The organism is Ureibacillus sp. FSL K6-0165, assembly GCF_038004285.1.
Taxonomy (GTDB): domain Bacteria; phylum Bacillota; class Bacilli; order Bacillales_A; family Planococcaceae; genus Ureibacillus; species Ureibacillus thermosphaericus.
The window spans coordinates 980,418-1,441,790 of the sequence record NZ_JBBOQS010000001.1 but is presented as its reverse complement, the minus strand read 5'-3'; the positions used below and the strand labels follow the sequence as shown (position 1 = coordinate 1,441,790).

Genomic DNA, 461,373 nt, shown 5'->3' with positions numbered 1-461,373 from the left:
GATTTGCTTGATACGTACCAACGAACGTTGTTTTCGAACGTTCTACCACTTTAATGACTGTACCTTCTCGCTTATCGCCTGAAGATTCTTTCAATACCCGAACTAGCACAATGTCTCCATTTAATGCGCCATTGACTTCATGTGGAGGGATGAAAATATCATCTAATCCTTCTTCATCTGGAATGACGAATCCATATCCTTTTGAATGGCCGACAAATTTTCCTCTAAGTAAGTTCATTCGCTCCGGCAAGCCGTAACGGTTCGAACGGGAGCGTACAATATATCCCTGGTCTTCCATGCGTACGAGCGCTTTTACTAACTCTTTAAATTCATCCGCGCTTTCGATACCGAGCACTTCTTCTAGCTCATCCACTTTAAGCGGCTTATAATCTTCTTCCTTCATTAAATTGAATATTCTTTGTTCTAGCTCACTGAACACTGCGCTTTCCCTCCTTTATTTCGAAATGAGTTAATCTTCCCAATCTAGGCTTTCTAGAAATTCGAAGATTACTTCATGCAGTTGATTTTTTTCTTTATCTAATGTAATGACATGTCCGGACTCTTCAAACCAAATCAGTTTTTTATTTAAGGATTCCACATTTTCATAGATAATATGAGCGGATTTCGGGTCAATAATTTCATCGTTTCTTGATTGAATGACTAGAATCGGTGCATACACTAAATCCAGTTCATTTCGAACATTTTGCACGAATTGCTGCAGATCAGGTAAGCTTGGCATTCCTTTTTGGCGAATAGCTTCAACTTCTTCACTAATTTGTTGTTCTGTTTTTCCCTCATATTTTTTATACTCTTTTGCATATTTGATAACACCTTTGAACATGATATCCGTCGTTTTCATTGTCATAGGAGAGCACATGGTGATGACACCTTTGAGAGGGAAGTTCATGGCAAGCTTCAGTGATAACACACCGCCAAGAGACAAACCTGCAACGGCAATTTCATCATATCCTTTTTCTTTTAAGGTTTCGTATGCTTTAACAACATCTTCCCACCAATCTTTTGGACCTGTTTCAATTAGTTGTTCTGGCGGTACACCGTGGCCACGGTAGTGAGGGGCAAAGCATGTATAACCTTTTTTCTCAAGAAAACGACCTAGCATTCGTACGTCGGATGAACTTCCTGTAAATCCATGAAGCAATAACACTGCACGCTTTCCTGCTTGAAAAAAGAATGGTTGTTGCTCTTTAATTTTCATAAAATCCTCCAATTATATGTGAATCTTGTTGAATTGATGCCAGTATTTTCACGAGTATGCAAATTTTTCTCAAACTCTACTCCATTATAAATGAAAAAGCCTAACCATGCTCGGTTAGACTTTTATTTTATCCATTAAAATTTAATTATTAACAATGTCAAAATGAAAAATAATACTGCAAGAACAATTGTCAATCTATGTAAAACTAAATCCATTCCTCTAGCTTTCGTTTTACCGAATAGTTGTTCAGCTCCACCAGAGATGGCACCTGATAAACCTGCACTTTTACCAGATTGCAATAATACTACGGCGATTAAAGCAAGAGACACAAGAATTAATAATACTAATAATACAGTATGCACTAGTCCCACCTCCTGAACGAACAGTACTTTTACACTAATAGTTAGTATATCAAAAACGATTCTCCGATACAACAATGTTAAAAAGTTGAAAAAATATTTATCAAAACAGTTATTTTTAAAACGCTTTCATAATTTATTTTATTCTAAATGTTCTATTTTTTCAGAAATTTATTGATTTTTCTATATTATTCTCATAAAATAAATTCCACTCACAAATTTAATAGAAAGAAGAGGGTTTCGATGAATACGTTTCAAAAAATCGGGAAATTTGCAGGAGATACCTTTGCACTTTGGGTATTATTAGCTGCTGCTCTCGCAATGTGGGTTCCACAATATTTCACATGGATTGCACCTTGGATTACGACGCTTCTCGGAATTGTCATGTTCGGTATGGGGATGACATTAAAATTAGATGATTTTAAACTCGTTTTGCAACACCCTAAAGGAGTTATTCTTGGAATCATTTCACAATTTACTATCATGCCGTTGCTTGCTTTTGTATTAGCGAAAACTTTCCAACTTCCACCTGAAATTGCTGTCGGAGTGATTTTAGTTGGATGTTGTCCTGGCGGTACTGCTTCAAACGTTATGACATTTTTAGCGAAAGGGAATACGGCATTATCTGTAACAATTACGTCATTTACAACGTTGCTTGCTCCAATTGTAACACCTGCATTAATTTATTTTTTAGCAAGTGAATGGCTTCCAGTATCTTTTATGGCCATGTTTATGTCTGTCGTAAAAGTGGTTTTAATTCCTATTATTTTAGGGATTCTTGCTCAAATATTCTTTAAACCAGTTGTTGCAAAAAGCATCGATATTCTGCCAACAATTTCGGTTGTAGCAATTGTGTTAATTGTTGCAGCAGTCGTAAGCGGCAGCCGCGATAAAATTATTGAATCTGGGTTATTAATTTTAGCTGTCGTAATTTTACATAACGGATTAGGTTACGCTATCGGATATTTAGCAGCGAAAATTTTCCGCATGGATTATGAAGACAAAAAAGCTGTTGCCATCGAGGTGGGAATGCAAAATTCTGGATTAGGTGCAAGTTTAGCGGCAACACATTTTGATCCAATTTCTGCAGTACCAAGTGCCATCTTCAGCTTCTGGCACAATATTTCCGGACCGATACTTGCAACCTATTGGTCAAAGAAAGCTGGAAAAGTGGAAGAATAAGCAGTTCTATATTTGTATGGAGGCAAGGTGATTCGTCATCTTGCTTTTTTTATGGCTAGTTTAAGGCAGGGTAAACTTTGATTTTCACAGCCTTTTTCCGTCCAAAATAAAAGTTTCAGGAAATTTATTCCTTTTTGATACTCCAGGTTTTATTATGTTGGATAAAGGGGGTGATACGTTGCTTTTATTGGATCGAAAAACTCCAAAAAGCATTCTCATTATCGAAGCTCTTTTACGCAGATTAGATGTAAATGATCGAGACTTCTCCTACTTTCAAGATTACTTGACACGTCTAAAGTATGGATACGAGGGTGAGCACAGAGTCGACCGTGAATGGTTTGAAATGCCATATTTGAATGAACATTACTTATTGTTTAATTATGAAATTGAAAATGAATTTGGATTTTCTCATCAAGTGGATACGATTCTATTAACGAAACACTTTTTGTTAATTTTGGAAGTGAAAAATATTTCTGGCCGAGTTGATTATGATGAACAGAAACATCAACTCACTCGCACTCGTCCAACAGGTACAGAAGATATTTTAACGAATCCTTTTGATCAATTGCATCGCCATGAAGAATTATTTCAACGGATTTTATCGAAATTAAAAATTTCCTTGCCAATTGAGAAAGCGGTTGTCATGGCAAATCCTTCCTCCATCATCGGAAATGTTCCGAAATCTCCTCCAATTTTTCATGCGAGCGGGTTACGTTCATTTATCAAAAAATGTCTTGTTCGGCACGAAAGTAAACTTACTACAAGTCAATTGGATAAATTAGCGAAATATCTTCTTTCTAATGTGGTCACACGAGATTTTGATTTAAATATCAGTGTTGAGAGAATCCGAAAAGGAGTGTTTTGCGAAAATTGCAATTATAGTGTGGTCATGACTTACAAAAGAGGAATTTGGTCTTGTCCGCAGTGCGGCGTTCAAAGTAGAAAAGCTTTTCTACGAGCGTTAGATGATTATCGATTATTGATTAGCGACCGGATTACGAATCAAGAGTTTAGGGAGTTTTTCCATGTGGAATCAATGTATGCATCTTCTAAAATATTGTCTCGACTAAATTTAAAAACGGTGGGTAATAAAAAAGGAAGATATTATATTATTCCAGAAGATATTCTCAATCGTTAGGATATGAAAGTATATTTTGGCTATCTAGAGTCTGGGGGGTTCTAGATGGCCTTCTTTAAATAGGCATGCTTACCCTTTGGCTATTATGTTCCCGGGTTTGACTATTATCGCATCCACTTTGACTATTATCTCCTCAAAGTTGACTATTATCCGTTCTCTCTCGTAGCTGTTTTTTCCCTTTGGCTATTATATTCCCGAGTTTGACTATTATCGCAGCCACTTTGACTATTATCTCCTCGAAGTTGACTATTATCTGTTCTCTTTCGTAGCTGTTTTTTCCCTTTGGCTATTATATTCCCGAGTTTGACTATTATCGCAGCCACTTTGACTATTATCTCCTCGAAGTTGACTATTATCCGTTCTCTTTCGTAGCTGTTTTTTCCCTTTGGCTATTATATTCCCGAGATTGACTATTATCGCAGCCACTTTGACTATTATCTCCTCGAAGTTGACTATTATCCGTTCTCTCTCGTAGCTGTTTTTTCCCTTTGGCTATTATATTCCCGAGATTGACTATTATCGCAGCCACTTTGACTATTATCTCCTCGAAGTTGACTATTATCTGTTCTCTCTCGTAGCTGATTTTTCCCTTTGGCTATTATATTCCCGAGATTGACTATTATCGCAGCCACTTTGACTATTATCTCCTTGAAGTTGACTATTATCCGTTCCCTCGTGGTGCTGTTTTTTCCCTTTGGCTATTATATTCTCGAGGTTGACTATTATCGCAGCTACTTTGACTATTATCTCCTCGAAAGTGACTATTATCCATTCTCTCTTGTAGCTGATTTTTCCCTTTGGCTATTATGTTCTCGAGGTTGACTATTATCGCAGCCACTTTGACTATTATCTTCTTGAAGTTGACTATTATCCGTTCCCTCGTGAAGCTATTTTTTCCCTTTGGCTATTTTTCCTGAATTTAGCAATAACCCCTTCCTTTCACTAGCTGTTTTTTCTCCATAAAAAACCCGAGCCTCCGCTTTTCGGAAGCTCGGTTCAGTTCAATTCATGTTATTTTTTCAAATTATAGAATGACTTAATGCCAAGATATTGAGCAGTTGAGCCAAGTTGATCTTCAATACGTAATAATTGGTTGTATTTTGCTACGCGGTCTGTACGAGAAGGAGCTCCAGTTTTAATTTGACCAGCGTTTGTCGCTACTGCAATGTCAGCAATTGTGTTATCTTCTGATTCACCAGAGCGGTGAGAGATAATTGCTGTGTAACCTGCGCGTTTTGCCATTTCAATTGCATCTAAAGTTTCTGTTAATGTACCGATTTGGTTTACTTTAATTAGAATTGCGTTACCCACGCCTTGTTCAATTCCTTGCGCTAACTTCTTCGTATTAGTTACGAATAAATCATCACCTACAAGTTGAACGCGATGGCCAATACGCTCAGTTAATAGTTTGTGGCCTTCCCAGTCGTTTTCATCTAAGCCGTCTTCAATGGAAATGATTGGGTATTTAGAAGTTAATTCTTCGTACCAATCCACCATTTCTTCAGAAGTTTTAACAACGCCTTCACCAGCTAAATGATATTTTCCATCTTCTTTGTTGTATAGCTCAGATGAAGCTACGTCTAATGCAATGCGAACTTCTTCTCCTGGTTTATAGCCAGCGCGTTCGATTGCTTCTAAAATCACTTGAATCGCTTCTTCGTTGCTATTTAAGTTTGGTGCGAAACCACCTTCGTCACCTACAGCTGTGTTGTAACCTTTTTCTTTTAATACAGCTTTTAAATTGTGGAAGATTTCTGCTCCCATGCGTAATGCGTGACGGAAAGATTCTGCTCCAACAGGCATAATCATGAATTCTTGAATATCTACGTTGTTATCTGCATGTGCCCCACCATTTAAAATGTTCATCATAGGCACTGGTAATTGTTTTGCATTCACGCCACCAAGATATTGATATAAAGGAATATCAAGATAATTTGCCGCTGCATGTGCGCAAGCAAGAGAAACACCTAAAATGGCATTGGCGCCAAGTTTTCCTTTATTTTCAGTACCGTCAAGTTCGATTAAAGCATTGTCAATTTCTACTTGATCTAATACAGAATAGTTGTTTTCTAAAGCTTCTGCAATGATTGTGTTAACATTTTCTACAGCTTTTAATACGCCTTTTCCTAGATAACGAGATTTATCGCCATCACGTAATTCAACAGCTTCATATTCACCAGTTGATGCACCAGATGGAACGATAGCACGTCCAAATGCACCTGATTCCGTAAATACTTCTACTTCAACTGTTGGGTTACCGCGAGAGTCTAAAACTTCACGAGCATATACTTGTGTAATAAATGGCATATCAATTCTCCTCTATATAAAAAATTTTAATTTAGCTGAGATTGGGTATATTTATAACAATTAAGCGAAAATCATAATCAATATTCTTACTTTTCCACTACCTCAAAAAGTGGTTGTCCTGTCATTTCTTCAGGTTGTGGTATATTTAATAATTTTAACATAGTTGGTGCTAAATCGGCTAAAATTCCATTTTCTCTCATCTCAATACCATGTTTTGTGATAATGACTGGTACTGGATTTGTTGTATGAGCCGTCATTGGTTTGCCGTCTAATGTAACCACTTCATCAGAATTTCCATGGTCTGCCGTAATGATGGCAGTGCCGCCAAGTTCTAAAATTTTATCAACAACTCGGCCTAAGCATTCATCTACTGCTTCGATTGCTTTAATTGTCGGCTCTAACATACCGCTGTGTCCTACCATGTCAGGATTTGCGTAATTTAAAATAATGGCATCGAATTTATCTGCTTCTAATTCATTAAGCAGTGCCTCTGTTACTTCATAAGCACTCATTTCAGGTTTTAAATCATATGTAGCTACTTTTGGGGATGCAATTAAGATTCTTTCCTCACCAGGAAACTTCTCTTCTCTGCCGCCGCTCATGAAATATGTAACATGAGGGTATTTTTCTGTTTCAGCAATACGTAATTGCGTTAAACCGTGTCTTGAGATTACTTCCCCTACAGTATTAATTAAATCTTCATTTTCAAACACTACATCTGCATATACTTCGTCGCTATATTCAGTAAATGTGACGAATTTTAAATTTTCAGGATGCTTATCTGATAGCTTAAATGCGATAAATTTGTCATTCGTAAATATAGTCGATAGCTGAATAGCGCGGTCAGGTCGGAAATTAAAATGAATGACTGCATCGTTTGCGTCAATGGTTGCTACTGGTTTTCCTTCTTCAGTAATGACAAATGGAATGACAAATTCATCAGTTACATCACGATTATAGGAGTTTTCTACACCTAATTTTGCACTAGCAGCAGTATGACCAATACCATCAACTAGAGCTTTGTAAGATAATTCCACTCGTTCCCAGCGTTTATCACGGTCCATTGCGTAATAACGACCATGAATCGTAGCGAATTTTCCGATTCCGATTTCATCCATTTGTCTTTCTGTTTCTTCAATATAACCAATTGCTGTTTTCGGACCTACATCGCGTCCATCTAAGAATCCGTGAACATACACTTCGTCAAGGCCATGACGTTTTGCCAATTTCAATAATGCAAATAAATGCTCATAATGGCTATGTACCCCACCATCTGACAATAGCCCCATAACGTGGAGTTTGGAATTATTGTTCTTTACATGTTCGATTGCTCCAAGCAATTTTTCGTTCTCGAAAAATTGACCTTCACGAATGGATTTATGAATTCGAGTTAAGCTTTGGTATACGATTCGGCCAGCACCAATATTTAAATGTCCGACTTCCGAATTACCCATTTGGCCTTCTGGAAGTCCAACTGCTTCTCCACATGCTGTTAGAGTTGCATGTGGATACGTTGACCAGTAACGATCAAAATTTGGTTTCTTACTTTGAGCCACTGCATTACCAAATACTTCATCGCGTAATGCAAAGCCGTCTAAAATAATTAATGCGACTGGCTTTCTAGGCATTTGCCCCCGCCTCCAATAATTTTAAATATGATTCAACTTGTAAGCTGGCACCACCAACGAGTGCGCCATCGATATGTTCTTTTGATAATAATTCTTCAATATTTTCAGGCTTGACACTTCCACCGTATTGAATGCGAATGTTTTCAGCCACATCTTTTCCAAACAATTCCTCAATTCCCTGGCGAATATGGCCACATACCGCATTTGCATCATCTGCCGTAGCCGTTTTACCTGTTCCGATTGCCCAAATTGGTTCGTAGGCGATAACTATATGCTGTACTTCTTCTGGGGATAAGTCAGCTAAAGCCTTTTTCACTTGGTTCGTTACTTTCTTTTCTGTTAGGCCAGCTTCACGTTCTTCCAATGTTTCCCCGCAGCATACGATTGGAACAATACCGTGAGCTAAAGCAGCTTTTACTTTTTTATTTACCGCTTCATCTGTTTCATTGAAATATTCACGGCGCTCAGAATGACCTAAAATAACATAGTCAACTTGAATAGCCTCTAACTGTTTTGGACTAATTTCGCCTGTAAAAGCACCTTCTTCCTCATAGTGCATGTTTTGAGCTCCAATAGCCAAGTCTGTTTCCTTAGCAATTTCCACAAGGGTTGGCAAATACAAGGCTGGGGCGCAAACAACTGCATCCACTTTATTCTCAGAAGGAATTCTGTCTTTAATTGCCTCTACAAACTCCACTGCCTCATCAAAGGTTTTATACATTTTCCAGTTAGCAGCAATAATCGGTTTACGCATTAAATTTCTCTCCTTATTTGTCGTTCAACGCGGCAATACCAGGTAAAATTTTACCTTCCATCAATTCTAGAGAAGCTCCTCCACCCGTTGAAATGTGATCCATCTTTTCAGCTAAGTTGAATTTTTCAACTGCAGCGGCAGAATCTCCACCACCAATAATAGTATACCCTTTTGTTTCGGCCATCGCTTCTGCAACTTTTTTCGTTCCGTTAGCGAATTTGTCCATTTCAAATACGCCCATAGGTCCATTCCAAATAATTAGATTGGAATTGTTAATCACTTCTGCATATTTTTCAGCTGTTTTTGGTCCAATATCTAAGCCCATGTAGTCTTCTGGAATTTGATCGATATCTACCACTTTCGCTTCTGCATCTGGTGAAAATTCTTTTGCTACAACTGCATCGATTGGCATGTAGAAGTTAACGCCTTTTTCTTTCGCTTTTTCAATGAAGCCGCGAGCTAATTCTATTTTATCTTCTTCTAATAAAGATTTTCCAATTTCATAACCTTGCGCTTTGATAAATGTAAAGGAAAGTCCGCCGCCGATAATTAAGTTGTCCACTTTATCAAGCAAGTTTTCGATGACACCGATTTTATCCTTTACTTTTGCTCCACCAATGATGGCAGTAAATGGTCTTTCAGGATTGGATAAAGCTTTTCCTAATACTTCTAATTCTTTTTCCATTAACAATCCAGAAACTGCTGGAATGTATTTTGCAATTCCTTCAGTGGAAGCATGAGCACGATGAGCAGCACCAAATGCATCATTTACGTAGATATCCGCTAACTTAGCAAATTGTTTAGCTAGCTCTTCGTCATTTTTTTCTTCACCTTTATGGAAACGGACATTTTCAAGTAACACAATGTCCCCATTTTGCATTTCATTTACCGTTTTCTCTACAAGCTCTCCAATGGATTCATCCAATTTTTTAACTGGTTTATTCATTAGTTGAGAAAGGCGCTCTCCAACAGCTGTTAAACGCATATCTTCTTTTACTTCACCTTTAGGACGACCTAAGTGGGAAGCTAAAATCACCTTTGCACCTTTTTCTGATAATTGTTGAATAGTTGGAATAGCTGCACGAATTCTTGTATCGTCAACTACTGCTCCATTTTCCATTGGCACGTTAAAGTCTACACGTACAAATACTCTTTTTCCTTGTACGTCAATATCATTCATCGTCTTTTTCGAAAACATGAAGTAACCTCCTAAGTGTTTACCGTCATTCCACATTAATATAAGACAACAGTTATTGAATTATTGTTCCAATTTGATTAGCAAAAAATAAGAAGCGATGGGTTATTCCACCACTCCTTTTACCCTCCATTATTATAAATCGTTCTTTATATTTAGGCTATACTTTTTCATTAGAAATTCACTAATATGCTACACTTTTTCAATAATGCAAAATGAATATGACACATTGATTAATAAGAGAGCCCTTGATTTGCAATGTATAGCGCTAAATCGATTAATCGTGCAGAATACCCTGCTTCATTATCATACCAAGCAACAACTTTTACCATATTATCATCCAATACCATCGTCGAAAGCCCGTCTACCGTTGCTGAATGAGCATTGCCATTGTAATCAATTGATACAAGCGGCAAATCACTATAATCTAAAATGCCCTTTAGTTCTCCAGTCGCTGCTTCTCGAAAGGCTGCATTGACTTCATCAATTGTGACATTCGAATTTAACTCTGCTACTAAATCCACACAAGAAACATTAGGCGTTGGTACGCGAATGGAAAAGCCATCTAGTTTTCCTTTCAACTGTGGCAACACTTTTGCAACAGCAATCGCTGCGCCTGTCGTTGTTGGAATCATAGATAAATTTGCTGCACGAGAACGGCGTGCATCTTTGTGAGGTAAATCAAGAAGCCGCTGATCGTTTGTGTACGAATGAATGGTTGTCATCAAACCTCGTTTCATGCCGAACTTTTCATCAAGAATTTTCGCTACTGGTGCTAAACAATTCGTTGTACATGATGCGTTGGATATAACATGATGTTGATTCGGATCATACTGTTGGTGATTAACCCCCATCACAAATGTTGGCATATCTCCTTTTCCAGGGGCGGATAAAATGACTTTTTTTGCACCAGCCGTTAAATGTTTAGAGGCATCTTCTTCCGAACGAAAAAGTCCCGTACATTCCAAAACAATATCAACATTCATTTCCTCCCATGGCAAATTTTCAGGTTCTTTTTCTGAAAATACTTGAATTCGTTTATGATTGACGATTAACGCATCTTCTTCATGTTGAACTTCCGCATCATAAATGCCATGAACGGAATCGTATTTTAACAAATGAGCTAATTGCTTTGCATCCGCTAAATCATTTACTGCAACGACTTCAAATTGTTCTTTTTTCATTGCTTCTCGAAATACTAGACGTCCAATTCGACCAAACCCATTAATCGCCAATTTTATTGTCATATAGCATCCTCCATTTTGCTATTTTCCTTCATTCCATTTTTCCTCAAAACATGTATTCATAAACCTCCAAAGGAATAATCACAGCAAAGGGTTTTATATCAATATAATGATTTAATGTTCTATTTATTCAAAAAAGCTTCGTATAACGTCACATAATCTAATTGGCCATATTGAATGATTTCACCATCTTTTACAACGACCGGAATCATCAACATGTACTTTTCATGAATGTCATCATCATCTTCAATATTGATGATTTCTATTTCAAAATGAATATCGTCTTGGACTAGCTTTAAAATACTTAATCCTTCATCACATAAATGACAGTTTGGTCTGCTAAAAAATTGAACTTTCATTGACATTCCCTCTTTTCTTCAATTCCTACTTTCACTATCCCAAATCTTCAATGAATAATCAAATGATGAAGAAGCCAAAATAGTTATGTACGAGTGTACAGAAACATAAATTAAGGAGGATACATGCAATGGAAAATCAATTTACAAACCAACAACAAACTTCAGAAAATATCCCTATGTCGATGAATCACGGTGCTCACGAGGTGATGGATGTTCATGAAGTATTAAGTGCTTCCATTGGCGCATTAAACATGTTTGTCATGTTACGTCCACATGTTCAAGACCCTGAATTATTAAATATTTTAGATAGACAATATGCGTTTATGCTCGATGAATACAATATTACTGCTGAATGTTTTAAAACGGGTCAAGATCCAAGCCATCCAACTCGTAAGTACTGCATGCAAATCGGAAATGACTCAAAATACGGCTTAACACCATCTGAACCGAAAAAACCAATTACTTCAGCAAATGAAATTGATGACAGCATCATTTCAGGTTTCATGTTAAGTCAGCATAAAGCGTTGGCGACTGGCAAAACAGCTGCTGCATTAGAAGCTACAAACCCAGTAGTACGCCGCGTATTGCAAGACTCTGTTCCAAACTGCATTGAAATGGCATACGAACTTTCTCTTTACCAAAACAAAAAAGGATATTATCAAGTTCCACAACTTTCACCACAAGATATGCAAACTATGTTAAACATGTATGGTCAAGCAGATAGAGCAAAAGATATGCCTAACTAATGAAAAATCAAAAAGGACATCTCTTGATATGTGGAGATGTCCTTTTTGATTTATAAAACTTTACTTAAAAATGCTTTTGTTCGTTCGTGTTTTGGATTTCCAAAAATGTCTTCTGGTTTTCCTTCTTCCACAATAACGCCGCCATCCATAAAGATGACCCGATCCGCAACTTCACGAGCAAATCCCATTTCATGTGTAACAACGACCATCGTCATTCCTTCAAAAGCCAATTGTTTCATTACATCCAACACTTCATTTACCATTTCTGGGTCAAGAGCAGAAGTTGGTTCATCAAACAACATGACTTTCGGTTTCATCGCTAGTGCTCTTGCGATGGCTACTCGTTGTTGCTGACCTCCAGATAACTGTTGAGGATAATTGTATGCCTTTTCACGAAGACCTACTTTAGAAAGCAATTCAAGCGCCAGTTCCTCAGCTTCATGTTTATTCATTTTTCGAATGAGCATAGGAGCCATCGTAATATTATCTATCACCGTCATATGTGGGAATAGATTAAATTGTTGAAACACCATTCCTACTTCTGTACGGATTTTATTAATGTCTGTATTTCGATCATTGACTTTCGTACCGTCAATATAAATGGCGCCATCTGAAATTTCTTCTAATAAATTGATACAACGTAAAAATGTACTTTTTCCAGAACCAGAAGGACCAATCACACAAACAACTTCTTTTTCTTGAATCTCATAATCGATTCCATTTAACACATGTAACTCGCCAAAACTTTTATGAAGATTTTCGATCTTAATCATGCACCAACCCGCCCTTCATTTTTATTTTTGCGCGGATTGTATTCAATGCTGAAGCGTCTCTCAATGAGTGATACGACTTTCGAAACGATAAACGTTAGTGTTAAATAAAGCGCTGCCGCAGCAAGATATGGTTCCCAGAAACGGAAATATGCTCCTGAAACGACTTTTGCTGCATATAGAATATCGTTGGCAGCAATTACTGTTACTAAGGACGAATCTTTTAATAGAGTAATAAATTCGTTTCCAAGAGGGGGAATCATGCGGCGGAAAGCTTGCGGTAAAATAACTTTCCGCATCGCTTGGAATTGATTTAAACCAAGTGATCTTGCCGCTTCCATTTGCCCCTTATCGATGGATTGAATCCCTGCTCGGATAATTTCAGCTGTATATGCAGCACAATTTAATACAAGTGCTGTAATCCCTGAAACCATAAACCCTAGCGAATGTCCAAACAACGTTGGAATTAAAGCTAAGTGAATAATAAATATTTGAACTAGGAGAGGCGTTCCTCGGAATAAATCGATATATAATTTACAAGGGAAATAAAGCCATTTCTTTTTCGAATTTTTCCCTAATCCGAGTAAAACTCCTAATATGAATCCGCCTATAAATCCACAAATTGTTAAGATTAACGTTACCCAAATACCACGTATGAAGCTTTCACGGTAGTTCCAGATTATATCCCAGCGAAAATCCAGGAATTCCATCTGAAACACCCCCTACTCTGTTATTCAATTTCTTGTCCAGTAATTTCTGCTAATTTGCCGTTTTCTTTAATTTTTTGTAATCCTTCATTTAATAAATTTAAAAGCTCAGTGTTTCCTTTTTTCACCATAAAGCCGTAATATTCTTTATCGAATGCATCGTCTTCAATAACTTTTAATTTTACATTTGGATTATTTTTAATATATTCATACACTACCGCGTTATCACCAATTGCCGCTGCTGTTGTTCCATTGATTACTTCTTGAATCGCTAACGGAAGGTTTTCATACGCTAAAATATCTGGGCTTGTTTCTCCTAAAAGTTTTTTCGCTGCTTGGTGTCCAGTTGAGTTGATTTGTACAGATACTTTTTTCCCTTTCAAATCTTCAGCTGATTCAATTTCTGAATCTTCAGTAACTACAATCACTTGTGTAGCCTCGAAATATGGGTTAGTGAAGTCGAAAGTTTGTTTACGCTCATCAGTGATTGTGATACCAGAAGCCCCCATGTCCAATTCGCCGTTTTGCACTTGTTGGAACACTGGATCCCAACCAACATGGCGAATTTCATATTCCATGCCTAATTCTTCGAAAATTGCATCTAAAATATCTACGTCGATTCCAATGATATTTCCTTTATCGTCCATATATTCAAATGGAGCGAATGTCGCTTCTGTTCCGACTAAGATTTTTTTGTCTTTTAATCCTGAATTTTCACCTGTGGCATCTCCTGTATTCTCGCCAGCATCTCCTGTTGTGTTCTTTTCACCACCCGCTCCACAAGCAGTTAACATTAATAGTAGTGTTAAAAGTAACATCATAAATAAACTGCGATTTTTTTTCACCACTTGCAATATCCTCCTTTAGTCATTAACTTGTTCATCAGCAATAGATAAAAATTTGTGACACTGATATGTTTAATTATATAAATCAAGAAATATTTATACAACATTTAATTTTTCATATTATTAAAAAAGTTATATTTTATTACATTATTTTTGTGAAATATCTTAGTTTTCGATGTTATTGATATAACATTTCGAAAAGATAGATTTTTCAATCTCTTGTATAAAAATACCCTACACACCCAAAAAACCCCTCCATACCTAAGCGAAATCGCTAGATGAGGAAGGGGGAATCTTATTGAATGAATATTAAATTTTATGAAAAAAGTTATTTAAAAAAATTGATTAAAAAAATGAATAAGGGATAAAATGAAATGTTCACTTTCCATTTTATTCCACACATCTATCTTTAGGCTGTTAAACTATAGAGTACAACTTATTTACTTGCTAGCAAGTAAAATGGCACCCTCGAAGGAATAATAACCATGCACCTAAACGTATCGATATTTCAATGCTTTTCAGTTGTTAAATTTATGTCTGTACATAATTATTTTCAGTGCGTAAATCCATGAAGGCGGAGGTCTCTCCGCCTTCTTTTTGCACAATAAGCCTACTTAAAAAAGTAGGCTTATTGTCCTGTCGTTTGGAACAACATCTATATTTATGTTATATCAAATGTAATGTCATGCCCAATTTCATCCTCAAAATTGTTTTAACTTTTTCATCATCAGTAGTATTTTCTGTTGAATCTACCATAGTTTTTAATCTGGCCGCTTTTGTTGTTCAACATCGCCAACTACACATTCCATATAATATAAAGTTAAAAGAATCAAAGTCTTCAGAAGTAAGAGCATCTCCACTAATGGAAAATAAAGAAATCTCCTGAAAAAGTTTCATTTTATTTTGTTGCAGTTTCACTTGTCTTAAATCGCTTAATCATATCTTGAAGGTTGTCAGCCAATAGTTTTAGATCTGAATTTTGTTGTTTTAAGTAATCAATTGTGTTGTTTTGTTGAACAGCAGAAGCAGAAATTTCTTGAGTCGCAGCCACGCCCTGTTCTGAAATTGCAGAAATTTCTTGAACGGACGTTAAGATTTTATCGGATGCTTGATCCAGATCTTCCGTGCTTTTAACAATCGTTTCAATTCCATCTGCCAATTGCTCTACTGACTCAAAAATAGAATTGAATAATCGCCCATTATCCTCGACAATCTCAACACCTTTTACAATGTCTTCATAATCTTGTTGGTTCAGATTTAGCACGATATTAGCCTGTTCATTGATTTCATCTATCGCTTCAGAAATTGTTTTGATTGATCCATCTGTTTGATTTGCAAGTTTCTGAACTTCTTGGGCAACAACCGAAAATCCTTTACCCGCCTCTCCAGCACGTGCTGCTTCAATGGATGCGTTTAAAGACAGAAGATGAATTTGGGATGAAATTTCTTGGATAATCTTAATGATTTCATTAATATGTTCTAATTTTTTACCTAGATTAGACAAGTTCTCTTTACTTACCATGCCATTTTGTTTTATTTTGTTCATTTGTTCAGTAATCATTTGAACTTGGACATTTCCTTGTTCAGCTTGCTGACTTGTTTGATCAGTAAGATCTTTTATTAATTTAGTTTGCTCATCCACATTGGATATCGAAGTTGATATTTCAGATATCATATTTGAAATTCGTTCAATATGGTTAGCTCTTTCTTCGGCACCTTTTGCTTCTTCATCTGTACTCGTCGCAATCTGTTTAGAAGCTTGAGCTAATTCTTCAAAGGATTCGAAAAGAGTTTGGCTAGTATGATGAATTCCTACCGATTTCTCTTTTACATTATCAATGATGTGACTTAAATTTTTTCTCATTTCTTCAAAGCTGTTTGCTAAGATTCCAATCTCATCTTTCCGCTCAATATTTACCGATTTGCTAAGATCTCCAGTAGAAAAGATTTGCGCATATTGTACCAAACTATTAAGAGGTTTAGAAATTCTATTTCCAATAAATAAAGCCAACAAGATTCCAATAACAATCATAACAACTGTTACAATAAGCGAAACAATCAATATCCGGTTCTCTAAATCGTCTATAAATTTAGCGCTCATATCGATTCCAAAAATGGCTTCCACACCATCTTCTTCTAAAGGAAGGAAAAACGATTTATGTACACCCCAATTATCTCTATAAATAGGACTCAGAACAGTCTGTTTTTGTTCATATGATAATTTTTGATTATCTGTAAACGGAGACTCAACCATAAATTCGTCACTGCCATTTAAAGCGACAATGACATCCTTTCCATTTTGTCTGGACAATACATATACATATTCGATTCCTTTTTTTCCTTCAATAAATGTATCTAATTCCTGCTTCAGCTCCGTCCCATATTTTGCTGGGTAAATCAGTGCATTTTTAATTAAATCTGGATCAATAGACTTTGCTAGTAATCGCCCATTTTCTTTTAACCGTTCGTCAAACTGTGGGATTACATGTTCATGAATAATGTAATCTGATACATATCGAACAAATCCAAAAAGAATCAGTGAAAATATAAGAAAAGGTAATAAAAAACTAACAATTAATTGGGTTTTTATCGATTTTTTCAGAGTTATATCTCTCATTCCTTATCTCTCCCTCGAATGTTCCATTTCCTTTAATGCAATAAATGGCCGTATATCCATTTGCAGTAATTGATAAAGTTCTTCCATTGTTTCGTTTTTGAAGAACACAACAGCAAACGTTCTATCATTTGTTGCTTGTATTTCTCGATATTCCAAAATTTGGTTAAACTGTTCTTTGAATGATTGATGATCAATGTGCTTTATAAGATTTTGTGAAATGTCCATAGGGATTTCCGCGCAGAAGAAACCGTAAATACCTTGGTCCATCTGGCGAAGCACTTCTTCCCAGTTAGGGCTAGTTCCTTCAAAATAATGCTTATACACATTACAGCCATAAGCATAAAATCCGAGATCTGTCGTTCCCGCCCCAGCAAATCTGAGCGGATTCATTTCAATTGGAATAATGCCATGATTATTTTTTCTCACTTCAAAGTGAATTGGAAAATTTTTCAACGGAACAACTTCTCTAAACTTATGCATAAAAGCCAATATGTCATCGTAGATTTCATGAATTACTTGTTTTGATGTATAGTAGATTCGATCTGACGTATCATATTCGTCTTTAAACAAATGTTTAAAAATATTTAAAATCACAGGATTACCATTATGATCGTAATAACAGTCAACAGCATATTCTTCTCCAAATACCCATTGCTCGATTAAAATGCTCTCTCCGTTAATCACTTCATTGTCGTACATGTTTTTTATAACAAGTAAATCTACACTTAACTTATGTATTGCATCCTGCCATTCATCTGCACTTTTTACTTTATACACTCCAACGCTTGAATATCCTTTGCTTGGCTTAATTACAACGGGAAAAGGAATATCCTCCACCGGAATGTTAAAAAGCTCATCCAGGTTTACTACCTTATAAAAATAATCAGGGTACATTTTAGAAAGGATTTGACGGAACATCCCTTTATCTTTTAATTGTTTTGACCAACGATTTTGAACACTATTAGGAGCATAAGATTCAAGCAATGCTAAGCAGCTTTCAGAGTTTGTCAATATCTTTTGGTGTTCGTTAATGATAGAAAAAAAATCTCCATCTGGCATTTCCGAACTGTTACCTTGTTTAATAACAGGTACATTAAGTTCTTGCAACGATTTGACCAGAATTGGAGAAATAATTTGATCATTTATGAGAATCATTTTGAATCCCCTTTCTTAAAGCAGAGTTTCTGTTTCTTTCCATAAAGTTAAAATGTTTCAAACGCAAAAATAAGATAAACTAGACAGATGGCTCTTTTACCTCTCGTTCTGCATACATTTATATGGCATCTAATCAATCCAATTGCTGAACAAAATAAAACGAATTGAGACTTACTTCCTATGACGGAAAAGTTGCGATGAATGGGCCATTTTTCTTATCGTCAAAATAATGAGAAGTTTTAACTTTTTAGGTAAATTTATTATTCATTGTTAAATAAATGAGCTTATTAAGTTTCCCAGCATAATTTTTTACTATAAAATACTCCGACTCTTATTGCTAAGTAAGTAGCAAATTATGTACCAAAATTCATCAATGAAATCAGTAAAAATACTCAACTGGAACGCATTGAGGACGGAATCATTACTTGTGATTATATAAAGTGATAATCAAGGGGGGAGGTGGATACAAAATAGAAGGAATTAAAGCACCTAAACGTTGATGGGGTTAAGAAATTGGTAATTCTATCGGATATTTTCAGATATCCAAAAAATAAAAAAGACTGCAAACGCAGTCGTATCATCGGATGTTTGTAGCGCCCTCGGAGGGAATCGAACCCCCAGTGCAAGAACCGGAATCTTGAGTGTTATCCATTACACCACGAGGGCACATATCAAATAAAAGGTTCTTCCCAAAATTTGCATATTTTATTACTATTTTTCATATAATAATAAATATGCATTGTGTTGTAAATAATCTGTTTCGTCTATGAATATTAACGACTTTATCATTATACACAGGTCTTCATAACAATTCAACCATTTAGCAAGAAGAAAGTTATTCTATTATAGATGATTTGGGATTTGTGTATATTCAATAAATTGCCCTTACTTTATATTTGACCATTCTTGACTAATATGTGTATGATAAACATACAAGCTGAAACAATTTCCGTTTCGGTACGTAGAAATATAAAGAAAATCAATTATTGGTTTAAGGAGGACGTAATAATGAATTTAGTTCCTACAGTTATTGAGCAAACAAGTCGTGGTGAGCGTGCTTACGATATTTATTCTCGCCTATTAAAAGACCGAATTATATTACTTGGAAGCCCAATTGATGATAATGTAGCAAACTCTATTGTAGCACAATTGTTATTCTTAGCTGCAGAAGATCCAGAAAAAGATATTTCGTTATACATTAACTCACCAGGTGGTTCAATTACTGCAGGTATGGCAATCTACGATACAATGCAATATATTAAACCAGATGTACAAACAATTTGTATCGGTATGGCAGCTTCCATGGGTGCTTTCCTCCTATCTGCAGGTGCAAAAGGAAAACGTTATGCATTGCCTAACGCAGAAGTGATGATTCACCAACCACTTGGCGGTGCTCAAGGGCAAGCTACTGAAATTGAAATTGCAGCTAAGCGCATTCTATTCTTACGTGATAAATTAAATAGACTATTGGCTGATCATACTGGTCAACCAATTGAAAAAATTGCGCAAGATACAGACCGTGATAACTTCATGACAGCTGAACAAGCTAAAGAATACGGTTTAATTGACCACATTATTTCTTCAAGTGAGGAAAAATAATCACGAAAATAAAAATTGTCACCCAATAATTATTGGGTGATAATTTTTTATTTTGTCGATTTTCTTTCGCTGGATTCCAAGGCCAAACTCGAGGCCCTCGCCCTTTTTCAACCCTAGGTTTTGTCACTAATAAATTGCGACAAAACATATGCGACAAGTTTACTTGCCGTCTTTACTCAAATCGACATATCAAATATTCATCATAATTTATACTAATATATCGTTTCGTTCAAAAAACCCTATTCTTTTTTATATTCCCCACTTGAAAATTTGTTTGAATAATTAAAAATAAAAAAACTCACAATTCTCGAAATGATTCGAAAAATTGCGAGCGTTTTCAATTTTTTCATAAATCAAACTTCTTTTTGGATGAAGGAAGATAATCCTTCAATTGCCTCATTTTCATCATTACCCTCAGCGATTAATTTTACTGTTGTACCTCTTGCAATGGCTAAGCTCATGATTCCCATTATAGATTTTGCATTTACTTTTTTATCATCTTTTTGCAGAAAAATATCTGCCTTATAACGATTCGCCTCTTGAACAAACAACGCCGCTTGTCGAGCTTGCAAGCCGGTCTTCAGTTTAACCTCCACTGTGGTTTCAACCATTTTCATTTTCACACCCTTTCTAAAACCGTTCATCTCATTTTATATCTATCTTAACGAAATTATTTAAAAAGAACAATGTGAATTCAATTTTATTATTTTATTACTTTTTCGCCACGGCGCAGCTTTTCGGCAATTTCATCAATCTTTCTTAAACGATGATTGATTCCTGACTTGCTGACTGTTCCCGTCGACACCATTTCTCCTAATTCTTTTAACGTGACATCTTGATGTTCGATGCGCAGCCTAGCAACTTCTCGCAATTTTTCTGGCAAATTATCGATACCAATTGTTTGATCAATAAATTTTATGTTTTCTACTTGCCTTAATGCTGCACCAATGGTTTTATTTAAGTTTGCTGTTTCGCAATTCACGATTCGATTCACGCTATTACGCATATCTCGTAAAATACGAACATCTTCAAACTTTAACATCGCTTGAAATGCACCAGTTAAGCCAAGAAAATCTGAAATTTTTTCCGCTTCTTTTAAATAAGTAATGTGCCCTTTTTTACGATCAATGGTTTTCGCATTTAATTGAAATTCATTCATCAAATTGGCTAAAGCTTCACTATGCTCTTTATACATTGAATAAATTTCTAAATGATACGATGACGTCTCTGGATTATTAACAGATCCACCAGCTAAAAAAGCTCCTCTTAAGTAGGCTCTTTTTTGCTCATCTGTTTTCAATAACGATTGGGAAATAGAATGATTTAATTGAAACTCTCCTTGTAAAATATCAAGATCTTTTAATATTTCTTGCGCACCTTCACGAATGCGACAAATGTAAACGTTATTTTTCTTTAATCTCATTTTTTTGCGAACCAGCAATTCTACATTATATGGATAAAGCTTTTTAATAATCGTATAAATTCTTCTAGCTATTGCAGCGTTTTCTGTTTGCACATCTAAACTAAGTTGTTTATTTGAAAAAGAGAGCGTCCCATTCATGCGGATAATTGCAGAGACTTCTGCTTTTAAACATTGATCGCTCTCTTCAATTTGAGTCAATTCTTTTTTCGTTTCTGAAGCAAATGACATCGAAGCCCCCCCTCTCTTATGTAAATCGTTCATACTAATTTTTTATTTTTAATGAGTAATCGAGTAACCATTCTGCAATCGCTTCACCTTCATGTCGCACAACGCCGTTTTTAATTGTAGCGATATCTTTTTTAATTATTTCTAATCCGAGCTTTTCTAATTCTTCCACATCAACTTTAACGGGTTCAGCGTTTTGTTCTTTATAATTTGCTTTTATGGGGGATGGCAAATCATTGCTGTTCACTAAAATGGCATCTAAGAACGGTTTCCCGACATGCTCATATATTGCTTTGACATGATCAGCCGCTTTATATTGATTCGTTTCCCCTTGTTGCGTCATTAAATTGCAAATGTAAATTTTTCTAGCCTTCGATTGTACAACAGTTTCACCGATTTCTTTCACTATCAAATTCGGTATGATGCTTGTATAAAGACTACCAGGACCGATTAGTATCAAATCTGCATTTTTGATTGCACTTATTGCTTCTGGAAGGGGCTTTACATCTTCTGGCACTAAAAAAACGCGCTTTATGCGTTTGTTGGATAAAGGAATTTTCGATTCACCCTTTATGATTTCTCCGTCCCACAATTCTGCATGTAAATTCACTTGTCTATTTGCTGATGGAATAACTTTTCCGTGAACTTTCAACACTTTACTCATCTCGGCAATGGCACTGGAAAAATCGCCAATGATGTCAGTCAATGCAGTAATCATTAAATTCCCTAATGAATGACCCCCAAGATCTTTTGAATTGGAAAAGCGATATTGAAACATCTGTTCCACTAAAGGCTCCGTATCAGATAAAGCGGCAATGACATTCCGAATGTCTCCAGGAGGCGGAATATCATAATCATCCCGAAGTCTTCCGGAAGAACCGCCATCATCCGTTACCGTGACAATGGCAGTAATATGAAATGGATAGAGTTTTAACCCGCGTAATACTGTTGATAAACCGGTCCCTCCTCCAATGACAACGATATTGATTTTTTCCATTAAAACAATCCTCTCTAAGATCGAATATCACGGTGTGTTATTTCCGTTTGATATTTTTCACTTAAATATTTTCCAAAATATTCAGTTAATGTTACAGAGCGATGTTGACCGCCTGTACATCCAAAGGCAATCACCAATTGCGATTTTCCTTCTTTAACATATTGAGGAATAATAAAATCAAATAAGTTTTCTAATTTTTGAATTAATAATTGTGTTTCATTTGTGCTATAAACGTAATCATAGACTTCTTTATCCAACCCTGTTTTATTGCGCAATTCCTCAACATAATAAGGGTTTTTTAAGAATCTTACATCGAATACTAAGTCCGCATCAATAGGAATTCCATTTTTATAGCCAAAAGACATCACATTGATTGAAAACTTTGGACTCGTTGATACGGCGAATTCCTCTCCAATTCGCTCACGAAGCTCTCGTGGTTTCATATTGGAGGTATTGTAAATATAATGAGCCCTGCCTTTTAGCTCTGATAGCATTTCTCTTTCTTTTTTTATTCCATCTAATGGTAATCCACCCTGTGCTAACGGATGTTGGCGTCTCGTTTCTTTATATCGACGAACGAGCGTTTCATCATCTGCGTCTAAAAATAAAACTCGCATCTTTACATTTTTCTCTTTTTCTAAAATATCAAGTGCATCAATGAGAGAGTTGAAAAATTCTCCCCCTCGCATATCCATTACTGCTGCAACTTTTGAAATTCTTTTTTTCGACTGTTTCATCAATCTTAAAAAAGTTGTTAACAATTCTGGAGGTAAATTATCTATACAATAATACCCTAGATCTTCAAAACTTTGAACAGCTACTGTTTTGCCTGCACCGGACATGCCAGTAATGATGACTAATTCATGTTCGTGATCGATTTCACCCATTTTTTTCATCCCCTTCGATTAGCTCCATCGAAGTTTGATATTTCGCCTCGATTAATTCATAATCTTTTGTATAAACACACGTACCGTATTGAATCCCTTGTTTTAGCGCTGCAAATAATAAATTTTTTCGATCTCCTTCCGCCATTGGAAGGTGGTAAAGATCTTCAATTGGACGCCACTCTAAAATTCCCTCTCGATTTTCTTTATCTGGAATTCCTTCAACACCAGTCGCTACAAATGTAAATAGCATCCATTCATCAATTACTTCATCATTTTCTTTAATAACAATTGTATTGACACCTTTTAAATGGGCATTTTTAGGAGTAACATTCGTCTCCTCTCGAAATTCCCTTACTGCTGCTTCAACAATGGATTCACCGCTTTCCATTTTCCCGCCTGGTGCGACATACCAACCTCTTCTCGGTTTTTTAAGAAGCAGAACTTGTCCATCTTGTATTGCTAATAAATTTGCAATTCTTTGCATAAACGACACCTCGAATCTTTGTTACTCCTACTACTGTTATTATACCGCGACTCTTTTCGTTCGGTACAAAAAATGCTATGGAAACAATCTATTATTTTAATTTATGATTGGAAGGCGTTCCGTAGAATATTCAAAAAAAAAGTTGTTCCCAAAATGGAAACAACAAAATATATAAATCTAAAAGGGGGGTTAAATTCTAATTTTATTATACCCCTTATCAATGGTAATAAAAGTTACAATATAGTTAATTTCTCATTACCTTTTGTTCACTAATTTTTCTTTTAGTTCTTCAACATAATGTTGCGCAGACTGGGCTGCAATACTTCCGTCTCCCGTTGCTGTAACAATTTGTCGCAACATTTTATCACGTACGTCTCCTGCTGCAAAAATACCTTTTACAGATGTTTCCATTTTTTCATTTGTCATAATATAACCATCATCGTTTAAAATACCTAAATTTTTAAACGGAGCAGTTAATGGTACCATACCGATATAAACAAAGACACCATCACATGGAACTTCCTTTTCAGAACCATCTACTGTTGAAACAAGCGTTACACTGCCGACTTTTCCGTCTTTCTCGTTAATTTCTTTCACTGTGTGGTTCCAAATGAAGTCAACTTTTTCATTAGCGAAAGCGCGGTCTTGTAAAATTTTCTGTGCACGTAATTTATCGCGGCGGTGCACGATTGTAACTTTTTCAGCAAATCGAGTTAAATATACTCCTTCTTCAACTGCTGAGTCTCCACCACCGACAACAATTAAATTCTTTCCTTTAAAGAAAGCTCCGTCACATACTGCACAATAACTAACACCACGGCCTCCTAGTTCGCTTTCACCAGGAACTCCTAATTTTTTATATTCAGCACCAGTTGCGATGATGATGGAACGAGCTTTATACTCTTTTGAACCTGCTTTGATGATTTTATATTCCTCTCCATCAATGATTTCTGTTACATCGCCATAAGCATACTCCGCACCGAATTTTTTCGCATGTTCAAACATTTTTGTTGATAATTCTGGTCCTAAAATGGATTCAAATCCTGGATAGTTTTCCACTTCTTCCGTATTTGCCATTTGCCCGCCAGGAATTCCACGTTCTAACATTAAAGTTGAAAGGTTTGCACGTGAAGTATATACCGCTGCAGTCATCCCTGCTGGACCTGCCCCGATAATAATGCAATCATAAATTTTTTCTTCAGCCATTTTTAATTCCTCCTAATTACTTCTAATGTAGTCTAACGAATTAGGAACTTCAAATAGTTTGCTTATTCCTCGTCAAAAGGTAGAAATTTTAGTAATTGGTCAACATACTTCGTTAATGTAGAAACAGTAATTTCGTGTTTTTCCGCAAATTGTTTTTTCGTCACTCTATTTGACTTAACCGTTGAAAAATACATATATTCCACTGCAGCGGCAAGAGCTTTTACATTTTTAAATTCATAGCCATTCAAAAAGGCTTTTTCAGATAGGACAAACCACATTTGATATAAGTATTGTAATTCAAGTGTTAATGCTTCCGTTTTATTATAAAGTTCTTCCGCCACTCCAATTAAACGAGTGAAATTTCTTTCCATTTTGTTTTTAAGATTAAATTGATGATTAAGTGCATAAGCTAAACAAAGTTTTTCTAAGCCGTTGTATTTTGAAAGATCTATTAATTTTGGATGAGAAATAATTTCCTGTTTAAATGCCGATTTACTGAGCAGGAAAAAGCCAAACATTCGATGTGCCGGATAATCGCTATTAATTTTCTTAATAATGTATTCTCGATTTTGATCAAGCGTTGGAATTTCTGTGATTTCTTTATTTTTAATGTGTTTCCATGGCTCCATTCCCTTTTTCGAAGGATCAATACGAATTAACATTTCCCAAGCTTTTTCAGCTTCCTTCACATGATTGGAAAAGTAAGCCGCTTGACTTAACCAAAAATAAAAACCTGAATCACTTGGTGCCATTCGTTTCGACATGCTGTGAAGCCATTTGTAGGCTAAATCATATTCTCCAATCAATGCTAATGTTGCACCAAGTTTATATCGATTATCAAAATCAAATGGATGTACTTTTTTTAATATGTCCACTAATTGTTTCAGATTTGACTCGTCTTTTTCATAATATGCAATGATGGTTAAATTACATAATGCATGCAAATTTCCAACATTTTCTCGAAGAACATGATGTAAAACTGCTTTTGATTGTTCCAAATCTCCTACATAAAAGTATGCAAGAGATAAATTGTTATAAGCAGCCCAAAGCTCAGGATATTGATCAACAAGCTCTTCTAACACTTCAATCGCTTCATTAAATTGGCTATTTTCCATTAATCGACGAGCTTTTTCTTGCTGAATGAATTGATCGTATGAATCCTCTTCCAAATCTTCCAATTCATTTTGTTCAAAATAAGCGAAATCGATTATTTCCTTAGCTTCCAATGCATAATAACCATCAGGATCAAGTTCTAAATATTTTTCTGCATATTTTTTTGCATCATTCATTAAACCTAAATAACCGGACACTTCCGCTAAATAATAAATATGTTCCGGTTCATCTGGTTCAATGCAATATGCAGTATGAATCAATTCATAAGCCTTTTCAAAATTTTGGGCGCTTAATTCTAATAGGCCATAATGCATTAATACATGAGCATCATCCGGACTCAATTCTGCAGCTCTTTTCATATATTTATACGCTCGATCCATTTGGTCCTTTTCCAACGCTTTTATTGCTTTATTGAAATAATATTCACCATCTGGAATAAACGAGACAATGTTGTTTTTACCTTTCTGTTGCTTCTTTTCCAAAATGAACCTCCGAGACAATAAATAAGGAACGTTTTAAAAACGTTCCTTTTCTAATCCATTTTATTATATCACATTTCCAACCTACGTCATGGCAAATGCTTTAAAAGAATGATGAAATTATTTTGTATTTTTTGTGCTCGCTCTCTTTTGTTGATGGCGTTCTACCAACACTTCTAGCACATCGTACACGCTAATTTTTTGTTCCTGTAATAATACAAGTAGATGATAAATCAAATCAGCTGCTTCCCATTTTACTTCTTCCGGATTTCTATTTTTCGCACCAATCACTACTTCTGTTGCTTCTTCGCCAACTTTTTTACAGATTTTATCAATGCCTTCATTGAATAAATAAGTAGTATAAGCTCCTTCTGGCATCTCTTTTTCGCGTTTCTCAATGATTTCTACTAATTCTGGGATAATACCAACGCTTCCAACTTTCCCTTTCTCCACAACTGTTTCTGTGAAGCAGGAAGTTGTTCCATTATGACAAGCAGGGCCAGCAGGGATGACTTCAACAACTAGCGCATCTTGGTCGCAATCAGTTGTTATTGAAACAACCTTTTGCGTATTTCCGCTCGTTTCTCCTTTATGCCAAAGTTCATTACGAGAACGTGAAAAAAACCACGTTTCTCCAGTTTCCACCGTTTTATGTAGCGATTCTAAATTCATATAAGCGACTGTTAATATTTCTTTCGTACGTGCATCTTGTACAACAGCAGGGATTAAACCCTTTTCATCAAATTTTAAATTTTCAATTTTCATCATCTGACACAAACTCCTTTTTCGCGCAAATAGGCTTTTACTTCTGCCACGCTTGTTTCTTTATAGTGGAAAATCGATGCTGCAAGGGCTGCGTCAGCATCAACATCTTGTAATACTTCTCGGAAATGCTCCTTATTGCCTGCACCACCGCTTGCGATAACCGGCACAGTCACCGCATCACGAATTGCTTTCGTTAACGCTAAATCAAATCCTGTTTTTTCGCCATCTCTATTCATACTTGTTAATAAAATTTCTCCTGCTCCAAGTTCCACCGCTTTTTTTGCCCATTCAACAGCAGTCCAATTCGTTTTATTTCGCCCACCATGGGTATAAACCATCCAAGTACCGTCTTCTTCAGAATAACGTGCATCAATAGCGACAACAATGCATTGCGAGCCAAAATAATCTGCACCTTCTCTAATTAATTCTGGTCTTTCGATTGCTGATGTGTTGACTGATACCTTATCCGCTCCAGCTCGTAAAATTCGTTTCATATCCTCTAACGTGCGAATTCCGCCTCCCACCGTAAATGGAATCGCAAGTTCTGTAGCCGTTTTTTTCACAACTTCAACCATCGTTTGTCTGCCTTCGAAAGAGGCTGATATATCTAAAAACACAAGTTCATCTGCACCTTGTTCATCATAATACTTTGCCAATTCTACCGGATCTCCTGCATCCCGCAGACCTACAAATTGTATACCCTTTACGACTCTTCCATCTTTTACATCTAAACAAGGTATGATCCGTTTTGTTAACATCTAATTCACCCCTTGCAGCCACTTTTTCAGTAAATAAACGCCGAATTCTCCTGATTTTTCAGGATGGAACTGCATACCGCAAACATTGCCGCTTTGAACAATGCCGGGAACATTCACACCAAAATAGTCGGCAGATGCCACCACTTGAGAGGAGGTAGTATTTGCATAATAAGAGTGAACAAAATAGACATGTTTGTCCTCTGGCATTCCTTCCCCCTCTAACCATTTTGGAATTGAGTGAAATATCAATGAGTTCCAGCCCATATGAGGAACTCGGTATTTTTCTCCCTGCTCAGAAATTCCAGAAAAACGAACGATTTTTCCTTCAAAAAATCCGAAACCTTTTGTCGGAGCAACTTCTTCACTTTCTTCAAATAACAGCTGCATTCCTAAACAAATGCCAAGAAGTGGTTTACTGTTCTTTACTTCATTTCGAATAAACTGATCAAGCCCAGTTTCTTTTAGCTTCTTCATTGCATCAGGAAAAGCGCCGACTCCGGGCAATATGAGAGCATCAGCTTCACTTAACACCTCTGTTTTGGATGAAAGAATTACTTCTGCATCTAATTTTTTTAACGCTTGTACAACGCTAAATAAATTTCCCATGCCATAATCGATTACACCAATTTTCATGTAAGTAGTCCTTTCGTTGAAGGTACTCCTTTAACTCGTGGATCGATTTGAACAGCGTCATCAATCGCGCGAGCAAGGGCTTTAAAAATCGCTTCTATAATATGATGTGTGTTATGTCCATAAGGAACGATTACATGGACATTCATTCTTGCTTCTAAAGCAAACTTCCATAAAAATTCATGTACTAATTCCGTATCGAATGTTCCTACTTTTTCCTTCAATTCAGGCGCAACACGATATTCTAAGTGAGGACGATTAGAGCAGTCTACAACCACTTGTGCCAATGCATCATCCATTGGTACAAAAGCATTTCCGTATCGACGAATGCCTCGTTTATCACCTAACGCTTCTCGAACTGCTTGTCCTAAAACGATTCCGAGATCTTCTGTTGTATGATGATCATCAATATGAGTATCACCGTTTGCAACAATCTTCCCATCAAACAATCCATGCTTCATAAACAAATCGAGCATGTGATCCATAAAAGGAACACCTGTATCAACTTCTGCTTTTCCTTCTCCATCTAAATAAAATTCTATTTTGATTTGCGTTTCTTTCGTTGTTCGTTCGATTTGAGCAAATCGTTTCTTTGTTTGTGCCATTTAGTTTTCACCTTTCTTCCAACCTCTCGATTCTACAGCTCTTGCGTGAGCTTCTAAACCTTCCATGCGGGCAAGTCTTGCAATTTTTTGCACATTCTCTTTCCATGTTTGTTCTGTATAATAAACAATGTTTGTCTTTTTAATAAAATCATCTACATTTAATCCGCTGGCAAAGCGCGCTGTGCTATTTGTCGGCAATACGTGGTTCGGACCAGCAAAGTAATCCCCGACCGGCTCAGAGCTGTAACGGCCGATAAAGATTGCACCCGCGTGGCGGATACCCTCACTCACTTTTTCCGCATTTTCAGTCACAATTTCTAAGTGTTCAGGTGCAAGCGTATTTACTGCTTCCACTGCCTGATCCATATTTTCTGCAATATAAATATGTCCAAAGTTTTCAATAGAAGCTCTTGCAATTTCTTCTCTCGGAAGTTGTTTTAATTGATTTTCCACCTGTTCGCTCACAGCTTGTGCCAACTTTTCGCTCGTTGTAATTAAAATTGCGCATGCCTGTTTGTCATGTTCCGCTTGGCTTAATAAATCTGCTGCTATTTCATCTGGATAAGCCGAATCATCTGCGATTATACAAATTTCACTTGGTCCAGCAATCATATCAATCGCTACTTCACCAAATACTTCTCTTTTTGCTAATGCAACAAAAATGTTCCCTGGCCCTGTAATTTTATCGACAGGAGCAATTGATTCCGTTCCATAGGCCAACGCTGCAATCGCTTGGGCACCGCCAATTTTATAAATTTCATTCACGCCCAGAATGTTAGCTGAAACAAGAACTGCAGGGGGAAGTTTACCATCCTTTCCACAAGGAGAAGTAATGACGATGCGTTTTACCCCTGCAACTTGAGCAGGAATAACATTCATCAATACAGAGGAAGGATAAGCAGCAGACCCACCTGGCACGTATAATCCTACCGAATCTAGTGGAACAATCCGTTGAGCAAGGTACGATCCGTCAGTTAACGGCAATGTATACCCATTTCTTTTTTGCGCTTCGTGATAATTGCGAATATTGTTTGCCGCTTCTTCTAAGTCCTGCTTTAATAGGGGGTCAAAATGTCGAAGCGCCTCATTGATTTCTTCTTCTGTCACTCGGAAATCAGAAAGAACAATTCCATCCCACATTTCCGTATATTTACGAACAGCTTGATCGCCGTTTTCACGAACATCTGTCAACACTTGACGTACCGTTTTTAGCTGCTCTTCATTTCCGCTCTCAAGTTCTCTTTTTAACGAAATGTTTTTAGATAACTTAGAAATTTTCATGTTGTTTGACCTTCCCTCTATTTCACAATTTTCTTCAATCGGGATACAATTTCTTGAATTCGTGCATTTTTCATTCTGTAGCTTACTGGGTTTGCAATTAAACGAGAAGACACATCGGCAATGTGTTCATATTCCACTAGACCATTTTCCTTTAATGTTCTTCCCGTTGAAACAATATCCACAATGCGATCAGCAAGCCCAATCATCGGCGCAAGTTCAATAGACCCGTTCAATTCAATGATTTCCACTTGCTCACCAATGCCCTTATAATAATTCATTGCGATATTTGGATATTTCGTTGCTATGCGAGGTGCAATTTCATCCATTTCTGTATTTGGCAAGCCTGCTGATGCGATATGACATTTACTAATTTTTAAATCCAATAGTTCATGCACATTTCTTTGCTGTTCTAATAATACGTCCTTGCCTGCAATTCCAATATCTGCAACGCCATGTTCCACATAAACGGGAACATCCATTGGTTTCGCTAAAATAAATCGAATGTTCTCTTCTGGAATTTCAATCATCAGCTTCCGTGACATTTCCACTTCTTCCGGCAATTGAAATCCAGCATCTATTAACATTTGAAACGCTTCTTCAAAAATGCGTCCTTTCGGCATAGCAATCGTTAATTCACTATTCATTGTTCTTCCCCCTGGCTCAATTCAACGACCCGACTAAACAATTTTGTAAATGCATCTTTATTAATCAATCCTTCTTTCGCTTGTACCGTTACACGAGCACCTTGTTGTCTTAACGTATTTGCAAGTTCTAACGCCCTATTAAATTCCTCATCTTCAAATAGGATACAAACAGTCTCTTCAACCATTTCTTCTTTAGGCAATACCTCAAGAAGTCGATCGATGCGAATGCCAAAACCTGTTGCTCCTACATCACTACCGAACAAATTTAATAAACCATCATAACGTCCACCATTTCCAAGTGGGAAACCACTTCCTGATGCGAAAATCTCAAATAACATGCCAGTATAATAATTCATGTGGCTAGATAGTGTAAAATCGAAAGAAACATATTGCGAAAGACTGCATGCTTCAAGTAATTTAGCAAGTTGTTTCATATATTCTACACCATCGTTTCCCCTTACATATTTTTCCATATCTTCGATGGCAGCTAAGTTTGTTGCTTCATTAATAAATTCGAGCAATGCATTTGCTTTTGTTACAGGCAAATCAAATTCATGCACCGCTTCTTCAAATCCCACATAGTTACGCTCAACAAGCAATCTTTGTAAAGTTTCCCGTTGATAATCGTGGTCTGTATAATCATTTAAAATATCATGCAGTACACCTGCATGCCCAATGGTTAATTTGAATGATTCAATTCCAAACTCTTTCATCAATTCGATTACTATGATCAGTACTTCCGCATCAGCGTAAACCGATTTATCTCCAATAATTTCAATGCCCATCTGACCAAATTCAGCTGGTCTTCCACCTTCCATTTGTTGCGCACGGAAAACATTTGCCGAATAAGCTAGTCGGAGTGGGATTTTTTCTTTTAATAATTTAGATGTCGCAACCCTTGTAATGGGGGTCGTCATATCGGGACGCAAGACAAGGGTATTTCCTTGGCTATCCACCAATTTAAATAGGGATGCGTCAGAAATAGCTGATGCTTTTCCAACAGTATCGTAATATTCTAAAGTTGGTGTCTCAATAAAATCAAACCCACGTGAACGTAAAAATTGCCGACCTATTTGCCTTGTTCTTTCGATCTTTTCATATATAGGCGGGAATGTATCTTTCATTCCTAGAGGTTTTTCAAACTTTTTGATTGATGACATATTCACACATCCTGTTATTTATACTTTAACGTATTAGAGTGTTAGATAATTAGAGAATTAGTATATGAAAGCATTTTATCGAACTTTCAAAGATTCGTCAATTCAAAATTGGTGGTAATAGGAAATTATATATTTTCTAAACTGTTGCTACTATTCAGATAATTTAAGCAACATTGCCTCTTATTTTTATAAAAAAAGATGCCTAGAAAGATTCATCTTTCTAAACATCCTCTTTCCCACTCGCCTGTTTTTTTCTTCTCCGTTCCGCCATTTCTTCAGCTGTGAAAATGATGCGCATGGGATTTCCACCGACCATCGCCCCAGCTGGAACATCTTTATTCACTAATGTAGCAGCCGAAACGATTGCTCTATCGCCAATTTCGACACCAGGCAAGATGGTGGAATTCGCTCCCACCATCACTTCATTTCCTATTTTCACATCGCCTAATCGATATTCATCAATTAAATATTCATGAGCTAAAATCGTTGTATTATATCCAATAATCGTATTATCACCAATTGAAATACGCTCTGGAAACATCGTGTCAGGCATTACCATTAGCGCAAGAGAAGTTCTCTTTCCGATTTTCATTTTCAAAAAGGTGCGATAAATCCAATTTTTTAATCCCATAAACGGAGTAATTCGACCAATTTGAATAAAGATAAAACATTTTACAATTTTCCAAAAAGAAACGGTTTTATATACATGCCATAAAGAGTTGGCGCCTCCTTGAACTTTGTATGTTTCAGTTCTCCGCATATTACAACCCCTTCACGATTGTTAGTAAATCGGAAATATGATGCAGCATATAATCCGGTTGGAATTGTCGTAAATATTCTTCTCCTTTAATTGACCAAGCAACTCCAGCTGTTTTTATACCTGCATTTTTTCCTGCTAAAATATCGTGATAATTATCCCCAATCATCAAAGCCTTCTCTTTTGGCATTTTCAAACGCTCTAATGCTAGTAAAACAGGTTCCGGATCCGGTTTTACTTTCGTAACATCTTCTAAACCTATCCAGAATTCAAAGTAATGTTCTGCTTTCATGAATTGAAGTCCTCGTTCGATTGTATCCCTTTTTTTCGTTGAGACAATCGCTAATTTATGCCCTTGCTTTTTTAATTCTTCTAAAGTTTCATTGACACCATCGAATTCTTTCACATAATGATCATGATAAGCATGATTCCATTGGCGATATTTTGCAATCATTTCATCGACTTCATTTGGCGCAATTTGTTCAAAAGTCTCTTTTAATGACGGACCAATGAAGTTGATGCAATCTTGTGGCGAATATTGCCCAGGAAATTTGTCGTTTAATACATGCATAAATGTTTGGATAATTAATTCATTTGTATTTAATAACGTTCCATCAAAGTCAAATAATAAGGCTTTCATTCTTACTGGACCACTTCCCTATTTAATGCCTTTAGTTCTGTTCTATTCCAAATAAATGCAATAATAATCGTCAGTACAAATGCTGTAATTACTCGTATAATTAATAAAGGTAAAATCGGAATTCCTAAAGGCGCAAAAATAAGCGTATCCTCAATCACCGCGTGACATGCAACTAAAAAGATAAAGCATAATGTAGCATCTTTTTTACTCACACCATCTTCTTGTACTGATTGAATCATCACACCTGCTCCATAGGCTAAACCAATTACTAATCCAGCAACTAATGTCATCGCTGCATTTGGTTTTACTCCAATTACTTTCGTCAATGGAGCCAGTAAATTTGATAATTTATCTAAGAAATGATAGTCACGTAAATATTGCACGACAATCATTAAAGGAATGACAATAATTAATAATTGCAAAATCCCTAAACCCGCTTTTTGGAGTCCAAGTAATAATATTTCTCCCCAACCGTCCGGATTAGGATTTTGTACAGCAACTAAGCCATACTTTGCAATTTCTCCTCCACCGTTCCAAAGAAATCGAATCACTAAAGCAGATAAAATCGCTAAACCAAATCTGACAGTAAGAATTACCCATAGTTTTACTCCTACCTTTAATGCAACACCAGTTTCAATGAAAATGTTGTGGGAGAAAGATAGCATAACTGCAAGAATAAACACTTCTTTGACAGTCAACTCAACTGAAAGTATTCCAGCAATCCCTGCATATAAATTTAAAAAGTTCCCTAGCACAAGGGGAATAGCGGCTTCACCACTTAATCCTAGAATTCCCATGAATGGTTCAATCAAGTCAATGAGCCAAGGTAATATTGGTGTAAATTGTAAAATTGTCACAATAAACGTAATTGGAAAAATAACTTTACTTAAAGACCAGGCTGTTTTACCGCCTGCAATGAACCCCTTTTTCAACGTTGACATTCTCATTTTCCTTTCTATCTATTCATCAAAATATCGAACAACAGGACGAACTTTCCATCTGCGATAAAAAATGCTGGCAAATCCGACGATGATTAACGTCACTGAAACGACTTGGGCTGAACGTAAATCTCCAATTAAATACAAGCTATCTGTTCTCATCGATTCAATAAAGAATCGTCCTATTGAATACCAAATTAAATAAGAGAAGAAAATTTCCCCTCGTTGTAAATTGGCTTTTCTAAATAGCAATAAAATAATTAAGCCAACTAAATTCCATAATGATTCATATAAAAAAGTTGGATGAACATATGTCCCTAAATCATGAATGTACATTTGCTCAATAATCCAATCTGGCAAAAATAAACTTTCTAAAAATTCACGGGAAACGGGGCCGCCATATGCTTCTTGATTCATGAAATTTCCCCAACGGCCAATGATTTGGCCAATTAATATACTTGGAGCAGCAATATCCGCAACTTTTAAAAAGCTTACTTTTTTCACACGACAGAAAACATATGCAGTTGTAATTGCCCCAATCAACGCTCCGTGTATAGCAATACCGCCGTTCCAAATCTCAATAATTTTTTCTGGATTAGCACCATAATAATCCCATTTCATGATGACATAATATAGGCGGGCACAAAGTATGGAAATCGGCACTGCCCAAAGCAACAAATCTCCAAAGAAATCTTCAGGCAATCCACGTTTTTTTCCTTCCGCTTGTGCGACAAAATAAGCAATGATGATACCAGTAACGATGATAATACCATACCATCGCACAGATAAAGGACCTATGCTAAAGGCAACCGGATCGATTGCTAACAAAATATTCTCCATATGAACTCCTCTCAAATTTAAATCATCTTTCAATAATTAATATTCATCAATCTCATCATGCATTGCAATAACTTCGTCTAATCTTCTTGAGAATTCCAATGCAGGATTGATGCCAATCCTTTTTAAACGATAATTCATTGCTGCTACTTCAATAATAACGGAAACATTTCGTCCAGGGCGAACCGGAATCGTTAATTTTGTAATTTCCGTATCAATGATTTTCATTTTTTCTTCATCTAGCCCTAATCGATCGTAAGTTTTATTTGGATCCCAAGTTTCCAACTCCACGATTAATGTAATGCGTTTATATGGTCGAACAGCACTCGCACCAAATAAAGTCATAATATTGATAATGCCGATTCCGCGAATTTCTAATAAATGCTCTAGTAAAGGTGGGGGACTCCCAATCAATATATCTTCGGCTTCTTGTCGAATTTCTACACAATCATCCGCTACGAGTCGATGTCCTTTCTTAATTAATTCTAAAGCTGTCTCACTTTTCCCTACCCCACTTTTTCCAATAATTAAGACACCAATTCCATACACATCGACTAATACACCATGGATGGCTGTTGATGGTGCTAATTTACTTTCCAAATAATTGGTAAGCCTACTTGAAAACCTTGTCGTTTTCATGGACGTAACTAATACTGGTACATTGTTTTCATTAGAGGCATCAATTAATTCTTGAGGAACATCCATATTTCTAGAAATAATAATTGCTGGTGTTTCCTGCGAACATAGTTTCATCATCCGTTCTTGCCTTAATTCCGGAGGGAGCATTTCAAAGAATGATAATTCCGTTCTTCCAATAAGTTGCACACGATTCGCAGGATAATGGGTAAAATAACCTGCCATTTCTAAGCCTGGTCTAGAAATATCGCTCGTTGTGATATGGCGACCAATCCCTTCATGACCACTTACAAGGGTTAATTTAAATTTCTCCATTACATCTTTTGTTGTTACTTGTGCCATTCTTCTCTCCCACCTTTTTTCACATATGTATTTATTTTAGCATTATAGTATACTTATCCAAAATAAAAAAGGAGACGTGCTCATAACGTCTCCCAAGACTCACTAATGTAAACGCTTTTATTTTTTAAACAAAATTATTTTTGTTGTGCCAACCATGCAGCAGCGGCTTCAGCATCTTCACCTTTCAGTAATCCGCCAGGCATTGCACCTCTACCGTTTAGAATGACATCTAAAATTTCTTCTTCAGACAATCTTGAACCAACATCTGAAAGTGCTGGAGTATTCCCCATACCTTGCAAGTTACCGCCATGGCAAGTTGTACAACTGCTCATTACAAGTTCTTCACCTTTGTTAGCTTCTGTACCGCCATCTGTTGTTTGTTCATCTGTAGTATTGTCGTTAGTTGAACCTCCGTCAGTAGCTTCGTCTCCGCCGCCACCACAAGCACCAAGAACAAGGGCGGATCCGAATAATAATGCCAACCATGCTTTTTTCATCTGAACCCCTCCAAAAAAAATAATAAAAAATGTGCAATACATGTTCATTATATCAAAATTGTTGAACAAAGAAACATTTGGACAAATATCCAAGGTTTAGATAATACCGCAAAAAGCAATAATATCAACACTTCTAACATTTGTTTCAGGTTTGTGAATTATTTGTGAAAGAGTGTTCACATTCAAATAAAAAAGGAATAAATTATTTTAGTATAATTTTGAAATCCATTTACGAAGGTTCATGTAAGAATATTGTGCGCAAATAAAAAAATCCTATTCAACAATCATTGAATAGGATTTTTTCGCCATAATTTATATGGAGCTTTTCGTATATTCTAAAGCCATTCTGTATATATATCCTAAATCAGCCGTAGAAATGCCTAACTCTTTCGCTAATTGATTTGCTTTTTCCAAATCCATTTTTGTCAATGCAATGCTCAGTTGTAAATAAATAGTCATCTCCGTTTCCCTGCCACAAATCGTTTCGATGACTACTTCCGAAAACGGTAATTGTTGAACAATTAATTGAATGGGTCTTTGTAAAATTGTATCGATTAATGAAAACATCCCTACTAAATAATACTCGGAATAATTTTGTTTATTCTTTTTTCTTGCAAGCAATTCACAAATTTTGGCACGGAAAATGGATGTTCTCATTAATTCAATGTAAACATCTGATGGTTCATCCGCTAGCCCTTCATCAACTGCTAGTAAATAAAGAAATTTACGCAGTTCGATTAACCCTAACATCACGATCGCTTGTTTTACCGATCGCACTTTCGATTTTTTTCTGGAAATATTATTAATTAACTGAAGTAACTTGTAAGTTATAGATATGTTCTGTTCTATTTTTTCAGCAATTTCTTGAACGTTGGAATTTTCTTCTTTTAATAAGCTCATTACTTCAAAATACTGCAACATATTCATGGGTATATCCACTGATTTAATAATTTGAGGCTGTTCAAAAAAATATCCTTGAAATAGTGAATAATTTGCCGCTTTTGCTTCTTCAAATTGAGTACGATTTTCTACTTTTTCTGCCAACAGTTGAATGTGGGGAAAGAAATTTTTCACACGCTCTTCAATAATAGCTCTTCCGGATTTAGGAGTGCTTAAAAAATCGACTTTAATAATATCTACATTTGCAAATAACGTGTTGTAATATTCTATATTTTGTCTTAAAACAAAATCATCTAACGCAATTGTAAAACCTCGATTTCTCAATTCTACAATCCGCATAATCAATTGATCCGTAATCGGCACATCCTCTAATATTTCGATTACAAATGTAGAAGGATCAATTAAATCAATGATATTATTCGTCATTAACAAATTTTCCGTAAAATTTACGAACCCTGGTAATCCATTTGTTAATTCATTCATTCCTATAGTAAATACGGAGTTTTTCAACACTTGAATTGTTGCATTATCTGAATCAACTTGTTCATATTGATTTGATTCATTTCTTCTGTATAAAAGTTCATAAGCAACCACTTCCTCATGTGTATTAAAGATTGGTTGCCTACCTACAAGCACTTCCATACCAATATCCCCACTTTTTCATTATGTACAATTCCAATAATATACAATTTTTACGATAAAATACAACGAAAAATAAAACTAGAACAAAAATACGACATATGAAAATTATACAAAAAAGTATCATCCTTAAAAGATGATACTGCATAAAATTTATTCTCCTTTAAAAACAATCGACCATTCACTACGTTTTTCCAACATTTCTTTCGCCAATTGTTTGGCCCCTTCTAAACTATGATTTGCTGCCCAGCCACATTGCACTTCATTGCAAGCAGGTACTTCTGTCGCTTCCAATACATCGCGAAGCGTTTTTTCTAAAATATTCAAGACTTCTTCATAGTCACCATGGTTAATCATTGTAAGGTAAAATCCTGTTTGACATCCCATCGGACTCAAATCCACCACTTGATTTGTATGATTACGAATATGTTCAGCCATTAAATGCTCAATTGAATGAAGTGCTGCCATTTCCATATGTTCTTTATTTGGCTGTTTAAAACGAATATCATATTTTCGAACCACATCACCATTTTTTCCTGTGATTACACCAGCTAGGCGTACATATGGTGCACTAACTTTTGTATGGTCTAAATTAAAACTTTCCACATTCATTTTTTCCATTTTTCTTCCCTCTTTCTTCCATATTTCGCTATCTTTAAGGTTACACTTCATCTATTGTACTGCTTCCCCATTATTCTGTCACTTTTCGCTCAATCCGTTCTTTTAAATGGCGTTTTAAAATTTTCCCAGTAGAATTTTTCGGCAATGATTGTATAATATGAAAAGCCTCTGGAATTTTATAAGTTGCCAAATGTTTTTCACAATGTTGAAGTAACTCATCATAATAGGCTTCTTCCTTTAAAACAATAAAGGCATGTACTTCTTCTCCATAATCTTCATTAGAAAAACCTACTACAGCTGCTTCCAATACTTTAGGGTGGGTATATAATACTTCTTCCACTTCACGCGGATATACATTATATCCCCCAACAATAATTAAATCTTTTTTGCGATCAACGATATAAATATATCCTTCTTCATCTTGTCTTGCCAAATCGCCAGTATATAACCAACCATCACGAATGGCTTTATCTGTTTCCTCAGGAGACTTATAATATCCTTTCATGACATTCGGTCCTTTACATATCAATTCTCCAACTTCTCCAATCGCTACATCATTCCCCTGGTCATCTACCACTTTATTTATTACGTTCGGAATGGAGGTACCAATTGAACCGGGTTTTGGCTTTTGTGTCGGAGAATTAAAACATGTAACTGGCGCTGCTTCCGATAATCCGTACCCTTCAAAAATTGGGATGTTAAACCTTGCTTCAAAATTTTCGAGTACTTTGATTGGGAGCGGAGCACCTCCGGAAATGGCTAATCGTAAACTAGAGAAACTTGAAGGCTCTCCTTCTTTGTATTGATGAAGAAAACTATACATCGTAGGAACCCCAGCAAACACGGTCGCATGATATTCCTTTGCAAGCTGAAAAATATATTTTGGAGAAAACCTTGGGGCAATTAATATCGTTGCACCAGTGCTTAATGGAACATTCAACACGACTGTTAAAGCAAATACATGATAAAAAGGCAAGGTGGCAATCACTCGATCTTCTTCCGAAAACAAAAAATAATCTCCAACGTCTCGTGCATTAGCATATAGATTTCCGTGAGTCAACATCACACCTTTAGGATGGCCAGTCGTTCCAGATGTATATAAAATGATCGCGATATCGTCCGCTTCCAACGATACCGGCTTCATAGAATATGAATGCTTTATTAAATCAGAGTAAAAATGGTACTTGCCTTCTTGCCGATCATGAAAAAGATGTGATGAATCTTTATCACAAAGAATTGAACCTTTTATTTGTGAAAATTTATTGGACAATTGATTAATTCGCCCTATCGAATCTTCTCCAGCAATAATCCACTTTACATCTCCATTGTCAACAATGTAAGACATTTCATCCAGCGTATACATCGGATTGATGGGAATTGAAACTGCTCCAATACGCATCAATGCATAATAAGCAATTAAAAAATGGGGACAATTTTGAAAAATTAGTGCTACATGGTCCCCTTTTTGAATGCCCAGTTGATTCATCGAAAAAGCAAGACTGCTTACTTTATCTTCAAATTCACCGTAAGTTGTTGAACGACCTTCAAAAATATAAGCAATTTTTTCTGGGTGGTTTAAAGACTGTTCGCGAACTTTTTTTACTAAATTCATACTAGCATCCCCAACTTAATTTTTTACGTGAGCAATATATCTCCATCGAATTAAATAGAAATAAATCACTTGCAATAAAATGATGAAAGAAAAAGCAAAGATGATTTCTTTTACAATTGATATATTGGCAATATCCTTTAATATATTTTGCAAAGCTAAAAAGGCAAATAAACTATGAACCATCGCCACACCCCAAGGCAAGAAAAACTGAGGAAATAATTGTGTTGTCACAAGGCGTTTTATTTCACTATCTGCAATGCCCATTCGCTTTAACACATCAAACTTTCGCTTTTCTGAATCTAAATTGGTATGAATTTTAAAGTAAATAAAGCTTCCAGCAGCTAGTAAAAATACTGCTGCAACTAATAACCCTACCAGTGTAAATAATGCGTAAGTTGATAAAACAAAAGAATAATTTAAACCAGCATTTTCAAAATAAAAAGGCAATCCATACCGCTCTTTTTCATATTCTTTTTGTACCTCTTTGTAAATGGACAATCCAACATCTTGTGCTTCTAACCATTGGGGAATATCAAATGCAAACAAATGATATCCAGGTTCCACATGTGGATATCCACTATAAGGCTTTTTTAAACGTAAAAAATCTTCATCGCTAATAATAATGGCGTTTGGACTGACAATGGAACTTGGAAAAATCAACTCCGGATATACTTGATTAATCGAAATCGGTACATTATTTTCTTTCAATACCGTATGCACAGTTCTTTTCGATAGTTTTTTAATTGCCTCTTCGGAGTACGGAATAAACATTCCTTCACCAGAATCTAATCGCACCATCGGATAACCATAAGAGAACAACAGACTGTTTATATCCGATTCTCGAAATACTTCCACTTCGTAATTCGTATAAGAGGACGTCTGTTTTTTTACTTCAAATCTTGTTAAATGGTATGAAAGACCTTTCAATTCCAACTCATTCAAAATAGATCGAATATGAGCCCTTTCATAAGGGTTATCAATATGTCCCTTATATATCAAACCTAATGGATTTAGTTGATCGTATTTTGAAGTGTACGAAGACAGGGCCGCTAGCAACCCTACACATAAAAAAGCAGCAGCTGAGACCATTGTCACAACAAAAAACATTTTTCCATTGTTTTTCATGATCAATGTTTGCTCTGCAATGGATAACATTCTTGATTTTTTCCACGAAAAACTCTTCCGCTCTTTCATGTAATGAACGAAATATGAAGTAGAATCTGTAAAGAAAAAATACGTCCCAATGGTAATGAGAATTGGTATTAAAACAACGAACGGATAAAAATTCACTCGATTTGTTAATAACGCTAATACATATCCAATTGCTAAAAGAATGACTGCTAAAATTGCTCTCTTTTTTGAAAAATGATCGTTAATATTAACAAAATGATACCATTTCAATAAATCAATTATTTTTCTTTCTGGAGAAAAGTTAATGCTAATAATGGAAATGATGACGAATGCGCTAAAATAAACGGCTGCTGTTAAGACAAACGGCTCCCATTTAAAATATAAAGGCAGTTGGTCCAACATTAAAATTTCCCGAACAATCATAAAGAAAAATTTTGTGAAAGCATATCCAAAAAGGATGCCACACGCAATCGAAAGAGTTCCAATCAACGTTGTTTCCAAAAAGATAAGTCTGCTGAGCTGACGCTTTTCCATTCCTAAATGAAGCAGAATGGCAAATTCTTTAGCACGCGCTTCTAAAAATGCTTTCATCGAATAAAAAATAAAAAACCATGAAAACACGACTAAAATAATTTCAGCAAATACTAAACCGCCAATCGGCACATTCCCTAAATAACCTTCATCAATTTCGGGATGGAACATAATCATCGAGTAAATAAAAAACACAAATACGGAGAAGAAACTTGCCATAAAGAATGCTGCATATATTCGAAAATTACGGATGACGTTACGGTAAGCGAATTGATGAAAGGTCACCGACTCTTCCCCCTAACAAGCTCAACACATTCAATATTCGTTGGAAAAATGTTTGCCTACGATCATCTCGATAGATTTCGTTAAAATATTCTCCATCTTTGATAAAAAGCACTCGATCACAGAAACTAGCTGCAATCGGGTCATGAGTTACCATGATAATGGTTGCATTTCGTTCTTTATTTATTTTACTTAACAGTTCGAGCACTTCTCTTGAATTGTGGGAATCTAAATTTCCAGTTGGTTCATCTGCCAAAATAATCGCTGGCTCATGAATGAGAGCTCTTGCAATCGCTACTCTTTGTGCTTGACCACCCGATAACTCATCTGGCCTTTTCGTTAGTACTCCCATTAATCCCAACTTTTCTGCAAGCGTGTTTACTCGCTCTTCCATTAAAGAAACTGGCTGATTGTCAAGGGTAAGAGGCAGTACAATATTTTCTTCCACCGTCAACATTGGAAGCAAGTTAAAGTCTTGAAATATAAAACCAAGTTCTCGTCTTCGAAAATAAGCAAGTTCCGTTTTATTAAATAAATGAGGTTTCGTCCCATTAAAAATTATTTCGCCTGAAGTGGGTTTATCAATTGTGGAAATTAAATTTAATAACGTCGTTTTGCCGCTTCCACTAGGCCCCATGACCGCTAAAAATTCGCCTTTCTCCACTTCAAAACTCAACTGATTTAATGCTCGATTCGTTACCTTCCCTTCATACACTTTTGTTACATCGATGACTTGTAAAATTGCCATATAAGCTCCCTCTTTAAGCAAATTCTGTTTAAGATTCATTATTATTGGGAAATGTTTTAGAAATTCACCGAAATGATTGTTCCCTTACCGACTTCGGATTCAATCTTTAATTCGTGACCCAACTTCTCACAAATTTCCTTCGCCAAATATAACCCCATACCTGTAGACTCTCCCGTTTTTCGACCATTTTCTCCTGTAAAAAAGGGGTTAGTCACTCGCGATAAATCAGATTTTGGAATTCCAATTCCTTCATCTTGAACATACAACGTAACATTTGAATCGTTTTTTTTCACAAAAATTTTTACCTTTTTATTTTGCTCGAAAGTATATTTTACTGCGTTCGTAATAAACTGGTTAAGCATAAATTTTAACCATTTGGAATCTGTTGTAACTGTTATATCTTCATCAATATCAATGACCGGAAAGACATGTTTCGTAATAAATAAACGCTTATTGTCATTAATTGTTGCAGTGACAACACCTTTTAAGTTCACTTGTTCAATTTGCATATCCTCTTCAAACTTCTCAAGCCTTGCATTCATTAATACCATTTCCATGCCTCTTTTTAGTCGATCCACTTCCTCTTGGAGACTCGTTTTATCTAGGTTATTTTCCTCTTCCTGTAATAATAATTCTAAAACAGAGATAGGCGTTTTCATTTGGTGAATCCATTGATTTAAAAACTTTTCTTGTCTATTTTGGGTTGCATATAGATTTTGAACTTCATTTTGATACAGTCGATACAGTTCTTGGAAATAGGCTTCTGTTTGTAGATGCTCTGGTGTTTTTGCATTTTTTTGAAGCGCATCATCCATCGAGTTCGGCATATTGGAGATTCGTTCTAGAAAGTTTTTTCGAAACACATAACGAATGGCAAGATAGGAAAATGTAAGTAATAGGCTAATGATGACAGAATAAATTGCTGTATCTAAATTCCGAAAACCATCTAGCCAATATAGCGATAAAATGAATAAAACGACAATTAGCTCAAAGAGGATGAACGAAATATTTTCCTTTACAAATAATTTCAATCCCATGCTTACATTTCCTCCGAACTTAAAACAAATCGATAACCAGCCCCACGAACTGTTTCAATCACAGATTGAACTTCATATTCTGTTAGTTTCTTTCGTACTCGGGTCATATTGACATTCAATGTATTTTCATCGACAAAGGCTTGGTCATCCCAAAGCTCTTCCAATAATTTTTCTCGCGATACGACCTTTGGCGACTCTCTCATTAAAATATTTAAAATGGCACATTCTTTTTTCTGTAGCGGTATCTCCGTATTCTTCACATGCAATTCCATTCGTTCTAAATAAAGAGTCAATTGACCTAATTGAACAGTTCTCTCTTCTTGTCGTGAAGAATATTCACCATAAGTCCGTCTTAAATGACTTTTAATTTTTGCTAACACTATTTCATAATTGAATGGTTTTGTAATAAAATCATCCCCGCCATTCTCTAAAGCAAATATTTGATCCATCTCCCCAGAACGTGCGGAAATAAATATTATTGGGCATTTCGTATATTGTCTTAACTGTCTGCACCAATAATAGCCATCATAAGAAGGCAAGTTTATATCAAGCAAAATTAAATGTGGTGAAAATGCCATACATTCTTCCACAATTTCCTCAAAGTTTTTCACAATCTCAACTTCATATTGGTATCTTTTTAACGTATCAGCCAATAGTGAAGCAATTTTATAATCATCCTCTATTATAAAAATCCTCGAATTTTCCAAAATCATTCCCCCTTTTCTGGAATGTCTAACTCTATTTTATCAAAAAAATTATAACGTTCATTTCATAGCACATTTTGATTTTCGATTTTGGCAATTTTTTCTTACCGATTCACAAAATATTCACAAAACAGTTTTGTAAAATGGGCATTTTCCTTATTGACGAATCCAAACTGTTATAATACAATTACAAATACAAACACGTATTATAAAACAGTTAGTCCATAAGGAGGTCCCCCTATGTTAGAAAACATTGTTGAATTCTTCAAAAATTTACCGGATAAAATCTGTGTAAAATGCGGTGAAAAAATTGAAGAACAAAGTGAATGCTACACTAACACATGTGACAAATGCAGTTCACTATAATGATTGTTTATAAATAGTTGCTTACCTAATTGAATGAACTTACTATTAAATCGCTTAACAACATTGAAAATCGCTTAACAACATTGAAAATCGCTTATAAATTCGCTTATTTATTTTCAAACGTGAAGAGGCTTGAACAAATTCGCCTCTATCAATAGATAAAGATTAAATTCGCTGTTTCCTGTTATCATATATGTTTGTCGGCTTAAGTTTTCAATCAGGAGAACTTAAGCCATTTTTTTCATTTGAAAAGTCTGTCATGATGGATGTTTATTTCAAAAAAAGTAGCAGCACATCCCTTGTAAGGTCTGTACTGCTTTAAATTTCGTTTCCAGCATTGACGATTACTTGTTCTGACAATATTTCCTGACTACCTATAAGCGGTTTTGTTACATATCTAGAAGTAATGGATAGTGGTGCGATCCCTTTACCTACAATATAAGATCGAACATCTAAAACTATGATACCTGCTGTTAACACATAATTTTTCCCATCAATTCTTTTCCTCGAATCAAAATCCGTATAGAATCCATCAAGAAAATTTACAGGCTCTAGTTCAGCCATTTTATAAACAATATCATTTTGATCTTTTGAATCGACATATTTTAACGCCGTATAAATATTTTTCATTATAAAATTGTTATATGTCACGTTAATTGCATGTCTGTTACTACTAGGTTTATTATTCCATTCGAATTCAATGATGATTCTGGCTGCATCTCTCTCTTCATCTCTTGCTAAATCCATGACAATTGTATTAAACATTAAATGATTATGCTGTTTAGTAAAATCATTTTTCTCATAAATAATTTTTCGATGTTCCTCAATTATTCTATTATTATATCCATAGTGTTTAACTGTATTATTTTCAATCATGTTTACTAAAGATAAATGGTTTTGATAGTTTTTATCAAACTCTTTAATTTTCTCAATATCTACTTTCGAATATCCTTCGTTTTCTAATTGAGATTTACTTTTTGTTGAAAGCAATTCCATATTTTCATAATCATCGTAATCTAATTCTTTCTCTAGATTTAACCAAAACAATAAAATAATGAAACTAATGCCAAACAAAATAATGAAAATTTTTCTCATCATTAATAAACTAATACCTCTTTCAAAAGTGAATTATTTTTTTCACTATATATCAATAACCAAAAATTAGGAATAGACTGAAAATACTATTTTTATCAAAAATCGGAAAATATATATTTAACGAAAAAATTCTCCTTTTACTCATGTTATAAGATTTAATCATAAAAGTATCTGTTAATTCTAAAAAATATCATAGCCTGTGAAATTTTTACGAAACGTAAAATTTCACAGGCTTTCATTTCTGAAGTGTATATTATTTTTCATTATTTGAAACTAGTGATTACTTCCATGAGAATCTCCATGTCCATGCTGACTATGATCGTGTTGCATTTGTTCAGTATCCTCTTTTGAAGTATCTTCTTCTGGGATTACTTTATCCATATCCGGCTCTCCTGCCACGATTTGTTGTTTCGGCATGACATGTAAGCCGCGAGCTGTCGTATGTGCATACATATAATAAACGCCATCATGATCAAAAGTATATTCTGCTTTATAAACACCATCACCGACATGTTCCCCTGTAATCATTGTTCCATGATCGCGCAATCCTGATTCCCAAACTTCAAATTTTACTTCATCTGCATCCTCCACATTTTCATTGTTTTGTGTTACATGAGCAGCTAGTTCCACCGGTTCTCCGACTTTCACTTCTGTAGGCGTTAAAATTTCTACTTTTACTTCCAAATCGGATACATCAATTGGTTCTTCATTTGTATCAACTTCCGGTTCATTTGATGAACACCCAATCATTAACATTGGTACAGCTAATAATGTAATCAACATTTTTTTCATATTAATCTTCCTCCATTATTGGTAATGATATTTTCACAAGCGTTCCTTTTCCGAGAACACTATCTATATGCAATTTTCCATCATGTAACTTCACCAATTGCTCTACTATTGATAATCCTAATCCTGCCCCACCGTCAAATCGACTTCGCGCCTTATTGACCCGGTAGAATCTTTCGGTCACATGAGGGAGATCTTCTGCTGGAATACCGATTCCTTTATCTTGAAACTCGATGATTGCATGATGATTAGATTGATAACAATTGATGGCAACTTTGCCATTTTCATTTGAGTAGCGTATTGCATTTTCAATCACGTTAATGAAAATTCGTTTTAATTTTTCTTCATCCCCTTGGACAATTATATTGTCGTCTAGGTTTGTTGCAATGATAATGTTCTTTTCATGAGCTTGTCCTTCCAATAGCTTAATTGACTCCCGAATGGTCTCGGATAAAACAATCGGAAGCAGTTCCATTTCTTCACTATCTTTTCTAACGAGCTGAAGCAATTCGTTTGTCATGCGTTCCATGCGATTCGCTTCACGATGAATTAGCTCCATTGCCTCATCTCGTTCTTTTCCTACTAATAGTTGTTGCTGAATAGCCTCACTATAACCTTTAATATAACTAATTGGTGTACGTAATTCATGAGAAACGGTTGCTAAGAAGGATTTTTGTTTTTCATCTTCTCGTTGAATCGCTTCTGCCATATGGTTAAATGCATCTGACAGCATTCCGACTTCATCTTTTGAAGTCACCTTTACCCTTGCACTGTAATCCCCTTCTGACATTTGTTCTACTGCTCGTTGCAATTCATTGAGCGGACGCATGATTCGCTGTAAACTTTTATAAACAAAAATGGCAATGACGAGAGTAAAAAGCAATCCTCCCACCATCAATATAGCCACTTCATTTTTAGCTAATTCAGTAATTTTTGCCAAAGGATAATAAATATAAATAATTCCTTCCAATCTTTTTTGATCCGTGAGTGGCAATATCACCGAAACTACTTCTCGCTTGAATCGCTCTTCGTATCCGATTTTTGTAACAGTCTCTCCATTTAATAAAATCCGCCGTTCGTTCGGACCAATCAACGTATTATAATCGATTTCAAAAGGGACGCAAGCACTTAGTTCACGAGGGTTCCGGACTGCAAATACATGATAGTTCGAATGCATATTAAACGCTTCAACCATCTCCACATATTCATCGGTTACTTTACCACCTGTATACATGGATTGGATGTTTTCACCAATCTCCATCATCTCGCTTTTTGTATCTTCCACATAAAATTGTTCATAGAGAAAATCTGCAAATAGATACATAAATACGATGGTCACCATTAAGTAAGCAATGATTAATACCCAAATTTTTGTTGATAACTTTCTCATACTAGTTCGAAGCGATAGCCAATCCCCCACACTGTTTGGATGTAGTCGCTTGCCTCCTTTGAAATTTTCCCTAATTTTAATCTTAATGTTTTGATATGGGTATCGACCGTCCTCGTCCCACCATCATAATCAATCTCCCAAATCTTCTCTAATAATTGTTCGCGGGAAAAAACTGTACTTGGATTTTTCATAAATAATTGAAGCAAATCGAATTCTTTTAATGTTAATGTTACTTTTTGATTGTTGACATACACTTTTCGAGAGACTTCATCTAACTTAATAACGCCTCTTTCAAGAATCGGTTGTCTATTTAAGCCCGTCCTTCTTAAAACTGCCTGTATTCTGGCAACTAATTCGCTAGCAGTGAAAGGTTTCACGATGTAATCATCCCCACCGATTGTCAAACCTTTCACTTTGTCTTCATTGCCATCTCTTGCTGTTAAAAAGATTATTGGTACGGAAGAAATATTACGGATTTTTTGGCAGACAAGAAATCCGTCTTCATTGGGCATCATGACATCCAGAAGGACGATATCCGCTTCATTTGATTCGATTATTGGATAAGCATCTTTTCCACTTTCAACGGCGATTGTATGAAAAAAGGATTTAGAAAGCATCACTTCTATTAAATTTCTCATATCTTGTTCATCATCTATGATTAGTACTGTCGGCATCTTCAAACCTCCCTCACTAGCAGCTGGAACGGTCCATGTTCGGTGGAAACCGATTTCTGTATCTCCCCATTTTGTATAAAATAAATTTGATTGTCGTCAAAGCCAGCAACGATGATTTGATCTTTAAAAGAAGCTACAGCAAATGGGTTTGCACCTACTTCTTTTCTCCATAACACATTACCCTTCACATCACAAGCAAACAATTCATTTGAGCCATGATTCGTGATGTATATAATATCTTCATTTCTAGTAAATCCAACAGGCATATGGGAAACTTGAATTTCTTGAATGAACTGCCCCGTTTTTAAATCATGTACTTTTACAACTTGATTTGGACGACTTCCAGCGCCGTGTCCACCTATCCAAAGGGTGTTTGTTTCTTCCACAATCATTAAACCACTAGATGATTTATCTATACTCCATTCATCAACCAGTGTCATTGATTTTATATCTACAACTGAAAGTACAGGTGCCTTGTAGTTGATAATATATAATTTCCCTTGATGACTATCCATTGACATTGGATAATCCGTTAAACGAAGTTCTCCTTGTTTTTTTCCATGTTCATCAAAGGAAATGACTGTATTATGTTTACTATTGGTAATGAACAGTAAATTTTCTTCTTGATCGTAATAGGCATTTGTTGTTCCTATCCCCGTTTCAATCGACTGAATTAATTTTCCTGTGGATAGCTCATAAATATCGATTTCATTTAGTTGATGCCCGTATAGCACAAGTCGATCGTAAGGAATTAGCGTTGCACCAGTGTATGATTTATCGAATTTCCATGTTGCAATTCGTTCACCTTTCGAATCAAAAAAATCGAGGGAAGGATCTATTATATTTAGAGAAGCAACAAAGGATTGGTGTTGATTTATCGATTGAAAACGCTCATCTTCACATCCTTGTAATATCCAAAAACAGAAAATGATTATGAAGGTTATCCATCTTTTCAAACAATCACCCCAAGTTCTATAGTAATGAAAAATTGTGAAGTTTGAATGAAATAAATTTGACAATCAATTCAATTTTTTCATTTATTATAGCTAAAATTTGTGTCGGTACTATTTCGGCTCGTGCAGATGCAACTTCGGCTTGTGCAAATAATCCTCGCGTTTGTGTTTATGATACCCGTTCTCGTGTACTTATCCTTCAAACTTGTGCATATAACTCCTCCGCTCGTGCATTTAACCCCACACTTGTGCACTTAACCCCCAAGCTCGTGCACTTATCCTACGCACTTGTGCACTTAAACTCAAGCTCGTGCACTTATCCTACGCACTTGTGCACTTAAACTCAAGCTCGTGCACTTATCCTACGCACTCGTGCACTTAAACTCAAGCTCGTGCACTTAACCAACGCACTTGTGTATTTAACACTCAAGCTCGTGCACTTAACCAACGCACTTGTGCATTTAACACTCAAGCTCGTGCACTTATCCTACGCACTTGTGCATTTAACACTCGAGCTCGTGCACTTATCCTACGCACTCGTGCACTTAAACTCAAGCTCGTGCACTTAACCAACGCACTTGTGCACTTAACCCCCAAGCTCGTGCACTTATCCAACGCACTTGTGCATTTAACACTCAAGCTCGTGCACTTAACCAACGCACTCGTGCACATACCCCTCAAGCTCGTGCACTTATCCTACGCACTTGCACTTGACCTTTTTTCCCGTGTATTTACCTCATTTGCACGTGCATTTCATATGCATTATTAGCTTTTCCAGTTCCTACTAAAAATACGAAAAGTGCTGTTCCGAAAGTCAATGAATATTGACATTCCGGAGCAGCACTTTAACTAGTGAATGATGAGATACCATAAAACTGTTCAGCAATTTTTTTACTCTGCTACCATCACATTATTACGCTAAAATACTAGACTCTTCATGAAATAATTCCGACATGATTTCACGTGCAGCCTGTTTTCCTTGCGATACACAATCTGGAACACTGATTCCTTCATAAGAACTTCCGGCTAATTTAACATGAGGGAATTCTTTCTTCAGGATTTCTCTCATTTTCTGCAAACGTTTCTCATGACCAACCGTATATTGTGGCATTGATTGCTTCCAGCGAGAAACTACCGTAAATTGAGGTTGTTGCTTAATGCCAAGAGATTTCTCTAAATCATGAAGAACCGTTTTTTCTATATCTGCATCCGACAATTCAACGATTGCTTCATCCCCTACACGACCAATATACGTTCGGAGTAAATCATATCCAGCTGGAGCTACATTGTCCCATTTATGATTACACCATGTACAAGTCGTAATTGAAATATCACTATTTCTCGAGAAATAAAAATTAATTGCATCTTCATAAAGCTGATTTTCTAATTTTTGAAAAGCCATCGTTACCGTTGCAATCGTTGCATAGTTCATATCGGGTATTTCATGAAAAAATCCGTAATGCTCAAACATTTTTTTCGCTTCATTTAAAGGCGTTGTCATAATCACTGCATGGCATTTTAGTGGAGCAATATTATTAAAGTAGATTTGTAGTGTCCCATCTTGCAATTTATCAATCGATTCAACTTTGACTCCTTTTAAAATCGATTTAGGTGGTAAATGTTCCTCTATTTTTTCCACTAAAGTTTCCAAGCCATTTTTGAAAGTTTGAAACCCTTTCACCTGACTATGAAGTAATGAAAATTGCGTTTTTTTCATTCCATAAATTAAGCTACGATATTGTTTTTCCATTTCATATATTTCAGGAAACATTGATTGGATACTCAACCGATCAATGTCTCCTGCAAAAGTACCTGCTAGCAGCGGCTCCACTAAATTTTCAACTACTTCTTTCCCAAAACGGCGCCGGAAAAAGTCCCCAATCGGTTCATCCTTATCTTCTTTAGTTTTAGGCAATAATAAATCTCCTGCAGCACGAAATTTTCCACTTAATGAAACAATCCCAGAAGTTAATAATGAGGGGACAATAGGTGCTCCACCAAACAAAATGCTTTTCGGAATTGGATATAGGTGTTTACCTACAGCCACATAAGTTTGACCTTCTCTATTGCATACAACTTCATCTTGAATGCCTAAATGTTTGGTTATTTCAATCATGCTCTCATCATGATCAATAAAAGATTCCGGACCCCGTTCAATAATGAATCCATCTTTCCTTAACGTTTGGATTTTACCACCTAATCGTAATGAAGATTCGATTAACACCACATCTAATGGTAAGTGATTTTCCCGTGCACACTTATCTAAATAGAACGCTGCTGTTAATCCCGTTATACCGCCGCCAATTACAGCAATTTTCTTTCTAATCGTCACCCTCATCATCACTTTCTATTATTTCTCTAACTTTTTAAAAATGGCATCTACCATCGCATCGATAAATAAAGGATGGGTACTTGGCATTGGTGGGCGATAGTAATGCGCCCCTAGCTCATCACATACATCTTTACATTCAATATCGTTGTCATATAAAACTTCCAAATGCTCTGTTACGAAACCGACTGGTGCATATACGAACGAACGGTATCCTTTTTTCTCATAAAGTTCTCGAGTCAAATCTTGAACATCTGGACCAAGCCACGGTTCAGGAGTTTGTCCTGCAGATTGCCATCCAATTTCAATATTTTGAATCCCCGTTTTTTCTTGAATCAAACGAGCCGTTTCAATGAGCTGTTCCTCATATGGGTCGCCCAAATTTTTAATTTTTTCTGGCAGTGAATGGTTGGAAACAATTACACAAGCTTTTTCTCTTTCTTCCTCCGTCATTTTATCAAATTCTGCTAGGATCGCTTGTGACCAATATTCAATAAATTTCGGTTCATCATACCATGCTTCTACTGAAGTGATGTTTAGTGTACCGCCTAATTTTTCAGCAGCTTCTTTCGCTCGACCATTATATGATTTAATAGAAAACGTTGAAAAATGAGGCGCCAATACAATCGAAACGGCTTCTCGAATTCCATCTTTCACCATTTCTTCGACTGCATCTTCAATAAATGGTTCAATATGTTTTAATCCAATATAAAGTTTATATTCCACTTCGTCTTGTACTTCATTTAATCGGTTGACAAGTGCTTCTGCTTGTTTTTTAGTCATTTCTGCAAGAGGAGAAATTCCGCCAATCGCCTTATAACGAGCTTTTAAATCCTCTAAATGTTCATCAGAAGGCTTTCGTCCATGACGAATATGTGTGTAATATCTTTCAATATCTTCTTCTTTATATGGCGTTCCATAAGCCATTACTAGTAAACCGTGTACTGGTTTCAATGTTTTCACCTCAAAAAAATTTTTTTCATCATTCATTATTTAGTTTTGCAATCCGTTCACGACTATAATCATGAATCAATGCTGTTAATCGTTTTAATACTTCCGGATTTACTTCTGGGAATATACCATGTCCTAAATTAAAGATATGTCCTGGCACTTCAATTCCTTGATCAATAATGTCTTTTGTTCTGCGTTCAATTACGGACCAGTCCGCTAATAAAATGGAAGGGTCTAAGTTTCCTTGAACAGCTTTCTCTACTCCTAGTTCACGAGCTTTTCGAATTGGCATGCGCCAGTCAAGTCCAATTACATCAATCGGTAAATCATTCCATTCGTTGATTAAATGACTTGCGCCCACACCAAATAAAATTAATGGTACATTTTGATTTCGTAATTCTGCAAAAATGCGAGTCATAACTGGTTTAATGAATACTCGATAATCTTCAACGTTCAATGCGCCAACCCAAGAGTCAAACACTTGAATTGCACTAGCTCCAGCTTCCACTTGAGCTGTGATATCAGCAATAATCATATCTGCTAATTTATCCATCAATTTAAACCAAGCTTTTGGATCGGATACCATGAACGATTTTGTCTTGCTGTAATTTCGAGATGGACCGCCTTCAATCATGTAGCTAGCTAAAGTAAAAGGAGCACCTGTAAATCCAATTAACGGCACATCCAATTGCTCTTCTGTTAAAATTTTAATCGTCTCAAGCACGTATGGAGTATGTTCTTTCGGATAAAATTCCCCTAACTTTTCAACATCTTCCGCACTTCTAATAGGGTTTGAAATCACTGGTCCAACACCGGCTTGAATTTTTACATCGACCCCGATACCAGGCAAAGGCGTCACGATATCTTTATAAAGTATTGCGGCATCAACGTTATATTGTTCCACAGGTAATCTTGTTACATATGCACAAAGTTCTGGTTGTTGAGTAATTTCCTCCAGTGAATATTTTTCTTTTAATTTTCGATACTCTGGTTGAGAGCGCCCTGCTTGACGCATATACCAAACAGGAGTATATTCCGTTCGTTCTCCTCTCGCTGCTCTAATCAGTGTGTCGTTTATTTGCCTCATTTTTTCTTTACCTTCCCCTCAAAAATAATCAATTTGACGAAAAGTGCAATGAAATCGATTTCAATCTTTCACTTTTCTACAAATTTCATCGCTATATAATGCTACAATTCATAATAATAACTTTATACTTACAAATAATCTACTAATCATTGATACCCTTCAATATATACTGTTCCTTTACCATTGTATAGCTTTCTCTGACAAATGTCATAAAATTGTTCTTTAAATAGCACATTTTTCTCACTTAAATTATGACAAATTTTAGACAATAAATCGCATTTATTATTTAAGGAGGAATAAAATATGAATATTTACATGACGACAGGAACTCCACAATTTATGGAAAAATTGCATCAAAAGTATGAAAACGAAAATATGTATATCTTGTATGGCATAAACGAAACGCTTTTACTACATGAAACTGAAAGAAAAACCGTCTTTCAAACACCGCGAAAATATGAAGTGGTAGATGGATTAAATGAACTACAACAAGCAGGTTTCTTTACTTTTTACCATATCCCAGTTTCTGATGAAGGACGACCTGTCTTTGAAAAAAACATTTTACAGCGATTGGGCGGAATGAAAGATCAAACTGGATTAATGGCTTATCGAATACTACGCCCAAAAAAATCTGAGACATATATAATTCTCTTCCAATGGACAAATAAACGTGCTTATGACATATGGAAAAAATACGATCCATTCGCTTATGAACTCGAACATTTTTCCGTAGGAGTAAAAAAAGACAATATTTTTAATGCTGCAACATACATTACAACTTATTCTGGCGCAAAACAAAAAAATAATGAAGAAAGCTGACTCAAGTATTGAGTCAGCTTTTTACATTAAATCGATAATTGTTCCTATACGATGCTCTAATGCTTTATAGTAAACTCCTTTTGCAACTGCAAGGTCATAGTAGGATGCGCCAACCGATTTGAAAAAAGTAATTTCTTCCTCACTTTCCCTCGGAGCAATTTTCCCACTCACTAATAATTCAAGTTCACCATGCACATCTTCAAAGGACCATTCACCACTATTATTTGCGTCAATTAATTCACCAGCTTCTTCCATAACTCCTTCAAGATCATCCACTACTATTTTGGAAGCTCGTAAAATGGTTGTACGATCGATTTCAAACATTTGAGGTAAGTAAGATCCAACTCCGTTAATGTGGGCACCAGATTTTAAATATTTCCCATCAAACACTGGTGTTGTTGAATTTGTCGCACAACAAATAATATCTGATTCCGAAACGGCCTCGTTCACATCTTCAACTATTTCAATAGATGCAGTTACACCCTGCTCTATTAATTGTTGTTTAAATTGAAACGCTTTTTCCTTTGAACGATTAAACAATAAAATTTTCTCAATCTTCCTTACAGCCATTACGCCTAGCGCTTGCTCAAAAGCCATGCGACCTGTACCTACAATTGTCAACACCTTGGCATTTTGTATCGCAAGTTTCTTTGTTGCTAATCCTGTCATCGCACCGGTGCGAAGCCTTGTCAAATAAGAAGCATTCATAACTGCCAAATGCTCTCCGTTTTCCGTGCTAGTTAAAACAATAATCCCTTGCGTTGTCGGTAGCCCCTTTGCCGGATTGTCCGGGAAAATTGTTACTACTTTAACACTGGCAACGTGATGTTCTAAATCTGCACTTGGCATATATAAAGAGGAAGCATTTTTTTCCGGAAATTCAAGCACTGTTCGGATTGGTGCCAACACTTTATTTTCATGCTTTGCTATTAGCATTTCTTCCACATCTTTTAATGCTTCTTCCATTTTATAGATGCTTTTAATCTGTTTTTCATTTAATAGAATCAATGATCACACGCTCCATTTTTACTAAACACTTTGCAATTCTTTCTTTTTCTCTTCCTGTACTTTAAATTCATCCAACTCTTGATTGTTCTTATCTTTCACTGTTAATACAGCAATTAAAGAAATAACTGCTGTCAAAATGATATATAACGCAACAGGTACGTAAGAATTATTAAATTCTACTAGCAGCCATGTTGCAATCAACGGCGCTGTTCCTCCAGCTAGGGCAGCCCCAATTTGATATCCTAATGAAACCCCAGTATAACGAACTTTTGCATCGAATATTTCAGAAAACATTGTTCCCAGCACTGAAGTAATCGGAGCCCAAATAATTCCTAACCCAAGAACTGTTGCAATTAACAGTGTCGTAAATGTTCTTTGTTCGAGCAACCAAAAATAAGGAAACGCATATAAAATCATTCCGATTGTTCCCGTAATATAAACTTTTTTTCTACCAATTTTGTCAGATAAGCTACCCATATATGGCATTAAAATTGTTGTAACAATTGTAGCAATCATGATGGATATTAACACTTGTGAACTTTTAAATCCTAAGTTGTTCGTACCATAGGAAACAATAAATGTAGAGAAAATGTAAAATGGTGCAGTTTCTACAACTTTTCCACCTACAGCAATAATAACCTCTTTCCACTGCGTTTTAAAAATTTCTATGAAAGGCAACTTCGGAATTTCTCCGGATTCTTGTACTTTTTTAAAGGAAGGCGTTTCATCTAATCCTTTACGAATCCAAAGACCAAAGATTACTAATAAAGCACTTAAAATAAATGGAATACGCCATCCCCAAGCAACGAAACTTTCAGGCGAAACAATAGAAGTAATAAATGATAACGCTCCCGAACCTAAAAACATCCCAATTGTGACACCCATTTGTGGGAAGGCACCGTAAAAGCCCCGTCTTTCTTTTGGAGAATATTCAACAGCAAGTAATACGGCTCCTCCCCATTCTCCTCCAATTCCAAGTCCTTGAACTAATCGTAAAACAATTAATATGATTGGAGCCGCTATGCCAATTGCTTGGTATGTAGGTAATAATCCCATTAATACTGTCGCTATACCCATAATTGATAATGTTAAGACGAGTGTACGTTTTCTTCCGATTTTATCTCCAATATATCCAAAGATGATTCCTCCAAATGGACGGATGAAGAATGCAAGCGCAAGAGATGCATAAGAAGCCAACAACCCTACCGTCGGATCGTCGGTTACGAAAAACACTTGATTGAATACAAGTCCCGCTACCGTTCCATAAAGGAAGTAGTCGAACCATTCAATTGAACTTCCTACTAAACTTGCAATCCAAACTTTCGTCATAACATTTTTGCTTGTACTCATGTTAGTCCCTCCTATTGAATATATAAAAATTGAAGTGTCACTTAAATTTATGCAAGAAATCATACATTCATTCGAATTTTCTATGAAAAATTTAGATATTAGTTCTATTATTTTTTAGGGGGATGTTTATTTATGATGATTGGGGAAAAGCTTCGAAAAATCCGAAAAAAGAAGAAGATGACTTTAAAAGATTTGTCTGAACAGACGGGGGTTTCAATTAGTTTTTTATCTCAAGTAGAAAGAAATAAATGCAGTGTTACGTTAGAATCGTTAAGAAAAATTAGCGATGCGTTAAATGTCAATCCAAGCTTGTTCTTCTCTGATACAAATTATCAAGCAAAATCTTTTCCGTTTTTTTACAAAGACTTGTCCAACAATGTTCAAGGGGCTTCATTTCACCCGATCTTAGCGACACTAAAGCCAAAGGAAAACAAAGGAAATGAATTTTCCCATTACGGCCATGAGTTTATTTATGTGTTATCTGGAGTTTTAACGGTTTCTCTCGAAGGAAACGTTTTTGAATTAAGAAATGGGGAATCCATTATGTTCGAATCTAGCCGTAATCATTATTGGTGGAATGATGGAGAAGAGGATGTGCAGTTTCTTCTAGTGTCTACTTTATGAGAATGGGAATTACGCTAGTTCATCTCATTTTGTAGGATATTCATGAATACAAATTGGAAAAAACTCTCTCTTTTTTGTTTCAACAATAAAAACAGTAAACGATTATCATGTTGTAATTTGTACTTTCTGGATTCTCCATAATAGAACTCAAGAATAAAAGCGCATTGGAAAACACTTATGAAATCCAATACGCTTATATAGCAGATGTATAATCCAACTTAAACATGCACAACCGGATCTTTTGACAAGTTAAACGTCAACTCGTTCATCACAATGATAATAATAGCTGGAACAAAGAAATATGGCTGTCCAATGGCACAAAGCATTACTAGCATCCCTTGAATAATCATAAAAATACGCAATAGCTTTTGAACAGCTTTCTTTCGTTGATTCTCTTTTATTGGAAAAAGCATGTCCATACGAAAATCAGAAGAAGACAATAACGCATATTTTAACTGAATGGTCGTAGCAAAACTTAATGCTCCTGCAACAATCCATAATACAATCGGAATATCGATCGTCAACGCGACAATCACTAAAATGGCTGTTAAACGAACCCATAAATAAAAATGGTCATTCGTTCTTACAAAAGTACGGAAAACTAAATAACTTTGAGTACTTTCCTTATTAAATAGAACAAATTTATAAATGATATCTAACCATGCTCTACGTTTTATTGCACCGCGGATATGAGGAACATCTGTAAAGTAGTTCGCAAATCGGTAAAAGGCCATCATGCGATTTTGTTCCAATTTTACAAAATGTTCGTAAGGAATTGGTTGAACGAATACTTTCTTTTTTAACGACTGATTGTACACTATAAGCAACAATATATATAGGAAAGCCCACCAAAAATGAATCGATAGAATGGCTTGCACCGCTAAAATTGATACCGCCATTCTTGCTATGCGATCAAAAGCGATGAAATTCCCTCGATTGACATAGCGATAATGGAATTCAGTTTGAACGTTAATATATTTCAGTATGATGATAAACAGCAACCCAAGCCAAATACGCAATGATTCTAATTCCGTAACTGCATTCAATAAAGGAATCGCGATAAGATAGCAAATTGCAGATAGGAAAACTTGTGACCAAAAAGTCCAATTCAATGCTTTTCGGAAATAGATGGGCATCTGTTTTTCTAATGGCAATAAATATACTTGGTCTGGCTCTTTTAAAAGAGTGACTGGACGAGAAAATGCAACGATAATACCTACCACTACAGCAACAAGCCATTCAGCTGGAAAATTGGGTGATACAACTTGCAACCACTGGCTATATTGAAACCCAAGCGCTCCAATGGCAAACACCATCACAATAGCCAAATGTCCAGTGAACACAAAACGCATATATTTTTGAACTTCAATCATATAGTGTTCGAAACGTTTGGACCATACTTCTGACAAATTACTCATTATGTTGCTCCTTCGTCATGGCAATATATAAATCATCTAACGTTGCATTGGGCATATTAAACGCTTTTCGTAAATCTTCCATCGTTCCCTGTGCACGAACTCGTCCTTCATGAAGGAAAATGATGCGGTCACAATGTTTCTCAGCCGTCGATAAAACGTGCGTAGACATTAAAACAGAAGCCCCTTCTTTTTTCCTTTCAGTCATTTGGTTAAGCAATGATTGAATCCCTAACGGATCAAGCCCAACAAATGGTTCATCAATTATATATAATGAAGGTTTTACTAAAAAGGCGCACATAATCATCACCTTTTGCTTCATTCCCTTTGAAAAATGGGATGGGAACCAATTGAGGCGCTTCTCCATCCGGAATTCTTCTAATAATTTTCCGGAACGTTCCTTTAAAGTATGCTGATCAATGCCGTATGCCATCGCCGTTAATTCCAAATGTTCTTTTAACGTAAGTTCATCATATAATACGGGCGTTTCGGGAATATAGGAAAAAGATGAACGATATGTTTCAATATCTTCATTTAACGTAACACCATTTAAACGGATTTCTCCTTTTTGTGGAAGAAGCGTCCCAATTATATGTTTAATAGTTGTACTTTTTCCAGCGCCATTTAAACCAATTAAGCCAACCAATTCCCCTTGTCCAATTGAAAAGTTCAAATCTTTAATGACGGGTTTTCTTGTATATCCACCTGTTACATCCTTTACTTCCAACATAGTTAACACTCCTATTCTTCCTACAGTTTATCAAAATTAGAAAATGTATTCATCTCATGAAATATGTTAAAATGTAGATAAATTTTGTATGAAAGGATTGGGTGAAATGAGCGACTGCATTTTCTGCAAAATTATTGAAGGTTCCATTCCATCAAATAAAGTATATGAAGATGAACATGTTTTAGCTTTCATGGACGTAGCGCCATTAACAAAAGGACATACTTTATTAATTCCAAAACAACACGTCAAAGACTTATTTGAAATGCCTGAAGATGTAGCACGAAATTTATATGCAGCTGCACCAAAAATTGCAAATGCCATTAAAAAAGCGTTTAATCCACAAGGAATGAATACATTGAACAACAACGGTGCCTTTGCTGGACAAACAGTATTCCATTATCACTTGCACTTCATTCCACGCTATGCCGAAAACGATGGATATATAGTACGTTGGGAAACGAAAAAAGATGAGTTTACTCCTGACACATTAAAAGCAATTGCGGATGAAATTAAAGCAAATTTGAATAAGTAATGCTTTCTCAGACTGGCTCAAAACAATTCCACGAGTCAGTCTTTGTCATTTAAAAAAGTTGTTACTATCCTATTAAAATTGCTTGAAAATTATTTCTTTTAAGATTACAATCATACTATATATTTTCGCTAACGGCTTGAGGGCACGTTAGGAAAGTAGAGCATAGTTTAGTAGAGGAGAGATTTATAATGAAAACGAAAAATTTAGTGTTAATGGCCCTTTTAGTTGGGATCGGTACAGCTCTTTATTTAGTGATGCCACCAGTTCCAATCGGTGGTGGAATTAAGCCAGATTTAATGTTAACGATGATGTTTGTCGGGATTATTTTATTCCCTACTGTTCGAGATACTTTTATCCTTTCAGTAGTAACTGGTGTTCTTTCCGGTTTATTCTCATCAATTCCAGGATCACTCATTCCAAATATCATCGATAAATTTGCCACAGGTTTTATCTTTTTTGTTGTAGTACTTTTAGTAAATAAATTTGCAAAAAATGTTGTAGCTTACGGTATTTTGATTGGATTAGGAACGTTGTTATCAGGAACTGTATTTTTATCAATGTTGCTATTATTAGTAGGCGAAATGCCAGCAGCTTTTGGCATTATGTTTGTAACGGGAGTAATTCCTGCAACGATTGCAAATATCATTGCATTTGCAATTATTTATCCTATTTTAAAAGGTTTGTTAATGCGTTCCAAATTCGAAACTTCTGTTACACAAGTATCATAATATTGGATATTTCGCTGTCTAAGTTTTACTTAGATAGCTTTTTTATTTTCTTTCATTTTGGTTTAATATGGATAAGTACAAGAATTAATATTTTAGACAATTTCTTTACATACTAATTACAAAAAAAGGGAGAGATTTTCAATGCGTGCAAAACCATTTTTAATCGGACTAACTGCTGGAGTCATTGCAGGAATTACGACTGCAATTTTCACAACTCCACAAACAGGCAATCAATTACGAATGAATATCGCGACTACTTCCAAAAATTTAAAAACAACTATGAGTCAATTAAATAATCAAATCAATGACATAAAAAATGGGATCTCCACTTTAACAAATGAAGTGAAAATTACTATTCCACAAATATTATTCGATGTAAAAAATTCCATTTCACAATTTACACAAGATATTCAACCAAGTTCACAAAATTTAAAAGAAGAATTGGAAAAATTACAGAATAGCCTAAGCGAAATCGAGAATAATCTTTCACAAATCAAAAAAGGTTAAAATATACTCAGTATAATAATAACCAGGACTTTATAACTAAACAATAATGCGTTTTTAGCACTATTTTTTCAAATTTTATTAAAAAATAACATTTATTAATCACTTTTCATTTATTTATTTTTTCTAACTTTAAACTTTTTTCTTTTATTGCTATAATATTTTAAAATCCTATAATAAGAAGGTGAATCAAATTGTCTGTAGAATCTTATACGTTGAAAGAGGCTATGATTTATAGCCAACGAATTGCCCAACTTTCAAAAGCTTTGTGGAAAGCCGTCGAAAAAGACTGGCAACAATGGATTAAACCGTTTAATTTAAACATTAACGAACACCACATTTTATGGATTGCTTTCCATTTGCAAGGTGCATCAATTTCAGATGTTGCAAGGTTTGGGGTAATGCACGTATCAACTGCGTTCAACTTCTCAAAGAAATTAGAAGAGCGCGGGCTTCTTAAATTTTCAAAGCGCGATGATGACAAGCGCAATACGTATGTTGAACTCACTCCTGAGGGAGCAGAGCTAGTGATTCGTATGTATGATCATTACTTGGATACGGAACACTCTATTTTGGAAGGATCTCTAGCATTGAAAGAATTGTATGGTAGATTTCCAGAATTTTTAGACGTTATGGCAATTATTCGAAATATTTACGGGGAAGATTTTATCGAAATATTTGAGAGATCTTTCAAAAATTTTAAAGAATCTATAGAAGAAAAAGATACGCATGAAGTAGTTATTAAAAATGAAATATTAATGAATAAATAGCAATTGGGGATTATGGGGAGTGTATTAGGTACACTCTTTTTTCTTTTGTCTGCAAAATTATTAGCATAATAATTCAGTTTGTTTTACAATTTTCTTAATTTCAGATAGAGGAGTATTGCAAATATGCATTGTTGGAAAACGATTAACATAAAAAGAGAATATCGTACACCTCGCCTTGTATTTTATGCAATCATTATTTTTATTCTTGTTTTTTCTTTTTCATTTATTATCATCGGTGCAAACCGTCCATTAATATATGATGCTCATCATTTCCCATTATTTATATTAGTTTGTTTACTTTTATACCCGCTGCATAAGCTAATTCATTATTATTCACTGTTTTCTTATCGCAAATCGGTTAAATTAAAATGGAGATTTGAGTTTAAACTGATTCCCATAGTTCAAATTCGAATTAAAAAAATGTTACCGAAAAAAAGATATATGTTTATTCTTTTAACTCCATTTATTATTGTAAATACTTTACTTATACTTGTAGCAATATTCCTTCCCTATTATTCACATTACGCTTGTTTACTACTCGGATATCATTGTGGTATTTGCTTAGTAGACATATTATATTTTATACATTTGGTGAAAGCACCAAAAAATGCTGTAATAGAGGAAACACCTAAAGGTTATGAAATTCTAGTTCCTCCTAGTTTTTCAAACATTCCCAACAATTAAAACGATAAATATTCAATTACTCACTTGTGGGATGGTACCACTTTTTGTTATTCTTAAATGAAGTGATAGAGGGGAGGAATAGACTTGCTACTGTTAATTGTAGTGCTATTCTCGGTATTTTATTTATTCCAAATTAACAAAATGACATATTCACTATGTATGCAAAAAGAAATACCTGAAGAAAAACAACCAAAAATTTTTAGCACAATTAATATATTAGTAACGATTTTACTAATATCCTTTTATATTGAGGTGTATGTTGCCATCAATTTTTAATAAGAGGAGATGTAGGTTACAATTATAGTTCAATATAGATAAAAGAGCTAAAGGAATTCCTTTAGCTCAATTCACTGTAATCAATGCATGTAAGCTGCACCAACAATGATTAATAAGATAAACAACACAACCAATAGCGCGAACCAGGAGCTACCTCCGTATCCACCACCATAACTTTGACCCATAACGACACCTCCTTTCTAATGCCTATATTATGCAGTAGGTAATGGGCTACTTAGGCAAACAAATTAGTGCAACCATTTAGATTTTTATTCGTTTATGTTATAGTTACAATTGGATTTTAAAGACAGGGAGAGAAAGTATATTTATGAAGAAAACATTTTTAGCTATTGCATTAGCAACATCCGTATTCACATTATCTGCTTGCAACTCTGGTAATGAAGTAGTGGTTTCTACAAAATATGGCGACATCACAAAAGATGAATTCTATGATGAAATTAAACAATTAGCTGGTAGCATGTTATTAGAGCAAGTAGTGATTGAGCATGTTCTAGAAAATAATTATGAAGTAAAAGACGAAGAAGTAGAAGAGCACTTCAATCAATATAAAGAACAATTCGGAGATTCTTTCAAAGACGTTTTACAATCACAAGGATTAACGGAAGAGCAATTTAAATCAAATATCCGCTTTACTTTATTACAAGAAAAAGCTGAAAAGGATATCGAAGTAACAGATGAAGAAATTGAAAAGTATTATAACCAAGGAAAATATGAATTGCATGCTCGCCATATTTTAGTGGATGACGAAGCTACTGCTAAACAAGTCCTTGAAAAGCTTAATAAAGGTGAAGACTTTGTTGAATTAGCGAAAGAATATTCTAAAGACACTGCCAACGCTGAACAAGGCGGCGATTTAGGCTGGTTTACTGTTGGAACAATGGTAACAGAATTTAACGATGCTGCTTATGCATTAGAAGTAAATGAAATTAGCGAACCAGTTAAAACAGATTTCGGCTACCATATCATTCAACTTTTGGACAAACGTGAAGTTGAAAATTATGGTACTTTAGAAGAGAAAAAAGATGAAATTCGCCAAGAATTAATTGACATGAAAGGCGGATTTGCAGCGAAATTAACAGAGTTAGTGAAAGAAGCGAAAATTGAAATAAAAGATAAAGACTTAAAAGATGCATTTTCACAAATTTTATTAACTGAAGAAGATTCTAAAGAAAAAGAATAATACAGATTAAGTACGAAATGTTTTGAAAGATCACCTTTTCATGCTAAAAATGGTGCTGGCGAATCCTCCCAGCACCATTTATTTTTTCAAAAAATAATTTACCGAATTCAGTAGCATTCCACCATTCACTATCGAATAATTGTTATATCAAAGTACATCATCGTGAATCAAGAAATACTATCTTATGATAACATGTCATAACATTCCTTAAAGAAAAAAGAAAACGAAGAAAACCCATTGCTTTCTTCGTCCCCTCTTTTTGTTCATCCACTCAATATTAAAATTCTTCAAATTTTGGTTTATAAAATGAACGATTATCCAGCGCAAATATACGTTCCGTAAATTCTCCTGGCTTTGTTTTGTTTAATGCCCTCGTTAGCATATTCATTTTCGCATCAATATTATCAATATAATGCAAAATTTCCGCCTCTTGAATCATCGGTTTTTTCGGGCTTCCCCATTCTTCCTTCCCATGATGAGAAAGAACGATATGTTGTAATACCATCACTTCTTCTCCTTCAATTCCTAATTCCTTTGCCGCTTGCCCGATTTCATCAACCATGATTGTAATATGACCTAGTAAATTTCCTTCTACCGTATATGTTGTTGATACGGGGCCGGACAATTCCTTCACTTTCCCTATATCATGCAATATAATTCCAGCATAAACTAAATCTTTATTTAATGTTGGATATAATTCACAAATTGCCTTCCCTAATCTCAACATATGCACGATATGATCTAATAATCCAGAAACATAATCATGGTGGTTTTTAGAGGCTGCGGGGAAAACAGTCAATTCCGATTGATATTTTTTCATTAGAAAACGGGTGATTCTAGAAATTTTGGGATTTTTAATTTCAAAGAAAAATTGGGTTAACTCTTCAAATAATTTTTCCTTTGGTGTTGCAGCAGAAGGAATTAAATCATTTATCTGTATCCCGTCTTCCGGTTTTGCTAGTCGAATTTGTTTTATGCGAAGTTGGTTTTTACCGCGATATTCATGGATTTCTCCACCGATTTTTACAATCACTTGCGGTTGGTACATTTTTTCATGCTCTTCATTCGTATCCCAAAGCTTTGCTTCGATATCGCCACTTTTATCTTGGAGAATGAGCGTCATGAAAGGCTTACCCACCGTTGTTACTCCCTTGGTTGCTTGTTTAATAAGCAAAAATTGATTCACTGCATCTCCTGGCTGGAGTTGAGTAATACCTGGCATATCCGACACTCCCTTTTCTTTCCCTTCATCGTTCAAATTAATCGTTCATTTTTCATTGTACCATTTGTTTAAACTTGATTCGATGTTAGAATCCATAAATTATAATTCTATAAACTTGCTTTATTTTTGTTGTATAATAAAATTGAATTTTCAAAAAAGGATGGGATGAAAATGGCAAATTTTTATTTCACGGCTTACGAAAAATCAGGGGAACTATTATTTAATGAAGTTTGGGAATTTGAAAATGAACAAGAAGCCATAATAGAAGGCCAAAAACGCATTGAAGAAAAAGGGGTTCAAGATAAAACGCATCGACTCGTAAACTCTTCAGGAAAAATCATTTTATTCCATGTATAAAAAATTGGAGGTTGACTTTTCACTATAAATAGTCAACCTCCAGCTAATTTTTATTTTTATTGCCCTATAAATTGAGGGGAACGCTTTTCAACAAAGGCTTTAATGCCTTCCAAATGGTCTTTCGTATTCCTCATCTTTATTTGTGCTTCCAGCTCTTTTGCCAGCACTTTATTTAATTCAGAAAGGCGCTCAGTATGATAAATTTGTTTTGTCTCAAGCATCGCTAAAATAGGAGAAGATAAAATTTTCTCTGTATATTGTTGCACGTATTTTTGCGCTTCTCCATCCTTTACAACGACATCCACTAATCCAAGGTTTAATGCTTCTTCCCCATTCAATACTTTGCCTTCCCAAATAATTTGCTTTGCCTTTGCTACTCCAACTCGTTCCTTCATAAAGAAATGCCCACCACCATCTGGGATGAGGCCAATTCCTATGAAATTCATAGCTAACTTGCTATTTTCTTCAGCAATGACATAATCTGATGCAATGGCAAGGCTGAATCCAAGACCTGCTGCAGCACCATGTACTTGAGCTATCGTAATCATTGGCAATTGATAGAAAGCAAGCATCATTCGGGAAATCGAATCCATGATATCATGAAACTCTTGCAATTGCTCTGATTGAAGCATCATTTTAATGTCTCCTCCAGCAGAGAATGCTCGCCCTTCCCCTTTAATAACTAATATTTGAATATCCTTTTCGCCTTGTAACTGTTCAAAGCAATCCGCCAGTTCTTTTAACATTACTTCATTCATTGCATTCATCGCTTGTGGACGCTTCAATGTGAGCACAGCAAGACGATCATTACGACTTAATTCAATTGTTTCGTATGCCATTTCTTCCACCCCTTAATTTTGATGTACAATTATTACTTCTACTTAGATGGAAAAAATTCCTTTCGAACATAGACAATCAAATTTTAGCAACAATAAATGTATATTCATCAATTAAAAAATCTTTATACATAAAATAACAATAAAAACACGAATATTAACAAAAAACAGCAAATACAATGTTCGTTAATTAACGAAAAATTTAAGCGTTTTCATTAAAATTTTTTAATCATTTTAGGAAATTAGTTGACATTAATGAACAATCAGTTTATTATGGAAACACATTAATAAGAGTCAAAATATTATGACGGAGACATGCTCTTACGTTCAGATTCTCAGAGAGCTGATGGTTGGTGCAAATCAGTGTTTCTGGCGTTTGTAGTTCCACTCCTGAATAGAATGGCTGAACAAATAAGTAAGCCAATTCCGGTTAATGCACGTTACGCATCACTTGAGGTTGCCTTGAATTAGGCAACGAAAAAGGGTGGCACCGCGTGAAGTTGATATGACAGCTTTTCGCCCCTAATTTATAGGGGGTGGAAGGCTTTTTTTAATACCTAAAAAAATGGAAGGGGTCTTTTTATCGAGAAAGTCTAACAATTGTTGCAATTGTTCGATAGTTGGCTATTGTCTTTAATTCTTTATTAAAAAATATTAATGAAAAAGGAGTTTTTTAAATGGTTACAAAAGCAACTACAGCTACAGATGTAATTAAAGTGTTTATTGCGGATCCATTAAGTGAAGACGGTATTTTCCCATTGCGCGAAGAAAAAGATCTGAATTTAGAAATCATTGTGGATACTGGGAATTCACAAGAAGAACTCATTGAAAAAATTAAAGATGTTGATGCATTAATCGTGCGCAGTGCTACGAAAGTGACTCGTGAAGTAATTGAAGCTGCAAAAAATTTAAAATTAATTGGTCGTGCTGGTGTAGGAGTAGATAACATCGATCTACAAGCTGCAACTGAACACGGTATTATTGTAGTCAACGCACCAGATGGAAATACAAACTCTGCTGCTGAACATACCATTGCGATGATGACTTCTCTTGCTCGCCATATTCCACAAGCTTATTTATCTTTAAAAAATGGAAAATGGGATCGCAAAACTTACGTTGGGGTTGAATTGAAAAACAAAACGTTAGGTGTTATCGGTTTGGGGCGTATCGGTACAGAAGTGGCTTTCCGTGCAAAAGGACAACGTATGAATATTATGGCATATGATCCATTCTTAACTGAAGAAAGAGCGAAAGAACTTGGTGTAACAAAAGCAACTGTTGATGAAATTTGCCAACAAGCTGATTTTATCACTGTGCATACGCCACTATTACCTGAAACGAAAAATTTGATTAATAAAGAAAAATTCGCTCTTATGAAACCTGGCGTACGCATTATTAACTGTGCACGTGGTGGAATCATCAACGAAGATGATTTATATGATGCAATCGTGGAAGGAAAAGTAGCAGGCGCTGCTCTCGACGTATTCGTTGAAGAACCAGCTACAGATCATAAATTGCTAACTTTACCACAAGTGATTGCTACACCTCACTTAGGTGCATCTACAGTTGAAGCACAAGAATCTGTAGCAGTAGATGTTTCTAACGACATTATTAAATACTTTAAAACTGGTACTGTTACAAACCCTGTGAACATGCCATCAATTCCAAAAGAGCTGCTAGCTGAAGTTGAACCATTCTTTGAATTAGCAGAAAAACTAGGTGCTTTCTTATCACAAGTAACAACAGAACCATTAAAAGAAATTAATTTGTTCTACGCTGGTGAAATCGCAAATTACGATGTACGTCCATTGACTGCAAATACATTAAAAGGTTACTTAAAGAAAACTCACGGCGAAAATGTAAATGACGTAAATGCACGTTATTTAACAGAAAGAGTTGGCGTAAAAATTAACGAAAATAAAACAACAACAGCAAAAGGATTTACTAACCTTATTACTGTTGAAGTAATTACGGAAAATGAAACACATAGTGTTGCAGGTACACTTCTAAACGGTCTTGGAGCTCGTATCGTAAAAGTAGAAAACTTTGTTGTAGATGTTATTCCAGAAGGTCACTTATTATACATTAAAAATATCGATAAACCAGGAGCAATCGGCCGCGTTGCAACGAAACTTGCTGAGAAAGACGTCAACATTGCAACAATGCAAGTGGGACGTAAACAAGTTGGCGGTGCTGCTGTCATGATTCTTTCAATCGATAATGAAGTAACTCCTGAAGATTTAGTTTACGTAGAACAATTAGAAAATATCGATGAAGTAAAAGCAATTACTCTTTAAGCTGCCCGGCACGACTACTTGGTGAGATAGAACAGAATTGTGCTTTGTGTCCCTAAATATACAGGCAATGGAATTTTACCATTGCCTGTATATTATTTTGCCCAAAAAACTTCCGATAGAAAACTTTCCAACTTTGTTTTCTCCTTTAAATTTCATTTTTCTGTTCATACTATGGATGAACGAAAGGACGTGATGACCATTTTAACGGAAAAACAAATTGCTAAGCTAAAAAAACAGCTGATTGAACAAAAACATGCGTTGTTAAAAAATCAATCTGTAGATGACGAGTTTGTTGACCGTGGCAGCTTACGAGACGCTATTGATGAATTATCAACAGTCGACAATCATCCTGCAGACATAGCAACAGAACTTTTCGAAAGAGAAAAGGATTTATCTTTAAAAGTTCACCAAGAAGATGAATTAGCTAAAATTAACGCTGCTTTAGAGAAAATTGAAAACGGTACATATGGAGTTTGTGAAGTATGTAAAAAAGAAATTCCATATGATCGATTAGCAGCTATTCCATATACCTCCTTCTGTATTAAACATGCAGATGCAAAAAACATCCCTACTGATCGACCAGTAGAAGAAGATTTACTGATTCCTCCTGTCGATAATTCCTTTGCTGAAAGAGAAGTAGAAGGGGTAATTCAAGATTTTGAAGATACATTCCAAGTGGTTGCAAAATACGGTACATCTGAAACGCCATCAGATTTTGAAGGGGATTTTGAAGATTTCAATGAACTATATGACGACCCTGAAGAATACGCAAATAACGATGAACCCCAGTCTTTCCATGTATCGACGAAGGATGAAATACCTTTTCCAATGTCAAAAAGAGAAATTGAAGAAGCAAGTAAATATGATTATTTAGAATAGAAAATGCGAGACGGCATATGTCTCGCATTCATTTTATTATGAAAGCTTTTCAACTAATTGTAAAAATTCCGTTAATGATGAAACTTCGTAAGTTGGTTGGATATCAGGGTTTTGCAGATTATTTTCCCGATTGATCCAAACATTTCGCATGCCTACCCGAGATGAGCCTAAAATATCTGTTTTTAAATTATCGCCTACCATAATCCCTTCATCCGCAGTAATGCCTGCCTTTTCCATCATAAATTCAAATAGAGATGCATCAGGCTTTCCTTTTCCAAAGTCACCAGAAATAATCACATGGTCGAAATAAGGGCGGATTTCTGGTGTTAAAGTTAATTTTAAGTTTTGTAAACTTGGTGCACCGTTTGTTAATAGTACTAATTGGTACTTTCCTTTTAATGCATCAAGAACTTGATACGTATCATCATAAACAAAAGGATGTTTTTTCCGTTCTTCAACAAAACGTTCTCCGAGCTCAGCGCCGAATGTTTCATCATCAATGCCTAACACTTTTAAACCGTTTGTCCAAGCATCTTTTCGATAATTCGGCACAATGTTTTTCATTTTTTGGAATGAATCAGTAGGATCATCAAAAGTTCCCCACAAACCTTCAAAAGGATTAATACCAATCAACACCGTATAATCGTAAGTTTCATAGGATTCATAAAGCTTTCGTGCTTCTTTGCGTACCGCTTCTTCCAATTGTTCAGGGTCTATATCGTATTTCGTTGCCGCATATTGACATGTTTTTTCAAAAGCTGTTTTGATACTTTTTTTATCCCAAAGTAACGTGTCATCTAAATCAAATATGATCGTCGTAATTGCCATTTCCAACTTCTCCTATTTATGATTGTAGTAATTATTATTCTAGCATATATTGAAATTCTAGCTATATAGAAATTGGAACTTCTATTTATACATTTTGTTCATTTAAAAAACACCTCCACAGTAATAGAGGGGAGGTGTTATCGTTAACGGGTAACTCAACATTCATTTTTCAATTGCACTCGATATAAATCATTGAGCATTTCAATCTTTTTCTCAATCGCATTTTCAAAAGATAAAATATACTGATAAGGCTCTTTAGGGTTATGGTATTGTGTGATTTTACCAGTTTTGGGATTTACAAATTTAGTAGCTGCCCCACAACCGATACCTAATATCGTTTGTACCTCTTCCATAATGACGATATTATAGATGCTTTCCTCGCCCGGTTTAGAGTATCCAACATTTTCTAAATTACCTAAAATGTTTTTTTGGCGATATAAATAATACGGATTGTATCCATTTTCGCGAGTCCACTTTTGAGCCATTTCCATCATCCTCGACACCGTTGGACGATCAGCCACTTTATATTTATCTTTATTTTGCGTCATTTCGGAAGCACGTTTGAAAGATAACGTATGCACAGTAAGGGATTCTGGTTGCAGTTTTTCAGTTTCATTCAAAGAATGTTGAAACTCTTCAACTCCCTCATTTGGTAAACCGATGATTAAATCCATATTGATATTATTCATTCCTAAATTGCGAGCAAGTAAAAATTTATCGATTGTTTCTTGTACAGTATGATGACGGCCTATCGCTTTTAACGTTTCATCGGTATAACTTTGCGGATTGACTGAGATGCGATCAATACCCCACTTTTTCAACACTTCTATTTTTTCCGGTGTAATCGTATCAGGTCGACCTGCTTCTACAGTGATTTCACGAATAGATTCAGGATTTGGGAACGATTCAAACATCGTCTCATATAGGGCATCCATTTCATCCGACTCGATTGCTGTTGGCGTACCGCCGCCCCAATATATCGAAGTCACTTTCATATCATTTTCCTTCAACCATTTTCCCATTTCTCTCATTTCGATATGCAATCCATCAAGGAAAGAAGCCACTCGTCCTGTTTTTCGATTCGGCGCGATTGCATAGGCTGGGAAAGTACAATAAGCGCATTTCGTCGGACAGAAAGGGACACCGATATAGATAGAAATTTCTTTCCCAATCTCATCTAAATCGGGAATTGTTGCTAATTGGCGCTCAACAATCGATTCCAATAATTGAATTTTTTCAGTGGATACACGAAAATCTGTTTGTAATACTTCTGCAATTTCATTGCGTGTAAGTCCTTGTTTTCTTAATTTATGATAAAGTTTTGTTGGTCGTACTCCCGTTAAAATCCCCCAATGTTGCTTTATTCCAGTATATTGCTCTAACACGTCCAACAGCACGTGAGATAATGCGCGCTTCATTCGAATATTTTGTTCTTTTTCTGTTCCATCCGTATCATATTTTTTTGAATAAGTGCTAATAAACGTTTTTCCATCCACCTCTAACTTACTAGCAGTGTAATACACGTTGTTTTCCATTTTATATTGAAAACGAACAGACAAATCCGGATCCTCAATGATTTCGTAAAGCTTACAATCTTCAAAAAATAGATTTGCTATATGTGTTAAAACATTAATCCAGTCTTGCTTGAAACTTTCGTGGATGATTATTTTTTTCATTCATACCTCTTCCTTTATAGAACTTGTTGCACTTTTACTTGTTTACGTGATTTTTTTATTTTTAGTTCCTGTTTATTTTAACAGCGAAAGGCTTTATTGACTATAAAATCATGCATGTTTTTTATGGAAATAAAAAAGACCACACATTCAGTGCGGTCCAATTACCGATCTTATAGTCCATCATAGAGGGATTGAATCGGTTTAATTAGCGAACGATTTGCTTCATCAATAAGACGGCTTAATTCCATTTCAGCTTCTAACATTGCCATAATTTTAGGATTTTGTTGAGCAAGTTGAGCAGTTTTTTGGAAGTAGAGATATTCTTCCTCTAGCAATTCTTCTCCTTGCATTTGCTTTTGTTGCAATTTTACCTGAACATCGCGGAATTGAGTGAAAATCGTTCTTGCTTGTTCATCATCACGAACAATGTCAACAGTATCTTTTAATTTTTGAAACGCTTCCGTTTGACTAATGGATGTCTCTAACTTTTGAATAAGTTCCATAAATTGATTCATTTATAATCCTACTCTCTATTAATTTAAAAATTGTACAATTAAACCTTGTACGATACCAATTAATCCTCCTAAGAAACCGCCTAATAGAGTAATCATCATTAACTCACGATTTGCAATTCCTATCACGATTTCTTCCAACTTTTCGATTGGGAAAGAGTCAACTTGCTCTCGAACAACTTCTTTAATGTCTAATTTTTTCAGTACATCTTCAAGTTTTGATTCAGCAAGTTCCAAAGCCTTATCGACAATTTTAGGCATCAAATCGTACTTTACCCAGTCGTTGCCATTTGGAAAGTAATAGTTTATGGATTTATTGAATCGTTCTTCAATAGCTAATTCTCTTTTGGCATAGGATTGGATATTTATTAGTATTGGTTCTAATTGTATCTCATTTAGGTAATTCATGATAGGCTGTTTTTTTATTTTTCCCCATTCATCATTCATAATATTCACTAATGAACTTTTTGTTTCAGATGAGCGAAGAAGTCGAACGAGCTCATGTTGAATTTTAGAGACGATGGATGAAGAATCGCTGAAAAACATTTGGAAAAGTCCACCGATTGTCCCTTTTGAAGAAAGAAAATCATCTAATAGATTTTTAATGGTGATTTCTCCTTTGGAAGATAAAATATAATCTTCCCCTCTTTGAATGATGGTTGTCACTAATTCTGGTACTTTTTGATTTATCGTTTTTGTAATATCTTCCGGCAACACTTCTTCAATCGATTTTGTCGATAAAGTATGTTTAAAAGATACAAATTGTTTTTCTATAAAATCATCCACTTGCCCTTCAATCTTTTCTGGCAACCCATTTATTCCTGCTAGTTCCAACCAATCTTTCAGTGTTTTATTATTTAAAAATATCAATTCTTCCGACTTTGATTGTGCAAACTGTAAAATTCCAAATCGAATTTCTTGAGAGAATAATTTATTTTTGATGACATCAGGTGTCAATAAATAATCTTGCACCGTCACCCCTATTTGTCTTGCCAATTCCCCGCGGCGTTTTGGAATTAGTCCTGGTGTAAAAGGAAGCTTCCATTTTCCTAAATAAAGCGCATTATATGGTCTAAAAATCATTTTAATCGCTAAAAAGTTTGTTGCACTACCAATGATTGCACCGATAATTGCCATCGATAGTATTAATAGTACTACATCCATTAATATCCTCTTTTCTAACACAATGATTTCACTAACAAAAGTTACTTTGCGAAATAAATAATAACATACCTTTTGTTATATACGATTATATTTCATTATTGTTTCATGAACATTGAAAGTTATTACGGACTATTTCTTTTTTTCGCGATTTATTTTTCCTCCCAATAATAGCTCTAACTTGCTTTAGGAAAATTATTCTTTCCCCCAAAAGATTTAAATTTATTTACAAAATCGCATACTATATATAACAAAACGACTCACAATCTTCTGAAAATTTCAGAGATGGATGATTTGTATTTTTTTCAAAAATCCGTTATGATTATCTTATTAAAAATTAATTTTATTGTAGGAGGTGTACTCCTCATTTCACCCCTCATTCGGGCGTGGAACGGGGAAAGTATTTGGACGGAGACATAGTGGGGCTGACCATTAAGTTAGCTGTTTTTGCCTTATTAATTTTGTTTTCAGCATTTTTTGTTGCCACAGAATTTGCGATAGTAAAAGTTCGGGTAACGCGTATTGATCAACTTTTAGAAGAAGGAAACAAAAAAGCAATTAAGGCTAAAAAGGTAATTGAGAACCTTGACGAGTATTTATCTGCTTGTCAATTAGGAATTACCATTACTTCATTAGGTCTAGGTTGGTTAGGTGAACCTACTGTACAGTTGTTATTAAGTCCATTATTTAAATGGATTGGTGTAACAGGACCTATCACTGAAGTTCTTTCATTTATTATTGCATTCAGTATTGTAACGTATATCCATGTTGTGGCAGGTGAATTGGCGCCTAAAACGTTAGCGATTACAAAAGCTGAATGGGTAACGCTTAATTTTTCAGGAGCGTTGTATACATTTTATAAAGTGATGTATCCTTTCATTCACCTTTTAAACATGTCTGCTCGTGGTTTGGCAAGAATTTTCGGTGTGAAATCATTTAACGAAACCGATACAGCCCATACGGAGGAAGAGCTTCGTATGATTATGGCTGATAGCTTTAAAAGCGGTGAAATCAAATATTCTGAATTTGAATATGTAAACAGTATATTTGAATTCTCAGACCGCACGGCCAAAGAAATCATGGTGCCACGAACAGAAATTACAACGATTGATAAGGAAGCAAAACTAAAAGATGTTTTTGAAGTAATGGGTGTGGAACAATATACTCGCTATCCGGTGATTGATGGCGATAAAGACCACGTAATTGGTTTAGTCAACTTAAAACATTTATTAACTGCATATATAAAAGATCCTAAAAATGCAGAAAAAACAATTACAGAATATATGCAACCAATTATTCGAGTAATTGAAACTGTTCCAATCAGCGATCTTTTATTAAAAATGCAACATGATCGTATACACATGGCAATTTTAATGGATGAATACGGGGGAACTTCCGGTTTAGTAACCATCGAAGATATCATTGAAGAAATCGTTGGTGATATTCAAGACGAATTCGACGATGACGAAATCCCTGAAGTTCAAGAAATTAGTGATGGCCATTATATTATAGATGCAAAAATGTTAATTGAAGATGTAAATGAAATGTTGAATATTCATATCGATGATGAAGATATCGATACAATCGGCGGCTGGTTCTGGACTCAACGCTACGACGCTGTTGAGGGTGACAGTTTTGTATATGATGGTTACGAATTCAAAATTAAAGAATTAGATGGTCACCATATTTTATACATTGAAGTCATCAAATTGCCAGAAGAACAAGAACTCGACTTGTACTCAGTTGCTGAATAACGTATTTCAAAAACGACTTTCTTTTCTAAGAAAGTCGTTTTGTCATGTTCGGAACTTTTGTAGGGAGGAAAAAAAGTGGAGCTTTATACAAATTTACGAGCAGGGGAAAAAGGTGCCTGGATATCTATAGGCGCATACATATTTCTTAGCGCAATGAAACTTATCATAGGACACATCGGCGATTCAGAAGCTTTAAAAGCAGATGGTCTTAATAATACTACAGATATTATTGCATCTATAGCAGTTTTAATTGGTCTAAAAATTTCACAACGTCCTCCTGATGAAAATCATCAATACGGTCATTTGCGTGCCGAAACAGTTGCATCTTTAGTGGCTTCTTTTATTATGATGGTCGTTGGACTTGAAGTAATCTTTAGCTCAATTATGAACATATTTGACCCTGTTCGCAATTCGCCATCCACTTTAACCATTATTGTTGCATTAGGCAGTGCTGCTGTCATGTACATGGTATATCGATATAACTTAGCTCTTTCTAAAAAAATTAAAAGTTCTGCGTTAAAAGCGGCTGCCTATGATAATCGTTCCGATGCATTAGTTAGCGTTGGTACAGCCATCGGTATTTTTGCTTCGATTATCGGCTATTCAATTATAGATACCATTACTGCTTTAATCATCGGAGTGATTATTATTAGAACTGCATTGGAAATCTTTTGGGAATCAGTGCAAACATTGACAGATGCGTTTGATACCGAGGAAATCGAAACTTTATCCACATTAATAAAAAATGTAGATGGTGTTATTGAATTGGTGGATTTAAAAGGAAGAACACACGGAAATGCAACATTTATTGAAGTGACAGTGACAGTAAATCCATATTTAAACGTCTGGGAAAGCCATCGCATTACAGAAAATATCGAGTCAACGATTAAACGATTTGACATTAATTGTACAGCGCTTGTACATATTGAACCTCACGAGGCAGAAGAAGGTGTAGATTAAAAGCACAGAAGTACTAATTTAAAGGGAACAGTAGATCCATTTTATCGAAATTCTACTGTTCCCTTTAATCATTTATTTTATAAATGCTTTCCTTCGCAAATGACATAACTCTAATTTAAATTTTCCCGCTTCCTTCTGTTAACCCATGTTTTACTGCATAAAGAGCTGCTTGTGTTCGATCTTGCACTTCCAATTTCGCAAATATATTCGAAATATGGGTTTTGACTGTCTTTTCTGTAACAAATAATGACGATGCAATTTCCTTGTTGCTTTTTCCTTTCGTCAATTCCGCCAGCACATCTTGTTCACGTGGAGTTAATGGGTTTTTCACATGCGGCAGATTTCCTTCCTCCCTTAATGATTCTTCCAATTGTGTTGTGGCTACCGGGTGCATAATGCTTTCTCCACGCATTACTTGTCGAATGGAATTGACTAAATCATCCGGTTCAATATCCTTTAACTGATAGCCAGCTGCCCCAGCTTCGATGGCGGGAAGAACATGGTCTTTATCTGAAAAGCTTGTCAATATAATAACTTGTACTTCTGGCCAACACGCTTTAATTTGTTTCGTCGCTTCAATGCCATCCATCTCCGGCATGACTAAGTCCATTAATACAATATCCGGGTTTAATTCTTCCACTAATCGAACTGCTTCCATCCCATTTTTCGCTTCCCCAACTACTTCAATATCTTTTTGGGTCTTCAAAAAGAATAATAAGCCTCTACGAACAACATGATGATCATCCGCAATTAAAACACGTATCATCCTGCTTCCCTCCTCAATAAGGTAATCGAACGAACAATTCGGTCCCTTTTCCAATCTCCGATACCCATTCAGCTGTGCCGCCAATTGCAGTAGCTCGATCTCGTATCGATTGCAATCCAATGGAAGGGATGTTCATGTTTTGATCAATTTTAAAACCTCTACCCTCGTCTTTTATAACGAGTAAAATATCTGTTTGTGTCACCGTTAAGTAAATCGTTGCTTCCATCACGCCCGAATGTTTTCGGACATTATTTAATGCCTCTTGAGTGATTCGGAATAATGTTTCTTCTACTCTTGAAGGAAATTGAATGACTCCTGATACATTGATCGTTAATTTGATCTTTAACATTTCTGCATAAGCTTTTATTGCATCGATTAGTCCACTTTCCAATCCTTGAGGCCTTAATTGCCAAATAAGAGCCCTCATTTCTGTTAATGCGGACTGTGTCAAATTTTGAATTTCTTTAAAGGTTTCCTTAATTTCTATATTATCGCTCATCTCTATTCCAGCACGAGCCGTTAACGTAACGGAAAACAATAACTGATTCACAGAATCATGCAAGTCGCGCGCCAACCGATTCCGCTCTCGAACTAATGCCATTTCTTGTTCTTGTTTCGTTAAACAAATACGTTTAATGGCAGATCCCATTTGAAAAGCTACAGATTCTAGCAATTCCAATTCTTCTTCTGTAAATACAACTGTATTGGGAGTAGCGACATTTAGTATTCCGAACCGTTCATTACCCGATTGTAATGGCACCGTTGCATGATGGGTAATTCCTGCCGTATCGCCCACCTTTTCCTCGATGGCATTTTCAATTCTTTGACATTCAATAATATTTGATGCTTTTTTTAGTTCATTTCGTCGGAATCGAGAAACACACCAACAACCACCCTTTTTTAAATATTGGCAGTCATTGTAACATAACCCTTCCGGCAAGTTCTCGTGGACTACAAGATTAATCTTTCCTTTTTCATTAATAAAGAAAATCCATCCTGTTGTAAAATTAGTTCCTGCTAAAAATTTTTTAAGTGCTCCTTTTAGCATTGGTATTAATTCTGTTTCTTCATTAAGCAGTTCCGCAATTTCTTTTAATAATGTAATATTGGAATGATCATTTACTACCATATAGCACCTCAACAAACACTTTGTAGTTTAATCATAACATTCCCCTTATTCCCTCGCATTCGTTCAACTCTAAGACTTTTGAATGAATTTCCAATTTCTCGAACTTTATCATTCTATTCGTTCGAATTCATTTACTTCGAAGTCAAAACAATTTATAATCAAACTGCACAGATTAAATCTTTTAGGAGAGTAATAATGAGCAAAAAATTAGAGAATAGTTTGCTATTTGTATGGTTAGTCTCTTTGGTAGCAACGCTAGGTTCTTTATATTTTTCCGAAGTTCGGGGTTATGAACCATGTGAACTTTGTTGGTATCAACGGATATTAATGTATCCAATTGTACTCATTTCCCTTGTGGCATATTTACAAAAAAATGCTCGGATTGCGGTAACAACAGCCGTATTTTCTTGCATTGGTGGAACGATTTCCCTATACCATTATGGAATTCAAAAATTGGACTTTTTATCGCAACATGCACCAGCTTGTGGACGAGTACCATGTACAGGCCAATATATTAACTGGTTTGGTTTCATTACGATTCCATTTTTAGCGTTAGTTGCATTTATCTTAATTGCAATTACTAGTTTTTATATGTTAAAGGTTTTGAAGGAGGACAAATAGTTGAAAAAGCTTGGAATTCTTGCAGCAATCGTTGTAATTTTATTTGCTGTGATCATTGTGTTAACAAATTTATCAAACAAAAGCAAGTTAGAAAACAATCCGTATGGCACAGACAATTTAAAACAATCTACAATTGATTTATTAGATGATGAAAATTATCAAAATATTATTTTGCCAGATGCTCTTAGAGAAAAAATTGCATCAGGTGAACCAGTTGTAGCTTATTTATTTAGTCCTGAATGTCCCCATTGTAAAGAAATGACGCCTCGACTCATGCCAATTGCGAAAGAAATGAATGTTCATATCGATCAATTAAACATCTTAGAATATGAAAAAGGCTGGGACGAGTATAACGTTGAATATACACCAACGCTAATTTATTTCGAGGATGGAAAAGAAGTTCAGCGAATGGTAGGAGCACATCCTGATGAAAACATTCGCAAATTCTTTGAAGAAGTGGTATTAAAATAAGTAAAATGGAAATCGTGTTCTTTATATGGACACGATTTTTCTTTGGAGGAAAACGTATGCATTTTCACTATGAAATTTCGCAAGATGGATTAACGGTAGAAACTTTGTTGCGGGAAAAATGGAAACTAGGAAAAAAACTCGTTCATGAACTACGAATGGCGAAAGCTGTGAAAAATACAGATGGTGAAGCAGTTAAATGGAATGAACCATTATCAAAAGGAACAATGCTATTTTTTATTTTTAGCGTCCCGAAATCCAACTATTCCCCAACGAAACAATGTGAAATCGAAATAAAATACGAAGATGATCATATTTTAATTGTTTCAAAACCTAAAGGAATGAGTACACATCCGAACGACAGGGACGATCACAATACTTGCATGAATCACGTAATGGCTTATATGAAAGATAAAGGGTTACAATACGCAGAGCACGTTCATCGGCTAGACCAAGGAACAAAAGGTCTGTTGATTGTTGCAAAACATCCCATTGCAAAATCAGTATTTGACCGAATGATTGAAGAAAAATCCATCGTTCGAACTTATGAAGCGGAAGTCCAAGGAATCATAAAAAAAGATCGTGGAACCATTAATGCACCAATCGGAAAAGATCGTCATCATCCTACACGACGAATCGTTTCAAAAACTGGTCAGCATGCCGTCACCCACTATAACGTTGTGAAACGAAAGGTACATTCAACTATTGTACATTTACAATTAGAAACAGGCAGAACCCATCAAATACGCGTTCACATGGCTCATCTCGGTCATCCTATTGTAGGCGATGTAATGTACAATGCTCGTAAAACTTCGAAGGGCGATTATGAACTTCATGCCATTCAATTAGAATTTGAACATCCTTTTCTAGATAAACGTATCATTGTTAATGACCTTAATACTGCCACACAATAATATAAGTAAAAATAAATGAGGCTGCTTAGAAAATAAATTTTTCTAACAGCCTTCTCTTATTTTAATCATAATATTGAATTAAAGGATTATTAAGGGAAAATAATAGTCAAACGAATGACTATAATAGCCATTCACAATAAGTTAATAGTCAAATTTATGAAGTTAATAGCTATTCGTTAAAAATCTACTTCATAAATTTGCTATTATAGTCAAAATTGGGCAGATAATAGTCAAATGCTGTTGATTTATAGTCAAACTCATTAATTTATTAGCCAATCCATCAAAAGTATTGTTGAAAAAATAGGATATTAGCCAAACTCAATTTAATATTAGTCAATCCAAAAAGAATAATAGTCAATCATATTAAAATAATAGCCATCCTAGATTCGCTTTTTATTTCCCTTAAAAATCAAAATGGAAATTATCAGGATTTTGTCCATATCGCTCATTTTTATTAATCATTTTTATTTCAAGCATATCTTCATTTGATAATTCAAAGTCGAAAATTTGCATATTTTCGGCAATGCGGCTTGGTGTTACTGATTTTGGAATTGTAATCGTATCATTTTGATAATGCCAACGTAAAACGATTTGTGCTGGAGTTTTTCCATACTTTTCAGCGAGTTTTACTAAAGTGTTATCATTTAATAGGCGACCTTTGCCAATTGGTGACCATGCAGTCACGGCAATCTCATGTTCGCGGCAAAATGCTCTTAATTCATCTTGTTGCAAATACGGATGGCACTCAACTTGATTTACCATCGGCTTCACATTTGCTTTTGCGAAGATTTTTTCTAAATGATGTTGATGGTGATTTGATACACCTGGTACTCGGATTAATTTTTCCTCATACAGACGCTCAATGGCACGATAAGTATCGATAAACTTATCTTCAACAGGCCAGTGAGTTAAATAAAGATCCACGTAATCTAGCCCCAATTTTTTCAATGAAGTTTCAAATGCTCGAAGCGTTTCGTCATAACCTTGATCATTGTTCCATACCTTAGTTGTTACAAAAATTTCCTCACGTGGAATACCGCTAGCTCGTATCGCTTCTCCCACTTCTCTTTCATTGTTATATAGTGAAGCTGTATCAATTGCTCGATAGCCTAACTTTAACGCTGTATCCATTGCATTTAAAGCTTCTTCATGATCTTCCATTTTATACACGCCTAACCCTAAGTAAGGCATCTCTACACCATTGGCTAATGTTTTTGACGGTATTGCCATAAAATCACTCCCCTTACATTCATTAACCTCATTATAAACTGAAAAATATAAATAAAAAAATTATCTAATCCATCAATATTATAGGAATTAAAATTAATAGAAACTTCCTAATAAATTCATAGCATCATTTTCTCTTTAAAGTTAAAATATTCTATAATACGTCACATTTTTTAGTAATAATGTAGTATTCTTCTAAATATATTTATTGAAAGGGAAAAAAACAAGGGGGATGATGTAAAGATGATGGACACACCTTTATTATTAACGAGTTTTTTAAAACGGGCTGAGCGCTACTTTCCTGAAAAGTTGATTATTTCGCGTACAAGCCCAGACACAATTCACCGCATTCCTTACAAAGACTATGTCAAACGCACAAGAAAACTTGCAAGCGCTCTCACAAAGCTTGGGATGAAACGCGGAACAAAAGTTGGTTCTTTTGCTTGGAATCATCACCGACATTTAGAAGCATATTTTGCAGTTCCTTGTGCAGGTGCTGTTTTGCACATGATTAACATTCGCCTTTCGCCAGAACATATCATTTACGTAATTAATCATGCAGAAGATGAAATTTTGTTAGTCGATGGCGATCTATTCCCATTATTTGAAAAAGCAATTCCTTACTTAAAAACGGTTAAACATATTGTTGTCATGCAAGATGATAAAACCGTTCCTGAATCCTCTTTCCCGAATGTCTATTCTTATGAACAGCTTTTAGAAGAAGCAGATGAATTTGAATTTCCGAATGATTTAGATGAAAACTCACCAGCAGGAATTTGTTACACTAGTGCAACTACTGGAATGCCAAAAGGTGTCGTTTACACTCATCGTGGATTAGTACTTCATAGTATGGCACTTGGTTTAGCAGACGGAATGGGAATCACCGAAAGAGACATTATCATGCCGGTTGTTCCAATGTTCCACGTGAATGCATGGGGAATGCCATTTGCTGCAGTAAATTATGGGTCAACGCAAGTATTACCAGGTCCTCACTTTACACCTAGTTTACTGCTTGATTTAATTGAACAAGAAAAAGTGACGTTAACAGCAGGGGTTCCAACTATTTGGCTTGGCGTACTTCAAGAACAGGAAAAAAATCCTCGCGATATTTCTTCCCTAAAAGCTATTGTATCTGGAGGTTCTGCTTCGCCAAAAGGATTAATTCAAGCATTTGAAGACAAATACAATGTTCCGTACGTTATTGGATACGGTATGACCGAGACAACACCACTTGTTTCTCTTTCCAACTATACATCCGCAATGGAAGATTGGACACGGGAAGAAAAATTAAATATCCGTGCAACACAAGGCCTTACTGTTCCACTTCTTGATACGGAAGTAGTAAATGAACAAGGAGAAGTTCCATGGGATGGAAAAACGATGGGCGAACTGCGGATTCGAGGTCCTTGGATTGCCCATGAATATTATAAAGATGAACGAACAAAAGAAGCATTCCGTGATGGGTGGTTGTATACTGGAGACATTGCAGTTGTCACACCAGAAGGTTATATCAAAATTACTGACCGTACAAAAGATTTAATCAAAAGCGGAGGCGAATGGATTTCATCTGTCGATTTGGAAAATGCCCTCATGACTCACGAAGCTGTATTAGAAGCAGCGGTCATCGCCATTCCTCATGAAAAATGGCAAGAGCGTCCACTTGCATGCGTCGTATTAAAAGAAGGAAAACAAGCTACAAAAGAAGAACTACTCGATTATTTAAAAGATCAATTTGCGAAATGGTGGATTCCGGATGACATTGTATTCTTAAAAGAGATTCCAAAAACATCCGTTGGTAAATTCTTAAAAGCCAAATTACGAGAAGAATTAAAGAATTATAAAGTGAATGCATAATAAACTAAGGGGCGAATCTTTGTGAATTTGCCCCTTCTATTTAATTTTTTCTTTTCAATCTTTCATCTTTATTTGGATGATCTACAACATCTGATTGAATTGGATCTGGAATTCGATGGTCATCTTCTAACTGCTCCCCATCCCGCAGTCGTTCCATTTGTTTCCCAAGCCAAATACAATCTTCTAGATTATTCGTCATATGCCCGCTAACTGGCATTTCATTTTTGTTTTCCACAAAAGTAACCTCCCAATTGTTTATATGAGTTATTGTGAACAAATCCTTCAAAAAAATGATATAGTAAAGTAAATTTATTTAAGCTATACTAAATTAGAGATAACATTTACTTAGGAGGTATACTTCCATGGGTACTGTTTTACTACTAGTAGTATGTGCTTCATTTCTCACAGCTATTTTAACTGCTGGACGTGAAGGAGATTACACTGAAGAATAATCTCTTTTCATTCGAAATACGAAAAAAGGCAATCCTATTTTAGGGTTGCCTTTTTGTTTTATGTCTTGACTTTTTATACTTAACAAAATAAACTTAGTTACATAAAGTAAGTAGATTGATTAATATCACTTTAAGGAGACTTTGTATGGCGACACATTTTCATAAAAAACCAAACACATATGTTTCACATGTTCAAATAAAGGTATCGAATTTAGATCGCTCTTTAGAATATTACAAAAATGTTATTGGCTTTGACGTGTTGGAGCAAACCGAAAAAGCAGCTGCTTTTACAACAGATGGAAAAACAAGCATTCTTTCCATTGAGCAAGTAGACAATGCACTTCCTTTACAGAGAGGTCAAACTGGTCTTTATCATTTTGCGATATTGCTCCCTACTAGAAAGGATTTAGGAAATTTCATTCAACATATTTCTCAACTAAATGTTCAAATTGGTGCAGGTGACCATCATGTGAGCGAAGCCATTTATTTATACGATCCGGACGGAAATGGCATTGAAGTGTATGCAGACCGTCCAGAAGCACAGTGGTTTTGGAATGAAAATACCGTTTATATGACAACGGAACCCGTTAATTTCCGTTCCCTTCTTGATTTAGCGGATGGTCATTGGAATGGATTACCTAAAGGAACAGTGATGGGGCATATTCATTTATCTGTATCTGATCTTTTAAAATCAGAAGAATTTTATACAAAAGCTTTAGGTTTTGAAGTTGTTACAAGATATGGAAGCCAGGCGTTATTCATTTCCACTGGAAAATACCATCATCACATTGGATTAAACACTTGGGAGAGCTTAGGAGGTTCTCCTTCTAGTGAAAAAAGTGTTGGTTTAAAATCCTATACATTAGTGCTGGATAACGAGGAACAAGCAGAAAAAATTAAAGGTAATTTAAAAGATATGGGGTATGTTGTAGAACGATTTGAAGGAGCTTCAAAATATGGAGGCCATCAAGAGTTTTCAACCATTGACCCTTCAGGAATCCGCATTGTTTTTACATTGGATGGCGAATAAATATTAAAAGGTGTCTTGAAAGTCGAAAACTTCCAGACACCTCCTTTCTAGTTGAAGCAAGTTTCCCCTATCCTCGTCGCAAACTGACCGTCTTTTGGACATCAGTATAAGATTATAAAAAAGCTCCCTATTAGTATAGATGATTAAATAGGGAGCATTTCATTTTTCAGGCCAGCCCAATTTATTTTAGCCCAGGGAAATTTTGTTGGCGTAATGCTTCGTAAATGATGATGGCTGCTGAGTTCGATAAATTCAAAGAACGCACTTTATCTGTTTGAGGAATTCTTAACACTTTATCGCGACGTTCGTATGCAAAATCTTTCGGCAAACCAGACGTTTCTCTCCCGAACATGAAATAAATGTCTTTTTCCCTATCGCTAAAATCATGAGTTGTATAAGGCTCATCGCTATACGTTTCGATTAAATATAATTCCCCATCCTTTGCATATTCGAGAAAATCTTCTAATGAGTCATGGTACACAATATTGACATGTTCCCAATAATCTAATCCTGCACGTTTCAACATTTTATCGTCGGTAGAAAACCCTAGAGGATGAATTAAATGCAAAGTTGTATGCGTAGCAGCACAAGTACGTGCAATGTTTCCTGTATTAGCTGGAATTTCGGGTTGATATAATACGATATGTAATGGCAAATCTAGACACTTCCTTCTTTTATACATCTTTGATTTGAAATAAGGGCTAGTCTCTTTCCACCAGTTCCAGCCCTTTTTTTATTTCACGCAGCACTTCTTCATCTTTTTCTTGATGATATGCTTCAAGCAATGCATCTTTTGCCTTCTTTCCACCAATTTTCCCGAGAGCCCATGCACTAGTACCCCGAATGACAGGACGTTCATCCTTTTTCAATAATTCAATTAACTCTGGCACCGCTGATTGTTCTTTAAAATGAGCCAGTGCAAGAATTGCATTTCGCTGAATGGGTTTTTTTCCTCGCCAAGAACCCGCTATTGTACCGAATTTGTTTTTAAATTCTTTATTCGAAAGTTTCAACAGTGGAACGAGGAGCGGCTTTGCCAGTTCAGGATCTGGCAAAAATTCATCATGAATCCAATTCGTCTTCCCCTTATTTTTTGGACAAACCGTTTGACATGTATCACAGCCATATACTCGGTTTCCAATTTTCGTTCTAAATTCATCCGGTACAACATCTTTCGTCTGTGTTATAAAGGCGATACAGCGTTTTGCATTTAATTGACCAGGTTCTACTAATGCACCAGTCGGGCAAACATCTAGGCATAACCTGCAATCACCGCATTCATTTTCAATCGGAGAATCTGGTGGAAAGGGAATATTTGTAATCATTTCTCCTAAATAGACATATGAACCGAATTCAGGTGTAATAATAGAGCAGTTTTTCCCACTCCAACCTATCCCTGCTCGTTCTGCAACAGCACGGTCTACAAGCTCACCCGTATCGACCATCGACTTCACCGAGACATTGGGAACTCTTTCTCGTAGCCATTGTTCCATCAATTCTAGTCGTTGTTTTACTGCCACATGATAATCCAATCCCCAAGATGCTCTTGCAAAAATCCCTCTCCGTTCACCTTTTTTACCAGTTGGGGGATTTTTCATTTTAGATGGATAAGCTAAAGCAATCGCAATAATGCTTTCTCCTTCAGGCAATAGCTTCTTTGGCTCTGTTCTCTTATCGATATCCTCTTCTTCAAAGCCGGATTGATAATTCAATTCCTGTTGCCTTTTCAAACGATTTTTCATTTCTTGAAAGGGAGACGCTGTGGTAAATCCAATTTTATCTACCCCGATGGACTTCGCATATTCAATTAAATCCATTTTCAATTGTTCTACATTCATATTCTAATCGCGATGAAAAAGTCGCAATTGCACCTCCCCTCGTTCACATCATTCAAAGTCTAATGAGAATCAATCTACTTTCCTTTTCGTTTATGGTACAATAGATTTACAAATAATTGGCAGGTGAATATTGAGATGAACCTTTCAATCAATAAAGAACTATTTTCTCTAGTTCCGCAACTAAAAATCGGCATTATTCATTATACCAAAATTGTTGTATCACAATCGCCTCAAATGTTGAAAGGACGAATGCAATTATTTCAAGAAAATTTATTTTTTGAACTGCAAGAATCTCCTGTAACAGAACGTCCAGGTATTAAAGAATGGAGAACCGTTTGGAAGGCTTTAGGTGCTGATCCGAACCGTTACCGTCATTCTGCTGAAAGTTTAATGCGGAGAATTGCGAAACAAAACTATTTATCTCCTGTTCATTTAGCGGTGGATTTAAATAATTTCTTTTCGCTAGAACATGAAATTCCTATTGGTATTTACGATGTCGATCATATTGTAGGGGACGTTGAAATTAACTTAGGAAATAGTGAAACCGGCTATGATGGATTAAATGGCCGATATAACAAATTAACAAATATTTTATATAGCAAAGATGAAAAAGGGGCTTTTGGAAGTCCATTTGTCGATTCAGTCAGAACAAGCGTTACGGAAGAGACTACGGAAGCATTGCAAATTTTTTATTTACGTCCATCTTTAGAAGAAGACTATTGCAACAAACTCCTTTCATCTTGCGGTAAAATGTTTACACAAGTTGCAGGGGGAGAATTTACGACCGCATTATTATCCGCCGATAATCCGAGCGTAACGATTGAGGTGAAAAAATGAAAACTATTCCACTGGCAGAAGGAATCAAATTAAAAAGCATTTTAACGAAAAAAGTTCAAGAATTAGTGTATGAGTTTCAAAAAAATGCTCATGTCGTCGTTGAAAAAGGTGAAACACCAAAACAAACGGGCCGTTCTTTAAAAGAAATTGAAGCAGAGCTGGCACAAGTGAGAAAAGATATCCGCACATTAGACAAACTGATTTATCGGGCGAATATTGAAAATACAATCGAATTTAAAGGGGAAGTTATGCCCATTGTTGAAGCTATCGAACTTGCTACTCAATTGCGGGCAGAGGTTTCCTTATACAAAACTTTAGGCAACTCTGAAAAGGAAAAAATCTACACTTCAACTGGTGAAGGAGTTGTTCTATACGAAGTTGCCATGTACGATCCACGCGAATATCGTGAGCGGGCAAACCAGCTCGAAAAAGAAGCGCACCGCCTATCTAATTTAATTAATGCCAAAAACTATGAAGTTCATATTGAATTTGATGATTCCAATTATTTCTAAAACAAAATCTTTTCCTCGGGGAGGTGAGAGTCCTCCCCGAGGTATAACGGCTGTCAAACTTGATATAGTGCATAAATGGCAAACCAATAACCATTAACCTGTTACTATGTAACCTGTAACTAATGACCAATTAGCGCAAAGGCAATCGATTGTCAAAATACCTAAGTGTTTTTTCTTGTACAGCCGTTATAGCAATAGGCTGTTTAGAAAATGATATCTTTCTAAACAGCCTTACTTTTTTCTAACGGAGATTCTTATTTTTGATAATAGTCAAAGTTCAAGTTTTATTAGTCAAACTGCTTTGGATTATAGTCAAACTCGAGAAGATATTTGCCAATCAAAAAAATCCGACTCCCCAATCAAAGGATAATAGTCAAAGTCCATGATTTATTAGTCAAACTACTTTGGATTATAGTCAAACTCGAGAAGATATTTGCCAATCGAAAAATTCTAACTCCCCAATCAAAGGATAATAGTCAAAGTCCATGATTTATTAGTCAAACTCAGCTGGATTATAGTCAAACTCGGGAAGATATTTGCCAATCAAAAAAATCCGACTCCCCAATCAAAGGATAATAGTCAAAGTCCATGATTTATTAGTCAAACTACTTTGGATTATAGTCAAACTCGAGAAGATATTTGCCAATCGAAAAATTCTAACTCCCCAATCAAAGGATAATAGTCAAAGTCCATGATTTATTAGTCAAACTCAGCTGGATTATAGTCAAACTCGGGAAGATATTTGCCAATCAAAAAAATCCGACTCCCCAATCAAAGGATAATAGTCAAAGTCCGTGCTTTATTAGTCAAACTACTTTGGATTATAGTCAATCTTGAGAAGATATTTGCCAATCGAAAAATTCCGACTCCCTATTCAAGCGATAATAGTCAAAATCCTTCCTTTATTAGTCAAACTCAGCTAGATTATAGTCAATCTTGAGAAGATATTTGCCAATCGAAAAATTCCGACTCCCTATTCAAGCGATAATAGTCAAAATCCTTCCTTTATTAGTCAAACTCAGCTAGATTATAGTCAAACTCGGGAAGATATTTGCCAATCGAAAAATTCCGACTCCCTATTCAAGCGATAATAGTCAAAGTCCATCCTTTATTAGCCAAACTGCTTTGGATTATAGTCAAATCTGGACAGATATTTGCCAATCGAAATAATCTAACTCCCCAATCAAGGGATAATAGTCAAAGTTCATACTTTAATAGTCAAATTGTATAGGATTATAGTCAACCCCTGGAAGATATTTGCCAACCGACTCCCCTCAAGTGAAAATGGGCAAACTACAATGAATTATAGTCAACTTCGTGAAGATATCCCTCAGACCATTTCACAACTATTTTTTTGACCTATTTGAAAAAACAAACACTAACGGAGGAAAGAAGAGTATGAAACCAAACCATCCGAATGAAATAAAAATTGGAATTAATAAAAAGGAAATGCCAGAAATAATCGTTAATATTGATCGTTTCTTTAATCCATAAATTCCAATCAAGAAACCTAATGCAATACAAAATAAGGATAGAACTTTCAACCAATCCATATCATCACCCCTAAACCATCAAAGATGCATATCTCGCAACTTCATTCAAAAACTATTCCACTCCTGGCAAAAATCGCAACAATTTTTCATCAGCATCTAATATAACATCCACCCCAAGGGGAATGCCTATGTTTGGTGTAGAGTGGCCAATGTTAAATCGCGCAACTGTAGGTTTTTTATATGGCAACAAATATTCTTTTATTAAGGATAATGCGTTCTCTTCTACATCACCATTTCCTAATCTCCCAATCACAAACCCACATGCCCCTTTCAATTTCCCTGCCAATCTTAAATGATTAAACATACGGTCAATTTCTTCAATACTCAATTCTTCATCTTCAATAAGCAAAATTTTATCGCGCGTGTCAATTTCAAACTTTGTGCCAAGTGTATCGACAATTCTACGCAAATTTCCGCCTATAAATTCACCTCGTACAGAACCAGGTATTAAACTTTCAAGAGGTGAAATGGTTTCATCATAATAAATTTCAAAAGGCGAAAATAATTGGTAAAACATTTTTTTCGATTGTTCGTCCAATTCTTTTGAAAGAGAAGGTCCATGGAATGTGACAACATTTGAATATTGTTGAATGGCTATATGTAAAAAGGTAATGTCTGAAAATCCCCAAAATATTTTTGGATGTTCAGTTAGTAGTGAATAGTCGATTTTATCAGCTATTTTCGCAGCACCATATCTATCAGTGGCACAAAAAATTCCTTTCACTTCAGGGTCTTCAATCATTTGATGCAAGTCATGAACCCACGCTTCATCTGTTTCCTCAAAATCATGTTCATTAAGCTCAATGGTTTTCCCTAATTTATAATGTAATCCCATATCGGTGAATAGAGATATATTTCGTTGCAAGCTTTCCAAATTAATAGGGCCACTTAGTGCTATAATCCCTACAGTATCTCCTTTATTTAAGTGCTTTGGCCTTATTTTCATTGATTTCCTCCTACAATTTATTAATACTACAACTATATTAACAAATGGCGTTGAACAATGCTTCTAGAGATAAATTCAGAAAAAAAAGAGCCGTCTCACCTTACGCGGCTCTTTTCACTTATTTTATTTAACTCCTGTATAAATAACCGTTACATCTGGATGTTGATGTAAAGCACTTGCCGGTAAATCTTCTGTTATTATTCCGGTACGAAGACGATCATAAGCTTCTTGTTTCGTTTCCCCGGAAATTAACAAAATAATCTTCTTCGCATTTAAAATTGATTGAATGCCCATTGTGATTGCTTTTCTAGGCATATCCTCTGGTTTTTCAAAATACTTTTGATTTGCTTCTATTGTGGATTGGGTTAATTCTACAATATGTGTAAGAGAATCGAAAGGTGTGCCAGGTTCGTTGAATCCGATATGTCCATTTACCCCGATACCAAGTACTTGAAGATCGATTCCACCTGCTTCTTTTATTTGTTGTTCATATGTACGACATGCAGTTTCTAAATCAGAGCTATGACCTTCTGGAATGTGTACGTTTTCCTTTTGAATATCTACATGTTTAAATAAATGATGATTCATGAAATAGTGATAACTTGCCTCATTATTTGGGTCAATTCCAACGTATTCATCTAAATTAAATGAAACCACATCTTTAAAAGAAACATTACCTGAATGATATTGTTGAACTAACTCTTTATACAAGCCAATTGGCGTACTTCCTGTCGCTAACCCAATTACTGAATTTGGTTTATTTTGTAATTGTTCTACAAAGATGTCACAAGCTTTTTTACTTAAATCCTCGTAATCTTTTGCTTCAATCCATTTAATTGAGCTCATTTTTTCCTCCTATAATTTAAATTTGGCGCCCTTTTTTATTTTATTATCAACTTACAATAATGACCATTATTTTTTCGCAACAAATTCAACGTTTCTTTTATTCGTCTGCGCATTGTCAAGAATATGCGGTATATTTTTTAAATCGCTACCAGTTGGCATTTGGAAAAGACGAAGACCGAACTCTTGTGCAACAGCAAATAAATGATCAAATATATCAGATTGAATGGATTCATATTCCGTCCATACTACTGTATTGGCAAAAGCATATATTTCTAATGGTAATCCGTTTTCAGTCGGTGCTAATTGTCGAACCATTAATGTAGCTTCCTCATTGATACCTGGATGATGTATTAAGTATTGAGTGATGTACGCACGAAATAATCCAATATTCGTTAAAGCTCTACCATTCACTGAATTGGCTAATCGGTCAATTTGATGCTTTTGGTTATATTCTTCAATCTCCTTTTGGCGATGAACAATGTAATCTTTGAGCAAATGAATTTTTTTACATTTTTCAAGCAATTCTTCAGAACAGAAAGAAATACTTGTAATATCTATAAACAACGATCGTTTAATTCGACGATTACCCGATGCCTGCATTCCTCTCCAGTTAATAAAAGAATCTGAAATTAACGCATAACTCGGAACAGACGTAATCGTTCGGTCAAAGTTTCGCACTTTCACAGTATTTAAGGAAATATCAATGACATCTCCATTCGCACCATACTTCGGCATTTCAATCCAATCGCCCACCCGTACCATATCATTAGCCGTCAGCTGTATGCCGGCTACAAGGCCAAGCAAGGAGTCGCGGAACACTAACATAAATACGGCAGATAACGCACCGATTCCACTTAAAAGAATAATTGGATTTTCTCCTAATAGATTAGCAATTACCAAAATCGTTCCGATAATATAATTGGCAATTTTAGCTACTTGAATATAACTTTTGATTGGTCGAATTTTCGAAATCTCATACGTTTGGTAAATATCATGAAATGCTGTTAATAGGCTATTAAGTAAACCTAAAGCAACAATGATCATATACGTTATCGCAAACTTCTCAATTGTACTCTGATAAGTAGGAAAAATAGCTGCGGAATAAAAAATAATAATAGCAGGTACTAAATGAGACAGCCTATGAAATACCTTACTTTCCAGCAAGATGTTATCCCAAGTAAATTTATTTTTATGTATGATTCTGATGATAAATCGAATGACGATTTTTTTGGCAATAAAGTTTGCAAGGATACAAACAATGATAATAAACGCAATCATGATGGCAATTGATAAATAACGAACCCACGTGTCGCTCAATTCATAACTTATAAGGTAATTGCGTATAAATTCCATCACATTCCCCTTCTTATTCAATTCAATTGAACCCCTTGAGCAAATCTCCACTATTATAACAAAAGAGATTAATTAGGCTAAACAAAAAGCCGACCTACAAATTATGGAATAACTCATAATCCATCTTCAAAACGAACATAAAGCAACTACAGTTCAAATTTGAACCGAGTTGCTTTATTAAAACGTTTACAATATAATTAACGAATCATTCCGGAGAGTTTGCTCCTTGCTTATCCTCAAATGCTTGAACAACAACCGCTGCAGATGCATCTCCTGTAACATTGATTGATGTGCGAATCATATCTAAAACGCGGTCAACCCCTGCAACCAATGCTAATGCTTCTAATGGTAATCCAACTGCTGTAATCACCATTGTCAGCATGATTAACCCAGCCCCTGGAACACCTGCAGTACCAATTGATGCAAGCGTTGCAGTTAATACAATAATCAATTGCTGTGTAAATGAAAGATCGACACCTAAAAACTGTGCGATGAACAGCACGCATACCCCTTGATACAATGCCGTTCCATCCATATTGATGGTAGCCCCAAGCGGCAACACAAAGCTGCTTACTTTCTTTGACACGCCCAAATTTTCTTCCGTATTTTGAATTGTGATTGGCAATGTGGCAGAACTGCTGGACGAACTAAAAGCAACTAAACTTGCAGGCAAAATTCCTTTGAAAAATTTTACTGGGCTATAGTTGGCTAAAAACTTCACTGAGCTTGAATATACAATAAGTGCATGAAGAATACATCCAATATAAACAACGAGAATCAATTTAATGAGCGGAAGGAGAACGGAAGCACCGTATTGTCCCACAACTGGAGCGATTAAACCAAAAATCCCGATTGGAGCAACTTTCATCACAATGTGGGTAATTTTATACATAATTTCTACAAGTCCATCGAAAAAATCATAAACTGGTTTTGCTCTGTCACCAACCAACGTAATGGCTACTCCTAGGAAAAGTGCGAAGAAAATAATTTGAAGCATATTAGCATCAACCATTGATTGAATTGGATTTGTAGGAATAATATTCAACAAAGTATCAATAACCCCTGGCACTTCCTTAGGTTCAGCTGCTTCTTCAGATATTGTTAAATTTAGACCTGAACCGGGCTTAAAAATATTAGCAAGAATTAATCCAATCAATACGGCAATAGCTGTCGTAATTAAATAATAAGCAAAAGTAATTCCACCCATTCTACCGATTCGCTTTATATCACCTGTACCGGCAATTCCAATCACAAGGGATGCAAGTACTAATGGAACAATAATAAATTTAATAAGTCTTAAAAATAAATCCCCAAGAGGTTTTACCACTTCAATACTTGGTCCAACAATGACACCCACAATAATCGCAAGAACAAAGGCGATTAAAATTTGTGTTAACAGACCAATCTTTCTCATTATGAACCCCCTTTTGTGTATTACCGTGACTTACCCATCCCGGACAATGATTTTGTGGTCTTCCCCCCTTACAGAATAATTGAATAAAATAATGATTGGTTTATCCTATGCTAGTCATTGTTTCAGATATGAATTTCTTGCTTAAGAAAACAAGGCTAGTCACTTTTCCACAAAAAAAGGACTTCTAAATTAGAAGCCCTAAAATTCCTTAAACAAACTCTACTTCAATCCATTTTCTTACACTATTGATAAACCATACTTTCGAACACTTTTTCAAATCATCCAATGTTAAAACCTTTTCTCTGATCTCTCCTGCTTTTAATAAATGTTCACGGAAAGTCCCGGCAAGCAATCCGCTGCTAACAGGTGGAGTCCAAAGTTTTCCGTCCAACTCTAATACAACATTACCGTTTATAAACTCCGTCAACTCTTCTCTTTCATTCCATAAAAGGACGTCAAAAATATCTGCGGATTGAGGCTTGAACGATTCATAAACATCTCGATTCGTTGTTTTATGATATAAAAATACATGTTCCGAATTTACAGGGGTTTTAGCAAGTGTAACCTTTTTAGGAGACTCCATTTTCACGATTGATTGCCCTTCAATTGTACATGTACCATTTGTATTGACAAGTAATCGAACTTTCCATTGTCCTGATTGATTAGCTTTTGCAAACTCTTTCAACTTCTGTTTTACTTCATCGATATCCAGTTGATATTGAAAATACGCTGCAGATTTCCCTAATCGATTTAGATGTTCTTCTAGTAAGAAGAATTCTCCCTCATCCAACAATAAGCTTTCTAATAATTGAAATTCTTTCACTTCTCTAGTAAGGAAATCAGATTTTGCAAGAACTTCATTAAATTCATCTTCAGCAGTGGAGTCCCAAGTTATACCACCACCTACACCATAAGTGGCTTTTCCTGATTTATGCTCAATTAGTACCGTTCGGATTGGCACATTAAAAATAGCTTCTTTATTTGGAGTAATGTAGCCAATAGCACCACAATACACTTCACGAGGCGTTTTTTCTAACTTTGTAATAATGTCCATTGTACTAGCTTTCGGAGCTCCAGTAATCGAACCGCACGGAAAAATAGCTTTTAACACATCTACTAGTTCTGTTTCTTTTTTCAAGGTTGCAGTAACAGTCGATGTCATTTGATGGACCGTTGGATACTGTTCAATATCAAATAATCGGGGTACCGTCACTGTTCCGGTTTCGGCAACAGCCCCTAAATCATTACGCAGCAAATCAACAATCATTACATTTTCTGCACGATTTTTTTCTGAATGATAGAGCCACTTTGCCTTTTCTTGATCTTCTTCAAAAGTTTTTCCCCTTTTAACTGTCCCCTTCATTGGGCGAGTTGTAATTTTCTCCCCTTCAATATGGAAAAACAACTCAGGAGATGCCGATAGAATACTATGTTCTCCTGTATGAATGTAAGCGCAATAATTTGCCGATTGAGCTTTTTTCATTTTATTGAATAATGCAAATGAATCACCTTCAAATTGCGCATGTAAACGAATCGTATAATTCGTTTGATATGTAATTCCCTTTGCAATGGAATCTTTAATAAATTGGATGGCTTCCCGATACTCTTCTTCATTTACATCAGGCTTCCACTCTGTTAGTGAATAGGAATTCATCACTGCTGGCGATTCATGTAAAGGTTCTTTAAAAAGACCAAACCATAACAATGGCATTGTATGTCTAGGCTTCACTTTAAGCGCAGAGTCGAAAGCCGTAGCACTCTCATAAGACAAGAAACCTGCCGCGTAAAATCCTTTATTGATTTCTTCCTGTACTTTTTGAAGACAAGTTAACACTTCACTGATATCGTAAGTCGAAATGATTTTATCAGGATGAAGAAACGTAATCGGCTCTATATTTCCTTTAGAATTCGCAAATTCAAAATACAATCGTGGTGTTTGCTCTGAAATTTGTGTATTCATGTTCCATTTCCTTTTCTATTTTAGAAATTTCTATACATAGTATAGAAAAATTAAGTAGTTATGAAAACTCTTTTTGAATAACAGAAATGGCCAAGCTATGCTCTAGAAAAATGTTCTTGCACTAATTCGATATACCTTCGAATGGATTTTGGTAAGTAGCGTTGATTTAAGTAAGTGAGATGCACAGTACGTTTAAGATTTGGATGTTCAATTACTTTTTGAATAACCGCTTCACTTGTAGAACCCTTTAAATAATTTTCAGGTAAAATCGTCACGCCCAATCCTTCCTGCACTAGGGAAATGGCTGTTTCGAATCGTTCAATCTCATATTTATCATTCATAGGCAAATTGTTCATTTCAAACGCTTTTAATACATCTAATCGTGTTTGGAATCCTTCAGTACTAATTATAAATGGTTCCTTATATATATCTTTCAATTCCAAAGTGTCTTTCTCTTTTAAATGATGCTCCTTTGGCAAAACAGCTACTAATCTTTCTTCGTATAACGGTATCGAAACAATATCTTTTTCGTTAATAATTTGATTGGTAATAATGACATGAGATTGATGAGTTCGTAAAGCTTGTTTGACACTTTCCGCACCTAAAATATCGACTAACTTAATGTTGATGGAAGGATAATCTTGCTTTAATTTCTTTAATGTTTGCGGTATCCAATGTTTTGCAGATTCAATTAGCCCTAATATCAAACAACCATCCCCAACAGAACCAATTTCCTGCAATTCAATTTTTAATATATCTAAGTTCTCTAAAATCTCCTTGGCTCTACCGTATAGAAATTCCCCAACATCTGTTAATTGCAGTTTTCGAGTATGTCCTTCAAATAAAGGATAGCCTACGTCAGATTCTAATTTTTTCATTGCTATACTTAACGAAGGCTGGGCAATGTGTAATTCCTCTGATGCTTTCGTATAACTCATGCATTCCACAAGTTTTATAAAGTATCTCAACTGCTTCGTATCCATTCAATCACCCTATTTATAGTTATTATCTATAATATTATTCAAATTATATATTAGATTTATTAATCAATTCAAACTATACTGATACTAACTACTCAGAATATTTCAAAATTAAGGGGATGCGTTTTTGATGACATCATTACGACAAATTTGGTCTGGAAGAATTGATTATGGAGATGAAAAAAGCAAACGCTACCATGAAATCGTACAGCTAGAAAAAATTGACAAAATACCAGACGTGGCAATCATAGGCTTCCAATGTGATGAAGGGGTACGTCGTAATCAAGGACGAATGGGTGCCAAAGAAGGACCTAATGCCATTCGAAAAGCTTTGGCAAATATACCTTGGCACGGGGAAAAGGCTTGTATCGCTGACTTAGGAAATATAAGCTGTGAAGATGCGGTATTAGAAAAAGCTCAAATATTATTAGGGGAAAAAATAGCGGAAGTACGGGCAAACGGTTCGAAAGTGATTGTACTCGGGGGAGGACACGAAACATTATATGGTCACTACTTAGGTATTCGACAAACCATAGGTCGTGATAAAAAATTAGGAATCATAAATATCGATGCTCATTTTGACTTGCGAAGTTATGAAGAAACGACTTCATCTGGAACGATGTTTAAACAAATTTTAGATCATGACAATCATGCATCTTATTGTGTAATCGGTATACAACAATACGGAAATACACTGGAACTGTTTGAAAGAGCAAAAGAGTTTCGAGTCACTACAATTTTAGAGCAACAAATACGAGAAAATATGAATCAAGCTCTAAATGAAGTCAATTCTTTTATCAATCAAAATGAAGTGATTTTGTTAACACTTTGCATGGATGTCATTAATGCAGCAGAAGCGCCTGGGGTCAGTGCCCCATCACCTTTTGGACTAAATGCTGTTGAGGTTCGAAAAATCATCCAGCATGTGCTTCAATCTCCAAAGGTGGCTTCATTCGATATTTGTGAAGTAAATCCAACCTTCGATTTATATGGCCAAACTGCAAAATTAGCGGCGTATTTCGTCAATGAAGTGATCATGTTCATGATAAAACAAAGGGGGTAAAAACGATGGCGTTTAATCAAATTACAACTATTTTCTTAGCGGTGTTGTTTTTAACAATTGGTACATTCATTATTAAAAAGGTAGGAATTTTTCAACGTTTCTGTATACCAGCACCAGTTGTAGGGGGATTATTATTTGCACTGATTGTCACGATTTCTAAGTCTGCAGGTTTTGAAATCACTCTTGATACTTCATTGCAAAGTTTATTTATGATAACATTCTTTACTACAGTAGGATTAGGAGCCAGTTTTAAATTAGTAAAACTCGGCGGAAAGCTGCTTATTATTTACTGGCTCGCTTGTGGTTTTTTAGCGTTAATGCAAAACGTCATTGGGGTGGGATTAGCATCACTTTTAGGCATTGAACCATTAATCGGAATGATGGCTGGTGCAGTATCAATGGAGGGTGGTCACGGTGCCGCGGCTGCCTTTGGTCAAACGCTCGAAGAATTAAGATTTGAAGGAGCAATGACAGTCGGTGCAGCAGCTGCAACGCTTGGACTTGTAGCAGGTGGATTAGTTGGTGGACCTGCAGCGAAACATTTAATTTCAAAATATGATTTAAAACCATCTAAGGAGGAAATGGAAGTTTCTTCATTGGATACAGATCATGAACAAGTGACAACTCAAACGTTCTTTACTCAAGTATTAATCATCACATTCTGTATGACGGTTGGTTCATATATAGGAAAATGGTTCTCCGAGCTAACGGATTTTGTATTACCTGGCTATGTTGGTGCTATGTTTGTAGCGGTTATTGTTCGCAACATTCTTGATAAAATCAAACCGGGTGCTATCAATATGAAAACTGTATCCATTATTGGGGATATTACCTTAGGAATATTCTTATCCATGGCGTTGATGAGTATTAAGCTTTGGGAAATTACAGATTTAGCATTGCCTTTATTAATCATTGTGTTGGTACAAGTGTTATTTATTGTTTTACTTGCTATGTTTGTATTATTTAGATTGCTCGGCAAAAATTACGATGCGGCAGTCATGATTTCAGGTTTTCTCGGCCATGGACTGGGAGCCACTCCAAATGCGATGGCAAATATGCATGCCATTGTCGGACGATTCGGTCCATCGCAAAAAGCTTTCCTCGTAGTGCCAATTGTAGGTGCATTCCTCATCGACGTATTTGGAATACCGATTATTATTACAACTATTAATCTATTTAAATAATTCATAAGTAAAAAAATGGCTCTATCATATTTGGTTTTCATATTCTAGCACCAAATTGATAGAGTCATTTTTTGATTTTCGTCATTTTATATTGGATTCTTATTAACCAAAACTTCAAATTCGTTGTTTAAATTACACATATAGGCCTGTGAGGAGCACGATTTGTTGAAGCGAGAGATGAATCGTCTTCTAATTTGACGGTACGATGTTCAGTTTTTCAATTACCAAATAATACACCTCCTCTGTAATCGATAACTCTAACTTACAGGGAGGTGCAATCGATTTATATGCGTCGTTTGAATTCGGTATTATATAAATTACGGGTTAGTGCAAAATTTAATGTTTTTTCTATCTAAACTATGAGGCCAACAACTTTGAAAAGTGAAAAGGTGTGGCTGATTTTGCATAGATTAAGCGAGATATTAGCCAAAGATGGCACAATAATAGTCATTCTGCTTATGTTAATAGTCAAATTTGTGAACATAATAGCCAATCAATCGAAAAAAGTTTACGAAATAATCGATAATAGTCAACTCTTTGAACATAATAGTCATTCTTTAGAAGATAATAGTCAAACTTATGAATTTAATAGCCAATAAATTAAAATCAACTTCAAAAATCGGCGATAATAGTCAAAGTTGATTCGATAATAGCCAAAATGCCAAGGATAATAGTCAAACGTGGCAAAATAATTGCCAAAGCATTAGAAAAGAGCGAATGAGAAAGCCAATCATCATTCTCATTCGCTCTTTTGAATAAACCCACGTTTTCTAGAACAAAGACATTTGTTCCTTTTCTGTCAGTCTTTCCAACGCTTCCGGTTCATGGTCGCGGAAGTATGCGTGGTGGAGCCATTTTTCCGTTGCGACGATTTGTTTATTGGCTTGTTTGGCTTCACGGAGTTTGCAGCTATAAATTACAGGGAAATAATCCCGCAAAAACTTCCCTTCCGCATGGGCAGTCAATGCGATGATTTGAAATCCCAATTGTTCCGCAACAAAGAAAACCGGACTGAGCACATGGTCGCTCGATGCTTTGCCGAATGGATTATCCAAAATCACCACCCGGCTGTGCTTCATGTTTGTTTTTTGATGCTGTTTCTTTTCAGCGACGTATTTTAACAAGCCCAAAAACAACGTCATATTTTTGCTCCATTTTTCTCCGCCTGACCATACATTGCTCTGCTCCCAAGAATAGGACCTTGTCGACACTTTATTTTCGTTTGTCACTTTGCGGCAACTTACTTTCATGCCTTCATTTTTCATCACCACTTGCAGAAGCTGTTTGGTTTGCAGCCACATTTCAATGTCATTCCGAACTTTCGTTTCATCCTGAAGGCCATTTTCTTTTACATAACGATCCGACTCCAGTTGAAGCATAATCCACTCAATGTAATCGCGGATTCGCTGCTTACCTTCTTCTTCGTCCCATTGAGGGATCGTAAAAGTATAAATCGTTTTCCATTGATCCTCTTCTTTTACTTTTGTATGTTTTGGAATTTGTTTCAACTCTTCTACCACTGTTTTTAAATGGTTATGGATTTGGTTGATATATGCTTGCAATTCCTCATCTTTTTGCCGTATATGTTCATTGGCATAATTCGTCGACCGCTCGATTCGGATCATCATATTCTTTTTAAAATCCAATAACTCTTCATAACCCGTCTTATAATCCACACCTTCAATCGCCATTTTTTGCAATTTATTATCAGAAATCGTTGAACAAAACTGCTTATAAGCTTGTTTTTGGGCATCCACCGCTTCCTTTTCCTTCTCCACTTGTCCACTATGTTGCTCCAATTCTTGGATAATGGCTTTCACCATTTTCTTCCGATTATAGATAAAATCCATTTTTTCATTTTCACTTAAAGGGATTGTCACGACTTGTGGTGCGTTAAAATGATGTTTTTCAATGAATTTGATCAGCTCGCGTTCCGCTTCATCAATCTTGTTTTGCTCTCGTGACACTTGTTCCATCTGTTCATCCAAATAATTCTTCTCTTTTTGAAGCGCCTTCTTTTCTTCAGCAAGCTCTTCTTCCGCTTGGTTTAATGGAACGGAGAATGTGTAAATATCATAATCCGGAAAATTTTCACGGAAAAGCTGTTTCAAATGATTTCTTTTTCCTTTTTGCTCTTCCTTTTCAGAAAGCTTTTCTGTAACCTGTTTTTCCAACTTGTTTAATGCCTGTTTCAACTCTTTTATTTTGATAATCTTATTTTGCAATAAATGTTCTCCATCTGATGGAAATTCCCAATGTTCATGCACATTTTCACATTCATTGCGGATCTGATCCATCTCTTCCTGCAGTTTAGTCAAATTGTGTTTGGCATTGGCCAGCTTTTCATTCAATTCCCCTATACTTTTTGACGCTTGATGGATTTTCAAATTCAGCGTCTGGATTTTGTCGCGGAGATTTTTCCGGCTTTCCCCGGTAAAAATTGGGGTCAATGATTGCACTTCTTTATACTCTTCATCATTTTTAAGAGAATCTAATTTCCATTTTAAATTTTGTTTGCGTTCCTCCAGTGCAGCCTTTTGTTCGTTATAATCCAATAATTGTGCGGCTAAATGTGCTTTTTTGGCTTTTATATTGGCCAATACGTCTTTCAACTCTTTTTCAACTTCCTTGGCCTCTTTTACTTCACGGCAATAATGGAAATATTGATTCCCTTCCTGGATTTTCCGTTCAAGCCCTTGCATTTCTTCTTGGCAAAGTTCCATTTGTTCCTCGATGGTTGTGATTTGATGCTTCAGATTCTTTCGCTGCTGCTCCGCATTTTCAATTTCTCTTTCGATTTGTTCGATTTTTAACATTGTTTCCGACCATCTTTTTTGAAAATCGGTCAGCCGTTCATATGGATAGTCTTTCAAAAATTGTTGGAAGGCTTGTAGGGCATATTCCCATTCTTTTTGTTCCGTTTCTTTCAGTTCTCTTTCCTTCGTCGCTTTTTCCGCATCCACACGGACTTTTTCTTTCCATTGCCCAAAGGTCTCTTCCATCATCCCTTTTTCCCAATGAGCAGGAATAATCCAGGATGGCTCCGGTTGGACGGCATCTTTCTTTATCTTCGCCGCTTCTTCGGTCGTCAGTATTTGAATCGGGTATCGAAGTTCATCTGCAAGGTCTTCCACTTTCTTTTGCAATTCTTCCTTCGATTTATTGGTTGTAATCAAAGTGACAGCCCATAACGGATAGAAGACTTTTTCTTCATAATCCGCTTCATTCAGCATCTGCAAATATTCAATACCCGTTACACAATAGTCCAATTGATTTTTCCATGATTTTATCCGCGCTTCAATCAACGGATCGCTGAAAAATGTTTTCTGTTCCCCATAATCATCGACTAAACGCAATGCCACCCGCTCTTTGTATAATAAAACCTCTTTTTCCTTTTTCAATTTTTCGATGGTTTCATAAAGCCGGTTATAAATGGAGTGTTCATTTTCATAGACCGATTCCAGAATGGCCCATTGCGGTCTTAATCTTCCCAAAATTCGAATCAATTTTCTTTGTTCATTTTCAATTTGGCTTTTCTCGTTTTTCAATTGTTCTTTTGCAACATGCAAACCGTTCTTCTCATTTTTTAATTTTTCGATGGTTTCATCCAGCTCAATCGATTGCTTCTCTTTTTCCTTCTTCTCTCCGTGCAGCCGTATCAGTTCTTCATCCAAAAATTGATGGCGGTTTTGCCATTCGGCCATTTTCTCTTCCACTTGTTCGTGCTGTGGATTGGAAAGCAACAATTGTTTCAACCTTTCGATATCCGCTTCCCTCATTTGGATGGTTTTCTGAACACCGGCGATTTCCCTTTGCTTATCCAAATCATGTTTTTCGATGGACCGCTTTTCTTCCTGCAAAGTATCGATTTGCCTTACAATCGGATTGAGTTCGAATTGGATTTGTTCCATATTCTTTTTCATGTCATCCATCTGTTCAATAAAATGTCCGAGCAGCGCCTGCTTCGTTTCTTCCAATTGGTTTTGCAAATCCGAGAGCTCTTCTATTTCCTCCAGCTTCTTCATTTCGCTTTCAACAAACGCAATTTCCTTTTGATAATGATTCAAAAGTTGCTTGCATTTCGCAAATTTCAATGAATAATAGGCAAGGCTATGTTGCTCCAGTTCTTCCTTTTTTGTGCCATATTCAACATTTGCCAGATCATAATCTTTCTGCAGTTGTTCGTATTTTTCTTCCTCAACGGCAATCTGATAAGACGCCACTTTCACTTCATGTTCTTTTTTCTTTTGAATCCAAAGATTGAATTGCTCTTTATTCTTTTCCATTTCCTTTGCAACATCGATTTTTTGAATTTGAATCTCTTCCCAGATTCCCTTTGCCTTCTGCTTCGACTTGTCATAGGCAAGCTGGGAGGAATGCAGTTTTTCAAACGTTTGCACGTATTTTTCCAGTTGATGTTGGATCCGCTTGTTCTCTTCAATGGTTTCTTTCAGTTTTTTATAAAGTTTCAAATTATCCAGCTGTTTTTCAAAGATATCGGCAAAAAGGGTTGGATGATGACCCGCAATCGATTGTTCAACGGTCGGTATCAATAAGCGGTCAAATAACTGGGTGGTGTTTTTGCAGGTTTCGAAAAACTCCTCGACGCCCCCTTCCGAGCTGTTGATCGTCACAATACTTTCCCATTCATCGGCAATAATATGGTATTGTTCTTCAATAAACTTCCGATATTCTTTGATTGTCGAAAACGTTCTTGCCGATAAAGGATATCGTTCCTTCATGCCATTGTAATAATCAAGCATTTCCCCCTTGTCGGCAGGTCTAGTGCCGCCTTGTCCTTCCCGAACAAAAGGAATGCCTTCGATTCCGTTCTGATCCCCTTCATCATATTCATAAACATAGCGGTAAGAATCCAATCCTTTATCCGTCATAAAAAGGGTCACCGCCGTCACAACATATCGCCGTGGACGTTCGTTGAGTATCCATTCGATCGCAATATGGGCCGGGGCATTTTCCAACACCAAAGTGTTTTTAATTTTTCGATCCGCCAAATCGGTATGAGGAATCATCCCTTGCAATACCGTTTGGATAAAAACGGTCTTCCCTCCGCCGTTTTCAAGAAGAATCGCCCCATTATATCCGTTGAATAAAAAGAGTTCATCATTATAACGCTTGTTGCCTTCTTCATAGACAATATTGGTCAATCTGATTTTATTGATGGCCGGCATGTTGTCCCTCCTTATCAAAACTATAAAGAAACTCAAAAATCCCTTTGTTATATTCCACTGCCATGAAAAATCGCTGGATGATGGTCATCGCTTTTTCCGTCAAGGTGATTTCATTATTCCCGATTTCCCGGATCAACTGTTGGTCGTTCAAAAACTTTGCAACCATATGCAGGAAGCTCATTCGGCTAATCGTATTTCCTGATTGCCGCTTAGCGGTTTCCTTAATATCATCCATATCATCCCATTTTTCGATGATAGCGCTCCAATTGTAAGAAAACTCTTTTTCCGATGCTTTTAATTGTTCCTCATCATGGGATTTCAAATGATCAATCCGCTCCTGAATCAGCCGGATCCAATCATCCATGCCGATAAATTGCCTTGTGGGATGCGGACTTTGATAGGAATCATAAAAACTGCCGAAAAGAACAAGTATGCAAAAATAAAGAAGATACATATCCGCATTCGTCGCACCGGAACGCAAATATTTCCGTTTAATCCACTCATTGCTTACATGGAATGGAGACAGCTTCGGTTCAGGAACGAGAAACAGTTCTTCACTCGTTTTGATTATGGCGCAATGCACTTCCTGGCTGAACAATTCAAGAAGGGCGCGCACATCTTCATCGGCATTATAGATTTGAACGGCCTCTTTGCCCAAAATCCCGTCCTTTGCCAGCTTCGTATATAGTCGAAAGGCTTGCAACACTGTTTGTTCAGAATAGTTCATCTTCATCCTCCAACTTTATGTTCATTTCACTGATGGAATAGCGATCTACTTTTTGAATGATCGCTTTATCTTCCGTAACGATTAATTTGCGTTTTCCCAATAATCGAAAGGCCTCATCAAAAACCGTTCTGCTTTCTTCATCATCCGTTCCCGCTTGAATAGGCGAACGTTGGTGGAGAACAATCCAAAAATCGTAGAAATACCGCATTTGGAATAGATTCTCCAATTGATTTCTTTCGAGATAGGATATGAACTCGGATAACGTATTGCCGCTATTTTCTTCATAAGCCTTCAGAAAATGTTCCATCAGCTCTTTATATTTTTCTGAAATCCATTGTTTATATAAATTGAAGCTGTTTTCGTCATCCACTTCATAAAAGTGATATTCCACCTTCTCTTTTCGGTCTTCCACGATATTCTGTTCTTCCAAAACAGCAAGCGGCGACCAAAATTCATTTTCTTCCACTTTCAGGAAAGGATGGAGAACGCCTTTCATCGCATCCAACGGCAAAGGGGTGGACACAATGAGAGACACGATATCTTGGTCGAAGTTAAAGGAATGCATGCCCGTATAATAAAGCGACTCCTGGGCTGTAATCAAAGTCGTGTTTTTCAAATGGAGAGTCTGATTCAGAAGCTCGGAATGTTCATAGTGCACTTTCTCCAATTCCCTGTTGATCTGCAAAATGTATTGATACGTTTTCTGCTCCTTTTGATGAATATTTTCGGCAAACAATCGTTCCCTCGTTTCTTTGACAAACTCCCTCAATTCTTTGAATTCTTCATCTTCCCGTTCCAGCCTCTGAAAAATATCATCAAGCAGCTCTTTATACCGCTCAAACGTTTCTTCGGACACAATGCTTCGCTGGATTTCATGCTTCAATTTGACAATGCGTTCCTGCAACGTCTCGACGGCCACCCGCATTTCATTGATTTGCCGAAGTGCCCCCTTAAATTCCCCCTTTTCCAGCTGTTTCCGTAAAATCAATTGGTTGATGGATATTTGGAACTCACTATAAAATTCCTTCGTTGCAAAAATCAATTCCAATCCATCTTCATCCAATGTGTAGAATTGGGTATTCGTTCCGGCATCAAAATCGTTCGCCTTCAAAATGGAATATTCAATGGTCTCCTCCGCCTTTTCCTCCCAATCAAAATAACCGTAGCTGCGTTTTTTTCCGTGGGTCGGGCGGAAATTTTGAATCAAGGTTCTGGCCAGTTCTTCATAGGTTTCCTCTTTCAGCATATACACTTCTTTCGTGGCCTCTTTTAAAAAGGAAGCCAATTCTTTGACACCTGTCCTTTGATTTCGCATCAACTTCTGTTCAAAGAAAAAAAGCAAAGTGAGGAGGCCAAGCCCTTTCATATCAATCTTCGTCCCATTTAAATCAACATCCCTTTTCCGATCCAGTTCATTCAACGGTTCAAAAAGGGCGATGCGCCGAATCCGATCTCTGTATCCGCTTAATAACGCTTGCATATCCATCTGTTCCAATCGGATCCCCTCCAAATTTCCTGCAATTCTTTTGATTTTAAGATTTCCTGCGGGTAATACTTCCCTTGCGAAAACATCATCGCCAGTTGTTCTTGCTCCTTTTGCGGAAATTGGCTAATGAATTTTTCTTGAGCTTCAGTATATTGTCTTTGATATTCTTTTCCGGCGATCGGCTGTTTTTCAAGACAAGCTTTATAGAATGGCAATGCCAAATGGGCTTTGATTTTTTGATTCAACGAATGCCAAATGGACACTCCTTCCCGGTCAATGTCGCCGAAATAGAAAAAATGATGCTGGGCGTTGACCGGATATTGGTCCTGGAACTGTTCGATGCTATGGATGATTTTCTTCCCACTTCCGTAAATCAATGTGGAAAATTCAGTGGATGGCAAAGCCGGAAGCAGACCTTGATAAGTCGTTTTATTTTCAACAATCAGGTGAAACTGTGTCTCCTTTGTCACCAGCTTGGGATGGATGGCAAACATCAACGGGTCGGAAACAGGGATGATGTTAAAAGAATGGAAGAGTCCGATACGCTCCAGCAGCTCTTTTCCCCCTTTTTCAGTGAGCCATTTTTCATCCTGGACCAGTTCAAAACTGCGCTCCGGTGCAGGAACGGACTCTTCCGGAAAACCAAATGTTTTTATGTATTCATCGATTTTGATGAGATAAGGAAGATCGTGCCGCCAAATGGAAGGATCTTTTTTGTAATATTCATCAAGGTTTATGGATGGATGGAACTTGTTGCGATAATGTTGAATCTCTTGATGGAAACCGGTTTGAAGCAGACTTTTATTGATCCGGTACTGAAAGGCGAGCGATGGATTTCTTGTCGTTCTTCCTTTAGACTTCACCATCTCCAAAATGCCTTCCTGTTCCAGCTTCAAAATAAAGCCGGCATATTCTTCGTATGTATGAAAGAAATTCCCCATGATTGCTTCCAATGCGGATAATCCTATCATTCTTTTCGGATAGCCATTAAGTGCGCGGTAAAGTTCATCCACTATCCTTACCTCCGAACATTCTTTTTTCCTATTTTACTTAAAATGAAGGGAAATTGGAAATACAAGTCTGTGAAGAAAGTTAGGGGAATGTTGCACAGTTCAAGAAATGTTTGGTTTTGGGGAGGGGATTTCAATAAAAATCGTTTTACGGGCAATCAATAGATTTGTCAAAACAATAAAAAATGGAAATTTTTGTTGAGAAGTGTTTCTTTCCATTCATGTATTCTTTATTTTCGAAACTTATGAATTTTTATACATCGTAGTGTGTTTCTCTTTATATTCACTATAATAAGAAATTAAATACCTTTTGTAATTATATGGATTCGCCATCGGACACTAGTGTCGCATAAAAAATATCAATAGACATAATAAAACTGAATTTTCTCACTAGCGTCGCATTAAAATAATTTAACACCTTCAAATAAACCGAATTTTCTGAAATATAATCCAAACACAAAAAAATCCTTTATAATGGTTGGGTGGTAGTAAACCATCCAAATCCAATACAAAGGACAAAACCATGGATAAGTTTACACGAAAAACATCATTTAAAAAACGCTGTCGTCCGTGTGTTAGAACGATTTTCGTTACCTGAAGATTCGCCTGTATTCTCCGATGAAATGGTGGTGATTGGATCCACGCAAAAACGTTCTGAAAACGCGTTCCGTCTCATCAAATTGTTGGATACAAAAGGAAATAAACTTCATTTACTGACGAATCGTTTTGATATAGATGCAGATGAAATCGCCGAAATCTATAAGTCACGTTGGGCCATTGAACTCTTTTTCAAATGGATGAAACAACACTTGAATATCAAGAAATTCTACGGCCACAGCGAACAAGCCGTACACAACCAAGTATACGTAGCGATCATTGTATACTGTTTAAATGTGTTAGCTCAGTTGAACACGAATAGTGACCGAAGTACGTTACAAATAAGTCGATATTTGAAAGCAGCTTTATGGAAATCTGCACACATTTGGTTACGGAAAATCGAAGGGAAGAGCGTTCCTTAAAGGTTGATTTGTCGTTGTTGCACTCGTCTTAAGTTATAGGTAAAAAATGGATGTTTACTACCTTTATTTAGGTGCTTTTGTTTTTCGCTAATATTCCAGAAAAATAAAATCTGAAATTTCAAAACTTATTTATGCGACGCTAGTGATATTATCTTAATGTTAAGAAATGGGGGGATACAAAATATACCCTCCCTAAAATTAAAATACACAAGGCCATCAACAATTGTTATTTGTATCAACTAGTTAAAGCTTAATTTTCTAAGTGACAATATTTTGCGGTTATATATAAAAACTATGAAACGTTATCTGTAAATTGTAGAAACAAGAAGATGTATTGGAAAATCATTAATCTTTAAAGGATTAGATTATTCAAAATTAAATTGTTGTTCAATCATAGTGTTTTCACTTCACCCAATATGCACTATGTTACTATACTTTAAACCATTTAAAATTTTTGCTTTAAAGTGTTTTTATTTACTGAATTCATAGCCATTCGTTTTTATACTTTTGATCCATTAATAATGAAGGGATAAAGCTATTCTAAATTTAGGTTTGCCAATTCTTTTATGTTTGGACACACTTTTTAGGTCGGAATTTTGTCCCTTCCACCTTTCGGTAAATCCCTTTTTAATTTTTAATCATCTTGTTCATTCTTCTCCTCTTGAAACCATGAGAGGATTATTTCATAGATTTCTAAATAAGGATGTAAATGCCACTGATCTTCTTCCGATAGTTTAGCTGAACCTTTTTAAAAAATATAACAGATTCTTTTTTATTTTTCCGATTATACGAATGCTATTCTTTTTTTGTACTCATCCTCAGACATCATCCAAAATCAATAAATGCAGCGTGTTTTTGGCAAGTAGAAATTTAGTTTGCCATATACACCATACTGTAAAGGTGAACTGATATCTCAATAGTGGAAATGGGAAAATAATATGTAAAAATATAAGCTACTTAACGTAAAAAGCCAAGTAGCTCAAAGAAGTACACGTAATTCAATTAACCGTATTTATTTATTGTTCATTCAATTATAACAACCGGTTCAAACAACCAATTTCTTGATTTGTAATTATCATCGTCTCGATTTATAACTTCCCGAGTGATGCCATTTTCAATTAACAAATCTCTAAATCTTTTACTCAGAAATACAGGTCTATACGCCCAGCTTCCATTAGATTTCAAATCTTTCATGATATTTATATCTTTAATAGGATATTGTTCAAGATCCCTTTTATTATAGTGATATGGATAATCAATCCGTCCTCTAATGTTACACGTTTGACATCGTTCTTCCGGTTCCGTAATAAAATAATAATGTTTCATTTCGGAACTCCATGATGGAAGAACATTTGTAGGAATCACTTGAAATACGGGCTGTGCAGGCTTTTTACCGCTATGTATCACCTCTCTCAATTCGTACCCTGTTATTTCCCACTCTTTCATTAAATACGCCATTTTCTCCGATACAACCCAGTAATCGACACCGACATTGACCATATATCGATCCCCCACTTTTGAAGTATCCATGACTAAAGGGGAAGTCTGAACTTTTTCGTGAATGCCGCAAGATGGGCAAATCGTCTTCCATTTAATTCCATCCTTTTTGTGTTCTAAAAACGCTTTTGATGAATTACCTGTAGAAACCAACCTAAAAAAAGGCGATCGTTCAAAATCTAAATAATTAAACCTGCAAGAAAATGATTCACCACATGAAATCTGGTATTCTTTTTTTAAATGAGAAGTGATATAAGAAATTGTATCTATTCCTACCTTTCCGTTGAGTCGGATTGGAACCTGAAGATATACTTCAGTCCCCATTTTCGGCTTATCCGGAAAGTTTAATGAAATATCAAATTTTCCAAAAAGTCTTTCGAGTTCACTTTTTAAAGAATATTCAGCAAAAAAATCTATACATAAATAAATATCCATACTGAAACATCCTCTTTTATAAGATTATGGGAAAGAGTGAGTCAAATTATATACTACCCACTCCACCCAAAAAACTACTATAATTTTAATAACAAAGACAGTATTTATTACTTAGCTTTATATTGTTTAGTTTTAGAAAATTGATACAAAAATTCCCATACTGGATCGCCAGTTTCATTCCAAAGTTCTTTATAAGCATATCCAAAAAAACATGATTCATAAATTCTACTTTTGTTGTTTCATATACAATCATGAGAAAAATTACAGCAGTCAATTATATTTTTTCTTAAATCTTACAAATTTATTATATAAATGCAAATTAGTGAATTATGATTTTCATAATTTATCCAACAAATAAAAAGCATCCACAGTTCATGAACAGAGATGCTTTTTATACAATTTTCCACTTGTATTAAAATCTTTCCTTAATCTCCCCCACCCCTGCTGCAAGCATCACCGCCAACTTCATGCGGGCTTTTTTGCTGTCGTAGTCGCGGCCGAGGATGGCACCTTTCTTTTGTAAGTCGTAGGCTGTGCCTGGAGTATCGTACACCACTTTGACGTTTCCTTCCGCCGTGCTTGTTGTCACCACCACGACGACGCCTTTTTCAATGGCATATTGCACTTGTTCTGCAACGGCCGGGTGGACTTGGCCTCGGCCGAACGCTTCAAGGACAATGCCTTTTGCTCCCGTCTCCACCGCATACTTAATCAAACGGCCATCGGAGCCCAATGAACATTTGATGATTTCCACATAAGGCAATTCGGACTTCAGCTCATACGTTTCCTTTTTCACCGCTTTCCCGTAAAGGATGACTTCTTCCTCATCCACATAGCCCAAATGGCCAAACTCCGGTGCGTTGAAGCCATCCACATTGGAAGCGTGATTTTTCTTCACATAGCGGGCAGGAAGAATCTTTTCATTAAATAACACGACCGTACCTAAGCTTCTTGCTTCTTCGCTAGCTGCAAGAATAATCGCTTGGCGCAAGTTAGCAAATGAGTCAGTGCCAATACTTACTGGACTTCTTTGCGCTCCTGTCACCACAATTGGGCGTTCATCATGAATCGTTAAATCAAGAAAGTATGTCGTTTCTTCTAACGTATCTGTTCCGTGTGTAACGACAATTCCTGCTACTTCTTCATTTTCAAACACATTTTCAATTTTCTCTTTTAGACGCACCAAATGCTCGAATGTCATTTCATTGCTCGGTAATTGGAAAATGGTTTCTACCTGCAATTCGATGTATTGTGGTAAAACACATTGTTTTGACAGTTCTTCACCCGTTAACATCCCGGAAGACAAAAGACCTGTTTCTGGATTTATACCGCTAGCGATTGTTCCACCAGTACTGATTAATACAACTTTTTTTCTCATTCTTCGCACCCCTAACATTTAAATACAATCATATTCAATATTAATTCATTGTTGGAATAACTTCAACAAATGGACTAGAAATCCCTACCACTAAAAAATCGCTTTTATTCCTACAAAAACCCTTGGCACTCTTACCAAGGGTTCTTATGTTTAACCTTCTAAAATTAATTTTTCTAATTGCAACGGCTCAATATATTCTCCGTTTTTATAAGCTCGCATGTTACCGCCAGAAATTTCATCAATTAATAAGATTTCTTTTGTTTCACGATCACGGCCGAATTCAAATTTAATATCGTATAATTCGATGTCTTTTTTCGCAAGTTCTTCTTTTACAATGCCAGCGATTTTTTGTGTAAGTTCTTTTAACACTTTGTATTCCGCTTTGGATAAAATGCCAAGCATGTCCAACGCATCTTCGCTGATTGGCGGGTCTTCCCGTTCATCGTCTTTGATTGTCACTTCCACAAAGGCATCAAGAGGTTGCCCTTCTGTTGCATAAAGGCCATAGCGGCGCAAGAAACTTCCCACTGCACGGAAGCGGCAAATCACTTCCAACCCTTTGCCGAATGTTTCCGCCGGTTTCACTTTCATCGTCTTTTTATCGATATCCGCTTCAATAAAATGCGTTGGGATGCCTTTTTCATTAAGCAATTCGAAGAAATATTTCGTCAATTTCAATCCTGCAAGTCCGGCACCTTCAATTGTCAATCCCACCGTGTTGGCACCTGGGTCAAAAACTCCGTCAACGCCCGTTACATCATCTTTAAATTCTAATAAGTAGTTGCCGTCTTCTAGTTCGTAAACATTTTTCGTTTTACCAGTATAAATGTGCTTCATGTCAAGTCTCCTTCTTCTCTTAGCCTTTACATCGATTAGAATTGATGTTGTCTATATAATAAATCAAAAAATTATTCTAGTACAAGGGGGATCACCTCTTATTATCTATCTCTTCTATATATTCTAAAAATTAAAAATTTTTAATTAGTGTGTAGCTGCTTATGTAATAGAAAAATATTAGACTTATATATGGAAATATTTCAAAGTGCTGCTCAAACAATAAACCAAGATAATAACGATTATATTAATGCATAATAAACGCACCTACGAATTCATTCGAGGTGCGTTTAATTTCATATGCTTTGTTCCCTCAAGATAGCCTTATTACACATAACTCTCAATGTTCACACTTAACACCGAAGAAAGAAGCTTTTTCGTATATGGGTGTTCGGGATGCTCAAAGACCTTCTGGGTTTCCCCAACTTCCACGATCTCCCCTTTATACATCACCGCTACCCTTTGACACATATAACGGATGACGGCCATATTGTGAGAAATAAATAAATACGTTAACTGTCTTTCTTTCTGCAATTCTTTTAATAGGTTCAACACTTGCGCTTGCACAGAAACATCCAATGCTGAAGTTGGTTCATCTAAAACGATAAAAGAAGGGTCTGTAATAAGTGCGCGTGCTATTGCAATTCTTTGCCGCTGTCCACCACTAAATTCATGGGGAAAACGGTCTAAATGTTCCTCTTTTAGTCCAACTCGTTTTATCAACTGTATAAGTCGTTCTAACTCTCCTTTTTCTTTTCTTTCGGGTTTTGGTAAACCATGTAAAGGTTCCTTAATAATATCTCTTACCCGCATTCTCGGATCTAAAGAACTTTGAGGATCTTGGAAAACGGTTTGAATTTCCCTTGGCCTTGTTCTTTCATATTTATTTTTCTTCCATAATGGTTTTCCTTTATAAGTAATCGTTCCACTTGTCGGGGCTTCCAATCCAACTATCATTTTCCCTAATGTACTTTTTCCTGAGCCAGATTCTCCAACAATCCCTAACACTTCTCCCTCACGTATCGTTAAATTCAGAGATTTTACAGCTTTCATCGTTTGCTTTCTCGTGTTATATATTTTTTCAAGATTTGTAATTTCAATCATACTGTCACCTTCTCCAGCCAACAAGACACATGGTGACCTGGCTCGATTTCCTTTAATTGCGGATGGTTGCTCTTGCAAATATCCATAACTTGATTGCAACGATCGGAAAAGGCACAGCCAACAGGCCTTTTCAATAAATTTGGAGATTCACCTTCAATAGCTTGTAGTGGCTCATCTGGAGTAACAGAATCAGGCAAGGCCTTTAATAGTGATTTTGTATATGGATGGCGTGGGTGAATTAACACCTCTCTTGTCTTACCGCTTTCCACCACTTCGCCCGCATACATTACGATAATCCGATCACACATGTTACTCACAACGCCTAAATCATGGGAGATAAATAATACTGAAGTTCCCCTTTTTCTATTTAATTCTTTAATTAATTGTATAATTTCATATTGTATCGTTACATCCAATGCTGTTGTTGGTTCATCGGCAATTAATAAATTCGGAGGGGCAGCCATCGCAAGAGCTATAATGACTCGCTGGCGCATTCCACCACTTAATTCAAAGGGATACTTGTTAGCAACAAGTTCTGGTTGATCTATATGAACTTCTTGCAAAGCTTTAATCACTGCTTCTTTCGCTTCTTGTTTTGGCAATTGTCTATGTTTTTTGATGACATGAAATAATTGTTGTCCAATTTTCATCGTCGGCTGTAAAGCGGTCATTGGTTCTTGGAACACCATTCCGATTTCTTTTCCTCTTAATGCATGCAACTCTTTCTTTTTAAGCTTTAGTAAATTTTTCCCTTTATAATAAATTTCCCCTTGCGCAATTATGGCATTTTCTTCGAGTAATCCTAATATGGATAATGCAGTAATGGATTTTCCAGACCCTGACTCCCCAACAATCCCAACAATTTCACCTGAGTCTATTGAAAGATTCATATTTTTTAAAGCTTCAGTAATGCCATGCAACCCCCGGAAATTCACATGCAGGTTTTTGATTTCAAGTAACACCTCAACACCACCTAACGAGCAGATTTCGGATCAAGTACATCTCGAATTCCATCACCGATTAAATTCAAAGCCCCAGCAGCTAAAAATAAAAATAGCCCAGGAAATACTGGATACCACCAATAAGTTAAAAGGTATGTCCAGCCTACACTAATCATCGCACCCCATTCAGGCGTTGGAGGTTGTGCACCTAACCCTAAAAAACCTAGAGTTGCAATTAGTAAAATCGTATCTCCTATATCAAGAGTGGCTTGAATAATTACCGGTGAAACTGCATTTGGAATAATGTGTTTAATGATAATCAATGGTTTAGAAATTCCAAAAGTTTCTGCTGATTTCACAAAAAGCTTCTCTTTTAACCCTAGTGCTTCAGCCCTTGCTAGTCGTATATAGACAGGAACTTTTACGATAGCAATGGCAAGCATAGCGTTTTGTAAATTTGGTCCTAATACTGCCGCCAATGCCATCGCTAAAATTAAACTTGGGAATGCCAAAATCATATCGACAAGTCGCATAATGATGGTGTCCACAATTCCACCAAGATAACCTGAAATACTGCCAATTATAAGACCGACCAAAGCTGCAATAAAAATAACGACAATACCAAGCCCAAGGGATAAGATGGCACCATAAAAAATTCTTGTAAAAATATCTCTTCCTACTTCATCGGTACCAAACCAATGACTATTTGACGGTGGTTGAAACTTATTTGCTAAATCGATTTTGTTTGGATCATAGGGAGAAATAAAAGGCACGAGTATCGACAGGACCACAATGATACATAAAATTGCTAAACCAACGAGGGTCATTTTGTTTTGTTTCAATTTATACCAGAAGGGATTTTTTGTAGTTTCCAACTTATAGTATCTGCTTACCATAATTTCCCCCTTATCGCTTCAACTGCGGATTTAAAATCAGATAAATTATATCCACTGTTAAATTAATCAACACATATCCAACTCCAATAAAAATCGTAAAGCCCATAATTGCAGGAAAATCTAAATATTGTATAGACTCCACAACAAATTTCCCCATGCCTGGCCACCCAAAGATTGTTTCCGTTACAATAGCTCCGCCTAGCAAAGATCCAAAGGCTACACCAATTACTGTCACTGTAGGAATTAATGCATTTCGCAACGCATAGGAAACAATTAACAATCTGCCTTGAATTCCATTTGCAATAGCTGTTCTTATATATTCTTGTTTCATTACTTCCAACATACTCGCACGTACTTGTCTTGTAATTACAGCCAATTGTGCAAAAGATAATACGATGGCCGGCAACAATAAATGTTTGATGCTACTTTTTAGCGCAATAGTGTCTAGAGTTAGAATGCTGTCGATAATGTAAAATCCTGTAATATGTGTTGGTGGATTTACATCTGTTCCAATTCTGCCGTTTGAAGGCAGCCATCCTAACATTCCATAAAAAATTAAAATGGCAACTAATCCGCTAAAAAACACTGGTATGGATACCCCACTAATGGAAAATACGCGGCTTATATGATCCCAAAAAGTATTTTTCTTAAGAGCAGCTAACACTCCAAGAGGAATCCCTATTAATATTGCAATGAAAAATGCTGCAATTGCCAATTCCAAAGTAGCAGGGAAAAATTGAAGTAAATCATTTAAAACAGGGCGTTGTGTTCGAATAGATGTACCTAAATCTCCTTTTAATAAATCACCCATATAATTGAAATATTGGATCCAGACTGGCTGGTCTAGACCCAATTGTTTACGAATGGATTGCAATGTTTCTTCACTTGCTCTTTGTCCAGCAATCATACTAGCAGGATCACCTGGAATGACACGGGACATAAAGAATGTCACCAATGTCACTCCAAAAATAACAAAAACTAATAATCCAAGCCTTTTCACAATTATCTTGAGCATGTATGCCACCCCATTTTATTTAGACATCTCATGCAAATTGTACTGTCCTTCTAGCATAGGGTTGTAAACAAATCCTTTTACTCGTTTGTTCATCGGTAAAATAAAGTCTTTTTGATAAAGTAAAATATAAGGTGCATCTTCTAACACAATATCCTGAACTTGTTTATAAAGATTATGGCGAACTTCTTGATCATTTTTCGCCACAGCTTCTCTTAATAACTGATCTACTTCAGGATTTGCATAGAATGCACGATTTCCTGCTAAACCATGGTTTTCTGAATCAAACCAATAGTTCATGAACATATATGGATCACCAAAGTCTGGACTCCATACGCCAAGCATCAAATCAAATTCACCTTTATCCATCATTTCACGAGAAGTAGCATAAGCAACTTTATTTAGATTTACTTTCACACCAATTTCCGCTAAATTTGCTTGAATTGTAATCGCTTCTGACTCCCACCATGACTTATTATCAGAATATAGTAATGTCAACTCGAGATTTTCCACTCCTGCTTCTTGCAATAATTGTTTAGCCTTTTCCACATCATGGTTATATTGTTTCACCGATTTGTCATGTCCCCAAAGCCCTTCTGGAATTGGTCCGTGCATTTGAGTCGCAAATCCAAGTTGCACTCCGCTAATTAAACTTTCGTAATCAATTGCATAGTTTAGTGCTTGTCTTACTCGTTTATCTTGTAGCGCAGGATGTCCATTTTTCGTATTGATATATACATAGTCAACTAGTAAACTAGGCTCTTGCAAAATCGTTACATGTTCAACATTTTCTAGCGTATGAATTTGATCTACTGGGATTCCTTCTGCAATATCGATTTCGCCTTTCTCTAACTGCATTCGTTGAACAGATGGATCGTTAATAATTCTGAATAAAACCTTTTTAAAATGAGGTTGAATTTTTGAATGTTCGTTTACCTCTAATGTAATGGACTCTCCTTTTTTCCATTCCGTTAATTTATATGGACCACTACCCATCGTTGCACTAGCTAGATAGTTTTGCCCTAAATCTCCATTTTGGTCATGTTCCATAACTTTCGGGTTTACAATATTTCCGTAGTTAGCTGCAAGAGTTGATAAAAACGGTGGGAATGGTTCAGATAATATAAATTTCACAGTCAATGGATCTTCTACAACAATTTCAGAAACCATACTAAATACACTTGCTGGTCCTTGGTTGATTTTCAATGTTCTCTCAAAGCTAGCTTTCACCGCTTCCGCATCCACTGGTGTCCCATCAGAAAATTTATGACCGTCTTCTAAATAAAAAGTCCAAGTTTTTCCATCTTCACTTACTTCCCATTCTTTTGCAAGTCCAGGTTTAATATTCGTTGTTGCCCCGTCATAATCTACTAATCTTTGATAAACATTATAGACAACTTTCCAAGTTGTATTATCCATCGTGATGGCAGGATCTAAAGATGTAACATCTGCTGGTATTGCAACAACTAGTTGGTCTGAACTAGACTGCGTTCCTTCATTAGTCGCTGTATCTTCTTTCGTTGGTGCATTAGCATTTTCTTGACAAGCTGCAAGTAAGAAGACTAATGCAAACATTAAGAAATTAAACCAATTTTTTCTCATAACATTCCTCCCTAATAAATGTTTCATTCAATTTCTCCGATTTCAGACTTTGGTTTGTATGTTGAGTCCGCTTATGCTGATTAGAAGAAATTTAATAGAGTTTGCTATAATAACTAATCAATTTGTAATAAATATTTAACCTTCGTAATAGAATAGCTTTATCATGATATATGCACTGTAGAACTATTTTATGTTTAATGAGAACTATTCTTTTTCTATCAAATGTAATGAATTGAGAGGGAAAAAATCTTAATAGGAAATATAAATAGATAGAATGTAAAACAATCTTCGAATATATTTAATAGAGTTTTAATTTTTAGGGTGTGTATAAATTGATTAAAGCAATTGTACTTTTTGTATTTGCAGGGTTAGCAGAAATTGGGGGAGGCTATTAATTTGGCAGTGGTTAAGAGAAGATCGTTCCGCTCTATTAGGTTTAATTGGTGGAATTGTCCTATTCCTATATGGAGTCATCGCCACATTCCAATCCTTCCCAAACTTCGGCAAAGTCTACGCAGCTTATGGAGGAGTATTTATTTTTCTTTCAGTGCTTTGGGGATGGAGCATCGATAAGAAAACCCCAGATATTTATGATTGGATTGGAACGGCAATATGCTTAGCTGGTGTTGCGGTCATGTTATTTGCACCGAGAGAATAATGTCTTAATATTTATGTATTTGAACATGAAATTACTTTAGCATTGGTGAAGGGCAACTAGATATTATAGAATAATATAAATTACTTTTACCATTTTATTTTAGGAGGCCGTCATGGAAAACGAATATGTGGTTGGTTGGGGCACATTGGCATTAATAAACGCAGGGCTTGCACAAGGAAAAAATCGCTCTGGATTGAACTGGTTTTTGCTTTCCTTATTATTAGGTCCTGTAGCAACATTGATTTTATTATTTGTTGAAAAGCGTTAAATTTATTGTTTCTTCAAAAGAGGGCGTCATTCGATTTAACATAATTAGAATGAACGCCCAATTATTTTTTATATAGATGTAGAAGCCCCTTACTCCATCAAAAAAGACTGCTTAAATAGCATGGCGCTTAAGCAGTCTTTACGATCAAACTATGATTCCCAAACCTAAAACTAGAAGTACGTAATGTTTTTTTAAACCCCTCTTTTATTTCCCCAAACGAGGGTATGGAGTTGAGGCAGTACTTTCACGTTTTGTAATTCCTCATCTGCCATTACTTTGTTAATGAGACTTTCATATTTTTTCAGTAAGTGGCTAACGAGTTTCGTTTGATCTTTTGTAGTTGTGTCATCATTGCCAACCTGTAAGAAAAATGGAATAGTCGGATATCTTAAATGTACTTTTTTTGCATATTCATAATCTTCCTCATCAAACACAACGACTTTCAATGAAATGTGCTGGTTGCCGTTTCGGGCATTTAGCTTATCTATGATTTCAGTAAGTACAGTAAAATCTGTTTTCATCCCAGAACTTGGCGGTTTTGGGGAAATCGTTAATTCATCGATTTCATACAGCCAATCTTGCCATCTGCTCCCTTGCGTTTCAACGCCAATTCTTATATCATTTTCCTTTAAAATCCGAACTAATGCCTCTAGATGACGAATCAATACAGGATTCCCACCGGAAATGGTAACAAAAGAAAATCCATTTCCTCCTAACCTCTTTAACTCAGTCCAAATCTCTTCCGCCGTCATTTGCTTAATCAAACTTTTGCCGCTGCCGTCCCAAGTAAAGGCAGAATCACACCAGGAACAGGAATAGTCACAACCTGCCGTGCGGACAAACATCGTCTTTTGCCCTATGACCATCCCTTCCCCTTGGATGGTCGGTCCAAAAATCTCGATGACGGCGATTTTACTCATCTTCCATCCACTCCCGTCTAGCTTCTGCATAACTTGTAGGAGTCTCATAGAGTCGAATAAATTCTACCCGCGCATCATCAAAACCTTTCTCCTGCAACGCTTCCGCCAATTTTTCATAAATCCAAACGACCATATTCTCAGCCGTTGTGTTCATCGGGGGCAACGTTTCATTTAAATAGCGATGATCCAAATAGATTTCAATTTTTTCTTTCCATATTTCTTTAAGATCGCCAAAATCAATCACCAATCCCCGATTGTCCGGATAGCCGCTGACGCCCAGTACCACTTTGTACGTATGGCCATGTAGATTTTTACATTTCCCATCATATGCATGTAAATGATGAGCAGCGTCAAAAGTAAACTCCTTGCTGACGAGCACACGCTTCGAGTGATATCTCAATTGGACTCTTTGAATATCTTCATCTAGTTTTTGAAGCTTATCAACAATTCTAAAATCTAACATGTGAAGCACCCTTTCTAGAACGCAAATACTCATCAAGACCTCTTTTTCTCAACTTACATGCTGGACATTCTCCACAGCCATCTGCAATGATTCCGTTATAGCAAGTCAATGTATTGTTTCGTACAAAATCAAGCACACCTAATTTGTCTGCCAGTTCCCATGTTTGTGCTTTCGTTAACCACATGAGCGGCGTATGAATGACAAACGTATCATCCATCGCTAAATTCATTGTTACATTCAACGATTTGATAAAAACATCACGGCAATCAGGATAGCCACTAAAATCCGTTTCACATACGCCTGTTACGATATGCTTTGCTCCTACTTGGCTAGCTAACACCCCTGCAAAGGAAAGGAATAGCAAATTGCGCCCCGGCACAAAGGTAGAAGGAAGCTCGCCATCTTTCCCTTCCTCAACTTCGATATCATCCCGTGTTAGTGCGTTTGGAGCTAGCTGATTTAAAAGGGACATATCAAGAATGTGATGCTTTACCCCTACTTCCTTTGCGATTTCCTTTGCACATTCAATTTCCAATCGATGTCTTTGACCATAATCAAACGTCACAGCTTCCACTTCTTTAAACTGTTCTTTTGCCCAAAACAAACATGTCGTGCTGTCTTGTCCACCACTAAATACGACGATTGCTTTTTCTTCTTTTAATATCATCATTAAAGACACTCCTTCATAAAGAAAAAAACAGCATCCTAAGAAGGAAATGCTGTTTCTTCTTAGTTTTTTATAGAGGGTAGCTAAGAACCTCTGTTATTCAATTTATCGATTATCCACTTTTTCTGGATATAAATCATGATTCATTAAACGGTAATTTGCCATTTCTTCATATTTCGTTCCAGGTCTTCCGTAGTTGCACCATGGATCGATTGAAATTCCCCCGCGCGGAGTAAATTTCCCCCACACTTCAATATATCTTGGATCTAATAATTCAATTAAATCATTCATAATGATATTTACGCAGTCTTCATGAAAATCTCCATGATTTCGAAAACTGAATAAATATAATTTCAGCGATTTGCTTTCCACCAATTTTTTATCCGGAATATAAGAAATATAAATCGTTGCAAAATCCGGCTGCTGTGTAAGCGGACAAAGACTAGTAAATTCAGGACAATTGAATTTTACAAAATAATCCCGATTGACATGTAAATTATCCACTGCTTCCAATACTTCTGGCGCATATTTTGTTGGATATGACGTCTTTTGATTACCGAGCAGCGTCAAATCCTTTAAACCATCTTCTAATTTGCGACTAGACATAAAAAAACCTCCTTGCAAAATGTTTCCCAACATTTTCAAGAGAGGTAAACCCAATTCATTCTATTAAAACTGATGAAATATTATTGTTTCATAGTTTTTTATAGAGGGTTATGCTATGAACCTCTCCCGTTCTAGTCGGGTATTCAACTTTACTTAGTAATATTATAGAATATAGTGAAAAAGGTCAAATTTTTTTAGAAAGTTTATTAAAAAAGCAATGAGATAATCAATGGATTGCCATTTCAAATCTCAATTATCCCACCACTGATTCGCTTAAAGCCGCGCAATTTCCCTAGCTCCTCCACAAAACGGAGGCATGCAAGATCTTTCGCTTTTGCTTCAATCATAATATCTGCAGATTTTCCGAAATCCTTTAAGGCTTTAATTAATGGAAAAGCAAAATCCATATCAACATAATCCGCATGTGCCCGTAACATTTTTTCAGATTTTGGTGATGATAAATGAAATTTCGGAACTTTCCCTGTATGTTCCCAAGTCGCAAAAATCCTTGGCAACAACTCTTCTAATTCACAGTCTCCTTTATTTACTATATAGTGATGGTAATCAAATACAAAAGGTACTTTTAATTTTTCACAAATGGCTAATGTCTCTTCTGCTGTATAGGTTTTATCATCATTTTCCAAAGTCGTTTGCATGCGAATTGTTGAATCTAATTTTTGGAAGTTTTGATAAAATCGGGAAATAGATGCATCTTTATCCCCGTAAGCTCCTCCTACATGGATATTTAACATTGCCTCTTTTTCTAGCCCCATTGCTTGCAACATTTTAAAATGATAGGTCATATCCACAATGGCATTGTTTGTCACATGAGCTTGTTTACTTGTGAATAAAGTAAACTGTCCTGGGTGAAAGCTGACCCGCATTCCATAATTTCGAACCATTTCTCCGATTTCTTTAAAAAGATGTTCAAACGGGGAGATAAACTCCCAATCCACTTCCGGATGTGCAGCTAATGGAATGAGAGATGAAGACATTCGGTACACTAGTATTCCGTGGGCAATATTGTAATGGAGAATGCGAATTGTATTTTTTAAATTTCGCTCCGTGATGGTTAATAATTTCTCGGCTCTACTTGTTTCATCGAGTTTTTTCCAGTTGGTAAAAGTAATTGTATGTGAAGGAGACGCTTCCCACAATGGGAGTGCCATTGAAACATAACCAAATCGAAGTATCATCTGTACACCATCCTAAAAAAGAATGATGAGGATAGTGTTTGTCAATGGAGAACGATACATACATCATAAAGGAGGATTATGAAATCTGACAATAGTGATTACCCCACTATTTCTTTTCGTTTCTATAAATTCCATTCGAGATACTTCCAATCATTGACGAAATGAGATGAGGAAAGTTTGAAAAAATTATCCCATTCCATAATTTTATTTAAATCGTTGCAATAAATTCAATTTGAACAATTGATTTTGAATAATAACTAGAATTACTAATAATTCTCTAAAAAAATCTTGTATTGATTACCTATGAAATTTTTTAATAATACCATCTTCTCTTTTGTATCTATTACTTCAAATGGAATAAATACTTCATGCTTTTTTAATTTAAATGTTCTCATTTGCCCGATATCAAAATTTAAAATCTTTTGTATCTCCTTTTGAATGATTTTTCCTTTCGCAGATTCAGGATTTCCAGGATCAACATGCAAAATTAAACAACGATATCTTTTATCACCATTCAAAGTTGCAAATTTTTTAGAAGCACCTCTAATGGTAATTGGTTTATATCCTAATGATAAACTCTTATTAGCAATTGTACATTCGATAAAACCTAAGCTATTTAAGTATTTATGTAGTTCACCAAATACGAGTAATTCTTTCATTATTTTCCGCTCCATTAAATTTTTATTTTTTATGATAAATCAATTGAACAACTCCCGATGGAAACGTCTTTGCTTCTACAAGTTTTAGTGCTACTCTATGTTGAATATCAATAAACAATGGTTTCCCCGCTCCTAGAATAATTGGATGGACTGATAAACGATATTCGTCAACTAAATCATGATTAACAAATGTTGTAATGAGACTGGCTCCACCATATAACCAAATATCTTTCCCAGGTTTATTTTTTAATTTATTTACTTCTTCTACTACATTGCCGTTGATGTAAATAGCCTTCCCATCAGCACTTTGTTGTGTTCTAGAAAACACATATTTCTCTTTACTTTCGATTATTTCCCACATTTCTATTTCTTCTGCGCTTGCATTTTCTCCAGGTGAATATTGTCCCCACAATTCATAACTTTTTCTTCCGTAAAAAATCGTATCGATTTGATGGAGAAATTCCGTAAAGTTCATTTCTGGTTCCATAATGCACCAATCGATTTCCCCATTCTTCCCTTCTATAAAGCCATCCAACGTCACTGCTAAATCTAGTATAATCTTTCTTTGGTTTTGCATCGTTTTCCCTCTCTTCCTTAGATTTTCGATTGGAAAACTACTATATCATACGCTTGAACTTTATTGTCAAATATCTCCTTGATAGTGACAAAATCTTATGTTAGCATGATTGATTTTTCTAAGATTTGACGAATGATCCTCGTTGAAGTTTCATTTTCATCTAGACAAAACTTACAGTTGGACTAAAGAAGACAAAAGGCAAAAAGCGAATTGGAATCACTCCAATCCGCCTTAAATAAATTGCCATAATACCTCATTAAATCGATCCCGTTCTTCCCAAAACGTTCCATGGCCGCTATATTGGAAAGGAACGACCTTCGAATTTGATATGAGTTCATTGAGTTCTTGAGCTTGTGCAAAAGGGATTACTTTATCATGTATTCCATGAATGATTAACGTAGGCACATGAATTTTTGAAAGATCCGCATATAAATTTTCATCTCTTAAAGTATTAATGATTGCAATTGTCGACCAACTTGCTGCATCCAATCCCATTTTCATAAACCAATCAGAAAATTCTTTTGTAATATATTGGAAGAAAAATCCGTCGATTACTTTTTGCATCATTTTCGGTCGATCATTATATGCTAGTTGAAGAAAACTTTGTGCAGTCTCTTGTGTAAAGCCGATTGGAGCTGCACTCGCAACAAGAATTAATTTCGATACACCAAAACCATGATGACGAGACATATAACGTATTGCAATAGCTCCGCCAGTAGAATGGCCTACTAATGCAAAATTGTTTAATTTTAGAGCATCCACAACTGCACGAACATCATCAGCTAACCTGTTGTAACAATATCCTTCAAAAGGTCTATCCGATTTTCCGAAACCTCTCCAATCAATACCGATACAACGATATCCTAACATCGGCAAGACGTTATACTGATATTCAAACTGATTATGATTTAAAGGCCAACCGTGTAAAAACACAATGGTTTTCTTTCCATGAGGATTAATATCTTCCACATATAATTTTACACCCGAATCAACAGTAACAAAATAGCCCATGCATACCCTCCCGTAATTCAGTCTCGGAATAGGATATTCAGGGCTGAAAATATAGGTGAATCTCTTAGAAAGTAAAGAAACAATTTTATTTTATGCTCGCAAAATTTTTTCCATCGCTTTTCCTTTTGCCAATTCATCGATAAGTTTATCCAAATAACGAATTTCCTGCATCAAAGGTTCTTCAATCTCTTCTACCCGCACTCCACAAATAACACCTTTGATGAGTTTACGATTAGCATTTAACTGAGGAGCTTCATTAAAGAATGTTTCAAAATCTGACTCTTTTTCTATTTGCGCCTCTAATTCTTCTTGGCTATATCCAGTTAACCAACGAATAATTTCATCTACTTCTTCTTTTGTACGACCTTTTTTCTCTGCTTTCTGAATATAAAGAGGATATACACTTGAAAATTTCATCTTATAAATCCGATTGTTTTTCATCACATGCTACTCCTTTTCTTCAGGCGAAATATTTTTTTCATTATATCGAAGTTCGAAATGAATAAACAGCCGCAACTTCCATACAGTTAGTTCCAACAAATTATTCCAATCAAATACCCTAAAACTGCTAAACCAATTCCTCCACCGTAAGTGATTATTATGTACAAAAGAAAATGCTTTTTATTCTTTAAATAAAATTGAATGAGTTCTAATTTCAATGTTGAAAAGGTTGTAAATGCCCCAAGAAATCCTGTCCCTAAAAGTAAGAGCAAGGTTTCATTTGCTTTTGCACCCGTGATGATGCCTAATAGAAACGCTCCTAATAAATTTACAGTCATTGTTCCAAAGGGCAGTGACTCTTGTTTATTTAAAACTTTAGCAATGGCAAATCGAGAGATAGCGCCTAGAAAACCCCCAATTCCCACGTATACGAAATGCATCAACAAGTCGAATCAACCTCCTTACTGCCTTTAAAACCTAATCGGCTCATAACCAATCCACCGATAATACTTACTAAAACATAAAGCACTCCTAACAAATAATGCTGATTCTCAAACAACTCAATCGTTTCGACGCTCAATGTAGAAAAAGTTGTAAATGAACCGACATACCCTGTACTAATTGCAGTTGCTATGATTGGCGATACAGAAATTCTGTTGAATAATGATGTAGTCAACCAAGCTAATAAATAACTTCCAACTAAGTTGACGATAAGTGTAGCCCAAGGAAACACGCTATTAGTCATGAAGGTGATTCCGATGAAATATCTAGAAATGGCACCTAGTGCACCTGCAATGCCGACATACATATAAACCATTTGATTTTCCTCCTTTCCATAAAAAAACTCCTGCTCGTGATAGGGAAATTCCATATCACCAGCAGGAGTCATCAGCCAACTTCGGCGGTTAAAGGTGAACTCCATCACCTATTGTACTTATTTGGTAATTAACTTATAACATGATATCATACATTTTTCAATTATTTTGTACGATAGGCGTTTACCTTCTTTGCTCGTGCATATAGCTACTCAGCTTGTACAGTGCAGTTACCTTCTTAACTCGCGCACATAGTCGTGCATATACTCTCAGCTCGTGCACATAATCCACTCCCTTGTGCGTTTAATCCTTTAACTAGTGTGGATAATTTCTCAACTCATGTGAATAGTTTCATTACTCGTGCATAAAAACTTCCTTCTTGTGCGGATAACTACAATTCTTGTGTAGATAATACATCCTTTTGTTCAGATACGTTCCCAACTTGTGTGGATGATTATTTAGCTTGTGCATATAGCTTCCTGACTTGTGCACATCCCCTTATACTTGTGCATTTCACTTCGTAACTCGTGTATAAAAATTCTAGTGTAACTAGGTTGTGTAAATTATGTTCCCTATCCAACCTCCACTAGATTAAGAGAATTTTTCTATTTAAAATTCATCCTAAATTTGTAATTTCTCAAAATTGGGAATAAAATCAATTTTATAGCATTAATTATTCATCGAGTTCTTAAATAAAAAAGGAGTGCAAGAAATGAAAGCTCAAGTCATTCAAACTTTTGGTAATCCATCCGTCTTTCAAATTCAAGATCTTCCCACACCTGAAGTCATTCCTGGCCATGTGCTCATCCAAGTAAAAGCAACGAGTGTCAATCCCATTGATACAAAAGTTCGCTCTGGTTTCGTTCCCGCTGTTGCTCCTGAATTTCCAGCTGTATTACATGGAGATGTAGCTGGAGTCGTTTGTGCAGTTGGTGAAGGGGTCTCAAAATTTCAAGTAGGAGATGAAGTTTACGGCTGTGCCGGTGGATTTAAAGGAACTACAGGGGGAGCGTTGGCAGAGTACATGCTGGCCGATGCTGATTTACTTGCCCATAAACCAAAAAATTTATCAATGGAAGAAGCTGCTGCTATACCGCTTGTTGCCATCACCGCTTGGGAAGCATTGTTCAATCGAGGAAAGCTGGCTCCTGGACAAAACATATTAATCCATGCAGCAACAGGCGGTGTGGGACATGTTGCCATCCAACTGGCAAAATGGGCTGGTGCGAAAGTCTACTCAACTGCCTCTTCAAAAGAAAAGCTTGAAATCGGCGCTCGTCTTGGGGCTGATGTAACAATCAACTATCTGGAAGAAAGCGTCCAAGATTATGTACAAAAATATACGAATGGTAAAGGTTTTGACATCGTATTTGACACAGTTGGAGGGGAGAACTTAGACCGCTCTTTTGAAGCAGCTGCTTTACACGGAACAGTTCTAGCAATTGCTGCTCGTTCTACCCATGACCTCTCCCCACTACATTCGAAAGGATTATCACTTCACGTAACGTTTATGTTATTAAAAATCTTAAACAAAGAATCACGAAAAGAATATGGTGAAATTTTAGAGAAGATTACAAATATCATTGAAGATGGAAAACTTCGTCCGCTTCTTGATCCAAACATTTTCACATTTGATGAAGTCTCCAAAGCCCATGAACACTTAGAATCCGGTAAAGCAATTGGAAAAATTGTTTTAGTAAATAAATGGTAAGATAAAAAACTCACAATCCTTTTATGAAAGGGTTGTGAGTTTTGGCTATTTATTTATGGTTTTCCTGTGCCATGGCTTCAGCTTTCGTTCTTTGAACCGTTCCATGTGGGTGATGTGGCGGTGCGTAAATCGAATAAAGCTTTAATGGGATATTTCCTGTATTTATTACATTATGCCATGTTCCAGCAGGTACCATAATGGCTGAATCTTCTTTGACTCTTCTTCGATAATTCAAATGATTTTTAGTTCTTCCCATCTCCACAATTCCTTCGCCCTGTTCAATTCGTAAAAATTGATCAGTATCTGGATGAATTTCTAAGCCAATATCTTCTCCAGGAAGTATGCTCATCAATGTTACTTGCAAATGTGGACCTGTCCATAAGGCTGTACGATACGCATTGTTATTCTTCGTTTCCTTTTCAATATCTACCGTAGCTGGTTCAGGACCCAAATCTTGACTAGGGAATTGAGAGTAACCATGAGGATTTGGAAATAAGGGTAGCATTCTCTGATAATCTACATTATTTCCGCTATAATGTGGATTTCTGTACGGCATATGGTAATTGCTTGAATCATAATAAGGATAGTGTTGTACATATTCTAAATTTCTATTCATATAATACGGAGATTCATAAAAATAATAAGGATATCCATAAGGGTTGTGATAATGGAAAAAATTCATTGCCCCATCCTTTCATTTTGTAATGAAAATACCTAATTTAAATAGTATGAGAACGTAGTTAAATGTCCTAGGCAATAAACCAACTATTACCGAGGTTTATAAAAAACCGATACAAGTATGGCTTATATAAGGGCTAATTAAAAAATTTGTTTTCACAATTACTTTTTTATCCATTTCTTTAATTGGTGGATACCCTTAATTTCAGTTAACTTGCTATTGCCAAAAAAGGTGGGCGTCTGAAAAGTCATTTTGAGATGCCCACTTTGCGGCTGTCGCACATGCTTTCGCCGCAGATAAATTGCGACGAGGAGGCGCGTTTGATGTGACCACCGCAGGAGCAAAGTTTTTAAGAGAATATTACTATAAGAAGTAAGGCTGTTCAGAAAGTGTTCGACTTTCTGATCAGCCCCTTTCTTTTAAATTGGTTATACTATTGTTCGCACTTACCTTTCACACGAATCCTATTGATTGTTACAGTTTTCAAAACAGTGAAAAATTCTTTGGCAGCTTGACCCTGCTCACGAAAACCTGTACTTGAATTTTTCATGCCGCCAAACGGTGCTTGCGGCTCAGCGCCACCTGTTTCATCATTAATTTGCACAAGGCCAACTTCGCTGCGTTCAATAAAATCAAAAGCCTTATGAATGTTCGTCGTATAGATGGAAGCACTTAATCCAAACTCCGAATCATTTGATAAGCGAATTGCTTCTTCATAATCTGCCACTTTAAATATGGCTAAAACTGGACCGAATATTTCTTCTCTTGCCAAATCCATATCATGCGTAACTTCAGTAAACAATGTCGGTTCTACAAAATATCCATGGGATAACTCTGCGACAGGTTTTCCACCGAAAATGCATTTCGCTCCCTGTGCTTTTGCACGTGCAATATGTTCAATAACGCTTTCGAATTGCTGTTTTGAGGCAAGAGGCCCCATTGTTTCTCCTACTTTAATTTTCTTTGCATTTTCGATTAATTTTTCCACTACCGTATCATACACAGATGCTTCAATATACACCCTGCTTGTAGCGGTACAACGTTGCCCTGTTTGCTTCATTGCACCTTCAATCGTCAGACGGGCTGCCAAATCTAAATCCGCATCCGCAAGAATGATTGCCGCATTTTTTCCGCCAAGCTCCAATTGAATTTTTTTATTCATTGGACCAGCTGTATTTAAAATCTGTTGGCCAACTGCGTTTGAACCAGTAAACGAAATAGCTTTGACTTTAGGAGACTTTATAATTACTGCCCCAAGTTTCGATCCGCGTCCCTGTACAATATTCAATACATTTTTCGGCAAACCCGCTTTTTCAAACAAATCGGCGATATACTGGCTTGTCAGCGATACTTCGATTGATGGCTTCCACACAACCGTATTGCCATACACAAGTGCCGGAGCTATTTTCCAAAGCGGAATCGCAATCGGGAAATTCCAAGGAGTAATAACTCCTACAACTCCTAAAGGAACGCGCTTCGTATAAAGCATTTTATCTTCAGAAGCAGATGGTAATACCTCACCAGCAGCACGCATACCTTCCTGTGAGAAATAACGTAAAATCGAAGCCCCCCGTTTAACTTCACCCATCATTTCCGGAACCGTTTTTCCCATCTCTTTCGAAGCAAGCTCAGCTAATGGCTCCAGATGTTCGATTAATAAATTGGCCATAGAATTTAAAATTTCCCCACGTGATACAGATGACAATTTGCTCCACTGTTGGAATGCCTGCTCACTTGCTCTAATTTTCACTTCCGTTTCTTCAATTGTGTGTAACTCGATTTTTCCAATACATTCCGATGTATTCGCAGGGTTAAACTGTTCACGAATTTCTCTTACGCCCATTACCATTTCAATTCCCCTCCTACTTCAAATAATGGTGTATACGGTATGTTATGCGCCTCCGCTACTGCCTCATACGTAATTTTTCGGCAATCACATTTAACCCTTTCACCTGTGCCAGATTTTCTGAACAAGCACGCTCGTAACCTTTATTGACAATTTGTAATGCATGTGTGATCGTAAAGTTTGATAATGCCATTGTCGATGTTCGTGCAACTGCACCCGGTATGTTGGCCTTTGGAACTCCGATAATCATGTCATACTACCCCTTTATAATAATTTCTTTTTGAAATAATCAAATGTCTCATCAACAATGCGCAACATCTCATTCAGTTCATTTTTTGTGATGATTAATGGTGGAGCAAAAACGATTGTATCTTGATCGTACGTCACTGTACGCAAAATCAACCCGCGCTTTGTCATTTCCTTTATAGCAATCGGGCTTAATAGCGGATTGAATAGCTCACCTGTCTCTCGATTTTTTACAATTTGAATTGCCCCCAATAACCCGAATGTTCGGACTTCGCCAATAAAGTTATACTTTTGCTGCAACACTTTAAAACCTTTTAGCATTTCCTCGCCCATGACTTTCGCATTTTGCACAAGCCCTTCACGCTCTAATATCTCAATATTCTTTAATCCTACTGCACAAGCAGTTGCATGGCCACTGTACGTGTAGCCGTGCATGAGTACTCCCCTGGATAAAGTGCACAAATCTTTATGAATTTTTTCAGAAATTAACACTCCACCCAACTGTGCGTAACCACTCGATACCCCTTTGGCAAAAGTTATTAAATCCGGAACTACATCAAAATGTTCAATCGCGAAGTTCTTCCCTGTACGTCCAAATCCGGTAATCACTTCATCAGCAATAAATAAAACTCCAAACTCATCACAAATTTCACGCACTTTTTTGAAATAATCCGGCTTTGGCACATTCACTCCGCCTGCTCCTTGCACCGGCTCTGAAATAAATGCCGCCACATTTTCCGGACCAAGCTCAAGAATTAAATTGCGCAACTCTTCCGCAGAATCTTTATTGACATAATGGAAATCAGGGGCCGGTGAATTTGTAAATTTGCGGAACCCTTCAATACCCGTTGCATTTGTTGATCCGAATGCGACCCCATGATACGACAATGTTCGGGAAATAATTTTTTGGCGATTTGGCTGGCCTTTTAAAATCCAATAATGGCGTGCAAGTTTTATAGCTGTATCATTCGACTCTGAACCACCGGAAGTGAAAAATACAGTATTTAAATCTCCAGGCGCCAACTCAGCAATTTTCGCTGCAAGCTTGATTGCCGGTTCATTGCTGAACGTTGCAAAACAGGAGCTGAAAGCCAGCTTCTCCATTTGCTCTTTTGCCACTTCTGCAATTTCTTTGCGCCCATGTCCGACATTTACATTCCAAAGAGATGACATGCCATCAATGTACGTATTACCCTCTAAATCTTTTAAATAGATTCCATTTCCTTCATAAAAGATTGCCGCCGGACCGTAAGTTTGCTGCTCTTCAATTGAAGTTGTTGGATGCAAGAAATGCTTTTGGTCCAAATATTTTAATTGCTCAACTAATTGAATTGCCATTATATCAACCTCTTTCTTTTGAAATATTGCAATGAACAAAAAAAGTTTTTATTCACTACTGGCGTATTTATAAATAAATGAGCAAATCTTGTGCCAAGTAGCCAAAAATAAAAAAAATCGTTTATTTTATTTGAGTCGGAAGAAATTTTTTTGAGGCAAACATCCTATGAATCTTCAATCCTATTACAGGAATAACGAAAAATAGGCATTCCAGAAGCTCTCTTGCTTTCTGGAATGCCTATCACTCATTACTAAAAACTTAAAATAAATTTTTTCATTTTGTTGTGTATGTTTAAAACTTGTTAGGTTTCTTTACATAATTTAATGCAAAAATTAACAGATTGATGAAATTTTGCATCACTTAATGCATTAAAGTATAAATTTTGCATAATTAATTATATGTTACGTATTTTGTCAGTTTATAACGCTGAATTTTCCTGACCAATGTAGATTGATCGCAGCCTAATGCTGTTGCTGCCTTTCTGATGCTATCATGCTCAGATAATGCTTTTTTTATGACTTCCTTTTCAAAAGCTGCCACTTGCTCCTTTAGCGTTCCGTTATATTGGGATATATCTATATTTTTTGCTAAATCGATAGATTCCTTAGGTTGCTTTTTCGTTTTGCTGCTCTTTTTCGATGCTTCTTTTAGTTCCTCACGAATCATGCTTACATTAATTTCCGGCTGATTCGCCAATAAAGATACCCTTTCGATAATATTTTTCAATTGGCGGATATTCCCCGGCCAATCGTACTCTTCCAATACCTTTAATGCTTCCTTATCAAACGTTCGATGAATATCATATTTTTGTTCAATTTGAGTTAAAAAATGATAGGCAAGTGGAACAATATCTTCCCGCCGCTCTCTTAATGGAGGAATGTCAATCGGAATGATATTTAAACGATAATATAAATCCTCACGAAACATTCCTTGTTGCACCATTTCAGCCAAATTGCGGTTGGTTGCTGCTATGATTCGCACATCAATGGGAATTGGCTTCGCACTTCCAATCCGCTGCACTTCCGATTCCTGCAATACCCGCAAAAGTTTTGCCTGCAATTGAAGCGGCATCTCTCCAATTTCGTCCAAAAAAATTGTACCGCCCGATGCAGTTTCAAATAATCCCGCTTTCCCACCTTTAATGGCACCTGTAAAAGCACCTGCTTCATAACCAAAAAGCTCCGATTCCAACAAAGATTCCGGAATTGCACTGCAGTTGATTGTGACCATTTGTTTTGTACTTCTTCGGCTGTTTAAATGAATTAGCTTTGCTGCTTCCTCTTTTCCGACACCTGATTCACCCTCAATTAAAACGGTGGAGTCCACCTCAGCAACCCGCAACATGCGTTTTAATACATTTTGCATCACCGGGGATGTTGCAATGATATTCACTTTTTTTCGTTCGAGTTCATTCAATTCTCTAATTTTTTGCTTAAACTTTTCATTTTGAATCTCGAGTTTTTTTACTTCTTCTTCCAAACTTTTCAATCGCGACATATCCCGGGTAATAATCAATACATACTGCAGTTCTCCCGCTTCATCAAAAATCGGTTTCCCTGTCACCAAAAAGCATTTATTATTCAAAAAAGATTGGAAAATAGTGACATCTTCTTTTGACTTCAACACTTTCAATGTCAGCGAGTCACTCATTGCTCCCTCAGCAATCAAATCCTTAGCGTATCGGTTGACACAATTGATGCCAACAATTTCAATATCAATGTCATTTTGAAATATAATCTTGCCATGTTTGTCGCTGATTGTAATACCATCCGAAATTGAATTTAATAATTTTATAGATAAGGGATTCAAAATATCCAAATCGGTGTACTGTTGAATTGGCATGAGGCAAAAAAGCATTCCATTTTGAGAAGGAAGCACATGCACATGAAAATCTTCCGCCGTGTAAAACTGCTTGCCTTTCTCATAATGTACAAAAATTTTTTCTATTTTCTCCATAGGAAGATTACTGGAAAACTTAATCTGATTGTCTTGTACATAAAAAAAGTGCTCTGTTTTTTGCATTTTTTGAACCGCCATAGATAATCTCCCTTCCAAAACTATTTTCTCTTAATTTTTATATGCTTATTTCTCTTAGCAAATACAAAAAATAATCTGCTCCAAAATGCAACCTTAGGATTACATTTAAAGGAGCAGGGCTTTTATCACATTAATTCGTTTCAGACACAGTTTCTTTCACTAATGTTTCTACTTCTTTTTTGGATTCCGATGGAGCGGGATTAATCTTTCTCATGACAAAAAATAATGCAATTGAAGAAACAAACACCGCAGTACTTAAATAAAACTGCGATTGTAAACTTTCAATGAATAGTTGAGAAATGTATACTGCCACAAGCAAGAATATCGTCCCATAGGTTAAATAAGGGAATAACCACATACGAATCGGCAATTTTTTTTCATTCCACTTCAAGAATTCTTTGCGGAAGCGGAGTTGTGATATCGCAATGAAAATATATACAATAATCATTAAACCGCCTACACAGTTTCCTAAAAAGTAGAAAATCACATCCGGCGAAATAAAATATAACATAGCACAAATATACGCAACGATTGTACTGCCAATAATGGAAGGAACTGGTGCGCCCCGTTTGCTATTGATTTTGGAGAAAAATTTTGGGGCATCTCCTTGTTGAGACATGGACAATAACATACGTGAGCTTGTGTATAGTGCGGAGTTTAATACTGAAACCAGTGACACGAAAATAACGATTTGCATTAATTCAGCTGCGATTGGTAAGCCTGCCATCCTCAAAATGTTTGCATATGGTGCTGCTAAATTGTCAGCATCATTCCATGGCAATATTAAAACCATCAAAGTAACTGACCCTACAAAAAACAATGCCAGCCGAAAAACAACATTCCGGATTGACCGGACAATATTTTTCGCCGGATTTTCCGATTCAGCAGCTGCGATTGCCGCTACTTCTGCTCCACAAATGGAGAAAATAACAAATACAATTGCCGTCAAAATCGGAACTAAACCTTGTGGAGCAAAACCTCCATGATTAAATAAAATACCGAATCCCTGTGGATTAAATGTCGGCCATACACCGAGCACCATTAACGTACCTACAATTAAGAACACAACAATTGCCGTTACTTTTAAGAAAGAAATCCAGTACTCAAATTCACCAAACGTTTTTACAGAATACACATTAATAATGGTCATAAGCAATGTAATGCCAATAGAACCCGCCCAAATAGGGATGACAGGAAACCAAGCATTAATCATTCCACCAATTAACGCTGCTTCCAGTCCAACAATGAATACCCAGCTTGCCCAATAAAGCCAACCAACTGTAAAACCTGCCCAATCACCAATATATTTCGAAGCATAGGAAGCAAACGAACCCATTTCCGGATCGCCGTTTCGATTCATTCCTAAAGCCAGTTCACCAGAAGCCATTTCACCAACCATTTGCATAATGAATACAATAATCAAACATGCAATTAGATAAGAAAAAATGACAGCTGGACCGGTGCTTAAAATATTTTTACCTGTTCCAACGAATAGGCCTGTACCTATTACCCCACCAATAGAAATCATTGTAATATGCCTAGTCTTCAATGAATTTTGCAGTTTTCCCATTTGATTCCCCCTTTTTATGAAATTTAAAGTAAAATCCATAGTTAACAATCAAATCAATTTTTTATATTTTCAGAAATTGATGAATGGAAAATTTTAAAAAACTACCATTATACCAAATGCATCATTAATCCCAATACGCCATTGAACGCTTGATTATCGTTTCCCTATATTGCTCTGTCGATTTAATCAATACTTGATTCGTTGTATAATCTATAATTACACCGTAACGGCGAATTACATCTAATTGATTGATTTCTCCATTTTTATACATCTTTTCTACTTCAAATGGATTTACACTGAGCCATACTTTTCTATTTTTTCGAATGTATTCTCTTTCTTTTTTAGTAGCCTCAAAGTCAATTTCAAATAGATCCAAATCTCGATTGATTTCTGTAATGACTACACCATAATCCTTTCTGGCTCTTTCGATTGATACGTACCCATCAATGACATCTTCCAAGACAGCGTTTACATCTCGTTCCAATGGATCACCTAAGCCGCCTCCACCAGCGGATGGTCTAGTAAACGAATCCCCCTTTTTCAAAGGAACATTTGAGAAAATGGTACCTAAAAATTGTTCTCTCTCCGTATCAGGATATAAAATGGCTCCTTGTGGAATCGATGGCAGACCTCCCATAATTCCCCAAGTAATCGAACGGGAACGGTCACAACAATAAGACATCACCCCGCCGAATACGTCTGTTAAAATGCCGCCTTTTTCAACTCCACATCCACCCCGATACTTTCCAGGTCCTCCTGAATCGGTGATAATTTCATGTTTTGTCGTAATAACAGGTGACAAACGCTCTTGCCCTTCACAAGGCTGTACGCTGAGCCCTACTCCAAAAACAGGTGAGGTTGCATTCGCTCCGTCGCGGTCTATGCGTCCGCCATGACCTCCCGCCATCCAGTCATACCACATAAAGTAATTGTTGGCTGCATTGCGGCGATCATATCCTCCAATTAATAAATATTCCAGATTGAATGAACACGCAATTGCACGTTTTGGCATTATTTCAGACCAAATCTCGAAACAAGCATTCATAATTTTTTCAAAAGCACCTGAACAGAAACCAGAAACAGCAACAGGTTCAGGAGCATTCACAACTGAATTTTCAGGCAAGTATGCTTTTACAACCCGGTAAAATCCGGAGTTTAGCGGTACTTCCGGGAAAAATGTTTTTGTACCTGCATATAATCCTGATAATGCTGAACCAAAACCTGCATTTAAAAAGCAGCTAATATATGGATGAGTTCCACTTAAATCATAATGGATTTCATTATTTTGAATCGTCATTTTCACTCGAATAGGAATTAACCCGTCTCCAACTTCAGGGTCCATATCAATATAGTCAACCGCTTCCCACGTGCCTTCAGGTAATGACTCGATTTTTTTTCTCGTTAAGCGTTCAACGTAATCCTGCACTTCCTTAAATGCAGTTAACACCGTATCAATTCCATATTTATCAATCAACTCTAACAGTTGCTTTTGCCCAACTTTTGCCGCTTCCACTTGTGAACGCAAATCGCCTAAGCGCTCTTTAGACACTCGCATATTCGAAATCAAAAGATTGACGACATCTGATAAGTATTCGCCTTTTCTGTAAATACGGACTGGTGGAATACGGATCCCCTCTCCAAAATGGTATCTGGACTTCACATCAAAAGATCCTGGGTTAGAACCACCAACGTCTGCCCAATGCCCATTTGTTTGCATGAAAGCAATTAATTTGTCTTCATAAAACACCGGTAAAATTACCCTTGTATCACAGAAGTGAGTGCCACCCCTATAAGGATCGTTCACTAAAAACACATCACCTGGATGAATATCATCTTTAAAATCTTCCAAAACTGCTTTTGCCGTTAAATGCAATGTCCCTACATGAACCGAAATATCATGTGTTCCTTGCATCACTGTATTTCCATCTGCGTCACACAAGGCACAGCTGAAATCACGGTTGTAAATGACAAATGAGTAACATGTTCTTAACATCTGTTCTGCCATTTGGTCAACCAAATTCACAAAACCATTTTTTAACACTTCAAAAGTAACCGGATCTAAAGTTGACTCCTGTTTAGGAATCGTTTTTTGTGAAGAACTCATAAATCATTCCACCTTTCCAAAATTATTCTTGATTTACAGAAATAATAATGTTTTTGTACTGATCAACCTTTGCTGTAAATTCCGGTGGGATTACTGTTGTTGTATCCAATTGTTCAATAATTGCTGGCCCTACAATTTCAGCTTGCACTGGAATTTTGTCCCTATCATAAATTTTTGTCGTTACAAATTTGCCATCGAAGTAAACTTTTCTTGTCCCTTTAAGGGCATCTTCAATTTTTCCTGCCGAGTTATACTTTGGAAATTCAGGTTTTGGCACAGTACCGATTGCTGTAACGCGAAGCCCATAAATTTCAACTTTTTGTTCCCTGTCAGAATATGCAAACTCACGCTCATGTTCTTTATGGAATAATTCTAAAATCTCTTCGATTGATGAATTACTTTCGCTTACTGGTACCGATAACGAACGCCATTGACCTTGATATCTTAAGTCAATGAAATTCATTAAAGTGGAATGTTCTTCAGGAATTCCTTCCTCAACAAGCAACGCTTTTGCCTCAGCTTTCATGTTTTCGAATTCCAGCTGTAAATCATCTAGTGTTATTTCCGAAGCTTGCTTTAAATATGTTTTTGAAATATCGTGCCGTACATCTACTAATAAACATCCCATCGCTGCTGCTACACCTGGATAAGGCGGAATGATGACTGTAGGGATATTTAATTCTTTCGCTAAATGAGCACCATGCAATGGACCTGCTCCGCCAAAGGCTACTAAAGCAAAGTCTCTTGGGTCATACCCTCTGCGAACAGAAATGAGTCTTACTGCATCGCTCATATTAGCATTGGCCACTTCGATGATTGCATTTGCCGCTTCTTCGATTGAATAGCCGAATTCATCTGCAATTTTTTGTACAGCTTCTCTCGCTTTCTCTAAATTCAATTTCATCGTACCGCCTAATAATTCTTCATTTAAACGTCCCAACACCAGATTTGCATCCGAATTCGTCGGTTCAGTACCACCGTGGCTATAACATGCTGGACCTGGTGAAGCGCCTGCACTTTGCGGACCATTTCGCAATGAACCGCCCTCATCAATCCAGGCTAAACTTCCACCGCCTGCACCAATAGTTAAAATTTCGATACTTGGGAAACCAATCGGATAACCATATTCAATTGCCCAATCTTTTGTAATCCGAATGTTACCGTCATACATTAATGAAATATCCGTACTTGTTCCACCCATATCTAAACCAATCGCATTACTATAACCGCATAATTTTGCAATATGTTTGCTTGCAATGGCACCTGCTGCAATTCCTGAGCTTGCAAGTCTGGCAGCATAACGAGGGACTGTACTGGATGTCATCACACCGCCGCCGGAATGTAAAACCAAAATATCGTCTTTATAACCGCGCTCATGCATTTCTTCTTCCAACTTATTAATGTACGAAGTCATAATCGGTCCTAATACAGCGTTAATAATCGTCGTACACATTCGTTCATGTTCAAAGATTTCAGGTAATACTTCACTGGAGATACACACATATACCCCTGGTAATTCCTCTTGAAGAATTTCCTTCACCCTTGCTTCATTTTCTCCATTCACATATGAATTAATGAAACATACTGCTACCGATTCTGTTCCACGTTTTTTCAGTTTTCTTGCTAATTCACGAACCTCATTTTCATCTACAGGGATCAAAACATTTCCTTTATAGTCTGTCCGCTCTGTCACTTCAAATCGATCGCGCCTTTTAATATATGGTCTTGCTTTATCCTTATAAGTATCCCAAATATCTTCTTTTGTACCTCGTCCTATTTCAATTACATCCCTGAAGCCTTTTGTTGTAATCAGTGCTGTTTTGGGCAGTTTTCTTTCAATGAGTGCATTCGTACCTACTGTCGTTCCATGGGAAAAGACTTTAATATCCTCTCCATTAATTTTCGCCTTTGCAATTCCCTCTAATATTCCTTTCTCAGGATTGGATGGTGTTGACGATGTTTTCGTAACAAAAATTTCACCGGTTTCCTCGTTGAATACAAAAACATCAGTAAAAGTACCCCCGACATCAATAGCTAAACGTTTTTTGGCAGTAATCATGACATCCCCTTCTTTCTATAAAATTATCTGTAAATTACTAGAACACAATAGCTTCTGGTATGACCGCTGTTCTTAAATGCGTGAACTAATCACAATGCAGTTACAAAATTTAAAGCAAAAAATATGCCAACTTTCCCGTCATATCCTCAATCATTTTTTTCATAAAATATTAAAAATGCATAAAAAAACTATTTTTTTAAAATTGACTTCAAAAAAAGCCATATTCAGCAAGTAATTAAAATTAGTATGAATAGAACTTGTTAACTGTTTCATAATTTATTTATGGCTAGTATTTTTTTATATTCCGATAAATGAATGTTAATTCAAGAATTATTTAACAAAATTAATAGGTCTTTAACCTGATAATTCTTTCAATGGTTTTGATTTAACCAAAAAACCATCTTTGTATGCAGAAATTCAATTGTTATGCATTATTGCATCGGTTATTGTAATTTGAAATTATTTATAATGCCCTGTTAAATGAGCTAGCAATATTCATTTCTATTCGATACTTTGCCACTGTTCGTCTGGAAATACTTATTCCCTCATTATTGAGTTGGATTGCTAATTGTTCATCGGTTAAAGGTTTTCTTTTATTCTCTTGTTCTATTAATTCCTTTATCCGTTTTTTAATAAATATAATTGAATCTGATTTTCCTGATGAACTTATAATTCCTTTTGAAAATAATGACTGAAAACTATAAATGCCATGGGGAGTCTGCAGATATTTTCCTTTAACCATTCGACTAATCGTAGAAATATGGACTTTTAGATGATCTGCTATATCTTTTAATCTCATAGGTTTTAATCCTACTATTCCTTGTTCAAAGAAGTCAGGTTGAATCTCTAATAGCAACCGAACAAATTCATAGATTGTTTTATTACGCTTTTCGATTCCTAATAAAATTGCTTTTGCATCTTTCAAATAACGTTTTAAAAATTGCTTGTTTTCTGTTTGTTGTTTTAACAATTCCACATATTCTTCATTGATTTGAACCGCAGGCAAATTCTTTTGAATCACTTGAATAGCCCATTCTCCACCTGCACGGTATACTTCAATATCCGGAACAATATAATGAATGGCTGTTTCTTTAAAACCAGCAGGAATTGGTTTTAGATTTTTTATAAATGCAACAGCTTGCTGAATTTCTGATAAAGATTCGCTGTATTTTTTCGCTACCTGTTTAAGTTTATTTTCCGCAACTAAGTGCAAATCATTTTTTATAATCTCTTTTATGAATGGGGGCACATTGGGAAATCGGTTCGTTTGAATCAATAAATACTCAATGTAATTACGTGCTCCAACTCCGACAGGCTCAAGCGACTGAAGCAATTGGATGATCTCTTCAACATGAGCTGAAGTCGTATGAAATTTTTCAGCTACTTCAGCTAATTCAACATCTAAAAATAAACGGTCATCTAAAGAACAAATTAAAAATTTTAATATTTTTACATCCAAATCACTTAGAGGAACCGCTAGTGGAATTTGCTCAATAAAAAATTGTTCAAAATTCTCTTGAACTCTTGCGCTGCGCTCAATAAAATCCCAATGATTTTCTTCGCTCGAAAAGGATGGAGACATTTTTTCTTTGATATAAGAGGTTTCCAAGAGCTTCTGAAAACTATTATTTTCACTATCTAAAGTAAGCAATGGGTTCTCATTTGCTTTTTCAATTAAATATTGTTCCAACTCCAAACTGGACATTTGCAAGATTTCCAAACTTTGAATTTGATCTAATCGCAGAGTTTTCATTAATCTATTTTCCAATTTTACTTGCATTTGCATTGTGTTCCCCCCATTTTTTAATCCCCATTTAATTTTTCCCTATAAAATTATTTATCTACATGAAAGAGAAAAAATAACAAAATTGTTAGAATTTTTTATATTTTTATTGACACCTTAAAAAACTATGATTATATTTGTAATACGATAATGATTACCGTAATACGGTAAAATAAGGAGGATGATGTCATGTTTCGATTGCCAACAGTACAATTTACGCAGGAACAAGAAACGTTTCGTTTAGAAGTCCGCAAATTCCTGCAAGAGCATGTTAAAAAAGGAACCTTTACCCCAAAATGCGATTCCTGGTTGAGCGGTGTCGATCCTTCATTCTCAAAACTCATCGGTGAACAGGGCTGGATTGGCATGACGTGGCCAAAAAAATATGGAGGTCAGGAGAGGAGCACTATTGATCGCTATATTTTAACGGAAGAGTTTTTAGCAAGTGGAGCACCTGTTGCAGCCCATTGGTTTGCGGATCGTCAAACGGGGCCATTGCTACTTCGTTACGGTACAGAAGAACAAAGGCAATTTTTCCTGCCAAAAATCGCCCGAGGGGAATGCTACTTTGCCATTGGTTTAAGTGAACCAAACAGTGGTTCGGATTTGGCTTCGGTTCGTACACGGGCAGAAAAGGTAGAGGGTGGTTGGATTGTGAACGGTCAGAAAATTTGGACAAGCAACGCCCACGTATGTCATTACATGGTGACTCTTGTACGCACAAGTCCATTTGATGGAAAAAACAAACATGCGGGATTGAGCCAACTGATTATCGATTTACATGCAGAAGGAGTATCAATAGTTCCGATTAAATTTTTAACAGGTGAACATCATTTCAACGAAGTATTTTTCGATAATGTGTTTGTTCCAGACAATATGGTTGTAGGCCAGATTGGAAATGGATGGGAGCAAGGCTTGGCAGAACTTGCATTTGAGCGAAGTGGTCCGGAACGTATTTTAAGTACGTATCTCCTAATAGACGAATTGATTCAAGAATTAAAGCTTCAGGACAATAAAGAAGGATTAAAACAAGCAACAAAACTTCTTTCCCGTTTATGGAGCCTGAGGAATTTATCCATTGGAGTTGCAAAATTATTGGAATCCGGCGATGGAAAAAACGTTGCCATACCTGCATCTTTAGTAAAGGCAATCGGTACTAAGTTTGAACAAAGCGTTCCTGAGGTTGCACGACTGCTCGTTGAAACCTATCCAAAACTGGATGCAGAGAGAAAATTTGACCGCTATATGGCTCAGTCCATTTTACATTCACCCGGTTTTACAATCCGCGGTGGTACAACAGAAATTCTCTACGGTATGTTGGCGAAAGGGGTTGTGGCGAAATGAGCGAAATGAAAGAGATGATTTTAGATGTTGCGGAACGCATGTTGGAAGATCGTGTTACAAAAGACGTAGTGGATGTGCTTGAAAAAGGTGATTGGTCAAAAGATACTTGGACATTATTTGTAGAAAACGGTATGGTCTCCGTTGCCCTTTCAGAAGAACATGGCGGTGCTGGAGGAGACTTAGAGGACCTTCTAAATCTTGTACGTTTAACAGGTAAATATGCTGCACCCATTCCTTTTGCAGAAACAACATTTGCCAACTTCATACTTGAAACCAGCAATCTGGCAGTAGTTGATAAAATTGCGACTTACTCCCTTCAAGATGGATTTATTTCTCAGAATAATCAAATTAATGGTGTATTGCACAACGTTCCTTGGGCAAGACATGCCAAATATCTAGTAGCCCTTGTACAAAGCAATCAAGGGGTGCATGTTGCACTAATCGATTTGGCTAATGCTACGATACAGCCAAGCACTAACTTGGCAAGCGAGCCACGGGATACAGTCATATTGAATAATGCGCAAGCACACTCTTCAGCCGTTTTATCGGATGAACAAATTTTCTATTTCAAAACAATCGAAACTGCATTTAAAATCGCTTTAATGACGGGGGCCATTGAAAAAATCAATGAGTTATCTGTCCAATATTCAAAAGAACGGGAACAATTTGGACGCCCAATTCACCGCTTCCAGTTGGTGCAATACCAAATCGCACAATTAGCTGGGGAAACCGCCATTGCAATTGCTGCATTCAATAACGTTTGTGCCGCTATTCAATCACAAAAATTATTGCATGAAGTTGCATTTGCGCGCATCCGTTTTGAAGACGCAATTTCAACAGTTGCTTCCGTTTCCCATCAATTGCATGCTGCAATTGGTACGACACATGAACATGCATTACACCAATACACTCGACGTTTATGGGCTTGGCGGGATGAAGGAACAAATGCGGATTTTTGGAGTGAACATATTGCCGACTATTTATTGAATCGTGATGCTGAATTGTGGGCTTATCTCACAAAAACAGCTCAAACAGTTGTAAAAAAATAATATTTCTCAATTGAGTAAATTTAAGAAAAGCCGTGCTTTCGGGACGTTTTACTGCACTTTCCTCCAGTGTTTCACTGGAAAGATATCAGTAAACATCCCGTATCACCTTCCCCTTTCACCTTTTGAAATTTTTTGACTCAGATATTTTTTTAATAACGAAACTTAGCAGAAAGATAGAACAAGAATTTTAAAGGAGAGATTTTTTATGGCTGATTTAATTTTTGAAGTAGAAAATCATATTGCTACGATTACATTAAATCGTCCTGAAAGCTATAACGCTTTTAGCGAAGAAATGATTGCCAATTGGATAAAAGCACTGGAAACAGTAAGAGATGATGATTCGATACGAGTGGTCATTGTAAAAGGAAACGGAAAAGCGTTTTGTGCTGGGGGCGATGTGAAAGCCATGCAAGCCGGAGAAGGTTTTTTCAAAAGCAAGGAGGACATCTCTTCCACCGGATTGGCACGTAAAAATTCACTATGGAAGAAAATTCAACGAATTCCTTTGCTTTTGGAAGAAATCGATAAACCTGTGATTGCACAAATACACGGCTTTGCAATGGGAGCTGGACTGGATATGGCATTAATGTGTGACATTCGAATTGCTGCAGTCTCAACAAAGTTATCGGAAAGCTATATAAACGTTGCCATTGTGCCAGGAGATGGTGGTGCATATTATTTACCGAAACTTGTTGGCATCGACAAAGCATTGGATATGTTTTGGACCGCAAGGATTTTTACAGCTGAGGAAGCAAAAGAATTGGGATTCGTAACCTTTGTTGTAGATGATAATGAACTTGAACAATTTACCCGCTCGTATGCAGAAAAGCTTGCAAATGGACCGCAAACAGCCATTCGTTTTATTAAACGGGCAGTTTATCAAAGCCAAAAAATGGATTTACGCTCAGCGCTTGACTACATTTCATCTCAAATGGCCATTGTGACAGAACTTGATGACTTTAAAGAAGGCGTAGATGCAGTAGTCAATAAGCGTAAACCTTTTTATAAATAAGACAACTATTCGGGTGCAATATAGATGTAGTAATGAAAAAAGAAGCCGAATGATATATAACTTCATCAAGTATAGGGAAACATGCAGTACGTAAATTCTCTGGAAAGTAAATTTAGAGAGGAGAATTGAATATGCAACAGCCTCTACAAAATATAAAAGTCATAGATTTATCCCGAGTTTATGCTGCACCAGCAGGCTCTATGATTTTAGGCGATTTAGGTGCAGAAGTCATCCGCATCGAGCATCCAAAAGGCATGGACAGCATGCGTGATTGGGGTCCATTCATAAATGGACAAAGCACCTACTACCTTTGTGCCAACCGCAATAAACTCTCCATCACGCTTGATTTAAAAACGGATGAAGGGAAAGAACAATTAAAAAACTTAATTAAAGATGCAGATGTTTTATTAGAAAACTTCAAAACTGGCGATATGCAGCGGATGGGGCTTCATTACGAAGAACTAAAAAAAATCAATCCCCGCCTCATCCATTGTGCAGTAACAGGATTCGGCCAAACTGGTCCTCTCGCACATATGCCTGGATTCGATCCAGTCATTCAAGCAATGAGCGGTTTAATGGACGTTACAGGGCAACCGGATGGCGAGCCGACAAAAGTCGGGGTGCCTATTGCCGATATTTTAACTTCTCTATATGTTGTCATTGGCGTATTATCAGCATTGCGCATGCGTGACATGACTGGAGAAGGACAATTTATCGATCTTTCCCTGCTTGATGTGCAAATTAGCAGCCTTGCAAATGTTGCAAGTGCCTATATTAATGCCGGCTTCATTTCTAAACGTTTAGGCAACCTTCATAATAATGTCGCTCCATATCAAGTTTTCAATTGTGCAGATGGTCCATTGATGATTTGTGCAGGTACAAATGACCAGTTCCGTAAACTATGTAAAATGCTTGGCCACGAAGAATGGGTGGAAGATGAACGTTTCTTAACGAATTCCCTGCGCAAAAAACATGAATCGATTCTTAGCCAAATGATATCTGAAATTACGCTTACTAAAACACGGGATGAATGGATTCTCTTATTACATCAATATAAAATCCCTTGTGGAAAAGTGCATACCATTGCTGAAGCTCTTGAGCAGCCTCAAGTAAAAGCTCGCAACTTAATTGGAGAACTCGAACATCCTCAATATGGCAAAGTCAAATTCATTAAAAATCCATTGCAATTTTCGGGCTTAAATATCCAATATAAACTTGCACCTCCATTGCTTGGCGAACATTCCGATAAGTATTTGGAACAACCAATAAATTTTAAACAGTCATAAAACACTTTCGTTAATATGAAACAACTTAAATATTCTTATATAATAATGGAATAGCAAAAGAACTCATTTTGCATTTTCTCTTTAATGAAGTAGGTTTCCCGGACAAGTGTTAAACTAAAAAACTGCGTGAAGTAGGTGTAAGAATTGGATAAAGTAACATATGAAAAAAACTATACAATTACATCGCTGCACAAAGCCATTCGAGTATTAAAAGCATTCTCAAATGATGAACCGAGTCTTTCCTTAACAGAACTCAGCAAAAAAACTGGAATAACCATCTCCAGTTTGCAACGCATTGTTTCTACCTTCGTTGTTGAAGGATTTTTGCATAAAAATGAGCAAACAAAGCGTTATCAACTCGGCCACTCATTATTATATTTAGGAAACTTAGTGAAACAAGAGTCGAGCTTAATTCTTGTAGCAGAACCCATTTTAAAACGTTTAAACGAAGAAACAAAAGAAAGTCTTTCACTTAATATCATCGATGGTTATGAACGAAGATGCATTTTAAATTTTGATTCATCATATCCACTTTCAACAAAAATGCTAGTAGGTGACACTTCCCCACTTTACGCAGGAGCATCATCAAAAACGCTGCTTGCATTTATGCCTAATTATAAGGATTATGTAAATAATGTTCAATTAGATAAGATTACTGAACATACCGTAAAAACAAAGGAACAGCTCCTGAAACAATTGGAACAAATTCGTGAGCAAGGCTATTGCATCAGCAACGGTGAAAGAGTTCGCGGAGCATGGTCCATATCTGTTCCCATTTTAAATGCAGCACAGGAATCCATTGCATCAATCAGCATAGTCATTCCAGTAATTCGATATACGGATTACAATGAAACAGAACTCATACAAAAAATGCAACAAGCCGCAAAAGAAATTGAAAATCAATTGTATTAGGTGCCAGGCACTTTTTGTACCTAGCACCTATTCATTCAACAAGAACCGTACATTTTCCTCATGGCACTTCTTTAAACTTCTTTTGTAACGATATGAATCAACTAAATGTTCATGTTCTGCATTGGACTGAATCACTTGTTTAAGATTATTAATATATTTAAGGCTATCCTGTTTTCTTATTAGAATTTCTTCTGTGCTGCGAGCAACATGGCCATGCCCTGTAATTAAGAATTTAATTCGGTGAACCGATAAAATCGCTTCCGTTTTTTCTAATGTTTTCATATAGTCGGTTGAACTTGAATAAATAAATGGGAATTCTATATCGGATAAATAATCGCCTGCAATCCAAATCCCGAGAGGCTCAACAATTGCAAAGATGCCATCATCCGTATGTCCCTTCGCTTCATAAAAAGTGAGCGTGGTATTGCCGATTTTCAGTTGCTCGCCGTCTTTCTTCACAACAATATCCACATTGGGATAAACTACCGGAGTTTTTCGATCGATATAATACTCATCATCAAACGCCTTTACTTGTTCCAGAATCTCATTTGGATTTTTCAACTGAAAGGCTTCGCTAGCAATAACAATTGCTTCTGGAAATGCTCCAGCCCCCACGATGTGGTCCTAATCGGAATGAGTGATAATCAAATAAACAGGTCGGTTTCCTTTCATGCTTACTACATGCTCACGAATTTCATCCACTTCAGAAGGAAGCAGACATGGATCGACGACAATCACACAATCTTCAGTTTGAATAACAGTGGACGTAGTTTTATAAAGTTGGCTTTCGAATACGGTGAGGTGTTTGTCTTGATATTGAATCATATTGATCTCCTCTTTGTATTAATTTGTCACTATCGTAAATCCTCAATATTACCAATTTGAATCTCTTTCAATGATTGCTCTAAACAATATTCTAAGTCATTACGAGTACGTAATAAACGTTGAAAAGTACGCCCTTAGCTATCTTAAAAAGGAACCGTATTTACTTTTCACGTTACTCTATATACTGTTTTGTTTAATGGTGGTTAGTTTTTTAATCAAGAATTTGTCGGGAGATTTTGATATGTTGTTTTTTGATTAACTCATTTCATTTTTGTCTTTTATAACAAGCTTGCTTAACTTATTGATTTCTTGTAATTCTGTAAAGATAAAAATTTTATTCCATTCTTTGATAATTATTATGGGAATTTGAATTTTAGAAAGTAAAAAGAGGCTGGGACATAACTAGCTTCAAAACGAGAAAAAGGCGAATTTGAGCTCACTCAAATTCGCCTTTTTTGCTTTTTTTACTACTATCTTTTGTTAACTCATACCTGTGCTGTGTATTTTCGTAAATTCACGGCCATTAATGCGATACCTATTTCGTTTTCAACCTTCGATTTTCCACGTACAGAAAATCGAGTGAAACGCAAATTAGCCTTCAAGAATCCAAAAACTGGTTCTACGTCAATTTTGCGTTGACGATAAATTGAACTCGTTTTCTCTTCTGAAAGCTTCGCTCTTACATATTCTTTTTGTTTTTTCCACTTCTCATTCACCATGAGTTTTCGATTGTTGCCTTCTTTTGCTTTCGTGCAAGATGAACGAAGGGGGCATCCCGAACAATCTTCACACTCATAGATTTTAAACTCTCGTTTGAAACCTGTTTTATCTGTACGTACTGATACATATTTGAATACGAGGCGTTGCTGATTCGGGCAAGTGTATGTATCACTTTCCTTGTCATACTGCCAATTGTCTGGATTAAATTTGTTTTGTTTATACTTTTTCTTTTGCTCTTTCAAGTACATGTTATACGTAATCAGTGCTTCTCGTCTTCGTTTCGAAAGTATCTCATCATAGTTTTGTTCACTACCATAACCTGCATCTGCGACAATATGCTTCGGTAAATTAAAAAAATGTTTCTCAATCTCATCCAAAAAAGGAATTAGAGTACGCGAGTCTGTGGGATTAGAATAAATTCCATAGGCTAGTGCGTATTGACCTTCTGTTGCGATTTGTACATTATATCCCGCCTTCAGTTGGCCATTTTTCATATAATCATCTTTCATTCGCATGAACGTCGCATCAGAATCTGTTTTGGAATAACTATTCCGTTCACCAAAGATTTCAAAGTCTTTTTGGTACTTCTGTTTACGTATGATAAAGTCAATTAACTGTTTATATGCTTTCTTCGGATATTTTCGCTTGCTTCTTAATGCTTTTCGTTCTGAGGCATCTGACGATGCTTCAATTTTTTGGTCATATTCTGTAATCACATCATCTACTTTTTGAACCATTTGAGCGAGTTCTTCTATTAATAGTTCATCCTCGCTTTCACGTTCAATTTCAGGTATGATTTCTTTTTCTAACAGTTCGCTGTATAGCTGATTCGACTTTTCAATTAAACTGTGATGGTATTTTTCAATCGATTTTTTCCATACAAATGTAAACTTATTCGCATTCGCTTCAATCTTTGTACCATCAATAAAAATGGCTTCCTGATCAATCAATTTTTCTTGTACGAGTTGGCAACGGAATTGGACAAAACACTGACGGATTAACTCTTTTACTTCAGGTTGAACACGGAAACGGTTAATTGTACGATAGCTGGGTTCATATCCTTGGGCTAACCACATCATGCGAATACTGTCTTTTAATAGTGCTTCAATTTTACGACCTGAAAAGACAGATTGAGAATAAGCACACAAAATAATTTTTAACATCATGCGTGGATGATAAGCAGGACAACCTGTATTTCGAAGAAATGGCTCAAAGGCTTCATGTGGAATACTTTCTACTAAATGATGAATGTGGAAGGCAATATCATTTTCTTGTAATTTTACTTCTAAATCTAAAGGCAAAACTAGTTGATTCATGTTATAATATTTAAACATAAGGACACTTCCTTTGGCTAAAATTTTTGGGGTCAGATACTTAAATTTTAGCAGAAAGTGTCCTTTTATGATGCAATAAAATTAAGCCGCCGACATTTTACTTGTGTAAAATGCCAGCGGCTATTTTTAGTTAGAGGTGGGTTTTGTCCCAACCTCAATTTTTTAATATTTCAATGAAATAATTTAGTTTGTCTATTGAAGTGATATTTTCATTACATTTCTGACTATCTTTACAAATATAATTTCCTCTATTCGTATACGATTCTTTTCCACTTTTTACATTCGCCATAAACAAACCAATTTCTTCATACCTGTTACATAAAGAACATATCCCTTTGTTTGTTACCTTAAATGTTCCTTCAATACCCATTAATTTGCCTTTATATTCTACAATAAGAAACTTTCTTCCTAACCCAATATCGTTCCAACCAAAATATGAAATTTGCTTAAGATCTAATTCCTCAAGGGAAGGAACTCTTAATTTTTTAATTTTAGGAAAGAGTTTTCTTATAGTTTTATCTGTTAAATTCGTAAACGGAATAACAAATTGTTTTAATACCTCAAGAAAATGCTTAGCTTGAGCTTCCTCTTCTATTTCAATAATATAATTAAAGTATTCTATTTGTTCATTACTTAACTCAGGAAACAAGTTTAGAATCTTATCTAGGGAATTCAATTTTAAAGCATTAAGCGTTTCCTTATCTTTAATAGACGAATATGCTGAAATAATATTCTTTAGTTCGTATTTAATAAAATTATATTGGTCATTTCTAATAAAAGGTTCAAATTTTGTTACATTATAATTTTCCATTCCTGACAGCTCCTTAATTAATTTAATAAAGAAATTAACGTTATATGCAAAGCTGTTTCAGAAATGGGATAGACCATAGGCGATTTAATTACAATCCACCCATGCAAAGTATCGCCATTTCAACAACAGACTTCGCATGGGAAGTTCCAATTTCTGGCTGATAATTTATTTTATCTGCCATTAAATATCACCTCCAAACAATAATTGTATTATACAATATTTCGATGCTTCTATCAAATAAGAAGAAATAGAGAAATATCCACCACTTGAGATGTAAGATTTCTTTCTTTTATATATTGTGTAAAAAGTAGGATTGAAGGAGTAAATATAAAGTTGTAAGAGATAAAAATCTACTTTTAAATGCGTTTTGACATTTAATTTTTAACACCTACTTTCTTAGAATCACGATGAATGATGATCAAAAAATCCTTATCGGAGTGACCCAATAAGGATTTTTCTAATTTACAATCACCGTATTTTTAACCATCCAAGATTGTCAAAACCAATAGATGTCATACACTTATACCACTTCATCAAAATATAAAACTGTTTTCATTGAATCTCCTAATTTTCGAAGCTTCCACGTATCTTCTAAATAGATTTCAGCTAGTTTTTCATATTTTTCACCGTACTGGCTTCCCCATTCAACAGCTACTATGCTTTCATACATCCATGCCAATTTCTGTGTGATGCCTTTCGCTTCAAATGTTTGCAGTGCATCATCTAAAGCAACAAACGTTTCTAATTCTTCCGCTAATTCTTCTAGTTTTTCCATAACAATTTGTTTTAAGTTGGATTCTTTCACTTTCTTCAAACGATTGTTTATTTCTTCTATAAATAACTCATGTGCGTTATATTTCTTAAATAATCGTATTACTTCTAGGGCTAATATATTTGCCGTTCCTTCCCAAACAGTTAACACTTGAGCATCACGTAATAATCTTGGCGTGACAAAATCTTCAATATAACCATTTCCGCCATGAAGTTCAATCGCTTCTTGGGCGAAACGAACAGCTTGTTCAGCAGTTTCTTTCTTCATTATTGCAATGTTCAATCGATTTAAAATAGTATCTCGCTCAGTTCCTTTACCGTTCGTTACCAAATCATATAATTGAATCAAGTCAAAGGTCGTTGCTACTTCAACATGAAGTTTTGCAGCCATTTTTGATAAAGAATCTTGAATCATTGGATAATTTATTAATCTTTGACCAAAAGCTTCGCGATTTGATAGATAATATTTTGATTCTAGAAACGCTCTTCTCATGATTCCGACAGAAGCGACCGCATTACAAATTCTTGATAAATTTAATGCCTCAAGCATATAATAGATCCCTTTTTTCGGATCCCCGACCACATAAGCTATGGATCCGTCAAATTCTACTTCACCTGAAGGCACAGCGCGCACTCCCAATTTATCTTTCAACCTACGGATGCGCAGATTATTGATTGAACCGTCTTCATTCCTCCAAGGAACAGCAAATAAAGTTAGACCTTTTGTACCTTTTGGAGCACCTGGCATGCGAGCCAATACCATTGCCACTCCACACATCCCCGCATTGGATGCAAAATATTTCTCTCCATATAATCGATAATGAGTACCGTCAAATCTTGCTTCAACCATATTTGCTCCAACATCTGATCCACCTTGTCGCTCCGTTAAAAAAGTTGCCCCTTCAAATAACTCTACTTCCCCAGTTGAACAAACGTGTGGTAAAAATTTTGCCTTCAACTCTTCATCTGCATAATGGTCTAACAAATAAGCAGTCGCTAATGTCAACGTCACAGGACAATAAAATCCTGGCTCCGCATGGGATAAAAGATACCCTTGGGCAAAACTATAAACATAGTTCCCTTTTCTTCCGAGTTGTGGAATCTCTTTATGCACGTAACCTACAATTCCTGTATTGTAAGTTTGTTCAACTGTTTTTCTATATCCTTCATTGACCCAAATTTCAGATACTTCTTCTCCATATTTATCGTAACGGATGAGACGAGGTTCTCCTTCTCGATCCGTATGTTTAGCACGCTTATCAATTTCACCGCATACAAGTGACCCAAAATCTGTTAGTTCTCGCATTGCATAATCATAGAAGTCTTTATCAAGCATTTGCTTTAGTATTTTTTGTAGAGTTTCATCACTTGTAAAAAAGTTTGTCTCCTTCTCAGTAACCAAGTTTTGTAATACTTTCATTCCGTAATCGCCTGCACTTTCAATTGTTGTTTCAAGATTTTTCCTGAGGCATTTCGAGGGAGAGCTTCTACTTGTTCATAAATACGTGGGACTTTGTATTTCGCCAAATGACTAGATAAATACGCCTTTAATTCTTCGATATCAATTGATTTTTTCGCCGCAAACACAGCTTTCACCGTTTCTCCCCATTCTGGGTGTGGCACACCGATGACAGCCACTTCATGAATTCCCTCAAATTGTAAAATTCGATCTTCAATTTCTTTTGGATAAATATTAACGCCACCTGAAATAATCACATCTTTTTTCCGGTCAACAATCCAAATATAGCCATCTTCATCTACACGTGCTAAATCGCCAGATCTTAACCATTCACCGATAAAGGCTTGTTTTGTTGCTTCTTCATCGCGATAGTAGCCGACCATATTTCCTTCTCCAAACAATACGATTTCTCCAATTTCACCAGCAAGGACGTCTTCTCCCATGTCATTCACTATCCGAATTTCTGTTCCAAATGCTGCTCGCTTCCCAATACTACCTGCTTTTTCTTTATGTTCATGGCCGAATAACAACGTTCCGCTTGGCCCCGCCTCTGTTAGACCATATACGCAAGTTAAGTTGTCTGTTCTAAATGCTTTTTGTAAATAACGCACCTCTTTTTCAGATAATGGTGCACCACCATAAACCCACCATTTCATTGATGATAAGTCTGCCGTTTGTAATCTCGGATGAGAAGCTGTAACTAAATAGGCAACAGGTGCTCCAAAAAAGTGAGTTGTTTTTTCTTTTTCGATTGTGTCGATGAATAAATCTGGCGTGAAAGTTGGAGTGAGTACATTTGTTGCTCCAACAAGTACTGCTGACATTAGGAATAAATGTAGTGGTGCTGAATGGGTTAGTGGCATCATTAACAACATACGACTTTCTGGTTTGACTTCCATTTCAATTGCAATCATGTGGGCAACCGCTAAAATGTTTCGATAGCTAAATAAAACTCCTTTAGGTTTTCCAGTTGTTCCTGATGTATAGAGGATAGTTGAATAATCATCTTCATTTAAAAGACATTGTATTGGGGTATTGGTAGCGTTTTCAATTAATTCGTCAAAATCATGCCAACCTTCTTTTTTGGTCCCTGATTTAATTTTTAGATTGATATTTTCTATGTTTTCAACTGCTGCAAAGATCGCTTCATGGGCAATAATGGCTTTTGCTTGAGCATGTTCCGCTACGTATTCTACTTCCGATAAAGTGAATCTTGCATTGACTGGAACAACAATTGCTCCAATTCGTTGGATAGCAAAATAACTAACGACAAATTCCAATACATTTGGCATAAAGATAATGACTTTATCTTCTTGTTTAATACCAAGATTGAGCAAAGCATGGCTAAAACGAGTAACGAGTTCGTCCAATTCTTTATAAGTCACCCGTCGGCCTTGACAAATCACCGCTTCGTTCATTGGATATTTACGGGCATTTCTTGCTAATAACATGGAACTATTCATTTTTAGCATTTTCCCCCTTTAATTTCGCTAATTTTTCGCTAAATGTCGCATGCAACTCCACTAACTCTCTTTTCAATTGGGTCAACTCTTGAATCTTTTCTTCAATTTCTTTGATTTTCTGTTCACCATACTCTACAGTTCTTTCTAGCTGCTGAATACCAGTACGGTCGCGATCAAAGAGCATAATCATCTCCTTTATTTCGTCAAGTGAAAAGCCATATCTTTTGCCCCTCATGATCAATTTTAATTTTGCAATTTCTTTTTTCGAAAAGGTGCGCAATTTTGAATGAGAACGGGTCGGCGAAAGCAATCCAATTTCTTCATAATATCTGAGTGTCCTAGGCGTAACATTGAATAGCTTTGCAACTTCTCGTATTGTTTTCATTCCACTCACCTCTTCGAATTTGTCTTATTATAACATTGACGTTAACGTAAACTTCAATAAGATATATGAATTTTTTGAATATTTTATAATCTATTATAGCTACTAGATTGGCAACAATCGAGTTGAAAATTGATAGACTGTTTCTCCTTATCGGAATTGATTCGCCTTTCAACACGTTAAACTAAATAAATTGGCGGTAGCATATAGCCACCGCCACAAAATCGTAATCCATCCATTTTACTAAAAAAATCCTTCAAGAATTTATTGCTTGTACATTTTGATGTTTCTCGGTATGTAATGGCACCGTTTAGATATGTCCTTTTTTGCAACCATTCACGTTAAATCGCACCTAAAGTATTTTAATTCCTGCAATTTCCCTAAATAAAAACCACTCTATTTTCAAAGTGGTTAAAACACCATATGTTTTGAACGAAAAAAACCCTTCAGCATTATTACTGAAGGGTTTGATGATATAAGGTTTCCTTGAATCCTAATGCCGATGGTGGGAGTCGAACCCACACTCCTTTTGGGAACACGATTTTGAGTCGCACACGCCTTCCGTAAACCGCCACAATTGGCAAAAAAACCTTATTCTACCTGCAACTTACCTTCTAAAATTGATTGTAAATCAAAAACCTATGCACACGATTCAATTACTTTATGAACTCATTCTATACCAAGCTATATAATAAAATCAATATCTAATTTCAGAAAATAATAATCACCTCTCCCCTACTTACAAAAAAGTAAGTTACAATGTAACACTGTTCACAGGGTAAAACATAAGGGGAAAGGCTTTTTTATGTTTTGAAGGGGTAGGGGCAATATAAACAAATTATTTTAAAAAAGTTTAATAGAATTTGCTGAAAAAACTGCTAAAAATATTCTATTAGTGGACATATATAGTGAAGGAAGATATAGGGAGGGTTAAAATATGAATGACTTGCCAGAATTACTTACACCAAAACAAGTCGCTGATTTTCTTATGTTAGATGTAACAACAGTTTATAAGTATTTGAAACGTGGACTAATCGAACATTTTCGAGTAGGGCAAAAGAAAATTATGATTCCACGCCAAGCGGTCTATAATTTTATCAATCTAAACAACGGAGGTAATGAAAATGAATAATCAAAAAGTATTTTCTATGCTAAGAAATAAATTTAATGCACACTATGGCTATACAGAGGCTATAACTAATACAAATACAGATGAAATTGATTATCCTTCAAACAGTTAAGGAAATAAAATCATTGGAAACTGAAATTGCAAAAGCTGAACAATATTTAGCAGATAAAAAAGCAGAGTTAAAGACTAAAATTATTAGTGAAGGTGAACAAGCACGAAAGAACGCTAAAGGCAGAGAACAGTTAAATATGGCTAATCGTGACCTATCTAACAGTATTATGAAATTAGATTTCATGCTTTCACAAAATGATGAATATGCTAACACACTATCTAAGCTAACTGAAATGAAAAAGAAACAAGGTCAACTACTATTACAAAAAAAGAGATTTGAAACAGAAAACGCTGATGTAATTAATCAGTTACGGAAGGAACGTATTCGCCAACAACTTGAAGAATTAGATATGGATTAAAGGGGATTGATACTATGGCAAAGTTTTATAGTGACAATCCTTTTTTATTTATCCGCCATGATAATATAGGTTACAAAACTCCTAATATCCATGAATATAATACTGGAATACAATTCAAAAATGGCGTATATGAAACAAATGACTTTAATACTATCAAAGCATTAAGAAACTATGTAAATATCTTTCTGAAAAAAGGTATTAGACCGCCAGTTTGGGAAGAAGGTCAACTTATTGACCAAGAACTAACAGAACCAATTGAGGTAAAGGGAAATAAGGTCATTCATAATATAACTGACTACAAAACAATCTTAAATAACATAGCAGATTCCATTAGGAAATAATGGGTCTGCTTTTGTTTCTTATATTGAATTGACTGAAAGGGGGAGGGGTGTAGTATGGCAAAGAAACAGATTACCTTTCAATCAAGTAGAGATGTACGATTGTATTTAGCCTCCCTATTGGTTAGGGTTGAGAAAGATGAAATTGACCGAAAAAAAGCGGAAACTCTTTCAAATCTGGCTTATAAAATTCAAATGTCTATTAGTGGTGAACTCAAAGAAAGAGAATTGGCACAAGCAGAAGAATTGGCAAGACAAATTGAAATGGGGCGTAAATAATGAGTAGAAGGCTCTCTAAACTCATACAACAGGCACAAGAGTTATTACAGTACCAGAAGGGTACAGAACTAACAGAAAAGCAAATGGAACTTTGTAATAAGTTAGGTGAGTTATGGTTACTTCAAAATCTTGTTATTTGTGGTGAGGAACATAATTTATCAGATGATGATATTTCAAGGTTAGATGAACTTGAACAAGAATTATTGCTACAAATGAATATGGAGGTGTAAAGATGTTTAGTTTTACTGCAATCAATAAGGCAGAGGCAATTATTAATAATCCAAATAAAACAACTCTTACAGATGATGAAAAAAGACTTTTGGCTGAGCATAGAACCCATTTGATAGAAAGAATAAACTTTTATAGGGGGATTCTAAAACAAAACTATGACAAGGTTATTGAATGTGAGGGTTTGAATGAAGAATCTTAAATAAAGTGGTCAGAGGCTTATCTATTGCCCTTCTGACCGCTATTTTTATTTATCTTGAATAAAACTATTATATTATTATTCAAATTCAAGGAGGGCAATTCTATGCGTCAATTCATTAAAAAAGATGAGGCTGATTTATGGTTAGAGGTCAACGATCCGTATTATCAGAATAAAGATAAATGGAAAACTAAAAAGGTTGAATATCCTTATCTCACTACAAGCCAAGTTACATATCGTAGGATTGCTGAAATTCCATTTAGTAATGTTTTAAATTGGCGGATACTTGTAAAGTCAAAATTAGATGATAACCTTTTTGAAATACCAGAGGGGAAATAAGCAACTTTCCCCTTTCTTTATTTCTTTTGATAAACGCCATTTTGTACCCTTGTCCAATTTCCACTTCTTTTAAGTGCATACCATATAGAGCCAGTTTTTGATTTTTTGTATGTATCGAACTGTTTCTTGTTATAAGGTGAAGATTCAAAAAGCTGAACTAATTCTTGTGTAGTGTAAACCTTCCCACTCTCCACTGTTTTTTCAAACTCAATTATAAATTTTAGTGTTTCTGCCACTACCGTCGCATAAATGGTGTCTGAATTTTCAGTTTTATTTTTTCTGGACTTTAGAGAAAAAACGAAAACACCTAAGCGAGGGTAGTAAACATCCATTTTTTTACTATAAACCTATGACTTGTGCAACAACGACTGGCAAACCTTTATGGGACGCCGTTTCCTTCGATTTTTCGTAACCAAATGTGAGCGGATTTCCACAAAGAAGCCTTCAAATAGCGACTAATTTGTAAGTAACTGCGTTCGCTATTCGTGTTCAGCTGAGCTAAAACATTCAGACAGTACACTATCATGGCTACGTACACTTGATTATGTACAGCTTGTTCACTGTGACCAAAAAACTTTTTAATGTTCAGATGTTGTTTCATCCATTTGAAAAAAAGTTCGATTGCCCAACGTGATTGGTAGATTTCTGCAATTTCATCTGCGTCAATGTCAAACCGATTTGTCAGTAAATGAAGCTCATTTCCTTTTGTATCATGCAATTTGAGTAAGCGAAACACGTTTTCAGAACGATTTTGTGGTGTTCCAATGACAACCATTTCATCAGAGAATACGGGTGAATCTTCTGGTAACGAAAAGGATTCTAACACTCGGACAACAGCGTTTTTACGCAAACGGGTCACAAAGAAATAGCCATCTTCCGTCATTTGATCAAAGCGCCCATAATCCAAGTAACCACGATCAAACACGTACATGCATTCTTTGTCATCCACGAATACTTCTAGTTGACCACGATCATGTTCGTTGGCATTCGTGAGTACGGCTTTATCTGGATAGGAGAGTCCTTTTTCCATAAAAACAAGTCGTAAGTGAAGCTTTACTCCTGATTTTGTTTTTCGAAACTCTGCCCACTTATGATTGGTCAAATTAAGCGGTAATGTACTCGAATCAATGATTTTCAAAGGCGTTGTCACTTTTCTTCTTGTTTGGAAATTGGTTTTCCGATGAATTTGTGCCACTAAATCGAGAAAAATCGTTTGAAAGAACTCAGTTGGGATGGTATTGATTCGTCTCCCTAACTGTGAAAAACTAATCGATTCCAATCCCGTTGCTCGTTGTAATTCTTCTAAAAAGACAGCGTCACTCAACGCCCGTAAACTCTCGGTTTCATGGAGTTGGGCATACAAAAGCAGTTTCATAAATGAAGCCATATAAAGCTTCTTGGTATAGTGATTTAATTGATGTGTTTTCACTAGGTCGTCAAATAATGGACGATTAATCGGTGAAAACCATTGTTCAAATGATGTTTTTCGTGTAAACTTATCCATGGTTTTGTCCTTTGTATTGGATTTGGATGGTTTACTACCACCCAACCATTATAAAGGATTTTTTTGTGTTTAGATTATATTTCAGAAAATTCGGTTTATTTGAAGGTGTTAAATTATTTTAATGCGACGCTAGTGTGTTTCTGCATTTTGTGAATATTTTTCTTTTAACATTATTCTTTCCCCCTTTTAATTCATTATAGCAAGTGTAATAGAATTAGACTAAATAATCATAAAATAAATTAAACCTCCAATACTACTTTTTCATATTAAGTAGCATTGGATAAATTAGTAGATTCCTTGCTCTGCAAAGACTTGTAATGAATTGGATAAAAAGACCTTGAAATGAATGATACTTAATATTAAAATACAGATAATAAGTAGTATTTATGGAGGGGTAAAAATGGGACAAATTAAAGGCGGTAAACCACAAGAAGTAGAACCTATTAAATCATTGAAAGATATTAAAAAGGTTAAACAATTTTTATTAGGAAAGGATAACAAAAGGGATTATGCACTATTTACATTAGGAATAAATATCGGATTAAGAGCAAGTGACCTATTACAATTAAAAATTATTGATGTAATTGAAAATAATCGTGTTAAAGACCATGTTGTGATTACAGAGCAAAAGACTGGAAAGGTAAGGTCGTTTGAACTGAACAAGTCTGCAAAGGAATGTATTGATTTATATCTTGATAGTCTACCAAGTTATTCTGCTGATGATTATTTATTCAAAAGTAGAAAGGGAACTAATGAGCCATTAACCGTAAGAAGTTTACACAAAATTATTAAAGAAACTATGAAGGAATTAGGTATTAGGGGCAATTATGGAACTCATTCATTACGGAAAACTTTTGGCTATCATGTTTATGCTAAGAATGTTGCAGATAATCCAATGATTCTGCCGACACTTCAAAAGATGTTTAATCATAGTAGCCAAGAAATCACTTTACGATATATTGGAATTACTAAAGATGTAATTCGTGATGTTTATAACGGATTGAACTTATAGGGGGTTTCCAATTGGACAAAAACAAAGATAAATTAAGTGATATTATCAAACGTGAGGTAGAACAAAAGATTGCTAATCAGAAGCCACTAAACCCAGATAAATTCACTTGGAAGGAAAATGAAGTTATTATACATAAGCCAGATACTAAGAACCGCCCAGACTAATGAAAGTTTGGGTTTTTTTCCTTTATGAAGTAGCTCTCCCTTTTTGTCACTTATATATAATTTACTTTAGTATATATTATTAGTATTTGTATATATATATATAATAGGATACTTAATATATGTGACAAAAAAGGAGAACTAATACAAATAAATCTATTACAGGTAGGCTAACACCTACCTTTTTTTATTTTAGTAGAAAATATTTTGCTATTTAACTTCTAAAATGTATTCGATTGTAAACATATATATTGAGGGAGCAATAATTAAAAGGAGATGTTTAAAATGGAAAAAACAAGAAGAAAAATCCCAACTAAAGAAGAAATAATCACTTTTAGAACATCTACAAAAGTCAAGAAATGGCTTGAAGAAAATGCACTAAGGGAAGAAATAACAGTTTCGAATTTAGTTCACAAGTATTTAAAAGAAATTGCTGAAAAAGGGGCTTAACTCACTGGTTAAGTCTCTTTTAATTTGATTGGTGGGGTGTAATTTGAGTGAAGTATTTATACCGAAAAATATCATAATGAAATATGCAAAAGAATTGAAACCTAACTCAATTTATATCTACTTGCAGTTGTTATGTAAGAGTGAAGGACAAATATTTATTCAAACAAATAGAAAAGAAATTAAAGAATGGACTGGGATTGCTGAAAATAAACAAACGGAATTTATCGAAGAATTAAAATCCAAAGGACTTCTCACTGAATTAACAGTAGATGATTATGGAGAACTCCTTTCCGACTATTTAGGCGAAGATTGTAGTGATGTTCCAATCGGTAGATATGAATTGTTATTTTCATTAGAGATAGCATGGGAAACTGCTATTGATGATGGAGGTTTTATCAAGTTACCAAAAGAGTTAATAGTTTTAAAGGAAGTTGAACTTGAGGGGAAAAAGATAAAAATAAAGCCAAGACACATTATATTGTTAATATTGCATTGTATCTTGGCGGAAAATAAAGGCTATTCATTTGCTAACCTAAAGTATTTAGGAGATACATTAGGCTTGTCAGAACGTCAGATAATACGCTTAAACAATGAATTGATATTAGTAGAGTTACTAAAAAAAGACCAAGAAATAATTATCAAAGGACATAACGACATAAAGAAAGAAAATTATTATTATCCTTGTATATAAATATAAACTCATTCTATTTAATTTTTGAACTAATGGAGGGCATCCTGATGAAAAACTCTTATAAATTTTTTAATGAATATGTTGTTATATATGCAAATTGCAAAGGCAAAACTATGGAAATATTGATTGATAAAGATGATTTTCATAAAGTCAATGAATTTAGCGGAACATGGAGTGTAAAAAAAGATGGTAATACCTATTATGCTATGATAGGCAAAGAACAAATTCGTATGCATAGATTTATTATGAACTACAATGGAAACAAAGTCATAGATCATAAGAATGGAAATGGATTAGATAATCGAAAAAGTAACCTCCGCATAGTCACACAACTTGTAAATAGTCGAAACAGACGATTGTCTAAAAGTAATACAAGTGGTGTAACAGGAGTTTCATTTCACAAACATCGAAAGAAATGGCAAGCAGATATAAAAGTACATGGAAAGAAAAAATATTTAGGTCTGTTTGATGAACTTCAAGAGGCAAAGGAAATGCGGAAGGTCGGAGAAATTGTTTATTGGAATATTTTAGAAAGACAAAAAAACCGTTAGGGGCAGTATAACCCTTAACGGTTTTTTATTTTTATTTTAAATTATTCAATGGACTAAATTTAGCATGGCTTTCGCTTATTTCATTACTGAATAAATTCACATAAACTTTAGTCATTTCTAAAGTAGTATGTCCCAGAATTGCTTGTAGTTGAAAGGCATTAGCACCATTCATTACAGATAGTTTTGCAAAGGTATGGCGGAAGGTATGAGGTGAACAACGTACATTCTTGATATTTGCTTTCTTGCCGATAATAGCAATTCTATTTTGTAATTGTCTTTTGCTCATTGGCGTTTCATCTTGTGTAATAAACAAGTATTCAGTATCCACTGTTCCCCTAATAGCAACGTATTTCTTTAATTGTTCAATCATTTTCTTTTGTATTGGAACAAATCGTTCATATTGTCCTTTAGCATTACGGATACGGATAACTTTATCATGCCAGATAATATCGGTTACTTGAATACCTATCAACTCATTGGCTCTTATGCCTGTTTCTAATAGTAACATGATAATTGTATAGTCACGAAAACCAACAAATGTCCGAACATCACAAGCCTTTAGCATTTGAGAAATTTGTTTAATATCAAAAGTTTCTATAACGTGCTTTCTGTCTTTTAGTAGCTGAATATCAGACATTGGGTTATTTCTTATGAATTTCTGCTTATGTAAATAGTTAAAAAAGGCTCTTAATGCCCTAAGCCTTGTATTGATACTAACAGGCTTTATCCCCTTACCCTTCATGTATAGAATGACGTTTTGCTTGATAATGTTGCCAGTAATATCAGAAGGTGAAAGTTCTAATTCTTGCTCATTCAGAAGGCTTTGAAAGGTTGATAATTCACTTCTGTAAAATTTGATAGTATGTGACCGTAAATTCCTTAATTCACAATCCTCAATAAACTTCTGTACCAATTCATCTAATGTGTAGTTGACTGCTACAATATCATTTAGAATTGCTAACTCATTGACACTTAAATTTTTCCTTCTTGCCATATTGATTTCCCCCTATGCGTACGATTCAGTTCGCACGATTTTTGATTATCAAATCGTATGCATAGGCAAATAAAAAACCTCCTACAATCATTGTAGAAGGCTTGATATATAAGGCTTTTTAGATGCCGATGGTGGGAGTCGAACCCACACTCCTTTTGGGAACACGATTTTGAGTCGTGCGCGTCTGCCAATTCCGCCACATCGGCATAATAAAAAAGAGAAAAAAATAAATCGGTTAAACCGATATTTATTTTTTTGGAGGCGGCTACCGGATTCGAACCGGTGATAAGGGTGTTGCAGACCCGTGCCTTACCGCTTGGCTAAGCCGCCAAATTACTGGAGCGGAAGACGGGGTTCGAACCCGCGACCCCCACCTTGGCAAGGTGGTGTTCTACCACTGAACTACTTCCGCATGAATGGCTGGGGTACCAGGATTCGAACCTGGGCATGACGGAATCAAAATCCGTTGCCTTACCACTTGGCTATACCCCAATAATATTATATAAACAACTTATATTCTATTTTATGGGGCGGCTGATGGGAATCGAACCCACGTATGTCGGATCCACAATCCGATGCGTTAACCACTTCGCCACAGCCGCCAAAAGCAGGCATATTAAAATATGTATGGGGCGACTGATGGGAATCGAACCCACGTATGTCGGATCCACAATCCGATGCGTTAACCACTTCGCCACAGTCGCCAAAATATCTTGATGAAAATTAAAAATGGCAGGGGCAGTAGGAATCGAACCCACACCAAAGGTTTTGGAGACCTCTATTCTACCGTTAAACTATGCCCCTGTAATGGTGGAGGGGGGCGGATTCGAACCGCCGAACCCAAAGGGAACGGATTTACAGTCCGTCGCGTTTAGCCACTTCGCTACCCCTCCGGAAAGTATGGTGCCGGCGAAAGGAATCGAACCCTCAACCTACTGATTACAAGTCAGTTGCTCTGCCAATTGAGCTACACCGGCATATTTATGGTGGGTCGGGACGGAATCGAACCGCCGACACTTTGATCTTCAGTCAAATGCTCTACCAACTGAGCTACCGACCCACTTTTTATGGCGGTCCCGACGGGACTCGAACCCGCGATCTCCTGCGTGACAGGCAGGCATGTTAACCGCTACACCACGGGACCACTTTGGTTGCGGGGACAGGATTTGAACCTGCGACCTCCGGGTTATGAGCCCGACGAGCTACCAGACTGCTCTACCCCGCGATAATGTTAATTGTTTTTTATGGTGGAGGATGACGGGATCGAACCGCCGACCCCCTGCTTGTAAGGCAGGTGCTCTCCCAGCTGAGCTAATCCTCCGAATTGGTGACCCCTACGGGATTCGAACCCGTGTTACCGCCGTGAAAGGGCGGTGTCTTAACCACTTGACCAAGGGGCCAATCTCTTAATTATGGCGGAGAGTAAGGGATTTGAACCCTTGAGACAGGTTATCCCCGTCTACACGATTTCCAATCGTGCTCCTTCAGCCTCTCGGACAACTCTCCAAGAAGAATGGCTCCGAAGGTAGGATTCGAACCTACGACCAACCGGTTAACAGCCGGTTGCTCTACCACTGAGCTACTTCGGAATGATTTTATATAAGCCTAGCAACGTCCTACTCTCACAGGGGGAAGCCCCCTACTACCATCGGCGCTAAAGAGCTTAACTTCCGTGTTCGGTATGGGAACGGGTGTGACCTCTTTGCTATCGCCACTAGGCTTTATTCCTTACCGAAAGACAAGTATTATTATATCATATTCTATACTTTTTTCAAGCATTTTTTATATTTTTTAATAACGAGAGGTTGTTCTCTCAAAACTGGATAACGACATTGAAATGATTGGTTAAGTCCTCGATCGATTAGTATCCGTCAGCTCCACACGTCACCGTGCTTCCACCTCGGACCTATCTACCTCATCGTCTTTGAGGGATCTTACTTGCTTATGCAATGGGAAATCTCATCTTGAGGGGGGCTTCATGCTTAGATGCTTTCAGCACTTATCCCGTCCACACATAGCTACCCAGCGGTGCCTTTGGCAAGACAACTGGTACACCAGCGGTGTGTCCATCCCGGTCCTCTCGTACTAAGGACAGCTCCTCTCAAATTTCCTACGCCCACGACGGATAGGGACCGAACTGTCTCACGACGTTCTGAACCCAGCTCGCGTACCGCTTTAATGGGCGAACAGCCCAACCCTTGGGACCGACTACAGCCCCAGGATGCGATGAGCCGACATCGAGGTGCCAAACCTCCCCGTCGATGTGGACTCTTGGGGGAGATAAGCCTGTTATCCCCGGGGTAGCTTTTATCCGTTGAGCGATGGCCCTTCCATGCGGAACCACCGGATCACTAAGCCCGTCTTTCGACCCTGCTCGACTTGTAGGTCTCGCAGTCAAGCTCCCTTATGCCTTTACACTCTGCGAATGATTTCCAACCATTCTGAGGGAACCTTTGGGCGCCTCCGTTACCTTTTAGGAGGCGACCGCCCCAGTCAAACTGTCCACCTGACACTGTCTCCCAAGCCGATCAGGCTTGCGGGTTAGAATTTCAGTACAACCAGGGTAGTATCCCAAGGGCGCCTCCAGGGAAGCTGGCGCTCCCCCTTCTACGGCTCCTACCTATCCTGTACAAGTTGCACCGAAATTCAATATCAGGTTACAGTAAAGCTCCACGGGGTCTTTCCGTCCTGTCGCGGGTAACCTGCATCTTCACAGGTACTATAATTTCACCGAGTCTCTCGTTGAGACAGTGCCCAGATCGTTACGCCTTTCGTGCGGGTCGGAACTTACCCGACAAGGAATTTCGCTACCTTAGGACCGTTATAGTTACGGCCGCCGTTTACTGGGGCTTCAATTCGGAGCTTCGCTTGCGCTAACTCCTCCTCTTAACCTTCCAGCACCGGGCAGGCGTCAGCCCCTATACTTCACCTTACGGTTTTGCAGAGACCTGTGTTTTTGCTAAACAGTCGCCTGGGCCTATTCACTGCGGCTCATCAGGGCTTGCACCCCAATGAGCACCCCTTCTCCCGAAGTTACGGGGTCATTTTGCCGAGTTCCTTAACGAGAGTTCTCTCGCTCACCTTAGGATTCTCTCCTCGACTACCTGTGTCGGTTTGCGGTACGGGCACCTCCCGCCTCGCTAGAGGCTTTTCTTGGCAGTGTGAAATCAGGAACTTCGCGCGTAACGCGCTCCCCATCACAGCTCAGCGTATTAGGAAGCGGATTTGCCTACTTCCACGCCTTGCTGCTTGGACACGCTCGACCAACGGCGTGCATTCCCTATCCTCCTGCGTCCCCCCATCACTCAAACGGCGGGGAGGTGGTACAGGAATATCAACCTGTTGTCCATCGTCTACGCCTTTCGGCCTCGACTTAGGTCCCGACTAACCCTGAGCGGACGAGCCTTCCTCAGGAAACCTTAGTCATTCGGTGGATGGGATTCTCACCCATCTTTCGCTACTCATACCGGCATTCTCACTTCTAAGCGCTCCACCAGTCCTTCCGGTCTGACTTCGACGCACTTAGAACGCTCTCCTACCACTCGTGCAACGCACGAATCCACAGCTTCGGTGAATCGTTTAGCCCCGTTACATTTTCGGCGCAGCGTCACTCGACCAGTGAGCTATTACGCACTCTTTAAATGATGGCTGCTTCTAAGCCAACATCCTGGTTGTCTAAGCAACGCCACATCCTTTTCCACTTAACGATTACTTTGGGACCTTAGCTGGTGGTCTGGGCTGTTTCCCTTTTGACCACGGATCTTATCACTCGTAGTCTGACTCCCGTGTATAAATAGCTGGCATTCGGAGTTTGTCTGAATTCGGTAACCCGAGGTGGGCCCCTAGTCCAAACAGTGCTCTACCTCCAGTATTCTTCACACGAGGCTAGCCCTAAAGCTATTTCGGAGAGAACCAGCTATCTCCAAGTTCGATTGGAATTTCTCCGCTACCCACACCTCATCCCCGCACTTTTCAACGTGCGTGGGTTCGGGCCTCCAGTGAGTGTTACCTCACCTTCACCCTGGACATGGGTAGATCACCTGGTTTCGGGTCTACGACCACGTACTCAAAACGCCCTATTCAGACTCGCTTTCGCTGCGGCTCCGCATTTTCTGCTTAACCTTGCACGTAATCGTAACTCGCCGGTTCATTCTACAAAAGGCACGCCATCACCCGTTAACGGGCTCTGACTACTTGTAGGCACACGGTTTCAGGTTCTCTTTCACTCCCCTCCCGGGGTGCTTTTCACCTTTCCCTCACGGTACTGGTTCACTATCGGTCACTAGGGAGTATTTAGCCTTGGGAGATGGTCCTCCCGGATTCCGACGGAATTTCACGTGTTCCGCCGTACTCAGGATCCACTCAGGAGAGGATGGATTTTCGACTACAGGGCTTTTACCTTCTCTGGCCGTCCTTTCCAGAACGGTTCGTCTAACCCATCCTTTTGTAACTCCGTATAGAGTGTCCTACAACCCCAAGAGGCAAGCCTCTTGGTTTGGGCTGTTCCCGTTTCGCTCGCCGCTACTCAGGGAATCGATTTTTCTTTCTTCTCCTCCAGGTACTTAGATGTTTCAGTTCCCTGGGTGTGCCTTCTTAACGCTATGGATTCACGTTAAGATACTGTTCCATTACGAACAGTGGGTTCCCCCATTCGGAAATCTCCGGATCAAAGCTTACTTACAGCTCCCCGAAGCATATCGGTGTTAGTCCCGTCCTTCATCGGCTCCTAGTGCCAAGGCATCCACCGTGCGCCCTTAATAACTTAACCAAAATTAAGAACTTTACAGTAAATATCTTGCTTTCAATGTCGTTTATCCAGTTTTCAAAGAACAACCAAATTAGTGAAATATGGTGGAGCATAGCGGGATCGAACCGCTGACCTCCTGCGTGCAAGGCAGGCGCTCTCCCAGCTGAGCTAATGCCCCGTTATGAAATTATGGTGGGCCTAAATGGACTTGAACCATCGACCTCACGCTTATCAGGCGTGCGCTCTAACCAGCTGAGCTATAGGCCCATCCTACTAATATTAAGTAAGGTTTATTATAATAAACCTTCAAAACTGAACACAAAACGCTAACGCTTCCGTAAATATCCTTAGAAAGGAGGTGATCCAGCCGCACCTTCCGATACGGCTACCTTGTTACGACTTCACCCCAATCATCTGTCCCACCTTCGGCGGCTGGCTCCCGAAAGGGTTACCTCACCGACTTCGGGTGTTACAGACTCTCGTGGTGTGACGGGCGGTGTGTACAAGGCCCGGGAACGTATTCACCGCGGCATGCTGATCCGCGATTACTAGCGATTCCGGCTTCATGCAGGCGAGTTGCAGCCTGCAATCCGAACTGAGAACGGTTTTTTCGGATTGGCTCCGTCTCGCGACTTCGCGACCGTTTGTACCGTCCATTGTAGCACGTGTGTAGCCCAGGTCATAAGGGGCATGATGATTTGACGTCATCCCCACCTTCCTCCGTATTTGTACGGCAGTCTCCTTAGAGTGCCCAACTGAATGATGGCAACTAAGGACAAGGGTTGCGCTCGTTGCGGGACTTAACCCAACATCTCACGACACGAGCTGACGACAACCATGCACCACCTGTCACCGCTGTCCCCGAAGGGAAGGCTATGTCTCCATAGCGGTCAGCGGGATGTCAAGACCTGGTAAGGTTCTTCGCGTTGCTTCGAATTAAACCACATGCTCCACCGCTTGTGCGGGCCCCCGTCAATTCCTTTGAGTTTCAGTCTTGCGACCGTACTCCCCAGGCGGAGTGCTTAATGCGTTAGCTGCAGCACTAAGGGGTGGAAACCCCCTAACACTTAGCACTCATCGTTTACGGCGTGGACTACCAGGGTATCTAATCCTGTTTGCTCCCCACGCTTTCGCGCCTCAGCGTCAGTTACAGGCCAGGAAGCCGCCTTCGCCACTGGTGTTCCTCCATATCTCTACGCATTTCACCGCTACACATGGAATTCCGCTTCCCTCTCCTGCACTCAAGTCTCCCAGTTTCCAATGACCCTCCCCGGTTAAGCCGGGGGCTTTCACATCAGACTTAAGAGACCGCCTGCGCGCGCTTTACGCCCAATAATTCCGGACAACGCTTGCCACCTACGTATTACCGCGGCTGCTGGCACGTAGTTAGCCGTGGCTTTCTAGTAAGGTACCGTCAAGGTGCAGCCAGTTACTACTGCACTTGTTCTTCCCTTACAACAGAGCTTTACGATCCGAAGACCTTCTTCGCTCACGCGGCGTTGCTCCATCAGGCTTTCGCCCATTGTGGAAGATTCCCTACTGCTGCCTCCCGTAGGAGTCTGGGCCGTGTCTCAGTCCCAGTGTGGCCGATCACCCTCTCAGGTCGGCTACGCATCGTCGCCTTGGTAGGCCGTTACCCCACCAACAAGCTAATGCGCCGCGGGCCCATCCTATAGTGATAGCAGAACCATCTTTCAACATCAAAGCATGCACTTTCATGTATTATCCGGTATTAGCACGCGTTTCCGCGAGTTATCCCAGTCTATAGGGCAGGTTACCCACGTGTTACTCACCCGTCCGCCGCTAACCTCATGAAAGCTAGGCTTTCAATTGGTTCGCTCGACTTGCATGTATTAGGCACGCCGCCAGCGTTCGTCCTGAGCCAGGATCAAACTCTCCATAAAAGAAAATTTGATTTGCTCAAAATTTAATGTCCGAATCTAGTTTGTCAACGAGGGTTAACAACTAGATAAATTATTGCATTAACGTTTTGTTGTTCAGTTTTCAAGGTTCATCCGCTTTTTTACAGCGACTTTCTCAATATAACATGTTTCCCTTTTTGAGTCAACTACTTTTTTAAAGTAATTATATTTTTTATTTGAACTCATTAAGAGAAAACATTATGTCGTTCAGCGACGTTAATTATATTACAATAAACATTCCCGAAATGTCAACACATTTAACGAAAAAATTTTTCGAGGAAAAATAAAAATTATTTAACCTCGAAAAATTATGTTTTAACTATCTATATACTTTACTGCTCATGATAATGTTTAGTATTTGCTCGATATAATCGATGACTAATGGATTCATTTTTGGACTCAATTTCTTCAATTATAATGTATCCTTTTTCAATTAAAAATTCAACGAAAAGCTCCAATTCAACTGAGTAATATCTGAGTTCATGATGATTATGTAAATCTTGGATTGTCCAAAGATCTTTTGTAATAAGGGTTTCCATAATATGTTGAGAGCATGATTGAATTCTAGAATTCATAGAAAATTCAATCGCTAAAAATAATAACTCTAATCTTTTTTCAATACTTTCTCTACTTGTAACTAACTCTTCGTATAATTTGTAAATGGAAGGTTCGATTTTTTTTACTTGCGACCAAACTGTCACTTCTGGATATAGACCGCTTTCGATGATTGATAGTCTCGCCAAATATTGAAGAGATTTTACTACATGATTGTATGCATCTAAATAATCTCCACGTTGAAAAAACTCTTTTCCTTCATGATAACTTCTTACTAATTTCGCAAACTGCACGCCCGCCTTAATTTTTCGTCCGAAAAAGGAGAAATCCTCCAACTTCATTTTTAAATTACTCATATATTCATTGCGCTCAAACATGACTTTCCCATGGAAAATCCAGTCTACTAATCGACGGTTTCTACCTATGTAAATCCATTTATTTATTAAATCTTCAGTTACGACATGCATTGCAACTTTTCGTTCCTCGTAACAATAGTGCTTTGTAAAAATCGGTTGCTGGGCTTCTTTAACAATAATTAAAATAATCGTATCAAATGTATCTGTTAAATTGATTTGATCTTCACGTTTATTAACGAGTATTACTCCTAAGGTTTCAGGTTGACTTGCACGTTCTTGATAAATGGAACGTAGTATATAATCCATGTATAGTCCTCCTATTTTACGATTATCATAATTCCTTTCGACATTAGGGAGAAGAATCCTTCTTTTTTCTTTCTATTTCTCGATTCTTCTTGTCTATGTTATATTAATATCAAGATTGGGAGGGCACTCTAATGAATAAAAAATATTCAAGCAAAATTAATAGAATACGTTCCTTCGCACTTGCACTAATTTTCATCGGATTTATAGTCATGTATGGTGCCGTATTTTTCAGAAATAGTGTTATATTAGTTCTACTTTTTATGGGTTTAGGTTTATTATGTATTATTGCCAGCACTGTTGTTTATCTTTGGATCGGAATGTTATCAACCCGGGCAGTGAAAGTAGTTTGTCCAAATTGTGGTAAGCATACAAAAATGTTAGGACGTGTAGATATTTGCATGTATTGCAACGAACCATTGACTTTAGATCCGTCACTAGAAGGAAAAGAATTCAGTGAAGATTACAATAAAAAATCGAAAAATAATCAATAAAACGAATGAGCCTGTCCAAATAGTACAGAACTTTTTGGGCAGGCTCAAATTCTTATGACCAATATTTTTTATCATTTTCGCAACTATTTATCTGCGACGAATGTATTTGTTCTCATTTTTCACCTTTCAAGTAACTCAACCGTTATCATCCAACTCTTTATAAAAAAGATAAACATTAATCGCATACAAGCTATCTTTATGAAGACATAAAAAACCTAGCAACGAAAGTTACTAGGATTTTTTATAGCACTTGCTTATTCTTTTGTTCTAGACAGTCAGGGCATGTTCCATAAACTTCAAGGCGGTGAGAATTAACTTTGTAACCAGTAACATGAGATGCGAAGTGTTCAACTTCTTTTAATGCTGGGTAGTGGAAATCAGTAATTTTCCCACATCCTTCGCAAATCATATGATAATGGTCGTTTGTTACAAAATCAAAACGACTCGCTGCATCACCATAAGTTAATTCTTTAACTAAACCTGCTTCACGAAATACACGTAAATTGTTGTATACTGTAGCAACACTCATGTTTGGAAATTTACCTTCCAATGATTTATATATTTCATCAGCAGTTGGATGAGACATAGAATTAATTAAATATTCCAAAATAGCATGACGTTGTGGAGTAATTCTTACGCCCGTTGCCTTTAACGTGTCTAGAGCATTTTTTAGATGCAATTCAGACATCGTCATGCACCTCTTTCCACTCATTATTAATTGATAATCGTTATAAATAGTGTACCTAAATAATTGAAATTCGTCAACAATTCGACATATTTAAACTCTCGGTATATTGATTTTCTCAAATTCTTTTATTATGTTCAATATATTATTTATTGGAAGTTTTCATCATGATAACAATCTAATTTTTAAATAATATTTATTCTAATTTAAAATTAATATCCACGCAAAATATCCATAACATTTTCTAAATCTCTCTCACCGTTCATCCACTTTCTTAAGCTTGGTTTAAATATTTCAAAGCTACGTTCTAAATATCTTGAAGACCGGCTTGAAATATGAGGTGAGAGCGTTACATTATCCATTTCCCAAAGCTTGCTATCACTCGGTAATGGTTCCGTTTCATAAACATCTAACACTGCATGGAAAATTTGCTTTTCTTCAAGTGCTTTTATTAAATCTTCTGTTCGCACTAAATCTCCTCGTCCAAAATTCATAAAAATGCAATTATTTTTCATTAAAGTAAAATCTTCATAAGTCAACAAGTATTTTGTTTCTTTTGTACTTGGCAAAATAGAGATGACAATATCCGCTTTAGGTAACAATTGTTTTAATTTATCCATTGAATGCGTTTCATTCATGTATAGAGCACTTTCTCCGCTGCGGTTGAGTCCAATTGTGTATACTTCAAATGCTTGTAACATACGCCCAACTTCACTGCCAATAGCTCCTGGGCCTAAAATAAGAGCAGTTGAACCATTTAATTCATACAATTTTGTTTGTTGATTCCAAATTTTTTCTGACTGCTGTTTATAAATAAATGGCAATGCTCTTTTAATCGATAACAGATGAGCTAATATCGATTCTGCCATTGGTTTTTTATGTATGCCTCGCACATTTGAAACAACAATACCTCTATCGGCAATTGCTTGTGCAGGCATTTTTTCAATTCCAGCAGAAGCTACAAAAATCCACTCTACTTTTTCAGCAATTTTAATTTTTTCATTATCTAAATCTTCCCCGTAAGTAACTAACACTTCCGATTTCGCTAATTCTTCTTCATCGATTTTTTTATGGAAAACAAAATCAACTTCAGGAAAATCTTTTAGTAAAGATTCTTTTAAATCTGGTCTTGGATCAAATGTGAAATAAACCCTCATATCGTTACTCCCCTTTAAAATCACGCAAATATTGCAAAACTTCTTTAATATGATCTTTTACGCGAACTTTTCTCCATTCCTTCATAATGATTCCATTTTCATCTATTAGAAATGTAGAACGTTCAATTCCCATATATTCTTTTCCAAAATTTTTCTTTAAAACCCAAACGCCGTATTTTTTACATACTTCATGATTTTCATCTACTAGCAAAGTAAATGGTAAATTATATTTTTCAATAAACTTTTTGTGTCGTTCTGCCGAATCTCCACTAACACCTAATATCACCGCATTCAAATCGGCAAAGGATTCATGATGGTCACGGAAATCACAAGCTTCCGTAGTACAACCAGGCGTCATATCTTTCGGATAAAAATACAGAATTACTTTCTTTCCTCGAAAATCACTTAAGCTCACTGGTTCACCATTTTCATTTAACAGCGTGAAATCTGGTGCTTCTTTATTTACTAAAGATTCATTCATAAAAATTCCTCCCTTTTGAATATCCTACCGAACCGCGTAAAATGTTTCAATTTCTTTGGCGTATTATACCAAAGAAGGCTAAAATAAAGTTAAAGTTGAAATTATAAAATGGAGGCAATACGATGATTCACACAAAATCTGAAGAAGTATATCAAGAAGCTTTACAACATATCGTAGGAGGAGTAAATAGCCCTTCACGTTCCTATAAAGCGGTCGGAGGAGGGGCACCCGTTGTAATGGCAAAAGGAGAAGGACCATATTTTTGGGATGTAGATGGTAACCGCTACATTGACTATTTAGCTGGATATGGTCCAATTATTACTGGCTTTGGACACCCACACATTGCAAAAGCCATAAAATTAGCTGCTGATACAGGGGTGCTTTTTGGAACTCCAACGGTTCACGAAGTAAAATTTGCAAAAATGTTAAAAGAAGCTATTCCATCTTTAGATAAAGTGCGTTTTACTAATTCCGGTACAGAAGCTGTAATGACGACTGTTCGTGTAGCTCGCGCCTATACTGGACGGACAAAAATCATCAAATTTGAAGGCTGTTATCATGGGCATTTCGACCAAGTATTAGTAGCTGCAGGTTCTGGACCAGCAACTCTAGGTTCACCAGACTCTGCTGGCGTTCCTGTAACAGTTGCTACAGAAGTCATTACGGTTCCTTATAATGATACTGAACAATTCCAAATGGCAATGGATAAATGGGGAGAAGACGTTGCTGCTATTTTAATTGAGCCAATCGTTGGAAACTTCGGTATGGTTATGCCAAAACCAGGTTTTTTAGAATATGTTCATAAAGTTGCAAAAGAATTTGGTGCTCTTACGATATATGATGAAGTGATAACAGCTTTCCGGTTCCATTATGGAGCTGCTCAAGACTTGCTAGGACTAACGCCAGATTTAACGGCAATGGGTAAAATTATCGGAGGAGGCCTACCAATTGGTGCGTATGGCGGCCGCAAGGAAATCATGGATACAGTAGCCCCACTAGGACCAGCCTATCAAGCTGGAACAATGGCAGGAAATCCTGCGTCTATGTTAGCTGGAATCGCTTGTCTTGAAGTATTGCAAACACCGGGAGTATATGAAGAAATGGATCGTCTAGGTGCAATGCTTGAAAAAGGAATTTTAGATGCTGCGGAGAAACATGGCATCACAATAACAGTCAACCGAATAAAAGGAGCGCTTACGGTATACTTTACAAGCGAAAAAGTTGAAAATTATAAACAAGCAGAACAATCGGATGGCGAAATGTTTGCCAAATTCTTTAAATTAATGCTTTCAAAAGGAATCAACTTGGCTCCATCCAAATACGAGGCGTGGTTCTTAACAACTGAACATAAAGAAGAGGATATTCTTGAAACGATTGATGCTGTAAATTATGCATTTTCAAAATTAAAATAAAAAATGCAAGTATGGAATACTATGCTTCACTCCTAATAATTTTGGGATATGTTGCCTTCTGCAAGCTAAATGGGATACAATAGGATTTCATGCTTTAACCATATTTTCAATACTTATTTTTTGACTAGCATATTTCCTTGGGGGATTTATTAATATAAATGAGAATCAGATTGTTATTGAATTATTTACTTCATTTTAATTTCTTAAAACTTTATAAAGTGGGGGCTACATTATGCAATTAGGCGCCCGAGTATTAAAAACAGGAGTAGCAATCGTCTTTTCTTTATTTTTAGCAGAACTTTTAAGTCTTCCATCGCCTGTTTTTGCTGGTATTGCTGCAATCTTTGCAATTCAACCTTCCATCTATCGTTCATATTTGACGATTGTGGAACAAATTCAAGGAAACTTGATTGGAGCAGTTGTCGCAGTTTTATTCGGGCTATTTTTCGGCCATCATATTGTGGCAATTGGTATCGCAGCAATTATTGTCATTGGCATTATGCTAAAATTGAAATTAAATTCATCCCTTTCATTAGCTCTCGTTACAGTAGTAGTTATTATGGTATATGAAGGCAATGATTTTTTGGAATTTAGTATCATTCGTTTCGCAACGGTAATGATTGGAGTATTTGCTTCTTTTATCGTCAATATGATTTTCCTGCCACCTCGTTATGAAGTAAAGTTATTTAGACTTATTCAAACACTGCAGGATGATATCATTCGATGGTCGAGATTAGCGATTCGAGGTGCTTCAGAGCATGTCTCAACAAAAAAAGCTTTAAGTAAATTTGAAAAAAGACTCTCTGAAATTGAATCAATTTATGATTTATATAAGGAAGAGAGGCAATATAGCAAAAAGAAACGAAATACGCAACTTCGCAGGCTTGTTGTGTATCGTCAAATGATTTTGACAACAAAGAAAAGTTTTGAGTTGCTCGTGAGACTTCATAAGCACGAAAATGAAATCGTCCATTTACCAATCGCATTCCAAACAATGCTTCAAGAGCGATTAGACTTTTTGCTAACGTATCATGAACAACTGTTATTGAAATATACTGGAAAACTTCGATCTGAGCATTCAAAATGGTCTGTTAGTAAACATCATTTAAATCGTTCGGAAGTAATGGAACAATTAATTAAACAAATCGAGATTGAAAAACAACGTGAAGGTGAAGAAGAGTTTTCTAGCTATCATTTATTCTATATTTTTTCACGAATTCTTGATTATGAGGAAAACTTGGAACATCTTGATACTTTAATCGTTTCCTTCCGCAACTTCCATAGCCAAGACCGCAATGAAGATTTAGAAGAGCAATTTTATTAATGGAGGGTTTTCTAAAGATAAGGGCTGTCCAGAAAGTCGAACACTTTCTGAACAGCCTTACTTCTTATAGTAATATTCTCTTAAAAACTTTGCTCCTGCGGTGGTCACATCAAACGCGCCCCCTTTGTTGGCTGAAAAATATTTTATTGTAGTTTTTCAACATCAACTATCATAATGATTCCACTATCATAAGATAGGGCTCCATCTTTTTTCCATTTACTTAAATAGTTACTGATTTTTTGACGGCTGCAACCAAGATAATTCGCCATTTCTTCATGGGTCAAAGGAGATTCAATTAATAGTACTCCTTCTTTATCTTTTGCCATTTTTAAAAGCAACCATCGTAACCGTTCAGGAACTGTCATCGTAGAAAGCACGAAGTTTAACTGTTCCGCTTTTTCTAATTGTTGTATCAAAGAATCAAAAATAAAACTTTCTCTTATATAAGGATTATGTAATAAATCAATCGGCATTGAATAAAGTATACAATCTGTCAGCGCCACAGCGTATCTTGTATATTCCTGACATCCCTTTAAATATTCTAAATATCCAAAAAACTCATTTGACTCGTTTAAAGAAATGGTCGTTGTTTTACCATCTAAAGAATCCGCAGCCAGTTTCACTATTCCCTTTTCAATATAATAAAATGAATTTATTTTCTCTCCTGTTTGATAAATCGGTTTTCCCCTTTTTACTGTAACTAACTCACCGAATTGCATTAATTTATCTGCGATTTTTCCCATAATTCCTCCTTATATACTTTGATTATACTAAAATCTTTTAATTTTGTAACAAAAGTGACAGAAATTATTTTTATTAATGATTAAAATTTCTTTTAACAACAAAACCCATTAATTTAGTTTGTTTTATAAGAAATTAGGTGAATGAAAATGACCGAACATATTGTATTACAGAACGTATACAAAACGTTTTCTAAGAAAAATCATTCCGAGACAGTTGCATTAGAAGATGTTTCACTATCAATAAAACGTGGTGAATTCATCTCCTTACTTGGACCTTCTGGATGTGGGAAATCTACATTATTAAATATCATTGCTGGACTTGAAAAAGAAACTTCTGGACAAGTGCTAATTAATGGCTCACCGATTACAGGGCCTGGAAATGATCGTATTGTTGTTTTTCAAGAATCCGGCTTATTTCCTTGGATGACTGTTTTAGAAAATGTCATGTATGGATTGCTTATAAAAAAAGTGCCAAAAGAAGAAGCAAAGATGCGGGCAATGAATTGGATTCAAAAAGTGCACCTTGGCAAGTTTGCTGACAGAAGCCCTCATGAATTATCTGGAGGGATGAAGCAGCGAGTTGCTATTGCTCGAGCTTTAGTAATGGACCCAGAAATATTATTAATGGATGAACCTTTCGCTGCATTAGATGAACAAACGCGAATGGTACTTCATCAAGAACTGGAGACCTTATGGAGAGAAACGGGTAAAACAGTTATTTTTGTTACCCACAACATTCGTGAAGCTGTCGTTCTTTCAGATCGAATTGTATTAATGAAAACACGGCCAGGTGGAATAAAAAATATATTTTCAGTGCAGGCAGCACGTCCACGCAATTCATCCGACAGCATTTTAAATTATTTAGAAACTCGCATTTTATCTGAGCTTGAGCAAGAGATGGAAAAAGTGCTGAAGGAGGAATTAGGCAGTGATTACGCACTTAAGAAGGATCGCCTTCATATTGATCCTCATAATAATTTGGGAAGCGATATCTAAACTCCAACTATTTCCTGCATTTATGTGGCCACCCCTACTTTTTCCAAATGAACCTGGGGGAGTAACTGTATTTAAAACTTTCATTAGTGGAATTGCCTCTGGTCAATTGCTAGAAGCTACAGGTGCTTCCCTACTAAGGCTGATTATCGGATTTATTATTGCTGTCGTAATTGGGCTGCTACTAGGATTATTAATTTATAAATATAAAGTTGTAGATGATACGCTTGGATTTTTTGTAACAAGCTTACAGGCGATTCCAAATATCGTTTGGTTGCCGCTAGCCATTTTATGGTTCGGACTAGGGGTAGGATCTGTTCTATTTATTGTCATATTAGGTGCCGCCATCTCTGTGACCATTACATCGAGCGCTGCATTTAAAGGAGTAAATCCCCTATTGATACGTGTAGCACAAACGATGGGATCTTCTGGCTGGCATTTATTCCGAACTGTTATTTTTAAAGCTTCCATCCCGCAGCTAATTGCAGGACTTCGCATTGCTTGGGCTCTTGCTTGGCGAGCAGTTCTTGCTGGAGAATTACTTGGCGGCGGTGGTGGCGGTCTTGGAACATTGCTTGACTTAGGCCGCTCTATTCAAGCGATGGATTTAATTTTCAGCATCATGATCATCATCGGAATCATTGGCTCTCTAATAGACAATATTGTCTTCGTTCGCCTCGAAAAATTTGTATTCCGTAAATGGGGCATTTCATCAACTTAAAAGGAGATGTAAAAATGAAAAAGATTTTATACTTAGCGATTTTATCACTTATCGTATTTGTACTCGCTGCATGTGGAAACAGCGGTTCAGAAAATAGTGGAGAATCTGGAGGTAGTTCTGAAGCAACTGAAATTCGTATCGGCTATTTCCCAAATATGACACATATCGCAACAATTGTGGCATTGAAAAAAGGATATTTTGAAGAACAATTTGGCGATGTAAAGATTTCTACAAATACTTTTAGTGATGGTTCTTCCTTCATGGAAGCTATGTCAACTAACGCCATTGATATCGGTACAGTAGGACCTACTCCAGCTTTAAACACATTTATTAAAAATCCAAAACACGAAATTATTTCAGGTGCAGTTAACGGTGGAGCGGTTTTAGTTGTTGCTGGCGATTCAAATATAAACTCTGTGCAAGATTTAGTTGGTAAAAAAATCGCTATCCCAACATTCGGTAGTACGCAAGATGTTGGTTTAAGAAAATCTCTAATTGACGCTGGGGTAAATGTGAAAGATGTCATTACAGTTAAACAAGCACCAGCTGATACAGCAGCATTAATATTAAAAGGAGAATTAGATGGTGCTGCAACTCAAGAACCTTGGGGAGTAAATATCGAAACAACTGCAGGTGCTAAATTATTATTAGATGAAAATGAATTTGCTTGGGGCAGTGAATCAACAAACACTGTTGTAGTAGCACAAACAAAATTTACAGAAGCTAACCCAGAACTTACAAAAAAATATTTAAAAGCGCATATTCAAGCGATTCAATTTATTAATGAAAATCCAGATGAAGCGATTCAACTATTCTTAGATCATATTAAAGAAATTACAGGTAAAGAGCTTTCATCTGATGAAGTAACGAAAGCATTTGCTCGATTAAAAGCGACAACAGATGTAAATGAAGATGTCATTAAAGAAATGGCAGTAATTTCAAAAGAAGCCGGATACATTAATTCTGACAACATCGAAGGACTTGTAAACCTTTCTTATTTAAATGAAGTATTAAATGAACAATAATAACAAAATTTTATTGTAAAATGCGGGCACTTAACCAAGTCTTGTCCTTATCCTATGGGTATGAGCAACTTGGAGAAGTTGCCCGTCTTCGTTTAATGAAAGTACTGTTAATTTTTAGTAACACTCTTTGAAAGGACGTCCATTATGAAAAGATATAATTCGATCGTAGAACTTATTGGCAACACGCCCATTGTGAAATTAAATAAACTACCTTCTCCTGAAGGAGCAAACGTTTATATAAAATTGGAATCTTTTAACCCTGGTGGGAGCGTAAAAGACCGCGCTGCCTATAATATGATTGTACGTGCAGAAAAAGAAGGAAAATTAATCCCTGGGAAAAGTACCGTCATTGAACCAACGTCAGGAAATACAGGAATCGGGCTTGCAATGGTTTGTGCAGTTAGAGGTTATCGTTGTATTATTACGATGCCTGATAATGCAACGAAAGAACGCATTCAATTAATGCGGGCATATGGAGCAGAAGTGTACTTAACTCCAAGTCATTTGAGAATGCAAGGTGCCATTGATGAAGCATATCGAATTGCAGCAAACATTCCAGATCACTTCATTCCACTCCAATTCGAGAACGAAGCCAATTCGGATGCTCATCGAAATACAACAGCGGTTGAAATATTAAATGCTTTCGGAAATCAACTAGATGCTTTTGTTTTAACAGCAGGTACTGGCGGCACTATTACAGGTACAGGAGAAGAATTGAAGAAAGCTTTGCCAAACTTGAAAATTTACGTTGTTGAACCAGCTGGATCTCCAGTACTCGCTGGTGGAAGCCCAGGGCCACACAAAATCCCAGGCACAGGACCAGGATTCATCCCTAAAATTTTAAATACAAACATTTATGATAAAATTCTTCATATAGAAGATGGAGCTGCCCAAGAGACAGCAAGACGTCTAGCTAGTGAAGAAGGAATTTTAGTCGGTGCATCTGGCGCAGCTTCTGCCTATTTTGCAATTCAATTTGCGAAAGACCTTCCTAAACAAGCAAATGTGCTGTGCCTTGCACCTGATACTGGAGAACGATACTTATCGACAGATTTATTTGAAGTATAAATAAAGATCCAAAGTCAATAATGCTAAAAAGAGCTTGCTAGAATGACAAAAATTCCAGCAAGCTCTTATTTATCAAATTGGAAAGACTTTAGTTTTTCATTTTTGGATCAAGCGCATCTCTTAATCCGTCCCCCATTAAGTTAAATCCAAGAACAGTTAACATAATTGCAAGTCCAGGGAAAATCATTGTCCAAGGTGCATTCATTAAATAAATGCGCGCATCCGCTAACATTTTACCCCATTCTGGTTGTGGCGGTTCCGCTCCTAACCCTAAGAAGCTGAGAGCTGCCGCTTCAATGATAGCAGTCGCAATTGCTAATGTACCTTGAACGATGACTGGTGCAAAAGAGTTTGGCAATATGTGTCTTAATAATATTCTGGAATCTTTCATTCCAATTGCCTTTGCTGCTGTTATATATTCTTCTTCTTTAACACTTAATACTTTTGAACGAATTAACCTTCCAAAATTCGGCACGTTTACGATAGCAATCGCAATGAGAGCATTTTGTAAGGAACTACCTAAAATTGAAACAATTGCAATAGCCAATAATATACTTGGAAAGGCTAGTAAAATATCAAAGAACCTTGAAATGATCGTATCAACCCATCGACCATAATAGCCTGCAATGATTCCTAAAAAACTACCAAGAACAGCAGACAATACAACCGCACCAAAGCCGACTGTTAAAGAAATTTGTGCCCCCCATACAACACGAGAAAAAATATCTCTTCCAAATTCATCTGTTCCAAACCAAAATTCACTTGAAGGAGGTACTAAATGAGTGCTTGGATCTCCTAACTTTTGCTCGTTAATCCCTTCAGGAGCAATAATTGGAGCAAAAAGTGCAACAAGGATGAAAAACAATACAATGACTGTTCCCGCTACAGCCGATTTACTTCTTAGAAAAGTGCGTAACGCTTCTTTCCAAGGAGACGTCACTTTATCTTCCACTACTTGCACATTCATGTCTTTTGTTGCTGTTTCTGCCATAGTCTCCCCCTCCTTCTAGTTGTACTTAATTCGCTTGTCAATGAATGAATATAAAATATCGACAATAAAGTTGATAATGACGAAGAGAAATGCCACAACTAAAATGCCAGATTGAATCACCGGATAATCCCTAAATCCAATTGCTTCATATATGTAGCGACCAATTCCTGGCCAACTAAAAATTGTTTCTGTTAAAATAGCTCCACCTAACAGCAATCCAGTTTGTAAACCAATTACCGTTAAAATTGGAATAATTGCATTTTTTAAAGCATGTTTATACACGACAATAAACATTTTTTGTCCTTTTGCACGAGCTGTGCGAATGTAATCAGATCGCATTACTTCAAGCATAGATGAACGAGTCATTCTGGCAATAATCGCCATCGGGATAGTTGCAAGAGCCATTCCAGGCAAAATTAGGTGTTTTACGACTGTTCCAAATTGATCATATCTACCATGAATTAATGTATCGATTAAATAAAAATGCGTTATGGCCATAATTGGATCTCGTACTTCCTCACGTCCAGAAGTAGGAAACCATCCTAAATTAATGCTGAACAACCATTGTTCTAACAAACCAAGCCAAAACACTGGCACCGATACGCCAATTAAAGCAATTACCATTGCTAAATAATCAAACCAAGTATTTTGGAACCAAGCCGATATAATACCAGCATTCATTCCGATTACAACTGCAATAAACATCGCAAAAAACGCTAATTCAAAGGTTGCGGCAAGATATGGCCAAATTTCAGTAGATATTGGTTGATTTGTTCGGATAGATACCCCTAAGTCTCCTGTAAGCAACCCTTTTAAGTAATCAAAATATTGAATATACCACGGATTATTTAGTCCTAAATTTTCTCTTAATGCTTCCACAGATTCTTTTGTTGCTTGTTGTCCTAAAATCATTTGGGCTGGATCCCCAGGAATTGCACGAATAATTAAAAATACAATAAAAGTCATTCCAAGAAGCACAGGGATTAGTTGCAAAAATCTACGCCCTATGTAGTGAAGCATATTCTTCACCCCTCTACAAATGGTATAAATGCTTGGCACTCATACAACTTGCATGAGTGCCTTGCATGAAATTACTGAATTTCTACATTCGATAATACTTCTGAACCCGTTGGATGTGGTTTGTAGTTCGTTACACCTTTCTTAGCAGCAAGAAGTGGTATAGAGTGAGCTAATGGTACCCAAGGAGCGTCTTCTTTTATAATCTCTTGAGCTTTCTTATATAGCTCATTTCTCTTTTCTTCGTCTACTTCAGATTGAGCTTGGATTAGTAAGTTGTGAACTTCTTCGTTCGCATAGTACGCATAGTTATTGCTTCCGATTGTATCTTTATCTAGTAATGTATAAATGAAGTTATCTGCATCCCCATTGTCACCAGTCCAACCTAATAAGAATGCATCGAATTCACCATTTTTCGCCATATCTAAATATGTTGCCCATTCTGCTGTTTTAATTTCAGATGGAATTCCAACGTCTTGTAAGTTTTTCTGAATAGCTTCAGCAATTTTTCTTCCATCTGGCATATATGGACGTGGTACAGGCATCGCCCAAAGTTCAATTGGTGTACCATCATATCCAGCTTCAGCAAGAAGAGCTTTTGCTTTTTCTGGATCATATTCATAATCTTTTATCGCATCATTATAACCGCTAATAGATGGTGGCATTGGGTTTACTGCCACTTCAGCTCTTCCCAAATAGAATGCGTCTACAATCGCTTGTTTATCAATTGCATGGTTCACTGCTTGACGCACTAGTTTATTATCAAATGGTGGACGAGTGTTAGTTAAACCTAAATAACCAATATTCATAGATGGTCGTTCAATTAGTTGTAAATTCGCGTTTGCTTCAACTGATTGTGCATCTGATGGATTAATTCCGTCTGCTAAATCGATTTCCCCAGCAACTAATGCATTTAAGCGCGCTGAGTTATCAGGAATAGAGCGGAAAATAACTTTGTCTAACTTTGGTAAACCTTCTTGCCAGTAATCTTCAAATTTTTCAAGTGTAATAGAATCATTTCGTTTCCATTCAACAAACTTAAATGGTCCAGTACCAACTGGATTATCTCCAAAGCTTTCACCATATTGATCTAAAGCTGTAGGTGAAGCAATACCGAATGGGAACATCGCTAAGTTTTTCAAGAATGGTGCTTGTGGTCTTGATAATTTAAAGATAACCGTATAATCGCCATCAGCAATTACTTCACTAATAATATCTTCTCCATCAGCTTTAAACATGGAGTGATAGTAATAGAATTTTTCTGAAGCTCCAGCTTTCCAGCGTTCGAAGTTTTTCACTACCGCTTCAGCATTGAAATCTGTACCATCATGGAACTTGACACCTTCACGTAGTTTAAACGTATACGTTAAACCATCTTCACTTACTTCCCAGCTCTCAGCAAGTCCTGGGTGAATCGTTGTATCTTGCTCACCGAAATTTACTAATGTTTCATATATGTTGATTGTTACTTTTGCTGATTCACCATCTGTAACAATCGCTGGGTCTAGAGATACTGAATCTCCACCGCGTCCAAATACTAATACTTGCGGTACATTTGATTTTTTGTCTCCGTCCGTTTCAGCTGGTTCATTCGCTTTATCATTACCGCTACAAGCAGCCAAAACGAATATCAGTAGAAGCAGTCCTACTGACCAAAGTTTTTTTAACATAAAACCCCTCCTAATTTCAAATCTTAAATTTATGTCATTGCTGCGGTTCATCATAAAGATGACACGCAACAGAATGACCAGGTTTAACTTCTTTTAATTCTGGAACTATTGTCTTACATGCTTCTGTTGCAAATGGACATCTTTGTTGGAATAAACAACCATTCTTTGGTAGAGATTCTGCAACATCTCCTTGAATCAAGATTTGTTCCTTTTGATAAGTAGGGTCCGGTATTGGAACTGAAGAAAGCAACACTTTTGTATATGGATGTAACGGTTCCTCGTAAAGAGATTCGCATTCTGCTAATTCTACTAATCTTCCTAAATACATGACCCCTACACGATCACTAATGTGTCGTACAACACCTAAATCATGTGCAATAAATATATATGTTAGTTTCAAATCTTCTTGTAAGCGCTTCATTAGATTTAGAACTTGAGCCTGTATCGAAACGTCTAATGCTGACACTGGTTCATCAGCAATGATGAGTTTTGGATTTGTCATTAGAGCTCTTGCAATACCAATTCGCTGTCTTTGCCCACCGCTAAATTGGTGGGGATATCTTTTTGCATGGTACGAATTTAAACCAACGATTTGGAGAAATTCTTTTACCATTTCTTTTCGAACACTTTTATTTCCAATACCATGAACAATTAACGGTTCTTCTAATATTTGTTCAACAGTATGTCTTGGATTTAATGAAGCATAAGGGTCTTGGAACACCATTTGTAAATCTCTTCTTGCTTTCCGCATCTCACTTTTTGAGAGAGATGTTAGTTCAATGCCATTAAAATAGATTTTTCCATCCGTCGGCTCCAAAAGCCGCATAATCATTCTTCCTGTTGTGGACTTTCCACAGCCCGATTCCCCCACAATGCCCAGTGTCTCACCTTCATATACTTCAAACGAAACACCATCAACCGCTTTCACTACATCAGTTGTTTTTGAAAATCCCTTTTTTTTCTTGGGAAAATGTTTTTTTAATTGTTCAACTTTCAACAGCACGTTTGTCATAAACTGTCCCCTCCCCTTTTTCCAATAAGAAACATCTTGCCTTATGATTGGCTGAAACATCATATATTGGAGGATTTTCATTAAAGCAACGTTCTCTCGCAAATTCACATCTTGGTGCAAATCGACATCCTACTTTTATTGACCCAGGTTTCGGCACTGCACCAGGAATAGAATAGAGCGTTTCTTTTTTCTCTCGCATATCTGGAACTGATTGAATTAATCCTCTTGTATATGGATGGCTCGGATTTTTAAATATTTCCATCACTGGTGCTTCTTCCACAATTTGTCCACTATACATAACAATTACTCGTTCACATATTTCCGCCACTACCCCTAAATCGTGGGTAATGAGTAGAACAGCTGAATTGAATTTTTTATTCAAGTCTTGCATTAGTTTCATAATTTGCGCTTGGATTGTTACATCCAAAGCGGTTGTCGGTTCATCAGCAATAACTAGTTTCGGATTACATGCCAAAGCCATCGCGATCATTACACGTTGTCTCATCCCCCCTGATAATTGATGGGGATATTCTTTCATCAATTCTTCTGCTCGACGAAGCCCAACAAGTTTCATCATTTCAATGGCATGATTGGCAGCCTTCTTTTTATCCCACTTATTATGTATTCGAATAGCCTCAATCAATTGGTTACCAATTGTATAGAGAGGATTTAGAGACGTCATTGGTTCTTGAAATATCATGGCAATATCTTTTCCACGAATCTTTCTCATTTCTTTTTCAGAAAGCTTCGTTAAGTCTTTGCCTTCAAGTAATATTTCACCTGATGTAATTTTTCCTGGAGGGTTTGGAACTAGTCCCATTATGGATAACGAGGTAACACTTTTCCCGCAACCAGATTCTCCAACAATTCCTAATATCTCTCCCTCATAAACTTTAAAATCTATATGATCTACTGCAGGAATTTTTCCGTCGTTAGTAAAAAACGTCGTTTCTAATCCTTTTACCTCTAACAACACTTTTCTTTCCATGTATTCACCCCATTTGTTTTTTTGTAGCTTCGTGTTGAAAAATTGACTCATTTTACTTTTTAATTAGAATTTTCTGAAATAATATTGCAAAAAAATTCGCTTGAATGAATGGCTTAGTTAATCATCCTTCTACCTTAAATCAAAAATACTACTAGTAAAAAAATAGAATATCATAATATAATGATTTAATTTTAACAAATTCCAGATAAGAAAAAAAATTCCCTAAACTAAAAATTTTTCCATTTTACTAAACATTTTATACTTTTATATCTAACCTAGCAATATTTGTTTTTATTACAGAAAATTTAGAATTATTCAATTTATTCAATCCGACAAAAGTTTTATTTTGTTTTTTTATCTATATAAGGTGATGAAGAAATTAAATATTTTTAGAGCATAACATTATTTTCAACATAAAAAAACACCCAACCTCAATTGGTTGAGTGCAAAATCAATTATTCTAAATGTTGTATTTGGAATAAATCATGGTAAACTCCCTTTTTCGACATTAACGACTCATGAGTTCCTTCTTCAATTAGTTCACCATGATCGATAACAAATATTTTATCTGCATGGGTAATTGTTGAAAGACGGTGGGCAATAATGATTGTCGTTCTATCACTTGCCAAACGTTCCAAAGATTCCTGAATTAACGCTTCACTTTCTAAATCCAAAGCGGAAGTTGCTTCATCTAACACTAATATCGGAGGATTTTTTAAGAACACCCTTGCAATCGCGATGCGTTGTTTTTGACCTCCAGAAAGCTTCACACCTCGTTCTCCCACTTTTGTGTCATAGCCATTTGGCAAGGACATAATAAAATCATGAGCGTTTGCTGCTTTTGCTGCAGCAACGACTTCTTCATCAGTTGCATCTGGTTTTCCCATTAAAATATTTTGTTTCACTGAATCGCTGAATAAAATATTGTCTTGCAATACAATCCCAATTTGCGAGCGCAATGATTTAATATCTACATCCCGCACATCTCGATCGTCAATTTTTACCGAACCACCCGTTACATCATAAAAGCGTGGAATGAGGCTAACAATCGTCGATTTTCCTCCACCGCTCATTCCTACAAACGCTGCTGTTTCTCCTGGTTGAATTGTAAAGTTTACATTTTTCAAGACTGGGTTTCCTTCTTCTTCATACTTAAATTCAACATTTTTAAACTCTACTTTCCCCGATACAGGTGGTAAAGGCAATGCATTCGATTTATTTTGAACATCATATTCTTCATCCATCAAACTAAACATTCGGTCCATGGAAGCAATGGATTGAGTAAGCGTTGTCGATGAGTTCACCAATCTTCTTAGCGGTGCATACAACCGTTCGATATAACCCATGAAGGCTGCCATTTCTCCGACAGAAAGTTGTCCATTAATGATTAAATATGATGCAAAACCAATCACTAATAATGGCGCAATATCCGTTATAGTGTTAACAACCGCAAAAGATTTTGCATTCCATCTTGTATGATCCAACGATTTTTCTAAAAACTCTCCATTTTCTTTATCAAAAATCTTTTGCTCATGTTCCTCAAGAGCAAAACTTTTTATGATGCTGATGCCGCTTACTCTTTCATGTAAATAGCTTTGTACATTTGCTAACGCTTGCGAACGTATTCTTGTTAATGCCCTTAGTCTTCCAAAAAAATATTTTACGCTAATTGCAAATAAAGGAAGAGAAATAATAGAAACAATTGTTAACTTCCAATTCATTGTTAACATGATTCCTATTACAATAAGAATCGTCGTCATATCAAGCCACAAGTTCATAAGACCAATCATCACGAAGTTTTTCGTTGATTCGACATCATTGATTACACGGGATATAATATCTCCTGCACGATGATTGGAATAATATTTCAAGCTTAATTTTTGCAAATGTACAAACAGTTTTTTTCGAATATCAAACAACACTTTATTGCTGACGTGTTGGGCAAAATATTGTCGGTAATATTCAACAGGTGGACGAATAATAAAGAAAATAATAATCGCTCCACCTAGCCAATAAACCAATTGCTCAATACGCTCGGCATTCGTTAATTCCGTATTTAATATAATATCATCGATTACAATTTTAGTTAAAAACGGAATAAATAAAGGAATAGCAAACTTAATAACTCCTATAATGAGGGTTAAAATGATTTCCCAATAATAGGGTTTTACAAATTGCATATATCTTCTAATACTATCCAAATATCGTCACATCCTTAATGCCACCCAAAGTTAGTTGAGTTCAAATTTTACTAATTGATATTTCATAAATATAACGTTTATATTTTACCACAATAAAAAGACGTCTCTTCATGTGAGACGCCATTGTTCGTTATTTATCGTTAGACCGCATGTCTTTATAAAATAAATAACGGTTTGTCCAAACTTCAATAAAGTCTTGGGCAAAAGGCCCTTTTTTTTGCTTTACCCAGCTCAACAATTTCGTTACATTTCGCTTTAAAATTTTATCAATTACTTCTGGATATCCCATTTCATTTTTATGTTGTTCATATTCATCTTCGTCTAATAATGTGTAAGATTTATCTGGAAATACTTTTATATCCAAGTCATAATCAATGTATTTAATTGCGTTATTGTCAAATACGAAAGGAGAACTCATGTTGCAGTAATAATAAACTCCATCTTCACGCAACATGCAAATAATATTAAACCAATGTTCTGCATGAAAATAACATATGGAAGGTTCCCTTGTAAGCCAAGTTCGACCATCCGCTTCCGTTACGAGCGTTCTGTCATTCGCTCCAATAATAATATTTTTCGTTCCTTTTAAAACCATCGTTTCATGCCAAACTCGGTGGATGCTTCCATTATGTTTATAACTATGTATTTGTATGGTTTCTCCTTCTTTCGGTACCGTCATTTTAGCCCCACCTTTACTCTTTCTCTATATACTCACGTTTATTATATCAATGTTTATAAAAACTTGTAGAAAATTACACATTCTTTATTTATTATATTTAGAAATTTCCTTTTTTTCTATTTAAAATGTCATAAAATTACATAAAAGCTGTGTGACAATAAGCTACAAATACAAAAATAAGGTATAGACAGACGTCTATACCTGGAAGTGAAATTTATTCACTCATTGAATAATACCTTATTTGTTGTTATTGCGGTTGTTGTTTTGTTGGTTTTGTTGATTTTGTTGTTGTTTATTTTGTTGATCTTGACGAGTTTGTTGAAAATCTTGTTCTTGAGCAAACTCCTCTTGGTTATTTTTGTTGCGATTTTTTGCCATGAATGTTCACCTCCACGCTAGATATTGTGGACAGATGAACAGGTTATTATTCCAAAGGTTTAAAAATATATTGTTTCAGAAAATTCTTAATTTTTATCATTGGCACAGGAAGTGGTAATTCCTCAATTTCTTTTAATGTTACGAACTGAACCATGTCTCCTAATGGTCCAATTTCTTTTACTTCTACTAAATGACATCGTAAATTCCAAATGAGATGTGAAAATACATGTTTTTGTTCAAAAAAATCTTCTTCCAATACTTTTGTAATTTTAACATTGTATGTTTTTTCAAAAGATTTCCCTGTTTCTTCAGGTGATTTTTCCACAAAAATCATCGGAAATTGCCACATATTTGCAAGCAAGCCATCACTATGTCGTCTTTCAAATAAGACTTTCCCATCATTCACTGCGATGTAAACATAGTAATATTCGTTTTTTACTTTTGTTTTCTTCGACTTTATTGGCAACTGGTCTGCGTCACCTTCCATAAAACTGACACAATATTCTCTAACAGGACAAAGTAAACATTTTGGTGAAGTCGGAGTACAAATCATCGCTCCCAAATCCATTAATGCTTGATTAAAATCGCCTGGGTATTCAGGATGAATAAGTTGTTCGACAGCTTTTTCAAATGTTTTGCGAGTTTTTGGAAGGGCAATATCTTCTGTTATATGTAAAACTCGGCTCAACACACGCATGACATTTCCGTCGACTGCGTGTTCTGGAAGATTATACGCAATGCTTAATATCGCTCCAGCAGTATAGGAACCTATACCTTTTAATTGTTGTAAATCATGGCGATTGTTCGGAACAATACCCCCGTATTTTTCTACAACTTCTTTAACGCCGCTTTGTAAATTACGTGCTCTTGAATAATATCCTAAGCCTTCCCACATTTTTAATAATTCTTCTTCATCGGCATATGCTAAAGCTTCAATCGAAGGATATTTCTCTATAAAACGATGATAATAAGGAATAACCGTATCAACTCTTGTTTGTTGAAGCATCACTTCTGATACCCAAATTTTATATGGATCTTTCGTACGTCTCCAAGGTAAGTCTCTTTTTTCACGGTGAAACCATTCGACAAGACTTTGTCGAAATTGTTGCGAATATGGATATTTCACTAGTACCTCCTACCAGTTTTCGATTTTAATTTTATTTAAAAGGGTATAATATAGTTATATAAATTTTGCATTTATTTTTAAAAAGCGTAGTCCTCCGATTATAAGGAGTTGATTTGGATGGATACAGGTACACATCTTGTCATGGGCATTGCGCTCGGAGGCTTATCTTTAATGGATCCAGTTGTTGCAAATCATAGCGTTACATTTGCAGCCGTTTTAACTGGGACGATTGTTGGTTCCCAAGCACCCGATGTAGATACTGTGTTGAAACTTCGCAATAATGCGGTTTATATAAGACATCATCGTGGCATTACCCACTCCACTCCTGCAGTCATTCTTTGGCCTATTGGAATTACCGCAATTGTATCACTCATTTTCCAAGACGCCAATGTACTACATCTTTGGCTATGGACATTTCTTGCCGTCTTTTTGCATGTATTTGTCGATATATTTAATGCTTACGGAACTCAAGCTTTACGCCCCTTTTCAAGAAAGTGGGTCGCCCTAGGTGTCATCAATACCTTTGATCCATATATTTTTGGTATCCACTGTATTGGAATAATTTTATGGGCTTTAGGTTCAAACCCGGTAATAATCTTCTCCATTATGTATTTCATCATCATCGGTTATTATATTTTAAGATTTTTACTTCAACAATCGGTAAAAAATGCCGTTCGTAAAACGATTCCAGATGCAAAAATCATCATTGTTGCCCCAACGATGCGTTTTTTCACTTGGCGGGTTGCTGCAAAATCTGAAACGCATTACTATGTAGGACGAGCATTTGGAAGAACGATTAATATATACGATAAATTTAAAATTCGTCCTCTACCACAAACGCCATTGGTGGAAAAAGCATTGAATGATCCAAATTTATCTGCTTTTTTATCGTTCTCGCCAATTTATCATTGGGACATTTCTGAACTAGAAAATGGTCTTACAGAAGTTCGATTAGTCGATTTAAGATATCGAAGTAATGAACATTACCCTTTTGTTGCGGTAGCTCATTTGGATGAAGATTTAAACATTATTACTTCTTATACCGGTTGGATTTACAGTGAAGACAAACTACAACGAAAATTGCAGATTGGTGCAAGTGATTGAAATTGAAGTGGTCTTTTGAAAAATCATTATGAGACGGCTCACCTGCGACAAAGAAACTTGCTTCGACTAATATTTATAAAAATCATGATTTGAGGGTGTCTAGAAAGCTTTCGACTTTCAAGACACCCCTTTTCATTACTGTTCTTCCAATAAATGTGCATATTTCGGGTTACGTCCTGCAAATTCATGAATTTTATCGCCATAACTTTCAATCCATTGGCGAATAATTCTTTCTGTATATTCTGCCCCACGATAGACATAACCAGCTTTTGCATATGTTGCTTCAAAATCAGACCATAATAATTCAATCCAAGTACGAGCTTTGTTTTCAGATAAAAACGGATTTTTTTCTAATAATTCTTTCGTCAATTTATCCATAAGTGTGTATGCGTCCATATTATTCCCCCGCTTTCAATGGTGAGAGCATGGAAATAGGTAACGCTTCTTCAAAATTTTCACCGTTTAATCGGAAACCCCATGCAAAGCGTCCTTTTAAATATTCTACTTTGAAATATTCCCCAGGAGCACCATCAATTCTGTAAATCTCACCAGGCTTAATAAGTGACGGATCCATTAAATACGCTTGAGCCATAAGCGCTTTTCTTTCGTAAACCGCAAACTCATTGACGATTCCTAATTGTTCTGCTTTTCTTGCTTTTTCCTTAAGGTTTGCTATTTCCTGTCTCAATTCTTCTGGAGTCATTTGAGCATAAGTTTTTTTCATTCCTTCTCCCTCTTTTCATCGATAAATCGCTCGATTATCTCTAATGGAAATCCTTTTTGATACAGGGCTTGTTTTACTTTTAATTCAAGTTGCTTGTCTTCATATTTCCGAACATATTTATTCCAAATTTTTTCACCTTGTAAGGTAATTAATTCGTACCATTCATCATCTTCTCGCTCTAATTGAATTTGGTCAAGTATTTCATTCACAATTTCAAAAGAATATCCTTTTCGAATTAATACGTCCTGTATTTTTTGCTTTATTTGGGTAGGTGTTTTATTGCTATTCATCTTCACTGTTTTTTCAGCTAACTGCATCGCTAATTGCATTTGTTCTTCATATGTAAATGTTTTTAATGTTTTTTCGAGCGTTTTTTTATCAATTCCTTTTTTTATTAAGTCTTGCTTTATAGCCATTGGACCTTTTTTTGCAGTTTTTTTTCTTGTTTCAAGCAATGCTTTTGAATACGTTTCATCATTGAGGAAACCTAATTTTTCAAGTTTCCGAATTGCTTCGAGTACAACTGATTCGCCAAAGCCCGCATCAAGTAACTTTTTTTTCACCTCATATTCACTTCGCATTTGATAGCTTAAATATGATAATGCTCGATTAAAGGCTTTCGCAATTTCATCCTCATATGCAATTTCATCAATTTCAAATGAATCGAGTAATTTCCCTTTTGTTAAGCCAAACTTAATTAAAGTGGATTCATCTACTGAAAAGGCAAATTCTTCATTTAAATATATATTGTAGCGCTCTTTATTATTTTTTTGACGGGTGATTTTTGTAATTACTTGCATTGAAACACTCCTCGTTTTTAGTATACACAAAATCCCGAAACGTTCATATGATTTGGGATATTTGCCATTCGATATAAGTCGCATAAACACTTTCTTTTTGCACAATCTAAGGCAAAAAGGAGAGGAGGTAGCAAGTTGAAATGGATCAATATTGCCCTGGCCATTGTTTTGTTATTTAGTATCCCAGCACCTCAAGCATTCGCAAAAGAATACCATTGGGGTTTTACAAAATCGAAAAATGGAAATCCCCCAGATGTTGGTGCAGAGTTTGAAGGATTATTAAAAAACTACGGTGCGTTTTATAGAGGAAATCCAGAGAAAAAAGTAATTTATTTAACTTTCGATAACGGATTTGAAGCAGGTTATACGGAAAAAATACTCGATACATTAAAGAAAGAAGATGTGAAAGCAACCTTTTTCTTAACGGGACATTATTTAACAAGTGCATCGGATTTAGTGAAGAGAATGGTTAAAGATGGGCATACTATCGGGAACCATTCAGATAAGCATCCGAACATGGCTAGATTATCTCGCGAAGGAATGCTAAGAGAATGGCAAAATTTTGATAAGAAATTAAAAGAGATTACGGGTATTAATCGTACTTATTATGTCCGACCACCTGAAGGAATTTTTAGTACTGAATTGTTAGAAGTAGGCAATAAAAATGACTATACTCACATCTTTTGGTCCATTGCTTTCAGAGATTGGGATACCGATCAAAAGAAAGGTGCAGATTACGCATACAACGAGTTAATCAGTCAGCTGCATCCCGGAGCTATCATATTAATGCATACGGTTGCTGAACATAATGCTGATGCATTGCCGGATTTTATAAAAGAAGCGAAAAAACAGGGTTATACTTTTGGAACTTTGGACGATCTTGTATTTGATCATTTAGTTGATGATTATTTATGGGGGAAAGCTTCTTAATATAATTTGTGGAACCCATTTTAAAATGGGTTCCTTTTACAATGCTTGCTTGTGCAGATAATTTCTTTACTTGTGCGGATACAACTTCTGCATGAGCAGATAAACATCACACTTGTGCACTAAGCTCCCCTGTTTGTGTGGATAACTCTTCTACTTGTGCGGATAAACATAGTACTCGTGCACTTAGATTCCCTTCTTGTGCGGATACAACTCTTGCTTGTGTAAATAAACCTCGCTTATGCAGTTACCTCCACCGCTAATGCGTATACAACCCCTTCTCTTGCAGATAACTCTTCCACTTGTGCAAATACCCTCAACTTTAGCAATAAAATCCTTCAACTTATAAAATCTACCTAATAAAAAAGCTGCCTAGAAAGTTTTCCTCTCCAAACAGCTTTTCATCTATTATTTAAACATCTTTTTCAAATTCGCCATTTCAATCGCAGAAACAGCTGCATCATAACCTTTATTTCCAGCTTTTGTTCCAGCGCGTTCAATCGCTTGTTCAATATTTTCCGTTGTAACAATTCCGAAAATGACTGGCACATTTGTTTGCAGAGAAACTTGTGCAATGCCTTTTGCTGCTTCATTACATACATAATCGTAATGAGTTGTAGAACCACGAATAACCGTTCCTAAACCGATTACCGCATCATACTCGCCAGTTTCAGCCATTTGTTTTGCAATAAACGGTATTTCAAAAGCACCCGGTACCCATGCCACATCAATATTTTCTTCATCCACTCCATGGCGCTTCAATCCGTCCATTGCGCCATCTAGCAATTTACTTGTAATAAATTCGTTAAATCTTCCTACTACAATGCCAATTTTCAGCCCTGTTCCAACTAAATTTGCTTCAAATATTTTTCCCATTTCCAACTACTCCCTCTTCTAAAATGTAAATACAATATCTTTGTTTAAATAAAATGATGCATTTTTTCTCTTTTTGTTTTTAAATAAAAAGCATTAGCATTATTCGGTTCGATTTTAATTGGCACACGTTCCACAACTTGGATGCCATATTTCTCGATACCTTCAATTTTTTCTGGATTGTTCGTCATTAATCGAATTTTTGTAATGCCTAAGTCTTTTAACATTTGTGCACTTAATGCATAATCTCTCAACTCTGCTGGAAACCCAAGTTTCAGATTGGCTTCAACCGTATCAAAACCTTGTTCCTGTAATGCATATGCTTTGAGCTTATTAATTAATCCGATGCCGCGTCCTTCTTGTTGCATATATAATAGAACGCCTTTTCCTTCCTTCTCTATCATCTCTAATGACTTTTCTAACTGTGGACCACAATCGCAACGTTTTGAATGAAAAACATCTCCCGTTAAACAAGCTGAATGAATTCGTACAAGCGGTGTTTCTCCTTCATGGATATCCCCTTTTACTAATGCCACATGTTCCAATCCATCAACATCATTTTCATAACCAATCATTCGAAAATTTCCGAATGTTGTCGGCATATTTACTGATGCTGCACGACTTACAACCACTTCATTTCGGAAACGATAACGAACTAATTCCTCAATTGAAATAATTTTTAAATCATGTACTTTTGCGAATTTCAATAAATCATCGAGGCGAGACATTTTTCCGTCATCCCCCATAATTTCGCAAATCACACCCGCAGGAAATGATCCTGCAATCCTAGCTAGATCAACTGCAGCCTCTGTATGCCCTTGTCTTTCCAATACTCCATTTTTCTTGGCGATAAGCGGAAAAACATGTCCTGGTCTGCGAAAATCTTCTTTTTTCGCATCATCATCTATCATTTTTAAAATCGTTGTTGAACGCTCATATGCACTAATGCCTGTTGTCGTGCTAATATGGTCGATACTAACGGTAAATGCTGTTTGATGATTGTCTGTATTATTTGCAACCATTGCATGTAAATCCAATTTTTGTGCCAATTCTTCTATGATGGGCGTACAAATTAAACCTCGGCCGTATGTCGCCATAAAATTGATGGTCTCTGGTGTTGCATGCTCTGCTAAAGCCACTAAATCCCCTTCGTTTTCCCGATTTTCATCATCCACAACGATGATGGTTTTCCCCTTTTTCAAATCTTCAATTGCTTCCTCGATCGTGTTCAACATTAAAACCACCATCCTTAAAATCCATTTTGAGTTAAAAATTCTAACGTAATTTTTGATTCTTCTTTTTGATTGATTTTCTTTAAATGATGTAACACGTATTTTCCCAACATATCCGTCTCAATATTCACTTGATCGCCAATCCCTTTCATTCCTAAAATCGTTTCTGAATACGTATGAGGAATGAGAGAAATTGTGACGCTTGTATCACTAACTCCAAAAATCGTCAAACTTGTCCCGTCAATCGTAATGGATCCTTTAGGAATACATTGTTCTAACAGTTCTTTCGGCATCTCAATTTCGTAATACACTGCATTGGATACCGGCTTTTTGCTGCGAATCGTTCCTACTCCATCCACATGACCCGACACAATATGACCACCAAAACGTCCACCAGCTGCCATTGCCCTTTCTAAATTGACATAGTCTCCTTTTTTTAACTGATGAATCGTTGTGGCTTTTACAGTTTCCGGCATGACATCTACCGTCATTTCATCTTTTGTTAAATGAGTAACTGTTAGACAAACGCCATTGACAGCAATACTGTCTCCTAAAGACGCATCTGACACAATTTTTGGAGAATGAATAACGATTTTCATACTTTTTTCGTCTTTTTGAATAGCAGTGACAATTCCTTTGTCTTCAATTAAGCCAGTAAACATGTAAATCCCCCTCATTTTTTAATAAAAGCAAAAACCCCATTAAGCGAAAACTTAACGGGGTTGGGAGAATGATGTATTTTTAGGCATGACAAAAAAGCCTGTGTACAGGCAAATTTTTCACGTATACCTAAATAAAAACTCCCGCTTATATGCGGGAGATAGAATGTAAAAAAGGGTATACTAAACTAGCCCATTAACTAACGATTAATGGGTATTTTTTACAAACCATCCTTCTCCCATCCAGACTTTCACTGTCGGCTTTGGATTCTCACCAAATCCTGCTCCAAAAGAGCTCGCGGGCTTAGAAGCATTGCTTCATCACCGCCGATTGGGAATTTCACCCGACCCCGAAGGATATAAAAATATTTAATTATCTATAACAATAACACTTATTTCGGAGAAAATCCACATAATCAACTTGATTTATTATCTTGCACTAATCATACATATGCAATTTTACCTATCCTTATTCGATTGCTATAATATTTGAAGATTGAATAAAGGACGTGAAATGATGTCTGAAAAAGTGCAAATCGAAATCGGTCAAAAATTTCCATTAACAATTAAACGACTTGGAATCAATGGTGAAGGTGTCGGCTTTTTCAAGCGGAATGTTGTATTCGTAAAAGGAGCACTTCCTGGTGAAGTCGTCACAGCAAAAGTTTCAAAAATCCATAAAAATTTTGCCGAGGCGGAAATTGTGCGAATTAGAGAAACTTCAAAAAATCGCATAACCCCTCCATGCAAAATTTATGAGCAATGTGGGGGATGCCAATTACAACACTTATCATACGAAGGACAATTAAAAGAAAAGCGTGATATCGTTATTCAAGCTTTAGAAAAATATGTACCACAGATTGCTGAAAATGCAGAAATACGTATTACTATTGGAATGGACAATCCATGGCATTATCGAAATAAAAGCTCTTTCCAGGTACGAAAAAATGGTAGCTATGTTTCTGCCGGATTGTTCGTCGAAGGCACGAATAAACTCTTAAATATCAATGATTGCATCGTACAACATCCTGTAACAACAAAAATTACTGTCGGCATCCGAAAGCTTTTACAAAAACTGAACATTCCAATCTATGATGGAAAATCAAAAGGAATTGTTCGCACCATTGTCGTTCGTACAGGTATTCAAACAGGAGAAACACAAGTTTGCCTTGTTACGACGAAAAAAGAAATTCCTAAAAAAGCGGAATTAATACAAGGCATAAAAAATTTGGATTCAAGCATTGTTTCCATCACTCAAAATATCAACCCTTCAAAAACTTCCTTGATTTTTGGGGATGATACCATTGTACTTGATGGCAAAGAGACGATACACGAAAAATTAGGAGAACTTGCTTTTGATTTATCTTCCCGCGCATTTTTCCAACTCAATCCAAAACAAACCGTTGTTTTATATGATGAAATCAAAAAAGCCGCGGGGTTAACTGGCAAAGAAACAGTTGTAGATGCCTATTGTGGTGTCGGAACTATCGGTTTATGGCTTGCAAAAGATGCAAAAGAAGTACGTGGAATGGATATCGTTCCTGAGTCCATTGAAGATGCTAAAAAAAATGCACAAAACCACGGATTTACTCATGCCAAATACTATAACGGTCCAGCAGAAGAGTGGCTTAAGAAATGGGCGAAAGAAGGATTTGTACCAGACGTTGTAACGGTTGATCCACCTCGTACTGGTCTTGCACCAAGTTTTATTAAAACCGTATTAAAAATTAAACCAAAACGATTCGTCTATACTTCTTGCAACCCATCCACTTTCGCAAGGGATTTAAAAGAATTATCTAGGCTATACACCGTTGAATACATCCAACCAGTTGATATGTTCCCTCAGACAGCTCGGGTTGAAATAGTATCGAAATTAACTTTAAAAAAATAAGTGCTAGAAAAAGGGAGGACGGCTGAAAAATAATTTTAAGCCACCTCCTTTTTTAACTGACGTTAACACTTTCGTTACAAATAAATTGCGACGAAGCGGCGCGTTTAATGTGACCCCCATAGAAAAAGAAATATGTAGATCATAAAAATTTGGCTATTATTTTATTTGGATTGACTATTATCTCGGACGAGTTGGCTATTATTTCTTTGAGGTTGACTATTATCCCATCTCTGCTGATGCGAATTTTTGGCTTTGGCTATTATTTTATCTAGGTTGACTATTATCTCGGACGAGTTGGCTATTATCTCTTTGGATTTGACTATTATCCCATCTCTGCTGATGCGAATTTTTGGCTTTGGCTATTATTTTATTTGGGTTGACTATTATCTCGGACGAGTTGGCTATTATCTCACTGCTTTTGACTATTATCCCATCTCTGCTGATGCGAATTTTTGGCTTTGGCTATTATTTTATCTAGGTTGACTATTATCTCGGACGAGTTGGCTATTATCTCTTTGGATTTGACTATTATCCCATCTCTGATGATGCGAATTTTTGGCTTTGGCTATTATTTTATCTGGATTGACTATTATCTCTGGCGAATTGGCTATTATCTCACTGCTTTTGACTATTATCCCATCTCTGCTGATGCGAATTTTTGGCTTTGGCTATTATTTTATCTAGGTTGACTATTATCTCGGACGAGTTGGCTATTATCTCTTTGGATTTGACTATTATTTTATCTAGGTTGACTATTATCTCGGACGAGTTGGCTATTATCTCTTTGGATTTGACTATTATCCCATCTCTGATGATGCGAATTTTTGGCTTTGGCTATTATTTTATCTGGATTGACTATTATCTCTGGCGAATTGGCTATTATTTCTTTGAATTTGACTATTATCCCATCTCTGCAAGAGCAAATTTTTGGCTTTGGCATTTAAACAGATTAAAATTCTTAATCGCTCTTCTTCCACTTTCCCCATAAAAATTCTCCTTATACTTTCCCTCGATAACTTCCACTCATTATGCTTTACATTTATTAGCTATTGCAATTTTACTTACCCAATAAGGAAAATTTCGATGGGCTGCAATCACCATTTTCCTTTTTTTATTTATTACACCTTTCGTTCGTAAGTTCCGAATTATTTAAAGCTACATATATATATAAATAGTTATTTCGATTAGTAGAGGGGTGTATAAATGCCGACGATCAGTCTTTGCATGATTGTCAAAAATGAAGAAGAGGTTTTGGCAAATTGTTTATCAAGTGTAGAAGATATTTGTGATGAAATCATCATTGTCGATACGGGTTCGACAGATAGAACAAAAGAAATCGCAAGTAAATTTACAGATAAAATATATGACTTTACTTGGATTGATGACTTTTCAGCAGCGAGAAACTATTCATTCAGTCTTGCAACAAAAGATTATATTCTCTGGTTAGATGCTGATGATGTTATTCTTCCAGAAGAGCAAAAAAAGTTTAAAAAGCTGAAAAAAAACCTTAATAGCAATATTGATGCTGTCTCCATGAACTATATTGCCGCTACAGACGGAAATGGAAATCCAACCTTCCATTACCGAAGAAACCGCCTTGTGAAACGAAGCAAAGGATTTAAATGGATTGGACCAGTACACGAATATCTTGCTGTTCACGGAAATATATTGGAAGCGGACATTTCCATCCATCATAAAAAGAGAGAGAAAAAAGTGGATACTCAATCAATCGGCAGAAACCTAAGAATTTATGAAAATCGCATCAAAAATGGAGAAGAGTTTTCACCAAGAGATTTGTTTTATTATGCCAATGAGCTTAAAGATCATAAACAATACAATAAAGCGATTATTTATTATCAAGAATTTTTAGATGGCAAAAAAGGTTGGATAGAAGATAATATTCGAGCTTGTATATATATGGCCGACTGTTATGCTCGTCTCGGAGAAAAAGAGAATGAATTGATGGCTCTCTTTAAAACGTTTAACTATGATGAACCGAGATCTGAGGCCTGCTGCCGCATCGGAGACATCTTCCAAGCAAGAAAAGACTTCAAAACCGCTTTGTTTTGGTATCAGTTGGCTGTGAAGATGAAACATAAAAAAACAGGCGGCTTTCACCATACTTCTTACACAACCTGGTATCCGCATCTCGCTCTATGCGTTTGCTATTGGCAATTAGGAAATGTTGAAGAATCAATTAAACACCACGAATTGACGAAACAATATATCCCAAATGATCCGAAAGTTTTATATAATGAAGAATTTTTTCAAAGCTACTTAAAAAATCAAAATAGGAAAGATAGCGTTAAATAGTAAGTCTAAAATATTGAAGGTGAATTTCCTTATTTTCGATTAATTCGAAGTTAGAAAACGAAAAGCCCTATTTCCAAAAACAAAAATGAAAGGATGAGCAAACTGGGGCAACCTCAACTACCTGAAAGCATTAAACTTGGGCAACATGTGGTAATTGAAGAAGGGGTCACAATCGGAGAAAATGTTACGATTGGACATCATACAGTAATCCTAAAAAACACGATTATTGGTGACAATGTAATCATTGGGTCCAATTGTGTTTTAGGGGTCAAAAAAAGCGGAAATCAAAAAATGAGGGCATCCAATGTGAAACAGCCTCATCTAATCATCGGAGAAAATACAAAAATCGGAAATAATGTAACGATTTACGCTGGCTCAGAGATTGCAGACCACGTTTTTGTTGCTGACCATGCTAGCATTCGAGAGAATTCAACAATCGGCAGCCAAACAGTTATTGGCAGAGGTGCTATTGTTGAGCTAAATACGTCAATTGGGAAAAGATGTACAATACAAACCTTGGCCTATATAACTGGTGATACCATTTTAGAGGATGATGTTTTTATCGGTCCATGTGTGTCTATGTCAAATGATAAATACATGGGGTTAAAACCGTATGAATTAAAAGGAGCGCATATTAAAAAAGGAGCGAAAATTGGAAATAACGCTACCCTTCTACCAAATGTAACTATTGGCGAAAACGCTATAGTCGGTGCTGGTTCCGTAGTAACAAAAGACGTTCAGCCAAATGAAACAGTTGTCGGCGTGCCTGCTAAAAAAATTTCAAAAATAAATTCTAACGATGCAGAAAAGTAAAGAGAAATTCATATATTTATAACAACTAAAAAAATGTATAACTCTTTTACCATCATCATAAAGAGTTATACATTTCTTTTTTATTGTGAATCTATTAAACTTTGTTTAATTTTCAATGCAACCTCTACCGCCGCTCTTCCTTCCTCAACGCCGATAAGCGGCTTTGTATCTGAATAGATACAGTCAATAAAATGTAGAAGCTCTTCCAGTAATGGATCGGAATAAGGTAGGGCAATATTAGCAATAACGGTCTCTGTTCCGACTGGAACTGTAGAATGATTATTTAATTCATTCATGACAAGTTGTTGCTGTCTCATTAAATAATCCGTTTTAATCACTTTTTCTTTCTCATAAATAATAAGTTCTCTCACCTTTTCATGAGATATATTACTTGCTAATAAATTTGCGACAATTCCATTTTCAAACAGAAGTATTGCTGAAACGGTGTCATACTTCACAGCATCACGTAAACGAATCCCCTCTGCTGAGATTCGTTTAATCGGACTTTTAATTATGCTCAAAATAATATCAATATCATGAATCATAACATCCAATACAACATCTGTATCTTTTATTCTATCTGAATAAGCAAGTCTTCTTGCTTCAATATTCATAATTTGTTCAGGGCGAATATAGTCATGAATTCGCCTTATAGCTGGATTAAACCGTTCAATATGCCCTACTTGAAATTTAAGATTTTTATTTTTCAGAAGCGCTTTAATTTTATCTGCTTCTTCTACCGTCATTGTAATTGGTTTTTCAACAAATACATGTTTATTGTGAACAATCGCTTCTGCTGCTAATGAAAAGTGAAATGGTGTAGGTGTCGCGATAATGACCGCATCAATATTTTTCAATAGTTCAGTATAAGTATTGAACGCTTTAACTTGAAAGGCTTTACTAATCTTTTTTGCCCTATTCATATCTGTATCATAAATTCCGATAAAGTTCACATTTTTCATTTGCTTTAATTTTGAACAGTGAAAAAAACCCATCTTTCCAGTACCTACGACACCAACTCTTACTAAACTCATGATGAAACACCTGCAAACTCTTTCATAGCTTTAATAATATATTCCTGTTCTGTTACAGTAATCGTAGGATTAATTGGAAGTGCTAAAATATGTTTTGCCACCTTCTCTGAAACAGGGAAATCCCCTTGTTGATATTGAAGGTACTGAAGGGCTTTTTGTAAATGCAACGGAATAGGATAATAGATTCCAGTGGCAATTCCCTTTTGTTTTAAAAAGTTTATAAGTTGGTCCCTTTCATCTACTTCAATACAATATTGATGATACGTATGGCTCCTATCTGTATATTGCGGCGGCTTTCGTTTCAAATGATTAAGTTCTTGGGTATACTTGTTAGCAACAGTCATTCTCTTAAATATAAACATATCTAAATATTTAAGTTTTTCTATTAAAATTGCAGCTTGTATTTCATCTAATCTACTGTTCATCCCTATTGATGTATGAACATATCTTTCTTTGCTGCCGTGATTGCGTAAAAAACAAATTTTCTCAAAAATATCTGGATTGTTTGTTACAACTAATCCTCCATCCCCAAATGCACCTAAATTTTTCGTTGGGAAAAAGGAAAAGCAGCCAATATCACCAATACCACCAACTCGTTTACCTTTATATTCCGTTCCTATTGCCTGACAAGCATCTTCAATCACTTTTAACTTATATTTCGAAGCAATCTTCATAATCTCATCCATCTCTGCTGCCATACCGAACAGGTGAACAACGATAATCGCTTTTGTATTTTCCGTAATCGCTTTTTCGATTTTATTCACATCGATGTTATAGGTATTCGGTTCTATATCAACAAATACAGGCTTTGCACCAACTTTTGCAATAACTTCTGCAGTAGCAAAAAAAGTAAACGGCGAAGTAATCACTTCATCTCCTTCACCTATATCCAGTGCTTCGAGAGCTAGAAGCAGTGCATCCGTACCATTTGCTACACCTACAGCAAATTGAACTCCTAAGTAATTTGCAATCTCATTTTCAAATTGCATTACTTTATTTCCTAGAATATAAGAACCACTTTGCATTACTTCGATAACAGCTTTTTCAATATTTTTTCCATACATCTCATACTCTTTTTTTAAGTCAATCAAGGGAATATTCAATTTGATTCCTCCAACTCTTAAAAGTTAGAAATGTTTTTAAAGGATGTTAAACGTTATACTATGCAAAATCCATTGAAACTGATTGTACTTTTACAATTTGTCTAAAAATTTTTGCACCTCTTGGACAAATTCTTTTGCCCTGACATCATTTGTATGTTTTGTATGAATAAATTGATAGCCGTTTTCCGTGATTCTTTTGCGCTCTTTTTCATTTTTTAAATAATACATAGCCTTTTCATAGAAATTAGATTGATTACATGCAACAAAATTCTCTCCATCTTTAAATCCCAATTCCAAGATATCAGGTACAGGTTCTGCAAGGAGAAGGGTTTTACAAGCTGGAGCCTCAAAATATTTCAAGACAGGATATTGTAATCTCGAGCCACAAGTAAAGAAGATTTTCGCACGATTCAATTCTTTTGCATATTTCTCATTTACTAAAGCATTGGAAGAAGCATTATGGCCTGGGTGAGGATGAAAGACAAATCCTTTCTCTCCCCTCAATTTCTCCAATACCGCTTCTCTAAATGGATATTTCCCTTTTGGCGTCATTGATTGATACCCTGTTTTTTTTGTTCTGTCATACAATTGTCCAATTAATAAGAAGTCGATGTCTTTTTCTAATTGCCAATCTTTAAAAATAGTTGGATCAATAGAAAAAGGCAACCATCTGAATTTATCTTTATATTTTGCATGAGTTTTCAAAAAAGAAGATTTCGTTGCAGAAAAAATCAAATCGATTTTATTTTGTTCGAAATATTTTCGTCTTTCTGCAGGTGAATAATGTGTATCAATTACATAACAACCTTTTGGAATGTTTATTTCATGAAGTCCTGTAATCCTTGGGGCTAATACGTATCCCCAACCTATATCATAATGGAAAATAAAGTCAGGTTTAAAATCAAGTTGTTTTAGAATATCGTGAATATTTCCATCCCTGTACCAATATCGAACATCAGCAAATTTTTCAATCGCTTTGATCGTTTCAAATTTATGTTTATGCTTCGGAAAATTTTTTGTAAATTGTCGAATCAGAATTAATATTTTAAGTTTTTTTTGCATTTTACCCCCTCCTACCCTACACAACATTCAATATATGTTTCATTCATACCAAGTGTTTAAACGTTCTCACTAAATTTGCTGAAAAAAGAGAAAAGATGAGAAACTCTTACACCATCGACAACTTTTATACATATGATTTATGTGATGGAAAGAAAATAGAGTTTTTTTAGGATTGAACTCTACAAAGTTGTTAAGGTAAAAAGGAGTTGAATGTATGAAAACTGTTACTGTTGTTGGGTTAGGTAAAATTGGATTACCACTTGCAGCAGTTGTTGCAAACTCTGGGCATTTCAATGTCATTGGCGCCGATAAAAACGAAAAAGTCATTGAAACTGTGAATAGAGGAATTTCACATATTCAAAATGAACCAGGATTAGATCAGCTATTATATGAAGCATGGAAAGCGGGGACATTTCGAGCCACAGTTGATACGACTAAAGCAGTGAAACAATCTGATGTGGTTATTGTCATTGTACCCGTATTAGTAAATGAACAAGGAACAATCAACTATGAATTCATTGACTCAGCTGTAGAAGATATCGGAAAAGGGATTCGTAAAGGAACGCTAGTTATTTTTGAAACAACATTACCTGCTGGAGATACTAGAAACCGTTTTGGCAAAAGAATCGCCGAGCTTTCAGGATTAACATTAGGAACGGATTTCCATTTAGGCTATAGTCCTGAAAGAGTTTACTCAAATCGTATTATTCAAGACCTTTCTAACTATCCAAAAGTGGTCAGCGGTGATAACGAAAAAAGTCTAGAATTAGTCATATCCTTTTATAAAAAAGCTTTAAACTGTGACATCATGCCTGTCAGCAATTTAGAGACCGCTGAATTTACAAAAGTAGCTGAATCCGTTTACCGTGATGTTAATATTGCATTAGCGAACGAACTGGCTGTATATGCTGACTCATTAGGAGTTAACATTAAGGAAGTAATTCAAGCAGCAAATAGCCAGCCTTTTTCCCATCTTCACTTTCCTGGTGTCGGAGTAGGCGGCCATTGTATTCCGGTTTATCCTTACTTTTTTATTAACAATGGTTTAAGTGATGGACTGGTACCTCTTTCAAGGGAAATAAATGACAAAATGGCTAAATATGCTGTTGATCAAGTGGAAGAATATTTCTCAACTCTTGAAAATAAAAACATTCTCATTTTAGGACTTTCATTCCGAGAAAATGTGAAAGAAACTACAAAATCTTCTACTCTTCTGCTTGCAAATGAATTGAAAAAAAGAGGTTCTACAGTATATGTTGACGATCCTCTTTACACTGCAGAAGAAATTGCTGCTTTTCAAGTAAAGCCTTTTTCTATAGAAAATCGTGAAAAGATTGATTCTATCATTCTTCAAGCTTTTCATGATCAATATAGAGATTTTAAATTTGAACTCTTCCCAAACTGTCAATTCGTTTTAGATGGAAGAAATGCTCTCAATCAGAAAAAGATTGAGAGTTTAGGAATGAAATATCGAGGAATTGGTGTACAGTAAAACGACATAAGCTGCTTCTGTAGAAGGAGGATCCTGCACTAACGAAAACGTTTCTGTACAGTACGAACTCTTTCCGTACGAGGAGGAGTACTATCCGCACTAGTAGCAGAATTATCCGCTCATGTGATACTCTATCCGCACGAGTAGATGCACTATCTGCACAAGTAGAAGTAACATCTGCACAAGTGGGAATACTATCCGCACATGTTGATACGCTAACCGCACAAGCGGGAACTTTATCCGCTCAAGTAGCAGCATTATCCGCACATGTTAAAACGCAATTCGCACAAGTAGAAACATTATCCGCACAAGTAGAAACATTATCCGCACAAGTTGAATCTTTATCTGCACTTGTGGATACTCTATCTGCACGAGTAGATGTTAGATCTGTCTAACCTTTAAAAAAAAGAGCGAAGGGGAAATTTTTCATCGTTTCCTTCCATTCGCTCTTTTTTATTAAAAACTATTTTTATCTGAAATGATCCACATGTTTATCAATAATATTATACCCTTTCAATATGCCAATGATTTTTAAATTTTTCACAGGCGTATGATAGTTTGGTGATAGTTGCAGTGCTTTTATAAAGTGCTCATAGGCCGTATTATAATTCTTCATATGGAGAAACGCTTCCCCAAGATAATTCTCCTCAATATGATTGCGATCCGTAATTTGCTGAAAATGATGGACAGCATGCCTATAATTATTTTCAACTAACCCCTTCATTCCTTCAAAAAAGTGACGATCCCTTTCTGTTTTAACTAATGGTATTGCCTCATGAAAGAGAGAAAATCCCTCTTGTTTCATCCATCTTCGTGATAAGGCAAGCCCTGCAATCAATTTTGCTGTTAATAAATTGTTTTCCTCTCCTTTTTCATTGACTTCGTTAAGACTCATCAAATCTTCATCTTGAATATTTAAACGGATATGCCTCGCTAATTCTTCATAACTTCTATTCTTCGTAATATTTGCTTGATGTCTTCTATAGATATACAACGGTTCAGGAACATGGGAAGAACGCCATTTTTCTTTCGCCACTTTTAAGATAAAATCTGTATCGGAACCAACTTTGATGCTTTCATCAAAATAAATATGCTCTACAGCTTCCCTTCTAAATAGGATGGTTCCATTATTAAATGGGGTACCAACATTAAGGAAAAATGAATAAATATCATTCGGAGAAATATTTGCAGCTTGCCAATAACTAAAAGGAGAATTATGTTCCGTAATAAGCAACATATCGGAATGAACATACCCAATTTGCTCACAGCAAAATTCAGCTAATAATCGCTCAAATCGATTGGGCAAAGACAAATCATCTGCGCCATGAAAAGTAATATAATCACCCTTAGCAATTTTTAATCCTTCATTAAAGGCAGCGGCAACTCCTTTGTTGGTCTCGTGCTTTACATAACGTATCCGTTCATCATTAAATGACAATATAATCTCTTCACTATTGTCCGTCGAACCATCATTCACTACGATTAACTCAATATTCCTTTCAGTTTGCTGCAATATACTAGCAATCGAATCTTTTACATAATGACCAGCATTATAGACTGGTAAAATGACACTGATCATCTGTCCACCTCTTTCCTAATTTATCCCCCTATACTGTTGAAACAATGTTAAAGAAAAATTCGGGATAGGATGTGGCATCACCTAATATTTTAAGGTTGTAAATCGGTTTTAAATTGTCCTTATCCTTTCCTTCCAATAGAAGAGATAATTTATATAAATCTGCATTATATGGATGTTTTGTCATTAATTCTTTTAATCTTCTCTTTGCTTCTTCTTTTCTTTGCAATCTCATTAACGTCAATATAACCCATTTTTCAGCTACGGCTTGCTCCTTCTCATCTCCGTTTTTCTGTAACGCCAAAAATTCTTCTAACGCTTGCTCAAATAGTTTTAAAAGAAAAGACTGATAACCCTTCAGATTATAGAGTTGAAACTTATTATCTGGACGTACAGGACAAAAACATGTTTCTACCAAGCCATCTTCAACCTCTTTTCGAACTGCTGCTACTTCCCATCGTGCAATTGTAGGAATTTTATCGATTTGATAAATGACAGGTACTTTCACAATATCAGCATTTGTAACAAGGAGGAATTTTTCTAATCTCTTATAATCTTCATGTTTGAAACAATTTTCTTGATGAATCACGATATTCCAATCGCTTAATTTATTTCGTGGTTGAACTTTAAAGGATGCAATTTCTCGATAATAATGGAAAATATTTCCAATAATTTTATTCCAGTTATATTGCTTTGCCGTCTCTAATCCGTTATGAATTAACTTTTCCTTCAATTCTTGGTTTGTAAGCAATTCTTTAATTTTTTCCCCCATATCTTCTGAATCCTTCATACGGCAAATTAATGCATTTTTTTGATGTACTGCATATTCTAATGCCCCTTTGTTATCCGTCGTTACAACTGGACATCCACATGCCATCGCCTCTAGTGGAGGCAAGGAAAAGCTTTCATAAGTAGAGCCAGATACATATAAAGCAGCACCTCGATATAAAGAAGCAATCTTTTCTTGTGTTGGACTAACAAAATACTTCGTTACTCTTTGTTTCATTTTTTCTGACGGTGTTTCAGGTGTAATCCAATATAAATCAAGTGCAATTTCATTTTTGAGCTTTTCATAAGCATCCATAATATAGGAGATTCCTTTAAACGCAGTTCTTTCTCCTCCTACCATTAATAAATATGGATGCTCTCCTTCCTCCCGATGGCCTTCACGAGTAAAAATATGTTCATCAACTGCATTGGGATATACTTTCGCTTCTCTGCCATAAATAGCTTCAATTAAATCAGCAGCTTGTTGAGAAACAGTATAAATAAAAGAAGGTAATTGAAATTGTTTCTGAATAAAATTCTTTAATGTTTGATTCATGTTGTCGTAATCAAATAAATGAAAATCACCTTGTTCAAAATAAACAACTGGGGCAATACCTGTTTCAATACATGGTTGAATATGATCCCAGTAAGTCGCTACAATCAAGTCGCAGTCTGGAATGCCTTTCGCTAATTCTAAATCAAAAGGAACTTTAATATAATCTGCTTCAATCGGAAACCAAGCCGGCTTTTCATAATGAGCAACGATTGTAACTTTTGCTCCAAGCCGTGTAAGTCTGTTTGCATGTTCAAATATAATTTTTGCACCGCCTGAGACACCTGTATGGGTCATAACGTAAACAATATGAAGCATTTCTTTTTTTTCATCATGCTTTGTTACGTTTTGCTCAAACGCATGAGAAACACGTGCTAATCGATGTTGGAACTCCAGGGATCTAAGTTTTTGTATCAACGTTTTCACCTTCATCACATAGTTCGTTCCACAGTATTTTATGTAGGTTTGACGTTAAAGTGAATATCATCTAACGATTAAAAAAAGTCATACCCTATTAACGAGTATGACTTGATATCTTAATTAATTGATCAACAATGTAATAATAAGAATAATCACTATTGGGACAATAAGAATAAGGAAACCAATTGGGTTAGCTAAATTAATCGTCCACCCTACACCAAATCGTTTCTCGACGAAAATCGATGGGTCATTTTTATTAAAATAAAACAAACCTGCTTTCCAATATTGATCATCATTCACATCCATAATTCCCTTTTCTAACGATGCTGGTGGCGTTTTATCCGAACGACCTACCTTTACTACAAGGCCAATTGTTCCAGCTAAAATCAAAAATAAAAATCCAAAAGGCAAAATCGTTTTCAATATTGAATCGCCGAACAATTCCGGATGAATGGTCGTCAATTGGAAGAATGAAAACAACATTGTTAATAACAATACAGTGTAAAACGAAAACCAGCTAGTTGATTTTCTTAATGTTAATTGACGATTTTTCGAAGCAGTCAAGTTTGTGGCACTCAGCTTAATTCCAGAAAATTTCATTCCTATTTGTATTCCCAAAAACATCAATTGAAGCAACAGTAAAAATAGCAACATTTGAATAGCAGTCAAAGGTGTTTTTTCAGTAAAGGCATCTGGCTCTCCATTCAGTCCCCAATGAGTTGGAATTTGATTTGGCAATAAATCATATTGATAAAGCGTATAAACTATTAATCCAATAGTAATAACCATTGGGAATAAATAAATAAACCATGGTGGCAAATGATCTTCTGAACGAACAGATACATCAACTACTGACACTTGTTTCATTTGTTTCGTCCACTGCATTTCTTCTTTATATTGTTTCATTTTTTCTCGGAAGTAATAGAATAATGCTAAATTTACAAAAATAATTCCAAATTCAATGACAGTGCATACTAAAATCAATAATTCATCAGAAGGATTTTTTAGACTTATCCATGAGCAAAACATTAATATCATTAATAAAGAAAAAATTAAGGCCCATATAGAATATTGTTTTTTATAAGATACGACATAATCATCTTTTATATGTTGTTCAGGAATCATTACTCCAAAAACAACTGTTCTTTTAACTAAATATGGCACAATCGCTTGAATAACCCCTAAAAACAGTAAAATAGTCAATGAAATTAATAATGCCATTGCAATCCTCCTTTAAGGATTTTTTTTCATTTCATTTATAATTTTCTCAATTAAATCCACCAATTCTTCTTTCTCTATCCCTAATACAAGCCCTTCAGCAATTTGAGGCTTAAGCATCTGATAAAGCCTTTCATATGCTTCTTGATCTATATGGGAATGTCTCTTTATGACCGCACCTGATTTTGGCACAATTTCGATAATCCCTTTTTTTTCTAATTCGTGATAACTTTTATTGACTGTATGCATATTCACCCCCAAATCCGCTGCAAAAGCACGAACAGACGGAAGAAATTCCCCTGGTTTTAAATCACCTTTCGCAATCCCTTCAATAATTTGATTCGTTAATTGAATATAAATTGGTATATCTGAATCTGGTTCAATTCTAATGATCATATCCTCACCCCAATCTGTTCTACATTTATTATAACAAAATTGTTCTACTTTGTGTATAACAAATTTTTATTTCTTAGTAATTAAAAATTGACTAATTGCTAAAAAGCATGACTTCTCGGACTTATAGATATATTTTTCCTAGACAATATTTTTGCCGAAAGTTGCGAATACTTGAACCCATTTGACGAATTTCCCTGCTTAATTGACCAATTACAAACTCATAAATGTTGAATATTTTGTATCGTAAAATCTCACTCATTCCCATTTAAAAAGTAGACAACATATACTTCAGCCAATTAACAAATAAAATAAGAAGAAACTCAAATCTTATCTAGTTTTTTAATTGACTAAAATTTTTTTTATTTTCATTTAAAAAAGAATTGATACGAAAAAAATTATTATGTATAATCTAATTCATTGTTTAATACTATTTTTCCATTAAGGGGGTTATAAAGAATTGGGTAAAGCATTGATTATTGGTGCTGGCGGTGTAGCTAGTGTTGTGGTACACAAATGTGTGCAAAATTCAGACGTGTTCGAGGAAATTATGATTGCCAGTCGAACAAAGTCAAAATGTGACGCATTAAAGGAGAAACTCGACGGTGGCAAAACAATTATCCACACTGCTCAAGTAGATGCGGATAATGTTGACGAACTCGTTGAATTAATCAATGGTTTTAAACCAGATGTGGTAATTAACGTAGCATTACCATATCAAGACTTAACTATTATGGAAGCTTGTTTAGCTACAGGTGTTCACTACTTAGATACTGCTAACTACGAACCACCTGAAACAGCTAAATTTGAATATAAATGGCAATGGGCTTATAAAGAAAAATTTGAAAAAGCTGGAATCACTGCTGTATTAGGTTGTGGATTTGACCCAGGTGTAACAGGTGTTTTCACAGCTTACGCATTAAAACATCATTTTGATGAAATTCATTACATCGACATTTTAGATTGTAATGCAGGTGACCATGGCTTACCATTCGCGACTAACTTCAACCCTGAAATTAACATTCGCGAAATTACTTCTAACGGCCGCTACTGGAAAGAAGGAAAATGGGTTGAAACAAAACCATTAGAATTTAAACAAGTTTACAACTTCCCTGAAGTTGGTCCAAAAGATATTTACCTTCTTTACCATGAAGAATTAGAATCTTTAGCGAAAAACGTAAAAGGCTTAAAACAAATCCGCTTCTGGATGACATTCTCTGAAAAATATTTAACGCACTTACGAGTACTTGAAAATGTTGGAATGACATCAATTGAACCGATTGAATTTGAAGGCAAAATGATTCAACCTCTTCAATTCTTAAAAGCGGTTCTGCCAGATCCAGCGTCATTAGGACCTCGTACAAAAGGTAAAACAAATATCGGGTGTATTTTCCGCGGCATTAAAGACGGAAAAGAAAAAACATACTATCTATACAATGTATGTGACCATGAAGAATGCTATCGTGAAGTGGGAAGCCAAGCAATCTCTTATACAACTGGCGTTCCAGCGATGATTGGTGCAAGTCTTGTTATTAAAGGTCTATGGAAAAAACCTGGTGTTTGGAACGTAGAAGAATTCGATCCAGATCCATTCATGGAAGAATTAAATAAATGGGGACTTCCATGGAAAGAAAGCTTCGAGCCAGAATTGCTTGAATTAGATTTGGAAAAGCGTGAGGTAAAATAATGAAAGCGATTGACTGGAAAAGTGCACCATCCCCAAGTTATATTGTCGATGAACGTTTATTAAAACGGAATTTAGAAATTTTAGATTCCGTTCAACAGCGTACAGGCTGCGATATATTGCTTGCGCTAAAAGGTTTTTCCATGTTTTCCACATTTCCTTTAGTGAGCAAATATTTGAAGGGAGTAACGGCAAGTTCCCTTTTTGAAGCCCGCTTAGGATACGAGGAATTTGGAAAAGAAGTGCATGCCTACTCACCAGCCTACGCTGAACATGAAATTGATGAGTATTTAAAATATATTGACCATATTGTATTTAACTCATTTGATCAGTTAAATAAATATAAAGAAAAAATCCAAAAATTAGACAAGCACGTATCCATTGGTTTGCGAGTAAATCCTGGTTACTCTGAAGTGGAAACTGCACTTTATGATCCATGTGCAATCAATTCAAGATTAGGAATTCCATTTGACCAATTCCGTCCAGATGAATTAGATGGTGTTGAAGGAATCCACTTCCATGCAATGTGTGAACAAAATTCAGACGTGCTTGAACGTATACTTCCACACTTTGAAGAAAAGTACGGGAAATACTTACACCAGATGAAATGGGTAAACTTTGGTGGCGGACATCATATTACACGAGAAGATTATGATATCGATAAACTAGTTGATCTGATTAACTATGTAAAAGACAAATATGATGTTCAAGTTATTCTTGAACCAGGTGAAGCGATTGCATTAAATACGGGCTACCTTGTTACAACTGTGCTTGATATCGTAAAAAATGGAATGGAAATCGCAATTCTCGATACATCGGCAACTTGTCATATGCCTGACGTATTGGAAATGCCTTACCGTCCTCAAATTATCGGTGCAAGTACACCAAACGATAAACCATACACATACCGACTTGGTGGTATGACATGCCTTGCAGGAGATGTTATTGGTGACTATTCATTCGATGAACCGCTAAAACCTGGAGACAAAATTGTATTTACTGATATGGCTCATTACACAATGGTGAAAAACCATATGTTTAACGGTGTAAACTTACCGAGCATTTGCTTATATAATGAAGAAGAAGGCATCAAAGTAATTAGACAGTTTAAGTACGAAGATTACCGTAATCGTTTATCGTAATTATTCAACACCAATTGGACTAGCCACCAATTGGTGTTTTTTTATACTGCCCTTATTTTCAGAAAACCCCTGTACCCATTAATTATGCTGTAAAAAATCGGCAACAATAAGAAAATAAAGGACAAAAACAACTCCTGAATTTTTTTAATCGTTTAATTGGAACCGGTATTAAAAAAACACAAAAATTAAAACCCTAGGATTGTGCATCGTTATTGATGCACATCAACTAGGGTTTATCGTTTACTTACCACCATTATTGTTGTATAAACAGTTTTCGGCAATTAGTCAGGCCGAAAGATTGTTTAAACTCCCTCCTTTGCAATTAGAGTGAGCGTGTTCTTTTCGACCATCCCCTTTACGAATTGTTAATTATAATTTAACACAACACTTCATTTTTGTAAATATTCTGAATAATAAAAATAAAATTAATTCTAAATACCTATTATTTTCAATTTAAAACTTTATTCTTTTATTGCAATTATCGCTGTTTTTCGTTATGATGACCTAGACGAAAGAGGTGGAAACGTGAAACCAATTCAAGACAAAAACACACAAGTTAAATACTTAAAAGAGCGTTTAGAAATCTTCCTCGAAGTATTGGAAGCAATTGATGAAGAAACTGCGGGTATCGAAGACATTGATCGCTTAATTAAAATGATTGACGATATTGAAGAAAAAATCGAGCAGTTTAAACAAAGATCTTAACAAAACTGTTTATTTCCAAATTTAACAAACAAATCCAAACAATAAACGTCCATTTCACTCGAGAATGGACGTTTTTACATGTCGAAAACCCTGCTTTTGACAGTTTCCCTTTTAAGCTTCTACTCTTTTAATAGAAATTATAAAAAGGTATAATAGACATGGACTTTAATCTTTTTTTATTAATTTTGGGGGGTAGACATTTCATGTCAGTCGCAACAACATATTTACAAACTTTGGAGAAAAGTCTTTATGACTTAATTTGTGAAACGTCCACAAATTTACCGAAAGATGTTCGCCGTGCCATTAAACGAGCAAAGGAAGCTGAAAGTGCTGGTACTCGTGCTGCAATGAGTTTAGCAACTATTACGAATAACATTGTAATGGCAGAAGATAATGTATCACCTATTTGCCAAGATACAGGACTTCCAACATTTAAAGTAAAAACTCCTATTGGTGTTAACCAATTAGAAATTAAGGAAGCAATCCGCAATGCAGTAAAAAAAGCAACTGAAGATGCGAAACTCCGTCCAAACTCTGTTGATTCATTAACTGGAAAAAATAGCGGTGACAATCTTGGTGAAGGCGTTCCTGTTATCAAGTTTGAACAATGGGAAAACGATTATATTGAAGTGAAACTAATTTTAAAAGGCGGAGGCTGTGAGAACAAAAATGCTCAATACAGCTTACCTTGCGAATTAGAAGGTCTTGGTCGCGCTGGACGTGATCTTGATGGAATTCGTAAATGTATTCTTCATGCTGTATGGAAAGCTCAAGGACAAGGTTGTTCTGCTGGTTTTATCGGAGTAGGTATCGGTGGAGACCGCTCTAGCAGCTACGATCTTGCAAAAGAACAATTATTCCGCCACTTAGAAGATACAAATCCTATTCCTGAACTTGCTAAATTAGAAGAGTACATCGTTGAAAAAGCAAATACACTTGGTGTAGGAACAATGGGCTTCGGCGGTGAAGCAACATTATTAGGTTGTAAAATTGGCGTAATGCACCGTATTCCAGCTTCTTTCTTCGTATCAATTGCTTATAACTGTTGGGCATTCCGTCGCATGGCGGTTGATATTGATGCTAACACTGGCGAAATCAAAAAATGGCACTATCAAGATGGTGAAAAAATTACATTCCGAAACGAAGAAGAAAAAGCTGAAACAAAATCTGAAAGCCGCGTAGTTGAATTAAAAGCACCAATCACTGAAGAGCAAATTCGTGAACTAAAAGTGGGTGACGTTGTAAAAATTAGCGGTCGCATGTACACAGGTCGCGATGCAATTCACCACCACTTAATGACACACGATGCACCAGTAGATTTAAATGGTCAAATTATTTACCACTGCGGTCCTGTTATGGCAAAAGACGAAAATGGAAATTGGACTGTAAAAGCGGCTGGTCCTACAACTTCCATCCGTGAGGAACCTTATCAAGGCGATATCATGAAAAAATTCGGAATCCGCGCAGTAATTGGAAAAGGCGGTATGGGTGCAAAAACATTAAAAGCATTACAAGAACACGGTGGCGTGTACTTAAATGCAATTGGTGGTGCAGCACAATACTATGCTGACTGCATTAAGAGCGTAGACGGTGTGGACTTTCTTGAATTCGGTATTCCTGAAGCAATGTGGCACTTAACAGTTGAAGACTTCACTGCAGTTGTTACAATGGACTCTCACGGAAACTCTTTACACGCAGATATCGAAAAATCTTCATTAGAAAAATTAGCTCAATTCGCAGAAAGAGTATTCTAATTAAATCAGAATGATATAGGTTTTGCTGTTCAAAAAATCAGATGAACATTTGATTTTTTGAGCAGCTTTTTTATGAACTTTTTGCAACTATTATAAAAACACATAAAAATGGGCATTCACTTGTGATGAATGCCCATTTTCCTTTGGCGAATTGGAGTATTATTTAATGGTTAAACCAAAGATGTCTTTTCTGAAGTGTCATTATAAATTTCTGTATCTAGTTCTTTTGTGATACGGCTTGATACAATACCGGACACCATAGAACCACTTACATTCAGCGCAGTACGTCCCATATCAATCAACGGTTCTACTGAAATCAAAATACCCGCAAGCGCTAACGGCAAATCCATAGCAGATAATACAATGATTGCTGCAAATGTTGCACCACCGCCAACACCGGCTACACCAAATGAACTGATCGCAACGATTAAAATAAGCATTGCAATAAACCCTGGTGTAAACGGATCAATTCCAACAGTCGGCGCAATCATAACAGCCAACATTGCCGGATATACACCAGCACAACCATTTTGACCAATGGATAAGCCAAAAGAACCTGCAAAGTTGGCAATTCCTTCTGGAACGCCTAAACGTTTTGTTTGCGTTTGAAGATTTAACGGTAATGTAGCTGCACTTGAACGTGATGAAAATGCAAATAATAAAGTTTCAGCAACTTTTTTCACGTATAATACTGGATTTAAACCTGTCAACGAAACAATTATTAAATGTACAATAAACATTGCAATCAACGCTGCATAAGAAGCAATGACAAATTTGCCTAAATCGGCAATTGCACCGAAGTTGCTTGTAGCAACCGTACGTGCCATAATCGCCAATACCCCATATGGCGTTAATTGCAGAACGATGCGTACAACGCCCATTACGAGACCATAAATGGCATCGACGCCTTTTTTCACTGTGTTTGCTGTTTCCTCATCTTTTCGTTGAAGTTGTAAATAAGCAAATCCTAATAAGGCTGCAAAAATTACAACCGCAATCGTTGAAGTGGAACGGGCACCTGTCATATCAAGGAATGGATTGGCAGGGAACATTTCCAAAATATGCTCTGGCAATGTTTTTACATTTTCAGCTTTTTGCACAATTTCCTCTCCACGTGCAACTTCAGATTCCCCTTGCATGATTTGTGAAGCATCCAAATCAAAAATGGCTGTTGATAAAATACCTAAGGATGCAGCAATGGCAGTTGTACCAATTAGCACAGCCAAAATGATGCTTGCAATTTTCCCTAAATTTTTTCCTATTGTCACTTTCGTAAATGCCGCCAAAATTGAAATAAATACTAAGGGCATTGCAACCATTTGCAATAATTTTACATAACCATTTCCGATGATATTAAACCATGGCATCGTTTTCGTTATCGTTTCTGAACCAAATCCATAAATCCATTGCAGAACAGCTCCAAATACTACCCCAATAGCTAACGCTATAAACACTCTGTTTGAAAATTTTACATTTTTTTTCTTTAAAAAATATAGAAAGACCAACAAGCCTATTAAAATAGCAATATTTACTATGATTCCCATCACTTAACCTCCTTTTATATGAACAAACTTTATAATACATCTTTATTCCGATAAGTCAAGTAAGATTAATATAATTTAAATTTTCTATAATTTTTAGTGTTTAATTGTTTACAAAAGAACTATTTTAGATTAGAATAATTTTAAAATAAAACTTATTTCAAATAATTGATATTGATTATCAATCACTATAAAAATAGAGGTTTGAAACTGAAATTCATTATCACAAGGAGGATTTTATGGATAACAGTAATCGAGAAAGTTTCTCAATAATTGAGAATATAAAACAACATCAGGAACTAATCGCAGCTATTATAAGCGGAGTCATTATATTAATGGCGTGGAAATTAGAAAAAGAAGGCTTATCAACAGCTTCGGTATTTTCATATATAATCGCTTTTATTATTGGTGGTTATGCGAAAGCAAAGGAAGGAATCCTTGACACTATAGAAAATAGAACATTAAATGTGGAGTTATTGATGATTTTGGCAGCCATCGGTTCAATGATAATCGGCTACTGGACAGAGGGTGCCATACTGATCTTCATTTTTGCCTTAAGCGGCGCCCTTGAAACTTATGCAATGAATCGTAGTCATCGTGAAATCTCATCCTTAATGAATTTGCAACCAGAAGAAGCATGGCTCGTACGAGGAAATTTTGAGCCGATGAAAGTACCCGTTTCTTCTTTAAAAGTAGGCGACCATCTGTTAATTAAACCGGGAGAAAGAATTCCTGCAGATGGTGAAATCATAAAAGGCTCTTCATCTGTTGATGAATCAGCCATAACAGGTGAATCTATTCCCGTTTCCAAAAATGTAGGTGATGAAGTTTTCGCAGGTACCATCAATTTAAATGGCACCATTACAATTAACATGACAAAACCAAATTCTGAAACGCTTTTCCAAAAAATTATTACGCTCGTGCAATCAGCTCAAAGTGAAAAATCCCCTTCCCAACTATTTATAGAAAGATTTGAAAATCTCTATGTAAAGTGTGTTTTAATTGCCGTTTTAATTATGATGGTTCTTCCTCACTACCTATTTGGTTGGGACTGGAATACAACTTTCTATAGAGCAATTGTGTTGCTAGTTGTCGCTTCACCTTGTGCCCTTGTTGCATCCATTATGCCCGCTACACTCGCAGCAATCTCAAATGGTGCACGACACGGCATTTTACTAAAAGGTGGCGTCCATTTAGAAAATTTGAGCGTCATTAAATTACTTGCAGTTGATAAGACTGGAACACTAACGGAAGGAAAGCCGTCAGTAACCGATGTGATTGTCCGAGAAGATTTGGATACTAATGAAACGCTTCAAATTATTGCATCTATTGAAGCTCAATCCAATCACCCTCTTGCTCAATCCATTGTTCAGTATGCGAAAGAACAACAAGTGGAAATTATCTCCGGCATTGATATTGCTGATGTTCCTGGATTTGGGTTAAAAGGGGATATTCGCGGTCAATCTTACACGATTGGTAAGGGAGATTTTGTAGGAAGCAATGAAGCAAAGACATTTGCGAATGGTGTTGCAGCTCAACTGGCAGAAGAGGGAAAAACCGTTGTCTTTATGAAAGATGAGCAAGGTATTGCCGCATTGATTGCTTTAAAAGACATAATTCGTGATGAAGCGAAAGAAGCTGTTCAAACATTGAAAGAACTTGGAATCAATATTACCATGATTACAGGAGATAATGAAAAAACAGCCAAAACGATTGCGAAAGAAGCAGGGGTAACGGAATATATTGCTGAATGTTCTCCAGTTACAAAAACAGAATTTATTAATAAAGCTTTAAAACAACATCAATACGTTGGAATGGTAGGCGATGGTATCAATGATGCACCTGCCCTTGCAAAATCAACTGTAGGAATTGCTATGGGCGGAGGTACTGATGTAGCATTGGAAACGGCAGACGTCGTATTAATGAAAAACGATTTATCGAAAATTGCCTACGCAATTAAACTAGGAAGAAAAATGCAAAAAATTGTGAAACAAAATGTTATTTTTTCAACAGCAGTCATTGCTTTACTCATCATTTCTAATTTTCTTCAAATCGTCGATCTCCCACTTGGGGTAGTTGGGCACGAAGGTAGCACTATTTTAGTGATATTAAATGGATTAAGAATGCTTAAAACACAATCATAGAATATAATTATTGTAGTTGATGCATTGGTTTATATGTAAACAGAAAAGCGGATTTAGCTGTTTTAATAGCTAAATCCGCTTTTCTGTTTAATTGTATGAAGTACAAAATTGCTATGAGTGGAGTGTCTGCTTTGGGAAATTTTTTAATTAGGAGATGTTGCCTTTTCTTATTTTCGCAAAATGTCTTTTATGCATTGCTGCATTTAATATTCCACCGAATATTAAAATCATTCCCGTAAAATACAACCAAAGCATAAAAATAATGACACTGGCAATACTTCCATAAGTAAAAGTAAAATTACCAAAATGATTCACATAAAAAGAAAACCCGTAAATTAACACTACCCATGAAATAGTTGAAAATACTGTTCCAGGTAATACAGTCACAATATGAACTCGTGATTCTGTATAAGGTATAACCCAGTACAATAAAAGTAACACAATAAAAATGAGTAGTGGTGGTAAAATCCATTGTACATAATTCCAAAAGTCAACAAATGATGTCTCGACTCCTAAAAAATCGAATAGCAAGTATACATATCGTTGACCAAAAATCGGCACTATTAAAGCAAGCAGCAATATTAAAATTAATAATACTGTAAAGACTAATGACCAAGCTCGGTTTATAATTCCCATCTTTGGCTCTGTTTCATAAGCTTCATTTAACGTTTTAATTATCGCATTCATTCCTCTTGAAGCAGACCACAATGTACCTAATATCCCGATTGATAAAACACCGCCCCCATTATACGTTGTCAATACTTCTACAATCGTTCCTTGGGTCAACATGAAAACTTCAGCTGGTACAATGGTTTGAATAAAACGAAAAACATGTTCTTGATTAATATCCAAAAAAGGTAATGTGGAAACTACGACTAATAACAACGGGAAAAATGATAGTAAGAAGAAGTAAGCTAGTTGCGCCCCCATTCCGGAAATGTCCACTTTCTTCATTCTGATAATGATTTCCTGGACAAATCCTTTAAAAGTCGTAATATCAATTTTTGATTCATCTGGATTAAAAATTGATTGAAACATTAAAACCCATTTTGTTTGCGAAACTTTTGAATCATTCAAGCGCTAGCTCACTTCCCTTCATCCCACATCACATTATTTTTCTTCTTTCGATGAAAAAGCTGCTTTTGTATCTTCGACAATCGCTTGAACGGTACTTGGAATTTCTTTCATTTCATCGATTTTTTCCATAATAAAATTTACATTTTCCGTCGTATCTTCATATAATTTTTGCATTTTTTCTATCTTTTCATAAACGAGTTGTTGGAATTCATCACGATTTTTAGCATAGTAAATAACAGAATCCTTTATATTTTTCATTGTTTCAACGGTATGTTCTCTTGTTTTACGATCAAACATGCTCACTGCGGCACCTACTATTGCACCAATCACAACACCTTTGCATAATTTGCTTTGGCTCATTACCTTCTCCTCCTGTCGATTCATGTAAAGTTTTACTAATAATATTCTATAAGAACTTTTAATCTTTTAAAAGTAAGGGCGAATACATGGATACAACTTGACAACAATAATATGAAATGAAATGATGATACAAAGCTTAATTGAAAGGTGGCTAAAAAGAGATGAATTTATCAACGCCTTCCAAAGATAATGTGGCGTATATTGTAGAAAAAATTAAAGAAAAATTGAAAATGGTCAATTCGAGCGCATTGCGTTCAGAAGATTTTACAGAAGCTAATTACGAAGATTTGTATGACTTATACGAAATGGTCATGAAGCGTGATTCCTTTAGCCCTAGCGAAATAGAGGCAATCGTCTCTGAATTAGGTTCGCTTCGAAAATAAACCATTTTCATTTTATTAACTACCGCATACTTTTTCCTATTTAATTAATCATTATTCAAATATCTTGTAAAAGCATTCATTATGTTCTTTTAAAGTAAATCATACACTTTAAATAAAACGATTTAAAAAGGAGCGTTCCACTATGAAACGCTCCTTTACATCATATTGTTTTAATTCGTTTCTGAAGTTGTAGTTTCATCTTTTTTCACGAGTTGTTGAATTAACACTTCAACCCGACGATTTTTCGCTCTACCTTCTGCTGTTTCGTTCGTTGCAATTGGATTGTATTCTCCATACCCTTTTGCACTGAAATATTTAGGATCTAAATTCGGATTTGAATCGATAATTAATTTTAAGAAATTCACTGCCCGCATCACAGATAATTCCCAATTTGATCGAAATTCCGGAGTATTTTGAGGCACATTATCCGTATGTCCAGTAATAACAATATAACGTGGTGGGTCAAATTCTAAAATAGCCGATAACTCCTGAGCAATTGGGATGTTTTCAGGTTTTATATCTGCTTTCCCTGAATCGAATAAAATACTATCACGAATTGTAAGCAGCAATCCCTCATCTGTCATTTTTGCTGAAAATGTATCTTCCAATTCATTGACAGCGATAAAATTTTCAATTTCACTTTGAATTTGTTTAAGTTGAGCTTGGTCTCTTAAATAAGCTTTTTGCTCTACTGTCATTCCATCCGTTCTAGCCGTTGGATTATCAATGACTGAGGTATTTTCCATAAACCCAACGCCGCCATTAAAAATTTCATTGAACACTTGCGACATTTTTTGGAACTTTACTTGGTCAATACTACTGGAAGCAAATAATACAATGAATAACGCTAATAGCAACGTCATTAAGTCCGAATACGGTAAAAGCCATGATTCATTGATTTCTGTTTCTTTTCCACGCTTTTTAGTTCTCTTTGCCAAGACCGCCAGCCCCGCTTTCGTAGAATAGTTTACGCTCTTCATTTGTCAAATACGAAGCTAATTTCTGTTCAATAATACGCGGAGCCTCACCTTCTAATACAGATAAAACACCTTCAATCATTAATCGTTTTTGTCTAGCCTCAAAAGCGGATTTACGTCTTAATTTATTAGCAAATGGATGCCATAATACATAACCAGTGAAAATCCCCAATAATGTTGCAACGAAAGCCGAAGAAACTGCATAACCTAATTTATCGATATTTTCCATATCTCCTAAAGCGGCAATTAGACCGACAACCGCCCCAAGTACTCCGAGTGTTGGAGCATATGTACCTGCTTGCGAAAAAATTTGGGCACCACTTTCATGGCGCTCTACCATCGCTTCAACTTCTTCATTTAATACATCCCGTATGTAATCTGCACTTTGACCATCGATTGCAAGAATTAAACCATTTCGTAAAAATGGATCTTTAATTTCTTGGGCTTCACTTTCCAATGCAAGGAGACCTTCACGGCGAGCTAGGTCTGCCCACTTTGAAAACATTTGAATGATTTCTACATCGCTTACTGTTTTTTGTTCAGTAAAAATTACTTTTAATAATTTAGGGATTCTTTTTAGTTCTTTTCCTGGGAATCCAATCACAACAGATGATATTGTACCAACGATAATGATTAAAAATGCCGCCGGGTTGATTAAAATACTCAAGGACGCCCCTTTTACTACCATCCCGACAAATACCGCAATAATGCCAAGAAAAATACCTATAACTGTAGCTAAATCCATAACTGTACCTCCAAATCTTCCACTACTTTATATTTCGACATTTTCCAATATTTTTTTAAGTATCTTTTTACTAGATAACTATAATAATGAGTAATTTTTATAGAAAATAAATGGTTCATATAATAATTTTCTATTTTCATTCAAATATTATTTTTTATAATTAATAAATATTTATGTAAGGAAATAAAAAATGATACTTTCACATCAAATTTTGCATACTTCCCATTATTGTCTGTCACAATTTCTACAAAAATAGCAAAATAGCGTAACGTTCCTTGGAATTACTAATCCTATTTTTCTCCTAAAACCTTTATAATTGTCGTATAGTTATAGTATAATTAATTTAAATCATTATTGTTTTTTAGAAAGGAGTCTAGCAATGGGCTTATTTTTAGCAACTGTAACTGGATATCTTGGCCTTCTTGTAGTTGCAGTTATGATGTTCATTCACTATTTACGTAAAGGTTTAGATTCCACTTCTTCAGTAAAAGTTGACGCAAAACCATCTGAAAAATTTTAATGCCATAGCACTTGAATGAAAAATCGACAAAACAGGTTAAGCTGTATTTGTCGATTTTTTTTATCACTTTTTGCTATATTTATTCATATTCAATTCATTCATTTGTATCAACCTATTTCTTATTGCTATAATCGTCCTTAACATCAGAAAGGGGATTAATAAATGGCATCATTAAATGAGATTTTGCGTTTTAACAAAGAATTCGTTGAAAAAAAGCAATATGAACCATATAAAACATCAAAATTTCCAGATAAAAAAATTGTTATATTAACGTGTATGGATACACGTTTAATCGAATTATTACCAAAGGCGATGAATTTGCGAAATGGCGATGCAAAAATAATTAAAAGTGCCGGTGCAATGGTAGCCCATCCCTTTGGGGGAATTATGAGAAGCATTTTAGTGGCTGTTTATGAACTACAAGCAGATGAAGTGTATGTAATCGGTCATTATGATTGTGGCATGAGCACTGTTGATCCTTATTTGATGGTTGATCATATGATTGAAAAAGGGATAAGTGAGGAGATAATCAAATCTATTAAGTATTCAGGAATCGATTTGATTGAATGGTTACGTGGATTCGGAGATGTTGAAAAAAACGTATTGAATAGTGTTGATATCATTCGCAACCATCCACTGTTTCCAAAAAATACGCCAGTGCACGGCTTAGTTATGAATCCTGAAACAGGCAAACTTGATTTATTAACAAATGGACATGAATATTTAGGTAACAAATGATACAACGATTGAACATTGAGTCCATCTGCATAGGTCAGGAATTAAACTGGCTAGCGGGTGGTTTTTTTGCAAGTTTATCTTTTTTAACATTAAGAGAGGTCTGCACAAGTTGAAGGATTGCCCGCACATGCTAGAATATTTCCCACACCAGCATCGTTTCATCCGCTCAAGTTAATTCATTTCCAGCACATGTTCTAGCATTTCCCGCTCGAGCTTGACTTCCCTCACACAAGACACACGATTTCCCACACATGCAATATAAAAAAATTCGCTCCTAACTAAAATCGCTAATTTTAGGATTTTAGTTAAGAAGCGAACGGTTAACGTTGATTACGAAAATAATCGCTTTGTAAAAGGGCATACATATAATGATCTTCCCAAGATCCGTTAATATACAATAATTCCCTTAATAGACCTTCTCGTTTAAAATTTGCCTTTTCTAAAACCTTCACAGAAGCTATATTTTTGGGTGATACATATGCTTCGATTCTATGTAAATTCACTACATTAAAAGCAAATTGCACAACTTCATTCACTGCTTCTGTTGCAATACCTTGTCCCGTAAATCGTTCGTCGATGGAGTAACCGATAAATGCACTGCTATATGGCAACCTTTTAATCGCATATAGGGAAATATGGCCAATTAATTGTTCCTCATCTTTTGTAAATATCCCAAAGGAATATTCGCGATTTGTACGCTGAAGATGCAATCCTTCTAAAATTTTTCGAAACTGTGCCTCTTCTGTATAATATTCCGCATCATGTAATGGCTCATAAGTTGCCCAAAAATATTTATTTCGCTGTAATAATTCCGCTAATTTTTTTGCATCTGTTTCTACAAAGGTACGTAAATGCAACCTGTCGCTTTCGATTCGAATCACATGATCACCCTTCTTTTTAAATATTTGTAATAGCTTCTTCACCATTGTATTTACCTAATGCCTTTCTTCCATATTTTATAATTCTACTAGCATTTAGTTAGTAGGTTATAAACATGCTAAAGAAACCCAAACTTTACTAGATTGTTTTTGTTCTTGCAGAACCGTAAACTCCATTATTTACCTACTCGATTGTACAATATTATATGCACGTTAAAAGCTGTGCTTGTTTAGTTTTCATCCACATTTCGTTCTCTCTATTCATTTAATCTATTGTTTTCCAAAGTACTATTCGAATATTTTCCTCTTGCTATATTTGTCATATATAAAAGTGAAAAATTTAATTCCTCACTTTAAGTTGTTGAAATAAACGTTTATAATTTTATGGAAAGGAGTGCGAAACATGGGTCGAATGATCGTCATTTTTTGTAGCCTTATAGCAGCGACCATCTATACCTTATATTCTTTTTGGCTACCAATCGAAGGAAAATCCACTATAGCAATTATCAATCGCCTACCACTTCTAATATCGCCTTCTACCTATGTATATATATTTTGGTTCTTTCTTTTTATTCTTTTATTTATTTGGGCAATTAATTATTCAAAGGAGCGTAACTCTGAAACCTTTATTTCGCCTATTCAGACAATTTTCTTTTTGCTCGTGATGATCTTCCAAATACTTTCGATATACTTATGGAATAAGGAAGCATTATTCTACTCCTTTATATGCGTTGGAATCCAACTACTGTCCTTATTCGCACTATATCTTACATATCCGATGCAAGGAGAACATCTGAAAAAAAGAATTCCTATTGCTATTTATTTCGGCTGGATTACTTTTATTTTTATTCTCAATACCTGTTATTTACTATTGTATAAAGAATGGCACGGGTTCGGCTTGAGTAATGCTTTATGGGTGGTAATAATATTAACATTTGCCACATTAGTTGCATTGCATTTACGTTATCATCATTATGACACCGCATATCCACTTGTGTTTGTTTGGTCTTTTATAGGAATTGCAATTTCAAACGGATTTGATGAACTATTAGTTACAACTTCATCCCTATTTTTAAGTGGTGTATTAATTGTTGGAGTATTATTTATGAAAAAAAATCCTGTACGTCATTAAACGTTCAGGATTTTTTTTATGAAATAAAAGCGAATGATTATTCATTAATTTGCGTAATAATTATTGGCTTATCTTTTGTCACAATAATTGTATGTTCAACTTGTGCAACGAGTGATTTGTCAGGTGTAATAAATGTCCATCCATCCCCAGCTTCAATAATATGATCTGTCTTTTCAGAAATGAATGGCTCTACCGCAAGAACCATCCCTTCTTTTAAAATAGTTCCATCCCACGCATCATAGTAATTTAATATGTGTTGTGGGTCTTCATGCAAAGAACGCCCTACTCCATGCCCCGTTAAATTCATAATGACTTTTAATCCATGTTCTTTTGCTTCTCGTTCAACAGCTTTCCCAATTTGATTTAATTTAGAGCCTGCTTTTACTTTTGTCATTGCTCGTTCGAAGGCAGATTTAGCAACACGGCAAAGTTTTTCTTTGTCTTCATACCCTTCGCCTACAACAAAAGATATGCCTGTATCGGCAAAATAACCATTTAGTGAGCCTGAAACATCAATGTTGACTAAGTCACCTTCTCGAATGACTTTATTGCCTGGAATACCGTGTGCAACTTCGTGATTGACGCTAATACATGTATATCCTGGGAAATCATATTCACCTTTTGGACCAGAAAGTGCTCCTGCTTCAGCAAACATGCGGCCGGCAATCTCATCCAACTCTTTCGTTGTGATGCCTGGTTTAGTTGCCGCTTTCATCGCTTCTCGAATTTCTGCACAAATGCGCCCAATTTTTTTTAACGCTTCTAATTCTTCTTGTGTTTTTACAATCATGTAAAATTTCCTTTCTTCTATACAATTTCTTTTTATAATATAACATACTCTATAAAATTTTTCGGAAATCCAAGTTTATATTTAGGAATGTACTACACAATATGATATATGATTTTATTCTAGAAATGATAGAATATACAATGAAAATTTATTTATACCTTGGTATTTTAATCATGTTATAATCAAACATTATAAAAAATAAATATAAAAACAATAGGAGTTTTATCATTGCGAATTAAAGAGTGGGATTTATTAAGAGTTATTGCATGTTTATCAATTTTACTATTACATTCAACTACTTTTTATAACCTAGAATCAGGTCTTTCTGAAAATTCAGTAATGGTTCATTATATCCGAATACTTCTATGTTATGCTACACCGACATTTATTTTACTTTCCATCATCATACTTGCAGCAAAATATAAAGATGGAATCCCACAATCGTTTTGGTCAAAACGGCTTCAATTCATTTTACTTCCATATATATTTTGGGCTTTTATTGATGCCCTTGTCATTGAATATAACTACCAAAATGGTCTAATTTGGCAAACCTTTTATAACAATATCGTTCTAGGTGAATTTGTAGGTTGGTTTGTTTTAGTTATTCTTCAATTGTATCTATTGTTTTGGCTAATGATTAAATTTCAATGGCCATCTTTTGTCGTGTTACCTTTATGTGTATTGTTGTATTTTCTGCAGCATCGAATTTTTGATTTACCATATCCATTCTTTCAAGAAAATATGAAGTATGAAAAATTGTATGGAACAGCTTGGTTCGTTTATTTTGTAATCGCATTCATAATCGGTGCAAATTATGAAAAAATTCAGCCACTATTGAAAAAATATCGCATTTTCACTGTAATTTTCACGGCACTATCAGCTCTTTATATTTGGTATGGCTATAAATTCGGAATGGTTGAAATACATTCTAGAAGGATGGATTTGATTCCTTTTGTCGTTGGAATAACAAGCATGATCTTAGCCTATGGACAACTGATTCCATCTTTTAAAATTATTCGAATCATTAGCAAATATGCATTTATGATTTATTTAATTCATTGGAACATATTATCATTAACCGCAAAGTACTTTGTATCATTTTTCAACAATGGTTATCTAGCAATTTTAGCAATGATGATATCAACGCTAATCGTTGCCATTACCATTTCAAAATGCATTTCGTATTTACCTTTTGGGAAATGGATTGTAGGTAAAATTAGATAAACGTATAAAAATTTATCCATAAAAAAGCGAATTAGGAAAACAATATTGTCTCCCAATTCGCTTTTTATTTTAATTCACAATTGAATCAATTTCATAAATCATAGTTTTTCTGAAGTATAGAGTACCCCTATACTAAAAACTTCGTTTTTTTTTTTTAATTATGCAACTTGGTTTTGTTGCTGTAATAAAGCATTGATTCGATCAACTGCTAGTTTGCAGGTATTATAAATTAACGTCACCAGATTGAAATGCATTTTTGCTTTCTTTCCTGTACGATGACGGACATTGTTTAATTGAAAGTATTCCTTTAAATAAGCGTTAACGCGTTCGACTGCTGTACGTTCTTGATAAAGCTGTTTCCATCGTTCTGTCCCACGTGCTGGATAGGTAAATTTACGGATATCTATATCACATTTGATTTTGAAAACTTTTTGGCAAAGGGTGTCTTCTCGTAATGGGCAAGTTGCACATTCCTTTGGACGTGTGAATTTTAATGTATTGTACTTAGCGTCAAAGCTGTCATATTGGTAACTATGTTCACGCACACAGGTTGGACGAAAATGTTCATCGAATCCTATATATTCTCCTTCTCGGCGAACGTTGTAAGGAATCACGACTCGCATGGACTGTGATACGGCTTGACGGTAAATAGGTTCAACATCATAACCAGCATCAAATATAGCTATTGTAAATTGACCGTTTCCTAAGTGATGAAGTTTTTTCAATAATGGAATCGCAGCTTTACAATCACTTAAATTACCTGAGGACATCAAACGAGTGATGATATATTGACTTTTCGTCGAAACAGCTAAATGTGCTTTATAACCAAACCAGAATGTATTTTTTCCTTTACTATTCTTTTTCACACCCCATTTTGGCTCAATCGGTACATCCTTCCAAAGGGTTTCTAATGGGATATCCAGCTGTTCTTTCAGTTCTTTTTCATAGGTTGATTGATTTCCTTTTTTCTCTACTTGTTCGGCTAACCAAACAGCTCGTTCAGCTTTAGTTTTACGACCACGTTTTTTAGGAGTTTTAGGTGCTTTCTTTTCTGATGGTGTGAAAGCATCACGAGCTTCAAAGTGACTCGCATCGATGGCGACATGTTCATCATTTAGAAAGCCTTCCAACATCGCTGTTTTGATGAGTGTATCGTTCATTTTATCTAGCACATCTGATTCACTAATGACTTGAATCATGCGTGAATAAGAGCTTTCAGATGGTACGACATCAGACACAAGGAATCCACAGTCGAAACGAAATAAAGGATCATGGACCAAACGTTTGACTAAATCCTTCATTGTTGGAATTCGTTCGACAATACGAATAATCAGCGATTGAATCATTGCACCATAATTCAATTCACGTGGTGCACCTTTCAATGTCTTTTTAGAAAACAATTGAAAAATAGGTTGAATGTCAATCACACTAAAAATGGCATCATAACGATGGGAACTTTCCATTTCTAATAATTGATGGATGTCAAAAAGAGAAATTTGTTTTACAATAGTCATAGGGTACTCACCTCTTTCGTATGGTTTGTTTGGTTACTTACCATTATAACGAAATTTGGGGAGGTACCCATTTTTTATTGTCTTGAATCCCTTGAAAATCAAGGGGTGAGAATTATGAAATTAACTCAATTGTAATCAATTTTCTTTTTTTATCAATCTTGGGCTTGCAGTAAAGATGAGCACCGCTGCAACTGCAGTTAAAATAATAGCCGGAACCATATATGAACCATTATACCCGATAGAATAAATCCAGGCATTTTGATCGCCTGCATATTCTTTGAAGAAAATAGCTCCTGCAAGTGTATGACAAATAAAGCGCAACAAACCGCCAATAATTGTTCCGATGATAACAAATAATGCAATTTTATTTTTACGATTTCCTGATACTCCATCTAACACTTGTTTACGAACAATTGCCGCAAATCCTACGAAAGTAAATGCAAAAACATAATCAAGCAATGCTTGAGCCCAATGGACAATATAAGGATTAATTGTCATGTTCAATAATCCTACAATCAATCCAGTCATAAGTCCTGCAGATAGTCCCCAACGAATAGCGATTAAAATAATAGGCAGCATAACTAAACTAACGGATCCACCCTGCGCCCAAATAGAAAATTTCAATTGGTCTAACACATAACCAATTGCAGCAAAAATCGCAATTTCAACCATCCATAATAATTTTTGGTTTCTCATTCAATTATCTCCTTTCTCTTCGTTTATAGAACTTGAGAGAAGGATAGAAAACTACAAAATAAAAAAACGTCCGGACAGAGCCGAGACGTCTTTGTTTCGGTTTCTATCCACATCCCTACGCAAGTACTAACTTACAGGTTCTAAGGGTTAGTGCATCCGGCACACTCTCAGCTGACTTCATCAGCACCCCTTGTGGTACAAATCTTATATTCTATTGGGAACAATGTCATTTTATCAAATTATATGAAGATTGCAACCTCATTATTTACTTTAATATAATGGATGTTTTACTATAGCCCTCTTTTAATTTTTCTACTTGTAATATAGCAGGCATTGCCGATTTTAATTCCTCCACATGAGAAATAACCCCTATCATTCGGCCGGATTTTTGTAGTTCAATGAGCGTATCAATTGCTTTCATCAACGATTCTTCATCAAGGGAGCCAAAACCTTCATCAATAAACATTGTTTCGATTTGAACATTTCCTTGGAAGCTTTGAATCACATCCGCCATTCCTAGTGCTAAACTTAACGAAGCATTAAATTTCTCTCCGCCAGATAAAGTTTTTACATCTCTTGCTTGTCCAGTGTATGCATCATATACATCTAATCCTAATCCACTTTGCCTACCGTAGGACTCCAATCGGTCAGAAACTTGTAAATAATATTGACCGTTCGATAAATTTTTCAAACGAAGATTGCTTGCTTCTGTAATGAGCTCTAAATACCCCATTTGTACATAGCGTTCAAAGGAAATTTTTTTGCTGTTGTGTCCACGAAGTAAATTATATAATTCTATGATTTGATTCGATTTTTCTTCCATTTGAAATATATTATTGGCAAGTCTTTCAAGCTTCTCTGCAAAGTCGATGCAATGTTTTTCACAAGCTTTCGAGTAGTTTAATTCATCTAATGCTTTTTCATAATTAAACTGCAACGCTTCCAATTCTTTTTCAGCTTCTGTTAAATCGACCTTTTCTTTATCTTTTAATTTTTCTGCTTCCTCTTTCACTTGCACTTGTAAAAAATGAAGCTCCTTTGAATAATTATCATATTGCATTTGTAAAGCTTCAATTTCCTGTTCTGGACGTCTAGCAAGTAGAAAATCTTCCGTCGATGTAAACCTTGCTAGTAGAAGAGCTGAATGGAAATTTTCCTTTGATTGTTGACATTTTACTTGAATATGTTTCACTTGTTCAGTTATTTGTTTAAATGCCTCTTCATTCATTACAACTTGTTTGTTAGCTTCCTGATACTGCTTTTGGGCTGTTTCCCAAGATTGTTTTAATTGTTGCTTATTGCTGATTGCTTGTTGAAGTGCAACTTGTAATTGGGAAAGGTCTTTAATCTCTTCTGGTATTAATTTTTTTTGTTGCTCTAAAATCGTACTATTCTGCGTGTATTGTTCATGTTTTTCATGATACTGACGTTCGATTTCCTTACGAAAATGAACTAATTGTGCATTTTCATCTTGCAGAATTTTTATTTGTTTTTTATTTAATGTAAGTACTTCTTTTTGACGTTCTTTTTCTTTTATAGCAATATTTATATCTTGTAATTGATGAACATATTTTTGATATTCTTTTAATGGCGCATGATATTGCATTAATTTTTGTTCTATTTCTTGTAATTGATGTCGTTTCGATTCTAATTTCCCTTGAACAGCAAATTTCTTTTGCTGAGCTTCATCTAATGTTGCTTTCAGTTTTTTCAATTCCGTTTGATTAACGGTTTCAGTTGATGCTGTATGTTCGATTCGGTGTACCGTACTACCGCAAACAGGGCAAGGCATTCCAGGCAGGAGACTCTTCGCAAGAATGGCCGCTTGATTATTCAACCATTTTTCCTCTTCCTGAGCATATATATTTTGAACTTCTTCATAGGTAGATGTCGCTTTAAGCCATTCGTTTTCTAGTTTATGGACTTCAGCGTTTACCTCAAAGTATTTTGTGTAGGTATCTACAATTTCTCTTAATAGTCGTTGCTGTTCTAATAGTTCATTCAATGATTCTGTGTCTTCTTCCAGCTTTTCAATCATCTCGCTCAACTGTTGAATAGCCCATTCCTTTTCTTCGATCTGTTTTACTATGTTTTGTAGGCGAGTTTGCAATTGATTTTTTTCATTCAACAGTTTGTCCACGAGCTTTATTTGTTCGTTCATTTGCTCATAAATAGGGACAAGTTTTTCTAATTCATTTACTCGTTCATTCGCTTGTTCCCGTTCTTCCTCTTTCATTGCTTCCATCTTGAACATTTCTTCTGCTTTAGCAAATGTCCATTTTGCTGCTTCTAACTGTTTTGTAACGAGTTCCATTCTCTTTTCGATGGATTGTTTTTCCTTATCCAGTTCCATCAGATAAGAATAGAGTGGGAAAATTCGGCTTGCACGATTTGCTGCATCGATTGTTTGTTTTATTTGTTCATAATGGTCTTTTTGAGATTGTAAAAAGGATAGCTTTTCTTTTTTCCTTTCATATTCATCAATTTGATCATTTAACTTTTTATTCGCAACATAAACTTCATATGCCTCTTGATGTTTTTTGAAAGCTTCTCGATACATTCGTTCATCATCTTTAATTTTTTTCTGATAATATTGCTGTTCTTCTGCCAATCCTTCTAGAATCTGATAAATATTGGAATGTTGACTAAGCATTGTAAACAACAATGATTCTCGTTTTGGTAATGTTCCTTCAATTTGATTAATATAGCTATTTTTTAATGCCTTTGCTTCATTTAGTTGTTGATCCGCTAATCGTTTCTTTTCTTCCAGTTTATCAGCCATTTTTACAAAGCGATCTGTCTTAAAGATTTTTCTTAATATCTCTTCTTTCTCGTCCGATTTAGAAGTTAATAATTTACGAAACTCTCCTTGTGGCAGCATCACGATTTGGCTAAATTGTTCGTAAGTTAATCCAATCAATTCTTCAAGCTTTTCATTAATATCCGTCACTCGTTGCCGTTCCACCGCTGGAATTTCTTCGTTATTTGGCAGTATTTCAAACAACTCATATTTTTCACCAGTTGGTGTTTTTCTTCCTTTTTTCACATGGGACAACCTGCGCAAAACACGATATTTTTTGCCACGTATTTCAAAAACAAATTCAACAGAAGTATGCACATCATCTTCTGCAAAATCACTGCGCAGCATTTTTGTATCTTTCCTGTCTTGACCGCTACCAAAACCATACAACGCAAAACAGATGGCATCAAATATCGTCGTTTTTCCGGCGCCAGTTTGTCCGGAAATCACGAAAAGCTTTCTTTCCTGAAGTTTTGTAAAATCGATCACTTCTTCATTTTTGTATGGTCCAAAGGCGGTCATTTTTAATAAAATTGGCTTCATTTCGTCACCGCCTCCTCTTTCATTTCTCTTTCATCACGCAACATTTCATTCAATACTTCTTCAAATAATTGAAGAGCTTCTTCTGTCGGCTCAAAGCCTAAAATTTCTTTATGGAAAGCTTTAAATAACGTCATATCATCCAATTGTTCTCGCTGAATTTTAATATTCTCTTCAGCACTTTCAATTCTTTGAATCGTTTTTCGTTCCACATGCATGGCATTCGGGTAAACAGTGCGAATTTGTTCCATCGCTCCTACAACTGGTGTTAAATCAGTCAATCGTACGAATACATAATCTTCACAGTAATCATGTTTTAAAATTTCTTGAATGGTGCCTTCAATGATGCGCAAATCTCGTCTCGGTGTGAAATTTCGTTTTTCAATAGAAACTTGTCCATTTTCATCTAAATTGACTATTAAAAATCCTTTTTGATGATTCGCTTCAGATGCCGAATATTTTAATGGAGATCCCGGATATCGTATCGTTTCATTTAATACGTAATGAGCTTTGTGTAAATGCCCAAGGGCTGTGTAATGAAATGCCTGGAAATAATGAGCATTGACACATTCAGATCCTCCAATTGAGAGCGGACGTTCAGAATCGCTTGTATTTTCTCCCTTTTCTCCAGAATGCGTTACAAAGGCATGTCCAACGAACACATGACGCTTCGTTCTATCCATATTTTCTTCTATTTTTTCAATGATAGTTTTCATGGCATCATCGTATGTGTGAATTGATTCGCATTGAAATACATTTTTCACAGTGGAAGGTTCTGCAAATGGTACAAGATGAAAATGCACTTCTCCAAATTCATCCTGTAAAATAATCGGTTTTAATTGGTGATCGAGTTCGCCGACAATGTACAATCCGCTCTCTTTCATCAATTTGCTCCCAAATTCAAGACGTGTAGGGCTATCATGATTTCCTGCTATGCTAAGTACAGGCACGTTTCGTTTCAGCACGATTTCGGCAAAAATTTCATCAAGTAAATCTACCGCTTCCACCGGGGGAAGAGCTCGATCATATAAGTCTCCAGCAATGATAACAACGTCCGGTTTTTCTTCATCAATTGCTGTTATAAATTGATTGAGTACATAACGCTGGTCTTCTGTCATGTACACCCCTTGCACAAGCTTTCCTAAATGCCAATCTGCCGTATGGAAAATTTTCAAATTCAATCGACCTCCGCTTTTTGCTATGCATCTATTTTAACACGAGTTCAATTGAGTGACTACCAAATTTACGAATATATGTTCTTATCGATTTTGGAAAATTCTTCATCAACTTAAAATTTTCGTATTAATACTTGCAACTTCGTTAAACAAAAATTTTCATCCTCAACCTGAAAAACTTTATTCCAAATAAAAAAACCACATCTCTCATAGAGAAAAGATGTGGTCAAACCGAAATTAAAACGCCCAATTCCCTTTTCTAAATATCGGTTCTCTAGTTCCATCTGACAAAATGCCATCAATATCCATCTCAGCACTGCCAATCATGAAATCCTCATGGGTAACTGAAACATTAATTCCGAGCGATTCTAATTGCCCTTCTTCTAATTCCCGTCCACCTTCGTAACAAGTTGGATAGGCTTCCCCAATCGCTAAATGATTGGAGGCATTTTCATCAAAAAGCGTATTGTAATATAAAATGCCTGACTTTGAAATTGGAGATTCATGTGGGACTAATGCCACTTCCCCTAAATATGCAGCACCTTCATCTGTTTGAATTAACTCCTGCAACAATTCATTGCCATGCTTAGCGTCTGCCTTTACAATTTTTCCGTTTTCGAATGTGAGTGTAAATTTATCGATAATATTTCCTTGATAAACGAGAGGCTTCGTATTGCTTACATAACCGTTAACCCCGAATTTTGATGGGAGAGTATACACTTCTTCAGTCGGCATATTCGCAATAAATGTAACTCCTTCTGGCGTTTTGCTTGAACCAGTGCACCATACATGCTTTTCAGGAAGTTCAATTGTTAAATCCGTACCAGGTGCTTTATAGTGTAACTTCGCATATTTTTTACTGTTTAATTGTTTTGCTCGATGTTCCAACTCGGCAAGATGTTTGCGCCAATTTTCAACTGCATCTCCTTCACCGATGCGAACGGTTTTAAAAATTGCTTCCCAAAGCGCCTTCATTTGTTCGTCTTCCGGTAAGTCTGGAAATACTTTTGCAGCCCATTTTTTTGAAGGCACAGCTATAATTGACCAAGCAATATCATCGTTCATAATTGCTTTTCGATAATTCACGAGCGCCTCTCCACTAGCTTTTTGCTGAGCAGTAATGCGACGCGCTGGAATCCCGCTTAACAAATCAGGATCTTCTGCGTCAATCCAAAGAATAGCCCCTTTCCGTTCAATACATTCATCCCGCTGTGCAACAATCCATTTTGGAAACTTGCTAAATTCATCTTCCGCTCCATATTCATAAAAAGCACGGGTAATTTCTTGGTCAGACAAATTGACATGTACTCTTCCTGCTCCCGCTTCGTACGCTTTTTTCACAACGATTTTAGTAAAATCTAATGTATCTGTCGTTGTATTAATTAATAAATATTGCCCTTTTTGAATGTTTACACCGACTTTGACAGCCAATTCCGCATATTGTTCTAATTTTTCTTCAAATGTCATAAACTTTCCCTCACTTTTTAGCGATGGTTTTTGAATTCCCTTCAATTAATTGACCTTTATAAATTATCTTTTGCACAGGTTTTTGTCCTACTTCTCTTAATAATTTTTTATAATTTTTTTCATCCTTATATGAAAGAAGCGTTATCACTTCTCCATCAGCACCCGCTCGGCCAGTACGTCCAGAACGGTGCAAATATTGTTCAACTGTATGAGGCAAATCAACATGAATCACATGAGTAAGCCCTTCAATATCTAATCCTCTTGCGGCTAAATCTGTTGCGAGCAAAATGCGGGCTTCACCTTTACGGAAATTATCCAAAGATTTTTTGCGCTCTTCTTTATTCATATCTGCATGAAGGGATACTACTTTTGCATCTTTATATTTTAATTTCACTTCTTTTAATAATAATTGATCCAAATTATTGATAAAAGCAAGGCCTCGTACCCCTTCCATATTTGCGAGTCTTCTTAACACATCCGTTTTTTCTCGCTCATCCACTTTCACAAAGGAGTGAACGACTTTCCCCACTTTTACCATATCTTCCGGTTTAATTTGAATGTTGATAGGATCTTTCATCATTCTGCTAGCAACTAACCGAATCTCATCAGTTATCGTCGCTGAAACAAGAACGACTTGTCGGTTTGGAGATGCTCCTTCAATAAAGGATTTCACGATGACCCGATAATCTCTGCTCAATAATTGATCACATTCATCTAATACAACGATTTCGATTTCTCTCAATTTTAATTTATTCGCTCTTACTAATTCATTTAATCGACCCGGTGTCCCTACAACGATGGTCGGTTTTTTCTTTAGTTTCTCAATTTGACGAGCCATATTCGCTCCACCAATGAGCTGTTGGACGGTAATATCTGTTCCAACAATCCATTCTCGAATCACTTCTACAATTTGCATAGCCAATTCTTGAGAAGGTGCGACGATTAAAGCTTGCGTGCTTTTTTTTGAACCGTCCACTTTATTTAATATAGGTAATACATAAGCTAATGTTTTCCCTGAACCCGTTGGAGATTCGGCAACAATATCTTTTCCCTCCAACATCGCTGGAATCATTTGCTCTTGTACTTTCATTGTTGTTTCAAATTTCCACTTTTTTTGCAATGATTCATTCAATAAATTGATAGCTGACATCAGCATTCCCACCTTCCCAAATTTATTTTACCACATTTCGGAAAATATCAACCGTTGTTACATCCATTCTTTCCTAAAGTGTTCAAGTTATTTATAAATAAATAGCAACCTTATTAGCGTTCACGAAAAAAGAATTCGCTTAAGTACTAGTTATAGCCTCCCCAATTGAGGCTGCCTTCATATAAGCGAATTCTTTCTGTTCATTTTATTTTTTTACTTCATATCCACAGCTACGAATTGCTGTTTCTGCAAGTACGATTAATGAGTCTATGTAACGACTTCCTAATTGCAAGTTTTTATTTACAACGGACAACTCTGTACATCCTAAAATAATGTAGTCACAATTGAGCGCAACAACTGCATCTTCCACTTCATTCCACCGTTCTCTCGTAACTTCTTTACCCGATTTTACATCATCATAAATAATGGACATGACGAGTTTTTGGGTATTTTCATCTGGAATGACTGGCTCTATCCCCTCTTCAATCAGCGCCTCTTGATAAACATTTGATTGAATGGTGCCATCCGTTGCTAATATTGCTACTTTCTTCGCTTCAAGTTTTCGTGCCTGTTTCGCTGTTTCCTTAATCATATGAATAACAGGTATAGGCGAACCTTGTTGTATTTCATCATAAAATGTATGCGCTGTGTTGCATGGTATACATACTAAATCAGCACCATATTCTGCTAACTTTTTCGCATCTTGAATAATAATGGGTACTGGATTTCGATTGGATTTACCTAAAATAAAGGCTGTACGATCCGGAATTGATGTATCATTGTCAATAATCGTATGAATGTGTTCTTGATCTGATGTTGCCTTTGTTAGGCGGACGATTGTTTCCCCAAGAAACATCGTTGCAAGTGGGCCAACGCCGCCAATAATTCCTAAAGTTTTTTTCATTATTCTGCCAAACCTTTTTTATTAAAGTATTTTTTATATTTTCGGTAATAATTTAATTTATTTAATGTTAGTTTCATCCAACGTTTTGCATTCATATCATATGAATAATATAGGGAGTTTGTCCATTTGCCTTCTCGAATTAATTTTTTCGCTTCAATTTTTAATTTTTCATTTGTAGTATATTTAAATAATACGCCTTTAGGAATAACAAGCCATAAATGTTTGTTATCGGCATATGTTAACTCTTGTTTAATATTAAACACATGATCATCCGCAACATATTTCATAAGATTATATCCAGCAGCTGTTACAAAATAACTTGAACGTCCATTTCGCAAATTAATTTCAAATAAATTGTATTCTCCAGTTCTCGGATCTAATTTCATATCGAAATTGGCAAAGCCCGTATATCCGATATCTTCAAGGAAATGACGTACACGATCCATTAATTCCTTATCGTATGTAGTAATGATCGCTGCGTAACTGCCAATCCCTTCAGGTGAATGCTCCTCTAAAATCGGATTGCCTAAACACATTAATTTGACTTTCCCGTCTTTTCCTACATAAGCATTTAAAACGCGCATATAAGAGTCGTCGCCAGGAATGAACTCTTGAATAATTAAATGATCTTTATAAGTAGAGCTGTAAATAGCATCTAATATAGCATTTTTTTCTTTTTCATCGTGGGCAACAAATACCTTTTTCTTTCCCGGGAAAGAACATGCCCAATAGGCTACAGAATTAGATGCTTTGATGATAATTGGATAATCGAATGGAATTTCAAACTCTTTATAATTTTCATAGCTAATAATCGTTGTTTTTGGATATTTAAAGCCATATTTATCGCACATTTTATAAAAGTTTTCTTTTAATAAGATTTGATCCATTAAAGATTCATCAATATATGGAACAATAAAGTGCTTTTGCAATTCAGGCTTATTTTTAATGATTAATTTTGCATAATCGTCTCCGCAAGCAAGAAGCAATAGTTTTATATCTTTATATTTTTCTGCAATGTTCTCTAATGCTGGTAAAAAGGCTTCTTGCTTATTAAAATTGTCCACTTGTTCAAAGATAATGATTTTGCTGTCCTGTGTTGCTGTTAAGTGAGAGCGTCCCACTACGATTGATTTTATTCCATATGCTTCATGGAAGGCGCGTGCCATTCCATAGGCATTCATATCTGAACCACATAATACAGGTAAAAACGGTTGATTCATTGCTTCTTCATCTCTCTTCATCTTTACTTTTTATTTTTACAGACAAATTTCTTGACTAAAATGAAAGTAGCACGAAATGGTATCAAAATCAATTATTTGGATAGGTAAAACCTAACTAATATCATTCGTTTGCAATAAAGAAGTTGATTGTCCAATACGGCCTTGTGCCATCAAAGGCTACCCCCGTAAAAGCGTGTGTATATTGCTTAAATAAAATGTTTTCCCGATGCCCTTTACTATTCATTAACGCTTCATGAGCATAAATCGTGTTATATGCACCTGCTGCTAAGTTTTCTCCTCCACCATGGATAAAATTCATACCGTCAGCAAGCATTCGCTCTAGAGCATTTTTTCCGTCGCTACCTGTATGAGAAAAGAAATGATTTTTGACCATATCCATACTATGTTTTCTCGCCGTTTCCCTATATTGTTGTGCGCTTTTTAGCGGTGGTACTCCAAAAATGACCCGCGCTTGATTCATTAGCTCAACCATTAAATTTTCAAAGCCTTCTTGACGAGCTTCCACGCGATAATTACCATAAAAACCTTCTTTTTTCATCTCGTATTCTTCTTCTATCCAAAGTATTGATCTCACTACATCACTTTGGAATTGATCAAAAAAGAAAGTAACATATTTACCTTCAATTAAGTAGATTGCATGTCCATCATCTTTTGCTAAAATATAAGGCGTATTATTTTTTAATATTGCTTCAATCCCTTTCCCATAAAGCCGTAAGACGTCCTCTTTATCACTTTCTCCAATTGTAATGTCAAATAACTCCTTTCCTATAATTGTGCTGTAGAAACCAACAACTTCATTTTTTTCATTGACTCCCTCCAGCTCTAACTGTTCGTTTTTTCCGATCTGATTCCAAACAAAATCGTACTCTGACGGGAAAGTTGCTAATACATTTTTACTTGCTAGTTGCTTTTTTTCTTTAAATTTAGGTTCTTTGGAGGCTAAAATTTCATCTAATCCTGTAACTTGCATTGTTCGATAAATGAAACTAGCAAATTGGCCATTTGTTACAGGTTGATTTGGCATAAAATAGCCGTTGCTTCCTTTCGTAATTCCTAGTCCGTATAATGTATAAATATAGTCATATGCCCAATGTCCTTCAGGAACGTCAATAAATGATGGAGTCTTACTAGAAGATTGTAAATTAAATGTATTGACTAGTATTTTTGCTAATTGAGCTCGATTTAATGATTCCTCTCCTTTAAAACGACCATGATCTCCATCAAAAATTCCTACTTCATAAGACCAAATAATAGATTCATAGTAAGGATTCGTTGATAACACATCAATAAATGGTTGCTCCTCATAATCCCTAATTTTCTTTAACTGGTCTTTGAATAATGTATGTATTACTTTTGCAACATCGCTTCTGGATATACTTTGATTAGGATAAAATTGATTCCCTTCTATATAATCATAAACGTTTAACTGATTTAAATAATTCGTGCTTTCATAATGATCATTAAACACATCTGTATCTATAAATACTTTCTCTGCATGGACATTAATAGGACTTAAAATTAATAATCCACACAGAACCAATGTATGAAGTAGAATGATAAAATGTTTCATTAATATCTTTTCCCCTTTCAAAGTCCCCGTCTGACTCTATTATAAGATTAAAAGATTGTGATTTCTGTAAATTTTTATACAAAGTTAAAAGGTAGTAATCTTTACCATGGAGATTTTAAAGTAAATAAAAAAGAGCTTGGGACAAAACCCTAGCTAATAAAAAATCGTCACTTATGATTTTTCATGAAGTGACGATTTTTTATGGAAAACGTTGTTCTCCGTTCCGGCCGACGCTTTCCGCGGGCACGGCTCAAGCCTCCTCGGTACTCGTACCTCGCACCTGCGGGGTCTTGAGGCTCGTGCTGTTCCCGCAGGAGTCGCGGCCTCCACGTCGAACAACTTAACTTTCTTAAATTTATATAAACAAAAAAAGAGGCTCTTTTGATAAAATTAAGTCACCACAACAAAATCTTAGAAAGGAGCCTCTTTATGTTTAAATATTATAACATGAATCAATTAGTTTTACCTATAGATTTAGAAGTTATATTACAAGAAAATGATATTGCCTACCATATTCATCATTTAGTCGAAAGCATTCCAGACGAAGCTTTCGCTCCGTTTTATAAAGAAACTGGTTGTCCATCCTATCATCCCCGAATGATGTTAAAAATTATCTTGTGTGGTTATACGCAATCTGTCTTTTCAGGTCGTCGTATTGAAGATTTAACAAAAGATAGCATTCGGATGATGTGGCTAGCTCAAGGATATGAACCAAGCTATCGTACCATTAATCGTTTTCGTGTACATCCCCAAATGCAAGAATTAATCCGTCAATGTTTTGTACAATTCCGTTGTCAACTTATTGAAGAAAAATTAATAGATGAAAAAGCCGTTTTTATTGATGGTACTAAGATTGAAGCGAACGCAAATAAATTTACATTTGTATGGAAAAAGTCGATCGAAAAGCATCATGCCAATTTAATTAAAAAATCAAATGAAGTCTATGACCGTTTACTTGAAGAACAAGTCTTACCAGCAATTGAACGTGAAAATGAAGAAGAGCTTTCAGTAGAAGAACTAAAAGAAGTAGCATCATCTCTTGAAAAAGTAGTCGATGACTATTCTACAAAAATTGAAGCTTCTGAAGATCCGGTGGAACGAAAACGACTACGTAGTGAAAGGAAAACACCAAAACAGATATTAAAGCAAGTGAATGATTGGATTGCACGCAAAGAAAAGTATCAAAATGATTTGGAGATTCTACAAAACCGTAACAGCTATTCTAAAACGGATCACGATGCGACATTTATGCGAATGAAAGATGACTATATGAAAAATGGACAATTAAAAGCAGGCTACAATATCCAAATCGCAACAGAAAATCAATTTACACTTGCTTATGATGTATTTCCAAATCCAACAGATACGAAAACATTGACACCTTTCTTGGATACGATTGAAGAACGGTATTTTGATTTACCAGAATATATAGTTGCGGATGCTGGATATGGTAGTGAACCGAATTATGATGACATTATGATAAAACGAGAACGAACACCTTTGATTAAATATGGGATGTATGAAAAAGAGCAGAAGAAAAAATACAAGGATGACCCATTTAAACCAAGCAATTGGATATATGATGAAGTAAATGATACCTATATATGTCCGAATCAAAAAACTCTTTCATTTAAATTTGTTTCGACACGTAAGGATTCTTCTGGATTTGTTCGTCAATTTAAAGTGTACGAGTGTGAAGATTGTACAGGTTGTCCAATCCGTCATTTATGTACGAAAGCAAAAGAAAGTACGAATCGAAGATTGCGTATAAATTTGAAATGGGAACAACAAAAAGCATATGTACAACAAAAGCTTTCAGAGCCTGAAACTGCCGAAATCTATCATCAACGTAAAATTGATGTAGAACCAGTTTTTGGATTTCTGAAGGCTATTTTGGGATTCACACGATTTTCCGTTCGAGGAAAATTCAAAGTAAAAATTGAAATGGGAATTGCCCTAATGGCCACAAATTTAAGAAAATATGCACTACGAGGGGTGTAAAACCCTCATGAATTGGATGAAATTGTAAAAGGGTGAGCTGTTTCAAACAACTCACCCCTTATTTTTGAGGTTGAAAAATACTTATGTCCCAACCTCTATGCATTATCAAAATGTTCTTTCTCATCAGGAGATTCTTTTCGAAACACTTCTTCTAAAAGTTCATCTCCTTCAGCTTTTACCCGTTTATTTAATTCGTCCACCGCTATCGCGTCCACCGTTTGCATGTCTTCATGCAAATCAAAAAGGCTGATATTATCTGATGGTACGCGGTCGGGTTTTTCTTCATAAGGCATTTCAGCAAATCTCTTTTTTGATTCTGGAAGCGATTCTTTTTTCATATCAACAACACACTCCTTTTTTGTAGTATGTGTTGATTGTGCTTCTTTATTCAAAATCAACGTCACGCCATTAAATAATCCAATTTTTCAGCAAATGTCACATTATTTGGATTCCATTTTCTAATTGGACATTGATACACTTTATAAGGCAAGCCAATTGCTCTTACGAATTCTACAAATTTCCCATCAAACCAAGGTGGAGTCCATGCTCCCGAACGACAAATATGAATAACATTCGTTTTAATTCCTTCATATAAATCTTCAAACTTCAAATATTGAATATTAAAAGCTTTATTAATTTCATTAAAAAATTCTGGTTTTTCTTTTGTAAAAGGACTGTAAATAATATATGCTTTTTGAATTATTCGATTTTGCAAAAGTTTTCCAAGCCAATTTGCACAGTTAACGTTAAATTGTAAGGAAGCAAGTCCTCCATAGCCTAAGTCAGAATGAGCATCAAATAGATATACTTCATCGACTTCAAATTTTTCTGCAATTTTGTAAGATAACGCATGAGAATCTGACACATATATTCTCACTTGCTGATCCCATCGGAAAATTTGTTTAATTTTATTCCAGAATTGATCGACATCTTTTGAAAGAAAAAAAGACTTTTCAAAATCTTTCCCAAAAGATTTGTATTGGAAGTATTTTTTGTACCATAAGTCATGAATAGTTCTTTTATTTTCAACACTTGAAGTAATTTCTTGATTTTCAGCGGAAATAAAATAGTCCCAATCAATTGACAACAAACTTGCCACTACTATCCCCTCCAAAAACCATATAAGTGTTGACAATAAAATCGTAATACTCAAAAAATTAAATTTCAAACAATCCCTCTATTTTTTGAAAAAATAGACAAATTTTTAGAGAGTATGCTTGTATTTTGATAGAATGATAAATATAGAAAAGGAGGTATCTTGTAATGTATGATGTAGCCATTATCGGTGCAGGACCAGCTGGAGGAAGTGCTGCAATTTTTACTGCAAAGGCAGGTAAAAAAACAGTTATTTTAGATAGCGACCAAGGTGTTACAAAACGCGCAATGCTTTACAATCACTACGGCGTTAAAGAAATAACAGGTCCAGAATTAGTGAAAACGGGAATTGAACAAGCGAAAAACTATGGTGCTGAACTAATCGAAGCAAAAGTAACTGGTATTTCCAAAACAGACAAAGGATTTAAATTGCAATATGAGAATGGTGAAGTGGAAGCGAAACATATCATCCTTGCAACTGGATTTTTAACAGACTTAGCTGAAAGTGTTGGATTAGCAACAAAACCTGGCACTGAGCCAAGAGTTAAAACAATTTTTGATGTGGACAATGAAGGCAGAACAAATGTAGAAGGGATTTGGGCTGCAGGTACTTGTGCAGGTGTGAGTGTCCATACAATCATCACTGCTGGCGACGGTGCAAAAGTGGCAATCAACGTCATTAGCGAATTAAACAGCGAACGTTATGTTGATCATGATGTTTTGAAATAAGTTTAAAGAACCCTTTAAGTTAAAGAGGCTGTCTAAAAAGTGATGTTTAGACAGTCCCCTTGCAATAAGAATTGTGGAAACTGGTTTATACACTTAAGCAAAGATAATATTATGATGATGTAGAGGTGGAGGAGTCTGGAAAGTTTTCTAGGCTCCTCTTTTTTCTACTAGTTTATATGAAATTTTATTAATCTTCCTGTCTGCGGATATTAGTCATTCTAGGGAATTTATTAGCCATTCGGAGCTCGATATTAGTCAACTTCATCCATATATTAGCCAACGAAAAAATTTGGGGCTTCCAGTTTGCAGATATTAGTCATTCTCAGAAACTTATTAGTCATTCGGAGCACAATATTAGTCAACTTCCTCCATATATTAGCCAACGAAAAAATTTGGGGCTTCCAGTTTGCAGATATTAGTCATTCTCAGAAACTTATTAGCCATTTGGAGCATTATATTAGTCATTCTCATCCAAATATTAGCCAACGAAAAAATTTTGAGCTTCCAGTCTGCAAATATTAGTCATTCTTGGAAACTTATTAGCAATTCGGGACATGATATTAGTCAATCCCATTCAAATATTAGCCAACGATACTCAACCATATTGGTACTTCCGCAAAACTTGATGTATTGTTGTACAAAATGATAGAGGGTTTCCTGCAAAGGCTATAACGCAAACAGGAAACCCTTTCTCTATTCCTCTTTAGGCTTTTCTATAGTGCCATCAGCAAATTGGGCAAACCTGCCCGCATTCCTTTCGTTAACGGGATCCTGTCTATCCCATTTCCAGCCTCCAAATTTTGTCTTATTATATTCGGCAAAAGTGGCATAAATCTCTTCTTTTTTATTCATTACAAACGGGCCATATTGGGCAATCGGTTCATTTATAGGTTCTCCTTCTAAAAGGAGTAAGGAGCTGTTTGTATTACCGTTGTGGATAACAATTTCTTCATCTCCAACAAGTTTACAACGGTAAGAAGCTTGAATTGTTGCCCCTTCAATTTGAATTGTATTGCCTTCGTAAAAATATAAGTTCCTGTTAATAGTACTTGATACTTTAGGCAGTGTAAATGTTGCTCCTGGTGCCATATGTATCAAATAAATTCCTACATGATGCGACTCTTCTCTTGCCCATGAAGCTAAATTTGGCTCTAATGCTTTGATGCCGTACATTTCACCCGCAATAATTTTTACTGTTGTTTTGTTGCCATTGTTAAGATTCTCAATTACAGGTATATCTTCTTTCCAAAACATTCGATATTCCGGTTCTGCCTTTTTTCCATTTCGGTCTAGGTTTAACCAAATTTGAAACAATTCAAGTGGATTCGACTGTTCTCTATTCACAAGCGGAAACATTTCTGAATGTTGGCACCCCTTGCCCGTCGTTAGCCATTGAACATCGCCGCTAGCATAACGACCAAAACAACCTTTAGAATCAAAATGATCAACAACACCTTGAAGAACAATCGTTACTGTTTCAAATCCTTTATGGGGATGAGCGGGAAATCCCGGAACTGATTTTCCATGATACATACGAAATCCATCTTTTAATTCAAAATCTTCCCCTAAGTTTCTTCCTGCTAACCTCTCTTTGTCTACCCCTTGTTCATCGTTGCCTGGTGGATAATGATCTTTGTGATATACGGTTAAAATAAAAGGGCTTTCTGTAGTCCATTGCGTTCCTAATTTTTGTAAACCAATAATTTTTCGTTTTTCCATAAAAATCACCTTACTAATTTTTCCTACTATTCCCATACTAACAAATTTTGTTTTAGATAAATTATTTTATATGGTACAAAATGATGAAAAACGCCTCAAATGAAGAGGCGTTTTTTATTTTATTGATTAGACTGATTCTTTTTGTTACGTTGTTGCGGTTGGAATCCACTTTCCTCTGCAATTTCTTCTCTTACTTGTTGAATATTTGTTCCAGCCGGTGTTTTAGCAGGCGTCGGATTTGGTTGCGAATTTGGAGTTGCAAAACCGCTTTCCTCTGCAATTTCTTCTCTCACTTGCTGAATATTTGTTCCAGCTGGTGATTTCACTGGCGTCGGATTTGGTTGCGAATTTGGAGTTGCAAAACCGCTTTCCTCTGCAATTTCTTCTCTCACTTGTTGAATATTTGTTCCAGCTGGTGATTTCGCTGGCGTCGGATTTGGTTGCGGTTTATTTGGAGTTGCAAAACCACTTTCTTCTGCAATTTCTTCTCTCACTTGTTGAATATTTGTTCCAGCTGGTGTTTTACCTGGTTGACTTGGTTGAGCAAAAGTTTGGTTTCCAAAACCACCTTCTTGAGCTATTTCCTCTCGTACTTTTTGAGGATTAGTACCGAAAGTTGAACTACTTTTTCCTTGTGCATTTTGACGTTTTACTTCTTCAATATCTGTTCCAGTTTGAGTAAATCGTTTATTGTTATTAGCCATAAAAACACCTCCAAGATTGTTATGCCTTTATCATGCTAAATTTGCAGTTAATTATTCGTGTAATGTTCCGTATATTTTTTTCCAAATGGAGCACTTTATATTGAAAAAAATCTTTGTTCGAATGAATATCGTTATTAAAGGCATAGCAATAGAGGGTCTTTTTGCTTTCAACATGATTTATCATTTTCTTTTTTTCCCTTTCATACAATAGTGCATGTCCTAATGTGGAGGAATGTTCATGTACTATTTACAAAAGGGACTAGCTATTATGATTGGCAGCATTTTATTGGCAATTGGCATTAACCTTTTTCTTGCACCTTATGAAATATTGGACGGTGGGATTATCGGGCTATCCCTTATTTTGCATTATCTTTTTAACCTCAAAATCGGATTGATGGTCATTGTGTTAAGCACGCCAATTTTTATTTTGGCATGGTTCAAATATAGACGATATTTTTACAATAGTGTTCACGGTTTACTAACTTCTTCTGTAATTATCGATATTTTCAAGCCCCTTCGTTATCTCTTAGACATAGAAGCCTCTTTTGCTGCAATCATTGGTGGGATATTTGTGGGGCTTGGTATAGGCATAATGCTTAGATATGACACAAGCACTGGTGGAACTGACTTACTAGCTCAATTCATCAGCGACAAAACAAAAATCAATGTTGGATTAATTATTTTATTTATTGACTCCATTATTGTCTTGATCGGAGGGCTTTTACTATCTGCAAGCACCTTGCTGTTATCAATTATGGCCATTGTTACTGTTGGAATCACAACTAGTGCTGTAACCAGCAAAAGATAAAAGGTTTACCTTAAATTCTTTATATGTCCTCCATCGCCTTTCTTTTGAAAAAGTCAGGCTTTGTTTCTGCTAAAATGATGGCCAATAATATTAAAATTGCTCCAATAATCATTCTTCCAGTTAATACTTCACTTAAAATCAAAACAGAGAAAACCATTCCCCATAACGCCTCTGTTGATAAAATAATTGCAGTTTTTGTTTCGCTCGTATATTTTTGCGCCATCGTTTGAAAACAATACGCGAGTGTCGTCGAGAATACTCCTAAATATAATGTGGATAAAATACCTTCCCATTCCAGTGAGAAATAGATTTCTCCTTTTCCAATGACAAAAATCCATGCAAAGAGTGCTGCTACTCCCATTTGCACAACGGTAAGCAAGATTGGATCTTCATCTTTTACATATTTGGAAGTGTAATAAATTTGATAAGCAAAGCCAAAAGCACATCCCAATGTTAGCAAATCACCTATATTAATTTTCCCCACTGATAATTGCAACGATAAAAAAGCAATTCCGATAATGGCTAAGAACGCTCCGGACATTTCAAATTTATCGATTTTTCTTTTATCCATAATTAATGCAATAAAGGGGACTATCACAACGTTAATAGCAGTAATGAAAGCATTTTTTGACGGTGTTGTATATTGTAAACCAACCGTTTGTAATAGAAATGCCAAGTATAATAGAAATCCTAATATAAAACCTCTCAATAGAGTCGATTTCTTAATGTTTCTCAGCCTCTTATAAAATATAAAACTTAAAATTAATACACCAACGGAAAATCGAACAGCTAGTATTTGGTAAGGGGTTAAATAGTCTAACGAAATTGCGCTGAACACAAATCCGCTCCCCCAAATAATCGCTGTAGTAAAAAGCATTATTTCTCCAATATATTTACTCATAGCCGCCTCCATAAAGACATTTATAAAATCAAACATTATTTATCCATTTTAGCATGTAAAATGTACTAATTTCTAAATATTTATATTTTTAACGAATAATGAAAAATTTCAGAACATGCATTTATTAAATAATCATTGTGGTAAAATTATGGATGGTTTATAAAGTTGAGTTCATTATGAAAGGATGTACCCCTTTTGATTCAGTCTGTCCTCTCCAATATAGCTGTAATTTTATTAATGCATTTAACCATGACCTTCATATGGGATTATCAAAAAAAATCCCGCCTTTCTATAGGAAAGTCATTTCAATCTTTTTAAATTCTACTTGTGTAATTGTACTTTTTTATTTACCAATCCATTTAAATGAAAACTATTTCGTCGATATGCGATTAGTTCCTTTAGCCTTTTTAGCATATTTACAAGGATGGATTGCAATACCAGCATTATTAATTGCTTCTACATGGCGCTTCTTCATGGGGGGAGATGGAATGGTTCCAGGAATTTTGTATGGCATGATATTGCCGACGTTCATCGCCCTTATCTTCCACCATCGCTCAAACATCAAAAAACACTATATAGAAAAAATATTTATTGTTCTTTTATGCTGGTTCGTTTCAGATTTCCCTATTATATTTATCGTACCGAATGGATGGGAGATTTTTAAAGACACAGCAATATTACGAGTATCCTCCATTGTTGTTACCTCAATCATTCTATATACATTCATTATGCAAGATCGACAACGCAGATTTTTGAATAGTCATCTAGAAAAAATGGCTGATGAAGATCCGCTCACAAAACTAGTAAATAAAAGAAAGTTCTATGAATTAGTAGAAGAGAAGGTAAATACTTTAAAGCCAAATCATTACATAGCGATGATCGACATTGATCATTTTAAAAAAGTAAACGATACTTATGGTCATTTATTTGGAGATAAAGTATTAGTAGAAGTGGCTAAAATATTAAGAAAATATGAGTGCAAAAATTTAGTCGTTGGTCGCTTTGGTGGAGAGGAATTTATTGTATATATAGGAGAATCGGATTTGATAACTGCTAAAAATATACTGGAAGAGATACGAAAAGATATTAAATATACTTCCTTCCCTTATAGCACCGTTGAGAAAGTTAACATCACAGTTTCGATTGGCTTATCACAATTTAAGGGCGAAATGAATTTAATAGAAACAATTTATCATGCGGACCAAAACTTATACAATGCGAAAAGAAATGGAAGAGATCGCCTCGTTTACTCAACATAATGACCTGGTAGACATTGCATACCAGGTCGTTTTTATTCTTCAACAATTGTTGAGTTAGCGACAATTCCTATTGTACTTTTTCCTTTTTTGATTTTTTAGCACCGATTATACCTGGTACGAATAATATGTGTTTAGTTATTAAGGGCTGGAGGTGTTATTGTGATTCATTATGTGAGACCTGGTGAGACCCTTGTACAAATAGCAAGAGATTATCGAATCGAGTATCTAGTACTTTTGGAAAACAATCCTCAAATCACAAATCCGGATTTGTTATACATTGGTCAGCCTATTAATATACCAGGTTTGCCAGATCCAAGTACAATTCCATATGAAATCGATATTTCAATAAATAATCGTACATTATCCTTATATAATAATGGCATCTTAGTAAAAACTTATCCAATTGCTGTAGGACGAATGCTTTTTGAAACACCAACAGGAAATTTTGTCATTGTTAATAGAGCACCTAATCCAGGCGGCCCTTTTGGTACAATGTGGTTAACTCTTTCCAAAGAAAGTTATGGAATTCACGGAACGGATGATCCAAGTTCAATAGGCTATGCTGTTTCAAGGGGTTGTGTTCGGATGTTAAATGCAGACGTGGAAGAATTGGCAAGCATTGTACCAAATGGAACAGCTGTATATATTCATTATTAATTCATTGGGGGCGTCTAAAAAAACCGATGAGATGTCCCCTTATTTTGTACCATAATTAAATTATGTGGCCCGCTTATCAATACTTGTATAAAACTATTATAGTTTTTCAATCTCTAGCTACTTTGTTTCTCATTGCTTTGTTATTCACGCATAATTATCAAGATTACGCATGTTTACATTCTCGTAATTTTTGTTGGAAAAGACGAGAAGATTAATGATGAACCCAACTATTTACCGCTACCTTTTCTCGCTGATCTCGTTTAATGATAATACTAAATTTCTTATGCCAATTTTTACATTCTTCCCAAATTTCCTCAAATTCTTCTGATTCAGTATCAATGCCTCGCTCGTCCTCATAAAACACAAATTCAATAAGCGGATTGGACAAATCATCAACAATTAATTTTAAACTTAATTTATTTATAACATCTTCTTCGTCAACATCATCATCACTATATAATTCTTCATCATCATTTAATATTGACCATCCATGAATACCACCCTTTGATATTAAAGAATAGATATTATCGTTAACACTAATGGCACACTCATAAATTTCATCAAATGCATAACTTTTCTTTTTAAAGTTAGACTCAACATCTTTTCTTTTCACATAGTAAAACGTTTTTGAATAATCGTCTAACAAAATAGCTGATAAACAATCTTCTGATACAGCTCTTCGGTTATGGGGAATTCGTTCCAACTTTTCAATCGTATCCTTTTCGATTTTTTCTTGATAGCGTTTTTCTTCCTCTCGCCTTTCAATAATCCACCAAAGGAAAATTCCTAATGCAACAAAGAAAAAAATATTGTTTCCAGATTCCATCCATAAAAACAAATAAACTATTTCCAACACGCATATTATGAGAGACATTCAATATCACCTCTATTAAAGTCATTAACCAAAACTTCAATCTTTCTATTAGTTATTAAACATACTATTCGCTGAATTCTTATTTATGATTGTTAATTAGAATTTTTATCTAAATACCCCATTCGGTAAACGAAATTTATTTTGAATCCTCCATTTTCATTAGACATATTTCTCGATTAAATATAATATACTCATAGGGGTATTTAAAAATTAAAAAGGGGGAGAATATATTGAAGAATGTCATAGTTTATACGACAAATAGTTGTCCTTATTGTGTGATGGTGAAAAACTTTTTGAATCAACAACGTATTCCTTTCGAAGAAATCAATGTGGAAGCGAAGCCTGAGCTAATGTTAGAGCTAGTAAATAAAACAGGACAAATGGGGGTTCCTCAAATAGAAATCGATGGTCAATGGATTGTTGGATTTAATCCTAATGCCATTATGAATGCATTAAATAAATAAATTTATTGCCTGTATCCTTCACTAAAAGAGGATGCAGGCTTTTTCTTTTTTCTACTGTATATGAAATAAAAGAAAAACCAATACTGTTAAAAGAATTTTAATGGATTGAGGGGATGATTTTGTCATCTAAACATATGCTCTCTATATTAGCATTAGGTGGTATCAATGAGATTGGAAAAAATATGTATGTAATTGAATATGGAGATGATTTGGTTATTGTCGATTGTGGGGGGAAATTCGCTGATCGAACATTTTTAGGTGTTGATTTAATCATTCCTGACTTTACCTATCTGTTAGAAAATGAACATAAAATTCGAGGAATCATTGTTACCCACGGACATGAAGATCATATTGGTGGCATCCCTTATTTATTGAAAAAAATCAATGTTCCTGTATATGCTACACGCTTTACATTAGGATTAATTGAATTAAAGCTGAAGGAACATAAAATTTTACGGGAATCAACATTGATTGAAATTCATTCAGAATCTGAATTGAATTTTGGACAAATCCAAGCAACTTTTTTTAAAGTGAGCCACAGCATTCCTGATTGTCTAGGAATTGTATTCAATACGCCAGAAGGAAAAATTGTCCATACTGGCGACTTTAAATTTGATCTCACACCAGTGAATAAGCAATATTCACAAATTCATAAAATGGCGAAAATTGGAGATGAAGGGGTATTATTACTCATCTCTGAAAGTACAAATGCAGAACGACCTGGATCAACTCCTTCTGAAAAAGAAGTAGGCAAACATATCGAAGAAACATTCTTTAATGCATCAGGAAAAATTATTATCTCTACTTTTGCTTCCAATGTAAATCGAATTCAACAAATTGTAGAGGCAACAATCAAAACAAACCGAAAACTTGCACTTCTTGGCAGAAGTATGGTAAACGTCGTCAGCGTTGCCAAAAGATTAGGTTATATCGATATTCCTGATTGGCTGCTTATTGATGCACGTGACGTTAAACAATGGCCATCTGAAAGGGTGGTTGTATTATGTACCGGCAGCCAAGGAGAACCCCTTGCTGCTCTTTCACGTTTATCGACGAATAGCAATCGAGATGTTCGAATAGATCCTGGAGATACGGTCATCTTTGCAGCATCACCAATCCCTGGCAACGAAAAAGACGTCACCAAAATCGTTGATAACTTATTCCAACTAGGTGCCAATGTTGTTTACGGTGCTGCTAGCAAAACAGGGATGCATGTATCCGGACACGGCTATCAAGAAGATTTAAAACTAATGTTGACATTAATGAAACCGAAATACTTCATTCCGATTCATGGAGAATATCGCATGTTACATCTGCACGCTAAATTAGCCGAAGATGTTGGGGTAGATCGTAAAAATATTTTCATATTGAATAATGGCGATGTGGTGGATATTCAATTTCAGGAAGCTCGCCAGACACGAAAAATACCAGCAGGAGACGCATATGTTGATAGCTTTGGTGAAGAAGGAATTGAAGATATTGTTTTGAGGGATAGAAAACAACTTTCAGAAGAAGGCATGCTTGTCATTGTCATCACCATTAATAAGTCGGACGGTAGCCGAATTTCTGAACCTGATTCAATTTCTAGAGGGTTCGTTTATGCGAAAGAATCGGAACAACTTATTCGTAATATTAACGAAATCGCAAAAGGGGCTGTCGATGCATTTAAAGACCCGAACATTTTTGCGATGAAGAAAGCCATCAAAAAGGAAGTTGGTCAATATTTGTATGATAAAACGAAGAAAAAACCGATGATCTTACCAATCATTATACCAATATAAGGAGTGTTAACCATCATGACTAACAACCAAGAAAAACAACTTACCAATATTGAAAATGATGATACATTAACAAACCGACAAGGTCATCCAATCACAAACAATCAAAACATTCGTACGGTCGGGAATCGTGGTCCAGCTACGTTAGAGAACTACGATTTTATTGGAAAAATTAGCCATTTTGACCGGGAAAAGATACCAGAACGCATCGTTCACGCTCGTGGTGCCGGTGCACATGGTTATTTTGAAGCTTATGGTACAGTAGGTGATGAACCAGCTTCTAAATATACAAGAGCGAAGTTATTCCAAGAAAAAGGAAAAAGAACACCAGTGTTTGTTCGTTTTTCAACTGTTGTTCATGGTACACATTCTCCTGAAACCGTTCGCGACCCTCGAGGTTTTGCAGTAAAGTTTTATACTGAGGATGGCAACTGGGATTTAGTTGGAAACAATTTAAAAATCTTCTTTATTCGGGATGCAATGAAATTCCCTGATATGATTCACGCCTTTCGCCCAGACCCAGTGACAAACATACAAGATGCAAAACGATTCTTTGACTTTTGTGCAAATTCTCCTGAAACGTTTCATATGGTAACTCTTGTCTATTCTCCGTGGGGAATTCCTGCTAACTATCGCATGATGCAAGGTTCCGGAGTAAACACATATAAGTGGGTCAACAGCGAAGGAAAAGCAGTTCTTGTCAAATACCATTGGGAACCAAAACAAGGCATTAAAAATTTAACGACAAAAGAAGCGCAAGAAATTCAAGCGAAAAATTTTAACCACGCAACACAAGACTTATACGAAGCAATCGAAAGGGGAGATTACCCTGAGTGGGAACTGTTCGTCCAAATTATGGAGGACGGGCCGCATCCTGAGCTTGATTTTGACCCACTAGATTGTACTAAGCTTTGGCCAAAAGATCAGTTTCCTTGGTTACCGGTTGGTCGATTAGTATTAAATAAAAACCCAGAAAACTATTTTTTAGAAGTTGAACAAGCCGCCTTTGGAACAGGAGTACTCGTAGACGGATTAGATTTTTCAGATGATAAAATGCTCCAAGGAAGAACATTCTCTTATTCTGATACGCAGCGATATCGCCTGGGAGCTAACTATTTGCAATTACCAATAAACGCTCCAAAGAAGCGGGTTGCAACGAATCAAGAAGGCGGATTCATGCGTTATCATAATGATAAAGGCCCAAATCAAAACTTGCATGTAAACTATGAACCTTCAAGCATGGGAGGCTTAAAAGAAGCAGAACAAGTTGGAAAAGAATATACGCCTATGATTGAAGGGAATCTCGTGCGAGAATCGATTGATCGAACAAACGATTTTAAACAGGCTGGAGAAACATACCGTAATTTTGAACAATGGGAAAAAGATGAGCTGATTAACAATCTCGTTAATGACCTATCCATCTGTCCAAAAGATATTCAAGAAAAAATGATTTCTTATGCAAAAGCTGCCGATGAAGGATATGGTAGACGTTTAAGAGAAGGTTTAGAAGCCAAAAATAAAGAAAAACATCATGAAGAAATTGCAGAAGAGTTTCATCCCCTTGGCGCTTACAACGCGAAAAAAGCGGTAGAACAAGCCATTCAAAAAGGAAAAGATACAAAATCTTATTAGGACATTTCCAAAAAAAAATCACCTTTCAATTGTATAGATGATTATTTTTGCCTTTTTTCGTTTCATCAGACGTTTTCCGAGGAGCCCATCTTCACACTCCTCGGAGCTTTGTATTGTTTGACGCTTTTCACACAGGAAATCTTTGTGACTGTCACTTATTTTTCATCGCAGATAAATTGCGACTAAGCGTGCGCTACAGAGAATCGCCGCTTTCATTTCAGATAGCCTATGCTCTAAAAGAAAGTTTGCTGAATACTAAAAAAATTAAGCCCATGAATCTAGTTTTTCATGAGCATTTTTTAGAAACCATTATAATGTCTTCCTTGTATTTCGTTTTCCATCATATGAATAGAGAATAGGTTTATTTTCAACAACTGTTTCTAAGTGAACAGAACGGCCCCAAAGTTGATAAATATATGGCAACACATTTTCTAAATAATGAGGGTCTAATTCCATTCCTTCGTAACAATGTTTTAAATACAATTCTCCATTTCTTAAATAATCACCATCTTCTACAACGATGTACGGGAATCCTCCATTCACCCTCATTGAAACTAGTTGATCTCGAATATTTTCATAATCCTTATCGGTAATTTGATACGTATTCCCTTTTTTCTCAAATAAATACATATCTTCTTGATCCACAAGTTCCTTTGTTAAATAATTTCGAATGAAGGAAATATCCGATTCAATTTCTCGCACTTCAAAGATTTTTTCCCGACCTGATCCAGGTTTTACGCCCATCTTTTTCATTTCTTCTGTCGGATTGTCATAACGTCTTTCAATATCTTCAAAGATTTTCAATCCTAAATAGTATGGATTGATTGACGTTCTTGATGGTTGAAGTACACCAGCATTGAGTTTTGCATATTCAATGGTTTCTGCCGTCGTTAAATCTAATTCTCTCATAATTCGTTGGTGCCAGTAGGATGCCCATCCTTCATTCATAATTTTTGTTTCAAGCTGTGGCCAGAAGTATAACATTTCTTCTCGCATCATTGTAAGAATATCCCGTTGCCACTCATCTAACTCTCGGCTGTATTGTTCAATGAACAACAACAAATCCTTTTCCGGCTTCGGTGGGAATTTCTTCTTTTTTATTTTCTTTCGATTTTCTTCTTTTTTCCCTTCTAATTTTTCATCTAAATTCCATAAATCATCATATGGGGTTTGAATAAGGATGCTGCTCTCAACTTCATCTTCTTCCTCTTCGTATATTAAATGTGGACGAACTAAAGAGGGATCAATATGTTCTTGAATGGACAGGACCGCATCTAAAAATTGTTCCACTTCATATTTTCCGTACTCCCTCTCATAGCTAGCAATGCGTTCAGCTGTTGCTGTCATGCTTTCAACCATATCTCTTCTTGTATTAGAAAAGCGAATATTATTTTTAAAGAAATCACAGTGGGCTAATACGTGGGCTACAATTAATTTGTTTTGCGTTAGTGTATTGGACTCTAACAAAAAGGCGTAACAAGGATCCGAATTGATGACAAGTTCATATATTTGACTGAGACCTAAATCATACTGCAATTTCATTTTGTAAAATTGCTTTCCGAAACTCCAGTGGGAAAATCTTGTCGGCATTCCGTATGCACCAATTGTATAGATGATATCCGCAGGGCAGATTTCATAGCGCATAGGGTAAAAATCTAACCCGAATCCAATAGCTATTTCCGTAATTTCATCAATTGCTTTTTGAAGCTCTTTATCCAAGAAAACTCACCTCTCTTTGGAAAATCAAGCATTTGCTTCTTGTTTACGGAACATGCTTTTTAACGCCTCATATACATCGCTTTTTTGACGAATAATATAGTGGCGAAATTTCGGGTTATCGATTTTTTTATACGTATTCATTAAAGTGGAATAACGATTTAAAGCGTTTACTTCCCCATATCCAAACATTTGGGAAACATCCATTAGTTCGTTTACGAGCTTTAAACATTTTTCATTGTCACTGGACATGTTTTCACCATCTGAGAAGTGAACTGGGTAAATATTATATCGACTTGGACTATACTTCATTTTTATAAGTTCAATGGCTTTTGAATAGGCAGATGAACAAATTGTTCCACCACTTTCACCTTTTGTGAAAAATTCCTCTTCTGTCACTACTTTTGCTTCTGTACTGTGGGCAATAAACTCTATTTCAACTTTTTCGTATTTTGAACGTAAAAAGCGAGTCATCCAAAAGAAGAACGTGCGAGCACAATATTTTTCAAAATTCCCCATTGAACCACTCGTATCCATCATCGCTAAAACTACTGCATTCGATTCTGGTTTCACTACTTCGTTCCATGTTTTAAATCGCAAATCTTCATCTGTAATCGGTGCGATTGCTGGTTTCCCTTTTAGGGCATTTCGTTTAAATGCTGAAAGAATGGTGCGTTTTTTATCAATATTTCCCATTAATCCTTTTTTACGAATATCGTTAAATTCAATTTTTTCTGTTGTAATATTCGATATTTCCTTTTGTTGCAAATTTGGTAATTCTAATTCGCTAAATAGGATGTTTTGTACCTCATCAAGACTAACTTCTGCTTCATAGTAATCCTGCCCTGGAAGGTTCCCTGCTTCTTTCCCCTTTCCAGGCCCTAGAGCACCTTGGGAATCCCTTGCAACAATATCACCAATTTTGCTATTCCCTTGCCCTTGACCAACATGTTTAGACTTCCCATAGTTATACCGGATTTTATATTCATCGAGAGAGCGGATTGGAATTTTAATCACTTCACGACCGTTTGACATGATGATGCTTTCTTCACTAATTAAATCTGGTAAATTATTTTTAATAGCTTCTCTAACCTTTTCCATATGACGTTGTTGATCTTGATAACCTTTACGATGTAATGACCAATCTTCTCGAGAAACAATATAGCTTTTATTATCGTTTTTACCCATCTCATCATCACCCATCTTTCATGACTTTCCTTAATCTATCTGGAAAATCACTTTTTTTATCATATGCGGGAGTTTTATGGAATTACCACTTCATTTTGAAAATAAAAAAGTGCTAAGAAAAAATCTTAGCACATAAATTAATAGTTTCTTTCTTCATTATTCATCTGTTCAACAAGCTTCCAACATAACGCAATAATTCATTGGCTGAAGTGGAATTATAACCATATTCATCAATTAACCTAGCAATCACTTCATTGATTTTTTTCAATTGTGCCTCATCAGGAGTTTTTGTAGATGTTGTAATTTTTACTACATCTTTCAAATCAGCAAATAGTTTCTTTTGAATTGCTTCCCTTAATCTCTCATGAGAATTGTAATCGAATTTTTTTCCTTTTCGTGCATAAGCAGAAAGTCGAATGAGAATCTCTTCTCGGAATGCTTTTTTCGCATTTTCGGAGATGCCGATCTGTTCTTCAATAGAACGCATTAATTTTTCATCTGGCGGCATTTCTTCTCCTGTTAACGGATCTTTAATTTTATTTTTATTGCAATAGGCTTCCACATTATCTAAATAGTTGTTTAATAATGTTTTTGCTGATTCTTCATAAGAATAAACAAAGGCTTTTTGTACCTCGTTTTTCGCGATTTCATCATACTCCCGTCTTGCGATAGCAATATAGTTCATGTATTTTTCCTTATCTTCTGGCGTAATAGAAGGATGTTGATCTAGTCCATCTTTTAATGATCTTAAAACGTCTAATGCATTAATGGATGGTACTTCCTTGCGAATAATAGCTGATGATATACGGTTAATGACATAACGAGGATCTATGCCTTTCATTCCCTCATTAGGATATTCTTTTTTTAATTCCTCTACATCAACTGAATTAAACCCTTCAACAGTTTCTCCATCATACAACCGCATTTTCTTTACAATATCGATGCCTTGTTTTTTCGGCACTTCAAGTCTCGTTAAAACCGAGAAGATAGCAGCAGCTCTTAACGCATGTGGTGCTATGTGTACATGAGCCATGTCGCTTTCCTTAATCATTTTTTCATAGATTCGCTCTTCTTCACTCACTTTTAAGTTATACGGAATTGGCATCACAATAATTCTTGAATGAAGAGCTTCATTCTTTTTATTTGCAATGAATGAACGATATTCCGTTTCGTTCGTGTGAGCAACAATCAATTCATCTGCGCTGATTAACGCAAACCGGCCAGCTTTGAAGTTTCCTTCTTGAGATAATGATAATAAGTGCCATAGAAACTTCTCATCGAGTTTCAACATTTCTTGAAACTCCATAATTCCTCGGTTTGCTTTGTTTAGTTCTCCGTCAAATCGATATGCACGTGGATCGGATTCCGAACCGTATTCAGCAATTGTTGAAAAATCGATGCTACCTGTTAGATCAGCGATGTCTTGTGACTTTGGATCGGATGGAGTAAACGTTCCAATTCCTACACGTTTATCTTCTGAGAAGAAGATTCGCTCCACCATTACATCTTCAATGCGGCCACCATATTCTTGTTCCAAACGTAATTGATTTAATGGCGATAAACTTCCTTCAATACGTATACCGTATTCTTTATAAAAATCTTCTCGCAAGTGATGAGGGATTAAATGCAGTGGATCTTCATGCATAGGACAACCCTTAATTGCATATACCGCTCCTTCATCGGTGCGAGTATATTTTTCCAATCCGCGTTTTAACAAAGTAACAATTGTTGATTTACCACCGCTGACAGGGCCCATTAAAAGCAAAATCCGTTTTCGAACGTCAAGTCTTTTAGCAGCCGGATGGAAATATTCTTCCACTAAACGTTCAATTGTTGATTCTAATCCAAAGATTTCATTGCTAAAAAACTTATAGATTTTTTGTCCATTTTTTTCCTCAATCCCTGCACTTTTTATCATATTGTAAACTCTGGAATGAGCAGTTTGTGCAACTTCTGGGCGTTTTTTCACTATTTCTAAATACTCAGCAAAGGTACCTTCCCACTTCAGCTTTTCTTCTTCTTCTCTGTACTCTTTCACTTTCTTTAAAATGTCGATAGCGCCTTCCCTCCATTCAGGGCTAATTTATAACATAGTATGATTACGTTTTGTTTATGATACCACTGATTTTTAATTAGCTAGTTTTGGAAACGAACATAATGAGATAGAAAAAAGCTCTCCTAAGAGCACTACTGCTTTAGGAAAGCTTTTGAAGATTGTTCAATAATCATGTTATGTTGTTGCATTATAAATATGAATAAATTTTATTATCCGCCATAATAGAAACCTGTTTCTTTCATTGTTAGCGGATCTCCTTCACGGTGTACACCAGCATTAATCACTTCACCAACGTAAATATAGTGGTCACCTTTTTCAATCTTGTCCACCACTTTACATTCAAAAAAGCTTAATGCATCTTTAAAGATTGGACACCCTGTTTCTTCAGTGTAAAATTCGTAACCCGCTAGTCCACATACTACTTTTTACTTTTTCTTTTATATAAGATTCCTAATGTGTTTGGTCCGCAGTGAGTTGAAATGGTACAACCGGCCGTTGTCTCAATAATCTCTTCAAATGATGCATACTGTTCAATTGCCTCTCTTACTTTTTGAACCGTTTCGGGTGAACAATAGGAATGAGTAATAAACACTCTTGAATAATCGATGTCATCATTATTTTCAAGCCGGTCTTTTACATAATTAACGATACAGCGATCGAAGTTCCCACGATATTTTTTTCCAACAATCATTTTACCATCTACAACTTCAATGGAAGGTTTAATTCTTAACAATGTAGCACCGAAAGCTTCAATTCCGGAACAGCGTCCGCCTTTTCGTAAGTATTCCATAGTATCAATCACAAAACTTGCATCTACCTTAGGAATAATCTCTTCTAAATGTTTTATGATTTCTTCTGGTTGTGCTCCCTTTTTTGCCATAAGTGCCGCTTCGTAGACAACATGTCCACTTCCAGTAGAAAGGTTGCTTGAATCTACAACGAACACATTATCAAATTGTTCCGATGCAATTTTGGCATTTTGATAGCAAGAGGAAAAACCAGAACCTAAACTAATATGTATCACAGCATCGTAATGCGGTGATAGCTCCTTGAATAAATTTTCATATTCAAATACATTTACCGCAGCCGTTTTACAAGTTTTTCCTTCTTCACTTACATAACGAAAGATATCTTTTGGCGTAATATCAATTCCATCGCGAAAATCTTCCTCGTTAATTAACACATGTAATGGCATTAATGAAATATCTAACTGCTCAATAATTTCAGGAGATAAATCGCAAGTGCTATCGGCTGTTATTTTAATCATACGGCTCACCTCTATTTTCATAATCCCAACAAAATTTCTTCAATTATAACATAATTCTATATTAGAAAAATAATCATTGAGAAATGATCATCAACATTCCGCTGAACTCTTCTTTGTTCTTTATCTGTTCGAAAAGTTTTGAAATATCTTTGAACTCCTTTCTAATGCCTTTTATTTTATGTTTTTTGGAAGTACAATCTCAATAAAGAAATGAATTAAAGCTTTAGCTGATGAATGGCTCAACTATCCCGCTTAGTTGCTCATGTTTTTAAACATGTTCAAAATATTCACAACCCCTTTCTTATCTATAAGGTGCGAGAATAACCCTCGCATCTCTTTTTTTCTAGCTTTTATAACCCTTAATAAGAATTCCTTTTGCCAAATAATTTGATAAACTAAATGAAATGATTTCGTTTGTAAGAAGTTAATGAAAGAGGGATGGTTGTGAGTATAAAGAAGGTATCAATTATCGGTTTAGGTGCATTAGGCATTATGTATGGTCAACATTTTTCTCAAAAACTTCCGAAAGAAAATGTACGAATCATAGCCGATAAAAAACGTATTGAAAAATATCAAACTGAAGGGGTATTTTGCAACGGAGAACGATGTGAATTCCACTTTGTAACACCTGATGAGCATGTAGAACCTGCAGATTTACTTATTTTTACTGTTAAGTTTAACGGTTTAGAAGAAGCCATTCAATCTGTTAAGCACCATGTAGGTGAACATACGATAATCATTTCGGCATTAAATGGCATCATCAGCGAAGAAATGATTGGACAAGTTTACGGCTTTGAAAAGGTACTTTATTGTGTCGCTCAAGGAATGGATGCAGTAAAAATTGATAACAAATTAACATTTGAACATAAAGGAATGCTCGTCTTTGGTGATAGAAAACCAGGAATCCTTAGTGAAAAAACAAAAAGATTAAGCGAATTTTTCAAATCTGTTGAACTTCCACATCAAGTGGATACAAACATGCCCCATCGAATTTGGGGCAAATTCATGCTAAACGTTGGAGTCAATCAAACGGTTGCCGTTTACAATAGCAATTATGGGGAAGTACAAAATGAAGGTGAAGCAAGAAATACGATGATTGCTGCTATGCGAGAAGTTATTGCTATTTCAGATAAAGCTGGTGTTCCATTGACAGAAGATGATTTAAATTACTGGCTTGATGTATTAGATACTCTCAGTCCAGAAGGAAAACCATCAATGGCACAAGATGTCGATGCAAAACGACTAAGCGAAGTTGAATTGTTTGCTGGAACTGTATTAAAACTTGGCAAAAAGTACGGAATTGATACACCGGTAAATAAAATGCTGTATGAAAAGATTAAAGAAATTGAATCTGAATACGTTTATTGATTAGAAATATTCGTGTTATAAGAGAGAGGACTGTGCAAAAGTTGATGACAGTCCTCTCTTTATCATTTCTCATTTGAAATAAGGCTTAGCTATAACATTTTCGATTCATGGAAACTGATAATAGCCAAAATCAATCACTTAATAGTCAAACTAAATTGGATTATAGTCAAATGTGTGAACTTAATTGCCAATCGATTAAATTTCGATTTAGGGAAAACCGATATTAGCCAAAATCAATCACTTAATAGTCAAACTAAAATGGATAATAGTCAAATGTGCGAACTTAATTGCCAATCGTTTCAATTTCGATTCGAGAAAGACCGATATTAGCCAAAATCGATCACTTAATAGTCAAGCTAAAAAAGATATTAGTAAAAGTTTGCAAAATAATAGCCAATATGGATAGTTATTATTAGACTATGATTTGCCCATTACCTTCCGCTTCCCATTTCGCTACTTCTTCACGTACAATTGGTGCAACTTCTTTCCCTAACAATTCGATGCATCTCATCACATCTTCATGAGCCATTGAACCAACTGGGCAGTGGAGCATAAAGCGAGTAACTCCAACATTTTTACGCAAGAAAATAATTTTATCTGCTACCGTTTTTACATCGCCACAGTACAATGCTCCTTCTAAACTTCTAGCATAATCAAATGTCGCTTGCGTATATGGTCCCCATCCTCGTTCTCTACCTAAAACATTCATTGCGTATTGGGTTGGAGGGAAGAACTTTTCAACCGCCTCTTCTGTCGTTTCCGCAACAAATCCATGGGAGTGAGATGCTACTTTTAGTTTGGAAATATCATGTCCTGCTTCTTTTGCTGCACGATAATATAACTTCACTAAAGGAGCAAATTGTAATGGACTGCCGCCGATAATCGCTAAACATAAAGGTAAGCCTAACGCACCTGCTCGAGCTACCGATTGAGGCGTTCCACCACTAGCAATCCAAATCGGAACTTCATTTTCTGGTCTTGGGTATACTCCTCGACCATTAATACTTGGACGATGTTTACCGTTCCAATGAATGATTTCTTGTTTCTGTATTTGTAGTAATAAATCTAACTTTTCCTCGAATAATTCATCATAATCCTGTAAGTCATAACCAAATAACGGAAAAGATTCTATGAAAGAACCCCGGCCTGCCATAATTTCTGCACGCCCGTTCGAAATTGCATCCAATGTAGCAAATTGCTGATACACTCTCACTGGATCATCTGAAGATAATACAGTTACTGCGCTCGTTAATTTAATATTTTTTGTTTTCGTTGCGGCCGCAGCAAGCAATACAGCAGGTGATGAACAAGCATAATCTTTTCGATGATGCTCACCTACTCCATAAACATCTAATCCCACTTCATCAGCTAGTTGAATTTCTTCTACAACTTCTCGAAGTCGCTCCGCATGACTTATCACTTTTCCCGTTCTTACATCTGGCGTCGTTTCTACAAATGTCGTTAACCCTATTTCCATCCTCATTCCCTCCACATACAAAACATATTATCTCGAAATTGAAATATTTTTCTTTGTAATCATACACAAATATTAGGATGATTATCAAATATTCTGTTTTTAATTCTCATCCTTTTTTAGAATATATTCAGCTCCAAAAGTTAAAAATAATATAAAAAACAAGGAATGAATGTAGATGAAAGAAAGAAAATTTGAAAGCAAAGTAATTGAATTTTTAATGATTTTGATGTTCAGTTTTGGTATTGTTATCACATTATTCAGTTTGATTTCTATTGAACTAAATGTATATGATATTAAATTGTATTTCATGATTTTCATTACTTTGGTGATATTCTACAAGCCTTTTAGAACTTCAAGTTTTCGTTTTATTTTTTATTTAATTAATCGTACATTGCATTTAATAAAAACCGTTCACACTGACAACGATCTTTTACAGAAAGAACTTATACAATTGAATAATTTGCCAGAAACGGAGTACATCCATCTATTAAAAAAACTTTTTGAAAAACATCGTTACGTAGCACTTATTACAAAGGACATTGAAACTTTCAATGTGGATCTTATTTTATGGAAAGGTACGAGAAAATATATAGTACAGATTATAAAAGGGGCAAATGCAGTTGACATCCGAAAGGTTCAACAAGTTGCTGTCAATATAAAAACATACAGTGCAGATGGCGCAATGATTATTACAAATCAATCTTTTACACCATCTGCCAAAAAGTTTTCTTCCTTAAACCATATACTTTTAATTGATCACGATGAATTAATAAATATGATGCAGGATGAAAATAAAAAGTTCGTTTTCCAAACCGCATTATATTTATCACAACATAAATAATAATAAGAATTCGCTAGCTAAATTGAAAGGAGCTAGCGAATTTTGCATTCATAAAAAATATTTCAATCATCTACTTCTAATGTTCTTTTTTTACTCGATTCATTAAATACTCAACAAACACTTCATCACGTACTAGATAGGCTTCATACATCCTTTTTAAATATTTTTCTGCTTCTTCAAAACTTGCAAAAGTTGTTTCTATTAATTGTTCTGATTTTTCAATCATCCAAACGCCATCTTTTTGTAATATAAAATAATTGTTATCATCGGCATCAGCATACATCGTACCAAAAGAAGATTCCTTTACATTATACCGATTATATTTCGCATCTTGAGGCATTGGATCAAGCTGAAAAGTATTTTGTACAAATATTTGATATGTTTCCTCTGTTAAGTTACAACCCGCTGCCTTTTGATGTCCTCCTCCGCCATACACTGCTGCGATTTCCGAAACATCCACATGGTCATGAATAGTGCGGAAAGAAATTTTTTTACTTCCCATATTCAATATAGCGATATAGTCAAGATGAGGATGTTCTTTACTTAATTCGTTTCCTAATTCTGAATGATAAGATTCCGCATACACAACTCCAGCAAAATACTCATCATTTTTTATTTGCACTACCTCTCTTTTTTTGCGACGAATATATCGTTCTATCCGATCTTCTTCCATATTCAACAGCTTTTTTTCAAATTCATCAAAATCGAAGTGTTCAGAAGAAGTTAGTCTGTCAATCATCGTTTCTTCAAATTCATCGATGGACACTAAGAAAAACAATGAATTTAAGAAATGGGCTTTATGATTATCGTTTTTTTCCCACTCCCAAGTATCATATTGTCTTACGAGCTTCACAAATTCATCAATTGCCTCTGTTGGCTTTAATAACTCGTTTGCAACTAAAAACTGATAAAATAATGAAGTTGCACTTTCTAGCTTCCCTTCCTCATTTTCGACTAATACCGTTCCCCAATCATATTCATTAAAATGCAACGCTGTTTTATGATGATCAATAAGTTGAATATTTTTATATTGTTTAAAATGTGCATTTAATCTTTTTTCATTTTCTTCACTAGGTGATAAATCTGTAATAAATAAAAAAGTATCAGGCAAATCATTTTCTAAAAAGTATTCAATTTCCCGTTCAAGTGAAGCAATTGAATTATATCGGACTTTTACATCTTGTCCAAAGGCAAGTTTCGCTAAAATGCCACATCCAACTCCATCTAAATCATTGTGGGACAGCAATTTATACATTCTATTTCACCTCAGAAAGTAGTATGGATGCTTTTTATAAAAATAACAGCATTATTATTGCAAAGAAGTTAGAATTCCTTTTAAATTTTCAATTTAACAAAATTTTCGATTGAAAATTCAAAATTTTTCTGCATATTGTATAAAATTCAATCATAAATGATATTTAAATACTTAATTGTTATTGCTTTTCCAAATAAAAGGAGCTACAATTATATACAATTATCCATCGACTTATTTCAATATTGCTTTGAAGTAAGGATAGAGGCGCAAAAACCAAGAGTACACAGTTTGAGGATAATGAGGTCCAATGATAATTGTGGAAAGGGGGATTTGCCGAAGTCTCTAGAAACTCATTTTTCTAGGGGCTGGTTCTGCATTGAATAAGTGTAGGACTGTCATATAGGAAACTATATGGAGGGCTATCTTACGCAAAAAATCTTCCTTTTTGCAACAACGAGGCTCTTCGTTGTTGCTTTTTGCGTTTATAAAGAAATTGCCCTTCTCCATTAAAAAACATTGAAAAGGATGTGGAGAAGAATGAATTTCGGAAGAGTATTAACAGCAATGGTAACGCCATTTGACAAAAATGGTGACGTAGATTTTGAGGCTACGGAAATTCTAATTCAACATTTAATTGCAAACGGTACAGACGGATTAGTGGTATGTGGTACAACTGGAGAATCTCCTACTTTAACAGATGAAGAAAAAGTAGAACTGTTTAAATTTACTGTGAAGACTGTAAATGGTAGAGTTCCTGTAATTGCAGGTACGGGCTCTTATAATACGAGAGCTTCCATTGAGCTTACTAAAAAAGCAGAAGATGCCGAGGTGGATGGCATCATGCTTGTAACTCCATACTACAATAAGCCAAACCAAGAAGGAATGTATGAACACTTTAAAGCAATTGCACAAAATACAAAACTGCCAATTATACTCTATAACATTCCTGGCCGTAGTGTCGTCAATTTATCCGTTGATACGGTAGTTCGTCTTGCGAAAATACCGAATATTGTTGCAATTAAAGAGGCAAGTGGAAATTTAGATGCAATGGCACAAATTATCGAAAACACGCCAAATCATTTCTCACTATATAGCGGGGATGATAGCTTAACATTACCAACATTAGCAATTGGTGGTACAGGAGTAATTTCCGTTGCTTCTCATATTATCGGCAATGAAATGCAATCTATGATTAAAAATTTCTTCATTGGAAATATTCAAGAAGCTGCAAAAGAACATCGAAACCTGTTACCAATTATGAAAGCGATGTTCATTGCACCAAATCCTGCTCCTGTTAAGGCAGCATTAAATATGAAAGGCATAACAGTTGGTGGTGTTCGTCTTCCACTAGTGCCATTAAACGAAGAGCAACAAAAAATGCTAGATTATTTATTAAGAAATACACAATTACAATTGATTTCATAAATATTCTCCTGCCATGAAAATGGCAGGTTTTTATTTTGATAAATAATACTTGGTGGAAAAGTAAATAAAATATTCGATAGGAAAATGAATAGTGATATAATAGCATTTGTGAATTTTAGGCATTTAACTAAATTCATAAGTGCTTATTTTTTTATCTTCAATATGTCACAATTCAACTTTGTTGGAGGATATGATTTTGCTCAATTTACTATTAGCCATTTTAATATTTATCATCACGCTCATACTCGTAATTCGCCAACCAAAAAATATCAATATCGGTTGGTCAGCCTGCTGTGGCGCAATAGTTGCATTGATTGTTGGAGTAGTGGATATTAATGACGTCTTTGAAGTTGTAAACATTACTTGGAATGCGACATTATTATTTATTGCGATTATAATCATTTCCTTAATATTGGATCAAATTGGTTTATTTGAATGGTCTGCACTGCACATGGCTCGCATAGCAAAAGGGAACGGTATTAGAATGTTCATTTACGTTACAGTTCTTGGAGCTTTTGTTTCAGCCTTCTTTTCAAATGATGGTGCAGCATTAATTTTGACCCCTATTGTTCTTGCAATGGTTCGAAATTTAAATTTTAATGAGAAAATGATTTTCCCTTTTATTATGGCTAGTGGTTTTATAGCTGACACTACTTCCCTCCCTTTTTTAATAAGTAACTTAGTAAACGTAATCGCAGCAGATTTTTTTGGAATCAGCTTTATGGAATACTCTTTACGAATGATTATTCCTAATTTCTTTTCATTAATAGCAACCATTATCGTTCTATTTTTATACTTCCAGAAATCTATTCCATCAAAGTATGATGTAATGATGCTAAAAAACCCACAGGAAGTCATACGGGATGAAAAGATGTTTAAATTAGCGTGGCCGGTAATGGCAATTTTATTAACCGGTTATTTTTCAGCTGAATGGATTCATGTACCCGTTAGTATTATTGGTTGGATTATGGCGATATTCTTATTGGCGATGGCTCGAAAAAGTTCAGCAGTCAATACAAAAGCCGTAATAAAAGGAGCGCCATGGAATATTGTATTTTTCTCCATCGGTATGTATTTAGTCGTTTATGGATTAGGAAATGCAGGTTTCACGAAAGGACTAGCCTATGTTATTGAATGGACAGTGCAAGGAGGATTATTCACTACTACGATTGGAATGGGGTATATTGCAGCCTTCTTATCTTCAGTTATGAATAATTTACCTACAATTATGATTGACTCATTAGCAATAGCGGAAACTTCCACGTCAGGTGTAATTCGCGATTCTTTAATTTATGCCAATGTAATCGGCTCAGATTTAGGTCCCAAAATTACACCAATTGGTTCACTTGCTACGCTTGTGTGGCTACATGTACTCTCAAACAAGGGGATTAAAATTTCTTGGGGAGCTTATTTTAAAATGGGGATTATCCTGACACTTCCAATACTATTCTTCACATTAGTTGGTTTATATTTGACGTTATTATTATTTTGATTCTTTATTTTTATATGAGTAAAATTTAATTATAATGGTTACAATAATAACACACCTAAGAACATTTGAACTTAGGTGTGTTTATTATTGCCAATTATTCTGAGTTTCCTTTCAATTGTTGTTGAGCCATTTGCACAAGACGTTTCGTAATTTCTCCACCAACTGAACCATTAGCTCGGGAAGAAGTATCTGGTGAAAGGTTTACGCCAAACTCTTGTGCAATCTCATATTTCATTTGATTCAATGCAGCTTCTGCCCCTGGGAATACTAGTTTGTTAGAACTACGATTTGTCATGTTGTTCACCTCCTTGTGCCATTAGAATGCTCAAGCTATAGCTTTTAATACTTTAGAAATGTAGGGAACATTGAGATTCACTGGAAAAAACAGATTATTTAAGTTGTAACATTATTACAATAGTGTCATATATTCTAATTTTTTCCTCCTAATCAGTATGTTAATATGTTAGTTAGTTAACGTTAACTTTAGGAGGAGCATTTCATGTATAAAATACGAGGGCATCATTTATTTTGCCTTGTTGGCTTTAGAGGTATGGGATATTCTAAAGAATTTGCGGAAAATATGAAGCGCATTCACCAAGAACTTAGGAAAAACCCCAAGACTTTAATTCACATCATCGAGGGCATCGATCAAATTTGTGAAAAATACCCAAACTGCGGAAAATATCATTGTCAAGATGAAAACATCTACATAAGAGATAAACAAATTTTGGAAAAGTTAGGGATACAGATTGGTCAAACTCTCACTTGGGAAGAAATTGAGTCTCGCATACAAAAATTCGCAACTCCTGAAGATATAGATATTCTTTGTGAAAGTTGTACATGGCGTTCCTATGGTGTATGTAAAGCAGGCATCCAAAGAATCTTAAATGGCGAAGGTTTATGGGAAGTAAATAAATAACCATTTATAAAAATCTCCTGGTGAGGAGATTTTTTATTTTATCTAAATATAAATACTATTTACATTTTTCCGAAATAACAAATTTCTTTGGATTTTAAAAATTCGTGCTAAACTATATCTATCTTAAATGTCCTTTTGGTGTAAACATTTGTATTTGTAAGCAAGATTTTAATCTTTGGAGGTTTTTATGAAAAAACTATTTCATACATGGAGTCAAATTAGCTTAGTCAAACGAATTTTAATCGGTTTAATTTTAGGTATTCTTCTAGCTATTACAATACCTGATACTTTCAGTTGGGTATCCATTTTCGGAAACTTGTTTGTCGGTGCATTAAAAGCCGTGGCACCAGTACTTGTATTGGTATTGGTTATTCAAGCAATCGCAAATCATCGAAGCGGAACAAAAACCAATATGAAATTGATTTTAATTCTTTATGCTATCGGTACTTTTTCCGCTGGTGCAATCGGTGTCATTGCCAGCTTCATTTTCCCAACGACACTGACATTAAAAATGAGTGCTGAAGATGTGTCTCCTCCAGAAGGTATTGCAGAAGTTTTTGAAACGTTGCTTTTTAATGTTGTTAGTAATCCGGTAAATGCTCTTATGAATGCAAATTACATTGGCATATTGGCTTGGGCCGTTCTTCTAGGAATTGCGCTTAAGAAAGCAGCAGATTCAACAAAAACCATGATTGACAATCTTTCAGAAGCAATTTCAACAATTGTGAAATGGGTAATTGAATTTGCACCTATTGGTATTATGGGGCTTGTCTTTGATGCGATAGCAACAAATGGTCTTTCCACATTAGTTGAATACGGAAAATTGCTAATTGTTCTTCTTGGCTGTATGTTCTTTGTTGCATTAGTTATAAACCCGCTCATCACATTTATTTTTACAAAGCAAAATCCATATCCGCTTGTATGGCTTACATTAAAAGAAAGTGCAATTTTTGCGTTCTTTACTCGAAGTTCTGCCGCAAACATTCCAGTCAATTTAGCATTATGTGAAAAATTAGGTTTAAATAAAGATACATATTCTGTATCTATTCCATTAGGTGCCACAATTAATATGGCGGGAGCTGCAATTACAATCTCTGTATTAACGCTTGCAGCTAGTCATACACTAGGAATTGAAGTAGATGTAATGACCGCTATCATCTTAGTAGTACTTTCTGCACTTTCTGCTGCAGGAGCTTCTGGTGTCGCTGGAGGATCATTGCTTTTAATTCCTGTCGCTTGTAGTCTTTTTGGAATTTCCAATGATATTGCTATGCAAGTTGTAGCTGTTGGATTCATTATTGGCGTATTACAAGATTCTTGTGAAACTGCATTAAATTCATCATCCGACGTATTATTTACAGCAACAGCTGAATGGGCAAAAGAGCGTAAATCAAATTAATAATAGAATATGTATAAATTATTAAGGCACTGCTCTCATTTCTTATTACAGAGCAGTGCCTTTAATCAAATTCGTCTATATCACCATATAATTCAACATGTTTTTCCAATTCCTAAGTTGCCTCCCTAAGTAATCTTTTATTATTTTCCAATATCTTAATGACTTGTTGAAGGATTTTTTCTTCTACCATAGGGGTCGAATTAATTTCCTTCCTTATGATTTTGTTTAATTCTAAAATGGTACTAACTTCGAGACGATGCTTTTCAGCTAACTGAAATGCCCGCTCTAACTGACCGGTTATCATCAGCATTCCTCCTATTTTCGTTTTAATTATATTTTATGATGTTTTTTTATTTTTTTCACCTGTAATTAAAAGAATTTTCTTTAATATGAATAAATTATATCAAATTTGTTATAACCATTTAACTCCATTTACCAAATAGTTACAGAAAAGCTGAATACATCTCATAAATTGTAAGAAAATTGAATATAGAAATAGAGTAAATTCGTTTTATAAAGGGGGCCTTTCTTTGTATCGAAAACTAATTGGAATTACATTAACCCCATTGATCTTCTTTGGTGCTCACTCAATTGGTGGAGGTGCAGCAGCCCATGCAAATGAAGAAATTATCCCTGGAGCACATTCTGTAAAAGTTACTTATTTTGATGGACAAGATGATCGTTGGCTCACAACATTGAATCCTGAACAACTTGAAAAAGCTAACCTTTATGGCAACAATATAATAGCTCCCATTTATTGGGGTGACCCAGAAAAGGAAACAGGTTGGTTTCAAATGTATAAACCTGCAAAAATAACAGGCACTCAAGTAACCGGTGCATTTGATGATGCACAATTTGTCATTCGAGTACCTGACCAGTGGAATGGCAAATTAGTCGTTTCAGGCATTCCAGCAACAAGAAATGAAACCTCAACAGATCTTTTATTTAGCGATTTTGTTCTTGAAAAAGGGTATGCTTTTGCAGCGATTGATAAAGGAACTCAAGGCACTGAAGTCGAAGGTGATCCATTGGCAAAAGTGAAAAATGCTTTAGTTGATGAAGATGATTCTGTTCGAGAATGGCATCTTCGTTTTAGACAAATTACTAAAGCTTCACATCAATATTTGATAAACAATTTTAGCGACCGACTTATTAACCCGAATGATGCTTCAAATCCTGCAAGCAAATTAATTCGGCCAGATCATAAAGTGCCGACATATGCCATTGGAATCTCAAATGGAGGTTATGTTGTTCGTTTCGCATTGGAAAATGATAACCCTGAAAAAACCGGAGAACCGCGACTTTTCGATGGCGGTGTAGACTGGGAAGGTGTTCTTTGGACAGAAAAAGCCCCTAATCTCATAAGTTCGTTAGTTTCTGTTGTCAACCATGCAGAAGAAGCCCTTTATGGTAGCGGAAAAGCAAAGGAACAAGCGATAAAAGAATTATTTAAAGCAGGCGTTCCAAAAGGATCTGAAAAATTATGGGTTTATCATGACCAAATATATTGGTTTGTCACGTTAAACATTTATCGTGACCATTTTGATCCAACTGCACCTAATCGGATAGAATGGCCAAATTACTTAAGATTTGACGAAAACGGCTTACGTGATCGATCCTTTGACCATATTTTCAAAAACTATCAGTATAATCAAAGACGAAAATTAATCAAAGATAATATAAAAGAAATCGAAAATACAGGTAAGATTGAAGTCCCGTTAATCAGTATTACAGGATCATTAGATACGCTTATATTCCCAGAAATTCATGCAAAAGGATATGAAAAATTAGTGAAACGAGCGAAAAGAGAACATTTACATCGATTATATATTATAGAAAATGGTAATCATGTAGATGGACTCGTTTGGAATCCAGCAACAGATCCAGACAAAGAACTTCAACCATTGTTGCCGTATGCGCATCAAGCATTTAATTTGTTGGTGGATTGGGTAGAACAAAATATCCAACCACCAGAAAGCAAGACGATTCCTGCTCCTCTTCATAATGAAAAAGTTATCGATATCAAAACAGGTAATGAAATTGAACCGTGCATAAAATAAGAGACCCAAATGATTGGGTCTTTTTTGTACTATTGGAAAAGCACATTTATGTCCTAATAGTGAATAAACTGTACTAATTCAATAACAACTTAAGAAAGGTAAGATCTCTATGGAGAGCGATCGAATAACAGACGGAACCTTTCAAAATTTGAGTCAAAAGAACATGACTTTCGAGCAAGTTTTCGACGCAATTGTACAGTTTATGAGAAAAGAACCAACCGGTAATTTTGTTTTAATGTTTGGAACAGATTCACAAGTATTTAGTAAAGAAACAAAATTTATTACCGGAATTGTCATTCAGCAAAAAGGAAAGGGCGTTTGGGCATGTTTTCGAAAAGTCATTGTCCCAAGGAGAATGACAAACTTACATGAACGTATTTCTTACGAAACCTCTTTAACCGAAGAAGTCGTTTCTTTATTTACAGAAGAAAAAATAGAGCAGTTAATAAATATCGTATTACCTTATGTATATAAAGGAGCTAGCTTCACCATTGAAGGACATATCGATATTGGAAGCGGAAATCGAAACAAAACAAGCGTCTTTGTCAATGAAATGATTGCGAGAATGAACTCCCTTGGAATTGAAGCAAAGATTAAACCAGACTCCTTTGTTGCAAGCACCTATGCGAATCGTTTTACAAAGAAATAACCATACAATGTATTCCTTGAATCATTCTATTATGAATATGATAAAATTGGAAAAAACACATGTGGAGGAATAGATATGTTACAAAATTTCGATGAACTCTTAAGAAAATATGCAAAACTATTAGTGTCAAAAGGAATAAATGTTCAATCTGGTGATTGGGTGAAAATAACAATTTCCGTTGAGCAAGCTCAACTCGCTCGACTTATTACAGAAGAGGCTTACGAATTAGGTGCTGAAAAAGTGATTATCAAATGGAATGATGATGAAATTACTAAATTACATTATCTTCATCAGCCTACAGAAGTACTAACGGACATTCCTCCATATGAAATTGAGGAATCAGAAGACCATGTGTTAAATAAGCGCGTTTCGAGACTTGCCATCCTTTCTAGCGATCCAAGTTTACTTGATTCAGCGGATCCAGCAAAAGTAGCTGCATTCCAAAAAGCAGCTAGTCAAGCCTTCCAAGTTCAACGAAAAGCAACACAAAATAACGATTTGAAATGGACCGTTGCAGCAGCAGCTGGCAGCGCTTGGGCAAATAAAATGTTCCCTCACTTAGAAACTACTGAAGCACAAGTCGATGCTTTATGGAATCAAATTTTTAAAACTTGCCGGGTATATGAGGACGATCCAATTGCTGCATGGGACAAACATATAAGTTTATTAAATGAAAAAGCAACAAAATTAAATGAATACCAATTTGAAGCCCTGCATTTCAAGGCGCCAGGAACTGATTTTAAATTAGGGTTGCCAAAAAATCACATCTGGACAAGTGCAGAAAGTTATAATCCAAAAGGTGAGCAATTTATTGCCAACATGCCAACGGAAGAACTTTTCACAGCACCCGATACTCGCCGCATGGACGGAGTCGTTCGCAGCACGAAACCTTTAAGTTATGCAGGACAATTAATTGAAGGCATTGTAGCTCATTTTAAAGACGGAAAGATTGTGGATATTTCCGCAGAAAAAGGCGATGAAGTTATTAAAAAACTTGTATTTGAAAATGAAGGAGCTACCGGCTTGGGAGAAGTTGCACTTGTACCTGATCCTTCTCCAATTTCCCAATCGGGCGTAACATTCTTCAATACATTATTTGATGAAAATGCTTCAAATCACATCGCGATTGGTTCCGCCTACCCCTCTACAATAGAAGGTGGTACAAAAATGAGCGAAGAAGAATTGCGTGCCCAAGGTTTAAATATTTCAAACGTTCATGTGGACTTTATGATTGGTTCTGCAGAAATGGATATTGATGGAATAACACGAGATGGCTCCATCGTTCCTATTTTCCGCAAAGGCGATTGGGCATTCTAATACAAAAAATGAGACAGGGGAATTTGGGTTTACTCAAGTTCTCCTTTTATTTACTCCATACAATATCCATAGATTTAACTCATTATTCTTGAAATCACCTTTTTGTCAGTATATTGTTTTTATAATGCTTTTCACATTAATTTTGAATACATAGTGGAGGAAATTTAATGCAGCATTTAATCGATATTGGAGTTAATCTATTAGATAAACAATTCCAAAATGATCGAAGTGAAGTTATTGAACGTGCACTTCAAAATGGAGTAGTTCAAATGATTGTTACTGGCACTAGTTTAAGGAACAGTAAACAGGGTTTAGAAATTGCAAAAGAATATCCAAATGTGTTGTTTTCAACTGCCGGTATTCACCCCCACGATGCCAAAACTTTTACTAATAACACAATCGATGAGTTGGAACAATTAGCACAGTATGATGAAGTCGTTGCCATTGGTGAATGCGGTCTAGATTTCAATCGAATGTTTTCTCCCCAAGATATTCAAGAAGAGTGTTTTGAAGCCCATCTACATTTAGCAAAAAAACTTTCGATGCCTCTCTTTTTGCACGAACGTGATGCTCACAATCGTTTTTGCGAAATTTTTGCAAACTTTATGGATATGACCGAAAAATCGGTGGTCCATTGTTTTACAGGGAATAAAGAGCAAGTGAAAAAATACGTATCGATGGGATTCTATATAGGAATCACCGGCTGGATTTGTGATGAGCGCAGAGGGCAAGCCTTGCAAGATGCAGTAAAATACATACCACTTGACCGATTATTAATCGAAACAGACGCACCTTACCTTCTTCCTAGGAATATGGAAAATAGACCAAAAAATCGGCGAAATGAACCTTCCTTCTTGCCTCATATCGTAAATGAAATCGCTAAATTTATGGGCGTCAAACCGGAAGTGGTTGCGAAACATGCAACAGAGAATACACGTAAACTTTTCAATTTACCGGAACCTTCATTGGATATTTAGCAAATTCAAATTGATTTAACAAACATGATTGGAATAATCAGTATAATAAGCATCTGTTTTTTAACAAATTAATGAAGATAATCGAGTAGGAGGGAGCGATTAACTCCCGTCCTCTCACACCACCGTACGTACGGTTCCGTATACGGCGGTTCAATTAAGATGATTGACGCAAGTCTTTATAACTTCCGTGAATAGCTGTTCTCTTTATGCCAGTGGTCACTCCACCCTCCAAGAGGTCTCCCACGGGATTCACCGCTTCCTTCCTCAAGTGAGGTACTACGTTTTCTGTGTTCATCATGACTCACTGAATGCCAAGGGCTATTCTCTCTTAATTGTTCGGTCCTTCTTAGTAGTTCTAAACCAACTAATACTATGACCTCTGCTGACTTCTGACGGTTCAGCTACTTATCACTAAGTAGGTTATGAAGCGTACTTCACATATCCGCCAGACCTCCCCGGGTAAGAATGTAATCTTTCCTTCCATCTATCTGCTTCATTTACTCTGTACCACCTTTGGCAGAAAGGACTTTGTTTTGTTTAGCAAACTCATCCAATGATACCTAGCCTTATATGAAGTTCGTGTTCCTCAGACCGGAAGTTTGCCGCTCGCTTCCTTCAGATTCCGCGTCACCACGGACACCCTTGCGTTAAGCTAACTGTTACTTCTGCCTTCACAGTTCGGGACTTACACCCTATAGATTACACCCATGCCAGGCGCACTAAAAAAGGAGAATTTGTTTTTTGTTCAAATTCTCCTTTTTAAAAATGTAAACTTATTTTTACTATATAACCGTTTTGGAATCCGTCCATACTGGTTGACGCTTTTCAAAGAAAGCGCGAATTCCTTCTTGAGCATCTGGATGCTTACTATTTAGAGCAATTACTTCTGTAGCATAATTAAGTGCTTGGAAATCTTCCATATTAATTTGCTGATAAAATTGTCGTTTCCCAAGTTCAATGATATTTAAGCTTTGCTTCGTTACTTCTTTTGCTAATTTTTCTGTTTCGATATCTAGTAATTCAGGGGGAACCACTTTATTAACCAACCCATGTTGAAGCGCTTCTTCAGCAGAAATTAAGTTTCCTGTAAACAACATTTCCACTGCTTTTTTCCTTCCAATATTGCGGCTTAAAAATACTGCCGGGGTACTACAAAATAGTCCACTATTTATTCCGGGTGTTGCAAACTTAGCATCTTCACTAGCGATAGCCATATCACTTGCAGCAACTAATTGGCAACCAGCCGCAACCGCTGCTTTTTTTACCTTTGAAATAACAAGTTGCGGCAACTCTCGTATTGTTCGCATAACTGTTTGACATGTTTGGAAAAGTTTGAGTACTTCATTCTCTGTCATCGATTCAATCTCTCGCAAACTATGACCCGCACAAAAAACTTTGTCTGAACCTTCAAAAACTACTACTTTCACCTCACGTGCTTTGGCAATTTGCTTCAAAAGATTGTCCAATTCTTCTAATAATGCCATCGTTAAGGTGTTAAACTCCTGCATATTATCGATGGTAATATAGCCAATCTCCTCTGTTTGGCGGTATTGTAGATACCTCATTTCTCCACCCCTTTTCATTGATATCTTTATTTTGAATCTTCTGATATTTGAGGTCAAGATAAATCAGTTTACTTTTTTCTACAATTTTATTCTGTTACTTAGATTACTATATTGATTAAGCAGAGATGTCCCAGTCCTCGCCTTTTCGCCTCACCACTTCCCCTTTATTCGTGAGTATAAATCGATTACTCCATCAATATCGACAAATGAACCCCTAATCAATTCATGAATATATTACTATTGTATGTATGCCTAATCTTACGTACGTTAGAGTTTATGTGGAGGGAGCGTATTCTATGTCAATGCCTAACATTCCAGACATCTCACCTAAGATTCGTATAGATCGTGAAGATGTCATCAACCTTTTATTAGCTTCTATTGCTTTAGAAGAAATCGGTTTAGCTCACATCATTAATGCAGAAGGTGAAAAAATTCAATTTGCAATTGAAAAGATGAACGAATCATGTTCTCATCTTCCAACTACTGCTGAATTAATCCTGAAAATTAACGACAGTGTTAATCATACTTTAATTACTGCAATCAAGAAGGAACTTTTATTAGATAATAAATTAAAACAAGTAATCGAATTACTGAAGAATAAGCATAGGTGTTATTAATTTTTCAACTTTATTGTAATAAAATCTATGAAATTTGTTTATTGAATTAAGAATTGGGTTTTTCAACGCAAATAGGCTTTTATTCCTTATCTCCTTTTCAAGAAAGAATAGATTATTAACGACTGTATTACCAATGGTCATTAACTATTTAAGGTTCTTAGTTAATGCCATGGTGAGACATTTACATTTTAAAGGAAAGGAGTTATGGAATGTCTCAGCCCAATCTACCAAACATTACCCCCAATATAACCATTAGCAGAGCTGATGTCATAAACTTATTGCTTGCTTCCATTGCAATGGAAGAATTAAGTTTAGCTCATATTCTTAATGCTGAGGGTGAAAAAATCCAATATGCGTTAGGAACAATTCCGGGTATTTCTGGGCTATCACCAGCAGCAACGCTTGATGATCTGTTACAAGTTAATAGCAGTGTTCATGATACAATCGCAATGTCAATTAAGAAAGAATTATTATTGGACAATAAACTAAAGCAAGTTACAAAGTTAATTTCAACTGAGGGACCTACAGGACCGCCTGGACCTACTGGACCTACTGGGCCGACTGGGCCTCAAGGCGCTACTGGACCTACTGGGCCGACTGGACCGACTGGGCCTACGGGACCTACTGGACCTACGGGACCTCAAGGCGCTACTGGACCAACAGGGCCTACTGGACCAACTGGACCTACTGGACCTACTGGACCTACTGGACCTACGGGACCTCAGGGCGCTACTGGACCTACGGGACCTACGGGAGTATTTGATCCAAATCAGTTCTTATTCTATGTGCAAGGTAATTCAGGTATTGCCACAATCCGTTTAGGTGAAACCTTAACTATTAGATCTGATACATTGGATATTGAAGTTACTGAAGGTTCTGCAATTGTAGATATTAATTTACCTTCAATTCCGACAGGGCCAACAGGACCTACGGGACCTACGGGACCTCAAGGACCGACTGGACCAACTGGGCCTACGGGACCTCAAGGACCGACTGGACCTACTGGGCCTACGGGACCTCAAGGCGCTACTGGACCAACAGGGCCTACTGGACCAACTGGACCTACTGGACCTACTGGACCTACAGGACCTCAGGGCGCTACTGGACCTACTGGACCTCAAGGCGCTACTGGACCTACTGGACCTCAAGGACCGACTGGACCTACTGGACCTACAGGACCTCAGGGCGCTACTGGACCTACTGGACCTCAAGGTGCTACTGGACCTACTGGACCTCAAGGTGCTACTGGACCTACTGGACCTCAAGGACCGACTGGACCAATTGGGCCTACGGGACCTCAGGGCGCTACTGGACCTACTGGACCTCAAGGACCGACTGGACCGACTGGACCGACTGGGCCTACGGGACCTCAAGGCGCTACTGGACCAACAGGGCCTACTGGACCAACTGGACCTACGGGACCTCAAGGACCGACTGGACCGACTGGACCGACTGGACCGACGGGACCTCAGGGCGCTACTGGACCTACTGGGCCTACGGGACCTCAAGGTGATACTGGACCAACTGGACCTACGGGACCTCAAGGTGCTACTGGACCAACTGGGCCTACGGGACCTCAAGGACCGACTGGACCGACTGGGCCTACGGGACCTCAAGGTGCTACTGGACCTACGGGACCTCAAGGTGATACTGGACCAACTGGACCTACGGGACCTCAGGGCGCTACTGGACCTACTGGGCCTACGGGACCTCAAGGACCGACTGGACCTACTGGGCCTACGGGACCTCAAGGCGCTACTGGACCAACAGGGCCTACTGGACCAACTGGACCTACGGGACCTCAAGGTGCTACTGGACCAACTGGGCCTACGGGACCAATTGGACCGACTGGACCTACGGGACCTACGGGACCTCAGGGCGCTACTGGACCAACTGGGCCTACGGGACCAATTGGACCGACTGGACCTACTGGGCCTACGGGACCTCAAGGTGATACTGGACCAACTGGGCCTACGGGACCAACTGGGCCTACGGGACCAATTGGACCGACTGGACCTACTGGGCCTACGGGACCTCAAGGCGCTACTGGACCAACAGGGCCTACTGGACCAACTGGACCTACGGGACCAATTGGACCGACTGGACCTACTGGACCTACGGGACCAACTGGACCTACGGGACCTCAAGGTGCTACTGGACCAACTGGACCGATTGGACCGATTGGACCTACTGGGCCGACTGGACCGACTGGACCAATTGGACCAACTGGACCGATTGGACCGACTGGGCCGACTGGACCTACGGGACCAATTGGACCGACTGGACCAACTGGACCTACGGGACCGACTGGGCCGACTGGACCGACTGGGCCGACTGGACCTACGGGACCTACGGGACCAACTGGACCAACTGGACCTACGGGACCGACTGGACCGACTGGACCTACGGGACCTACGGGACCAACTGGACCGACTGGACCTACGGGACCGACGGGACCAACTGGACCTACGGGACCGACTGGACCTACGGGACCAACTGGACCGACTGGACCGACTGGACCGACTGGACCGACTGGACCGACTGGACCGACTGGGCCGACTGGACCTACTGGACCAACTGGACCAACTGGACCGACTGGACCTACGGGACCTACGGGACCGACGGGACCGACGGGACCGACGGGACCAACTGGACCTACGGGACCAAACTTTGCAGATGAAGGATTCTCGGCAGTTAGAACAGCAGCTAGTGTATCCACAGGTACTCAGCTTGGCAACTGGAGTGTAGCTCCACCATACTTTAATACAACTAGCTTTGATCCTACTACTGGTGTCTTTACAGTTCCAGCTACTGGAAGATACTCAATCGCAGCAACTATCAGCTATAGTACAACTGCAACTTTAACAGGAATCTTTGGTGGCGACCCAGCATTTGTAGTACGCAATATTACTACCGGCGATGATTTAATCGTAGGACTATTCCCAATTTTAAACATTGAACTTGCATTAGGTGTTGGTTTAAGAGCTATTCTTGGTAATGGAACAGTCACAATAGCAGGAGAAGTAGAACTTACTGCAAATGATAATATAGGTCTATTCTATGTAAATGATGGATTAACAATTAGCATAACCCTTGGCGGTGCTGACGCTCCAATCGTTTGGTCCATCCACCGAATCGCTTAAGCCAATCCATTTAAACTGCAGACTCACTTGAATCATTCAAGTGATCTGCAGTTTTTTTATGAAATCACTCATTCCAACACCAATTTTACTTAATTGAGAAACTAGTGATAGGTACTCACTAATTAATAATTCCATCATCAACGAAATCGTTGAAAATAGGCACAAATCTAACTTCTGTTCAATACACTAGAGAGTGTATGAGAGTACATTACGCCACTTTGTATGGTTAAATTTTTAAGGAGGTCACTTTGAATGTCTTTGCCTACCATTCCGGATATTACTCCTGAGATTACATTAGATCGATGTAAAACCATCAATTTATTGCTTTCTTCAATTGCATTAGAAGAAATTGGACTTTCCCATATTTTGAATGCTGAAGCTGAAAAACTTCAAATGTTTATTAAAAAGTCTCCTTGCGATTTTCATAGCTACTTAAAAATCAACGAAAGTATTAATCAAACATTACGTACTGTTGTGAAATCACAAATCTTACTTCAATTTAAACTTGAAGATGTAGTAACACTAAATCAAAAATCTTGCTGTCATCCACGAAAACATCATAAATGTAAAGAATGCAAGGAAGACAAAGATTGTAAATGTAAACATCATCACTGTAAAGACTCGTTCGATTCTTCATTATGCTATTGCCCAAACAAAAAGAAAAAGGATTGTCATTGTTCAAAGTGTAAATCCGAAAAAAAATACGATCATTAATCGATATGCATTTTACGAGGGGGGTGAACAATGCAAGAAAATCATCAAGTTGAGTTGTTACAATCTTCACTAAACTTTTCAACATTCATTTATTCTTTTGCCCAATTCCTAATAAACTATTTTGAACGTCGCAATCAAACTCAAGAACTATCGGAAGAAGAACTACTTCAAAGTGAAACACAAGTAATCCAATCATTAGTATTAATTGAAAAATTACACATGCTGCTCTTTCTTCACTTTTATATTTATCGAACATACTTTTCTTACGAAGTAATAACACCTTCGTTTACGGACTCAAATAGAGAACTATTTGAAAAAATGCAAATGTTATTACAACAATATCCTTTTCTTCTTGAAGAACATCAAATGATTTCAGAAAAAACGGTTGCTCAGATTTTGAACTATTATTACATTCGTATTCATGAAGAAACCTATGAAGAATCAAATGATGACGAATCAAATCTCGTAACAATCATTTTGTCACCCTTACCTCCACCTTGGTTGGCAAACAATATGCAAATACCTCGGAAAAAGGAAGTGTAGGTTTATTGTCTTCCCCTTCAATTTCCCTTTGTATGATTGTTAAAGATGAAGCGGATTTTATTGAACAATGTTTAAAAAGTGTTCAAAAGATTGTGCAAGAAATAATTATTGTTGATACTGGTTCAACCGATAAGACAATAGATATATGTAAAAAATATAATGCGACCGTGTTTTCATATGCATGGAATGATCATTTTGCAGAAGCGCGAAACTTCGCCCTATCCAAGGCAACAGGGAATTGGATTTTATGGCTCGATGCAGATGAGGAATTGGAAACTGGCCATGAACAATTGCTAATGGAAGTTTTAAAGAATTCCACTACTACAATGTATTTAATGCCAGTAATGAATTATTACGGTGAATCGTTTCCAGTTGATCGGGAAAAAGCTTTTATATATTATCAACCACGTTTATTTCAAAACCATAAAGGCATCCAATTCTATAATCGGATTCATGAAACCCCTATTTTTCCTAATCCTCATGATTCCAGTTACACAACCGATTATTTAGAGATTCCAATTCATCATTATGGATATATTGACAAATTAACCACCAAGCGTAATAAAGCAGAACGGAATCTACAACTTATTCAAGAGGAGTATAAAAATCCAAACCATAGTCCCTGGATTGAATACCATTTAGCAAATGAATATTATCGTAGAGGAGTTTATAATAAAGCTTTTGATTATTTAAATGAATCCATTTTTCGTTTTTTACTAAACGGAATTAAGCCTCCATCTATTCTCTACCGTTTAAAATATGGGATTCTCGTTGATACAAATAGTTTGGATAATGCATTAGAAGGAATAGAAAAAGCCATTGCTTTATATCCTGATTATGTAGATTTACATTTTTTAAGAGGATTAATATTTTATCAAACCAACAATTATGAAGAGGCTTTAGCATGTTTTGAAAAATGTCTCGAGCTTGGGGAACATAACTCTAAATATTTAATATTAAAAGGAACTGGAAGCTTTAAAGCAGAACATTATAAACAACTTTGTTTAGAAAAATTAAGACAGTCTCAAAAACAATAAATAAAAAATTTAGGCTGTATCGATTTGATACAGCCTGTTTTATTTTTCATTGTTTTGTTCTTCGAAATACTTCTTGAAAAATTCTTCATTATAAAGCACTGATGGATCATTCGGACGATATTCTTTTGCTTTTTTATTATATTCGACTGCCAATTCTTTATCCCCTTTATGCCAATGACAAACGCAAAGCTGTAAGTATGGATACCAAGTAGAATATGGTTTTTGTACAATACCTTGTATGTTTGATGTGTCTACCATTAAAGCAAACTGATACCACATAATCGCTTTATCGTAGAGTTTTCTTTCTAGATACAAATCACCCATTCGACAAGATACTTCTGGTCTTGGTACATCGTATTGTATCGAACGGATTAACGTCTCGATTTCTTTTTCTATGTTTCCTAAGCTTCTATAACAAAAAGCCATATTAATACATGCACGGATTTTTTCTTCTTCCCAACCATCTTCATGATTTATAAATCTTTCGTAATATTCAATTGCTTTTTCATACTGGCCGTGATCTTTTAATTCATTGCTATAATAAAATAGATCTCTTGGTGTGAATTTTTCTCCTTTTTCTAAAAGTTTTTCATAAATTTTTATATTCCGATCATTCCGTTCTTCCTTTTTTTCTTTCCGATGAGTAATCGCAACATCAGATTGGAGTAATCGCCCTCTAACTTCTAAGTATTCATGAACAGCTCCTTTCCAAACAAAATTTTTCTCTCTTTTGGCTAATCGAAATCTTCTAAAGCTATAGATAGGGTTATTGTACTCATCAAAAGCAAGATGATACACCATTGACACCGCATCAACATCGCTTGTTAATTGTTCTTTTAATTTTTTAAATTTTTGTCGGTCTTCTTCTAACATGACATCATCGGCATCTAGCCAAAATATATAATCCATTGTGGCATGTTTAAAAGAAAAATTTCTCGCTGCTGAAAAATCATCAATCCACTCAAAATCTAATACTTTATCAGTGAATCTTTTTGCAATTTCCTTTGTGTTGTCGGACGAGCCCGTATCAACAATAACGATCTCATCAACAAGGTCTTTTACGCTATTTAAGCAACGCTCTAGTACGTTTTCTTCATTTTTGACGATCATACACAAGCTTATTGTAACCATGCATCAACCCTCCACATTTACAGAATTCATATTAGTATATGAATGAGTAAAATGATGTGAACAGGCTAATTTTTCAATTCTATAGGCATTTGTTACAATTCGTTAGGGGTGATGTGGTAAGTATTTTTTTAGAAAGTCACTTTACAAAAATGCTAACCCTTCTCAATTACCAAAACCGCAATCATAATCACAAAAAAGGACATAGCCCAAAAAAGCTAAGCCCTCTGTATAATTTTATTCCTCATTACACCATTTCTTCCATACTGCTGAAGATATTGCATTCTATATCTATAAATTGGTTAAAATTTTTCGCCCCTCCAACAGCAGAAGGAAGCTTATCTTTCATACGTTCTGGATAAATAGGTTTCGGCTTTACAATCTAAAACTCTTCTTTCCCTTATATCATCAGCTTGATGACAAATTCCTACTCATCAACCATTTCTACTCTTGTTTGACTGAAGATGAATCCTATCGCTCGCATAATGAAAATGGCTGTTTCATCTTCATCTCCTTGAAGCATTGCATTTAACGGACGATATTGAGTCAGAAGTTAAAAAATTAAATCAGTTTTTCAATTAGTTCCCGATTTCGTTTATAGAAGACCTCATTATGCGAAGATACCATGCCAATAGCTTCTGCATCCGGTTGAACAAACACTTTAGCCTTATTTACTGCGTTGATTGCATCTTGAAATGCACCAGCGATCATGTGAACTTTTCCTTCATAATCAACTGCATCCCCCACTGCATAAAGCCCTGGGATGTTTGTTTCACAATATATATTCGCTTTAATGTAGTGCTCATTTGCGAATTCAATCTGTAACGGACTATTTTCAAGTAAAGTTTTTTCTCTTACATATCCATGATTCACAACCACTTCATCTACATTTAAATAAGTGATTTCTCCTGTCTGATTATTCGTTAATTCCACTTTCTCAATGGACATACCATCTTGGCTTGGAATTAATTTAGTGATTTCTGTATAGAAATAACATTCAACCGAGCTGTTCAATAATTGTGATACTTGTGCTTCATGGGCATTCAATTGACCTTTTCTATATGTTAAATAAACTTTTTTCGCAATCGGCTCCAACTCATTGCACCAATCAACTGCTGTATGTCCTCCACCTGAAACGATTACAATCTTATCTTTAAATTTTTTTAAAGATTTAATTCACTACCGTCGCATAAATGGTGTCTGAATTTTCAGTTTTATTTTTTCTGGACTTTAGAGAAAAAACGAAAACACCTAAGCGAGGGTAGTAAACATCCATTTTTTTACTATAAACCTATGACTTGTGCAACAACGACTGGCAAACCTTTATGGGACGCCGTTTCCTTCGATTTTTCGTAACCAAATGTGAGCGGATTTCCACAAAGAAGCCTTCAAATAGCGACTAATTTGTAAGTAACTGCGTTCGCTATTCGTGTTCAGCTGAGCTAAAACATTCAGACAGTACACTATCATGGCTACGTACACTTGATTATGTACAGCTTGTTCACTGTGACCAAAAAACTTTTTAATGTTCAGATGTTGTTTCATCCATTTGAAAAAAAGTTCGATTGCCCAACGTGATTGGTAGATTTCTGCAATTTCATCTGCGTCAATGTCAAACCGATTTGTCAGTAAATGAAGCTCATTTCCTTTTGTATCATGCAATTTGAGTAAGCGAAACACGTTTTCAGAACGATTTTGTGGTGTTCCAATGACAACCATTTCATCAGAGAATACGGGTGAATCTTCTGGTAACGAAAAGGATTCTAACACTCGGACAACAGCGTTTTTACGCAAACGGGTCACAAAGAAATAGCCATCTTCCGTCATTTGATCAAAGCGCCCATAATCCAAGTAACCACGATCAAACACGTACATGCATTCTTTGTCATCCACGAATACTTCTAGTTGACCACGATCATGTTCGTTGGCATTCGTGAGTACGGCTTTATCTGGATAGGAGAGTCCTTTTTCCATAAAAACAAGTCGTAAGTGAAGCTTTACTCCTGATTTTGTTTTTCGAAACTCTGCCCACTTATGATTGGTCAAATTAAGCGGTAATGTACTCGAATCAATGATTTTCAAAGGCGTTGTCACTTTTCTTCTTGTTTGGAAATTGGTTTTCCGATGAATTTGTGCCACTAAATCGAGAAAAATCGTTTGAAAGAACTCAGTTGGGATGGTATTGATTCGTCTCCCTAACTGTGAAAAACTAATCGATTCCAATCCCGTTGCTCGTTGTAATTCTTCTAAAAAGACAGCGTCACTCAACGCCCGTAAACTCTCGGTTTCATGGAGTTGGGCATACAAAAGCAGTTTCATAAATGAAGCCATATAAAGCTTCTTGGTATAGTGATTTAATTGATGTGTTTTCACTAGGTCGTCAAATAATGGACGATTAATCGGTGAAAACCATTGTTCAAATGATGTTTTTCGTGTAAACTTATCCATGGTTTTGTCCTTTGTATTGGATTTGGATGGTTTACTACCACCCAACCATTATAAAGGATTTTTTTGTGTTTAGATTATATTTCAGAAAATTCGGTTTATTTGAAGGTGTTAAATTATTTTAATGCGACGCTAGTGGATTTAATTGTATAATTTAAATTGGAACTATAAAATTTAGAAGCCCCTTCCACTTCAAGCTTCTGAGGGTTGATTATGCCACCTCCAATTGCTACGATTACCGTTTTTGAAAAATGAGTATGTCCTTTATCTGTTTTTATTTCGAATATACCTTCTTCATTTTTAGAAATTTCCGTTGCTTTTTCTCCTATCACAACAGTTGGATCAAAAGTCGTTGCTTGTTCTATCAATTGTTGAATTAATTTCTCACCTGTAATTGGCGTTAATGCACCAACATCCCAAATTAGTTTTTCAGGATAAACATTTATTTTACCCCCTAAGTAGTTTTGGGATTCAATGATTTTCGTTTTCATTTCTCTTAAACCGCAGTAAAATGCGGAAAATAAACCACTAGGTCCTCCCCCAATAATTGTCACATCATATAAATTGTGTGTTTCCATTATGTATCCTCCTGGGTGAAATTAAAAACGATAATGATTATCAATTTCGTTTAGAATTTTATCACACAAAAATAAACTTTTGAATGGATAATTTAAGAGAAAATGAACAATATTAAAAGGAATTTTCTCCTAATAAATAATCAAACCTTAGTGAGTTCTTGCTTATTTTTTGCATTATTCAATTGTTGATTCCTCTTTTTGTATAATCATTAACTTTTTTTCAACAGGCTACTACCAATAAATTTCCAACATGTCCCTTCATTACAAGTTGTCCGCAATAAAATAGCTGAACCTTTATTGATTCAGCCAATCATCTTTATATTAATAAAATAGATTATTCTTTTCCGTTTTGGTCTCTCTTTGTTAAATAATTGGCTTTATGGAATAAATCCTTTACAATCGCAGCTGCTCCTGCTACTAATATCCCTTGAATCACCGCTTCAATAATAAATCCATAATACCCGATACAAAATGCAATTCCGAGAACAACTTGTACCCAAGGAGTGACCCATGGCGGAACTTTTGGCGTTCGATTCAAAAACAATCCAAGTAGATAAAGTACCGGAATGATAATAACTGACTCAGGATATATATAATTTTCTAATATAATAATATCCATCTTTCATCCCTCTTCTTATTGAAAGTTAATAGAGTAAAACCTCTAAAGTATTCCTCTTATCATTTTATGTGTAAGACAAAAAAACGGTTTAGGATGATTCACTACTTACGAACCAGAACATAGAAAAGTTATTAATTCGTTAGAAGGATGAAAGTTTTTGAATCAATTTTTATTAGTCAAAATTATAGGTTTCATTAATATAAATTTCTTCCTACTAGGTTATTACTTTTTCAACTATCTCCACACAAATTCACTCCAGAAAATTTACTGAATTTTTCAAATCTATAATACTACCACTCATTGTGACATGATTAAACGAAGGTTACAATGAATTTATGAAGGAAAAATGTAAACGATTCTTATGAGAAGATGACTATTTTCTGGTACAAATAAACCATAGCAATTTAAATTGATTTAATGCAATAATACTCATTTAATAATACAGATTATCCAAAATTTTTCATATATTTCCTTAAAGTTAGTCTAATTTGCTGATATAATAGAATTACAATTTATGACATCTATACTCGTTCAAAGTATAGATGCTAAAAAGGGTATTTTTAAATACATACAAAGGGGATTATGCAAGGATATATATCCAGGGGGAGTGAATATGAGTAAATTATTACGTTCAAATGTTGCAAAAAAGGCACTGATGAAAGTTCAAAATGTCGCATCCAAAGTTAGAAGCGTCTGGGACCATGAAAAAACAATTGAAGAACAAATAAATCAAATTCGTACTGTATTGGATCAAGAACTTGCCCGAGATGAATACCTTGTTATCGTTGATGAAAATGGTTTAGGTTATATTCATACGAACCGCTTAAGAGAAGGTTCATCCTTCACCGATGAAGTGGGTTTGGCTGCTGCCAAAACTAATACAGGACTATTGCAAATTTATCCAAGAGATACGGGAGAAATACTTATTGATGCATCTTGCCCACTGTTAACAGATAAGAATGGGAAACGCTTTAATCTGAGAATGGGTAGACTAGTTCAACGACCTTTTATTGGGGCAATATTTGGAAGTTTAATTACTTTGTCCAGTATAGTTCCTGCTATCATTGCTTATTTTTTAAGCAATGATTTATCTATGACAACAAGTGTCCTCATTGGAACAGCAATTGTTACGGTTATTTTTAGTTTAATTTTTTATACTATCATAATGAAAAATTTGCGAGAATGGTATAGCGTTACAAAAAAAATATCCTCTGGCAACTTGAGTGCACAAATTGAAAAGGTAGGTCTTCGCAATGAATTTCACCAAATCGGTTATGAAATCAATAAAATTATTTTAGGGATTCGTGCGATAATTGATGAATTTAAACATGCCGCGGAAACTGTGGAACGAATTAGTAAAGAACAAGAAAAAGAAACACAACGCATTTCGACAACTTTTGAAGAATTATCAGCAGCTGTCCAAACTTTCCGTAGTGGTGCAGAAACACAACGTTACTCAATCACTAACGCCAACGAAATGGTAGAAATGATGATGAATCAAGTACAAGAAATGCAAGAAGAAGTTGAGAAAGCTGTGGTAGGTGCAGATGATGCATTACAAGATGCAAGTAAGGGACAAGAAGCCATTCAAATTGCCCACAGCCAAATGGCAAAAATTCAAACTGAAGTTGCAAACTCTGCAGCGAAAATCCGCAAAATCACTCAAGAAGCAAATGCTGTGAAGGATAAAGTTGCCTCCATTACAAGAATTGCCAAACAGACAAATTTACTTGCACTTAACGCTTCCATTGAAGCTTCTCGGGCTGGTGAAGCGGGGAGCGGTTTTGCAGTTGTCGCGAATGAAGTTCGAAAACTCGCTGAAGGAACGAATGAATTTGCAGAAGAAATTATGACATTATTAGAAAAAACATATAAAGATTTAGAAACTACTGTAGCTCAAGTTGAAGATAATGTGAAGGCTATTCATGAAGGGATGGAAGCCGTTTCTCAAACAGATCAAGTCATAGAACAATTAATTCAAACAACGCTTTCAACAAAAAATTTAGTATTAAATAATAGAAAATTTGTTGATCTTGTTCATGAAGACGGAAATAAACTACAGGAGATTATGCAGCAAGTGAATACAATTGCAGAAGATTTTACAAATATGGTTGTAGCTACAAATGAAAGCGTAGATATTCAAGTGGAAGGCATAAATGCACTCGCTCAAAATGCTACAAAACTAGCGGAAGAAGCTATTCATCTTAGCCGCATAATTAATCGTTTTCATTATTAAAAAATGCCAGGTACATGCCTGGCATTCTTCATTTCCTTGCAATCTATTTAGATTGTTAATTCATTTGTTGTTTTTGAACAAATTCCTTTACTTTATCTTGGATTTCTTCTGCTAATGATGAAAGGGCATTATTTTCTTCCTTTTTTCCTTTAGAACCGTTTTTATTCCCCTTCGATCCTTTTCTTCCTTGTTTTTTGTTCCCTTTTGAACCTTTCTCTCTTTGCTTATCTCCTTTTGATCCGCCGCTTTTGTTCCCTTTTGAGCCTTTGCTTCCTTGTTGTTTATTTCCCTTTGAACCTTTCTCTCTTTGCTTATCTCCTTTAGAGCCGTTTTTATTCCCCTTTGAGCCTTTGCTTCCTTGTTGTTTATTTCCCTTTGAACCTTTCTCTCTTTGCTTATCTCCTTTAGAGTCGTTTTTATTCCCCTTTGAGCCTTTGCTTTTTTGTTTATCTCCTTTAGAACCTCCACTTTTATTTCCTTTTGAACCTTTACTTCCTTTTTTATTTCCTTTGGATCCACCTTTGCTGCCATTCGATTTCTTATTTTTTACCGCGATTGTTGTTTGAATTAACTCTGGGTCTTCAATTGGATTGTTATACATATATTGAATTAAATCATTCTCTTTAGCAATTTCAACTAGTTTCCTAACATCATCAACAATTAAAGTACTAATGATAATCCCCTCCAAACACAATGATTTGTTCTTTATAGTTTATGTAATTTATTTCAAACACTTTAGGTGATTTACCAATATAAAGAGGCATTTTCAGGAGGCATTTGTGTGGAAACTTATTTTATTGAAATATCAAAAAGCGATTTGAAAAAACTATATAAAAATATTTGGACAGAACATTATTTTTTTGCCCAACTAACAATCAATAGCCAAAGTTATGACATTCAAATTAGTTTGAGAGGAAATCAACTTCGAAAACATAAAAAAAAGTCTTATCATATCATATTTGAACATCCCCATCTAATGGACGGTCACCATGAAATCCATTTAAATGCGGAGTTTAATGATCCTTCTTTGATTCGAAATAAATTATCTTTTGATTTCTTTCAAAAAATCGGTGTTCTCTCTCCAAATTCCAACCATATTCAATTGTTCATCAATGGGAAAAGTGAAGGAGTATATCTAGCCATTGAGTCTTTTGATGAGTACTTCTTAAAGAAGAGAAATTTGCCGGATGGTTCAATCTATTATGCTACGAATGATGATGCCAATTTCTCTTTATATACGCCTGAAGGATATATAAAAAAATCATTAATGGATGGTTATACAACAAAATATTCCTTTCAGGAAGAAGAACATCTAATAAAAATGTTAGTCATTATTAACACTTATCCTAAAGATAAATTTAATGAAGAAATAGTGAAAGTATTAGATATTGAAAAATATTTACTGTGGCTTGCTGGGGCAGTTTGCACGCAAAATTTTGATGGATTTATTCATAATTATGCTTTATATCATAATAGTGAAACTCAACTATTTGAAATCTCCCCATGGGATTATGATGGTTCATGGGGAAGGAACTTACACGGAGAGCCCCTTGAACTTGAATATGTACCAATTTGGGGATACAACACATTAACTGCTCGTATATTAGAAAACGAGCATTTTAAACAAAAGTATCGTCGGATTTTAGAAAGCACACTACACAAACAATTTATTCCTTCTGCAATTAAACCCCAAATTGAACAACTGCAAGCTCTAATTCTGCCCTATATCGAAAAAGATCCATATATAAAACATAACGAAAAAATTTTCATGAGTGAAAAAGAATATATTCTACAATTTATTGAAAAGCGTAATCAATTTTTATCGGACCAACTTGAATCACTATTATAAGCATTTCTCCTCCTCTAATTAGGATGAATTCCTTAGCAACTAGAGGAGGAGCATGAATATGAGTGTAATTTTTAATTTCCTACACCTCATCATTTCATTCAGAACGCTATTATAAGATAAGAAGTATCCACAAATATAAACTGAGCAAGCTCACCATGAGTGTAACTGGTATGATTAAAATTGTAACGCTAATATATTTTCCCCAAGTTATTTTAATTCGATGTTTTTTTAGTAAAAACATCCAAAGAAGTGTAGCTAATGTACCGATTGGAGTTAATAATGCACCAATGTCGCTTCCCATAACATTAGCTAGATATGCAACTTGCATTAATAATGGATTCAATTCCATTTCTGTAATCGAAAGTGTTCCAATCATCACGGCAGGCAAATTATTAAAAATATTGGAAAGAGCAGTAGTTAATAATCCCATAATCATTGTTGCATTAAATGTACCTTGTTCAATAAACTCTTTAAAATTTAAAATAATCAATGTGTTTAATCCTACATTTTTCAATCCATATACGAGTACATACATGCTAAAGGCAAAAATTAATATATGCCACGGAGAATTGATAATTACATCTTTTATTCCGACTCTCATTTTTAACCAACGAATCGTAATTAATATGAATGCTCCAAATAATCCAATCAACTCTAATGGAATACCAAATGGTGAAAGAACAAAAAATGCCCCTCTTGTAATGACGACTACGGCAATGCATATTTTAAATAAATTTTTGTCTAATTCAGATTGAGCTGATGGATCAAGGGGATGAGTAAAGATATTCGACGGTTTATCATTGAAAGTTAGTAATCCTAATTGTTTCGGAATATGGTTTCTAAAAAGTAAATACAATAATAAACTCATTGTTAAAATGCCTATCATCGATGGAATAAACATAATTTTTACGTAGCTATTTAAATCTAAACCAACTATTTTTAATGCGATTAAATTCGAAATATTGCTTACAGCAATCGGCGCACTAGATGCTGTTGCAATCAGCGCCCCAGAAATTAAATAGGGGATATACTGAGGTGGTTTAAGTGCTAAATACTTGATGATGTGGATAATGATAGGAGTTGTTATGAGTATGCTTCCATCATTATTAAATAACATAGTCATAAAAAAACATAACAAATTGGTATATATATAAAGCCTAAGCCCTGAATTATTCGATTTTAATATGATATTTTGAGCAATCCACTTAAAAAAACCAATACTCTCCAATACAATGGACATCATAATAGTAGAAAGTATTGTAAGTGAGGGGCCACTTACAATACTTAGTATACTTTTAAGATCTTCATAGCTTACAAATCCTAGTATGACAATAATCGCAGCCCCTATTGTAATGGGAATCGTTTCATTGATTCCTTTAGGTCTCCATAGCATTATACCTATGGAGATTAAAAAAATGGTTAACATTAATATTGTAGAATAATCTACCATTTAAACAGCCGCCTTAGATTGTTCATAAGTTGATTGATCTGTTTCTATCACTGTTTCTTCTTTTACTGGCGAAGGTGGTTGCAAAAATAATTTATAAAATAAGACACCCACAATTGAGAAGTAAAGGAGCATCATATTCGTTTTCCCTCCTTCTCCTATCAACCTTAATAATAACTTCTCTCCTTTAACTGCAAATACATCTTCTCAGCATGTTTCATGATCGCTCGATATTGGTTTTCGATGTGATACATTCTTTCTGCAAATTTCATTAATGCATAGTACTGATATTTTAAAAGTCGCTTATTATCTTCCATTAACATTTTTACAGGTTCGTGTATGAATTCTGATTCTTCACTGGAAGATGTACACTCAATTGGTTCCATGATTTCTTCAACGATTTCTTCTGCATCATCTATTTGTTGGGCTGCAATTATCTTTCCGGATACTGGTTGAATTTCATACACATCTTCAGATAATTGTTGTATTTCTTCCGACGGTTCTAATAAATTTTTGATTTCGAAATCTTCTTTTTCTGCAATCTTTACAGTATTTTCGATTAAACTCATTTCTGTTTTTTTTAATTCTTGATCTTCATAAAATAATTCAGTTTGTTCCTTCTCTTTACTTGGACTATGCGATTCCATCGTCATATCTTCCCAAGTACATTCTTGTATTGGAGAATTGAATTTTACCTCATGGAAGAATGGTCTTTTTTGGGTTTTTTTGGAGTTTTTGCTTGAAATAGCTAATGTGTTTTCTTGCTGTTTTGTTGGATTGTTTTCGATATTTTGGAGGGTCGCTTCTAGTTTTGATGGTGGTTCTTGGAGGATATTTTTCGATGTTGCAGTGATTTGTGCTAACCTTTCGTCTTGGAGGGTTTCTTCATTTTGTGATGGAGATGATTCTTCAAGTTGATTTTCTTGTGTTATTGTCGCCGTTAAATCGTCTATATTCATATCTGATGTTGTATCTTGCTGTTCATCTTCATTTGTCTTTGGAAAAAGCTGTTTTACCTTTTCTTTAATTGCATCTGATATAGCTTTCTTTTGCTCCTCAGTTAGTTGCCCATCCTCTGAAGTCAAATTGGATGTTGGTAAATTAGTCAATGCTGTATTGGCAATTCCATTAGCCTCTAGATTTATAATTTGGTTTTCATCGATTTGTTCATTGAGAATACTTGTAATCTGTGACTTTAAAATATAGTATTGATTCTCTCCGTTAATCAACACGATATAATCTTCATAAACATTGCTGAGCACTCCTGAAAAGCTTTTATTGCCAAAACTATTAACAGTAATCCATTGTAAATACATTGTTTTTAATATTTCTTCCAACTTAAATCTGTTAAGTGAAGTGTTACTAAATCCCTTATTTATGACACTTGATTCTTTTGCGTTTTTCGATAATGCTTTGATTTGGGTGATAGGGAAATATATTACATTTTCGTTGACTTTAACAATTAAATGGTCTTCTTGAACACTTAATAAAGTACCTTGAATGGATTGATTTTCAGCTAAAAATAAGCCAATCTCTAAACCTTCAAGACCTTTTATTGTATCTAACAAAAATTCAGCATTCAACATTAGGGCCTCCTTTTTAATGCAATCCGCACGAAGTCTCCCCTTTTAATTTGTTATTAGTTATTTTCTTCATCTTGCTTTTCAGGTTTCTTTTCTGGTTTTGGTCCATAACTCACATTTCGAATATGGAACATTGCCACGCGGATTACTTCTTCATTTTTTACAATTGTTATAAAATCATCAAATACTTCTTCTAATACACCTTCCACTGACTCAGGTCCACCGCGGTTAATTTTAACCCATTTATGACGTAATTCATTTAATACGGATCTGAAATCCATGAAACTAGCAAATGGATAATCTTCAGGAACTTCAACATTCAACTTCATGCCATTTCTTGAATCTTGAGTAATACTCTTGATATGTTGATATTTGTAAAACACTATTCCATCTTCTTCTGTCAACAATGCGAAATAATCAGATTGAGCAGAAAATACTTTACCAACCCTAGACTCAGGCCCACCGCGATCTACTCTAACCACTTTGTTCAATAAAGAAAGCATTAACTCCCTATTCATTCTTGTTCCTCCCATTATAAAATTCATTATTATTTATACGTGTAAACGTAAAAAGGTAATTAGTTATCCGCCTAAACATCGTTAATTTATTGAGGATTTGCGTTATGTTATTGTATGAAAGAACATGTAAATCTGACAAAACAAATTCAAATTAATTAAAGAAGCTGGGACAAAACTTAAAAACATCATTTTCTCTTTTGAGAAGGGTAGTGACCCCTAAAAGTTAGAGTCAAAATCTAACTTTTGGATGCAGAACCTTTCTCTTTTAGAAAATGATGTTTTTTTTCTCTTCTAGTAATTTCTATAAGAAGTCAATTAACTTTCAATTATGAAAATAAACAAAAACTCGTAATATTTACCCAAGTATCATTTCATTCCTTACATATTCTATTTTCAGATAAATAGAAAGGAGGAGTATTTTTGAGTCGGCGTAATCGAAGTTTAGACTCCATTACTAACCAGAGTGTGAATCTTTTAATAGATAGTGTCCTAAAAAGACACGGAGTAAAACTAAGAAAGCCAAGATTAAGCGCACAAGAAAAAAGAAAGTTAAAAAATTTACTAATGGATTTAGAAAGTAATGTGAACAAACTAGTAAAAACAATTAAAAAATAGCAATCTACTGTCAAAAAGGAGGAATGAATGAATGGGTAACAGCAAAGTATGGCGTGGAAATATGCCTTCTGTTGAAGGTATTGATATGACGAGAAGAAATGAACATAGAAGATGGAGTGCTTTAGACCCTTCCTCTGCACATCCATTAGATCGTGATATGAATAATTTGGAAGGTGCAATCGAAAATATCCAAGAATCATATGAGCAAATTATTGTCATTGATTCAGCTGATGTAGAAATCACTACAACAGATACGCAAGCAGCATTATCTCTTCAAGTTGCATTGCAAGCTGCAATTAGCTTAGTTATTAGCATTTCAATAGGTGGCAGCAGCAGAGATGCTGAAAGAATCACACAAGAATTAATTGCCAATGTAAAATCAAAACAAATCAATAGACAACAAACTTATGTTGAAAATTCTAGAGGTGTAAGAATTACAACTACTGATAATGATTTAATTGTTAACATTCAATTATTACTACAAATTTTAATTGCTTTACTAGTAAGAATTGATGTTCTCTAATTTCTAAAATAAGGAAGTAGCAAAGTTAAATATGAAATAAAACATTTATAAAATGAAAGTGCAGCACTTTGCTAACATCCGCAAAAGCTGCACTTATTTATTGCAAGTGAATAGAAAGAATTTACTTCAAATGGGTGAAGTTAAAAACGGGTTTACTGATCTTCAATTATGATATAAGTTGCTTTTATAGGTCCGTGTACACCAACAATTAACACCATTTCAATATCGGCTGAATTGCTTGGGCCCGACATAAACAATATACACGAAGGAATTTGTTCTCCCTGTTCAACTTGTTTATGAAAAATTTGTGCCGCTTGTGTTATCCGTGGAACAATTGTACTTTTTGGTATAAGCACGATTGTTTTTTCTGGCAATAAATTTAATGAACGTCCTCTATTTGGATGACTATATAGTACGACAGATGCGCTTTCAGCTAACGTCATTTCACTAATTAATATCGCTATATTCGCTTTTTCTGCTAGTTGGATATTTTGTTCGCGATTTTGAGGATGCCATTCGTATATTTCGATTCCCTTAGACTGCCATGACTTAAACACTTCTGTTAAACCAAAATATTTGAGTCGGTCATCTTTTGGGATCATTACTGAAATACCACCATAATCCTCTACTACTTGTTGCAATGTGCTTGCTAAATTCGCAGTCGTCGTTTGCAAACAAACTGTATGGATATTATGGCATTGTTGTTTTAACACGTCTATTAGTTCTTCTTGAGTTGCATGATTTAAGATTTGAAATTGTGGCAAGTGTTTCCATACTGGCCGTTCTACTTTCGTTTTCATAGGACGGCCAAGATGTTTAGCAATATTCATTAAAAATGATTTTCGATTAGTTATAGTCATCCTTGCTCCCCCTTTTGTCTTTCTTTTAGCCAATTGCGAAAGCTTTCTTTATTTGGTGCAGGAAAATCCCGATCTTCTGTCCATGCTTTCAATGGTCTAGGGCCGCTAGGAATTTTATCTTCCTTTACAAAGGGAGACATCATTGACGATGCAATTTTTGTTGCTGTACTAAAGAGATGAGGGCTAGAAGCACCAAAACCAAACGCTCTCATTAATAATCGTTCCGAGATGGGAGCCTTTCCTTCTTGTTCTACTATTTTCTGACGATGTAAATGCAATAGTTTGTGTAATGGAATTTTTACTGGACATACTTCCGTACAAGCTCCACAAAGAGTTGAAGCATATGGCAATTCTTTGAAATCGGCATAGCCTCCAAGAAGCGGTGTTAATACAGCTCCAATTGGACCTGAATAAATTGAACCATAACTATGCCCTCCAATATGTCGATATACAGGGCAAACATTGACACAGGCTGCACATCGAATGCACTGTAAAATCGGTTGAAAATCTGTACCTAATATTTTGGAACGTCCATTATCAACAATGACCAAATGAAATTCTTCTGGTCCATCAGATTCTTCTTCCCCTTTTACGCCGGTAATCATTGTAACATAACTGGATATTTTTTGGCCAACTGCACTCCTTGTTAATAAACTGACTAACACATCTAATTCTTCAAAAGTAGGTACAATTCTTTCCATTCCCATAACAGTAATTTGGATTTTTGGTAAAGCCGTAACTAAATCGGCATTCCCTTCATTTGTCACAAGGGTCACCGTTCCACTTTCCGCTACTGCAAAATTGCAGCCGGTGATCCCGATATCAGCAGTTAAAAATTCTTTACGTAACTTTTCACGAACGTAAAGAGCCATTTCTTCAGGTTTTTCGGAATTTTTATAACCGATTTTTTCAGCAAAGATGTCTCGAATTTGATATCGGTTTTTGTGTAGTGATGGCGCAATAATATGGGAAGGAGGTTCATGATTTAATTGAATAATATACTCTCCAAGATCCGTTTCAATTACTTCACAACCTGCTTCTTCAAGTGCCGCATTTAAATGAATCTCCTCAGTCACCATGGATTTCGATTTTACAATTTTTTTAGCCTGTTTTTGAATTGCAATATTCTTTATATATTGGGATGCCTCTTCAGCTGTTTGAGCAAAAAATACATGTCCACCACGTTTCAAGACATTTTCACTTAATTCATATAGATAAGCATCTAAATTATCAAGCACATGTTTTCGTATTTCTTCACCATGAGCTCGCCATTCTTCCCAATTTTCTAATTCATTCACTCGTTCTTGTCGACGGGATTGAAATCTATTTTGTGCAGATGAAATTGCCCCGCGCATAAATGAATCATTTAAATTGTTTGCTACCCGATCTTTAAATTGTTCAGCGCTTGTTTTCATTGCCATTTCTAAATCCCCCTATCGACTATTTAATACTTCTGCTATGTGCATAATGCGAATCGGTTTTCCTAGGCGACTCATACGACCACCAATATTCATAAGGCAACCAGCATCTGCACCGACTAATATATTTACTTCTGTTTCTTCAATGTCACGTACTTTTTCATCTACCATTTGTGTAGAAATGTTCCCCATTTTCACTGAAAATGTCCCGCCAAAACCACAACATCGCTCTTTTCCAGAAAGCTCAATATACTCCAATCCCTCTACATTTTTTAACAGTTTGATAGGTTCTTCTCTAACACCAAGCAATCGAGTCATATGACAAGAAGTATGATATGTAGCTTTACCTTTCAATCGTGCACCGACATTTTCAACTTTTAACACATTGACAATAAATTCCGTTAATTCAAAGGTTTTATTGGCTAATTGTTGAGCTTTTTCTTCCCACTCTTCATCTCCTTTAAAAATGTGGGGATACTCTTTAAACATGTATGCACACGAACCGGATGGGGCAACGACATACTCAGCTTGCTCAAAAGCTTTAATCATATTTTTCATTGCATTCTTGGATTGTTCAACATAACCGCTATTATAAGCAGGTTGACCACAGCATACTTGTTCAGTCGGAAATTTTACTTTACAACCAAGTCTTTCTAACAATTCCACTGTCGATTTCCCAACATTTCCTTGAAACATATCGACAAGGCAAGTAGCAAATAAGGAAACTTCCATATTCATCCCCCCAATAAACTTCTTTTCATTCTTTCATCTAAAACTTTCTAGAAAAAGCTATATTTTATAATAGATATGCTTTCAACACCTATAAGCATGACTATTTCAACGATTGAGAGAAATCAATTGTTGCCTGAAATTATGTAAAAAAAAAATCGGGATAAACCCGAAAAACAAATTGATATATTAACGCAATGTGAGTGAATAGCTTTCTATGACTGGAACATTTAATTGTTTATCAAGATGTTTTGCAACTGAAGCAGTACCTAATACTTTACCGTAAATCTCCACCTGATCGTTTATACTGACCATATGATCCTGTTCTTTTCTTTTTACATAAACCACTTGGTTTTTGTATGGTTCCGGTGACATGTCGATCAAAATATAATCACTGCCATCTAAAAGAAACACTTTTCCAGAGAATTTAACTAATTGATTCCTTTGGCTACCATAACGTTCAAAAGCAATGTGATACAACTTGTCATAATCTACTTCAATGGCATTATTTTTTAAAAAGTTAAGAGAGTACGAATCAATAACTGTATGATCACTCGACTCATTCGTCAATGCAATCATCATTAGCATTCCTATCAATAGTCCACCTTGAATTAAAATAGATTTCATTGCCTCTCCGAAACCACTTTTTGAAAATGTCAACATGATATAATACATTCCAAAAAATAAATGAATCAAAAAGATGGTTGTGATGACCCCATTGACACTTCCTTCTTCTCCTCCAATAGAAATAAAACATGCAATTCCCATTATGATAAGTTCTAGGATTACAATAACTTTTACATTTTCAGTAAACTTCTTCCATTTAGAAGCACCATTATTGTTCATATTAAGTGTCGTTGATTGACTATCTTGGTATCGATGGCCACATTTTATACAATAAAAAACATGATTGCTATTTTCTTCATGACAAGAAGGGCATATCCAATACATTTTATAATTTTTGATATCCTTTTTAAAAAAACCACATTTAAGGCAATATGTCGCATGACTATTATTAGAATGATTGCATTTTGGACAATTCCATTTAGGCAAAGCCAACACTTCCTCATAATCATTTATAATATAAACACCTAGAATTTACAGATAAATCTGACATTCCCCACTAAAAGAAAAAGGCAAGAATGAATAGAATCCTTGCCTCTTTACATCTTTACTTCAGTTTATTTATTTTCAATACATCTTTCAACAAATTCCCATCAGAAGGAGATTGTATTGCCCAAACCTATTCATAACCCTAATTATTTTACAATATCTGTCAAATCAATTTGTTTTTCAAATTCATCCAGCAATTGCCGCACCTCATTTGAAGATTTCGTGTTCATTAACCGATTTCTTAATTCACTTGCTCCACGGAAACTTTTTACATAAATTTTAAAGAAGCGATGAAGAGCTGTAATGGAGCGCGGAATTTCTTCAATGTATTGATCATGAAGATCTAAATGGTATCTTAGTAAATCTAAATATTCCTGAACACTATGCTCTCTCGGCTCTTTTTCAAACGCAAAAGGATTTTTAAAGACTCCTCTCCCAATCATCACCCCGTCTACTCCGTAGCGTTCAACGAGTTCAAGGCCTGTTTGACGATCAGGAATATCTCCATTGATTGTTAAGAGCGTCTCAGGAGCAATGCGATCACGAAGCTTCTTAATTTCAGGAATAAGTTCCCAATGGGCAGGAACTTGACTCATTTCCTTTCTTGTCCGCAAATGAATCGAAAGGTTTGCAATATTTTGTTTGAGGACATGAGTTAGCCATTCTTCCCACTCGTTCACATTTGTATATCCTAGTCTTGTTTTAACACTAACAGGAAGTCCTCCCGCTTTAGCAGCTTCGATTACCTGACTCGCCACATCTGGACGTAAAATCAGTCCGCTTCCTTTTCCTCGGGAAGCTACATTCGGGACAGGACATCCCATGTTAATATCAACCCCTTTAAATCCTTGTTCCGCCATACCTATACTCATTTGTCGGAAGTATTCAGGCTTATCTCCCCAAATATGGGCTACGATTGGTTGCTCATCTTCGGTGAATAATAAACGCCCACGTACGCTTTTTTGACCATCTGGATGACAATAGCTATCTGTGTTTGCAAACTCTGTAAAAAATACATCCGGTCTACCTGCTTTGCTAATAACGTGGCGAAACACAACGTCCGTTACATCTTCCATTGGAGCTAACACAAAAAATGGCCGAGGTAAATCCAACCAGAAATTTTCTTTCATTTAATACTCAATTCCTCTCATGATGAATAATCTTTAAATAGTTATTTAATCATTTATTTACTCTTATATCATGATTTTAAACTGTTTAACAAACATAAGAATATAATTAAACGTTCAATATATAAATGGATTCATATAAAAATATAACTCTTAATACATCTCTGTTATATAAATATAATATAAATTACATGAAAGAAAAAAGTCTGTCTATTTAACCTTTCATGCAAAGCAATTGAAAAAAGAGCTTCTCATAGTGCAACACTACGAGAAACTCCCCTTAATTTTTAATATTTAAATGTAGATATAGCATTTTTTAATTCTTCTGCCATTGATGAAAGGGATTGGGCTGAAGCCGAAATTTCCTCCATTGAAGCCAATTGCTCTTCTACTGAAGCTACTACTTCTTCTGATGTTGCAGTGTTGTTTTGTGCCACAAGTACAATATCATCTAATTGTGCCGTTACATCTTGTATAGCACTTGACATTTCTTCAACTGCCACAGAAACTTCCTCCATTTGTGGCGAAATATCTTTCGTTGTTTGGAGTATATGATTAAATTTCTCAACTGCTTCGCTTGTAATCTCTACTCCGTTCTCTACGTCAGTCGTAATTCGCTCCATCATTTTTACGGTATTATCTGTATCATCTTGAATCTTCTTAATAATTGTATATATTTCCTTCGCTGAAGCTTGTGTCTGTTCAGCAAGACTCCTTACTTCTTCCGCTACAACTGCAAATCCTTTACCATGCTCACCTGCACGAGCCGCTTCAATGGCAGCATTTAATGCTAATAAATTCGTTTGGTCCGCAATATTTGTAATGACGTTCAAAATTTCACTTATTTCTTTCGAGCTTTCATATAAAGATTGAATTGTATCTTGTGATTCACTTACAGATGAATGAATCGATTTCATTTGTGAAACGGTTTTCGCTACCGCCTTACCGCCTTCATCTGCCTCAACAATTGCTTGGCGGGAAAGATCTGTTACTTTTGATGAACGTTCAGCAATGTTACTAACTCCGTTCGATACTTCCTTAAAAATAAGGGATACCTTATCAACGGAATTTGTCTGTACTTCCGCATTTTTTGCTACATCTTGGATGGAAACAGATACTTGCTCAGACGCTGCATTTGTTTCTTGTGAACATGCAGATAGTTGTTCTGCAGTGGCCGCAACATTTCCAGCCGTATCATCTATTTTTTGAGTTAGTGTACGAAGACCATCTATCATTTCGTTAAAAGCATTTCCTAACTTTCCGACAATATCATTGGTTTGTATTTCTGCGTACTGTGTTAAATCTCCGCGACTAACATTAACAGCTAATTGGCCTAATTGTTTAATCGGTTTTGCAATTGATTTAATAACCAACATTAAAGCAACTAGCCCAAATAATATGGAAAGAATCCCCACAATCAACGACGTATGTAAAATAGATGAGTTTGCTTCGTTAATCTCTTCTGTATAGATAACTCCGCCTATTTTCCATCCAGTCAAATCATTAGTTATGTAGTCCAAAATAATGGATTTTCCATTAAAAACTTCATTTAATTGTCCTTTACTTTCTTTGTATAAGTTGTCATACAGTGTGCCTTCTGCTACGCTGCCTAATTCAGCGGTAGGATGTGCTAAATATTTTTTATTTTGGTCTAATATAAATCCATATCCTTCTTTACCAATTCGAATGTTCTGCACTACTTCTTGCAGTTTATTTAGGTTAATATCAATCCCTACAACGCCGGTACCATCATCTATTGTTTTTGAAAGAGTGATTACCATTTCACCAGTACTTGCAGCAACGTATGGTTCAGAAATTATTACTTCCCCTTTCCGTTCCATTGCCTGCTTATACCAATCTCTTTCTCTAGCATCGTACCCTTCAGGCACCCCTAGCTCAGCCGGCTCCATTACATATACTCCATCTTCATTACCTGTATAGACAATATCTACTTCTGGATGTGTCACTTGATAAAATTTTAATAACTTTTGAATTTCAGGGCTACTTGTTTCCCCGTATTGATTAGCTGTAATGCGATCAGCCAATGCTTCGATATCAAGGATTTTTGGTTGAATTGCATCTTCAATTGCACTATTCAGTATTTCTACATTTTCATTCACACTATTTAATATTTGATGTTCCAACTCATCCTTAGCAGTTTTAAAAGAAAATAATCCAATCAATAAGACTGAAATGATTAATATTGTAGTAAAAGAAGTAAGTAATTTCACATGAAAATTGCGAATACTAAACTTACTTATTTTTGAAATATCTTTCACTTTGCTACCTCCTTTATATTTATTTAAAAAAATAAGGAAAGCAGAATAGGTTTTGAAATCACTAAACTTATTCCATGTATTTAAACCTATCAAGGCTATCCATCACATTATGAACTCATTTAGTAGAACTGGGAGGAAATAATCACTTAGAGCTGTAATAATTAAATTATTTTATTAAAATAATTCTTGATATCTACCATGTGTAAACAAACTTTATAAAAATTGGATATTTTTAATAAAAAAAATAAACGAAATAGTAAACTGGGACAAGGTAATGGTTCCTTGTCCCAATGCAAATATTGGCTCAATTGGATTTATTAAAACCTACAAATACCGTATTAGTATTTGTCAAAGAAGGATTGAATCTCTTGAGGATCATTCGTCACAGTTAAAGCAAGCATTAATAAAATACGTGCTTTTTGAGGATTTAAAGAGTCAGAAGTAATATATCCTTCTTTTGGTGAAACCGTTCCTGTACCAACACGAGAAGATAGTACTACTTTTACACCTTTATTCATTGCATATTTTACACCTTCAACGGACTTTGCTGATAATGTTCCATCTCCAGGTGCTGCAACAATAATCCCTTTTGCTCCGTTTTGTACAGCAGCTTTGTACATGTAAGTTGGGCTGTTTTGATATCCATAAATAATATCAACTTGTGGCAATTTTTTAATTTTTGAAATATCGAATGGTGTTTCAGTTGTATGTAGACGTTCTACATTATTATAGTAATAAGGTTTTCCAGCAACGATTGCTCCTAAATATCCGTTTTCAAAAGATTTAAATGCGTCAGTTGCTGTCGTATTTGTTTTCGTAATATTTCTTGCAGAAGCAATACGATCGTTAAGTGTTACAAGAACACCTTTTCCTTTTGAACTTTCATGACTAGCTAATAAAACAGCATTATACAAGTTGAAAGGACCGTCTGCACTCATTGCTGTTGCAGGACGCATAGCAGCTGTTAAAACTACTGGTTTATCACTTTTTACTACTAAGTTTAAGAAGTAAGCAGTTTCTTCTAGTGTATCAGTACCATGCGTAATTACGATTCCATCTACATCATCGGAAGCTAATAATTCATTCACTCTCTTACCTAATTTAAGAAGAATCTCATTTGTGATATCTGTGCTGTCAACTTTTACAATTTGTTCACCTGTAATATTTGCAAGCTCCTTCATTTCAGGAACTGCTTCAATTAAAGTTTCAATACCTAAATCACCAGATTTATATCCAGTCGTCTGTGTTGATGAAGAACCTGTACCTGCAATCGTTCCCCCAGTTGCAAGAATCACGACATTTGGAAGTTCTTCTTTTTGTTCATTATTATTTTCATTATTGACTGTTACATTTTCGTTATTTGCTTTTGCAGAAAAACTAGATGCAATAGCAGAGATTGCAACAATAGCTGCTACAAATAAAGCAACGTAAAGATAGAAATTTTTCTTCATTTGCTTAACCTCCAATAAAGTTATCTAACTTAAATCCCTATAATAACCAAAAAAAGATTAATTTAAATAAGGTCACAGTTAGTAAACAGTAGCCTCCAAAATTAGCACACCCTATTCAAATTAATCTCACTCATTATTTCGACAAAACAATAAAATTATTTAGTTATAATATTATATTTTCAATTTTTACTAACTTCTAAATTTTCCCAATCTTCTTTTTTCCTAATAATACATTTTTCCCCAAAAATAATAACGACGAATCTGCTTGGAGAGTCGTCGTTTAGTCGATTTAATTCGATAATTCAATTGGTAAAAAATCAGGCAATCTACGTGGAGGTTTGTCGAGCATAATCTGTTCCGGTTTAATACCTTCCTCTAACAACACCTGAATGTTTTGTTTAAGGAAATCATCACTGCCGACAACATAGTATAGGCCATTTTTATCTGTAGAAAGCTTTTTTATTCTATCATAATATTCTTCACGGTTATCTACAAAATGAGCGGTGAAATTTTTATCATGATTTGTTTTAAAAATATTAGTAAATAAATAGTTTTTTGAAGAGTCAATGTTCAAGGAATGAATTTGCGGAACATTTTCTGGTTGCTCAAAATATTTCAACACGATTGGTCTGAAAGTTGCTAAACCTACCCCTGATGACAATAGGTAAATGTTTTTATTTTCTCGTCTAAGCGGCACATTGGAATGAGTTTTAAAAATCGCCACTTGATCTCCAACTTGTAGATTTCTTAAAATCGCTTTAAACTCTGAGCACTGTTGTCTAATACGTGTTGTAATACCAATCGCATTTTCATTCTTCAAAGTAGATATTGACATATGACGGACTAGACTTTTGTTTGGCTTTTCTCCGACATTAAAACCTTCAAGAGCTAAGTGAAGATGAGCCCCTTCTTCCCAAGAATATCCTTCAGGAATTTCAAGGAAGTAGGTTTTTATATCAGGTGTTTCATCAACGATTTTTTTAATTTTGATCCAATGAATTTGCATTTAAATTCTCCTTACTCATAAAATGTTTGCTATTTTAAATATACAACAAATGAAAATCATTCTCAATTAATCTTTCAATAGAAAATGTTTACTATATAAGTTATGAATATATTCAGCTTTTTTTGTAAAAAAATAGTAGTAAATTCCGTTTATAAAGATGTGCATATCAAAAAAACATCATTTTCTCAAAAGGAGAAAATGATGTTTTTTAGTCTTATTTTGGAGAAACAAGGATTTTTATTTGCTGTTTATCGTTAACTAATGTTTCGAATCCTTCTTTCACGATATCATCAATTTTAATACGTTTTGTAACTAATTGTTCAGCAGGGAAGTATCCTTTTGTCATTAAATTCATAACCGCTGGGAAAATGTCTCGATATGCGATAATTCCTTTTACAGTGCGTTCTGATAACACAATATTATTTGGTTGGAGTGATGCTTCTTTTTCCCAAATAGAAACAATTACTGTTTCACCCTCAAATGTTGTTGAATCAATTGCTTGTTTTAATACTGCTGGTACACCTGTTACTTCAAATGCAACATCTACCCCACCATTTGTAAGCTCTTTAATTTTAGCTACTACATCCTCTTCTTCAGCTGGATTCATTACAGCAGTTGCACCAAGTTCTAAAGCTTTCTCTCTGCGCTCTTTTGAAAGTTCGACTGCATAAATCTCTGATGCACCTGCTACTTTTAATGCTTCAATTACTAATAAACCAATTGGCCCTGCACCAAATACAACCGTTTTATCTCCCGCTTTCAATTTGCTCATGCGAACTGCATGTAACGCCACTGCAGCTGGTTCTACTAAAGCACCTTGCTCAAGTGATAACCCTTCTGGCATTTTGTGCACCCAACGTTCATCCACTACAGTATATTCCGAGAAGCCTCCGCCGCCTCCGGATAGACCATGGAACCCCAAATGTTTACAAATATTATATTTTCCTTTTAAACATGCTGGACATTGACCACAAGCTAAAATGGGTTCTACTACAACTTTGTCTCCTACTTTTACCTTTGTAACCCCTTCACCTACTTCGACAACTGTTCCAGAAAATTCATGCCCCATTACAATTGGAGCCATTTCTTTACTTATTGGGTGAGGTTTTTCAACAGGAATAAAAATTGGACCCGCCACATATTCATGAAGATCGCTTCCACAAATGCCTGTCCACGCAACTTGGATTTTTACACGTCCTGGTGTTACTTTAGGTTCATTAATGTCTTCTACACGAATGTCTTTTGCATTGTACCAAAGTGCCGCTTTCACGAGTATCACACTCCAATTCAAATATTTACTACCAAAAAGTAGTAACTATATTTTACAAAACATTCCAATGATTATCTGTGGATAGAATGTTAAATTTTTTAAAATTTTTTAAAAATCATTGTTCTCAAGAAATTCTGCAAGAAATGTTTTATTCTCATTTAAAGTTAACGAAAAACGAAGCTGTGAAAACTATCAAATGGATATCGAAATTTTCGATGAAATTGAAGGGGAAATTTTAACTATGTCAGATTATATCGCAGCGGGGATTGTTAAGCAGTTTTATTATCGTTTTCAATGTCCATATATTTATTATTTTGAATTCCTTAGTTATTCATTGAAATTTCTTCATTATTTATAGGTATTGGATACTTAACCTCAGAAAAGTTTTTGATTAGTAGTTCCTCTTTGACCATTTGTCCGGTTACTTTATCATATGTCTTTTTCCAAATTTCATTTTGACGATAGTTTTTTCCGTCCTTTTGTAAAAATTGATGGTTTCTTTCTTCGATATGGTAGGAATATGGCATTTCTTCATTACTAAAAATAGCACCTTTTAAATGTTTATCTGTTACCCATACTTTTATTTGGAAAGATTGGTTAGTTGGATTATAAAAACGTAAATCTACGTAGTTATAAAAAACACTTGCTCCGCTTCCAAAAGGCAGTGTCCTCCCGGAGTCAGGAAACGGGTCAAAACTATGGTGATGTCTTTCAATAACAACGAGAGGAGTATGTAAAACCATCCAATAAAGTAAATTAGCAAGCTGGCAAATTCCACCGCCAATACCCGTTTTCACTTCTCCCATTTTGAGCTGCATACCTTCAATATAGCCCTTTTCTTTTGATGTTCGACCAACTAGTTTCCAAAAAGAAAAAATTTCACCCGGTTTAATAATCACACCATCAATTTCACCTGTTGCAATTTTTAAGTTTGTAATTTTATTTTCTTGTAACTGAGGATCGCTATTTCCTAATTTCCTTCTCAATAAGGATTGATGTTTTTTACAAGTGAATGGAAATGTATTCGTTAAGTCCCTTTGCTTTGCAAATCGATTTCTGTCTTTTAAATCTGTTAATGTTCTAAAAAGTCTTTTTTGCTCGATTCTTGCATGATAAAAAAATGGATGAATTTCAGATAGTCTCAAAATGCTTCCTCCTTAAACACCTTAAAATAACTGGTAAAAAATCACATTCAAACAGCTCCATATTTCCTTGCTATAATTTAAATCTAACCACGAAAACTCATTCTTTTTTCATAAGACCACCCCCAACTTATGTATTAGATGAATTTCAAAATAATAAAGCTTCAAATCCACACGTTTGGACTTGAAACTTTAAGTTAATAAATTCCAATAGTGCCATTTTATAAATTGGACTCTTTAAACCATGTAAAAGTTTCAAAAGAAATTGGCTAAAACAAAAATAATTGCACAATATAAATCAGCTGATATAATCATCAACCAATTATAAATAAAGATTAACTTTGCATTTATATCCGTTGTTAATACAGATTCATCTTTAATTTGTGTCTTCGATGAAGCAGCATCAACAGTCTTGTTCCTTTGCCTTAAATTAGGATTTAGATAATCAGCCTTTAAAAATCCATATTGAGGATTGACAATCGACAATATTTCCCTCCTCTGTAAAAGCCTCATTCATTTAAATATGTTTGTTTAAATTAAAGCATTCTACATGTGACTAATTGTTTTTATTATTGGGAGTTCTACGGTGTTCACTTTTTGTGCTACCTTAAATATGGAGAATTTTTCATTAAGGATGTGTAAAAAACATGGATTTTTTAAATAAGACGGTGATTGTAACCGGCGCTGGACAGGGCATTGGAAAAGGAATCGCTTTGCTTTATGCAGAAAAAGGTGCAAATGTTGTGATAGCGGATATTGATGAAATAGCCGGATCAAAAACAGTTGATGTAATTAAAGAAAAAGAGGGAAACGCGCTTTTTGTAAAAACCGATGTAAAAGTTGAGGATGACATCATCCGCTTAATGGAAATTGCAAACCTTACATTCGGTCAAATTGATATTTTAATCAATAATGCAGGGAAATCAGTATTTAAGTCCCCTTATGAATTGTCAATCGAAGAATGGGACGATATTATCAACACCAATTTACGAAGTGTTTTCTTAGCATCAAGGGAAGCCGCAAAATATATGCGAAATAATAAAGAAGGCGGCTCCATCGTTAATATTGCTTCCACACGGGCCATTATGTCTGAACCGAATTCAGAAGCCTATGCAGCAACAAAAGGTGGAATTGTTGCATTAACTCATGCGCTTGCAGCATCATTTAGTGCAGATCGAATTACCGTGAACGCGATTTCCCCAGGTTGGATTGAAACAGGCGATTATTCCAAATTACGTAAAATTGATCACGAGCAGCATTTATCAAAACGTGTCGGAAGACCAGACGATATTGCGCGCGCTTGTCTCTATTTAACAGCGAAGGAAAATGATTTCGTGACAGGCATTAACCTTGTTGTGGATGGTGGAATGACAAGAAAAATGATTTATGAGGAATAGCAAAAACTAAAAACAGGCTGGGACAAAACTAGCTTCAAGATAGGAAAACGAGAATTTGATCCAACTCAAATTCTCCTTTTTCCATTTATCCCCATTATTTTTGGTCAGTTGATCTTTGTTGGCCGTGTATTTTCGTAAATTCACAGCCATTAAGGCAATTCCGATTTCATTTTCCACCTTCGATTTTCCTAGTACGGAAAATCGAGTGAAACGCAAATTAGCCTTCAAGAATCCGGTCCTTTTGCACATTTAATAAATAAAATAACAGAATGAAACTGTCGAAACCAATCTTATTTTAAATTAAAGGTTTTTTTTCTTTAAATGTTTTTCAGGATTCAAATCTTCTAAATACCATGTAAGAGGAACTGCGAAATTGTCTTTCTCTAATTCTGTTACATTATTGTCTCCACTGGCATCAACTAAGAAAATTTTTTCCTCTGATTCTAAACCAAAAATATTTTCTGATGAAACATATCCCTGTAAACTAGTATATCCTATGAAATTACTTCCATCTTGAGATAATGACTTGTTCAATCCTTTAATAGCATGAGTGATTCTGTCGCCATTACTGTCTATTGATCTTGCTTCCAATTCTTCAATATTAACATTGTATTTTTCAGTAATTGTTTTAACTTCATCAAAACTTAATGGTTCAGCAAAAGTAACTGTGACTGCAATGTCATTAATTTTTTTATTAGATTTTAATTTCTTAGTTATCTCTTTTTGTTTTGATTTATATTTTGTAATCCCATCTTCTGTTGGTTCAATAGCTTTATATTCAGTAATGACTTGAGAGTCAGATTGAGAATTTGTAGTACTTGTTGTATTAGATACTGGCACAGTTGTACTAGCTACTGCTTTTAGACTTTTTGTTATTTGAGGTTGAATAGAAGCAACTTTACCTTGGTTATCACCATAAGTGAATGTGTGCTGTACTGTTGAAGATTGAGTGCAGTTGTTATAGTCCAAAATACCTTTTTTGCTCATGGCAAATTGAGCTTGAATTCTTCCGCTATCTGTTGATTTACCTCCACGATTATCAAGCCATTTAGTTGTCATATAATAAGCTTTATCAGCAACGACAGTCCCTAGTGCAACCACTTCTGATTCATCATCAGCTCCCCAGAGATTATTATCTTCAATGTCCACTTTGGGATTTGGCAGATTAGTAAGCACCTCCCATGCGGAAATTTTTAAGGATGAACCATCAGGAATAGCAGTTTGATCCAAAGTCACATATGCATTATATCCTGGACAGCTTCCGCCAGTGCCATTGCCTTTGTTGTAACTGATTATGGAGCTGACATTATAACTATCAAACTTGAAATCAATTCTCGTTTGTAAGAAATTTCTTGAGTCGTAATACGTAGTTGCTGTACCAGTTCCCGACTTTGGAACATAAGATCCGTAATTATAATTACTGTAACTCCATGCAAAAGCATGATTTGTAGCTAAACTGAATAACATGATGACAGTCACTGCTACAGTAAAAAATGTTTTTTCTTCACCAAAATACTCCCTATTCCTTTGAAATAATTCCATATATATCGATATATACCAATTATTAGGTTATATGTAAAGAATAATATCCAAAAATTCTTAATTTTGTAAAAAATATTTAAATTGTTTGAAAAAATCTAATTTTATTTTTTAAAAATTATATTTTTTCGTTAAAATTGGAACTACTATATTGGGAGAGGGGAAAAGGATGAAAAAGAAAAATTTGATTATACTGGCAGTTATAAATTTTATTATAGTCTTTGCATTATTGATTGATAATTCAGGGTATGTTAAATTTAATGAAATCATAATGCTGGCTATTTCCTTTGTATTTTTTGTTATTTTGATAGAATCTATAAATTCAAAAAGAAGATTCAAATTCGTTATCAATACACTCATCTACATTGCATATTTGATTATAATCATGCTCGCTGATTTGACTGTTGATCATTTCATATTTTCTTTTAAAGATATTGTATACGATGGTAGACCTTTAACTCTATTAGAAGAAATTGCTGAATATAAAGATGATATGTTGGTAATTACTTTGTACATTATTGTTCCATACATTATTTTGTATTTCATCGTTTACACAATTAAATTTTTCAACAAAAAAAACTAGCTTCAAGATAGGAAAAAGGAGAATTTGAGCCAACTCAAATTCTCCCTTTTCCATTTCTCTCCATTATTTTTGGTCAGTTGATCAGTCAAGTATATTTTATTAATTTGTATATGTTTTTATTTTAGTTGTAGTTGTGAGGGGGTACCCCCTCACAACTACAACTAAATTTTGGCATGCCAAAAAGACCTAACGATTTTTAATTTTTTCGAAAGGTCATTTATGGTATAGTGTAGTTAATCGATTATTTAACTTAAGGCAGTTTCATAATCGTATAAAATGCCATGTGTCAGTAACTGGAACGTCACTTTTAAAAATTTATTGATACAGGCGATAATCGCAACCTTATGAGGCTTTCTCTGAGGTTGTGTTTTTAATTTATAATAGTAATCTACAAAATGATTCGGTTTATCTTTCTTCTTCATAATCATTGCACACACCATAAAATATAAAAGCTTTCGCAAGTGTTTGTTACCTCTTTTATTAATACGATCATGATACTGTGTATTCCCCGATTGATAGCGCATAATATCAATTCCCGCATAAGCATTCAATTGTTTAGCATTTTGAAAGCGACGAATATCACCCATTTCCCCAATTAATCTACAAGCAGTAGAATCACCGATACCAGGGATGGAACGTAAAACAATATACTCTTTTCGATCTTTTGATAAAGTAATCATTTGTTGGACAAGTGCTTCTTTTTTATCCTTTAATTCTGCTATTCGATTTGCGTAATCACGGACTTGTTCACATCGCACATCGGTAGATTTAATCGCTGGATAACTATTTTGAGCAGCTTCTAATAAAGCAATTGCTTTTTTCTCTGCACGTTCTAAAGAAAGGTTCTTTCTTGTATTCGCTTTTAGACGATTCTTAATGACAGTTTTAGAGTGAGCTAAAACAAGTGTTGGGTGAGGGTATAGTTGTACTATATTTAAAAATAGTGCAGAATTTGGTGTCAGTATTTTTTCTAATTCTGGAAAACTCAATTGTAAAATGGAATGCATACGATTTTTTAATAAAATCATTTCTTCATCAATTTCATCATCATAACGTGTCAATGCACGCATCTGCTCATAATAATCATCTTGGATATAGGTTGGTTCTCTCTCCATTTTAAAATGTTTTTTGGCGAATTCATGAGCATCGCTTATATCGGTTTTATGTCGACGCATCTTCGCCATTTGTCAGTTCGCTTCAAGGGGATAATATGCATAACCGTAATCTTTTAAAAATGCTTCAATCGGTTTTGAATAAACACCTGTTGCTTCAAATACAATGTCTGGTGCTTGGTCATCAAGTGATGTAATATCTACTATTCGCTTATGTAATTGTTCAAAATTTCTTCGTGTATGATTGATTTCACCTTCATATTTGCACTGACGATAACTATCATAGATCGTTACTGTACTCTTTCCTTTACTAACATCTAATCCAATAACCTGTTTCATTCCATTACTCTTTCTTTGCCAATTCATAGAAGTCTTCACATTACCTTATCGATTCCACTTTCTTATACACGATCTCTATGGACCCAACATACTAAACTGATTCGCATAAGGGTGTGAAGTTAGCCAGTTTTTAATACGGATTCAAAGATCCCTGAGACTGGTCGACTTTTCTAAAAAATAGTAGCACAAACCTTGGCCTTGGTTTGTACTACTAATCTTAGTATGTTTTTACCATCCCTTTTAAAACTCATACCACTGCTTTCTGTTACACTTCATTTGTAATACCGTTCTGTTGATTTTTGTATTTTGTAAACGACATTAAACCTGCTATCACAATAAATAGCAGTCCACTAATAGAAGTAATCCAGAAGAAAATACTACTTCCTATTGTGTATGAAATTGAAATGAAAGCACTTGATAATACACAAATGAGTCCCACGATTCCCCAAAAACTAATAACCCATTTTGATTTAACTTTTATTAGATAAATACCTGCAACAGCTAGAATATAAAGCAGGCTAATCATCATCATAGTGGGAAACAAGGGGTGAAATTTTACAGCGTACACGAAATAGTCTAGTTGACTAATATCGCGTCCATTTGTAATCACTTGAATAAATACATTCGTAAATGGTGTTGAATAGTTCCATTCAAACGAATTTTCAACAATTTCACTACCTTCATACCATGCACAAAATGTTGAAATAATAAAGATCGCAACCCCCACTATCATTTGTAACCAATATTTAAACATCGCCACACCTCTAAATTATTTATATAACATTAAGACGACTTCATTACTTTTTTCGTTTCATCACTTTAACATTTTTCCTACTTCTAGTCTTCTTCATTACAAAAAAGACACTTTTCTAAGATGGAAAAGTGTCTAAATCTCTTCTATAACGATGAACCAACCAAATTGGAAAGGTAAAACTTTGTACAACTTGAAAAAATGCAGCATCCATTAATTTTCTTATTTATGATGGTACGTATTTAATCTATTCATTTGTTGAATTTGTTTGAACCATTCTTTATCTTTTTCTTCTTTTTCTAAAAGAGTCGTAATCGAAGTGGAACATTCGAAACATATTTTAGAGTAGTTTGTAAATTTTCCACATCTTTCACAAGGAGCTCCAAGGTTTGGAAACAACGATCGTTTTAATTTCCCTGATTTCACCCATTTATAAAGAAGTTCAGGAGAGATGCCCGTTTTTTCAATTACTTCATCATTACTAAGTACACGATTGTTCTTTCTTAATAAAAAGTGGTGCAGTTCAGCAAATACTTCTTCTTCTGTTAAATCCAATTTTCTCCCTATCCTTAGATTCATTTTAATCCCCCCTTAATAACGAGATGTTATCCCTCCTGCTCCTTAACAGCTTGATTTTCATATTTGTAATCTTCCCAACGTTTCCGCGCATAGTTGCGATACTTATTCGAAACTTCCCTACTTGTAATTAATCGTGAAAATCCTCTTTTCGCTTCTTCAATATCTCCTAACCGTAGACTGATTTCTGCAATTAAATATTGCATCCTTTCTTCCCCTTCTTTATTGTTTGCATGGGATTTATTGAATAATTCCCTTGCCGATCGAAGGTAACGCATTTCTAATTCCTTATCTTGTTTTAATCGATACAGCCAAGCAATCTTCAGAGCAAAGTTAGCCAACCATTGATGCTCTCGCAACTAAATAAGCTAATTTATAGCTTGCAATTGCTTCATCAATCGACCGTTCTTTACAGAGATTCATAATTTTTTGTAATTGGTTGATATAAATTTCCCCAATTAGTAGCATGAACGGTCCATATGTTCTTGCCATTGATTTATGATATGCATAACCACAGTGCGGGCAAACAGCTACTTCGTATAATAGCGGATTGATTCCTTCGTAAATTGGCATAAAATCTGTATCTTGTGCTATGACTTTATATCGACCAGGACGTACTTTGTAAGTTGTATACTCCTTTTTACAGTAATTACATACCATCTTACTTTCGTAATAATAAAGATTGAATGCCATTCATACCAACTCCTTTAACTTATCTAGCATCATGTTGGTAATGCAAACAAGAATTACTAAATAATTCGCTTATGATTAGTAAATAATTCTAATATATGATTCTAAAGTCTTTTCTTTATTATAACTTTTTACCTTATTCTTTTGTTTAGAAAATCAGGTATATTTTATTAATTTTTTATGTAAATTTATATAATAAGGAAAATAGTTTGAATCACAACAAGATTCGAAGTGGAAATTATATACTTTTTGTCCTATAATGCGCTTATAAACGTACAACTCTTCATAGTTGCTAAAGTTAGTTACCATGTAAGAGTGAAGAAGAAACCTTTTCGGAAATAAGTAATAATGAAAATTTTACTCATCAATAAAAAATGGGAAACCCTCAGAAAAAGGATTTCCCACTTATCATTCCTTGCCTAAAAACTTCAGCAAAGTATCTATATCTCCTTTAAAATTATAAGGAACATGTTTACTACCTCGTGTTCAAAGTCAACTTCCCACCATGATAACAATAATAGTTTTCAGCATTCAAATTTTGTAATTTTTTTAAGGATTCCTCTGCCTTTTCAATATTTAAACAAAAATGAGGATTTGCAATCGCTAGTTTCTCATTTTCATTTACTGCAGCATCTCCAGTAATAACGCTATTTAAAGAAGGAATGTATAATGAAATATGGCCAGAAGTATGGCCTGGGGTTTCAACAACTATACATGCTCCGTCGAGGATTTTGTCGCCATCCTTAACTTTGTAATCTACCGACACATGTTTTAAACTCTTCAATTGTTGTATAAACCATTCACCAAATTCTTTTTCCTCATTCGGCAATACTTCCAACATTTCCTCTGCTTGAACTAATCGTTCTGATTTCTCTTCACCGCTTATGAACTTTGATTCCACTTCACTTGCTATTACATTTATCCAAGGATATTTTACTTTAAAATCAAATAATGAGCCTATATGGTCATCATCATAATGGGTAATGATGATATTTCTTAACTTCTTCAGATCAAATCCATTTTTAATTATTTCTTTCTCAATTAATGGCAGGAAATTAGGATAACCAGTATCCACCAATGTAAGTTGATCATTCAGCACAATTAAGCTAGGATAAATTCTCTGCATCTGACCATTAAACTCAAATTCAATCGGTAGTTCTAAAATTTCTATTTTAATCAACCTCTCTATTTCAGTTTATAGATGAAAGATTTTCTACTTTCGAATTACAAAATTCTCTACATTCAAATTGCTACACCTAAGAAGCACTCGTCAATCGGTTCTCTAATGATTGAATTGCCAACTTCATTGCAGTTAAACGGCGTTCATTTAGTGTCTTTTGAGAACTTCCTTCTTTTGCTTTTGCAATTTGTTTTTCAATAGATGGAATGATATTTAGTAGGGCTTCCTTTGCTGAGTATATTATTTCTTCATCATAAGAAAAAACCTCGCCATTCCAATCATTTTTGAGACTCTTTAAACCCACTTTCACCGCATTCATTCTCTTTTCAACTAGCGTTGTATTTGAACCTTTTTCTTTCATACTGTTTAATGCATTGGTAAGCTTAAGTAATGTTGATTCTAAAGATTGAATGGACAAAACTTTAGTTTCTTTGTTAATTGTATTCATTAACGCCCTCCTTTCCTTCGCTATTTTAATAATCTGTCATCATGTTGGCGGTTTAATTTATAAGCGCACTAAATTGTCTTTATGAAGCAAGGATATCGCAATGAAGTAACCAATAATTGGTGATATTCCATACCCCATAATCGGCAAAGGGAAATTTCCGATAAAGGTTACAATCATCATCGTAAAGTAATAAACTCCTAATGAATAAGAAATGACATTGTTTTTGCCGTAAATAAAGAATGGAATGAATAATAAAACAAGAGACAAAATACCTGCAATTAGCCAAACATTCCCCAAACCTGCAACTAAGAAGATGATATCCTCAACATAAGAAACTGGTTCCAAATCATCTAAGAATACCCATGATACCATAACAAAAAGTAAGATTGTTGCTATACTTATTATTTTGATAGTTTTACTTCTAATCATTTTCCAAAAAATGATTGCTGTGGCGCTTGCAAATGCAGAAAGCTGACCTGCATCGGGTTGAAGCAACAATATTAATAATGTGATGAATGTTAGAACCAATACATTACGTTGCCGATTGTTTATTGCTAATTTCCATATGTAAAAAATTAGTACAGGTAAAATAATACTTGTAATATATATATTAATAGGTCCAACAGTCACCCATCGATGAATACCATCTATACCACTAAAGAAAAAAGGTAGTACTAACAAAATGACAATTATAATAGTTTGTCTGCTATGAACACCCATTTTATACTTTACTCTGCTTCGACTAATAAAAATAGAACCTATTAAAAATCCAATAATCCAAATAATTATATTTTGAACCCAAATACTTCGTGGCACATCATAACATACCATTGTATAGATTCCAATCAGTATTGCAGGTAACATCAGTAGATAAGATATGATACCTTTGATATGATTCATGTTATAACGACCTTCATTATTTTATTTTTCAAAAATTATAACATAATGCCTTTCAAAAGAGTTTTCGCGTCTGTAAATCGTCATCTTAAACAATCTACTGGCTAGGTCTTACTAGAAGGTAAAACCTAGCCATTTTATTTTCCGATTATGAATGGTTGCGAATGTAATAAACAAAAATTAAATTCGTTTATACCAAAACAAACAATCCAATAAAACGTTTGGTATATAAGTTGAACAATTTCAAACTTTTATATAAAATATTCAATGAAATAATAAACAAAATGAATTTTTGTTTGTTTTATTCAAAAATAGATAGGAAGTGCAACGAACATTGGAATTATCAAAAATTTTTTGGAATGCTTCAATAGAAGATTTGAAAAATGGTTATATCCAAGACAAAGATTCATTTACTTGTCTTTTATGTGGAGAAAGAATTGAAAAAGGAATAATTTATCCTTACGAAAATAAACTTTATGAAGCTGAAAGATATATGCGAATTCATATTGAAAATGCACACATTTCCGTATTTAACTATATACTTTCAATGGATAAGAAACTCACGGGTCTTACAGAACATCAAAAGAAATTATTATCTCTTTTTTATGAAGGGAAAAGCGATAAAGAAATTCAGAAAGAACTGGGAATTGGAAGCACCTCAACAATTCGCCATCATCGTTTTGCATTAAAAGAAAAAGAGCGTCAGGCGAAGATTTTTCTAGCTTTAATGGAATTGTTGAAAGAAAAAGATCAACATGCACCCGCTTTTGTTCCCGTGCATAAAACAGCCACAATGGTTGATGAACGATATAACGTTACACAAGAAGAGCAAGAGCAAATAATTCAAAAATACTTTTCCAATGGGGTTTTGACGAAATTTCCTAATAAAGAAAAACAAAGACTCATCATTCTTAGAGAAATCGCGAATCGTTTAAAACCGGATAACCATTATGAGGAAAAAGAATTAAACGAGATTTTAAAAGGGATTTATGAGGACTATGCTCTAATCAGAAGGTATTTGGTAGATTACGGATTTTTAAACCGCAAATCTGACGGAAGCAGTTATTGGTTAAACAAATAAACGAATCAGAAGGTGAAAAATATGGACCGAAAAAAAGCACTCAAACAACAATTCAAAGAAACAAAAGTAGAAGCTGGGATTTTTCAAATTAAGAATACAATCAACAACAAAATATTAATTGGAAGTACGAAAAATATCAAAACACTAAATGGAATAAAATTTATGCTCGAAATGAATACCTATACAACAAACAAAGAACTTCAGAAAGATTGGAACCAATATGGAAAAGATGCTTTCACATTTGAAATTCTAGAAATATTAAAAAAGAAAGATGATGACCCATATTACAACGAAAAAGAAGCACTACTCAAACTTGAAGAAAAATGGTTGGAAAAATTACAACCTTATGGAGAGCGTGGTTACAATAAAAAATCATAAAAAGAGACAGCATTGGGAAAAAAAGTTTCTGTAACCAATTAAGCGAGGACTATATGCTTTAGATCAATAAATGAATGCAGTACGTTAGTTTCCTGTAGCGATATCTAAGAACAACCAGAAATAACACTCCAATTGCAACCAATCGAGTAGGAGGGAGCGATTAACTCCCGTCCTCTCACACCACCGTACGTACGGTTCCGTATACGGCGGTTCAATTAAGATGATTGACGCAAGTCTTTATAACTTCCGTGAATAGCTGTTCTCTTTATGCCAGTGGTCACTCCACCCTCCAAGAGGTCTCCCACGGGATTCACCGCTTCCTTCCTCAAGTGAGGTACTACGTTTTCTGTGTTCATCATGACTCACTGAATGCCAAGGGCTATTCTCTCTTAATTGTTCGGTCCTTCTTAGTAGTTCTAAACCAACTAATACTATGACCTCTGCTGACTTCTGACGGTTCAGCTACTTATCACTAAGTAGGTTATGAAGCGTACTTCACATATCCGCCAGACCTCCCCGGGTAAGAATGTAATCTTTCCTTCCATCTATCTGCTTCATTTACTCTGTACCACCTTTGGCAGAAAGGACTTTGTTTTGTTTAGCAAACTCATCCAATGATACCTAGCCTTATATGAAGTTCGTGTTCCTCAGACCGGAAGTTTGCCGCTCGCTTCCTTCAGATTCCGCGTCACCACGGACACCCTTGCGTTAAGCTAACTGTTACTTCTGCCTTCACAGTTCGGGACTTACACCCTATAGATTACACCCATGCCAGGCGCACTAAAAGAAAGAACGAATTCAACATGGAATTCGTTCTTCTTTTGTATATACATTGTATTGGAATCATAAAAGTTGCTGAAAAAAAACCGCTCTGAGACAGACTATGCACCTACAATCTCTTCCGCATTGCGGTTAATCTCGTCAATAATGCTGATGATTTTTCTAGCATCATCCATATTATTTTTAAATAAATCGACAATGCTTCCAACAGATCTGAATGGTTCCTGCTGTAAAACTTTTTTATCAAGCGTTCCGTTTTTAATGACATAATCAACAATATGTTTCACAAATCGAATTTGATTTAAGTTTAACCGTTCATCAGAAAGAAATTCTGAAAATGCTTCGTTAGCGGATTTCGGATCCAAACCTACAATTTGGCGAACAAGTTTTGTAATCGGTGTATCTCCAAAATCTTTTTCATACTCTTCCCTTGTGCCAAGTTCTTTCCATAGTATTTCTTCTAGTCTTTCCACATCTTGTGCTGTTAATGGTTTATTATGATAAAGTTTATAAATGGCCATTTGATCTTTATGCTCGTTCAAATAATGTTCGACTTTCTTCCGATAATTTTGTAAATCATTTACATAGAACATTGAGCCATGTTCTTTCACATCAATGACTTCATCTTGGAAATTTGTATAATATATCTTTTGTGTTTCCTTTTCGATAAATTTAATTAAATCTCGCAGTGCTTCACGTACTGCATCTAACTCAAAAATATCCGCACTTTCCCAAAACTCCTCCGTCATGACTTTCTCAATAATGTACTTTTGCTCCATGACTTGTGGAATCGTACCTAGTTTCGATAAAGCTTCCGCCGTTTGGATGACACTGCGAATCGGTTTTGTTGCATTATTTGATTGTAATTTCGCCAATTCAATCGTATACATTAATAAATCGAAACGTTTAGCAAATTCATCATCTTGCACTGGAAGAATAATTGGTGAAATGTGTTCTTTAATTTCATTCGTATCTAGAACAGATAGCGACAACCAGTTATCTTTATTCTTGAATTTTTCTACGTACTGCAAATGTTGACGAACTCGGAAGTTTTCATTATCAAGGGCCATAACTTCTCGAGTTGCTTCATGGACTAATTCATTTCGATGACTGATATATTCTTCTGTTTGATATTGAATTTCTTGTAATGCACGAATAATATCGACTTTCACATTAAATAGTTTTTCCGTTAGGCTTTTTCCGATTTGCGTTTCCATTCCTTTTGGATTTTCACGGAAAAACTCAAAATTCCCACAATAGTCAAAGATTAAGAAATGGGTTTTATCTTGCCCAATTCCTATTAAATCTGAACAAGGCCTTGTGCCACGACCAATCATTTGCCAAAACTTAGTTTTCGAACGAACTTTTTTAAAGAATACAAGATTAACTACTTCAGGGATGTCCACACCCGTATCAAGCATATCAACTGACACCGCAATTTGTGGCATTTTATTTTTATCTGAAAAGTCATCGATTAATGATTGAACATATTTTATGCTGTAATCAATTACTCTTGCAAATTGTCCACCGTATTCTGGAAATAATGCGTCAAAACGCTCCACAATCCGTTCCGCATGGCGATGATTTTTTGCAAAAATAATCGTTTTACCTAGCTTGTCTCCTCCTTCCACCCGAATGCCTTTTTCCATTAAATCTTGTAATACCATATCGATCGTATGGTCGTTAAATAACCATTCATTTAAGGCAGAACTGTCAATATCATCTAAAAACTCTTCTTCCTCAAATGTTTCTTCGTATTTTTCCTTATCTTCTTCAGACAAATCATCATAGTGAATGCCTTCTTCTAAAAATTTCGTCTTTGTCTCAATTGTTCGATAATCCACTAAAAATCCGTCTTTTACAGCTTGTTCAAGTTCATAAGCGTAAGTTGGAACACCATTTTCCAGGTCAAATACTTCATACGTATTTTTATCGATTTCATCTTTTGGGGTGGCAGTCAAACCGAGCAATATCCCATCAAAATACTCAAATATACTACGGTATTTTTTATAAATACTTCGATGTGATTCATCGATGATGATGAGATCAAAATGTCCAACCGTAAATAATTTTTTCCCATCTTTTCGTTTCGCCTCATCGATGGCGTTCATCATCGTTGGATAGGTGGAAAAGACAATGCGACTTTCTTCCGGATTATCTTTGTTATCTAATAGATTGCATAACGGTATGCTAGGTAATAGTTTGTTAAAATTTCGATATGCTTGATTTACTAATGCTTTCCGATCCGCTAAAAAGAGAATATTTTTCACCCAATTGTGACGAGTTAACACATCCACTATGGAAATGGCCGTTCTCGTTTTCCCGCTACCTGTAGCCATCACAAGAAGCGCTTTTCTTTGATTGCGAGACAATGCTTCACAAACCGATAAAATTGCTTCTTTTTGATAATAACGATTGGAAATTGAATCATTGATTTGAACTTGATCAAACGGCCGTTTCATTTGACGGCGTTCTATTAATAAACTTAATTCTTCTTTATTATAGAAGCCAGAAACTTTTCGTGGCGGATAAGGATCGCACCAAATAAACGTTTCAAAACCATTCGTATAGAAAATCACTGGGCGAGTACCTGTCATTTGTTCAAGACAGTCAGCGTATAGTTTCGCTTGTTGTCTACCCATTTTCGGATCCTTTGATGTGCGCTTTGCTTCAACTACAGCTAATGGTTTACCGTTATCTCCGAATAATACGTAATCAACAAATCCTTTGCCTTGGTTGTTTGGCATACCTACAACAGGATATTCTCGTAAAATATCCTTATTCAAATCCCAACCTGCAAGTTTCAAATCTAAATCAATATATTTCAATCTTGTTTCAATTTCATTGAGTTCATCCACATGGAAATCGTATTCTTTTGTATTACGGATTCGTTTTTCCGTCACTTGTTTGCGTAGATGTTGATTTTCTTTGATAATTTCATCTAGTTTGCGATCTTTTGCACTTAATTGTTCATATAAATCTTGTAATTCTTTCGGTCGAACCTGTTGTTCTTCACCAACAGGAAGTAAAGATTCATCAAAGTCCCCTGCAGTAAATTCATCGGAATAGCAGTAATCAATCCACGCAACAAATTGGAATAGATGATGTAGGGACAAAACCGCTTCATCACGCGTTATCGGTGCATTCGTATGAACCGCTTGATTGCCGAGCTTCACTACATACTTCATCATTGGTAATAAGTCATCATCAATAATCCCTAAAAATTCTCGATCATGAATTAAACTGGATAGATTATCTTGATAAGGAACTTTTACCGCACTGTCAAAGCTATAAACCCATTTCACCGCAAGCTCCAATGCCCGTCGAGATTGAATGGCGCTGACAGCAGGGCTTACAACCAATCCTTTTTCTGCTTCAAAACAAGTCTCTGCAAAACTTTGATACTGTTTCTTATCTTTTAAAAAGCCAAAATTGGACATGTTGGCACTTCCCTTTTATTAAATAATTGACAATTCTTCTTCTGAAAATAATTCGCCTCTAAATGATTTTTGCAACAATGCCTGATATAAATTTTCTAATTCTAGTAAGCTAGATTCAAATACCTTCCTTTGTTCTTCAATTTTTTCCACTTTTTCATAAAACTCATTTTGTAATTCTAGCGGTGGATATGGAACCATAAATGAATTTAAATTTTTTTGATTTAGTTTAGGTTGGGCAGATCCAGTAATCAAATGTGAAATATCTTGTAAATTGATAACATATTTAATAAAACGCTGGGTGGATAAATGTTCAAACTTCAATACGTGGGCATGATTATTAACCCAAATTTTTCCCTTCACTTCAAATGCTATTGGCGTTACTCTAGATAACAGATTGGCTCCATCTTCTGAAACTAGTAATAAATCGTCATCAAAAATATAATCATCAACATAATCTACGATACCTGAAGCTCCATAATATGGATAAATACCTTTTTTGCGTTCTGATGAAGTAATTGGAACCCTCTTGCTATCTAAATTTTGACAAATCTCACTTAACTTTTTAGATTCCCATCCATTAGGGTTTGTTTCCAGATCCCCAAACATCTCGAAAAATATGCTTTGCGTTAATTGATCTAATAAATCGATTTGAGCTTTGCGACATTTAATTACATCTTGAGCCTTATTTAATAATGCCGCTATTTTGCTTTGTATCTCTAATGATGGAATGGGAATCATTAAATCGTCTATATGTTCATTTCTTAAATTATTAATATTCGCCCCATTAATAGACTGTAAGATTGTTCGAGAATAATAATCTGTATTAAAAAAGTGTCTTAAATAATCCGCATTAATATTTTGTTTTGGCCTAATTAATTTACAAAAGGCTCCAAAAGTATATTCACAATCTTCGTTTGCTTGTCCCGACTTTCCAACAACTTCTTTACTGCCGCTCGATGCTGCAATTAAGATATCGCCTTTTCTTAATTTTTGTTCCAATTTTACGAGAGAAGAATCTACATACAACACATCCTGATAGATTATTTCTCCATTTTGAATATTTGTGGCTCTTAACAATGGGATATATCCATCGATTGGTTTTTCTGATATTTGATTTTTTTTGTAAGATACCCCTCTAATTTGATTGATAAAATTTTTAAGGGGATAACATTCATATTTCGAAATCATTCAATTAGCCCCTTTTATTAAATTTTCAATTTCTTTTAAACCATCCATTATTTCTTTTTCATAAGTTCCAATTTTTTCGAGTATTTCCATAGGATTCTCATATTCAATTTCCTCATACTCGATTTCTTTATATTTATTAATAGACAAGTCATATTCATTTTCTCGTAGCTCTTCTATCGGTACAAAAAAAGATTGTTCTGTTCGCTTCCGTTCCTTTTCTGCTTCCAAATTGTTAAAGCGTGAAATAATATCCGGAATATCATTTTCTTCAATTGGAGTGCGTTTGTCGTCTAGAGAGAATCCGTCTGCTTTCATGTCATAGAACCAAACGTGATTTGTACCACCTGCACCTGTTTTTGTAAAAATGATAATCGCCGTAGATACTCCTGCGTACGGTTTAAACACTCCACTAGGCATGGAAATAATGGCTTCTAATTTGTGATTTTCAATAATTTCCTTGCGTATAGCTTTATGGGCTGTCGAACTTCCAAATAGCACACCGTCTGGAACAATAACTGCTGCACGTCCACCTGGTTTTAAAATTCGAATAAATAAAGATAAGAACAATAATTCCGTTTTCTTCGTTTTAGCAATTTTCAATAAGTCGTTTGATACTGCTTCATAATCTAATGATCCTTTAAATGGCGGATTTGCTAGCACTAACGTATATTTATCTTGATCTTTATTCATTTCAGATAAGGAATCCCGATATTCAATATTCGGATTATTTACACCATGCAGCATCATGTTCATGGCACCAATTCGAAGCATTGTTCGGTCCATATCATTTCCGTAAAACATCGTGTTATGATAATGTTCTTTTAACCCTTGAACGAGAAATAAATCCTGATGATGTTTCCGTAAATATTCACTTGCTGCAACTAAAAATCCAGCCGTTCCCATTGCAGGGTCGATCATGATATCTTCTGGCATAGGCTTAACCAATTCCACCATCATTTGGATAATATGCCTTGGTGTACGGAATTGACCGTTTGTACCGGCCGTTGAAATTTTCGACAATAAATACTCATATAAATCTCCTTGGAAATCTCGGTCTTGTAATGGAAGGGTATCAATGCCATCTACAATTTTTGCCAGCATATTAGCAGTTGGGATTAAAAACATTGCATCGCTCATGTATTTTGAGTATGCAGAATCTTCTTGACCATGAAGATTTTTAATGAAAGGGAAAACCTCATCCGATACGATATGATACATTTCTTCTGGGGAACCAAGATTTTTAAAACGATGCCAACGTAAATGTTGTTTATCTTCTGGAAAGATTCCTTCAAAAGGAATACCAAGAATTTCTGCTTCCTTCTCTTTAATGGTTTCTGCTTCATCCAAACTTTTTATAAATAAAAGGTAGGTAAATTGTTCGATTACCGTTAATGGGTTGGTGATTCCACCCGTCCAGAACGTCTCCCATATTTTATCTACCTTATTTTTGATTTCACCTGTAATCATCTAGCTTCCTCCTACTTCTACACATATAACTTCATTATATCTAAATATATCTCTATATTAATATGGAAATATTGGGTACCCATCATATTGAAATTAAAACTCTCTAAATGAATAAACGGCTTAAGCACCACAGTGGCTCAAGCCGCATAAATACGCAACAATCACAACATGTTACTTCATGTTTATAGATTTCTATTTTGTAAAATGCTTACTTTTGTTTTTTTAGCTTTTCGCATTTTGAATATTGGAATTAAAATTTAAATGTGATGTTCAAATCGTCTCTAAAAATTCTATCGAGATTCATTTTTCTTCAAAATAAATTGGGTTAATAGTGTAGTGTATTGGGCTTTTTCCAATTTGTTCTATTAAGTTCATTTCAAATTAGTATTAAATATAAAATTTCTTATTTTTTTATATTTAGGGATTAGGTAAATTATCTATTAATTATTTTTACATGAGCACCACATTTGCATCTTCCATGACCATTTTTCTTTTTACTTTTCTATTACATGAAGGTCATTTAATTATCATGACTTTCCTCCAAATAAGTTATTAACACCCCCATTTTTGACTTGGAATAATAAAATTATACTAGGACACAATGTCACTTGGAATTTTATACATTATAAATAAAAATATGTCTTTTTCCATTCAAATTTTCTGTTATTGTTAACAAAATTGTTTATTTATTAAAGAAAAAAACGACTTCCGTAATTCGGAAATCGTTTTTTCTTTATCCTCTATTAATTTAATTTCGCTAAAATCTCACGAATAAATGCAGGTTCATCTTTCGGAGTACGGGATGTGATGATGTTTTCGCTCACAACGACTTCTTCATCACGATAGTCTGCACCAGCTAGCTTTACATCATCTCGAATGCCGATATAGCATGTTGCCGCTTTTCCTTTTAAAATGTCCGCACTAATCATCACTTGAGGTCCGTGGCAAATACCCGCAATTAATTTGCCTTGTTCATTGGCTTCTTTTACAAAGCGAACGATATCATCATTGACGCGCAATGCTTCTGGAGAACTTCCGCCTGGAATTACAACAGCATCAAATTCATCTGCTTTTGCATCTTTCGCACCGATCTCTGCTGTATATGAAACTGTTCCTTTTTTACCTTTGCACTCTGCTCCTTTTTCCAAACCAATGATGACTGCTTGGTGTCCAGCTTCTTTAATTGCCTCATATGGATTTTTCATCTCAGAATCCTCAAAATTACTTGCTAGTAAAAATGCAACCTTTGCCATAACAAATACCTCCTATGCAATAAATCTTACAGGATTAGTATAATTGATATGCAGATAGAATAGCAAAATATGTGATTTTTTCAGTTATTTATAAATTTATTGAATCATCTATTTTTTCTTTATAAATATAAAATCCTTTACTATGTTTAATATAAAAACACATAAAGGATTTGGAGCATTGCAGCTATAAAATGTTACCCATTACAAATTTTCCACTGCTTATTTTTATGTTCTAAAAACCGACTGAATTTCGCTTTACGCTTATTACGTTCAAGATTGTTATACATTTCATCCATATCTTCATAGTGACCTATTACATAAAATCTTAGCCCAATTGATTGACTATCCCGGTAAATATTCGAAAAATCGATTAATAAACCTTCTTTTGTCAATTCAAATAGTTGATTTTTTATTTCCTCAGCCATTGGATAGATTTTTCTTCTTTTATTTGTGGAAACAGTTCCAATGATTTTATTTGCGAGTATTTCCTTAAACACTAAAATATCTCTGCAATATAGTTTGCAATACCATCCATCATCGTGGGCGAGATAAACAAATTGATTTTTGATTCGATCAAAAAATGGCGAATTTAATGGCTTGCCAAAATGAGACAAATACAATACTTCCGCTTTCTCTTCCGGTGTACATTGGTTTAAATCTTCTTCATTGTTGTAATCAATCCAATGAAAATTACCTAAACCGTAAATATCTTCTCTTGCTAACTCTAAAATTCCCTCTTTCCCCACTGCCGTTTCAAAAAACCAATGAACATTAAAACCGTTGGCAATATATTGCCCATCTGTAATTAGTAAATTTTCTAAGTTTACCGGGCAATACTGAATAAATTCATGAAATTCCATTCCATAGTAAATAAAATATTGTTCTTCTAAATTGGCATTGATATAAAATACATCTCTTAATCTTCTCATATCTTAAATTTCCTTAACTCACACAGATTTAGATATTCATTTTCTTTGAACAATTGCTGCAAATAAATTTGCCTTCAAGATTTAAATACGCTTTAATTTCAGTGATTCCTTTTCTCTTAGGATATCGAAGTTGTATTAATACTTCTTCATCATCTTCTATTACTTTATTGCATTTCATACATTTTGGAGTAATTAATGACATTTTATATCCTCCTTATTCGGAAATTCCCCAAATCGAATCAAACAATTCGTTAAAATCATCTTATATCAAACTTGGTTCTTGCTTTTATCTTAGAAAAATACAAAAGTAGAAAACATATAAAATAATCAATACATGGAGCAAAAAATCAATGGAAGATTGCTGGTGTTCCCAGCATATACAGGCTTATTGGCAAAGACCAAATAAAAGCGATTAGCATAAGGTAGTCTTTTTGAATAATTAAAGCAATTATTGCTTAACAGGCTGGGAGGCATAACGACAGAAAAGTATTAATTGCTGGACCGGCTTCAATAACTGTAGACGAATAAGGATTATAAAAAACAAAGACAATCCACAAACCGATGCTGAAAATCCCAGCGATTCCCCCTAAGACTAATCCAGTCATCCTCAATTATCGTTTCCTCCTTTCATAAATCATACCATTAATTTCCGCTATACGAAAACTTATCGTTCATTGCGGATGTACTTCTTTTTATGCATTAATTAATCCTGCTCCCCAAGAGAGAAAATCGTCTTGAAACATTTTCATGTACTTTACACCTCTACCATATAATGTTTTGTGTATGCTGAAAAAAGGGGGAAATCTGTGCTGATAAAAGAAATGCGTTTACAGCGTATACAACGTTTAGCTCATGAAATTATGTATGAAATAAATTCACAAGCAGAACATAAACAATCTGAAGATTTGAACTTTGTGATTGACAACCTTTCTCGTGCTATTGGAGAATTAGCGGATCCATTCGGTTGTTATTCGTTAGACTATATTGAAGATAAAGTGGAGAAATCCTATTTTATGCTTATTAAAAAATTTAACAATTAGAAAAGCTAAAAATAATTCAATAAAAACGAATGAAAATGAGAGTTATTATCAATACTATAACTATAAAAGGTAACCAATTTTCATTGGTTACCTGATAAAAATTAATTCTCTGGTGTAAATGTTTTGCAATCTGTTTCTTCACTATTGGATGCTTCTTTTCCTTTTTGACTTACTACATAGATTCTTTCAGCACTACATTTGTTTCCATCAGCCCAATACTTGCAGTTATTTACTTCGCAAAGAATCTCTTGTTGCATTATCTCACACCTCCTCTTTTGTTATCATTGACAGATTTGAATTGGTTAATACTATCTTTGTCATACTAAATTTCAAATATTTTACACAAACATTGATCGGTTTCTATATATTTTCTTCTTCAATACCCTTTCAATTATGAAATAAACCAACAGATGAAAAAGGACTTTATCTCTTTTCAAATGCATAGTTAAGACACCTAATGACACACTAATGTCATGGAGGTGTGATGATGAGTAACAGAGAAAAGAAAAACTTAAGTGGCAACTTCAGCGATGAGCAGGCAGTAAGAAAAGAACTATCAAGAGAATTTGATCATGAACTTGCAAACGAACCTTTAACACCGCAAGAAAAACATAATAATAAGAAAACTAAAAAGCGACAATAAGTTATCCTCGGCTATTCATTCAATAAAAATAATTGTTGAACACATGAAAAAGAACGAACTTCTTTAACCGGAAATTCGTTCTTTTTTATTTCAGCCTTTGCTGTTAATATTCAACTGTTAGCTTAACTTTAACTACTTAATAAATTAATTGTAAGAAATCGTCCATCGTTACGCCGCCGAAATATCTGGAAATATCAACATCCGCCAAAGCTTCTTCAATATCTTTATAAGCATAGCGTACACCAACTAAACGTTGCTCGATTTCTTCTACGTCTTCCATGCCAAAGAAATCACCAAAAATCTTAATTTCTTCAATGATTCCTTTGTTCACTTCTAAACGAATATCAATTTCCCCAGATGGGAAGCGCTTTTGCTTTTGCATATTAAAGCGCGGTGATTTTCCATAGTTCCATTCCCATTTTTGGTAGCGTTCTTTCGATATCGTATTAATATTTTCCCAATCTTCTTCCGATAGCTCGTAATATCGGATATTCTCCTCGCCACCGAAAATAGATTTCAAAATTTCCATTCGGAACTGTTCTACCGTAATTTTTTCCGGCAAGAAATCAATGATGTTTGCTACACGTGAACGTACGGATTTAATTCCTTTTGATTCAATTTTGTCTTGCTTTACTTTTAATGAATTTACCACCGCATCAAGATCTAGATTGAACATCAATGTGCCGTGGCTAACCAAACGGCCGCGTGTTACATATTGCGCGTTTCCTGAAACTTTTCGTCCTTCCACTAAAATATCATTGCGACCAGAAAGTTCCGCGTTCACCCCTAATTTTGCCAATGCATCTACTACAGGCTGGGTGAATCTTTTGTAATTGTGGAAGCTGTTTCCGTCGTCCTTTGTGATAAAGCTGAAATTTAAATTATTTAAATCGTGATACACCGCTCCGCCACCAGAAAGTCTCCGAACGACGATAATTCCATTTTCTTCAACGTAGTCTGTGTTAATTTCTTCATATGTGTTTTGATTTTTACCGATAATAATGGACGGTTGATTGATATAGAACAGTAAAAAATCATCCTGCTCAACATCCATGTTTCTTACAAGATATTCTTCAATTGCCAAGTTCACTCTAGGGTCTGTAATGCCTTTATTATCAACGAAATACATGTGCATATCCTCCTTTATGTCCATATTTATTTTACACGAAAAAAGGATTATTTTGATTTTTTTAGTACGATAGAATTTTTCATCAAAAAAAACGACAACTATTATCGTTGTCATCAAATTAAAGTAAGCTCGAATCAAGTGAGACGAATAAAAAACTCCTGCTCTTTTAGGACACATGACAAATAGCCCTTCAATCACGATTTTTTCGGACTGAGGGCTATTTTTATGATTGGCGTAGATCTTGTATTTCGATTTTATTGAAGGAGATTTTTCAAACGACGGATTTCTCCTAAAATCTCATTGTATTCTATCTCTAAAAGCTTGGGGTCATCCTTTTTGGAAGGCATAGAAATTTTACTTATTACCTCCGTCAACCGAGTTTCTAATCGTAAAATTTCTTCCTTAATCTGCTCTTTTTTCCTGTCTTTAACTTCAGTCTTGCTAGCCATATATTCATCATAGCTGCCCTTGAAAGTTTTAAGTTTGCAGTCTTCGATAATCATAATCTGATTAGCTACTGAATTTATAAAGCGCCGATCATGAGAGACAAAGAGCAGGGTGTGTTCATATTCTCGTAGAACTTCTTCCACCACTTCCAGAGAGTTTAAATCTAGATAGTTTGTAGGCTCGTCAAGAATCAATAGGTTAAAGCCACTACATATTATTTTGGCAAAGGAAGCTTTCACTCGCTCCCCTCCGCTTAAAACCCTAACCTTTTTATACACGCTATCTCTTTTGAAAAGAAGACGAGCCAATAATATTCGAACAAAACTCTCCTCATAAACGCTTTCTGCCATCACATTGTCGAGGATACTCTTATTTTCATCTAAGATACTTAACTCCTGACTGAAATAACCAATCCTTACGTTAGGAGCAATTTTGATTGGGGACTCTTGGTTCAAAATCATTTTTAGCAAAGTGGTTTTTCCACACCCATTGGGACCTATTAACCCTGCCTTAGCTCCGTTTTCTAAATGAAATTGAGCATCTTTAAAGATCACTTTATCCCCAAAACTCTTGTTAATCCCATTTCCTTCAATGATTACTTTGCTATATATTTTCTGTACGTCCCCAATGTCAAATTTGATTTTTTCGATTTTTGGGGGTTTTTCCTTAACTTCTAAATGTTGAATTCTTGCCTCCACATTTTTAATAGCGCGATCCAAATTCGCTTTTGCTCTTTGATTGCCCATCTTGTGGAGTCTAGCCTCAGAGTTACCCATCCTTCGGGGAGTTTTTCGAATGGATTTTACTTTTTCTCGTGTAGAAATTATAACCCTTTCTAGTCTCTTCTTTTCCTTAACATATTGCTCATATTCAAATTGTGCTAGCTCTCGCTCTTCAGTTTTTTGCTTAATATATTCACTATAGTTACCGGAATAGGTTTTGATTTTCCCTTCTTCTATTTCGATTATTTTGTTACAAAGGCTATCTAGCAAATCTCGATCGTGAGAAATCAAGACTAGGGCACCAGAAAAGTTGGCAAAGGAATTTTCGACTAATTGAATTCCTTCAATATCCATATTACTAGTGGGTTCATCAGCGAAAATGATGGCATGATTTTGACCTAGGCTGGCCGCCAGCTTAAAGCGGTTTCTTTCTCCTCCGCTCATACTCTCCCGATAGGTTTGGGGAACTTTAAATTTTGAAGCCGTCTCTTGTTTTATTGTTTTTTCTTCAGGGGGCTCTAGTTGGGAGATATAGGCGCATTCCCCATAAAGTTTTACCCATCCTTCATCAGGCTCTATTCTTTGGCTTAAAAGGTTCAATAGTGTTGTTTTTCCTGCCCCATTTACGCCCACAATACCAATACGATCTTGATCATATATGCAGAGATTTTCAATATCCAAAATAAGACGATCTCCAAAAGATTTTTTTAGATTTCTACATTCGACTAATAAAATAAAAACCCCTCCTAAATTTACCGGAGAGGATAGTATCTATCAGACCATAACCATACCAAAAAAACTATATCTTCTATTGCCCATGGCCATAAGCCAAAAAACAAAAAATAAGTACTCTCTCAGGCAACAGAATCTACAGCAAAGTATAGTTATCGAAAGCTATCTACAGAAGTCAGTACTATCCACTCACTGGTAAAAAATGCATGATTGTTAAGCCGTTTTCCAACGACTTTCTCAAAACTTCATTACATTTTCCTTCCTAGTTAAGTGAATTAGTTGTACATTTTCTGCAGATACCTTACCTTTCTTAAATTTTTTATTAGGCTCTTCATTAGCCTATAGCCTATTGACTGCAATTATAATAAATATTTAACTTTTCTGTCAAGTTTCAATGTAACATAGGTTATTTAACTATCACACCATTAAATGCATTTAGTTAATAATTTCGCCTTTGTTTTTAGCTGTTTTTTCACGCCATTCTTGTCGTTCAGTAGTTGTCATTTTCGTCCACTCTGTTACTTCACCTATAATTCTTAAAGGTTCCGTCGAGCGATAAGAACGTGTTAAGTTACCAGGGAATTTTTTATCCGTAACATTTGGATCGTTTTCAAATTCACCTGTTGGTTCTATTATATAAATGCGTTCCCTTCCTTCTCTTTTTGCTAATGTTGCTGCTAGTCCAGCAACATTAATATTAGCAGTGAAATAAACGTGGTTCATTTTAATTTCGGGATTGAAATTTGAAATTCCACCTGCTGTCAGTAGATTACCAAATTTCAAATCTGCCTTTGTCCCATGATAAAATGGACCTTCATCAGCAGGTGCAGCCTTAGCTGAATTGGACAATTCATAATTTCTTTTTGCATTCTCGGAATCACCCAACTTCTCATAACATTTGGCAATGTGTAAATATAACGTTGGGTATGCACTTTTAACATTATCATCATTGATCTTTAGGGCACACTGTAGAGAAGTCTCCATCCATTTTAATTTGTCTGTTACACTCTTTTGTATACGGGCTATATGATAAGATGCAATAAATCTTTCATAGTCATCTGATGCTTCGTGCCATGCTTTATGAAACATCGTGATTGCATCCTCACCGTTTCCACTTTCCTCCAATTCCATTCCACTTATACAGAGTTTATTAATAGGATTATTTGGATCAAATATTTTATTCATTTCATCTTTCCTCCAAATAGTTATGATGAGTAAATACAGAAGCTAACTTCTCAAAACCTTCTCCATTGGCTTGCAGTTAGCTAATTCTTCAATTAATTGAGCTGACCAAATTATTAGTATGGCAAATTCCCCCGAAGAAATACCAATAATGTACTATCGAAGTATAGCAGTCGAAATTCAGAATAAACAGTCTATTTCTGCAATTTTATAGATGTTATAATTAAATTTGGAGTGGTATATTTGGATCTTTGGACCAGCTGACGACTTGTATTATCCTCGATCCTACCTAATTAAGGGCAAAAAAATACCATCAATATGGTCCATGGACACACATTGATGGTATAAGCCGAGTTGAATATAAATATGAAATTATCATCTTAGGCATCAGAGACTTCCAATTACGGCTACAAATGCATATAGAGCAGCGGATACGGTTTCTCTAGTTCATCAAGTTCGGTTCTTTTATATACTTTAAACCCCATACGCTATTGCCTCTGGATTTCTATATAATAATGAAAATATTTATGAAAAAACTTTTAATCAAAAATATACTCTTCTTACTAAATTAAAATGTTTTATTTATGACAAATCTTCCACTTATATATTAAATTTAACTTTTGTTGTTTATCTTCTGATGATAAGAATTATCATGAGAAGAATCGAATTCAACAATTCTTCAATGACAGTAAAAGTCAAAAAGAACGGCATTATATCGCGTGCTTTCTAAACATCTAAGAGTTAAGTTAATCTTTACCTTAATAAATCCCCGTCTTCTTTTCAAAATTTAAATTTTTGGATCTACGTCAAGTTTTTGGACACAAAAAGATTAAGTTTTTTTGCACAACAACCATTCATGGATTGTTCCACGTCCCAAGTAGATTGTCAAAGTGAAGAGATCCTTTGACAATCTACTTGGGACGTGGAGAAATAAACCCATGGCTGTTGTGCCAAAAAATGTGAAGGGGGAAGTGTTCTGTACCCCATGTTTTACACTGCTATTCGGCATATTTTTTCGTATTCATCCGGTGTCAAATAACCAATGCTTCCATGAATTCGTTTGCGATTATACCAACCTTCGATGAATTGAAATAACGCAATTCTCGCTGTCTCAAAGCTTTCGTATTTGGTTAGATACACTTCTTCTTTTTTCAATATGGCATGAAAAGATTCAATACAAGCGTTATCATATGGACATCCTTTTCGACTAAATGACGGAACTATTTCATGTTTTTTTAGTAGTTTTTGAAAGGCTTCACTTGTATATTGTGTGCCTAAATCTGTATGCACGATAAGACCAGGATCGGGCTTTTGATCTTGAATCGCATTCTGAAGTGCTTCCAGCACAATTTCTGTTGTCATGGTACGAGAGAATTTATATCCGAGCACTTTTTTTGTATGTAAATCAAGAACGGACGCTAGATAACACCAACCATCACGAAGCGTATGGACATATGTAATATCAGCTACCCATTTTTCGTTGATTGTTGTTGTAGTGAAATCTTGATTTAATACATTTTCTCGTTCTTCTACGGGCTTTTGTGTTGGTGTTGGGCGGAATTTTTTTACAATACATGATTGGATGCCTGCTTGTTTCATCAAACGTTGAACTCGATTGATACTGCCTGTATAGCCTTCTTTTTTTAGTATTTCAAAGATTTTAGGGGCCCCATAACGACCCTTACTTTCTTTATGGATTGCTCGAATTCGTTCAAGCAGTTGTTCGTTGGCGACATGATAGCTATTCGGCTTCTTGTGAAACGATTGATAATACGTACTTTTAGGCATCTTTAAAACACGACACATCATTTGGATTGGATGATGTTCGCTTTCTTTTGTAATCAAGTCAATCAGTTCTTGCTCATCTATTTTCTCGCGAATATGGTCATAGCCTTTTTTAAGATTTCGATCTCCTGTTTTAATCGAAGATTTTCCTTTTGAATGGCTTCTATATCAGCCAAAGTTAATTCCTGTTCACATTCAATTGGAGAGAGTTGCTTAATCCATTTATAAATCGTTACTTCTGAAACACCATATTCGCTAGAGAGTTGACTGACTGGAGTGCCTGAGCGATAAAGCTCAACTACTGTTTGTTTAAATTCTTGATTATAGCGCTTTTGACTCATGATTCGGACACAACCTTTCGTTAGTTTAATATTAATGACTTAACCAAGTTGTGTCCATAAATCTATACTACATCTATTTTTTATTGTAAAGTCTTCCAGCATATTTGCTAATTCATTTAACTTTCTAGCCTCTCTATCAAATAAGTCTAACAATATTAATTTCATTAAAAAACTAAAAATAGCTAATAATACTATAATCATTAGTATTGAAATAAAGAGAATTACAACATTAATAACGCTATCTACTTCTTTAAATAACCATTGTAGAAAGTAATTCCATAATGGCAAGAATAATCCTATTCCTAATCCCCTCACAAAAAGACCCGAAAATTTCCTCGTTTCAGCCTCTCTTCTTAATATATCTATTAATTTTTCAAGTTGTTCTTTCGTATCTATTTTTTTCAAAATATATTGTTCTAACTTCTCACTTCTTTTCTTTTGTAATTTATATCCTCCCCAAAAAAATCCTTGATCTTTTTTAGGTATCTTATGTATTTTTTCAACTAACTTTTTGTTATAACTATTTAATAAGCACCCTTCAAGAATTAATAATATGATTACTAACAAAATGAGTTTTGTATTTTGTATAATTGTACTTATAATTAAAGCGGTAATAAGTAAAATAAAAAATATTATAAATAAAACAAGAACAATCCTATTCATGTTTTTATAAACCATATTCCAAACACCAAGGTCCTTTTTATAAAAATTAATAATATCCTCTTTCAAATTCTTCCTCCCCCTCATTATTGAAATGACCTTATTCCAAAATAACAAACATAGTAACAACTGATTTTAGAATTCCTTATAACCTGTCTTCACTAGTAACGTTGTGATTATTTTGTAATGAATAAATAACATCCTTTTATAATTAAGGATGTTATTTATTAGTTTCCACAATAATTCAATCGTTTTCAGTTTTTTATTTATTAATTTCTTTACTATTAAGAATTTAATTACTCGTATCGACGCATTTCTTTACCTTGTAGATTATACTTTTTTCACAATTTGGATTTAGAACGAGAAACTTAAATTGCCTACAATATATAGAATAAATTTCTTGTTTATTCTGGTAAAACAGTAAATAGAAAAGTCAATAATTTAATCATTTATCAGCCCTAAAAAACACATTCTTCTAACCACTTTAACGCATATGTAACTAATGAGTATTCTTCTTCATTTATATTTTTTGCATGAGCATCAACTCTATATGCATTTACTATCTCCATGTTTAAATTGAATTTTGCCTTATCCACAAATATCTTTGAAAAATCTTCCCAATTCTTATCAATTAACACTTTTAATTCAGGAAAATAATATTCTTTTTCCATCAATTGAGTTAGAGGTATTCCATCAAATTTTAATCGATCAACAGATTTTTTTACTTTCAATATCCGTTCTCTTGCTTCAATATTCCCGTATTTAGATCTGAAAACATCCAAGATTAAATCTCTTAACTTAGTTTCCAACTTATTACGTCTTTTACTAATAATCGTTCTTTTTTCTTCAATAGTATTAGCAATTTCAATATCCGATGTATTTTTTAAATATAATTTCAGAGCTTCTATTGTAATAAAGTACATTTCTTTATGTTTTTTTAAGATTCCATATCCTAATAAGTGTTGAATTGTTGTATAATCTGATCTACCTAATTTTTTTAGAAACTCTTCATTTCCATGTACAGCTAATATCTCTAACAATTTATATTCATTAGGATAAGAATATTTTAAAACTTGAATAATTTGTTCTATATACTTTGTTATTGCAAAATCATAGTTTACTTTTTCTTTTTCATAGTCATATCTTATTACGTTTTGAGGTCTGTCCAATGGAATTGATTTATTAATCAAACTACAGATATGTCTAATTAAAAATGGATGCCCCCCATAATCCTCTACGAGTTTTGTGTAAATTTCTTCTTCAAAAATTAGACCCATATACTTACCTATGCTACCAACCATATTTTTTACATCTTCGATATCAAAAAGTTCTAAGTATATTGGATCGATCATTGAAAAAATAGGATTATCAATACCCTGTACCGATACTACTTCTACACAGTGCGGGTTTACTCCAGCAACCAAAAAGGACAATTTGTCTTGATACTCTTGACAAAAAGCACGTATAGTTTGCCAAAAGTAAATAAAATCCATTCCATTTTTCCAATGTAGAGAACTAGAAGTATCTACACAAATCATTTCTATTTCGTCAAAAATGAGTAATATTCTTTGTTCATTTAATTCTTTATAAATTTGACATAACAATCTTTCAAAACTTTTTGCGGCATTTTTTTCATCAAAAAAAAATGTTGATTTATTTATTCTCAAACTATAATTTTCAATAAGTTTTTCTATTATACTTTCTAATAATTCATACCATCTTAATGAATGAACTGATGGATTTTGACAATCGATAAATACATACTTTCCATTTTTAGAATCCAAAGTTCTCATTAAAGCATATAAAACTGATGTCTTTCCTATTTTCCTTAAGCCAAATAGTCCTCCCTGTTCCCCACTAATATATTTAGAATAAAACTCTTGTACTATTTTTTTTCGACCAAAAAAATAGCTGTCATTTTTAATTGGGGATTCAATTGCAAATAAATCTCTGCTATAAAAATAATTTCTTAATTTATTTTCGATGGTTTGTTTAGTAATTGTACCTTTTTCAAACTCGGTATATGTAAATGGAACGATTAATTTAGAATCCTTATTTTCATTATTCAATGCAGCTATTTTATTTGTAATGTATTGATCATTACTAACTAAGAAAATACATACTTTGTCTAGTCTGTTATCATAGTCAACAAGGGTCTTATCTACAAAGTCTAATGCTCTTCTATCAAAATCTTGAAATGGAGAAAATAATAACAAAATTTCATTATACATATTAAATTTTTCTCTATACTCATCGCCAGGTTGAAGAAACACAAAGTTATAATCTGTATTTTTAAACTTCTCAATTCTTGAAAATGTAACCCCGAAATATTCAGATAGTTTAAAAACTATTCTTTTTTCCCTAAATGTTCCCTTTATCTTAAGGCCTTTTTTTATCCCTTTTACTACACGCCCATATACAATTTCTCTAGTAGCCATAAACCCACCTCCATTATCTGTAATTTTATATCAAAAATACCAATAATGTATACAACAAATTTTTTAAAATACACATACCTATATAGGAAAAGTGCGACACAAGTTCTGCTTAAAACTAAACATTTCAAGCTGATTTAAATATAAAAATATAAATAAAGAATTTAATTGCTTTTTTCACAATTGTAAAAAGGCGATTGATAATCGCTTTTTTATATTTTCAAAAGATTTTCAAGGATTTTTAAAAGTTAAATAGAGGGGGCTTGAAAGATGCAAATAGAAAATCTAGTAAGATTCATGAAGTTCAAGAAAGCAATGTATTGGATATTTATGTAGTTTATTCTCGACTATATAATGAAAAAGTTTATGAATATTTATTTAATAATTAACTATTTTAATGTTACCAGAGATGCAATTGCTTGTTTCATACCTAATCCATGTTCATTTAATGTTTTTCCTCCTGAAAAACCCGCATGTGATATTGCAATACCTAATTTCTCTATAGGAATTCCATGTCCATTATCTTTAATTTTTATTTATTAAATGGGATTCCGCAGGATTTTTAGCTAATTGTAAACGATAAAATAAAATCAACAGATTCCGCTCATTTGGATTGAACACTTTTTCACTATCAAATACACTTCTAATAAACTAGTTTATTAAGTTTATTGGAGGTTGTACTAGTGGAGGAGAAGCTTGTGTTATATATTGAAATCCATCAATTACGTACTAAAAGATTGCGAATTTCACAAATCGCAAGGAAATTGAAAATCTCACGTAATACAGTTTATAAGTATTTAAATATGACATTTGAAGAAGCGGTGGAGGAGTTTGGCACGATTGAGCGAAAGAAAAAGTTAGATCCCTATCGGGATTGGATTGTGACATGGTTACAAGAAAATCCAAGCATGAGTGGAGCACAAATTTTGGACTGGCTTCAAGAAAAGTTTCCTGACTTACAAGTTGGAGAAAGTACAGTTCGTCGGTATGTCAAAGAGATGAGAGAAATTTATCAAATTGAAAAAACGGATGAACCCCGAGAACATGAAGCTGTTGATGAATTACCACCAGGAAAACAAATGCAAGTAGACTGGGGACAAACCATTCAGAAAACAATAGATAATAAGGACATCAAACTTTATTTTATTGCCTTTGTATTATCTCACTCTCGACAAAAGTATATGGAATGGCAAGACCGCCCCTTTACAACCAAAGACACCATTCGTTGTCACGAAAATGCCTTTAGATATTTTGGGGGAATGACTGAAGAAATTGTTTATGATCAAGACAATCTTATTGCGGTAAGCGAAAATGCTGGAGATCTTATCTTAACAAAGAAATTTCAGGCATATGTGAACGAACGTAAATTTCAGATTTACCTATGTCGAAAAGCAGATCCCCAATCGAAAGGAAAAATTGAGAACGTTGTGAAATATATCAAGTATAATTTCGCAGCACATCGTATCTTCTCAACAATCGGAGATTGGAATGAAAAAGCCTGGAATTGGCTAGAACGTACTGGGAACTATAAAGTGCATCAAACAATAAAAAAGAGACCTTACGAAGTGTATCAACTGGAAAAGAAACACTTACGAAAGATCTCCTCACCGCTTTCTTTAACAGAAAGCAACCCTATTGAAATTATAACAAGGAATGTGAATAAGGACAACACGATTCGTTACAAATCGAATCGCTATTCAGTACCTATCTATCGGCACATATACGAAATGCCCTACAGTGAATCTGCAAATCAATAATGAAAAATTAATCATCATAGAACCTACAACTGGTGAAATACTTGCCAAGCACACGATAAGTTTAGAAAAAGGAAAGCTAATTAAAAATACGAATCATGCACGAGATCATACAGAATCGCTTGATATGCTTAAACAAAGAGTGCTTCATTTATTTCCTACTGGAGAAGCATCGAGACAATATATTGATGAAATCTGCCAGAGATATAAGCGCTATCGCCGTGATCAATTACTCATTTTACAAAGGGTTGCCGAAAATGATCCTCATTGGATTCCAATGGCGTTAGAGAAATGTATCCGTGAAAAACTGTATAGTGCAAATGCTTTTCAAGATGTCGTAAATTACTTAAAGCTACAAGAATCTAATCCCATTCTTGAAATACAGGTCAATTCTACTAAACTTGTTTCTTCGATAGCTGTAGAAACAAGGGATTTCAATACATACATTCAAAGAATGGGAGGAAAAACAAATGAATAAAAGTGTTCCAGAAATTCAACAAGCCTTTAAACAATTGAGATTATCCGAAACAGCGGAGGAGCTCCCAGAGCTCCTTCGGAAAGCAGAGCAATCATCTTGGACATATTTAGAGTTCTTAGAACAGATAACTACGTATGAACTAAAAAGACGTGAGGAGAAAAGTATTGAAAGACGAATGAATTGGGCTCGTTTCCCGTTCTATAAACCTTTAAGTATGTTTAATATAGATGAGCAAACAGCCATTACAGAGCGGCAATTAAGGCAATTACGTGAATTTCAATGGTTAGAACAAGCATACAACTTAATATTACTTGGACCACCTGGAGCGGGAAAATCTTTATTATCCGTTGGCCTTGGAATTGAAGCGATTCAAAAAGGCTTTCAAGTGTATTTTGTGACCATGGGGGAATTAATTCAGCTATTAAAAACAGAAGAATATGTCAATAAGTCAAAAACTAAGTTAAAGAGACTGCGTGCATCAGATCTTGTGATAATTGATGATGTCATGTATATGGCAATGGATCAACGAGAAGGCACATTGTTCTTCCAGCTTATTCATCAATTATATGAACGAAGTTCGTTAATTTTAACATCCAATCGAAGCCCAGAACAATGGATAGAACTCGTAGATAATCCAGGGATGATGACTGCAATACTTGACCGTCTGTTACATCGAGTTGAAGTGATTCATATGAACAACGAAAGTTACCGATTAAAACATCAAGAAACAATTTTTTCTTAGCAAAAAGTGTTCATCCGAAATGAGCAAAAATTGTTCATTTGGGGTTGACGTTTACAATTTCATTCGTCTATCAAATTCTTTTGCTTCTTCTTTTGTAAATCCATAAGAAAAGCGTTCTTCTTTGTTTTCATCATTTAAAATTGATAATACATGATTTCTATTTATATCAAATCCAAGGGTTTTCCTTAATTTAATGTTTTTCTCCAATTCCATTTGAGTCGGATTTCTATTAATCTCGGAAGCCATTACAAAAGATGTACTAGTGAAAAAAAGAAAAAAAGTAACAAAAAATACTAGTAAATGATTAATTAATCTCATCTCAAATACCTCCCTTTTTTTACCTAAATGGTATAATATTGGTATATAGAAATCAACAAAAAATTTGAAAATAGGGTGATTAAATGAAAAAAAAATTTTATTTAATTATCATTATATTTTTTATTTTATTTTCTAGTAAGCTTCTTCATAAGGAATATGTATATTTAGGTGAAGAGAATGGGGTTTTAGTTGAAGTAAAAATTAATAATTATTTACTATTTATCACCACATTTCAAACAAGAATTTATAATCAAACCGATGATGAAATTAGGGTGGCTAAGCCTATCACAAAATTATATATTAGTTCTGGAATTAACGTACCGAGCGGAATCCAAAATGATGTAATTAGATATGTGACAGTGAAACCAAATAGTAAAATAAATGGAAAAATCCATTTGAAGCTGATTTATCCGGAAAATAGACATTTTGCAACAAGTGTTAGTTATCAAATAAATAGTGAAGGATATACAATTCATATTGCTGATAAAATAAAATAATCAAGTGATGGAACTTTTCAGACACACCTTTCAAAAAGAAAGATCTTGGAGGAAGTGAAACATAAGAAAAGCATCTACCCGATTACAATGTAGATGCCTATTTTTTATTACGTCAAATAAAAATATTAATTACTATTCTTAATAAACGTTGCTACTATAATCTAATAATAGAATAATGCCATTTGCACATCCGAAAATAAAGTTCATTTTTCTATCGTTATTTAAGTTTAATTTAAAAGTTTCCACTGTTGTTGGATATCCTTTTCCTAACAATATCTTTTCGAATATGGCCTTTAAAACGAAATAGCGCTTCCCTTTATTCTTCAAGGAAAGAGCCATTTTCATCAACTTTTATTATTGGTTCATCTTGATTTGGTTGGCGGACTAAACACACAGTACCAGCGATTAATAATAAAATACCTTGAATCGAAATAAATCCGGAAATCACACCAGAAATAATAAAGAGAATTCCAGCCAGTTTGCTGTTACTCTTTAATTTAACGAGGGCAATAATCGTAAGAACAATTGCAATAATTGTTAGTATCCCAATAAACCAACTGAATCCACTAAACCATGCCAAGAAATCATTTGCAAACTGAGGATAGATCCGCTTCAGTAAAACCGGTTGAATATAACGCATCTTCTAATTCTCTTTCAAACATTGGATTATCTGCAATCCCATTTAAAAAAATAACATAAAAAAAATCGGAACTGCCGATAAAATGTTAATTATCAGCCCGATAATCCCTAATAATTTTTCTACAGTTCTATTCATATTTATTCCTCCATTAATATACTGATTGAAAAGGTATGGTGCAGTTGATTGAATTGTAGTCAAGTTTTGTCATTTCTTTATTAATATGACGTATTCAGTATAGGTAACAATTATGAAGAGAAAGGAAGAGAGGATCTGAAGATTTTCTTAGGAATTTTTTAAGGCAAGATAAGGAATCTCATTTTGCCTTATTTTTTTACTTTAAAATCATCTGAAATACACACTCAACGTGATGCATTTCTTTTTCAAAAATCATTTCCATCATTAGTGGGAGAAAGATGTAAAAATTTAAACCAGTACTTTCTTAAACATCACCTCTTATTTATATCTATTTATTGATAATGTTACATTATTTAGGATTAAATGTAAAAAATTTGATTATCTTCTTCTATAATTAGTTTTTTATTTACGGAATTATTATAATAATCGGTTTTGTAATTCCAGACTGTGACAGATCGCTTCTTTTGGGAAACCTTTATTTTCCGACGGAGCATTGTATGCCAATGACATGATGACAGAACAAGAACACGGCTGGTACATAACTGGCTTCAAGAATCGAGTAGGAGGGAGCGATTAACTCCCGTCCTCTCACACCACCGTACGTACGGTTCCGTATACGGCGGTTCAATTAAGATAATTGACGCAAGTTTTCATAACTTCCGTGAATAGCTGTTCTCTTTATGCCAGTGGTCACTCCACCCTCCAAGAGGTCTCCCACGGGATTCACCGCTTCCTTCCTCAAGTGAGGTACTACGTTTTCTGTGTTCATCATGACTCACTGAATGCCAAGGGCTATTCTCTCTTAATTGTTCGGTCCTTCTTAGTAGTTCTAAACCAACTAATACTATGACCTCTGCTGACTTCTGACGGTTCAGCTACTTATCACTAAGTAGGTTATGAAGCGTACTTCACATATCCGCCAGACCTCCCCGGGTAAGAATGTAATCTTTCCTTCCATCTATCTGCTTCATTTACTCTGTACCACCTTTGGCAGAAAGGACTTTGTTTTGTTTAGCAAACTCATCCAATGATACCTAGCCTTATATGAAGTTCGTGTTCCTCAGACCGGAAGTTTGCCGCTCGCTTCCTTCAGATTCCGCGTCACCACGGACACCCTTGCGTTAAGCTAACTGTTACTTCTGCCTTCACAGTTCGGGACTTACACCCTATAGATTACACCCATGCCAGGCGCACACACAACAAGCGATGGCAATCCTTTTTTACCATCGCTCATCGTTCCTTATGAGATTAGACGTAAATGCTTTCGTCCATTCCCAACTCTTGCAGAATCCTTCGCTGCTCGTAGGTGAGCGGTTTACCTAACGCGCGTTGGATTTGCCCATCCGGCAGTTCCAACAGGACGACTTTCACATACCAGAACAACTGAAAAATCGCCTGCCCGGTCGGACGGGTCAGCTTGCGGCCTCCTGCGCCCTTTAACGGGCGCTCCGGCGTAATAAACTGACGCACCCGGCGCTGGAAGACGCGGTAAATGGCCAATGCGAGGAGAAACAAATAGCCCAACACCGCCACTCGTTCCGGTTTTTTCACGTAAATCTCGTCCGTAAAGAACGGATCTTTCAGGAAGGAGAAGTTCATTTCCACCGAGATCTGCCCTTTATACAGCTTCAAGATTTCTTTCTCGTCCATTCGTCGGTCCTTCCATTCCTCCGGCACCGTCGTGACGAGAACAAACCGGGAGGCTTTCCGTCTCGCCTGTTCCCACGCGTCTTGGTCGAATTCCAGATCTTTAATGGCGGACAAATAGAGCTTTTGCCCATTAAAAATTAAATAAGTAATATCTGTAACCCACTTCTCGTTTGGCTTTGACGCGTGGAAATCTCGGTTTAGATGGTTGTCCGAAATCACATAAGGCTCTTTCTTTCCGTAATAAGGCCGTTTCTTCCGAATCACCGCCTGCATTCCCATCTCCCTCATCAGCCTTTGTACTCGTTTATGGTTGATATCCAGTTGGTATTTCCGTTTCAGCCAAACTTGAACTCTCCGATACCCATAGATTCCTTTCACTTCTTCATGGCACTCTTTGATTTTTTCCTTTAGCTGCTCGTCTTCCAAGTGCTTCTGAGAAGGGTGTTCCTGTCGTTTTACCCATTTGTAATATCCGCTTCGAGACACGCCTGCAATCTCACATAATTGTTGAATAGAACCATAACACCCGGCCATTTCTTGAATGATCGCGAACTTCTTGTGGGCTGGTACTGCTTCCATTCCCCCTTTCACCTCTTTAAGAGCTTTTTTAGCATCTCTACTTCCGCCTCAAGACGCTTGATTTTCGTTTCAGGATCTTCCAGACGAGTTCTCGGTCTTCCTTTATTTGGTCCTTTCGCTTTACCACATTTTTCCTCCAGACCTTGTATTCCTTCCTTTTCATAGCGTTTCACCCATCGATGTACCATGGAATGACTAATCCCCAATTCTTTCACCACCGTTTTGTATCCCATGCCCTCTTTCAAATATAAATCCACAGCTTTCTTTTTAAACTTTGCATCATATGTTTTTCGTATTTTCCCCATAGAAAAATCCCCTCCATAGTAGACAGATTAATTGGCTTTCTTTTTTCTGTCTATTATAAGGGGATCATATCAAAAAAGCTTAGCCTTCTTACAACATCATATCATTTCATGAAACATAGATAGGTTTGTGCCTTATTATTCCATTGTTATTTCCTGAATTTTTCTGGATATAGCCCTTCAGCTAGTGTCTTTAATGCAATTGGAGCACGAATTCCTTCTGCTGCTGCTGAAAGAGGAAGAATAATAAATCGCTTGTTTTTAATAGCAGTAACATCAGCAAGTTCCTTTTTAGAAAGCAATAAATCTTGTTTCTGTTTGACTGTTGTATCTCCATAGTCAATGATGACAATTACATCTGGATTACGGTTTACAACTTCTTCCCAGCTGACGTCGGCCCATCCTTTTTGAATATCATCAAAGATATTTTTAGCGCCTGCTATTTTGATTAAATGAGTTAAATAGTTGTTAGCTGCTGTGAACGGTTTATCAACTCCACTATCATACACAAACACCTTCAGCGGTTTTTCAACTGTTCCAATTTGCTTTGTTATTTCTTCTATGTCTTTTTTCATTTGATTTATCACTTCATTTGCTTTTGCTTCCACTTGAAAAATACGTCCGATATTTTCGATATCTTTGTACACATCTTCTAATGTTGGTGCTACCTTATTTGAAGATTCTTGAATATACGTTTTAATGCCTAACTCTTCGAGCTCTTCAACTGTTCCTAACGTTTTCTCTGTAAAAGCACTTTTCCAACCTGCATACGCAAAATCTGGTTCTTTTGCTAAAAAGACTTCCTTTGATGGGTACTGCTTTGAGAGCACAGGAATTTTTTCATAAGCATCCTTGAACTTTGGTAAAATTTGATCATCCAAGTAAGCTGTTCCAACCATCGAATCTTGCAATCCTAATGCAAGCATAATTTCTGTTGCATGTTGATTTAATGTGATCGCTCGTTTTGGAGGTTCTGTAAACTTAACAGTACGCCCCATGTTATTGATCACTACTTCACTGTATTCACTGTTGTCTTTTTGTTGCTTTTCTTCTTTGGCAACAGATTCATTTGAGCTGTTACAAGCTGCCAACATCATCATTACAAGTAAACAAATACTTAGCCAAAACATGTGGTTGTTTTTCTTTTTCTCCATAATTTTCCTCTTCTTTCCAAATTTATATATGTTTCATTGCCATGTTTAAACGTGTGTTAAAAAAGTGATATAAGGTTTTTTAGTTAAAGGATGAATAATGATTTCTGTTTCTACTCCAAATACCTCTCTGATTCGATCTTTTGTTAGCACGCTTTCTGGTGTGCCAGACATAACAACTTGTCCATTTTGTATTACATATAAATAATCACAATAATTGGATGCAAGGTTTAAATCATGCAATGCCGCTAAAACAGTGACATTAAGTTTTTTTACAAGGTCCATTAATTGAAGTTGATGACGGATGTCAAGGTGGTTTGTCGGTTCATCTAAAATGATAAGTTTCGCCTGCTGAGCAAGCGCCCTTGCGATCAAAACTCGTTGTTTCTCACCCCCTGATAAACTCATAAAACTTCGCTCCTCATATCCTTGCATTCCAACACGCTCCAAAGCTTCGTTGACAATGCGAAGGTCCTCATCTGTATCCGATTGAAATAACCGCTTATGTGGATTACGCCCCATTAAAACGATTTCTTGAACAGAAAAATCAAATGTTAAGGATGTTTCTTGACTAACCACCGCTATTTCTTGAGCTGCTTTTTTAGGTGACAGTTCATATAAATGTTGACCATCTAATCGAACGGCACCAGCATTTGGTTTCAAAATACGTGAGGCGATTTTTAAAAGTGTTGATTTTCCACTGCCATTTGGACCAATTATGCCAACAAACTGTCCATCCTTTATATGAATGGAAATATCCTGAATAATTGATGTTTCCATAATGGTACAGGATACATGTTCAATGGCTAGTTTCATTTACTGTCACCTCCAAATGAATACGTACTGCGACGTAAAAGCCAAATGAAAAAAGGGCCACCAAAAAGCGCTGTCACTACACCAATAGGAAGCTCTTGAGGGGCAAGTACCAAGCGGGCAAATACATCAGACCAAATAACGACAATCATTCCAATTAATATACTCGTAGGAAGCACTCGTTTATGGTCAGATCCGACTAGCAAACGTGAAAGATGTGGAACAACTAAACCAATAAAACCAATTGAACCACTGACTGCTACAACTGTTCCTGTGATAAGCGATGTGATTATGATGAGTCCTTTACGAAGCGTATCGATATTGACTCCAAGTGTTGCTGCAACGTCTTCTCCCATTAATAAAATATTTAAAGAGCGATATTGAAATAATAGATATACTAAGCCAACTATCACCACAACACTTGGAATAGTTAAGTACTCCCATTTAGCTCCAGCTAAACTACCCATAATCCAAAACGTTGCTTCACGAATGCCCGATTCTTTTGGTGCGAGCGTCACAATAAAATTTGTTAAAGCTGACATGATGAAAGAAACAGCAACCCCAGCTAACAGAAGGCGTGTTGTCTGAATTCTTCCTCCAACTTGAGCTAACAAATAAACAGCCACCAACGCTAACATTGCACCGAAAAAAGCTCCAAGCGACAAGGCATACTGACCGAAAAATGGTAGTGCGCCAAATAGAATTACAAGTGTTGCTGCAACAGAGGAACCAGAAGAAATGCCAAGTATGTACGGATCAGCGAGTGAATTACGTACTAATGCTTGAATGACTACTCCTACAACGGAAAGTCCAGCTCCTACAACAGCTCCAAGTAAGACACGAGGTAATCGAATATCCCAAATAATTCGTTCTTGTGCTTTGCTCCAATTTACTTCAATGTGATCACCCAAAAAAGAAAAATGTGATAGAGCAATTTTCCATACTGTGAAGGGAGACATTTTGACCGGACCAAGTGTAACAGCAAATGTAATGGACAATAAAAGCGCACAAAAAAGAAACAAAAAAATCAAACGAAACCCTCGTTTATGGTGGTAATCTGAAAATGGAACTTGTGGAACAATTTTTTCTTTTTTCTTTAAATGATCCTGAAGCAAACGAATCAAACCTCCCTATCTGTAATCCTCTTAAACATAGAGTACCTTCATACACATAAAAAATCCTCATTCCTATGGATAAGAACAACGAGATCGTACAATACAAAATAAGATAAGAATCATCTTTTCATCTCTCGTACACCCCTCCTTCCCAAATATTATAAATATTTCCCAGCAACATACTCTTACAAAAAGGGGCAAAGCCCCTTTACTTATGACTTTTAAAACCGTTTTCTTTTAGACTCACGCTATACATGTAACAATCACATGGTAAAGTCATTTAATACCGATGATTCTTTCTGTTTCTGCAAGTCTTTTCTTGTTATAAATGAAAAAAATTAAACACTATATCACTTTTTCACTAATACGGAGGTTTGTGCGCTCAACCATTCTCATCCATTGTTTCATTTCTTCCACATTTCGCGGGATGCGCGTATCGTGTGGAAACAATATTTTCCATACAAAAGCAAGCAGCGGAACACCAAGACGCCATTTTTGCAATTGATGCTGCCTTGCAAATACGTCTTGCGGTGATCCTTGCATGACAATTTGTCCGTCATGCATGACAAACACGATATCTGCCCACTCTAAGACAAAATCAAAATCATGAGTAGCGATCAAAACTGTCGTGCCAGCTCGATGAATATCGTTGTTCTTCTCGACAAACCTCTCGATTTGCAGGCAATCTAAATATGCCGTCGGCTCATCGAGCACTAATAATTTCGGATTCATCACCATTATGGCGGCAAGCGTCAGCCATTTTTTTGACCGAGACTTAAATGATGAACGGGCTTGTCCAACCATGAACGTAATCCAAACTCGTCCAGCGCTTTTTCAATGAGCTAGTCCATCTCATGTTTTTTCATTCCTAAATGGTGCAGGCCAAACGCCAGCTCATCACGTACCAACGGCGCCACAAGCTGGTGTGCCGGATTTTGAAAAACGATGCCGACCTCTTTCCGCCATTTTTGCAATGTTTGACGCCGATAATCCATCTTCTCTCCATTCCAATAGATGTCTCCGGAGTCGGACCGCAACAGCCCGTTCGCATGTAAAAATAACGTTGTCTTGCCGCATCCGTTATGACCGATAAGTGCGCATTTTTTTCCAGTGGGAACATGAAGACTTAATCCTTTTAACACGCATGGTCCGTTCGGATACGTATAATATACTTCGTCCATTTTCAGCATTGCCTGCTGCCCTCCTATCATCCAAGCCGTAGAAGCAAACATATGCCGATGGCTGCTTCCCACAGATAACGTTTATTTTTTCGTTATATGTTTCCACATGAACATAGGTCATTTCATCGGAAACTCCGCGCGCCCATAAAGCAAGGCGCAACACTTCATAGGAATGCCATATTTTTTAAAAAAGCTGGAACACCAACATCCCACCATGCCGCCAATGGTTTCCTCCATTTCTTGCTTTCATTGCTACGTATAGCTCTTCTGCTGCTTTCTCGAAAACAAATACAAACCGATACATAAAAAACAACAACTCAATGATAATGGATGGTACTTTCATTCGTTTGAGCACATACAATATCTCTGGAAACGGGGTAGTCATCAAGAGGAAAAATAAGCAAGACCATGCCGCGACCGAACGAGAGAGCAAAGACATTGCGATGAAAATTTTCGAACGGTCAATGGAAACATGAAAAGATTTGTCTATCGAAACAAGCAAAGCTGGAAAACTCATCATCAGAAACAATGCCACGACTCCGAGGGCTTTGGCGTACACCTTCCACGAAACACGCGCATAACCGATAATCCAAATGGCAAGCCAAATCGTCATCATTACTTGCGTTTTCCAGTTTCCTGTGATGGCCATCATTAATAACAGAAGCGCAAATATCACTTTTTGTTCGGGGCGTATTGTCCGCAGGCGGTTATCGTAAGCGATGGTGTCAAACTGCCGGATCATTTTGCTTCCTCTTTTCGGTTCGCCCGGCCTTTATAGACGCCGATAATATAGCCAATAATTCCGGCACCGATTGCCGCCTGCACAGAAAACAGCAACGTTTCCACCTCTCCGCCTGGCGGCTCAAATATGGTTTCCATCCAAGGTTGATAATGAGGAGCGAGCTTCTGAATCATTTTTTCCGCCTGGCCATCCGTGCCGCCAAAATCAGAGTGATGAATGAACAATAACGGCGCTACTACCAGTAAAACAGCAATAGCAAGAAGAAAAAGACTTCGCTTCATATTACACTCCCCTCTCTAACTGATTTAGTTCGCCGCTACTGTAAGTGGTTAAGAAATTCCAAACGACGACCGTAAGCAGCCCTTCTGTAATCGCCAGTGGTATTTGCGTGATAGCAAAAATGCCGGCAAATTTGGCAAACGAAGCGAAAACCCCACCTGTCGCATCCGGGAACGCCAGCGCTAATTGCAATGAGGTGACAACATATGTGCCAAATCAGAGAAAAATGCAGCGAAAAAAATCGTCCAGCGTCGCGATATATTCCATTTTTTTCAAAACGATAAATGCCGTAAGCCACAAGCGGGCCGACGACTGCCATGGACATGGCATTTGCCCCTAATGTCGTCAATCCGCCATGTGCCAGCAATAACGCTTGAAACAGCAATACAATGCTTCCCATCACTACCATCGTTCATGGGCCAAACAGCACCGCACCGAGTCCTACCCCCGTTGGATGTGAGCTGTTCCCAGTAACGGATGGAATTTTTAAGGCGGACAGCACAAACGTAAATGCCCCGGACAGCGCAATGAGCAGCTTTAGTTCCGGATGCTCGCGTGTAATCCGAATTAGTAAACGCATACCGATGATCAAAAATGGCAAAAAAACAAGCCACCAAAAAATCGCCCATCCAACAGGCAAAAATCCTTCCATAATATGCATCGCAAATGCCGATGTGCTGCCGGTAAACGTAAAATAGACGACTAAACCGCAAAGGAAAAGGGCGACTTTCCATTTTTTCATGCTTTCGTTCCTCCCGTTGCTTTACATAATTTCGAGATTCCTAGAGGGGTGTTTGATTGTTTTGTCATCATCAATCCTTGCTTCTCTTCATAACGGTACGTTATCGTTTCTTCCAACCATTCCCCATCTCGCAAATGCCTTTGCACAAGCTCCCTTGCTTTTTCCGGCGTCACACCGTTGTACCATACGCCTTCAGGGTAAACGATGACTACACACGCGTCTTGGCAACGGCCATTGCAGCGAGTCCGCGTCGTATGTACAATGCCATCTAACTCCAGCATCGCGATTTCTTCGCGGATGGCAAGCGTTACTTCTTCTCCCCCTTTACGAATGCAGCTGCCTCCATTGCAAATCAGCACATGATGTTTCATTCCGATTAAGTTCCATGTTGTCATGTTGAGTCTCTCCTTTTTTGCAAAATAAAAAGCACCTCTATACGCAGAGGTGCAGAAAAATGCATACAAATATAGCAAAAAAAGTATACCATTCTCCCGCACGTCTACCTATAATCCCGTAGGTATCCGTCCGAACAAATAAGGCAGGTCTCCTGACTTAGGATCATCGCTTTATTGCGCCTTCCCGAAGTTTCCTTCAGTGACATGATGCAACAAAGCTCCCCATCACAGTGGCGGGTACCGTGACGGATTTTCACCGTACTTCCCTTTTAAGCCTATTCTCTAATGAGAAAGGCACCTTATTTGTTTGGCATATAATGTCGATTTTTCAAAGAACATTTCTGTTATTCATAGTAGTACAAATTTTCAAACATCGTCAACCACTTTTTTTCAATAAGTCCGTTTTCGCCAATACAATCCCGTCTTGATCAGTGTACACATAGGCGCCTGGCTCCCAACGAACGCCGCCAAATTCGAGCGCAACGTCCCGTTTTCCCTTTCCTTCTTTTTTGCTTTTCACCGGGCAAGTGCCAATCGCCATCACCCCAAGCGGCATATTGGCGATTTCTGCGGAATCGCGAATGCATCCGTGAATAATCACCCCGGCAAGCCCGCGCTCACAAGCGATCTGGGCAAGACGGTCTCCGAGCAGCGCGCAATTTCGCGAACCTTTTCCGTCTACGACCAATACGGTGCCCGCTGGAACAGTTTCGAGCGCCTCACGAACGAGCACATTATCTTAAAATACATCGACCGTCGCGATCGGTCCGGAAAATTCCGCTTTGCCGCCGTAAGATTGCATCGGCAGCTGGCATACTTGCAATTCACTTAAAAATTCATCGCATAAATCAGCTGTTTTCATCACAATCTCCTCCTTGCCATGTCTTATATTTGACATCCTTTGTCAAAACTCCTTCTGCTGGACTCCACGGTATCGTGTGAAACGAAGACCGTGGAGTTCTTTGCTTTCGGCGAAACTTCGCTCAATCGTCGATGGACGTACCGATCGCAACACTTTTCCTCTCATCGATAATCGTTGTTTCCGCATTCGTTCGTAGATATCTTGATGAACGGAAACTCGAAATACACGATCCTTTGCGCCTTTTGCGGCAGGACATCCCACACAACTTCCTTTTACTGCTGGTTTGTACTCATGATATCCAGAACGGGTGGACGTGGAATACGTGAACTTTACACCACAGGGACACGCATACACATCGTCTGTGACTTGCTGGAACTTTACGGAACGACAATCGGGATGTTCCTTTCGATGAAAACGTCGATACGACATATACGCCAAAATCCCTTTTTTCTCTAATTCTCTTGCTAGTCGGGCGTTATAATAGCCAGCGTCTAACACGATTTCTTTAGGAGAATATCCTACTCGCTGTTGAACACGCTCGATTCGCTCCATCAAAATACGATGACCAGGCACGGTGGCGGCAGTCACGTAAGCTAAATCTTGCCCAGCATTTTTCATTGTTGCACCTGCAACAAGTATACCTTCCCCTAATTGCTGTACATCTGTGTTGGACTTTTGTGATGTCTTTGCCATTTTGTCCATATACAAATCCATATCAGCAATTTCAAGACCTAAGGCAGCCATCGAGTATGTCACTAAATCAGATGCTCTTGCTAAATCCATATCACCCGCGGCAGCAAGTGTAAGCACACCTGGAAGTTCTCCTATCGCCTGTTCTGTATCATATCCCGCTAAAGCTAGATAATTTAACGCTTCGGCTGATTCATATGCCGAGAAACGTGTACTTGCTCCCGCATCTTTTGCTGCTTGAGATAATTTATTAAAGGCTTCTTCCCCTTCTTCGCCTGTAAGTCCCATTGTTGCCTGAACTTGCTTCATGGCATCTTCATATTCACCGTAAACATTTAAAGAGTCCTTAATAAATTTACCTGATGCGACTGCCCCAGTTCCAATTGCCGCCATGGCAGCCGCAGCTGCTTTTAAACCTGCCACCAATACTTTACCCGCAATTTCACCAGCTGTTTTTAAACCATTCACAAGTTTTTCTACTTTTTCTCGATTAAGATTCTTTACTTCTTCTTGTAAGTCCTTCAGTTCACGTTCTAAGTTATTTAACTCAGCATTCGCATTATTTAACTGGGTTTGCCAAGAAAGTGTTCTTCTATCATTTTCTCCAAAGGATTCAGCAGCATTGGCAAGGGCCTTTTCTAGCGTTGATATTTTTTCCTTTTGTGCATCAATTTCTTTATTCAATACTGCATTTCTTGCTGTTATTGCTTTAATAGATTTATCATTTCTATCGAATTCTGATGTCACTAATTTCATTTCTGAGCCTAACACTCTGAAACTTTGGTTAATTTCCCGTAGAGATTTCTTAAATTCTCGTTCCCCTTCAACACCAATTTTAAGACCAAAATTGTCTGCCATACTGCCACCTCCTATCCATAACAAGTAAAAAAGCACCTCTTTGATTTGAGGTACTAGTAGAAACTTTATATTTAAATACCATATGGAATAACTTCATCAATTGAAAGTTCATTTTTAGGTTTTGTGAGACCTGTGAATTGTTTGTGGATTTCCCATTGATCAAGTAAATGGCCAATAGGCATTAACCACACTTCTTCTTTAGTCCTTTTTAGCTGCGTGACTCCATAATAAATAAGTCGAGCAAACATTTCTTCATCGTTTACTCGACCACTTCGTTTTTTGTATCGGTTTCCTCCGACTCAATATATCGTTTTGTCCCTTTAAACATTGCTTCCATAATTGCATCTTTAAAAGTTGCCATCTCAGCAGGAGATGTTAACAGTTCCACATCATCTTCCGTTAACAATTCTTTCTTTTCTTCGTTCAATCGATTATGGATATAAATACTTTGATTGGCAAGTAAGGTAATTAACCAGACAATTTCATCTAAAGCCATCTCAAAGTTTTCAGCTTTCATTAACTTTTCACCTAAATCTTCTAGGCCCCCATACCTTTTTGCAATTTCCTTTGTCGCTTTAGTTGTTAAGATTAATTCATAGTCCAAACCACCGATTGATATCTTTGCACTTCTTTCACTCGTCATAATTGTTCACTCCTTTTATCCTTCAGTTCCAGCAGCAAATACTGGTTCATACACTTCGCTATACCAACCGGTGATAATTTCTTGGTTTACCCCATCATCACCTTCGCTCACTTCAGCTTTCCATGGATGCTTTCCTTGCCCATCAAGTTTGTTTCTCCGTAAAACCGTGCCTTCAATTGTTGGAGTAGAGAAAGTAATACTATCTCCTTTTGTCGCAAGGTTTGTTGCTGGAATACCAAATTTCACTCGGTATAGCCAAAAATATCGGTATTTTCCATTTGCCTTTTTCGCCCTAAAACCAATTGCAACTGGATCTCCACCATCTTCACTTGTTGAAATTAAGACATGGTTATCGTCAATTGTTGCCCCAGTTAAATCACTAGCTGCGGCCACACCGATATCATCAATACCAAGCGATAATGTTCCACTTTGAAATTCTTTAATCACTTCAGCCGCACCATCGTCTGCATATAAAGTTGCTTCAGCTAACTCAACAGATAATTCAGCGCTAATCGCCTTTGCTAAAGGAGTAGGAGTTTCATAGGTTTCATCACCATTTTCTCCTTCTGTTATTTTTGCATAATAAAGTCTATCCAATCCGATAGTTGCCATGAATCATTCCTCCATTTCAAATTCATAATATTTTGCTACATCAATTGCTAAATGGTGATAACCAGTATCATCTTCATGCCCGATATATCTCCTATCTGTAATAAAAAAGTCCGCACCCAAAAGAGTACGGACTAAACTATTTTTAATTGATGTATAATTCTTTTTTGAAAACAACGAAACTCTAACCTCCTGAACATCGTACTTCGGGAAATTATCCGCATGTAATTCAAACATCTCTACAATCGGTGTTATGACAATATATAAATCAGGAGCAGTATCAGAAAAGATACCGGTTTCAACTGGAATACCACATTGTTCTGCAATTTGAGTCACTTCGGCTAGTACACTCATATACTTTCCACTTCTTCTTCCAATTTTTTAATCATTGCTTCCATACAAGGCTGTCTTGATGTTCTTCTTGCAGGTTTTAAAAATGGCTTTGCAGGTTGTCCAGATTTTCCATATTCGATGATGTTTGCTAATTTAGCATTGCTCACCCCGTCTTTACTCGGTTCATTAAACCCTACTTTAACATTGTGGTTTCCCCTGCGGTCAACTAAGGCGGGTGATACTCCTAATGCAGATACTAATTCACCTGTTGATCTACTTGGCAGTTTTGTATCTTTTCCAATTACCGAACTTAAATTGGACTTCATTTTATCTAATACCACTTCTCCCCCTGCTTCTAGAACCCTCGGAACGATTTCATCTGTCTTACTTCCCAATCTAGATATCTTCATCAAGAATTCTTCTGGCATTTTAATATTAACTTTAGCCATCTGCTGCCACCACCTTTTTTGTTAAAACCTCGATATACATATTTCTATTTTTCACATTATCAACGCTTACTACTTCATATCGCCCATCATCACATACAATAAACATTTTCGGTTTAATGGTTAAATCGGGAATGTTTCTAAAACGAAATAACGAATTCGCTTCAGAAAAGGCTGCCCTATTTGCCCAAGTCTTACTACCAAAGCGTTCTTCTTTGTATGCTGTCACAGATGCTAGGATTATATCGGTTTCTTCACTGAAAGACTCTTCATCTTTTACAATTTCACGTGTTACGATATCGATAAATGTACGCATTTTACCAAAACTCATACGCTATACCTTCCAATCTCTACCTAGCCTTAATAAAAGGTTGACTGTTTTCCAAACTTGCTCTCCAGCAAGTGCGCTATCTGCGAAAAATCCACCTGTACTGCCATCTCGACTTTCGTAAAAGTGTGATGCCAACATGATAACCGCTTGTTCCGTTGTCGCGGGCATATTCTCATCTAAATATGTGCATTCTTTAATATGTTGATAACTCTCTGCATAAGAAATGGCGGCAGTGATGTACATTTCTATTAAAGCATCATCTTTATCATGTTGGAGTATTAAATTAGCCTTTACTTTTTCTAGTAATGTCATTACTTTCGCCACCTTTATTCTTCTGACATATAACCAGATGTTTTTAATTTCGATAGTAATGCATTAAAATCCGCAACTAAGTCTTCTATTGTTTTTGCTGTACTATCAGATTGATTTGCCATTTTTTCATTTGAAGAAGAAGGAAGGCCAGTAACCTTCGCTCCTTCTTCAATAACAAGCTCTCCACCAATAACCGTTTTCTCTCCGCCTTGTTCTGTATAATTTTTAGTGTTATACCCCATCGCACTCTACCCCTTTATTATTTTTGTTGTAAGACTTTGATTGCTTCTGGCAAGATCAACTTTCCATCGACACGTTGACTGGCTAAGAAACCAACTTGACCTGTCGTTGCAAATAATTCGTTTAATCGTTTGAATGAACGACCTTGACGATCCGCAATCCAGTAGTAACCAAAATCACCGAAAGCAATCGACTTCACTCCACTCGCTATTGTAGGTGCATAAGCTGATGTATAGATTGGACAATTCAATAAAGTATCTGGCGTACCCGCTGTTAATGATGGTTGCCATAAATATTGTCCTTGGCCATCCTTTAATTTTCTAATTGCTTTTACTGTTGCATCATTCATAATGAATACTGCATTTTTACGATAAGGCGCCTTCAAAGAAAACACTAAATCAATAATCTCATCTGCAGTAATAGCTGTGGTAGATGCTGCTGTTACTCCAAGTTCAGCACCGCCAGTATCATTAAAGATTCCCGTCGGTTTTCCCTCGCCATTACCTACAAGAAATGCCTCTTCCTCTTTAGCACCAATTCTTCGAGCAAACTCAGTTGAAATATAGTTCTCTAAATTAAACACACTATCATTTAACAATTCATCTGAAACCAAATGCTTTAGCTGCCTCCCATGCTTTTGCTCTCTTCTCTCGTAATTCTAAAATTTTATTCATATTGATTTCCTCCTAATATTTCAATAAATTAAGCCGCTCATAAAGCGGCTCAACTGATTGTTTTACTTGTGGTTTTTGTATTTTGTTTAACAGTGAATTTGTAACTGCTCGCCTACTAAAAACGAAACTATTTTCAGGTTGGTTTTCATCTTTACCATTTGCGAACATAATGGCATCCGCAAATCCCAGTTCAATTGCTTTATGTGCATTCAGCCACGTTTCAGCATCCATTAATTCCGATAGTTTATTTCTTGATAAACTTGTTTTAATTTCATAAGCGTTAATAATGCTTTCTTTTACTTCATCAAGCATATACACCGTCTTTTTCATTTCTTCACTATCACCAATTGCAACAGTAAACGGATTATGAACCATCATTAGGGACGTTGGTGACATTTGAATTTCAGTGCCTGCCATCGCAATCACAGATGCTGCCGATGCGGCAATGCCGTCAATTTTGACTGTGACATCACCTGGATACTCCATTAACATGTTATAAATTTGTGCAGCTGCAATACAGTCACCCCCCGGAGAATTAATCCAAACTTCGATATCACCTTTGCCTTGCACGAGTTCATCCCTAAAGGCAGATGGTGTGACTTCATCATCAAACCAACTTTCCTCTGCTATTGCCCCATATAAATGAAGGGTTCGTTTGTCAGTTTCATTATTCTTTGTCCAGTTCCAAAACTTCTTCATCTTCGGTTTCCACCTTTTCATATTTCTTTGCAAACACACCTGCGTCTTGGAGTTTCGTCATATTCCCATTGATTAAATATAAATCTCCTCCAAGTTCATCCGGTATTCGGTCTAAATTCTCAAGTTCACGAATGTCATTAGCACTCATCCAGCCATTTTGCCTTGCTGTTGCATAGCCACTCATTCGTGAAGCATAATCACCTCTAAGCAATCCATCTACATTAAATTTCACAAAGTATGCTTTCTTTTCACTTTTAGTAAACAGTGAACGACTAATTGCTTGTTCCCACCGAATAACCCATGGATCAAGTGTGTATTTAACGAATTCTAATGATTGTTGCTCTATATTAGAAAAGCTCGACTTTTCCAAGTCACCGACCATATGTGGTGGCACTCGGAAAATTCGAGCAATCTCGTTAATCTGAAATTTTCTTGTTTCTAGAAATTGTGCTTGATCGGGTGCAATTGCGATTTCTTGATACTTCATCCCTTCTTCTAATACAGCAACTCGATGGGCATTACTTGAACCTTGATAAGCTTTATTCCAACTATCCTTTACTCTTTGGGGGTCCTTGATAGTTCCTGGATGTTCTAAGACACCACCTGGTGCCGCTCCATTAGTAAAAAACTTTGCACCATATTCCTCAGTGGCCATTGCTAGACCGACTGCATTTTTAGCCATCGCAATTGGTGAATATCCAACTAAACCATCAAAACCAAGTCCGGGTATATGAAGTACATCTTCAGCTTTTAATGCAACAGTTGTCTCCTCCGACCCGTTCATTTCTTCAAATGTTTTTGTGTATAAATAATATAAATTACCTCTCGTATCTCTTTCGACTGACATTTTATTTGGCATAAGTGGATAAAGTGCAATAACCTCCCCTTTTCCATTGCGAATGATCTGAGCATACGCATTTCCCCATAATAAAAGATGAGTCATTAATGTTTCTCTAAACACAAATGAACTCATCTCAGGATTTGGTTCGTCATGAAGTAAAAAATATAAGGTATGGGATATTGCTTTTTCCTTCCCACCTGTATCTGTGTACTTATATAAGTGCAGTGGTAAACCTGCTACCGCTTCAGCTAGTATACGTACGCATGAATACACTGCAGTCATTTGCATCGCAGTAAATTCATTAACGGATTTTCCACTACTAGAATTTCCGAAAAAGAAACTATAGTTACTTCCAAATGAATAGTTTTGTGGTTTGTCCCTTGCTTTAAACAAATTTGTAAACCACCGCATATGAACATCACCTCCTTAACGTTAGAACACAATCAATCCTCTACCATCATAAACAGAATCACTTGTTCCGCTTCTTCTTATCGCTCGGTCAAGTGCCATAATTGTTGCCACCGCACCATCAATCTTTTCCGTTGATTTTTCTTTATCTGGTTTAATGTTTCCAGCTGGATCCGTCCGAACATGAATGTTATCCATCATCCAACGTAAAACTGGGTGCCCACCATGCGCTAGCTTTTCTTCTAGTGTTAACTTCATTAATTCTTTTGATGATGGACTCATATCTTTAAATCCCTGTCCAAATGGAACTACTGTAAATCCTAACCCCTCTAAATTCTGGGTCATTTGAACTGCACCCCAACGGTCAAATGCGATTTCCTTAATGTTGTACTTATGCCCTAATTCTTCAATAAACTTTTCAATATAAGCGTAATGAACAACATTTCCTTCCGTTGTTTGCATATATCCTTGTTGTTCCCACACATCATAAGGCACCCTGTCTCTATCTACACGTTGCCTGATGTTTTCTTCTGGTATCCAAAAGTATGGCAATATCACATATTTATCATCTTCATATTCTGGTGGAAAGATTAAAACAAATGCTGTGATATCTGTTGTTGATGATAAGTCCAAACCTGCATAGCACCCCCTGCCAATTAAACTTTCAGGATCAACTGGTAAACCACACCTATCCCACTTTTCCATTGGCATCCATCTGACAGATTGTTTTACCCATTGATTCAGTCGCAACTGTCTAAACAGGTTTTCCTCAGCAGGATTCTGCTTCGCACTTTCACATGCTTGTTCGACCTTCTCAATATCAACTGTAATTCCTAGTGATGGATTTGCCTTCTTCCAAACCTCTGGGTCCGTCCAATCATCATCTTCTTCTGCGCCATAGATAACGGGATAAAATGTAGGATCTATTTTCCTTCCCTCAAGTATATCTTTTGCTTTTTGATGTACTTCATAACATATTGAATGTTGATCATTTCCCACTGTTGTAATTAAGAAGTACAATGGTTGTTTCCTTGCATCTCCTGAACCGTGGGTCATAACATCATATAGCCTTCGGTTTGGCTGTGCATGAAGTTCATCAAATACAACCCCATGAACGTTCAATCCATGTTTTGTATAAGCCTCTGCAGATAACACTTGATAGAAACTACCCAATGGCTTATATATCAATCTTTTTTGTGAAAGAACCGGTTTAAATCGTGCCTTAAGTGCGGGTGATTGCTCCACCATATCAACCGCAACGTCAAATACAATCGATGCTTGTTGCCTATCCGCAGCACATCCATACACTTCTCCACCATGTTCAAAATCACCACATGTTAAAAGTAAGGCAACCGCAGCGGCGAGTTCTGATTTTCCCTGTTTCTTAGCTATCTCAATATAGGCTGTATTAAACTGTCGATATCCATTCGGCTTTATCGTTCCAAACACATCCCGAATAATCTGCTCCTGCCAATCTATCAAGTCAAAGTTTTTTCCAAACCATTCACCTTTTGTATGCTTTAAACAGTTAATAAAGTTTACTGCATGGTCTGCCGATTCTTTGTCATAGTATGATTGTTCCGCTTTAAAAATCGTTGGCTTGTATACTTCTAGTTTTCCGATTACCATCACCTCCCACAAAAAAATATTAAGTTTATTTATGAGATTTTGTACGAACAAAAACCCAGATTATTTTCTGGGCTTCAACAAATTATTTAATTGTTCTACATTTGTGCTCAATTGCAAAATATTATTTATAATGATTGCACAAAAGAAATTAGTAACTCGTTAAATTCTTCATAGTTATCATAATTTGCATTATGCGATGCATTACTTATTTCCTTTAACGGATATCCCGTTTTCTTTGCCCAGTTATGACAATATTTTTTCACGTAACCTGTCTTGTCATACTCTCCATAAGTAATTAAGACTGGACAATTGAACTGCACTTCGTCTTCAATTTTTAAAAATTCATCATAAGCAGATTCTATCTGTCTGCTCACAGGCAATCAGTGTGCTTCCTGAACCACCAAAAGGATCAAGCACGATACAATTAGAAAGGCTTCACTCATCAGCCTTGCAGCATTTAAAGGTGCCTAAGTTGCCATGGAAGCGTCATCACCTTCAAGGTAGAGATATCCGAAAAAGATATTGCGATGAAACATCATGTTTCTCATGCCACTGTCAGTCGTGTCATTGACAGCTTTTATAGCTACTATCAACCAAATGTTCACTACCTTCCAAAGCATTTGTGTTTTGATGAGTTTAAATCGCAGCTGGAGCGATGTCCTTTATTTTCTGCGACTCTGAAACGGGGGAGATTGTGGATATCGTGGAGGACCGGAGATTACATGTCCTCAAAGAGTATTTCTTACGGTATTCCAAGAAGGCGAGAGATGCGGTAAAAACGATTGTCATCGATATGTACAGCCCTTATATTTCCTTAATTCACGAAGTTTTCCCTAAAGCGGAAATCGTACTCGACAAATTCCATATCCTCCAACTATTTAGCAGAGCTTTAAACAAAACGCGCATCAACGTCATGAATCGGGATAAAAAGAATTACAATAAATTGAAAACATACTGGAAGCTCCTTCTGAAAGATCAAACAAAACTTGATTATAAGAACTATAAATATCATCGTTGCTTTAAAAAGCATATGTGTGAGGTGGAGATTCTCCACTATCTCATTGATTTAGATTCTGAATTAAAAGCGTCCTATGAGTTATATCAATACGTGCAACATTGCATAAAAATCAAAGACTTTGAGCTCCTAAAGAAAACATTAGAGAATAAACAAAATATCGTTTCCAGCTATATGAAAACCGCCATCAAGACAATCAACAAATACATCAATTACGTCGAGAATACGCTAAAGTACGATTATAATAACGGCATTTTAGAGGGGATTAATAACAAAATCAAAGTGATTAAACGCATTTCTTTCGGTTATCGATCCTTCTATCACTTTAGAAACCGCATATTCATTACCCAAAACTTAGCGAAAATAAAAACAGCTTAGGGGAACCTCGAATTTCCCCTAAGCCATCCGATTACACATCACCAAATAATGTCACTAAAATTTATTCACCAACACCATTTGACAAAGAACCTTTAATTATCTATCCTGCCTTCTCAACCCCAATAAAAAATCTAACCTATCAACTCAACCCCTATCACTTTCATGGTAGTTGACATGTTTCCTCAAAGAATAAAAATAAGGGTTTCCCGACATTAACGTCCTCGACAAAGATGTCATGAGAAAAATTCAATGTCAGGAAACCCTTTATCTATAAGTGCTTAAAGTATCTTTATTTCTCAACCCTTGACATCAATACCACGCACTCCACATGCAACGAGCGGGGTGGATTGATGTCTTTTACATTGTCGGTAGTCGGAAACAAGTCAAAGGCACTTTTTGCACTATCGGTAGGCGGGAACATATCGACATATATAATTATAACGCCAACTACTAGATTTGTAATTGGCGTTATAATTATTATGACTTTAGTTTTGCTTTTAACTCTTTTATTTTTGTTTCTATTGTTGATATTACTTTTTTAAATTCCTCATCACTCTTACCTGTAGGATCATCCAACCCCCAATCTTCCCTGTGTTTACATGGAAGGTAAGGGCATTCCACATTACACCCCATTGTAATAACAATATCTACTGGAGGTATTTCATCAAGCAACTTTGAATGTTGAGTTTTCTCCATATCTATATCATAAAGCTCTTTCATTAGGCGCACAGCATCCTGGTTAATTTGAGGTTTTGTTTCTGTGCCAGCAGAGTAGCTTTCAAATATATCTCCTGCAAAGTGCTTACCAAGTGCCTCGGCTATTTGGCTTCGACATGAATTATGAACACATATAAATGCGACCTTTAGTTTATTACTCATTAAGCATTACCTCCTTTCTAGCTTTTTTCTGGAAACCAGTGCCTTGTATTATTCGCTATCTTTACTAATATCAACATAACAGGCACTTCTGTTAGAACCCCTACAATGGTAGCAAGTGCAGCTGGGCTTTGTGTTCCAAACAATGCAATCGCAACGGCAACTGCCAGTTCAAAAAAGTTAGAAGCACCAATCATACCAGCAGGCGCTGCTATCTCATGAGGTAGTTTTATAACCTTGCTTGCTAGATATGCAATGAAAAAGATTAGGAAAGTCTGAATAATTAATGGTATAGCAATTAAAACAATATGAAGTGGATTATTCAGAATTACATCGCCCTGGAATGAAAAGATTATTATTAATGTTAGCAATAGACCTATGGTAGTGATATTCCCAAACTTCGGTATAAAACTCTTTTCAAAGTAATCGAGTCCTCGCTTTTTTGTGATGTAATTACGGGTAATTATACCACCAGTCAGCGGGATAACAACAAACAATACTACAGATAAAACAAGAGTGTCCCAGGGTATGGTTACACCGCCCACACCTAGAAGAAACGCAACTATGGGCGTGAAAGCTATGAGAATTATAAGATCATTTGTTGCTACTTGCACGACGGTATAAGCCGCATTGCCTTTAGTCAAATAACTCCATACAAATACCATCGCTGTACACGGTGCCGCTCCAAGAAGTATTGCTCCCGCAAGATAGTCTTGTGCCAATTCTGCCGGAATTAGAGATTTAAAAATTACAAAGAAAAACAGCCATGCAATGCCGAACATGGTAAAAGGCTTTATCAGCCAGTTAGTTATCCATGTAACAAAAAGCCCCTTAGGATTTTTTCCTACATTTCTAATACTTTGAAAATCTACTTTTAGCATCATTGGATATATCATAAGCCAGATTAAAATCGCCATAGGTATTGAAACATTTGCATATTCAAAACGTCCTAAAAACGCTGGGATTCCGGGTAAAAACTTTCCAATCAATACCCCTGCAAACATACATAAAATAACCCATACGGTTAAGTACTTTTCAAAAAATCCAATTCCACTATTACGTTCCTTACTCATGTAAATCAATCCCCCTTTCTTTCTAAGCTATCAAAAAATGTAATTAAGTTTTGTGGGATTTCATATTTATCATTTGATAAAGGGATTGAACCATGGCCACTATAAACTTCTTTCAAAATTGCGTTGATAATCATGGATTTTGGAGGTTCCGTATACTCTATACCATCCTGCACCCAAACCCTGCAATCCACAGAGTCACCACACAGATCCCCACATTCCTTACAGGAAGATTCCTTAACCTCAAGAGCAATATCCCTGGCATTTACACGAATTGTTGGAGAACTTAAAAAATGGTTTTTAATGGCTAACTCCCTCGAATTTAATTAATCTTATTAACTACTATCTCAAATCCTGCCTCACTTAATACTGTAGATACTTCATTGACTGCATCATAGAGGTTAGTTTCAGTTCCTTGACACCTCTTACATACACTTAGGTCGAGATAAAGAAAATCAATTATAATCTGCCTTTTTTCCTGTTCTTGTCCGCAGCAATCACTGCCACAAGAGCAACAGCCAGCATCACTTTTATTCATCGCTTTTACTACCTCCAGAAAAGTCCATTAAATTTTCAATTGATGCATCCTGAAACCAGGGGATTGCAACAAAGTTATCAGCACTTATTTGCTTAACTTTTTCCAGCCATTGCTTTTCAGCATCAGCGCGAGCTATTAACATACTATTTTTAGTATTCGTCAATGAAAGGCACTGATTAACCACCCACCATTTATTATTAATTCCCGCTCTATTTAGGTCATCACCCAGTCTCTGAGCTTCAAATACCCGTGTTGCTTCAGGCAATGTAACAATAATTTGAAATCGAAAAGCATACTGATTTGCTCCCAGATATTCGGTCTACCATAATCCATATCAAGGGTAAGTAAAGAACGGCAGAGAACATTGCCCTTCTTTCACCTTCCTTCTTTTAAATGTCCTCCGACAAAGCCGCCCACATCTTTGATATCATCTTGCTGACCCTTTTTAAGTTTCCGATATTCTTCTACTGTTTCCGTAGTGCGTTGCGTCGTCTTTACACGGGAGCAAAATTCCTCCCAGGAGATATCTTTGTTTTTCCATTTCTTGTCCATCCGGCTGTTGCCCACAGCGATTTTCATAAGCTTTCGACCTCCTCATGCTCTGGACTAAAATATCTGACCGTTTGTCTGCGTTTCTTGGCTACTTCAATCTCCCTTGCCATACCGCTTGAGATGGTATTGCCTAGCACCCAAACCTCGGAGCATTTGCCCATAAGCACGATGTCCATAAATATGGCAAGTTCCCGTTCCTCTGGATTTTCATCATCCATAAACTGTAGAAACATAAGGTGGGGAGCAATCGGAATACAGTTTTGATCTAATGCAAACCTGCAAAAACTGCGAGCCTTTTTAATGTTTCCTTCTACATCACCGGAATAGGGAGAACAAACATGTACAAGTGGCTTAAAGGCAGATTTTTTCTCTGCCTTTTTCTTTCTTATTATGTTGGTCAGCGCCTCATGGGGAGTTGGGTCATGGTATCCTTCATGATTAAATTTATCAATTCCCATTACACACCCTCCATTTCTATCTGCGGCAAAATACCATCTGCCTTCAACAGTTCGTAAATGAAGAGTCTGCCTTTTTGAGTCCAATATGTATGGACTTTTGTATGCAGTTCACCGTTACTACCAATGTAGCTATGTGTCTTGGTGCAGGTATAGCCTTTTTCTGCATACTTCTGATATAAAAGCCAGATGCCACCTTGTTTAAATTGGATGCCTTTTTATTAAGATAGCGGTTCATCCAAATAGCTGACTTGCCGTAATCTTTGGCAATTGCTGATGTAGAAATGAGGTCTTTGCAATTTAAAACCACATCATAATAGGAGACTTTTGGTTTCATTTCTGCAATTTGCTGATTCTGAACAGCAACCGTACCTTCAAGCACTTTATTTTGTTTCCTTACTTGTGTTAGCTGTTGATTGGCAATCTGAAGTGCCCTTGCCATGATTGCTTCTGGGGAATTCCATCTTCTTTCTATTTCAAGAAAGTATTGACGACACTCTTTCCCTTTTGGAGTACGCTGTATCATGCACAACTCTTTTGCCATGTCAATTGTTAACTGATGGTCAATGCTTGGTCTGCCTCCAGTACTTTCACTCAAAAATGAGCTAAAGTCAGATCCTTCCTCAAATCCGTACTCACACATTTTTGGAAACCAATCTTTATAAGCGGTCTTTACTTCCAAGGCTTCATGTAAATCACGACCGAGTACGGTTGGTCGTTGATTTCCATAATTGATTTTTACTAATTCGTCCATACGAATTACCTTCTGCAATATAGTCAGAGAGGAAACCCCTCTACCTAATAGCCACAGGAGGTAATGAATGTTGAGGATTTTGAAAAAATAAATTATACATCCGGATTTTTGTTCGAAATTTGTGTATGTAAAATAGATTTAAAAGCTGATTCAGTAATTTTCTACTTTTACAAACGGACTAGATTGATGAACAAAAAATGGTAACGTAAACTGTAATAGGCCTATAGGATTTGGAGCTAATAAGAGAAGAGGAAAACAATCATTTTGGTATCATATTTTATCTATGACCTGGATGAGTAAGGTTGGTAGAGCCTCGAGGAGAATCAATTAAAAATCGAGTAGGAGGGAGCGATTAACTCCCGTCCTCTCACACCACCGTACGTACGGTTCCGTATACGGCGGTTCAATTAAGATAATTGACGCAAGTTTTCATAACTTCCGTGAATAGCTGTTCTCTTTATGCCAGTGGTCACTCCACCCTCCAAGAGGTCTCCCACGGGATTCACCGCTTCCTTCCTCAAGTGAGGTACTACGTTTTCTGTGTTCATCATGACTCACTGAATGCCAAGGGCTATTCTCTCTTAATTGTTCGGTCCTTCTTAGTAGTTCTAAACCAACTAATACTATGACCTCTGCTGACTTCTGACGGTTCAGCTACTTATCACTAAGTAGGTTATGAAGCGTACTTCACATATCCGCCAGACCTCCCCGGGTAAGTACATGCACTTTCACACCATCTATCCGCCTCATTTACTCGATATGACCTTCGACAGAAAGAGCTTTGTTTTGTTACGCAAACTCACTCAATCATACCTAGCCTTATATGAGGTTCGTGTTCCTCGGACCGGTGTTTTGCCTCCAGCTTCCTTCAGATTCCGCGTCACCACGGACACCCTTGCGTTGAGCTAACCTCTACTTCTGTCTTCGGGGTTCGGGACTTACACCCTATAGTTCATGTACATGCCGGGCGCACATAAAGCAATCGGTCATTCACCGATTGCTGCAAATTTGATAGGTTACTTCTAGGATCGATTGATTCCTCCACTTTTGCTGGGGATTTAAATCACTTCTGGGATCTTTCCCATCACTTTGGCTAAGGATTCAATCACTTTTAAGCACTTTCCCATCACTTTGGCTAGGGATTCAATCACTTTTAAACGCCATTCCATTACTTTCCCCTAACATTTTTACGCACCTTTCCATCACTTTGGCGGGTGATTCAATAATCAATCTTTTGTTTCCACTACTCGATCGACTCTCAACTTTTGAACATGTAAATAGGTCAATGCCCTATATCTCAAGGATTTATGACTTTTCATCTCGTTGATTCCGACTGGTCTCAAACCAGCGACCTCCACCCTGTTAAGGTGAAACAGAGGATTTTCTGAATTTTATTTGATAAAGATAAGACCTTTAACATTTGAAAAATGTTGATATATCAAGGTTTTGCTAATTTGAACATTCGTTAGGTAATACCGAATTTATCGAATGGCACCATTTTGGGAACCAAATTCGACACCAATTATGGCACAGTCCTCTAAAGGTTGATGTGACAAGCTTTCCGACAATATTAAATTGGAAAGAGGGCTTTTAAAATGAATAATAACGGTCAACATATCATATTAGATTATCTGGTCAAGCTTATAAAAGATGAAAGAGATTATATCCAGGGACAAAAGGAAGATATATTATTACTTATTGACTCAATAATAAAAAATCTTGAGCAGATTAAGCATCATACTAACACAGAAGGAGAAAATTACATCAATGTTGATCACAATCTTATAGTTATCCAAAATAGGCTACAAAGTCTAATTAATACCTTGCAAGGAATCAATTTTGCGAAAAGGTAAATAAGAATATATCGAGATGTAATACGAAAATTGAATGCCTATTTAGAAGATATAGAATAAACTACTAAGAGCTTGGGACAAAACCCTAGCTAATAAAAAATCGTCACTTATGATTTTTCATGAAGTGACGATTTTTTATGGAAAACGTTGTTCTCCGTTCCGGCCGACGCTTTCCGCGGGCACGGCTCAAGCCTCCTCGGTACTCGTACCTCGCACCTGCGGGGTCTTGAGGCTCGTGCTGTTCCCGCAGGAGTCGCGGCCTCCACGTCGAACAACTTAACTTTCTTAAATTTATATAAACAAAAAAAGAGGCTCTTTTGATAAAATTAAGTCACCACAACAAAATCTTAGAAAGGAGCCTCTTTATGTTTAAATATTATAACATGAATCAATTAGTTTTACCTATAGATTTAGAAGTTATATTACAAGAAAATGATATTGCCTACCATATTCATCATTTAGTCGAAAGCATTCCAGACGAAGCTTTCGCTCCGTTTTATAAAGAAACTGGTTGTCCATCCTATCATCCCCGAATGATGTTAAAAATTATCTTGTGTGGTTATACGCAATCTGTCTTTTCAGGTCGTCGTATTGAAGATTTAACAAAAGATAGCATTCGGATGATGTGGCTAGCTCAAGGATATGAACCAAGCTATCGTACCATTAATCGTTTTCGTGTACATCCCCAAATGCAAGAATTAATCCGTCAATGTTTTGTACAATTCCGTTGTCAACTTATTGAAGAAAAATTAATAGATGAAAAAGCCGTTTTTATTGATGGTACTAAGATTGAAGCGAACGCAAATAAATTTACATTTGTATGGAAAAAGTCGATCGAAAAGCATCATGCCAATTTAATTAAAAAATCAAATGAAGTCTATGACCGTTTACTTGAAGAACAAGTCTTACCAGCAATTGAACGTGAAAATGAAGAAGAGCTTTCAGTAGAAGAACTAAAAGAAGTAGCATCATCTCTTGAAAAAGTAGTCGATGACTATTCTACAAAAATTGAAGCTTCTGAAGATCCGGTGGAACGAAAACGACTACGTAGTGAAAGGAAAACACCAAAACAGATATTAAAGCAAGTGAATGATTGGATTGCACGCAAAGAAAAGTATCAAAATGATTTGGAGATTCTACAAAACCGTAACAGCTATTCTAAAACGGATCACGATGCGACATTTATGCGAATGAAAGATGACTATATGAAAAATGGACAATTAAAAGCAGGCTACAATATCCAAATCGCAACAGAAAATCAATTTACACTTGCTTATGATGTATTTCCAAATCCAACAGATACGAAAACATTGACACCTTTCTTGGATACGATTGAAGAACGGTATTTTGATTTACCAGAATATATAGTTGCGGATGCTGGATATGGTAGTGAACCGAATTATGATGACATTATGATAAAACGAGAACGAACACCTTTGATTAAATATGGGATGTATGAAAAAGAGCAGAAGAAAAAATACAAGGATGACCCATTTAAACCAAGCAATTGGATATATGATGAAGTAAATGATACCTATATATGTCCGAATCAAAAAACTCTTTCATTTAAATTTGTTTCGACACGTAAGGATTCTTCTGGATTTGTTCGTCAATTTAAAGTGTACGAGTGTGAAGATTGTACAGGTTGTCCAATCCGTCATTTATGTACGAAAGCAAAAGAAAGTACGAATCGAAGATTGCGTATAAATTTGAAATGGGAACAACAAAAAGCATATGTACAACAAAAGCTTTCAGAGCCTGAAACTGCCGAAATCTATCATCAACGTAAAATTGATGTAGAACCAGTTTTTGGATTTCTGAAGGCTATTTTGGGATTCACACGATTTTCCGTTCGAGGAAAATTCAAAGTAAAAATTGAAATGGGAATTGCCCTAATGGCCACAAATTTAAGAAAATATGCACTACGAGGGGTGTAAAACCCTCATGAATTGGATGAAATTGTAAAAGGGTGAGCTGTTTCAAACAACTCACCCCTTATTTTTGAGGTTGAAAAATACTTATGTCCCAACCTCTTATTTTAATAATTATGGTTTTTATTAGCAGTATTAGTTATTTGGGACTGCTTACTACGCTAACTAGAGGAAAGTAGCTGCATAAGATCAGCTATTTCTCTCTGCTAACATGTCCGTTTCCTTGACATAACACCAATGGGACGACAGATAAAAACATCAAGATACATATTTCGACATTGATAAAGTTCGAAATAAGCATTTTATGGAAGGGTTTTGTTAAATAATGGAGAATATTACTTGTGAGAGGGAGGCGATAAAATTGACAAGAAGTGCAGATTATACTATACAAGGGTTTATTTACCAATTTAACAAAACATTATTAGAAATATTAGAAGCTACTGAGGATTCCGAAATAGCCATTGAGGGAATTATTGAAGACATAGAAGTGAAATCTAGCTTAAAAACCAAAGCAATCCAATGTAAATACCATGAAGCAAAAGAAAAATTTACCCTAAGTTGTATATATAAGCCTGTTCTGCAAATGATGGATCATTATTATGAAAATCAAGAAAGTAATATAGAATACAGGCTTTTTGCTTATTTTCCAAATGAGGAATTAGGTACAACCAAAATATTGGAAGAAGAAGAAATATTAGAAATATTTAAGTCTACTGATAAGAGCTTAAAGAAGTATATAGATAAACTAAATGGCTCTGTGGATATAAACGAATTTAGAAAGAGATTCATCTTAGAATTCGGTCCACCTATGGATGAATTAGTTAATACCGTACAAAAATCTCTAATAGAAAATGGCATGTCAGAGAGTGATATTGATACCTTAATTTATCCTAATGCTATTCAAATGATTGCTGATATAAGCACAATGCATGATCCAACAATGAGGATAATAACTAAAAAAGATATGTTGTCAAAATTAACTAAAATTAAGAAAACCGCTATTTCTAGATGGACAAAAGAACTTAAAACTATAGATAAACTCTTAAAATCAAGGAGATTGCAATTAAGAGAGAATTTATCCAAAAACTCAAGATTACGATACTTCATTATTTCTGAACATTCAATTGATAATTTTAAAGATGTAATAGTAACATTCATTAGTGAATATTTAGGAAAGTATCACTATAAACCAGTTCATGATAAAACACCTATATTTTGCCTAGACTGTTCCTTAGAAACATTTAACAACATTAGGTTGCGACTTCATAAAAAGGGAATTAAATATAATGACGGAATTGTTGCTGAGATCTTTGATAGGGACAAGTTTTTGAGCGGACCAGTACGAGCAGTTATTGAAAAAAATAATTATTATACTGAATTTCAATTAAGACTGCTTCATTTTAGTGAAGAAGCATTAAATATCTTAAACCATATCAAATGTGAAGATTGTTTTATTTTTATGGACAATATTCCTGACAAACTGGACACTGAGGATATTAATATTGAACATATAGGTTTGAATGACATAAATAAAATAAGATATGCAATGGGGATGGTTGATACTTATGAGTAATGCAATAGGTAAAGTAATAGCAAGTTCACCAACCTTAATTTCAGTTGAAATTGAAAATTTAAGCATATTTGAGGAAAATAAATCATATCTACAAGTTGGTCAACATCTAAAAATTGCAGACGGTAACCGAAGTTATGTTATTTGTACTATCAACAACATAAAGGTCATTAATTATGATATAGAATCTGACTTAAAAGTAATTATAGAAAGTCAACCAATTGGTAAACTGATAGATAATGAATTTGAAAGAGGAAATAACTCTCTTCCCGTACCTACAGAACCAGTATATATCCTTCACAAAAACGAACTCGAACAAATTTTTAAAACAAGTGAGGATTTTAATTTTCCGATTGGACATCTTCTTCAAAACGAGAATATTGAAGTTAAAGTAAATGGGGATAAACTTTTTGGAAAGCATATTGCTGTGGTAGGTTCTACTGGTTCAGGTAAATCATGTACTGTCGCAAAGATATTACAAAGTGTTGTTGGTATTGAAGACGGATGCAACAAACACTTATCTGAACAAAAAAACTCCCACATTGTTATGTTTGATATTCACTCAGAGTATGCAGCAGCTTTTACATTACAGGATAATCAAAACTTTACTCTAAATAATCTGACAATTGATAATCTAAAACTTCCATACTGGTTAATGAATTCAGAAGAATTGGAAGCATTATTTATAGAAAGTAATGAAAGTAACTCTCACAATCAAATTTCTATTTTTAAACAAGCAGTTATTCTAAACAAAGAAAAATACAATCCTGACTTAACCGAAATTACATATGATACTCCAGTTTATTTTAATATAAAAGAAGTTTATTACTATATAGAAAATATGAATAGAGAAGTAATAAGTAAATTACCAAATGAAAACTGTCCTAAACTTGCTGATGGGACACTTGTAAGAGAAAGGAAAGATTTTTATTTTGAGGGCATACATGAATTCGTGCCCCCATCTACTGCCAGCGCTACAAAAGCTTCAAATGGACCCTTTCATGGCGAATTCAATAGGTTTATATCTCGACTAGAGACAAAGTTAAGTGATAAAAGATTGAAATTTCTTATAGACCCTAAAAAGGAAGATGGGACGTCATATACTACAAACGATTTTGAAGAAATTATGAAACAATTCATAGGTTATATTAACAAGTCAAATGTTACCATTATTGACTTAAGTGGAATACCATTTGAAGTTCTTAGTATTACTGTTAGTCTTATTTCAAGACTTATTTTTGATTTTTGTTTCCATTATTCAAAAATTCAACAAGATAAAGGTTTGTTAAATGATATACCTATTTTGCTCGTTTGCGAGGAAGCTCACAATTATATACCAAGAGAAGATAGCGCTGAATATCGATCATCAAAAAAATCCCTAGAACGAATTGCTAAAGAAGGTAGAAAGTACGGTTTAAGCTTAATGGTAGTCAGTCAACGACCTTCGGAAGTATCTGAAACCATATTTGCTCAATGTAATAATTTTATTTCCTTAAGATTAACAAATCACAATGACCAAAGTTATATTAAAAATTTAATGCCTGAAAATACTGAGAAGTTAGGTGATATCCTACCTACTTTAGGTCAAGGTGAATGTATTATAGTGGGTGATTCAGTTGTTATGCCTACTATTGTTAAGATAAGAAAACCAAATCCTGAACCTAAATCTCAAAGTATAAGATTTAACCATGAATGGCAAAAACCGTGGAAAGACGTTACATTTGAAGAGGTTATAAAACGTTGGAGAAAAGACAAGGAATTAGTACATACAATATAATCATTGGCATATCTAATGAATTTTTCTGAAATCACGTGTAACCACTCATAATTGCTGTTATGAGCGATCATAGTAATTCTGACAATGCAGAATAAGTATGTATGATATTCAAACATATTAATAAATCGTCTTAACAATTGTCGAAAGCTTCATTTGCATTTGTCTATAATTTACGAAATGTGTTCAATTGAAAAAGGGCTATCTCATAAAACTGATGAGATAGCCCTTTTCGGTGTACCCTTGTGATTACTTTAATTGATAAAACAAAAAAGTAATCCACCCTGCCACCAAGTAAATTCGGTATATATCATATTATATATTACCAAATGTTGATAATCCAGGATTAACAATGTTAAAAATAAATGGAATAAAATTTTTAGAAAACAGTATTATTTAAAGGTAAGCGTCAAATCTTGCACACCTTCTTGATGTGCTAATTTCATGAGATAATCTCCTCAAGATGAAATTGAAGGAGGTTTTTTTATGCCTAAGAATCCTGAATTACGAAAGGTTTGGGAACAACGAATCGCTGACTATCGTAAAAGCGGTCAAACTCAAGTAAACTGGTGCAAGGAAAATCAATGGAGTATTCACCAGTTTAAATACTGGTTAAGAAAAATTGAAAATCCAATAAAAAATCAAGGAAAGTCTACAAAATGGGCATCTGTTATCCTAGAAGATCATTCACAAACAGTTGAAAATTCATTACGGATTGAAATTAGTGGGATTTCAATTGAAGTAAAACCTGGTTTCGATCCGGCCTTTCTTTCAGAAGTGGTTAGGACGTTGAAATCAACATGTTAGTTGGTACAAGAGCTGAACGAGTTTACTTGGCAAAAGGAAGTACTGATTTGAGAAAATCCATTGATGGATTAGCTGCTTTGGTGAAAGAGGGATTTGATTTAGATCCCTTTTCATCAAGCTATTTTGTGTTCTGTAATCGAAAGCGAGATAAATTAAAAATTCTTCACTGGGACTATAATGGTTTTTGGCTTTATTATCGTCGATTGGAAAAAGGAAAATTTCAATGGCCAAATGAAAATGACACTGGAACGATACAAATTAGTTATCGGCAATTACGCTGGTTATTGGATGGTCTTCCAATGGAGCAAAAGAAAGCACACCCAGAAGTAAAGGCTAGAACAGTTATATGAATTTTTTACTTTTAACAAAAACCTTGGAGGAAAATAGCTAAAACCGTCGAATTATTACTACATGATGAAAAATTTAAAGAATCCTAACCAAAACCCATTTGAATTAATTGAAAAACTTCAACAGCAAATCGTTGAATTGACGGCGAAATTACGATGGGATGAAGAACAGTATCGTCTTAGTCAAAAACGAAAATTTGGCTCTCCAAGCGAAAAAACAAATCCTAATCAATTAGAACTACCTTTATTCAATGAAGCAGAGGTAGAGTCTAATGTAAAAGCCGAAGAGCCAACTGTTGAAACAATTACATATCGTCGTAAAAAGAAACGTGGTCAACGTCAAGCTACGTTTGAAAACCTGCCTATGGAAACGATTGAATATCGTTTACCCGAAGAAGAGCAGGTCTGTTCGTGTTGCGGTGAAAAAACACACGAAATGAGCACAGAAGTACGACAAGAATTAGTGATTATTCCGGCTCAAGTCAAAGTTTTAAAACACGTTCGATATGTCTATGGATGCCGTCATTGTGAGCGTAATGAAATAGAGACACCAATCGTTACAGCACCTGCCCCAAAATCTGTGTATCCAAAAAGTTTAGCTTCACCGTCAAGCATGGCATATATTATGAATCAAAAATATGTAGAGGGGCTACCTCTATATCGCCAAGAACAACAGTTCAAACGATTAGGTGTGATCTTATCCCGGCAAACCATGGCCAATTGGATGCTTTATGGTGCCGAAAAATGGCTTGCGCCAATTTATCAACGAATGAAAGAGCATCTCCTCTCTAAAGACATTCTACATGCGGATGAAACAACTGTTCAGGTTTTACATGAACCTGGAAGGTCAAGTACATCGAAATCTTACATGTGGCTTTATCGGACTGGAAGAGAGGATCCACCACTTGTCCTTTATGACTATCAGGAAACTAGAGCAGGAGAACATGCCAAAGAATTCCTAAAAGGGTTTAAAGGATACCTGCATGTCGATGGATATGCAGGATACCATAAGATATCCGGCGTAACATTAGTTGGATGTTGGGCTCATGCCCGCAGAAAGTTCGATGAGGCTTTAAACGTACTTCCTGAATCCAAACGTCATTCAGCAGTCACAGCTCGGGAAGGACTCAATTTCTGTAATCAGCTATTTGCCATCGAGCGTGATTTGAAAGAATGTACACCAGAAGAACGATATAAAAAACGACTTAAACACAGCCAACCATTGTTGGAGGCTTTTTCAGCATGGCTAAAAACAGAGAAAAGCAATGTTTTACCAAAGAGTCTATTAGGTCAAGCCATTACATACTGCCTCAACCAATGGGAAAAACTCGTGGCATTTTTAGAGGATGGACGTTTAGAAATCGATAATAATCGAAGTGAACGATCCATTAAACCATTTGTGATCGGAAGGAAGAACTGGATTTTTAGCAATACTCCGAAAGGAGCTAAGGCCAGCTCAATCATTTACAGTATTGTGGAGACAGCAAAAGAGAATAAATTAAATCCATTTTATTATCTTCGCTACTTATTTGAAAGACTTCCCAATATGGATATAAGCGATATGGATAAGCTTGATCAACTACTTCCTTGGTCCAAAACAATTCCTTTGAATTGTCGGGTTTTTAATAACTTATCACAATAATAGTATTTAATCCCTATCATTAAAAGGTGGTGATTATTTTACGCTTACCGTTAATTTATAATACCTGCAAACTAGCAGTTGATCGAATCAATGCTTTATTACAGCAACAAAACCAAGTTGCATAATTTAAAAAAAAACAAAGTTTTTAGTATAGGGGTACTCTATACTTCAGAAATACTATGATTTATGAAATTGATTCAATCGATAAAAGGAGCTGTGCTTATGGGAGCTTTAGTAAATCTAAAAAATACATACGATGATTTTTCAGTCGAATTTGAGGTGCTACCACTGGTAAATAGTGAGACAGAAAAGGATGATCGCAGGAAAAAGATATCTAAAAAACTGGACTTAATAGATGATCTATTAGTTGAAAACCAGAAATTGCTGGATGAGTTAAATTCAAATATTGACAAGTTAACAAATCATGCAGATGAAATTGATTACATGGTAGCCGTTGCAAGCGGTGTCTTGTCAGGCTTAATTGATGCATTTTTTGTTGATGATTTTTCATTGGAAAAGGCACATGAGCTGGGAAGTGAGAAAATTAATAATTTTATTGTTAAAATTGCGCAAAAAAAAGGATACAAAGGTGATGATTTATACGGTGCAGTAAAATATCTAGAGGATAAGTTCCCCATTGCTGCAGACAAGGCAACAGTTTATTTTGGCGGCGGATTACAGCATCATCTTAGAGATTTTTCACATCATCCTACTCCAATAGGACTTTTCTTTTCTCTTTTGACTCAGTTTACAAATAAAGTGTATGGTACTGACGTTGCAGGAGTATTTAAGGCTGTTGATTTAAAAAAAGAAGACCTTATTTTAGTAGGAAAGAACTTTCCTGAAAAAGTTACATTTGGTGTGGTAAATTGGTTTTTCCATATGGTCAGTGACATGGCTGGTTCATCAAGTTCTATATTAGATGGAAAATCAGGAACTGGTCTGCCTGGACCACTTGTTTCTTTATTAAAAGAAATATCGGCATTACCAATTTTTAAGAATTTAAATGAAAATGGTTATAAAGAATTTTCAGTGTGGATTTCAAAACTTTTCAATGGAACTTTATTGAGCAAGAGAGATGAAAATAACAAGTTAATTCCTTTGAAATTTGATTTAAGAACAGAAATAGGTATAGCACAGCAGTTAGGTAAGCAGGCAATACCTGTTATAATAAACGAATGTATTGTCAGAGGCTTTTATTTTATTAGAAGACTATTTTTGGAGATTCGTGATAAAAACATAAGAAATATTAAGGATTTAAAAAATATAAATTGGGAGAATACTCTTCCGTTTAAGAACAGAACTGTTATCAGAATGTTAACAATTTCAACAGGTACTATGACAGCTATTGACTTAGCAGACGCAGCTATTGAGTCTGCTGATAAATCAGATGGTATTGGACCTGAATTCTTATCCAATATGCTTATTAAGGTTAATTTTGTAGGTGTTGGTAGATTTGCAATTGCTGTAGGATCAGATGTTAAGATGGGAGCTAAGAGAAGTAAATTGAGAAACGAGCGTATTATAGCTATGAATAAGCAGATATTCTTATTAAATGGTAAAACATTCTACAAACAGGCTGAAATGTGGATATCTGCTGAAGACGCCGGTAAAACAATAGAAGAAGCATATTCAATGATAGAAAAAACAGCCAAGGTATATGATGAAGCCTATAATGATATAAAAGAAGATATTAAGAAAATAGGAAACTATACTACAAAGATTGAAACTAAGAATGTTGGATTACTTAATGATATTAATGATATACTTAAATGGGGGTAATATATGGATATGAATGAACTTATTCTTTTTGAAAATATAGAGGAAAGCCAGGTGCCTTCAAGAATAAATGAAGAATTTCTTTATTTGAAGGTTCTGAAGGATAAAATTATAACTGCTACAGAAAAAGCTGAGATTGCCCAATTTTCAGCAGAGAAAGCAAAAAAAGAATCTGTGGGAGTCTTTCGCAAAAAAGAAGCAATTAAATCTTTGCAAGAAGCTACGGTTCATTTGGCTGAGGCACAGATTACAGCAGTTGAAGCACAGGAGCTATCATTCGAATATCAGAAGAAATTAGGTGAAATAACGAAATATCTATTCGGACTTGGAGTGAGCAATCTTGCAATGAATAGAAGCGTTGTTCGTGAATTGGAAATGCGATTGAAAGGCGCTTCTGAAGAGGAATTAGATGAATTAGCTCGCCAGGAGATATTGGGAGTTGTAAGACAACTCAAAGCGCAAGAAGATATCATGAAAAAACAAATTGAACTTTCTGAACGTATCAAAGATCATGAACGTAAGTTTGTTGAACAGGAAAGAAAGTCAGCAGAATATAATAGGTGGTTCAAAGAATTTTCAGAGCATGAAAAAAATCAAGATGAGTTGCTAAAAAAGTATACAGAAAAGATTAAGGAGCATGATAGAATTCTAGCTGATATGATTAAAAAGGATAAAGAACAAGACGTAGAAATAGCACGTCAAGCTACAAAAAATGAGGAGCACGACAGAAAGTTTGATGAGAAGGATATAAAGGATAAGATACAGGATGAGGAATTAGCTCGTCAGGCTGCAAAGAATGAAGAACATGATAAACTGATTAATGAGTTTTTGTGTTCAAATCTTGAACTATCAAATCAAATAACAGAATTACAAAACAAATATGTAGAGCTAGAGAATAAGCACATTGACAATAATAAAATCATTGAAAATACTTTAGAAATCATGAAAGCTAAGATGGATAAAAAAGCTAGTATGGTTTCGAACATAATATCATTAGTTATAGCCGCAGTGGCAATAATTATTTCAATTATACAGTTTTTAATTTAATATATGAACCCATTACCCTAATCATCAATCGAAGCTCGGCTTCTTGTTAATGTATTTTTCAATAAGCGATATCGCGGCAATGTGATAACCAATTGATTGTCCGCTCAAAATTCAAAGGATGGTGTTTCATAAATGAACATGTAGGTTTTGCTTAAGCAATTTCCATCAATCAAGTCAGACAGATTGTGTCAGGAGAATAGTCGATTTAGTATAGAGTCAATTTACAACCCAATGGTGTTAGAGTATTGTGGAATTATTCCCCCTAAAATTTAAATATACTTCCTGAAAATGATGTTGCATTTCAAGTGGTTTTTTGTTTTATAGGACCTGCATAAATTAATTGCCAAACGTTACATTTTTAGTTTGCCATAAACACAAAACTTGATTATAAGAACTATACATATCATCGTTGCTTTAAAAAGCATATGTGTGAGGTGGAGATTCTCCACTATCTCATTGATTTAGATTCTGAATTAAAAGCGTCCTATGAGTTATATCAATACGTGCAACATTGCATCAAAACCAAAGACTTTGAGCTCCTAAAGAAAACATTAGAGAATAAACAAAATATCGTTTCCAGCTATATGAAAACCGCCATCAAGACAATCAACAAATACATCAATTACGTCGAGAATACGCTAAAGTACGATTATAATAACGACATTTTAGAGGGGATTATTAACAAAATCAAAGTGATTAAACGCATTTCTTTCGGTTATCGATCCTTCTATCACTTTAGAAACCGCATATTCATTACCCAAAACTTAGCGAAAATCAAAACAGCTTAGGGGAACCTCGAATTTCCCCTAAGCCATCCGATTACATATTACCAAATAATGTCACTAACATTTATTCACCAACATCATTTGACAAAGAACCAGAAAAAATTCAATGTCAGGAAACCCTTTATCTATAAGTGTTTAAAGTATCTTTATTTCTCAACCTGTTCATTTAAAATAAACTCACCCCATCTTCACACCCCGCCAACCCGCATTCCACCATTGCCGTTTAAAATAAAGTCACCATATCTTACCCTCATTTTCACACATTTTCGATCACGTTTTTACCGTTTTTCTACCCTTTTTTCACGCTTTTTGTTCACGTTTTTTTCGATTTAAAAAATAGTTCTGTAAGTTAAACATTGAGAAAAGATAGTAGTGACAAGGGTTTCGGGCATTTTGGGTACAGGACTTTATTTTAAACGGTTGAATATGGATATTGCGACTTTATTATAAAGTACAGGAGTTTATTTTGGGGTTACAACACCCTTGACATCAATGTGACGCACTCGACGTGTGTTGACTATACAGTAAAAACAATCTATTCAGAAGCGGATAGTGTTTGCTGATTAATTCGTACATTGTTATGTATCATTCAATATAATATGTATTTACTTATGGTACTAGTTGAATCCTAAACTAGACCAAGGACAACAAACATATAAGCTAATAAAATACCGTCTAATACTGTTTCAAAATCTTCTACACATTTGTACGCCTATATTAAACCATTCTTGTAAAAATTCCTTATAGGTCAAGTTGAAAGTCTCAACATAACTTTGATTATTTAAAGCATTCAAAACTTCTACTAACACCTTGAACTAACAGTACATTCCGTAAAATAAAGAAGATGTACATACCTTATAATTTCTGCATTATTCTCAAAAATGCTATCATAGCTATCTACCATATGAAATTAGACATAAACCGCCCTTATTAAAGGACGGTTTTATCTGTCATAGTTAGCTGCTTATCTTCTTCCTTGTACCAGTCATAGGTTGTGTCTGTTACAACTCGATAGTCAATGCCCAGTTTCTTAAAATATTTTTCTGCACAAAGGATTTTACGTTTTTCTTTCGGGAAGCGGAGTCTTTCTAAATCTACTCCCCCTTTGGTTTCACGCACTAATTCTAATTTAAGATTCCCATCTTTGGACCAGCGGACAATGCCCCAATCTGGATTATAGTTACCTATAATTTTTGGCAATTGGATTTTGAATTTTGGAGGGAATTTAAAATAGAGCAGTGTGTTATCTTCTTCAGCATCGGGAATTACTTGGTTCTTGATAAATCCTCGCTCAACATCAGAATCAACTTGTACTTTATCATATAGTCCTGCTTTTCCCGCCTCTATTAATTCCCTTTGAGGTTGTTTCACTACTGGTGGAAACAATTCTTCAATATTGTAAATCTCATTATCGTCAATAATTTCAAAATCAATGTTTCTAACAATATGGTCACTTAATATTATGCGTATTTGTGACAGGAATTCTGCAATCCATCCCTCTGGATTATAAAAGATGTTCTCTTTCTGCTTCGGATTCATTCGCTTAAAAATTTCCAAAACCGTTTTCTTAGTAAGGTTTGTTTCATCCGCTACACGAGTAATAAAATCTGGGATTGGATAGGTGTTTTTTTCTGCTTCCATTACCCGCTTTTGAACTTTAACAGCCTTTTCAGCTGTAAAACGATATGGTTCAAACTTCTTTACAACAACCTCATTATCAAACTTAACATATGGCTCACCATGCTGATGACCAATCCGTAAAACCTTAAATCCTCTTAAACGGTCATCCTTTATGATTTTTCTCAAATCATCTTTTTCACCAACTTTTATAGTGGTTTCAAGATGATTACCTTGCGTATCTTCCATTTGAATACGAAGTTTAGCAAATTCATCATTACTACTAACGTCAAGTAATGAAATTGTATAATCCGCCATTACAAAACTTCCCTTTGAAATCTCTATCAGAGGATTTGGGAATTTTGTATTATTTAATCGTTCTACACACTCTTCAATTAGTTTTTCAGTGTCAATTGACACTGTGTACCGCATTCGCTTATTCAGCTTTTTCCAAAAGTCTCGAAACTCTTTTGTATTGTATAATTGATCATTCCGTTTTGCTTTACCTTGTTCAGGCTTTTTAGGTTTAGGAGGTGCTTCAGTTCCATCGTCAATATACTCTTGTTGCAATCCGGAAACAAATGCTTCATAGCTTTCGTTAGCGATGACCGTAAGAACATTAATATCATGATTTTCGACACGTTTTCCAGTTTGATCCACTGCAAGTCGTAACCCTCGTCCAATTTCTTGGCGTTTTCTTATTGTTGAGATAGTTTGGTTTAATGTGCAAATTTGAAACACGTTCGGATTGTCCCACCCCTCCTTTAAGGCTGAATGGGCAAATATAAAGCTTACGGGTTCTTCAAAAGATAGAAGTCTCTCTTTTTTCTTCATAATCAGCTCAAAAGCTTTTTTTTCCATCTCTCTTTGAGTCTTATTTTTTCCTTCAGTATCAATCGCCTCTTCATCAGGGTCATTTTGATTCTTCTTGGCAAAATATCCTTCACGAACTTCACTTGCAGAGAAATTTTTGAAATAATCATAGCGATGCTTTAATTTTTCAAAAGCTTCATCAAACAAACGCTTAATTATTCCATCCTCAGTGACATAGTTCTTTACACGGTCAATGAAAAACAACGAAAGCACTTTAACTCCCAATTCTTTTAACTCCTCTTGCCTTTCCATATGCTCAATTATTGTTCTTTCGATCATTGCTCTAAAGATGCTTTCTTTTGAGAATACAGAGTCTACTACACTTAAAGTTACACCATTTTCGAAAGAAACAATTTGTTCTTCTCCCTTTTTACCATACCGAATTTCCGAAACAATAAATCCCTCATAATCTCGATTCTTTGTCTTTTCAAATAAGTCATCATCCTGTTTTAAAGTAATTTCTTTTTCTACTAATTCCCCATTCTCTAAAACCATTGCCTTGACTACAGCGGTGATTGGCTTCTTTGTCACTTCAACAAGTCTTAAGACCTTTTCGTTTAAATTATCGAGTTCTGAAATACCAATTACTTGAATTTGCTTTACAAGATTGTTTTTAAATGCATCAATTGGTGTAAGCCTATATACAAGATTTGGTGTTTCTCTATGTGTCGCCGAATAACGTAACGCAAATAAAGGCTTTAGAGTACGAAGCGATTCCTTTGCCTTCTCCGATTCAAAGTTTTGCGCTTCGTCTAAAATTAAAATTGGTCGTGTAGCCTGTATATACTGATATGGCTTCCATTCACCTGGAATTTTTTCTGTATGCTTGTAGATGTTGTTAGATGCTTTATTAAACGAATCAATTGTCATAATTAATACAGTTAAATCTGTACTTGTTGCAAAGGTTTTGATTTCCCCAATTTTGTTACTATCGTAATCAATATAGGAAATCACTTTATTGTCGTATAACTGTCTAAAGTGATTTTTCGTCACTTCAATTGATTTAACAACTCCTTGGAAGATGGCTACACTCGGAACAACAATGATAAATTTCGTAAACCCATATCTTTTATGTAACTCATGAATGGTGCGTAAATAAACATATGTCTTACCAGTACCTGTCTCCATTTCTACAGTAAAGTGTGGGACACGAACAGAGTCATGTCCCGCAACCTCCATGACCATTCCATCATCTACATATAAATCATCATTAATTTCCAACTCACTACCTTTTTGCTCATCGTTATTTCGTTGTTGAACCATTCGTAAATTATCCAACAAGAGAAATTCATCTAAATTCTCATCTCGAGGAAAATTGCCAATTATATCTTCTGTTGTACCTTGAAGCATATTTTGCTGTTCTTGATATGGAACTCCTTCAAAAAGGTCAACAACACTGGCAATCGCATCGAGTTGATAACTTTGATTCGGATCGAATTGGAATGTGAGCTTCTTTTTCATCTTTTCCCCCTCCCCTCATCAAATTGTTTTCACTTTCATCGTTTCACTTAAAATAATTTTTTCTTCATTAGACAAAGCATCATCCAAACAGATGAATACATCTTTGTCGAAAATACTTGCAAGATGGTCAACAGTAGATTTATGCAATGACTCATCTAAGCATATATGCATATTGAACGGAACATCTTCATGTCTAACTGTCCAGACTGTATTGTTTGTAATCTCCTTTGACTGTTCGATTAAACTATCAAGTGGGAAACCTTGATTTAGCATTAGTTCAATGATTACGTCTTTTTCTGTCCATCCATCTGTAAAGTGAGCGTTTACGAACATGTCTAAGTTAGCTTCTAATTGTTCGATGTTTTCACTTACAGTGCCAGTCCATTTGCGAAGATTTGTTTTACTAAGTCGATAAAACGCAAATCCTCGATCCTCAGATTGAATATTATTATCTTGTTCGTTTAGTTCTTGTATACTTCTTTTCAAACGCTCTTTAGTTATCTCTATTATTGTTTCATACTGATGTTCTTTAGCTTTTTCAGGGATTTGGACAAGAATAAACTTTCTATTCCCCCCTGTCAATCTATTTAAATCTAACACAGCATGACCAGTTGATCCAGAGCCTGCAAAAAAGTCTAATATAATTCCTTCAGGATCATCATCAATGCTTATACAACGCTTTATTAACTCAATTGGTTTTTTACCGTTAGGGAAAGAAATGCCCCCCTCTTTTCCAACATTATTAAAATCAATATCTTCCCATAATGTACTTAGACGTTCTTTCTTATAAATTACCCCATCCTTTATCTCAGCGACATCCTTTAACCAAATAACTCGTCTAACGGTGTTACTAATATAATGATGGGTTACTTTTTTCCCTTTCATCTTTCCAGATCTCGGAGTATATTCTACTTCGTACATAGCCCCTTCTGGTAAGTTTCCAACTGCTTCTATGACTCGGGTTCTTATACTTGATTGAGCATTAGTATCGGAAAATATCCTATCTAAATACTTCTTATAAACCTGCTCTTCAGACAAATTCTCTTCCTTCATTAATTGTGCAACTGTTTTCCTTTTAACATCTTTTCTTAGGTAGATGTCAATCGGGTTGCCCTCTCCATCTTCAATCGTTGTTAATTTTTCTCTTTCACCATATCCAACTAATACACTTGTATACTTCCAACTTTGTCCTTCTTCACGCATTTCATTGATTAAATGCATAAGATTTACGTTTTGATATAAATTAGCTAAGGGATCAATATAATCAATGTTTTTTGCATATATATGAATATACTCAATGTTTTTCTTTAATCTCTTATCTTCTCCACCACCAGAAGCACCTGCACTAACTTTAGATTTCACTGATACTGTGTTAATAAAATTCTCTTCCCCAAATATTTCATCTAATAATTTTCTTAAATTGGCTTCTTCTATATCAGAAATAGAAACACATATTATTCCATCATTTCTTAATAAATTTCGTGCTAATTTTAATCTAGGATACATCATACTTAGCCAATTAGCATGAAATCTTCCACTGGACTTTGGGTTACTCGTTAATAATCCTTCTTCATCTAACTGTCCAGACCTATATAAGTATTTTTCTAATGGTTCCCTAAAATCATCTTTATAAATAAAATCATTTCCTGTATTGTAAGGGGGATCAATATAAATCATTTTTATACGACCTGCATAACTTTTCTGTAAAATCCTTAAAACCTCAAGGTTATCTCCCTCAATCACAATATTCTTCGTTTTGTCCTCATTAACCCCTTCACCCTCGACAAATTTAAGAGTTCCTTGTGGGGGTAAAAAAGCAAGTCGACGGGCTTCTTTTTTACCTACCCATTGAAGCCCATAAAATTCATCCGTGTTACTTTCAATTAATTCTTCGTCAATACCGTTGATTTCTTCTTGTAATATTTCTATATTTAATTTTCCATCAGCAAATGCTTCTGGAAATAGCTCCTTTAGTTTCTGAATTCGTTCTTCATCCATCATTCTTTTTGGTCTTGTTAATTCTTCAAATGACACTTTCTACACCTCATCTTCTTCTTCTAAGTTTGCATCCAATATTTCTGCTCTTTCATGTTCTGTACCATAATCATCGTAGTACGATAAAAAGTTTTTTCTCGCCCTCATTGATGTTAATGCATATTCTTTATACGAATTGCAAGAAAAACGAACGTCACAGTTCCGACAAACGTGATCAACAAAGAGCTTATTATCTCTCACTTTAGATGTTAATTTAGTAACAGGAGGAGGAGTGAATTTATCTTCTTCAATCATGTCCACTACTTCACCAAAAGATTCTATTATTCTTTCTACTTTTTCAGGACTAAATTCAATTGGTACCTCAGGTATCCATTCCTCCAATGCTTTTTCAATTCTCTTTGGATTTCCTGATTGGAATGCTCTTATTAATTCCTCAGTTTGTCCTGTAGCAATGATAGATGTCCCATCTAACGTTTGTCCCTTAATGGTTTGCCAAATATGTGCATAGATATTTAACTGCCCTTCGTAATCATCTTTGTGACAACGGACAAAGTCTACATCATGAGTTTTTATATCATAAAGATTAGTTTTGTCGCATTCTTTGACAACATCAACCACTCCTTGTATTGTATAAGTTCTTCCTTTTGGTGTTTTTTGTAAAGGCAATGTTAATTTTACTTCTGTTTCAGAAACATTCTCTGCTAATGATTTTAGCTTCTTCCAGTAGAGCTTTACTTGCCTTAAAGCTAAATTTTTTACGAAAGGGGATAACGAGTGCCCCCCTTCCAGACGTAATAGCTCATAATTCTCCTCAAATGCTTCTTCTATAAATTTTAACATTTCCTCATCTTTCACCAAGAGTTATCCCCTCTCTTTTATAGCAATAATTTTATTATGGATGTCTTCGATCGTTTTGTGAACTAAATTACCAAAGAACATGGTTTGGCTTCGAGAAGGCACAAATTTGTATTTCTTAAATACCATATAGTTCCGTGGGCAAATCTGATAAAGTAGGTAATCCCCTGTGTAAGAGTATAGTTTAGGGATTTCATCAGTCTTTGCCTTGACTTCAGGTAATTGGGAAATATCAACTTGCGAAACAATCTTAAAATTTTTTTCTTCAAACAGTTCTTTAAAAGCATGATGGGTTCTCGTTCCACGTCCTATTGGGTTTGCAATAATTAACATTTTCTCTGCCCGAGATAATGCAACATAAAATAATCGCATAGCGTCAAACTCTGGGATTCTATATAATGGTTCGGAATCTTCGTTAACAATTTTTCTTATAATTACTTCGTTTTTTTGGATTCGCATATTTTTTTCAGGTGCTCCCAATACAACATACGGGAATTCAAGCCCTTTACTCTGGTGAATGGTTAAAAACGGTATACGTCCCTTTGGAAATGGGTTTTCATCATTTTCATACTCTGATTCTCCTAAACGGAATAATCCATATACATATCTACCAAAAAAATCTGCAATTAGTTTCCCTTCAATTAAAGATGCCCCAGTAATGACTGAGCGAGTTTGCTCCATGTAGCGTGCTAAATAATCTGAGATCATAGAAAGGTTACAGATTGGACCTTCATCTTCTCCTGCTTCTGCAAGTTTGAACATATGTGAGAAATATGAAAATCCACAAAGCCGATAGAACAGGTCAAGAATGCTCCAGTCTACAGAAGTTGAGCGATTTAAAATGTAGTTTAGTGAGAACGGCTTACCTTCCTTTATCATTTCCTCTGCAATCTTATCTAACATTTGAGTTCCAAGACCCTTTTTTGTCTTTTGCGAAATACCTGGAGTCTCTAACAGTTTCCTTTTATGCTCTTGAGGATGGTAAGAGTCTTTTAAAGTCCATCCGTTACTATTGACCGTCTCAAGGAGTCTTATATAGTCATCCGAGCATGTCTTTAATTCTTCTTTCTTCGCTTTTACAAATGTTGCTAAACGCTCATCTTCTTCCATTAATGCCTTAGCAACATCCATTGCTACTCTTAACCAATTGTGGTATTCAAGATAAGCCCCGCCATACTCATATTCTTCTGGTTTTCCTAAGATTTGAAGAAATAAACCAAACATTGCTTTCGCTTCATCCGAATCTAGAAATCTACCTGCACGAGGTGCATACACTTTTAGTCCTAAGTTTTCGAGAGCACGTTTCATTGTTCTAGCTTTTGTATTATTTTTTAGTGCAGGAAATAAAAAAGCGATTTGATTTGGGTCCTCCACCTTTTGCTCATCAATTAACCTTTTCACAAACTGTGCAATTTCTTTAGCTACACTTTCGTATGATGAGGGAGTTGATGTAACAACTGCCACATCTTCATCCCGATTATGAGGCTTGATATTCTTATTATGTAGACGGTAATAGCCCTTTCCATCTTCACGAACCCAATCCACTTTATCTATAAAACTAGTATATGTATTTACAATTTGCTTTCGTGATCGATAGTTAATGTTTAGTTCAATTTCCTTTGGACTTCGTTGTAGATATAAGTTACAACGTTCTGGGAATTGAACAAAATTTTCTACAGTTGCACCACGAAAACGGTACAACGCTTGGTCATCATCCCCAACAACACACACATTCTTAAATCCTTTAGCTAAACGAAATATCAGTTGTTCCTGAATACGGTTTGTGTCCTGAAACTCGTCAATGATAATGTGTTCAAATTCATAAATTGTGTGCTCACTCATCTTTAAAACGTCTAATGCCTTTTGTTGTAACAAAGAGAAATCTACTTGATTTTTGGCAAAGAGTTCTTCCTTATACCATTGATACAAATTCGCTATTTTGTATAGTGTAGTATCTCCTAATTCCTGTGCCTGTTCTTTTATCGTTTCAGATGAAAGATTTTCCTCGGAGAAGCGATTAAAAATACCAATTAATGATTGTGCCGATTCATGTTTTGAACTTCCTCGGTTCTCAAAATATTGTTTAAGCTCTGTCCTAAACTCTTCATCATCTTCAATATGAAGTATTTCCCGCACCTTTTCCCAAAACATAGAAGAGTTTATAAAGAAATATTGATCTAATTCATCTAACAGTGACGGAACTTTCATTCTGGAACGGTCTTGAATAAATCTACGGTCACCAATAATTCTTTGGCAAAGAGAATGGATTGTGCCTACATACATTTTAGATATATCATACGGTTTACCTGTGAGATTAGTAACAGTTCCCAAAATTGCTTGAAGTCCATCTTGTAATTGTTTAGCCGCTTTTTCAGTAAACGTAGATAAAAAGATTTTTTCTGGTTGAACACCATGAAAGACGATTAAATTGACTGTACGCCATAAAAGCACACGAGTTTTTCCAGATCCTGGTCCAGCCATTAGGAATAAAGGACCATCTACTGATAAAATAGCTTCTTTTTGCCCTTCATTTGGTTGGAAATCGTGTAATTCAAATAAATAATCTAGTGTAAAGTCAACAGTACTCTTCATTTCTATCCCTCACAAAATCATAATCCATTTATAAACTATTTTACTAAATAATTTACATATTTTTGTGATTAAAATACTAAAAGTTAATAATTTTCTTTTTCTTACCTTAATTTCCAATCAACAATTATAAAAACCTATTTCCCCTTCTATATAAATTAAGATAAAAAATTAACATAAAGTAATACGATTAAGTTATGAAAAAGAACTGTCGAAACGTTTCATATTTGTTGGAAAATCATTCTGTATTTGTATAAAAGTTTAACACTCATTACATCTTCTATACCCGAAGGGGGTGGGGCGCAAAACGTTAGTAGCCGAAGGCTTGATAAATGTTACTCCCCCTCGGAATTTTTTTATAAAAAAACCCCTTATATAGGGTTCATTCAAAAATTCTAGAGTATTATTTAGAAACTTTAAGGAGTTTACTAAAGGTGTTTAATCATCCTCAATCTTCCAATTGTTTGATATAAACTTCTAATAAGCCGGAAATTATGTCAAAAATACCATACAAAAAAGGAGTTGCAAAAAATATGTAGAAATAAATGGAAATAAAAAAGGGGGGGTGAATAGTCATGAAGGTGAATGGAGTAGAGGTAATAGAAATCGTCAAAACAAAAATACCTGAAGATAAAGTCTTTAAGGTAATCTACAAAGATAAAAAGGTATTAAAGAAAACTATCATAGCTGAATTTCGAATGGTAGCTACAAACAATAGAAAAATGTGGGCCTATATAGTAGAGGATGAAAACTTCATGGATCACCTAGAGGATTACATAAACATATTTAGCAAGATTCATGAAAAAATTCATGAATACTTAATAAGGCACCATGAATATATGATCAGTCCATTCATCATAACACCTTCACATAATATCATGATGCCTACACAACATTAAAAAACACCCAGAAGGGTGTATATTTTTTGTCTCTTCACCATTTTCTATAAATGTCAACACAAATATGTACACTTTTGCTTGTTTAAGGATGTACAAAATCACTCGTTTTCTTTCTCTAAATGATCCTTTAATCGATAAGAATCTCCAACGATAGTGACAACGGTTGCGTGGTGTAAAATGCGGTCTAAAATCGCATTGGCCAGCTTGGGTTCTTGAAAGATTTCATCCCATGCTTTAAAATTCACATTCGTTGTAAGAATCGTACTACGCTTCTCATAACGCATATCGATGAGTTGGAAGAAAAGCTTTGCGTCCTCGGCATCAATCGGTAAATAACCGATCTCATCGATAATTAAGAGTTTATATTTTGTATAGTGTTTTAATCTACTCTCTAACCGATTTTCTAAACGTGCTTTCTTCAGATTTTGAATTAAGTCATGGCACTTAATGAAATAAGTGCTTGTACGTTTCTTCGCTGCCTCAATCCCAATGGAAGTGGCTAAATGTGTTTTTCCTACGCCACTTGGCCCTAGAAAAACTATGTTTTCATTTGCTTCAATAAATCGAAGTGTTAGAAAATCTAAAATTTGTTTTTGATTTATTGACGGTTGAAAACTAAAATCAAAATCCTTTATTTCTTTCAAATGCGGAAAAGCCGCAACCTTCACCATCGATTGAATCATATTTTGTTCACGTACATCAATTTCGTAATTCGTCAGTTTCACTAGCGTATCTACCAGTGACAATTGATGGTTAACGCTGAAGTCTAAGACTTCATTTAAATGTAAGGACATTTGCTTGAGCTTCAAATAATCTAAGTTTTGTATGAGTTGTTGATAGTTTGTTGTAGGATTCATTATTTATACACTTCTCCAATCGTTGCTAAATTCCGTTTCGCTAGTTCATCAATATCCGGATAATTCGGCATGGAAACGCCCAAGGCTTCTTGATAATGTGCTTCCTGATAATTTAATTTCTTATTACTTATTGGGTGTTGCGCAATCAGTTCCGTGTTATAATAAATCCATAATTAATTATCATACACTTGTAAGCCTACTTTCTTTCCTTGGTACTGTGCTGGTACCGAGTATTGGTTTGATTTGTAGGAAATCATGTTGGATGCATTTACTTTTACAAGCGTATGTTTGATCCGATAGGAATCTCTTACTTTCTCAGTTGGTAACTGGAGTAGGTGATTCCTTTCTTTTTTGAATTCTATCGCAGGAATTTTTCCAGTTCCTTGGTGGACCTCATGGTTTACTCGATGAGATAAATCTTGCACAAATTGATGTAATTCTTCCAAGGTCAACTGACCTTGATAAGCATGAATTTCATCTAATATTTTCATTGTGGTTTCCACTTTTCCTTTTGTCCTTGGACGTCCAGCAATGCATGGCTTCACCTCAAAACCAAAATCCTTAGCGAATTGTGCAAACTTGGCATTTACTCTTCCTGGGGAATGTTCTGTTCTTGCCTCATCCATAATGGTTTTCATATTATCCGTGATGATTTCAGCTGGCACCCCTCCAAGAGCTTCGAATGTTTCTGTTAAGAAGGAAAACAGGACACTTTGTGACTTAGAAATACTCATTAGGAAGGTTCTGAAACGTGAATGAGATAGAATCAGTACTGCAACATTGATTTCAACGTTCTGACCATCCTTTGTTTCAAAAGGAATACTCTCTTTCCAATCCAATTGTGCTTGTTTTCCTATAGGCGTTTCAAAACGTGCTGTGCCTTTAGGAGAAGGAATTCGTTTATCCTCTTCAAAGTAAGCATTAAATTCGGGCGTTTTCGCAATATACGCTCGGAACGTCGATGCTGCACAATCCAGTCCATGATTATCCTTTAAATACTGCCATAGCACACGACGATAATAAAACTTTTGCTTAGCATCTTCCGAAAGTAGTGCAGCGATGATTTCATAGTATTCATCAATTTTGGAGGGCTTCTTTCGTGTACGTTTAGGAATAAATCCATTTAAATATTTATCAATGGTTCTTCGATCTACACCTAAATCTCTAGCTAATTGACTTTTATTAATTTTCATCTTCAAATGCTCCATTAGTTGTTTTAATTTTGGTAAGTCTTCAAGACTCTTAATCTTAAAATCAGTTTCGACATTTATCGATATGTACATACTAATCACCTCAAGATTAGTATGTAATCTAAAATCAATTTTGTACATTATTATTCAAGCATTTGTGTACAAATTTAAATTATCATTTCTACAACAAAACAAAGCTCTTTCTGTCGAAGGTCATATCGAGTAAATGAGGCGGATAGATGGTGTGAAAGTGCATGTACTTACCCGGGGAGGTCTGGCGGATAGGTGAAGTACGCTTCATAACCTACTTAGTGATAAGTAGCTGAACCGTCAGAAGTCAGCAGAGGTCATAGTATTAGTTGGTTTAGAACTACTAAGAAGGACCGAACAATTAAGAGAGAATAGCCCTTGGCATTCAGTGAGTCATGATGAACACAGAAAACGTAGTACCTCACTTGAGGAAGGAAGCGGTGAATCCCGTGGGAGACCTCTTGGAGGGTGGAGTGACCACTGGCATAAGAAGACAAGCTATTCACGGAAGTTATGAAAACTTGCGTCAATGATCTTAATTGAACCGCCGTATACGGAACCGTACGTACGGTGGTGTGAGAGGACGGGAGCTAATCACTCCCTCCTACTCGATTTTTTCAAATACACAAAAAGAAAAATATTTCCTCAAGAACGATTTCCAAAATGAAATTACGCTGTTGTTGGGAATTTTAATGGTAGAAGAGTATTTTTGGTTAGTATCTGTTAGCTTATCTCTATAATTATTGCGTCAAATTCCTTTCACTACAGTTATTATTTTAAGAATGTCACTAATTCTCTTTTTATATATCAGAAAATTTAAACTTTTTTATCCCTATTAAAATATTAAGAATCCGAAAGTATCATATTTCAGCTAGATTAGTAAGCCGGCTGAAACGTCTAGCCACCAATATTTAAAAAACTAAATGGAAGCTACGACAGCAATGAAAGTTGAAAGAATTTATCTAAATGAAGTTAAACTAGAATACATTTTAACTGAGCTATTTAAAAACCAAATTGACGATGCCTTAAAAAGCGTATATGTTAATAATGACACCACTGCATCTCATGATTATAAAGGTGATAAATCATGAGATTGGTATTTGCAAATAATTTGAACAAACAGAAGACTAACGAAAATTCATCCATTGAAACACGGTGTTCAAAAAATTTAAAAGCTGCCATTCTCGTTCGTGTATCTACCGCAAAAGAAGAGCAAAAATCTTCTTTAGATACGCAGAAAAAAATATTCACACGCATGTGTGAAGAGAATAATTGGGAAATATACGATATCTACGAAGAAGTAGAAACTGGGACACGCACTAACCGCAAAGGTCTGAATCAGTTGATTAACGATGCTAAAGAAGGTAAATTTAATCTAATTTTAGCAAAAGAATTATCTCGGCTTGCTCGTAATGTACCGCTGGCGTATCAATTACGGGAAATTTTAAATAAGCACAAAGTCCACTTAAAAACGCTGGATGGGGCAATTGATACTTTGAACGGTGATCTGGACAAATTCGGTTTATATGCGTGGATATACGAACAGGAATCACAAAAAACAAGCAATCGTCTTAAACAAACATTTAGAGCAAAAGCCAAAGAAGGAGAATTTAACGGATCAGAGCCGCCGTACGGATATTATTTAAAAGATAAAAAGCTATATGTACGAAATGATTATACACCTGAAGTGGTCAAACGTATATTCAATATGTATCTACAGGGAAAAGGATTTGATGCAATCGCTCGGCAATTATACAATGAATCCATCCCGACACCAGCACAGCTTAAAGGTAAATCCAACGCAAGTGATAAATGGCACGGTTCAACAATTAAGGTTATATTAACAAATCCGCATTACACCGGCACATTGGTACAATGCCGGGATACTAAACCTTCAGTTACTGACAAACGACAACCTCTACCTGAGTCAGAATATGTAATTATTGAAAATGCACATGAGCCACTTATTTCTATTGAAATGTTTAATACAGTACAGGAGTTAATCATCTCAAGAAGTAGAATTCGTCCTCAAGCAGAGGTTCATCTTTTTACGAATACAATTTTCTGTGCAGATTGTGGCCGGGGGATGCATTTTAAAAAGAACCGTAAAGGATATGTATGCGGAAACTTTAACAAACATGGCAGCAAAGCATGTTCTGACCATTTTATTAAAGAAACAGAGTTAGAAGAAATAATCCTGAATGATATAAAGAGTATTGCGCAACAGATGGATCTGGATGGCCTTATCGACCGAGTGATAAAGCAGCTAGAATCTGATACAAAAAATAATACAAACCGTTTAAGCCAAGTTGAGCAAAATATTGAAAAGCTCAAAAAGCAGAAAGTGCAGTTAACCTCATTGCTTGCAGATAACAGTATTGATATTGAAGAATACCGCTTAACAATTGAAGAAATCAATAAAAAAATTAATGATTTGATGTCCGATAAACTGAAGCTAGAAAAATCTAAAGATCAATCCAAACGGGAACGAAAGAATATGAAAAAACTAAAAAATGAATTAAAAGAATATATAAATTTCAATAAATTAACCCCTGAGATGCTTCACCGTTTGGTTGATCGAATCGAAATAAAAGAAGACGGTTCACCGAAAATTTATTATCGGTTTGCAAATGATTTTTTAAATGAATAAAGGATATAGGAAAAGCCCGTTTCATTGATTTTCAGAAACGCGCTTTTCCAAATATTTATTTTTTTATAAGCAACGCGCAACACTCAACATGCGTCGTCTGCGGAAACATGTCCACTGGTGTAATCTCCATCGTTTTGTAGCCGCCGTCTTCTAAAATACGCAAGTCCCGCGCGAGGGTGGAAGGGTTGCAGGATACATAGACTACCCGTTTTGGTTTGTATTCGATAATCGTGTTGAGCAATGCCTGGTCGCAGCCTTTGCGCGGCGGATCGACAACGAGGACATCCGCTCTTTTTCCTTCGCTATACCAACGAGGGATTACTTCTTCCGCCGGTCCCGCTTCAAAATACGTATTGGTAAATCCGTTCAGTTCCGCATTCCGTTTGGCGTCCTCGATGGCTTCCTCGACGATTTCGACTCCCATCACTTGTTTCGCTTTTTTCGCTAGAAATAAGGAAATCGTTCCAATGCCGCAATAGGCGTCGATGACCGTTTCTTCCCCCGTCAGCGCCGCATATTTCAAGGCTTGGTTGTATAATACTTCCGTTTGCACCGGGTTTACTTGATAGAAGGAACGAGCAGAAATTTCAAATCGGATATCGCCGATTGTGTCTTCTATTGTCTCTTTCCCCCAAAGCGTCATCGTTTCTTTTCCTAAAATGACATTCGTTTTTTCACTGTTCACGTTTTGTACGATGGATGTAACATGTGGAATGAGTTTTCGAATCACTTCCACCGCCGCATCCTTCTGAGGAAATTTGCGTTTTTTTGTAACGAGCACCACCATCACTTCGCCAGTAGCTCTTCCTGTCCGCACAATCACATGGCGCAACATTCCTTGATGAGTCGTTTCGTTGTAAGGCTCGATCCCGATCTTCTCCAACTCTTTTTTCAAATTGGCCATGATGATATCCGCTTCACTCATTTGGATGAGGCAGCGTTCCATATCGACGATTTGATGGGTTCTCGCTTTAAAGAAACCTGCAATTGGACCTGTTTCACTCATAGCAAAAGGAATTTGCGATTTGTTGCGGTAATTCCATGGATGTTCCATTCCTTTGATTGGTCGTACTGGTGCATCAATTTTTCCAATGCGTTTCATGACATTGCGAACCATGTTTTCTTTCCATTGCAACTGGGCTTCATAAGATAAATGTTGCAATTGGCATCCACCGCATTTTTCGAAATAAATACAAGGCGCTTCTACACGGTCAGGAGAAGGTTCTTTTATCTCAACCATTTTCGCATAGCCATAGCTTTTTAACGTTTTTAACACATGCACTTCCGCCGTTTCTTTCGGAAGCGCTCCATGGATAAATAAAGGATACCCATCCACCTTCCCTACACCAAGGCCTTCATGGGTTAAATCTTCTATATAAACCGTTACTCGATCATTTTTCTTTACGGGTGCTGTCATACATTCCGTCCTCCATTTCGTTTTTCTTTGTCGCACGGAGTTTTTATTAAAATCAAACAAATATTATTCTACCTCAAAATAGGAAATGGATATATTTAAATTTCACCTTTTTTCGAACCGCTTGTAAAATAGAACTATCAATATGTATCGGGTGGATGATGATGGACTTTTATCTTGTCGCATTGTTTTGTTTTGCCATTACCCTTCATAACATGGAAGAAGCCGTTTGGTTGCCGAAATGGTCACAACAAGCTTCGAAGTTTCATAAACCCGTCACCCCAAGTGAATTTCATTTTGCAGTGTTTGTCATTACTATGCTGGCTTATTTATCCGCATTTTATTTTTTCTATAATCAGGCATCAGAATTGGCAAAATGGTTTTTCATCGGATTTTTAGGTTCCATGATTGTGAATGCGATTTTTCCGCACCTTATAGCAACGATTTTAATGAAAAAGTATGCACCGGGACTTCTCACTGGTTTATTCCTAAACATTCCAATCAATTCATTCATCATCGTTCAAATATTCCAAAAAAGTTATTTTACATGGAAAGAGCTTATCATATCAACCATTGTGGTTGGAACTCTTTTATTGTCACTGATTCCGTTATTATTTAAAGTGGGAGGAAGAATCGCTTCTTCCCGTGAACAAAAATAAAATACTCTCGCAGCTGCGCGAGAGTTTATTTTTCTTCTTCCCTAACCCCTTTATCCAGAGGTGCTGTAAAAAAAGCAATAACAAGAGAAAGTAAAACCGTCAAAAGCGGCGCTACAAATATCATGAATTCATTCATGGCAAATCCTCCTATTAGGCATGAAAATCCTTTTGATTCCCAGTAACGTATTCTTTATTAAATAAAAACAATCGAAACAGTAAATAGAGTGACGGAATAAGCAAACATAGTCCCGCAATAAAGGCAATCACAAGAGAAATGGCCATTTCTTGATTCGTAAACCCTTCATAGATTGTTAAATGGGGATAGAGTAAATATGGATAATGGGAAATACCGTATGCAAAAAAAGCAAATAAGAATTGAAGAATCAACAACCCAACTGAAAGCCCTAGCCCCCGTTTCTTCCAAATCAGCCAAACCGTCATCAAAAATAACGTCGCAGAAATGCCAAACATCGGCCAAATGGAAATCATATTTCGAAATCGGTCCGGGTTATGCTGTTGCATTTGTATGATGATTGCAACGGCCATAAAAATTAACGGTCCTGCCCAAATGAGCGCATACTTTCTCATTAATTCATGAGCTTCCCAATCTTGCGCTTTCCATGCATACCATGTTAAAAACACGGCAGATATATATAACACACTGGCAATACTTAAAAGAACGATGCTCCAAGTTAAGGGACTTGTAAACAAAGCCCAAAAATCTAACTGAGGGCGATCATTGATTATCTCAACAAATCCACCTTCTGAAATCGTCAACACAACAGAAAGTGATGAAGGAATGAGTAAGCCTGATACTCCATAAGCAAATGCATAACCTTTATGGCCTCTTGATCCGTACGATTCAAAGGCATAATATGAACCTCGTACCGCTAATAAAATGATTGCGATACTTACAGGTACAAGCAATACCGTTCCGTAATAGAAGGCAGTTTGCGGAAAAAATCCAACTATGCCGACAAAGAAAAATACTAAAAAAACATTCGTCACTTCCCATACAGGGGATAAATATCGTTGAATAATATTCGATAAAATATGTGATTTGTTCGTTAATAAACTATAAGCGTTAAAAAATCCTGCTCCAAAATCGATTGAAGCGACAATGACGTACCCGAAAAGGAAAATCCATAACACAATAATTCCTAACACTTCTAGATTCATCGTACGCCCCCTTCCACTTCAGCCATTCGGTCTTGGATCTCCTGTTCAATTGGGTTAGCACGGTACATTCTACTTAATACGACAATGCTTCCAATTCCTAAAACGATGTACAAAATACAGAATAAAATAAACATCATATCGACATGTTCACTCGTTGTAGCTCCTTGTGCAGTTCGCATATATCCTCTTAAAATCCATGGCTGTCTCCCTACTTCTGCAAGCCACCAACCAGTTTCTATCGCAATAATGGATAATGGTCCTCCTAAAACGGTCAACCATCTGAACCATGCCTTTTTAATGAATTGCCATCCTCTCCATACACCAGCAACATAAAGTATTGAAAGTAACGTCATAAACATTCCAATAAATACCATGATATTAAACAAATAGTGGATATAAAGCGGAGGAATTTCATCTTCAGGAAATTCATTTAGACCAATCACTTCTGCCATTGGATTTCCATGAGCTAATATGCTTAAAGCGTAAGGAATTCGAATGGCAAGCTTTATATTTTCCTCTTGATCCATAAATCCTAACAATATAAGTGATGCTGCTTCTTCTGTTTCAAAATGCCACTCTGCAGCAGCCAATTTTTCAGGTTGATATTCTGCTAGAAACTTTCCTGAAAAGTCCCCAATCACCGCCGTAGCAATCGAAAAGATTAGTCCCAACTTCATCATCAAAAACAACGATTTTTTATAATAGATGTGGTTTGAACCTTTAAGTAGACGAAAAGCGGCAATGGATGCTAGTAAGAAGGCGGATGTCATATAGGCAGAGGCTAATACATGGGCTACTTTTGTTGGCATTGATGGGTTAAACATCGCAACAAGCGGTTGAATATTTACTAGCTCCCCATTTACCAATTCAAATCCTTGTGGCGTATTCATAAAAGAATTCACAATGGTGATAAACACTGCAGACATCGATGCACCAATCGCCACAGGGATAAGGAGCAGCATATGTTTTGTTTGATTATCAAATCGATCCCACGTATATAGATAAATTCCTAAAAAAATAGCTTCAAAGAAAAAGGCGAAAGTCTCCATAAACAATGGTAACGCAATCACTTGTCCAGCCAATCGCATAAAGTTCGGCCACAACAGTGATAGTTGCAACCCAATTGCCGTCCCTGTCACGACGCCAACTGCAACCGTAATGACAAACCCTCGTGTAATACGCCTTGCAAGCAAAATATAATGCTCATCATTATTTTTCATCCCTACCCATTGAGCAATCATAATCATAAGCGGAACGCCGACTCCAATGGTTGCATAAATAATGTGAAAGGATAATGTTAATTCCGTTAACATTCGACTCCAAAATACAGCGGACTCGTTCATCAAAAGTTATCCTCCTAACTACCGAAAATCCTTCCGATCATCGAAAGAAACATAATGATAGCCACTCCAAAGGTTAAATACACCAAGCATTTTTCTTGCTTTTTATACATTTCATATAAACTCCTTTCATCTCCAGTTATTTTGTGTAAATAAAAAAAAACTATGCAAATGCTTGTATAACAACATTTGCATAGGTGTAAGGACTCTTAGCACATTTTTTCGAGTCAAACTAAACACGATCTTGTTCGCGAATATCATCAATTGGTACAAAAACTTCAATATGTCTTTTTAGATTTTTAAATGTTACTGGCGCTTTTCCACCTAATTCTCCATCTAAGTTAATCAACACGTCCTCATCCGATGATACTTTCACGACACTTGCCTTACGATAAATTACATGTGAATCACTTAAATGTTCTCCTCGAAGTGCCAACGTAAGAACTTTAATGAAATCAGCTAAACTACATTTTTTTAATATCATCATCGTAAATTTGCCATCGTTAATACTTGAATCTGGGGCAATTTTTTCAAACCCACCGACTGAGTTCGTGAGTGCACATAAAAAGGCCATCACTTCGCCTTCATACACTTCTCCGTCCATTTCAAATCGCATATTGGTTGCTTTGATGGAAGGAAGCATTTCAATTCCTTTAATGTAATATGCTAATTGCCCTAAAACCGTTTTCATTTTTATTGGTACATCATAGGTTAACTCTGTGATGCGTCCACCAGCTGCTATATTGATAAAATAGCGCTCCTCATTTAATAATCCAACGTCGACTGGGATTGTATCGCCTTTTACAATCACATCAAGAGCATCTTCAATTTTCCTAGGAATATGTAGGGCACGAGCAAAATCGTTTGTTGTTCCCATTGGAATGACACCGAGCTTTGGACGTTTTTCAAAAGAGCTGATTCCCGAAACGACTTCGTTTAATGTCCCATCTCCACCAGCAGCAACAACTATATCAAATCCACGTTCAACGGCTTTTTCTGCAGCAGCTTTTGCATCACCTGCGCCAGTTGTTGCATGGCAAGATGTTTCATACCCAGCAATCTCCAGCTTTTCTAGCACTTCAGGCAAGTGCTTTTTAAAAGTTTCTCTACCTGATGTTGGATTATAAATAATTCTCGCTCTTTTCATGTTTTCGCCATCCTATTTATTCTTTTAAATTAAAAACGTTTATGTATCTTTGAATGTTCCTTATGATGAATGAAATTAACAAGAGAAAATTCCCAATCCAACGAAAGGGAATTTTCTTAGTTTAACAAACTTTGGTTTGAAATTAAGATAACATTTCCATTATAACTTTTTTCATATCTTCATATACCCACTTTGCACATTGTGGATCTTTTACAAATTTCTCCTGCAAAGTAGTATACAACTCTTTTTGTTTTTCTTCAAATGTTGGGTTATCTTTAGCCGGCAATTTTGCTCTTTCTTCCACTACTAATTGTTGCAGCTCTGGAGCTCTAGGTCCCCATTTTCCTATGACTTGTCCTTCTTCATTTAGGAATAAATAAATTGGAATCGCTCTTCCTCCGTTTGTTAAATAGCGGTCAATTAAGTCTGTATCTTCGTCTCGGAATACACATCGAATGTCCAACCCGGCTGCTTCAGCAATTTTACGCATGATGGGATTATTGAGCATGGCATCTCCACACCAATCTTCCGTAATAGTTAAAATATGTGGCTTTTTCTCTTTAAGCAGCGGGATCAGTTCGTCATTTTCATCGATTTTGAAGTTGTGATATATTTCAAAACTTCCCTCTTTTAAATTTGTTTTCATTTGCTCCATGTATTCTGCCATGGAAATCCCCTGTTCGAAATATTGTTGTTCTGTTTTCATGTCATCAACCTCCCTTTTGTTACTATATTGCATGGAAAAGTTTAGAATTACAATGTTTTTGATTATATAAAGGGATGTTGCATCTGCAAAAAATGAAGTGCTATGACTTTTGCACACCCCTTCCGCACATGTTGATTCTCTATACACACAAGCAGCACTTCTATCCGCACATGGTCATTCTCTATACACACAAGCAGCACTCCTATCCGCACGAATGACACTTTATCCGCACAAGTGATGCTCCTATCCGCACATGGTCATTCTCTATACACACAAGCAGTACTCCTATCCGCACGAATGAAACTTTATCCACACAAGTGATGCTCCTATCCGCACATGGTCATTCTCTATACACACAAGCAGCACTCCTATCCGCACGAATGACACTTTATCCGCACAAGTGATGCTCCTATCCGCACATATTCATTCTCTATACACACAAGCAGCACTCCTATCCGCACGAATGACACTTTATCCGCACAAGTGATGCTCCTATCCGCACATGGTCATTCTCTATACACACAAGCAGCACTTCTATCCGCACGAATGACACTTTATCCGCACAAGTGATGCTCCTATCCGCACATGTTCATTCTCTATACACACAAGCAGCACTCCTATGTACATGTAGAAATCATATCTGCACAAGTGTACATCCCATCCACACAAATGGAAACCCTATTTTCACAACTAGACACCCTTTTGCACAAGCATCTCATTCATGCTGTAACCACTAATAATCGAGTAGGAGGGAGCGATTAACTCCCGTCCTCTCACACCACCGTACGTACGGTTCCGTATACGGCGGTTCAATTAAGATGATTGACGCAAGTCTTTATAACTTCCGTGAATAGCTGTTCTCTTTATGCCAGTGGTCACTCCACCCTCCAAGAGGTCTCCCACGGGATTCACCGCTTCCTTCCTCAAGTGAGGTACTACGTTTTCTGTGTTCATCATGACTCACTGAATGCCAAGGGCTATTCTCTCTTAATTGTTCGGTCCTTCTTAGTAGTTCTAAACCAACTAATACTATGACCTCTGCTGACTTCTGACGGTTCAGCTACTTATCACTAAGTAGGTTATGAAGCGTACTTCACATATCCGCCAGACCTCCCCGGGTAAGAATGTAATCTTTCCTTCCATCTATCTGCTTCATTTACTCTGTACCACCTTTGGCAGAAAGGACTTTGTTTTGTTTAGCAAACTCATCCAATGATACCTAGCCTTATATGAAGTTCGTGTTCCTCAGACCGGAAGTTTGCCGCTCGCTTCCTTCAGATTCCGCGTCACCACGGACACCCTTGCGTTAAGCTAACTGTTACTTCTGCCTTCACAGTTCGGGACTTACACCCTATAGATTACACCCATGCCAGGCGCACTAAAAACCGCATAAGCCAAAGAAGCTTATGCGGCACATATTATTTATCGTTTATTAATTTCTTCAAGTAATATTTTATTAACCATTGGTGGGTTTGCTTGTCCTTTTGTTGCTTTCATAATTTGACCTACTAAGAAGCCAATAGCACGATCTTTACCATTTTTAAAGTCTTCGATAGATTGTGGGTTATTGTCAAGCACTTCAATAATAATCGGAAGAAGTACGTTTGGATCAGAAATTTGAACCATACCTTTTTCCTTCACGATTTTTTCAGCATCTCCACCGTTTTTCACTAACTCATTAAATACTTTCTTCGCAATTTTGGAAGAAATTGTACCATCAGAAATAAGTTTTACTAATCCAGCCAAGTTTTCAGGCGTTAATTTTGTTTCTGTAATTTCAATTTGTTCTGCGTTTAAGTAAGCGGAAACGTCACCCATTAGCCAGTTAGCAGAAAGTTTTGCATCTGCACCGAGTTTAACCATTTCATCGAAGAAGTCTGAAATCGTTTTATTTACTACTAGTACATTTGCATCGTACTCTGTTAAACCAAGCTGTTCAATGTAACGTTTTTTACGAGCATCTGGAAGCTCAGGGATGGAAGCTTTCACGCGCTCTAACCATTCATCATCAATTTCAAGATGAACTAAGTCTGGCTCTGGGAAGTAACGATAATCCTCAGCAGCTTCTTTTACACGCATTAAGATAGTTTTTCCTGTTTTTTCATCGAAACGGCGTGTTTCTTGCTTGATTACCCCACCGCTCATTAAAACTTCTGCTTGGCGTTTTTCTTCGTATTCAAGCCCTTTACGAACAAAGTTGAAAGAGTTTAAGTTTTTCAATTCTGTTTTTGTACCGAATTCTTTTTGTCCGTATGGTCGAATGGAAATATTTGCGTCACAACGCAATGAACCTTCTTCCATTTTCACATCAGAAACGCCTGTATATTGGATAATGGACTTTAATTTTTCAAGGTATAAATACGCTTCTTCTGGAGTACGTATATCTGGTTCAGAAACGATTTCTAAGAGTGGCGTTCCTTTACGGTTAAAGTCAACAAGTGAGTAGCCATCTCCGTGTAATAATTTACCAGCATCTTCTTCCATATGAAGACGTGTAATACCGATTCGCTTCGTATATCCAGGTTGTCCATCTTTTGCAGGTACTTCGATTTCAATCCATCCATCATAGCCGATAGGTTTATCATATTGAGAGATTTGATAGCCGCTCGGATTGTCTGGATAGAAATAGTTTTTACGGTCAAATTTTGTATGCTGATTAATCTTCATGTTTAATGCAAGAGCAGCTTTCATTGCATATTCAACAACAGTTTTATTTAAAACCGGAAGTACTCCTGGATAAGCAAGGTCGTAAACTGTTGTATTTGCGTTTGGCTCTGCACCGAATTGGTTAGGTGCTGCAGAGAAAATTTTAGAATTTGTTTTTAATTCAACGTGTACTTCTAAACCAATAACTGTTTCAAAATTCATGATTATTTACCCCCCAATCTAGGAGATTGTTTATGGAAATCTGTTGCTTTTTCAAATGCGTAAGCAGCGCGATAAACTGTTTCTTCATCAAAGTGCTTACCAATGATTTGTAAACCTAGTGGCAAGCCGTTGTCAAAGCCACAAGGGATCGAAATTGCAGGTACACCCGCTAAGTTAATTGGAATTGTTAAAATATCATTCGCATACATTGTCAATGGATCATCGATGTTTTCACCAATTTTGAATGCTGGTGATGGTGTTGTTGGACCAACGATTACATCATAATCTTCAAATACTTTATCGTAATCTTGCTTAATTAATGTACGAACTTGTTGTGCTTTTTTATAGTAAGCATCATATGTTCCTGCAGAAAGTGAATACGTACCAAGCATGATACGACGTTTTACTTCATCGCCAAAGCCTTGTGCACGTGTTTCTTTATATAATTCCATTAAGTTTTTCACGCCTTCTGCACGGAAGCCGTAACGAATTCCGTCGAAGCGAGCAAGGTTAGATGAAGCTTCAGAAGATGAAAGGATGTAGTAAGTTGCTAAAGCGTATTTAGAGTGAGGGAGTGAAACCTCTTCAACTGTTGCACCAAGTCCTTTGAACACTTCAAGAGCATCTAAAACAGACTTGCGTACAGATTCACTTACACCCTCACCTAAAAATTCTTTCGGAACTGCGATGCGAAGTCCTTTAATATCTCCATCTAATTTAGATACGTAGTTTGGCACTGGCACATCGGCACTTGTAGAGTCATTAGGGTCCACGCCAGCAATCACTTCTAGTAATAACGCATTATCATACACATTGCGTGTAATTGGTCCGATTTGGTCAAGAGATGATGCAAAGGCAACTGCACCAAAACGGGAAACACGGCCATAAGTTGGCTTCATTCCGACTACACCACAGAATGCGGCAGGTTGACGAATTGAACCACCTGTATCTGTACCTAATGCGAATGGAACTTCTCCTGCTGCAACACTTGCTGCTGATCCACCTGAAGAACCGCCTGGTACACGTTCAAGATCCCAAGGGTTTTTCGTCTTTTTGTAATATGAAGTTTCCGTTGATGAACCCATCGCAAATTCATCCATGTTGAGCTTACCAATTGTAATCATGCCAGCTTCTCGAAGCTTCTTCACAACTGTCGCGTCATAGATTGGAATGAAACCTTCTAAGATTTTAGAAGAACAAGTCGTTTCAAGTCCTTCAGTCACGATATTGTCTTTAATTCCAATTGGTAGACCGAACAATGGGCCGCGTTCGTTCTTTGGTACTTGATCCTTTTCTTTTGCTTCCTCAAGCGCTTTTTCTTTATTTAAAGCAAGAAACGCTTGCACATCTCCATCAACTTCTTCGATTCTTTTATAAGATTCATTCACTAAATCAACAATTGTAAAATCGCCATTATGTAAACCTTCTTGTAATTCTTTAGATGAACGTTCTAATAACGTCATGAAGTTCCCTCCTTTAATATGGGTATATTGAACAATGCAAGCCTCGCTAGTGACTTACACAAAAAATAATGGCTTTTGCCATTAACAAATCCATCCATTAACTTTTATTCTTCTAAAATTGGTGGAACTTTAACAAGACCATCTTCATGTTCTTTTACATTCAATAACACTTTTTCCCGATCCAATCCTTTTTCAGCTACGTCTTCTCTCATTACATTAACGATCGGTAAAACGTGTGACGTTGGCTCTACATTTGTTGTGTCTAATTCATTTAATGTTTGTACATATTCCGTAATTTTTCCAAGCTGTTCAGCAAATTTTTCAGCTTCTTCTTCTGTAATTGCTAAACGAGCAAGGTGAGCTACGTGCTTTACTTCTTCCTTCGTCAATTTTGACATTGATGATTACACCTCCACATTTCGTAAACCTGGCAATAATAATACCATTTTTTTATTGAAAAATCACACTTTTATAGGAAATTCCCTTCAGTTAAATATTACTTTTCAATTATCTCCAAAAACTGCATATTTTCAAACATCACTATCAAAGAGAAAACAACCAATTTGAAACAGTGTTACGCAATCGTAACACTGTTTTTCATTAATAATCATAGATATGAACAAATGGCTCCTGATCATTGCGATCTTTTAGAATAAGTGCTTCCGGTCCATTAATGGAAGTAATGCTCACTTCAATATCAAGGCTATTTGGGAATCTTTTCATTAATACGCCTGTTAAATATTGAGTAAAACCAATTATTTCCGTCGTTCCATAAAATTGGATCGGCACTTCCACATTTAATCTGACTAATTGGTCGTTCTGGTAAAACCCTCGACCGATGACGCTTGTATAATTTGAAAAATAATCTTGAATATCTTGTTTGAAGTTTAGGAAGTTTGTATTGATTTCTCGATAAATATCCTCTGGATTTGTCATAGGGAACGTTACATATTTTTCATTGATAGACGTCCATTCTTCTAAACTATTTTGTCCTGGTTTGGATAGACTATATGCAAAATAAGTTCCCGGAACGATGGAGTTACGCGCTTCCTGTTTAAATAATGCAATTAGAATAGGAATATCTTGTAACTCTGGACGGGCACGTAAACGACGAATTACCTCTTCCGCTATTTCTTTTCCTTTTTTCTCTAGTTGTGCAGGAGGTATTGGTTCATCATACCATTCGCCATATTGTTCTTTCTGATAGTAATAGATAGAATTTAATGCTAGTCCAATGGAGATTCCGCCAAGTGTCACTTTATTGTCATTCGTCTTTGTTAAGTAGTTTTGCTCGATAATATGCGCTAAGTATACAGGCGCTTCTTTTGCCCGTTTTACAGGATCCATGTCTTTTTCAGCAGGGGGATTTAACCCGTCTTCAGTTTGATTGCTTCGTGCAAGCCAACTGCTGACCGTATCACTATCTAAATATTGTCCTTCTTGGAAATAATACTTATCTGTGCCGAATTCGTTTTGCGAAATACGCATTAACCCTTCTTCTGCTTCTTTAATGTCGTATTTCGTATAAATATTTGATACGACGAGACCTCTGCTTGCACTCTCTTTATATGGAATCAATGTTTTATAATATCTTTCGTCCAGTTGCATATTTGGGATGATAGTCGTTTCAACTTCTGCTTCAGATTTTTTATTTGGTCCTACTACTTCCGTATCTTCTCGAAAAGAAGGCGTACAACCGCTAAGCACAGCGACAACGACCATCGCCGTTATCCAGCGAAATCGGTTCATTGTATGAATCCCCTTTACTTTTCTAATTGTTCAATAAGGCGGTTTTCGTCCCAAACTTCTATACCCAATTCTTGTGCTTTCGTAAGTTTAGAGCCTGCATCTGTTCCTGCAATAACAAGATCTGTCTTTTTACTGACGCTTCCTGTCACTTTACCACCCAACTCTTCTATTTTCGCTTTAGCTTCATTGCGTGTCAATCTTTCCAATTTTCCAGTTAAAACAATCGTTTTCCCTGCAAATGGGCTATCTGAAATTGCTGCTTGAGACTTCTTCTTCCCTTTATACACCATGTTGACACCGGCTTCTTTGAGTCGGGCGATTAATTGTTTCGCTTCATCTTTTTGGAAATAAGAAACAACTGATTGAGCGATTTTTTCACCGATTTCATGAATATTCGTCAGCTCTTCTACTGTTGCCTCCATGATGCGATCCATTGTTTCAAATTCTTCCGCAATGAGCTTTGCTGCTTTTTCACCGACATGGCGAATTCCAAGGCCAAATAATAACCGTTCTAATGAATTTTCTTTTGAACGTTCGATAGCATTGACTAAATTTGTTGCAGAAAGTCGCCCCATACGTTCCAATTTCGCCAGCTCTTCCACTTGTAAATGATATAAATCCGCTACATCACGAATATAGTTTTCTTTTAAAAGTTGTTCCGTTATTTTCTCTCCCAACCCATCGATATTCATTGCATTTCTAGAAACAAAGTGCTTAATTCCTTCAGCAATTTGAGCAGGACAGGCAGGATTTACACAGCGAATTGCTACTTCTTCGTCAATACGAATGAGTTCGCTGCCACAAACAGGGCAATGATCAGGCATTTTATATGGTACAGTACCTTCTGGCCGCTGTTCTAAAATGACGCTAACGACTTCCGGAATAATGTCTCCTGCTTTATGAACGATGACCGTATCACCAATTCGGATATCTTTTTCACGTATTAAATCTTCATTATGAAGGGAAGCTCGACCCACTGTAGAACCTGCAATTCTGACAGGTTCTAGAATTGCTGTAGGAGTTACAACACCTGTGCGTCCTACTGTTAATTCAATATCGATGATTTTCGTAATGGCTTCTTCCGCTGGGAACTTATAAGCGATTGCCCAACGAGGACTTTTTGCTGTAAAACCGAGTTCTTCTTGGTGAGCAAATCGATTCACCTTGATTACAATACCATCGATTTCATAGGGCAAGTTTGGGCGTTCCGCTGTCCATTTATTTATAAACGCTAATACATCATCTATTGTTTCACAAACTGCTCTTTCTTTGTTGACACGGAAACCAATCGAATCTAAGTATTCAAGCATTTCTGCATGGCTATCAATACCGTATGCTTCTCCATCTCCACCAATTGAATAGATAAATGTTGCTAAGTTTCGAGAAGCGGTGATTTTTGAATCGAGTTGGCGCAGTGATCCAGCAGCTGCATTCCGAGGATTAGCAAAAAGATCTTCTCCATTTTCCGCTCGCTGTTTATTTAATTCTTCAAAGGATTTTTTAGGCATATAAGCCTCTCCGCGCACTTCAATTGTTACCGGCTCTTTTAATCGCAATGGTATGTCTTTAATGGTTTTTAAATTTACTGTAATATCTTCGCCGACTGTACCATCACCGCGGGTAGCGCCTTGTACAAATATTCCATTCTCATATCTTAATGCGATGGCAAGCCCATCTATTTTCAGTTCACAAACATAGTTGTATCGATCGCCAATCGCTTGACGAATTTTTCGATCAAAATCCCGCAAATCATCTTCGGAAAATGCATTCGAAAGGCTTAACATCGGGTATCTGTGAGTTACTTTGTTAAACCCTTCAAGCGGCTTTCCACCAACCCGTTGAGTAGGTGAATCCGGATAGATGAATTCCGGATGTTCCTTTTCGATTGCCATTAATTCTTGCATTAGCTGATCATACACCGCATCAGGAACTAAAGGCTTGTCTAGTACATAGTAGGCATGAGCATATTCATGTAAAAGCTTATTTAGTTCAGCTACACGTTTTTCAAGGTCTTTCATCGTAATCCTCCACTAATTGTTAAGTGAAATGTTATTTAACCTTTTGTAATTGGGGCAAACTTGGCAAGTAGCCTTTTGATGCCTTTGTCTGGAAAGGCAATATCCAGCTCCATATCGTCACCTTCACCTTTTACACTAACAACAACACCTGTACCCCATTTACCATGAATCGCCTTATCTCCAACTTTCCATTGGAATTGTTCTCCACCAGTCGATTGGAGAGTAGCAATTTGCGATTTTGATTGAACAACACCAATTTTTCTTTTGTAACTTGAAGCTCTCTGCTGACCTGCGAAAGGCAATTTTTCTTCCACATCACCAAAGCTATATGATTTCGAAATTGGATAAATGATGTCATCCGAAATTTCTTTGATGAAACGGGACGGTAAGTTTGAATTAGAGCGGCCAAAAAGCGTGCGATAAGAGGCACAAGTTAAGTATAGCCGTTCTTCTGCCCGTGTGATTCCCACATAAGCTAAGCGGCGTTCTTCTTCCATTTCAGCTTTATCTCCAATTGAGCGGGAATGAGGGAAAATGTTTTCCTCCATACCGATAATGAATACAACCGGAAACTCTAATCCCTTCGCGGAATGCAACGTCATTAATACAATGCTCTCTTTTGAATCGCTTTCTTGATCTAGCGAATCAATATCTGCAATCAATGCGAGATCTGTTAAAAATGCAACGAGGGATTTATCGTCGCTTCTTTCTTCAAAGGCTTTTGTTACAGATAAAAATTCTTCAATGTTTTCTAATCGACTTTGAGATTCAATCGTATTTTCTTTCTCAAGCATTGCACGATATCCCGATTTCTCAATGACTTCTTCCACCAATTCCGTGACAGATAAATAATCTTGCATTTTCGTCAATCCTTCAATTAATTCACGGAATTTTTCAATTGCGTTCATTGCCCTAGGTGTTAACCCGATGGAGGAAATGTCATTGAATGCTTTAAAAATGGATATATCGTTTTCAATTGCATAAGTCGCAATTTTATCGAAAGTTGATGGACCAATGCTTCGTTTCGGTTCATTGATGATGCGGGCCAGTGATAAATCATCATCATTGTTGGCAATTAATCGCAAATAAGCAAGTAAGTCTTTAATTTCTTTACGATCGTAGAATTTCGTACCCCCAACAATCGTATACTGCAAATTGGATTTCACTAAAACTTCTTCCATTGCACGGGATTGGGCATTTGTGCGGTAAAGTATAGCAAAATCTTTTAAACTACGCCCTTCTTTTTCCATTAATTCTTTAATTGTTTTAACTACAAATTGCGCTTCATCTCTTTCATCACGAGCGGTATAGAATACAATTTTTTCGCCTTCAGGATTATCTGTGCGCAGCTTCTTTGGATAACGGCTTTCATTGTTTGAGATGACATCGTTTGCTGCTTGCAAAATTCTCTTTGTGGAGCGGTAGTTTTGTTCAAGCAAAATAACGTTTGCATTCGGATAATCTTTTTCAAAAGATAAGATGTTTCGAATGTCTGCACCACGCCACTTATAAATGGATTGATCAGAATCCCCTACAACGCAAATATTTTTAAATTTTGAAGCGAGCATTTTGACAAGTTTATATTGAGAATGGTTCGTATCTTGATATTCATCGACGTGAATGTATTGAAATTTATTTTGGTAGTATTCTAATACGTCCGGTACGCGTTCAAACAAAGTAATCGTCATCATAATTAAATCATCAAAGTCAAGGGATTGATTTTTACGAAGGGTTTTTTCATATTCCTCATACACATCTCCTACGATTTTTTCGTAAGGATTATGTGAATTGGTTATTTTTTTATATTCTTCTGCAGTGATGCATTCATTTTTAGCAGAACTAATCGTGCTTAAAACCGTTCTTGGATCATATCGTTTCGTATCAATATTGAGTTGTTTAAAAACGTTTTTTATTGCTGTTAATTGGTCGGATGAGTCAAGAATCGTAAAGTTTTTTGAGATACCGATGCGATCAATATTTCTTCTTAATATGCGAACGCACATGGAGTGAAATGTAGAAACCCACATGCTTTCGGATATACCGCTTCCCAGTAAAGCATCAATTCGATCACGCATTTCCCTTGCAGCTTTATTCGTAAAGGTAATCGCTAAAATATTTGAAGGGTATACTTGTTTTTCAACAATTAAATATGCAATCCGGTGAGTCAGCACTCTCGTTTTTCCTGAACCTGCACCAGCCATAATGAGAAGGGGACCTTCCGTTGTTTTGACCGCTTCCTTTTGTTGTGGATTCATTCCATCCAATAAATTTTTTGTTATGTGTTCCATGGTGCACCTCACTATTACAAACATTTGTTCTCAATTATACTACAAAGAGATCATTTTCGCACCGTTTATCTTGTTACACTTTTTACTGCCACAACGGTTTTTAGCGCTTCTTTTAAATCCTCATAAATGACGTTTCCAACGATAACAGTATCTGCAAATTTGGCCATCTCTTTTGCTTGTTCAGCGTTGCGGATACCTCCACCATAAAATAGTCGAGTTTCTGATAATACTTCTTTTACCCCAGCAACAATTTCTACGTCACCATATGTACCGCTGTATTCTACATAAAAAATAGGCAATTTAAAGTAATTTTCAGCAAGTCGGGCATATGCAATTACGTCTTCTTTTGTTAAATTTGTATCGGCCTCCGTTGCTTTTGCTACTTTGCAATCTGGATTTAATATACAGTAGCCTTCTGCAACTAGTTCATCCCATACCATGACATCACCAAATTCTTTAATGGCCGCATGATGAAGGTCTTTTACCCATTTTGTATTCGTACTATTTAAGACAGTAGGTATCAAATAATAATCAAATCCAGGGGTAATAGATTCAATTGTTGATATTTCTAAGGCAATTGGAACAGAATATCTTCTGATTCGAACGAGTTGTTCGAGCACGTTATCTAAAGTAATCCCATCTGTCCCTCCTACTAAAATGACATCTGTGCCAGATTCGCACACCTTTTCTAATGCTTCATCTGAAAGTTCTTTTGAAGGGTCAATTTTAAATACATGTCTCCAATTTTTATAGTCCATAAAGTCCTCACCTATTCCTATTTATTTTGTGCTTATAAGTATATCTCAAAGTAGCTTTTACCGAAAACTCCTACCTACTTTCCTGTAAGTGAAATCGCTGTTTATATAAGAAACTTTTCTCAATCCTCGTTCAGTTGTCCTTGACCGAAAAAGAGAGTATGAGGAATGAAGAAAGCATCATAAAATCGAAAATCGACAAACAAAAAATTATCACCCAATTAAACTGAGTGATAATTTTTACTTCTAAACAATCCCAATTTTAACAAACTTATCTTTTTGGTTCATATGGTTTTTCATTTGGATAAAGTCGACTTAACATTTCTTCATAAGCATCATTGCCATAATCGAAACAACGACGCACCCGTGAAATGGTTGCAGTAGAAGCTCCGGTTTCTTTTTTGATTGTTTCATAAGTTTTTTTCAAACGTAATAGATGAGCTACTTCAAATCGTTGAGCCATCGATTGAATTTCACTAATCGTACATAAGTCATCGAAAAATTTATAGCATTCTTCAAGGTCTCTCAATTCTAATATCGCTCTAAAAAGCTGATCTGTTTGAGGACCACGAATTTTATCTACCTGCATTTTCTTCCTCATCCTTTCAACTTTGCTGCTCAGAATTTGAATAAGTTACAGAAGTAGCAATTCCCGGATTTGTTGGTACAAAATGAATCCATGTTTTACCTGGCATAAGTTTTGCTTCACTGCCGTCGATTTCTACCGCTGTTAAAACGCCGTCAATATTTTCCCAACGCAGTTCTCGCATCATCCCTTGTTGGAAAATATAAGCTCTCCCACCAGAATAAATATCAATCTCTCTACGGCCTTTGTTGTCAATCACCTGATGATCCATTTCCAAGACTAACACATTGGATAACTTTATCGGTTCTCCCGTCAATAAATCTGTTGTTACCGTTCCACCAGAAGAGCGGGAATAAGTGTTGCTCACTGGATCATATGAATAGGTGCTGTTAAAGTTTTCATTATTACTATAACGGACATGTATACGATCTGCTTGCGCACCTACTTTAACACTTTCCTCCTCATCATAATAAGTATACGATACTTTTTTCTGATAGAGAAGTGAAGCATTCACTTTTTCTGCAGCAGCTTCTAGGTTATCGCTCATAAAATATGAGTTATGTGGTGCAACCCGATCTTTAGAACGTTTGAAGAAGGAACCATCGTAATACATACCGTTAATGTTATCAACGATGCCATTTTCGAGCATCTGTTTTGCTTCTGGACTGAAACCGTGTGCAATGTAAAAGGCGTCAAGTCCATCCGCTAATTCAATAAAATAGGATCTTGCACTACGAATTGGTCCGATGCTATCAGGAATTTCCGATTGGAACAATGCCAAAAATCTTGTAACATCCCCTTCTGCAAGCATTTCATAAACTACATCAGCACTTGCAATACCAGATTGCGGACGGGCAGCTGGGTGATTGTTAATCGTAGCAATAACAGGCCTCATTGTAATCTCATTAGAAATCAGTTCTCCAGTAAATGGTGTCGGATATAATATTTCTTTCGGTTCTTCTTGAACTGGTTCAATTGGTTTATCACTTATGCTTTTTTCACTACCATCTCCACATGCTGCAAGAAGTGAGATACTTGCTAAGACACAAAGCAATGTTTTTTTTCGAAACATAATCTTCATCCTTTCAGCTAGCGCATCACTGATGGAATCATTACTTCTTTTTTCATGACATCAACAATTCCATTTTGTGTGATTCGGATATAAGGTAAATGAGTTGATTGTAAGAAGAACAATGTATAAATCGCATCGCTATGCTTATAACCTCTTTCTCGCAATGCCGCTGTTAATGCCGCCTCATTTTCCATTAAGTCTTCCATCTTTCCAGTGAAAAAGTTACCTGCTCCAGTCAATGGTAGAGACATAATAACTTCATTGTCTTCTGTAAGGACAATGCCGCCCTTCATTTTTTTCATTTCATTAAAAGCAAGCATCATATCTTGCTCATTTTTACCTATTAAAATGATATCCCCTGTATTAGAGTACGAGGAAGCAAATCCTTTTACATTTGTTGCAAAACCTTTTAAGATTGCATTAATTCGCCATTTTCCGTTTTTATCTATAAGCATTAATAAACTTTCATCGGAATTTACAAGAATTTCATTTTTATGCAATTGGAAATTCACAGAGTATGGTTTTGTTATGACATCGTTAACCAATTCAATTCCAATTGGTGTAGATACTTGGAAATCTTCCTCGTTTAACTCAAATTCTAGTTCAAGAGATGGATAATACTTATTCCAATCGATTTCTGGTAATGTTTGTACTTTTTGTCCATCTTTTTTTAACCAAACACCTTTTGATAATACCGATTCCGGATTTGGAGTAAATTCATCTTTTAAAATATTTAAAGTAGCAAATCTTCCTGTCGCAATCAAACCATGTAAATGAGATAAATTATAATACTTCGCGATATTATATGAAGCCATGTTATATGCATCAATAGGGTCGACTCCTACTTCAAGTGCAATTTGGATGCATAAATTCATGACACCTTCACGATGGAAACAAGGTGTTGAACCATCTGTTGTCATCATTAAATGGTCAAATATATTTAACTTTTTATCTAGTATTCCTTTTAATAGATTTGGAAGATCAGGACGGATGGAAGAATATCGTAGCGTTACACCATAACCATGAAAAATCCGTTTTTCAACTTCCTCAACCGTCATTGCTTCATGATCACCATCTGCTCCAAGTAATTTCATTCTGACAAGGGTTTTATCAGATGCACCTGGAAAATGTCCTTCAATTTTCTTCCCATTCTTCTTTGAAGACTGAATCCAATAAAGCATTTGGTCATCACCACGTAAAAGACGTGGCCAACCAGTTAACTCGCCTCCAAGTAAAACGTCATCTCTTCCAATCCATTCAAAAATAGATTTATTCGTAAATATTTGATCTTCATTACCCAATTCGGTTTGCGCATCATAACGAGTCCACCAATAATAAGAAAACGGCATCTTTTTCAATTCATCTAGAAGTGAAAACGCTTTCGTATTAGGGAGTTGTAACGCAAAATGTAGATTATCGCTTATAAACATTGTTGTTCCAAATTGTGCTGCGTAATCTGCAAATGTTACAGGATTATATAATTGAAACGGATGGACATGGGGTTCAATATAACCTGGTACAACCGTTTTTCCCCCTAAATCTATTACTTCAGTATCTAGTAAATTTTCTGGCATTTCATTACCAACATATACGATTCGATCATGATGAACCCAAATATTACCGAAAACCCATTGTTTTAACATGCTATGTAAAAAGCGTGCATTTTTTAAAACAATGGTTGGTGATAGCTTTCCTTCTATCACAGCAATTTGATTTCGGATTTCTTGAATCTTCCAAATAGATTCTGGCATATGTTACACTCCCTTCTATTATATAAAATATTTATTTCGTTTAATCGAGTTTTATTCGCACATACTAACAATGCTGAAAAGCAAGCATATCTGATTTTATCGTAACACAGCACTTTACTAAATTAAAGTTCTTTCAATCAGCACATTTGAAAAGGAGTGATTTTGATGTTGGAAGAAAATATTTCTGAAAAAAGTGGCTTCGTTCGACTTGCTTTAGGCATTGGGTTAACAGCTTGTGGAATTAGTCATTTAGTGAAAGAGAACGGAAACAAAACTTTAGGAATGCTATCAATTACAGCTGGTTCATTAAAAATTGCTGAAGGTATCTTTTTATACTGCCCTACCAAAGCAATGTTCAGCAATAATGTGAAAAATGCCGTTACAACATCCATGCAAGAATTTATGGATGGCGATAGCTTAATGACTGCTTTTAATTCAAGATATAATAGCGGAAATCAAAATTCCAATGGCGGCAATGGCTCCACTATGCAACAAATGACACAAACTGCAGCTAAAGTTGCAGAGACAGTTGCTAACACAACCCAATCGGGCACAATGATGGAGGAAGCTGCCAAAGCCATTCAAGGTGTTACAAATAATGCAAATCAGAAGAAATCCAAATAAATAAAAATGTTTAACTCAGAAAAAGCACAAACCCCATTACTCTTGGTTTGTGCTTTTTATTTCATTTTATCTCATGGAAAAATTATTTAAATGTTCTCCATCCAATATCTTTGCGGTAGAAGAAATGATCCCAAGAATACTTATCTATTCCTGCATATACTTTTTCTTTCGCTTCTTTTAAAGACTCTGCTTTTGATGCCACTAATAACACACGTCCACCATTACCTACATATCGTCCATCTTGAAGTTTCGTTCCTGCATGATATACTTCATATTCTTTACTAAGCTCATCTAAATTTGGAAGTGGATGTCCTTTTTCAACTGTTCCAGGATAGCCTTCTGCCGCAATGACAACTCCTAGCATTACTTCATTAGACCATTGTAAATCAAAGAATTTTTCTTCCATTAATGCTTTCATGAATAATCCAAAATCAGAAGTCATGCGAGGAAGCACTACTTGTGTTTCTGGATCGCCAAAACGTGCATTAAATTCAATAACTTTTGGACCTTCTTTCGTAAGAATTAATCCTGCATATAAAACTCCAGTGAAGGATGCGCCTTCTTCTTCCATAGCTTTTACAGTTGGTTCTACAATTTCTGTATATGCGCGAGATACCATTTCTTGCGGAATTTGCGGAACCGGTGAATATGCACCCATACCACCAGTATTTGGACCTGTATCGCCATCATAAGCTCGTTTATGATCTTGAGCAATCACCATTGGATAAATTTGCCCTTTATGTACAAAGGACATGAAGGAAAATTCTTCTCCTTCTAAATATTCCTCAATCACTACTTTTGATGAAGATTCACCAAAGCGTTGATTCCCAATCATATCCGTTACAGCATCAATCGCTTCTTGTTCTGTCATTGCAACAACTACACCTTTACCAGCTGCCAAGCCATCTGCTTTTACAACAATCGGTGCCCCTTGTTGTTTAATATATTCAATCGCTTTATCCATTTCAGTAAACGTTTCATAAGTTGCTGTTGGGATGTTGTATTTTTTCATTAATTGTTTTGCAAATGACTTACTACCTTCAATTTGAGCTGCTTGTTTTGTTGGTCCAAAAATGACAAGACCTCGTTCTTGGAAATAATCCACAATTCCCTCAGCAAGAGGTTGTTCAGGACCGACAAAAGTTAAATCAATACGTTGTTCTTTTGCGAAGTTTGCCAAGCTTTCAAAATCCATTGAATCAATCGCAACCAATTCTGCACAATCACGCATTCCATCATTTCCAGGTGCTACATACACTTTTTCTACGGATGGAGAAATGCTGAATTTTTTTGCGATAGCATGCTCACGTCCACCGCTACCAACTACTAATACTTTCATACGATCGATGCCCTCCTACAAATTATTGGCATATATATTTCAAATGAAGTTAGAAATAATTGCAACTTCCAAAAAAATATTTTAACTTTAGAAAAGACGGCTACGAAACGAGCCGTCTTTATTCATTAATGTTTAAAATGTCTTACTCCTGTTGTAACCATGGCAATACCAGCCTTGTTCGCCACATCGATGGAGTCTTGATCGCGAATAGATCCCCCTGGATGAATGATTGCTGTAATTCCAGCTTTGATTGCTTCTTCTACTGTATCTGGCATTGGGAAGAAAGCATCCGAAGCCATTACCGCACCTTTCGCTTTTTCACCAGCTTGCTCTAATGCGATTTTCGCTGCTCCAACACGGTTCATTTGACCTGCACCGATTCCTAATGTCATTTGTTTATTGTTTACGACAATAGCATTTGACTTCACGTGTTTCACAACGGCCCAACCAAGTTTTAAGGCTTCCCATTCTTCCTCCGTTGGTTCACGGTCTGTTACAACTTTTATATCGGCATCGTTAAAGCCATATGTATCGTCTTCTTGGACGAGTAAACCACCTTCAACGGAAACAACTTTGAACGGATCTTGTTTTTCTTGAGAGAAATTGATTGTAAGCAAGCGAATGTTTTTCTTTTTCGTTAAAATTTCTAATGCTTCTTCTGTAAATGAAGGTGCTATGATAATTTCTAAGAAGATATTGCTTAATTTTTCTGCAGTTGGTGCATTTACTTCACGGTTTAACGCAATGATTCCACCAAAAATTGAAACTGGATCTGCTTCATAAGCTTTGTCAAATGCTTCTTCAATCGTGCTACCAGTACCAACACCACATGGGTTCATATGTTTTACCGCTACGGCAGCTGGTATTTTAAATTCTTTTACAATTTGAAGAGCTGCATTCCCATCTTGAATATTATTAAAGGATAATTCTTTTCCATGTAATTGAGTAGCATAGGCAAGAGAAAAATCTGAACCTAAACGTTTTTTATAAAATGCAGCTTTTTGGTGAGGATTTTCACCGTATCGCAACGTTTGTTGTAATTCGTAAGTAAGTGTTAAACTTTCAGGGAATGATTCTTCTGTTAAGTAGTTTGAAATATATGCATCATAGCTTGCTGTATGGCGGAATACTTTCGCTGCAAGTTTTTTTCGCGTTTCAAAAGTAGTTGTACCGTTCGCTTTCAATTCTTCAAGAACCGTAGCATAGTCATTGCTGTCAACGATTACTGTTACATATTGATGATTTTTCGCAGCTGCACGCAACATTGTAGGGCCACCAATATCAATATTTTCAATTGCATCTTCCCAAGTGACATTTGGTTTTGAAATTGTTTCTACAAATGGATATAAGTTTACACAAACGATTTCAATTGGTTCAATTCCGTGTTCTTGCATTTGTGCTTGGTGGGAAGGATCATCAAATTTCCCTAATAGACCACCATGAATCATGGGATTTAATGTTTTTACACGTCCGTCAAGAATTTCAGGAAATTTTGTTACTTCATCTACACCAGTTACCGGTACGTTATTTTCTTGCAATAACTTTTTCGTACCACCAGTAGATAATATTTCATAACCAAGCGCAACTAATTCTTTCGCAAACTCTAAAATTCCATCTTTATTTGAAACACTAATAAGTGCACGTTTTGCCACAGTTAAAGCCTCCAGTTTATACTCTATTTTTGCAATTATTTATTTTCAAATAATTTTTTTAACGTTTTTGGATAAAGTTCATGTTCTACTTTGTGAATACGTTCTTCCGTTGCTTCTCGATTACCATCCACAACTTCTACCGCTCTTTGTGCAATAATTGGACCTGTATCCATCCCTTCATCAACATAATGAACAGTAACCCCAGTGACTTTCACGCCATGTTCCATTGCTTGTCCAATCGCATCTTTTCCAGGAAAAGCTGGTAATAGAGAAGGATGAATATTAACGATTTTATTAGGATATTCAGTAAGTAATGTGTCGCCAATTAAGCGCATATACCCAGCTAATACAATCCATTCCACCGCTTTTTGTTTCAATATTTTTACAATTTCAGATTCATATGTAGCTTTTGAAGCATAATCTTTTGGTGAAAATGCGAAAACTGGGATGCCGAATTTCTCCGCTCTTTTAACCACATATGCATTGGGTTTATCTGTTACTACAACTTCTATGTTTGCATTTAATTCTCCACGTTCGATGGATTCTTGAATCGCTTGAAAATTCGATCCACTTCCTGATGCAAACACTGCTATTTTCGTTGTCATTGGCTCAAGCTCCCATCGTGTTTTCCATTAAATAAAACCCCTTCGCCTTTTACAACACGCCCAATTTGATACGCTTTCTCCCCGTGGGCTTCTGCAATTTGAATTATTTTATCCGCATCTTCAGGAGAAACGGAAAGAACAAATCCAATCCCCATATTAAATACGTTGTATAAATCTCTGTCTGATAGCGAACCTTTATCCTTCAAAAATTCGAAAATTCGAAGAGTTTCCCATGATCCTAAATCAATTTCTGTTGCAAGTCCTTCTGGCATCATTCGAGGCAAGTTTTCATAAAATCCACCACCAGTAATGTGAGCCATGCCGTGAACGTCCACTTGCTTTAACATCTCAAGAACTGGTTTGGCGTAAATTTTTGTTGGTGTAAGCAAAGCATCACCAATTGGCCCCAAATCTTCATAACCTTCAATCAATTCATCATATTTATAGCCGCAATTTCCAAATACGATTTTGCGAACTAAGGAATAACCATTGGAATGCACGCCGCTAGATGCAAGTCCAACAAGGACATCCCCTTCAACAATTTTTTCCCCAGTAACGACACGAGATTTTTCACAAGCCCCAACCGCAAAACCAGCTACATCATATTCATTTTCATCATACAAACCAGGCATTTCAGCAGTTTCCCCGCCGATGAGTGCAGCACCTGCCTGAACGCAGCCATCTGCAACGCCACTTACAATTTGCTCGATCTTTTCAGGGTCTGCTTTCCCAATTGCAATATAATCTAAAAAGTATAACGGTTCTGCACCTTGAGCAACGATATCATTCACACACATCGCCACGCAGTCAATGCCAATCGTGTCATGTTTATCGGCCATAAATGCTAATTTGAGCTTAGTCCCGACACCATCTGTACCAGAAATTAGAACAGGTTCTTTTAAATTTAATGAAGATAAATCGAACATGCCACCGAAGCCACCAAACGTTCCCATGACACCAATTCGTTTTGTTCTTTCTACATGGGATTTCATGCGTTTAACAGCTTCATAACCAGCTTCAATATTGACTCCCGCTTGTTCATATGCCTTTGACATGATTCTTCCTCCTTAATGTGAAAGTTCTTTAATATGTGGTAAGACAGTGTCTGGGAAAATTTCAGTTGGATATTTTCCAGTAAAGCATGCCATGCAAAGACCGCCATTCTCATCGTCAAAAGGTCTTGAGATTGCTTCTACTAATCCGTCTGGAGATAAAAATGTTAAGGAATCTGCACCAATTGCATCACGGATTTCATCGATTGTTTTTCCTGTTGCGATTAGCTCTTCATCTGATGAAATGTCTATTCCATAGAAGCAAGGATTCGAAATTGGAGGAGAAGTGATTGCTACATGCACTTCCTTTGCTCCAGCTTCTTTTAACATTTTGACAATTCTACGAGAAGTTGTTCCTCGAACGATGGAATCATCCACCATGACTACTCGTTTTCCACGAACGACTTGAACGACAGGAGATAATTTCATTTTTACTCCGCGTTCACGCAATTCTTGTGTCGGTTGAATAAATGTTCTTCCCACATAACGATTTTTGATTAATCCCATTTCGTAAGGAATGCCAATTTCTTCTGCAAAACCAATTGCAGCTGAAATGGAGGAATCCGGAACACCTGTTACAACATCCGCATCGATTGAACCCATTTCTTTTGCTAATTGTTTACCCAAACGTTTACGAGCCATGTGAATGTTGACATAATCAATATTTGAGTCAGGACGTGCAAAATAAACATATTCCATTGCACACATTGCTCTTTGTTCCATTTGAGCATAGCGATCTTCTTCGATACCTTTTTCTGAAATAACAACTAATTCTCCCGGCTCCACTTCCCGTATAAACTCCGCACCAATCAAATCAAAGGCGCAAGTTTCAGACGAAGCCACCCAAGCGTCCCCTAATTTACCAATTGACAGTGGACGTAAACCATTGCGATCTCGAGCTAGGATCATTTTATCTTTCGTTAAAATAATGACGGAGAATGCACCTCTCAATAGAGAAAGAGCTTCTTTTACTTGCTCACGGAAGCGAGGCTTTTTGCTTTTTTTAATTAAATGCACAATTACTTCCGTGTCTGAAGTAGAATGAAAAATACTACCTGATCGTTCAAGATGTTGTTTCAAATGATTCGCATTGACTAAATTACCATTATGAGCCAAAGCAATCGTGCCAGTTGAGGAACGAACCAATAACGGCTGTACGTTCTCTATTCCTCCGCCGCCTGCAGTTGTATAGCGAACATGAGCAATGGCAGAAGTGCCTTTCAAACTTTTTAATTTTTCTTCATTAAATACTTCATTTACTAAACCTTCACCTTTTACCGCTTTGAAGTACTGGCCGTCAGTAGCGACGATGCCAGCACCTTCTTGACCGCGATGTTGTAAAGCATGTAAACCGTAATAGCTTAAATGAGCTGCCGCTTCATGTCCCCATATCCCAAAAACACCACATTCTTCATTTAAGCCTCTGATTTCAGCAAGCATGGGATAGCTCCTTTCCAAGCAGAACAAAATTCTTCCACAGACCCCTCAATTAACAAGCCTGATTCGCCTTCAATTGTGATTTTCCCATCATTTGTAACAAGTCCGATTTTCTTTGCATCAGTAATCAATTCTTCAAATTGCTTCACGTTTTCTTCTTTTACTGTGACGATAAAACGAGATTGAGATTCACTGAATAAAGCAGTTACAGGTGATCCTTCTAATCTCACATGAAGTCCTAACCCTTCAGTTCCGAAAGTCTTTTCAGCTAACGCAACTGCTACGCCGCCTTCAGATACGTCATGAGCAGATTGAACAAGTCCAGCACGAATTGCAGAAAGTAATGCTTTTTGGCGCGCTGCCTCCACCTCTAAATCGATGCTTGGCGCTTTACCAAAGATTTTGCCATGAACTAATTTTTGTAGTTCTGATCCACCGAATTCTGTTTTCGTTTCACCAAGTATATAAACAACGTCACCAGCTTGTTTAACTTGTTGTGTTGTCACATGTGATAAATCTTGAATTAAACCAACCATACCAATTGTTGGAGTAGGATATACAGCTTGACCTGAATGTTCATTATAAAGGGAAACGTTGCCGCTAATAACTGGTGTTTTTAAAGCTGTACAAGCCGCAGAAATACCATCCGCACTCTTTTCTAATTGCCAGAAGATTTCTGGCTTTTCTGGATTACCAAAGTTTAAGCAGTCTGTAATTGCTAGCGGTTCGCCACCTGATGCAACAATGTTGCGAGCAGCCTCTGCCACCGCGATTTTGCCACCTGTTTCTGGATCTAAATAAATGTAGCGAGAGTTGCAGTCAGCTGTCATAGCAAGTGCTTTATTTGTACCTCTAATGCGCAATACTGCCGCATCTGAACCAGGAGTTACTACTGTATTTGTACGAACTTGATAGTCAAATTGATTGTAAACCCATTCTTTTGAAGCAATAGTCGGTGCTTGAAGTAATTGTTTCAACGTTTCTTTCAAGTCACTTACTTCAGGCTCCGCGTTTTCCATTGCTTGGAACTCGCTAAAATAAGCAGGTTCTTTAGAAGGTTTATGATAAACTGGTGCATCTTCTGCTAATGCATCAGCTGGAACTTCAGCTACAACTTCACCTTTATGAATCAGCCTCAACATTTTATCGTCTGTCACTCGGCCGATTGCAACAGCATCTAATCCGTATTTTTCGAAGATTTGTTTGATTTCTTCTTCGCGACCTTTTTTCACGACTAAAAGCATTCGTTCTTGTGATTCTGATAACATCATTTCATAGGCAGTCATGCCTGTCTCACGTTGCGGCACTAAATCTAAATTCATTTCGATACCTGAACCAGCTTTTGAAGCCATCTCTGCTGAAGAGGAAGTTAAACCTGCAGCTCCCATATCTTGTATACCAACGAGAGCATCTGATTTTACAACTTCTAAACAAGCTTCTAATAGAAGTTTTTCCATGAATGGGTCCCCAACTTGAACTGCTGGACGATTTTCTTCTGATTCTTCACTTAATTCTTCAGAAGCGAACGTCGCACCGTGGATACCGTCACGCCCTGTTTTAGCACCCACATACATGACAGTATTGCCTACACCTTTAGCCACACCTTTTTGAATATCTTTATGGTCAATTAAACCAACACACATAGCATTTACTAAAGGATTTCCTTCATAGCAAGGGTCAAATTGAACTTCTCCACCAACAGTTGGGATACCGATGCAGTTTCCGTATCCAGCGATTCCTGCCACTACTTCTTCAAATAAGTATTTCACTCGAGGCGACTTTAATTCACCGAAACGTAAAGAGTTTAACAGTGCAATTGGACGAGCACCCATGGAGAACACGTCACGAATAATCCCTCCAACCCCTGTTGCTGCACCTTGGTAAGGTTCAATCGCTGAAGGGTGGTTATGAGATTCCATCTTGAATACAACTGCTTGCTCATCACCTATGTCAACAATCCCCGCACCCTCTCCAGGACCTTGTAATACGCGAGGTCCGCTTGTTGGGAATTTACGCAATACCGGTTTTGAGTTTTTATAAGAACAGTGTTCAGACCACATAACAGAGAACAAACCTGTTTCTGTCCAATTTGGAAGACGGCCTAAAATTTTCTCAACCATCGCAAACTCTTCATCACTTAACCCCATGTCACGATAAAGCTTTTGTTCCTTAATTTGTTCTGCAGTTGGTTCTAAATTAGACATGTGATTCCCTCCACTGTTTCACAATTGATTTGAATAATGCTAGTCCGTCTGCACTGCCAAGTAATGCATCCACCGCACGTTCAGGGTGTGGCATCATACCAAGAACGTTACCACGCTCATTCACAATACCTGCAATGTCTGATAGACTTCCATTTGGATTTTCACCTGAATAAGTGAAAACGATTTGATTCTTTTCTTGTAATTTTTTTAATGTTTCCTCATCACAGAAATAGTTTCCTTCACCATGAGCGATTGGAATATTAATGATTTGCCCTTGCTCATATTGATTTGTAAATAGCGTATTGTTATTTTCAACTTTTAATTGAACTGTTCGGCAAATGAATTTTAAGTTTTGGTTGCGAAGTAAAACCCCTGGTAGCAAACCCGCTTCCGTTAAAATTTGGAATCCGTTGCAAACTCCTAAAACTGGTTTTCCTTCTTCTGCTGCCTTTTTCACTGCTTTCATAACATTTGATTGACTTGCCATGGCTCCACAACGGAGATAATCCCCGTATGAGAATCCTCCAGGAATTAAAATCGCATCAAATTTACTTAAATCTGTTGCATCGTGCCAAACATATTCTACTTCTTCACCTAGTTCGTCCTTTATTGCATGATACATGTCGATATCACAGTTCGACCCTGGGAATACGAGTACAGCAAATTTCATGATTAATTAGCCTCCTCGACTTCAAAGCGATAATCCTCAATCACAGTGTTTGCCAGCAGCTTTTCACACATTTCTTTTACCAATGCGTCAATATCACGTTCAGTATCTGAAATTAATACTTCTAAATATTTACCGATACGTACGTCCTCAACTTCTTTATATCCCATATTTACTAAAGATCCTTTTACTGCAGAGCCTTGTGGGTCTAATACACTTTCACGTAACGTAACGTAAATTTTAACTTTTTTCATATCACTTTCCTCCAAGTCTAGAAAGAATAATGTTATAAACATCTGTTAAACTACCAAGATCACGTCTAAATACGTCTTTATCCAGCTTTTCATTCGTTTCCGCATCCCAGAGTCGGCAAGTATCTGGAGAGATTTCATCCGCAAGCAAGATGTTGCCTTCTTTATCACGACCGAATTCCAATTTAAAATCAACTAATACTACATCGATTTCTTCAAATATTTTCCTCAATGCTTCATTCACTTTAAATGCATTGTTAGTAATCGTTTCAACTTCTTCTTTTGATGCAATCCCAAGTATGTCAATATGTTCGTTGTTAATCAAAGGATCTTTTAATGCGTCATTTTTATAGTAAAACTCAACAATCGGACGCTTTAACTTTGTTCCTTCTTCAATGCCAAGCCTTTCAGCGAAGCTACCTGCTGATATATTGCGAACAACCACTTCAAGGGGGATGATATCCACTTTTTTTACTAGTTGTTCGTGTTCAGATACACTCTTAATAAAGTGAGATTCGATACCATGCTGTTTTAATTTTTCAAAAATCAGGGTAGAAATTTTATTATTTAATATTCCTTTCCCCTCAATTTCTGCTTTCTTCAGCCCGTTAAAGGCTGTCGCACTGTTTTTATACTCAACAAACAAAACATCTTCCACATCTGTTGCATATAAGCGTTTCGCTTTTCCTTCGTATAACAGCGCACCTTTTTCCATAACCGTTCCCCCAATAATTTAAATTTTTCAATGGCTTCGCCTTTTACTGTACCGATTAATCATTTAATCCTAAACGTTGAAAAATCAAATCAACATTTTTCAAATGCCAGTTGTAATCGAAACAATCATCAATTTCTTCTTTAGATAAAAGTGAACTGATTTTTTCATCTGCTTCAACAAGCGGACGGAAATGTCTTTGTTCATCCCAAGCTTTTGCCGTTAATGGTTGAACAGTATCATAAGCTTCTTCGCGAGATAATCCTTTATCGATTAATGCTAGAAGAATACGCTGTGAATAAATTAGTCCGAACGTAGCGTCCATATTGCGTTTCATGTTTTCTGGGAAAACGGTTAAGTTTTTCACGATATTGCTGAAACGGTTCAACATATAGTTAAGTGCTATCGTTGTATCAGGAATAATGATACGTTCTGCTGATGAATGAGAAATATCACGCTCATGCCATAAAGAAACATTTTCGTAAGCTGTGATCACATGTCCACGTACTACACGAGCAATTCCAGCCATGTTTTCTGATCCGATTGGATTGCGTTTATGCGGCATTGCTGATGAACCTTTTTGTCCTTTTGCAAATCCTTCTTCAACTTCTCGAGTTTCGGATTTTTGCAATCCTCGAATTTCCGTTGCGAATTTCTCAATGGAAGTTGCAATTAGAGCTAATGCTGCAATGTATTCTGCATGGCGATCACGTTGCAATGTTTGAGTTGAAATTGGTGCTGGCGTTAGACCTAATTTTTCACAAACGTATTGCTCTACAAATGGATCGATGTTGGCGTATGTTCCAACAGCTCCTGAAATTTTACCTGTCTCAATCGTTTTTGCTGCTCTTTCAAATCGTTCTAGATTGCGTAACATTTCTTCACGCCATAAGGCAAGTTTTAATCCAAATGTTGTCGGTTCTGCGTGTACTCCATGAGTGCGCCCCATCATCACCGTATATTTATGTTCTTTTGCCTTGGCTGTTAATACATCAATAAATTTTTGAATGTCTTTTCGTAGAATGTTGTTTGCTTGTTTAATTAAATAAGAGAGGGCAGTATCTACAACATCTGTTGAAGTCAGTCCGTAATGAACCCATTTTCTTTCTTCCCCAAGCGTCTCAGAAACAGCGCGAGTAAATGCTACTACATCATGTTTCGTTGTTTGTTCAATTTCGTAAATACGGTTAATATCAAATGAAGCGTTTTGACGCAATTTCACTACGTCCTCTTTTGGAATAACTCCAAGTTCAGCCCATGCTTCACACGCTAAAATCTCAACTTCAAGCCAAGCTTTAAATTTATTTTCTTCAGTCCAAATTGCTCCCATTTCTGGACGAGTATAACGTTCAATCATTTTCAAATCTCCTTTTCCTCATTCTGACCAAATGCCAGAAGCTTCAATTTCTATTAGTGTTTCTTCGATGTTATCAGTTAGTATTGTTACATGTCCCATTTTTCGGTTAACTTTTGCCTCTTTCTTTCCATAGAGGTGAATCGACCAATGTGGATATTTAGTAATGGAATTGGAAAGCGGCGCTACATGTTGCCCTAATACGTTTACCATCACTACTGGAGAATGTAGTTTTGGTTCACGCAATGGCCATCCTGCAACAGCACGGATATGTTGCGCGAATTGAGAAATGTTGCATGCTTCAATGGAATAATGACCGGAATTATGCGGTCTTGGTGCTAGTTCATTAATGATAATTTGTCCATCGTTTAATACGAACATTTCAACTGCTAATGTTCCAATTAATTGCAAATGTTCAGCGATTTTTCGTGCTGCTTCTTCCGCTAATTGTTTTGTTTCTGTAGAAATTCGAGCAGGCACAATTGTTTCATGTAAAATGTGGTTAATATGAACATTTTCGCCAACTGGTAAACAATAAGTTTCTCCATTTCCATTCCTTTGGATAATGACGGAAATTTCCTTCTCAAATGGGATAAATCCTTCCACAATACATTGTGAGTGATTAAATAAATTTTTAGCTAATGGCAAGTCTTCTTTTGATAGAAGCTTTTGTTGACCTTTTCCGTCATAACCAAAACGGGCAGTTTTCACAATGCTCGGAAAACCAATTTGATCTATTTTTTCAACAAGTTCTTCATAGCTCTCGCAAACAATATACGGTGCAACAGGGCAACCGGCATTTACAATAGCTTCCTTTTCCGTTACTCGATTTTGAGTAATGCGAATAATTTCCGCGCCTTGAGGAACGTAGGCAATCTCTGTTAATCGTTTTAGTCCTTCATAATCTATATTTTCAAACTCAAAAGTGATGACATCACTTATTTCCGCTAATTCTTCAAGTGCAGCTTCATCATCATACGGAGCTACAATTTGTATATCTGCAACTTGACCACATGGTGAATCCATTGTCGGATCAAGAACTGCAATTTTGAAACCTGCTTCTCTTGCACTGAGAGCCATCATTCGTCCTAACTGTCCACCCCCGATGATGCCAATCGTTTGACCGGGGTATATTGTTTTTGTCACTTCAAGTCACCTGAACTTTCTAATACTTTTTGTTTTAATTGTTCACGTCTTGCTTCCAGTTTTTCTGCTATTTGTTTATCTGTAATGGATAAAATTTGTGCTGCTAAGAGTCCAGCATTTGTGGCACCTGCTTTGCCAATAGCAACTGTCGCTACAGGAACACCACCAGGCATTTGCACAATGGAAAGCAATGAATCAAGTCCATTTAAAGCTTTTGATTGTACAGGTACACCGATGACTGGCAAAGTTGTTTTACTTGCAACCATCCCCGGTAAGTGAGCTGCTCCTCCCGCTCCGGCAATAATGACTTCAATACCACGTGAACGGGCAGTTTCGGCATATTCAAACATCAAATCAGGAGTTCGATGAGCTGATACAACTTTCTTTTCGTATGGCACTTCTAACTCGTCTAATATGTCACAAGCATGTTTCATCGTATCCCAATCACTGGAACTTCCCATTATGACTCCGATTTTAGGATTCATTAATAACGCTCCTTTTTAAGTTAACAATGTATTTACATGTATTCGTAAAAAAATCCTCAAATAGCCCGCCTTCGCTACACGGTAGAAAGCAGAGTACTTGAGGACATAGCAAAACAGAAGGTTGAGGTAATTTATTTCCAACCTACCGAATCATCCAAAAGTTGCTTTCCCGCATAGTCCGACATTTACGGTGTCGGGTAGAGACACTAGAGCCATATTCTCTAGCATATATGAGGGAGTTTTCCTCTGTTCATTGTAGCAAGGGTGAAGAAGAAAATCAATTAAAAAATGCGAACAATTATAAAATACCACTATTTAATGTTCGTGTTTTTCTCATTTTTTGTTTTTTCTTCAAGTAATTCCGCCTTAAATTTAACTTTTTGACGAAAATACGTAATCTCACCATTAAAATATTGAAAGACTGGCTCCTCTTTTCGAACAATTGGCTTATACCCCATTTGTTCTATTCTTGTTATACATTGTTCAGGCGTTTCATTTTCTTCCATTTCCACCCAGATTGTTTTTTTAGCCAAATAATTCATCCTTTCATGAAAAACATTTTATTCTCCTATTATACATAAAGAAAAATAATGAATTATATGGAAGATTCAATAACTAATTAGTAAATTCTTATTATTTTCGTGTGTAATTCTTTAATTAATATTATTTGTAAAAACTGATGCTATTTATGGAACATAAGAATTTATTTTTTGATTAATGCCCGAGTATTAAGTGGATCTTAAGTTTGAAGGATAAATTACTGATGTAGCGAATACTAAAACTGAAGGTTTAATTAAAAATCGGGAGAGTGAATATGATAATTCTTTTTGATTTAATATTGCCCGAATTGCATGGTTTTGATGTACTAAAACAGATACATACGATACATACATCCGAACAATTGACATAGACATGAAGGATATTATGATAAACTTAATCATTCAATAAAAAACTGGGTAAAGAGAGGTTATGTTTATGATTAAACCAAAATTATTAAAACCGGGGGATACTGTAGGAATCATATCTACTTCATCTCCAGTTGCAGCAGCTTGCCCTAATAGATTTCAAAGAGGAATTTCTGAATTAGAGAGTATGGGTTTTAAGGTGAAAATAGGGAAAAATGCTCTGAAACGCATTGGACATTTAGCAGGAACCGTTGAAGAAAGGTTAGAGGATTTACATGAAATGTTTCAAGATCACGAAGTAAAAGCTATTATTAATACAATAGGTGGTTACAATTCACACCAACTATTAGAATACATTGATTATAATCTTATAAAGCAAAATCCAAAAATAATATTGGGTTATAGTGATTTCACTGCTATTCTATTAGCTATTCATAAAAAATCTGAACTAATAACCTTTATGGGACCCGCACTATTACCTCAATTTGGTGAATATGGTGGAATGTTAGAATACACAAAGAAAATATTTAAAGACGTTTTAATGACCCAAAATGATGAAATACGCATTCCTCCTAGTAAATATTGGACAAGCGAATTTTTAGCTTGGGATATAGAGGATAATCGACCACGACAACTTACTAAAAATGAAGGACCTCTTATTATTAAAGAAGGAAGAGCAAGGGGAAGTATCTTAGCTGGCAATATGGGGACAATGTTACTATTAGCAGGAACAGAGTTTCTTCCAACCTTTGATAACAAAATACTATTTTTAGAAGAAGATGAACAAGAAAATCCTGGTACTATCGATCGCTATTTAACTCAGTTACGGCATATGGGGGTTTTTGAAAAAATTAATGGAATAGTGGTCGGACGTTTTCATCCAAAAGTAGAATTTTCACAAGATTATACATTTATAGATATCATTTGCCAAGCTACTAAAGGATATGATTTTCCAATTGTGTATAATGTTGATTTTGGACACACGGATCCAATGATGACAATTCCAAACGGTATTGATGTAGAAGTTGAAGCGTCTAACAATAATGTCAATATTTTATTTTGTGAAAACTCAGTACAATAGAGTTGGAAGAAGTTGTTAACTCCCGTCCACGTTCCGTCTCCTCCAAATAATTGTTTTGCTTTCGTTTTAATTGCCACTTCTCTATCGCGCCGATCGGACTTTCAGTCCTTGGTAGTAAGGAGCTCAATTTTTGCAATAAAAAAAGCACCACTATTGTGGTGCCTTCTGCTAAGCGCTCGTCTATCTCTCACAAGGGGACCCCTTAACTACCATCGGCGCTAACTCCGAAGCACGTTGACCAGCGAATTTCTGTGTCAGCTTCGGCAGTCCGGTGCTCACGTACATAGTACGCTCCGCTCCGGGCTGCCTCGCTTCCTTGAACTTCTTGGTCCCCGTGCTTCTCGTCTCCTTCAAATATTTATTTTACTTTTGTTTAGCATGTGGTTTCTGTATCGCGCCGTTCGGACTTTCAGTCCTTGGTAGTAAGGGGCTTCAATTTCTGCAATAAAAAAGCACCACTATTGTGGTGCCTTTTTGCGAAGCGCTCGTCTATCTCTCACAAGGGGACCCCTTAACTACCATCGGCGCTAACTCCGAAGCACGTTGACCAGCGAATTTCTGTGTCAGCTTCGGCAGTCCGGTGCTCACGTACATAGTACGCTCCGCTCCGGGCTGCCTCGCTTCCTTGAACTTCTTGGTCCCCGTGCTTCTCGTCTCCTTCAAATATTTATTTTACTTTTGTTTAGCATGTGGTTTCTGTATCGCGCCGATCGGACTTTCAGTCCTTGTTAGTAAGGGGCTTCAATTTTTGCAATAAAAAAAGCACCATTATTGTGGTGCCTTCTGCGAAGCGACGTCCTACTCTCACAAGGGGAAGCCCCTTACTACCATCGGCGCTGAAGAGCTTAACTTCCGTGTTCGGTATGGGAACGGGTGTGACCTCTTCGCCATCGTCACTTCACTATATGAGAGGTTGTTCTCTCAAAACTGGATAACGACATTGAAATGATTGGTTAAGTCCTCGATCGATTAGTATCCGTCAGCTCCACACGTCACCGTGCTTCCACCTCGGACCTATCTACCTCATCGTCTTTGAGGGATCTTACTTGCTTATGCAATGGGAAATCTCATCTTGAGGGGGGCTTCATGCTTAGATGCTTTCAGCACTTATCCCGTCCACACATAGCTACCCAGCGGTGCCTTTGGCAAGACAACTGGTACACCAGCGGTGTGTCCATCCCGGTCCTCTCGTACTAAGGACAGCTCCTCTCAAATTTCCTACGCCCACGACGGATAGGGACCGAACTGTCTCACGACGTTCTGAACCCAGCTCGCGTACCGCTTTAATGGGCGAACAGCCCAACCCTTGGGACCGACTACAGCCCCAGGATGCGATGAGCCGACATCGAGGTGCCAAACCTCCCCGTCGATGTGGACTCTTGGGGGAGATAAGCCTGTTATCCCCGGGGTAGCTTTTATCCGTTGAGCGATGGCCCTTCCATGCGGAACCACCGGATCACTAAGCCCGTCTTTCGACCCTGCTCGACTTGTAGGTCTCGCAGTCAAGCTCCCTTATGCCTTTACACTCTGCGAATGATTTCCAACCATTCTGAGGGAACCTTTGGGCGCCTCCGTTACCTTTTAGGAGGCGACCGCCCCAGTCAAACTGTCCACCTGACACTGTCTCCCAAGCCGATCAGGCTTGCGGGTTAGAATTTCAGTACAACCAGGGTAGTATCCCAAGGGCGCCTCCAGGGAAGCTGGCGCTCCCCCTTCTACGGCTCCTACCTATCCTGTACAAGTTGCACCGAAATTCAATATCAGGTTACAGTAAAGCTCCACGGGGTCTTTCCGTCCTGTCGCGGGTAACCTGCATCTTCACAGGTACTATAATTTCACCGAGTCTCTCGTTGAGACAGTGCCCAGATCGTTACGCCTTTCGTGCGGGTCGGAACTTACCCGACAAGGAATTTCGCTACCTTAGGACCGTTATAGTTACGGCCGCCGTTTACTGGGGCTTCAATTCGGAGCTTCGCTTGCGCTAACTCCTCCTCTTAACCTTCCAGCACCGGGCAGGCGTCAGCCCCTATACTTCACCTTACGGTTTTGCAGAGACCTGTGTTTTTGCTAAACAGTCGCCTGGGCCTATTCACTGCGGCTCATCAGGGCTTGCACCCCAATGAGCACCCCTTCTCCCGAAGTTACGGGGTCATTTTGCCGAGTTCCTTAACGAGAGTTCTCTCGCTCACCTTAGGATTCTCTCCTCGACTACCTGTGTCGGTTTGCGGTACGGGCACCTCCCGCCTCGCTAGAGGCTTTTCTTGGCAGTGTGAAATCAGGAACTTCGCGCGTAACGCGCTCCCCATCACAGCTCAGCGTATTAGGAAGCGGATTTGCCTACTTCCACGCCTTGCTGCTTGGACACGCTCGACCAACGGCGTGCATTCCCTATCCTCCTGCGTCCCCCCATCACTCAAACGGCGGGGAGGTGGTACAGGAATATCAACCTGTTGTCCATCGTCTACGCCTTTCGGCCTCGACTTAGGTCCCGACTAACCCTGAGCGGACGAGCCTTCCTCAGGAAACCTTAGTCATTCGGTGGATGGGATTCTCACCCATCTTTCGCTACTCATACCGGCATTCTCACTTCTAAGCGCTCCACCAGTCCTTCCGGTCTGACTTCGACGCACTTAGAACGCTCTCCTACCACTCGTGCAACGCACGAATCCACAGCTTCGGTGAATCGTTTAGCCCCGTTACATTTTCGGCGCAGCGTCACTCGACCAGTGAGCTATTACGCACTCTTTAAATGATGGCTGCTTCTAAGCCAACATCCTGGTTGTCTAAGCAACGCCACATCCTTTTCCACTTAACGATTACTTTGGGACCTTAGCTGGTGGTCTGGGCTGTTTCCCTTTTGACCACGGATCTTATCACTCGTAGTCTGACTCCCGTGTATAAATAGCTGGCATTCGGAGTTTGTCTGAATTCGGTAACCCGAGGTGGGCCCCTAGTCCAAACAGTGCTCTACCTCCAGTATTCTTCACACGAGGCTAGCCCTAAAGCTATTTCGGAGAGAACCAGCTATCTCCAAGTTCGATTGGAATTTCTCCGCTACCCACACCTCATCCCCGCACTTTTCAACGTGCGTGGGTTCGGGCCTCCAGTGAGTGTTACCTCACCTTCACCCTGGACATGGGTAGATCACCTGGTTTCGGGTCTACGACCACGTACTCAAAACGCCCTATTCAGACTCGCTTTCGCTGCGGCTCCGCATCTTCTGCTTAACCTTGCACGTAATCGTAACTCGCCGGTTCATTCTACAAAAGGCACGCCATCACCCGTTAACGGGCTCTGACTACTTGTAGGCACACGGTTTCAGGTTCTCTTTCACTCCCCTCCCGGGGTGCTTTTCACCTTTCCCTCACGGTACTGGTTCACTATCGGTCACTAGGGAGTATTTAGCCTTGGGAGATGGTCCTCCCGGATTCCGACGGAATTTCACGTGTTCCGCCGTACTCAGGATCCACTCAGGAGAGGATGGATTTTCGACTACAGGGCTTTTACCTTCTCTGGCCGTCCTTTCCAGAACGGTTCGTCTAACCCATCCTTTTGTAACTCCGTATAGAGTGTCCTACAACCCCAAGAGGCAAGCCTCTTGGTTTGGGCTGTTCCCGTTTCGCTCGCCGCTACTCAGGGAATCGATTTTTCTTTCTTCTCCTCCAGGTACTTAGATGTTTCAGTTCCCTGGGTGTGCCTTCTTAACGCTATGGATTCACGTTAAGATACTGTTCCATTACGAACAGTGGGTTCCCCCATTCGGAAATCTCCGGATCAAAGCTTACTTACAGCTCCCCGAAGCATATCGGTGTTAGTCCCGTCCTTCATCGGCTCCTAGTGCCAAGGCATCCACCGTGCGCCCTTAATAACTTAACCAAAATTAAGAACTTTACAGTAAATATCTTGCTTTCAATGTCGTTTATCCAGTTTTCAAAGAACAACACTATAACTTTGAAGGTCATAAACCTTCAAAACTGAACACAAAACGCTAATGCTTCCGTAAATATCCTTAGAAAGGAGGTGATCCAGCCGCACCTTCCGATACGGCTACCTTGTTACGACTTCACCCCAATCATCTGTCCCACCTTCGGCGGCTGGCTCCCGAAAGGGTTACCTCACCGACTTCGGGTGTTACAGACTCTCGTGGTGTGACGGGCGGTGTGTACAAGGCCCGGGAACGTATTCACCGCGGCATGCTGATCCGCGATTACTAGCGATTCCGGCTTCATGCAGGCGAGTTGCAGCCTGCAATCCGAACTGAGAACGGTTTTTTCGGATTGGCTCCGTCTCGCGACTTCGCGACCGTTTGTACCGTCCATTGTAGCACGTGTGTAGCCCAGGTCATAAGGGGCATGATGATTTGACGTCATCCCCACCTTCCTCCGTATTTGTACGGCAGTCTCCTTAGAGTGCCCAACTGAATGATGGCAACTAAGGACAAGGGTTGCGCTCGTTGCGGGACTTAACCCAACATCTCACGACACGAGCTGACGACAACCATGCACCACCTGTCACCGCTGTCCCCGAAGGGAAGGCTATGTCTCCATAGCGGTCAGCGGGATGTCAAGACCTGGTAAGGTTCTTCGCGTTGCTTCGAATTAAACCACATGCTCCACCGCTTGTGCGGGCCCCCGTCAATTCCTTTGAGTTTCAGTCTTGCGACCGTACTCCCCAGGCGGAGTGCTTAATGCGTTAGCTGCAGCACTAAGGGGTGGAAACCCCCTAACACTTAGCACTCATCGTTTACGGCGTGGACTACCAGGGTATCTAATCCTGTTTGCTCCCCACGCTTTCGCGCCTCAGCGTCAGTTACAGGCCAGGAAGCCGCCTTCGCCACTGGTGTTCCTCCATATCTCTACGCATTTCACCGCTACACATGGAATTCCGCTTCCCTCTCCTGCACTCAAGTCTCCCAGTTTCCAATGACCCTCCCCGGTTAAGCCGGGGGCTTTCACATCAGACTTAAGAGACCGCCTGCGCGCGCTTTACGCCCAATAATTCCGGACAACGCTTGCCACCTACGTATTACCGCGGCTGCTGGCACGTAGTTAGCCGTGGCTTTCTAGTAAGGTACCGTCAAGGTGCAGCCAGTTACTACTGCACTTGTTCTTCCCTTACAACAGAGCTTTACGATCCGAAGACCTTCTTCGCTCACGCGGCGTTGCTCCATCAGGCTTTCGCCCATTGTGGAAGATTCCCTACTGCTGCCTCCCGTAGGAGTCTGGGCCGTGTCTCAGTCCCAGTGTGGCCGATCACCCTCTCAGGTCGGCTACGCATCGTCGCCTTGGTAGGCCGTTACCCCACCAACAAGCTAATGCGCCGCGGGCCCATCCTATAGTGATAGCAGAACCATCTTTCAACATCAAAGCATGCACTTTGATGTATTATCCGGTATTAGCACGCGTTTCCGCGAGTTATCCCAGTCTATAGGGCAGGTTACCCACGTGTTACTCACCCGTCCGCCGCTAACCTCATGAAAGCTAGGCTTTCAATTGGTTCGCTCGACTTGCATGTATTAGGCACGCCGCCAGCGTTCGTCCTGAGCCAGGATCAAACTCTCCATAAAAGAAAATTTGATTTGCTCAAAAATTTAATGTCCGAATCTAGATTGTTAACGAGGGTTAACAACTAGATAATTTATTGCATTAACGTTTTGTTGTTCAGTTTTCAAGGTTCATTTTCAATCGCTTTAACAGCGACGTTTTTTATATTAACAAATCTAAAATCGATTGTCAACAATGTTTTTTATTATTTTTTGCTGTTTTTTATCATCAGCAACAGCGTTTATTAATATAACATCTTCGTTTTTATTTTGCAAGCATCTGATGAATAAAAAAACAATTCATATTATTTTTACTATTAAAAACTTATTCATCCATTAGATATGAATAAAAAAAAATGGGGAAAGCAGCTTCTCTGCTTTCCCTCATAGGTTATTCTGACAATGTCGTTAAATATAATAAGAAGAGTATAGCAAATACATACATAATCGGATGAACTTCTTTAACTCTCCCTTTAAGGATCATTGTAATCGGATAGAAAATGAAGCCTACCGCAATACCTGTTGCAATCGAACTAGACAATGGCATCATAAACATTGTTAAGAAAGATGGTACTGCGATTTCGAATTTATTCCATTCAATTTCACGTAATGAAGCAGCCATCAAAATACCTACAATAATTAATGCCGGTGCCGTTACCGCACTTGTAATAACAGATAGTACTGGAGAAATAAACAATGCCAATAAGAATAAACATCCTGTTACTACAGAAGCAAATCCCGATCTTGCACCTGCTGCTACACCTGATGATGATTCAATATAAGATGTTACCGTTGATGTACCGAAAATAGAACCGATCATTGATGCGATTGAATCTGAAATCAACGCTCTGCCTGCACGTGGCAAACGATTATCTTTTACAAATCCAGCTTGGTTTGTTACCGCAACAAGCGTTCCTGCATTATCGAAAAAGTCAACGAATAAGAATGTTAAGATTACTGAAAGCATTGATAATGAATAAAAGCTTGGATCAGAAAATGCTGTAAATAATTTACCGAATGTTGGCGCAATACTTGGAGGAGCTGATAAAATAGACGCAGGTTTATCTATAAGTCCAAAAATCATACCAACGATAGCCGTGATGACCATACCATAGAAAACGCCGCCTTTAGATCCTCTAACCATTAATATTACTGTTATTAAGATTCCAAAAATAGATAACAACACTTGAGGATCTTTTAAATTCCCCATCCCAATAACTGTTGCTCCATTCGCTACAATAATTCCTGCATTTTTCAATCCGATATACGCGATAAATAAACCGATACCTGCACCTACCGCAAGTTTCAATTCCATCGGGATGGCATTAATCAATTTTTCACGTAAACCAGTTAAAGTTAAAATAAAGAAGAAGACAGATGAAATGAATACAGCTGCTAATGCATGTTGCCATGGACTTCCGTGAGATAGTACAACAGTGTAAGCAAAAAATGCGTTTAACCCAAGGCCAGGCGCTAAAGCCAACGGATATTTTGCAAAAATCCCCATGATGAAACATCCTATTGCAGCAGAAACTGCAGTTGCAACGAATACCGCACCGTATTCCATTCTTAATTCATCTGGTAAATCAGGAATATCTGCCAACGTTAGCGTTAATGGGTTTACAACCAAAATATACGCCATCGCTAGAAAGGTTGTAATACCACCGATAATCTCCTGCTTATAAGATGTTCCTAGTTCATCAAATTGAAAATATTTTTTCATATTTTCCTCCGTCTCTCGTCGCCTATGTCCAGATAGCTTCAGTATGTCCTACCTTTCGAATAACATACGAAAAATAAAAAGTCATGCAACAAGTGCATGACTACAACTTTTATAAACGAATTCATAGAAGCATGAATTCTATCTATAAAGTCGTAGTCAAGCTATTTACGGTAGCTTGGTAGAGACTATCGAGCCATATTCTCGACATTATACGACGTTTTTTTAATTTTTACTCCTGTAATATATCATCTTATTTTTCGCTTTTCAACCCTAATCACGAACATTTTTTTATATTTTTAAAATAAAGTTCGTGAAATTCATTCCGCTTTTCCCAAAAATTATGTTCCCTATTTTCTTTTATAAGTTTTCTTATGACAATAAAAAACTCCCTAATAGGTTGGATTTTTCACTTTTTATCCACCTATTAGGGAGCATTTCAATTTTTGGAGATATATTAGTACTTCGTGATATATCATATCTCCAAATGCTTGTTTATTAAGTTCATCGCTAAAGTTTCGATAATTTCCTGATCGTTATCCACTAGCCATTGCACTTTTGACCGAATGAGTTGATCAAACATTTTCCTCCGTCTTTCACCAATAATTTCCAAAAGAACTAAAGCATTCCAATTACAGGGGAAAAGTGATCTTCCATTCACAGACATCTCCCCTTCATATGAGCAATACAAAAACATCGAAGTACTTTACCATCATGAAATTACAACAGGAACAACTCCGACAACTTATAATCCGTACGCTCCTGTAACGAGACAACAATTTGCAACGTTCATCATGCGTTCGCTGAATGCATCTTCGAAATAAAGACCGCATTTGAAGGATTATTCAATCATTGGATTGGATGATCCTTTTTATTTTTTTGTGATGTAAATAAGAAATATCAATACTATATTTCATACATGGCCAAATCTTTTTCTGCTTTGTACAAGCAATAAAAAACACAAAAAAACTTTCCTTTATCCATGAAGAACTGGATAAAGGAAAGTCGATTGTTGATTCATAAAGCAGGTATTCTGTTTACTCCCACTCGATTGTGCTAGGTGGCTTAGATGTAATGTCAAGAAGTACGCGGTTTACATGTGGCACCTCATTTACGATACGAGTAGAAATTTTTTCTAACACGTCATAAGGAATGCGTGCCCAATCACTAGTCATACCGTCAACGGAAGTTACCGCACGTATACCAACCGCATAATCATATGTGCGTTGGTCTCCCATAACACCTACAGATTTAATGTTAGGCAATACAGTGAAGTATTGCCAAATTTCACGATCAAGGCCAGCTTTTGCAATTTCCTCACGTAAAATTGCATCGGATTCACGAACGATTTCTAGTTTCTCTTCTGTTACTTCTCCTAATACGCGAATAGCAAGACCTGGACCTGGGAATGGTTGACGCCAAACAATCTCATCCGGTAAACCAAGCTGAGTACCTAGTTCTCGAACTTCGTCTTTGAACAATGTTTTTAATGGTTCAATTAATTCAAATTTCATATCTTCTGGTAAGCCACCAACATTATGGTGAGATTTAATTGTTTGAGCAGTTGCTGTACCAGACTCAATGATATCTGTATATAAAGTTCCTTGTGCTAGGAAATCCATATCATTCAATTTGCTTGCTTCATCGGAGAATACATAGATGAACTCATTTCCGATGATTTTGCGTTTTTGTTCAGGGTCTGTTACTCCTTTTAATTTGTTCATGAAGCGTTCACGAGCGTCGATTTTAATGACTTTCATTCCGAATTTACCTTCGAATGTTTCCATTACGCTCTCCGCTTCACCTTTACGAAGAAGGTTGTGGTCGACAAACATACAAGTCAATTGGTCTCCAATTGCTTTATGAATTAATACCGCAACAACAGATGAATCCACACCACCTGAAAGGGCACATAATACTTTTTTGTCGCCTACTTGTTCGCGGATTTTTTTGATTTGTAAATCAATGAAATTTTCCATTGTCCAATCGCCTTTTGCGCCACAAATATCAAATACGAAATGACGTAAAATATCATTTCCATGAACAGAATGACGCACTTCTGGATGGAATTGAACGCCATATAATTTTCGTTCTTCATTTTGCATTGCAGTAATTGGGCAACTTGGACTCGTTGCAATTGTTTCGAAACCTTCAGGTAATTGAGTTACAAGGTCGCCGTGACTCATCCAAACCACTTGCTCTTTTGGAAGGTCGCCGAACAATGGATTGTCTTTTGTAATTTCAATTTCTGCCTTACCATATTCACGAGTATTTGCGCTTTCTACCTTACCGCCAAGAGTATGGGCGATTAATTGCATACCATAACAAATTCCTAAAATCGGTAAACCTAAATTAAAAATCTCTTCATCGACTTTAAAAGCATTATCGTCATATACTGAATTTGGGCCACCTGAAAAAATAATCCCTACCGCATTCATTTCTTTAATTTCTTTAGCAGAAAGTGTGTGAGGCAAGAGCTCCGAAAATACACCAAATTCACGAATTCGTCGGGTAATTAATTGATTGTATTGACTTCCAAAGTCGAGAACAACGATTTTTTCTTGTTCTTTTAATTGAGTCGTCACGATTTACACCTCTTCTATATTTACTGCCTTATAATTTTTTAAATTTTACTCTTACTCATATATAAAATCAACTACTAGTGCGATTGATTAAATTTTCCCAACATTCTTTCACTTTTCCGTAGTCAATTTGCTGTTTATTACCATAGATATAATTTTCGTAGGCTTCCGTAATCTGTGACATATGTGTAGAAGAAAATATTTCATCAACTTCTTTCGCAAAAGATTGTAACGTTTGACCTTCTTTCCTCTGCAATCCGTTTAATTCCAACACTTTCAACAGTCTCAAATAAATGATTTCAAAAGTTGCTTCATTAATAGTTTGATGTTTCAGCCACCGACTATACAATTTCGGCATCCATCTTTTGCGGAAAATAAATAATAGTATACTCGCCATAACTATTCCAATAAAGGCAATGTTTAATATAGGTCCGATATGGTTAAGCCAATTCTTAAAACTTGTAAACTCAACATTACGTTGTTTCATTTCCTCATTTTGTTCATCTTTTAGTTTGTCAGGTTCCGTATCTTCATCTACTGTTAACATATCATCCTGATAAGCATCCGTTTCAAAATCGTAATGAATGTTACGATTTGTAGTAAAACCAATTGTTGGTTCAAATGGAACCCATCCAACCTTTGGAATATATGCTTCTACCCAAGAATGAGCATCGTTGTTTGTAATTTCATATGTTTTTAAATCACCGTCACTTGCAATCACTTCGCCTCCAGCAAACCCTTTAACCCAACGAGCTGGAATCCCCACCGCTCTCAGCATGACAACCATCGCTGTTGAGAAGTTGTCGCAATAACCGATTTTTGATTCAAACAAAAATTGATCAACGTAATCTTGGCCCTCATCAGGAACAGGCACCCCTTCCGTTTCATAGCGGAAGCCATTTAAACGAAAATAGCTTTCGATTGCGCGAGCTTTATCATAATCACTTTCTTTCCCCTCAACAATTTCCTTTGCCAAATCAATGACTCTTTGAGGTAGGGATTCTGGCAACTGTAAATATTTTTCCTGAATGCTAGAATCAATGGGTTGTTGAATTGTTGAAGTCAAATCGCTATATAAATACTCCGGAGTGCTATACTCAACGTGATACAAAAACTCCCCAGCATAATCTGTAGATATTTTCTCCGTTTCAAGATTCATAATCAGACGAATTGGGTTTTCCACGTCTGTTCTTGCATCGATGGAAATAAGTCCATACGGTTGAATAATAAAATCGTATGGGTATCTTAGTTCTATATGGGCAAATTGCCTTTTTTCATCAGGTCCCACTGGCAATGAGTGAAAATGATGAATCGGCTCCCCAAGTGGAATGGATGCCAATTCATCTGAATGCGACGTCTCCCAACCTTTTGACGTGTATACATCTTTTGTTTCAACCCGCCAATATTGCTTTGTCGTAGCATGAGCAATAAAAACAACTGTATCATCCCCAACGAACGATCCTCCTAGTTGGGAGTCATCTTCATCATAACCGATTTTTTTCACAGGGCCGCCCAACCCATTTCCTTGTCCTGCCATAGTTTTGATATACGGAACAGGATCTGGCCATTGTGGGGATGCTTTCGGCAATAACGCCCCTACCAATACAACCATTCCTATCATCAGCAGAACAGGTAATGCAAGTTTTAAATAGTTATACCAATTGAACGATATACCTGATTGCAACATGAGCCTTTTCACAAACAAAAATACCATCATTAATAATCCAAGCAGCACGACTTTAACAATGGCCGTCGTCCCATCGTAATCAGTAAATGTATCTAAAATACCAATGAATACTACCGTTAACACAAGGAAGTAAAAAATATTCATTCTTACCGTTAACCAATGATGTACTAAATAAACAAGCATCCAAATGAGAATAAAAAATAAAATAGATTGGAAAGAGTTCGTTATATGAAAAAATTCTCCTTGAAACATCAAAGCAAAATTGTACAATAATTCATTCAACAGAAACTGAATGCCTTCATTTGAAAAAATCGATAAATCACTATACACATAAACGATAAACCATGAAATATAAGATATTTTCATAATCCATGAAATAAAAATTGGTAAACGGAACAAACTAATAGCGAGGCACAGAGCAATAAATAACAAGATTAAATCCACATACCCTATTCCTGTAATGCTCATGATAGGCGTCAACCATTCCCGTAATATAAAAAAAATAAGAACGTAATATAGTGCAAGTTCTATTGTTTTATAAGCTCCATTTTTCACGGTTTTATCACCTCCGTGAAGACATCACTAAACCTCTCTTTTGTAATTGGTATAATAGTTACGTTGAAAAACTCTTCCCTCGCTTGTCCTATTTCTTGTTGGGATGACAAGACAAAACAAATAATTCCTTTTGTCTTTTTCGAGTGATTCATAAAGAAATTTCTTAACGACTCTGTTAATTCACCTGTAAAAAGCAGCATGAAAGAATCGAGTGTCTTGCCCTCTCTTGTTAATATCCATTCTATATTTTTTGAATCAATCGCTTCCACCAACGATAGTTGTTTCATAATATTCCCGAATTGACTTTGTTTCAGTTGTGGATAAAAAACTTGTTCATCTCCTGCAATGAAAAATGATACTTCACCATGATTTTTTACAATGGTTTGCAAGACTGATGCTGCTAATTCCACCACTTCTTCAAAATGTCTTTTCACAGTAGCATCTAACACAAGCATTACTTCATGGCTTTGCCGCACTTCAAAGTCTTTCGTCCTTAACGTTTCATCCTTCGCAAATGACTTCCAATGAATCCAAGAAAACCGGTCGCCAGCTTGATAATTTCTAACGCTTGAAACCAAAGTAGTATCTTTCAAGAAAGCAAAAGGAGCTAACACTCCACCTTGATCAATATGCCGTTGGAATTGGCGATATTTCATTTCCGTTATTTTTGGATATACTATTACCTTTTGTTTTACATCTACAAATTTATGTCGTACCGTCCAACCAAAAAAATCGGTAAAAGTAAATTGTAATGTTGAAAATTCAATAACTCCTCGCTCTAATTCAGGTATCTCATACGTCCAATGAAAGCTTCTTTTAAATCCCGCAAAAAAAATGTTTGAACACCCTTTAGACTTTGCAACAATATCATCTTTCAGTCCAATCTCCCTTACTGTTACAAATGCTAATGGAAACCATGTTTTATTTTTAAAATGAATTGTGACGGACGCTCCATCGCCTCTCACTAGTTTGGTAGGGTGGATTTCCCTCTTAACTTCCTCTATGCGTACAGGAATAAAGTTGAGAACTAAGGAATAAAGCAAAAATGGAATTAATGTGTAAAATAAAAACCAACTGACAAACCCACCTTGAAACATGGCATAACTGAAGGTAATTAGAATTAATAAGATATTGACGATAAAGCGACCGATCTTGCTGAATATTCTGTTCCAATAACTCATTTTTCTACAAACCTTCTAATAGGGATGACAGACTTTGTAATGATATTGTTTAGAATTTCATCCACCGTCAATCCTTCATAGCGTGCCTCCGGTTTTAAAATAATGCGGTGGCTGAAAACAAAGGGAGCTAAGTATTGTACATCATCAGGCTTTACAAAATCCCGATTGTGTATTTTCGCATATGCTTGACATGCTCGCATTAATGCAAGAGTTCCCCTTGGACTAACTCCTAAATATACATTTGGTTCTTCCCTAGTGGCTCTAGCCAACTGAACAATATAGCCTTTTACCGAATCATCTACATAGACGTTTTTCACTTCGTCTTGTATCGCTAACAATTCATCTATTGTAATCACTGGTTCTAAATTTTGAATCGGTGCTGATTTTTCAGCTCTTCTTAAAATTTCTATTTCTTCTAGTGCTGTTGGATAGCCCATATGAATTTTCATTAAAAAACGATCTAACTGTGCTTCTGGTAAAGGAAATGTGCCTTCGTATTCTATCGGGTTTTGTGTAGCCATGACAAAAAACGGTTTCGGTAACTCAAACATTTCTCCATCGATGCTCACTGATGATTCTTCCATGCTTTCAAGTAAAGCCGATTGCGTTTTAGGAGAAGTTCTATTAATTTCATCTGCTAAAATAATATTTCCAACAATCGGACCTGGTCTAAATTCAAATTGCAATGATTTTGGATTATAGATTGAAACGCCAATGACATCAGAAGGTAACAAATCAGGAGTAAATTGAATTCTTTTGAAATCTGCGCTCACGGATTTCGCAAGAGCACGCACCATCATTGTCTTTCCTACTCCTGGCACATCTTCAAGCAGTACATGTCCACTAGCAAGCAATGCGACAATGCTCAATTCTGCGACTTCTCGTTTTCCAATCATTACTTTCTCAATATTTTTGATTATCATTTCAATTTTTGGATGCATACATAAATCCTCCTGATCTTTGCGTAAAAGTCAGAATTTACACAAAATAACATAAATAAAGCATAAACGAACCTTCAGATAAAAGACAACTAATTAGAATTTAAAAAAGTTAAGATTATACATTAGTATAGTTTCCACCTTTTACCGAAAAATTAAACAAAAAAATGGACCGTCTGAAATGATTTTGAGACGGCCCATTTGCGATAAGGATAGCAACTACAGAAGGAGCAAAGATTTATAAAAGACGCGAGGTGATGGAACGTTTATACTTTATGGATAAATCCTTCCAAATCTAAAATTTCACCATTGTTTCATATCTTTGTTACTGGCTGTAAAACATTGCTCTTCCATTTATTTTATATCTTGTTTTCAAATAGAAGTGCGGTAAGCGCGGATGAGAACTTTCTTATTTCTTGCCCTCTTGATTTTCTCTTTATGTTGTAATAATCTTTTTCGCATTTTTTCCATCGATTCACCATCAAATTGTTGCCCTACAATAAACATTTTTTTTGCGTTGCGATTTAAAACCGTATTGGATAAGCGTGATTGAACAGCACTACTTTTACTTCGATTTTTCCGCTGTTCTCGAGGATTCTTCGAAAACGGATGATTTCCTCTTCCTTCATCCATCACTCGAAATACTTGTTCATTGTTTGTGTGTAAATATTGCTTCGAATAAGTGCTACTCGCAACAGGTTGAATACGAGAAGTTCTCAATGCGCTCACCTCCATTCCCTGTTTATTTACCAACTTTTTTATTATATTATCGGAACAAATTGATTAAAATGAAATTTTACAATATGAAATTTGTACTAAATTTATATTTTCATTTTTTCGTTCCAATACAATTAATGCATATAAAAAAAGAATTCGCTACAAATAATGTATGCGAATTCTCTTCATAAAATGATATTCATTTACTTCCAAAAATCATCAAAGATTGTGATAGGTAAATGACGTTTATGTTTTGATCGTAAGTAGTGGCCTTCAATTATTTTTTTTGCATCCTCCGGAACAGCTTTTCCTTCTAAATAATCATCAATCATTTCATAAGTAACCCCAAGAGCTTCTTCATCTGGTAATAGCGGTCTTTCATCTTCTAAATCGGCTGTAGGTGTTTTCATATATAAATGTTCAGGACACCCTAAATATTTAAGCAACTGTTTTCCTTGGCGCTTATTTAAACGGAAAATCGGAACTAAATCGACTCCACCATCGCCATATTTTGTGTAAAAACCTGTTATTGCTTCAGCGGCATGATCCGTACCAACAACAACCGAGTTTGTCATCATCGCAATGGAATATTGCACTTTCATTCGTTCACGGGCTTTTTCATTTCCTTTTGCAAAATCGTTCAAAATAATTCCCGCTTCTTTCAATGCTTCAACACTAGCGTCTACCGCCTTTTTAATATTAACTGTAATAACTTTAGTAGGTTGGATAAACTTTAACGCATCTTGAGCATCTTGTTCATCCTTTTGTTCACCGTAGGGAAGGCGAACCGCGTAACAAGAATATATCTGCTCGCCAATTTCAGCATTTAACTCATCCACTGCCATTTGAGTCAGTTTTCCAACTAGTGTTGAATCTTGCCCACCGCTAATTGCGATGACAAATCCTTTAACAAACGGATGTTTCTTTGCATATTCCTTCAAAAAATCAATGGATTTTCGAACTTCTTCTGCTGGATCAATTTTCGGAAGTACACGCAACTCTTCAATAATTTGTTTTTGTAAACTTTCCAAGAGCATCCCCCTAAATTATTCGATATTTTCAATCGCATCGCGAATTTCTTGAATCTTTTGCATTTTGTTATCCCAACATTTTTGGCTAAGGTCAACAGGATATTCTTCAGGATTCAGAGAGCGTTTATATTCATCCCATAATAATTCTAGACTTTCCTTTGCATATTGTTGCATTTCCATCACTGAAGGACTTTCATATACGATGGCACCTTCATCGATGATTTGTTTATGTAATTCTCTCGCTTCGAAGTTTGTAACAAATTTTGAAATAAACGTATGCACAGGGTGGAACATTTTTAGACGCTTCTCTTCTTGCGGGTTTTCATTCGCCATTGTAATATAGTCCCCTTCTGCTTTTCCGTTTTCTTTATTCACAATGCGAAACACTCTTTTTAATCCTGGTGTCGTTACTTTTTCAGCATTTGAAGTAATTTTTAATGTATCTTCCATCTCACCTAGCTCATTTTCAATCGCGACCATTTTATATACAGCACCTAATGCCGGCTGATCGTAGGCAGTTATGAGTTTCGTTCCAATTCCCCAAGAATCCACTTTAGCCCCTTGAGCTTTTAAGTTTAGGATGGTGTATTCATCTAAATTATTGGATGCAATAATTTTAGTATTAGTAAAGCCAGCTTCATCTAGCATACGTCTCGCTTCTTTTGATAAAAAGGCAATGTCACCGCTATCAAGACGAATTCCGACGAAATTGATTTGCCCTTCTAATTCTTTAGCTACACGTATTGCATTTGGTACGCCTGATTTTAACGTGTTGTAAGTGTCTACTAAAAATACACAATCTTTATGACGTCTTGCATAGGCTTTAAAAGCATCGTATTCATTTTTATAAGCTTGGACAAACGCATGAGCATGGGTACCTGATACAGGTATATTAAATATTTTCCCTGCACGAACATTGGAAGTTGATTCAAAACCGCCAATGACTGCAGCCCGTGCTCCCCAAATAGCTGCATCCATCTCTTGTGCACGGCGAGCACCAAATTCTGCAGCAGCTTCTTCCTTTACAATTTGCTTTATACGGCTCGCTTTTGTTGCAATTAATGTTTGAAAATTAATAATGTTTAGTAGGGCTGTTTCTATTAGTTGGGCTTCTGCTAGGGGAGCTTCGATGCGAACAATCGGTTCATTAGCAAAAACAACTTCCCCTTCAACTACTGAATACATGGAACCTGTAAAACGTAAAGAACTTAAATAATTAAGAAATTCCTCATCATATCCTAACTCTCGTAAATAGGCCAAATCTGTTTCAGTGAAACGGAAATTCTTTAAGTATTCAATAATCCGTTCAAGCCCTGCAAAGATGGCATATCCATTCCCAAAAGGAAGTTTTCTGAAAAAAATTTCAAATACAGCTTTTCTATCATGAATACCGTCTGCCCAATAACATTCCACCATATTGATTTGATATAAATCTGTGTGCAAAGTTAATGAATCATCCTTATATATTTCTTTCATTAGGAACTCCTTCTTCCATTATTCATTAGTCCTAGTATACACTATTCCATTATTCTAATCGAAATTTTAAATAAATTATATTTAATTATTATAAACATCCTTTTTGTAATAACACATATAATTTGTAATTATTTTTCTTTTGTTCTATATAAAAGTTATGATGACCTTAGCATCTTCACATATCACTTATTGACCATTATCAACATTTTGAATAGGAGATTGTTATGACGCAACCTTTGGAAGTTACCATTCATTTTGAACACGTTCATTACGAAAAAAATAGTTCTTTCATATTAAAAGATGTTACCGGCGATTTTTACAAGGGAAAAATTACAACGATCGTAGGTCCATCTGGAGCAGGAAAAACTACCGTTCTGAAAATGTGCAATGGATTAATTTCACCAACATCAGGGGATATTATAATTGATGGCAAGAATATTAATGAGTTCAGCCCGACTTCCTTGCGTCAATATGTTGGAATTGCCCTTCAAAATGCTCCTTTAATTAGAGGAACAGTATATGATAATTTAGCTTTACCAATGACTTTACAAAACAAATTGTTATCGGAAAAGAAAGCGATCTCAACCTTAGAAGACGTTTCATTAGATATGAATATTTTATACAGAGATGTCCATAATTTATCTGGTGGACAAAAACAAAAAGTTTCGATTGCTAGAACATTAATGAACCAACCAAAAATACTCTTATTAGATGAAATCACATCCGCTCTCGACCCAACATCAACAAATGAAATTGAACAACTAATATTAAGCATTAATAGGAAATATAACGTGACAATCATTTGGATCACACATAACTTGGGGCAGGCAAAAAGAGTTGGTGACTATACTTGGGTGATGATGGGTGGGGAGCTCGTTGAAAGTGGAGAAAGCAGCTTGCTTGATCATAGTACAAACAAACGAATTCAACAATTCGTAGAGGGGAAGGCGTAAAACATGACATATACTTCCCTCGCATTGACTCTTGCGTTTGTACTCATCCCACTCATCCTTTCCAAAACATTAAAATTAGGTTTGGAAAAGGACACAATCATCGCAACCGTTCGATCTGTTATCCAACTATTTTTTGTCGGTTATGTATTAAAATTTGTCTTTGATTCCGAGAGTTTTTTTTATATTATTTTAATGGTGCTATTGATGATCACGGTAGCTACACTAAACGCCCGTAAAAAAGGAAAAAATATCAAAGGAATTACATGGAAAATTGCTTTTACGTTGATTGTTATTGAAATAGTGACTCAAGGGATTTTGATTGGTTTTCAAATTATTCCGCCTACCGCCCAATACATTATTCCAATCAGCGGGATGTTGCTAGGAAATTCCATGGTGTTGTCCATTTTATTTTTAAACCGGTTTACAGCAGAAATTGAGGCAAATGTAGAAATCATAGAACTGATATTATCTCTTGGTGGCACTCCTAAGCAAGCCATTCACAATCAATTGATAAATGCTATTAAAACAAGCGTAATCCCTACCATTGAAAGTCAAAAAACGATTGGCTTAGTACAACTACCCGGAATGATGAGCGGTCAGATTATCGGTGGTGCCGATCCAGTGCAAGCAGTGCAATTCCAACTATTAATTTTATTTGGCTTACTTACAACAGCGACTTTGTCCAGCATTTTAATTGGTTTCTTAAGTTATCCAACGTTATTTAATGAACGAATGCAATTTATCACACATAACTTGTCACAAAAAAATAATGATTAACAAGTATTAACTGAAAGTATTATAATTCTTGTGTGATATAATGAACTTAAACTACAACTTATATGAAAAGAGGAGATCATCTATGCCAGTTTTACGAGATTTTTTCATCGCATTATCAGAAAATCAACTTTTAAATAAAGCCGCACAAAAATACGGTTTAAAACTCGGTGCACAAAGCGTTGTTGCTGGTACAAATATCCCTGAAGTTATTGAAAGTATTAAAGAGCTAAATGCTCACGGCATTTCTTGTACTGTGGATGTACTTGGTGAGTTTGTTAACGAACGTTCAGAAGCGATTAAAGCAAAAGAATATATTATCGAAACAATTGAAGCTATCCATGAACATGGTGTTGATGCACATATCTCAATTAAACCTTCTCAACTTGGTTTAAAAATTGACTTCGATTTCTGTTATGATAATATCATGGAAATTGTTGGAACTGCACACAAATATAATATGCACGTGAATTTTGACCAAGAAACTCACGATTTACTTCAACCAACATTCGACTTAATGGAAAAAGTATCAGAAACTTATGATAACGTAGGTACTGTTATTCAAGCATATTTCTTTAAATCAAATGAATACGCGGAAAAATATAAAAATTACCGCCTTCGTATTGTAAAAGGTGCTTATAAAGAATCTCCAACTGTTGCTTATCAAGATAAAAAAGATATTGATTTAAACTTTATTGAAATCATTGAATACAGCTTGTTGAATTGCAAATTTACATCAATTGCAACTCATGACCATAACGTAATTAATCATGTTAAACAATTTGTGAAAGACCATAATATTCCAAAAGATAGATTCGAATTCCAGATGCTTTATGGATTCCGTAAAGATATGCAGTTAGAATTGGCTAAAGAAGGCTATAATTTCTGTACTTATGTTCCATTTGGTTCAGACTGGTACGGATACTTCATGCGCAGACTTGCGGAACGTCCACAAAACATCAACCTTGTAACAAGACAAGTATTCAATAAAAAGACAAACACAATTATTGGTTTAATGGCTGCTGCCTTTGCATTAGGCCGCGTTACAAAGAAAAATAAATAATTAAATATAATGAAGGACATAACAAGCAAAACGTTGTTATGTCCTTCATTTTTTATTTATTCCATCCTTTTTCTTTAAAGCGAGAAATGGCTTCTATTCGATTTCCAACCCCAAGCTTATCTAAAATAGTGGAAATGTAGTTTCTTACAGTTCCTGTTGATAAATATAGTTCGGCAGCAATTTCCTTTGTTGTTTTTCCTTCTGCAACAAGCTCTAGCACTTGGCTTTCTCGTTCAGTTAATGGATTTTCGCTTTCTTCATCATATACAATATCAACGAGTTCTGGAGCATAAATTCTTCTTCCTTCCATAATGACTCGAATTGCATTTACTAACTCTTCAATCGGACTATCTTTTAGTAAATATCCTCTTACTCCCGCTTTTCTTGCTCGATCGAAATAACCAGGTCTTGCAAAAGTCGTTAAAATGATAATTTTACAATCTGTTTTTCCATTTAATTCTTCAGCAGCATCTAAACCGGTTTTTACTGGCATTTCAATGTCCATAATGCAAATATCTGGTTTTAATTCATTGACAAGTCGCACTGCTTCTTCACCATTTTTTGCACGCCCAACTACTTCCATATCATCTTCCATGTTTAATAGTGAGCTCAACGCTCCAAGTAGCATCCCTTGATCTTCAGCTATCACGATTCGAATCATCATACACTTCCTTCCTGATGAGTAATAGTAAGGGGAATGGTAATTGTTAATTTAGCTCCTGGATTATTTTCAATAGTTAACGTGCCGTTAATAAATTCTAATCGTTCTCGTATCCCTTTTAATCCATTCCCTTCATATCCAACTTTTTTATTGAGTCCTTTCCCATCATCTTCTATCATCATCATCACTTCATTTTCATTTTGTTGAATTTCGATTTTGCAATGTTTTGCACCGCTATGCTTTACGATATTTGTTACTGCCTCTTTTAAACACATGCTTAACACATTTTCGACTAATATCGGTATTTTCAGTTTATGGACATCCCCAATCAACTGATAGTGAATCTCAGCAGCTTGTAACATTTCCTCTACACGTATACATTCATCGCTCAACTTCACCGCTTTCATATTGGAAACGAGCTCCCGTACTTCCTTTAATGCAATTCTCGCCGTATGTCGTATTTCTTTAATTTCTTGAATAGCCGCTTTCGGATTTTTTTCAACAAGCCTACTTGCTAGGTCGCTCTTTAATCCAATCATGGATAGTTTTTGCCCTAATGTATCATGCAAATCCCTTGCAATTCGCTGCCTTTCTT

At 36.1% G+C, this 461,373-nt stretch carries 417 protein-coding genes, 20 tRNA genes, 6 rRNA genes, 15 pseudogenes, 9 riboswitches and 1 other annotated feature (2 of these 468 running past the window's edge); of the genes and pseudogenes, 129 read left to right on the top strand and 329 right to left on the bottom strand.

Going from position 1 to position 461,373, the window contains the following annotated elements:
- The 3 genes from rnr to secG form a co-directional block, all read right to left on the bottom strand.
- Window positions 1–403, bottom strand: partial view of a ribonuclease R gene (gene rnr / locus NST00_RS07145; RefSeq protein WP_445329569.1) — the 5' portion only. 1,868 nt of this gene lie to the left of the window's left edge; the window shows 403 of its 2,271 coding nt (coding positions 1–403); the start codon lies at window positions 401–403; the stop codon falls past the left edge of the window.
- 66 nt (window positions 404–469) lie between these two features.
- Window positions 470–1,216 carry an alpha/beta hydrolase gene (locus NST00_RS07140; RefSeq protein WP_340709801.1) on the bottom strand — a complete coding sequence of 249 codons (747 nt, stop codon included), beginning with the start codon at window positions 1,214–1,216 and terminating at the stop codon, window positions 470–472.
- A 134-nt stretch (window positions 1,217–1,350) separates the two neighbouring features.
- Complete coding sequence (gene secG, locus NST00_RS07135; protein WP_016838676.1) at window positions 1,351–1,578, bottom strand: preprotein translocase subunit SecG; 228 nt, start codon at window positions 1,576–1,578, stop codon at window positions 1,351–1,353.
- A 240-nt stretch (window positions 1,579–1,818) separates the two neighbouring features.
- Between secG and NST00_RS07130 the strand changes: the two genes are divergently transcribed.
- Complete coding sequence (locus NST00_RS07130) at window positions 1,819–2,757, top strand: bile acid:sodium symporter family protein (protein ID WP_339288092.1); 939 nt, start codon at window positions 1,819–1,821, stop codon at window positions 2,755–2,757.
- Between the two features lie 178 nt (window positions 2,758–2,935).
- Window positions 2,936–3,895 carry a nuclease-related domain-containing protein gene (locus NST00_RS07125; RefSeq protein WP_340709800.1) on the top strand — a complete coding sequence of 320 codons (960 nt, stop codon included), beginning with the start codon at window positions 2,936–2,938 and terminating at the stop codon, window positions 3,893–3,895.
- A 1,011-nt stretch (window positions 3,896–4,906) separates the two neighbouring features.
- Here NST00_RS07125 and eno read toward each other — a convergent pair.
- From eno to NST00_RS07095, 6 genes are all read right to left on the bottom strand, one after another.
- The gene (gene eno / locus NST00_RS07120) at window positions 4,907–6,202 is read right to left on the bottom strand and encodes a phosphopyruvate hydratase (protein WP_168412543.1); all 1,296 of its coding nucleotides are present in this window, start codon (window positions 6,200–6,202) and stop codon (window positions 4,907–4,909) included.
- An 86-nt stretch (window positions 6,203–6,288) separates the two neighbouring features.
- The gene (gene gpmI / locus NST00_RS07115; protein WP_168412542.1) at window positions 6,289–7,830 is read right to left on the bottom strand and encodes a 2,3-bisphosphoglycerate-independent phosphoglycerate mutase; all 1,542 of its coding nucleotides are present in this window, start codon (window positions 7,828–7,830) and stop codon (window positions 6,289–6,291) included.
- A complete protein-coding gene (tpiA, locus tag NST00_RS07110; protein WP_168412541.1) occupies window positions 7,823–8,584 on the bottom strand; it encodes a triose-phosphate isomerase in 762 nt (253 codons plus the stop codon). Before tpiA ends, gpmI begins: the two co-directional genes overlap by 8 nt.
- Window positions 8,585–8,597: 13 nt before the next feature.
- Entirely contained in the window at window positions 8,598–9,782 is a 1,185-nt protein-coding gene (locus NST00_RS07105) for a phosphoglycerate kinase (protein WP_339288086.1), read from the bottom strand.
- Between the two features lie 230 nt (window positions 9,783–10,012).
- Window positions 10,013–11,026, bottom strand: a complete 1,014-nt coding sequence (gap, locus tag NST00_RS07100; RefSeq protein WP_340709799.1) for a type I glyceraldehyde-3-phosphate dehydrogenase — start codon at window positions 11,024–11,026, stop codon at window positions 10,013–10,015.
- A 119-nt stretch (window positions 11,027–11,145) separates the two neighbouring features.
- A complete protein-coding gene (locus NST00_RS07095) occupies window positions 11,146–11,382 on the bottom strand; it encodes a glutaredoxin family protein (protein ID WP_016838685.1) in 237 nt (78 codons plus the stop codon).
- A gap of 128 nt (window positions 11,383–11,510) precedes the next feature.
- Between NST00_RS07095 and NST00_RS07090 the strand changes: the two genes are divergently transcribed.
- Window positions 11,511–12,128 carry a spore coat protein gene (locus NST00_RS07090; protein ID WP_016838686.1) on the top strand — a complete coding sequence of 206 codons (618 nt, stop codon included), beginning with the start codon at window positions 11,511–11,513 and terminating at the stop codon, window positions 12,126–12,128.
- Between the two features lie 50 nt (window positions 12,129–12,178).
- Here NST00_RS07090 and NST00_RS07085 read toward each other — a convergent pair whose 3' ends face one another.
- From NST00_RS07085 to NST00_RS07060, 6 genes are all read right to left on the bottom strand, one after another.
- A complete protein-coding gene (locus NST00_RS07085; protein ID WP_016838687.1) occupies window positions 12,179–12,901 on the bottom strand; it encodes an amino acid ABC transporter ATP-binding protein in 723 nt (240 codons plus the stop codon).
- Window positions 12,898–13,608: an amino acid ABC transporter permease gene (locus NST00_RS07080; RefSeq protein WP_016838688.1), complete on the bottom strand. Its 711-nt coding sequence runs from the start codon at window positions 13,606–13,608 to the stop codon at window positions 12,898–12,900. Before NST00_RS07080 ends, NST00_RS07085 begins: the two co-directional genes overlap by 4 nt.
- Window positions 13,609–13,628: 20 nt before the next feature.
- On the bottom strand, window positions 13,629–14,450 hold the full coding sequence (locus NST00_RS07075; protein ID WP_409373615.1) for a basic amino acid ABC transporter substrate-binding protein: 822 nt from the start codon (window positions 14,448–14,450) through the stop codon (window positions 13,629–13,631).
- An 898-nt stretch (window positions 14,451–15,348) separates the two neighbouring features.
- Window positions 15,349–17,067, bottom strand: coding sequence for a methyl-accepting chemotaxis protein (locus NST00_RS07070; RefSeq protein WP_340709798.1), 1,719 nt, complete (start codon window positions 17,065–17,067; stop codon window positions 15,349–15,351).
- A 3-nt stretch (window positions 17,068–17,070) separates the two neighbouring features.
- A complete protein-coding gene (locus NST00_RS07065; protein WP_340709797.1) occupies window positions 17,071–18,222 on the bottom strand; it encodes an ATP-grasp domain-containing protein in 1,152 nt (383 codons plus the stop codon).
- Between the two features lie 594 nt (window positions 18,223–18,816).
- Window positions 18,817–18,888: transfer RNA gene (locus NST00_RS07060), tRNA-Arg, on the bottom strand.
- 342 nt (window positions 18,889–19,230) lie between these two features.
- Here NST00_RS07060 and clpP point away from each other — a divergent pair.
- Complete coding sequence (gene clpP, locus NST00_RS07055) at window positions 19,231–19,821, top strand: ATP-dependent Clp endopeptidase proteolytic subunit ClpP (RefSeq protein WP_016838692.1); 591 nt, start codon at window positions 19,231–19,233, stop codon at window positions 19,819–19,821.
- A gap of 353 nt (window positions 19,822–20,174) precedes the next feature.
- On the opposite strand, the gene NST00_RS07050 is transcribed toward clpP, so the two are convergent.
- From NST00_RS07050 to NST00_RS06920, 27 genes are all read right to left on the bottom strand, one after another.
- A complete protein-coding gene (locus tag NST00_RS07050; RefSeq protein WP_026019099.1) occupies window positions 20,175–20,432 on the bottom strand; it encodes an HPr family phosphocarrier protein in 258 nt (85 codons plus the stop codon).
- Between the two features lie 92 nt (window positions 20,433–20,524).
- Window positions 20,525–21,472 (bottom strand): DNA-binding protein WhiA, encoded by a 948-nt coding sequence (whiA, locus tag NST00_RS07045; RefSeq protein WP_016838695.1) that lies wholly within the window; start codon window positions 21,470–21,472, stop codon window positions 20,525–20,527.
- A 34-nt stretch (window positions 21,473–21,506) separates the two neighbouring features.
- Complete coding sequence (locus NST00_RS07040; protein ID WP_016838696.1) at window positions 21,507–22,466, bottom strand: gluconeogenesis factor YvcK family protein; 960 nt, start codon at window positions 22,464–22,466, stop codon at window positions 21,507–21,509.
- Between the two features lie 14 nt (window positions 22,467–22,480).
- Window positions 22,481–23,353, bottom strand: coding sequence for an RNase adapter RapZ (gene rapZ, locus NST00_RS07035; protein WP_016838697.1), 873 nt, complete (start codon window positions 23,351–23,353; stop codon window positions 22,481–22,483).
- Entirely contained in the window at window positions 23,346–23,837 is a 492-nt protein-coding gene (locus tag NST00_RS07030; RefSeq protein WP_016838699.1) for an NUDIX hydrolase, read from the bottom strand. Before NST00_RS07030 ends, rapZ begins: the two co-directional genes overlap by 8 nt.
- Window positions 23,838–24,092: 255 nt before the next feature.
- Window positions 24,093–25,043: a thioredoxin-disulfide reductase gene (gene trxB / locus NST00_RS07025; RefSeq protein ID WP_016838700.1), complete on the bottom strand. Its 951-nt coding sequence runs from the start codon at window positions 25,041–25,043 to the stop codon at window positions 24,093–24,095.
- Window positions 25,044–25,105: 62 nt separating this feature from the next.
- Entirely contained in the window at window positions 25,106–26,638 is a 1,533-nt protein-coding gene (locus NST00_RS07020; protein ID WP_016838702.1) for a tetratricopeptide repeat protein, read from the bottom strand.
- A 117-nt stretch (window positions 26,639–26,755) separates the two neighbouring features.
- Entirely contained in the window at window positions 26,756–27,400 is a 645-nt protein-coding gene (gene hisIE, locus NST00_RS07015; RefSeq protein ID WP_184656236.1) for a bifunctional phosphoribosyl-AMP cyclohydrolase/phosphoribosyl-ATP diphosphatase HisIE, read from the bottom strand.
- Window positions 27,400–28,158 (bottom strand): imidazole glycerol phosphate synthase subunit HisF, encoded by a 759-nt coding sequence (gene hisF, locus NST00_RS07010; protein WP_016838705.1) that lies wholly within the window; start codon window positions 28,156–28,158, stop codon window positions 27,400–27,402. The genes hisIE and hisF overlap by 1 nt, the downstream gene beginning before the upstream one ends.
- Complete coding sequence (gene hisH, locus NST00_RS07005) at window positions 28,159–28,791, bottom strand: imidazole glycerol phosphate synthase subunit HisH (RefSeq protein WP_016838706.1); 633 nt, start codon at window positions 28,789–28,791, stop codon at window positions 28,159–28,161.
- On the bottom strand, window positions 28,788–29,393 hold the full coding sequence (gene hisB / locus NST00_RS07000) for an imidazoleglycerol-phosphate dehydratase HisB (protein WP_096551890.1): 606 nt from the start codon (window positions 29,391–29,393) through the stop codon (window positions 28,788–28,790). The genes hisH and hisB overlap by 4 nt, the downstream gene beginning before the upstream one ends.
- On the bottom strand, window positions 29,394–30,674 hold the full coding sequence (hisD, locus tag NST00_RS06995) for a histidinol dehydrogenase (RefSeq protein WP_340709796.1): 1,281 nt from the start codon (window positions 30,672–30,674) through the stop codon (window positions 29,394–29,396).
- A gap of 17 nt (window positions 30,675–30,691) precedes the next feature.
- Entirely contained in the window at window positions 30,692–31,318 is a 627-nt protein-coding gene (gene hisG, locus NST00_RS06990; RefSeq protein WP_340705119.1) for an ATP phosphoribosyltransferase, read from the bottom strand.
- Window positions 31,315–32,478, bottom strand: coding sequence for an ATP phosphoribosyltransferase regulatory subunit (locus tag NST00_RS06985; protein ID WP_340709795.1), 1,164 nt, complete (start codon window positions 32,476–32,478; stop codon window positions 31,315–31,317). The genes hisG and NST00_RS06985 overlap by 4 nt, the downstream gene beginning before the upstream one ends.
- Window positions 32,479–32,698: 220 nt before the next feature.
- The gene (locus tag NST00_RS06980) at window positions 32,699–33,238 is read right to left on the bottom strand and encodes an acyltransferase (protein WP_340709794.1); all 540 of its coding nucleotides are present in this window, start codon (window positions 33,236–33,238) and stop codon (window positions 32,699–32,701) included.
- Window position 33,239: 1 nt separating this feature from the next.
- Window positions 33,240–33,875: a pyrophosphatase PpaX gene (gene ppaX / locus NST00_RS06975; protein ID WP_096551896.1), complete on the bottom strand. Its 636-nt coding sequence runs from the start codon at window positions 33,873–33,875 to the stop codon at window positions 33,240–33,242.
- Between the two features lie 2 nt (window positions 33,876–33,877).
- Window positions 33,878–34,816 carry a nucleoside recognition domain-containing protein gene (locus NST00_RS06970; protein ID WP_340709793.1) on the bottom strand — a complete coding sequence of 313 codons (939 nt, stop codon included), beginning with the start codon at window positions 34,814–34,816 and terminating at the stop codon, window positions 33,878–33,880.
- A gap of 18 nt (window positions 34,817–34,834) precedes the next feature.
- The gene (gene lgt, locus NST00_RS06965; protein WP_096551900.1) at window positions 34,835–35,653 is read right to left on the bottom strand and encodes a prolipoprotein diacylglyceryl transferase; all 819 of its coding nucleotides are present in this window, start codon (window positions 35,651–35,653) and stop codon (window positions 34,835–34,837) included.
- Between the two features lie 36 nt (window positions 35,654–35,689).
- On the bottom strand, window positions 35,690–36,628 hold the full coding sequence (gene hprK, locus NST00_RS06960; protein ID WP_016838715.1) for an HPr(Ser) kinase/phosphatase: 939 nt from the start codon (window positions 36,626–36,628) through the stop codon (window positions 35,690–35,692).
- A 134-nt stretch (window positions 36,629–36,762) separates the two neighbouring features.
- Window positions 36,763–37,125: a cytochrome c551 gene (gene cccB / locus NST00_RS06955; protein ID WP_016838716.1), complete on the bottom strand. Its 363-nt coding sequence runs from the start codon at window positions 37,123–37,125 to the stop codon at window positions 36,763–36,765.
- Between the two features lie 312 nt (window positions 37,126–37,437).
- Window positions 37,438–38,667, bottom strand: coding sequence for an EAL and HDOD domain-containing protein (locus tag NST00_RS06950; protein ID WP_340709792.1), 1,230 nt, complete (start codon window positions 38,665–38,667; stop codon window positions 37,438–37,440).
- 150 nt (window positions 38,668–38,817) lie between these two features.
- The gene (locus NST00_RS06945; protein ID WP_340709791.1) at window positions 38,818–39,285 is read right to left on the bottom strand and encodes an S-ribosylhomocysteine lyase; all 468 of its coding nucleotides are present in this window, start codon (window positions 39,283–39,285) and stop codon (window positions 38,818–38,820) included.
- 70 nt (window positions 39,286–39,355) lie between these two features.
- On the bottom strand, window positions 39,356–40,897 hold the full coding sequence (locus NST00_RS06940; RefSeq protein WP_168412532.1) for a long-chain-fatty-acid--CoA ligase: 1,542 nt from the start codon (window positions 40,895–40,897) through the stop codon (window positions 39,356–39,358).
- 15 nt (window positions 40,898–40,912) lie between these two features.
- Window positions 40,913–42,844 (bottom strand): FtsX-like permease family protein, encoded by a 1,932-nt coding sequence (locus tag NST00_RS06935; RefSeq protein ID WP_168412531.1) that lies wholly within the window; start codon window positions 42,842–42,844, stop codon window positions 40,913–40,915.
- Window positions 42,816–43,589: an ABC transporter ATP-binding protein gene (locus NST00_RS06930; protein ID WP_168412530.1), complete on the bottom strand. Its 774-nt coding sequence runs from the start codon at window positions 43,587–43,589 to the stop codon at window positions 42,816–42,818. Before NST00_RS06930 ends, NST00_RS06935 begins: the two co-directional genes overlap by 29 nt.
- A gap of 56 nt (window positions 43,590–43,645) precedes the next feature.
- Window positions 43,646–44,626, bottom strand: a complete 981-nt coding sequence (locus NST00_RS06925) for a sensor histidine kinase (RefSeq protein WP_168412529.1) — start codon at window positions 44,624–44,626, stop codon at window positions 43,646–43,648.
- A gap of 2 nt (window positions 44,627–44,628) precedes the next feature.
- Window positions 44,629–45,333, bottom strand: a complete 705-nt coding sequence (locus tag NST00_RS06920) for a response regulator transcription factor (protein WP_016838723.1) — start codon at window positions 45,331–45,333, stop codon at window positions 44,629–44,631.
- Between the two features lie 237 nt (window positions 45,334–45,570).
- On the opposite strand from NST00_RS06920, the gene yhfH reads away from it, so the two are divergent.
- Window positions 45,571–45,696 carry a protein YhfH gene (yhfH, locus tag NST00_RS06915; RefSeq protein ID WP_016838724.1) on the top strand — a complete coding sequence of 42 codons (126 nt, stop codon included), beginning with the start codon at window positions 45,571–45,573 and terminating at the stop codon, window positions 45,694–45,696.
- A gap of 318 nt (window positions 45,697–46,014) precedes the next feature.
- Here the strand turns inward: yhfH and NST00_RS06910 are convergent, their stop codons facing one another.
- The 8 genes from NST00_RS06910 to hemE all read right to left on the bottom strand — a co-directional run bounded on the left by NST00_RS06910 (window position 46,015) and on the right by hemE (window position 54,964).
- Window positions 46,015–46,794, bottom strand: coding sequence for a hypothetical protein (locus tag NST00_RS06910; protein WP_096551918.1), 780 nt, complete (start codon window positions 46,792–46,794; stop codon window positions 46,015–46,017).
- 270 nt (window positions 46,795–47,064) lie between these two features.
- Window positions 47,065–47,583: a FixH family protein gene (locus tag NST00_RS06905; RefSeq protein WP_016838121.1), complete on the bottom strand. Its 519-nt coding sequence runs from the start codon at window positions 47,581–47,583 to the stop codon at window positions 47,065–47,067.
- Between the two features lies 1 nt (window position 47,584).
- On the bottom strand, window positions 47,585–48,970 hold the full coding sequence (locus tag NST00_RS06900) for a sensor histidine kinase (protein ID WP_339288058.1): 1,386 nt from the start codon (window positions 48,968–48,970) through the stop codon (window positions 47,585–47,587).
- Window positions 48,967–49,644: a response regulator transcription factor gene (locus tag NST00_RS06895; protein WP_016838123.1), complete on the bottom strand. Its 678-nt coding sequence runs from the start codon at window positions 49,642–49,644 to the stop codon at window positions 48,967–48,969. Before NST00_RS06895 ends, NST00_RS06900 begins: the two co-directional genes overlap by 4 nt.
- Window positions 49,645–49,646: 2 nt before the next feature.
- Window positions 49,647–50,600 (bottom strand): YncE family protein, encoded by a 954-nt coding sequence (locus NST00_RS06890; protein ID WP_340709790.1) that lies wholly within the window; start codon window positions 50,598–50,600, stop codon window positions 49,647–49,649.
- Window positions 50,601–51,510: 910 nt separating this feature from the next.
- Entirely contained in the window at window positions 51,511–52,935 is a 1,425-nt protein-coding gene (hemY, locus tag NST00_RS06885) for a protoporphyrinogen oxidase (protein WP_340710161.1), read from the bottom strand.
- 12 nt (window positions 52,936–52,947) lie between these two features.
- Window positions 52,948–53,880: a ferrochelatase gene (gene hemH / locus NST00_RS06880; protein WP_026019058.1), complete on the bottom strand. Its 933-nt coding sequence runs from the start codon at window positions 53,878–53,880 to the stop codon at window positions 52,948–52,950.
- Window positions 53,881–53,908: 28 nt separating this feature from the next.
- Window positions 53,909–54,964, bottom strand: coding sequence for a uroporphyrinogen decarboxylase (gene hemE / locus NST00_RS06875; RefSeq protein ID WP_016838127.1), 1,056 nt, complete (start codon window positions 54,962–54,964; stop codon window positions 53,909–53,911).
- 303 nt (window positions 54,965–55,267) lie between these two features.
- Here hemE and NST00_RS06870 point away from each other — a divergent pair, with 303 nt between their 5' ends.
- Window positions 55,268–55,783 (top strand): antibiotic biosynthesis monooxygenase family protein, encoded by a 516-nt coding sequence (locus NST00_RS06870; RefSeq protein WP_016838128.1) that lies wholly within the window; start codon window positions 55,268–55,270, stop codon window positions 55,781–55,783.
- A 21-nt stretch (window positions 55,784–55,804) separates the two neighbouring features.
- On the opposite strand, the gene NST00_RS06865 is transcribed toward NST00_RS06870, so the two are convergent.
- The gene (locus tag NST00_RS06865; RefSeq protein ID WP_016838129.1) at window positions 55,805–56,791 is read right to left on the bottom strand and encodes an ornithine cyclodeaminase family protein; all 987 of its coding nucleotides are present in this window, start codon (window positions 56,789–56,791) and stop codon (window positions 55,805–55,807) included.
- Window positions 56,792–56,812: 21 nt separating this feature from the next.
- Entirely contained in the window at window positions 56,813–58,141 is a 1,329-nt protein-coding gene (locus tag NST00_RS06860; protein WP_340709789.1) for an MFS transporter, read from the bottom strand.
- A gap of 132 nt (window positions 58,142–58,273) precedes the next feature.
- Here NST00_RS06860 and NST00_RS06855 point away from each other — a divergent pair, with 132 nt between their 5' ends.
- Window positions 58,274–58,765 carry a helix-turn-helix domain-containing protein gene (locus NST00_RS06855; RefSeq protein WP_016838131.1) on the top strand — a complete coding sequence of 164 codons (492 nt, stop codon included), beginning with the start codon at window positions 58,274–58,276 and terminating at the stop codon, window positions 58,763–58,765.
- Window positions 58,766–58,983: 218 nt separating this feature from the next.
- Here NST00_RS06855 and NST00_RS06850 read toward each other — a convergent pair whose 3' ends face one another.
- Window positions 58,984–60,183, bottom strand: a complete 1,200-nt coding sequence (locus tag NST00_RS06850) for an ABC transporter permease (RefSeq protein ID WP_340709788.1) — start codon at window positions 60,181–60,183, stop codon at window positions 58,984–58,986.
- Window positions 60,176–60,910 (bottom strand): ABC transporter ATP-binding protein, encoded by a 735-nt coding sequence (locus NST00_RS06845; RefSeq protein WP_340709787.1) that lies wholly within the window; start codon window positions 60,908–60,910, stop codon window positions 60,176–60,178. The genes NST00_RS06850 and NST00_RS06845 overlap by 8 nt, the downstream gene beginning before the upstream one ends.
- A 106-nt stretch (window positions 60,911–61,016) precedes the next feature.
- Between NST00_RS06845 and NST00_RS06840 the strand changes: the two genes are divergently transcribed.
- From NST00_RS06840 to NST00_RS06815, 6 genes are all read left to right on the top strand, one after another.
- Complete coding sequence (locus NST00_RS06840; protein ID WP_340709786.1) at window positions 61,017–61,442, top strand: HIT family protein; 426 nt, start codon at window positions 61,017–61,019, stop codon at window positions 61,440–61,442.
- A 188-nt stretch (window positions 61,443–61,630) separates the two neighbouring features.
- Complete coding sequence (locus NST00_RS06835) at window positions 61,631–62,170, top strand: tryptophan transporter (protein WP_016838146.1); 540 nt, start codon at window positions 61,631–61,633, stop codon at window positions 62,168–62,170.
- Between the two features lie 141 nt (window positions 62,171–62,311).
- Entirely contained in the window at window positions 62,312–62,677 is a 366-nt protein-coding gene (locus NST00_RS06830) for a YtxH domain-containing protein (protein ID WP_340709785.1), read from the top strand.
- 185 nt (window positions 62,678–62,862) lie between these two features.
- Entirely contained in the window at window positions 62,863–63,444 is a 582-nt protein-coding gene (locus NST00_RS06825) for an HTH-type transcriptional regulator Hpr (protein WP_184656237.1), read from the top strand.
- Between the two features lie 123 nt (window positions 63,445–63,567).
- Window positions 63,568–64,128 carry a metalloprotease family protein gene (locus NST00_RS06820; RefSeq protein WP_016838149.1) on the top strand — a complete coding sequence of 187 codons (561 nt, stop codon included), beginning with the start codon at window positions 63,568–63,570 and terminating at the stop codon, window positions 64,126–64,128.
- Window positions 64,129–64,212: 84 nt separating this feature from the next.
- On the top strand, window positions 64,213–64,404 hold the full coding sequence (locus NST00_RS06815; protein ID WP_016838150.1) for a hypothetical protein: 192 nt from the start codon (window positions 64,213–64,215) through the stop codon (window positions 64,402–64,404).
- An 80-nt stretch (window positions 64,405–64,484) separates the two neighbouring features.
- On the opposite strand, the gene NST00_RS06810 is transcribed toward NST00_RS06815, so the two are convergent.
- Window positions 64,485–64,589, bottom strand: coding sequence for a YjcZ family sporulation protein (locus NST00_RS06810; protein ID WP_016838151.1), 105 nt, complete (start codon window positions 64,587–64,589; stop codon window positions 64,485–64,487).
- Between the two features lie 143 nt (window positions 64,590–64,732).
- On the opposite strand from NST00_RS06810, the gene NST00_RS06805 reads away from it, so the two are divergent.
- Window positions 64,733–65,605 (top strand): peptidylprolyl isomerase, encoded by an 873-nt coding sequence (locus NST00_RS06805; RefSeq protein ID WP_340709784.1) that lies wholly within the window; start codon window positions 64,733–64,735, stop codon window positions 65,603–65,605.
- Window positions 65,606–65,882: 277 nt separating this feature from the next.
- Here the strand turns inward: NST00_RS06805 and yhaM are convergent, their stop codons facing one another.
- Window positions 65,883–66,827: a 3'-5' exoribonuclease YhaM gene (gene yhaM, locus NST00_RS06800; protein ID WP_016838153.1), complete on the bottom strand. Its 945-nt coding sequence runs from the start codon at window positions 66,825–66,827 to the stop codon at window positions 65,883–65,885.
- A gap of 171 nt (window positions 66,828–66,998) precedes the next feature.
- Between yhaM and NST00_RS06795 the strand changes: the two genes are divergently transcribed.
- A complete protein-coding gene (locus NST00_RS06795; protein WP_016838154.1) occupies window positions 66,999–67,184 on the top strand; it encodes a YhzD family protein in 186 nt (61 codons plus the stop codon).
- A 56-nt stretch (window positions 67,185–67,240) separates the two neighbouring features.
- Here NST00_RS06795 and NST00_RS06790 read toward each other — a convergent pair whose 3' ends face one another.
- Complete coding sequence (locus tag NST00_RS06790) at window positions 67,241–68,023, bottom strand: enoyl-CoA hydratase (protein WP_340709783.1); 783 nt, start codon at window positions 68,021–68,023, stop codon at window positions 67,241–67,243.
- 292 nt (window positions 68,024–68,315) lie between these two features.
- Window positions 68,316–68,547 (top strand) — a binding site (T-box leader).
- 150 nt (window positions 68,548–68,697) lie between these two features.
- On the opposite strand from NST00_RS06790, the gene serA reads away from it, so the two are divergent.
- Both serA and NST00_RS06780 read left to right on the top strand, forming a co-directional pair.
- A complete protein-coding gene (gene serA, locus NST00_RS06785; protein WP_016838156.1) occupies window positions 68,698–70,317 on the top strand; it encodes a phosphoglycerate dehydrogenase in 1,620 nt (539 codons plus the stop codon).
- Between the two features lie 192 nt (window positions 70,318–70,509).
- On the top strand, window positions 70,510–71,196 hold the full coding sequence (locus tag NST00_RS06780; RefSeq protein ID WP_157782649.1) for a TraR/DksA C4-type zinc finger protein: 687 nt from the start codon (window positions 70,510–70,512) through the stop codon (window positions 71,194–71,196).
- Between the two features lie 36 nt (window positions 71,197–71,232).
- On the opposite strand, the gene NST00_RS06775 is transcribed toward NST00_RS06780, so the two are convergent.
- The 4 genes from NST00_RS06775 to NST00_RS06760 all read right to left on the bottom strand — a co-directional run bounded on the left by NST00_RS06775 (window position 71,233) and on the right by NST00_RS06760 (window position 75,376).
- On the bottom strand, window positions 71,233–72,024 hold the full coding sequence (locus tag NST00_RS06775; RefSeq protein ID WP_016838158.1) for an HAD family hydrolase: 792 nt from the start codon (window positions 72,022–72,024) through the stop codon (window positions 71,233–71,235).
- 155 nt (window positions 72,025–72,179) lie between these two features.
- Complete coding sequence (locus NST00_RS06770) at window positions 72,180–73,700, bottom strand: coproporphyrinogen III oxidase (RefSeq protein ID WP_016838159.1); 1,521 nt, start codon at window positions 73,698–73,700, stop codon at window positions 72,180–72,182.
- A gap of 170 nt (window positions 73,701–73,870) precedes the next feature.
- On the bottom strand, window positions 73,871–74,215 hold the full coding sequence (locus NST00_RS06765; RefSeq protein ID WP_016838160.1) for a YlbF family regulator: 345 nt from the start codon (window positions 74,213–74,215) through the stop codon (window positions 73,871–73,873).
- An 18-nt stretch (window positions 74,216–74,233) separates the two neighbouring features.
- A complete protein-coding gene (locus tag NST00_RS06760; RefSeq protein WP_168412584.1) occupies window positions 74,234–75,376 on the bottom strand; it encodes a DUF445 family protein in 1,143 nt (380 codons plus the stop codon).
- A gap of 416 nt (window positions 75,377–75,792) precedes the next feature.
- Here NST00_RS06760 and NST00_RS06755 point away from each other — a divergent pair, with 416 nt between their 5' ends.
- Both NST00_RS06755 and NST00_RS06750 read left to right on the top strand, forming a co-directional pair.
- The gene (locus NST00_RS06755) at window positions 75,793–77,127 is read left to right on the top strand and encodes a hemolysin family protein (RefSeq protein WP_172597925.1); all 1,335 of its coding nucleotides are present in this window, start codon (window positions 75,793–75,795) and stop codon (window positions 77,125–77,127) included.
- A 75-nt stretch (window positions 77,128–77,202) separates the two neighbouring features.
- Window positions 77,203–78,087 (top strand): cation diffusion facilitator family transporter, encoded by an 885-nt coding sequence (locus NST00_RS06750; protein WP_016838163.1) that lies wholly within the window; start codon window positions 77,203–77,205, stop codon window positions 78,085–78,087.
- 115 nt (window positions 78,088–78,202) lie between these two features.
- On the opposite strand, the gene NST00_RS06745 is transcribed toward NST00_RS06750, so the two are convergent.
- Both NST00_RS06745 and NST00_RS06740 read right to left on the bottom strand, forming a co-directional pair.
- Entirely contained in the window at window positions 78,203–78,853 is a 651-nt protein-coding gene (locus tag NST00_RS06745) for a response regulator (RefSeq protein ID WP_016838168.1), read from the bottom strand.
- A 13-nt stretch (window positions 78,854–78,866) separates the two neighbouring features.
- Window positions 78,867–79,982, bottom strand: a complete 1,116-nt coding sequence (locus NST00_RS06740; protein WP_016838170.1) for a GAF domain-containing sensor histidine kinase — start codon at window positions 79,980–79,982, stop codon at window positions 78,867–78,869.
- A 195-nt stretch (window positions 79,983–80,177) separates the two neighbouring features.
- Between NST00_RS06740 and NST00_RS06735 the strand changes: the two genes are divergently transcribed.
- The 3 genes from NST00_RS06735 to NST00_RS06725 are packed head-to-tail and all read left to right on the top strand — an operon-like array spanning window position 80,178 to window position 81,985.
- On the top strand, window positions 80,178–80,603 hold the full coding sequence (locus tag NST00_RS06735) for a disulfide formation protein C (RefSeq protein ID WP_016838171.1): 426 nt from the start codon (window positions 80,178–80,180) through the stop codon (window positions 80,601–80,603).
- Complete coding sequence (locus NST00_RS06730; protein WP_016838172.1) at window positions 80,604–81,074, top strand: thioredoxin family protein; 471 nt, start codon at window positions 80,604–80,606, stop codon at window positions 81,072–81,074.
- A gap of 56 nt (window positions 81,075–81,130) precedes the next feature.
- Window positions 81,131–81,985 (top strand): RluA family pseudouridine synthase, encoded by an 855-nt coding sequence (locus tag NST00_RS06725; protein WP_340709782.1) that lies wholly within the window; start codon window positions 81,131–81,133, stop codon window positions 81,983–81,985.
- A 402-nt stretch (window positions 81,986–82,387) separates the two neighbouring features.
- Here the strand turns inward: NST00_RS06725 and NST00_RS06720 are convergent, their stop codons facing one another.
- Window positions 82,388–83,215, bottom strand: a complete 828-nt coding sequence (locus NST00_RS06720) for an aldo/keto reductase (protein ID WP_096551985.1) — start codon at window positions 83,213–83,215, stop codon at window positions 82,388–82,390.
- A 240-nt stretch (window positions 83,216–83,455) separates the two neighbouring features.
- Between NST00_RS06720 and NST00_RS06715 the strand changes: the two genes are divergently transcribed.
- Entirely contained in the window at window positions 83,456–85,066 is a 1,611-nt protein-coding gene (locus NST00_RS06715; RefSeq protein WP_168412583.1) for a long-chain fatty acid--CoA ligase, read from the top strand.
- Between the two features lie 40 nt (window positions 85,067–85,106).
- On the opposite strand, the gene NST00_RS06710 is transcribed toward NST00_RS06715, so the two are convergent.
- Window positions 85,107–85,301 carry a hypothetical protein gene (locus NST00_RS06710; protein ID WP_016838176.1) on the bottom strand — a complete coding sequence of 65 codons (195 nt, stop codon included), beginning with the start codon at window positions 85,299–85,301 and terminating at the stop codon, window positions 85,107–85,109.
- A 362-nt stretch (window positions 85,302–85,663) separates the two neighbouring features.
- Here NST00_RS06710 and NST00_RS06705 point away from each other — a divergent pair, with 362 nt between their 5' ends.
- Complete coding sequence (locus tag NST00_RS06705) at window positions 85,664–86,548, top strand: VOC family protein (RefSeq protein ID WP_340709781.1); 885 nt, start codon at window positions 85,664–85,666, stop codon at window positions 86,546–86,548.
- Window positions 86,549–86,729: 181 nt separating this feature from the next.
- Here NST00_RS06705 and trmL read toward each other — a convergent pair whose 3' ends face one another.
- Both trmL and queG read right to left on the bottom strand, forming a co-directional pair.
- Window positions 86,730–87,230: a tRNA (uridine(34)/cytosine(34)/5-carboxymethylaminomethyluridine(34)-2'-O)-methyltransferase TrmL gene (gene trmL, locus NST00_RS06700; protein WP_409373616.1), complete on the bottom strand. Its 501-nt coding sequence runs from the start codon at window positions 87,228–87,230 to the stop codon at window positions 86,730–86,732.
- Window positions 87,231–87,249: 19 nt separating this feature from the next.
- A complete protein-coding gene (queG, locus tag NST00_RS06695; protein ID WP_016838180.1) occupies window positions 87,250–88,386 on the bottom strand; it encodes a tRNA epoxyqueuosine(34) reductase QueG in 1,137 nt (378 codons plus the stop codon).
- Window positions 88,387–88,521: 135 nt separating this feature from the next.
- On the opposite strand from queG, the gene NST00_RS06690 reads away from it, so the two are divergent.
- Both NST00_RS06690 and NST00_RS06685 read left to right on the top strand, forming a co-directional pair.
- The gene (locus NST00_RS06690; RefSeq protein ID WP_340709780.1) at window positions 88,522–89,223 is read left to right on the top strand and encodes a B3/B4 domain-containing protein; all 702 of its coding nucleotides are present in this window, start codon (window positions 88,522–88,524) and stop codon (window positions 89,221–89,223) included.
- Window positions 89,220–89,735 (top strand): DIP1984 family protein, encoded by a 516-nt coding sequence (locus tag NST00_RS06685; protein WP_096551997.1) that lies wholly within the window; start codon window positions 89,220–89,222, stop codon window positions 89,733–89,735. Before NST00_RS06690 ends, NST00_RS06685 begins: the two co-directional genes overlap by 4 nt.
- Before the next feature lie 1,605 nt (window positions 89,736–91,340).
- Here NST00_RS06685 and NST00_RS06680 read toward each other — a convergent pair.
- From NST00_RS06680 to NST00_RS06655, 6 genes are all read right to left on the bottom strand, one after another.
- The gene (locus NST00_RS06680) at window positions 91,341–92,234 is read right to left on the bottom strand and encodes a S66 peptidase family protein (protein ID WP_168412580.1); all 894 of its coding nucleotides are present in this window, start codon (window positions 92,232–92,234) and stop codon (window positions 91,341–91,343) included.
- 123 nt (window positions 92,235–92,357) lie between these two features.
- Window positions 92,358–93,071 (bottom strand): glucosamine-6-phosphate deaminase, encoded by a 714-nt coding sequence (gene nagB, locus NST00_RS06675; RefSeq protein ID WP_026019064.1) that lies wholly within the window; start codon window positions 93,069–93,071, stop codon window positions 92,358–92,360.
- A 75-nt stretch (window positions 93,072–93,146) separates the two neighbouring features.
- Window positions 93,147–94,433 carry a mechanosensitive ion channel family protein gene (locus tag NST00_RS06670; protein ID WP_340709779.1) on the bottom strand — a complete coding sequence of 429 codons (1,287 nt, stop codon included), beginning with the start codon at window positions 94,431–94,433 and terminating at the stop codon, window positions 93,147–93,149.
- Between the two features lie 205 nt (window positions 94,434–94,638).
- Window positions 94,639–95,847 (bottom strand): dicarboxylate/amino acid:cation symporter, encoded by a 1,209-nt coding sequence (locus NST00_RS06665; RefSeq protein ID WP_340709778.1) that lies wholly within the window; start codon window positions 95,845–95,847, stop codon window positions 94,639–94,641.
- Window positions 95,848–96,055: 208 nt separating this feature from the next.
- Complete coding sequence (gene pabB / locus NST00_RS06660) at window positions 96,056–97,807, bottom strand: aminodeoxychorismate synthase component I (protein WP_340709777.1); 1,752 nt, start codon at window positions 97,805–97,807, stop codon at window positions 96,056–96,058.
- Window positions 97,808–97,902: 95 nt separating this feature from the next.
- On the bottom strand, window positions 97,903–98,790 hold the full coding sequence (locus NST00_RS06655; RefSeq protein WP_340709776.1) for a LysR family transcriptional regulator: 888 nt from the start codon (window positions 98,788–98,790) through the stop codon (window positions 97,903–97,905).
- Window positions 98,791–98,917: 127 nt separating this feature from the next.
- On the opposite strand from NST00_RS06655, the gene hutG reads away from it, so the two are divergent.
- Together hutG and gltS are read left to right on the top strand one after the other, a co-directional pair.
- Entirely contained in the window at window positions 98,918–99,850 is a 933-nt protein-coding gene (gene hutG, locus NST00_RS06650; RefSeq protein ID WP_340710160.1) for a formimidoylglutamase, read from the top strand.
- A gap of 5 nt (window positions 99,851–99,855) precedes the next feature.
- Window positions 99,856–101,034 carry a sodium/glutamate symporter gene (gltS, locus tag NST00_RS06645; protein ID WP_340709775.1) on the top strand — a complete coding sequence of 393 codons (1,179 nt, stop codon included), beginning with the start codon at window positions 99,856–99,858 and terminating at the stop codon, window positions 101,032–101,034.
- Window positions 101,035–101,804: 770 nt separating this feature from the next.
- Here gltS and NST00_RS06640 read toward each other — a convergent pair.
- From NST00_RS06640 to NST00_RS06625, 4 genes are read right to left on the bottom strand one after another with little or no spacing between them, the layout of a single operon-like run.
- On the bottom strand, window positions 101,805–106,223 hold the full coding sequence (locus NST00_RS06640; protein WP_340709774.1) for a hypothetical protein: 4,419 nt from the start codon (window positions 106,221–106,223) through the stop codon (window positions 101,805–101,807).
- On the bottom strand, window positions 106,207–106,950 hold the full coding sequence (locus tag NST00_RS06635; protein ID WP_340709773.1) for a DUF6063 family protein: 744 nt from the start codon (window positions 106,948–106,950) through the stop codon (window positions 106,207–106,209). The genes NST00_RS06640 and NST00_RS06635 overlap by 17 nt, the downstream gene beginning before the upstream one ends.
- The gene (locus NST00_RS06630; RefSeq protein WP_340709772.1) at window positions 106,937–108,445 is read right to left on the bottom strand and encodes a replicative DNA helicase; all 1,509 of its coding nucleotides are present in this window, start codon (window positions 108,443–108,445) and stop codon (window positions 106,937–106,939) included. The genes NST00_RS06635 and NST00_RS06630 overlap by 14 nt, the downstream gene beginning before the upstream one ends.
- Window positions 108,415–109,449: a Wadjet anti-phage system protein JetD domain-containing protein gene (locus NST00_RS06625; RefSeq protein WP_340709771.1), complete on the bottom strand. Its 1,035-nt coding sequence runs from the start codon at window positions 109,447–109,449 to the stop codon at window positions 108,415–108,417. The genes NST00_RS06630 and NST00_RS06625 overlap by 31 nt, the downstream gene beginning before the upstream one ends.
- 551 nt (window positions 109,450–110,000) lie before the next feature.
- Between NST00_RS06625 and NST00_RS06620 the strand changes: the two are divergent.
- Window positions 110,001–110,465 (top strand): annotated as a pseudogene (locus tag NST00_RS06620) (transposase); the annotation flags it as partial.
- Between the two features lie 1,023 nt (window positions 110,466–111,488).
- On the opposite strand, the gene NST00_RS06615 reads toward NST00_RS06620, so the two are convergent.
- From NST00_RS06615 to NST00_RS06580, 8 genes are all read right to left on the bottom strand, one after another.
- Window positions 111,489–112,397: a hypothetical protein gene (locus NST00_RS06615; protein ID WP_340709770.1), complete on the bottom strand. Its 909-nt coding sequence runs from the start codon at window positions 112,395–112,397 to the stop codon at window positions 111,489–111,491.
- Between the two features lie 412 nt (window positions 112,398–112,809).
- The gene (locus NST00_RS06610) at window positions 112,810–113,775 is read right to left on the bottom strand and encodes an asparaginase (protein WP_340709769.1); all 966 of its coding nucleotides are present in this window, start codon (window positions 113,773–113,775) and stop codon (window positions 112,810–112,812) included.
- Window positions 113,776–113,925: 150 nt separating this feature from the next.
- Entirely contained in the window at window positions 113,926–114,612 is a 687-nt protein-coding gene (locus NST00_RS06605; protein ID WP_340435188.1) for a phosphoribosylaminoimidazolesuccinocarboxamide synthase, read from the bottom strand.
- A 324-nt stretch (window positions 114,613–114,936) separates the two neighbouring features.
- Window positions 114,937–115,713 carry an ATP-binding cassette domain-containing protein gene (locus tag NST00_RS06600; RefSeq protein WP_340709768.1) on the bottom strand — a complete coding sequence of 259 codons (777 nt, stop codon included), beginning with the start codon at window positions 115,711–115,713 and terminating at the stop codon, window positions 114,937–114,939.
- Window positions 115,710–116,675: an ABC transporter ATP-binding protein gene (locus NST00_RS06595; protein ID WP_339288005.1), complete on the bottom strand. Its 966-nt coding sequence runs from the start codon at window positions 116,673–116,675 to the stop codon at window positions 115,710–115,712. Before NST00_RS06595 ends, NST00_RS06600 begins: the two co-directional genes overlap by 4 nt.
- 11 nt (window positions 116,676–116,686) lie before the next feature.
- Window positions 116,687–117,550 carry an ABC transporter permease gene (locus NST00_RS06590; protein WP_339288003.1) on the bottom strand — a complete coding sequence of 288 codons (864 nt, stop codon included), beginning with the start codon at window positions 117,548–117,550 and terminating at the stop codon, window positions 116,687–116,689.
- 10 nt (window positions 117,551–117,560) lie between these two features.
- Window positions 117,561–118,565: an ABC transporter permease gene (locus NST00_RS06585; protein WP_339288001.1), complete on the bottom strand. Its 1,005-nt coding sequence runs from the start codon at window positions 118,563–118,565 to the stop codon at window positions 117,561–117,563.
- Window positions 118,566–118,580: 15 nt separating this feature from the next.
- Window positions 118,581–120,164 (bottom strand): ABC transporter substrate-binding protein, encoded by a 1,584-nt coding sequence (locus NST00_RS06580; RefSeq protein WP_339288000.1) that lies wholly within the window; start codon window positions 120,162–120,164, stop codon window positions 118,581–118,583.
- A gap of 332 nt (window positions 120,165–120,496) precedes the next feature.
- Between NST00_RS06580 and NST00_RS06575 the strand changes: the two are divergent.
- Both NST00_RS06575 and NST00_RS06570 read left to right on the top strand, forming a co-directional pair.
- Window positions 120,497–120,822 (top strand): annotated as a pseudogene (locus tag NST00_RS06575) (YnfA family protein).
- A 112-nt stretch (window positions 120,823–120,934) separates the two neighbouring features.
- Window positions 120,935–121,090: a hypothetical protein gene (locus NST00_RS06570; protein ID WP_339287999.1), complete on the top strand. Its 156-nt coding sequence runs from the start codon at window positions 120,935–120,937 to the stop codon at window positions 121,088–121,090.
- 191 nt (window positions 121,091–121,281) lie between these two features.
- Here NST00_RS06570 and queE read toward each other — a convergent pair whose 3' ends face one another.
- The 11 genes from queE to NST00_RS06515 all read right to left on the bottom strand — a co-directional run bounded on the left by queE (window position 121,282) and on the right by NST00_RS06515 (window position 128,447).
- On the bottom strand, window positions 121,282–122,010 hold the full coding sequence (gene queE, locus NST00_RS06565; RefSeq protein ID WP_168412826.1) for a 7-carboxy-7-deazaguanine synthase QueE: 729 nt from the start codon (window positions 122,008–122,010) through the stop codon (window positions 121,282–121,284).
- Complete coding sequence (queD, locus tag NST00_RS06560) at window positions 122,003–122,473, bottom strand: 6-carboxytetrahydropterin synthase QueD (RefSeq protein WP_340709767.1); 471 nt, start codon at window positions 122,471–122,473, stop codon at window positions 122,003–122,005. The genes queE and queD overlap by 8 nt, the downstream gene beginning before the upstream one ends.
- Window positions 122,460–123,140, bottom strand: a complete 681-nt coding sequence (queC, locus tag NST00_RS06555) for a 7-cyano-7-deazaguanine synthase QueC (RefSeq protein WP_168412824.1) — start codon at window positions 123,138–123,140, stop codon at window positions 122,460–122,462. The genes queD and queC overlap by 14 nt, the downstream gene beginning before the upstream one ends.
- Window positions 123,141–123,196: 56 nt before the next feature.
- Window positions 123,197–123,240: riboswitch (PreQ1 riboswitch) on the bottom strand.
- Window positions 123,241–123,245: 5 nt separating this feature from the next.
- Window positions 123,246–123,746 carry a preQ(1) synthase gene (gene queF / locus NST00_RS06550; protein WP_016839074.1) on the bottom strand — a complete coding sequence of 167 codons (501 nt, stop codon included), beginning with the start codon at window positions 123,744–123,746 and terminating at the stop codon, window positions 123,246–123,248.
- Between the two features lie 84 nt (window positions 123,747–123,830).
- Window positions 123,831–123,876, bottom strand: a riboswitch (PreQ1 riboswitch).
- A 112-nt stretch (window positions 123,877–123,988) separates the two neighbouring features.
- A complete protein-coding gene (gene uvsE / locus NST00_RS06545) occupies window positions 123,989–124,942 on the bottom strand; it encodes a UV DNA damage repair endonuclease UvsE (RefSeq protein WP_168412823.1) in 954 nt (317 codons plus the stop codon).
- 266 nt (window positions 124,943–125,208) lie between these two features.
- On the bottom strand, window positions 125,209–125,601 hold the full coding sequence (locus NST00_RS06540) for a hypothetical protein (protein WP_340709766.1): 393 nt from the start codon (window positions 125,599–125,601) through the stop codon (window positions 125,209–125,211).
- Between the two features lie 22 nt (window positions 125,602–125,623).
- On the bottom strand, window positions 125,624–126,178 hold the full coding sequence (locus NST00_RS06535) for a dihydrofolate reductase family protein (protein ID WP_340709765.1): 555 nt from the start codon (window positions 126,176–126,178) through the stop codon (window positions 125,624–125,626).
- A 231-nt stretch (window positions 126,179–126,409) separates the two neighbouring features.
- Window positions 126,410–127,189 carry an alpha/beta fold hydrolase gene (locus NST00_RS06530; RefSeq protein ID WP_340709764.1) on the bottom strand — a complete coding sequence of 260 codons (780 nt, stop codon included), beginning with the start codon at window positions 127,187–127,189 and terminating at the stop codon, window positions 126,410–126,412.
- A gap of 90 nt (window positions 127,190–127,279) precedes the next feature.
- A complete protein-coding gene (locus NST00_RS06525; RefSeq protein WP_016839079.1) occupies window positions 127,280–127,630 on the bottom strand; it encodes a DUF2200 domain-containing protein in 351 nt (116 codons plus the stop codon).
- Between the two features lie 86 nt (window positions 127,631–127,716).
- Window positions 127,717–128,070 carry a fluoride efflux transporter FluC gene (locus tag NST00_RS06520; RefSeq protein WP_026019122.1) on the bottom strand — a complete coding sequence of 118 codons (354 nt, stop codon included), beginning with the start codon at window positions 128,068–128,070 and terminating at the stop codon, window positions 127,717–127,719.
- The gene (locus NST00_RS06515) at window positions 128,070–128,447 is read right to left on the bottom strand and encodes a fluoride efflux transporter FluC (protein ID WP_016839081.1); all 378 of its coding nucleotides are present in this window, start codon (window positions 128,445–128,447) and stop codon (window positions 128,070–128,072) included. Before NST00_RS06515 ends, NST00_RS06520 begins: the two co-directional genes overlap by 1 nt.
- Before the next feature lie 55 nt (window positions 128,448–128,502).
- Window positions 128,503–128,565, bottom strand: a riboswitch (Fluoride riboswitch).
- A gap of 592 nt (window positions 128,566–129,157) precedes the next feature.
- Between NST00_RS06515 and NST00_RS06510 the strand changes: the two genes are divergently transcribed.
- The gene (locus tag NST00_RS06510; protein WP_096552125.1) at window positions 129,158–130,156 is read left to right on the top strand and encodes a zinc-dependent alcohol dehydrogenase family protein; all 999 of its coding nucleotides are present in this window, start codon (window positions 129,158–129,160) and stop codon (window positions 130,154–130,156) included.
- Between the two features lie 49 nt (window positions 130,157–130,205).
- Here NST00_RS06510 and NST00_RS06505 read toward each other — a convergent pair whose 3' ends face one another.
- From NST00_RS06505 to rpoN, 9 genes are all read right to left on the bottom strand, one after another.
- Entirely contained in the window at window positions 130,206–130,838 is a 633-nt protein-coding gene (locus tag NST00_RS06505) for a cupin domain-containing protein (RefSeq protein ID WP_339287988.1), read from the bottom strand.
- Between the two features lie 430 nt (window positions 130,839–131,268).
- Entirely contained in the window at window positions 131,269–132,684 is a 1,416-nt protein-coding gene (locus NST00_RS06500; protein WP_016839084.1) for an aldehyde dehydrogenase family protein, read from the bottom strand.
- 55 nt (window positions 132,685–132,739) lie between these two features.
- The gene (locus NST00_RS06495; protein ID WP_016839085.1) at window positions 132,740–132,931 is read right to left on the bottom strand and encodes a hypothetical protein; all 192 of its coding nucleotides are present in this window, start codon (window positions 132,929–132,931) and stop codon (window positions 132,740–132,742) included.
- A 14-nt stretch (window positions 132,932–132,945) separates the two neighbouring features.
- Window positions 132,946–134,265, bottom strand: coding sequence for an aminotransferase family protein (locus NST00_RS06490; protein WP_016839086.1), 1,320 nt, complete (start codon window positions 134,263–134,265; stop codon window positions 132,946–132,948).
- A 391-nt stretch (window positions 134,266–134,656) separates the two neighbouring features.
- A complete protein-coding gene (locus NST00_RS06485) occupies window positions 134,657–136,303 on the bottom strand; it encodes a sigma-54 interaction domain-containing protein (protein ID WP_016839087.1) in 1,647 nt (548 codons plus the stop codon).
- A 130-nt stretch (window positions 136,304–136,433) separates the two neighbouring features.
- Window positions 136,434–137,873 carry an amino acid permease gene (locus NST00_RS06480; RefSeq protein WP_016839088.1) on the bottom strand — a complete coding sequence of 480 codons (1,440 nt, stop codon included), beginning with the start codon at window positions 137,871–137,873 and terminating at the stop codon, window positions 136,434–136,436.
- 124 nt (window positions 137,874–137,997) lie between these two features.
- The gene (locus tag NST00_RS06475) at window positions 137,998–139,977 is read right to left on the bottom strand and encodes a hydantoinase B/oxoprolinase family protein (protein ID WP_340709763.1); all 1,980 of its coding nucleotides are present in this window, start codon (window positions 139,975–139,977) and stop codon (window positions 137,998–138,000) included.
- Between the two features lie 22 nt (window positions 139,978–139,999).
- Window positions 140,000–142,036 (bottom strand): hydantoinase/oxoprolinase family protein, encoded by a 2,037-nt coding sequence (locus NST00_RS06470; protein WP_340709762.1) that lies wholly within the window; start codon window positions 142,034–142,036, stop codon window positions 140,000–140,002.
- A gap of 463 nt (window positions 142,037–142,499) precedes the next feature.
- Window positions 142,500–143,822, bottom strand: coding sequence for an RNA polymerase factor sigma-54 (gene rpoN / locus NST00_RS06465; RefSeq protein ID WP_016839091.1), 1,323 nt, complete (start codon window positions 143,820–143,822; stop codon window positions 142,500–142,502).
- Between the two features lie 186 nt (window positions 143,823–144,008).
- Between rpoN and NST00_RS06460 the strand changes: the two genes are divergently transcribed.
- The 5 genes from NST00_RS06460 to NST00_RS06440 all read left to right on the top strand — a co-directional run bounded on the left by NST00_RS06460 (window position 144,009) and on the right by NST00_RS06440 (window position 149,422).
- Window positions 144,009–145,163, top strand: a complete 1,155-nt coding sequence (locus tag NST00_RS06460) for an acyl-CoA dehydrogenase family protein (protein WP_016839092.1) — start codon at window positions 144,009–144,011, stop codon at window positions 145,161–145,163.
- Complete coding sequence (locus NST00_RS06455) at window positions 145,160–146,212, top strand: acyl-CoA dehydrogenase family protein (RefSeq protein ID WP_016839093.1); 1,053 nt, start codon at window positions 145,160–145,162, stop codon at window positions 146,210–146,212. Before NST00_RS06460 ends, NST00_RS06455 begins: the two co-directional genes overlap by 4 nt.
- A 205-nt stretch (window positions 146,213–146,417) precedes the next feature.
- Window positions 146,418–147,224, top strand: coding sequence for an enoyl-CoA hydratase/isomerase family protein (locus NST00_RS06450; RefSeq protein ID WP_016839094.1), 807 nt, complete (start codon window positions 146,418–146,420; stop codon window positions 147,222–147,224).
- Window positions 147,225–147,355: 131 nt separating this feature from the next.
- Window positions 147,356–148,510 (top strand): CaiB/BaiF CoA transferase family protein, encoded by a 1,155-nt coding sequence (locus NST00_RS06445; protein WP_016839095.1) that lies wholly within the window; start codon window positions 147,356–147,358, stop codon window positions 148,508–148,510.
- A gap of 144 nt (window positions 148,511–148,654) precedes the next feature.
- Complete coding sequence (locus NST00_RS06440) at window positions 148,655–149,422, top strand: IclR family transcriptional regulator (protein ID WP_016839096.1); 768 nt, start codon at window positions 148,655–148,657, stop codon at window positions 149,420–149,422.
- A 27-nt stretch (window positions 149,423–149,449) separates the two neighbouring features.
- On the opposite strand, the gene NST00_RS06435 is transcribed toward NST00_RS06440, so the two are convergent.
- From NST00_RS06435 to NST00_RS06400, 8 genes are all read right to left on the bottom strand, one after another.
- The gene (locus tag NST00_RS06435; protein ID WP_232019867.1) at window positions 149,450–150,037 is read right to left on the bottom strand and encodes an MBL fold metallo-hydrolase; all 588 of its coding nucleotides are present in this window, start codon (window positions 150,035–150,037) and stop codon (window positions 149,450–149,452) included.
- 9 nt (window positions 150,038–150,046) lie between these two features.
- Window positions 150,047–150,247, bottom strand: coding sequence for a hypothetical protein (locus NST00_RS06430; RefSeq protein ID WP_232019868.1), 201 nt, complete (start codon window positions 150,245–150,247; stop codon window positions 150,047–150,049).
- 485 nt (window positions 150,248–150,732) lie between these two features.
- Window positions 150,733–152,301, bottom strand: a complete 1,569-nt coding sequence (locus NST00_RS06425; RefSeq protein WP_340709761.1) for an IS1182 family transposase — start codon at window positions 152,299–152,301, stop codon at window positions 150,733–150,735.
- Window positions 152,302–152,455: 154 nt separating this feature from the next.
- Entirely contained in the window at window positions 152,456–153,112 is a 657-nt protein-coding gene (locus NST00_RS06420) for a FusB/FusC family EF-G-binding protein (RefSeq protein WP_096552145.1), read from the bottom strand.
- Window positions 153,113–153,632: 520 nt separating this feature from the next.
- Window positions 153,633–155,303: an acyl-CoA dehydrogenase family protein gene (locus NST00_RS06415; protein ID WP_016839100.1), complete on the bottom strand. Its 1,671-nt coding sequence runs from the start codon at window positions 155,301–155,303 to the stop codon at window positions 153,633–153,635.
- Window positions 155,300–156,805, bottom strand: a complete 1,506-nt coding sequence (locus NST00_RS06410) for a class I adenylate-forming enzyme family protein (protein WP_016839101.1) — start codon at window positions 156,803–156,805, stop codon at window positions 155,300–155,302. The genes NST00_RS06415 and NST00_RS06410 overlap by 4 nt, the downstream gene beginning before the upstream one ends.
- A complete protein-coding gene (locus NST00_RS06405) occupies window positions 156,798–157,190 on the bottom strand; it encodes a MerR family transcriptional regulator (protein WP_016839102.1) in 393 nt (130 codons plus the stop codon). Before NST00_RS06405 ends, NST00_RS06410 begins: the two co-directional genes overlap by 8 nt.
- 494 nt (window positions 157,191–157,684) lie before the next feature.
- Window positions 157,685–157,769, bottom strand: a tRNA-Leu gene (locus NST00_RS06400).
- Window positions 157,770–158,124: 355 nt separating this feature from the next.
- Between NST00_RS06400 and NST00_RS06395 the strand changes: the two genes are divergently transcribed.
- From NST00_RS06395 to NST00_RS06365, 7 genes are all read left to right on the top strand, one after another.
- Entirely contained in the window at window positions 158,125–158,319 is a 195-nt protein-coding gene (locus NST00_RS06395; protein ID WP_016839103.1) for a helix-turn-helix domain-containing protein, read from the top strand.
- A 122-nt stretch (window positions 158,320–158,441) separates the two neighbouring features.
- Complete coding sequence (locus tag NST00_RS06390) at window positions 158,442–158,786, top strand: hypothetical protein (protein ID WP_340709760.1); 345 nt, start codon at window positions 158,442–158,444, stop codon at window positions 158,784–158,786.
- A 14-nt stretch (window positions 158,787–158,800) separates the two neighbouring features.
- Window positions 158,801–159,127 (top strand): hypothetical protein, encoded by a 327-nt coding sequence (locus NST00_RS06385; RefSeq protein WP_016839105.1) that lies wholly within the window; start codon window positions 158,801–158,803, stop codon window positions 159,125–159,127.
- 54 nt (window positions 159,128–159,181) lie between these two features.
- Window positions 159,182–159,403: a hypothetical protein gene (locus tag NST00_RS06380; protein ID WP_016839106.1), complete on the top strand. Its 222-nt coding sequence runs from the start codon at window positions 159,182–159,184 to the stop codon at window positions 159,401–159,403.
- Window positions 159,403–159,633: a hypothetical protein gene (locus tag NST00_RS06375; RefSeq protein ID WP_016839107.1), complete on the top strand. Its 231-nt coding sequence runs from the start codon at window positions 159,403–159,405 to the stop codon at window positions 159,631–159,633. The genes NST00_RS06380 and NST00_RS06375 overlap by 1 nt, the downstream gene beginning before the upstream one ends.
- Before the next feature lie 2 nt (window positions 159,634–159,635).
- The gene (locus tag NST00_RS06370) at window positions 159,636–159,833 is read left to right on the top strand and encodes a hypothetical protein (protein ID WP_016839108.1); all 198 of its coding nucleotides are present in this window, start codon (window positions 159,636–159,638) and stop codon (window positions 159,831–159,833) included.
- A gap of 102 nt (window positions 159,834–159,935) precedes the next feature.
- A complete protein-coding gene (locus NST00_RS06365; protein WP_016839109.1) occupies window positions 159,936–160,169 on the top strand; it encodes a hypothetical protein in 234 nt (77 codons plus the stop codon).
- Between the two features lie 17 nt (window positions 160,170–160,186).
- On the opposite strand, the gene NST00_RS06360 is transcribed toward NST00_RS06365, so the two are convergent.
- The gene (locus NST00_RS06360) at window positions 160,187–160,501 is read right to left on the bottom strand and encodes a hypothetical protein (protein WP_340709759.1); all 315 of its coding nucleotides are present in this window, start codon (window positions 160,499–160,501) and stop codon (window positions 160,187–160,189) included.
- Window positions 160,502–160,548: 47 nt separating this feature from the next.
- On the bottom strand, window positions 160,549–161,673 hold the full coding sequence (locus tag NST00_RS06355; protein ID WP_339287653.1) for an IS4 family transposase: 1,125 nt from the start codon (window positions 161,671–161,673) through the stop codon (window positions 160,549–160,551).
- 400 nt (window positions 161,674–162,073) lie between these two features.
- Here NST00_RS06355 and NST00_RS06350 point away from each other — a divergent pair, with 400 nt between their 5' ends.
- The 5 genes from NST00_RS06350 (at window position 162,074) to NST00_RS06330 (ending at window position 164,538) form a co-directional block, all read left to right on the top strand.
- Window positions 162,074–162,685: a site-specific integrase gene (locus tag NST00_RS06350; protein ID WP_016839111.1), complete on the top strand. Its 612-nt coding sequence runs from the start codon at window positions 162,074–162,076 to the stop codon at window positions 162,683–162,685.
- An 11-nt stretch (window positions 162,686–162,696) separates the two neighbouring features.
- Window positions 162,697–162,849 carry a hypothetical protein gene (locus NST00_RS06345; RefSeq protein WP_340709758.1) on the top strand — a complete coding sequence of 51 codons (153 nt, stop codon included), beginning with the start codon at window positions 162,697–162,699 and terminating at the stop codon, window positions 162,847–162,849.
- 282 nt (window positions 162,850–163,131) lie between these two features.
- Window positions 163,132–163,296 (top strand): hypothetical protein, encoded by a 165-nt coding sequence (locus NST00_RS06340; protein ID WP_016839660.1) that lies wholly within the window; start codon window positions 163,132–163,134, stop codon window positions 163,294–163,296.
- Between the two features lie 43 nt (window positions 163,297–163,339).
- Window positions 163,340–163,987 carry a hypothetical protein gene (locus NST00_RS06335; RefSeq protein WP_016839659.1) on the top strand — a complete coding sequence of 216 codons (648 nt, stop codon included), beginning with the start codon at window positions 163,340–163,342 and terminating at the stop codon, window positions 163,985–163,987.
- Between the two features lie 47 nt (window positions 163,988–164,034).
- Window positions 164,035–164,538 (top strand): HNH endonuclease, encoded by a 504-nt coding sequence (locus tag NST00_RS06330; RefSeq protein ID WP_016839658.1) that lies wholly within the window; start codon window positions 164,035–164,037, stop codon window positions 164,536–164,538.
- Between the two features lie 31 nt (window positions 164,539–164,569).
- On the opposite strand, the gene NST00_RS06325 is transcribed toward NST00_RS06330, so the two are convergent.
- From NST00_RS06325 to NST00_RS06215, 23 genes are all read right to left on the bottom strand, one after another.
- Window positions 164,570–165,532, bottom strand: a complete 963-nt coding sequence (locus tag NST00_RS06325; RefSeq protein ID WP_016839657.1) for a tyrosine-type recombinase/integrase — start codon at window positions 165,530–165,532, stop codon at window positions 164,570–164,572.
- Between the two features lie 123 nt (window positions 165,533–165,655).
- Window positions 165,656–165,738, bottom strand: a tRNA-Leu gene (locus tag NST00_RS06320).
- A gap of 50 nt (window positions 165,739–165,788) precedes the next feature.
- Window positions 165,789–165,862 (bottom strand) — tRNA-Cys (locus NST00_RS06315).
- A 7-nt stretch (window positions 165,863–165,869) separates the two neighbouring features.
- Window positions 165,870–165,944, bottom strand: a tRNA-Gly gene (locus tag NST00_RS06310).
- Between the two features lie 5 nt (window positions 165,945–165,949).
- Window positions 165,950–166,024: transfer RNA gene (locus NST00_RS06305), tRNA-Gln, on the bottom strand.
- Between the two features lie 34 nt (window positions 166,025–166,058).
- Window positions 166,059–166,134 (bottom strand) — tRNA-His (locus NST00_RS06300).
- A gap of 26 nt (window positions 166,135–166,160) precedes the next feature.
- Window positions 166,161–166,236 (bottom strand) — tRNA-His (locus NST00_RS06295).
- 26 nt (window positions 166,237–166,262) lie between these two features.
- Window positions 166,263–166,336, bottom strand: a tRNA-Trp gene (locus tag NST00_RS06290).
- Window positions 166,337–166,340: 4 nt separating this feature from the next.
- Window positions 166,341–166,425 (bottom strand) — tRNA-Tyr (locus NST00_RS06285).
- Between the two features lie 8 nt (window positions 166,426–166,433).
- A tRNA-Thr gene (locus tag NST00_RS06280) sits at window positions 166,434–166,509 on the bottom strand.
- 7 nt (window positions 166,510–166,516) lie between these two features.
- A tRNA-Phe gene (locus tag NST00_RS06275) sits at window positions 166,517–166,592 on the bottom strand.
- An 8-nt stretch (window positions 166,593–166,600) separates the two neighbouring features.
- Window positions 166,601–166,676, bottom strand: a tRNA-Asp gene (locus NST00_RS06270).
- 4 nt (window positions 166,677–166,680) lie between these two features.
- Window positions 166,681–166,757 (bottom strand) — tRNA-Met (locus NST00_RS06265).
- Between the two features lie 20 nt (window positions 166,758–166,777).
- A tRNA-Val gene (locus tag NST00_RS06260) sits at window positions 166,778–166,853 on the bottom strand.
- 4 nt (window positions 166,854–166,857) lie between these two features.
- Window positions 166,858–166,932: transfer RNA gene (locus NST00_RS06255), tRNA-Glu, on the bottom strand.
- 13 nt (window positions 166,933–166,945) lie between these two features.
- A tRNA-Ser gene (locus tag NST00_RS06250) sits at window positions 166,946–167,038 on the bottom strand.
- 8 nt (window positions 167,039–167,046) lie between these two features.
- Window positions 167,047–167,121, bottom strand: a tRNA-Asn gene (locus NST00_RS06245).
- A gap of 14 nt (window positions 167,122–167,135) precedes the next feature.
- A 5S ribosomal RNA gene (gene rrf, locus NST00_RS06240) occupies window positions 167,136–167,251 on the bottom strand.
- 122 nt (window positions 167,252–167,373) lie between these two features.
- Window positions 167,374–170,300 (bottom strand): 23S ribosomal RNA (locus NST00_RS06235).
- 81 nt (window positions 170,301–170,381) lie between these two features.
- Window positions 170,382–170,457, bottom strand: a tRNA-Ala gene (locus NST00_RS06230).
- A gap of 12 nt (window positions 170,458–170,469) precedes the next feature.
- A tRNA-Ile gene (locus NST00_RS06225) sits at window positions 170,470–170,546 on the bottom strand.
- Window positions 170,547–170,630: 84 nt separating this feature from the next.
- Window positions 170,631–172,183, bottom strand: a 16S ribosomal RNA gene (locus NST00_RS06220).
- Together the 16S, 23S and 5S rRNA genes with 18 tRNA genes alongside form the textbook arrangement of a ribosomal RNA operon.
- 350 nt (window positions 172,184–172,533) lie before the next feature.
- Entirely contained in the window at window positions 172,534–173,418 is an 885-nt protein-coding gene (locus tag NST00_RS06215) for a nucleotidyltransferase-like protein (RefSeq protein WP_096552214.1), read from the bottom strand.
- 131 nt (window positions 173,419–173,549) lie between these two features.
- Between NST00_RS06215 and NST00_RS06210 the strand changes: the two genes are divergently transcribed.
- Window positions 173,550–173,909, top strand: coding sequence for a YgzB family protein (locus tag NST00_RS06210; RefSeq protein ID WP_016837846.1), 360 nt, complete (start codon window positions 173,550–173,552; stop codon window positions 173,907–173,909).
- Between the two features lie 241 nt (window positions 173,910–174,150).
- Here the strand turns inward: NST00_RS06210 and perR are convergent, their stop codons facing one another.
- From perR to bcp, 3 genes are all read right to left on the bottom strand, one after another.
- Window positions 174,151–174,603 carry a peroxide-responsive transcriptional repressor PerR gene (perR, locus tag NST00_RS06205; protein ID WP_040764514.1) on the bottom strand — a complete coding sequence of 151 codons (453 nt, stop codon included), beginning with the start codon at window positions 174,601–174,603 and terminating at the stop codon, window positions 174,151–174,153.
- A gap of 203 nt (window positions 174,604–174,806) precedes the next feature.
- Entirely contained in the window at window positions 174,807–175,751 is a 945-nt protein-coding gene (locus NST00_RS06200; protein ID WP_340709757.1) for a D-2-hydroxyacid dehydrogenase, read from the bottom strand.
- Window positions 175,752–175,755: 4 nt separating this feature from the next.
- Window positions 175,756–176,232 (bottom strand): thioredoxin-dependent thiol peroxidase, encoded by a 477-nt coding sequence (bcp, locus tag NST00_RS06195; protein ID WP_096552220.1) that lies wholly within the window; start codon window positions 176,230–176,232, stop codon window positions 175,756–175,758.
- Window positions 176,233–176,354: 122 nt separating this feature from the next.
- On the opposite strand from bcp, the gene NST00_RS06190 reads away from it, so the two are divergent.
- The gene (locus tag NST00_RS06190) at window positions 176,355–177,644 is read left to right on the top strand and encodes a glutamate-1-semialdehyde 2,1-aminomutase (protein WP_016837850.1); all 1,290 of its coding nucleotides are present in this window, start codon (window positions 176,355–176,357) and stop codon (window positions 177,642–177,644) included.
- A gap of 232 nt (window positions 177,645–177,876) precedes the next feature.
- A complete protein-coding gene (locus NST00_RS06185) occupies window positions 177,877–178,968 on the top strand; it encodes an FUSC family protein (protein ID WP_016837851.1) in 1,092 nt (363 codons plus the stop codon).
- A 143-nt stretch (window positions 178,969–179,111) separates the two neighbouring features.
- Here NST00_RS06185 and NST00_RS06180 read toward each other — a convergent pair whose 3' ends face one another.
- A complete protein-coding gene (locus NST00_RS06180) occupies window positions 179,112–179,711 on the bottom strand; it encodes a Crp/Fnr family transcriptional regulator (RefSeq protein WP_016837852.1) in 600 nt (199 codons plus the stop codon).
- 147 nt (window positions 179,712–179,858) lie between these two features.
- On the opposite strand from NST00_RS06180, the gene NST00_RS06175 reads away from it, so the two are divergent.
- The 4 genes from NST00_RS06175 (at window position 179,859) to cysK (ending at window position 183,518) form a co-directional block, all read left to right on the top strand.
- The gene (locus tag NST00_RS06175) at window positions 179,859–180,707 is read left to right on the top strand and encodes an ABC transporter ATP-binding protein (protein WP_016837853.1); all 849 of its coding nucleotides are present in this window, start codon (window positions 179,859–179,861) and stop codon (window positions 180,705–180,707) included.
- Entirely contained in the window at window positions 180,673–181,425 is a 753-nt protein-coding gene (locus NST00_RS06170) for an ABC transporter permease (protein WP_016837854.1), read from the top strand. The genes NST00_RS06175 and NST00_RS06170 overlap by 35 nt, the downstream gene beginning before the upstream one ends.
- A 14-nt stretch (window positions 181,426–181,439) precedes the next feature.
- A complete protein-coding gene (locus NST00_RS06165; protein WP_168412755.1) occupies window positions 181,440–182,450 on the top strand; it encodes an aliphatic sulfonate ABC transporter substrate-binding protein in 1,011 nt (336 codons plus the stop codon).
- A 144-nt stretch (window positions 182,451–182,594) separates the two neighbouring features.
- Window positions 182,595–183,518, top strand: coding sequence for a cysteine synthase A (gene cysK, locus NST00_RS06160; RefSeq protein WP_016837856.1), 924 nt, complete (start codon window positions 182,595–182,597; stop codon window positions 183,516–183,518).
- A gap of 88 nt (window positions 183,519–183,606) precedes the next feature.
- On the opposite strand, the gene NST00_RS06155 is transcribed toward cysK, so the two are convergent.
- The 9 genes from NST00_RS06155 to mutY form a co-directional block, all read right to left on the bottom strand.
- Window positions 183,607–184,509: an ABC transporter permease gene (locus NST00_RS06155; RefSeq protein WP_016837857.1), complete on the bottom strand. Its 903-nt coding sequence runs from the start codon at window positions 184,507–184,509 to the stop codon at window positions 183,607–183,609.
- Window positions 184,510–184,524: 15 nt separating this feature from the next.
- Window positions 184,525–185,529, bottom strand: coding sequence for an ABC transporter permease (locus NST00_RS06150; protein WP_340709756.1), 1,005 nt, complete (start codon window positions 185,527–185,529; stop codon window positions 184,525–184,527).
- 71 nt (window positions 185,530–185,600) lie between these two features.
- Entirely contained in the window at window positions 185,601–187,196 is a 1,596-nt protein-coding gene (locus tag NST00_RS06145; protein WP_016837859.1) for an ABC transporter substrate-binding protein, read from the bottom strand.
- Window positions 187,197–187,230: 34 nt separating this feature from the next.
- Window positions 187,231–188,208, bottom strand: a complete 978-nt coding sequence (locus NST00_RS06140; protein ID WP_016837860.1) for an ABC transporter ATP-binding protein — start codon at window positions 188,206–188,208, stop codon at window positions 187,231–187,233.
- Complete coding sequence (locus NST00_RS06135; protein ID WP_016837861.1) at window positions 188,183–189,196, bottom strand: ABC transporter ATP-binding protein; 1,014 nt, start codon at window positions 189,194–189,196, stop codon at window positions 188,183–188,185. Before NST00_RS06135 ends, NST00_RS06140 begins: the two co-directional genes overlap by 26 nt.
- A gap of 455 nt (window positions 189,197–189,651) precedes the next feature.
- Window positions 189,652–191,397 carry an ABC transporter ATP-binding protein gene (locus tag NST00_RS06130; RefSeq protein ID WP_339287963.1) on the bottom strand — a complete coding sequence of 582 codons (1,746 nt, stop codon included), beginning with the start codon at window positions 191,395–191,397 and terminating at the stop codon, window positions 189,652–189,654.
- Between the two features lie 130 nt (window positions 191,398–191,527).
- The gene (ntdP, locus tag NST00_RS06125) at window positions 191,528–192,076 is read right to left on the bottom strand and encodes a nucleoside tri-diphosphate phosphatase (RefSeq protein ID WP_016837863.1); all 549 of its coding nucleotides are present in this window, start codon (window positions 192,074–192,076) and stop codon (window positions 191,528–191,530) included.
- A 237-nt stretch (window positions 192,077–192,313) separates the two neighbouring features.
- Entirely contained in the window at window positions 192,314–192,454 is a 141-nt protein-coding gene (locus tag NST00_RS06120) for a hypothetical protein (RefSeq protein ID WP_016837864.1), read from the bottom strand.
- A gap of 46 nt (window positions 192,455–192,500) precedes the next feature.
- Window positions 192,501–193,580, bottom strand: coding sequence for an A/G-specific adenine glycosylase (gene mutY, locus NST00_RS06115; RefSeq protein ID WP_168412753.1), 1,080 nt, complete (start codon window positions 193,578–193,580; stop codon window positions 192,501–192,503).
- Window positions 193,581–193,697: 117 nt separating this feature from the next.
- Between mutY and NST00_RS06110 the strand changes: the two genes are divergently transcribed.
- Window positions 193,698–194,684 carry a metal-dependent hydrolase gene (locus NST00_RS06110; protein WP_016837866.1) on the top strand — a complete coding sequence of 329 codons (987 nt, stop codon included), beginning with the start codon at window positions 193,698–193,700 and terminating at the stop codon, window positions 194,682–194,684.
- A 135-nt stretch (window positions 194,685–194,819) separates the two neighbouring features.
- Here NST00_RS06110 and NST00_RS06105 read toward each other — a convergent pair whose 3' ends face one another.
- Genes NST00_RS06105 through recX form a run of 3 tightly spaced genes read right to left on the bottom strand, consistent with a single transcriptional unit; the run spans window position 194,820 to window position 196,208 of the window.
- Window positions 194,820–195,080 (bottom strand): YfhJ family protein, encoded by a 261-nt coding sequence (locus NST00_RS06105; RefSeq protein ID WP_016837867.1) that lies wholly within the window; start codon window positions 195,078–195,080, stop codon window positions 194,820–194,822.
- A 1-nt stretch (window position 195,081) separates the two neighbouring features.
- Entirely contained in the window at window positions 195,082–195,408 is a 327-nt protein-coding gene (locus NST00_RS06100; RefSeq protein WP_168412752.1) for a YfhH family protein, read from the bottom strand.
- Window positions 195,405–196,208, bottom strand: coding sequence for a recombination regulator RecX (recX, locus tag NST00_RS06095; protein ID WP_340709755.1), 804 nt, complete (start codon window positions 196,206–196,208; stop codon window positions 195,405–195,407). The genes NST00_RS06100 and recX overlap by 4 nt, the downstream gene beginning before the upstream one ends.
- A gap of 135 nt (window positions 196,209–196,343) precedes the next feature.
- Between recX and NST00_RS06090 the strand changes: the two genes are divergently transcribed.
- Window positions 196,344–197,138, top strand: a complete 795-nt coding sequence (locus NST00_RS06090) for a polysaccharide deacetylase family protein (protein ID WP_445329558.1) — start codon at window positions 196,344–196,346, stop codon at window positions 197,136–197,138.
- A 405-nt stretch (window positions 197,139–197,543) separates the two neighbouring features.
- Here NST00_RS06090 and ribH read toward each other — a convergent pair whose 3' ends face one another.
- The 3 genes from ribH to ribE are packed head-to-tail and all read right to left on the bottom strand — an operon-like array spanning window position 197,544 to window position 199,902.
- The gene (gene ribH, locus NST00_RS06085; RefSeq protein WP_026019034.1) at window positions 197,544–198,011 is read right to left on the bottom strand and encodes a 6,7-dimethyl-8-ribityllumazine synthase; all 468 of its coding nucleotides are present in this window, start codon (window positions 198,009–198,011) and stop codon (window positions 197,544–197,546) included.
- Between the two features lie 44 nt (window positions 198,012–198,055).
- Complete coding sequence (locus tag NST00_RS06080; RefSeq protein ID WP_340709754.1) at window positions 198,056–199,243, bottom strand: bifunctional 3,4-dihydroxy-2-butanone-4-phosphate synthase/GTP cyclohydrolase II; 1,188 nt, start codon at window positions 199,241–199,243, stop codon at window positions 198,056–198,058.
- 14 nt (window positions 199,244–199,257) lie between these two features.
- Window positions 199,258–199,902, bottom strand: coding sequence for a riboflavin synthase (gene ribE / locus NST00_RS06075; RefSeq protein ID WP_340709753.1), 645 nt, complete (start codon window positions 199,900–199,902; stop codon window positions 199,258–199,260).
- Window positions 199,903–200,126: 224 nt separating this feature from the next.
- Window positions 200,127–200,261, bottom strand: a riboswitch (FMN riboswitch).
- A 155-nt stretch (window positions 200,262–200,416) separates the two neighbouring features.
- Here ribE and rlmD (NST00_RS06070) point away from each other — a divergent pair.
- A complete protein-coding gene (gene rlmD, locus NST00_RS06070; protein ID WP_340709752.1) occupies window positions 200,417–201,790 on the top strand; it encodes a 23S rRNA (uracil(1939)-C(5))-methyltransferase RlmD in 1,374 nt (457 codons plus the stop codon).
- 842 nt (window positions 201,791–202,632) lie between these two features.
- Here rlmD (NST00_RS06070) and NST00_RS06065 read toward each other — a convergent pair.
- Window positions 202,633–202,776: a hypothetical protein gene (locus NST00_RS06065; RefSeq protein ID WP_339287953.1), complete on the bottom strand. Its 144-nt coding sequence runs from the start codon at window positions 202,774–202,776 to the stop codon at window positions 202,633–202,635.
- 217 nt (window positions 202,777–202,993) lie between these two features.
- Here NST00_RS06065 and NST00_RS06060 point away from each other — a divergent pair, with 217 nt between their 5' ends.
- Both NST00_RS06060 and NST00_RS06055 read left to right on the top strand, forming a co-directional pair.
- Window positions 202,994–204,103 carry a tetratricopeptide repeat-containing glycosyltransferase family 2 protein gene (locus NST00_RS06060; RefSeq protein WP_016837876.1) on the top strand — a complete coding sequence of 370 codons (1,110 nt, stop codon included), beginning with the start codon at window positions 202,994–202,996 and terminating at the stop codon, window positions 204,101–204,103.
- Between the two features lie 93 nt (window positions 204,104–204,196).
- On the top strand, window positions 204,197–204,916 hold the full coding sequence (locus tag NST00_RS06055) for a DapH/DapD/GlmU-related protein (protein WP_016837877.1): 720 nt from the start codon (window positions 204,197–204,199) through the stop codon (window positions 204,914–204,916).
- Window positions 204,917–204,996: 80 nt separating this feature from the next.
- Here the strand turns inward: NST00_RS06055 and NST00_RS06050 are convergent, their stop codons facing one another.
- From NST00_RS06050 to NST00_RS06040, 3 genes are all read right to left on the bottom strand, one after another.
- Window positions 204,997–205,950 (bottom strand): Gfo/Idh/MocA family protein, encoded by a 954-nt coding sequence (locus NST00_RS06050; RefSeq protein ID WP_016837878.1) that lies wholly within the window; start codon window positions 205,948–205,950, stop codon window positions 204,997–204,999.
- Entirely contained in the window at window positions 205,947–207,053 is a 1,107-nt protein-coding gene (locus tag NST00_RS06045; RefSeq protein WP_016837879.1) for a DegT/DnrJ/EryC1/StrS family aminotransferase, read from the bottom strand. The genes NST00_RS06050 and NST00_RS06045 overlap by 4 nt, the downstream gene beginning before the upstream one ends.
- Before the next feature lie 90 nt (window positions 207,054–207,143).
- Window positions 207,144–208,115, bottom strand: a complete 972-nt coding sequence (locus NST00_RS06040; protein ID WP_016837880.1) for a glycosyltransferase family protein — start codon at window positions 208,113–208,115, stop codon at window positions 207,144–207,146.
- 214 nt (window positions 208,116–208,329) lie between these two features.
- Here NST00_RS06040 and NST00_RS06035 point away from each other — a divergent pair, with 214 nt between their 5' ends.
- A complete protein-coding gene (locus NST00_RS06035; RefSeq protein WP_168412223.1) occupies window positions 208,330–209,607 on the top strand; it encodes a nucleotide sugar dehydrogenase in 1,278 nt (425 codons plus the stop codon).
- A 185-nt stretch (window positions 209,608–209,792) separates the two neighbouring features.
- Window positions 209,793–210,002: a hypothetical protein gene (locus tag NST00_RS06030; RefSeq protein WP_016837882.1), complete on the top strand. Its 210-nt coding sequence runs from the start codon at window positions 209,793–209,795 to the stop codon at window positions 210,000–210,002.
- 74 nt (window positions 210,003–210,076) lie between these two features.
- Here the strand turns inward: NST00_RS06030 and NST00_RS06025 are convergent, their stop codons facing one another.
- The 4 genes from NST00_RS06025 to NST00_RS06010 all read right to left on the bottom strand — a co-directional run bounded on the left by NST00_RS06025 (window position 210,077) and on the right by NST00_RS06010 (window position 214,538).
- Window positions 210,077–211,186 (bottom strand): glycosyltransferase, encoded by a 1,110-nt coding sequence (locus NST00_RS06025; protein ID WP_096552256.1) that lies wholly within the window; start codon window positions 211,184–211,186, stop codon window positions 210,077–210,079.
- Between the two features lie 28 nt (window positions 211,187–211,214).
- Entirely contained in the window at window positions 211,215–212,921 is a 1,707-nt protein-coding gene (locus tag NST00_RS06020; protein WP_340709751.1) for a glycosyltransferase family 4 protein, read from the bottom strand.
- Between the two features lie 123 nt (window positions 212,922–213,044).
- A complete protein-coding gene (locus tag NST00_RS06015; protein WP_340709750.1) occupies window positions 213,045–214,145 on the bottom strand; it encodes a DUF1648 domain-containing protein in 1,101 nt (366 codons plus the stop codon).
- 12 nt (window positions 214,146–214,157) lie between these two features.
- Complete coding sequence (locus NST00_RS06010; RefSeq protein WP_016837886.1) at window positions 214,158–214,538, bottom strand: GntR family transcriptional regulator; 381 nt, start codon at window positions 214,536–214,538, stop codon at window positions 214,158–214,160.
- Between the two features lie 457 nt (window positions 214,539–214,995).
- On the opposite strand from NST00_RS06010, the gene NST00_RS06005 reads away from it, so the two are divergent.
- The 4 genes from NST00_RS06005 to NST00_RS05990 all read left to right on the top strand — a co-directional run bounded on the left by NST00_RS06005 (window position 214,996) and on the right by NST00_RS05990 (window position 219,820).
- Entirely contained in the window at window positions 214,996–216,222 is a 1,227-nt protein-coding gene (locus NST00_RS06005; protein WP_340709749.1) for a saccharopine dehydrogenase family protein, read from the top strand.
- On the top strand, window positions 216,222–217,361 hold the full coding sequence (gene nspC / locus NST00_RS06000) for a carboxynorspermidine decarboxylase (protein WP_340709748.1): 1,140 nt from the start codon (window positions 216,222–216,224) through the stop codon (window positions 217,359–217,361). The genes NST00_RS06005 and nspC overlap by 1 nt, the downstream gene beginning before the upstream one ends.
- A 525-nt stretch (window positions 217,362–217,886) precedes the next feature.
- Window positions 217,887–218,066, top strand: coding sequence for an SE1561 family protein (locus NST00_RS05995; RefSeq protein WP_016837889.1), 180 nt, complete (start codon window positions 217,887–217,889; stop codon window positions 218,064–218,066).
- A 203-nt stretch (window positions 218,067–218,269) separates the two neighbouring features.
- Entirely contained in the window at window positions 218,270–219,820 is a 1,551-nt protein-coding gene (locus NST00_RS05990) for a fumarate hydratase (RefSeq protein ID WP_016837890.1), read from the top strand.
- A 170-nt stretch (window positions 219,821–219,990) separates the two neighbouring features.
- Here NST00_RS05990 and NST00_RS05985 read toward each other — a convergent pair whose 3' ends face one another.
- On the bottom strand, window positions 219,991–221,364 hold the full coding sequence (locus NST00_RS05985; RefSeq protein WP_168412219.1) for an L-cystine transporter: 1,374 nt from the start codon (window positions 221,362–221,364) through the stop codon (window positions 219,991–219,993).
- A gap of 236 nt (window positions 221,365–221,600) precedes the next feature.
- Here NST00_RS05985 and NST00_RS05980 point away from each other — a divergent pair, with 236 nt between their 5' ends.
- Complete coding sequence (locus NST00_RS05980) at window positions 221,601–223,505, top strand: heavy metal translocating P-type ATPase (protein WP_016837892.1); 1,905 nt, start codon at window positions 221,601–221,603, stop codon at window positions 223,503–223,505.
- 147 nt (window positions 223,506–223,652) lie between these two features.
- Here the strand turns inward: NST00_RS05980 and NST00_RS05975 are convergent, their stop codons facing one another.
- Both NST00_RS05975 and NST00_RS05970 read right to left on the bottom strand, forming a co-directional pair.
- The gene (locus NST00_RS05975; RefSeq protein WP_184656214.1) at window positions 223,653–224,582 is read right to left on the bottom strand and encodes a YihY/virulence factor BrkB family protein; all 930 of its coding nucleotides are present in this window, start codon (window positions 224,580–224,582) and stop codon (window positions 223,653–223,655) included.
- Between the two features lie 33 nt (window positions 224,583–224,615).
- The gene (locus tag NST00_RS05970; RefSeq protein ID WP_016837896.1) at window positions 224,616–224,942 is read right to left on the bottom strand and encodes a YtxH domain-containing protein; all 327 of its coding nucleotides are present in this window, start codon (window positions 224,940–224,942) and stop codon (window positions 224,616–224,618) included.
- A 161-nt stretch (window positions 224,943–225,103) separates the two neighbouring features.
- Between NST00_RS05970 and NST00_RS05965 the strand changes: the two genes are divergently transcribed.
- The gene (locus NST00_RS05965) at window positions 225,104–225,325 is read left to right on the top strand and encodes a DUF1128 domain-containing protein (RefSeq protein WP_016837897.1); all 222 of its coding nucleotides are present in this window, start codon (window positions 225,104–225,106) and stop codon (window positions 225,323–225,325) included.
- A 170-nt stretch (window positions 225,326–225,495) separates the two neighbouring features.
- Here NST00_RS05965 and motB read toward each other — a convergent pair whose 3' ends face one another.
- Together motB and motA are read right to left on the bottom strand one after the other, a co-directional pair.
- Window positions 225,496–226,263 carry a flagellar motor protein MotB gene (gene motB / locus NST00_RS05960; protein ID WP_016837898.1) on the bottom strand — a complete coding sequence of 256 codons (768 nt, stop codon included), beginning with the start codon at window positions 226,261–226,263 and terminating at the stop codon, window positions 225,496–225,498.
- Window positions 226,247–227,047: a flagellar motor stator protein MotA gene (gene motA, locus NST00_RS05955; RefSeq protein WP_016837899.1), complete on the bottom strand. Its 801-nt coding sequence runs from the start codon at window positions 227,045–227,047 to the stop codon at window positions 226,247–226,249. Before motA ends, motB begins: the two co-directional genes overlap by 17 nt.
- Before the next feature lie 379 nt (window positions 227,048–227,426).
- Between motA and NST00_RS05950 the strand changes: the two genes are divergently transcribed.
- Window positions 227,427–227,567: a hypothetical protein gene (locus NST00_RS05950; RefSeq protein ID WP_016837900.1), complete on the top strand. Its 141-nt coding sequence runs from the start codon at window positions 227,427–227,429 to the stop codon at window positions 227,565–227,567.
- A gap of 162 nt (window positions 227,568–227,729) precedes the next feature.
- Window positions 227,730–228,305, top strand: a complete 576-nt coding sequence (locus tag NST00_RS05945) for a beta-class carbonic anhydrase (RefSeq protein ID WP_340709747.1) — start codon at window positions 227,730–227,732, stop codon at window positions 228,303–228,305.
- Window positions 228,306–228,625: 320 nt separating this feature from the next.
- Here NST00_RS05945 and NST00_RS05940 read toward each other — a convergent pair whose 3' ends face one another.
- The gene (locus NST00_RS05940) at window positions 228,626–229,186 is read right to left on the bottom strand and encodes a GNAT family N-acetyltransferase (protein ID WP_016837902.1); all 561 of its coding nucleotides are present in this window, start codon (window positions 229,184–229,186) and stop codon (window positions 228,626–228,628) included.
- Between the two features lie 400 nt (window positions 229,187–229,586).
- Here NST00_RS05940 and NST00_RS05935 point away from each other — a divergent pair, with 400 nt between their 5' ends.
- Window positions 229,587–230,315: a hypothetical protein gene (locus NST00_RS05935; protein ID WP_016837903.1), complete on the top strand. Its 729-nt coding sequence runs from the start codon at window positions 229,587–229,589 to the stop codon at window positions 230,313–230,315.
- Between the two features lie 37 nt (window positions 230,316–230,352).
- On the opposite strand, the gene map is transcribed toward NST00_RS05935, so the two are convergent.
- Window positions 230,353–231,105: a type I methionyl aminopeptidase gene (map, locus tag NST00_RS05930; protein ID WP_168412218.1), complete on the bottom strand. Its 753-nt coding sequence runs from the start codon at window positions 231,103–231,105 to the stop codon at window positions 230,353–230,355.
- 228 nt (window positions 231,106–231,333) lie between these two features.
- On the opposite strand from map, the gene NST00_RS05925 reads away from it, so the two are divergent.
- Window positions 231,334–232,329, top strand: a complete 996-nt coding sequence (locus NST00_RS05925; RefSeq protein ID WP_016837905.1) for an acyltransferase family protein — start codon at window positions 231,334–231,336, stop codon at window positions 232,327–232,329.
- Between the two features lie 158 nt (window positions 232,330–232,487).
- On the opposite strand, the gene NST00_RS05920 is transcribed toward NST00_RS05925, so the two are convergent.
- From NST00_RS05920 to NST00_RS05880, 9 genes are all read right to left on the bottom strand, one after another.
- Window positions 232,488–233,843: a transposase gene (locus NST00_RS05920; RefSeq protein WP_340709746.1), complete on the bottom strand. Its 1,356-nt coding sequence runs from the start codon at window positions 233,841–233,843 to the stop codon at window positions 232,488–232,490.
- A 135-nt stretch (window positions 233,844–233,978) separates the two neighbouring features.
- On the bottom strand, window positions 233,979–234,539 hold the full coding sequence (gene thiT, locus NST00_RS05915; RefSeq protein ID WP_016837906.1) for an energy-coupled thiamine transporter ThiT: 561 nt from the start codon (window positions 234,537–234,539) through the stop codon (window positions 233,979–233,981).
- A gap of 95 nt (window positions 234,540–234,634) precedes the next feature.
- Window positions 234,635–234,740: riboswitch (TPP riboswitch) on the bottom strand.
- A 64-nt stretch (window positions 234,741–234,804) separates the two neighbouring features.
- The gene (locus NST00_RS05910) at window positions 234,805–237,882 is read right to left on the bottom strand and encodes an AAA family ATPase (RefSeq protein ID WP_016837907.1); all 3,078 of its coding nucleotides are present in this window, start codon (window positions 237,880–237,882) and stop codon (window positions 234,805–234,807) included.
- Window positions 237,879–239,054, bottom strand: a complete 1,176-nt coding sequence (locus NST00_RS05905) for an exonuclease SbcCD subunit D (RefSeq protein ID WP_168412226.1) — start codon at window positions 239,052–239,054, stop codon at window positions 237,879–237,881. The genes NST00_RS05910 and NST00_RS05905 overlap by 4 nt, the downstream gene beginning before the upstream one ends.
- Before the next feature lie 237 nt (window positions 239,055–239,291).
- On the bottom strand, window positions 239,292–240,521 hold the full coding sequence (locus NST00_RS05900; protein WP_168412217.1) for an aminopeptidase: 1,230 nt from the start codon (window positions 240,519–240,521) through the stop codon (window positions 239,292–239,294).
- 10 nt (window positions 240,522–240,531) lie between these two features.
- Window positions 240,532–241,671 carry a DEAD/DEAH box helicase gene (locus tag NST00_RS05895; protein ID WP_016837910.1) on the bottom strand — a complete coding sequence of 380 codons (1,140 nt, stop codon included), beginning with the start codon at window positions 241,669–241,671 and terminating at the stop codon, window positions 240,532–240,534.
- Window positions 241,672–241,876: 205 nt separating this feature from the next.
- The gene (locus tag NST00_RS05890) at window positions 241,877–242,575 is read right to left on the bottom strand and encodes an aspartate/glutamate racemase family protein (RefSeq protein WP_016837911.1); all 699 of its coding nucleotides are present in this window, start codon (window positions 242,573–242,575) and stop codon (window positions 241,877–241,879) included.
- Window positions 242,575–243,816, bottom strand: coding sequence for a carboxylate--amine ligase (locus tag NST00_RS05885; RefSeq protein WP_339287926.1), 1,242 nt, complete (start codon window positions 243,814–243,816; stop codon window positions 242,575–242,577). Before NST00_RS05885 ends, NST00_RS05890 begins: the two co-directional genes overlap by 1 nt.
- Before the next feature lie 100 nt (window positions 243,817–243,916).
- Window positions 243,917–245,386, bottom strand: coding sequence for an S-layer homology domain-containing protein (locus tag NST00_RS05880; RefSeq protein WP_016837913.1), 1,470 nt, complete (start codon window positions 245,384–245,386; stop codon window positions 243,917–243,919).
- Window positions 245,387–245,815: 429 nt separating this feature from the next.
- On the opposite strand from NST00_RS05880, the gene NST00_RS05875 reads away from it, so the two are divergent.
- Complete coding sequence (locus NST00_RS05875; RefSeq protein ID WP_016839668.1) at window positions 245,816–247,387, top strand: IS1182 family transposase; 1,572 nt, start codon at window positions 245,816–245,818, stop codon at window positions 247,385–247,387.
- 95 nt (window positions 247,388–247,482) lie between these two features.
- Here NST00_RS05875 and NST00_RS05870 read toward each other — a convergent pair whose 3' ends face one another.
- Window positions 247,483–247,725, bottom strand: coding sequence for a hypothetical protein (locus NST00_RS05870; RefSeq protein WP_016837914.1), 243 nt, complete (start codon window positions 247,723–247,725; stop codon window positions 247,483–247,485).
- A 62-nt stretch (window positions 247,726–247,787) separates the two neighbouring features.
- Window positions 247,788–248,486, bottom strand: a complete 699-nt coding sequence (locus tag NST00_RS05865) for a hypothetical protein (protein WP_016837915.1) — start codon at window positions 248,484–248,486, stop codon at window positions 247,788–247,790.
- A 164-nt stretch (window positions 248,487–248,650) separates the two neighbouring features.
- Here NST00_RS05865 and NST00_RS05860 point away from each other — a divergent pair, with 164 nt between their 5' ends.
- The gene (locus tag NST00_RS05860) at window positions 248,651–249,211 is read left to right on the top strand and encodes an FAD-dependent oxidoreductase (protein ID WP_016837916.1); all 561 of its coding nucleotides are present in this window, start codon (window positions 248,651–248,653) and stop codon (window positions 249,209–249,211) included.
- A 693-nt stretch (window positions 249,212–249,904) separates the two neighbouring features.
- Here NST00_RS05860 and NST00_RS05855 read toward each other — a convergent pair.
- Window positions 249,905–250,930: a pirin family protein gene (locus NST00_RS05855; RefSeq protein ID WP_016837917.1), complete on the bottom strand. Its 1,026-nt coding sequence runs from the start codon at window positions 250,928–250,930 to the stop codon at window positions 249,905–249,907.
- A gap of 119 nt (window positions 250,931–251,049) precedes the next feature.
- Window positions 251,050–251,634 carry a hypothetical protein gene (locus NST00_RS05850; protein ID WP_168412216.1) on the bottom strand — a complete coding sequence of 195 codons (585 nt, stop codon included), beginning with the start codon at window positions 251,632–251,634 and terminating at the stop codon, window positions 251,050–251,052.
- A 238-nt stretch (window positions 251,635–251,872) separates the two neighbouring features.
- Between NST00_RS05850 and NST00_RS05845 the strand changes: the two genes are divergently transcribed.
- Window positions 251,873–252,442 (top strand): YitT family protein, encoded by a 570-nt coding sequence (locus tag NST00_RS05845; RefSeq protein WP_016837919.1) that lies wholly within the window; start codon window positions 251,873–251,875, stop codon window positions 252,440–252,442.
- Window positions 252,443–252,461: 19 nt separating this feature from the next.
- Here NST00_RS05845 and NST00_RS05840 read toward each other — a convergent pair whose 3' ends face one another.
- Window positions 252,462–253,343, bottom strand: a complete 882-nt coding sequence (locus tag NST00_RS05840; RefSeq protein ID WP_168412214.1) for a DMT family transporter — start codon at window positions 253,341–253,343, stop codon at window positions 252,462–252,464.
- Between the two features lie 260 nt (window positions 253,344–253,603).
- On the opposite strand from NST00_RS05840, the gene NST00_RS05835 reads away from it, so the two are divergent.
- On the top strand, window positions 253,604–254,602 hold the full coding sequence (locus NST00_RS05835; protein ID WP_168412213.1) for a GGDEF domain-containing protein: 999 nt from the start codon (window positions 253,604–253,606) through the stop codon (window positions 254,600–254,602).
- Window positions 254,603–254,761: 159 nt separating this feature from the next.
- The gene (locus NST00_RS05830) at window positions 254,762–255,259 is read left to right on the top strand and encodes a L,D-transpeptidase family protein (protein WP_016837922.1); all 498 of its coding nucleotides are present in this window, start codon (window positions 254,762–254,764) and stop codon (window positions 255,257–255,259) included.
- Between the two features lie 211 nt (window positions 255,260–255,470).
- On the opposite strand, the gene NST00_RS05825 is transcribed toward NST00_RS05830, so the two are convergent.
- Window positions 255,471–256,133 carry a hypothetical protein gene (locus NST00_RS05825; RefSeq protein ID WP_016837923.1) on the bottom strand — a complete coding sequence of 221 codons (663 nt, stop codon included), beginning with the start codon at window positions 256,131–256,133 and terminating at the stop codon, window positions 255,471–255,473.
- 230 nt (window positions 256,134–256,363) lie between these two features.
- Here NST00_RS05825 and NST00_RS05820 point away from each other — a divergent pair, with 230 nt between their 5' ends.
- The 3 genes from NST00_RS05820 to NST00_RS05810 all read left to right on the top strand — a co-directional run bounded on the left by NST00_RS05820 (window position 256,364) and on the right by NST00_RS05810 (window position 260,007).
- Window positions 256,364–256,597 carry a glutaredoxin family protein gene (locus NST00_RS05820; RefSeq protein ID WP_016837924.1) on the top strand — a complete coding sequence of 78 codons (234 nt, stop codon included), beginning with the start codon at window positions 256,364–256,366 and terminating at the stop codon, window positions 256,595–256,597.
- 113 nt (window positions 256,598–256,710) lie between these two features.
- Window positions 256,711–258,378, top strand: a complete 1,668-nt coding sequence (locus tag NST00_RS05815) for a ribonuclease J (protein ID WP_445329557.1) — start codon at window positions 256,711–256,713, stop codon at window positions 258,376–258,378.
- 15 nt (window positions 258,379–258,393) lie between these two features.
- The gene (locus tag NST00_RS05810; protein ID WP_340709745.1) at window positions 258,394–260,007 is read left to right on the top strand and encodes a catalase; all 1,614 of its coding nucleotides are present in this window, start codon (window positions 258,394–258,396) and stop codon (window positions 260,005–260,007) included.
- Window positions 260,008–260,316: 309 nt separating this feature from the next.
- Here the strand turns inward: NST00_RS05810 and NST00_RS05805 are convergent, their stop codons facing one another.
- The 5 genes and pseudogenes from NST00_RS05805 to NST00_RS05785 form a co-directional block, all read right to left on the bottom strand.
- Complete coding sequence (locus NST00_RS05805) at window positions 260,317–261,726, bottom strand: SpoVR family protein (protein WP_016837926.1); 1,410 nt, start codon at window positions 261,724–261,726, stop codon at window positions 260,317–260,319.
- 24 nt (window positions 261,727–261,750) lie between these two features.
- Window positions 261,751–262,911, bottom strand: a complete 1,161-nt coding sequence (gene yhbH, locus NST00_RS05800; RefSeq protein ID WP_026019039.1) for a sporulation protein YhbH — start codon at window positions 262,909–262,911, stop codon at window positions 261,751–261,753.
- A gap of 160 nt (window positions 262,912–263,071) precedes the next feature.
- Window positions 263,072–264,967, bottom strand: a complete 1,896-nt coding sequence (locus tag NST00_RS05795; RefSeq protein ID WP_026019040.1) for a PrkA family serine protein kinase — start codon at window positions 264,965–264,967, stop codon at window positions 263,072–263,074.
- A gap of 209 nt (window positions 264,968–265,176) precedes the next feature.
- Window positions 265,177–265,377: pseudogene (locus NST00_RS05790) on the bottom strand (flavin reductase family protein); the annotation flags it as partial.
- 8 nt (window positions 265,378–265,385) lie between these two features.
- Window positions 265,386–266,234, bottom strand: a complete 849-nt coding sequence (locus NST00_RS05785) for a DegV family protein (protein ID WP_340709744.1) — start codon at window positions 266,232–266,234, stop codon at window positions 265,386–265,388.
- A gap of 444 nt (window positions 266,235–266,678) precedes the next feature.
- Here NST00_RS05785 and NST00_RS05780 point away from each other — a divergent pair, with 444 nt between their 5' ends.
- Window positions 266,679–267,602 carry a ketopantoate reductase family protein gene (locus NST00_RS05780; protein WP_172597897.1) on the top strand — a complete coding sequence of 308 codons (924 nt, stop codon included), beginning with the start codon at window positions 266,679–266,681 and terminating at the stop codon, window positions 267,600–267,602.
- A 412-nt stretch (window positions 267,603–268,014) separates the two neighbouring features.
- Here the strand turns inward: NST00_RS05780 and NST00_RS05775 are convergent, their stop codons facing one another.
- Window positions 268,015–269,079: an LLM class flavin-dependent oxidoreductase gene (locus NST00_RS05775; protein WP_016837932.1), complete on the bottom strand. Its 1,065-nt coding sequence runs from the start codon at window positions 269,077–269,079 to the stop codon at window positions 268,015–268,017.
- Window positions 269,080–269,254: 175 nt separating this feature from the next.
- Between NST00_RS05775 and NST00_RS05770 the strand changes: the two genes are divergently transcribed.
- Window positions 269,255–269,920: a restriction endonuclease gene (locus NST00_RS05770; protein WP_016837933.1), complete on the top strand. Its 666-nt coding sequence runs from the start codon at window positions 269,255–269,257 to the stop codon at window positions 269,918–269,920.
- A 76-nt stretch (window positions 269,921–269,996) separates the two neighbouring features.
- Here NST00_RS05770 and NST00_RS05765 read toward each other — a convergent pair whose 3' ends face one another.
- Window positions 269,997–271,175, bottom strand: a complete 1,179-nt coding sequence (locus tag NST00_RS05765) for a DHH family phosphoesterase (protein WP_016837934.1) — start codon at window positions 271,173–271,175, stop codon at window positions 269,997–269,999.
- A 251-nt stretch (window positions 271,176–271,426) separates the two neighbouring features.
- Window positions 271,427–271,605, top strand: a riboswitch (Lysine riboswitch).
- 107 nt (window positions 271,606–271,712) lie between these two features.
- Between NST00_RS05765 and dapA the strand changes: the two genes are divergently transcribed.
- On the top strand, window positions 271,713–272,600 hold the full coding sequence (dapA, locus tag NST00_RS05760; protein WP_340709743.1) for a 4-hydroxy-tetrahydrodipicolinate synthase: 888 nt from the start codon (window positions 271,713–271,715) through the stop codon (window positions 272,598–272,600).
- Between the two features lie 196 nt (window positions 272,601–272,796).
- Window positions 272,797–274,092, top strand: a complete 1,296-nt coding sequence (locus tag NST00_RS05755) for an arsenic transporter (protein ID WP_340709742.1) — start codon at window positions 272,797–272,799, stop codon at window positions 274,090–274,092.
- 94 nt (window positions 274,093–274,186) lie between these two features.
- On the opposite strand, the gene NST00_RS05750 is transcribed toward NST00_RS05755, so the two are convergent.
- Complete coding sequence (locus tag NST00_RS05750) at window positions 274,187–274,387, bottom strand: alpha/beta-type small acid-soluble spore protein (RefSeq protein ID WP_016837937.1); 201 nt, start codon at window positions 274,385–274,387, stop codon at window positions 274,187–274,189.
- Window positions 274,388–274,591: 204 nt separating this feature from the next.
- On the opposite strand from NST00_RS05750, the gene NST00_RS05745 reads away from it, so the two are divergent.
- Together NST00_RS05745 and sstT are read left to right on the top strand one after the other, a co-directional pair.
- Window positions 274,592–275,011 carry a DUF1284 domain-containing protein gene (locus tag NST00_RS05745; protein WP_016837938.1) on the top strand — a complete coding sequence of 140 codons (420 nt, stop codon included), beginning with the start codon at window positions 274,592–274,594 and terminating at the stop codon, window positions 275,009–275,011.
- A gap of 187 nt (window positions 275,012–275,198) precedes the next feature.
- Window positions 275,199–276,410: a serine/threonine transporter SstT gene (gene sstT, locus NST00_RS05740; RefSeq protein ID WP_340709741.1), complete on the top strand. Its 1,212-nt coding sequence runs from the start codon at window positions 275,199–275,201 to the stop codon at window positions 276,408–276,410.
- A gap of 112 nt (window positions 276,411–276,522) precedes the next feature.
- Here sstT and NST00_RS05735 read toward each other — a convergent pair whose 3' ends face one another.
- On the bottom strand, window positions 276,523–276,714 hold the full coding sequence (locus NST00_RS05735) for a hypothetical protein (RefSeq protein ID WP_016837940.1): 192 nt from the start codon (window positions 276,712–276,714) through the stop codon (window positions 276,523–276,525).
- Window positions 276,715–276,940: 226 nt separating this feature from the next.
- Between NST00_RS05735 and NST00_RS05730 the strand changes: the two genes are divergently transcribed.
- The 4 genes from NST00_RS05730 to NST00_RS05715 all read left to right on the top strand — a co-directional run bounded on the left by NST00_RS05730 (window position 276,941) and on the right by NST00_RS05715 (window position 281,413).
- Window positions 276,941–278,470 carry an alpha/beta hydrolase gene (locus NST00_RS05730; RefSeq protein ID WP_210730760.1) on the top strand — a complete coding sequence of 510 codons (1,530 nt, stop codon included), beginning with the start codon at window positions 276,941–276,943 and terminating at the stop codon, window positions 278,468–278,470.
- A gap of 109 nt (window positions 278,471–278,579) precedes the next feature.
- Entirely contained in the window at window positions 278,580–279,119 is a 540-nt protein-coding gene (locus NST00_RS05725; RefSeq protein WP_016837942.1) for a ribonuclease H-like YkuK family protein, read from the top strand.
- Window positions 279,120–279,194: 75 nt separating this feature from the next.
- Window positions 279,195–280,436 (top strand): aminopeptidase, encoded by a 1,242-nt coding sequence (locus NST00_RS05720; RefSeq protein ID WP_168412207.1) that lies wholly within the window; start codon window positions 279,195–279,197, stop codon window positions 280,434–280,436.
- A 167-nt stretch (window positions 280,437–280,603) separates the two neighbouring features.
- Window positions 280,604–281,413, top strand: a complete 810-nt coding sequence (locus NST00_RS05715; RefSeq protein ID WP_340709740.1) for a TatD family hydrolase — start codon at window positions 280,604–280,606, stop codon at window positions 281,411–281,413.
- Window positions 281,414–281,567: 154 nt separating this feature from the next.
- On the opposite strand, the gene NST00_RS05710 is transcribed toward NST00_RS05715, so the two are convergent.
- Together NST00_RS05710 and NST00_RS05705 are read right to left on the bottom strand one after the other, a co-directional pair.
- Complete coding sequence (locus NST00_RS05710; protein WP_172597779.1) at window positions 281,568–281,711, bottom strand: hypothetical protein; 144 nt, start codon at window positions 281,709–281,711, stop codon at window positions 281,568–281,570.
- Between the two features lie 484 nt (window positions 281,712–282,195).
- A complete protein-coding gene (locus NST00_RS05705; protein ID WP_016839179.1) occupies window positions 282,196–282,978 on the bottom strand; it encodes an enoyl-CoA hydratase-related protein in 783 nt (260 codons plus the stop codon).
- A gap of 296 nt (window positions 282,979–283,274) precedes the next feature.
- Between NST00_RS05705 and NST00_RS05700 the strand changes: the two genes are divergently transcribed.
- From NST00_RS05700 to NST00_RS05680, 5 genes are all read left to right on the top strand, one after another.
- A complete protein-coding gene (locus NST00_RS05700; RefSeq protein WP_016839178.1) occupies window positions 283,275–283,595 on the top strand; it encodes a hypothetical protein in 321 nt (106 codons plus the stop codon).
- Window positions 283,596–283,804: 209 nt separating this feature from the next.
- Window positions 283,805–286,738: a collagen-like protein gene (locus tag NST00_RS05695; RefSeq protein WP_340709739.1), complete on the top strand. Its 2,934-nt coding sequence runs from the start codon at window positions 283,805–283,807 to the stop codon at window positions 286,736–286,738.
- Window positions 286,739–286,990: 252 nt separating this feature from the next.
- A complete protein-coding gene (locus NST00_RS05690) occupies window positions 286,991–287,452 on the top strand; it encodes a hypothetical protein (RefSeq protein ID WP_016839176.1) in 462 nt (153 codons plus the stop codon).
- A 30-nt stretch (window positions 287,453–287,482) separates the two neighbouring features.
- Entirely contained in the window at window positions 287,483–287,995 is a 513-nt protein-coding gene (locus NST00_RS05685; protein WP_096549648.1) for a hypothetical protein, read from the top strand.
- A 5-nt stretch (window positions 287,996–288,000) separates the two neighbouring features.
- Window positions 288,001–289,032 carry a glycosyltransferase gene (locus NST00_RS05680; RefSeq protein WP_340709738.1) on the top strand — a complete coding sequence of 344 codons (1,032 nt, stop codon included), beginning with the start codon at window positions 288,001–288,003 and terminating at the stop codon, window positions 289,030–289,032.
- Between the two features lie 39 nt (window positions 289,033–289,071).
- Here the strand turns inward: NST00_RS05680 and NST00_RS05675 are convergent, their stop codons facing one another.
- The 5 genes and pseudogenes from NST00_RS05675 to NST00_RS05655 form a co-directional block, all read right to left on the bottom strand.
- On the bottom strand, window positions 289,072–290,163 hold the full coding sequence (locus NST00_RS05675; protein WP_016839173.1) for a tetratricopeptide repeat-containing glycosyltransferase family 2 protein: 1,092 nt from the start codon (window positions 290,161–290,163) through the stop codon (window positions 289,072–289,074).
- Window positions 290,164–290,721: 558 nt separating this feature from the next.
- Window positions 290,722–291,336, bottom strand: a pseudogene (locus NST00_RS05670) (NAD(P)/FAD-dependent oxidoreductase); the annotation flags it as partial.
- Window positions 291,337–291,483: 147 nt separating this feature from the next.
- A complete protein-coding gene (locus NST00_RS05665) occupies window positions 291,484–292,608 on the bottom strand; it encodes an IS4 family transposase (RefSeq protein WP_339287653.1) in 1,125 nt (374 codons plus the stop codon).
- A gap of 134 nt (window positions 292,609–292,742) precedes the next feature.
- Window positions 292,743–293,183 (bottom strand): annotated as a pseudogene (locus tag NST00_RS05660) (NAD(P)/FAD-dependent oxidoreductase); the annotation flags it as partial.
- Between the two features lie 334 nt (window positions 293,184–293,517).
- Complete coding sequence (locus tag NST00_RS05655; protein WP_016839171.1) at window positions 293,518–293,802, bottom strand: phage holin family protein; 285 nt, start codon at window positions 293,800–293,802, stop codon at window positions 293,518–293,520.
- A gap of 613 nt (window positions 293,803–294,415) precedes the next feature.
- On the opposite strand from NST00_RS05655, the gene NST00_RS05650 reads away from it, so the two are divergent.
- On the top strand, window positions 294,416–296,038 hold the full coding sequence (locus tag NST00_RS05650) for a methyl-accepting chemotaxis protein (protein WP_096549649.1): 1,623 nt from the start codon (window positions 294,416–294,418) through the stop codon (window positions 296,036–296,038).
- 111 nt (window positions 296,039–296,149) lie between these two features.
- Here the strand turns inward: NST00_RS05650 and NST00_RS05645 are convergent, their stop codons facing one another.
- Entirely contained in the window at window positions 296,150–296,569 is a 420-nt protein-coding gene (locus NST00_RS05645) for a hypothetical protein (protein WP_340709737.1), read from the bottom strand.
- A gap of 250 nt (window positions 296,570–296,819) precedes the next feature.
- Here NST00_RS05645 and NST00_RS05640 point away from each other — a divergent pair, with 250 nt between their 5' ends.
- Window positions 296,820–297,887: a CotH kinase family protein gene (locus NST00_RS05640; protein ID WP_340709736.1), complete on the top strand. Its 1,068-nt coding sequence runs from the start codon at window positions 296,820–296,822 to the stop codon at window positions 297,885–297,887.
- A 109-nt stretch (window positions 297,888–297,996) separates the two neighbouring features.
- On the opposite strand, the gene NST00_RS05635 is transcribed toward NST00_RS05640, so the two are convergent.
- From NST00_RS05635 to NST00_RS05620, 4 genes are read right to left on the bottom strand one after another with little or no spacing between them, the layout of a single operon-like run.
- Complete coding sequence (locus tag NST00_RS05635) at window positions 297,997–299,337, bottom strand: ArsB/NhaD family transporter (protein WP_016839167.1); 1,341 nt, start codon at window positions 299,335–299,337, stop codon at window positions 297,997–297,999.
- On the bottom strand, window positions 299,338–299,472 hold the full coding sequence (locus NST00_RS05630; protein ID WP_016839166.1) for a hypothetical protein: 135 nt from the start codon (window positions 299,470–299,472) through the stop codon (window positions 299,338–299,340).
- 29 nt (window positions 299,473–299,501) lie between these two features.
- Window positions 299,502–300,920 (bottom strand): hypothetical protein, encoded by a 1,419-nt coding sequence (locus tag NST00_RS05625; protein WP_016839165.1) that lies wholly within the window; start codon window positions 300,918–300,920, stop codon window positions 299,502–299,504.
- 53 nt (window positions 300,921–300,973) lie between these two features.
- Entirely contained in the window at window positions 300,974–301,435 is a 462-nt protein-coding gene (locus tag NST00_RS05620; RefSeq protein WP_016839164.1) for a hypothetical protein, read from the bottom strand.
- Window positions 301,436–302,129: 694 nt separating this feature from the next.
- On the opposite strand from NST00_RS05620, the gene NST00_RS05615 reads away from it, so the two are divergent.
- Window positions 302,130–302,573 carry a spore coat protein gene (locus tag NST00_RS05615; protein WP_408647331.1) on the top strand — a complete coding sequence of 148 codons (444 nt, stop codon included), beginning with the start codon at window positions 302,130–302,132 and terminating at the stop codon, window positions 302,571–302,573.
- Window positions 302,574–302,725: 152 nt separating this feature from the next.
- Here NST00_RS05615 and NST00_RS05610 read toward each other — a convergent pair whose 3' ends face one another.
- From NST00_RS05610 to NST00_RS05560, 11 genes are all read right to left on the bottom strand, one after another.
- Window positions 302,726–303,433, bottom strand: a complete 708-nt coding sequence (locus NST00_RS05610) for a LutC/YkgG family protein (RefSeq protein ID WP_340709735.1) — start codon at window positions 303,431–303,433, stop codon at window positions 302,726–302,728.
- Window positions 303,430–304,854: a LutB/LldF family L-lactate oxidation iron-sulfur protein gene (locus tag NST00_RS05605; protein ID WP_339287886.1), complete on the bottom strand. Its 1,425-nt coding sequence runs from the start codon at window positions 304,852–304,854 to the stop codon at window positions 303,430–303,432. Before NST00_RS05605 ends, NST00_RS05610 begins: the two co-directional genes overlap by 4 nt.
- 12 nt (window positions 304,855–304,866) lie before the next feature.
- Window positions 304,867–305,583, bottom strand: coding sequence for a (Fe-S)-binding protein (locus NST00_RS05600; protein WP_016839159.1), 717 nt, complete (start codon window positions 305,581–305,583; stop codon window positions 304,867–304,869).
- Window positions 305,584–305,769: 186 nt separating this feature from the next.
- A complete protein-coding gene (locus NST00_RS05595; protein ID WP_340709734.1) occupies window positions 305,770–306,531 on the bottom strand; it encodes a hypothetical protein in 762 nt (253 codons plus the stop codon).
- Window positions 306,532–306,839: 308 nt separating this feature from the next.
- Entirely contained in the window at window positions 306,840–307,823 is a 984-nt protein-coding gene (locus NST00_RS05590) for a tRNA dihydrouridine synthase (protein WP_339287882.1), read from the bottom strand.
- A gap of 284 nt (window positions 307,824–308,107) precedes the next feature.
- Window positions 308,108–310,099, bottom strand: a complete 1,992-nt coding sequence (locus NST00_RS05585) for a methyl-accepting chemotaxis protein (protein ID WP_340709733.1) — start codon at window positions 310,097–310,099, stop codon at window positions 308,108–308,110.
- A 338-nt stretch (window positions 310,100–310,437) separates the two neighbouring features.
- Window positions 310,438–311,550, bottom strand: coding sequence for a type II asparaginase (locus NST00_RS05580; RefSeq protein ID WP_016839154.1), 1,113 nt, complete (start codon window positions 311,548–311,550; stop codon window positions 310,438–310,440).
- A 289-nt stretch (window positions 311,551–311,839) separates the two neighbouring features.
- Window positions 311,840–312,556 (bottom strand): dihydropteridine reductase, encoded by a 717-nt coding sequence (locus NST00_RS05575; RefSeq protein ID WP_340709732.1) that lies wholly within the window; start codon window positions 312,554–312,556, stop codon window positions 311,840–311,842.
- Window positions 312,557–312,770: 214 nt separating this feature from the next.
- A complete protein-coding gene (locus tag NST00_RS05570) occupies window positions 312,771–313,826 on the bottom strand; it encodes a 2,3-butanediol dehydrogenase (RefSeq protein WP_208649849.1) in 1,056 nt (351 codons plus the stop codon).
- A 323-nt stretch (window positions 313,827–314,149) separates the two neighbouring features.
- Complete coding sequence (locus NST00_RS05565; RefSeq protein WP_096549663.1) at window positions 314,150–314,971, bottom strand: VanW family protein; 822 nt, start codon at window positions 314,969–314,971, stop codon at window positions 314,150–314,152.
- A 252-nt stretch (window positions 314,972–315,223) separates the two neighbouring features.
- On the bottom strand, window positions 315,224–315,454 hold the full coding sequence (locus NST00_RS05560) for a hypothetical protein (RefSeq protein ID WP_016839149.1): 231 nt from the start codon (window positions 315,452–315,454) through the stop codon (window positions 315,224–315,226).
- Window positions 315,455–315,615: 161 nt separating this feature from the next.
- Between NST00_RS05560 and NST00_RS05555 the strand changes: the two genes are divergently transcribed.
- Window positions 315,616–316,365: a glucose 1-dehydrogenase gene (locus tag NST00_RS05555; RefSeq protein WP_096549664.1), complete on the top strand. Its 750-nt coding sequence runs from the start codon at window positions 315,616–315,618 to the stop codon at window positions 316,363–316,365.
- A gap of 6 nt (window positions 316,366–316,371) precedes the next feature.
- On the opposite strand, the pseudogene NST00_RS14975 reads toward NST00_RS05555, so the two are convergent.
- Together NST00_RS14975 and NST00_RS05550 are read right to left on the bottom strand one after the other, a co-directional pair.
- Window positions 316,372–316,599, bottom strand: a pseudogene (locus tag NST00_RS14975) (IS5/IS1182 family transposase); the annotation flags it as partial.
- Window positions 316,600–316,665: 66 nt separating this feature from the next.
- Window positions 316,666–317,907, bottom strand: a complete 1,242-nt coding sequence (locus NST00_RS05550; RefSeq protein WP_340709731.1) for a hypothetical protein — start codon at window positions 317,905–317,907, stop codon at window positions 316,666–316,668.
- Between the two features lie 166 nt (window positions 317,908–318,073).
- On the opposite strand from NST00_RS05550, the gene NST00_RS05545 reads away from it, so the two are divergent.
- Window positions 318,074–318,487 carry a hypothetical protein gene (locus tag NST00_RS05545; RefSeq protein WP_340709730.1) on the top strand — a complete coding sequence of 138 codons (414 nt, stop codon included), beginning with the start codon at window positions 318,074–318,076 and terminating at the stop codon, window positions 318,485–318,487.
- A 245-nt stretch (window positions 318,488–318,732) separates the two neighbouring features.
- Here NST00_RS05545 and NST00_RS05540 read toward each other — a convergent pair.
- From NST00_RS05540 to NST00_RS05505, 8 genes and pseudogenes are all read right to left on the bottom strand, one after another.
- Window positions 318,733–319,938: pseudogene (locus tag NST00_RS05540) on the bottom strand (IS110 family transposase).
- 265 nt (window positions 319,939–320,203) lie between these two features.
- Window positions 320,204–320,692, bottom strand: a complete 489-nt coding sequence (locus NST00_RS05535) for a YjdJ family protein (protein ID WP_016839446.1) — start codon at window positions 320,690–320,692, stop codon at window positions 320,204–320,206.
- Window positions 320,693–320,911: 219 nt separating this feature from the next.
- Window positions 320,912–321,268: a hypothetical protein gene (locus tag NST00_RS05530; protein WP_016839447.1), complete on the bottom strand. Its 357-nt coding sequence runs from the start codon at window positions 321,266–321,268 to the stop codon at window positions 320,912–320,914.
- A 26-nt stretch (window positions 321,269–321,294) separates the two neighbouring features.
- Complete coding sequence (locus NST00_RS05525; RefSeq protein WP_340709729.1) at window positions 321,295–321,606, bottom strand: DUF2225 domain-containing protein; 312 nt, start codon at window positions 321,604–321,606, stop codon at window positions 321,295–321,297.
- The gene (locus NST00_RS05520) at window positions 321,599–321,958 is read right to left on the bottom strand and encodes a DUF2225 domain-containing protein (protein ID WP_340709728.1); all 360 of its coding nucleotides are present in this window, start codon (window positions 321,956–321,958) and stop codon (window positions 321,599–321,601) included. Before NST00_RS05520 ends, NST00_RS05525 begins: the two co-directional genes overlap by 8 nt.
- A 472-nt stretch (window positions 321,959–322,430) precedes the next feature.
- On the bottom strand, window positions 322,431–323,126 hold the full coding sequence (locus NST00_RS05515) for an MBL fold metallo-hydrolase (RefSeq protein ID WP_026019152.1): 696 nt from the start codon (window positions 323,124–323,126) through the stop codon (window positions 322,431–322,433).
- An 85-nt stretch (window positions 323,127–323,211) separates the two neighbouring features.
- The gene (locus NST00_RS05510; protein ID WP_016839450.1) at window positions 323,212–323,583 is read right to left on the bottom strand and encodes a hypothetical protein; all 372 of its coding nucleotides are present in this window, start codon (window positions 323,581–323,583) and stop codon (window positions 323,212–323,214) included.
- Window positions 323,584–323,640: 57 nt separating this feature from the next.
- Complete coding sequence (locus NST00_RS05505) at window positions 323,641–324,414, bottom strand: hypothetical protein (protein WP_340709727.1); 774 nt, start codon at window positions 324,412–324,414, stop codon at window positions 323,641–323,643.
- Window positions 324,415–324,814: 400 nt separating this feature from the next.
- On the opposite strand from NST00_RS05505, the gene NST00_RS05500 reads away from it, so the two are divergent.
- Together NST00_RS05500 and NST00_RS05495 are read left to right on the top strand one after the other, a co-directional pair.
- Window positions 324,815–325,561, top strand: a complete 747-nt coding sequence (locus NST00_RS05500; protein ID WP_016839452.1) for a DUF2087 domain-containing protein — start codon at window positions 324,815–324,817, stop codon at window positions 325,559–325,561.
- A 21-nt stretch (window positions 325,562–325,582) separates the two neighbouring features.
- Entirely contained in the window at window positions 325,583–325,939 is a 357-nt protein-coding gene (locus NST00_RS05495) for a GIY-YIG nuclease family protein (protein ID WP_016839453.1), read from the top strand.
- 215 nt (window positions 325,940–326,154) lie between these two features.
- Here the strand turns inward: NST00_RS05495 and NST00_RS05490 are convergent, their stop codons facing one another.
- The 7 genes from NST00_RS05490 to NST00_RS05460 form a co-directional block, all read right to left on the bottom strand.
- The gene (locus NST00_RS05490; protein ID WP_172597779.1) at window positions 326,155–326,298 is read right to left on the bottom strand and encodes a hypothetical protein; all 144 of its coding nucleotides are present in this window, start codon (window positions 326,296–326,298) and stop codon (window positions 326,155–326,157) included.
- A gap of 522 nt (window positions 326,299–326,820) precedes the next feature.
- Complete coding sequence (locus NST00_RS05485) at window positions 326,821–330,159, bottom strand: DEAD/DEAH box helicase family protein (protein WP_340709726.1); 3,339 nt, start codon at window positions 330,157–330,159, stop codon at window positions 326,821–326,823.
- Between the two features lie 18 nt (window positions 330,160–330,177).
- A complete protein-coding gene (locus tag NST00_RS05480) occupies window positions 330,178–331,347 on the bottom strand; it encodes a restriction endonuclease subunit S (RefSeq protein ID WP_016839455.1) in 1,170 nt (389 codons plus the stop codon).
- Complete coding sequence (locus NST00_RS05475) at window positions 331,348–332,814, bottom strand: type I restriction-modification system subunit M (RefSeq protein ID WP_016839456.1); 1,467 nt, start codon at window positions 332,812–332,814, stop codon at window positions 331,348–331,350.
- Window positions 332,815–333,557: 743 nt separating this feature from the next.
- Window positions 333,558–334,067, bottom strand: a complete 510-nt coding sequence (locus NST00_RS05470) for a type 1 glutamine amidotransferase domain-containing protein (RefSeq protein ID WP_016839457.1) — start codon at window positions 334,065–334,067, stop codon at window positions 333,558–333,560.
- 194 nt (window positions 334,068–334,261) lie between these two features.
- Window positions 334,262–334,996, bottom strand: coding sequence for a hypothetical protein (locus tag NST00_RS05465; RefSeq protein WP_096549670.1), 735 nt, complete (start codon window positions 334,994–334,996; stop codon window positions 334,262–334,264).
- Between the two features lie 28 nt (window positions 334,997–335,024).
- A complete protein-coding gene (locus NST00_RS05460; protein WP_016839459.1) occupies window positions 335,025–335,198 on the bottom strand; it encodes a Fe3+-hydroxamate ABC transporter substrate-binding protein in 174 nt (57 codons plus the stop codon).
- Between the two features lie 604 nt (window positions 335,199–335,802).
- On the opposite strand from NST00_RS05460, the gene NST00_RS05455 reads away from it, so the two are divergent.
- Window positions 335,803–336,036: a hypothetical protein gene (locus tag NST00_RS05455; RefSeq protein WP_340709725.1), complete on the top strand. Its 234-nt coding sequence runs from the start codon at window positions 335,803–335,805 to the stop codon at window positions 336,034–336,036.
- Between the two features lie 101 nt (window positions 336,037–336,137).
- On the opposite strand, the gene NST00_RS05450 is transcribed toward NST00_RS05455, so the two are convergent.
- Window positions 336,138–336,293: a DUF1540 domain-containing protein gene (locus NST00_RS05450; protein ID WP_016839462.1), complete on the bottom strand. Its 156-nt coding sequence runs from the start codon at window positions 336,291–336,293 to the stop codon at window positions 336,138–336,140.
- 230 nt (window positions 336,294–336,523) lie between these two features.
- On the opposite strand from NST00_RS05450, the gene sspO reads away from it, so the two are divergent.
- Window positions 336,524–336,679 (top strand): small acid-soluble spore protein O, encoded by a 156-nt coding sequence (gene sspO, locus NST00_RS05445; RefSeq protein WP_016839463.1) that lies wholly within the window; start codon window positions 336,524–336,526, stop codon window positions 336,677–336,679.
- Window positions 336,680–336,815: 136 nt separating this feature from the next.
- On the opposite strand, the gene NST00_RS05440 is transcribed toward sspO, so the two are convergent.
- The 6 genes from NST00_RS05440 to NST00_RS05415 form a co-directional block, all read right to left on the bottom strand.
- Window positions 336,816–337,808 carry a lipoate--protein ligase gene (locus NST00_RS05440; protein ID WP_016839464.1) on the bottom strand — a complete coding sequence of 331 codons (993 nt, stop codon included), beginning with the start codon at window positions 337,806–337,808 and terminating at the stop codon, window positions 336,816–336,818.
- Between the two features lie 254 nt (window positions 337,809–338,062).
- On the bottom strand, window positions 338,063–339,712 hold the full coding sequence (gene abc-f / locus NST00_RS05435) for a ribosomal protection-like ABC-F family protein (protein ID WP_340710156.1): 1,650 nt from the start codon (window positions 339,710–339,712) through the stop codon (window positions 338,063–338,065).
- Between the two features lie 432 nt (window positions 339,713–340,144).
- Complete coding sequence (arr, locus tag NST00_RS14970; protein WP_445329568.1) at window positions 340,145–340,558, bottom strand: NAD(+)--rifampin ADP-ribosyltransferase; 414 nt, start codon at window positions 340,556–340,558, stop codon at window positions 340,145–340,147.
- A gap of 1,323 nt (window positions 340,559–341,881) precedes the next feature.
- A protein-coding gene (locus tag NST00_RS05425; RefSeq protein WP_445329555.1) for an IS3 family transposase occupies window positions 341,882–343,017 on the bottom strand; the annotation gives its coding sequence in 2 pieces (ribosomal slippage) (window positions 341,882–342,783 and window positions 342,783–343,017; 1,137 coding nt in all).
- A gap of 39 nt (window positions 343,018–343,056) precedes the next feature.
- A complete protein-coding gene (locus NST00_RS05420; RefSeq protein WP_340709723.1) occupies window positions 343,057–343,746 on the bottom strand; it encodes a hypothetical protein in 690 nt (229 codons plus the stop codon).
- Window positions 343,747–344,135: 389 nt separating this feature from the next.
- Window positions 344,136–346,115, bottom strand: coding sequence for an AAA family ATPase (locus NST00_RS05415; RefSeq protein WP_340709722.1), 1,980 nt, complete (start codon window positions 346,113–346,115; stop codon window positions 344,136–344,138).
- A 695-nt stretch (window positions 346,116–346,810) separates the two neighbouring features.
- Here NST00_RS05415 and istA (NST00_RS05410) point away from each other — a divergent pair.
- Both istA (NST00_RS05410) and istB (NST00_RS05405) read left to right on the top strand, forming a co-directional pair.
- Window positions 346,811–348,344 (top strand): annotated as a pseudogene (istA, locus tag NST00_RS05410) (IS21 family transposase).
- Complete coding sequence (istB, locus tag NST00_RS05405) at window positions 348,337–349,086, top strand: IS21-like element helper ATPase IstB (RefSeq protein ID WP_340709721.1); 750 nt, start codon at window positions 348,337–348,339, stop codon at window positions 349,084–349,086. The pseudogene istA (NST00_RS05410) and the gene istB (NST00_RS05405) overlap by 8 nt, the downstream one beginning before the upstream one ends.
- A gap of 51 nt (window positions 349,087–349,137) precedes the next feature.
- Here istB (NST00_RS05405) and NST00_RS05400 read toward each other — a convergent pair whose 3' ends face one another.
- The gene (locus tag NST00_RS05400; RefSeq protein WP_340709720.1) at window positions 349,138–349,404 is read right to left on the bottom strand and encodes a hypothetical protein; all 267 of its coding nucleotides are present in this window, start codon (window positions 349,402–349,404) and stop codon (window positions 349,138–349,140) included.
- Window positions 349,405–349,487: 83 nt separating this feature from the next.
- Between NST00_RS05400 and NST00_RS05395 the strand changes: the two genes are divergently transcribed.
- A complete protein-coding gene (locus tag NST00_RS05395) occupies window positions 349,488–349,901 on the top strand; it encodes a hypothetical protein (RefSeq protein ID WP_340709719.1) in 414 nt (137 codons plus the stop codon).
- A 316-nt stretch (window positions 349,902–350,217) separates the two neighbouring features.
- On the opposite strand, the gene NST00_RS05390 is transcribed toward NST00_RS05395, so the two are convergent.
- The 27 genes and pseudogenes from NST00_RS05390 to NST00_RS05255 all read right to left on the bottom strand — a co-directional run.
- Complete coding sequence (locus NST00_RS05390) at window positions 350,218–350,541, bottom strand: DUF4064 domain-containing protein (RefSeq protein WP_340709718.1); 324 nt, start codon at window positions 350,539–350,541, stop codon at window positions 350,218–350,220.
- Window positions 350,542–351,304: 763 nt separating this feature from the next.
- Window positions 351,305–351,448, bottom strand: coding sequence for a hypothetical protein (locus tag NST00_RS05385; protein WP_172597784.1), 144 nt, complete (start codon window positions 351,446–351,448; stop codon window positions 351,305–351,307).
- Between the two features lie 476 nt (window positions 351,449–351,924).
- On the bottom strand, window positions 351,925–352,860 hold the full coding sequence (locus tag NST00_RS14965) for an IS1634 family transposase (protein WP_445329567.1): 936 nt from the start codon (window positions 352,858–352,860) through the stop codon (window positions 351,925–351,927).
- 53 nt (window positions 352,861–352,913) lie between these two features.
- Window positions 352,914–353,210: a transposase gene (locus NST00_RS05370; protein WP_339287844.1), complete on the bottom strand. Its 297-nt coding sequence runs from the start codon at window positions 353,208–353,210 to the stop codon at window positions 352,914–352,916.
- 146 nt (window positions 353,211–353,356) lie between these two features.
- Window positions 353,357–354,361, bottom strand: a complete 1,005-nt coding sequence (locus NST00_RS05365) for an ABC transporter substrate-binding protein (protein ID WP_339287842.1) — start codon at window positions 354,359–354,361, stop codon at window positions 353,357–353,359.
- Window positions 354,362–354,406: 45 nt separating this feature from the next.
- Window positions 354,407–355,174 (bottom strand): heme ABC transporter ATP-binding protein, encoded by a 768-nt coding sequence (locus NST00_RS05360; RefSeq protein ID WP_096549712.1) that lies wholly within the window; start codon window positions 355,172–355,174, stop codon window positions 354,407–354,409.
- Window positions 355,171–356,253 (bottom strand): FecCD family ABC transporter permease, encoded by a 1,083-nt coding sequence (locus NST00_RS05355; protein WP_445286363.1) that lies wholly within the window; start codon window positions 356,251–356,253, stop codon window positions 355,171–355,173. The genes NST00_RS05360 and NST00_RS05355 overlap by 4 nt, the downstream gene beginning before the upstream one ends.
- Window positions 356,254–356,631: 378 nt before the next feature.
- Window positions 356,632–357,476, bottom strand: a pseudogene (locus NST00_RS05350) (energy-coupling factor ABC transporter ATP-binding protein).
- Between the two features lie 175 nt (window positions 357,477–357,651).
- On the bottom strand, window positions 357,652–358,209 hold the full coding sequence (gene cbiQ, locus NST00_RS05345; RefSeq protein WP_339287838.1) for a cobalt ECF transporter T component CbiQ: 558 nt from the start codon (window positions 358,207–358,209) through the stop codon (window positions 357,652–357,654).
- On the bottom strand, window positions 358,206–358,490 hold the full coding sequence (locus NST00_RS05340) for an energy-coupling factor ABC transporter substrate-binding protein (RefSeq protein ID WP_015863803.1): 285 nt from the start codon (window positions 358,488–358,490) through the stop codon (window positions 358,206–358,208). Before NST00_RS05340 ends, cbiQ begins: the two co-directional genes overlap by 4 nt.
- A gap of 1 nt (window position 358,491) precedes the next feature.
- Window positions 358,492–359,230: pseudogene (locus tag NST00_RS05335) on the bottom strand (energy-coupling factor ABC transporter permease).
- A complete protein-coding gene (locus tag NST00_RS05330) occupies window positions 359,227–359,625 on the bottom strand; it encodes a (2Fe-2S) ferredoxin domain-containing protein (RefSeq protein ID WP_340709717.1) in 399 nt (132 codons plus the stop codon). The pseudogene NST00_RS05335 and the gene NST00_RS05330 overlap by 4 nt, the downstream one beginning before the upstream one ends.
- A 125-nt stretch (window positions 359,626–359,750) precedes the next feature.
- A riboswitch (cobalamin riboswitch) is annotated at window positions 359,751–359,942 on the bottom strand.
- Between the two features lie 59 nt (window positions 359,943–360,001).
- A pseudogene (rraA, locus tag NST00_RS05325) lies at window positions 360,002–360,487 on the bottom strand (ribonuclease E activity regulator RraA).
- Between the two features lie 54 nt (window positions 360,488–360,541).
- Window positions 360,542–362,035 (bottom strand): annotated as a pseudogene (locus NST00_RS05320) (phage tail tape measure protein); the annotation flags it as partial.
- 259 nt (window positions 362,036–362,294) lie between these two features.
- Window positions 362,295–362,678 carry a hypothetical protein gene (locus tag NST00_RS05315; protein ID WP_057995373.1) on the bottom strand — a complete coding sequence of 128 codons (384 nt, stop codon included), beginning with the start codon at window positions 362,676–362,678 and terminating at the stop codon, window positions 362,295–362,297.
- Window positions 362,679–362,693: 15 nt separating this feature from the next.
- On the bottom strand, window positions 362,694–363,290 hold the full coding sequence (locus tag NST00_RS05310; RefSeq protein WP_061114365.1) for a major tail protein: 597 nt from the start codon (window positions 363,288–363,290) through the stop codon (window positions 362,694–362,696).
- 3 nt (window positions 363,291–363,293) lie between these two features.
- The gene (locus NST00_RS05305; RefSeq protein WP_339287823.1) at window positions 363,294–363,641 is read right to left on the bottom strand and encodes a hypothetical protein; all 348 of its coding nucleotides are present in this window, start codon (window positions 363,639–363,641) and stop codon (window positions 363,294–363,296) included.
- Complete coding sequence (locus tag NST00_RS05300) at window positions 363,638–364,069, bottom strand: HK97-gp10 family putative phage morphogenesis protein (protein WP_339287821.1); 432 nt, start codon at window positions 364,067–364,069, stop codon at window positions 363,638–363,640. Before NST00_RS05300 ends, NST00_RS05305 begins: the two co-directional genes overlap by 4 nt.
- On the bottom strand, window positions 364,062–364,397 hold the full coding sequence (locus NST00_RS05295) for a head-tail adaptor protein (RefSeq protein ID WP_339287819.1): 336 nt from the start codon (window positions 364,395–364,397) through the stop codon (window positions 364,062–364,064). Before NST00_RS05295 ends, NST00_RS05300 begins: the two co-directional genes overlap by 8 nt.
- Window positions 364,398–364,400: 3 nt before the next feature.
- Complete coding sequence (locus NST00_RS05290; protein WP_339287817.1) at window positions 364,401–364,709, bottom strand: head-tail connector protein; 309 nt, start codon at window positions 364,707–364,709, stop codon at window positions 364,401–364,403.
- Between the two features lie 14 nt (window positions 364,710–364,723).
- Window positions 364,724–364,951 (bottom strand): Head fiber protein, encoded by a 228-nt coding sequence (locus NST00_RS05285; RefSeq protein WP_339287815.1) that lies wholly within the window; start codon window positions 364,949–364,951, stop codon window positions 364,724–364,726.
- 17 nt (window positions 364,952–364,968) lie between these two features.
- Window positions 364,969–365,562: a phage major capsid protein gene (locus NST00_RS05280; protein ID WP_445286344.1), complete on the bottom strand. Its 594-nt coding sequence runs from the start codon at window positions 365,560–365,562 to the stop codon at window positions 364,969–364,971.
- Window positions 365,563–365,635: 73 nt separating this feature from the next.
- Window positions 365,636–366,322, bottom strand: a complete 687-nt coding sequence (locus NST00_RS05275) for a head maturation protease, ClpP-related (protein WP_339287813.1) — start codon at window positions 366,320–366,322, stop codon at window positions 365,636–365,638.
- Window positions 366,291–367,574, bottom strand: coding sequence for a phage portal protein (locus tag NST00_RS05270; protein ID WP_339287811.1), 1,284 nt, complete (start codon window positions 367,572–367,574; stop codon window positions 366,291–366,293). The genes NST00_RS05275 and NST00_RS05270 overlap by 32 nt, the downstream gene beginning before the upstream one ends.
- Before the next feature lie 21 nt (window positions 367,575–367,595).
- Window positions 367,596–369,200 (bottom strand): terminase large subunit, encoded by a 1,605-nt coding sequence (locus tag NST00_RS05265; RefSeq protein ID WP_339289642.1) that lies wholly within the window; start codon window positions 369,198–369,200, stop codon window positions 367,596–367,598.
- A 125-nt stretch (window positions 369,201–369,325) separates the two neighbouring features.
- Window positions 369,326–369,580, bottom strand: a complete 255-nt coding sequence (locus NST00_RS05260; protein ID WP_340709716.1) for an alpha/beta fold hydrolase — start codon at window positions 369,578–369,580, stop codon at window positions 369,326–369,328.
- A pseudogene (locus NST00_RS05255) lies at window positions 369,552–369,635 on the bottom strand (hypothetical protein); the annotation flags it as partial. The pseudogene NST00_RS05255 and the gene NST00_RS05260, both read right to left, overlap by 29 nt.
- A gap of 220 nt (window positions 369,636–369,855) precedes the next feature.
- Here NST00_RS05255 and NST00_RS05250 point away from each other — a divergent pair.
- On the top strand, window positions 369,856–370,593 hold the full coding sequence (locus NST00_RS05250) for an ISL3 family transposase (protein WP_340709715.1): 738 nt from the start codon (window positions 369,856–369,858) through the stop codon (window positions 370,591–370,593).
- Window positions 370,594–371,070: 477 nt separating this feature from the next.
- Here the strand turns inward: NST00_RS05250 and NST00_RS05245 are convergent, their stop codons facing one another.
- From NST00_RS05245 to NST00_RS05205, 9 genes and pseudogenes are all read right to left on the bottom strand, one after another.
- The gene (locus NST00_RS05245; RefSeq protein WP_014097261.1) at window positions 371,071–371,472 is read right to left on the bottom strand and encodes an arsenate reductase ArsC; all 402 of its coding nucleotides are present in this window, start codon (window positions 371,470–371,472) and stop codon (window positions 371,071–371,073) included.
- Between the two features lie 17 nt (window positions 371,473–371,489).
- The gene (gene arsB, locus NST00_RS05240; RefSeq protein WP_340709714.1) at window positions 371,490–372,542 is read right to left on the bottom strand and encodes an ACR3 family arsenite efflux transporter; all 1,053 of its coding nucleotides are present in this window, start codon (window positions 372,540–372,542) and stop codon (window positions 371,490–371,492) included.
- Between the two features lie 5 nt (window positions 372,543–372,547).
- Window positions 372,548–372,814 (bottom strand): DUF2703 domain-containing protein, encoded by a 267-nt coding sequence (locus tag NST00_RS05235; RefSeq protein ID WP_331855312.1) that lies wholly within the window; start codon window positions 372,812–372,814, stop codon window positions 372,548–372,550.
- Between the two features lie 47 nt (window positions 372,815–372,861).
- Window positions 372,862–373,077, bottom strand: a complete 216-nt coding sequence (locus tag NST00_RS05230) for a DUF2703 domain-containing protein (protein WP_340709713.1) — start codon at window positions 373,075–373,077, stop codon at window positions 372,862–372,864.
- Window positions 373,070–373,342, bottom strand: a complete 273-nt coding sequence (locus tag NST00_RS05225) for a hypothetical protein (RefSeq protein ID WP_340709712.1) — start codon at window positions 373,340–373,342, stop codon at window positions 373,070–373,072. The genes NST00_RS05230 and NST00_RS05225 overlap by 8 nt, the downstream gene beginning before the upstream one ends.
- A 110-nt stretch (window positions 373,343–373,452) precedes the next feature.
- Entirely contained in the window at window positions 373,453–373,656 is a 204-nt protein-coding gene (locus tag NST00_RS05220; protein ID WP_340709711.1) for a hypothetical protein, read from the bottom strand.
- A complete protein-coding gene (locus NST00_RS05215) occupies window positions 373,653–374,087 on the bottom strand; it encodes a DUF7768 domain-containing protein (protein WP_340709710.1) in 435 nt (144 codons plus the stop codon). The genes NST00_RS05220 and NST00_RS05215 overlap by 4 nt, the downstream gene beginning before the upstream one ends.
- A pseudogene (locus tag NST00_RS05210) lies at window positions 374,087–374,838 on the bottom strand (phage antirepressor KilAC domain-containing protein). The gene NST00_RS05215 and the pseudogene NST00_RS05210 overlap by 1 nt, the downstream one beginning before the upstream one ends.
- Window positions 374,839–375,245: 407 nt before the next feature.
- Complete coding sequence (locus tag NST00_RS05205) at window positions 375,246–375,389, bottom strand: hypothetical protein (RefSeq protein ID WP_172597784.1); 144 nt, start codon at window positions 375,387–375,389, stop codon at window positions 375,246–375,248.
- 1,044 nt (window positions 375,390–376,433) lie between these two features.
- Here NST00_RS05205 and NST00_RS05200 point away from each other — a divergent pair.
- The 10 genes from NST00_RS05200 (at window position 376,434) to NST00_RS05155 (ending at window position 388,376) form a co-directional block, all read left to right on the top strand.
- Window positions 376,434–376,691 (top strand): hypothetical protein, encoded by a 258-nt coding sequence (locus NST00_RS05200; protein WP_340709709.1) that lies wholly within the window; start codon window positions 376,434–376,436, stop codon window positions 376,689–376,691.
- Window positions 376,692–377,056: 365 nt separating this feature from the next.
- The gene (locus tag NST00_RS05195; RefSeq protein WP_016839668.1) at window positions 377,057–378,628 is read left to right on the top strand and encodes an IS1182 family transposase; all 1,572 of its coding nucleotides are present in this window, start codon (window positions 377,057–377,059) and stop codon (window positions 378,626–378,628) included.
- A gap of 355 nt (window positions 378,629–378,983) precedes the next feature.
- A complete protein-coding gene (locus NST00_RS05190) occupies window positions 378,984–380,195 on the top strand; it encodes a hypothetical protein (protein ID WP_340709708.1) in 1,212 nt (403 codons plus the stop codon).
- A complete protein-coding gene (locus tag NST00_RS05185) occupies window positions 380,188–381,969 on the top strand; it encodes an ATP-binding protein (protein ID WP_340709707.1) in 1,782 nt (593 codons plus the stop codon). Before NST00_RS05190 ends, NST00_RS05185 begins: the two co-directional genes overlap by 8 nt.
- 483 nt (window positions 381,970–382,452) lie before the next feature.
- Window positions 382,453–382,773, top strand: a complete 321-nt coding sequence (tnpA, locus tag NST00_RS05180) for an IS66 family insertion sequence element accessory protein TnpA (protein WP_340709706.1) — start codon at window positions 382,453–382,455, stop codon at window positions 382,771–382,773.
- On the top strand, window positions 382,767–383,123 hold the full coding sequence (tnpB, locus tag NST00_RS05175) for an IS66 family insertion sequence element accessory protein TnpB (RefSeq protein WP_145986160.1): 357 nt from the start codon (window positions 382,767–382,769) through the stop codon (window positions 383,121–383,123). Before tnpA ends, tnpB begins: the two co-directional genes overlap by 7 nt.
- Before the next feature lie 61 nt (window positions 383,124–383,184).
- A complete protein-coding gene (gene tnpC, locus NST00_RS05170) occupies window positions 383,185–384,762 on the top strand; it encodes an IS66 family transposase (RefSeq protein WP_340709705.1) in 1,578 nt (525 codons plus the stop codon).
- Window positions 384,763–384,984: 222 nt separating this feature from the next.
- Complete coding sequence (locus NST00_RS05165) at window positions 384,985–386,544, top strand: hypothetical protein (RefSeq protein ID WP_340709704.1); 1,560 nt, start codon at window positions 384,985–384,987, stop codon at window positions 386,542–386,544.
- 3 nt (window positions 386,545–386,547) lie between these two features.
- Window positions 386,548–387,588, top strand: coding sequence for a hypothetical protein (locus NST00_RS05160; protein WP_340709703.1), 1,041 nt, complete (start codon window positions 386,548–386,550; stop codon window positions 387,586–387,588).
- A gap of 434 nt (window positions 387,589–388,022) precedes the next feature.
- Window positions 388,023–388,376 carry a transposase gene (locus tag NST00_RS05155; protein ID WP_340709702.1) on the top strand — a complete coding sequence of 118 codons (354 nt, stop codon included), beginning with the start codon at window positions 388,023–388,025 and terminating at the stop codon, window positions 388,374–388,376.
- Between the two features lie 927 nt (window positions 388,377–389,303).
- Here the strand turns inward: NST00_RS05155 and NST00_RS05150 are convergent.
- From NST00_RS05150 to NST00_RS05135, 4 genes are read right to left on the bottom strand one after another with little or no spacing between them, the layout of a single operon-like run.
- On the bottom strand, window positions 389,304–392,324 hold the full coding sequence (locus NST00_RS05150; protein ID WP_340709701.1) for a restriction endonuclease: 3,021 nt from the start codon (window positions 392,322–392,324) through the stop codon (window positions 389,304–389,306).
- Between the two features lie 18 nt (window positions 392,325–392,342).
- Window positions 392,343–394,358: a site-specific DNA-methyltransferase gene (locus NST00_RS05145; protein WP_340709700.1), complete on the bottom strand. Its 2,016-nt coding sequence runs from the start codon at window positions 394,356–394,358 to the stop codon at window positions 392,343–392,345.
- 3 nt (window positions 394,359–394,361) lie between these two features.
- On the bottom strand, window positions 394,362–395,174 hold the full coding sequence (locus tag NST00_RS05140; RefSeq protein WP_340710155.1) for a PD-(D/E)XK nuclease family protein: 813 nt from the start codon (window positions 395,172–395,174) through the stop codon (window positions 394,362–394,364).
- Between the two features lie 6 nt (window positions 395,175–395,180).
- Window positions 395,181–397,766, bottom strand: coding sequence for an ATP-dependent helicase (locus tag NST00_RS05135; protein ID WP_340709699.1), 2,586 nt, complete (start codon window positions 397,764–397,766; stop codon window positions 395,181–395,183).
- 572 nt (window positions 397,767–398,338) lie between these two features.
- Between NST00_RS05135 and NST00_RS05130 the strand changes: the two genes are divergently transcribed.
- Window positions 398,339–398,662: a hypothetical protein gene (locus NST00_RS05130; RefSeq protein WP_340709698.1), complete on the top strand. Its 324-nt coding sequence runs from the start codon at window positions 398,339–398,341 to the stop codon at window positions 398,660–398,662.
- 98 nt (window positions 398,663–398,760) lie between these two features.
- Here NST00_RS05130 and istB (NST00_RS05125) read toward each other — a convergent pair whose 3' ends face one another.
- Both istB (NST00_RS05125) and istA (NST00_RS05120) read right to left on the bottom strand, forming a co-directional pair.
- A complete protein-coding gene (gene istB, locus NST00_RS05125; protein ID WP_340709697.1) occupies window positions 398,761–399,519 on the bottom strand; it encodes an IS21-like element helper ATPase IstB in 759 nt (252 codons plus the stop codon).
- Window positions 399,519–400,802 (bottom strand): annotated as a pseudogene (gene istA / locus NST00_RS05120) (IS21 family transposase). Before istA (NST00_RS05120) ends, istB (NST00_RS05125) begins: the two are co-directional and overlap by 1 nt.
- Window positions 400,803–401,134: 332 nt before the next feature.
- Between istA (NST00_RS05120) and NST00_RS05115 the strand changes: the two are divergent.
- Together NST00_RS05115 and NST00_RS05110 are read left to right on the top strand one after the other, a co-directional pair.
- The gene (locus NST00_RS05115; protein ID WP_340709696.1) at window positions 401,135–401,272 is read left to right on the top strand and encodes a hypothetical protein; all 138 of its coding nucleotides are present in this window, start codon (window positions 401,135–401,137) and stop codon (window positions 401,270–401,272) included.
- A gap of 554 nt (window positions 401,273–401,826) precedes the next feature.
- Entirely contained in the window at window positions 401,827–403,389 is a 1,563-nt protein-coding gene (locus NST00_RS05110) for a recombinase family protein (RefSeq protein ID WP_340709695.1), read from the top strand.
- A 55-nt stretch (window positions 403,390–403,444) separates the two neighbouring features.
- On the opposite strand, the gene rlmD (NST00_RS05105) is transcribed toward NST00_RS05110, so the two are convergent.
- Window positions 403,445–404,806, bottom strand: a complete 1,362-nt coding sequence (rlmD, locus tag NST00_RS05105; RefSeq protein ID WP_340709694.1) for a 23S rRNA (uracil(1939)-C(5))-methyltransferase RlmD — start codon at window positions 404,804–404,806, stop codon at window positions 403,445–403,447.
- A 161-nt stretch (window positions 404,807–404,967) separates the two neighbouring features.
- Between rlmD (NST00_RS05105) and NST00_RS05100 the strand changes: the two genes are divergently transcribed.
- A complete protein-coding gene (locus NST00_RS05100) occupies window positions 404,968–405,462 on the top strand; it encodes an HXXEE domain-containing protein (protein WP_016838743.1) in 495 nt (164 codons plus the stop codon).
- 25 nt (window positions 405,463–405,487) lie between these two features.
- On the opposite strand, the gene cydS is transcribed toward NST00_RS05100, so the two are convergent.
- From cydS to NST00_RS05025, 16 genes are all read right to left on the bottom strand, one after another.
- Window positions 405,488–405,598: a cytochrome bd oxidase small subunit CydS gene (gene cydS, locus NST00_RS14960; RefSeq protein ID WP_390263053.1), complete on the bottom strand. Its 111-nt coding sequence runs from the start codon at window positions 405,596–405,598 to the stop codon at window positions 405,488–405,490.
- Window positions 405,599–405,612: 14 nt separating this feature from the next.
- Complete coding sequence (locus NST00_RS05095; protein ID WP_340709693.1) at window positions 405,613–406,641, bottom strand: cytochrome d ubiquinol oxidase subunit II; 1,029 nt, start codon at window positions 406,639–406,641, stop codon at window positions 405,613–405,615.
- Window positions 406,638–407,987, bottom strand: a complete 1,350-nt coding sequence (locus tag NST00_RS05090) for a cytochrome ubiquinol oxidase subunit I (protein WP_340709692.1) — start codon at window positions 407,985–407,987, stop codon at window positions 406,638–406,640. Before NST00_RS05090 ends, NST00_RS05095 begins: the two co-directional genes overlap by 4 nt.
- A gap of 226 nt (window positions 407,988–408,213) precedes the next feature.
- A complete protein-coding gene (locus tag NST00_RS05085; protein ID WP_340709691.1) occupies window positions 408,214–409,128 on the bottom strand; it encodes a diacylglycerol kinase in 915 nt (304 codons plus the stop codon).
- A 142-nt stretch (window positions 409,129–409,270) separates the two neighbouring features.
- Window positions 409,271–409,834, bottom strand: a complete 564-nt coding sequence (locus NST00_RS05080) for a thioredoxin family protein (protein ID WP_096549739.1) — start codon at window positions 409,832–409,834, stop codon at window positions 409,271–409,273.
- 813 nt (window positions 409,835–410,647) lie between these two features.
- Window positions 410,648–410,791 (bottom strand): hypothetical protein, encoded by a 144-nt coding sequence (locus NST00_RS05075; protein WP_172597779.1) that lies wholly within the window; start codon window positions 410,789–410,791, stop codon window positions 410,648–410,650.
- Between the two features lie 465 nt (window positions 410,792–411,256).
- Window positions 411,257–412,702 carry an Asp-tRNA(Asn)/Glu-tRNA(Gln) amidotransferase subunit GatB gene (gene gatB / locus NST00_RS05070; RefSeq protein WP_016838750.1) on the bottom strand — a complete coding sequence of 482 codons (1,446 nt, stop codon included), beginning with the start codon at window positions 412,700–412,702 and terminating at the stop codon, window positions 411,257–411,259.
- Between the two features lie 2 nt (window positions 412,703–412,704).
- Window positions 412,705–414,165 carry an Asp-tRNA(Asn)/Glu-tRNA(Gln) amidotransferase subunit GatA gene (gatA, locus tag NST00_RS05065; RefSeq protein ID WP_016838751.1) on the bottom strand — a complete coding sequence of 487 codons (1,461 nt, stop codon included), beginning with the start codon at window positions 414,163–414,165 and terminating at the stop codon, window positions 412,705–412,707.
- A 104-nt stretch (window positions 414,166–414,269) separates the two neighbouring features.
- Window positions 414,270–414,563: an Asp-tRNA(Asn)/Glu-tRNA(Gln) amidotransferase subunit GatC gene (gene gatC, locus NST00_RS05060; protein ID WP_016838752.1), complete on the bottom strand. Its 294-nt coding sequence runs from the start codon at window positions 414,561–414,563 to the stop codon at window positions 414,270–414,272.
- 202 nt (window positions 414,564–414,765) lie between these two features.
- Complete coding sequence (locus tag NST00_RS05055; RefSeq protein ID WP_168412276.1) at window positions 414,766–415,914, bottom strand: CamS family sex pheromone protein; 1,149 nt, start codon at window positions 415,912–415,914, stop codon at window positions 414,766–414,768.
- A gap of 14 nt (window positions 415,915–415,928) precedes the next feature.
- On the bottom strand, window positions 415,929–417,932 hold the full coding sequence (ligA, locus tag NST00_RS05050; RefSeq protein ID WP_340709690.1) for an NAD-dependent DNA ligase LigA: 2,004 nt from the start codon (window positions 417,930–417,932) through the stop codon (window positions 415,929–415,931).
- 35 nt (window positions 417,933–417,967) lie between these two features.
- Window positions 417,968–420,220, bottom strand: coding sequence for a DNA helicase PcrA (gene pcrA, locus NST00_RS05045; RefSeq protein WP_096549743.1), 2,253 nt, complete (start codon window positions 420,218–420,220; stop codon window positions 417,968–417,970).
- Between the two features lie 65 nt (window positions 420,221–420,285).
- A complete protein-coding gene (locus NST00_RS05040; RefSeq protein ID WP_096549744.1) occupies window positions 420,286–420,978 on the bottom strand; it encodes a heptaprenylglyceryl phosphate synthase in 693 nt (230 codons plus the stop codon).
- A 268-nt stretch (window positions 420,979–421,246) separates the two neighbouring features.
- A complete protein-coding gene (locus NST00_RS05035) occupies window positions 421,247–421,564 on the bottom strand; it encodes a YerC/YecD family TrpR-related protein (protein ID WP_016838756.1) in 318 nt (105 codons plus the stop codon).
- A 16-nt stretch (window positions 421,565–421,580) separates the two neighbouring features.
- Complete coding sequence (locus tag NST00_RS05030; RefSeq protein ID WP_340709689.1) at window positions 421,581–422,633, bottom strand: DUF3048 domain-containing protein; 1,053 nt, start codon at window positions 422,631–422,633, stop codon at window positions 421,581–421,583.
- A gap of 17 nt (window positions 422,634–422,650) precedes the next feature.
- The gene (locus tag NST00_RS05025) at window positions 422,651–424,384 is read right to left on the bottom strand and encodes an adenine deaminase C-terminal domain-containing protein (protein ID WP_016838758.1); all 1,734 of its coding nucleotides are present in this window, start codon (window positions 424,382–424,384) and stop codon (window positions 422,651–422,653) included.
- Between the two features lie 165 nt (window positions 424,385–424,549).
- Between NST00_RS05025 and NST00_RS05020 the strand changes: the two genes are divergently transcribed.
- Window positions 424,550–425,008, top strand: coding sequence for a hypothetical protein (locus NST00_RS05020; protein WP_016838759.1), 459 nt, complete (start codon window positions 424,550–424,552; stop codon window positions 425,006–425,008).
- Window positions 425,009–425,090: 82 nt separating this feature from the next.
- Here NST00_RS05020 and purD read toward each other — a convergent pair whose 3' ends face one another.
- From purD to NST00_RS04955, 13 genes are all read right to left on the bottom strand, one after another.
- Window positions 425,091–426,347, bottom strand: coding sequence for a phosphoribosylamine--glycine ligase (purD, locus tag NST00_RS05015; RefSeq protein ID WP_016838760.1), 1,257 nt, complete (start codon window positions 426,345–426,347; stop codon window positions 425,091–425,093).
- 125 nt (window positions 426,348–426,472) lie between these two features.
- Entirely contained in the window at window positions 426,473–427,999 is a 1,527-nt protein-coding gene (gene purH / locus NST00_RS05010; protein WP_016838761.1) for a bifunctional phosphoribosylaminoimidazolecarboxamide formyltransferase/IMP cyclohydrolase, read from the bottom strand.
- 35 nt (window positions 428,000–428,034) lie between these two features.
- Entirely contained in the window at window positions 428,035–428,604 is a 570-nt protein-coding gene (purN, locus tag NST00_RS05005) for a phosphoribosylglycinamide formyltransferase (protein WP_016838762.1), read from the bottom strand.
- Window positions 428,601–429,659 (bottom strand): phosphoribosylformylglycinamidine cyclo-ligase, encoded by a 1,059-nt coding sequence (gene purM / locus NST00_RS05000; protein ID WP_016838763.1) that lies wholly within the window; start codon window positions 429,657–429,659, stop codon window positions 428,601–428,603. Before purM ends, purN begins: the two co-directional genes overlap by 4 nt.
- A gap of 12 nt (window positions 429,660–429,671) precedes the next feature.
- Window positions 429,672–431,096 carry an amidophosphoribosyltransferase gene (gene purF, locus NST00_RS04995; RefSeq protein WP_016838764.1) on the bottom strand — a complete coding sequence of 475 codons (1,425 nt, stop codon included), beginning with the start codon at window positions 431,094–431,096 and terminating at the stop codon, window positions 429,672–429,674.
- Entirely contained in the window at window positions 431,072–433,297 is a 2,226-nt protein-coding gene (purL, locus tag NST00_RS04990; protein WP_096549751.1) for a phosphoribosylformylglycinamidine synthase subunit PurL, read from the bottom strand. The genes purF and purL overlap by 25 nt, the downstream gene beginning before the upstream one ends.
- Window positions 433,290–433,967 carry a phosphoribosylformylglycinamidine synthase subunit PurQ gene (gene purQ, locus NST00_RS04985; RefSeq protein WP_016838766.1) on the bottom strand — a complete coding sequence of 226 codons (678 nt, stop codon included), beginning with the start codon at window positions 433,965–433,967 and terminating at the stop codon, window positions 433,290–433,292. The genes purL and purQ overlap by 8 nt, the downstream gene beginning before the upstream one ends.
- 2 nt (window positions 433,968–433,969) lie before the next feature.
- Complete coding sequence (purS, locus tag NST00_RS04980; protein ID WP_016838767.1) at window positions 433,970–434,218, bottom strand: phosphoribosylformylglycinamidine synthase subunit PurS; 249 nt, start codon at window positions 434,216–434,218, stop codon at window positions 433,970–433,972.
- 1 nt (window position 434,219) lies between these two features.
- A complete protein-coding gene (gene purC, locus NST00_RS04975) occupies window positions 434,220–434,930 on the bottom strand; it encodes a phosphoribosylaminoimidazolesuccinocarboxamide synthase (protein WP_016838768.1) in 711 nt (236 codons plus the stop codon).
- A 55-nt stretch (window positions 434,931–434,985) separates the two neighbouring features.
- Entirely contained in the window at window positions 434,986–436,284 is a 1,299-nt protein-coding gene (gene purB, locus NST00_RS04970; RefSeq protein ID WP_016838769.1) for an adenylosuccinate lyase, read from the bottom strand.
- A gap of 18 nt (window positions 436,285–436,302) precedes the next feature.
- On the bottom strand, window positions 436,303–437,427 hold the full coding sequence (gene purK / locus NST00_RS04965; RefSeq protein WP_016838770.1) for a 5-(carboxyamino)imidazole ribonucleotide synthase: 1,125 nt from the start codon (window positions 437,425–437,427) through the stop codon (window positions 436,303–436,305).
- Window positions 437,424–437,912, bottom strand: coding sequence for a 5-(carboxyamino)imidazole ribonucleotide mutase (purE, locus tag NST00_RS04960; protein WP_016838771.1), 489 nt, complete (start codon window positions 437,910–437,912; stop codon window positions 437,424–437,426). The genes purK and purE overlap by 4 nt, the downstream gene beginning before the upstream one ends.
- A 154-nt stretch (window positions 437,913–438,066) precedes the next feature.
- Window positions 438,067–438,166, bottom strand: a riboswitch (purine riboswitch).
- Window positions 438,167–438,223: 57 nt separating this feature from the next.
- Window positions 438,224–438,454: an NETI motif-containing protein gene (locus NST00_RS04955; protein ID WP_409373611.1), complete on the bottom strand. Its 231-nt coding sequence runs from the start codon at window positions 438,452–438,454 to the stop codon at window positions 438,224–438,226.
- 433 nt (window positions 438,455–438,887) lie between these two features.
- Here NST00_RS04955 and NST00_RS04950 point away from each other — a divergent pair, with 433 nt between their 5' ends.
- Window positions 438,888–439,898, top strand: coding sequence for a S66 peptidase family protein (locus tag NST00_RS04950; RefSeq protein ID WP_016838773.1), 1,011 nt, complete (start codon window positions 438,888–438,890; stop codon window positions 439,896–439,898).
- A gap of 785 nt (window positions 439,899–440,683) precedes the next feature.
- On the opposite strand, the gene rrf (NST00_RS04945) is transcribed toward NST00_RS04950, so the two are convergent.
- The 4 genes from rrf (NST00_RS04945) to NST00_RS04930 all read right to left on the bottom strand — a co-directional run bounded on the left by rrf (NST00_RS04945) (window position 440,684) and on the right by NST00_RS04930 (window position 447,163).
- Window positions 440,684–440,799, bottom strand: a 5S ribosomal RNA gene (rrf, locus tag NST00_RS04945).
- Between the two features lie 48 nt (window positions 440,800–440,847).
- Window positions 440,848–443,774 (bottom strand): 23S ribosomal RNA (locus tag NST00_RS04940).
- Between the two features lie 137 nt (window positions 443,775–443,911).
- Window positions 443,912–445,464 (bottom strand): 16S ribosomal RNA (locus tag NST00_RS04935).
- A 367-nt stretch (window positions 445,465–445,831) separates the two neighbouring features.
- Window positions 445,832–447,163, bottom strand: coding sequence for an NCS2 family permease (locus tag NST00_RS04930; protein WP_016838963.1), 1,332 nt, complete (start codon window positions 447,161–447,163; stop codon window positions 445,832–445,834).
- A gap of 133 nt (window positions 447,164–447,296) precedes the next feature.
- Window positions 447,297–447,398, bottom strand: a riboswitch (purine riboswitch).
- 343 nt (window positions 447,399–447,741) lie between these two features.
- Between NST00_RS04930 and NST00_RS14955 the strand changes: the two genes are divergently transcribed.
- On the top strand, window positions 447,742–447,984 hold the full coding sequence (locus tag NST00_RS14955; RefSeq protein WP_083839540.1) for an S-layer homology domain-containing protein: 243 nt from the start codon (window positions 447,742–447,744) through the stop codon (window positions 447,982–447,984).
- A 213-nt stretch (window positions 447,985–448,197) separates the two neighbouring features.
- On the opposite strand, the gene guaA is transcribed toward NST00_RS14955, so the two are convergent.
- From guaA to NST00_RS04895, 7 genes are all read right to left on the bottom strand, one after another.
- Window positions 448,198–449,745: a glutamine-hydrolyzing GMP synthase gene (gene guaA, locus NST00_RS04925; RefSeq protein ID WP_016838961.1), complete on the bottom strand. Its 1,548-nt coding sequence runs from the start codon at window positions 449,743–449,745 to the stop codon at window positions 448,198–448,200.
- Window positions 449,746–449,812: 67 nt separating this feature from the next.
- Window positions 449,813–451,984, bottom strand: coding sequence for a transglutaminase TgpA family protein (locus NST00_RS04920; RefSeq protein WP_016838960.1), 2,172 nt, complete (start codon window positions 451,982–451,984; stop codon window positions 449,813–449,815).
- On the bottom strand, window positions 451,981–453,165 hold the full coding sequence (locus NST00_RS04915; RefSeq protein WP_340709687.1) for a DUF58 domain-containing protein: 1,185 nt from the start codon (window positions 453,163–453,165) through the stop codon (window positions 451,981–451,983). Before NST00_RS04915 ends, NST00_RS04920 begins: the two co-directional genes overlap by 4 nt.
- Window positions 453,162–454,106: an AAA family ATPase gene (locus NST00_RS04910; RefSeq protein WP_016838958.1), complete on the bottom strand. Its 945-nt coding sequence runs from the start codon at window positions 454,104–454,106 to the stop codon at window positions 453,162–453,164. Before NST00_RS04910 ends, NST00_RS04915 begins: the two co-directional genes overlap by 4 nt.
- Before the next feature lie 369 nt (window positions 454,107–454,475).
- On the bottom strand, window positions 454,476–454,823 hold the full coding sequence (locus NST00_RS04905; RefSeq protein WP_016838957.1) for a hypothetical protein: 348 nt from the start codon (window positions 454,821–454,823) through the stop codon (window positions 454,476–454,478).
- A gap of 200 nt (window positions 454,824–455,023) precedes the next feature.
- Window positions 455,024–455,857, bottom strand: coding sequence for an ammonia-dependent NAD(+) synthetase (nadE, locus tag NST00_RS04900; protein WP_340709686.1), 834 nt, complete (start codon window positions 455,855–455,857; stop codon window positions 455,024–455,026).
- 9 nt (window positions 455,858–455,866) lie between these two features.
- Window positions 455,867–457,327: a nicotinate phosphoribosyltransferase gene (locus NST00_RS04895; protein WP_016838954.1), complete on the bottom strand. Its 1,461-nt coding sequence runs from the start codon at window positions 457,325–457,327 to the stop codon at window positions 455,867–455,869.
- A gap of 224 nt (window positions 457,328–457,551) precedes the next feature.
- Between NST00_RS04895 and NST00_RS04890 the strand changes: the two genes are divergently transcribed.
- The 3 genes from NST00_RS04890 to NST00_RS04880 all read left to right on the top strand — a co-directional run bounded on the left by NST00_RS04890 (window position 457,552) and on the right by NST00_RS04880 (window position 460,117).
- Window positions 457,552–458,280, top strand: coding sequence for an ABC transporter ATP-binding protein (locus NST00_RS04890; RefSeq protein ID WP_016838953.1), 729 nt, complete (start codon window positions 457,552–457,554; stop codon window positions 458,278–458,280).
- A 3-nt stretch (window positions 458,281–458,283) separates the two neighbouring features.
- Entirely contained in the window at window positions 458,284–459,057 is a 774-nt protein-coding gene (locus NST00_RS04885) for an ABC transporter permease (RefSeq protein WP_016838952.1), read from the top strand.
- An 82-nt stretch (window positions 459,058–459,139) separates the two neighbouring features.
- Window positions 459,140–460,117: a proline dehydrogenase family protein gene (locus tag NST00_RS04880; protein ID WP_016838951.1), complete on the top strand. Its 978-nt coding sequence runs from the start codon at window positions 459,140–459,142 to the stop codon at window positions 460,115–460,117.
- 52 nt (window positions 460,118–460,169) lie between these two features.
- Here the strand turns inward: NST00_RS04880 and NST00_RS04875 are convergent, their stop codons facing one another.
- Entirely contained in the window at window positions 460,170–460,778 is a 609-nt protein-coding gene (locus NST00_RS04875; protein ID WP_026019112.1) for a response regulator transcription factor, read from the bottom strand.
- A protein-coding gene (locus NST00_RS04870; protein WP_026019111.1) for a sensor histidine kinase crosses the window boundary here: on the bottom strand, window positions 460,778–461,373 show its 3' portion. Its footprint extends 532 nt past the window's final position; 596 of the gene's 1,128 nt are visible here — the last part of the coding sequence; its start codon lies beyond the right edge, outside the window; it ends in the stop codon at window positions 460,778–460,780. Before NST00_RS04870 ends, NST00_RS04875 begins: the two co-directional genes overlap by 1 nt.

What these genes read in the sequence shown, in the direction of transcription:
- NST00_RS05330 (WP_340709717.1), bottom strand. Translation starts at nt 359,625, where the DNA reads ATGACAACATGGAACTTAATCGGAATGAAACATCATGTGCTGATTTGC.
- NST00_RS05970 (WP_016837896.1), bottom strand. Translation starts at nt 224,942, where the DNA reads ATGAGCCAAAGCAAATTATGCAAAGGTGTTGTGATTGGTGCAATAGTA.
- NST00_RS06585 (WP_339288001.1), bottom strand. Translation starts at nt 118,565, where the DNA reads ATGCTCAAGATAATTGTGAAAAGGCTTGGATTATTAGTTTTTGTTATT.
- NST00_RS05880 (WP_016837913.1), bottom strand. Translation starts at nt 245,386, where the DNA reads ATGAAACATTTTATCATTCTACTTCATACATTGGTTCTGTGTGGATTA.
- NST00_RS14965 (WP_445329567.1), bottom strand. Translation starts at nt 352,860, where the DNA reads ATGGCCGGGTGTTATGGTTCTATTCAACAATTATGTGAGATTGCAGGC.
- NST00_RS06475 (WP_340709763.1), bottom strand. Translation starts at nt 139,977, where the DNA reads ATGAGTTCTTCACAAAAAACGATTCCTAAACAGGAGTCAACTTTAGAT.
- NST00_RS05370 (WP_339287844.1), bottom strand. Translation starts at nt 353,210, where the DNA reads ATGGGGAAAATACGAAAAACATATGATGCAAAGTTTAAAAAGAAAGCT.
- NST00_RS05305 (WP_339287823.1), bottom strand. Translation starts at nt 363,641, where the DNA reads ATGAGTGTACTAGCCGAAGTGACTCAAATTGCAGAACAATGTGGTATT.
- pcrA (WP_096549743.1), bottom strand. Translation starts at nt 420,220, where the DNA reads ATGGAACACATAACAAAAAATTTATTGGATGGAATGAATCCACAACAA.
- NST00_RS05230 (WP_340709713.1), bottom strand. Translation starts at nt 373,077, where the DNA reads ATGAATAAAAGTGATGCTGGCTGTTGCTCTTGTGGCAGTGATTGCTGC.
- NST00_RS05620 (WP_016839164.1), bottom strand. Translation starts at nt 301,435, where the DNA reads ATGAATAGGGAGTTAATGCTTTCTTTATTGAACAAAGTGGTTAGAGTA.
- NST00_RS05200 (WP_340709709.1), top strand. Translation starts at nt 376,434, where the DNA reads ATGAATAATAACGGTCAACATATCATATTAGATTATCTGGTCAAGCTT.
- NST00_RS04955 (WP_409373611.1), bottom strand. Translation starts at nt 438,454, where the DNA reads ATGAATTATTTGGCTAAAAAAACAATCTGGGTGGAAATGGAAGAAAAT.
- istB (WP_340709721.1), top strand. Translation starts at nt 348,337, where the DNA reads ATGAATAAAAGTGTTCCAGAAATTCAACAAGCCTTTAAACAATTGAGA.
- cydS (WP_390263053.1), bottom strand. Translation starts at nt 405,598, where the DNA reads ATGAATGAATTCATGATATTTGTAGCGCCGCTTTTGACGGTTTTACTT.
- NST00_RS06745 (WP_016838168.1), bottom strand. Translation starts at nt 78,853, where the DNA reads ATGATACGTGTTTTAATTGCGGATGATCATCATGTTGTTCGTAGAGGC.
- NST00_RS05705 (WP_016839179.1), bottom strand. Translation starts at nt 282,978, where the DNA reads ATGAGGTATCTACAATACCGCCAAACAGAGGAGATTGGCTATATTACC.
- cccB (WP_016838716.1), bottom strand. Translation starts at nt 37,125, where the DNA reads ATGAAAAAAGCATGGTTGGCATTATTATTCGGATCCGCCCTTGTTCTT.
- NST00_RS06925 (WP_168412529.1), bottom strand. Translation starts at nt 44,626, where the DNA reads ATGGGATTGAAATTATTTGTAAAGGAAAATATTTCGTTCATCCTCTTT.
- NST00_RS05495 (WP_016839453.1), top strand. Translation starts at nt 325,583, where the DNA reads ATGGACCGAAAAAAAGCACTCAAACAACAATTCAAAGAAACAAAAGTA.
- NST00_RS04880 (WP_016838951.1), top strand. Translation starts at nt 459,140, where the DNA reads ATGCCAGTTTTACGAGATTTTTTCATCGCATTATCAGAAAATCAACTT.
- NST00_RS05825 (WP_016837923.1), bottom strand. Translation starts at nt 256,133, where the DNA reads ATGTCTCTCATAATATGCGTGTTGGAAATAGTTTATTTGTTTTTATGG.
- NST00_RS05295 (WP_339287819.1), bottom strand. Translation starts at nt 364,397, where the DNA reads ATGAGTTTTGGTAAAATGCGTACATTTATCGATATCGTAACACGTGAA.
- NST00_RS05265 (WP_339289642.1), bottom strand. Translation starts at nt 369,200, where the DNA reads ATGGTAATCGGAAAACTAGAAGTATACAAGCCAACGATTTTTAAAGCG.
- NST00_RS06375 (WP_016839107.1), top strand. Translation starts at nt 159,403, where the DNA reads ATGAGTAGAAGGCTCTCTAAACTCATACAACAGGCACAAGAGTTATTA.
- NST00_RS05665 (WP_339287653.1), bottom strand. Translation starts at nt 292,608, where the DNA reads ATGGATAAGTTTACACGAAAAACATCATTTGAACAATGGTTTTCACCG.
- purS (WP_016838767.1), bottom strand. Translation starts at nt 434,218, where the DNA reads ATGAAAAAAGTTAAAATTTACGTTACGTTACGTGAAAGTGTATTAGAC.
- arsB (WP_340709714.1), bottom strand. Translation starts at nt 372,542, where the DNA reads ATGAGTAAGGAACGTAATAGTGGAATTGGATTTTTTGAAAAGTACTTA.
- NST00_RS05020 (WP_016838759.1), top strand. Translation starts at nt 424,550, where the DNA reads ATGTTGGAAGAAAATATTTCTGAAAAAAGTGGCTTCGTTCGACTTGCT.
- NST00_RS05845 (WP_016837919.1), top strand. Translation starts at nt 251,873, where the DNA reads ATGTACTATTTACAAAAGGGACTAGCTATTATGATTGGCAGCATTTTA.
- NST00_RS05625 (WP_016839165.1), bottom strand. Translation starts at nt 300,920, where the DNA reads ATGTTGAATGCTGAATTTTTGTTAGATACAATAAAAGGTCTTGAAGGT.
- NST00_RS05165 (WP_340709704.1), top strand. Translation starts at nt 384,985, where the DNA reads ATGGGAGCTTTAGTAAATCTAAAAAATACATACGATGATTTTTCAGTC.
- NST00_RS06580 (WP_339288000.1), bottom strand. Translation starts at nt 120,164, where the DNA reads ATGAGAAAAAATTGGTTTAATTTCTTAATGTTTGCATTAGTCTTCTTA.
- NST00_RS05835 (WP_168412213.1), top strand. Translation starts at nt 253,604, where the DNA reads ATGGGATTATCAAAAAAAATCCCGCCTTTCTATAGGAAAGTCATTTCA.
- NST00_RS05075 (WP_172597779.1), bottom strand. Translation starts at nt 410,791, where the DNA reads ATGATGAACACAGAAAACGTAGTACCTCACTTGAGGAAGGAAGCGGTG.
- purL (WP_096549751.1), bottom strand. Translation starts at nt 433,297, where the DNA reads ATGTCTAATTTAGAACCAACTGCAGAACAAATTAAGGAACAAAAGCTT.
- NST00_RS06120 (WP_016837864.1), bottom strand. Translation starts at nt 192,454, where the DNA reads ATGGCAAAAAATCGCAACAAAAATAACCAAGAGGAGTTTGCTCAAGAA.
- NST00_RS06015 (WP_340709750.1), bottom strand. Translation starts at nt 214,145, where the DNA reads ATGGCATTATTAATTTCATTGACTATTTTACTGTTTTTAGGGGTTATT.
- NST00_RS06050 (WP_016837878.1), bottom strand. Translation starts at nt 205,950, where the DNA reads ATGAGTTTAGTAAGAGTTGGTGTCGTAGGTACTGGAAAGATGGGTTTT.
- NST00_RS05650 (WP_096549649.1), top strand. Translation starts at nt 294,416, where the DNA reads ATGAGTAAATTATTACGTTCAAATGTTGCAAAAAAGGCACTGATGAAA.
- NST00_RS05575 (WP_340709732.1), bottom strand. Translation starts at nt 312,556, where the DNA reads ATGCAAATTCATTGGATCAAAATTAAAAAAATCGTTGATGAAACACCT.
- NST00_RS06810 (WP_016838151.1), bottom strand. Translation starts at nt 64,589, where the DNA reads ATGGGTCAAAGTTATGGTGGTGGATACGGAGGTAGCTCCTGGTTCGCG.
- NST00_RS05195 (WP_016839668.1), top strand. Translation starts at nt 377,057, where the DNA reads ATGTTTAAATATTATAACATGAATCAATTAGTTTTACCTATAGATTTA.
- NST00_RS06685 (WP_096551997.1), top strand. Translation starts at nt 89,220, where the DNA reads ATGAAAACTATTCCACTGGCAGAAGGAATCAAATTAAAAAGCATTTTA.
- NST00_RS05600 (WP_016839159.1), bottom strand. Translation starts at nt 305,583, where the DNA reads ATGGAAGTTTCCTTATTTGCTACTTGCCTTGTCGATATGTTTCAAGGA.
- NST00_RS05220 (WP_340709711.1), bottom strand. Translation starts at nt 373,656, where the DNA reads ATGAAAATCGCTGTGGGCAACAGCCGGATGGACAAGAAATGGAAAAAC.
- NST00_RS05655 (WP_016839171.1), bottom strand. Translation starts at nt 293,802, where the DNA reads ATGGATATTATTATATTAGAAAATTATATATATCCTGAGTCAGTTATT.
- NST00_RS06180 (WP_016837852.1), bottom strand. Translation starts at nt 179,711, where the DNA reads ATGGGAAAAATCGCAGATAAATTAATGCAATTCGGTGAGTTAGTTACA.
- NST00_RS06835 (WP_016838146.1), top strand. Translation starts at nt 61,631, where the DNA reads ATGAAAACGAAAAATTTAGTGTTAATGGCCCTTTTAGTTGGGATCGGT.
- NST00_RS05450 (WP_016839462.1), bottom strand. Translation starts at nt 336,293, where the DNA reads ATGCAACAAGAGATTCTTTGCGAAGTAAATAACTGCAAGTATTGGGCT.
- NST00_RS05385 (WP_172597784.1), bottom strand. Translation starts at nt 351,448, where the DNA reads ATGATGAACACAGAAAACGTAGTACCTCACTTGAGGAAGGAAGCGGTG.
- tpiA (WP_168412541.1), bottom strand. Translation starts at nt 8,584, where the DNA reads ATGCGTAAACCGATTATTGCTGCTAACTGGAAAATGTATAAAACCTTT.
- NST00_RS06820 (WP_016838149.1), top strand. Translation starts at nt 63,568, where the DNA reads ATGCATTGTTGGAAAACGATTAACATAAAAAGAGAATATCGTACACCT.
- yhbH (WP_026019039.1), bottom strand. Translation starts at nt 262,911, where the DNA reads ATGGGTAAAAACGATAATAAAAGCTATATTGTTTCTCGAGAAGATTGG.
- NST00_RS06055 (WP_016837877.1), top strand. Translation starts at nt 204,197, where the DNA reads ATGAGCAAACTGGGGCAACCTCAACTACCTGAAAGCATTAAACTTGGG.
- NST00_RS05530 (WP_016839447.1), bottom strand. Translation starts at nt 321,268, where the DNA reads ATGAATCTAAGGATAGGGAGAAAATTGGATTTAACAGAAGAAGAAGTA.
- NST00_RS05815 (WP_445329557.1), top strand. Translation starts at nt 256,711, where the DNA reads ATGATTTTGTCATCTAAACATATGCTCTCTATATTAGCATTAGGTGGT.
- NST00_RS05765 (WP_016837934.1), bottom strand. Translation starts at nt 271,175, where the DNA reads ATGTATAAATTGCTGTCCCACAATGATTTAGATGGAGTTGGATGTGGC.
- NST00_RS05315 (WP_057995373.1), bottom strand. Translation starts at nt 362,678, where the DNA reads ATGACGAGTGAAAGAAGTGCAAAGATATCAATCGGTGGTTTGGACTAT.
- NST00_RS06725 (WP_340709782.1), top strand. Translation starts at nt 81,131, where the DNA reads ATGCATTTTCACTATGAAATTTCGCAAGATGGATTAACGGTAGAAACT.
- NST00_RS05595 (WP_340709734.1), bottom strand. Translation starts at nt 306,531, where the DNA reads ATGTATTGGATATGCCCTTCTTGTCATGAAGAAAATAGCAATCATGTT.
- NST00_RS06690 (WP_340709780.1), top strand. Translation starts at nt 88,522, where the DNA reads ATGAACCTTTCAATCAATAAAGAACTATTTTCTCTAGTTCCGCAACTA.
- NST00_RS06515 (WP_016839081.1), bottom strand. Translation starts at nt 128,447, where the DNA reads ATGGTTTATATGTATGTCGGCATTGCAGGTGCACTAGGTGCCATTTCT.
- ligA (WP_340709690.1), bottom strand. Translation starts at nt 417,932, where the DNA reads ATGAAAGACCTTGAAAAACGTGTAGCTGAACTAAATAAGCTTTTACAT.
- NST00_RS05390 (WP_340709718.1), bottom strand. Translation starts at nt 350,541, where the DNA reads ATGCGTTATATTCAACCGGTTTTACTGAAGCGGATCTATCCTCAGTTT.
- hisF (WP_016838705.1), bottom strand. Translation starts at nt 28,158, where the DNA reads ATGTTAACAAAACGGATCATACCTTGTTTAGATGTAAAAGATGGAAGA.
- sstT (WP_340709741.1), top strand. Translation starts at nt 275,199, where the DNA reads ATGAAAAAACTATTTCATACATGGAGTCAAATTAGCTTAGTCAAACGA.
- NST00_RS05860 (WP_016837916.1), top strand. Translation starts at nt 248,651, where the DNA reads ATGTATGATGTAGCCATTATCGGTGCAGGACCAGCTGGAGGAAGTGCT.
- NST00_RS06790 (WP_340709783.1), bottom strand. Translation starts at nt 68,023, where the DNA reads ATGGCATACGAAACAATTGAATTAAGTCGTAATGATCGTCTTGCTGTG.
- NST00_RS05470 (WP_016839457.1), bottom strand. Translation starts at nt 334,067, where the DNA reads ATGGCAAAGGTTGCATTTTTACTAGCAAGTAATTTTGAGGATTCTGAG.
- map (WP_168412218.1), bottom strand. Translation starts at nt 231,105, where the DNA reads ATGATTGTAAAAACACAAGAAGAATTAGAAGCGTTAAAAAAAATTGGG.
- gatB (WP_016838750.1), bottom strand. Translation starts at nt 412,702, where the DNA reads ATGAATTTTGAAACAGTTATTGGTTTAGAAGTACACGTTGAATTAAAA.
- NST00_RS05055 (WP_168412276.1), bottom strand. Translation starts at nt 415,914, where the DNA reads ATGAACCGATTTCGCTGGATAACGGCGATGGTCGTTGTCGCTGTGCTT.
- NST00_RS06450 (WP_016839094.1), top strand. Translation starts at nt 146,418, where the DNA reads ATGGCTGATTTAATTTTTGAAGTAGAAAATCATATTGCTACGATTACA.
- NST00_RS05340 (WP_015863803.1), bottom strand. Translation starts at nt 358,490, where the DNA reads ATGAAGCGAAGTCTTTTTCTTCTTGCTATTGCTGTTTTACTGGTAGTA.
- NST00_RS05205 (WP_172597784.1), bottom strand. Translation starts at nt 375,389, where the DNA reads ATGATGAACACAGAAAACGTAGTACCTCACTTGAGGAAGGAAGCGGTG.
- NST00_RS05965 (WP_016837897.1), top strand. Translation starts at nt 225,104, where the DNA reads ATGAATTTATCAACGCCTTCCAAAGATAATGTGGCGTATATTGTAGAA.
- NST00_RS06470 (WP_340709762.1), bottom strand. Translation starts at nt 142,036, where the DNA reads ATGATTACTGCCAAAAAACGTTTAGCTATTGATGTCGGGGGTACTTTT.
- NST00_RS05535 (WP_016839446.1), bottom strand. Translation starts at nt 320,692, where the DNA reads ATGTTTAAATATTGGTTACAAATGATAGTGGGGGTTGCGATCTTTATT.
- NST00_RS06705 (WP_340709781.1), top strand. Translation starts at nt 85,664, where the DNA reads ATGGCGACACATTTTCATAAAAAACCAAACACATATGTTTCACATGTT.
- NST00_RS05890 (WP_016837911.1), bottom strand. Translation starts at nt 242,575, where the DNA reads ATGAAAAAAACTTTAGGAATTATTGGCGGCGTTGGCCCACTTGCAACG.
- NST00_RS04915 (WP_340709687.1), bottom strand. Translation starts at nt 453,165, where the DNA reads ATGAGTTATTGGAACAGAATATTCAGCAAGATCGGTCGCTTTATCGTC.
- NST00_RS06770 (WP_016838159.1), bottom strand. Translation starts at nt 73,700, where the DNA reads ATGAAAAAAATAATCATCCACGAAAGTTTCAAGCAAGACTGGATTAAT.
- NST00_RS04930 (WP_016838963.1), bottom strand. Translation starts at nt 447,163, where the DNA reads ATGAAAAAATATTTTCAATTTGATGAACTAGGAACATCTTATAAGCAG.
- NST00_RS07070 (WP_340709798.1), bottom strand. Translation starts at nt 17,067, where the DNA reads ATGAGAGATATAACTCTGAAAAAATCGATAAAAACCCAATTAATTGTT.
- NST00_RS06500 (WP_016839084.1), bottom strand. Translation starts at nt 132,684, where the DNA reads ATGGTAATGGGCGTAAGAGAAATTCGTGAACAGTTTAACCCTGCGAAT.
- NST00_RS06940 (WP_168412532.1), bottom strand. Translation starts at nt 40,897, where the DNA reads ATGAATTTAGTAAAAAAAGTTCGCGAACAGTCTTTAAACCACCCAGAA.
- NST00_RS06370 (WP_016839108.1), top strand. Translation starts at nt 159,636, where the DNA reads ATGTTTAGTTTTACTGCAATCAATAAGGCAGAGGCAATTATTAATAAT.
- NST00_RS05360 (WP_096549712.1), bottom strand. Translation starts at nt 355,174, where the DNA reads ATGAAACTAGCCATTGAACATGTATCCTGTACCATTATGGAAACATCA.
- NST00_RS05395 (WP_340709719.1), top strand. Translation starts at nt 349,488, where the DNA reads ATGAAAAAAAAATTTTATTTAATTATCATTATATTTTTTATTTTATTT.
- NST00_RS05920 (WP_340709746.1), bottom strand. Translation starts at nt 233,843, where the DNA reads ATGACTATTGTAAAACAAATTTCTCTTTTTGACATCCATCAATTATTA.
- nspC (WP_340709748.1), top strand. Translation starts at nt 216,222, where the DNA reads ATGAAAGCGATTGACTGGAAAAGTGCACCATCCCCAAGTTATATTGTC.
- NST00_RS05735 (WP_016837940.1), bottom strand. Translation starts at nt 276,714, where the DNA reads ATGATAACCGGTCAGTTAGAGCGGGCATTTCAGTTAGCTGAAAAGCAT.
- cbiQ (WP_339287838.1), bottom strand. Translation starts at nt 358,209, where the DNA reads ATGATCCGGCAGTTTGACACCATCGCTTACGATAACCGCCTGCGGACA.
- NST00_RS05690 (WP_016839176.1), top strand. Translation starts at nt 286,991, where the DNA reads ATGTCTTTGCCTACCATTCCGGATATTACTCCTGAGATTACATTAGAT.
- whiA (WP_016838695.1), bottom strand. Translation starts at nt 21,472, where the DNA reads ATGTCATTTGCTTCAGAAACGAAAAAAGAATTGACTCAAATTGAAGAG.
- NST00_RS06605 (WP_340435188.1), bottom strand. Translation starts at nt 114,612, where the DNA reads ATGAAGCACATTTATACTGGTAAAACGAAAAATGTTTACGAACTAGAA.
- NST00_RS04875 (WP_026019112.1), bottom strand. Translation starts at nt 460,778, where the DNA reads ATGATTCGAATCGTGATAGCTGAAGATCAAGGGATGCTACTTGGAGCG.
- NST00_RS07085 (WP_016838687.1), bottom strand. Translation starts at nt 12,901, where the DNA reads ATGATTAAGATCGAAAATCTTCATAAAAGTTTTGGCGAGTTACATGTG.
- NST00_RS07105 (WP_339288086.1), bottom strand. Translation starts at nt 9,782, where the DNA reads ATGTTTTCGAAAAAGACGATGAATGATATTGACGTACAAGGAAAAAGA.
- NST00_RS06590 (WP_339288003.1), bottom strand. Translation starts at nt 117,550, where the DNA reads ATGGTAAGCAGATACTATAAGTTGGAAACTACAAAAAATCCCTTCTGG.
- hisIE (WP_184656236.1), bottom strand. Translation starts at nt 27,400, where the DNA reads ATGAAAATTGAAAATTTAAAATTTGATGAAAAGGGTTTAATCCCTGCT.
- recX (WP_340709755.1), bottom strand. Translation starts at nt 196,208, where the DNA reads ATGCAAGTAATTACAAAAATCACCCGTCAAAAAAATAATAAAGAGCGC.
- NST00_RS06505 (WP_339287988.1), bottom strand. Translation starts at nt 130,838, where the DNA reads ATGAATTTTTTCCATTATCACAACCCTTATGGATATCCTTATTATTTT.
- gap (WP_340709799.1), bottom strand. Translation starts at nt 11,026, where the DNA reads ATGACAATAAAATTGGCGATTAATGGGTTTGGTCGAATTGGACGTCTA.
- NST00_RS06530 (WP_340709764.1), bottom strand. Translation starts at nt 127,189, where the DNA reads ATGGGCTATTTTGTTACTGTTGATTCGGGTGTAAAATTATATGTGGAA.
- NST00_RS05130 (WP_340709698.1), top strand. Translation starts at nt 398,339, where the DNA reads ATGAAGGTGAATGGAGTAGAGGTAATAGAAATCGTCAAAACAAAAATA.
- NST00_RS05160 (WP_340709703.1), top strand. Translation starts at nt 386,548, where the DNA reads ATGGATATGAATGAACTTATTCTTTTTGAAAATATAGAGGAAAGCCAG.
- NST00_RS05710 (WP_172597779.1), bottom strand. Translation starts at nt 281,711, where the DNA reads ATGATGAACACAGAAAACGTAGTACCTCACTTGAGGAAGGAAGCGGTG.
- NST00_RS05490 (WP_172597779.1), bottom strand. Translation starts at nt 326,298, where the DNA reads ATGATGAACACAGAAAACGTAGTACCTCACTTGAGGAAGGAAGCGGTG.
- hutG (WP_340710160.1), top strand. Translation starts at nt 98,918, where the DNA reads ATGACATCATTACGACAAATTTGGTCTGGAAGAATTGATTATGGAGAT.
- NST00_RS05300 (WP_339287821.1), bottom strand. Translation starts at nt 364,069, where the DNA reads ATGGCTAAAGTTAATATTAAAATGCCAGAAGAATTCTTGATGAAGATA.
- NST00_RS06635 (WP_340709773.1), bottom strand. Translation starts at nt 106,950, where the DNA reads ATGAACTATTCTGAACAAACAGTGTTGCAAGCCTTTCGACTATATACG.
- NST00_RS05250 (WP_340709715.1), top strand. Translation starts at nt 369,856, where the DNA reads ATGTCCTTTATTTTCTGCGACTCTGAAACGGGGGAGATTGTGGATATC.
- NST00_RS06060 (WP_016837876.1), top strand. Translation starts at nt 202,994, where the DNA reads ATGCCGACGATCAGTCTTTGCATGATTGTCAAAAATGAAGAAGAGGTT.
- NST00_RS07095 (WP_016838685.1), bottom strand. Translation starts at nt 11,382, where the DNA reads ATGAAAGTTCAATTTTTTAGCAGACCAAACTGTCATTTATGTGATGAA.
- NST00_RS06655 (WP_340709776.1), bottom strand. Translation starts at nt 98,790, where the DNA reads ATGGATACGAAGCAGTTGAGATACTTTATAAAACTTGTGGAATGCATG.
- NST00_RS06190 (WP_016837850.1), top strand. Translation starts at nt 176,355, where the DNA reads ATGATTCACACAAAATCTGAAGAAGTATATCAAGAAGCTTTACAACAT.
- NST00_RS05550 (WP_340709731.1), bottom strand. Translation starts at nt 317,907, where the DNA reads ATGGAATTATTTCAAAGGAATAGGGAGTATTTTGGTGAAGAAAAAACA.
- NST00_RS06445 (WP_016839095.1), top strand. Translation starts at nt 147,356, where the DNA reads ATGCAACAGCCTCTACAAAATATAAAAGTCATAGATTTATCCCGAGTT.
- NST00_RS05700 (WP_016839178.1), top strand. Translation starts at nt 283,275, where the DNA reads ATGTCAATGCCTAACATTCCAGACATCTCACCTAAGATTCGTATAGAT.
- NST00_RS06325 (WP_016839657.1), bottom strand. Translation starts at nt 165,532, where the DNA reads ATGGCAAGAAGGAAAAATTTAAGTGTCAATGAGTTAGCAATTCTAAAT.
- NST00_RS06080 (WP_340709754.1), bottom strand. Translation starts at nt 199,243, where the DNA reads ATGTTGAACACGATCGAGGAAGCAATTGAAGATTTGAAAAAGGGGAAA.
- NST00_RS06870 (WP_016838128.1), top strand. Translation starts at nt 55,268, where the DNA reads ATGAATATTTACATGACGACAGGAACTCCACAATTTATGGAAAAATTG.
- NST00_RS05555 (WP_096549664.1), top strand. Translation starts at nt 315,616, where the DNA reads ATGGATTTTTTAAATAAGACGGTGATTGTAACCGGCGCTGGACAGGGC.
- NST00_RS06980 (WP_340709794.1), bottom strand. Translation starts at nt 33,238, where the DNA reads ATGCGGAGAACTGAAACATACAAAGTTCAAGGAGGCGCCAACTCTTTA.
- NST00_RS06145 (WP_016837859.1), bottom strand. Translation starts at nt 187,196, where the DNA reads ATGTTAAAAAAACTTTGGTCAGTAGGACTGCTTCTACTGATATTCGTT.
- NST00_RS05480 (WP_016839455.1), bottom strand. Translation starts at nt 331,347, where the DNA reads ATGATTTCGAAATATGAATGTTATCCCCTTAAAAATTTTATCAATCAA.
- NST00_RS05695 (WP_340709739.1), top strand. Translation starts at nt 283,805, where the DNA reads ATGTCTCAGCCCAATCTACCAAACATTACCCCCAATATAACCATTAGC.
- NST00_RS05810 (WP_340709745.1), top strand. Translation starts at nt 258,394, where the DNA reads ATGACTAACAACCAAGAAAAACAACTTACCAATATTGAAAATGATGAT.
- NST00_RS07050 (WP_026019099.1), bottom strand. Translation starts at nt 20,432, where the DNA reads ATGGTTGAAACCACAGTGGAGGTTAAACTGAAGACCGGCTTGCAAGCT.
- NST00_RS06175 (WP_016837853.1), top strand. Translation starts at nt 179,859, where the DNA reads ATGACCGAACATATTGTATTACAGAACGTATACAAAACGTTTTCTAAG.
- NST00_RS07040 (WP_016838696.1), bottom strand. Translation starts at nt 22,466, where the DNA reads ATGGAAAAAATCAATATCGTTGTCATTGGAGGAGGGACCGGTTTATCA.
- NST00_RS06415 (WP_016839100.1), bottom strand. Translation starts at nt 155,303, where the DNA reads ATGAAAGTATTACAAAACTTGGTTACTGAGAAGGAGACAAACTTTTTT.
- NST00_RS05770 (WP_016837933.1), top strand. Translation starts at nt 269,255, where the DNA reads ATGAAAGAAAGAAAATTTGAAAGCAAAGTAATTGAATTTTTAATGATT.
- NST00_RS06155 (WP_016837857.1), bottom strand. Translation starts at nt 184,509, where the DNA reads ATGGCAGAAACAGCAACAAAAGACATGAATGTGCAAGTAGTGGAAGAT.
- istB (WP_340709697.1), bottom strand. Translation starts at nt 399,519, where the DNA reads ATGAATCCTACAACAAACTATCAACAACTCATACAAAACTTAGATTAT.
- ntdP (WP_016837863.1), bottom strand. Translation starts at nt 192,076, where the DNA reads ATGACGGTACCGAAAGAAGGAGAAACCATACAAATACATAGTTATAAA.
- NST00_RS06330 (WP_016839658.1), top strand. Translation starts at nt 164,035, where the DNA reads ATGAAAAACTCTTATAAATTTTTTAATGAATATGTTGTTATATATGCA.
- NST00_RS06945 (WP_340709791.1), bottom strand. Translation starts at nt 39,285, where the DNA reads ATGGAAAAAATGAATGTGGAAAGTTTTAATTTAGACCATACAAAAGTT.
- NST00_RS05080 (WP_096549739.1), bottom strand. Translation starts at nt 409,834, where the DNA reads ATGAAAACAGAACAACAATATTTCGAACAGGGGATTTCCATGGCAGAA.
- NST00_RS06525 (WP_016839079.1), bottom strand. Translation starts at nt 127,630, where the DNA reads ATGAAAAACAATCGGATTTATAAGATGAAATTTTCAAGTGTATATCCT.
- NST00_RS06360 (WP_340709759.1), bottom strand. Translation starts at nt 160,501, where the DNA reads ATGGATGTTTACTACCCTCGCTTAGGTGTTTTCGTTTTTTCTCTAAAG.
- NST00_RS05365 (WP_339287842.1), bottom strand. Translation starts at nt 354,361, where the DNA reads ATGGAGAAAAAGAAAAACAACCACATGTTTTGGCTAAGTATTTGTTTA.
- NST00_RS05440 (WP_016839464.1), bottom strand. Translation starts at nt 337,808, where the DNA reads ATGTATTTCGTTGATAATAAAGGCATTACAGACCCTAGAGTGAACTTG.
- NST00_RS05990 (WP_016837890.1), top strand. Translation starts at nt 218,270, where the DNA reads ATGTCAGTCGCAACAACATATTTACAAACTTTGGAGAAAAGTCTTTAT.
- rpoN (WP_016839091.1), bottom strand. Translation starts at nt 143,822, where the DNA reads ATGCAAATGCAAGTAAAATTGGAAAATAGATTAATGAAAACTCTGCGA.
- NST00_RS06150 (WP_340709756.1), bottom strand. Translation starts at nt 185,529, where the DNA reads ATGCTTCACTACATAGGGCGTAGATTTTTGCAACTAATCCCTGTGCTT.
- NST00_RS06540 (WP_340709766.1), bottom strand. Translation starts at nt 125,601, where the DNA reads ATGAAAGAATTACTCGTATTTGGTGAACTACATAAATACTTAAATAGC.
- NST00_RS07030 (WP_016838699.1), bottom strand. Translation starts at nt 23,837, where the DNA reads ATGCAAAGAATTGCAAATTTATTAGCAATACAAGATGGACAAGTTCTG.
- ribE (WP_340709753.1), bottom strand. Translation starts at nt 199,902, where the DNA reads ATGTTTACTGGCTTAATTGAAGACAAAGGAATTGTCACTGCTATTCAA.
- queC (WP_168412824.1), bottom strand. Translation starts at nt 123,140, where the DNA reads ATGATATTAAAAGAAGAAAAAGCAATCGTCGTATTTAGTGGTGGACAA.
- NST00_RS06385 (WP_016839105.1), top strand. Translation starts at nt 158,801, where the DNA reads ATGGCAAAGTTTTATAGTGACAATCCTTTTTTATTTATCCGCCATGAT.
- NST00_RS06380 (WP_016839106.1), top strand. Translation starts at nt 159,182, where the DNA reads ATGGCAAAGAAACAGATTACCTTTCAATCAAGTAGAGATGTACGATTG.
- dapA (WP_340709743.1), top strand. Translation starts at nt 271,713, where the DNA reads ATGAATTTCGGAAGAGTATTAACAGCAATGGTAACGCCATTTGACAAA.
- NST00_RS07090 (WP_016838686.1), top strand. Translation starts at nt 11,511, where the DNA reads ATGGAAAATCAATTTACAAACCAACAACAAACTTCAGAAAATATCCCT.
- NST00_RS05275 (WP_339287813.1), bottom strand. Translation starts at nt 366,322, where the DNA reads ATGAAGAAGTTTTGGAACTGGACAAAGAATAATGAAACTGACAAACGA.
- NST00_RS07140 (WP_340709801.1), bottom strand. Translation starts at nt 1,216, where the DNA reads ATGAAAATTAAAGAGCAACAACCATTCTTTTTTCAAGCAGGAAAGCGT.
- NST00_RS06485 (WP_016839087.1), bottom strand. Translation starts at nt 136,303, where the DNA reads ATGGCGGTTCAAAAAATGCAAAAAACAGAGCACTTTTTTTATGTACAA.
- NST00_RS06720 (WP_096551985.1), bottom strand. Translation starts at nt 83,215, where the DNA reads ATGGCAATACCGTCAAAAACATTAGCCAATGGTGTAGAGATGCCTTAC.
- NST00_RS05850 (WP_168412216.1), bottom strand. Translation starts at nt 251,634, where the DNA reads ATGGCTAATAACAATAAACGATTTACTCAAACTGGAACAGATATTGAA.
- NST00_RS06210 (WP_016837846.1), top strand. Translation starts at nt 173,550, where the DNA reads ATGAATAAAAAATATTCAAGCAAAATTAATAGAATACGTTCCTTCGCA.
- NST00_RS06010 (WP_016837886.1), bottom strand. Translation starts at nt 214,538, where the DNA reads ATGATCATTAGAATTGAACCAGATTCAGATATACCAATTTATATTCAA.
- NST00_RS06715 (WP_168412583.1), top strand. Translation starts at nt 83,456, where the DNA reads ATGATGGACACACCTTTATTATTAACGAGTTTTTTAAAACGGGCTGAG.
- NST00_RS07080 (WP_016838688.1), bottom strand. Translation starts at nt 13,608, where the DNA reads ATGGAATTCCTGGATTTTCGCTGGGATATAATCTGGAACTACCGTGAA.
- NST00_RS05630 (WP_016839166.1), bottom strand. Translation starts at nt 299,472, where the DNA reads ATGATGCTCCTTTACTTCTCAATTGTGGGTGTCTTATTTTATAAATTA.
- NST00_RS06905 (WP_016838121.1), bottom strand. Translation starts at nt 47,583, where the DNA reads ATGAAAAAAATGTTGATTACATTATTAGCTGTACCAATGTTAATGATT.
- NST00_RS06135 (WP_016837861.1), bottom strand. Translation starts at nt 189,196, where the DNA reads ATGGAAAGAAAAGTGTTGTTAGAGGTAAAAGGATTAGAAACGACGTTT.
- purM (WP_016838763.1), bottom strand. Translation starts at nt 429,659, where the DNA reads ATGTCAAAGGCATATGAACAAGCGGGAGTCAATATTGAAGCTGGTTAT.
- purE (WP_016838771.1), bottom strand. Translation starts at nt 437,912, where the DNA reads ATGAATCCTAAAATCGGAGTCATAATGGGAAGTTCCAGTGATTGGGAT.
- NST00_RS07130 (WP_339288092.1), top strand. Translation starts at nt 1,819, where the DNA reads ATGAATACGTTTCAAAAAATCGGGAAATTTGCAGGAGATACCTTTGCA.
- NST00_RS06570 (WP_339287999.1), top strand. Translation starts at nt 120,935, where the DNA reads ATGGAAAACGAATATGTGGTTGGTTGGGGCACATTGGCATTAATAAAC.
- NST00_RS05840 (WP_168412214.1), bottom strand. Translation starts at nt 253,343, where the DNA reads ATGAGTAAATATATTGGAGAAATAATGCTTTTTACTACAGCGATTATT.
- NST00_RS05900 (WP_168412217.1), bottom strand. Translation starts at nt 240,521, where the DNA reads ATGACATTTGAAGAAAAATTAGAACAATATGCGGAATTGGCTGTCAAA.
- NST00_RS05685 (WP_096549648.1), top strand. Translation starts at nt 287,483, where the DNA reads ATGCAAGAAAATCATCAAGTTGAGTTGTTACAATCTTCACTAAACTTT.
- NST00_RS05035 (WP_016838756.1), bottom strand. Translation starts at nt 421,564, where the DNA reads ATGCAGGTAGATAAAATTCGTGGTCCTCAAACAGATCAGCTTTTTAGA.
- NST00_RS06430 (WP_232019868.1), bottom strand. Translation starts at nt 150,247, where the DNA reads ATGATTCAATATCAAGACAAACACCTCACCGTATTCGAAAGCCAACTT.
- queG (WP_016838180.1), bottom strand. Translation starts at nt 88,386, where the DNA reads ATGAATGTAGAACAATTGAAAATGGATTTAATTGAATATGCGAAGTCC.
- NST00_RS06495 (WP_016839085.1), bottom strand. Translation starts at nt 132,931, where the DNA reads ATGATTATCGGAGTTCCAAAGGCCAACATACCGGGTGCAGTTGCACGA.
- purB (WP_016838769.1), bottom strand. Translation starts at nt 436,284, where the DNA reads ATGATTGAACGTTATACTCGTCCAGAAATGGGAGCAATTTGGACTGAA.
- cysK (WP_016837856.1), top strand. Translation starts at nt 182,595, where the DNA reads ATGAAAAGATATAATTCGATCGTAGAACTTATTGGCAACACGCCCATT.
- NST00_RS04885 (WP_016838952.1), top strand. Translation starts at nt 458,284, where the DNA reads ATGACATATACTTCCCTCGCATTGACTCTTGCGTTTGTACTCATCCCA.
- NST00_RS05110 (WP_340709695.1), top strand. Translation starts at nt 401,827, where the DNA reads ATGAGATTGGTATTTGCAAATAATTTGAACAAACAGAAGACTAACGAA.
- NST00_RS05310 (WP_061114365.1), bottom strand. Translation starts at nt 363,290, where the DNA reads ATGGCAACTATCGGATTGGATAGACTTTATTATGCAAAAATAACAGAA.
- NST00_RS06215 (WP_096552214.1), bottom strand. Translation starts at nt 173,418, where the DNA reads ATGGATTATATACTACGTTCCATTTATCAAGAACGTGCAAGTCAACCT.
- gpmI (WP_168412542.1), bottom strand. Translation starts at nt 7,830, where the DNA reads ATGCCTAGAAAGCCAGTCGCATTAATTATTTTAGACGGCTTTGCATTA.
- NST00_RS06040 (WP_016837880.1), bottom strand. Translation starts at nt 208,115, where the DNA reads ATGCAAAAAAAACTTAAAATATTAATTCTGATTCGACAATTTACAAAA.
- NST00_RS05135 (WP_340709699.1), bottom strand. Translation starts at nt 397,766, where the DNA reads ATGAAGAGTACTGTTGACTTTACACTAGATTATTTATTTGAATTACAC.
- trmL (WP_409373616.1), bottom strand. Translation starts at nt 87,230, where the DNA reads ATGTATAAAAGAAGGAAGTGTCTAGATTTGCCATTACATATCGTATTA.
- yhfH (WP_016838724.1), top strand. Translation starts at nt 45,571, where the DNA reads ATGTTAGAAAACATTGTTGAATTCTTCAAAAATTTACCGGATAAAATC.
- gltS (WP_340709775.1), top strand. Translation starts at nt 99,856, where the DNA reads ATGGCGTTTAATCAAATTACAACTATTTTCTTAGCGGTGTTGTTTTTA.
- sspO (WP_016839463.1), top strand. Translation starts at nt 336,524, where the DNA reads ATGAGTAACAGAGAAAAGAAAAACTTAAGTGGCAACTTCAGCGATGAG.
- NST00_RS05150 (WP_340709701.1), bottom strand. Translation starts at nt 392,324, where the DNA reads ATGAAAAAGAAGCTCACATTCCAATTCGATCCGAATCAAAGTTATCAA.
- NST00_RS06795 (WP_016838154.1), top strand. Translation starts at nt 66,999, where the DNA reads ATGGCAAATTTTTATTTCACGGCTTACGAAAAATCAGGGGAACTATTA.
- NST00_RS04910 (WP_016838958.1), bottom strand. Translation starts at nt 454,106, where the DNA reads ATGCATCCAAAAATTGAAATGATAATCAAAAATATTGAGAAAGTAATG.
- NST00_RS05675 (WP_016839173.1), bottom strand. Translation starts at nt 290,163, where the DNA reads ATGGTTACAATAAGCTTGTGTATGATCGTCAAAAATGAAGAAAACGTA.
- NST00_RS06405 (WP_016839102.1), bottom strand. Translation starts at nt 157,190, where the DNA reads ATGAAAACAATACGAGAAGTTGCAAAGCTATTCAATGTTACGCCTAGG.
- perR (WP_040764514.1), bottom strand. Translation starts at nt 174,603, where the DNA reads ATGACGATGTCTGAATTGCATCTAAAAAATGCTCTAGACACGTTAAAG.
- NST00_RS06900 (WP_339288058.1), bottom strand. Translation starts at nt 48,970, where the DNA reads ATGAGAAAGTTATCAACAAAAATTTGGGTATTAATCATTGCTTACTTA.
- NST00_RS05635 (WP_016839167.1), bottom strand. Translation starts at nt 299,337, where the DNA reads ATGGTAGATTATTCTACAATATTAATGTTAACCATTTTTTTAATCTCC.
- NST00_RS05950 (WP_016837900.1), top strand. Translation starts at nt 227,427, where the DNA reads ATGGGCTTATTTTTAGCAACTGTAACTGGATATCTTGGCCTTCTTGTA.
- NST00_RS05645 (WP_340709737.1), bottom strand. Translation starts at nt 296,569, where the DNA reads ATGGCAGCAAAGGTGGATCCAAAGGAAATAAAAAAGGAAGTAAAGGTT.
- tnpC (WP_340709705.1), top strand. Translation starts at nt 383,185, where the DNA reads ATGATGAAAAATTTAAAGAATCCTAACCAAAACCCATTTGAATTAATT.
- NST00_RS05985 (WP_168412219.1), bottom strand. Translation starts at nt 221,364, where the DNA reads ATGGGAATCATAGTAAATATTGCTATTTTAATAGGCTTGTTGGTCTTT.
- NST00_RS06840 (WP_340709786.1), top strand. Translation starts at nt 61,017, where the DNA reads ATGAGCGACTGCATTTTCTGCAAAATTATTGAAGGTTCCATTCCATCA.
- hemE (WP_016838127.1), bottom strand. Translation starts at nt 54,964, where the DNA reads ATGAGGCAAATAAACGACACACTGATTAGAGCAGCGAGAGGAGAACGA.
- NST00_RS06740 (WP_016838170.1), bottom strand. Translation starts at nt 79,982, where the DNA reads ATGGTAGTAAATGATCATTCCAATATTACATTATTAAAAGAAATTGCG.
- NST00_RS05030 (WP_340709689.1), bottom strand. Translation starts at nt 422,633, where the DNA reads ATGTTTCGAAAAAAAACATTGCTTTGTGTCTTAGCAAGTATCTCACTT.
- NST00_RS06950 (WP_340709792.1), bottom strand. Translation starts at nt 38,667, where the DNA reads ATGGAAGTGCTTGTAGGTAGGCAACCAATCTTTAATACACATGAGGAA.
- NST00_RS06065 (WP_339287953.1), bottom strand. Translation starts at nt 202,776, where the DNA reads ATGGGGAAAGTGGAAGAAGAGCGATTAAGAATTTTAATCTGTTTAAAT.
- NST00_RS05870 (WP_016837914.1), bottom strand. Translation starts at nt 247,725, where the DNA reads ATGAAAAAAGAATCGCTTCCAGAATCAAAAAAGAGATTTGCTGAAATG.
- lgt (WP_096551900.1), bottom strand. Translation starts at nt 35,653, where the DNA reads ATGGAGAATATTTTGTTAGCAATCGATCCGGTTGCCTTTAGCATAGGT.
- motA (WP_016837899.1), bottom strand. Translation starts at nt 227,047, where the DNA reads ATGGATTTAGCTACAGTTATAGGTATTTTTCTTGGCATTATTGCGGTA.
- NST00_RS06910 (WP_096551918.1), bottom strand. Translation starts at nt 46,794, where the DNA reads ATGATGAGAAAAATTTTCATTATTTTGTTTGGCATTAGTTTCATTATT.
- NST00_RS06640 (WP_340709774.1), bottom strand. Translation starts at nt 106,223, where the DNA reads ATGCCGGCCATCAATAAAATCAGATTGACCAATATTGTCTATGAAGAA.
- thiT (WP_016837906.1), bottom strand. Translation starts at nt 234,539, where the DNA reads ATGAGAAACCAAAAATTATTATGGATGGTTGAAATTGCGATTTTTGCT.
- NST00_RS05980 (WP_016837892.1), top strand. Translation starts at nt 221,601, where the DNA reads ATGGATAACAGTAATCGAGAAAGTTTCTCAATAATTGAGAATATAAAA.
- NST00_RS06185 (WP_016837851.1), top strand. Translation starts at nt 177,877, where the DNA reads ATGCAATTAGGCGCCCGAGTATTAAAAACAGGAGTAGCAATCGTCTTT.
- NST00_RS06140 (WP_016837860.1), bottom strand. Translation starts at nt 188,208, where the DNA reads ATGACAAACGTGCTGTTGAAAGTTGAACAATTAAAAAAACATTTTCCC.
- NST00_RS06735 (WP_016838171.1), top strand. Translation starts at nt 80,178, where the DNA reads ATGAGCAAAAAATTAGAGAATAGTTTGCTATTTGTATGGTTAGTCTCT.
- tnpB (WP_145986160.1), top strand. Translation starts at nt 382,767, where the DNA reads ATGTTAGTTGGTACAAGAGCTGAACGAGTTTACTTGGCAAAAGGAAGT.
- NST00_RS05100 (WP_016838743.1), top strand. Translation starts at nt 404,968, where the DNA reads ATGGACTTTTATCTTGTCGCATTGTTTTGTTTTGCCATTACCCTTCAT.
- NST00_RS06670 (WP_340709779.1), bottom strand. Translation starts at nt 94,433, where the DNA reads ATGGAATTTATACGCAATTACCTTATAAGTTATGAATTGAGCGACACG.
- hisH (WP_016838706.1), bottom strand. Translation starts at nt 28,791, where the DNA reads ATGAAAATTGGTGTAATCGATTATGGCATGGGAAATTTATTTAGCGTT.
- NST00_RS05855 (WP_016837917.1), bottom strand. Translation starts at nt 250,930, where the DNA reads ATGGAAAAACGAAAAATTATTGGTTTACAAAAATTAGGAACGCAATGG.
- serA (WP_016838156.1), top strand. Translation starts at nt 68,698, where the DNA reads ATGGTTACAAAAGCAACTACAGCTACAGATGTAATTAAAGTGTTTATT.
- NST00_RS05485 (WP_340709726.1), bottom strand. Translation starts at nt 330,159, where the DNA reads ATGTCCAATTTTGGCTTTTTAAAAGATAAGAAACAGTATCAAAGTTTT.
- bcp (WP_096552220.1), bottom strand. Translation starts at nt 176,232, where the DNA reads ATGAATGAATCTTTAGTAAATAAAGAAGCACCAGATTTCACGCTGTTA.
- NST00_RS05895 (WP_016837910.1), bottom strand. Translation starts at nt 241,671, where the DNA reads ATGTCAGCTATCAATTTATTGAATGAATCATTGCAAAAAAAGTGGAAA.
- NST00_RS06490 (WP_016839086.1), bottom strand. Translation starts at nt 134,265, where the DNA reads ATGGCAATTCAATTAGTTGAGCAATTAAAATATTTGGACCAAAAGCAT.
- NST00_RS05465 (WP_096549670.1), bottom strand. Translation starts at nt 334,996, where the DNA reads ATGAGAAGATTAAGAGATGTATTTTATATCAATGCCAATTTAGAAGAA.
- purC (WP_016838768.1), bottom strand. Translation starts at nt 434,930, where the DNA reads ATGGAAAAAGGTGCGCTGTTATACGAAGGAAAAGCGAAACGCTTATAT.
- NST00_RS06200 (WP_340709757.1), bottom strand. Translation starts at nt 175,751, where the DNA reads ATGAGGGTTTATTTCACATTTGATCCAAGACCAGATTTAAAAGAATCT.
- uvsE (WP_168412823.1), bottom strand. Translation starts at nt 124,942, where the DNA reads ATGATACTTCGATTTGGTTATGTTTCAATGGCACTCCCATTGTGGGAA.
- NST00_RS05945 (WP_340709747.1), top strand. Translation starts at nt 227,730, where the DNA reads ATGGCATCATTAAATGAGATTTTGCGTTTTAACAAAGAATTCGTTGAA.
- hisG (WP_340705119.1), bottom strand. Translation starts at nt 31,318, where the DNA reads ATGAATAGTGAATTAACGATTGCTATGCCGAAAGGACGCATTTTTGAA.
- NST00_RS05750 (WP_016837937.1), bottom strand. Translation starts at nt 274,387, where the DNA reads ATGACAAATCGTAGTTCTAACAAACTAGTATTCCCAGGGGCAGAAGCT.
- NST00_RS05605 (WP_339287886.1), bottom strand. Translation starts at nt 304,854, where the DNA reads ATGGCAATGAAAACAAGCGCTGAACAATTTAAAGATCGGGTAGCAAAC.
- NST00_RS06420 (WP_096552145.1), bottom strand. Translation starts at nt 153,112, where the DNA reads ATGGAAAATTATAATGTAACAAAATTTGAACCTTTTATTAGAAATGAC.
- NST00_RS06340 (WP_016839660.1), top strand. Translation starts at nt 163,132, where the DNA reads ATGGAAAAAACAAGAAGAAAAATCCCAACTAAAGAAGAAATAATCACT.
- gatC (WP_016838752.1), bottom strand. Translation starts at nt 414,563, where the DNA reads ATGTCAAAATTGACGAAGGAAGAAGTAAAGCACGTAGCTCACCTTGCT.
- NST00_RS05610 (WP_340709735.1), bottom strand. Translation starts at nt 303,433, where the DNA reads ATGACTATAACTAATCGAAAATCATTTTTAATGAATATTGCTAAACAT.
- NST00_RS05725 (WP_016837942.1), top strand. Translation starts at nt 278,580, where the DNA reads ATGGAGAGCGATCGAATAACAGACGGAACCTTTCAAAATTTGAGTCAA.
- NST00_RS04890 (WP_016838953.1), top strand. Translation starts at nt 457,552, where the DNA reads ATGACGCAACCTTTGGAAGTTACCATTCATTTTGAACACGTTCATTAC.
- NST00_RS05785 (WP_340709744.1), bottom strand. Translation starts at nt 266,234, where the DNA reads ATGATTAAAATAACAGCCGATAGCACTTGCGATTTATCTCCTGAAATT.
- NST00_RS05460 (WP_016839459.1), bottom strand. Translation starts at nt 335,198, where the DNA reads ATGTCATTAATTACTCCAAAATGTATGAAATGCAATAAAGTAATAGAA.
- NST00_RS05245 (WP_014097261.1), bottom strand. Translation starts at nt 371,472, where the DNA reads ATGAGTAATAAACTAAAGGTCGCATTTATATGTGTTCATAATTCATGT.
- rapZ (WP_016838697.1), bottom strand. Translation starts at nt 23,353, where the DNA reads ATGGGTGAAATCGATCACGAACATGAATTAGTCATCATTACTGGCATG.
- hisD (WP_340709796.1), bottom strand. Translation starts at nt 30,674, where the DNA reads ATGAAAATTTCTAAGTTATCTAAAAACATTTCGTTAAAAAGAGAACTT.
- NST00_RS05590 (WP_339287882.1), bottom strand. Translation starts at nt 307,823, where the DNA reads ATGAAAGAAAATTTCTGGTTGGATTTACCTCGGCCATTTTTTGTGTTA.
- NST00_RS05185 (WP_340709707.1), top strand. Translation starts at nt 380,188, where the DNA reads ATGAGTAATGCAATAGGTAAAGTAATAGCAAGTTCACCAACCTTAATT.
- NST00_RS05085 (WP_340709691.1), bottom strand. Translation starts at nt 409,128, where the DNA reads ATGAAAAGAGCGAGAATTATTTATAATCCAACATCAGGTAGAGAAACT.
- pabB (WP_340709777.1), bottom strand. Translation starts at nt 97,807, where the DNA reads ATGAATACACAAATTTCAGAGCAAACACCACGATTGTATTTTGAATTT.
- purQ (WP_016838766.1), bottom strand. Translation starts at nt 433,967, where the DNA reads ATGAAATTTGCTGTACTCGTATTCCCAGGGTCGAACTGTGATATCGAC.
- NST00_RS06860 (WP_340709789.1), bottom strand. Translation starts at nt 58,141, where the DNA reads ATGAGTACAAGCAAAAATGTTATGACGAAAGTTTGGATTGCAAGTTTA.
- NST00_RS05510 (WP_016839450.1), bottom strand. Translation starts at nt 323,583, where the DNA reads ATGAATACAATTAACAAAGAAACTAAAGTTTTGTCCATTCAATCTTTA.
- NST00_RS06535 (WP_340709765.1), bottom strand. Translation starts at nt 126,178, where the DNA reads ATGCAAAACCAAAGAAAGATTATACTAGATTTAGCAGTGACGTTGGAT.
- NST00_RS04950 (WP_016838773.1), top strand. Translation starts at nt 438,888, where the DNA reads ATGATTAAACCAAAATTATTAAAACCGGGGGATACTGTAGGAATCATA.
- NST00_RS06510 (WP_096552125.1), top strand. Translation starts at nt 129,158, where the DNA reads ATGAAAGCTCAAGTCATTCAAACTTTTGGTAATCCATCCGTCTTTCAA.
- NST00_RS06845 (WP_340709787.1), bottom strand. Translation starts at nt 60,910, where the DNA reads ATGTTGGAAGTAAAGGATGTAACAGGTGGATATACAAGAAAACCCGTC.
- NST00_RS06425 (WP_340709761.1), bottom strand. Translation starts at nt 152,301, where the DNA reads ATGTTTAAATATTATAACATGAATCAACTAGTTTTGCCTTTAGATTTA.
- NST00_RS06610 (WP_340709769.1), bottom strand. Translation starts at nt 113,775, where the DNA reads ATGAGAAAAAAAGTTGTATTAATCAGTACTGGTGGAACAATCGCTAGC.
- NST00_RS06100 (WP_168412752.1), bottom strand. Translation starts at nt 195,408, where the DNA reads ATGAAAAAAACTTATGCTCAAATGACTCCAGAAGAATTGAGACAGGAA.
- NST00_RS06165 (WP_168412755.1), top strand. Translation starts at nt 181,440, where the DNA reads ATGAAAAAGATTTTATACTTAGCGATTTTATCACTTATCGTATTTGTA.
- rlmD (WP_340709694.1), bottom strand. Translation starts at nt 404,806, where the DNA reads ATGACAGCACCCGTAAAGAAAAATGATCGAGTAACGGTTTATATAGAA.
- trxB (WP_016838700.1), bottom strand. Translation starts at nt 25,043, where the DNA reads ATGGCTGAAGAAAAAATTTATGATTGCATTATTATCGGGGCAGGTCCA.
- NST00_RS05095 (WP_340709693.1), bottom strand. Translation starts at nt 406,641, where the DNA reads ATGAATCTAGAAGTGTTAGGAATTATTGTGTTATGGATTTTCCTTTTC.
- NST00_RS06355 (WP_339287653.1), bottom strand. Translation starts at nt 161,673, where the DNA reads ATGGATAAGTTTACACGAAAAACATCATTTGAACAATGGTTTTCACCG.
- NST00_RS05290 (WP_339287817.1), bottom strand. Translation starts at nt 364,709, where the DNA reads ATGACATTACTAGAAAAAGTAAAGGCTAATTTAATACTCCAACATGAT.
- NST00_RS06615 (WP_340709770.1), bottom strand. Translation starts at nt 112,397, where the DNA reads ATGGATATTTATTTATGTATAGATTTTTTTGCTGAATATTCTTTAAAA.
- NST00_RS06410 (WP_016839101.1), bottom strand. Translation starts at nt 156,805, where the DNA reads ATGAATAGTTCCATGTTATTAGCAAGAAATGCCCGTAAATATCCAATG.
- NST00_RS05270 (WP_339287811.1), bottom strand. Translation starts at nt 367,574, where the DNA reads ATGCGGTGGTTTACAAATTTGTTTAAAGCAAGGGACAAACCACAAAAC.
- NST00_RS05720 (WP_168412207.1), top strand. Translation starts at nt 279,195, where the DNA reads ATGTTACAAAATTTCGATGAACTCTTAAGAAAATATGCAAAACTATTA.
- NST00_RS06985 (WP_340709795.1), bottom strand. Translation starts at nt 32,478, where the DNA reads ATGTCATCAATCAAAAAGTTTGAAAAACCTCTAGGAATGAAAGATACA.
- NST00_RS06455 (WP_016839093.1), top strand. Translation starts at nt 145,160, where the DNA reads ATGAGCGAAATGAAAGAGATGATTTTAGATGTTGCGGAACGCATGTTG.
- nadE (WP_340709686.1), bottom strand. Translation starts at nt 455,857, where the DNA reads ATGCTCTTGGAAAGTTTACAAAAACAAATTATTGAAGAGTTGCGTGTA.
- queE (WP_168412826.1), bottom strand. Translation starts at nt 122,010, where the DNA reads ATGAGTAAAATCGCCGTCATCGAGATTTTTGGACCGACCATCCAAGGG.
- NST00_RS06765 (WP_016838160.1), bottom strand. Translation starts at nt 74,215, where the DNA reads ATGAATCAATTTATGGAACTTATTCAAAAGTTAGAGACATCCATTAGT.
- NST00_RS05025 (WP_016838758.1), bottom strand. Translation starts at nt 424,384, where the DNA reads ATGCCAGAATCTATTTGGAAGATTCAAGAAATCCGAAATCAAATTGCT.
- NST00_RS05715 (WP_340709740.1), top strand. Translation starts at nt 280,604, where the DNA reads ATGCAGCATTTAATCGATATTGGAGTTAATCTATTAGATAAACAATTC.
- purN (WP_016838762.1), bottom strand. Translation starts at nt 428,604, where the DNA reads ATGACAACGAAAATAGCAGTGTTTGCATCAGGAAGTGGATCGAATTTT.
- NST00_RS06395 (WP_016839103.1), top strand. Translation starts at nt 158,125, where the DNA reads ATGAATGACTTGCCAGAATTACTTACACCAAAACAAGTCGCTGATTTT.
- NST00_RS06110 (WP_016837866.1), top strand. Translation starts at nt 193,698, where the DNA reads ATGGATACAGGTACACATCTTGTCATGGGCATTGCGCTCGGAGGCTTA.
- NST00_RS05475 (WP_016839456.1), bottom strand. Translation starts at nt 332,814, where the DNA reads ATGATTACAGGTGAAATCAAAAATAAGGTAGATAAAATATGGGAGACG.
- hisB (WP_096551890.1), bottom strand. Translation starts at nt 29,393, where the DNA reads ATGGCACAAACAAAGAAACGATTTGCTCAAATCGAACGAACAACGAAA.
- NST00_RS05115 (WP_340709696.1), top strand. Translation starts at nt 401,135, where the DNA reads ATGATGAACACAGAAAACGTAGTACCTCACTTGAGGAAGGAAGCGGTG.
- hprK (WP_016838715.1), bottom strand. Translation starts at nt 36,628, where the DNA reads ATGGCACAAGTAACAACAAAAGATGTAATGGAGAAATTTAAATTAACC.
- NST00_RS06895 (WP_016838123.1), bottom strand. Translation starts at nt 49,644, where the DNA reads ATGCCGACAGTACTAATCATAGATGATGAACAAGATATGAGAAATTTA.
- NST00_RS05215 (WP_340709710.1), bottom strand. Translation starts at nt 374,087, where the DNA reads ATGGGAATTGATAAATTTAATCATGAAGGATACCATGACCCAACTCCC.
- purF (WP_016838764.1), bottom strand. Translation starts at nt 431,096, where the DNA reads ATGCTTGCTGAAATCAGAGGCTTAAATGAAGAATGTGGTGTTTTTGGG.
- hemY (WP_340710161.1), bottom strand. Translation starts at nt 52,935, where the DNA reads ATGAGGGTGACGATTAGAAAGAAAATTGCTGTAATTGGCGGCGGTATA.
- NST00_RS05910 (WP_016837907.1), bottom strand. Translation starts at nt 237,882, where the DNA reads ATGAAGCCAATTTTATTAAAAATGACCGCCTTTGGACCATACAAAAAT.
- eno (WP_168412543.1), bottom strand. Translation starts at nt 6,202, where the DNA reads ATGCCATTTATTACACAAGTATATGCTCGTGAAGTTTTAGACTCTCGC.
- NST00_RS06365 (WP_016839109.1), top strand. Translation starts at nt 159,936, where the DNA reads ATGCGTCAATTCATTAAAAAAGATGAGGCTGATTTATGGTTAGAGGTC.
- NST00_RS06350 (WP_016839111.1), top strand. Translation starts at nt 162,074, where the DNA reads ATGGGACAAATTAAAGGCGGTAAACCACAAGAAGTAGAACCTATTAAA.
- ppaX (WP_096551896.1), bottom strand. Translation starts at nt 33,875, where the DNA reads ATGAAAGCCTTATTATTTGACTTTGATGGAACGTTATTAAATACAAAT.
- ribH (WP_026019034.1), bottom strand. Translation starts at nt 198,011, where the DNA reads ATGGGAAAAATATTTGAAGCAAATTTAGTTGGAACAGGGCTGAAAATT.
- purD (WP_016838760.1), bottom strand. Translation starts at nt 426,347, where the DNA reads ATGAAAGTATTAGTAGTTGGTAGCGGTGGACGTGAGCATGCTATCGCA.
- NST00_RS05885 (WP_339287926.1), bottom strand. Translation starts at nt 243,816, where the DNA reads ATGAAGAGAGATGAAGAAGCAATGAATCAACCGTTTTTACCTGTATTA.
- NST00_RS05545 (WP_340709730.1), top strand. Translation starts at nt 318,074, where the DNA reads ATGAAAAAGAAAAATTTGATTATACTGGCAGTTATAAATTTTATTATA.
- NST00_RS05400 (WP_340709720.1), bottom strand. Translation starts at nt 349,404, where the DNA reads ATGAGATTAATTAATCATTTACTAGTATTTTTTGTTACTTTTTTTCTT.
- NST00_RS04895 (WP_016838954.1), bottom strand. Translation starts at nt 457,327, where the DNA reads ATGAAAGAAATATATAAGGATGATTCATTAACTTTGCACACAGATTTA.
- NST00_RS06665 (WP_340709778.1), bottom strand. Translation starts at nt 95,847, where the DNA reads ATGAGAAAGATTGGTCTGTTAACACAAATTTTAATCGCCTTTGTTCTT.
- NST00_RS06460 (WP_016839092.1), top strand. Translation starts at nt 144,009, where the DNA reads ATGTTTCGATTGCCAACAGTACAATTTACGCAGGAACAAGAAACGTTT.
- yhaM (WP_016838153.1), bottom strand. Translation starts at nt 66,827, where the DNA reads ATGCCAGGTATTACTCAACTCCAGCCAGGAGATGCAGTGAATCAATTT.
- NST00_RS06520 (WP_026019122.1), bottom strand. Translation starts at nt 128,070, where the DNA reads ATGCATTTCGTATACGTGGGAATTGGGGGTTTTCTAGGCGCTATCTCT.
- NST00_RS06035 (WP_168412223.1), top strand. Translation starts at nt 208,330, where the DNA reads ATGAAAACTGTTACTGTTGTTGGGTTAGGTAAAATTGGATTACCACTT.
- gatA (WP_016838751.1), bottom strand. Translation starts at nt 414,165, where the DNA reads ATGACGTTATTAGAACGTTCATCTAAAGAATTACAAGAAGGTTTACAT.
- NST00_RS05285 (WP_339287815.1), bottom strand. Translation starts at nt 364,951, where the DNA reads ATGGGGTATAACACTAAAAATTATACAGAACAAGGCGGAGAGAAAACG.
- NST00_RS06775 (WP_016838158.1), bottom strand. Translation starts at nt 72,024, where the DNA reads ATGGCAATTACGACGATCATATTTGATTTAGATGACACGTTACTTTGG.
- NST00_RS05935 (WP_016837903.1), top strand. Translation starts at nt 229,587, where the DNA reads ATGGGTCGAATGATCGTCATTTTTTGTAGCCTTATAGCAGCGACCATC.
- NST00_RS06105 (WP_016837867.1), bottom strand. Translation starts at nt 195,080, where the DNA reads ATGGACGCATACACACTTATGGATAAATTGACGAAAGAATTATTAGAA.
- NST00_RS05505 (WP_340709727.1), bottom strand. Translation starts at nt 324,414, where the DNA reads ATGGTATGTTATGATGTGCCACGAAGTATTTGGGTTCAAAATATAATT.
- queD (WP_340709767.1), bottom strand. Translation starts at nt 122,473, where the DNA reads ATGTTAGATTTTAGAATTGTTGATAAGCTTCAAAAACTAGATGAAGAT.
- NST00_RS06930 (WP_168412530.1), bottom strand. Translation starts at nt 43,589, where the DNA reads ATGGCAATTTTACAAGTCATCGATGTAACAAAAGTGTATGAAGGGAAG.
- NST00_RS06805 (WP_340709784.1), top strand. Translation starts at nt 64,733, where the DNA reads ATGAAGAAAACATTTTTAGCTATTGCATTAGCAACATCCGTATTCACA.
- NST00_RS05415 (WP_340709722.1), bottom strand. Translation starts at nt 346,115, where the DNA reads ATGGCTACTAGAGAAATTGTATATGGGCGTGTAGTAAAAGGGATAAAA.
- queF (WP_016839074.1), bottom strand. Translation starts at nt 123,746, where the DNA reads ATGTCTAGTCGCAAATTAGAAGATGGTTTAAAGGATTTGACGCTGCTC.
- NST00_RS06680 (WP_168412580.1), bottom strand. Translation starts at nt 92,234, where the DNA reads ATGAAAATAAGGCCAAAGCACTTAAATAAAGGAGATACTGTAGGGATT.
- NST00_RS06780 (WP_157782649.1), top strand. Translation starts at nt 70,510, where the DNA reads ATGACCATTTTAACGGAAAAACAAATTGCTAAGCTAAAAAAACAGCTG.
- NST00_RS06025 (WP_096552256.1), bottom strand. Translation starts at nt 211,186, where the DNA reads ATGATCAGTGTCATTTTACCAGTCTATAATGCTGGTCATTATGTAAAA.
- rlmD (WP_340709752.1), top strand. Translation starts at nt 200,417, where the DNA reads ATGTCTGAAAAAGTGCAAATCGAAATCGGTCAAAAATTTCCATTAACA.
- NST00_RS05040 (WP_096549744.1), bottom strand. Translation starts at nt 420,978, where the DNA reads ATGGACTATAAAAATTGGAGACATGTATTTAAAATTGACCCTTCAAAA.
- NST00_RS06830 (WP_340709785.1), top strand. Translation starts at nt 62,312, where the DNA reads ATGCGTGCAAAACCATTTTTAATCGGACTAACTGCTGGAGTCATTGCA.
- NST00_RS05775 (WP_016837932.1), bottom strand. Translation starts at nt 269,079, where the DNA reads ATGGAAATAGGGTTAACGACATTTGTAGAAACGACGCCAGATGTAAGA.
- NST00_RS06600 (WP_340709768.1), bottom strand. Translation starts at nt 115,713, where the DNA reads ATGATTGAAATTACAAATCTTGAAAAAATATATAACACGAGAAAGCAA.
- NST00_RS05875 (WP_016839668.1), top strand. Translation starts at nt 245,816, where the DNA reads ATGTTTAAATATTATAACATGAATCAATTAGTTTTACCTATAGATTTA.
- NST00_RS05745 (WP_016837938.1), top strand. Translation starts at nt 274,592, where the DNA reads ATGTATAAAATACGAGGGCATCATTTATTTTGCCTTGTTGGCTTTAGA.
- NST00_RS06760 (WP_168412584.1), bottom strand. Translation starts at nt 75,376, where the DNA reads ATGGATGTAGTACTATTAATACTATCGATGGCAATTATCGGTGCAATC.
- NST00_RS05580 (WP_016839154.1), bottom strand. Translation starts at nt 311,550, where the DNA reads ATGAAGAAAAATTTCTATCTTTACGTTGCTTTATTTGTAGCAGCTATT.
- NST00_RS06855 (WP_016838131.1), top strand. Translation starts at nt 58,274, where the DNA reads ATGATGATTGGGGAAAAGCTTCGAAAAATCCGAAAAAAGAAGAAGATG.
- clpP (WP_016838692.1), top strand. Translation starts at nt 19,231, where the DNA reads ATGAATTTAGTTCCTACAGTTATTGAGCAAACAAGTCGTGGTGAGCGT.
- tnpA (WP_340709706.1), top strand. Translation starts at nt 382,453, where the DNA reads ATGCCTAAGAATCCTGAATTACGAAAGGTTTGGGAACAACGAATCGCT.
- NST00_RS06970 (WP_340709793.1), bottom strand. Translation starts at nt 34,816, where the DNA reads ATGTCAACGTTGAAAAAGGGGTTCATTGCAGGCGGTAAAACAGCCTGG.
- NST00_RS05520 (WP_340709728.1), bottom strand. Translation starts at nt 321,958, where the DNA reads ATGGCATTCAATCTTTATTATTACGAAAGTAAGATGGTATGTAATTAC.
- NST00_RS06850 (WP_340709788.1), bottom strand. Translation starts at nt 60,183, where the DNA reads ATGAGTAATTTGTCAGAAGTATGGTCCAAACGTTTCGAACACTATATG.
- NST00_RS06480 (WP_016839088.1), bottom strand. Translation starts at nt 137,873, where the DNA reads ATGGGAAAACTGCAAAATTCATTGAAGACTAGGCATATTACAATGATT.
- NST00_RS07065 (WP_340709797.1), bottom strand. Translation starts at nt 18,222, where the DNA reads ATGATTCTCATAAATGATCAAATTATTTCTCCAATTCTGGTCAAATCG.